The sequence below is a fragment of the Pseudonocardia xinjiangensis genome, assembly GCF_050948425.1.
Classification (GTDB): Bacteria; Actinomycetota; Actinomycetes; order Mycobacteriales; family Pseudonocardiaceae; genus Pseudonocardia; species Pseudonocardia xinjiangensis.
Genome location: NZ_CP192009.1, coordinates 2846827 through 3306776 on the forward strand (window position 1 = coordinate 2846827; position 459950 = coordinate 3306776).

The following is a 459950-nucleotide window of genomic DNA, read 5'->3' on the forward strand; positions in this document are numbered from 1 at the left end:
GGGTCTGGCGTACACATTGTCTGCTGTGGCTGGGGCATGCCGCGCCAGCCAGGTGTGTTGGCGTACGGGCATCCCTGTGACCAGGGCGAACAGCAGGAAGGCATCTGGCACCCCAGGAAGTCGTTCCGTACCGTTCCGTGGCTGGGCAGTCTCGCGCTCGGACCCGCTCTTCCCCGTCCCTCGTATTGGCCGCTTTGCTCGTCGGAGCGGGGGGCAAGGGCGGCGCTTGCGCCATCGCGGAGCGACGCCGTAGGCGACATTGCGGTCGCGGAGACGTGGATCATCCCTGGCCGGGGGACCGTCATTACCTCGGAGCACGCGCCACGGCGAGGAGGTGGGGCGTCGCGGCGGTGGTTGATGGGTCGGTCTCGATCTGTTCGAGGCAGTGGAGGGCGAGGTCTCGTCCCTCGGGGTCAGCGAGCAGGCGGGCGAGGTCCGGGCTCCAGGCGAGCATCCCTTCGACCGGTAGAATGTCGACGTCGTCGAACCCGGCTTCGATGACTTCGTCGTGGAGCTCGGCGCAGGTGTGGAAGTAGGCCGTGGTGAAGTAGCGGGTGTCGTCGTTCGGGTTGCGGTGCTGGCCGGTTCGGAGGTCCTCGGTGAGGATCTCGACGAACGTGCTGTCGGCGATCAGGCCGTGGTAGAAGCCGTCCATCGTGCTGGCGTATCGGGAGATCGCGGCGACGGCGACGGGTGCGCCGGGACGGGCCACACGGCGAGCTTCGCGGAGCGCGCGGAGCCGGTCGGCGCTATCGACGAGGTGATAGAGGGGTCCGAGGAGGAGGACGGCGTCGTAGGAGTCGTCTGCGGCGTCCAGGGCCACCGCGTCACCGAGCGCCGCGGTGAAGGTGCCGAGTGCCGCGGCCTGTTCGACGTGCTTGGGCACCGGGTCGACGAGGTGGACCGAGTGACCACGATCAGCCAGCCACGAGGCGTAGACACCTGCACCGCCGCCCACATCGAGGATCGCGCTCGGTGTCGTGGGGAGGACCCGGTCGAGAATGACCTGGGTGCGCAGGAGTTCGAGCGACTCGGCGGCGGTCAACCGGCCCCGTTCGTCGGCTGCGGAGTAGTGCGCGACGAGCTCGGCGCGTTCGTTCATGTGGAGCGACCGTAGAGGTTCACGACGATCTTTACGATCGAGCGGCTCATGCGCGGGGCGCCGTTCCTGCTCATCGGCGATGGCACGTCCGAGATCCGGAGACGATCATCAGCCGTGGCCTGCTGGGGGTACAGGCTGGGATTGCGTCGCGGCCGCCCGCGGATTTCGCCGTGCATGTCGGAGTCACGACCGTCGGTGGGCCCGTTTCCAGAGCGTGCGGAGACTCACCACCGTGCAGCCACCCACCGAGACGTCGGTTCCTCGACGGGTGCGGGTCGAGTAGTAGGGGATGGGGCCACACCAGCCGAACCGGCCGCGTCGCACCCGCCGAGCGGGCTTGTGCTCCGGGAACCGACGCCGCGGAGGGCCGCGACGGTCCACCCTGCACCCGTCGCGCCACCCCGAGCTGCTCTGCTACTGCCCGGGCACCCAGGAGCGGTTCCGGACCTGGCTGAAGGACTGGTACGACGGGTACGTCCCCGGCTTCGCGCCGCGCATCCCGTTCCACCAGGCCGTGCGCGACATCGTGGAGTGGCGGCGCGAGCACCCCTGACTTCACCAAGCCCGACCCCGAGGTGGACGCCATGATCGACCGCCTGGTCGGTGGCTACCACGAGGCCCGGCGGATCTTCGCCGGGCTCACGCCCGCGGGGGAGTAGGCCGCCGCGGGGAGCGCCGCGGGAACCGCGGCGCTCCTCCGGGCGCTCAGCCCCCGGTGGCGCTCGGCAGCAGTGCCGGGCAGCCGCCCGTCACGTGGTCCGGGTCGTACTCGAAGTGCCAGTACTCGTTGGCGTACCGGCGGCACCACCCCAGCGCCCGCCCGTCGCGTTCCACCCAGGCCGCGGAGGCGAGCGGCTGCACGTCTACCGCGATCCCCTGCACGTGCATCGACCGGTCCGGCGGCAGCACGTACCTCCCGGCGAGCTCCGCCGTGCCGAACTTCCGCACGGCGTCGTCGAACTCGCGCTGCTGCTGCCCCAAGCTCCGCTTGCCGTCGTTCAGGCACAGCCGGCCCCCGTCCTCCGCAGCCGCGGCCTGCAACCGGAGCCACGCGTCCAGCACGTCCGGGCGCAGGCCGCGGGGCTGCTCGTCGACGAAGCGGGCGTCTGCAGGGCAGGGCGGCCCGGTCTCCGGTCCGAGGACCTCCGCGACGATCGCCATCGGCCGCCCCGGGACCCGTTCGCGGGCGAGGTCGGCGAGGGCGGCGAGGGCGACGTGACCGGTCGGGCAGAGTGCCACGACGGCTGTCGTCGCGAGCACCGAGGTCAGCAGCGCGGCGGTCGGCAGGCGCCGGACCGCGCGGGCGAAAGCGGTGCGCACGGGCCCCTACCCCAGCGCGCCGGCGGCGACCTCGGCGGCCTTCGCGATGAGCGCGTCGTCGTGCTCGGCGTCCTGCGCGGCGCGGTCGGACATAACCGCGAGGACGAGCGGGGCGCGGTCGGGCGGCCACAGCACGGCGATGTCGTTGCGCGTGCCGTACGTTCCGTCCCCGGTCTTGTCACCCACCACCCAGCCGTCGGGGACTCCGGCCCGGATGAGCGCGTCCCCCGTCGTGTTCCCGCGTAGCCAGCCGACGAGCTGGGCGCGGTCGTCGTCGGACAGCGCGTCGCCGAGGGCGTAGGCCTGCAGGTCGGTCGCAAAGGCCCGGGGCGTGCTCGTGTCGCGTTCGTCGCCCGGAGCGGTGTCGCTCAGCTCCGGCTCGTAGCGTGCCACGTCGGTGACGTTGTCGCCGATCCCCGCCAGCGCGGCGTCGAGGCCGGCGGGCCCACCGAGGTCGTGCAGCAGGAGATTGGCCGCGGTGTTGTCGCTGTAGCGGACGGCGGCGTCGCACAGGTCGCGCAGGCTCATCCCGGTGTCCACGTGCTGCTCGGTGACCGGTGAGTAGTGGACGAGGTCCGCGGTGCCGTAGTGCACGACCCGGTCCAGCTCGGTCGGTGAGGTCCGGTCGAGGACCGCGGCCGCGGCCATGGCCTTGAACGTGGACGCGAAGGCGAACCGTTCGTCGGCCCGGAAGGCGAGGGTGCGCCCCGACCCGGTGTCGAGGGCAAAGACCCCCAGCCGCGCGTCGAAGTCGCGTTCAAGCTGTGCGAACCCGGCCTCTGCGGCAGCGTCCTCGGGCCGCTGCTCCGCACTCGTGGCGACGGCGACGGGCGGTGCCGGCGCGCGGCCGCCGTCGGCGGCGCAGCCCGCCGCCCCGACGAGCGCGGCGGTCGCGGCGGCGGCGGCGAGGAGCCTCCTGGTGCGCTGTGCCGAGTTCCCGGTGTCCGGCATGGGTGTTCCCTCCTGGGGTGGTGTCGAGTTCGGGCGGAGTCAGGAAAGGAGCGGTTCGAGGAACCGCTTCGCCGCCTGGACGGCGACGCTCGACGAGCCGCCGTCGACGACGAGCACGGCGAGGGCGAGGTCGTCCGCAGTGGCGACGAACCAGCCGTGAGAGTGGGTGCCGTCGCCGAACTGCGCCGTGCCGGTCTTGCCCGCGACGCCGGGCAGGCCGGCAAGCGCGGTCGCGGTGCCGCCGGTGACGACTTCGCGCATCATCGCGCGCAGATCGGCGACCACGGCCGGGTCCGGCGCCGGGGGCGAGCGGTCGGCCGTCGTCGGCCGCCCGGGCAGCAGGACCGGGATCACGGCCCGTCCTCGCGCCACCGCCGCAGCCAGCAGCGCCATCCCGAACGGGCTGGCCAGCACCTCGCCCTGCCCGATCGACCACTCCACCCGCTGCTCGGGGCGCGGCGCCTGCGGCACCGACCCGGTCACCGCGGTCATGCCGGGTGCCACGTAGTCGACGCCGAGTCCCAGCTGCTCGGCCGTCTCGGCGAGCGCGTCGGGCGGGAGGTCGACGGCGAGCCGGGCCATCGTCGTGTTGCACGAGTTCGCGAATGCCGTGTGCAGCGGCACGTCGCCGAGGCGGAACCCGTCGTTCTTGATCTGCCTGCCCTGGATGTTCTCCGTGAACGGGCAGGGCCGGACGGTGTCCGCGGTGACGGCGCCCGCCTGCAGCGCCGCCGCGGTCGTCACGATCTTGAACGTTGACCCCGGCGGGTAGCGGCCGACGAGGGCGGGTGCGCCCTCGCGTTCTGCGGCCGGCGTCTGTGCCACTGCCAGCACCTCGCCGGTGGAGGGCTGCACCGCCACGATCATCGCCTGCTGTTGCGCGATCGGGGCGAGGGCCTGCTGGGCCGCGCGCTGCACCTCGCGGTCGACGGAGGTGGTCAGCGGCGCCACGTCCGCGGGCGGCTCCTCGTGCAGGACGTCGACCCCGCCGTCGGGTCGGACCGCCGAGATCCGCCACCCCGGCGACGCGGCGCGCAGCGTCCGGACCTCGTCGGCGAGGCCGGCCAGCAGCGGAGAGCGGAGACCGGGGTCGTCGGACAGCAGCCGGGTGTCCTCGACCGTGCCGACCCCGGGCAGATCCGCCCCCGCGGCGCGGATCCGGTCGTACTCGGGCCCGCGGAGCGTCGCAACCACGTAGCGCTGCCCGTCGGGGGTCGCCGCCACACCGTCGAGGATCGACCGCTCGGTGATCGACGGGTCGAGCTCCCGCAGGTTCGTGGCGAGCGTCCGGGCGACCCCGGCGTCTGCTTCCGCGCGGTCCAGCAGCAGGGTCACCACGCGCTGCGGGGACATCAGCCGGGCGCCGTCGCGGTCGAGCACGGGCGGGGCCGGGACGTCGAGGGCGTCCAGGCGCAGCCGCTGCCCGGGATCCAGATCCGGGTGCAGCACCGACGGTGCCCAGACCACCCGCCAGCCGTCGGCGGTGTCGCGCAGGGCGGCACTGCTCGCGTAGGTCCAGGTGCGGCCGCCGCCGAAGTCCCAGGAGAGCGTGAACGACGCGGTGGTGGCCGCGCCTCCCGCCCCGACCCCCTCCTCCGCGATGTGCAGCCCGTCGGCGCGCACGGCCACCGGTTCGAGAGTGCTCCGGTAGGCCAGCAGTTCCGCAGCGGCGCCCGGGTCGTCGGTCGCGGCGGCCGCGCCGGGCACGTCGCCCGCGGAGAGCGCGTCGAGGAAGGCCGCCGCCGCCTCGTCGGCACTGCCGCCGAACAGGCCGCAGGCGGACAGCGGCGCGACCACCACCGCCGTCAGCAGGGCGGCCAGCAGTCGTCGGCCTCGCGACGGCATCGCCGCGTCGCCTCCGGTTCGTCGCATCCGTGATCTCTCCCCCCGTGTCGGACGGCTGCGGCAGTCAACCGGGGCCGGGGCGACGATGTCGAATACTCTATTCACGATCAAAACAAACGATTTGGGTATCTCTGCAGGTAGTAGGGGGTGCGATGGACCTGATCCGGTGCGTCCGGTTCTTCGTCGCCATCGCCGAGGAACGTCAGTTCGGGTTCGCCGCCCGCCGGATCGGCATCTCCCAGCCACCGCTGTCCCGCGGGCTGCAGCGCCTCGAGGCCGAGCTGGGTGTCCGGCTGTTCGACCGCGGGCCGCACGGAGTCGACCTCACCGACGCGGGCGCTGCACTCCTGCCGCACGCCCACCGGCTGCTACAGGCCGAGCGCTCGCTGCGGGAGGCGGCGGAGAGCGCGGGGGCGGGACGCAGTGGTGTGCGGCTCGGCGTCGTCCCCCAACTGCCCCTCGCGGCGGCGGCCCACCTGGCCGCGGCCGCCGCGACCGGGGCACCGGGCCCGGCGCTCGGGGACGTCACCCTGCACACGGCGCCCACCACGGCGCTGGTCGACGCCGTGGCCGAGGGCCGGCTGGACGTCGCCGTCGTGATCCATCCCGCGGTGCTGGGCTCGCTGCCCGGCGGCGACGTCGTCCGCTTCCCGACCACGCTGCTGGTGCCGCGCACGGCATCGGACGGGGGCGAACCGCCGGCGCGCCTGCGTGATCTCGTGCGCGTCCCGCTCGCCGTTGCTCCGCGCGAGGACAACCCACCGGCGCACGACCTGCTTCTCGACACCCTCGACGAGCACGGCGTCACGGCGGGAACGACCTGCGTCACGGACGAGCGCGCCGCCGTCGCTCTGGCCGCCACCGGCCGGGCCTGTGCACTGACCGTGGACCGCACGCTCGACGCCACCGGGGTGGTGCGCCTGCCCGTACCCGGCGACGTCCTGCCACTCCGGCTGCGGGTGGTGTCACCCGACCGGCCGGCCGCCGAGCCGCCGCCGAACCTGGTCGGCGTGCTCACCACTGCCCTCGTCGAGCTGGCGGGGGCCCGATGACCGGCCCGGAGAAGGAGATCCGCGGCCGGTTCGCCGCGGCCGGGGTGCGCGGCTGGCTGCACGCGGTGCGGATCGAGCCGGCGCGGATCGACCCGGCCGCCGCCCCCGAGCCGGAGGTCGCGGTCGCTGCCGACGATCGCGTCGTGATGGCGTCGGTCTACAAGCTGCCGCTGCTGGTGGCGTTCTGCCGTGCCGTGGACGAGGGCATGCTCGACCCCGTGGCGCCGGTGCGGCTGCTGCCGGAGGCGCGCACCACCGGCCCCACCGGGATCGCGGCGATGAGCGACCCGGTCACGATGTCCCTGCGCGACGTCGCCCGGTCGATGATCACCGTCTCGGACAACGCGGCGGCCGACGCCCTGCTCGACGCCGTCGGCCTGCCACGAGTCCACGACACTCTGCGGGCCCTCGGGCTGCAGGCCACCTCCGTGCGCGGCGGCACCCGGGACGTCTACGACGCCCTCGTCCGCGACACCCGGGCCGCCAGTCTGGCGGACGCGATGGCACGGCTGGCCGACAACGACCGACCGGTGGACCCGGCCGCCTTCGACCCGCTGCTGTCCAGCGCGACGACGGCCCGCGACATGACCCGGCTGCTCACCGCGATCTGGACCGACGCAGCCGCGAGTCCCGGGCAGTGCGGGTACATGCGCACCGTGCTGGGCCAGCAGGTGTGGCCGCACCGGCTCGCAGCCGGGTTCCCGCGCCCCGGCGTGCAGGTGGCCGGTAAGACCGGCACACTCGGCCCGCTGCGCCACGAGGTCGGCGTGGTGCAGTACCGGGACGAACCGCCGGTGGCCGTGGCGGTGTTCACGCGGGCCGCCCGCGCCGAGATCCACCTACCGGCCGTGGACGCGGTGATCGGCAGCGCCGCCCGCGTCGCCGTGGGCACGCTGCGCGTCTGATCCGGCGCGCGCGTGCCCGTCGGGCACGGACTCAGCCGTGGTCGTCGGCGTGGTCCTCGTCCCGGTCCTCGGGGTTGACGTACCCGTCCTCGAGCATGCCTTTCGCCTGCACGAGGTTGCCCAGGGCGGCGACCAAGTACTCGTAGTGCTCCCCGCGGCCGCGGGCGTCGGCCGGTGGGTCCTCCCAGCTCCCGATGGTCTCGACCAGCTCCCGCTGGAAGTCTGCCCCCGGTAGTGGCCGGCTGCGCCGTCGCGCCTGACGGAGCTGGCCGGGCTCGGGTCCGCCGGATCCCCGCCTTCGCCGGTCGGATGTCGTCGCCCGGTGGGGCTCGGCCCGGCACTCCTGGTCGCGGCGGTGGATGTGCCCGTCGGGTCCGGCTCTCGTGGCGGCGTGGATTTGCCCGCCGGGTCGCCCGCCCGCCACGGGCTGCAGTGGGGGTGTGCTCGTCGCCGCGCTCGGCCCGGGTCGGGGTCAGTCGCGCTCGGGGGCCCGCACGAGGGGGAGGTAGATCTGGTCGACGATCTCGACGATCACCTCGTCGGGAACTGCAGTCGCGCCGTTGAGCGCGTACTCGTTGCGCAGGAGGTTCACCGCCACCGTCGCCACTCGCGGGGCGACCGCTTCCGGCCGGGCCTCGCCGCGGGCGACGGCTCGGGCGACGACTGTCGACCAGGCCTCCGTGCCGGCGTGCACCACCTGCTCCCGGATCTCGCGGAGCCGGTCAGGGTCGTCCTGCACCCCCGTGAGCAGGCCTCGCAGGATCCGGCCCTCGGGCGAGGACATCCGCCGGTTGGCCCGCCGCAGCAGCGCGAGCGCGTCGGAGCGGAGGTCGCCGGTGTGGGGGGTGTCCCCCGGCGCCACGGCGAGAAGTCGTCGGTAGGCGGCCACGGCCAGCGCGGCGCGGCTCGGCCACCGCCGGTAGATGACATTCTTGCTGGTGCCTGCCCGCGCAGCCACCTGGTCCATCGTCAGCCCCGGGTAGCCCACCTCGGAGAGCTCGGCGGCTGCTGCCTCCAGGATCGCCCGCTCGAGGTCGGCGCCGCGCCTGCGCGTGGCCTTCGGCCGGTCGGCTCCCGGTGTCACATCTCACCCCGCTTTCAAGAGACTGGCCGTATCTTACGGCACTCCCAACTCTGCTAACGTCGAGCACATAAGATACGGCCAGTTCGCTAGATGGTTGGGGGAGCGATGGAGCGTCGTGCACTCGTCGTCGGGCTTTTGTGGGACCTGGGGTTGCCGCTGGCGGCGTACTACGCCTGCCGTGCCGCGGGCATCGGCACCGCGGCCGCCCTGGTGGCCGGCGGTGCGGTGGGAGTCGGGCGCGTCGCCTGGGTGGCGGCGGCCCGGCGCCGGCTCGACGGGCTCGCCGCCGTCACGGCCGGTGTCCTCGTGGTGCTCGGCGGCGCATCGCTCCTGATCGGCGACCCGCGGCTGGTGCTCCTCAAGGGGTCGATCGTGTCCGGGATCGCCGGGATCGTCCTGCTCGGGTCGTGCCTCGCCGGGCGGCCCGCGATGTACGCGCTCATGCGCCGCGCCGTCGCAGGCGATCCGGGGAAGGCGGCCGAATGGGACCGGCGGTGGACGACGCAGCCGCGGTTCCGCCGGATCATGAGCGTCGTCAGCGTCGTCTGGGGTGCCGGTCTGCTCGTCGACGCAGTCGTCCGAGTGCCCCTGGTGTACCTGCTTCCCCCTGACGTCGCGACGAGCGCGTCGACAGCCCTCGAGGTCGCCACGATCGCGCTGCTGGTCGGGTGGAGCCTGCTGTACCGGCGCCACCGCGAGCGCCTCGCCGCGGTCGCGGACGGGGCGTGAGTGGCGTGCGCGGCCGCGGCGTCACCTACGACACCGGCGCCCGCCCGGCGGGGCGCACCACTCGGCCGTCCTTCGACCCTGCGACGGTGCGGGAGGACATGCGGGTCGTCGCCCGCGACCTGCACTGCACCGCCGTCCGGATCACCGGCGACGACCCAGGGCGGCTCACGGTCGCCGCCGAGCACGCCGCCGACGCCGGCCTGGAGGTGTGGTTCTCGCCGTTCCCGTGCGAGATGACCGAGGCGCAGATGCTGCCCTACCTCGTTCACTGCGCCGCTCGCGCCGAGGACCTGCGCGGCCGGGGTGCGGAGGTCGTCCTGGTCACCGGAGGCGAGCTCGGCATCTTCGCCCGTGGCTTCCTGCCCGGCGACGACCTGTTCGCGCGGCTCGCGGGGTTCGCCGCGCCGCGGCCGCAGCTGCGGGAGACGCTCGCGGCGGTGCCGCCGCAGCTGAACGCCTTCCTCAACCGGGCCGTCGCCGCCGTCCGCGGGCGGTTCGGCGGCCGCATCACCTACGCGGCCGCTCCGTTCGAGCAGGTCGACTGGACTTCGTTCGACATCGTCGGCGTCGACGCCTACCGCGACGCGCAGAACGCCGCCGGCTACCGCGACGGGATCCGCGGCCACGGTCGCCACGGCAAGCCCGTCGCCGTCACGGAGTTCGGCTGCTGCACCTACCGCGGTGCCGCCGACCGCGGCGGACGTGGCTGGATGGTCGTCGACCGCACCGCACTGCCGCCCCGGCTCGACGGAGCCTACGTCCGTGACGAGGAGGGCCAGGCCGCGCACCTCACCGACGTCCTGCGGATCCTCGGGGAGGAGGGTGTCGACAGCGCCTTCTGGTTCACGTTCGCGGGCTACGCCTACCCGCACGACCCCGATCCCCGCCACGACCTGGATCTCGCGTCCTACGGGCTGGTCCGGGTGGACGCGGACGGCCGCAGCGTGCCGAAGGCGGCGTTCCACGCGATGGCCGCGGCCTACCGCGAATGAGCCGCCGCGACCGAGACGGGGACAACGGCCGGCGGGGACCCATCTCAGGCCGATTCCCGCGTCAGCCCCAGCCGTGGGCCCAGGCATTCCAGCGCCGGGAGCAGCGCCGCCTCGGGCACGGCCCAGGAGCGGCGCGATGGTGTGGTAGTTCGCGGTCGTGCTCTCTGATCGGCCCGCCAGTCCGAACGCGAGCCAGTCCCGCACGGCGGCGGCGACCGGGCGACTGGAACGGACCATCCCACGACCACAATCAGGCAAATGACCACCGACCACAGCACGGCCGTAAGCACGGCCTGGAGCCGTGGGGTACGGACCGATGATGACTGCAGGATGACACAGCAGCAGGCGACACCGGCCGCGGCGCCCGTCGACAGAACGAACACCGGAGTGGAGAACCCGACCGAGAAGGAGGTCAGGGCGACAAGCACGGGTGGCCACGCCACCCCGGCCAGGCCGGCTCAGGCGAACCACACCGATCAGCGCCGGGTTGCCCGCGAATACGAACGCCGCCGACGCGACGGCGAACGCCAGCAGGCCGCCGAGCAGTACCGGGCGCGGCCCGATCCGATCGGCCAGAGACCCGAACACGGGCTTGAGCACCACCTCGGCGCCGTCGTAGACCGCCAGCAGCAAGCCCAACGTGATCAACGAGGTGTGTTTTGCGGTCGCCGTGGACGATGCCCGCTGTGCCGCTCGGTCGGCGTGTAGGCGGCCCCGAGCACGCCCTGGGCCGCGGGCTGGACTCGGTGATCGAGGTCAGCTCGGCCGCGGCGGTGGCCTGGCAGTTCGCCGGCCCCGACCCGGAGCGGCGGGAGAAGGTGGCGCTTCGGGTGATCGCGGGCTCGTTCTTCGCGCTCGCCGCCTACGTCTCGGTCGAGGCGGTGCGCACCCTGATCGGCCTCGAGCGTCCCGAGCACTCCCTGGTCGGCATCGTGCTGGTCGCGAACAGCATGGTCGTCATGCCGTTCCTGTCCTGGGCCCAGCGCCGGGCCGGGCGGGAGCTGGGCTCGGCCAGCGCGGTCGCCGACTCCAAGCAGACGCTGCGCCTACCTCGCCGCCACCCCAGCAGATGTCGGTGCAGCGTCGGGCTCGGCTGCACGTACCTTGCAAACCCCGTCGCGGTGGAGGTCCTGAGGCGCTACCCGGCCGCCCGCGCGGCGGCGGGCGGGTCGGAGAACTGATGCGTCAGTTTGCGTCGATCCGTGATCCCCGCCGGACACGCGATTTCAGCACGGCGGTACATGGTCCCACGACCGCGTGCTCTCCCGACTCCGCGCAGCAGGCTACCGAACGTGGACCGCGACCCCGCCCAGGCTCGCCGCGATACGCGCTGGGGGTCAAAGCCGCCGGCGTCGAACCCAGCACACTCTCACGGACGGCGCCGTCGGGCGCCAGCAGCGTGGCTGACTCCGTCGCCCGCTCCACTGCGTATGCAGTCCGCGTACACCCTGTTGGTCGCCGTGGATTCGGCCTACGTCTCGGGTGACTCTCGGTCGGATCCCTGCCCCGCCGGCGTTCTCCGTTGCTGGGCGACCGGAGCGTCCCAGTCGATGTGGTGGGAATACAGCCATGTCCTGGGGTCCGCGCTGTCCCGGTCCGTTGTGTTGGGGCGGTTGGGTTGGTTGGCGCTGAACGCCACCAGCCGCTCCACCCGCGCGCGGCGGAGACCGGTGTAGGTCTCGAACGCGTGCGGGATGCTGGGCAGGTCGCGCAGGCATTGGGCAAGGGTGACGGCGTCCTCCAGCGCCATGGACGCGCCCTGGGCGGCCGATGTTGAGGCGGCGTGCGCGGCGTCGCCGACCAACACCAAGTGCGCGGTATGCCAGTGGTGGGTGGACGGGACGTCATAGCTGCTACTGGCCATGATGTTCGTCCCGCTGGCTCGGACGATCGCGGCGACGGGCGTGTCGTCGCCTGCCACTTGATGCAGGATGCGGTCGCGCCAGTCGGACGGGCCGATGGTCGCTCGGTCGGCGGCGGTCATCTCGTCGCCGGGCAAGTGGACCACCCAGAGGGTCTCCCCATTCGGGGAGGTCGTGTAGCCGCTGAAGCCGGAGCTGCCGTGGATCATGCGAAACGTCTCGGAAGCCGGGGGAATGCCGGTGTCCCGGGTGTAGCCGAAGACAACATTCTCTCCGGTGTAGCGAGGCGCAGGCGCGGTCGGATCGATGATCGTCCGGACGGTGGACCGTATTCCGTCCGCGCCGACGAGCAGGTCGCCCTCGGCCCGGCTGCCGTCCGCGAAGGTGGCGATGATCCGCCGGCCCGTCGTGGTCGCCCGCACCAGCCGCTTGCCGTGTTCGATTCGGCCGCCGCGGCGACGGACCTCCTTCTGCAGCGCCTGATACAGGTCGGCGCGGCGCAGTGTGCGGGGCCCGTCGACGTCGGTAAGGGTGACCCCGATGGTATGGCCGGACACTCGCTGTCCGGTCGCGTCGACGTGCTCAACTCTGGTGGTGCGGAACGAACACGGCATGATCGCATCCAGGGCGTCGACGGCCCGCAGCGCGTCCAAGCCGTTGTGCATGACCATCAGGAAGGCGCCGGTGTCGTCGGCGCCGTCCGGATACGCCTCGTAGACGGTCGAGTCGATACCAGCTTTGCCCAGTGCCAGGGCTGTGGTGGCGCCAGCAATACCGCCGCCGATGATCAGTGCGTGGGTCATGGTGTGTGGGCACCTCGGGGTCATCGGTCCGGAATCCCGCCAGGTGCCAGCGGCAGGGAACCGCAACCGCTAATGCATCCGACGGACGAGTCGAGCGACCACTCAGAGAGAAGATTGCCACGGAGAGGGATAGAGAGGCCCGTAGTGCGCTGGGTCGCCGCGATCCCTCCTTGGCGAAGTGGTCCATCGACCGCGCGTGTCCTGTCTGGGGCGACGGTAATGGGTCGGCCGTTCAACGCTGAGCCACATTGATCCTAGCTATGGTCGGATTGCGAAGTCGGTAACGGCCCGAACAACCGACCGGCCGCGTCACGAATCCCGCTGGCCGCTTCCTGGACCGTGTTTCCGGCGAAACGGACGCGGCACCCGGCACGGTTGAAGGTGCGCCCGCTGCAGTGCCCACACTGGAATCAATCGCTGACAGACTGACCATGCACGTTCGAAGGAACATCATCAGGTGCGGAAGTGGTCCGACGCAGGCCGGGTGGAACGCCCTAGGGCCTGTCCTCAAAGCGGGTGTGGCTGGCCTGGTTTGATCTTGGCTTGTGGTGCGCAGGCATGAGCTCACCGATGAGCAGTGGCAGGTGATCGAATCGTTGTTGCCGGTCTCGGGGGCGAGGGGTCGGCCGCGGGTGGATGACCGTCGGGTGATCAACGGGATGTTGTTCAAGGCCAAGACCGGGGTGGCATGGCGGGATCTGCCCGAGCGGTACGGGCCGTGGAAGACCGTCTACAACCGGTTCTGGCGTTGGTCGCGCACCGGTACCCTCACCGCACTGGTGGCCAGGGTGCGGGTGATCGCCGAGGCGATCGACGAGCTTGACCGCGAAATTTCGGTGGACTCCAGCATCGTGCGTGCCCACCAGCATGCCGCCGGCGCACGTAAGGCCGTCGCTGCGCAACGGTCCCCGGGGGGTGGACGGGTCCTGCAGCGGACACGACGTGCCAGATGATCATGCTATCGGACGGTCTCGAGGCGGACCCTCCACCAAGATCCACCTTGCCTGCGACGGTCACGGCCGCCCGTTGTCGAGGTGGTGACCGGCGGCAACGTCAACGACACCACTATGTTCGAGCAGGTCCTGGCCGGTGTCGAGTTCCGCCGCCCCGGCCCCGGTCGCCCGGCGACCCGCCCGGTGCGAACGACGCACACCGGAAGCGGCTCGTAGCAGGGACGAGAGATCACGCCATCCCGGCAGGTGCTGGATGCGATCGCTCGCACTCTGAAGTTGTCGGCGGTTGAACACGCCTACAACCTGTCGCTGGCCGGCTACTCCGCCCCGCCGTCCCTGTCGGAGCAGTGCCCGCAGGGTCCTCCGGCCCATGTGCAGCGTTTGCTTGATGCGCTCGGGGGTTTCCCGGCGTTCGCGCTCGCGCCGGACTGGACGGTTGCGGCGTGGAACGAGGCCTACACGGCTGTCTACCGGGATCTGTCGAAGGTGCCGGCGCCGGATCGCAACCTGCTGTGGCTGATCTTCACCGATCCGTATCTGCGGGAGATGATGCCGGATTGGGAGTACATGAGCCGGCGCTGCCTCGCCCGGTTCCGTGCCGAAGCGGGACCCCGACTGGGCCAGCCGTCGTTCTCCCGACTCGTGACCCGGCTACTTGATGCGAGCGAGGCGTTCCGCGCCGGTTGGGAGAGCCACGACATCGAATGGATCGCCGTACGGCGACGAATCTTCCACCACCCCGTCGCTGGCGAACTCCACCTGGAACAACATTGCCTGGCACCGGTGGAACACCCGCACCTGCGCCTGGTCATCTACACGCCCGTGCTCACCACGGACACTTTGGAACGGCTGCGGCGCCTGTGCGTCGGACCGGCTGGCCGGCGCAATGCCTCGGCTGATCCCGGCCCGTCACTCTCCGAGTAGGAACGGTCGTGCGGCACGAGCCATGTCGCTGTGGGAGTGCGCGAGTCCTGACACCACACTGTCAGGCCGCACCGGCGGCGGTACGGGTCGGCCGCGGACCTGGTCCCGGAGATGTCACGCCGGCACGACGTAGGGGAAGTTCCTGCCCCGGACATGCTTGGCTACGAATGGTCTCAGCCCCCACGGCACGGCCGTGTTCACAACGAGGGACATCATCGCTTCGGGTGCGTTGTCGGCCGGCGTCCGGCCGTTGTGGGCGAAACCGTGCGTCGCGCGGGTCCCAACCACATAGGACAGCACGTCGGGGAACAGTTTCCGGGCCACGGACGGGTACCGCGTGTTGGGGGGATGGGTGAAGTCGGTGTCGTCCGGCCAGAAGATCGGTTACGTCATCGGATGCCCAGCGCGGTTGATCTGGCGCCAGGCGCCAGCTTAACGGTCATACGAAGCGTCCACGGCGCAGTGTGTCCGAGGGTGACTCGCCGTACCTACTGCGGTAGGCCGCTGAGAAGCGGCCGGGGTGGTTGAAGCCCCAGCGGTAGGCGACCGACATGACGGTCTCTCCGCTGGCCAGGAGATCCGCGCGGGCTCGTGCGAGCTTTACCTTGCGTAGGTAGCCCGTCGGGGAGGTGTTGAGCGACTCCTGGAACGCCATCTGCAGTCGGCGGGCGCCAACCCCGGCATGTCGCGCGAGGTCGGCGACGGTGTAGTTGGCCCGCGGGTCGGCCTCGATCAGGTCGACCACTCGCTTCACCGTCCGTGGCCTGGCCTGCGGGACCGGACGGCGCAGCTCGTCGAGGTGGTCGTGTGCCTGTGTCTGGAGCAACCCCGAGATCAAGAGTTTTTCCAGGTAGCCACGGTGGCTTTTCGAGTGCTCGAGCAGGCCGCTCGGCCGGTCGAGCTCGCTCAGGATGAGTCGCAGAACGCTCAGCCAGCTCTGGGCGTGCGGGCTGGTGAGGTCCATGGCCAGCTCGAACCGGACGTCACCGCCGATCGGATGGCCCAACAGCGCCTCGAGTTCCGCCTCAAGTGCCGACTTTTCGATCTTGATACAGATCTGGGACGCATCCGCATCCCACGAGGGCAGCGCCGCGTGTTCGCGGGGCGTGAAAACCGCCCCCCGCGCCGGGGTGGCGACCGATTCCCGTGGTCCACACGCCGACGCGACTCTCCCAGAGAGCGGAACGTTCACGTGATATGCCCCGAGCGCGCCGGCATCGAGCATCGCCTCGGTGCCGAACCGCACGAAGGCGACCGTCACGTGGTCCAGCCGGGCGGCACGGAGCAGGGACTCGCTGAGGTCCGGCCGAGGCGTGCGCGTTCGGACCCGCTGCGCGGGATAGAAGAGGCTGTTCAGCCTGTCTGTGAACACGTCCACTTGGCTGGACCGGCAGATCTCGCGGTGGGCGAGCACCGAGGTATGACGGTCGCCAATCCAGGAGAGCGCGTGGGGGCGTTCCGCCCGCTCTGAAACTTCAGTATGCGGAGCCCGGACGAGGTGACCGCTGCGGCCGTAAGGTCCGGGCGATATAGTGGCCATGAAATCTCCTGGTGGCGTGAATAGACCGGCACTCCGCACTTCGGCGGATCAGCGACCATGCGCGGAGTCGCACCTCGCGCGTTCACACGTGGACGTGCGTGGGGAGCGGCGGGCCGAGCTCGCGCGGGCTTGATGAGCCGCTAGCGGAAGCTCTACCTTGGCGCTCGAATCATCCTCGACGGCACGCTTTCGAGCGAGTGCTGGCCGCGGATCGCGAACTCCCGAACGGCTGCACGCCCGAGGCGCGTGCCCGTCCCGATAAGCCCTCGACCGACGTCGATGATGTGCCATAGGGTGTACCCGGAGTCGAATCGTCGCCTGCCCGGCGCCGCTCGTCGAAGATTGTCTGATGTGTGAGCCTATCCTCGATCCGTACCTACCCCGTGTTTCCGAATCTCGAGATAGCGCGCTGCAGCTACAGATGTGCGTGGCGGCGCCACGTCTCCAGGACGCTGCGGTCGCCGCGTACGTCGAGTCCTTTTGACGTGCGGCGATTCCAGAGGAGCATAAGAAGCTCACCGCTGAGTGCATGAACCTCGGCGTCCGCGACGCCGGGGGCCGGCCCGCGACCGAACGCCGGCTCATCGGGCCCGAGTGCGATCCACCAGCGGTGACTGGTGTCGGTTGCCCGGAGCGCGAGAGTGCGCGGTGTCTCAATCCGAAGGTGCTGCCGGTAGCGGTCGGCGAATCCGCAGACCAGCTCGTCCACACCGTCGGCGGCGAGCGCGGACACCAGAGACTCGCCTCCGCGGGCTGCTGGGTAATCCGCGGTCTGGGCATCGACTCGGTGCACGAGGGTCTCATGTACCTGACGTCGGATCCAGAAGTCACGAGACGGGACGGAGGAGGGCCATATGGTCCAACAGTCCAGCGTCGCGGGTGTCTCGCGCAGAGCCGCCACGAGCGCCGAGTGCGCCTGTTCCATTCGGTCGATGACGCCCACGTCGTCGCTGGGGTCCGGATCCTCGAGTGCCGATAGTTCAGACGGCCTCGGGGCCACGGACCGTTCCTCGGTGACGATCGTCCGGGCCCAGCGGTAGGCGAAGCCGAGATGGGCGATGAGATCGCGCATCGTCCATCCGGGGCAGGACGCGATCTCGGCAGCCAGCCCGTGCTCACGGGCGATCTTGAGAATCAGGCGCCCTTCTGTATGGAGCACCTCGAGGTACTCGGCGGCGTCGAAGCCGGTGCCTATAGCAAGATCGAGTTCCTGCGTCATGAATGAGGACCGCCTTGGGGTAGAGGAAGTCTGCCAGATGGATGAGCGAGACGTCGCTTGTGCGGTGACACCCTCTCGCGAGCTCTCGCCAGGAGCGCGAGGACACGGCAGCATTGTATCCCCGTACGGACCGATCGGTACAAGCTCCAGAGACGGCTAGTCCTGAGATCCTTCCCACCGCAGCGTTTGTGGACCGATCTGTACACCGTTGCTAGGGTCGGAACCATGTCGGATGTCGACCTGCGTTTCTATTTCGATCCCGTTTGCCAGTTTGCATGGATGACCAGCACGTGGGTCCGTCAAGTCATGGCCGCCCGTGACTACTCCGTGGAGTGGCGGTTCATCTCGCTGCGGCTCATCAACTCCCATATCGACTACGAGGCGCATTTCCCGCCGGAGTACGAGATGATCCACACTGCGGGCTTGCGCATGCTGCGGGTCGCGGCTCGAACTCGCGCCGAGTACGGCGCCAGCGCCGTGGACACCCTCCAGGCATCGTTCGGCGCCCACATCTTCGATGTGCCGCCGTGGCCGAGTGAAGCAGAGCGGGCAAAAGACCTTGGCACCCCCGAGCACGTGTCTCGCGTCCTCGCCGACGCCGGGCTGCCCACCGGCCTGAGTGAGGCGCTGGACGACACGTCCTGGGACGACGAGATCCAGGCCGAGGGCGAGGAGGCCCGCTCGCTGACCGGCAAGGATGTCGGCACTCCGATCCTGCACATCGACCCGCCCGACGGTGTCGCCTTCTTCGGGCCGGTCATCAGCCGCCGCCCGTCAGACGCCGACGCGGTCGAGCTGTGGGACCACGTCCTGGGTCTCGGCAGATTCGGTGGCTTTGCGGAGCTCAAGCGCAGTCTGCGCGAGCGAACCCAACTGCAGGTCTTCGGTGGCTCGTCCGACACCGTCGGCAAGACGGAAGACTGGCACCAGGGCAGTCGTCGGCAGAAGCACTGAAGCTCCACCGGATCTGGTGAATTCGACAGATCAGACTGTTGCGCGAGAGACGACGTGTTACCCGGTCGCAGCATTCGTGATGTGATAGCGGCGATGATCTGCCGACGCCCACGGCCTACCTGGTCGGGGTTACGCAGGCATGTCGACGCCGCCCGAAACTTCACCATTCGCAGTCCCTCAGGGGGTGCCCGGTGGGTTGAAGGCCAAACAGGAAGGTGGCGCCGCTCCTCTGGGATTACGGATGCCGTACAGCAGGGCGTCGAGGAACTCGTCCGCGAGCGCTTCTGCGGTGGTTTCGCCGTTAGGCTCGAACCAAAGGCAGGTGGAGTTGAACATTCCCAGGATCCCCCTGACGAGCAGCCGAGGCATAGGACGCAATGCCCCGGCTGTGACTCCCCGATCCAGCGCCTGCCGCCAGTAACTCTCGTAGCGTTCCCGTGCGACAATGACGCGATCTCTGCGCTCCCCGGTAAGCGCCCCGTGGTCGCGAAAGAATACTGCCCACTCCGCCTGGTGTTCTGTGATGTTGCGTAGCAGGCCGCGCGCCATCTCCCGCAGCAGATCCTCCGCTCCCAGGTTCGCGCTCAGAGCCTTCTCTGCGTGGAGGTTAACGATGTCGATCTGGTTCTTGCTTATCGCGTAGAGGAGCGCTTCCTTGCTCTCAATATAGTGGTAGAGCGCACCCCTGCCCAAGCCCGCTGTTGCACCTAGCTCGGCGATCCCTGTTCCGTGATAGCCTTTCTGGGCGAACAACCCGGCGGCGATCTGGATGATTCGTTCTCGGTTCACGTCGAACGCGCTGGTACTGATGGCCCTACGGGCGCTCTGTTCGGCTCCTCCTGGCTGCTCCTGCACAGCTCAAGCTTATGTGCTGTGGCCAGCACAGCCTTCTTGGCCCGAGCGGCCCGGAACCATGGTCCACTGCGAAACCATCGTCCCTTCTTCTGGGAGCTCCCTCAGAGAGTGTTTGAGAAGATCAGCTGGTCGTCGTGAATATGCGTCGTTGCTGACGGGTTGCGGGGCCGCCGCGAGCGAGTCGTCGGGTGATGGTGTTGATCGCGGCCCAGCGGATCATGGTCTCGGACACGGCGGTGTGGCGTTCGTAGTCGCGGGCCAGGCGGGGGTGTGCGGTCAGCCAGGCCAGCGTGCGCTCGACAGCCCGCCGGCGTGGGATCACCGCGAACCCACACTGACCGACAGGCTTGCGCACGACGTGGATCGTGGTGTGCAGGATGTGGGCCGCCCACTCCAGCAGCCGGCCGGCGAACGCGGCGTCGGCGATGACGAACCGGACCGGCGTGGCCAGGTAGGCCTGCTGCAGCACCGGTTTGGCACCGTCACGGTCCTGTATCGACGCGGCGCACACCACGACGGTGATCAACAGACCCAGGGTATCGGTGTCGCGGGCGTCGATGCCATCCGTGGCGCTCCCACGCCGTGCACCTCCGTGCCCGGTTGACAGGATTGGAAAAGGCTCAGTGACCGTCATTGCACGCTCCCCAGCAGCCGCTCCACCGCGATCTCCAGCACCACCCGCTCGGGATGCGGTTGCAGCGTGCCGTAGCGCTGCGCATAGCGACGCTCAGCCTCGGCCACTGACGCTGCGTCCGACCGTACGATCCCGAGCCCTTGCAACGTCGACCATCGGGCCCCCTCGATCCCGGTCACCGCGACCCGAGCGCCGCCCTCGCCCACCTCGAGCACATTGCGGATCTTCTGCGAACCTCGTCGCGCGATGACCCGGGCCAGTCCGCCCCCCAAGTCGACGGTGACCCCGACAGCCACGAGGTGCGGCGTGCCGTCACCCGCCACGGTCGCGAGCAGGCAGTATCGCCGCTCAGTCCAGAACGTCTCGAAGTCGGCGCCAACCCCTTCAAAAACCCAAGACACCGGTCAAACTCTCCTCCCGAAAGCACGGTCCCACAGCCCGACGTCAGCGACGTCCGCCATACCGCCTTGTAATAATGTGCAGGAGTGAGCCGGGCCCCGCTACGGCCCGACTGCTCGTACGGCACGGCGAGCCCATGCCGCAACGGGTGCACGCCCATGTCTGTGTTCGACGCCGACCTGCTGCGCGATCGCGGACATGTCAAAGTATGCACGCGGCCGGGGGAGTCGGACTGGCCTGCAGCATCCACGGAATAGGATGCGAGCCGTAAGTGATCGAGGCGGATCGACAGCAGTCAGGGGATCGGTGCTCATGCAGTTGCCCTCGCGAGCCTCCTCCCAAAAAAGACCTGCGACGCCCCGGACCGGATTCACGCCTCATCGCGGTCACCCTCAGGTAATTTGCGTCTCGCAACAGAGCAAGCAGCAGCACATAGGCCTCCGACGGCTGACGGAGCCGGGGGCGACAGACCGACCACTCGGTCGTGCGGCTGTTTCCCCTCTTGCGCATTTGTCGTTGTTTCTCGGTCATCTTACTCTGCTGATCGTGACGCTACACCTCTGGCACGCGTGCTAACGGATGGACGTTGAGCGGCACACTCCGCGCCTGACCAGAGCGCGTGAGCCGAAGGTCCCGGTTCATCGGCACCCGGTGCAACCCAGGGCTGACCCAGCCGGGGCTGCACCACCGGTCGGACTCGCCGCATGATACGCCAGCGAAACCTCGCCTAAGCATTTTGACTGCACGCTGAACATACGCGCCGCTCTTCCGGAGTGCCATCCGAGCCGCCGCCGAGCGCAGTCACACCTGCGACGTTACGAGCTACCGGACAGCTGGGGAGAATTAGATACTTCGTCACTGTCGCCGGTGCTCTTGTACCGCCTGTCGATGGCTCGCGGATCCCGGTTGCTCGTGGGTAAGACAAATGGGTTGATCAGTGCTGCGGCTGTCGCCCAGAGGCGTTCCGGCTCCTGGTAGACGCGTTCATCACGATCCGTCGAGGCCTGAAGAGCGCAGGAGCGGGTTTTCAGCGCGGTCGGCGTGTGCGGCGAGCGCGCAAGGCTGCGTGGCTGTTGCGATGTCCTCCATGGAGTTCGCGCCGTAGCCCTTCGGTCAGAAGATGCCTCAAGTGCAGTCAGTGTGCGCTTCTTGTTGAAATGTCGTTTTCCGACCATGGTTAACCCTACCCCTGTTTGACGCCGTCGCCAATGTGTGCAAGCCTGTCGGGCATGACAAGAGCGTCATGAATGGCGCAAGCGTCGCCCACCTGGCGCATAGGGCTGTCCGTACGCGCATTCGGGGCTACAAACTGTCCGGTTCGTTGATCTCTATGGAGATCCGATGATTTATCACCTTCTCGACGTGCAGGGTCGCCGCCCTCTATTACCGCGGCGAGCAGCATCGGCCGTGTCCTGGCCGGTCAGTGTGCAGTGGCACGGGCGAATGCCGCCGAGGGGTCGCGAGCATTGTGCCTGAGGCAGGGACCTGCTCATTCGAAGCCGTTGTCGAGCCGCACCTCAGGCTGGTCGCATTGCGCAGCTGCACCCGATGCGCTGCGCGGAGCACTCGGTGGAAATTTGCGCCGGATCGACGAAAGGCGGGACACCAGGCTGCCTGCGTCACCGTCGATTCTCCCGCCGGGGGATGGCGGGAACGGAACCTGCGGAACCAATCCGACCCGGACGTCAGGATGATTTCGGTAGCTACCCGCCGACGGGCCGATCAGTCACGGACAATGTCTGGGCAGCTCCTCAACTTCCGAGTCGTCCTGAAAATCCGGGCTACCGATGCCTCAGGCCGCTGGCGGAAAACACAGAGCTCTCGGTACCCTGGGGTACGGTTCCGGTCGCAAGGGCGCGTTCGAGCGGTAAGTATCGCCTGCCGGGTTATTCGCAGTTGAGGATATACAGCCGCTTCGGCGCACCGTCCGAGCGCCCCCGGCTCGACGGTGGCAGGTCGTCTGTAAGCCGGGAGTCGGGTGTCGACATCACCAGAGAGGACTGTCGTGAGTGCCTTCGTATCATCGCCTACGGCTCTCAATGACCCAGCCGAGCACGCGGAGTTGGTATCCATTGCGCGGGCGCTGGTCCCCTTGCTCAGGTCACATGCGGCGGAAACCGAGCGGCGGCGGAACCCGGCACCGGAGGTGGACGTTGCACTGCGTCAGGCCGGCCTCTACACCTTGACAGCACCGCGGAAGTTCGGCGGTCGCGAGGCCGGCATACGCACGGTCGTCGACGTGTTCGCCGAACTGGCTCGTGGCTGTGGCTCGAGCTCCTGGGTCGGCAAGGTCCACTGCGCGGCGGCCTTCATCGCCTCCCTGTTCGGCGACCAAGCTCGGGAGGACATCTGGGGGATGGACAGCCACGCGGCCGTCAGCGCGACCGCGAGCGGCGCCGCAACCAACACGGCGCGATCGACGCCGGACGGCATCAGGGTGACCGGAGAATGGCGATACGCCACCGGGATCCACCAGGCGCAGTGGGTGCTGTGCCGAGTGTCCATTGATGCCGGCACAGCTGCCGAGCCCGATGTCCGACACGCCCTGATCCCCGCCGCCGACATCGTCATCGAGGACACCTGGGACATGGCCGGCATGGAGGGCACCGGGAGTGACAGCTTCACTGTCCATGACGTCTTCGTGCCGGAGTACCGCACCCTTCCGGTGCCGAATCTGCGGGGTGACCAGCGGTGGCGGGAGGGCGAAAGGGTCTACCACACGCCCGTTGCCACCTGGCTGCCGGTCTCGGTAGCGGGCCCAGTGATTGGGATGGCCCAGGGCGCGCTGCAGCATGTCCTCGAGACGCTGGCAGGTGGGAAGTCGATCACCGGCTCGCTGTACACCGACGCGATCCGCTCGCCGAGCGTCCAGCTCGCCGTCGCGGAAGCCGCGTCACTCATCGACACCGCCCGGCTGCACGCCTACCGCGCGGCAGCTGACATCGAGGCCGCGTCGATCGAGGGCCGCAGGCTCGACGTCGCGACCCGCGCCCGCATCAGGATGGACAACGGCGTGGTCATGCAGCGGTGCCGGGAGGCGATGGAGCAACTCCTCGACACCGGCGGGACGTCTGCGTTCCGCCGCAGCAACCCTCTCCAGCGGTTCTGGCGGGGCCTGGCTACCCTCTCCCGGACGCGTGGGGTGTCGCCATCTCTGAACAAGGAGATCTACGGACGGGCGCTTCTGGGCATCGAGGAGCAGGTCGTCGAGGTCATCTGACAGCCGCTGCGCGAAGGCAAGGAACCACGCTCGTGCTGATGAAGATCGCGGTCATCGGAGCCGGTGTGGCTCGGGCGGGACGCTTCACGCAGCTGGCAGATTGCGCGATGAACGCGGACCGCTGTGCAGGAGCATAGAGGTCCCATCCGAGATCACCCGCCAAGCATCGTGACGCTTGATTCGGCGACCGCGCGATCGGGCGCTTCGAGGTGGCCGCCTCCCCTCCCCTCGCCACCGCTCCAGCGCGTGCACCTTCCGCGTGACGTCAGGCCCGCGGACGACCCGGGTCGGCGCGTCGCCGTCCATGCCAGGCGCAGCTCCTGCGGCAGTGACCCCTCGGGGCTGCGGCCCAGACTGCGTCATTAACCCTTCAAACCTGTCTCGTCTACGGGTCCGCCGAAGTTCACCCTCGTACACGGCTGGTCGCGCCGATCGTATGGGGCAGGAGCCGAGTACGTGGCGCCACCGATGCGGCTTGTGGTGTCAAGCGCCCGATCGCGGGTGACCGATGGGTCACCCGCGTGCCGCGCTCTCACTGAACCGACTACCGCCGGTGAGAGACGTCAAGTCTGTGTAAGAAAACCGTGGGCAAGATGACTGAGCCGCTGCCAAGTGCAGTGAGCCGCTGCCAAGTGCACTGAGCCAGGACAGCCGGCGCGTCCACCGGTCGCGGTCGTTCGGCACTACCGCAGCGGTCTACACCGGCTACGACCGACGGCTGACCGTACGTCGAGCGCGTCAGTCGGAGAACACCTGCGTCGCCGGACGCGCGGCTCTCCACATGGCCAGCACCATCGGCGCCTGACACCAACTCCACGGCTCGTCGACGACCCGCCACCACCCGGGATTCCTGCCCCGCCGGCGCCGGTCTCTCCTGAAAGGACCTCCACATGTCCGTCCGTCTGCTGCTCGCCGTACCCGATGCCGTGCACGTCTCCCTGGCCGCCGGCGGCTACGTCCTCGGAGTCGGGGCGCCCGGTGCCTACCATTGCGGCGGTTCTGGGGCTGATCAGCGCGGTCCTGGGCGGGCTGGTCCTGTCCGCTCCGCTCAATGCATCGGCACGGGCACGGGTCGAACCGGGGCTATCACCACCCTGGTGATCGCCGCGATCAGTGTGATCGTCGGTGGGTTGCACACGGCGAACTCCGCCAGCGGTCCGGGCACCGGCAACGGACTGGCCGGTGCCGTCGTCGCCCTGGCCCTGGGGCTGCTCGGTCTGGTCCTCGGTGGGCTGGCCCTGGTCCGATCCCGCCACCTCACCGGTGTATCTAGGCACGGCGGCAGCTCCGCCTGAGCATTGCGGCGTCAACTCGCAGCCGCTCGTTACTGCGCGGCCGCCAGGCGCGCCATCCGGTAGGCGACGCCGACCGCGAACACCCCCGTGCCACGATGTCACCTGAGTGGCCAATCTGCCATGGGATTGAGAAGCGCTGTCGCCGCCTTCACCCGTCAGGCCGGATCCGTCTCGGAGGTCAGTCCTGGTTGTCGTCGAGCAGGTGACGCAGGAAGCGGTCCGGAGCGGCGAGGAAGGCACGGGTCAGCCGGACTGGCAGGGCCTCGTCGTACTCGACCCGGGTGATGGAGCCGTCGTCGGCGATTTCCAAGATGGTGGCACCGGGAAGCGCGAGCAGGATCGGTGAGTGCGTGGCCACCAGGACTTGGCAATTCTGTGCGGTGAGGTCGGCCAGGCGGGTCAGCAGCGCCATGCAGCCGCGCACGGACAGCGCGGCCTCTGGCTCGTCGAGTAGGTAGAGGCCGCTCGGTCCGAAGCGGTGCACGACGAGGTTGAGGAAGGACTCGCCATGGGAGCGTTCGTGCGGGGAGACCCCGCCATAGGCAGGCAGCAGCGGGGGGCCGGAGCCATCGTCGAGACGCTCGATCTCGGTGGCGACGTTGTAGTAGGACTCGGCGCGAAGGAAGAATCCGTTGCGGGGCTTCGCCGGGCCCCAACCGAGCACCAAGTGCTCGCCGAGGGAGGACTCCGACGAGCGGGTGGTGAACCGGAAGTTGCGGCTGCCGCCCTCCGCGTTGAACCCGGCCGCGACGGCGATGGCCTCGACCAGGGTTGACTTCCCGCTGCCGTTCTCCCCGACCAGGAATGTCACACCGGGGGGCAGCGCCAGCTCACCACGCCGAGCCAGCCATGCCACGGCGGGCAGACTGAACGGGTACCGACCGGACTCTGCCCTCGAGCCCAGTCTCACTTTATGCAGAAATCTCGCTGCGGAGCTGGGCATGTTCACTTCAACCGACTGTGCATGGTCGAGGCCCCCGCCAGACGAGCAGACGCGCTGCCGCTCGCCAGTGGCAAGCGGGCGCGTTGGTCGTGGCCGTCATGAGGTCATTCTCCGAAGCACATCGTGTCGGCTCTGCGCCGGATCCCACGGCGTGGGATCCCTATACCTGAGAGCTGCCACTCGGACTCCGAAAGATCTAGAGCGCGCGGCTCTGGGACCATCTGGGGACCGCGGGGCTCTGAGGTAGGCACTCAATGCGTCGTATGCCGCCGTGATCGTGCGGCGGTCCGGGTGTAGGTACCGCTGCGTGGTTGTGAGCGATCCGTGCCCAGCGATGGTGCGTAGCACGTGGACCGGAACGCCGGCGTCGGCCATCCACGTCGGCCGGTGTGGCGCAGGGGTGCCGTCGCAGGTGCTCGTGGCCGAGCTCGCTGACGACCTCGTCCCAGTGGGTGGTGGCGCGGAGTATGGCGGTCGTGATCCGGCCACCGCGCGGACCGGTGAACAGACGGGCGTCGGGCCGTCCCTTCGCCGCATCGATCCGTTGCTGTACGAGATCGCGGACGTCGCCGATGAGGACAACCCGAGCCTGCTTGCCCTTCGTGCCCTTGTCGACCAAACCGCCGGGGGAGGGCGTGGTTTGCCGCCGGACCGTCCACATCCAGTTCGTGGCGAACATCACGACTTGCCCCAGCCCCGATAGCAGTCGGCGGATCGCGCGACGAATGCGTCAGCGAGGCGGGTGAGGGTCGCCCAGTCAGGCAGGGCTAGCGATCGGGGTCGTCAAGCAGTGCCCCAGCGACGGAATTACTCGGTGTCGCCATCCGGAGAGGTATGGGTCGAGTGTCTTCGCCTCAAGACCTCTCATCGCGAAGGTCATGGCGGATTCGCCGCATTCGGCGAGAGTCATGGTGGCGGTTTCCGGATGAACGCCGCCACGTGCGAGGCGGTTCATCTGATCCAACCAGGCCTGTGCTGGACCCTCGGCGGCGAACGCCTCCGATTTGGACCGACGCTGTCGTGTGACCGGATCTGTCCACCGCACTCGGGCGCGGTATCGGAGCGGACGGTTGGTGAACCGCGCCAGCTGCTCACTGTGTCGGGTTGACCCGCCGCACGTAGGTCAACCGGCCAGGTGCGCCGCGATAGCCTCCGCCGTAGTTCACTCCCTCTGGCTTGATCCGCCCCGCGTCGAGCAGCCAGACAGGTCCATCAGCGAGCGCGAGGTGAGTCACGATCCGGCAGCGGCCAAGGCGGCGCGCCACACGCCGGGCCGGCAGACGGCAGCAGTTGCTCCCGGTCGCCACATGATCGACGGTCGGTGCCCGTTCCTGGTTAGCCGCGCCCAGCCGTGCTCATCTCTTGATCAATCCACGTCTGCTCAAGACGTCGTTCGTTGTCGCGTGTGGACGGTGAGGTTCGCCTCCGGCAACGCGTTCCGGGTTGCGACGTCGTCGGTCACACCGTGCAGCTCGAAGGTCACTCCGCTCAGCGGGCGGAGCCGGACGAGATCAGCGGCGGGCACGGCATCGTGCACGACGAGCCGCTTCAGCGCGGGCAGCTCACCGAGCAACCGGACTTCCTCGACGCTGGGGATCCCGTTCACGATCAGCGTGTCCAGTCCCGTAAACCGCTCGATCCCTCGCAAGGAACGGTTTGTTGCGCGGCCGTCGAGGACGAGCTCGGTCAGCGGCAGGTCCGATGGCAGCACGCCCAGCCCGCGGTGGAGTGCGGGATGTCGGATCGACAGCCGCCGTAGCGGCGCGCCCGCGAGCGTCGAAAGCTCAGGAGCGCGCAGGCCGGCGAAGCGGCCGATCGTATGCAGGTGCAAGTCCTCGACACCGAGTCTGGCCAGCGCCGAGAAATCCCGCAGCCCGCTGTAGCCAGAGATCCGCAGCGTCCGTAGTTCCAGGCAGCCTTCGAGTCCCGTCAGGTCCTTGGCGACCTCGTTGGAGCGGATCTCCAGATGCCGCAACCGCGGGATCTTCGCGAGCGGCCGCAGGTGGTCCCTGCCGCTGAGCGCGAAGTCGCCGATCAGCCGCACCGCGGTCAGCTTTTGGAGATGCGGCAGCCGGGCCAGCACATCCCAGCGGTGCACCTCCAGCACACGCTCCCCGAAGTCGACACGGGACAGTAAGGTGCGCGCGTATTTCTCCGAGTAGTCGAACTGGCGCCAGGCCCGGAGAAGTTCGTCGATCACCGCCCCGCGGTCGGTGTCGGTGAACGCCTCAATCTTGTCCCACGCCTCCTCGCCGCCGGTCATCGCGAGGGTGCGGATCACGTACGCGGCGACCCCGCCCCGGTCCACCCTTCTCTCGTCCGCGTACTTGCCGACCTCGATGGGCCCGGGCAGCAGATCCGCGACGAACGTGCCGGCCCTGGCCAGCATCTCCGCGTCCTGGAAGGAACGCGGCGGGATGAGCCGACGGACGGCCTCGAGCACATCGGTCCGCACCCGCTCCGGGTCGATCACGTCGACGTAGCCGAGTGACGCGGCGGCGAGCAGTTCCAGCCGGTGTGAGGTCTCCGAGTTCCTCGGCGTCACCCGGCTTGCCCGGTCGAGCATGCCCTGGAGCAGCTCACCGGCCTCGCGCGCCCGCGCCTGCGCGGCGGCCATGAACACCACCTCGTTGAGCGAGTCGTCGTGCGCGTGGTCGATGAGATAGCGCAGCTCGCCGGCCTTGACGAGCTCACCCGCTGCGAGGAAGTCTCGGAAGGTCCGGTGAACGAATTCGATCTGGCCCTCGCGCTCGCGCAGCAGGCCGGTGCGTTCGAGCATGTGCCGCAGCACCTGCTCGGGCGCCAGCTCCCGGGCCTCCGGCCGCAGCCCGGACATCGCGCGGCCGAAGCGCCGGGTCGCCGTCTCGGTCCCGACCAGCAGTTCCGCGTTGCGGATCATCGGGGCCGCGAAGCGCTCCAGCAGGATGATCTTCTCCCGCGTGGACATCCGTAGCTCGTCCTCGACTTCGATGTTCCGCTGCACGTCCCACTGTCCCAGCAGCAGCTCCAGCGCCTTGTCCAGCAGCTCCTTGCGGCTCTGCGGCAGGTACATGTTCTCCTTGCGGTACAGGGCGCACAGCAGCGAGCACAGCAACGGGCTGGACACCAGGCCGCGCACGTCCGGCCGGGTGGCGAGGCTCTGCACGAGGCGCCGCTCGCAGCGACTGAGCCAGGCGCGCAGCTCCGGATCGGACTCCAGCTCCTGTGCGGCCTTGTACCAGTGGCCGATGAGGTTCTCCAGACCGTTCCTACTCAGGGGAAGCAGCTCGAAGCGGGCGAAGGAGGCGTCGGGCCACTCGTCGGGGACCGCCGACGGGCGGGTGCTGATCACGTACCGCGCCGACGGATAGGCCCGGACGAGGTTCGTCACCCAGGCCCGGACCTCTTCGCGCTTCTCCAGCAGGAGCTCGTCGACGCCGTCGACCAGGATCACCGCGCGGCCCGAGCGCAGCACCGAGCTCACCCAGTGGTCCGGTTTCTCCCCCGCCAGCGGCCGGGCCGTGACGGCGACCAGCTCCTCGGGGTCGGGCAGCTGCCGGTTGCTGAACTGGCGGAGCGACACGAGGAACGGGATGTCGTCGCGCCACGGACCTTCACGGCGGTCGCGAACCGAGACCGCCGCGGTGTGCGCGAGCCAGTGCAGGAACGTCGTCTTGCCGGCGCCTGCACCGCCGAGCAGCAGGACCCGGCGCTCGGTGCCGATCGCGTCCGCGCTGTCCGTGCCCGCACCGGTCAGTTCGGGTCCGTCGACCGAACGCTGCCGCCGCGCGATCGACGGCGTGGTGTAGAAGTCGTCGAACGTGCGGAGCGCGCGGGATCGGCCCATGCTGACCTGGAACAGCTCGAACTTCGCGTGGTCATCGGCGACGTACTGGACGTACACCCGCTCGAACCGGGCTGCCTGGTCGTCCGGCCGGCGTACGAGGTTGTTGACCTGGGCGGTGACGTCGACGACCCGCTCTGCCGTTTCGGCGTGCAGGTTCCGCATCACCACGTCGATCCGCAGCGCCTGCTCCGCGATGCGGTGGCAGGTCTCCCGCAGCAGCCGGTCGTGCACCTCGCGGCCCGACCGGTCGAGACCGGCCGAGCGCAGCACCGGGCGCCCGGCGGTGCCGACGTGGTCGCAGAGCGCGTCCACGTTGACGAGCACGTGCGGCATCGTGGTCAGCTGATCGATCCTCGCGGCGCGGAGGGAGTCGGCCACCGCGGCCTGCGCCGCCGCCCACTCGTTGTCCGGCAGCCCGCCGAACTCGATCCGCCGCATCTCGGCGAGGCGGGGCGCGACCTCGTCCAGAACACGCTCGGGGTTCGCGAGTGCATGTTCGCGTCCGACCTCGATAAGCCGGTCGCCCGCCCGCTCCACGCCCCACTCGTGCAGGGCGGCGAAGGTGGCACTGAGTGCCGCGAGCAATGCGGAGGAAATCGGATCCACCCTGCGGCTCCCCTGGGTCCAGCCGAAAATCCAGTTTCACCACGGTATCCAACTCAGGGTGCCGCACTGGCAGCCCTCGGCAACCAGACCGTCCGGCGCACAGGCGCTGCGCCAACGATCGTCTCGTCGGACTGCGTAGAAGCCAGCTTGGCGTCCTTGTCCGGGTCTGTGCGGTCCTTCGGCTACGCCGTCGGAGCAGAGCGGCAGGGGGCACTGGCGCAGGTCGGGCTCACCCCGAGTCGGGGTCCGGCTCGTCCGTGCGCAGTCCGAATCGCCCCCACTGCGGCGTCGGACCCGCCCGCATCGCCCCGCTGGTCGGGCTGCCCACCTCGAACGTGCACGCGGTCCTGACCCGCCACCGACTGGCCCGCCTGGCCTGGCTGGACCACCCCACCCACGCCCCGTTCTGTATGACAGGAGGTGCCCCGGTGGTGCCGCTGCGATCGCGCCGATGAGCGGACGGTTCACTTTGATCTGAGGTCGAGCGGTGCTGCACACCGACAGAAGAACCGGCAGGATTCGAACTGTCACACGCTGTCTGGGAAGCCGCTGCTCCAATTCCTCACGAGTTCTAACGCGGAGGTTGATCGCCCTGACGCTCCACTGTAGAAATATGTCAAAGAGGTCAGGCGTCAGACCACGGACGGCGCGTTCACGCAGCTCGTCGGGGTACTTCTCCGGTGCTGCCACAGAGACTCCCTTCACGGCCTACCGGCCATGATCGTTGGTCTCCGGGCTAGCGGGGGAAGCCCAGTTGCAGGCCGCCCGGATCGACGGAGCGAGCACCTGGCAGATCTTCTGGCGGATCGCGTTCCCGATCGTCCGACCGGCGGCGTTCGTGCTGGGGCTGTTCGGCTTCGGGACGGCGTGGAACGACTTCCTCTAGCCGTTCATCGTGCTGAAGTCGCCCGAGCGGTTCACTGTTCAGATCGCCATCAAGGCGCTGCAGAGCAGCGACGCCGTCGATCCGACGGTCGAGGGGATGCCCCGAGCCGTTCGTCGGCTGGGAGCTCGAGACCGGCGGTATCGTGTGCGCGTCCTCGCAGGCAACTGACGTGGGGCGACCGACGAGGGCTGCAACGGCCGCTCCGGTGGGTGTGTGGTCGCGGTCGACGGTTGGCGGACCGCACGATCGATGGGAGGGAGGATGTCGCGGGTGTCACCGTCGAAGCCGGCCGGCCGGGCCACCGCAACGGTCCTCTCGGCCCTGCGCGCAGCCATCCTGAGCGGTGACCTGGGCCCCGGCGAGCAGATCCGGCAACAGCTGTGGGCCGACCGCACCGGTGTCAGCCGGCCACCGCTGCGCGAGGCGCTCGAGATCCTCACCAACGAGGGCCTGCTCGTGCACGGGCTCAACCAGGGCTACTTCGTCGCGAAGTTCAACCGCGACGAGATGGAGCAGCTCTACACGATGCGCCTGCTGCTGGAGCGCGAGGCGCTCGAGGAGATCGAGTGGCCGAGCGAGGCCCAGCTCGCCGAGCTGGAGAACGTCGCCGACGACATCGAGCAGCACGCCCGCTCCGGGCGCCCCGACATCGCCCTCCAGGAGCTCGCGGAGTTCTACCTGGGGATCTACGAGCTGTCTCCCAAGAAGCTGATCGTCGAGGAGGTCAAGCGGCTGTGGGTGCGCACGGCCGCCTACCGCTCGCTGAGCGTCGACGTCAGCAGTGACCCGGGACGATCGGGTCAGCGCCTGCACGTGATCGTCGACGTCCTCCGGGCCAAGGACCTTCCCCGGCTGCGGGAGCTGCTGCTGCGACCGACGCTGCGCGGGCGGTCCGGGATGGCCGTGGGCCCGCACGTCATGCCGCCAGGACCCGGCCGCCGCGCCGCCGGATAGCGAGCGTCCCTCCCAGCAGGAATCCGCCGTCGGCACGGCGTCTATTGACACCACCCACAAGTGGCTTCACGATTGAAGACACTGCCGCCCACCATCCCACCACGGAGCGCCGGCAGGCGTTCGGCTCGATCTCGCGCGACGAAGCGCTCTCACCAGGTGTGCCTTCGCGTGCTCCGGCGGCGATCACGGTCGTGGAACCGTTCTTGCGGAGGAACTCGATGCTGAGCCATGCCGACAACGAAACGATCTGCCGCGTGGGCAAGGGCACGCCCATGGGCGACCTGATGCGCCAGTACTGGGTGCCGTTCGCCCTCGCCAAGGAGCTGGAGCCGGACTGCGACCCGCTGCGGATCATGTTGCTGGGCGAGCGGTTCCTGGCGATCCGGACGACGTCCGGCACCCCCGTGCTGATGGACGAGACGTGCCCGCACCGCGGCGCGTCGATGTGGTACGCGCGCAACGAGAACGAAGGGATCCGCTGCGTCTACCACGGCTGGAAGTTCGACGGGACCGGCGCGTGCGTCGACATGCCGAACGAGCCGGTGGGCAGCAACTTCAAGGACAAGGTGCGGCTGCCCACCTACCCGGTCACGGAGGCAGGCGGCCTGGTGTGGGCCTACATCGGGCCCCGCCACACCCCGCCGCCGATGCCGTCCTTCGAGTGGTTCGACAACCCGGACGGCACGAGTGCGTCATGGGCGTTCCAGCGCGAGTGCAACTGGCTGCAGGCGCTCGAGGGCGACATCGACACCAGCCACTTCGGGTTCCTGCACGTCGGCCACGCCGATCCCGAGGACGCTCCGGAGGGGTCGTTCCTCCGGTACACGATCGAGGACCGCGCCCCGCGGTACAAGGTGCTCGACACCGAGTTCGGCGCGACGTACGGCGCCTACCGCCCGGCGGGCTCGGAGGAGAGCCTGTACTGGCGTTTCGCGCACTTCCTGTTCCCCTTCTACACGATGGTCCCGACCGGCGTGCTCGGCACGAAGTCGCAGCTGCGTGCGTGGGTGCCGATGGACGACACGCACACCATGGCGTTCCACTCCGCGCCGGGCGCGCGGCGCTACACGGCGCCGGCGTCGCAGAAGGTCGGGATCACCGAGCGGGAGGCCACCGCGACCGAGTTCCTGCCCAACACCTCGGACTGGTTCGGCCGGTTCCGGATCACCGCGCGCGTGGAGAACGACCACCTCATCGACCGCGCGCTGCAGCGCAGCGGCGAGAGCTACACCGGTCTTGCCGGGGTGAACGTCGAGGACCAGGCCATCACCGAGAGCATGGGCCCGATCTTCGACCGCACCCGCGAGCACCTCGGCAGCTCGGACATCATGGTCATCCGGGTGCGTCGCCGACTGCTCGCGGCGGCACGCGCGCTCGCAGCGGAGGGCACCGTCCCGCCCGCGGTCGACGCCCCCGCGGTCTACCAGCAGCGTTCCGGGGGGATCGTGCTGCCGGCCGACGCCGACTGGATGGAGGCGACCGCGGAGCTGCGCAAGGCGGGCGTCGAGCACCCCGAACTCGACCCCGCACTGGCCGGCGGGGCGTGACATGCCGGAGACCACCACGGCACCCTCACTCGACGACCTGCTCCGGATCCCCTACGTCCTCGACGTGCAGGCTGTCGAGGTCGCGCCGGGGGAGTGGGCCTGCCGGGTCGGCTACGACGAGCTGCCCGGCTGTGTCGCGGAAGGACGGACCCCGTTCGACGCGCTGACCCGCCTCGAGCGGTTGCGCGTCGAGATGGTCACCGAGCTGTACGAGCAGGGCAAGCCGGTCCCGGCGCCGCGCGCGCCGTTGCGCGTGTAGACGCCAGCGCCCACCTGTTCCGACGATCCGGCCCGCCGCTGCGGTGCCCGGCGTGCCGCGCCACGCCCTGGATCCGGTCCGAGAGAAAGGCTCCGACAATGCTGTCAGCCGAAGACAACGAGATCCTGACCCGCGTCGGGCCGGGAACGATCATGGGCAATCTCCTGCGGCGCTACTGGACGCCCGCCCTGCTGGCGAACGAAGTGCCGACGCCGGGGGGCGACCCCGTCCGGGTGCGCCTGCTCGGCGAGGATCTCGTCGCCTTTCGCGACCTGAACGGCCGGGTCGGGCTCATCCAGGAGAACTGCCCGCACCGCGGAACGTCGCTCTACTTCGGCCGGAACGAGGGGACGGCGCACGCACCCTCGGTCCCCGGGGACGGCCTCTGCGGACTCCGGTGTCCGTACCACGGCTGGCAGTTCGACGTCGACGGCAACTGCATCGACATGCCGTCCGAGCCGCCGACCAGCACCTTCAAGGATCGGGTCCGGGCGAAGGCGTACCCCGTGCACGAGTCCGGGGGTCTCATCTGGACCTACCTGGGTGCCCCGGACACCATGACGCCGTTCCGGGACTTCGGCACCGACTCGCTCCCCCCGGAGTACGTGTCGGCCGGGAAGACTTTCTCGCCGTGCAACTGGGTGCAGGCGATGGAGGGCAATCTCGACAGTGCACACATCTCGTGGCTGCACCAGTTCAACGCGATCGACGACATCCCCGACGACGGCAGCGACAAGCCGGGCTACCTGTCCGTCGACATGTCGTGGAAGATCTGGCGCCACGATCGCGCACCGCGGCTCGAGGTGCACGACACGTGGTACGGCTACCGGTACGCCGGCATCCGGACCACCCCCAACGGGCACACCCACGTGCGGATCACCGGCTTCTGCGTCCCGTACATGACGGCGGTCGCGAGCATCCCGTTCCGGTCGCGGCTCTCGATGTTCGTGCCGATCGACGACGAGAACACGTGGCGGATCAACGCCGTCGCCCAGCCGCCGCGCAACCCCAACGGCTACGGCGGTGGCCACGAGCTCTTCGACGTCACGAACTACCCGTACGAGGCCCGCAAGTTCACCGGCATCCGGGGCCGGCGCTGGACGGCGGAGAACGAGTACGAGATGGACCGGGACGTCCAGCGGAACGAGACCTTCACCGGCATCCCGGACTTCAACAGCCAGGACCTCATGGCGACCGAGTCGATGGGCCCGATCTACGACCGGTCGCAGGAGCACCTCGGCACGACCGACCGGGCGGTGATCCGCATGCGCCGGATCCTGCTCGACGCGGCCAAGCGCCTCGCCGAGAACGGCGCGACCCCGCCCGCTCTGGCCGGCGTCGAGGGGCACGACTTCCGGACCTTCCGTTCGGCGGAGAAGATCCTCGAACCCGGCGAGGACTGGCGAATCCTCGGCACCGACGACGACCCGACGGTCCAGGAGGCGATGCTCGCCACCGGCGAACAAACCTGACGGCATTCCGGAACATCGGCGCTCGGTCAGCTCGCTGGCTCTTCTTCCGGCGGCCCCCGCTGCCACCCCACCCCTCGACCGCGGCCAATGCAGTCCGCGGCAACGCGAGGAGCACATTGTGTGCCGAATTCGTACCCGTACGCGCTCGATGATCTGGGTCCTCATTGCCTGCGTGGGAATACTGACAGCGGCGTGTGGCAGCCCCGCCGGTTCTGCGTCGGCGGGCCCGAGCAGCGCGACGCTCGACTCGTCGCGTTCCTTCGGTGGTGACCCGGCGACCGAGGGCACCCCGACTCCCGGTGGGGTCCTCCGATACGGCATGGACCGCGAGCCGGTGGCTCTGGATCCCGTCGTCCCCGGTTCCCAGGAGGCGATCTACGCGATCTACGACCCCCTGATGCGGGTGAACGACAAGCGTGAGCTCGTGCCCTATCTCGCTCAGTCCATGACGACGGCGGACGGGGGCAGGACCTGGGTCCTGAAGCTCCGCCCGGGCGTGCAGTTCCAGGACGGGACACCGCTCGACGCGGACGCTGTCCTGTTCAACCTGAAGCGGCAGCAGGACACGGTCCGGTCGCCGGGCAACGTGTACGCCAAGCAGATCGCCTCGATGACGGCGGTCGACGACCTCACCGTCCAGCTCGTCCTGCAGGACCCCTTCGGCTCCTTCGCCAACGCGTTCGCGCTCCGGTCGAACGACGGGACGCTCGGTCTGATGGCCTCGCCCACCGCGGTCCGGAAGTGGGGCAACGAGTACGCGCGCCATCCGGTGGGAGCCGGTCCGTTCGAGTTCGTCGAGTGGCAGCCCGACTCCCGGATCGTGGTCAAGAAGTTCGCGAACTACTGGCAGAAGGACAAGGGCCTGCCCTACCTCGACGGCGTCGAGTTCCGACCGCTGCCCGACACCGACTCGGCGTATGCGTCGCTCGAAAACGGCGACATCGACATGCTGTTCGCCTCGTACCAGACGTCATTGGTGCGGGCGTCGAAGAATCCTGACCTGGTCACGTACTACTACCCGGGTAATGGCGGGGAGTTCCTGTACTTCAACTTCACCAAGGCCCCGTTCAACGACCGGCGCATGCGCGAGGCGGTCCTGGCCGCGCTCAACCCGCAGGCCATGAGCGCGACCCTCTACCAGGGTTACATGGAGCCCGCGCAGACGCCGTTCTCGCCGGACAGTCCCTACTTCAGCCGGGAGGCGGCCGACCAGTACCCGAAGTACGACCCCGAGCGCGCGCGCCAGCTGATCGCCGACTACAAGGCCGGCGGCGGGGACCCGAACTTCACCCTGTCCTCGGCCAACAACCCGACGCGCGCGCAGTTCGCCGAGTTCGTCCAGGCCCAGTGGGCCGCGGTCGGCATCGATGTGAAGCTGAACCTGCAGGACCTCGCCACGTTCAGTTCCGCGGTGGTGCAGAGCGGGAACTTCCAGATGACGACCTGGGTCTCGGGGTGGCCCGATCCCTTCCCGAACCTCCTGCAGCTCCTGCGTACCGGAGGGAGCGGGAACTACGGCGACTACTCGAACCCCCAGGTCGATGCGCGGCTCCTGGACGCGGTCAGCACCACGGATCAGGCGAAACGGGTCGAGGACTACAAGCAGGTGCAGCTCATCGCCGGCCAGGACCTCGCCATCGGGTGGTACAGCCGGGCGGCCACGGGGCTCCTGGCGACCAAGGACGTCAAGGGCGTCGTGCTGGACATCCCGACTGGCCCGCAGATGTGGGCGACCGCCTGGCTGTCGCACTAGCGGCGTGGTCCCGTGGCTGCGAGGGCGCGGCAGGCGCCCTCGCAGCCAGTGGCGGCCGGTGCGGGCCGCACATGAACGACAGAGTGGAGTGGACGACATCGACGACCTTCCGGCCGGTGTGCGCTGGGTCGGGGGCCGTTCTCGGGGGAGCGTTTCGACGATGCGAAATCGACTGGTGTGCATATCGGCAGCACTGGCGGCAGTCACGCTGATGGTGACCGGCGCCTGCGGGGCAGCTCCCGGCAACGGTCCGGCGGACCGTCCCGCGCTCACCGCCGTCAACCCCTATGGCGGGGACCGGGCGAGCGAAGGGCAGCCCGTGCGTGGCGGCACGTTGCGCGTCGCCATGGACCGCGATGCGGTCAGCTTCGACCCGGCCGTGCAGAACGCGAACCAGGCGGCGTCGGTTGTCTACGACTCGCTGATGCGGCTCACCGCGGAGGGGAAGACCGAGCCGTTCGTCGCGCAGTCGATGGAGAGTCCGGACAACGGGCTGACCTGGCGGATGGGTCTGCGTCCCGGGGTGCGGTTCCAGGACGGCACCGATCTCGACGCAAATGCGGTCGTGGTCAACGTGCAACGGCACATCGACCGGGTCGCGTCGCCGGCGCACCAGTTCGCCGAGCGCATCCGCTCGATGCGCGTCGTGGACCCGCTCACCGTCGAGTTCACGCTGATCGAGCCGATGGGGGAGTTCCCGACGGTGTTCGCGCTGAGCTACTCGGCCGGGACGCTGGGAATGCTGTTGTCACCGGCGGCCATCCAGAAGTACGGCGCGGACGTCGGCGCACACCCGGTCGGCGTCGGTCCCTTCCGGCTGGTCGACTGGGTGCGTGACTCGCACATCACCTTCGTCCGCAACGAGGACTACTGGCAGGCGGGGCTGCCCTACCTCGACGGCATCGAGTTCCGCCCGCTCCCGGACACCGACACCCGATTCGCCTCCATCGCCAACGGTGATGTCGACTACGTCTACGGCGGCTACTACCAGGAGCTGAGCCGAGCGCTCGGCAACCCGGACCTCAAGGTCTACTACGGGCCCGGTTCCGGAGGTGAGAGGCTCCAGTTCAACCACGCGGCCGCTCCGTTCGACGATCGGCGGATGCGAGAGGCGATCGTGCGGGCGATCGACCTGCGGGCGCTCTCGGTCAGCCAGTACGGCGGCCAGATGATCGCCGCCGACAGCCTGTTCGACCCGGCCAGCCCATATCACACGCAGGCGGCGTCGGAGGCGTGGCCGACATTCGATCTCGACGAGGCACGCAGGCTCGTCGAGGCCTACCGAGCCGACGGCGGAAACCCCGACTTCACCTTCAAGACGACCACCACCCGGACGGCGTTCGCCGAGTTCATGCAGGCGCAGATGGCGGCGATCGGAATCGACATGCAGGTCAAGCAGTACGACCTCGCGCAGTTCTCGTCGGCGGTCGTGCAGGGCGGGGACTTCCAGCTGACGACCTACGTCGGCTCGATCGACACGCCCTACCCGGTCGTCGCGAACATGCTGCACTCGAACGGCAGCGCCAACTACGGCAAGTACTCCAATCCCGAGGTCGACCGGCTGCTCGACGAGGCGGCGGTGACCACCGACGAGGCCACGCGCACGCGGGACTACCAGCAGGTGGAGCTCCTGTCCGGGCGGGACCTGGCGGTGGCCTGGTACAGCCGGAACTACTCGTCCAACATCACGCGCAAGGAGGTCAAAGGTGTCTACCGGTACATGACCTCCGGTGTCTGGTACGAGCGGGTCTGGCTGGACCGGCGGGGCTGATCAGGCCCCGGGCAGCGCAGTGTTCCCGTCGGCCGCGCACCCCCATTTGTCGGCGAAGTTCTCACCCGGGTGTGCGGGATTCGAGACAAAGTAGCCAGTCCTGGGCTTGCGCGTAATGCGCTGCGCTGCACCAGGCATACCGACCACCACCTCTTCTGAGCCATAGCCATTTTCCTGACAAGCCGCCGGTCAGACGGCCTTGAGCCGTCTCCGGTTGGCCGCCAGAACCTCGTCCGACAGCTCCGGGGCAGCGTCGGCGATGGCGCGGGAGAGGAGCACTGCGCCGATCATCTGACTGAACAGCGCCACTGCATGCTCCCGGGCTTCGGCAGGAGCGAGCTCGGTGCCTGACTCGCGGCCGCATTCGATCAGCATGTCCGCGATAGCTTCGAAGTAGCCGTTGAGTCCCCGGCGGTACTCGGCTTGAGCGGCGACTCCATGGCGGCCGGCGTCGGAGACGAAGGCGGCCGAGGCGCAACCGACCTCGGGGTGGTCGCGATGCTCGGCGTTGACGTACCGGTCGACCATGTCGTCCAGGGCTGCGCGGGCCGAGCCGGGGTGCGCTTTGCGGATGGCGTCGAGCGCTGCCAGCGAGTCGGTGAAGCCCTGGTGGAGGACTTCGAGGGCGAGGGCGTCCTTGGAGGCGAAGTGGTTGTAGAAGCCGCCATGGGTCATGCCGGCCGACTTCATCAGCTGTTCGATGCCGAAGCCGTCGATGCCGCGCAGCCGAAATCCCTCGCCTGCTGCGGTGACGATCTTCTCGCGGTTGAGCCGCTTCTGCTCTTGTGTGATGCGGGGCACATCGATCACCTTTCCGGGCAGGCGCCTGCCTTACACAGGCGAAGTCTAGCCAGTTTCGATGATGCTCACCATCAAATCGCGCACCCCGACGACGTCGCGCTTGACAGCGGATGACAGCGACGGCAACCTAACTATGATGTCGATCATCATCAAAGACTGCGAGGGAGCCGTCGTGAACTTCGGGACCATTGGAGCCGGGGTGGTCGCGCAGGCCATCGCCGGTCACCTCGTGGCGGCAGGCCACAAGGTGACCCTGAGCAACAGCCGCGGCCCGGACACGCTGCTCGACGTCGTGACGCGGCTGGGGCCGCTGGCGAGCGCGGCCACGGTCGAGGAGGCCGCCGCCGCCGACATGGTGTTCCTCGCCGTGATGTGGCCGCAGGTCGGCAACGCGCTGGCCGGGCTGCCACCGTGGGGCGGCCGCATCCTGGTGGACACGACCAACCAGCTACCGAGGCCGCCGATCACCGCGGACCTCGGGGTCGAGACGCCGAGTGAGTTCGTCGCGAGCCGGGCGCGGGGCGCGCACGTGGTCAAGGCTTTCAACACTCTCTACGCCCAGTACATCGCCGCTGACCCTCGGCACCCGGAGGGTCGACAGCTGCTGTTCTACGCCGGCGACGACACCGCCACCAAAGCCACCTTCCGTGATGTCGCCGAGAGTCTCGGCTTCGCGGCTGTCGACGCCGGGTCGCTGCGCGAGGGCGGCCGGCTGATGCAGATCGGTGGCCCGCTCTCGGGCCTGCACGCCTTGAAGCAGGACTAACCCCGAAAGAAGGGGGGACCTCATGAAAGCGCTCGCCTACGAGAAGGCACACGAGCTGACAGCCTTCGCCATCGACCTGGTCGAGGTCGCCGAACCACGGTTGCGTGACGGTGACCTGCTGGTCGAGGTGCGTGCGATCGGTATCAACCCGGGCGAAGCCGCGATCCGGAAGACCCGCAGCGCTGAACCCGGCGGCCGGGTCATTCTCGGCTGGGAGTTCGCCGGGGTCGTCGTCGCGAACGGGCCCGCCGCCACCGGGTTCGCGATCGGGGACCGGGTGATGGGCACCGGGGACATCACCCGCGACGGTTGCTGGGCCGAGCGCGTCGCGGTCGACCACCGGGTTGTCGCCAAGATCGCCGACGAGCTCACGTTCACCGACGCCGCGTCCTTACCCATCGGCATCCTCACGGCCTGGGAAGCGCTCTTCCGCGACCAGCACATTGTGCCGGCCGGCGTCGGAAGCGTTCTGGTCATCGGCGGGGCCGGCGGTGTGGGCTCGTCGGCCACGCAGCTACTGAAGGCGCGAACGTCCGCGTTCGTGATCAGCACGGCCTCGCGACCCGAGTCGCGGAAGTGGGCCACTGCGATGGGGGCCGACCTGGTCGTCGATCACCACGCCGACCTGGCCACGCAGCTGCGGGGAGCCGGGATCGACCAAGTCGATCTGGTGTTCTCCACCTCGGGCACCAGCGGCAACCTGGCGTCGATCGTCGAGGTGCTGCGGCCCTTCGGTCACCTGGCCTTCATCGACACCCCCGGCCCGTTGGACTTGGACGCGTTCGTCGGGAAGTCGCTGTCGCTGCACAGCGAGATGGTGTTCAGCAAGATCACCGCCGGCGGCGACGCCGGTAGTCAGGGGCGAATTCTCGCCCGGGCGGCGGACGACGTGGCCGTGGGCCGCCTGCGGTCGATCGTCACGACCACGCTCGAGGGCCTGACCAGCGAGACCATGAGGACGGCGCACACGCTCGTCGAGACCGGCGGGACCATCGGCAAGACGGTGATCGCCCTCTGAGCCGTCGGCTCGCACCTCCTCGTCTCCGACTGGCCAGGCGACGGCTCGAACTTCGATATCGACAGCGGGGGCAGAAACCCCGTTGAAGGAAGGAACCACCCGACGTGACAAAGAATCTGCTCGACGGGGAGTACGTCCCCAGCTCCGATGCGATGACCCGCGACCAGGTCGAGCTCTACGAGCGCACCGACGGCCGCGAAGGCGCGACGATGCACGGCAATCCCGTGATCGTGGTGACGATGCGCGGGGCGCGTTCAGGCAAGCTGCGCAAGGTCGCGTTGATGCGCATCGAGCGCGGCGGGGTCTACGCCATCGGCGCCTCCGCCGGTGGCCAGGCCCGCAACCCGGGTTGGTTCCACAACCTGGTGACCAACCCGACGGTGCAGCTGCAGGACGGCCCCGACCGCTCGCTGATGACTGCACGCGTCGCCGAAGGCGCCGAGCGAGAGAGCTGGCTCGCCTACGCTGACGAGCTCTACCCGTTCTTCGCGAGTATGCGTGACCGTGCCGCCGAGACCGGCAACCGCGAAGTGCCGTTGATCCTGCTCGAACCCACCGGGAACTGACCTCCCGGCAGGTTCAGGAGATGGCGACGACTCCTGTGTGGTTCGAGACGTTGGCGACGAATACCCCGTGATTCATTCTCCCGCGCGGGTGATCCGACGGCGCGGGCTGCCCGTGACCTCGGCACGGCGGTAGGCACGCAGGACGTCTGGTCTAGTCGCCAGCGCAGCCCTCGCCGTCGCCGTCACGGTCCAGAGCAGCGCGATAGCCGGGGTCTCCCCGACGGATCGGAGCGGCGCGAGCTGCTCGTACCGGCGCCGGCTGAGGCGCGTCGGGATTGCCGTGTCGCCAGGTCCGCTGGTCAGAGGACTACTGCGACCGTACTGGGGGTCAGAGGGTCGTGTACGTACCTCTAACCCGCTGAATGTGCTCTGACCTGCGCTTACTCCGTTGCCTTTGATCTTCGACACAACGACCCCCTGACGATCCGTAAAGTCCGGGCGGACTTGACGATCGGTCAAGCTCGGGCAGCCCGGATGATCAGTCGTCTGTCCATCGGTCGCGCTCGAGATCCGAACGCCGAGGGGCTGAATTTCGCTGCGCGGATAGCGCAGCCGGCGGAAATTGCCCGCGGCCACCGCGCGCGGCTGGGTGCGAGGCTGCCGGGGGCGCACACGGGGCGGCGATCCGTTCTTCGTCTCCAGAGACCCGGCATTGCGGACGGAGTACCGCCCGGTCCAGGTCGCGCGGTGCGATGCTTCGCCCACTCTTCGACGGGCCGAAGAGCTAAAACAATGCGAGACATGGCCAGGGAGCCCAGATGGCTGTCTGCTACAGTGGGACTCCCTGGCCAAATCTTATCGGGCCGCTAGCAGAATCTAGTCGGGACGGGGCGCGAGTTTGACGACGACCTCGCCCACCTCTGCCGTTTCGTCGAGGATCGGTCCGAATTCGTCAACGATTCGCATTTCCACTTCAACCTTGCCGGTGTGTGTGCCCGTGCGAATCTTGATAAATCCCTCATGGGCAGAGACGAAGTCAGCCGCATTTGGCGCTTCAGCATTAACAATTGCGTCGAGGTCTCCAATAAATAGGTAGGCGTATGCGAGATCGATCACGTTGGAAGTCGCGGAGTTGCTCCTGGCTGCTTCAGGGAAGGATGATCCAAGCTTGCCTCGGCTGGCGCTCACCGGACGAGTACGAGGCCGCCTGGCAAGCCGGCGAGCATCCCGAGCACGATCGACCGCAGCCAGACACCGCCGGGGCAACCCCGGCGGCCGGCAGGTAGCAAGCACTCCGAGCTACCGGGGGAACCTCATGCGGACGACGGCGTGACGACCATCGGGACTGCCGACAGCGCGAGAGGCACCGATCAGCTGGGCGGCGCGGCCATCGATCAGGACGGCCGCCGACCCCACTGGCGATGGTGCTGGCCGCAGCCGATCGCCCTCATCGACCTCTGATCGCCCTGGCCAGGGCAGGTACCGGTGGGGCTTAATTCGAGACTCTCCGGGGCGAGACACTAGTCGGTGATGGCGGGAGTAGGTGGTTAATGGCGTCGGCGATGTGGGTCATGGCTTGCTGCGTTGGGTGATAGGCCATGGGACCGTAGTTGAACGGGGTGCGCGCGAAGGTGTAGCCGAACACCCAAGGGTCCGCAGAGCAGATGTCGTGTCCGTGGGTGATGGTGGAGGCTTGAATCAGTAGGGCGCCGCTGTCGCGGGCGACGGCGGCGGTGATGGCGGCCAACTGGGCGGCCAGGGCGCGACTGCGAGTGACTTCTTGGTCAGTGATCGGTAGCCGGTCCTGGCATGAGCCGGTATCGGGCAGCACGGTGGTGTAGTCGACGAACACCAGGGTGGCGTGCGGTGAGCGTTGGTGGACGTCGGTAGCTATCTGCTTCATCGAGGTCGGCAGGTCTGCGAGTTCGCGGTCGACGTCGGCGTCGGATGTCACCGTGCACACCGCCGGCCGCCACGCCAGGGGCGTACGGTGTCGGTCGGCCTGGCAGGACCAGGCGAACAGGTTGCCCAGGTAGGAGATGTCGTTGCCGCCGACGGTGACGGTGACCAGCTGGGTGTCCGGCCGCAGTGCGTCGACCTGGGGCGGTTGGAAGTATTGGCCGCCGTGCAGGACGTTTTGTGTTGTTGCACCTGAGCAGCTGACGTCGGTCAGGTTCAGATGCCGGGCCGCGGCGAGCTGGTGGGCGTAGTTCTGCGCGGAGCGGATGCACAGGTTCGGGCTGTCCGGTGCCCGGGTGCCGACCCCGGGACCGGCGCCGAACGAACTTCCCAGGGCGACGTACTGGCTGTCACCGGCCGGTGCTTTGGTGCCCTGGTAGTAAATCAGCCCGACTCCGGCGACGGTCAGAACGATCACCACAGCGAGCAGTGTCGCCAGGATGACCGTCACCCGCCCGATCACCCGCCGGGTGCGGGAGCGGACCGGGTGAGCGGCTGTGGGCTTGGTACGCCGCGATCGCGGTACTGCATTGCCCGGATCGTCGCCGGCGTCGCCCGTGGTGGCCGTGGCATCAGGGTCGGGCATCGGTCAGTTCTCCATTCTGGCGTACCGATGGGGCAGTGACAGAAGCCCGCGGCCATGCGGCCATGCCTAACTCGATGACGATCTGTCCGTGCTGTTGGCGTATTATAAGCGCCGGTCAACGCCAGGACGACGACAGCAGGGCCAGGAATCCAAACCCGCGGCGCGGCCAGGTTCCTCCGGAGATCTCGTGCGATCCCAGTGCCACCAAGTACGCAGACCGGATTGAGCTGCTTTGCACATGAACGAACCGCTGACGCACACACAACGTGGGCGACCGGGCCGCCACGGCCGGTCCGCGGTAGCCCGGTCGCCGGGTCCCGGGGTACCGGGTCAGCTGTGAGGTTCCCCCGGTAGCTCGGAGTGCTTGCTACCTGCCGGCCGCCGGGGTTGCCCCGGCGGTGTCTGGCTGCGGTCGATCGTGCTCGGATGCTCGCCGGCTTGCCCGGCGGCCTCGTACTCGTCCGGTGAGCGCCAGCCGAGGCGAGCTTGGATGCGTTCAGTGTTGTACCAGCCGTCGATGTAGGCAAACAGCGCGTTCTCTGCTTCCTCTCGGGTTCGCCACGATTTTCGATAGACCAGCTCGGTTTTCGGCGTGGAGAAGAAGTTCTCCATCAGCGCGTTATCGTAGGAATCGCCGACCGACCCCATGGACGTGAGAATCCCGTGTGTCGTCGAGCCGGTGGGAGAACCGTAATGATGTGTAGTTCGAGCCACGGTCGGAATGATGAATGATCTCGCCGTCGCGGACGTCGCGGGTCCAGACCGCGTACTCCAGAGCGCCCAAGATCAGATCGGTGTCGCAGCGGTCTGAACACCACCACCCGACGATCCGGTTGGAGAACGCGTCCCGGACCGCGGCCAGCCAGAACACGCCCTGCGCGCACGGCCCACAACCGGTTGGGCGCTGCGGCGGAGAAGTCGCGGTTGACCAGGTCCGGAGCCGGCATCGCATACGGGTTGTGCCTGGTCCAAGCGGTCCGCCAGCGCTTGCGCAGGAATGAGAGCTGATCGCCGAGCGCCCGGTCGACGTCTCGTACCACCTTCCACGTCACCGGGAACAGATGGCCGCGGGCCCTTACGCGCGCAAGCGGTCGAAGGCGACGGGAAGGTGTGCCGGGCCCCGGAGGGCGGCGTTGTCCCGGTAGGAGGGAGGCTCGGCGAGCAACCGGGGAGTTTGAAGACGGCGCGCCAGCGGGGCAAGGGCGACCTGTGCCTCCATCCGGGCGAGCGGAGCACCGACGCAGTAGTGGCCGCCACCGCCGAATCCGAAGTGGACGTTGTCGGTGCGGTCAGGCACGAAGGAGTCGGCCGCAGGGAATCGGCGCGGGTTGCGACTGCCGGAGGCGAGCAACAGCACCACGGTGGCCGCCGCCGGCACCGTGGTGCCGGCGATCTGGATGTCGGCCAGGGTGGTGCGGGTGCGGTACTGCACCGGCGGGTCGTAACGCAGGATCTCCTCAACCATCGTCAGCGCCAGCTCGGGGTCGTTCCGGAGGTGGTCGAGCACGTCGGGGTGACGCAGGAGGGTGAGCATTCCGTTGGTGACGAGGTTGACGGTGGTCTCGTGTCCTGCGATGAGCAGCAGCCCCATCGTGCTCAGCAGCTCCTGATCGCTCATTCGATCATCGGGGTCGGTTTCGGAGAGCAGAGCGGACAGCAGATCGTCGGCTGGTCGAGCCCGGCGGGCATCGATTAGCTCGGCGAAGTAGTCGCGCATCTGCTGAGCGGCCTGTCCGGCCTGCTGGATCTCCGACTCCGTCATGCCCGCAGCCGGGTCGAGGCTACGGATCAGCGCCGAGGACCAGCCGTGGAAACGGCGCTCGTCCTCCCTGGGCACGCCGAGCAGCTCGCAGATGACGGCGACCGGGAGCGGGTAGGCCAGATCACCCACGACGTCGAGCTCACCGAGGTCGCTCCTGGCGTCGATCAGCCCGTCGACGAGCTGGACGATGCGTTGGTGCATGCCGCCGATCCGGGTCGGGGTGAAGTGGCGCATCACGAGACGCCGCAGGCGGTCGTGTTCGGGCGGGTCGAGGAAGATGAACGCCGGGCTGCGGGGTTCCCCACCCGAGTTCAGACGTCCGGAGGCCGCCAGCGCACCGGCGCCACTGGCACTCTTGCGCTCGTCGGAGCTGATCCGAGGGCCGTGCAGGAGCCGACTGATCTCGGCGTAGGTGCTCACCACGTAACTGCCGTCGTCCTGGACGGTGACCGGCTGCTCACGCAGCTTCGCGTAGAGCGGGTATGGGTTCGGGCGGCTGGCCGGGTCGAGGATCTGCTCGAACAGCCGGCCCGGGGCGGTTGCCGTGGCGGTGGTGGACTGTGCAGAGATCATGGTGGTTTCTTCCGAGTGTCTGTGTCGATCGGGTCGTGGTGGAGGGCGCCGCGGAGCGGCGGATTGCGCGGACGGGTCCACGTGCGAGGCCGTCAGCGCAGAGGCGTCGGCCCAGGTGGGATGCGCGGGTCGGCGCCGGCGGGGCTGATGGCGGTTGCCGGAGCGCTGGGGCCAGGACCCGTGGGGGTGGCGTTGGGGCTGTGGGTGGACTGGCCGGGGGCGGGGAATCCGGAGGCGACCACCATCGGCTCGGCCGGCCCGTCGGCAGCGTGCAGGTCCGGCGGGAACGGGGCTCGCTCCTCGATCAGGTCGGCGTAGGCGGGCAACGTGCGCGGCATGTTGATCGCAACCGCGGCGACCATGTGTCCGGCCCTGCCGTAGGCGGCCACGAAGCGCCGCGCGGCGACCGAGCCCTCAGTGATCACCACCTGCTCCGCGAGCGGGGGCACCCCGACCGACTTGATGTTGAGTCCGAACTGGTTGGACCAGAAGGCGGGCAGCGGGTGGTGGGCCCGACGTTCCGCGGGCGGACACAGCATGTTGTGTGCGGCGGTGCGGGCTTGGTCGACCGCGTCGCCCCAATGCTCGACGGCGAGCAGCTCCCCGTCGTAGAGCGTGTGCGGCCACCGGGCCACGTCGCCGGCGACGAAGACGTCGTCGAGGACCATGGTGTCGGCATCGAACACCCGGCACGTCGCGTCGCACACCACCCCGCGGGCGTCCGCCGACACACCCGAACCCGCCAGCCACTCCACGTTGCGCACTGCGCCGAGCGCGACGACGACAACGTCGACCTCGAGCAGGTCGCCATCGGACAGCCGGGCGCGGCACACCCGCCCGTCACCGTCGCCCTCCAATGCCAGTACCGAGACGTTGCACCGCAGGTCGATCCCGTGGTCGCGCTGCACCTGGGCAGCCACCAGGCCCGCCGCGCCGCCCAGCGCCCCGGCCAGCGGCGCCGCGGACCGCTCGGCGACCGTGACCGGAAGGTCGAGCTCACGGCAGATCGAGGCGATCTCCGATCCGGTGAAGCCGCCGCCAATCACCAGCACTCGCCGTGGACCGGCAGCCAGCCGCTCCCGCAGCACGGCGGCATCCCGCCGGGTACGCACGCTGAACACCCCGTCCAACGCGGCCTGCGCGGGATCCGGCCACGATCGGGCGCGGGTTCCGGTGGCGATGAGCAACCGGTCGAACTCGATTCGCCGCCCGTCGGCGAGCCGAACCTGACGAGCCGCGAGGTCCAGCCCGTCGGCGGGCACTCCGAGCAGCCATTCCGCGTCGATGTCGCGGCTCTCCGGCAACGAGGTGTGATCGGCGGGAAGCCGACCAGCGAGCACCACCTTCGACAGCGGTGGCCGGTCGTAGGGCTCGCAGTCCTCATCTCCCACCAACGTCAACCGGCCGGTGAACCCCTCGTCGCGCAGCGCCTCCGCCGCCCGCAGCCCGGCCAGCGACGCACCGACCACGACCACCCGCTGCGGGTCCGGCCCACCGGTGGTCATCACCCGTCCCCGCCGGTGCGGACCGGGACCGCATCGCCCACGCTGATCGCCTGTACCGGGCACGCCGCTGCCGCGCGCTCGACCGGTCCCCGCAGGCTCTCGTCGGGTGCGTAGTCGTACTCCAACGACTCCTCCCCGCTCCACCGGAAGACCGGCGGCGCGGCAAAGACACACTGCCCGTAACTCAGGCATCGGTTTAAATCGACAACGACTCGCATGCCCTCTCCTCCCCTGTCGGCAGCTCGAACCCTGTGATCTCTCGAGTGCCGCCGGCGCCACGGGTGGTTGCGCCCGCGGACGTGGTCGCCGACTGAAACAAGCCATGACCCCGGCGGTATTGGTGCGGTCAGGAAGAAGCCCCCGGCACCGGTACGGCAACGAGTCGATGCGGTACTCCTGTCCGCTGTTCGACTACGAAGACGCAAACGACTAAACGACAATGATGTTCAGGGCTCTCGTCGCGAACCTTACATCGCCACATCGGTCGAGGCAATGCGTTGGCGATATTGGCCATTTCAGACGCAACCGGATGGCCAGGCCTGTTCGGTCCTGGAATACTCATCTACGGAGTTCTGGACTGATATCACACGTCTCCCGGCGGGTGCAGCCCGGCCAGATCCTGTGCACAGGCTCGGCATCGTCGACCAGACGTCCACTCCCACGACGGCGTAATGTGTGAAAAATCCATAGACGTACCATTCGTGGGGGCGCGGTTGCGACGATCCGGCGAACTCGGAAGATCCGCCGAGCCGCGAACTGCGTCGCCTTACTGTTGAGGTTTCCTCAGTGACGTGAGCATGCCTGGGAGGGTGTTACCTGGATAGGCGGGACAGGGGACGGCGGCATGCATGCGGCGCAGTTGGCCGACCGGCAGCTCACCGTGCCCGATCACACGCACCATGATCTGCGTGACCAGCTCACCCATCGTGTCGAGCGTCTCCTCGATCGGACGGACTGGTCCTTCCCGGTCACATTCGGTTCTGCAGTGTGGCGATGCCGTTGCCTGTCAGGCGTGGCAGGGCATTGGGGCGGCCGGCGAGGACGGAGACGAGGCTGTCCGCGGGTCCGACGACGTCGAGGGCCGGATCGCCGGGGCGTGACCACGTCGTGTCGGTGGTCCGCAGCGTCAGGCCGCGTGCCCGTGCCGCCGCCGGAACGAACGGGTTGGGGATCCGAGTTTCGACGGCGAGGACGGCGTTGGCGATTTCCGGGGGCAGGACGTCGGACCTACCGAGCGCGAGGGCGATGTCGAGGTGGTGCACGGCGTGGTCGCCGAGCATCAGCGGTGTCGGCAACAGGCGCCCGATCCCACGCGGGCGTACCCGGATGCGGTCGAAGGCGTCAACCAGCTCCGAGGCGACGTGCCGGTCGGCATGCTCGCGGCTGAGGACCTCGTTTGTCGCGTCGAACGACCACCGATGCCGGCTCATCGCGGCCGCCAGCCGGGGGACGGGCAGCTGCAGACCGAGCACCAGGTGCGCGAGCACATCCTTGTTCGTCCAGCCCCGACACAGGCTGGGCTCGTTCCACTCCTGCTCGGTCAGCGTGCCGGCGAAAGAGAGGAAGTTCTGGTCCTGGACGGCGACGAGGTCACGCATCGCCCGCTCCCTTCGTCGGTGCCAGATGCGCGCTCAGGAAGGACACCTGGTCGGCGATGACCTGCTCGACCTGCGGTGCGTGGTAGACCGAGAAGTGGTCGGCCGGATAGTGAATGGCCTCTCCGTGAGGGGCGCGCTGCGCGGCCCGCGCGGCGATGCGCGGGTCCATGAGCGTCTCCTGGTCGGACACGCACACCAGCAATGGCGGGCGGATCTGCGGCGCCTTGCTCGCGGCGTTGAGCCGGATCAGCTCGAGCCCGATCGCCGCGGTCACCCGGTTGTCGAACTCGACACCGGGCGGAACCATGCTGTTCCAGCCCTCCTTCGCGCCGGGGACGGTGACGATCGCCGTGCGCCCGGGTTCGTCGACGATGCCGACGTATCGACGCGGCAGGCCGAGGGTGGACCGGACGAGGTCGCTCGTGATGGGTCCTGCCAGCCGTGCGACCGCACAGGGACCGGAGCTCATCGCAGCGTTGCGCGTGTTGATCACCGGGCACTGCACGACGGCGGCCGCGAGTTCCGGGTGCTGCGCGGCGGTCAGCAGTACGTGGGTCGCCCCCAGCGACGTGCCCCACAGGGCGACGCGGTCGGCGTCCACGTCCGGGCGTCGACGCAGGAAGTGCAGTGCCGCTTCGATGTCGCTCAGTTGGCGCCGGATCGAGATGAGCTGCCGCGGCGTGCCCTCCGAGGCGCCCAGGTGTCGGAAGTCGAACGAGAGCGTGACCATCCCAGCGGCGGCGAACGCCTGCTCGTACTGGGTGAGCCCCATCTCGTGCGTGGCGCCGAAGCCGTGGACGAGGAGCACTGCGGGATGAGGGCCTTCGCCCTCGGGATGAGTGAGCCACGCCGCGCAGCGCTGGCCCTGGGAGCGAAAGGAGGTGGTCTGGGTGGTGATCATGGCGAGCCTCCGAATAAGTACGTTGTACGTGTTGTACGGTACCACTGATACGTACGACGTACGTGAGAGGAGTCGTGAGCATGAAGGCCCGTTTCACCCTTGCGGAGATCCAGCAGCACGCGCTGGGCATCGTCGACCGGGACGGCCTGGTGGGACTCACCATGCGCTCGCTCGCGGCGTCACTGGGAACGGGACCGATGACCCTGTACAACTACGTCGACGGGCGCGAGGCGCTCGAGGAACTCGTGGTCGACGCCGTGGCGGCCCGTGTCGAAACGCCGGAGCCGAGCGACGACTGGCTGGCGGATACCCGCGCCGTCGCTACCGCACTGTGGCGCACCGTCCGGGCGCACCCGGCGACCGTTCCGCTCGTGCTCACCCGCCGAACCTCATCCGCCGGCAGCCTTGCTCCGGCCGAGGCCCTCGCGGCGGCACTGGCACGCGGCGGCTTGCAGGGCGCCGATCTGCTGGTCGCCTTCCGCGTCGTGATGGCCTTCGTCATGGGTATCGCGCAATCCGAACTCGCCGGCCCCCTCGCCCGTGAAGAGAGCCAGGACGCTGCGGCCGAGCGCATCGGTGCACTCGCGCACGACACCCTGCCCACGCTCTCCGAACTCGCCTCCATCGGAGCCAAGTTCGCCGATCTGGAGTTCGAACAGGGACTGACCGTCATCCTCACCGGCGTAGCGTCCACAACGCGCCCACGTCCGCAGAGCTGATCTCCGTTCTCGCGTGGGGTCACTTATTTTCGGGAGGAGGCGGCGGATCTGCATGGGATCACCCGCGGGCTTCGCGCGCACGGCGGCCGACCGGTTGATCATGTTCGACCACGGCGTCATCGTCGAGGAAGGAGCGCCCGAGAAGCTGATCACCGATCCCGAACACGACCGCACCCGGGCTTTCCTGCGCCGGATCAACGACTCACACTGAGCCCCACGCCGACGAACGAGCGACGGAAGGACGGCGATGACCGCAACCGTGCAGATCCTCACCACCGGATACGCCTCCGACCGGGTCGCGGGCACCGTCACCCTCATCCGCGACACGGATGTGACGATCGTGGTCGATCCAGGCATGGTCGCCCACCGAGGACTCATCCTGGATCCCCTGTCCGAGCTGGGGATCGATCCGAACGATGTGACGGACGTGGTGTTCTCCCACCACCATCCCGACCACACCCTCAACGCCGCGCTGTTCCCCGAGGCCCGGTTTCACGACCACTGGGCGATCTACCACCGCGACGTCTGGGAGGACCGCGACGCCGACGGCTTCGAGCTGTCGCCCTCGGTCCGGCTGATCCGCACACCCGGACACACTGCCGAGGACATCACGACACTCGCCACGACCGGCACCGGCCTGGTTGCGGCCACCCACCTGTGGTGGAGCGCCGACGGGCCCGAAGACGACCCCCTGGCCCACGACGGTGACCAGCTGAAGGCATCTCGCGAGCGGCTCCTCGCGATGGAACCGACATTGATCATCCCCGGTCACGGCGCGGCCTTCGCGCCGACCGGCCGGGTCCGCTGAACGTCCGACCGGAGAACCGTGCCCGTTACGGCCCGATGTACGGCCCCGACGTCACCTTCCTCGGTGTCGACCCCTGCACGCGCGAGGAACCCGGCACCTATGTCGGCGCCTTCAGACCGCCCTCGACCATAGGCGCTGGTCAGCTGTGGGCTGTTGCGATTGTGCGGAACGAGAGCGACTCGGTCTGGCTTGTTCACACCCGACTTGTTCAATGCCGGCAGGAGATCAGGTCTGCAGCCATGATCTCTGAGGCGTCCAACTGCTGGACAGGACCTGCCGCGGGCCGGATCGGGTCTTCGCCATCGTCACCCACGATCTCCGCATCGTCGACGGTCTGTGCGACCGGATGATCGTGATGAAGAAGGGGAAAGTTGTCGAGGCCGGCGATGCCGATGCCCTGCTCGGCAACCCGCAACATCCCTACACGCGCCAACTCGTGGCCGCCGCGTTCGTTGCCGCCCCTGAGGCGATGACCGAGATCGCCGAGGCCGATTGACCCCAAGAACGCCTCGAACCGGGTCACGATCATGGCGGCGCACCCGGGCGCGGCGCTCCGGGGGCGGGGTCACGTGGATGCGCTGTGTGGGCTCCGCCTCCGATCCGCCTCCGCGATCCGGTCCCGCAGACTCGTGAGCGCGGCCAGGGCCTGCGTTCGGTCGCCGTCGCCGACGTGGTCGTGCGCTTGCCAGAGGAGTTCGAGCCACTCGGACGCGTCCGTGTCGCCTGACTGCGCAGCCATGTCCGCGAGAGTCCAGAGCGCGTCGATCTCCGACTCCCGGTAGGCCAGTTGATCGGCCCGCGGCGAGATCTCGACCTGGCGGATGACCAGGGTGACCGTGTCGACGTCCAGCGTTTCCACGTCCACGATGTGCCACGGGTCGGCTCCGCCGGCCCCGTTCTCCTCCCCGTTGATCATCGAGCAGACGCTCATCCGCTCGCTGCCGGCGTCACGCGCGCGGGCGTCAGCTCGGACATGTGCTCCGCGAGCACGTCCTCGAACTCCGCGTGCCGCGACACCACGTCGTAGCCGCGGGTACGGAAGGCCCACGCCTGCTTGGCGAGGGCCGGCTCCGCCCCGTCGGCGAGGTCCCTGGCCATCTTGATCAGGCGGCGACGCATCGCGATGATCGCGATGTCGCTCGTCCCGAGGTGTTCCTTGCTGCGGTCGAGCACCGGTTCCATCGTCTCGGTCATCGCCCGGTCCTCCTCGGGCGGCGTCCCGAGAATTCCACTGAACCGCTTGGTCCTCTGCACGTGCCTGTCGATCTTGAAGTCGTTGTCGCGGTTGAGTGGGGACCGGCGCGTGTCGATCACATACCCGTCGGCGAGCTCCCACGGATGCAGCGGCTGTCCGTTGTTCCGTCCGTTCGCGATGGCCTCTTCTGCCGACAGTGCACGGTGCGGGTGCCAGACGAAGGAGAACGACATCGAGTTGCGGTCGTCGATCGGCACGACGATGCGTCCCGGGCGTTCGGCCGAGCCCGGCGTCTCCGACGTGGACGGCACGAGCCAGTGCGAGAACCGCCAGTAGTAGTCGTCCTCACCACCGACTCGCCGGCCGCCGTAGACGAAGCCGTAGTCGGTGCTCTTCACGGTCAGGGACGGCGACCGGTCCTTGGTGACGTACTCGGTGAAGTTCTCGACGAACCGCGCCCACTTGAGCGTGGTGCTCGGATTGAGCGTGCGGTGCAGGAACGACACGTGCGCCGTGTCGATGTCGCCCTCGAGCGTCTGCAACCAGTTGCATTCGACGAGGCTCGCACTGATCACGCGTTGGTTCGCCGGGACCTCCGCCCACTCGTACTCCGGGAACTCCGGCTGCTTGTCCGGAGGGCCCATATAGGCCCACACGAGCCCGCCGCGTTCCTGCGCGGGATATCCCGGGGCGCGCACCTTGTCCTTGAAGTTCGACCGGGCCGGTTCCGACGGGATGTGCAGGCACCGGCCCGTCACGTCGAACTTCCAGCCGTGGTAGATGCACCGCAGGCCGCCCTCCTCGTTGCGGGCGTAGAACAGGTTGGCCCGCCGGTGGGGGCAGTAGGCGGACAGGACGCCGACCTTTCCGTCGGTGTCGCGGAACGCGACCAGATCTTCACCGAGGATCCGGAGCCGGACCGGAGCGCCGTCGGGGTCCTCCATGTCCTCGCTCGCCACGACCGGGAGCCAGAAGCGGCGGAACAGCTCGCCCATCGGGGTCCCCGGCCCGACCTCCGTGATCAGCTTGTTGTCCTCAGGCCGAAGCATGTGCGCGTCCTCCCGTGCCGGTGGCCGGCGTCATCGGGACCGCCCGAAGACGGTCTGGAACTGTTCGAGGTACTTCTGCTGACGCTCCAGCTCGGTGTAGTCGACCGGCCGGGGCGGGGTGACGGCGTCGAGCTCGTCGAGTGCGGGGAAGCCGGGCGGGCCGGGCACGCCGTCGCGTACCGGGTATTCATTCCCCTCCTGGGAGAGGCAGGTCTGCCCCTCCTCGCTGAGCAGCCAGCTCTCCAGCAACCGGGCCGCGTTGGGGTGTGGGGCGTTCGTGATGATGCCGATGAAATGGCCGGTGACCGGCGAGGCGCCCGTCACGGGAAACACCCACTTCAGGGTGGAGCCCTCCGCGAGAGGCGGTCCCGTCATCTGGTCCAGGCCGCCCATCATCACCGCGTACTCGCCGCTGCGGAGCGCCTCGATGGCAGGCTGAACGCCCTGGATCAGAGCCGGTTCGTTGGCGGCGTACCGCTCCAGCCAGGCGTCGTCGGTGGCGCCGCCGGTCTGCAGGAGCTCCTGCAGGATGCTGAGCCCGGCTCCGGGGCCCGTCGGGTCCGGCATCACGATCTTGCCCTTGAGCCGGGGGTCGGCCAGGTCGGTCCAGCTCTTCGGAGCTTCCTCCGGGGAAACTTGAGCCGTGTTGTAGGCGATCCCCGCCACGCGCCTCGTGTCGACGACGAACGCGTGGTCCGGACCCCACGCCTCCTCCGGGATGCCGTCGACGTCGTCGGGGGTGAACGGGGTCAGGATCCCGCTCCTGGTGAGGGCGAGCATCGTCGTGGAGCCGGTGCGCAGAACGTCGCCGACGTTCTGACCGCTCACGTGCTCCTGCTCGAGCCGGGCCTGCGTTTCTCCGACCATGTACTGCGACTCCACGGCGATACCCGGGAAGCGCTGGGAGAACCGGTCGTAGCAGGCGTTGCCCTTGATCCCGTAGACGACGACCTTGTCCTCACCCGCGGCCTGCGCCGCGGCGTACAACTCCTGGACCGGCGCTCCGACCGCCGACTGCTGGCCACCCCCTCCGGTGTCTCCTCCCGAACCGCACGCCGCGAGCAGGAGGCCGACCGCCCCCGCCACGGCCGCCAAGAACCAGCGGGATCGTCGTCGTCCCAGCTTCGTCGCTGCCGACTTCATCGCCGTCTCCTCCGTCACGCCTTCTCTTCGCCACGAGCTCCGCTCAGGCGCCGATCTCCACGAGCTCCTCCGGCCGGATGCTGAGGTTCACCAGGTCGCCGCTGACCGGGACCGTCCCCTGGGTGACGGCCCGGACGTCCGCGTCGCGGATCCGGGCAAGCAGCGCAATCTCGCCCGCCTGCACCTGCAACTCGAGGTCCTCCCCGAGGTAGGTCACCGTCCTGACCTGGGCGCGGAACGACTGTCCGGGCTCAGGTGCGGCCGGCGCGAGGCGGAACGCACCGGCCCGCGCAGCAAGCTCGACGACGCTCCCGGGCGGGTGCGCCCTGTCGGTCGCGCAGCGCACCAGGGGGCCGTCGCCACCGAGCCGGACCAGCGCGCCGTCCCGTTCGGATACGACCACCTCGGCCTTCAGCAGGTTGTCGAACCCGATGAAGTCGGCCACGAACCGGTTGGCCGGGCAGGTGTAGATCTCCCGCGGAGTGCCGATCTGCTGGACGACACCGGCCTGCATCACGGCGATGCGGTCCGACAGCGCCATGGCCTCCGTGCGGTCGTGCGTGACGTAGATCGACGTCGAGCCGAGCGCATCGTGCAGCCTTCGCACCTCGCGGCGCATCTGGGACCGCAACAGGCTGTCCAGGTTGGACAGCGGCTCGTCGTAGAGCACCACCTGTGGACGGTTGACCAGCGCACGTGCGAGTGCGACGCGCTGCTGCTGCCCGCCGCTGAGCTTGCTCGGCAGCCGCCCGCCGTACTCGGCGAGCCCGACCACGTCGAGCATCTCGGCCACCCGAGCCGCGACCTCGGTGCCGTCCAGACGCGCCCGTCGCAAGGGATAGGCGATATTGCCGAAAGCTGTCATGTGGGGCCACAGGGCATAGCTCTGGAAGACCATTCCCATGTGCCGTTTCTCGGGCTGTACGAACACACCGCGGGACACCATGGGTTCGCCGTCGAAGTGGATCTCCCCGCTCGTCGGCCGCTCGAGGCCCGCCACGCAGCGCAGGGTCGTCGTCTTCCCGCAACCGCTCGGCCCCAGGAGGCTGAGGAACTCGCCGTCCTGCACGGTGAGGTCGAGGTGGTCGACGGCGGCAGCGCCGCTGTCGAACCGCTTGGTGAGTCCGGCGATGTCGATCTGCGCCACAGCTAGTCTCCTTCGGCCGCCGTGCGGATGGGCACCGCAGGCGACGGCTCCCGGGCCGGCGCGGCGGTCGGAACGGACCCGGTGAGCGGGGACGGTTCAGTTGTTGGGGCAGCGAGCGTCGCCGGCGCCGGCCGCGCGCGCAGCACTCGGGTGCCGACCGCGCGCACCGCGAGCGCCACAACCAGCACTGCCGCCATCGCCGCGAGCATGAGCGTGAAGACGGCGGCCGCTTCGGACGAGCGGCCGGACTCGGTCATCTCCAGCAGCACGACCGGGACCGTCTGGCTGCCCGGTCCGGAGAGCAGTACCGGCACTGCCAGCTCACCAGCCATCACGACACCGCAGATCAGCCACCCCGCCAGCAGGCTCGGCAGGATCAGGCGGAGGACCACCCCGATCACGGCGCGCAGCCGACCTGCGCCGTGCACGCGCGCGGCCTCCTCGAGCTGCCTGTGCACCTGTGCGATGGCCGCGTTGGCGAGCCGCACAGCCACCGGCGTGGCCACGACGATGAGGCCGAGCATGACCAGCCAGATCGAGGCGAAGAGCGTGCGCAGCCCGGGGACCGAGAGGTACGCCCAGAGCATCCCGAGGCCGAGCACGACACCCGGGACGGCCCATGGCAGCCACGTCGCGCCCTCCAACACCCACCGCAGCTTCGACGTGCCGCGCTGGACGATGTAGGCGATGAGCGTGGCCAGTGCCACCGCGAGCAACCCGCCGACGACCACGACGAACGCCGTGTTCTGCAGCGCGGAGATGACCCCGGGCTCGCCGAGGACCGTGCGGTAGTGATCGAGGGTGAACCCGGAGGACAGCACACCGAACACGGACTGAACGGAGCCGAGCACCAGCTGCACCAGCGGGAAGGCCAGGGCCAGGAGCCCGAAGGCGACGATGGCCGCGGTGCAGAGGTACCTGCGAGGCCCGAGGTCGAGAAGCTCGACGCGCTGGCCCTTGCCGCCGAGCGTGGTGAAGTCCCGCCTGCCGAGGAACCGCCACATCAGGACAACCAGGACGACCATGATCGCCATGACCAGCACGGAGAGGGCGCTCGCCTGGGCGTACGCGGGAGGGAAGTGGTTGCGCAGGTAGTCGTAGATCTGGGTGGAGAAGACCTCGATACCGGCCGGGGCACCCAACAGGAGCGGGACATCGAACGACTCGAGCCCGCGCACGAACCCCATGAGCGCGAGCGCAAGGAGCACCGGCGCGAGTACCGGCAGTTCGATACGGAAGAACGTCGCCGTCCTGCTCACGCCTGCCATCAGGGACGCCTCCCGAAGCGCCGGGTCCAGCGTGCGGAAGACGCCGAGCATGAGCATGTAGTTGATCGCGGTGATCTTGAGGACGGCGACGGCCACGATCCCGGGCCAGGACCGCACGTCGAGCGGGCCCTCCTCGACGGGCACGACCAGCCTCAGGATCTGGTTGAGCAGGCCGGTGCTCGAGTTGCCGAGCATGGCCCAGCTGATCCCGAAGAACAGGAACGGCAGCGTGATCAGCGTGACCATCATCGGCGTCACGAATCGGCGTCCCGGCGTGTTCGTCTGAGTGACCACCCAGGCGAAGAAGACGGCGAGGACCAGCGAGATCACCATCACCGAGAACGAGTAGGCCGTCGAGTTCCAGAGCAGCTCGTAGGTTGCAGGTTCGGTGTAGGCGTCGACGAAGCCCTGCACCGACCACTCACCGGGGAAGCCGGGGGAGGAGGTCCGGAATGCGCCGACCACGACCATGACGGCCGGGTAGACGAAGAGCACGAGGATCACGAGACCCAGTGCGGTCGCCCCGAGTAAGGCCAGCGGGCGCGCACCGTGGCGGCGCAGCGGCGCCGGCAGCGCGGACATGCGGGCACGGCTGGGTGGTCTGGTGGTCACTGGTGTTCCGCCCGGCATGCGGTTCCTCCACATCGAGGCGCGGCGCAGGATCGTGCGGATCCGGCGGCGCGGGATGAAGGGAACGTATGCGTAGGCGGAACAGTCCCGGGTGGATCGGACCCTGTTTTCCGCTGGCGCGAATAGGCCGGGGTTCGAGCCTCTCAGTCGGCGTACGCGCCCCGACGCGCGGAGCGCTTCACAGCGAACTTGCCTCGGCCAGCAGGTCATCGCCGATCCGGGAGACCGCTTCCTGGAGCGGGTCGAGCAGCGCGCGGGTGGGCACGGCACCGATGCGCGTGGTGGGGGCGGACACGGCAACCGCCGCGAGGGCCGTACCGTCGGGGCGCCGAACCGGCATGGCGACGGCCGTGATTCCGTCCTCGGACTCGCCGATGTTGGTGGCGTAGCCCAGCTCCCGCACCATTTCCAGCTCGTCGCTGAGCTCGTTGAGCGTGGCGATGCTCCGCCGGGTCATCGGCAGCAGCCGGTGGCCGGCGAACAGGGCCCGGAGTTTCCGCGGAGGCAGCTCGGCCAGCAGAGCCTTTCCTCCTGAGACGGTGTGACACGGCAGGACCGTGCCCACCCGAACGATGGTGCGGAGGGGACGCGCACCGCGGACGCCACTGATGAATCGGCAGAACAGTCCGTCGAGCACGATCAGGGTGATCGTTTCTTCGACTCTCTCCGAGAGCCGCCTGAGGTGCGGGCGTAAACGGACTGAAAGATCGTCTGCAGGCTGGGCCGCAGTGGTGAGGGCCCAGAAGGCCGGACCGGTCCGATAGGTCCGCGTGTTCACGTCCGCCGTGACGAACCCGCGGTGGGCGAGCGTCGACAGCAGTCGGTGGGCGGTGGACGGGGCGACGCCGAGCTCTCGGCTGACGTCGGTGACGCGGAGCCGCCGCTGTTCGGGCAGCAGGGCGAGCAGGCGCAAGGCCCGGTCCACCGACTCGAGCGCGTACGGCGGGAGCGCGGCGGATTCGGGTGCAGCGAGTTCGGAGTCCGAGGGCGGCGTGCTCCTGCCGAGCAACGCGTGCCGGCGACGAGTGGGCTGTTCCTGCCCGTGCGCGGCGCGAGCCGCCGTTCGTGAACGGGGAGGGTGATCGAAGGGATCGTGAGCCGTAGTTGCCAGAGGCGGTTCCGTCGCGGCCATCGCTCCTCCTTGAGCAGCACCACACGGGAAGACTCCCGGATCAAGCTACGGACGGTTTCCTTTCAGCGGCAAGATGCCTCCGGCGGTTTCCGCATGGAAGAAAATTGTCGCGCCGGGCGGTGAGCTCGCTCGCCCGGAATCACGGGCCTGACTGCTCGATCAGCCTGTGGACGTCTTCCACCGCAGCAAGCAGCTCGTCGGCGAAACGGCGTTCGGCCGCGTCGTCGGGCATGCGGGTCGACGGAACGGCGATGTTGAGGGCGGCGATCGGCGTGCCTATGCGGTCCCGCAGGCATGCCCCGACCGCGCTGATGCCGATCTCTGCCTGCTCGCGGTTGATCGCGTACCCGCGTCGCCTGATCTCCTCGAGCTCGGCCCCGAGCTCATCGAACGTGCGCAACGAATGCGGGGTGGGAGTCGGCAGGACCAGGTCGGGGAGGTGGTGGGCAAGCTGCTCCGTCGGCAGCGCGGCGAGGATCGACTTGCCACCCGCAGTGCACGTGGCGGGAAGCAGAACACCGGTGCGGCTGCCGACCCGGACGGTCCGGCGGCCTTCCACGCAGTCGATGAACCGCACGCAGCCCCGCTCGAGCACGAGGAGGCTCGCCGTCTCGTGGGTGGCCTCTCTGAGCGCTTCGAGCGCAGGGCGTGCCACGGTGCGCAGGTCGATGCGACCGATCACCGCGAAGCCGAGCTCGGCGAGCACCGGGCCGGGCCGATACGGGGTGTTCGGCCGGTCCTGGACAACGAAGCCGTGATGCATCAGCGAGGACAGCAGCCGATGGGCCGTCGAACGGGCGACGCCGAGCGAGTCCGCGGCGTCGGACAGCCGGACCGGCCCACGTTCGGCGACGAGTTTGACCAGGTGGAGGGCGTTGTCCACCGAGGACAGTCGATTGATCGAGTTCGGCATGACGGGCCTCGACCTCCTCGACGGTGGGTGGTCACATCCGCTCGTCCGGCCGCTGCATGTGGTGATAGCCGTGACGCACCCTGGCCTCCGCCAGGGTCGATTTCCCGGCGAGGACGTCGGCCAGGACCGCCTCCTCGCCTGCTGCGATCAGCGTTGCTGTCCCCAGCACCGCGTCCTCCACATCGGAGGGAACGACGACGATCCCGTCCGTATCTCCGAGCACGAGGTCGCCCGCCTTCACCTGGACGCCTCCGATTGACACCGGGCGGCCCACGTCGGACACCTCGACGCGATCCTTTCCCGTGCGCATGAATCGACCGCGGCTGTGGATGGGGTAGCCGAGGTGGAGCGCTCGCGCCACGTCGCGGCAGACCCCGTCGATCACCGTGCCCGCGACGCCCCGGTCGGCCGCGATCGTGGTGAGGATGTCGCCCCAGACCGTGCAGTCCGTGCGCCCGGCGTTGTCCAGCACGACGACCTCTCCAGGGGACACGTCGTCGAGGTAGTCGCCGACCGTGCCGGGCGAGGCTCCTGCGGTCACATATCGAACGGTGAACGCACGGCCCCAGAACCGGGCGGAGTTGTCGGAGAGCGGGCGCAGCCCGTACGCGCTACCGGGCAGACCGAGGCGGTCGAGAGCGTCGGAGACCGTGGCGGTGGAGAACCCGGCCAGGGGGTGAGTGGGTGGAGTGCTCATCGATCACTCTTCTCGGACTCGATCGACGGGAACCGTGAGTCGTGCATGACGTCGGCGACAGGGCGCCCGGCGCGGACCGCGGCCACCATCGCCGCCTCACGCTCGACGATCCGCTCCGCGAGGCCGATCACGTCCCCGACGCGGTCGCGGGGGACGAACACCACGCCGTTGCGGTCGGCCAGCACGAGGTCGCCGGGCCTGACCCGGATGCCGGCCACGTCGATGGGCTCGTCCATCGCGAGTTGGACGATTCGGCCGCGCGCGCTCACCGGCACGACAGCGCGGCCGAAGACCGGAAACGCGAGCTCCTCGCTCTCGGCGATGTCGCGGCACGCGCCGTCGATCACCACTCCGCGCAGGCCACGTCCTTGAGCCGCGACGGCCAGGATGCCGCCCCAGCAGGAGACGTCCGTGCGCCCGGCGTTCGCGATCACCAGCACGTCGTCGGCGTGGGCCGCCTCGATCGCCGCGGTGGCGATGTGGTCGGCGGGTCCCTCCGACCGGCGGGGTCCGGCGCGCACGGTCCGGACGAACCCTGCGACGACACCCGGAACCGGCCACAGTGGCCGCAGGCCGGTGGTGGCTCCGGCCAGCCCCAGCGTGTCCAGCGCGTCGGACACCGCGCAGCTGTCCATGGTCCGCAGCCGGTCCAGGAGGTCCACGTCCGGTTCCGCCCCATCGCTCATGCAGCCTCCTCGCTCACGCCGCGGCCGCCGGTTCGCGGGTCCAGGTGACGAAGCCCATCGCACATCCCGTTCCCGCCTCGGTCCGGTAGCAGGGCTGGTAGTCCACGACCGCGGGACGCAGACCGGTGCCGGACATCGCGCCTGCCACGACGATCCAGTTCCGCAGTTCGGACGTCCCCGAACGCAGCAGGGCGTCCGGGAGGCCGGCCAGGTACCCGGAGTCGTCCCGGAGCAGGGCGCCGAGGAAGGCCCGGTCGAGCTCCTCGTCCACGACCATGTGGCTCAGCCCACCGGAGGCGACGACGCCCACTCGATCCGCGCCGACGAAGGCCCTGATGCCCGCGCCGAGCGCGCGGCCGAACGCGTAGCACCGGGCTGCGCTCGGCGGGTTGGGCTCCCAGAAGGTGTTGACGAAGACAGGGACGAACGGGATCTCGCCGCTGCCGTCGAGCACCTGCTGGTAGACGAATCCCCAGCCGTGCGGGATCCCGTGGTCGCCGTACCGTCCGGCCGGGAGCGCGCGCGACGCGGCCGGGTCGAACCCCGACTGTCCCACGTGCTTCACCAGGTGCAGGGCGAGCGCTGGATGGCACTTGCGCGTGACGGGGACGTCCGGGACGTTCGCCACCTCGGCGATCGCCAGCCCCGCCGGCATAGCGTCGAGGTGCTCCTGCGTGAAGGGCACGTGCTCGACGGTGTCGCCATGGTAGATCGCGAACGCGGGGAGCAGCTCGTCGCCGAAGGTCTCCTTGTGGTCGCTGCTCACCACCACCAGCGCGTCGAGCTCCGTGCCGCGCACCACGTCGCCGAGGGCGCGGATCGCCCGGCGGCACGAGGCGTGCCGGTTCTGCCAGACGTCGGGCAGGCACTCGTCGGCGAATGTGCCGTCGCCACGCAGCCGGTCGAGCTCGGCGAACGTGTGTTCCTGCCCCTTGTAGACCAGCGCCGGGTTGCCGCGGTCCGCCTTGCCGCGCTCTCCCCAGCTTGCGGGCGGGGTGTTCAGCAGGGGACCGTGCGAGGTCCCGACGCCGACCACGATCTCTGCCATGTCCCTCGCCTCTCAGAGCCGGAACAGTTCGCGTGCGTTCGTCTCCATCAGCTGCTTGCGCTCGCCCGCGGTCAGCCAGTCGATGTCCGTGATCAGGTGATGGATGTCGTCGACCCAGCGGCCGGTCCCGGGATCGCGGACCGAGCCGGTGCCGGGCTTCTCCGTGCCGAACAGGCAACGGTCGACGCCGACGGCGCGCAGCAGCAGCTCGATGGAGTCCTGCGTGTAGAGGCAGGTGTCGTAGTACAGCCGGCGCAGGCGGTCCTCGAACCGGCCGCCCCCGCGGATGGCCCCCGGCTGGAACCGGCCGCGCTGGTAGGGGATCGCACCGCCGCCGTGGGACACGATGATCTTCAGGTCCGGGAAGTCGGTGAGGACGCCGGAGTTCAGCAGGCCGACGACGGCGAGCGTCTCCTCCTGGATGAAATGCAGCGAGTACGTCTCGCGAGCGGGCACGCGACAGCCGGCCGAGTGGATCAACGCCGGGACGTCGAGCTCACACAGCGCCTCCCACACCGGGTACCAGAACCTGTCGCCGAGGTTCGGCGGCTGCTGGGTGCCTTCGTAGGGGTCCGGGTTGAACGTCGCACCCACGAAGCCGAGCTCCTGGACACAGCGGCGCAGCTCTGCGACCCAGTCGGCAGGCGAGCGCTCCATGCTCTGTGGCAGCCCGGCGATCCCGCGGAACCGGCCCGGTACGAGCGCGCAGACGCGGGCGATGACGTCGTTGGTCTCCGCGGTGAACCACTCGACGAGTTTCGCCGGCGACTCGCTGTGCATCATCTGGTACGGCCGTGGCGAGATCAGCTGCAGGTCGACGCCTGCCTCGTCGAGGTGGGCGAGGTGGGACTGGTTGCCGAAGCTCGGGTTGGGCGCTTCGAGGGCGGCCCGCAGCTGGTCGTCGGAGATCCCGGCGCCGCCGCGCCCGTGCGCACCACGGTGGGAGAGCAGACCGGCCTTGTAGGCGTAGAGCTCGCTGGGTGCGCTGACGTGGCCGTGCACGTCGATGATCATCGGGGTCCCCTTCGCCGAGCTGCCCGCCGTAGACGAGCGGACACTAAATGCCCTGTCGCATCCTGCGGAGCAATCCCGACGACTGTTCTTCTCTGCCGAAAATGCTTTCCCGACCGCGTCCCGGGCGATCACAGTCGTCCGGGTGCGGGGGAGTGGCCTTCGCGCGGACCTCACAGGAGCGGCCGTGCAACTGGCGGATCTTGTCGCCCTCGACCCGGACGGGCTGCGCTGCCCTGCGGCGGCGTACGAGCGGATGCGTGAGCGCGGGGTGCACTACGCCCCTGAGGTGGACGCCTACGTGGTCAGCCGGCACGCCGACGTCGTCGCGGTACTTCGCGACGGCGAACGGTTCTCGTCGGCGAACACCGTCGGCAACCCGCCCGTGCGCCCGGAGGACGATGACACGGGCCTGCGGCCGCTCCTGCTGCTGTCCGACGACCCCCTGCACGCCCGGCGGCGGTCGATCGTCAACCGCGTCTTCACCCCCGCTCGGGTGGCGGCGTGGGAGCCGCAGATCAGCGAGGTCTGTGCCCGGCTCGTGGACGGGTTGCGAGGACGCACCGACATCGATCTCGTCCGGGACCTGGCGGCCGTGTTGCCGATCCGGGTGATCAGCCTCGTGCTCGGGGTGCCGCAGCGCGACGTCGACCGGTTCCGCGCGTGGTCGGAGGAGATCACGAGCTCTCTGGGCGGCCACTCCGGAGATGCCGCCCGCCGCGAGCGAGTCCAGAATGCGTTCACCGACTACATCGGCACTCTCCTGGACGAGCGCGACGGCATGCCTGGTGAGGACGTCCTGTCGCTCATCGGCGAGGCCGAGCGTCAGGGGGAGCTCTCACGGCGCGAGTGCGTGAGGTTCGTGATCGAACTCCTGATCGCCGGCAACATCACCACCACCCACCACCTCGCCAGCACCATGGCCCTCCTCGGCCGTGTGCCGGGCCTCTTCGACAGGCTGCGCCGCGAGCCGGAGCTGATCGGGCGGTTCATCGAGGAGTCCCTGCGCCTCGAAGCGCCGATCCAGTGCTTCTATCGGCTGGTCACGGTCGACAGTCTCGTCGGAGGCGTGGAGGTACCGGCCGGGTCGCGCCTGCTCGTCTTCTACGGCTCCGCCAATCGCGACCCGCAAGTGTGGCAGCAATGCCCGCACCTCGTGCTGGACCGGCGGAACGGCTCGGCACACCTCGCCTTCGGCAAGGGGGCACATGCGTGCATCGGAGCGTCACTGGCGCGCCTGGAGAGCCGCGTCGTCCTACGAGCCCTGCTCGAGCGGATCGAGTCCGTCGAGTTGCTGCTTCCCCATGAGCAGCAGCCCTACCTGCCGAGCTTCGTCAACCACGGCCCGATCTCCCTGCCTGCGCGGCTGGTGTTCCTGGGCACGCCGGTCGATTCACCGCGTGTGCCTTGAAGACATGTAGTGGAAGGTTCCGTCGGGCTCGGCGTCGAGATCGTGACGGTCGCCATGCGGAACATCACTTGGCTGCCGGGCCAGACACAATGACGTGGAGGTGTTCGCATGGCTCTGATTCGGTCCCGCTCGGGACTGGCGGTGGCCATTTCCGTGGTTCTCTTCGCGCTTTCCGCATGCGGGGGCGGGTCGTCGCAGGCTCGGGATCCGGACCCGCAGGCGGTCCAGCCGAAGCCGCCCTCCGCGGGCAAGTGGGAGCGCGTCAAGGTGCACGGCACGGCGCTTGAGGGCAACCTGATGGGCGAGACCGCCGACCCAGATGTGTCGGTCTACCTGCCGCCGAGCTATGCCACCGCTACCGACCGCCGGTACCCGGTGGTCTACGTGCTGCACGGCTACACCGGAACGGACCTGTCCTACTTCGGCCCGGGCAGCCGCGGGCTGGACCAGATCGCCGACCGGGTCTTCGGCAACGGCAGCGCGCAGGAGATGATCCTCGTGATGCCCAACTGCATGAACCGCTACGGCGGCTGCATGTACTCGAACTCGGTGACTGCGGGCGACTGGGAAAGCTACGTCGCCGACGATCTCGTCAGATTTGTGGACCAGAACTACCGCACGCTCGCGGCGCGTGAGAGCCGCGGGCTCGCGGGCCATTCGATGGGCGGCTACGGGACGATCCGCATCGGCATGAAGCGCCCCGACGTGTTCAGCGCGGTCTACGCCCTCAGTTCCTGCTGCCTGAACGAAGGGACCATCCGCCCGCCGGGCAGCGGTGTGACCCCCCTGGCCGAGGCGATCAAGAGTCCGGAGGAGGCGCAGGGTAACCGTGACGTGATGGGCACGCTGGCCCGGGCCGCCGCTTGGGCCCCGAATCCGACAAATCCGCCGTTCTTCTTCGACCTGCCGACAAAGAACGGCGAGGTGCAACCGGACATCGCCGAGAAGTGGGCGGCGAACTCGCCGGTCGCCATGCTCGACCAGTACGTCGGGAACCTCAAGAAGTACAAGGCGATCGCGCTCGACATCGGACTGCAGGACAGCCTGCTCGCCGGCAACCAGGTCTTCGTCGACCGCCTCACCAGGTTCGACGTGTCGCACACGTTCGAGACCTACGAGGGCGACCACAACAGCGGGGTCCCGCAGCGCCTCGAGGAGAAGGTCCTACCGTTCTTCTCCCGGCAACTGGTGTTCAGCCCGTAGTTCGTCACCGGCCCGGCTCTCGCTCCGTTCGTTGCCCCGTCGCCACCGGGTGGCGGGACGCCGTCAGACCTCGAGCTTCCAGGTGCCGTTGCGGAGGGCGACGATCTTGCCAGCCGACGTCACCGCCCGATCTTCGGTCGACGATCGCGGCGCCGCGACCGACGTCGCCTCGCTGAACAGATGACCGCCGTGTGCCGGGTTCGGCCGCGATGACGGCCGGGACGGCGGTCCAGGACTCCACTCCGCTCCTCAACCGGACTCGGTGAGGTCGGTGGCGGCGGCCACCTCGGTGACCACGTCCAGCAGAGCGTGCAGAGCGGGCGAGGTGTTGCCGGCTATCCAGACCATCTCGGTGGGGACGAACTCCCCGGCCAGCGGCACGAACACCACACCGGTGCGACGGAGGCTGCTCGCCGACCGGGCCAGCCGCGTCACCCCGACCCCGGCCGCCACGAGGCCGAGCAAGCCTTGCACGCTCGCGTCCCGCTGGACCACGTCGGGGGTGAACCCGGCCGCGCGGAAGGACGCGTCGAACGCCTGGTGCCACGGATCCCACGAGCTGCGCGGAGTCAGCACCCAGCGCTCGCCGGCCAGCTCACCCAGGGTCAGCTCGGAACGACCGGCGAGCGGATGGCCCTCGGGCAGGACCGCGCACACCGGCTCGCTGACCAGCGCCCTGGTCTCCAGCCCCTCCACCAGCGGAGGCCGGGTGAACGCGACGTCGAAGCGTCCTTTGAACAGCCCCTCGACCAGAGGTGCGATCGTCGTCTCCTGCGTGGTCAGCCGGAGTTCGGGAAGTTGTTGTCGTACGGCTCGCACCACCGGTGGGAGCAGGTAGTTCGTCGTGGTCGCGAGGAAGGCGAGGCAGAGGCTGCCGATCTCGCCGCGTGCGGCTCGGGCAACGACGTCGACGGCTTCCTCGGCTCGGGCGAGCACCGCGCGGGCCTCGGGGAGGAACAGCGCGCCGACCGCGGTCAGGCCGGTGCCTCGGGTGTCGCGGTCGAAGAGCTTCACCCCCAGCATCCGTTCCAGCAGGGTGATCTGCTGGGACAGCGACTGCTGGCTCATCGTGAGCCGCTCGGCAGCGCGTGTGTAGCTGGACTCCTCCGCGACGGCAACGAAATACCTCAGTTGCCGAAGATCAGGGCTCACAGGAAAAGGCTACAACTGCGACAGGTAGCCGGTGTTGGACGGCGTCGGGGTGCCGGGACGACCATCGATCTCGATGAATACCACCTCGGAAGGAATGGGAATGACGAACGACACACCGGGTCGGGTCTGGCTGATTTCGGGTTGCTCGAGCGGTTTCGGCCGGGAGATCGTGCTGGCCGCACTGGCAGCCGGCGACCGTGTGATGGCCACCGCCCGCCGCCCGGAGACTCTCGCCGACCTCGCCCAGGCCGGGGGCGAGCAGATCAGCACAGTGGCACTGGACGTCACGGACGCGGCATCCATCCGGGCCGCGGTCGACGCGACGCTGGCCGTGTTCGGCCGCATCGACGTCCTGGTCAACAACGCCGGGGTCAGCGCAATCGGCGCCGTCGAGGAAACCTCGGTCAAGCACATGCGCGACATGTTCGACGTCAACTTCTTCGGTGCTGTGGAGCTGACCCAGGCCGTCCTCCCCGTGATGCGCGAGCAGGGGAACGGCACGATCGTCGTGATGAGCTCTGTCGGCGGCCTGATCACCTACCCGGGGCTGAGCGGCTACAACGCCACCAAGCACGCGCTCGTGGCTCTGGGCGAGGCGCTGTCGCTCGAACTGGCTCCCCTGGGCATCCGGGTCATGGTGGTGGAACCGGGGATGTTCCGCACGCAGTTCAGCACCAGCCTGCAGTGGACCCCCGAGAACCCGGCCTACCACGCGACCTCGGGAGAGCTGCGGCGGATGGTCAAGGACGTCGTGGGCCAGGAGCCGAACGACCCGGCGAAGGGCGCTGCGGCGATCCTCGAGGTGCTCGAGGCAGCGAACCCGCCGCTGCACTTCCTGCTCGGCGAAGACGCGGTCGACGGGCTGCGTGGCCACCACGAGTCCCTGCTGGCAGAGGTCACCACCTGGGAGAAGCTCAGCCGTTCGACAACGGTGTCCTGACCGTCGAGATCAAGCAGGTTCAGCAGGCCTGTGGCCTCACAGGAACGCGTTCGAAACCACAAGGAATGATGTGACCTCGCAGAGAGACTCCCCGGCCGCCGACAACCTGGCCGACGCCCTCAAGGAGCTCGCCACCGCAGTCGCCGGGCCGGTCCTCGTACCCGGCGATCCGGCCTACGAGGCCGAGCTGGCCGGCTACAACCTCGCCGTCCGCCAGACACCGGCGGTCGTGGTCGGGGTGACGTCGGTGGACGACGTCACCGCGGCGGTGCGGTTCGCCGCGGGCCACGGTCTGCCGATCGCCGTCCGGGCCACGGGGCATGCCCCGATGCGACCGGCCGACGGCGCCGTGATGATCAGCACCCACCGGATCCAGGACGTCCGGATCGACCCCCGGTCGCGGAGGGCGCGCATCGGCGCCGGCGTCAGATGGAGCAGCGTCCTCGAGGCCGCCGCCGCCCACGGACTGGCTCCGCTCAGCGGCGCGGCGCCGTCCGTCGGCGCCGTCGGTTACATCACGGGCGGAGGCATCGGCCCGCTCGCGCGTTCCCACGGATACGCCGCGGACCACGTCCGCTCCTTCGAGATCGTCACGGCCGACGGGACGACACGGACGGCAGGCCCGGACGAGAACACCGATCTCTTCTGGGCCGTCCGCGGTGGCAAGGGCAATTTCGGGGTCGTCACCTCGATCGAGATCGACCTGTTCCCGGTGCGCACCCTGTACGGCGGCGGGATCTTCTTCCCCGGCGAGTCGGCGCGCGAGGTACTGACCGCGTACTGCGACTGGACCGCAACCGTGCCCGACGCGATGACCTCGTCCATCGCGCTGCTCCGGCTCCCGCAGGACCCGGACCTCCCGCCGCCACTGCGGGGCAGGTTCGTCGTCCACCTGCGAGTCGCCTACAACGGCCCCGCCGCAGAGGGGCAGCGAATCGTGGAACCGCTGCGTCAGGCGGCTCCCGTCGTGATCGACACCATCGCAGAGATGCCGTTCTCGGCGGCGGGCAGCATCCACAACGACCCGCCCGGCCCCATCCCGTTCCGGGACGCCTCGACGCTTGTCACGCAGCTTCCGGCAGACGCCGTCGACGCGCTGCTGCAGCTCGCCGGACCGGGAGTCGAGAGCCTCACCACCGTGGTCGAGATCCGCCACCTCGGGGGCGCCCTCTCGCGTGAACCGCACCACGCCAACGCGGTCGAGAACCGCGATGCCGCCTTCCTCGTCTACGCGTGCTCGATCGTTCCACCCGAGTTGGCAGCGGCAGCCGTCGCGGAACACACCGCGTTGGAGTCGGCGCTGGAGCCGTGGAAGACCGGACACGTCCTGCTGAACTTCACCTCCAGCGACTCTCCCGAACGCGTCGCGACGGCCTTCAGTAGTGAGACGCACGCGCGCCTGCTCGAGGTGAAGGCTCGGTACGACCCGCACAACCTGTTCCGCTTCGCCGGTCTGACTCGATGAAGCGATTGCATTGAGACGAGTGGTTCCACCGAGGCCGGCCGCCGACACCCACGGCGCGCCGGCTCGCGGCGGGCCCCACCCCTGAGGAGTGGATGATGCGCGCGCTGGCGTCACCCGGGCCTGCGCCTACGCGCACCCGTGCCGCTCCGTTGGGCTGCTGCCAGGTGCGCAGGTCGCGGTAGAGCTGGGTGTAGTCGAGTCCGGGCTGCGGGATCAGGTCGCGCAGCTGCGTGATCAGGCCGCCGAGGTGGTGGCCCAGCTCGGTGAAGTCACCGACCCGGCTCTCGCTCCGTTCGGTGCCCCGTCGCCACTGGGCGGCGGGACTCCGTCAGACCTCGAGCTTCCAGGTGCCGGCGTCGAGGGCGACGATCTTGCCGGCGCTCGGAGTCGCGAAGTGCGTGCCGATGACCAGCGTGGAGCCGTCGGCGTAGCGGTCGAGGAAGGCCTTGCGGGTGGCCCGGGTGGCATCGGCGTCATAGTCGAAGCGCGAGGCCCAGTTGGGTATCGCCATCTGCACGGGGTGGTGAATCAGGTCGCCACTGATCACTGCCCGCCGGCCGACCGACTCGATGACCACGGACACGTGGGCCGGCGTGTGCCCGAAGGTCGGCTCGAAGCGCACGACGGTGCCGCCCTCGTCCAGCAGGACGTGGTCGGCGGCGACCAGGTCGACGAGTCCCGCCTCCATCACCGGGGTGATCGAGTCCTCGAGGATCGGCTCATCTGCATAGCCGGCCTCGTTCCAGTACTGGTATTCGCCTCGCACGAACAGGTAGCGGGCGTTGGGAAAGGTCGGTACCCAGGCGCCGTCCTCCAGTCTGGTGTTCCAGCCCACGTGGTCGACATGCAGGTGGGTGCAGACCACGGTGTCGATCGATTCCGTCGGATAGCCCGCCGCGGCCAGGTCTTCGAGGAACGGTAGTTGGAGGCCGCTCCAGTTGGGCACTGCTCGCTCCTTTCCGTTGCCGAGGCATGTGTCGACGATGATGCGTCGTGAGCCGGTGTCGATCACCAAGGCCTGGATCTTGCTGAGAAGCATGCCCCGGTTGTCCACGAAGTGGGGCCGTAGCCAGGGGGCTGGGCCGTCGGCCAGGGCGATCAGCCTGTCGGTTCCTGCGTCGGCGAAAAGGAACTTGCCCGGTGCCGGTCCTTCCATCTCGACCACGCTCGTGATCGTGACGTCACCGACCGTCCAATGCAGCATCCGTCCTCCTGTTGTTTGTACCGGCGCCAGGCGCTAGCCCGGTGTGTTGCTCACCGAGACCGTCTGCGCCGTCGGGCTGGATCGAGCGTTGTCCGCGGCGCTCGGCAGTGGTGGCCCGGGAACGCGGTGCACGAGCCGGCGAAGGTCGTACTCGATCTCGCGGTGACGCCCGCGTGGCGTCTCGCCGACATCGGGGTGTTGCGCGGCGAGCCCGACGTCTACGGCCCGGGCGGTCGGCCCGGAGACCGTGCCGTCCAATGCGAGAGGTCGGTCCACGGATTCCACGAGGTGGCTCGATCGGTTCCGGCGGCCGGCTGCAAGTTGTCGCCGAGCGTTCCCGTCGCGGGAAAACCGCGGTTCGGATGGACGGGCTGGCGACGACGAGCCGTCGCTGGTCCTGAAGGTCGTGTGCGGTTGGTGCATGGGGTGCGCCGGGGCCGCGCCCTCGTCGCTGGTCAGTGCGCTGCGGGCCGGCCGCCGTCGACGTCGATGACGGTGCCCGTGACCGCTCCGGATCGGGGCGAGCAGAGGTAGGCGCAGGTCCAGGCGATTTCTTCGGGTGAGATGACGCGCTTGATGGCCATGGCCTGGGCGGCTCGTTCGCGCATGCCGGCGGAGTCGTCGAGGCCGGAGTCACGGACGACGTCGACGTAGCCGGGATTCACGTCGTTGACGGTGATCCCGTACTGACTGAGGCCGGAAGCGAGGGACTTGGTGAGCGCGTGCAGACCGGCCTTCCCCGAGGCGATCGGGATGGCGGCCCATGATCCGGTCCACGCGTTGGGGCCGTTCATGTGGATGATGCGGCCCCAACCGGCGTCCTGCATGCCCGGGACGAACGCCTTCGCGAGGTACCAGGACGCGGTGAGCTGCTGGTTGAGGTAGTAGTTCCAGTCGTCGTCGGTGGTGTCGAAGAACGACTCGCGGTACATGCGGTGCATCGCGTTGCTGACGTACATGTCGACGCGGGTGAAGGCCCGTTCCGATTCCGTTCTGAGCCGCTCCACCGTGGCCCGGTCTGCGGCGTTGCCGAGGACGACGAGCGCGCCGACGCCGTGCTTCTCGGCTTCGGCCCTGACGGCTTCTGCCTCCTCGCGGTCGGTCTCGGTGTCGCGGGCGTTGATCACGACGTTCGCGCCGCGGGAGGCGAACTCGGAGATGATCGCCCGGCCGATGTTGCGTCCGGAGCCGGTCACCAAGATCGTCTTGCCGTTGAAGTCCAGATCGGCGTCCATCGTCTTCTCCTGTCCTGTGGAGGTCATGTGTGTGAGGGCCGGACGCCGTCGGACATGGCGAAGCCCGTGGTGTCCCGGCTGACGAAGATGCCCGCATCGGTGTTGAAGTGGGCCGGTACCAGCCGGGCGCCGAGGCGCACCGCCCGGCCGAGCAGGTCACGGCGGGCGGCGCGGACCTGATCGAGGTTGTCGTCGACCCAGTGGTCGCCGAACTTCGCGCACATGTCCGGGTGCCCGACCATCATGGGTGTCGAGAGCAGGTCTCCGACGAACATCGCGCTGTCGCTGCCCGAGGACACCGTCAGCACGGCGGAACCAGGGGTGTGGCCGGGAACCACGTCCAGGCTGATCGCCAGGTCGGTACCGGTGGTCAGGGTCAGCGGGCCCTCCCACAGCTCGGCCTGCCCGGCGGCGACTACCGGGGCGATGCTGTCGGCGAAGACGAGGGCCTGGTCCTCGTCGGCCGAGCCCTGGTTCGGGCCGCCGTCCGGGTTCCAGAAGTCGAACTCGGTCCGTGGGATCAGGTAGCGGGCGTTCGGGAAGGTGGGGACCCAGCTGTGTCCGTCGAACCGGGTGTTCCAGCCGACGTGGTCGGAGTGCAGGTGGGTCAGGACCACGATGTCGACGTCCTCGGGGGCGGCGCCCGCCGTGGCGAGCTGGTCGAGGAACGGGGTGTCGAGCTGGTGGAACGGCGGGACAGCTGGACGGTCCTTGCCGTTGCCGATCCCGGTGTCGATGAGGATCCGGGTGCCCTCGTACTCCAGCAGGAACGACTGGATGGTCAGGGTGACGCCGTCGGTCTCGGAACTCCAGAAACGGGGTTCGAGCCAGGACTTCTGAGCGGCCCACTCGACCCGGTCGACGTCGGCGAACACCTGCCCGCGGGTGAACAGCTGCCCGTTCCACTCGACGATGCGGTGCGCTCGCACCCGGCCGACCTGGTAGGCCGGCCCGATCCCGAACCCACCGGGTGTGCTCGGGTCCGGGGTGTTCCGGACCTCGGAGTCTCTGCTGTCGGTGTCCATCGGGGACCCCTCTCGTGGCTGCATGTCAGTTCATAATCGGACTATACCCCGCTTTGTAAGTCATGGACGGGCCGGTTGCATCTGTCTGGACGTGGGTCGGGCGAGTGGTGAGGGGTTAGTCGCGGAAGATCCGCCGGACGAGCTCTTCCCAGCTTCGTACGAGCCGCTTCTCGATGGTGCGCGCGTCGGTGTTGTGCGGGATCGAGACGTAGAGGAGCAGGGGGCCGTCGAGGGCGGCGGTCAGTTGGACCGCCATGACCTCGATGTCGGCAGCGGGGCTCAGGTGCGTGAGCAGCATTCGGATGTGGGTCTGCGACACGGGGCTCTGCAGTCCGGGGGCAGCGGTCTGGCGCCCGTCGAGCGCGGCCCTAGCGACCTCGTGGTTGTCGAAGAGGAACCGGATGCGCGCGTGGCCGTAGGCGATCAGGCGCTCGAGCGGCTCGGCGCCCGGTCCCAGCGGGGGTGGTCCCGAGAGCACCTGTTCCTGCAGGTCGCGCTCCCCGTCGTCGAGCAGGGCGCGGAAGATGCCGGCGCGACTGCCGAATCGGCGGAACACCGTGCCTTTGCCGAGGCCGGAGCGCTCGGCGAGGGCGTCCATGGTCACCGCGTCGATGCCCAGTTCCTCGATCATCTGACGGACGGCGGTCAGCAGGCGCACGCGGTTGCGAGCTGCATCAGCGCGTTCGGCGCGCTGCTTCCCCCACGAGACGACCGGGCCATCCACGGGCGTCACACTATCGCCCCGACACTGAAACGGGGTACAGTCCGCTTATAGGGTCGATCTTGGTGGCCCGATCACGAAGGAGGAACCGATGAGTGCAACCGAGGCCGTGGACCGGTTCACGACGCTGCCGGACGAGCAGACGCTCGCGGCGACCGTGGTGGCGCTGGAGGAGCACGGGTTCAGCGTCGACGTGGTTGACGATCCGGACGAGGCGCGGCGCGTGACGCTCGCACGCATCCCGCACGGGTCGTCGGTGATGACGAACCCGTCGGTGACGCTGGAGGAGACCGGGATCGCCGAGGCGATCAACGGTGGTGACTCCGTCTACGAGTCGGCGCGGAACAAGATGATGGCGCTGGACTACGCGACACAGGCGCAGGAGATGAAGGTGATCGCGGGCCAGGCCGAATTCTCGCTCGGCAGTGTGCACGCGATCACCGGCGAGGGCACGCTGCTGATCGCCTCGGCGTCGGGCAGCCAGCTGGCCTCCTATGCATGGGGGGCGGCCAACGTGATCCTGGTGGTGGGCGCGCAGAAGTTGGTGCCGACCCTGCAGGCCGCGCACGAACGTGTCTACCAGCACAGCCTGAAGCTGGAGGACGCCCGCGCGCAGGCTGCCTACGGGCAGCGCAGCAGAGTCGGGAAGGTCCTGGAGATCCATCAGGAGCTTCCCGGGCGGGTGCACATCGTGCTCGTCCGCAGGGCGATCGGCTACTGATCGTCATGGCGCGAGCAGTCGTCGCCGGCGGTGGGAACGGGCTCGAAGGTATCGAGGTCATCGACGTGGAGTCGCGACCTCCAGGGCCCGGCGAGGTCGTCGTCGCGGTGGAAGCCACGGCCATCAGCCCGTTCGACCTCAAGCGGGCCGGCGGTCTGATCCGCGACCCCGCCTCCGTGCCGCCGCTGCGACTGGGGAACGAGGCATCCGGAGTCGTCACGGCGACCGGGCCGCAGGCGATCGGTTTCGAGGGCGAGCCGCTGACGGTCGGGGACGAGGTCTTCGGGCACTGGATCCCGGGTGCCCAGGCGAGCGAGCTCACCGTTCCCGCCGCATTGCTGCTGCGCAGGCCGGCCGCGCTGGGATTCGTGGCCGCAGCGGCCCTGCTCGGCAGCGGCACAGCGGCTGAGCACGCAGTCGTCGCGGCCGACGTCGGGTCGAACGACGTCGTATTGGTGCACGGTGCGTCCGGGTCCGTCGGCGGAATGGCCGCGCGGCTCGCCCGGTTGCGTGGCGCGCACGTGATCGGCACCGCGGCCCAGATGCGACACGGAAAGCTCCGCGCGGCGGGAGTCGAACCGGTCACCTACGGCCCCGGGCTTGAGGAACGGGTCCGTGAGCTTGCGCCGGGCGGGGTCACCGCGGCGATCGACGCCGTCGGTACGGAGGAGGCGATCGCGGTCTCGGTCGCGCTCGTCCCGGACCGGCGGCGGATCGTGACGCTGGCGAACTTCGGGGCGGCGCTCGCCGAGGGCGCGCAGGCCCTCGGACCCGGCCCCGATACCGAGCGGATCCGGACCGCGGCTCGTCTCGGCCTCACCCGGCTCGCCGCGGCCGGCGACCTCGTCGTCGACGTCGTGGCCGAGTTCCCGCTCGAGAAGCCCCGTGACGCCTACGCCCTCCTTGCGGGCGGCCACGCCGGCGGCAAGATCGTCCTCCGGCCATAGCCCGGCGGGCCCCCATTTCATACGAATCGACAAGGATCAACGATGACAATTGACAAGAAGACGCCGCGTGGCACGCACGGCGCGGGCAACGGGTTCGCGATGTGGCTGGCGAAGGTCCTGCGCCGGCGAATGATCCGGATCCACAAGCGCAGCGGTGACACGTTCCAGGGGATGACCCTGCTGTACCTGACGACAGTCGGCGCCAAGTCGGGCATCGAACGCGAGATCCCGCTGGCGTACTTCCAGGACCCGGAGGACGACAACGCCTGGCTGATCGTGGCCTCGCTCGGCGGGGCCGCGAACAACCCGGCCTGGTACCACAACATCGCCGCCAACCCCGACCGCGTCAGGATCCAGGTGAACGGCCAGGGGCATCGTGTCGTCGCCGAGCAGCTCGAGGGGGAGCGCAGGGCGCGGGCGTGGCGGCAGATCACCGCTGACCAGCAGCGGTACGCCGACTACCAGGAGAAGACGGACCGCCAGATCCCCGTCCTGCGGCTGACGCCGGCCTGAGCGCTACTTCTTCAGCTCGACGTAGCCATGCTCATGGTGAAGGGCGTCGCGGAGCGCGGCTCGGGTGCCGATGCCGAGCTTGGGGAAGAGCCGGTAGAGGTGCGCCCCGACTGTCCGGTGCGAGAGCGAGAGCTGCTGCCCGATCTGCTTGTTGGTCTTCCCGGTCGCGGCGAGGAGGGCGATCTCCCACTCCCGCGGGGTGAGCAGGGGTTTCGGCTCGTCCGGCTGCCGGGCGCCGCTGCCGGTGGCGCGTAGCTGCTTGTTCGCCCGGTCGGCCCACGTGCGCGCCCCCAGCCGTGTGAAGCTGTCGAGCGCCGTGGTGAGCTGGGCGCGGGCCGCGGTGACCGCCCGCGTGCGCCGGAGATGCTCTCCATAGGCCAGTTGGATCCGTGCGCGCTCGAAAGGCCAGGAATCGTCCGGGAGGGCGAGGACCTCGTCGAACAGCTGGGTAGCCTCCCTGGTGGGCGCGGCGATCGCCGTCGCCCCGCCCACCAGGAGGGCGAGCCGGGACGACACCGCCGCGACGCCGAGCTCGTGCAGGGCTGCGACGTGTCGCCGTGCCTCCGCCGTGCGGCCGGTGTACACGGCTGCTTCGACGAGGTCCATGGCCGACCAGGTGGCGAGCGGGACGAAACGCGGCAGCGAACCGGGCGGCCCGAAGATCGTCGCCTGCCGGTACGCCTCCTCGAAGTCGGCGTGCCCGAGCGCGACCAGCCCTCTGATGTGGCAGGCGCGCCACAGGATGGACCGGGCGCCGCGGGGCAGCGCCCACTCGACCATCTGTTCGGTGAGGGTCTCGACGGAGTCCCGATCGCCGCGCCGAGCGGCGACCATGCCCTTGGCGAGCCAGAACGGCGCCGACTGGGGGGCGTAGCCGTGGGTCCGGCAGAAGGTGAGCCCTTCCTCGGCCAACTGGTCGGCCCCGTCCCAGTCCCCGGTGTGAACCCGGTCGAAGCTCAGCAGAGCCAGCGCGGCCATCGACGAGGCGATGGCGCTGCCTTCGCGCGCGTTGCGGACCACCCGCCACAACGCGTCCCTGCAGCCCGGCACACGGTCGACCAGATTCGCCACCCGGCCGATCCGCGTGATCCGGACAGGGTCGGTGGTGTCCCCGAGCCCGGCGATGGCCGCCTCGAGCTGGACCAGCGCCGGACCGGTGGCGCGCGCGGGGTCGGCGGACACCTGCCAGGCCAGAGCGATGTCGTCGGGAACCCGGGGTCCGATCCGGGCGATGGCCTTCTCGAAGGCCGCCCACAGCTCGACCCGGCCGCCGACCGTGCACACCATGAACAGGGTCTGCAGAGCCTCTCTGAGCGATTCGTCCTCGGGGTCGTTCCTGCCCGGATACGACTCGATCGCCGCGACGAGCAGCTGGTGGGCGGTGTTGACGTCGCCCTCGCCGTTGAGCAGCAATGACGCGCTCGCAGTTGCCGCGTGCAACGAGGGCGGCCCGTCCGGGTCCGCCAGCTGGGCGTCGACGAGCTGCTGTGGGACGTGGCGCAGGCCGCCGGTGACCACGACACCGACGTACGCGGCCTGGGCAAGCCGCTTGCCGCGGTCGGTGCCACGGGAGCTGAGCTGGGCGGAGCGCAGCAGCGCCGTGACCGCGCCGGCGGCATTGCCCCGCTGCTGCGCCGACCGGGCGACCCGTTCCAGCAGGCGCGCAACATCCTCGTCGAACCCGGACGTCGCCTCCGCACGATGCCACGCCTGGCGTTCAGGCTGCTCGGCGAGCGCGTCGGCCAGCTTTCGGTGAGCTCCGAGGCGGTCGGTGCTGGTCGCCAGCTCGACGACTGCCGCACGGACCAGCGGGTGCCGAAAGACCAGCCGCCCCGGCCCCTCCTCGATCCGGATCAGGCGGACCTGCTCGGCGGGTGCCAGATCGTGGGGACTCGCCGGTCCTGCCGCGGACGTCACCAGGCGCAGGTCGCCCCGACCCTCCAGCGCCGCCAGCAGCAGTACCTGCCGGGTGGCGGCCGGCAAACCGGAGAGCTGGGCGGCGAACACCGTCTGCAGACGGCGACCGAGGGGTAGAACGCTGGGCAGCGGTTCGGCAGCGATCCGCTGACCACTGGTAAGAGCCGCCGGGAGCTCCAGGAGAGCTAGTGGGTTTCCGGCGGCCTCGGCGAGCAGGCGCTGCTGGACCGCAGGCGCCAACCCGGGGAACACGGCCTCGATCAGACCAGCCGACGTCTTCTCGTCAAGCGGCTGCACCTCGAGCAGGGGGAGGCCGAAGGCTTCCCACGACAGCTCTCCATCCGAACGTGCGGCCGCGATCATCCCGATCCGGGTGCCGCCGAGGCGGCGGGCGACGAATCCGAGCACCGTGGCACTGGCCCGGTCGAGCCACGGAACGTCGTCGATGGCCACGAGCAGCGGCCGGGCCGCTGCGGCGTGGCGCAGCAGGTCGAGCGCTGCGGCCGAGACGATCAGCCTGGTGGGCATGGAGCTGTCGCTGTAGCCCAGCGCGGCAGCCAGGGCTGTCCGGTGCACCGGGCCGAGGTGCTGCTCGAACTCGGCGAGCAGCGGCGCGAGGAGTAGGTGGAGCGCCGAGAACCCGATGTCGGCCTCGAACTCCGCGCCGGCGGCGCGCAGCACCCGCGCACCATCGGCCGTCGCCCGGTCGACCGCCATGTCGAGGAGCACGGTCTTGCCGACGCCTGTGGCGCCATGCAGCAGGAGCGCGGCTCCGTCCGCTGCCGCCCGGTCGAGGAAGGCCCCGATGGCCTTCAGTTCGGGCTCGCGGCCGACCAACCCGTCCGCTGCGGCCCGCTGTGTGAGCCGGTTCACCGCCCCGCTGTTCACTCCGCCGTACACCTCCCCGACCATTTCCCGGAACCGGTCGACTCATCGAGAGATGAAGTCATCTGACTGCAGCGATTATGGGACCCGAACCCGGAATCGCGATTCTCGCCGCAGGCCGAGCGTCGGCGCGCAACGCCTCGCTCCGGTTGTCGCCTGATGTCAACATAGCCGAACAAGCGCAGGCCAGGGCGAGGGAGGCGCTCCGGTCGTTCCCGTTGATCGTGGACGCAGAGCGGTACATCAATGTCCGCAGTGACGATCTCGGCCGATTCTGTCCCTGGCCGCCGATCACGGCGGGGCCGGCGGCCATCCGTTCAGCTGACGCCATGGACCGGCGGCCGGGAAAATCCGACAGAAGCGACATGTCGGCTCAGATCTGCGCACGTCCTCGGCGGTGCTCCGTTCGGGGCGATGGAGTCGCATGACCGAAGACGACGCCGCCTGCCCACGTCAGGATTCCTGCAGTCGTCGAGGCAGTCGAACGCCGGCCGCGCATTCGCCGTGGCCATGGGGTCCAGCTTGGCGCAACGGCGAGGTGCATCGCGCCGTCCGGCCACCCCCGGAACGACATCCGAGGACAGAAACCACGAGGACACAGACATGGACACGAAAGCAGCCAGGTACGAGACAGCCGATCCTGTCGATCTGCCGTCGGTCGCCCGCGGACCGTCGGGCACGCCGGTCGCGTTGTCGGTCAACGGCACTGCGCAGCTCGTCGAGCTGGAGCCGCGCGTGAGCCTGCTCGACGCGCTGCGGGAGCGCCTGGAGCTGACCGGATCGAAGAAGGGCTGCGATCAGGGCACGTGCGGCGCCTGCACGGTGTTCGTCGACGACAAGCGGGTGCTCGCATGCCTGACGCTTGCGATCGCCTGCGAGGGCCGGGAGGTGACGACGATCGAGGGCATCGCAGGCGACGGTGAACTGCACCCGATGCAGCGGGCGTTCGTCGACCACGACGCGTTCCAGTGCGGCTACTGCACGTCGGGTCAGATCATGTCAGCGGTCGCGCTGGTGGGGGAGGGCACCGCGAGGACGGACGAGGAGATCGCGGAGCTGATGAGCGGCAACATCTGCCGCTGCGCGGCCTACCCGAACATCCGCGCTGCCATCCGCGAGGTGCTCGAGGCGACCGCGGGCGCGACCAGCGAGGGGGACAGCCGTGCGACCGCTTAGTTACGTCAAGGCGCCCGGCGTCGACGCCGCGATCGCCGAGGTGAGAGCCCACCCGACGAGCGCGTTCCTCGCGGGGGGCACGACGGAGGTGGACCTGATCCGCCTGGGTGTGGCACGGCCCGACCTGCTGGTGGACATCAACGACCTGCCGCTCGCGCAGATCGAGGACCTGCCCGATGGCGGTCTTCGCCTCGGTGCGTTGTCACGGATGACCGATGTTGCGCGGGATCCGCGGGTGGTGCGGGACTACCCGGGGATGTCGCAGGCGCTGCTGCTGGGCGCCTCGGAGCAGCTGCGCAACATGGCGTCGATGGGCGGCAACCTGTGCCAGCGCGTGCGGTGCGCCTACTTCCGCGACGGCGTCTCACCGTGCAACAAGCGCGAGCCCGGCTCGGGCTGCTCGGCGATCGAGGGGATGAACCGCGGGCACGCGATCCTCGGCACGAGCGAGCACTGCATCGCCACCCACCCCTCCGACGTCGCGGTCGCGCTCGTCGCGCTCGACGCCGTGGTCCACACGATCGGCCCCGACGGGGCCCGCACCATCCCGATCGACGAGTTCTACCTCCTGCCCGGCGCCACCCCGCAGGACGAGCACCCGCTGGCCCACGGCGAGCTCATCGCGGCGATCGACGTGCCGGCCCTGCCGGTAGCCCGCGGGTCGGTCTATGTGAAGTTCCGCGACCGCCGGTCCTACGAGTTCGCGCTGGTCTCGGTGTTCGCCGCCCTCGATGTCTGGGACGGGGTCGTCGCCGAGGCCCGAATCGCGCTCGGCGGGGTCGGCACGAAGCCGTGGCGTGCCCGTGCCGCGGAAGCCGCCCTCGTCGGCAGCCCCGCCACCACCGAGACGTTCGCGCTGGCCGCGCAGGCCGAGCTGAGCCCGGCGGTCGCGCACGAGCAGAACGCTTTCAAGGTCACCCTCGCGCAGCGCGCGCTGGTGCGCGTGCTGGGCCAGGCACTCGAGATCGCTACGAACGGAGGTGCCCGGTGACCGCCATCGGCAAGCCGCTCTCCCGGGTCGACGGCCGGCAGAAGGTCACCGGCGCCGCCCGCTACACCGCCGAGGTCACCCTCCCCGGCCTCACCCACGGCGTGCTCGTGGGAGCGGCCATTCCCAGCGGCCGCGTCGCCGCGATCGACACCTCGGCCGCGTTGGCCGCGGACGGCGTCGTCGCGGTCATCACCCACGAGAACCTGGACAAGATCGCGCAGCCGCCGCATCTGCTCCCCTCGCTCGTCGGCGGACCGGCGCCGGGGGAGAGCTTCTTCCCGATGCAGGACGACGTCGTGCACTACGTGGGGCAGCCGGTGGCGATCGTGGTCGCGGACAGCCATGAGCGCGCCCACTGGGCGGCGTCCCTCCTCGACGTCACCTACGAGCGGGCGCCCTCGGTGACGACCCTCGACGAGGGTCGCGATGCGGTGTACGAGCCCGAGCGGATCTTCGGCGGGCTGATGCCGGCGCGGACGGAGCGCGGTGACGTCGACACCGCCCTCGCCGAAGCCGAGGTGCGCGTCGACTTGTCGTACCGGTTCGCGGCCAACAACCACAACGCCCTGGAACCCCACGCCACCACCGCGGTCTGGGACGGCGACCGGGTCACGATCCACGACTCGACGATGGGCGTGCGGGCGAGCCAGCTCACCGTGGCGCACATCCTCGGGATGTCGCTCGCGGACGTACGGGTGATCTCGCAGTTCGTCGGCGGTTCCTTCGGCAGCAAGGCCATGATCTGGCCGCACGTGACCCTCACCGCCCTCGCCGCCCGGCACGTCCGGCGCCCCGTCCGCGTCTCGCTCACCCGTCCGCAGACGTTCCACTCCACCGGCCACCGCGAGGAGCAGGAGCAGAGCATCTCGATCGGCGCGACGGCGGACGGGCGCATCACCGCGATCACCCACGAGAAGCTGTCGATGACCTCGCAGTTCGACGACTGGGCCGAGCCGGCGACGGCACTGTCGGCGGAGCTCTACGCCAGCCCGAACTTCCGGGGCGTGCACCGGATGGTGCACGGCAACACGATGACGCCGACCTTCACCCGCGGGCCGGGCGAGTCCGTGGGCGCGTTCGTGCTCGAGACGGCGATGGACGAGCTCGCCGAGAAGCTGGGCATCGACCCGCTGGAGCTACGGATCCGGTCCCACGCCCCCGTCGACGCCGGCGGCAACCCGTGGTCGAGCGACGGCCTCGAGGAGTGCCTGCGCCGCGGGGCCGAGCTGTTCGGCTGGGCCGACCGGGCTCCGGTGCCACGCTCCCGCCGCGACGGCGACTGGCTGATCGGGTCCGGCATGGCCGCGGTCTGCTACCCGGTGGCGAACTTCATGCCGACCCAGCGCGCCAGGGCACGCATCTTCGCCGACGGCAAAGCCGTGGTCGAGACCGCGGCCCAGGAGTTCGGCACGGGTGTCGGCACGATGATGGTGCAGGTCGGGGCGGACGCCCTCGGGATACCGGTTGAGGACGTGCGCTACGCCCTTGGCGACACCGACCTGCCCAACAGCAGCGCCGCCGTCGGCTCGATGGGCTCGACGATGGTGGGTTCGGCCGTTCACGAGGCGGGGACGGCCCTGCGCGCACAGCTCCTCGCCATGGCCGTCGCCGACCCCGGCTCCCCGCTGCACGGGGCCGATCCCGCCGCGATCGACGTGCAGGACGGCCGCATGGTGCTGCGGGACCGGCCCGACACCGGTGAGACCTACGCGGCACTGCTGCAACGCAACCGGCACTCCGATGTCGAGGCCATCGGAAGCTGGACGCCTCCCCCGCTGGACACCCCGTACGGCCTGCAGACGTTCGGAGCCCAGTTCGCCGAGGTGGCCGTCGACCCCGACATCGGGCTCGTGCGGGTGCGGCGGATGGTCGGGGTCTTCGCCCCCGGCCGCGTGATCAACCCCAAGCTCGCCAGCAGCCAGCTCATGGGAGGCATGCTCTGGGGTCTGTCGCAGGGCCTGCTCGAGGGCAACCGGATGGACCCCCGCCGCGGCCGGTGGGCCGCGAACAACCTCGGCGAGTACCTCGTCCCGGTCAACGCCGACACCCCGGAGATCGTCGTCGAGTTCGTCGACGTCACAGACGACGTGGTCAACCCGCTCGGCGTGAAGGGCGTCGGCGAGATCGGCCAGGTCGGCGTCGCGGCGGCCATCGCCAACGCCGTCCACCACGCGACCGGGCGGCGGATGCGAGAGCTGCCCATGGCGGCCGAGCTGGTAATGGACCCACCCACGGTGCGCGCCTGAGATGGTCCCCTCCGACATCCCGCTCATGGGCGCGGACACGGTTCCCGGCACGGCGCCGTCCACGGCCCTGCCCGACCGTCCGCGCATCTCCTGCCCACCCTCGCAACGCCCGGTTCCCGCCACCCGTTGGCTGGCCCGCCAGCCTGGTCTCGGCATCGCCGGTCTTGCGCTCGTCGTTCCCGTAGCGGTCCTGCTGGCCGTCGGAGCGGGAGGGCCCGAGCCTTCGGCGCTCGTGCTCGGGCCCCTCGCCACGTTCGCCCTCCCCGCGGTCGCGATGATCGCCTTCTGGTGGGAGGACTGGCCAGGCTCGAGCCTGCGGCCGGGCTGGTCAGGGCTCACCGACACCGCGCTCGTCGTCGCCGCCGCCGTCCTCCTGACGTTGCTCGGCCAGAGCGTCGTCGGCGCGCTCGACCTGCAAGCTATCGTCAACCCGGCGCCCGGCGCGGGGCGCATGGCCACCTTCCCGTCGACCATGCCGCTTGCCGGCGCCGTTTTCGTCGCCATGCTCCAGCTGACGCTCGTCTGCGAGGGCTGGCCGCTGCGCAGGCTTCCGCGGTTCCCCGCGGGCGTCGCCGCGCTGGTGGCCGCCTGGATCGTGGCGGTGGCGGCGTAACCTACTACTCATCGAGGTCGAGGCGCCACCGGGTTCCGGACTCGACACCCACACCGGCCCACTGACGGGGTCCGAGCTCGGCTGCCTGCTCGTCCTGCTCGGGGTCTGGCAGGTCTGGTTCTTCGTGACCTGGCGCGGCTGGCCGTTCGCCCCGATGCCGAGGCGGTGGCAGAGGATCGTCCTCGGCAACGTCGTCGTGCTCGGCGGCGGAGGGCTCACCTACGCCGTCGGGCACGAACTGGTCGGTCTGCCGACCGCCACCCTCACCGCGGTGGGCGGCTGCTACATCGCCGCTGGTCTCGTGGTCGGAATGCTGTTCGAGGGCTGGCTGCGTTCACGGCTGGCCATCGCGGCCGTAGTGCTTGCGCTGACCGCCGTGCTGTTCATACTCCTCGGCTGGTACGCGGGCACGCTGGACTGGTCGAGGGCCACAGCCGAGGAGTGGGTGGCGCACGCCAGTCTCAACGCCATCGGCATCGCGGTGGTTCTACACGTGGCGATCGGCAAGCGCTGGCCCCTTCCCGCGGAGCCCGAACCGCCCGCGAGCCGCAACGAAATCCGCTCGTAGAAGACCGGACGGGGATCTCGTCCGTGACCCGACTGTCCCGCAGGAGAAAAATGTGACGTCAGACTTCGGACTGGCCATGGATGATCGCAAGACCAACTACATCGAGACCAACGACGGTGTGCACATTCACTATGCCGAGGCGGGCCGGGGGGCGCCGCTGTTGCTGGTGCCCGGCTTCTCGCAGAGCGCCGAGGAGTTCTCCAAGCAGGTTGACGACCTGAGTCGTGACTACCGTGTCATCGCGGTGGACCATCGGGGGCACGGGAGGTCGGAGAAGCCCGACCACGGTTACCGGATCTCCCGTCTCGCGGCCGACCTGAGGGATCTCATTCAAGCGCTGGACCTGCAGGATGTCACGATCCTGGCCCATTCCTTGGGCTGTGCGGTCATCTGGAGTTATTGGGATCTGTTCGACGGGGAGCGGATCGGTCGTCTCGTACTCGTGGACCAGGGTCCGGTGCCGGCGGCCGACCTCGTTGCGCCGGAGCAGGCTGCCGAGCTTGGCGCGGTATTCAGTGCCGACATGGCTTTCGGCATCGCCGCCGGGTTGCGTGGGGCCGACGCGCTCTCCACCTCCGAGTCGATCGTCGACATGATGCACACCCCGGAGTTGAGTGCCGACGATCGCGCGTGGCTCGTCGAGCAGAACCTCCTGCTGCCCAGGCAGCATGCGGCGACTCTGCACCTTGATCACTACGGGAACGACTGGCGAGACGTGCTCCCTCGCATCTCGGTGCCCACTCTGGTGATCGGCGGGGCGGCGAGCTTCTTCGACGCCCGTGTCGCGCAATGGGTGGCGGCGCAGATCCCGGGGGCCCGGTACCGCGTGTTCTCCGCGGCCGAGGGTGGCAGCCATCTGATGTTCTGGGAGAATCCCACGCTCTTCAACGCCGTCGTTCGCGAGTTCCTCCGGTCGGTGGTCGAGAAGTGAGTACGCGAGTCGCTGAGCTGGTCGGGCAGACGCTGGCGCGCCTGGGCGTTGCGCAGGTCTTCGGCGTAGTAGGCAGCGGCAACTTCCACGTGACGAATGCGCTGCGGGCGCACGGCGTAGGTTTTGTCGCCACTCGGCATGAGGCCGGGGCGGCGACCGCCGCCGATGCCTTTGGGCGGATGAGCGGTCGGGTAGCCGTGGTCACCACCCACCAGGGCTGCGGCTACACCAATGCACTGACCGGCATCGCCGAGGCGGCCAAGAGCCGTACGCCGATGATCGTGCTGACCGGAGACACGCCCGGGGCTGCCGTGCTGTCGAATTTCAACGTCGACCAGGACATGCTGGCGCGTGCCGTGGGGGCGGTCGCGGAGCGGGTCCATTCCCCGGCTACCGCGGTCGCTGACACCGTGCGTGCCTACCGCACGGCGGTACAGGGTCGCCGTACTGTCGTGCTCAGTTTGCCGGAGGACGTGCAGGAACAGCCGTCGGAGGCGGGTCGTGACGAGCTGCCCACCGTGGCTCGACCGGCCTCGGTGCGTCCCGATCCGGCTGCGGTGGAGCAACTGGTGACGCTGCTCGCGGAGGCGAGCCGTCCGGTGTTCATAGCGGGACGTGGGGCGCGCGAGGCCGCGGAGTCGTTGCGTGACCTGGCCGAAGCCTGCGGTGCATTGCTGGCCACGTCGGCGGTGGCCGCCGGGCTGTTTCACGATGATCCGTGGTCGCTGGGTATCTCCGGGGGGTTCGGCACGCCGCTGGCTGCGGAGCTGACCAGGGATTCGGACGTGGTGGTGGGCTGGGGCTGCACGCTGAACAGGTGGACCACCCGTAACGGTCGCGTGATCGGGCAACGGACCGCGCTGGCTCAGGTGGACATCGAGCAGGACGCGCTGGGTGCGCACCGTCCGATTCAGCTCGGTGTGGCAGGCGACGTCGGCGCCACCGCGAAGGATGTGCTGGCAGCGCTGCGTGAACGCGGCTACCGGGGCGGCGGATACCGCACCGAGCCGGTGGCTGCCCGGATCGCCGAGGAAGGTAGCTGGACGACGTTGCCGTACACGGACCTGTCCACTGCCCACACGATCGACCCGCGAACCCTGACCAAACGTCTGGACGAGCTCTTGCCCGCCCAGCGGATCGTTGCGGTGGACGGGGGTAACTTCGTCGGCTACCCGAGCGTCTATCTCCGTGTCCCCGATGAGAACGGCTTCTGCTTCACGCAGGCATATTCGTCCATCGGCCTCGGCCTGGCCACCGCGCTGGGTGCTGCCCTGGCCCACCCCGACCGGCTGCCGGTAGCGGCACTCGGCGACGGCGGTTTTCAGATGAGTGTGGCCGATCTGGATACCGTGGTGCGGCTGCGGTTACCAATGGTAATCGTGATATATAACGACGCCGCTTATGGGGCGGAGGTGCACCACTTCGGTGACGACGGGTCGATCGATCTATCCACCGTCCGTTTTCCCGACACCGACTTGGCTGCCGTAGGCCGGGGGTTCGGCGCGACCTCGATCACCGTCCGTACGGTGCGAGATCTCGACGCAGTGTCCGATTGGCTGAACGGCCCACGGGACGCCCCGCTGCTGATCGACGCGAAAATTGCCAACGACGGAGGTGCCTGGTTTCTGGCCGAGGCATTCGGCCGCTGAGGCATCCGCTACTTGTTTCTAACTCGGGTCGCGCCGGACTTGGGCAGGCGCTAGTCCATCAAGCCCTAATGTCCCAACCCATACGGAGGAGAAATGACGACAGCTCGTGCCGTTGAGAACATCCCATCGCCGCGTGGCTTCGCGGACCCCGCCGAAGAGCGTGAGCACCGCAAGCGGCGGGTGGCCGCCGGCTACCGGGTCATTGCCAGGTTCGGCCTGGATGAGGGTATCGCCGGGCACATCACCTGCCGTGACCCCGAACGCGCCGACCATTTCTGGACCGCTCCGTTCGGCCGGTACTTCGGCGCGGTGCGGGCCAGCGAGCTGATCCTGGTCGACGAGGCCGGCACAGTGGTGGACGGCGAGGGCCCGCTCAACCAGGCCGCGTTCGCCATCCACTCGGCCATTCACCGGACGCGTCCGGATGTCGTGGGCGCGGTGCACGCGCATGGCCTGCACGGCAAGGCTTTCGCCGCCCTGGGCCGCCGGCTGGCGCCGCTGACCCAGGACGCCTGCGCGTTCTACGGCTCGCACGCGGTGTTCGACGACTTCACCGGGGTGGTGCTGGACCCGGACGTGGGCAATCGGATCGCCGACTGCCTGGGTGACGGGAAGGCCGTCATCCTGGCCAACCACGGCCACCTGACCGTCGGTGGAACCGTTGACTCGGCGATCTTCTGGTTCGTCGCCATGGAACGCTCGTTCCAGGCCGAGCTGTTGGCCAGGGCGGCCGGCACGCCTCGCGAGATCGAGCCCGCCGCCGCCCGGCTCACCCACGATCAGATCGGGGGCGAGGACGTCGGCTCGTTCGCCTTCCAACCCATCTGGCAGCGGATCGTGGGCGAGCAGCCGGACCTGCTCGACTGAGCCGGGCTGACGCCTGGGATCTCGGTCGGGGGCGACTACCGGGTTCTCGTGGAGCGCCGTGGACGGGTCCGCGCAGGACGTCACTGGCGTTCGAGGGGTCGGCGGCGACATCCTGTGTGCTGCATCGAGTGTCGATGGCAGGTGCCTCGGGGTAGCGGTGCAACCTCGCCACCACCTGGGCAATCAGGAGACGACCGCTGGTTGGCGTTCTAGCGCTGTGCTGCCTCGATCCGCACGCCACCGAGAGTTATCCGGGGCGGGGGAGCCGGGTGGGCGTTCGAGGAGTGCTTCGAGGCCGCCAAGAACGAAGTGGGCCTGGATTAGTACCAGGTGCGTTGCTTTGCTGCGGCCCGGCCGATTGGTCCGGAGGCGGGTCGGCGGGCGAATCGGGCCCGGGCCGTGGGTGATGGTGATGACGACGTGCAGGGGGCGAGCCGATGGGATCGATGAGCGGTAGGGCAGGTCTGGTGACGGGTGCGGCGAGCGGGATCGGGCGCGCCACGGCGATCAGGGCGGCGCGGGAGGGTGCCCGGGTGGTCGTCTCGGATCTGGAGTCGGCGCGTGAGCCCGGTGAGGAGACGGTGCGGTTGATCCGTGAGGCCGGTGGGGAGGCCTGCTTCCAGGCCTGCGACGTGTCCCGGGCCGAGGATCAGGACGCGTTGGTGGCGTTCGTTCTGGAGCGGTTCGGTGCGCTGGACTTCGCGCACAACAACGCGGGGATCGGCGGTGGTGGTGAGTTGCTGGCCGATGTCGAGGACGAGGATTTCGACCGGGTCATCGCGGTGAACCTGCGTGGGGTGTTCCTGGGGATGAAGCGTCAGATCCGCCAGATGCTGCGCGGGGGAGGGGGTGCGATCGTCAACACGGCGTCCAACGCCGGGCTGCGGGGGGTGAAGCGTCTCGCGCCCTACACGGCGGCGAAGCACGGCTTGGTGGGTCTTACGAAGAACGCCGCGGTGGAGTACGCCGAGGATCGCATCCGGGTCAACGCCGTCGCGCCTGGGACGATCATGACCGGGTTCGCCCGCGGGGCGACGCCCGAGCGGCTCGCGCAGATCATGAAGCCGCAGGCGATGCAGCGGATCGGCGAGCCGGAGGAGGTCGCCGCCGCGGTGGTCTGGCTGCTGTCGGACGACGCGTCGTTCGTCACCGGTGTGACGCTGCCGGTGGACGCCGGTTCGGTGGCGGGCTGGTGAACCGTCGAGCGGTCGCCCCGCTTCGCCGACGTGGCCAACGGCGACGTGGTCCGGCTCGTCGTGGGCGGGGTGCACCGCGATCAGCCGGATCATCAACCGGTCGAGCAGGACCAGCACGACCGGGCGCCGATCCAGACCGTGGGGGAGAACTTCTCCCGCCGGTCTGTGCCACGTCGTTCGCGCTGTCGGCGTTGACGCTGCTCATTACCCGGGACATCCGCCGGGCGGATGGACGCGCTCATCGTCGACAAGACCGGGAGCTTGACCATTGGCCGTCACCGGCTCTTCGGCGCCCCGCTGGTGTCGGCCATCGGCACCGGCATGCACGCCGCCGCGTTGCCGCTGCTGGCCCTGCAGAGCACCAGCGGCCCGATGGCGTTGAGCTTCGTCGTCATGGCTGCCGAGATTCCCTGGGTGCTGCGCACGAGACGGTCGCGGTGTACGGCAGCGGTGGCTTCACCACCTACGACTCGGGCCGCCTGCGTGAGCAGCTCGGCTTCTGGGTCACCGAGCAGCACATCCCGCGCGTCAAGATCGAGTTCGGGGAGCGGTGGGGGAGTGCGATCGGGCGCGACCTGGCCCGCATCGCCGAGGCACGATCGGTCATCGGCCCGGACGTGGAGCTGTACGTCGACGCCAACGGTGGCTATCAGGCCAAGCAGGCGATCCGGGTGGCCGCTGCTTCGGCCGAGTGGGCGGTGAGCTGGTTCGAGGAACCGGTCAGCGCGACGGCGAGCGGGATGCCGTGGGCGTCGACGACGAGGTGATGCTCGGAGCTGGGATGACCGCGGTTGACCGGTGATGGCCCGGCGTGGTCGCCCCTCGAGGGCGTGCACGTGCGAGGCGTCGACCGCCCTGCGGTCCAGGGCCAGCAGGCCTGCCGCGCGCAGCTCAGCGAGGAGCAACTCGTGCAGGGCGGGGAACAGTGGTTAGAGGACCTGTACCTCTCTTGGCCGGTCACGCGTCTCTGTCACGTGCACGCTCGAGACGACGTGTGGTGCACCGCTCAATTTCGGAGACGCAGAAACTGGCCGAACTTACCGCGTGAGAGCCCGTCTCGTCGTCTTCACCGCACGTCGACAGGCAAAGCGGGGCGGCCGCCGCCGAAGGAACTATTGGCACGGTCGATCTCGCCGAAGAGAACAATGATGTCATTCGGATCCGTTCCTGCTGCCTGCAGGCTGGTCACGATTGCCGACAGGAGCAAACGCTTCCTCTCCTTCTCGGTCCCCGACGAGAGCACGGCCTCAATCATCAGAACGTTCTCACTTCGAGGCTTCGGAAGATCAGGATAGCGGGGGCTGATACGCAGATCAACGTTCTCCAGTGAGATGAATCGCTGGAAGTCGTCATCCTCTGGGTAGCCCGCGTTGACGCTTGCTTGATGGATGGCGGAGGATATCGTGTCCTTCTCCTCCTTCGTTCTGCCGGAACGCATTGTGATGGTGAAAAGCGGCACGGGATCTCCTTGTGTTACTCGGAATCTTGTATGGATTGTAGGCAGATCTACAGGGGTCACGCCCCCTCTCTCGAGCGGCCTACGGAAGCGCGCGAGGTCCCGCCTCGGTCATCACGCATCGAAATGGGCAGGGCGCGCGAAACACGGACCACGTTGCGCCGGGCCGGCTGATGTCAAGAAGGACCCACAGTGGCCGCCACCGCACGCGCCACCGGCCCCTGACGCTTGCCAGTGACCGTGGACAGACCCGGACCCTCGTGGTGACGCTCTGTGTAGGCGGACGTGGTGGTACCCCCTCGACGGGAACCCGCTACCAGCCAGCCGGCAGACGTCTACTAGCTGGCTAGGAAGCTAGCAAGGCGATTCCGGGTGCACCAGGGCCTGTAAGGCGTGTTACAAGTCACTATTCAACTGGTTGGCAAGTAGAATTCCTGCGCGTTAGTCTACTGGCCAGCCGGTAGAAATCGACTAGCCGGCTAGTCGAAGCGGCGTCCTGGGGCCACGCGGCCGTCGTCCTCTGACGTGGCTCACACAGTCACGGACCGAACCGCACTGGGACGCGCCGGCGTATCCGCACCGAACCCAAGGAGTTCCGAATGTCCCTCGATTCCTACCGCACCCTCGGCCGATCGGGCCTGCGCGTCAGCCCCTTCACTCTGGGCACGATGACCTTCGGCGACGATTTGGGATGGGGCAGCAGCCCGGAGGAGTCCGCGAACATCCTCGCCGCCTACCTGGACCGCGGCGGCAACTCCGTCGACACGGCGAACATCTACACCAACGGCCACTCCGAGAAGATCATCGGCGACTACTTTGCGACGCGGCCCGGTCTGCGCGACCGGGTGGTGATCGGCACCAAGTTCTTCGGGAACCTCTACGAGAACGACCCCAACGGCGGCGGCCCCGGCCGCAAGGCGATCGTGCAGCAGCTGGAGAACTCCCTGCGGCGCCTGCAGACCGACTACGTCGACATCTACTGGCTGCACAACTTCGACCCCTCCACACCCATCGAGGAGACGCTGCGGGCACTGGATGACCAGGTGCGCGCGGGCAAGATCCGCTACGTCGGGTTCTCCGACGTGCCGGCGTGGGCGACGGCCGAGGCGGCCACCATCGCGCGCCTGCGCGGATGGTCGCCCATCATTGCTCTGCAACTGCAGTACTCGCTGCTGGAGCGCACTTCCGAAGGGGAGCTGATCCCCATGGCCCAGTCGATGGGCATGGGCGTGCTGCCCTGGAGCCCCCTGCACAGCGGATTCCTGTCCGGCAAGTACTCCAGCTCCACCACCGGCCCGGTCGACACCACCCGGGCGGGGCTCGTCGGCGGTCCCTCCGAGTCCGACTACGTGGTGATCGACGCGCTCAACGGCGTGGCCCAGGAGGCCGGCGAGACCTCCGCCGCGGTGGCCCTTGCCTGGGTCCTGGGCCGCCCCGGCATCACCTCCACCCTGCTCGGCGCACGCCGCCTGGACCAGCTGGAGGCGAACCTGAGCGCCCTGGAGGTGACCCTCACCGACGCCCAGCGGGCCGCGCTGGACGAGGTGTCCACGCCCAAGCTCAACTTCCCCGCCGACAACAACACCGCCCTGGCCGCCAGGCTCCAGTTCGCCGGAACCACCGTCGACGGACACACGACGCCCGCCAACCCCAGCCTCCAGGCCAGCACCACCCGCTACTGACCACCAACGCGCGCCAGTGGCGGCCCCGGGCCCGTCACCGCCCGCCCCACCGGTTGGATCTATTACCGGCCAGTCAGTAGAAAGGGCGCGCAGCCCCCGGCGCGACCATCGCAAATCGGAAGGAGGTGCGCCCGTGCCCACAAGCAAGGTCCCCACGCGCGACCGCATCAAGGCAGCCGCCCTCGAGCTCTTCAGCACGCAGAGCTACGGCACCACTACCCTGCAGGATATCGCCGACAAGCTGGGCCTCACCAAAGCCGCCCTCTACTACTACTTCAAGACCAAGGACGAGTTGCTGGCGGAGGTCAGCGGTCCGTTCCTGGACGGCTTCGAGCTCATCGTCGCCCATGAAGAGACGCAGCCCCGAACCTGGCAGACACCTGAGACGCTGCTGCTCGCCCTTGCCGAACACCTGCTGGCCAAGCGCGAGTTGGTCATGCTGCTGTGCTTCGACCGCTCGGTGCAGGGCCACCCTGTCAAGCAACGTACCCACGACCTGCTGGACCGCGTCGGGGACCTCCTCGCCGGTCCGGCCCCTGACCAAGAGCGCAAGATACAGGCGTCCGCGGCCATCGGCGCCGTCATCCTCCCCGTGCTCCGCGTGCCTGAGGAGGTCCTCTCGCAGCAGTACACGGCCACCACGATCACGAACGCGGCACTCGCCACGCTCGCGCCGGCACACGCGCCGAGTCCGTGACCCCAACCGGCTCGCGCGCCCCGCTTGAACAAGTCGCGCCCAATCCCGCCTGTGGTGCGGACGAGCAGGACAGCCGCAGGCAGGCTGATGGCCGGGTAGCGGGATCGGGGGTTCCGGGTTGACCCCACCCCGTCCGCCAAGCGCTGGCCTGGATCGCGGTCATGGACGGACTGTCGGCGTGGACAGCTACTACGGATCATGTCGTCGGGCTCGATCCAGCAGTCGCCGAGCAGCAGGCACGTCGACTGCCGTAGGCAAGCTCATCTTCGATGGTTGGCAGCGCCGGGTGGTCGGCGCGGTCTTACCATTCGCGGCGTGCCCGTCGAGGTGGTGACGCGGCTTTCGCGGGGTGCGCGGGTGCTGCTGGTGGTGGCGTGTGTGGCGGCGGAGTCTCCGGCGCTGCTGCTGGACCCGGTTGTGGGCGCGCCGTGGTGGGGTCGCGCGGCCGTGGTGGGGTTGCTCGCCGTGCAGGCGGGAGGGATGTGGTTCCTGGCCCGGGCACCGGTGCGGGCGGCGGCGGTGGTGATCACCGCCGGTGCGGGCATCCAGCTGTTGTACCCGGTGGTGGGTCCGGGGATCACGCTGGTCGCGCTGTGCACGGTGGCCTGGCTGCGCCGGCCTCGGTGGTCGCTGTGGGTGTTGGCCGGTACCGGGATGTTGGCGGCGTTGGTGTGGCTGCTGGGGCGGAGCCCGACCGAGGCGCTGCTGTGGGCTGCCGGGGCGCTGCTGGCGTGGAGCTGGGGTGAGCTCGGCCGGACCCGGTCGGCGCGCCGGCGGGCGGAGACCCGGCGCGCGGTGCTGGAGGAGCGTGCGCGGATCGCCCGGGAGTTGCACGACGTGCTCGCGCACACGGTGTCGGTGATGGTGGTGCAGGCCGGGGCGGCTGCCGACGTGTTCGACGTCAGCCCGGAGCGGGCCCGCGCTGCGGTGTGCGCGATCGAGTCCTCGGGCCGGAATGCGCAGGCCGAGCTGCGCCGGTTCCTGCGCACGGTGCGCCCGGACCCCGGCATGGACGACGAACCGCAGCCCGGGCTGGCCGACCTGACCGCGCTGGCGGCGTCGGTGACGCGGGCCGGGTTGCCGGTCGCGCTCGACGTCGACGTGCACACCGACGTGCAGGCGGGTGTCGCCCTGTCGGCCTACCGCATCGTGCAGGAGGCGCTGACCAACACCCTGCGCCACGCTCACGCGACCCGGGCGCAGGTCGCGGTGCGGCTGCTGGAGGGCGAACTGCTGGTCGACGTCCACGACGACGGCCGGGGAATGCCCGGGCGTTCCGCCGCCGGGCAGGGGCTGGTCGGGATGCGGGAACGTGCCGAGCTGCTGGGAGGCCGGCTCCGCACGGCCCCCGATCCCGACGGCGGGTTCCGGGTGTCCGCCCGGCTGCCGTTGCAGGAGCCCGCATGACCAGGGTGCTGCTGGCCGACGACCAGGAGCTCGTCCGCGCCGGCTTCCGGATGATCCTGGAGACGCGCGAGGACGTCGAGGTGGTCGGCGAGGCCGCGGACGGCGACGCGGCGGTGCGGCTGGTCGAGCAGCTGAACCCGGACGTCGTGCTGATGGACGTGCGGATGCCGGGGGTCGACGGGATCGCCGCCACCGAGCGGATCGTCGCGTCCCGCACGTCGTCCCGGGTGATCATCCTGACCACCTACGACCTGGACGAGCCGCTCTACGCCGCGCTGCGGGCCGGGGCCAGCGGGTTCCTGCTCAAGGACGTGCGACCGGTCGACCTGGTCGAGGCGGTACGCGTGGTCGCCCGGGGCGACGCCCTGCTCGCCCCGGCGGTCACCCGCCGGCTGTTGGACCGTTTCGCCGAGGTGCTGCCCCGCGACGACCCGCGCCCGGAACGGCTCACCGCGCTCACCGAGCGGGAGGTGGACGTGCTCGCACTCGTGGCCCGCGCGGCGACCAACGCCGAGATCGCGCAGCGGCTCGTGATCACCGAGGCGACCGTCAAGACCCACGTGTCGTCCATCCTGCGCAAGCTCGGGGTGCGTGACCGGGTCCAGGCCGTCGTGTTCGCCTACGACGCCGGACTGGTCCGTCCCCGCGGCTCATCCTGAAGTCGCAGACCCAACACCATCCTGCGGACCGAGGACGTCCGCGCCGCCCGCGCCTACCGTCTCGATCATGGTGAAGCGGATTGCGGTGCTGCTGATCGCGAACCTCGCGCTCGGCGTGCTGTTCGCGGCGCTCACCGTCGCCTTCCGCGACAACGTGATCGACTACCAGTTGGCCCGAGGCAGCGACCAGACCCGCGAGCAGCTGGAGCTGACCGTGTGGATCCGGTCGGGCATCGTCGTGGTCCTCGCGGCCTGGTACGTCTGGATCGCCCACCGGATGGTGCGCGGCCGCCGCGGCGCGTACCTGCGGGTGCGGTCGCTGGCGGTGCTCGGAATCGTCGCGGTCGGCTATCTGCTGATCTCGGGCGCCTACCCGTCCTGGATGCGGGTGCTGCAGGCAGCGCAGCTGACGCTGCTCGTCGTGCTCGCTGTGGCCACGAACCTGCGCCCGGTGCGGGAGAGCTTCCCCCGCCGGCCCCGTCCCGCGCGTCCGCCCGGAAACCGCAAGGCGGCGCTCGTGCTGGTCGTGCTCACCCCGGTGATCGCCGAGGTCCTGCTCGGCAACGTCTCGGTGGCCATGGCCTGGGTGGTCCTGCTCTACATCCCGATCTACGGGGCGGGCGCGTTGCTGATCCGCGAACTGGTGCGCCGCGCCGGCGGCGGATGGCCCAGCCTGGTGGCGATGGGCATCGCCTACGGGTTGCTCGAGGAGGGCCTCGCGCTGCAGAGCCTGACCAGCCCGACCCTCTACGGGGCCGCCGGGTGGGCACCCCGCGTGTTCGGGATCAACACCGCCTACACCGAGCTCAACCTGCCCTACCACGTCGTGTTCAGCGTCCTGATCCCGATCGCGCTGGTCGAGCTGCTGTTCCCCGGGCACGGCACCCGCCCCTACCTGCGCACCCCCGGGATCGTGGTCACCGCCGTCGTGACCCTGCTGGGCGCGGCACTGCTGCGCCTGTCGGTGCCGACCTCGATCGATCCCGGCTACACCATCCCGCTGCCGGCCGCGCTCGCCATCCTGGGGCTGGAAGCCCTCCTGGTCGTGCTCGCCCTGCGGGTTCTGCCGGCCCTGCAGCCGTGGCGTCCGGCCGCGGTCCGGCCACCCGCACCCGCCCTGGTCGGGGTGGCCATCGGAGTCGCCGTCGCCGCGTTCATGGGCCTGCTGTTCCCGTTCGGCGGGGCGACCCGGCCCGCCTTCACCCACGGACCGTGGGTCCTCGTCCCGATGGCCGTGGCGGCACTGCTCGGACTCGGCACAGCGCAGCTGTTGCTGCGCTGGAGCGGCCACGGGTCCTGGACGGTGCACCACCGGTGGGCCGCCATCGGCGGCGCCGTGCTCGCCCACAGCGTGTTCGGCCTGGTTGCGAACGCGACCACGCCGAGCGACCGGATAGCGGTCGCCCTGCTGATCGCGGTGACGGGCGCGCTCTTCGCCGCAGGCGCTCGACGTCTTCGGGTGCGACCGATCCACCTTTGTCACCGTGGACCGGGTACGGGAGTCCTTGCCCCGATCGCTGTGGCCGGGCCATGCTGGCGTCATGATCAGGATGGCCCAGTCTCGCCTGATGTTCTTCCGGCGCGCGACCACGGCCTCCCGTCCGACGGCCCGAGAACGATGACCCGGATTCGCCCCTACCGCGTGGAAGTGCCCGACCAGGAGCTCACGGACCTGCGGAACCGACTCACCGGAACACGCTGGGCGCCCGAACCGGAGGGCGGTGACAAGGGGTACGGCGTGCCGGTCGCCGCTGTTCGTGAGCTCGCCACGTACTGGCTCGAAAGTTACGACTGGCGCGGTTGGGAGGCGAGGATCAACGCCCACGACCAGTTCACGACCACGATCGACGGAACGAACGTCCACTTCGTCCACGTCCGTTCGCCGGAACCGGACGCAGTGCCACTGATCCTGACCCACGGTTGGCCCGGCACGCTGGTGGAGTACCTCGACGTGATCGGCCCGCTCACCGACCCACGAGCGCACGGGCTCGACCCGACAGTCGCGTTCGACGTGGTGATCCCGTCACTGCCGGGGTTCGCGTTCTCCGGGCCCACACCCGACACCGGCTGGGGCCCACGCCGGATCGCGCGAGCATGGGCAGTGCTGATGGAACGGCTGGGTTACCAGCAGTTCGGCGCAGCGGGGAACGACTGGGGTTCCTACATCAGCGCCGAGTTGGCCCACATCGCACCAGCGACGATGATCGGCGCGCACGTCACACAGGTCTGGGTGCCACCACCCGCCGACGATCCCGACTGGGCGAGCACGTTGTCCGGCCGCGACGCACGGACGCTGGCCGACTTCCGCGACCTCTACGACAACCACGCCTCCTACGGCGCTGTCCACGGCCAACAGCCCCAGACGATCGCCCATGCCCTGTCCGACTCACCGGTCGGGTTGCTCGGCTGGAACGCGCAGGTCATGGGTGGTCTGAACGCCGACATCCTGCTCACGCACGTCGCCATCCACTGGTTGACCGGCACCGCGGGATCTGCCATCCGCATCTACGCCGAGCATTCGCGTGAACCGGCCCGGACCTCACCCTCGACGGTGCCGCTGGCCGTCGCGCAGTTCGCCGGCGACCTCGGCTCGATCCGCTACCTCGCCGAACGCGCACACTCACGGATCGTGTCCTGGAACGAGTACGACCGCGGCGGCCACTACGCCACCCACGACGCGCCCGACCTGTGGCTGAACGACCTCCGAACCTTCTTCGCCACGCTGACCGCCCGTCCCGGTTCCGACCTGACAACCCCCGACTTCCGCATCCCTGGCAGGACGACGACATGAACGGCAAGGCCATCATCTTCCACGGCACCGACGCACATCCGGACGTGGTGTGGCTTCCTTGGCTCCGTGAGCAGCTGACCAAGCGCGGATATGCCGTGGAAGCGCCGCACTACCCCACCCTCAACGTCGAACCGATCAGCAGGTTCCTGCCGAAGGTGCTGGCCAACCACACGTTCGACGAGAACACCGTGCTGATCGGCCACTCCGGCGGAGCCGCCCTGCTGCTCGCGATCCTCCAGCACATCGACACCACGGTCAGACAAGCCATCCTCGTCGCCGGTTACTCCACCACGCCGAACACCAACGACGAGCCCGTCCTTCAGGACGACTACGACTGGGCGGCGATCAGGCGGCACGTCCGCGACATCTACTTCATCAACTCCCGCAACGACCCCAGCGGCTGCGACGACCGACAAGGTCGCGCAATGTTCGAACGAGCAGGGGGCACCCAGATCATCCGCGACGACGGCCACTTCGGCGACGAGAACCAGGCCTACCCCACATTCCCCCTGATCGACCGACTCATCGACTGAGATTCCCGAGTGAGGAGTGGGATGAAGATCATCGACGTGGTTCCGTGGCTGGTGGGGTCCGATGGCACGGGATGGGGCGAGTATCTGTTCGTGGAGGTGCGCACGGACGAGGGGATCAGCGGGTGGGGTGAGATCACCACGACCACGCCCACGGCCAACCGCGGCATCGCGGCGATGGTCAGGCAGGTGAAGGACCTGCTCGCGGGTGACGACCCGGCGCGTATCGAGGACACCTGGCACAAGATCTTCCGGGCCTTCACCTACATGGGCAGCCGCGGAGCGGGCACGAACGTCACGAGCGCGATCGACATCGCCCTGTGGGACATCCGCGGCAAGGTCCTCGGCCTGCCGGTCTTCGACCTGCTCGGCGGCCGGGTCCGGGACCACCTGCTGATCTACACGCACCCGAACCAGCGCCGGTTCGGCACCCGCGAGGGGGTGGTCGAGGAGATCCGCGCGATCGTCGACTCCGGCCACACCGGCATCAAGTTCGACCCGTTCCCGCACCAACCCGGGGTGGCGCTGGCCGACGACCGCTACCTCGGGGGCGGGATGAGCCGCGCGGAGGAGCGGCAGGCCATGGAGCTGACCGCGCTCATCCGGGAGACGGCCGGCCCCGACGTCGAACTCCTCATCGACGCGCACGGCCGGTTCGACGTGCCCACCGCGATCCGGCTGGGCCAGGCACTGGACGATGTCGGCGACATCCACTGGTACGAGGAGCCGGTGCCGCCGGAGAGCTACCACGCCCTCCAGCAGGTGCGCGAGCGCGTGCGCGTGCCGATCTCGGTCGGCGAACGCCTGCACACCCGGTGGGACTTCGTCCCGGTCCTGGAGAAGAGGCTTGCCGACTTCGTCATGCCCGACGTGACCTGGACCGGCGGAATCTCCGAGCTGAAGAAGATCGCCACCATGGCCGAGGCCTACTACGTGCCGGTCTCACCGCACGACGCGGCGGGCCCGGTCAACCTCGTGGCAGGCGGGCACGTGATGGCGACGGTGCCGAACTTCTACCGGATCGAGTCGAGCAGGCACGACCTGAGCAGCTACAACCAGTTCCTGACCACGCCCCTGGACAACAGCGGCGGTCTGCTCAGGCTCCCCCCGGGACCAGGGCTGGGGCTCGACTTCGACACGGACCACATGCGCGCGAACGCACGGGACGGGTTCCACGGCTGACCCGGGAGTGCCGGTTGTCCGTCACTTGGAGAAGCCGGCGGTCATCCCGGCCTGCAGGTGCCGCCGCCCGAGCACGTACAGCGCGAGGATCGGCAGTGTCGCGAGCACGACGGACGCCAGCACCGCGGGGACGTTGATCCCGTACTCGCCCTGGAACGCCCAGAGCGCGAGCGGGAGCACCCGCAGCTCTGAGCTCTGGGTGAGTACGAGCGGCAGCAGGAACGCGTTCCACACCTGCAGGCCCTGGTAGATCGACACCGTGATGAGCGCCGGTCGGGTCAGCGGGAACGCCAGCCGCCACATCGAGGCCCACTCGCTGGCCCCGTCCATCCGCATCGACTCGAACAGCTCGTTCGGCACGTCGCGGATGAAGTTGGCCAGGATCAGCACCGTCAGCGGGATGGCGAACGCGATCGAGGGCAGGATCAGTGCGAGGTGGCTGTCGTAGAGGCTCAGCCGGATGATGATCAGGTAGACCGGGATGATCACGGCCTGCAGCGGGAAGGCCAGCCCCATCAGGAAGACGGTGTTGGTGAACCGCAGGAACCGGCCGCGGCCTCCGCGGACGATCGCGAACGCCGCCATGAACGAGACCAGCACCGCGGGCACCGTCGCGCCGACGGTCACGATCACGGAGTTCGCGAAGTACCTCATGAAGTCGGCCTCGAGCACCGCCTGGTAGTTCTCCAGGGTCGGCTCGGCGGGCAGCATCGGGTTGCTCGTGTAGTAGGCCGACTGCGGTTTGAAGCTCGTGATGACGACCCAGTAGATCGGGATGATGATGATCGCGAGCAGCAGGAAGCTCCCGACGCCCGCGAGGTAGTTGGGCCGCTCCGCGGTGACGGAGCGCCGTTGCGGCGGCTGCGCCTTCCCCGGCGCGGGGACGGACGCCGCAGGGCGTGTGTCGGCGGTGGCGCTGGTCGGTGCGGCCACGTCAGGCCCCTTCCATCCGGCTCTCGTTCGCGTCCTTGCCGCCCAGGCGCTGGATGCCCATTGCGAGCAGCACCGCGACCACGACGATGATCAGCGCGATCACGCTCGCCGGGCCCATCATGTTGCCGCGGAACCCCCGCAGGTACATGTCGAGCGCCAGCACCCGGGTGGCGTCGCTCGGGCCGCCCAGGGTGAGCACGAAGATCAGGTCGAACAGCGTCATCGACCCCGCCACGATCAGTGTCGAAGACGTGATCAACGTGTACTTCAGCTGCGGCAGCGTGATCGAGAAGAACTGCCGCACCCGCCCGGCGCCGTCGATCCGGGCCGCCTCGTAGAGCGACGCCGGGATCTGGCGCACCGCGCCCTGGTAGATCAGCGAGTGGAACGGGATGAACTGCCAGGAGATCACGAAGACCACGGTGGCGATCGCCAGCACGGGGTCGCCCAGCCAGTTCTGCACCAGCAGCGGGACCCCGAGCGAGGCACCGAGACCGAAGTTGGGGTCCAGCAGCGCCTTGTAGGTGATCGCGATCGCCGCCGAGCTCAGCAGCAGAGGGGTGAAGTACAGCACCGCGAGCACCGCGCGGTAGCGCTGCCCGCCCGCGAGGAACACGCCCACGAGGATGCTCATCGGGGTCTGCACCAGCCAGGACAGGGCCATGATCAGGAACGTGACGCCGAGCGCGTGCACCAGGGCGGGGTCGGCGAGCACCGACACCCAGTTGTCGAACCCGGCGGGCGTGATCTCGCCGATGCCGTTCCAGCTGGTGAAGCTCAGTACGAGAACGCCGATGAGCGGGATGATCCCGAACGCCGTGAAGAACAGCAGCGCCGGCAGCACCAGCCAGGTGAGCGACCCGTGCTGCCGGGCACCGATCGAACCGCTGGTCACGAGGAGGGGACCGCGTTCATGTTGGTGGCGAACTGCTCCGGGCTGATCGACAGCGAGAACAGCTGCTCGATGTTGTTGAGCATCACGTCGGCGGGGCCGGGTAGCAGCGCCTGGTCCCAGGAGTGCACCCACGACTGCGCCTGGGTGGCCGAGTCGTAGACGAACTTCTGGAACTGCGCGTCGGGCCCGGAGAACCTGCTGTCGACACCGTTGACGATCGGCACGGCGCCGCTGGCGACCCACCCGTCGATGTCGGCGTCGGTGAGCAGACCGTTGGCGAAGTAGTCCCGGGCGATGGCCTTCTGCTCCTCGGAGGCCTGGGAGGACAGCGACAGGAACGAGGCCGGGTTGCCGACGCCGGTGCTCGGGTCGCCGGCGCCGCCCTCGATCGCCGGGAACTGGGTCCAGCCGAGCTTGCCGCTCGAGACGAAGTCGCCGCCCTCGTCCTTCATCGAGCCGTAGGTCCAGGCGCCGTGCAGCATCATCGCGGCCCGGCCCTGGTGCAGCAGCGCCTGGTCGGCGTTGGCGTCGGCGGCGATCGACTGGAACCCGTTGACGAACCCGCCGGCCCGCACGAGGTCCTGCACCTTCGTCAGGCCGGCGATCGCGGCCGGGTGCGACCAGGCGTTCGGCTCGCCCGCCGCGATGGCGTCGAAGACCTGGGCGCCGCCCTGGCGGTCGAACAGGAACTCCAGCCACATCATGTTGGTCCAGCGGGACTGCCCGGCGAGTGAGAACGGCGCAACACCGGCGTTGTTGAACACCGGCACGAGCGCCATGAGCTCGCCCCACGTGGTGGGCGGCTGCGCGCCGACCCGCTCGAACAGCTCCTTGTTGTAGTACATGACGATCGGCGAGACCTGCTCGCACGGCACCGCGTAGATGCGCCCGTCGACCGTCGCCGCGTCGAATGAGGTCTCGAAGCGCTTCGACTTGACCTCGGGGTTCTGGGCGAACCAGTCGGTGAGGTCGTCCACCTGGCCGTTGCGCACGTAGTCGCGCAGGCCACCGCCGCCCCACGTCCAGATGACGGTGGGCGCCTGGTTCGCGCCGACGGCCGTGCGGATCCGGGTCTTGTACGCGTCGTTCTCGAAGAACGTGGCCGCGAGCTGACCGTCGGGGTGCGCGGCGTTGAAGGCGTCGACCGAGGCCTTGCGAAGGCCTTCCTGAGGCTGGCCGGTGAGGTACCAGATACTGGCCTCACCAGCGGCAGCCTGGCCCGGGCCGGTGGTTCCGCACGAGGCCAGCGCGCTCGCACCGAGCGGTGCGGCCATCGCCAGAGCCAGGAACGAACGTCGGGAAACCCGCTTCTGATCCACGTCGATCTCCGTTGCTGCGGGTCGCCTCGTTCCGGCCTCTCGGGAGGGGCCGTCGGACGACAGTGTCGGAAACTTTCGAAACATCAATGCGCGGACCGGACCCTAGTGAGAGCGCGATCACAGCGTCAAGAGCCGACCTTCCGGACAGATTTTCCTCGAAATTCTCGATGACCGTCGCCGAGGCTGAGCCCTGCGGGCAGCCTGGGCAGGACCCGCAAGGGCTCAGGCAGCTCGTCCGCGGTGGGCAGCGTGGTCTGATCGACGATGACCGCCACGGCGGCCCGGCGACTGGCCAGTCCTGCGTCCACTCCGAGCGCGGGCGGCGGCGGGCGACCGAGCGCTCGTCGGCGTCGGGGATTTGCCTCACATGATCGCTGCGGTCGTCACTCCAACGGTTTCGCCATGCTCGGCATTACCGCCGCGCATGGCGTGGGAGGCACAGACTGCGCCGCGACCAGGATACGTCCGCAGCCACGGAGAGATGTCACGTCAACCCGATCAGGAGGGTCTGGTCCGGGGAGATCGCGTCGGTTTAGTCATTGTCCGGTATGGGTGCAGCAAATGTGGAGCGCGGCGTTGTGCCGACCTGGCCCGCGCGACGCCGAGATGCGTTGTACTGCGCAACGTCAAGCCGCGAATTCTCTGTTTTCGCAGGGCAGCGCGACCTGTTGACCGTACGGGGGTAAGAGGGCCGTATACGTACCTCTAGTGCGCTGAATGTGCTCTGACCTGGGCTTACTCCGTTGTGTACGATCTTCGAGCTAACGATCCCAGGAAGGCGCAGGGCCGACGGGCCCGAGCCGACGGGCGCTGGTGCGATCGCGGAAGTTTGCGCCGTTGGGACTGCTCTCGGTTCGGCAGGCAGGCTCATCTGCTGAGCGGTCCGCGGCGCTGTCGAACGATTGCCGATAGCGCCGTGGCGCAATTCACGGCATCGATCCGGGACACTGCATTGAATCATCCTCGACTGCACGGGAGACAGCAGTGAGGGCGCCGGCCGGGCTGCGGGGGACCTCATACATGCCGTCGAGGAACTGCCCGCGAGCGCTCATCCGCTGAGCGGTCGTTGCTTCACGGGTGGGGCAGCGCAGTGAAGTCCACCGCGCCCAGGCTGGCGGCGAGGTCGGCGGCTGCCTCCCGGATGCGGGTGGGCAGGGCGAGGTCGTCCGGCTGGTCGGTCCAGCGCTCGAAGGCGGTGCGGAATATGGCGACGCCGACTTCCGCGAGGAGCGTCGCCTCTGACTCGGCGGTGCCTCGTTCCCGCAGCGCGTCCGCTACCGCGTCGGTCGCGGCGGCAAGCTTGGTCCGCCCCCTTTCCTGCAGCTCCGGGCTGGCCCGTACGACCGCGCGCCGTTGCGCGGCGAGCGGGGCCTGATCGGCCAGCGCGCCGGCGACGTCAAGGAGAGCGGTCAGGACGGCCTCGCAGGGCGAGAGGGTGCCGTCGGCGCGCCGGACGGAGTCGGCGAGGGCGACCGGAAGTTGTTCGGATCCGGCAAACAGCACGTCCCGCTTGTCAGCGAAGTAGCGGGAGAACGAGCGCCGGGTCAACCCGGCCCGCTCGGTGATCTCCGCGACGGTGACGTTCTCGTACCCACGTTCGAGGAACAACTCCACCGCTGCCGCGCGGAGCCGGTCCTCGGTATTCGGGTTCCAGCGCGGCATGTCTGCCAACATACCAGTGATGACTCAGTGAGTCATCGCTGGTGCTACGCTGACGGCTCAGTGAGTCATCACTGTTCGAGGCGGAGGAGCGGCACCATGGCCCTTTCAGGCCAGCGCATCGTCATCATCGGCGGCAGTTCAGGGATGGGGCTGGCTGCGGCGCGCGCCGCCTCGGCGGCGGGTGCGGCAGTCACGATCGCGTCGAGCGACCAAGGGCGTCTGGAGGCCGCGCTCACGGGGTTGCCGGGCAGCTGTGAGGGGGTGGTCGTCAACACCCGCAACGAGGCTGACGTCGCCGCCCTGTTCGCCGGCGTCGGGGAGCTCGACCACATGGTTTACACAGCCGGCGACGCGGCGCGTCCGCAGCCGCTGGGGGACCTGCCGCTCGACGCCGCCCGGGAGCTGTTCGAGGTCCGCTTCTGGGGGGCGGTCACCGCGGTCAAACACGCGGCACGGCGTGTCCGGCCGGGAGGATCGATCGTGCTGACGTCCGGGACGGTCGCTGTTCGCCCCGCGCCTGGAACCGCGCTCGCGGCCGGCAACGCCGCAGCCGTGGAGGGACTGACGCGAGGGCTGGCCGCCGAGCTCGCCCCAGTTCGCGTCAATGCGGTCCGGCCGGGAGCAATTCGGACGTCGCTGTGGGACCCGGTACCGGAGCCCCAGCGTGCCGCGCTGTTCGCGACTCTCGCTGATCGGACACTCACCAAGTCGATCGGTGAAGCGGACCAGATCGCCGCGGCGCACCTGTACCTGATGGAGAACGGCTTCGTCACCGGAACCGTGCTCACCGTTGACGGAGGCGCCGTCCTCGCCGGGAGTTAGCCCGCTCCCTGTCCGGCTCAGTCCGGATGACCAGACGTAGGCACGACCATCAGGGGCGGCCGTGAGCTCACGTCTTCGTCCTGCTGACTTGCCGACCGTCCGCGCCGTGGAGCCGCGTGCGGACGGCACCCTCACCACGAAGGAGCAGTACATGAGCGCAGTGTCGGAGCTCGCCGCGGTTCTCGATCAGGTCGTAGGGCTGGTCGATTCTGTCGACGAGCAGGAGTGGTCGGCACCGACGCCGTGCGAGGAGTGGGATGTGCGCGCCGTCGTCGATCACCTCCTCGACGTGCAGCAGCGGTTCCTCGCCACCCTGACCGCGCAACCCGTCCGAACGCAGCCCAGCTTCGGGGAGAACGCTCAGCTGCTGGTGAGCGCGTTCTCGGAGGAGGGCGTCCTCGAGCGCCTTGTCCCGGACCGCTTGGGCGAGATCACCGGTCTCACGCTTCTGAAGATCCTGATGATGGAGCATCTGGCGCACGGCTGGGACCTGGGGCAGGCGCTCGCCCACCCTCCGGCGTTCGACGAGGAGGTGGTGGACCGGACCATCGACTTCGTACAGCAGATGAGCCCCAAGGTGCCCCCGGCCCTGCGTCGCTTCGACGACCCGCAGCCCGTCGCCCCCGATGCACCGGCCATCGACCGCCTCGCCGCCCGTCTCGGGCGGAGAGTGTCCGCCTGAACGACCAGAGCCCGTGGCTGCCGGCAAAGGAGCTGCCGGGCAGGTGACAGCTTCCGGGAGGGTCCGGCGGACGGCGCGTCCTGCTTCGGCCTCCCGCATCGGCCGTGAGCGCCGGTCGGCGTTGAGGGGGAGAGGAGGAGGCCACGACGCGTGTTCCGACTGTCTTGCGGTGGGCGCCCGTGCGGTCGGACAGGGCGGGCGCCCCGGCACGTTGGTACGCTGCACCAAGTTGGCACGTTGTGCCAAACGTGCCATCATCGGATGTGTGACAGCGGCGGCGCGCCGGACTCGGCGGCGTAATCAGGTGCTCTCCCGGGAGCAGATCATCGAGGCCGCGATCGGGCTGCTCGACGCGGGCGGCGAGAGCGTGCTGACCGTCCGGGCGCTGAGTGAGCGTCTGGCCACCGGGTCCGGTGCGATCTCCTACCACGTCGGCAAGCGGGACGATCTCCTGGACGCGGCGACCGAGATGGTCGTCACCGGCGCGCTGGCGACGAAGTCCGGCCGGGCGGGGAAAGCGCCCGAGGATGAGATCCGCGTCGTCGCGCTGGCGCTGTTCGACGCGATCGCGGAGCATCGATGGCTCGCTACGCGGCTGACGCTGCAGATCGTCCGTAACCCGGTGGGTCCGGTGACGGTGGGGATCTTCGAGAGGATCGGTCGGCAGCTGGCCGCGCTGGGGGTGCCGCAAGCCTCGTGGTTCGACGCGGCCTCGACGCTCGTCCACTACATCCTCGGTGCGATCAGCCAGAACGCTCGCATCGAAGGGGACACCTCCGATGTCGAGCCGGGCGCGGAGCGCGAGGAGTTCCTGGGCACCGCGTCCGCGGCGTGGCGGGAACTCGCCCCCGAGGACTACCCGTTCATGCACGCCATCGTCGGCCAGATGGCGGATCACGACGACCGTGAACAGTTCCTCACCGGGATCGCCATCGTCCTCGACGGCCTCACCCACCTCGGCTGACCGCCTCATCCGGCGGCTCGGCCCGCACGCGTCCGTTCCAGGAGGAAATGTCCATGCACGACGTCATCATCGCGGGGGGCGGTCCGGTCGGCCTGTTCCTGGTGGGAAGCGAGCAGCCGCTCGTCGGATGCTCTGCCCCGGACTTCCGCTTCGAGGACGGCACCCGCCTCGGTGACCTGATGCAGGCGGGCCAGGGCGTCGTGCTCGATTTCAGCGGCATCGGCGTCCTGCGGGCCGCCGCCGAGGGCTGGCAGGGCCGGATCCGATACGCGTCCGGTCCGGTACGCGACGACCTCGGGCTGGAGGCGCTACTGGTGCGGCCTGACGGTGTCGTGGCCTGGGCCGCCGAGCACGTCCCCGATCGCGACGCGTTCCAAGAGGTCGCAGCCCGGTGGTTCGGGAGCCAGAAGTGGTAGCGCGGGCAGAGCATGCCTGGGTGTGTATGCGGACGGGATGCCTGCGCCGGGACCGTCGCCCAGGTGCCCGGGCCCAGGAACGGTGTTCCTCGACTCAGAACTCTGTGGATCCCACAGACCAGAACCCTCACCGTGGCACCGACCGCTGAAGGGCGATCATGACCTCCGGCACCACTCGACCCGCACACGCCGAGCACTGGGTCCGCACCTGGGGCGCCTCGCCGCAAGCGCCGGACAACTCCGTCAGCTTCGTCGGGCCCCTGGAGAACGCGACGCTGCGCCAAGTCGTACGCATCAGCGGGGGCGGACACCGCATCCGCGTGCGCATCAGCAACGAGTACGGGAGGACTCCTCTGACCATCGGCGCCGCCCGCGTCGCCGTTGCGGACTGTGGCGCCGGGGCCGAGGGGCCAGACCATCGGGCGGTGACGTTCAGCGGCCGGTCGATCACCACCGTCCCGGCGGGAGCGCCCGTCCTCAGTGATCCCATCGACATACCGGTCGCCGCTCTGTCGCGGCTGGTGGTCAGCCTCTACCTGACCGACCGGGTCGACACTGTCACCTGTCACGGAACCTTCAACGCACTGGGCTGGATCATCCCGGGCGACGCGACCGCACTCACCTCGACTCCCGCCGGTGCCACCCCCATGCCGGCGGGGGCGCTGATCACGGCGGTGGAGGCCGAGGCCGCCCTGCCGTCGAAGGCCGTCGCCGTCCTCGGTGACTCCCGCGTCGACGGCATCGGCTCCACGCCGGGCGCGGATCGACGCTGGACCGATGTGCTCGCCGAGCGACTGGTGGCCCGCGGCGGGTCGACGCTCTGCGTGATCAATCAGGGCATCGGAGGCAATCGCCTCCTCAGCGACGGCATCGGCCCCGCCGCTCTCGCCCGCTTCGACCGCGACATCCTGGCGACCCCCGGCCTGGGCCATGTGGTGATCGCCGTGGGCAATGACCTTGTCTTCTCCTTCGCCCCGCGCACCGGGGAGGCGGCCGGATTCCTCGACATGTTTCCCGGCGCGCCCGTCACCGTGGACGATGTCATCGCAGCTCACCTCCAGTTGGCCTCTCGAGCCCGCGCACACGGCGCCAAGGTGCACGCCGCGACCATCGCCCCCTACCGGGGCTCGGAGATGTACTCACCCCAGGGTGAAAAGGCACGCGAGCAGGTGAACGCTTGGATCCGCACCAGCGGCGCCTTCGACGGCCTGCTCGACTTCGACGCCGTCTGGCGCGACCCCGCCGACCGGACGCGCATCCGCGACGGGCTGCACATGGGCGACCACCTGCACGGCAGTGACGCGGGCTACGCGGCTCTCGCCGAGGCCGTCGACCTCTCGCTCTTCGACTGACCCCTGCTCCAGGACTTGCTTTCACCCGCGCCCATCGGCGTGCTCATCAGCCCTGCGCGAGAACACGGCGGTCCGGGACGGCGGTTCGGGGGTGTTTGGCCTCGTCGGCTGGACGGTTTCCTGCGGCGCACCGCGGCGCTCGCCGCGGCACTGGCGGGCTAGCCGATTCTCTGTTCGGGAAGGTCAGCCCGACCTGTGTCAACCGTACTGGGGGGCAAGGAGTCGCAGGTTCACATCCTGTCGTCCCGACGGCATGATGGGCGGTTCCCTTTCGTCGGGGGAGCCGCCCATCGCAATCGCTCTCGCTTGGGCGCGGGGAATGACTAGGCGCGCCGACGCACGGAGTCGCATTATCGGCAGCTCACGATCGGCCGGTCATGCCGGCCGTGGGCTACAGCCTGATCGAGGCCGTCCAGCAGGCAATCGGCACCTTCTTCTTACGTTTCCGTGACGACGCATCGCTGTCGGAGCAGTGCATCAATCCGTGCGCGAGGTGAGCTCGCCATCATCTACGTTCGTGCCGGCGTCAAGGTTCAGGTGACAGATAACACCGGCTGAATCGCCGGGATCGGGCCGGAGGGCGTGGGCCACGGGCCTAGACTTGCCGCAGGACGGCACGGACGCCGTGCTCGTCACGATCTCCAGCCAGTCGATGATCACCTGGGACTGCGGCTCTGCCAGGTGGACCGGCCGGATCAGATCGAGGTGGTCGAAGCTCCGGCGCTGACCGAGGCCGATCCGGGCCTGACGGATGGCGACGCGCTCATGCGCATCGGCGACGCGGCCGACCTGGCAGAGAAGCCGGGCTACCCGGGCTTTGACGCTGTGTTCGAAGGCATTGAAGTGGCGCTGACGCCCGGCACCGCGCTCGTCCCCATCCTCGGCAAGCTGATCAAGGACTGATGAAGATGCAGATGACCTACCTCGGCAATCGGACCGAAGGCATCGTCGGCAAGCTGGTTGGACCGAACAAGGAAGGCCACCTCTACGAGGCTGTGCGGACCGAGTACATGTCCTTGTCCAACCAGACGGTGGTGAGCTTCGAGTTGGTCACCGCCGATGATTCACGCGCGGCGAAGCGGATTGCGCTCGGAGAGGCGTTGGTCCTCCCCGAAGCAATAGCGTCGTAGGCGCTGGAGCGGATCCCGCCGGCCGGACCGGGGCGACGAGCAGCACGCCAGATCAGGTCCACCAACGTCGAGGCCCGTGCGCGTCCTGTCCCGACCAGGGGGAGGCGCAGGTTCAGATCCTGTCGTCCCGACGGCATGATGGGCGGTTCCCTCTCGTCGGGGGAGCCGCCCATCAGCGCTTCTACCCGCGGAAACTCGCCGAAGCCGGGTTCCCCACCGCAGTGTTGATCCAGGGCGAGTTCCGGGTCGTCGACCGGACCGCCAGGGCCGTCACGCTCCAGGCCCCGCTGCTCACCGGGTTGACCTGCGATCAGGCTGTCATCGGGTGGCTGCTGCGTCGCCGTCGCGACTGCGGGTGACGACGGCGACGGCGAGCGCGGTGGTGAGGGGAACCGATGCGACGAGCCCGATGCTGCCCACCAGGGTGCGGACCACCTCGGTGGCGATCACCTGAGTCGTCAGTGTGTCGGTGAGTCCGCGTTCGGCGACGCTGAACAGCAGCAGGAGGGGGAGCGCGGCCCCGGCGTAGGCGAGTACGAGGGTGTTCACCGCGGATGCGACGTGGTCGCGACCGATGCGCATGGCGGCGCCGAAGAGTGCGATCGGGCGTAGGTGTGGGTCGGCGCGGCGTAGTTCCCAGACGGCGCTGGTCTGGGTGACGGTGACGTCGTCCAGCGCGCCGAGGGCACCGATCATGAGGCCGGCGAGTACGAGACCGCGTCCGTCGAGGTCGTTACCGAGGGCGTTGGCGAGGTTGGCGGTGTCCTCGTCTGCGCCGGTCAGTGACGCCGCGGCGGCGAACGCCGCACCGAGCAGACCGATGAGCAGGAGGCTGAGCAGTGTGCCGAGCGCGGCGGTCGAGGTGCGCGCAGAGAACCCGTGGGCGAGGTAGAGGACGCCGAACATGATGGTGCAGCATCCGACGACGGCGACGGCGAGCGGATCGCGGCCGGCGAGGATCGCGGGAAGCATGAACGCGAGCAACACCACGCCGGTCAGCCCCAGACCGACGAGCGCCGCGAGGCCGCGCCAGCGTCCGAGCGCCAGCACGGCTGCGGCGAAGACGAGTGCGAGAACCAGCAGCGGCTGGTCGCGTTGGAAGTCGACGATCTGGAACGACTCGGGGTCAGCGGGGTTCTCGCCGGACCAGAGCATGATCACGTCGTCGCCGACGCCGAACGCGGCCTCGCCCCGCACGATCGACACCAGGGTGACGATGCTCTGACCGGGCCGTGGCCCGTCGGACATCTCAGTGGTGAGTACGAGGCAGCCCCTGCCGCCCGGCCTCCCGTCGGCGCAGTCCACCTCGGCCGCGGCGGTGACGTGTGCGGACAGCCGTGTGGACTGGTCGTTCGCCGAGTGCTGTCGGCTCTCGACGGGGTAGAGCACGATCAAGCCGACCAGGGTGGCGAGAAGGGCCGGCACGAGCAACGCTGCGATCACGATCCGGACGCGTCGGCCGGCGGGCGCGGCAGGCCCGTGCCCGTGCCCGTGCCCGTGCTCCATCTCGATCCCGGCGGGTCGGCGCCGGTGTCGGGCGCCTACGTACTGCGGGGACGGATCGTCAGGATGCACCGGCAGATCCTCCCGCGCCGGAGTCCCGTCGTAGCGAAGCGTCCCGATCTCGACGGAGAACGGTAGGGGTCCGGGCGGCGGAGTCAGCGGATAGGGGGAACGCCACCCGAGGGCCAGGACACCGCCCCGGCGGAGTGCTGACGCGCGCCGCGCCACGGCCGTTGCCCTACGGATATCGCGTCGGCCTCACCCCGAGGTGCGCTGTGCTGGGAGCAATGGTCGCAAGCGCGGCGATGCTGGTTGCGGGAGCAACCACCGCTCAGGCTCAACCGGAAGCATGTTCCTCGTGGCAGGACGTGACCGCTGAGCCCGACTACGTCGAAGACGGTCATCTGTACGTCCGGGCCCAGATGCAGACCTGCGAGGTCGACGGACAGACGCAGCTCTACGGCCGCGGGCTCATCCACCAGCTGTCCGAGAACACCTGGCCCTATCCGGTCGAGGCTGCGCACTTGCGCTTCTACCGCAACAACGGGTGTGTGGGGTGCGAACCGCTCTACAAGTCGGGTCCCATGCCGGAACCGGGTGTCGGCAACACATTCACGTCCCCGCCGTCCCGATCACCGCGGGACAGACCTACGGGGCCGACACCTGGATCACCTTCGTCGACCCACCGAGCCCGGGGTGGATTCAGACCGCGGTCAACGAGTGGACCCCGTGAGTCTGCCGCGCACCGCGTGATGCCACGGCAGCACATCCTTGCTGCTCAGGAACGCCCTTTCAGTTGTTTGACACCTCACTACGGTCTACACGCCGGTGCTCGCCACCAACTCTCCGCAACGCCTGAGGCGCCTGGTCGGCGAGGAGTCCCACACGTGAGCCCCCACGACGGACGCTCGAGGGAAGCGGGCGCTGCTGCTCAGCCCGATGACGGAAGCTCCGGCCAGACCAGGGCAGCTGATCCCCACGTGGCACCGCCGCCGAAGGCAGCGACTGCGAGCTTGTGGCCGGCCCGTAGGTCCCCGGCTGCCGCCGCTTCGGCCAGAGCGATCGGGATCGACGCGGCGGCCGTGTTGCCGACCCGGTCGAGGTTGACGAGGGTGCGTTCGGCGGGGATGCCGAGCCGGGCGGCGGTGGCCTCGAGGATGCGCCGGTTGGCCTGGTGGCCGACGAACCAGTCGACGTCCTGCACCGACCAGCCGACCCTGGAGAGCACGGTGGCGGTGGAGGCGGTCATGTGCGCGACCGCGTGCCGGTAGACGGCCTGGCCCTGCATCGCGAAGAAGCCGTCCGCGGGGTCCGCGCTGATGGGTTGCCTCGACCCGCCGCTGCGGACCTGGATCAGCTGCTGCAGGCCCCCGTCACTCCCGAGCTCGACGTCGAGGATGCCGCAGCCACCGGGCTCCGCCCGCAGCACGACCGCGCCCGCCCCGTCACCGAAGAGGAACGCGGTCGCCCGGTCCGCGGGGTCGACGATCGTCGAGAACGTGTCCACGCCGATCAGGAGGGCCGAGCCGGCTGCCCCGGACCGGAGCATGCCGGTGGTCACCGCGAGCCCGTAGACGAACCCGGAGCAGACGGCGTTCAGGTCGAACGCGGGAACCGCGCCGAGGCCGAGCCGGCTGCTGACCGCAGGTGCCGAGGCGGGGCAGGGATGGTCCGGCGTCGTGGTCGCGAGGACCAGGAGGTCGACCGCCTGCATCCCGGCCGATGCCAGCGCTCTCGCTCCGGCCTCGACGGCGAGGTCCGATGTCGCCGTCCCGGGGTCGACGACGTGCCGCTGCCGGATGCCCGTGCGGGTCCTGATCCACTCGTCGGACGTGTCGAGGTGCTGGGCCAGCTCGGCGTTCGTGACCACTCGCGGGGGCAGGGCGTGGCCGATGCCGGCCACCACGACACCCGGCGCCGCCGTCTCGGGGGTGCCCGTCATCGTGCCCTCGTTCCGGCGTGATCTCGCGCAGCAGGCAGCGGGGCCGTCGCGCCGGGTCGCAGCACGGCGGCGAGGACGGCCGGCGCGAGGAGGGCCGCCGGCGGGTCCACCAGGTTGGCCACGCGCAGGAACGCCCGCGCGACGGCAGGACTGCGATGGGCGGCGAGCTGCACGCGGCGGACGTAGGTGTCCAGTACCCGTGCGAGCAGCGGCCGGGTGCCGTCGACCTCGGGCAGGGCGAGGTCGGACCGGGTGGCGATGTCCCACACCCTCCGGCAGATGGGCGCGAGCGCGCGGTAGTAGCTCCCGGCGTCGAGGGGTCCGGGTGCGGCGAGCCGCTCCCGCAGCACCAGCGCCTGCTGGGCGGCGAGCGACATGCCCTGCGCGTAGAGCGGGTTGACGCTGCACACGGCGTCCCCGATCGCCACGACGCCCGCCGTCGGGGCGGGCAGCCGGTCGTAGCGCCGCCACCGGGACCCGCGGAACCGGAAGGGCACCGGGTCGGTGACCGGCTCGGCGTCCGCGATGAGCTCTGCGATGTCGGGGACGGGCAGGGTCGCGGCCCACGCCGTGTACCCGGCGGCGTCGGCGGGTGGCGCGTCGCCGAGTATCCCCGCGAGGGTCACCTGCCACCGGTCACCCTCCACGGCGAGGGCTCCGCCGCCGCGGGAGCGAGGGATCGTGGACACGATGACGCTGAGCCGGCCGCCGAGCTGGTCCGTGCGCCGCCGGTAGAACCGCGTGGCGTAGGCGAGGTCGACGTCGACGCGGTCCTCGACGGGTGCCGGCTCACCCAGCGCGGTGAGCCAGGCCGGCAGCCGGGAGCTGCGGCCGGAGGCGTCGACGACCAGCCGGGCGTCGATCGTCTGCTCGCCGGTCGCCCGGCGTACCCGCACTCCTCCGACGGTGCCGTCGGGTCCGCGCACGAGCCCGACGGCGGTGGCAGGCGGGGCGAACGTGACGCCGGGCAGGGCTGCGGTGCGGGCCCGGAGCACCTGCTCGAGCAACGGCCGGGTGGACAGCACCGACCGCAGGCCGGTGGACGTGGCGTGGAGCCGGCGGCCGTGCAGGTACCAGCGCGTGTCGCGCAGCGGCTCGCCGTCCGCTGCGCCCGCCGCTACCAGCTCGTCGGTGAGGCCGGGGTGCAGCTCCTCGATGATCCGCCTGCCGCCGTCGAGCAGTCCGTGCAGGTGCGCCCCCTGCGGCACTCCGCGCCGCACCAGGCCGTCCGTGGTGTCGCCGTCCCGCTCCACGACGGTCACGCCGTCGAACGCGCCGCTGAGCACCCGGGCCGACAGGAGCCCGGCGATCCCGGCGCCCAGCACCACGGCGTGGCCCCGTCCCGCCGCCGTCCTGGTCACGGGTACAGCCCCTCGACCTGCGCCCGGAACGCGTCCTCGATGACGTCGCGGCGCATCTTGAGTGTTGGTGTCAGGTGTCCGGCGGTGACGGTGAAGTCCTCCGTCAGGACCGCGAACCGGCGGATCGACTCGGCCCGCGACACGAGCTCGTTCGCGGCGTCGACGGCGCTCGTGAGCTCGGCGCGCAGCTCGGGATCGGCGACGAGCGAGGCCGGATCGGCGGCCCGGCGGTGGCGCCGGGCCCAGGCCAGCACCGCCGCGTGGTCCAGGGCCAGCAACGCGGTGACGTAGGGGCGGCCCTCGGCCACGACCATGGCGCTCGCGACGAGCGGGTGCAGCCGCAGCCGGTCCTCCAGCGGCACGGGCGCCACGTTCTTGCCGCCCGTGGTCACGAGGATCTCCTTGCGCCGCCCCGTGATCCGCAGGAACCCGTCGGGGTCCAGTGCGGCGAGGTCTCCGGTGTGCAGCCACCCGTCCGCGGCGGGCTGCGGGTCGGGCCAGTAACCGGGGGAGACCTGCCGGCCACGGACGAGCAGCTCGCCGTCCTCGGCGATCGCGACGGTCGTGCCCGGCACCGGGCGCCCCACCGTCCCGATCCGGTTGGTCGCGGGGATGTTGACCGACACGGCGGTGGCCGACTCCGTGAGCCCGTAGGCCTGCAGGACGGTGACACCGTGACCGGCGAAGAACTCGGCGATCGGTGCGTCGAGCCGGGCGCCCCCACAGATGACGTGGCGCAACGCCGTGCCGAGCATCGGGTGCCGGCCCGGAGGCCCGCCTGCCGCGACGATGCCCTTGCGCAGCTTCTCCAGCGCATAAGGCACCACGGCGAGCCAGGTCGGCTCGAACGCGGCGAGCTGACCGACCATCTCCGGCACGCCGGGGGCGAGCGCGGTGCGGGAACCGCTGTAGAGGCCTGCCTGCAGGACCGTGCGTCCGAAGACATGGGCGAGCGGGAGCCCGACGATGGTCGCGGGCTGTCCTGCGTCCCGGTCGGCGAACAGTTCCGTGCAGTGCTCCACCACCGCAGCGGCGGCCGCGAACAGGTTGCGGTGGGTCAGGACGCAGCCCTTGGGCAGAGCCGTCGTGCCCGAGGTGTAGACGATGCTCGCGACGGAGGAGGCGCGCACCGCTGCCCGTGCCGCGGTGGGGTCGGCGGGTTCCACGGCCCCCCAGCCGCCGGGGTCGCGGTCCGGCTCGACGAGCCCGTCCAGCGAGAGCAGCGCGACGCCGCCGCGTACCTCGCCGGGAAGATCGCCCTCCCGTCCGTCCTCGGCCAGGCAGGCGGTCGCCCCGCTGTCGGTGAGGATGTGGCGCATCTGCGCGGGCGACGACGTCGGGAAGATCGGCACGGTGATCAGGCCGACCAGCGCGGCGGCCAGGTCGGCGACCGCCCACGCGTAGCTCGTGCGGCCGAGGATCGCCACCCGGTCGCCGGGGCGCAGGCCCCGGCCGAGCAGCCGGGCCGCGGAGGCGGCGACGTCGTCGTGCAGCTGGGCCCAGGTCCGGTCCTCCCATCCGTCGGGTCCGAGCCGGGACAGCGCGACCGCATCAGGGTCGCGGGCCAGCCCGAGGTCGAGCAGGTGGGCCAGACCGACGTCGTCGGGCAGGTCGGGCCCGCCCGGGTTCGTGGAGGTCAGGGGGGCCGGGGCGGCCTGCACGGGAGTGCTCACTCCGGCCGCCTCAGACACCGAGCAGCTCGGGCGCGACGGCCAGCTCGCGCAGCCGCTCACGCGGACGCTCCACCAGCCGGCGCCGGGACAGGTCGAGCAGCCCGGAGACGCTGGTGACCTCGGCGGCGAACACCCCGCCGGTCCGGGTCACGCGCTGGACGATGCGGGCGGTCTTGCGCTCGCCCCAGTGGAACTCGCAGCCGACGTCGACGACGTCTCCGTAGCGCAGCTCGTGCCGGTAGCTGATCGTGGTCTCCAGCATCGCGGGCATGACGCCCGCGGTGAGCAGGCGGTCGAGCGTGAGCCCGGCCTCGGCCAGGCACTCCCAGCGGGCCTGCTCCGCGTACTGCATGTACACGGTGTGCGCGACGTGGCCGAGCGCGTCGATTTCGTAGCCGCGCACGGCGAAGCGGGACAGGTGAGGGTGCTCCGCACCGGCGAGCTTCTGCGGGGCGGCGGTCTCAGGGTCAGCGGTCATCGCGGGCCTCCGGTGGGAACGGCGAGGGTGCGGCAGGAGTCGACGAAGCGGACGAGCTCGTCGAGCGGATCCGTACGGACGTCGACGGCGCGGTCGATCACGGAGATGAGGTGCTCGTAGGCGTCGGTGTGGTCGTAGCGGGCCACGTCGGCGATCCGCAGGGCCCATCGCCAGTAGCCCCGGACCGTGCCGGCCAGGGGCATCCGGAAGTCGGCGATCACGTCGCGGACCGGCCCGACGACGCTGTCGCCGTGCACACGCAGGTACCTGCTCACCACGTCGGCGAAGAACGTGAAGTGGCGGGCCTCGTCCCGCGAGAGCCGCGTGAGCAGGTCGGCGAGCACCGGATCGGCGACGTCCGCCCGCAGCTGCTGGTAGTAGATCTGGGTCGCCTTCTCCTGCACCAGCGCGTAGGTGAAGAACTGCACCGGGTGCTCGAAGGGCAGGGTGAACGGCGCCCGGCCGTATCCGGTGAGGTCGGCGCGCAGCGCATCGCGCTCGCGCATCCCGGCCGCCCGCTGGTAGCGGGCCAGCGCGCGGGCGTGCGTGTCCTCCTCGGCGGCCCACCGCACCGTGAAGTGGTAGAGCTCGCGGTGGTGGGTGAAGACGGCGGGGTCGACGCGGGAGTCCAGCGGGAAGTGCCGGTGGTAGATGTCGAAGTAGCCGGGCAGGTGGTCCTCGATCACCGTGACGAACTCGACGGCCGAGCGCTGGCCGTCGGTCAGGCGGTCGGCGTCCGCCGATGCCCAGTCGAGGCTTCGCTCGGCGTCCCAGCGCCGCTCGGGCGGCAGGGCGGCGAGGAAGGTGTCCACCGCTTCGCCGAGCTGTTCGGTGGTGATCAGCTCCGCGCGCCAGCGCTGCGGCTCGTGATGCGCCGCGGCCGGCCGGTCCTCGACGGTCATCGCCCGTTCCGCAGGGTCAGGCCGTAGTGCTTCGTCGTGAAGCCCCATCCGGCATTCGCGATCTCCAGGTAGTGGGTGAGCCGCGTGGCCAGTCCGTCCTCCAGGGCGTCCAGCCGGTCGGCCGCCGCGGCCACGTTCGTGATCCAGGCGTCGATGGTGCGCCGGTAGTGATCGGTGAGGTCGTCGACGGCCACCACCGCGAAGCCGGCGGTCTCCGCGGCCGCCACCAGCTCCGACAGCGGCCGCAGCCTGCCGTTGCCGAAGATCGTGTTCCGGACGTAGTCCGTGCCCGGGCGGGCGTCGAACTCGGCCTGGACCGCCGGGGTGCGGAAGCAGCTCTCGGAGACGTAGAAGCGGCCACCGCGGCGCAGCATCCGGCGGGTGCGCGTGAACACCGCGGGCAGGTCGGTCATGTGGATCACGGACCCGAGTGCGGCCGCGGCGTCGAAGCTGCCGGTAGGCGCGTCGAACTCCTCGAACACGCCGTGGTGCACCCGGACCCGGTCGGCGAGCCCCCGCCCCGCCGCCGTGGCGACGATGTGGTCGCGCTGCCGGGCCGCGGGCGTGACGCCGGTGACCGTGCAGTCGTAGCGGCCCGCCAGGAACAGCGTGAGGGCGCCCCAGCCGCACCCGATGTCGAGCACGCGTCCGCCGTCGCTGATGCCGATCCGGTCGGCGACGAAGCGGAGCTTGTGCCGCTGCGCGGCGGCGAGGTCGTCGCCGTCCCGCAGGTACAGCCCGGAGCTGTACTTGCGCATCGGGTCGAGGAACTGCTCGAACACGGCGGGGTCGAGGTCGTAGTGCTGGTTCGTCGCGTGGGCGGGCCCCTCTGCCGCGACCGTCGCAGTCATGCCGGGCCGCCATCGAGAGCGGCGGACACCACGTCACTGACCTGCTCGACGGTGCTGACCCCGAAGACGTCCTCGTCCTCCAGCTCGATGTCGTAGCGCTGCTCGATCTTCGCGATGATCCGCAGGACCTTGATCGAGTCGGCGCCCTCGACCGTTCGCAGGTCGGTGTCGGTGCGGAGGTCGGCAGCGGCGACCCCGAGCACCTCGGCGACGATCTCGACGACGGATCCGGTGATCTCGGCACGGGCGATTTCGGACGTGGTCATGTCGGGTCCTCTCCTCGGGGGCTGGTGCGGGGAATCCCGGCGTCGTCGGCGGGCACCGGCCGGTAGCCGGCGGTGGCGGTGGCCATGAGCTCGCCGTGCACGTCACGGACCTCGGCCCGGCCGGCGATCGTCCCGTCCGGGGCACCGGTGATCCAGGCGTGGCAGCTGTAGCGGCCGCCGATGGCGACGACGCCGACGTAGCGCATGCGCAGGCTGGTGGTCACCGCCACCGTGCCGTGGCGCAGCACCACGAGATTGCCCATCGTCTCGTCGCAGACCAGCGCGACGATCCCGCCGTGCAGGACCCCCGGATAGGACTCGAAGCGCCGGTCCAGGCACAGGTCCGTGACGATGCCGCCGTCGCTGCCCGGGCGGAAGCGCAGCCCGAGACCGACGGGGTTGGCCGGCGCGCAGCCGAAGCAGTGGGAGTCGGCCCGACCGGCCCACGGCAGCGTCAGCTCGGCGCCGGGTGCGGCGAGATCCGTCATCCGAGAGCCCCCGCGAGCGCCCGGCGCACCTTGCCGTTGCTGCCCAGGTCGAGCCCGGTGAGGCTGCCGAAGGTCTTGCGGATCTTGGCCTGCAGCTCGTCGAGCTCGCCCTGGGCGGCCATGCGGTCGAGGAACAGCTGGAACCCGGTGTCGATCGTCTCGTGCCCGGACAGCGCGTCGAGACCCGACTTGAACACGCTCACCGGATGCTTGATCTTCTCGTCGGCGGTGTAGAAGTACAGCGTCTCCAGCACGGAGGCGAGCTCCTCGGGGTGCGCAGCGAGGCGAACGGCGGCGAAGTGCCGGAACTCGCGTGCATGCCCCGCCTCGTCCCGGCTGGCCCGCAGCAGCAGGTCGGCCAGCACCGGTTCCCGCACCCATGCCGACACCGAGCGGTACACGTGGTTGACGGTCAGTTCGGAGATGATGTTGGTGGCGAGCGTGGCCGACCGCGTGCTGCCGGGTTCGTAGGGCGCCCGCATGGCTGCCACCGCCCGCGAGTCCACGCTCTCTCCGACGGCCTGCAGATACGAGGTGAACCCGTAGTGGTGCTGCACCTCCTGGTATCCCCAGATCACCGCGAAGGCCGAGAAGTCGTAGTCGTCGATGAACTCGTTCATGAATCCGTGCACCGCTGCGATCACGTTCGACTCGCCCATCACGGCGCTCTTCACGAGCGTGATGTACTCCGGCCGCACAAGACTGCGGTCGATGTCGTCGAGCGCGATCTCGGAGAAGCGCCAATGGCTCCGGTCGTAGTGCCGGAACACTCCGAGGCTGTGCATCTCCTGCATCGTGGGGACGGTCTCGGTCGTCATCTCTTCACCGTGTCCTCGGTCCGGAGCGCGGCGCGCATATCGAGCCGGCGCAGTTTTCCGCTGGTGGTTCGGGGAATGGCGCGGGGCGCCACCAGATGAACGGCGATGCCGGGCGCGTCCGTCACCGCAGCCACCCGGGCGCGCAACCGGCGGACGAGCTCTGCCCTGAGGTCGTCGTCGGTGACGGTGGTCTCGGCGACGAGGACGATCCGCTCGCGGTCCGGCGATCCGTCCGCGAACGCGACGCAACGTCCCTTGTGGACGCCGGACACCTGCCGGGCCGCGTCCTCGACGTCGAGCGGGTACACGTTCCGCCCGGCGACCGTGATCATCTCCTTGAGGCGGCCGGTGAAGAACAGCTCGCCGTCGCGCAGGTAGCCCAGGTCCCCGCTGCGCAGCCACCCGTCGGCGGTGAACAGGTCCCTGCCGTCGGCCCCGGCGAGGTAGCCGGTGGTCGCCATCGGCCCGCGCAGCTGGATCTCGCCGACCACGCCGTCCGGCCGGACGCGCTCGCCGTCGGCGATGCGGACCTGCATGTCGGCGACAGCCCGTCCCAGCCCCACGAGACCGCGGGCGCCCGGGGCCTCGGCCGCCACGGGGACGGCCTCGCCGTGTTCCGCGAGCGCGTCGCGGTCCACCCATTCGACCAGCGGGGCCCGGCCCGCCGGCGGCAGAGTCGCCACCAGCGTCACCTCGGCCATGCCGTAGGCGGGCACCATCGTCGGAGCCCGGAAACCGGCCGGGGCGAACCGCTCCAGGAACGCGGCCACCGATGCGGGCGACACCGCCTCGGCCCCGTTGAACGCCACCCGCCACGCCGACAGGTCCAGCCCGGCGGCATCCGCCGGCGGCACGGCCGCCAGCAGCGCGTCGTAGCCGAAGTTCGGCATCGTGGCGATCGTGCCCCTGACCTGGGCGAACTGTGCCAGCCACCGCCCCGGGCGGCGAACGAAGCCGGCCGGGGACCACAGGTGCAGCGGGATCCCCCGGAACAGCCCGGTCAGCGCACCGAACAGGCCCATGTCGTGGAACAGGGGCAGCCACGAGCCGTGCACGTCGCCGGGCCCGAGCCGGATGCCGGCGGTGATGGCACGGGCGCAGTGCCAGACGTTGGCGTGGCTGAGTACGACTCCCTTGGGGGTGGCCGTGCTGCCGGAGGTGAACTGGACGATCGCAGCTGACGAGGTGTCGACGGCCGCGGGTGCCGCGCCGTCGGGGGCGCCCCGGGCGAGGAGCTCCGCGCTGTCGAGGACGGCCGGCCCGAGGTGGGCGAGCGCGGGGCGCATCCGGGCCGCGATGCGGTGGGAGAGCACGACGTGGGTCATCCCGGCGGCCTCGACCACCCGCTGGGTGCGGCGGACGTAGTCGGCGAGATCGGTGCCCATCGGCAGGGCGAGCGGCGCGGCGGCGGCCCCGGTGCGGACGACGCCGAAGAGGGACTGCAGGAACTCCGGGGCGTTCGGAGAGAGGATCCCGACCCGGTCTCCCGGCCGGACACCCCGCCGGGCCAGCGCGGCGGAAAGCCTCCGGGACGCCGCGGCCAGCTCGTCGTAGCGCAGCCGCTCGTCCTCGTCGGGGAAGTGCACCTGCTGCCCGGGATGCTGGGCGGCCACGATGTCCAGCGCGTCGTGCAGCGTCAGGGGGATGGAGCGGCCGGGGTCGCAGGGTGTCGTACCGGGCGTCGCCAGATATGGCGCTGTCGGCATCTCGTCCTCGCTGCTCGGGCTTGCTCGGGCGGTTCGCACGGCTTTTCCGCTGTCGAGCACACCGCCGATCGGCATATCGGTCAAGTGCGCCGCGCTCCAATTCATCGCCCCATCGCTGACGCCAATCGCCGATTGTTCACCGACGCCGTCCGCGCCCAGATTTCACGAGCGATTCACGATACGGACGAACACCCGTACACCGTGCCCGGGAGAAGCTGGTCGCCTCTTTGCAGCGCCGACCGCCGACGACGAGGAAGTGTGATGAGCGCTAGTGCGAGTCCGCCCGTGTTCGATGCGTTCGCTCCCGAGCACCGAGCCGATCCCTATCCGCGCTACGCCATTGTGCGGGAGGCCGTTCCGTTCCTCGACAGCGGATTCGGCGTCGAGTTCGTGACCCGTCACGCCGAGTGCAGCGCAGTGCTGAGCGAGACGCTGTGGAGCCACCGCGACGAGGCCGAGCTCTTCCACCCCGACGCCGATCGCACCGACCTGCCCACGTCGTTCCTGTGGATGGACCCGCCCGACCACACACGGCTGCGGGGTCTCGTCAGCAAGGCCTTCACCCCGAAGCGGGTGGTCGAGCTGCGGCCGCGGATCCTCGAGCTGGTCACGGGCATGCTCGACGCCGCGCTGGCCGCGGACGAGGTGGAGGCCATCGAGGCGATCGCCTACCCGTTGCCGCTGATCGTCATCTGCGAGCTGCTCGGCGTGCCGGACGCCGACCAGGCCATGGTGCACCGGCTCGGGCCGGGGCTCGCCCGCGGCTTCGACCCCGACCCGGTGCTCTCCCCGGAGGAGCGCCGAGCGCGGGACGAGGGCTCCCGCGAGCTGATCGCCTACTTCCGCGCGCTGATCGCCGAGCGCCTGCGCGACCCGCGTAGCGACCTGGTGAGCGCGCTCGGTGCCGTCCACGAGCGGGGTGACACGCTCACCGAGCACGAGATGCTCACCACCTGCATCACGCTGCTCATCGCCGGGCACGAGACAACGGTCAACATGGTCGGCAACGGCCTGCTCGCGCTGATGCGCAACCCTGGGCAGCTGGCCCTGCTGCGGGAGTGTCCCGAGCTCGCCGGGCCCGCCGTGGACGAGATCCTGCGGTACGACTCGCCGGTGCACATGACGACCCGCACCGCCCGCCAGGACCTCGTCGTCGGCGGCCGGACGTTCCGCGAAGGCGACAACGTCTGCGTCCTCGTCGGCTCCGCCAACCGTGACCCGCGCGCCTACGACCGGCCCGACGAGTTCGACGTGACCCGGTACGCGAGTGGCACCGCAACACCGCGGCACCTGGGCTTCGCACTCGGCATCCACTACTGCATGGGCGCGGCGCTGGCCCGGCTGGAGGGTGAGGTCCTCCTGGCCGAGCTCGCGCGCCGGGTCCGCACGCTGGAGCAGGCGGGGGAGCCGGTCTACCGGCCCAACCTGCTCATCCGCGGGCTGCGCGAGCTGCCGCTGCGGTTCACGGCCTGACACCTGCCGGCGGTGCCGCTACGGGGCGGGGGCCCGGGCACCGGCGGCGGCCGTCAGGGCCACTGCATCGGTGTCGACGAGCACGGCGGCGTCGTCCAGCGGCTCGGCGGCGGCCACCACGGCGTCGGCGTAGACGTCGATCCGGCTCAGTGCCACCCCCGCCCGGCCGCGCGCCCGGCCGGGCGGGGACAGCAGCTCCGCGCGGTGCGCCGTCGCCGGCCCGATCCACACCGGCACCCCGGCCAGCGCGGAGGCACCGGCGTGGTGGGTGTGCCCGCACACCACCATCCGCACGTCCGTGCCGGTGACGACGCGAGCCAGCCCAACGGGGTCGTGCAGGTCGTTGCCGCGCATCGGGGCGAACGCGGTGGGCACGGGCGGGTGGTGCAGCACGAGCAGGGTGCCGAGCGGGGCCGGCTCGGCCAGCTCCGCCGAGAGCCACGCGAGCTGCTCCGGTTCGAGGACGCCGTGGTGGTGGCCGGGCACCGTGCTGTCGAGCACCACGATCCGCAGCCCGCCGGTCCGCAGCACGTGGTCGTACGGCTCCGTGGTGGGTGCGGCGCCGAGCAGGCCGGCCCGCAGCGCGGCACGGTCGTCGTGGTTGCCCATCGCGTACACCAGCGGAGCGCCGATCCGCCGCGCCGCAGGCTCGACGAGCCCCCGCAGCGCGCGGTACGCCGCCGGGTCCCCGCTGTCGGTCAGGTCGCCGGAGAGCACCAGGGCCGCCACGTCGACGTCCGCGCTCTCGACGACCTCCAGGGCGGCGGCCACCGCGGCGAGCGGGTCGACGCCTCCGCGCAGGCGCCGCCCGGGCGCCACGACGTGCAGGTCGCTGAGCTGGATCACGGTCGCGACGGGAGGAGCCCCGGCGTCGTTCACAGCCACGGTCCCGCTCACTTCAGTCCGGAGCGCACGAAGCCGTTGACGATCTGGCGCTGGAGCACGAGGTAGAGCACCAGCACCGGCAGGCATGCCATTCCGGCGGTGGCCATCATCGGCCCCCAGTCGTTGCCCTCGGTGCCCATGAAGCTGCGCAGCCCCAGTTGCAGCACCGCGTTGGAGCGCTGCAGCACGAGCGCGGGCCAGAAGTACTCGTTCCAGGCGTTGACGAAGAGCAGGATCCCGAGCGCCGCCAGCGCGGGCCGCAGGTTCGGCACGACCACCGTCCAGAGCGTCGACCAGGACCCGCGTCCGTCCAGCCGGGCGGCCTCGAGCAGCTCGGTGGGAAAGGCCTGCACGTGCTGGCGCAGCAGGATCACGCCGAGGGCGGTGCAGAGCGAGGGGAGCACGACTCCCGCGATCGTGTTGAGCACGCCGAGCTGGGAGAGCAGCACATAGTTCGGCAGCATCGTCACCTGGAACGGGACGAGCCACGTCGCGACGAAGGCCAGGTAGAGCAGCGACTTGCCGCGGAACTCCCAGGCGGCGAACGCGTACGCGGCGAGCAGCCCGGTGAGCAGCTGACCGAGTGCGATCAGCACGGCCATCACCGTGGTGTTCAGCAGCAGCCCGCCGATGTCGAGGACCCGGAACGCGTCGACGTAGCTCTGCGCCGACAGCGGCCACGGCAGCGGCGCGAGCGAGTAGATGTCCTGCGGGGTGCGCAGCGAGGTCGCGTAGAGCCAGTAGATCGGGAAGGCGCAGAGCACTCCGAGCGTGCCGAGTGCCAGGTGCCCGACGACGGCGCGGGTGCGGGAGTGCGTGCCGACCGGCTCGTCTGCGGGCGCGGCCCGCTCGAGTGCGGCGGCGCGCCCGGCGATGACGGCCATGGGGCTCCTGTCAGTTGTCGTGGAAGGTGACCCGGTCCGAGAGCGCCACCAACGCGGCGGCGATCACCCCGAAGCCGGCGAAGAAGATGACTCCGGCCGCCGCGCCCAGCCCTGCGTCGAACGAGTGGAAGCCGTAGTCCCAGAGCAGGTAGTAGACGTTGGTGGTGGCCCCGGCCGGACCGCCGTTGGTGAGCGTGTCGATCAGCGGGAAGCTCCACTGGGCCGACAGCAGCACGGTCATCAGCACCAGGAACACCAGCGTGGGGGAGAGCAGCGGCAGCGTGATCCAGCGGGTGACCTGCCCGGGCGTGGCGCCGTCGAGCGCGGCGGCACCCGCGTAGTCGTCCGAGATTCCGGCCAGGCCGGCCGCGACCACGAGCACCGCGAACCCCAGGACGTGCCAGCCGGTGATCACGATGATCGCGAGCTGGGCCGGGCCCGGTTCCTGCAGCCAGTTGGTGGTCGTCCCGAGGACCTGGTTGATCGCTCCGGAACGCGGGTCGAGCAGCCACTGCCACACCGCAGCGCCCGCCACCGGGGCGATGAGCAGCGGGGCGAACACGAGCGCCTGGTAGATCACGGCGGCCCGGCCCCGGACCCGCCTGGCCAGCAGCCCGACGGCCACCGGCACGACGACCGTGAACGGCAGCAGCCCGAGGACGAGCACCACCGTGCGCCAGATCGACGTGCCGAACTCGGGCAGCGTGAACAGCCGCTCGTAGTTCTCGAACCCGACGGGGACCATCGGCGTGGTGGGCAGCAGGTTCCAGGAGAAGAACGACAGCTGCCCGGTCTGGACCAGCGGGCGGTAGACCCAGATCCCCAGCAGGACGAGTCCGGGCGCGAGGTACAGGTACGGGACCAGCGAGCGTCCCGCCCGGCGCAACCGCGCGGAGCGGGACGGCGGGGGGACGGCCCGCACCGCGACCGGCGCGGGCGCGTCCAGCTCGACGAACACCGCCTCAGCCGCCGGCGGGCAGGAGCGCGGCCTGCCGGTCGGCCGCGGCGGACAGCGTGGCCTGCGGGTCGGCGCCCTGGAGCACCACCTGCTCGACGGCCTGCATCATCCCGTCCCGGATCTGCAGGTAGTCGTTGCCGGGGAAGGACACCCACGGCTCCATGGCGTCCATCTGCTGCAGGTTGGTGCGGACGAGCGGGTTCTTCGCGGCCCAGTCCTGCAGCCCGGCGGGATCGTCGACGAGCCCGGTGCGCAGCGGCAGGTACCCGATCCTGCTCGAGATCTGGACGTAGGCCTCGTCACTGGTCAGGAACCGGATGAGCTCCCACGCGGCGCGCTGCTTCGCCGGGTCGGCGGAGAGGACGAACAGGGCGGCTCCGGAGTTCGTGGGCACCACGGGCTTGCCCGTGAACGCGGGGACGCCGGTTCCGCGCAGCTCCCAGCCACCGCCCTGCGCCCCCTTGGTGAACGTGCCCTGCAGCGCGCTCGACTCGAGGATCATGCCGAGGTCGCCGCGCGCGAAGCCTTCCACGGCCTGCTGCTGGGTGAGCTTCGGCGCTGCGCCGGAGGTGACGAGGTCCTGCAGCATCGTGACGGCCTCGACCGCCGGGGGGTCGGCGAACTCCAGCCGGGTGCGGTCCTCGCTGATCACCCGGCCGCCGTTCGAACGGATCACGCTCTGCAGGCACCAGTCCTTCGCCGTCTCGGTGACGCAGTCGACATAGGCGCCGTCCTTGCCGGTGGCCTGGGCGATGCGCTGTCCGGCGGCCTTCACCTCGTCCCACGTGGTGGGCGGGGTGGCCGGGTCGAGTCCGGCCTGCCGGAAGAGGCCGGCGTTGTAGAACAGGACCGGGGTGGAGAACACGAACGGGATGCCGTAGGTCTTGCCGTTGTAGTCGCCGAGCGTGCGCGCCTTCGGGGCGAAGGGGTGCCCGTCCTCGTAGTTGGCCGCCACGGCGTCGGCTCCGACCAGGTCGTCGAGCGGCTTGGCACCGAGCTGGTTGACGGTGAAGTCCAGGTCGCTGAAGCCGAGCTGCGCCACGTCGGGCGGGGCGCCCGTGGCCAGCTGGGCCTGCACGCTCGAGACGGTGTCGTTGGCCGGGTTCGAGCTGTTGCCCTGCGGCTTCTGGGCCGTCACGGTGATGGTGGGGTGCTGCTGGTGGAAGGTGTCGAGCAGGGCGGTGAACGTGTCGCTCCAGGCGCCGGCCTGACCGAAGTTGTAGCTCTCCAGCACGATCGACACCTGCTGGCCGGGCGCGAGCTCCGGGGCCCTCGCCACGGCTGATGCCGTCGGGGCCGCAGGGGCGGTGCTGCCCAGGCCGCAGGCCGTCAGCGCCAGCGCCGCGGCGGCGGCGGCTGGCAGGGCGAGTGATCTCTTCACGGGAGTTGTGCTCCTCAGCTGGGTGAGACGGCGGACAGATCGGGGACGTGCGTGGACACGGCAGCGGTGCCGGCCGGGGCGCGACGCCGGACGAGCCGGCGGCCGCTGGCCGGATCGAAGAGGTGCACGCGCTCGGGCGCGGTCGTGAGGGTCACCGGATCGCCCGCCGCGAGCCCGAGCGGTCGGGGGCCGCGCACCGGCAGCCGGGCGTCGCCGACCAGGCAGTGCGCCACCTCCTCGCTGCCGAGGTTCTCCACCAGCCGGACGGTGCCGCGCAGCTGCGCGGCACCGGGCCGGGGCGCTGCGGTGGGTTCGACGAGGAGGAGGTGTTCGGCGCGGATGCCGAGGACGACCTCGCGGCCTGCGTCCTCCGGGTCCGGCCCACCGAGCGGGATGTCGACGTCGGGGGCCAGCACCCGCAGGCTCCCCTCGACGTGTTCGATCCGCCCGGGCAGCAGACCCATGGCGGGCGAGCCGAGGAACCCGGCGACGAAGACGGACGCGGGCTCGTCGTAGACCTGCGCCGCCGTGCCGACCTGCTCCAGCCGTCCCGCGTTCAGCACCGCGATCCGGGTGGCCATGGTCATCGCCTCCACCTGGTCGTGGGTGACGTGCACGAACGTCGAGCCCAGCCGGCGGTGCAGCTCCGTGAGCTCCGCGCGGGTCGCGGTCCGCAGCGTGGCGTCCAAGTTGGACAGTGGCTCGTCGAGCAGGAAGGCCCCGGGATCGCGGACCAGCGCGCGCGCCAGCGCCACCCGCTGGCGTTGGCCGCCGGAGAGCTCGCGCGGCCTGCGGTGCAGCAGTTCCTCGAGCCCGAGGACGCGCGCGACGGTCTCGGTGCGGGAGGCGACCTCGTGCCGTGGACGGCGCCGGGCCCGGAGCGGGAAGCCGATGTTGCGGGCGACGGTCAGGTGCGGGTACAGCGCGTAGCTCTGGAACACCATGGCGAGGTCACGGTCGCGGGGCGGGGTGGCCGTGATGTCGCGACCGTCGAGCAGGATCCGGCCCGCCGACGGCGGGGTCAGTCCCGCGAGCATCCGCAGCAGCGTCGACTTGCCACAGCCACTGGGCCCGAGGAGAACGAGAAAGTCACCGTCGGGGACATCGAGGTCGACGTGGTCGACGGCGGTGACGGCGCCGAAGCGGCGGGTCAGCCCTTCGATCTGGATCCGACTCACGGGCGGGACGTCCTTCCTGGCCGACCGGCGCACCCCGAGATCGCGGTGCGCGCGGCGGGATGCCAGCACGGCTGCGTGGAGGCGAGGTGAACGCCAGGTCCCGACATCCGATCGAGGCACCGCTTCCAGGGGCGATGAGCTGCGATGATCGGCAGTTGCACTGTGCCGATCCACCGTCTCGATCGACGTCCGCGCGGTCGGCGGCCGGTCACAGGTCCAGCTCGAGCACCGGGGTGAGCGACCGCGAGACGCAGACCATCATCGTCGCCCCCGCAGCGCGCTCGTCCTCGTCGAGCACGGAGTCGCGGTGATCGGGCCGGCCTGCGAGCACCGTCGTCTCGCAGGTACCGCACGTGCCCTCGCGGCAGGAGTCGAGCACGGCTGCGCCCGCGGCCTGCACCGCGGCGAGCACCGACTCGTCCGCCGCGACGTGCACCGTCCGGCCGGACCGGCGCAGCACCACCTCGAACGCCGCGGTGCCGGGCGCGTCCTCCACAGGGCGCGGCGCGAACCGCTCGACGTGCAGCCGCGGGCCTGCGCGCCGCTGCTCCACGGCCCGCAGGAGCGGCTCCGGGCCGCAGCAGTACACGAGCGCTCCGAACGGAGCGGTGGCCAGCGCCCCGTCCAGATCGAGCAGGCCCGTCTCGTCCTGCGGGCAGACGTCGACGCACGACCCGTACCGCGCGAGCTCCTCCTGGTACGCCATGGACCTGCGGGAGCGGCCGCCGTAGAGCAGGCGCCAGTCGGCCCCGGCAGCGTCGGCCGCCGCGACCATCGGCAGCAGCGCCGTGATGCCGATCCCACCCGCGACGAACAGATAGGCAGCGGCTGGCAGGAGCGGGAAGTTGTTACGCGGCCCGCGCACCCGCAGGAGGTCCCCGGCCCGGATGCGGTCGTGCACGAGGGCGGAACCGCCGCGCCCGAGGGGCTGCCGCAGGACGGCCACCCGCCAGCGCGTGCGGTCCTCCGGGTCCCCGCACAGCGAGTACTGCCGCACCAGACCAGGGCCGAGCAGCAGGTCGATGTGCGCTCCCGGCGACCATGCCGGCAGTGGGCCACCCGCAGGCGCGGTGAGGACCAGCTCGCGGACCCCGTCGGCGGCGGTGCGGACGGTGCGGACGCGCGCGTCCAGAACGGGTTCGGGAGTGCGGGTATCGGTCATCGTCGGTCCTCGGATCGGCGGCGGGCCGACCGTAGGGTCGGACGCTCACGTCCGGGGGCGGTGAGAGCGGACGCCGATCGCGCGATCGGAGACGGCGGCGGGATGTCACCGCCGTGCCTCCGGCAGGTCCCCTGACGGGCCTGTCCGCGTCACGCACTGTTCGCGCAGCCACCACCGGCTGATCTGCTCAAGCGTCACAAAAGACCCCTAACGTGGTCGTCTCAGGGGGAGGGGCAGGCGATGGAATTCCGGTACCTGGTGTCGTTCCTGGCGATCGCCGAGGAGCTCCATTTCGGACGGGCGGCAGCCCGGCTGCACCTCGCGCAGCCGTCGCTGAGCCAGCAGCTGCAACGGCTGGAGCGGGAGGTCGGCGTCGAGCTGGTCAGCCGCACGTCACACGAGGTCCGGCTGACTCCGGCAGGGGAGGCGTTCCGCAAGGAGGCCGAACGGCTCGTCGGACAGGCTGCGCGGGCCGTGGAGGCGGCGAAGGCGGCTGCGCAGGGCAGGTCGGGCACCGTCAGCGTCGGGTTCAACTTCCCGGCCGGGCTGAGCGTGCTGCCGCCCACGTTGGCCCGGCTCGCCGCCGACCACCCGAAGGTGCAGGCGCAGCTGTGGGAGCGACGCAGTGGCCCGCAGGTCGAGGCGCTGCTGAACGACGAGCTCGACGTCGGGTTCGTCTACGGGCGGCCCCGGACGGCGCAGCTGGAGTCCCGGGAGCTGCTCTCGTTGCCGGTGGTCGCCGTGGTGGCTCCGCGGCACCCGTGGGCGCGCCGCGAGTCGATCTCGATGCTCGAGCTGGGGGAGCGGCCGTGCGTGCTGTTCCGGCGCGGTCAGAGCCCGGCCATGCACGACGCGATCGTGCATGCCGCTGCGCGGGCCGGTACCGAGCTCGTCGTCGCGGAGGAGGTGGACGACCCGCTGGCGACAGCCGTGGTGGTGGCCGCGCGCCCGCTCCTCGGTTTCGCGTCGGCGGCCCGGGCGGTGCGCGCGGGCTCGCAGGGGCTCGTCGCCGTGGCGCTGACGGGACCGGTCCCCCGGCTGAACCTGTACGCGGCCTGGCGGGCCGGCGACACCTCGCCGGTGCTCGAAGCCTTTCTGGCCAGCCTCGCTGCCTCGGGGCCCTTCACCTGGCGCGAGCCGGACCCGGAGCCCGGCCCGGACCGGCTGTCGCCGGCGTCGTAGCGAGACGATTGCGATCCCCGATCGTCTGTTAGCGAACTGCTCATTGCCCCGGCCGCGCAGCTTCCGCATCGTCGTTCCACGATCGGCGACCCGCCGTCGCCGCAACGACGGAGGGACTCCCGCGCATGCAGCTCACCGTGCTCGGCTGCCGGTCGGGCATGCCCGCCGACGGCCAGCCCAGCTCCGGCTACCTGGTCGAGGCGGGGCCGACGACTCTTCTGCTGGACTGCGGGCCGGGCATCGTCACCGCACTGTCCGCCGTCGCCGCGCCCGCCGCGCTCGATGCCGTGGTGATCAGCCACCTGCACCTGGACCACTGCTACGACCTGCTGCCACTGGGCAAGGCACTCCTGCACACCCGGGCCCGGCAGGTGCTGGCCGAGCTACCGGACGCCGATCCCTTCACCGCGCTGCAGAGCCTGGACCAGAGCGCCCCCGGCGTCCCGCTGTACGTGCCGGAGGGCGGCCGCAGCGTGCTCGACCGGCTCGCGGCCCTCTTCCCGGTCGCGACGTTCCCGCTGCTCGACCGGGCCTTCGACATCGCATTCGACGTGCGCGAGTACCGGCCGGGCGACGTCGTGGAGCTGGGTGCATGCCGGCTCTCGATGCACCTGCTGCGGCACACCGCGCCCAACTGCGGCGTGCGGATCGAGTCACCCACCGGCAGTCTCGCCTACACGGGGGACACCGGTCTCGCCGCCGGGCTGGGGCCGCTGTGTCACGGCGTCGACCTGCTGCTCGCCGAGGCCACCCTGGACCACACCGACACCGGACCGCACGGGCATCTCTCCGGGGCCGACGCCGGCACGGTCGCGGCCACCCACGGTGTGGGGGAGCTGGTGCTCACGCATTTCACCACCGCAGATGCTGCGGTACTCGCAGCGCGCCGCGCCGCCGCCGCTGCGGTGTTCGTCGGACCGGTGCGGCTCGCCGCACCGGGCAGGCGGTTCCCGGTGTCGCCTGCGCTGCCGGCCGCACCCCGCCTCCCGGCGGCGGTCCCCGGTCAGTAACCGCCGGGCGAACCGCAGCGCTCCACCTCACGCTGCCGCGATCCAGGCCACGTAGTCGAGCTCGACGCGGGCCACGAGCAGGCCGGCGTCGTCGTGCAGCAGGGCGGTGCCGGTCAGCTCGAACCGCTCGGCCGACCGGCGGGCCAGTACCTCGGTCACCACGTGCTGGTCGACGGTGGCGCGGGCGCGGATCCGGCCGCTCGCGGGCTTGAGGAAGCCGACCTTGCTCTCGCGCAGCACGAACCGCTGTACCTGCAGCACGCGCGGGGCCATCGCCCCGGAGAACGCCCCGGCCCCGGCCACCTCGGCGGCGAGGAACAGCGCGCCGGCATGGACCGTGCCGAAGTGGTTGAGCAGCTCGTCGCGCACCGGCAGCTCGGCGACGGCGTGCTCGCGGCTGAGCTCGGTGATCCGGACGCCGACGAAGTTGTTGAACGGCACCATCGAGTCGACGACGGTGCGCAGCCGCTCGAGGTCGATCACATCGGTGCCCGCCGCAGCGAGCCGAGCGGATTCGGCAGCGACGACGGATGTCAGTGGGTTCAGGTCGGGAGACATGGACGATATTAGTGCCGGGAAATGTGGACAGGGGATGAACGAAATGTTCACCGATGTCGAAAGAAAGGCGTCCGGACCGCTTCGGATGAGTTGCTGATAAGGGTCGGGGATGGGGCGATAGCGCTGCGGCATCGCCGGGCTCCGTGCATTGACACGAATTCTGTCGGCCCCGTAGACCTGTAGGCGACACCCGGGTAGAGCGATCCGATCCGCAGTGACGCACTCGTGATCGTCCGGTGATCATTCCCCGATCGAGGAGTAGACGTCGCCATGTACGACGCCATCATCGTCGGTGCCCGCTGCGCCGGTTCGCCACTCGCCATGCTGCTTGCCCGCCAGGGGCACCGCGTGCTCGTGCTCGACCGCACCGCGCTGCCGGCCGACACCGTCTCCACGCACTACCTGCAGCAGTACGGCCTGTCCCGGCTGCAGCGCTGGGGTCTGCTCGACGAGGTGCTCGCCACCGGCGTCGCTCCGATCACGAACATGACAGTGTCCTTCGGCGACTCGGTGATCTCCGGGTTCGCCGCCCCCATCGACGGGATCACGGCCACGATCGCCCCCCGGCGCACGGTGCTCGACCCGATCCTGCTGCGCGCGGCCGAGCAGGCAGGTGCCGAGGTCCGGCTCGGGTTCACCGTCACCGAGCTCGTGTTCGCCGACGGTGCGGTCGTCGGCGTCCGCGGGAGGGACGACGCAGGCCGGACCGTCGAGGAACGGGCCGCCGTCGTGGTCGGCGCCGACGGCAGCGGCTCCTTCGTGGCCGACGCCGTCGGCGCGGACCGCTACGACGTCGTCCCGGCCGCGTGCTTCATCTACTACAGCTACTGGGACGGCCTGGACGTCCAGTTCCACAGCCGGATCCGGGAGCGCCAGCAGTTCGGTGCGTGGCCCACGAACGACGGTCAGACCCTGGTGGCGATCATGCGCCGACGCGACACGTTCGCCGACTTCCGCCGTGACGTGGACGGGAAGTTCCACGAGACCATCCGCCGGATCGACCCCGGGATGGCGGAGGAGGTGGCCGGCGGCACGCAGCTCGAGCCCTATCGCGCCATCCGCTACCCGGACAACTTCTACCGCGTCAGCCAGGGTCCGGGCTGGGCGCTCGTCGGCGACGCCGGCTACCACAAGGACCCGTTCACCGGGAAGGGCATCTCCGACGCGTTCGTCCACGCCGAGCTGCTCGCCGACCGCCTGCACGAGGGTCTGACGGGCGGGCGGCCGATGGCCGAGGCGCTGGCCGACTACCAGCGCGAACGCGACGCCGAGAGCCGATCCGGCTACGACTTCACGTGCATGATCTCCGAGCTGGAGCTCGCGCCGGAGCTGCAGGCGCTCGTGGCCGCCGTCAGCGTCGACGCGGCGGCGACCGAGCAGTTCTACACGATGGTCGGCGGCGGGATCACCGGCGAGGAGTTCTTCGCCCCGGCCAACGTCGCCTCGATCATGGCTCGGGCCGGGGTGGCGGCGTGAGCGGTGGGGCCCGGCGCGAGTACGCCATGGTGGTGCTCGGCGACAGCTTCGCCGAAGGACGCGGGGACCCCCGTCCGGACGGAACGTTCGTCGGGTGGGTGCCGCGGGTGGCGCGGCTGCTCGGGATCGACGAGGCCGCCGTGCTGAACCTCGGTGCCTTCGGGGCCACCACGCAGGACGTCGTCGATGCCCAGCTCCCGGCCGTCGCCGAGGTGACGACACCACTGCTCGGCGTGGCCGTCGGCGGCAACGACCTGGTGCGCGCCTACGACCGTGACGGGATGCGGGCGAACCTGCGCACGATCTTCGAGGTGGCGACCGCGGTGCCGGGCCGGACCGTCTTCACCCACGACTACCCCGACATCCCCGGCCGCATCCCGGGCCTCCCGGCGCCGACGGTGGCCCTGCTGCGTGAACGGTTCGCCGACGCGAACGAGCATCTCGCGCAGCTGTGCGACGAGCTGGGTGTGCGGCGCTACGCGCTGGCCACCGCCGACCTCACCGACGACCCGTCGATGTGGTATCCGGACGGGATCCACCCGTCTGCGCTCGGCCACCGCACGATCGCGGTGGAGATCGCGGCGATGCTGGCCGGCGCGGACGTGCGGCGGTAAAAGGCCCTCCACCGACCGGCAGAAACTCCGGTGCCGCAGTCGTCACCACTGCCGTTCGCCGATTCACGAAAACGCACCGCGTCTTGTCGAGAAGTGCAGCAGAGAGGTTCCAGTGAACGACGCGAGCGCACGAACGGAACGCAAGCTGGCCGCCGAGCCCCTCGCCATCGTGGGTATGGCCGGACTGTTCCCGATGGCCCGGAACTATCGTGACTACTGGCAGAACATCGTCGACGCGACGGACTGCACGACCGAGGTCCCGGCCACGCACTGGCGTCCCGAGGACTACTACGACCCGGAGCCGTCGACGGACCCGTCGCGGCCCGACACCACGTACTGCACCCGCGGCGGTTTCCTGCCGCCGACGGAGTTCTCGCCCGGTGAGTTCGGGATGCCGCCGAACCAGCTCGAGGTGACGACCACCGTTCAGCTGCTCAGCCTCATCGTCGCCCGCGACGTGCTCCGCGACGCCGGCGCGCCCGGCTCGCAGTGGTACGACCCCGTCCGTACCGGTGTGGTCCTCGGCGTCACCGGGCCCATGCCCCTGACCCACCCGATGGCGGCGCGGCTGGAGACGCCGGTGCTCAAGGAGGTGGTGCGCAGCTGCGGTCTCACCGACGCGGATGCGGAGGCCATCGCCGAGAAGTACCTCCTCGCGTTTCCGCCGTGGGAGGAGAACACCTTCCCCGGCCTGCTGGGCAACGTCACGGCGGGCCGCATCGCCAACCGCCTCGACCTCGGCGGGATGAACTGTGCGGTCGACACCGCCTGCGCCAGCTCGCTCTCGGCGCTGCGGCTCGCGGCGAGCGAGCTCGTCGACGGCAGGGCCGACCTCATGATCGTCGGCGGCTGCGACACCGAGAACACGATCTTCGGCTTCATGTGCTTCTCCCGCACCCAGGCTCTGTCGAGGTCGGGGCGGATCAAGCCCTTCGACGACACCGCGGACGGCACGCTGGTCGGCGAGGGCATCGGGATGCTGGCCGTCAAGCGGCTGGCCGACGCCCGCCGTGCCGGCGACCGCGTCTACGCCGTCGTCCGCGGTATCGGCTCGTCGAGCGACGGCCGTTACGGGAGCATCTACGCCCCGCGTGCGTCCGGCCAGGAGCTCGCTCTGCGGCGCGCCTACGCCGACGCCGACTGCTCGCCGGCGTCGGTCGAGCTGTTCGAAGGGCACGCCACGGGCACCGCGGTGGGCGACCGGACCGAGCTCACCGCGCTGGGCTCGGTGCTGGGCGCGGCCACCGGCGAGGCGGGCTACGCCGCGATCGGCAGCGTCAAGTCGCAGATCGGGCACACCAAGGGTGCCGCGGGTACGGCCAGCCTGATGAAGCTCGCGCTGGGGCTGCACCACAAGGTGCTGCCGCCGACGATCAACGTCGAGACCCCGAACCGGGCGCTCGACGCCGCGAGCCCGCTCTACGTCAACACCCGGACGCGCCCGTGGATCCGGGACCCGCGCCGCCCGCAGCGCCGGGCCGCAGCCTCCGCCATGGGTTTCGGCGGGATCAACTTCCACGTCGTGCTCGAGGAGGCCGACACCGGCCGCGAGGCCGCGCGCACGATGCACCGCACGGCCCGCGCCCACCTCTGGCACGCGCCCTCGCCCGACGCGCTGCTCGCGCTGCTGCGCGGGGACACCCCACCCATGGACGGCCCGGTGCCGCCCGACCACGCCCGGATCGGCTTCGTCTCGGTCACCGAGGACGAGGCCGCGCTCCTGCGCGCGCTCTCCGCCGACACCCTGGCCGCGTCGCAGGACGCGCCGGAGTGGTCGCACCCGCGCGGGATCCACTACCGGCGCCGCGCGCGCCCCGACCTGAAGGTCGCCGCGCTGTTCGCCGGGCAGGGCAGCCAGTACGTCGACATGGGACTGCGCGCCGCGTGCGATCTCCCTCCGGTCGGGGCGGCGTTCGACGCCGCCAACGCCCAGTTCGGCGACGCCGGGGAGACCCTCGCGGCGGTCGTGTTCCCGCCGCCGGCGTTCGCTGCCGATCCCGCCGCCCTCACCGAGGAGCGGGAGTCGTCGTTGCGGCGCACCGAGTACGCGCAGCCCGCGATCGGCGCGCTCGCCGCAGGCCAGTTCGGCGTCCTGCACGAGCTGGGCCTGCGCTGCGATGCGTTCCTCGGGCACAGCTTCGGTGAGCTCACCGCGCTCTGGGCGGCAGGCGCCGTCGCCGACGAGGACTTCTTCCGCCTCGCCCGCGCCCGGGGCAGGGCGATGGCCCCGCCTGCCGACCGCACCGGCTACGACCCCGGCGCGATGGCGGCGGTGTCGGCGGGCCGGGCCGAGGTCGACGCCCTCCTGGCCGAGCACCCCGGTGTCACGGTCTGCAACGACAACGCCCCCGACCAGGTCGTCGTCGGTGGTTCGACAGCCGCGGTGACCGCCCTGCTCGACGCCCTCGCCACCCGGGGTCCCGCCGCGCGGGCCCTCCCGGTGGCGGCCGCCTTCCACACCGACGCCGTCGGGCACGCGGTCGAGGCGTTCCGTGCCGCACTCGCCGACGTCGTGATCGGCCGACCGGCCGGAACGCTGGTGAGCAACACCGCCGGCGCGGTCTACGGCGACGACCCCGAGGCCAACCGTGCGGTCCTCGCCGAGCAGCTGCGCCGTCCGGTCGAGTTCGCTGCCGGCCTGCGCACGCTGGCGGCGGACGGGGTGACCGCGTTCGTGGAGTTCGGACCGAAACAGGTGCTCACCGGGCTGGTGCGGCGCGGGCTCGGCGAGAGCGGGGTGGTGGCGATCCCGACCGACGCCGGTCCGTCCGGCGACTCCGCCGCCGCCCTGCTGGGCGCCGCCGTCCAGCTCGCGGTGCTCGGGGCCCCGCTGACCGGGCTGAACCGGTACGCCGCCGACCCGTTCGACGAGGTGGCCCCGCAGGGCATGACGGTGAGCCTGACCGGCACGACCCACCGGCCCGCCGCGCGCACCGAGGCCTACCGGGCCGCGTTGCGGGACGGGTACCGGGTGACGGTTCCCTCGACGGCCGGCCCGACACCGGTTGCGGCGGCTGCCACCCCGTCGGAGAACGATGCGGCAGCACCCCCGCCGGTCATGGCTCCGGTGGTGGCGGAGGCAGCCGGCCCGGTTCCCCCGACCCCACCCGACCGGCCCGACCTCGCCGCCCACATGGACCTCCACACGCAGTATCTCGACAGTCAGCTCCGGATCACCGAAGGGTTGGTCGACGTACTGCGGCGCCAGCCGGCCGGCGGCACCCTCGACCCCGCTGTGCGCGACGCCGTCGAAGCGGTGGCGGACGCGACGGTGTCGATCAGTCGCGGCCACGTCCGGGCCAACGAGGTGCTCGCCTCCCTCGCCGCACTCGACGGTGGCTCGTCCGCGCCTGCGTTCGGCCCCAGCGCATCCCCGAGCACTGTGGCCGGGGCCCTCACCACCGCCGCCGGCTCGGTGACCGCCCTCCCGAGCAGTGCTCCTTCATCGAACGGCCACGCCGCTCCCGCGACGCCTGCGCGAGAGCCCGCAGGTTTCGACGCCGACGCGTTCAGCCCCGTGCCGAGCGCGGAGCCGTCCGCTGTGGACGGCAGTGCGGTCCGTGCCGCGCTGCTGGAGGTGGTGGCGGAGAAGACGGGCTATCCGGTGGAGATGGTCGATCCGGGGATGGATCTGGAGGCGGATCTGGGGATCGACTCGATCAAGCGGGTGCAGATCCTGGGTGCGGTGGCCGAGCGGGTGCCGGGTGTGGCGTCGGTGGGTCCGGAGCAGCTTGCTGAGCTGCGGTCGGTGGACGACATCGTGGGCGTCCTGGCGGCCGCGGCGCTGCCGACCGCCCCGGTGTCCGGTGTGGACGCAGCAGACGTCCGTGCCGCGCTGCTGGAGGTGGTGGCGGAGAAGACGGGCTATCCGGTGGAGATGGTCGATCCGGGGATGGATCTGGAGGCGGATCTGGGGATCGACTCGATCAAGCGGGTGCAGATCCTGGGTGCGGTGGCCGAGCGGGTGCCGGGTGTGGCGTCGGTGGGTCCGGAGCAGCTCGCGGAGCTGCGGTCGGTCGACGACATCGTCGGCGTGCTGGCGCCGTCCGGCGGCGGACCCGTCGGACCGGTTGCGAGTCCGGCCGACGCACCGCCCGCCGGCGCGGCCGAGGCCGAGGTGGCGCGCGTGGAGGCTCCGCCGCGCCGGGCCGAGATCACGCTGGTCCCGCTACCGGTGCCCGACCGGCTCGACCGCGCCTACGCCGACGCACCCGGCGCGCTCGTCGTCGAGATCGGGGGCCCCGCCCCCACCCACCTCACTGCGGCGCTGGAGCAGCGGGGATGGACCGTCCGCCGCGTGACGCGGCCCGGCGCGGACGGCTGGACGGCCTGGGACGGGGACGCGACGGTGTCGGCCGTCGCCGCCGCGGCCGGCGCGGGGCGCCTCGACGCGTGCCTGGTGATCCTCGCAGGGGCCGGCGCCGCCGAGTGCACGCTCGCGGATGCCGTGCTCGTCGCCGCGGGCGTCACCACCGCGCTCGCGCACACCGCGGAAGGGGGCACGCGCGCCGCGTTCGTCACGCTGACCCGGCTCGACGGCGGTCTGGGCCACCGCGGCCGCGCCACCCCGGCCGACGCACCGCTGGGTGGTGTGACCGGGCTGGTCAAGACCCTGGCCAGGGAAGCTCCCGGCGTGTTCGCGCGCGCGGTGGACGTCGACCCCGATCTGGACGATGCCGCACTGACCGACGTCCTTCTCGCCGAGCTGCACGACCCCGCGATGCTCCCCGAGGTCGGGGTGGACGCGGTTCGTGGTCGCTGGGGTCCGGCACTCGCCGACCGGGAACCCGCCGGCGCCGACCCGCAGGCACCGGCCGTCGATGCCACCGACGTCCTGCTGGTCACAGGTGGGGCCCGGGGCGTCACCGCACGGTGCGTCGTCGCGCTCGCCGCCCGCAGCGGAGCCGAGTTCCTGCTGCTCGGTCGCACACCGCTCGTCGGCACCGATCCGGAGTGGGCAGCCGGTGTCCCCGACGCAGGGCTGAAGCCGGCCCTCATCGCCGACCTCAGGGCGGCCGAGGGAGCCTTCTCCCCGCGCGACGTCGAACAGCGGGTAGCGGCGGTGCGGGCCGGGCGGGAGGTCCGGGCGACCCTCGACGCCATCCGCGCGGCCGGTGGCACGGCCCGCTACCTCACCGCGGACGTCACCGACGCCGACGCCGTGCGCACCGCGCTGGGCGCTGACGCCGCCCGCGTCACCGGTCTCGTGCACGGAGCCGGCGCGCTTGCCGACGCCGCGCTGACCGCCAAGACACCGGACGCCGTGCGCACCGTACTGGCGCCGAAGCTGACCGGTCTGCGCGCGGTCCTCGATGCGCTGGGCGGCCCACCGCGGCACGTGCTGCTCTTCGGGTCGGTCGCCGGGGTGCTGGGCAACCCGGGGCAGGCCGACTACGCCGCGGCCAACGAGGCGCTCGACCGCGTCGCGGCCGCACTCGCGACCGAGGGACGGCACGTCACGTGCGTGCATTGGGGCGCGTGGGACGGCGGGATGGTCACCCCCGAGCTCAAGGAGCTCTTCGCCGCTCGCGGCGTCGCGCTGCTGGATGCCGACACCGGTGCGGCCGCGTTCGTCGAGCAGTTCGCCGCCACCCGGGCGGGGCAGCGCAGCGTGCTCGTGGGCCCGGCGGGGGCACTCGCCCCCGTCGACCTGCGGGGCGCCGCAGCGGCGGTGCTGCTCCGTGATGTCTTCCCGCTGACCCGTGATCCCGTCGTGGGCGACCACCGGGTCGGCGCCCACCCCGTGCTGCCGGTCGCCGCTGCCCTCGGCTGGATGGTGCGCGGCGCGGAGCAGCGCCACCGCGACCTGGTCGCCGTCGGCTGCCGTGACGTGGAGGTGCACCGCGGGATCGTGCTCGACGGCGCCGAGCCGGCCGAGCTGGAGCTGCACCTCGAGGACGGGCGGGTCGACGACGGACGGGTCATCGTCCGCGCGGCGGTGCGCAGCGCGGGGCCGGACGGACGCCCGCAACCGCACTTCGGTGCGACGGTCGTGCTCGCCCCGCCGTCGCCGAGCCCGGCACCGCCGGTGGAGCAGCCGCGGTGGCGGCTCGGCGAGGGGCGCGAGGACGGGCTCGACGTGTACGCCGCCGCTGACCTGTTCCACGGCCCGCTGCTGCAGGGTGTGCGGCGGCTGGTCGAGCGCACCCCCGTGCGGCTCGTCGCGGAGTGCCGCCTGCCCGACACGCCACTCGACGGCGGCGGCTGGGCGTCGGCCCGGCACAGCCCGGTGCTCGGCGACGTCGTGCTGCAGGCCGCCTGTGTCCTCGGGGTCTGGTACCTCGACGCCGGCTGCCTGCCGCTGTCGGTGGGCCGGGTCGACCTGTACGCGCCGCTGCCGGCGGACACCCCGTTCGTCCTCGTCGTGGACGACCTCCGGCCGGGGACGAGCGGCGTGACCGTCGACGTCACCGCACACGCCGCCGACGGGACGGTGCTGCAGCGCTGGAGCGACATCACGGCCGTCAGCACCCCCGAGATGCGGGCGAAGTTCACCGAAGCCGTGCAGCGGCGCGCGGCCGGGGAGGCCGGACGATGACCGCGGAGCTGGACGTCCTGAGCTTCGACGGCAGGCCGTTCGACGCGCTCGCCGCTCTGCAGCCGGTGGCCCCGCATCCGCAGGAGCCGGACGGCCGAGCCCCTCAGGGGGTGCCCGAGCCGACCACGTCCGACCCGAGCACTCACGACCGGTCCACGCACGACCCGGCCGCGCTCGCCGCCGGCATCGTGGCCGAGCTGCGGGCCGAACTGGTCGCCGCGCACCGTGCTGCCATGGACGTCCAGGTCCGGTGGCAGGAGCGGGCGCTCGCCGCTCTCGCCGGGCCGGCCACCCCGGGCGTCCCGGGCGCGGGGGAGTGGACCCCGGCGGCGCTGCTCGCCGCCGTCGCGGATCAGCTGGGCGACGGTCCGGGGCGGGGCGGTGGACCGCTGCGCCTCGCCCTCACCTGGGACGGCGACCTGCCTCGCCATGGCGAGCAGGTGCGGGTGACCCGGACACCCTCCGGGGCGCTCGTACGGGCAGGAGAGCGGCCGGTGCTGCGGGTCGACGGACCGACCGCCCCCGCTGTCCCGGCGCCCGCGCCCGCCCTCGCAGCAGCCCCGGCCACCTTCCGCCCGGAGGGCGCGCTCGAGCCGCTCGCCGCGACCCCGGTCGACCACCTCGGGCCGGCGGAGATCGACCTGCTCGTCGCGGGGCGCGCCGGTGCGGTCTTCGGCGCGCGTCACGACCAGCAGGCCCCCCGGCTCGCCGCCGGCCTGCTGCGCGCGGTCACCGAGCTGCGGCCGGGCGGCCCGGCCGGGGTCGGTGTCCTGCGTGGCCCTTGCGCGGTGCCTGCCGGGGACACCGACGTCGTGGCCGCGGCCTGGCAGGCCGGTTCGGTGCTCGCGCTGTGGCTGGGGCTGCACCTGTGCGTACCGGAAGCGCGGTTCCAGCCCGTGGGCACGTGCGGGGCCGAGCTCTTCGACACGACCGGCGCCCAGGATGCGGAGGTCGTCGCCGAGATCACCGGCGCAGATCTGGTGCCGCGCCCGTGGCTGCGGCTGGATGCAGAGATCCGCGCGGGTGAGCGGGTGCTCGCCCGCGTGAGTGAGCTGACCGTCGCCCTCCGGGAGGCGCCCGGTGTCCCGATGGGCACCCGGAGCGGCGGCCGGCCGCCGGTGCGCCCCGTCCGCCGCGGGATCACCGGCGACCTCGCCGTCGTCGACGAGCTGGCGCTCGCCACGGCCTCGGTGGGAGACCTCGGTCCGGCACTGGGCCCGGAGTTCGCCCGCTATGCCGAGCGCCGGGCCACGCGGCCGCCGGCGGGCGGGCTGCGGCTGGTCGGCCGGGTGATGGCCGTGCAGGGAACCCGGGGCGAGCTCTCCGGCGGCGCGACCGGCGAGACGGAGTTCGACTCACCTGCCGACGCCTGGTACTACGGCGCGGCGCCGAGCCCGTCCGTCCCGAACGTCGTGCTGATGGAGACCTCGCTGCAGTCGGCGCTGCTGCTCGGCTACCACCTCGGGGCCACGCTCGTCGATCCCGAGCAGGACTACAGCCTCCGCAACCTCGACGGCTCCGCCACCCTGCACCGGGAGGTGGAGCTGCGGGGACGCACGATCCGGCAGCGCTCGACGCTGCTGAGCACCACTGTCCTCAGTGGCGCCGTCCTGCAGGGGTTCCGCTATGCGCTGTGGCTCGACGGTGAGGATCGCGACACCGTCGACCCCTTCTACTCCGGGCAGTCGCTGTTCGGTTTCTTCACCGCCGCCGCCCTGGCCAACCAGACCGGCCTGGACAACGGCGCGTCGGTGCCGAACTGGTTGGAGGAACGGCCGGGAACGCCGGTCCGGGTCGTCGACGTCGACACCGGTGCGTCCGGGCCGCTGCACCTGGTGGACCGGATCGAGGTCGTCGACGGCGGCGGCCGGCACGGCGCCGGTTATCTCCGCGCCGTACGACCCGTCGAGGAGGGCGACTGGTTCTTCGCCCGGCACTTCCATCTCGACCCCGTCATGCCCGGCTCGCTCGGCATCGAGGCCGTGGTGCAGGCGCTGCAGCAGTGGCTTCTCGACACCGGTGCCACCGCGGAGCTCGACCACCCCGAGTTCGTCGTGCCCGCCGGTGTGGAGCTGACCTGGCGCTACCGCGGTCAGATACTCGCCGGCGACGGCGCGATGACCCTCGAGGTGCATGTCCGCGAGGTGCAGCGTCGGCCCGGCCGCGTCCGCGTGATCGCCGACGCGAGCCTGTGGAAGCCGGGCCTGCGGATCTACGAACTCGACGGTATCGCCGCCGAGGCCCGCGAGAAGGGAGCCCAGCCGTGGTGACACCGACCGTGCTCGACATCGCCGCGCTGAGCCGCGACGACCGGCTCGCCAGGACGCCCGACGCCGCATACGGGTTGCTCGCCGACCTCGACCAGCCCGTCTACGTCATCCGCGACGCCACGGGGCTCGGGCTGACCGGCGACGGCGGCGTCGCCCGCAGAACCGGGTCGGTGGTGCTCGCCGCCGTGCCCCCACTGCCGCCACGACAGCTCGGGGCCGCGAGTTTCCGGCACGACCACGGCGTCGAGGTGGCCTACCAGGCCGGCGCGATGGCGCACGGGCTGGCCTCGCCGGAGATGGTCGCGACGCTCGCCCGCGGTGGTGTGCTCGGCTCGTTCGGGGCCGCGGGCCTGGTGGCGGCGAAGGTGGACGCCGGCCTGGCGTGGATCGCCCGGGAGGCTGCGGGCAGACCGTTCGCCTGCAACCTCATCCACAGCCCCAGCGAGCCGGCCATGGAGCGCTCGACGGTCGACCTCTGCCTGCGCCACGGCGTGCGCTGCGTCGAGGCGTCGGCGTTCCTGGAGCTGACCCCGGAGGTGGTCCGGTACCGCGCTCTCGGGCTCACCGCCGGCCCGGACGGCAGGCCACGCATCGGCCACCGGGTGATCGCCAAGGTCTCCCGTGCCGAGGTGGCCGAGCTGTTCCTGCGTCCTGCGCCCGAGCCGCTGCTGCGTGGGCTCGTCGATGGTCGGAGGATCACCGCCGAGCAGGCGCGGCTGGCCGCGCGCGTCCCGATGGCCGACGACGTCACCGCGGAGGCCGACTCCGGTGGGCACACCGACCGGCGCCCGATGCCGGTGCTGCTCGGCGAGATCCTGCGGGTTCGGGACGCGGTCTGCGTCGAGCACGGTCACCCGGTCCGGGTCGGGGCGGCAGGCGGCATCGGCACCCCCACCGCGGCCGCGGCTGCCTTCGCGATGGGCGCGGACTACGTGGTGACGGGCTCGGTGAACCAGGCGTGCGTCGAGTCGGGCCAGTCGGCCGCGGTGAAGGAGCTGCTCGGCGCGGCCGGGGTCACCGACTGCGACATGGCGCCGTCGTCGGACATGTTCGAGCTGGGTGTCGACGTGCAGGTGCTGCGGCGCGGGACGATGTTCCCCGCCCGGGCGCGGCGGCTCTTCGAGCTCTACCGCCGCCACGACGGCATCGAGGACATCCCCGCCGACGAGCGCGCGAACCTCGAGCGCACGGTCTTCCGCCGCGGGCTCGACGAGGTCTGGGCCGACACCGTGGCCTACTTCGCCGAGCGCGACCCCGACCAGATCGCCCGGGCCGAGGGCCACCCCAAGCGGCGGATGGCACTGGTCTTCCGCTGGTACCTCGGCCTCTCCTCCGGGTGGGCCGCCGCGGGGGTCCCCGACCGGGTCGCGGACTACCAGGTGTGGTGCGGCGCCGCGATGGGCGCCTGCAACGCCTGGCTGCGTGGCACTCCGCTCGAACCGGTGCAGCGCCGCACCGTCACCGCTCTCGCGCACCACATCATGCGCGGCGCGGCGTACCAGTCCCGCCTGGCGGCGCTGCGCTCCAGCGGGGTCTCCCTGCCGGCGCGCTGCTCGACCTACCGCCCCTCCGAGGAAGGCCCCCGATGACCCAGACCCTCCCGGATCCCGCACTCGTGGCCCGGACCGCGCCTCCCGGCGCGCCACCGGGGAGCCCCGTCGACTGGACGGTCTGCCCGGGCTGCGCCGCGATGGTCTACCTCAAGCGGATGCACCGTGGCTCCGGGGTCTGCCCCGAGTGCGGGCACCACACCCCACTGACGGCACCGCAGCGCCTCGCCCAGCTCCTCGACGACGGCAGCACCGATCTGCTCGACATCGCCGTGCCCGACGCCGATCCCCTCGGCTTCGTCGACTCCCGGCCCTACCCCGACCGGCTGCGCGACGCCCGCCGGCGCACGGGCCTCGCCGAGGGCGTGCTGTGCGCGCGCGGCCGGATCGAAGGCAGGCCCGTGGTCGTCGCGGTGATGGACTTCCGGTTCCTGGGCGGGAGCCTCGGCGCGGCCGTCGGTGAGGCGATCACCCGCGCCTGCGAGGTGGCGCTGGCCGAACGCACCCCGTTGCTGCTCGTCAGCGCGTCCGGCGGAGCGCGGATGCAGGAGGGCGTCGTCGCCCTGATGCAGATGGCCAAGACCAGCCAGGCGCTGCGGCAGCTCGACGAGGCCGGGGTGCTGACCGTCTCCCTCGTGACGGACCCGACGTTCGGAGGGGTGGCGGCGTCGTTCGCGACGCTCTGCGACGTGATCGTGGCGGAACCCGGCGCCCGGCTCGGGTTCGCGGGGCCGCGGGTGATCGCGCAGACGATCGGGGAGACGCTGCCCGCGGGCTTCCAGACCGCGGAGTACCTGCTGGAGCACGGGATCGTCGACCTGATCGCCCCGCGGGCGGAGCTGCGCACCGTGCTCGGCAGGCTCCTCCGCATCGCGGCGCGACCCGCAGCAGCGACCGGCGGCACGAGGTCGCTGCGATCCCGGCTGGTCCGCGACCCCGACATGTTGACCGAGCGGCATCCGTGGGAGGCCGTGCGCGCTGCCCGCCGCCTCGGCAGGCCCACCACACTGGACTACGCGGCATTGCTGCTCGACGACTTCACCGAGCTGCACGGCGACCGCATGACGGCCGACTGCCCCGCGATGGTCTGCGGGCTGGGCCTGCTGGACGGGACCCCGGTGGCGGTCGCCGGCACGCAGAAGGGCCGGACGGCGGCCGAGCTGGCCCGGCGCAACTTCGGGATGCCGACGCCGGCCGGGTACCGCAAGGCCGCCCGCGTGATGCGGCTGGCCGCGAAGCTCGGGCTGCCGCTCGTCACGCTGGTCGACACGGCAGGCGCCTACCCGGGCGTCGCGGCCGAGGAGCAGGGCCAGGCCGTCGCGATCGCGGAGAACCTGCGGCTGCTGTCGGGCCTGCCCGTTCCGGTGGTCGCCGTGGTCACCGGGGAGGGCGGCAGCGGCGGGGCGCTCGCGCTCGCCGTCGCCGACGTCGTGCTCATGTGTGCGGACGCCGTCTACTCGGTGATCACGCCGGAGGGCTGCGCGTCGATCCTGTGGAAGGACGCCGCAGCGGCTCCGCGGGCGGCTGCCGCGCTGCGGGTGGACGCCCGCTCATTGCTCCGCCTGGGCATCGTCGAGGGGGTGGTGCCCGAGGCGGACCACGGCGACCACGTCACCGCAGCGCAGATCCTCGCCGACGTCCTGCGGGAGACGCTGCCCCCGCTGACCACCCTGACCACCGCCGAGCGGATCCAGCGGCGGCACGCGCGCTTCCGCGCATTCGGCTCCGCCCGTCCCGGCACCGCGGAACCTGCCCGGCGGGACTCCGCATGACCACCACCGTGGACGTTCCGGTCGGCCGCCCCGGCGGTGACCTGGGCTCCGTGCTGACCGTGCTGCGGGAGCACGCGGTGGCGCTGGCGGCGTCCGGGCCACAGCCGCCGTCGCGGGTCCGGGTGGAGGTCGCCGGAGTCGTGGTCGAGCTCGGGTGGGCGACGGGCGAGATCACCGCCCGGCCTGCCGCCACCGGATCGCCCACACCGCCGATGGCCGCCCCGCCGCCGGCGCCCGTCCCTGCTCCCGAGCCCCCACGCAATGGCACGGCGCCGGGGGCGGCCCCGGCCGGGCATCGGATCACGGCTCCGACGGTGGGCGTCTTCTACCGCTCGCCCGAGCCGGGTGCGGCCCCGTTCGTGCAGGAGGGCGATGCCGTGGAGACGGGGCAGCAGGTGGCGATCATCGAGGCGATGAAGCTGATGATCCCGGTTCACGCCGACCGCGGCGGGCGGGTGGCGGCGGTGCTGGGTGCCGACGCCGAAGCCGTGGAGTTCGGGCAGCCGCTGTTCGTGCTCGAGACGCCGTGAGGTCGTCATGACGACGGTGCTGGTGGCGAATCGCGGCGAGATCGCGCTGCGGGTGCTGCGCACCTGCCGTGAGCTGGGGCTCGGGACGGTCGCGGTCTACTCGACAGCGGACGCGGGCTCGGCTGCCGTGCGCTACGCCGACCGCGCCGTCTGCATCGGGCCCGGTCCGGCGCGGCGCAGCTACAACCACATCCCCTCGATCATCGAGGCCGCCCGGATGACCGGAGCCGACATGATCCACCCGGGCTACGGGTTCCTCTCGGAGAACCCGGACCTCGCCGAGGTGTGCGCCGCCGAGGGCATCACGTTCGTCGGGCCACCTGCCGCGGTCATGGAGCGGCTCGGCGACAAGGCACTGGCCAGGGCGGCGATGGTCGCGGCCGGCCTGCCGCTGCTCCCGGGCAGCACCGAGGCGCTGGACGATCCCGGCGACGCGGCCGCGCTCGCGGAGGAGATCGGGTACCCCGTGATCATCAAGGCCGCGGCGGGCGGCGGCGGGCGCGGCATGGCCGTCGTCCGTGACAGTGCCTCCTTCGGGGACACCTACCGCCGCACCCGGGCCGGTGCGAAGGCCGTGTTCGGCGACTCGCGCGTCTACGTGGAGCGCTACCTGGACTCCGCGCGGCACGTGGAGGTGCAGGTGCTGTGCGACGCGCACGGCGCGGGCGTGCACCTCGGTGCCCGTGACTGCTCCGTGCAGCGGCGCCACCAGAAGCTCGTGGAGGAGACACCGGCGCCGGGCCTGCCGGCCGCGACGGTCCGTGCCATGGGGGAGGCGGCGGTCCGCGGCGTGCTCGCGGCCGGGTACGTGGGTGCCGGCACCGTGGAGTTCCTCGTCGACGGGCAGGGGCAGTTCTCCTTCATGGAGGTCAACTGCCGGTTGCAGGTCGAGCACCCGGTCACGGAGATGGTCACCGGGCTGGACCTGGTGGCCGAACAGCTCCGTATCGCCGCAGGCGAACCGTTGGGCTACCACCAGGACGACGTGCGGCTGTGGGGGGCCGCCGTCGAGTGCCGGATCAATGCGGAGGATCCCGACCGCGACTTCGCCCCCACCCCGGCCGTCGTCGAGCAGTTCGAACCTCCGGGTGGCCCGTTCGTCCGCGTCGACACCCACGTGGCGTCCGGCTACCGGATCCCCCCGGACTACGACTCGCTGCTGGCGAAGGTGGTGGTCTGGGGTGCGGACCGCGAAGCCGCCCTGCGCCGCATGGACCGCGCACTCTCCGAGCTCCGCATCACCGGGGACCGGTTGGCCACCACCACGGCGTTCCTTCGCTCCGTGCTGGCCCATCCCGAGTTCGCCGCCGGAACGCACGACACCGCTTTGCTCGACCGCATGCGCGTCCCAGCCACCGAACGGAGCCCGGCATGACCACGACCTCCGCGCCGAGCGGACCGAGCGTTGTCGAACAGGCGGTGCTCGACGCCTTCGCGCCGTCCAGCCGCCGCGACCCGTACCGCGCGTACGAGGTGCTGCGCGCTGCGGGCCCGTTCGTTCCCGGACCGCTCGGCACCCAGCTCGTCACGCGGTACGCCGACTGCGACGCGATCCTGCAGGACCCGACGTGGAGCCACGCCGAGGAGCCCGACCTGCTGCATCCGGCGAGCGACGTCGAGCTGCCCGGGTCGTTCCTCTGGATGGAGCCACCGGACCACACCCGGCTGCGCCGGCTGGTGAGTGCCGCCTTCACCCCGCGCCGGATCGAGGGCATGCGCGCCCACGCCGAGCGGATCGTCGACAGCCTGCTCGGCACCGCGCTGGCGGCAGGCGAGACCGACCTCATCGAGTCGCTGGCCTACCCGCTCCCGCTGACGATGGTGTGCGACCTGCTGGGTGTGCCCGCGGACGCGCACGCCGACGTCCGGCGCATGTCGGCAGGCATCGCACGCGGGCTCGACCCGGACGCCCTGCTCTCCCCCGAGGAGCTCGCCGCCCGCACCACGGCGGTGCACGACTTCGCCACGTTCTTCGGCGCGCTGGTCGCCCAGCGCCGAGCCCACCCACGCGAGGACCTGATCACCGCGCTGGCGCAGGTCGAGGCCGACGGGGACGTGCTCTCGCCGCAGGAGATGCTCGGAACCCTGCTCATTCTCGTGGTGGCAGGCCACGAGACCACCGTCAACCTCATCGGCAACGGCATGCTCGCGCTGCTGCGCCGGCCCGACCAGCTCGCGCTGCTGCGCCGCGATCCCGAGCTCGCCGCCCCGGCCGTCGACGAGGTGCTGCGCTTCGACCCTCCGGTGCACCTCACCACCCGCACCGCGCGCGCCGAGGTGACCGTGGCCGGACGGACGTTCGCGCCCGGGGACGCCGTCATCGTGCTGATCGGCTCCGCCAACCGCGACCCCGACGCCTTCCCCGACGCGGCCGAGCTGTCCCTCACCCGCTACGCCGCGCGTCCCCGCCCGAACCGGCACCTGGCCTTCGGTCTCGGGCTGCACTACTGCATCGGCGCCTCGCTGGCCCGGCTCGAGATGGAGGTCGTGCTGCGCGCCGTCGCGGCCCGGGTCGCCGCCATCGAGCTCCTGGTCGACAACCCGCCGTACCGCCCCAACCTCGTCGTGCGTGGCATGGCCGAGCTGCCCGTGCGCCTCACGAACGGAGACACCCGATGACCCCGCCGACGAAAGCCGTCGTCGAGTTCGACGCGTTCGAGCCGCAGCACCACGCCGACCCCTACCCGAGCTACGCGCGCGTCCGGCAGGCCACGCCCGCGTGCCCGCTGCTGCTCGGGGACGTCCCGGTCACCGTCTTCACCCGGTACGAGGAGTGCGCCGCGGTGCTGCAGAGCCCGGACTGGGGCCACGGGTACGCGGCCGGTATCAGCCCCTTCCGCGAGCAGGGCGCACTCATCCCGGGCTCGTTCGTGCGGATGGACCCCCCGGATCACACCCGGTTCCGCGCACTGGTCAACAAGGCGTTCACACCCCGCACCGTCGCGGCACTGACCCCGCTCGTCGAGCGGGTCGTCGACGAACTGCTCGACACGGCATTGGAGCAGGCACGCAGCACCGGACGGCTCGATGTCATCAACGACCTGGCCGTCCCGCTCGCCCTCGCGATGATCGGCGGGCGCGTGCTCGGTGTCCCCGAGGCCGACCGGCCCGTTCTGCGCGAGTGGGAGCTCGCCATCGCACGGGGAACGGATCCGGACGAGCTGCTCCTGCCCGAGGCCGTGGTCGCGCGGGGCCTCGCCGCGCGGGAGTGCGCCGGCTACTTCCAACGCCTCGTGGCGCGGCGCCGCACCGATCCGGCTGACGACCTGCTCAGCGAGCTCATCCGGGTGGAGGAGCGCGGCGACACCCTCACCGAGCCGGAGCTGGTCGGCATCTGCCTGCTGCTGCTGGTCGCGGGGATGGAGACGTCGATCAACCTCGTCGGCAACGCGGTGCTCGCGCTGCTGCGCCACCCCGAACAGCAGGCACTGCTGCGGGCCCGGCCCGAACTGATGGCGTCCACGATCGACGAGGCGCTGCGCTACGACGCCCCGACCCAGTTCACGATCCGCGTGGCCCTCACCGACACCGAGGTCGCAGGACACTCGTTCGCCCGCGGCGACGGAGTGGTGGTCGTGACCGCGTCCGCGGGCCGGGACGGCGCGGTCTACGCCGACCCGGACCGGTTCGACATCACCCGCTTCCACGGACCCCGCCCGGCGCGCCGGCACCTCGGCTTCAGTCTCGGGCTGCACTTCTGTGTCGGCGCCCCGCTCGCCCGGGTGGAGGCCGACGCCGCGATCGGCGGCCTACTGCGTCGGGTGCCGGGCCTCGCGCTCACACAGGATGTACCGCCCGAGTACCTACCCAGCCTGATCCACCGAGGCCTGCGAGCCCTGCCGGTGGTGGTCGACGGCTGACATACCGTTCCCCGCGTCCTCTCGTTCATGAGCGGGTCTTGCCGGACCGCAGCTATATCCGTCGCGTCTCCGGTGAATTTACCTCGTGTTTACTCTCTGCAATGAGACTCCCGCTGTCGAACCCATGACAGCGCCTCATCGATGCCTCCTTGATTCACGGATGACTGTTGCCGAGTGAACCGAGTTGATTGGTGGAAGATGCACGAGAGGCTCTGCGAGTCTCGCCGTACGGCCCTGTTTCCGAAATGAAGGAGACATGACCGCCATCGCAAGTGCCGACGAGAACGTGCAAACCTCGGTGGCCGTCATCGGAATGGCTGCCCGAATACCCGGCGCCGCGGACATCGACGAGTTCTGGGCTGCGCTCGTGGCCGGCCGCGACCTGACCACTCGCCTCGACTCCCGACGCACGTACGGAGTGGTCGCCGACACCGAGTTGTTCGACGCCGCGTTCTTCGGGGTCTCGCCGCGGGATGCGCAGGTGCTCGACCCGCAGAACCGGGTGTTCCTCGAGTGCGCCTGGGAGGCGCTGGAGCACGCCGGCTACGACCCCGGCACCTACCCGGGTGCCATCGGCGTGTATGCCGGGAGTGCCGAAACGGACCACGTCGCCGTCCTGCGTTCGCAGCGGCACCGGTTCCCGGAAACGACGGGCGAGCAGCTCCGGCTCGCCGGCAGCCGGGACTTCCTCACCAGCCAGGTGGCGTACAAGCTGAACCTTCGGGGCCCGGCCGTCACCGTGCATACCGCCTGCTCCACCTCGCTCGTCGCCGTTCATCTGGCGTGCCAGGCCCTGCTCGCAGGCGACTGCGACATGGCCTTGGCCGGTGGAATCACGCTGCGTGGCGCTGCAGGCGCCGCGGAGGATGACGAACTGCTCTCACCGGAGGGCTGCTGCCGGCCGTTCGACGCGGACGCCGACGGAATGGTCGGCGCCGACGGGGCAGGAATCGTCGTGCTCAAGCGGCTGCCCGACGCGCTCGCCGACGGGGACCACGTCGACGCCGTGCTCCGAGGGTCGGCCCTGTCCAACGACGGCTCCGGCAAGGTGAGCTTCACCGCGCCGAGCGTGGCAGGGCAAGTGGCCGCGATCCGCTCCGCGCACCTCCTCGCCGACGTTCCCCCGGACACGATCGGGTACGTCGAGGCGCACGGCACCGGCACCACCATCGGCGATGCGATCGAGGTCCGCGCGCTGTCCGAGGCGTTCGGGCCGGGCTCGCCCGAGCGGTGCCTGCTCGGCTCCGTCAAGTCGAACATCGGCCACGCCGACGCCGCAGCGGGCGTGATCGGCCTCATCAAGGTGGTGCTGTCGTTGCGCCACGGCCTCATTCCGGGCACAGCGCACTTCCGCCGCCCCAACCCGCACCTCGATCTCCCGGCCGGCCCGTTCGTGGTGACGCGCGAGGCCACGCCGTGGCCGCCGGGGGACGGTCCGCGCCGAGCCGGGGTCAACTCCACGGGGATCGGGGGGACCAACGCCCACCTCCTCGTGGAGGAGGCGCCCACCGCGCACCTGCCTCCCGACGACGGCCGTTACCACCTGCTGCCGCTGTCGGCGCGCACCGCTGCGGCACTCGCGGAGTCGGCGGCGCGGCTGCGTGTCCGGCTGCAGCGGGACCCGGTCGCCATCGCCGACGCGGCATGGACCCTGCAGACCGGCCGCGCAGCGTTCGACCACCGGGCCTTCGTGGTGTGCCGCGACCGCGACGAAGCGGCCCGGGCTCTGACGAGCCTCGCCGAACATCCGCAGGCCCCCGTGGACCCGCCGACGGGTATGGCGGACGTCGCGTTCCTCTTCCCCGGGCAGCGTGGCGGGCACGTGGGCATGGCGCGCGAGCTGTACGTGCAGGAGCCGGTCTTCCGCGCGGCCATCGACGACTGCGCCGCTCGGGCCGGCGCGGACCTCGGCCTGGACCTGCGGCAGGTGCTGTACCCGGAGCCCGGCGCCGAGACCGAGGCGCAGGCGCGGCTGACCACGACGGCCGTGTGCCAGCCCGCGGTCTTCGCCGTCCAGCACGCCCTCGCCGAGCTGTGGGGGTCTCGTGGGGTCAGCCCGCACGCCGTACTCGGCTACGGGCTGGGCGCGTACGCCGCCGCCGTCTCGGCCGGGGTGCTCACCATGGCCGACGCACTGTCACTGGTGCTCACGCGGGGTCGCCTCCTGGACCGCCTGCCCGAAGTCGCCGTGGTCGCGGTGCCGCTGCCCGAGGCCGACCTGCTGCCGATGCTCGCCGGCGACATGGCGATCGCCGCGATCGACGGTCCGCGGCAGTGCGTCGTCAGCGGTCCCACGGCCGGTGTCGAGCAGCTCGTCGCGCACCTCGCCGGCCTCGGAGTGGACGCCCGCCGGTTGCGGACCGCCTCCGCGGCCCACTCGGTACCCGTCGACGACATCATCCATGAGTACGCCGATGCGGTGGCGTCGGTGCAACTGCGCCCACCGCGGCTGACGTGGATCTCCGACCGGACCGGTGCGCCGGTCACAGCGCGCGACGCGTGCGACCCGGCCTACTGGGCCGACCACCTGCGGCGCACCGTCCGCTTCTCCGAGGCCGTGCAGACGCTGCTCGCCGGCTCCGCCGGGATCCTGCTGGAGGTCGGCGCCGGCCGCGCGCTCGGGGACCTGGCCCAGCAGCACCCCGACGGCGGGACACGCACGATCGCGGCGAGCCTGCCGGACGCAGCCGAAGGAGCCGGGGGAGCCGCCGAGTCGCTCCGCGCCACCGGCGTGTTGTGGCAGGCCGGGCTGCCCGTGCGGTGGTCTGCGCTGCACAACGCCCGACCGCCCCGGCGCGTCCCGCTGTCCACCTACCCGTTCCAACGCGAGCGGTTCGCGCTGGACGATCCGACGCCCGTCGTGGCACTCGCGTCACCGGGCGGCCCGGCGGAACCGACACCCGGACACGACACGGACCGGGCGGCGACCGATCCGCGCACACCGGTCGAGAAGACGATCGCCGACGTGTGGCGCGAGGTGCTCCGCGTGCAGCACGTGGGCATCGACGACGACTTCTTCGAGCTCGGCGGCCAGTCCCTGCACGCAACGCGCGTGCTGGCCCGGCTGCGTCCGGTCCTGGGCCCGGACGCCCCTCGACTCACGATCATGGACGTCTTCGACCACTCCACGATCCGCGAGCTCGCCGCGCTGGTGAGTGGATCCGACCCACAGGAAGGAGCGGGCCCGTGACCACCCCCGCGGTCGCGGACCTCGAGCAGTCGGCCGTGCCGGACGCGTCCGGTGGACAGCCCACATGACCTCCGGAGGACCTCCCGTGAGCGACCTGACCGAGCTGCCTCCGACACCGACCACGATCCCTGCCGTGCCCGACGGGCAACCCGTCATGTCGTTCGCCCAGGAACGCCTCTGGTTCATGGACGCCTACGCACCCGGCACGACGGCGTACACGATCCCCGAGGCCTGGCGGCTGCACGGGGCGGTCGATCCGACCGCGCTCTCCGTGGCGTTGAACCGGGTCGCGGCCCGGCACGAGCCGTTGCGGACCCGCTTCCCCGCGACCGTGGACGGCCGGCCCGTCGTTCTCGTCGACCCGGTCGGCGCGATCCCGCTCACCACCGCGGCGGCCGGGTCCGACGACGCCGTGGATGCGCTCGTCGACGCCTTCATGGCCGAACCGTTCGACCTCGCCACCGGGCCCGTGGCGCGGGGGATGCTGATCACGATCGCCCCCGACGAGCACGTGTTCGCGCTCGCGGTGCACCACATCGCGGCCGACGGCTGGTCCACCGAGCTCCTCCTCGGCGAGGTGCTGGCCTGCCTGGCCGGCGACCCGCTGCCGGACCTGCCGGTGCGCTACCGCGACTTCGCCGCGTGGCAACGCGCCCAGCCCGACACCGAGCACGACGTGGCGTACTGGCGTGAGCAGCTCGCCGGCGTCGCACCGCTCGAGCTGCCGACCGACCGGCAGCGGCCACCGGTGCCGACCTACACCGGCGCCGCGCACGAGTTCTCGGTGGCGCCGAGCGTGCTCGCCGAGGTGTTCCGGCTCGGGCGTGGGCACCGGGCCACGCCGTACATGGTGCTGCTCGCGGCGTTCGCGATCCTGCTGGGTCGCCGGGCGCAGCAGGACGACGTCACGATCGGGTCGCCGACGGCAGGCCGATCCCTACCCGAGCTCGACGACCTCGTCGGCTGCTTCATCAACATGGTGACGATGCGGGTCGACGCGTCGGGCGACCCCACGTTCGTCGAGCTGCTGGCGCGGGTCCGCGCCACGGCCGGGCACGCGTTCGCCCACCAGGAGCTGCCGTTCGAGCGCCTGGTCACCGAACTGAACGTGCCGCGTGAGGTGTCACGTTCGCCGCTGTTCCAGGTGGTCTTCTCCATGCAGAGCTACGAGGCGGACCGGCCGAGCACCCCGGCGCTCACCGTCACCGACGACGTCGCCCTGTCGTACCGCGTGACCCGGTTCGACCTCGAGCTCCACACCGCGGGCGACGACGGCGGCTTCCTGATGGTCTACAACACCGCGCTGTTCGCAGCGGACTCGATCGCGCGCATGGGCGCCCACTTCCGCGTCCTGCTGGAGGGCATCGCCGCCGACCCGCACGCCCCGATCTCGAGCTACGAGCTGCTCACGGCCGACGAGCGCGCGCAGCGCGTGCGATGGAACGACACCGGCACCGACCTCGGTGCCGACCAGTGCCTGCACGTCCCGGTCGAGGCGCAGGCGCGCCGGACGCCCGACCACCCCGCTGTGATCCACCCCGCCGGTCAGCTCTCGCATGCCGAGGTCGACCGGAGGGCCGAGCACCTCGCGGCGCAGCTGACCGCCTCCGGGGTGACGAGGGGCGACCTGGTGGCCGTCGTGATGGAACGGGGCTGGGAGCAGGTCGTCGCGGTACTGGCGATCAACAAGGCCGGCGCGGCCTACCTCCCCGTCGACGCCGACCTGCCCGAGCGCCGCCGCGACGAGCTCATCACGCGCGGCGGCTGCACCGTGGCCCTCACCCAGGCGGCGCTGGTCCCGCGGCTGACCTGGCCGGACGGGCTGGCGACGCTGCCGGTCACCGAGGCGTCGGGCGGCGCGGCACCTGCCTGCCCCGCCGAGCCCCACGACCTTGCCTACGTGATCTTCACGTCGGGCTCGACCGGCACGCCGAAGGGCGTGATGATCGAGCACAGGGCCGCGCTCAACACCGTCCGCGACATCACCGCGCGGTTCCGGGTCGGACCCGACGACCGGGTGTTCGCGCTGTCCGCGCTGAGCTTCGACCTGTCGGTCTACGACGTCTACGGCACGCTTGCCGCCGGGGCCACGCTGGTCATGGGGCGCCCCGAGGAGGACAAGGACCCGGCCGCGTGGGCACGGATCGTCACCGAGCAGCGGATCACCGTCTGGAACTCGGTACCCGCGCTGATGGAACTGCTGGTCGAGCACGCCGAGCAGGAAGGGACCGACATCAGCTCGCTGCGGCTGGTGATGATGTCGGGCGACTGGATCCCGCCGACGCTGCCCGACCGCATCCGCGCGCTCGCCCCGAGTGCGGAGGTCGTCAGCCTCGGCGGAGCGACCGAGGGGTCGATCTGGTCGATCTTTCATCCGATCGACGTCGTCGACCCGTCGTGGACCTCGATCCCGTACGGCCGCCCCCTGGCCAACCAGCAGTTCCACATCCTCGACCGCGGGATGTGCGACGTCCCGGTCGGCGTGCCCGGCGACCTGTACATCGGGGGCGCCGGCGTGGCGAGCGGTTACTGGAAGGACCCGGAGCGGACTGCAGCGGCGTTCGTCACGCACCCGCGCACCGGCGCCCGCCTCTACCGGACCGGCGACCTCGGCCGGTACCAGCCCGACGGCGTGATCGAGTTCCTCGGCCGGGCCGACGCGCAGGTCAAGATCCGCGGCTACCGCATCGAGCTCGGCGAGATCGAGGCACACCTGACCCGCCATCCCGAGATCGCCGAGTGCGTGCTGACCACGCACGGGACGGGCAACGCCGCCCAGCTCGTGGCCTACGCCGTGGCCGAACCCGGGCACGAACCCGACCCCACGGGGCTGCGGTCGCACCTCGCCGCGGCGCTCCCGGCCTACATGGTCCCCAACTCGTTCGTCATGCTGCCCCGGCTGCCACTGACCGCGAACGGCAAGGTGGACCGCGGACGGCTGCCCGCGCCCGAGACGCCCATCGACGAGGGGACCGGGCGGACGCCGCCGCGCACCGAACCGGAGCGGGCGGTCCACGCGGTGTGGGCGGACGTACTCGACCGGGCCGACGTCGGGATCGACGACAACTTCTTCGACCTGGGCGGCCACTCCCTGCTCGCGATCAAGGCGGTCGAGCGGCTGAGGCGCGCGGCGCCGGGCGGCACCGAGATCGCCGTGATGGACCTGTTCACCCACCCGACGATCCGGCGGCTCGCCGCCCTGCTCGACGGGGGCACGCCGACGGAGCGCGGGCTCCTGCACCGGCTGACGCCGCAGCCGACGGCCGAGCCCGAGCTCAGTTACGTCGCCGTCCCGTACGGCGGGGGCGGGGCGATGGTCTACACGTCGCTGGCGGACGCGCTGCCGGCCACCCACGCGCTGTGGTCGGTCGCCATCCCCGGCCACGACATCGGGATCGACGAGCAGCACGCGCCGCTCGAGGACGTCGCCGCGCGGTGCGTGCGGGAGATCCAGGAGAACGTCACCGGGCCGATCGCGCTGTACGGGCACTGCGGTGTCGGCTCGGCGCTCGTCGTCGAGATCGCCAGGAGGCTGGAGGCGGCGGGCCGCATCCCGGAAGCGGTCTACATCGGCGCGATCTTCCCGTTCGCCCGGCCGGGCCGGCGCCTGCCCGCCGCGCTGGGCCGGTTCACCAACCCGGACGCGTTGCGCAGCGACCGCGCCTACGCGAACGGGCTGACCGCGCTCGGGCTCGACATGAGCGACATCGACCCCGTGCACGCCCGGCACATCGTCCGCAACACCCGCCGCGACACCGAAGCGGCGGAGGAGTACTTCACGGGGCTCTTCGGCAGCCCGGTGGAGCGGCTGCGGGCGCCGGTCATCAGTGTGGTCGGAGAGCACGACCCGGCGTCCGAGTACTACCAGGAGCGCTTCCGCGAGTGGCACGTCCTGACCGACACCACCGCCGTGGTGCTGCTCGACGAGGCGGGTCACTACTTCCAGGACCACCGCGCCGCCGAGCTCGCCGAGATCGTGACGACGACCCACCCGGCCGTCTCCGCCGGTGCGCCGGTCGGTGGGGACGCGTGGCGGCTGCTCGACGTCTCGCGGGCGGCTCCGCCGGGCGCACCCGAGGGGGCCCGGCCTGCGATGCGCCGGTTCCTCGCGGTGGCAGCGGGGCAGCTCCTCTCGGTCAGCGGCTCGGCGCTGACCGCGTTCGCGATCTCGGTCTGGATCTACCTGACCACCGGCTCGCTCGTCCAGTTCGCCCTGTCCGCCGCGGTCGGGCTGGTGCCCGGGCTGCTCATCACGCCGCTGGCCGCCTCCGTGGTGGACCGCGGCAACCGGCGCACGACCCTGCTCGCGGGCGCCGTCGGCGCGGTCGGGGTCCAGCTGCTGCTCGGCCTGCTGCTGTGGAGCGGGAACCTGCAGGTCTGGCACCTCTACCCGTTGCTCGCGTCCCTGTCGGTCGCGCTCGCGTTCCAGCGGCTCGCCTTCGGCTCCGCCGTGCCGCAGCTCGTCCCCAAGCGGTACCTCGACCACGCCACCGGTGTCGTCGGGATGGGCTCGGGGGCGAGCCGGCTGATCGTGCCGATCGCGGCCGTCGGGCTGATGGCCGTCGTGGGGTTGGAGGGCGTCCTCGTCCTGGGCGTGCTGAGCTACCTGGTCGCGATCACCGGCACGCTTCTGGTCCGGTTCCCGCGGACCATGGCGCAGCGGACGGAGTCGGTGACGGCCGAGATCAGGGCCGGGTTCCGGTACTCGTGGGGCCACCCCCGGCTCCGCCGGATGCTGATCTTCTTCGCGGTGCTCAACGTCGTCCTGTCGCCGCTGTTCCTGCTGGTCCCACCGCTGGTGCTCACCGTCGGCACGCTCACCGACCTCGGCTGGATCCTCCTCGGCTCGGGACTGGCGGGGGTGCTGGGCGGCCTCGTCGTGACGGTGTGGGGCGGCCCGCCGCGGCGCCGGATGCGCGGTGTGCTGCTGTGCACGCTCGGCCTGGCCGTGTTCTCCCTGGTGGCCGGCCTGCGAGCGGACCTGGCGACGATCGGCGTCGGCGTGTTCGGCATGTCGCTGTCGCTGACGGTGCTGAACGGGATCCATGCCGCGATCGTCGAGGTCAAGGTGCCGCAGCGGTTCCACGGCCGGGTGTCCGCGCTCAACGCGATGCTCTCGTGGTCGGCGCTGCCGCTCGGCTTCGGAGTGGTCGCAGCCTTCGTCTCGGTGCTGTTCGAGCCGCTCCTGACCCCGGGTGGGGCGCTGGCCCCGAGCGTCGGCGCGGTGATCGGCACCGGGCCGGGGCGGGGTATCGCGCTGCTGTACGTGCTGTGCGCAGCGGCCGTCGCGCTGCTGGCGGCGGCAGCACTGCGCTCCGGGCTGCCCCGGCTCGTCGACGACAGTCCCGACGCCACCCCCGATGACCTGATCGGGCTCCGGGCGCTGGGCCGCGCTCCGCTGACCCCCACGGAGGAGGCGGCCGACGACCGGGTGCCGACGAGATCGGGAACGGCCTAGTGGCTACGAGCCCATCTCGTCGACGAGACTTTTCGGGCGCATGTCGGTCCACGACCGGTCGACGTAGGTGAGACAGTCTTCGCGACCGGCGGGGCCGAAAACAAGCGACCAACCGTCCGGAATTTCTACGAGGTCCGGCCACAGTGAGTGCTGGTTTTCGCGGTTCACCACCACGACGTAAGACAGCGGTTCGTCATCGAACGGGCTTCCGTTCGGCCGAGTCGTCACCGCAACACTTGAGCACTCGATCCGGAACCTGTCAAGCAATCGGTAGCCGCCAGGGCATTTCCGGTCATCGTTCACATTCATGACCACTGTCGTTCAGATCGGAATGACTTCGGGAGGAGATGTATGTTGCGACCGCGAGATTCTGACGTTGCTGCAGATGGAGCCCGCGTCCCGGTTTCCGATTCGGCCGCCGGCGCCGGGATCCCCTTGTCACTCCAGCAGGAACAGGTCTGGTTCCTGCACCGGTTCGCTCCGGACAGCATCGCTCACCACACGCAGACGACGATCCGTGTCGTCGGTGCCTTCGATCTCGACCGGCTCGACCGGGTCGTCACGGAGATCGGTCGGCGGCACGAGGTACTGCGCACCACCTACCCGGAGATCGGTGGAAAACCGTGGCAGGTGGTGCACCCGCCGCAGCCGGTCCGGGCGAGGCGGCTCGACATCGGTGACGCCCGCGACGGACAGCACGAACTGCTGGCCGAGATCGTCACCCGGGAACTGCGCGAGCCGTTCCACGTCGAACAGCTGCCGCTGGTTCGCTGGACCGTGGTGCGGCTGTCGGACGAGGAGCACGTACTCGTCCTGGTGGCGAGCCAGCTGCTGTTCGACGGATGGTCCTTCTCGCTGCTGATGCGCGAGTTCACGACGCTGTACAACGCGTTCACCGACGGCGTCGAGCCGCCGTTGGCCGAACTGCCCGCCCAGTACCAGGACTTCGCGCGCCGGCAACGCTCGGCGCTGGAGACCCCACCCCTGCAGGCGCAGCTCGCGTACTGGCAGAACCAGCTCAGTGACCTCCCGCCCGTGCTGGAACTGCCGGTGGACCGCCCGAGGCCCGCGATCCAGAGCTTCCGCGGGGAGACCCTGCGGGTGGAGCTGCCACCCGGGCTGGCGGCCGCGCTGCGCTCGTTCTGCCGTGCTCACCGGGTGACGTTGTTCAGCACCATGCTCGCGGCGTTCTCCACACTTCTGTACCGCTACACCGGGCAGCGGGACATCTGCGTCGGGTCCTCGTTCGCCGGCAGGCAGGCATCCCGGACCGAGGACCTGATCGGCATGTTCGCCAACACAGTCCTGTTGCGGTGCGACGTCGACGCCAGGCTGGGCTTCGCCGACCTGGTCGAGAAGGTGCACAGCGTCGTGCTGGACGCGGCGGCGAACGAGCTGTTGCCGTTCCCGGAGCTGGTCCGGGTGCTCAACCCCACCCGGGAGCCGGGCCGCAACCCGCTGACCGACGTCCTCTTCAGCGTCGACGACTCCCCGGTCCCGAACCTCGACCTCGCCGCCACCACCGGGGCCGGAGCGACCGGGACGATCGTCGAGCGCCGGAACGGCTCGGCGAAGACGGACCTGAACGTCGTGGTGGTCCCACGAGAGGAAAGCCTGGGCCCCGACGCCGAAGACACCGATGACCGGATCACCATGCTCTGGGAGTACGTCGTCGACCTGTTCGACGCCGCGACCGTTCGACGGATGGCGGACAGTTACCTGCGGCTGCTGGCTGATGCGGTCGCATGCCCGGCGGCACCGCTGTTCGAGCTGGCTGTGCTCAGCCGGCGGGACCGTGTCATGGTGCTGGACGACTGGAATCCCGAACGCCGTCACTCCGCCGACGGCCCGCTCGTTCATCACGCGGTCCGGGCGCAGGCCCGGAGCACGCCGGATGCTCCGGCCATTCGCGACGGCGCCCGCGAGGTCAGCTACGCCGAGCTGATCCTTCAGGCCGACTCGCTGGCCGCCGTCCTCCGCGCACGCGGTGTCCTACCTCGGACGGTGGTGGGTGTGTGCCTGCCACGTGGCGCGGACCTGGTGATCGCCGAGCTCGCCGTGCTCTGCGCCGGGGCCGCCTACCTGCCCCTGGACCCGGACAACCCGCCGGCCCGCCTGGCCGGCCAGTACACCGCCGCCGGTGTCGTCCTCATCGTCACCAGCAGTGTGATCGAGGACCGCCTCCCTGCCGATCTCGCACGCCTGCAGATGGACCGGCTGCCCGATGTCACCGATGTGCCTGACGCCGGTCCGGAGCCGGTACTCGGCGGGCATCCGACGACGCTCGACGACCTCGCCTACCTCATCGCGACATCCGGCTCGACGGGCCGGCCGAAGATCGTGATGGTCGACCACCGATCGCTGTCCAATGTGGTCGCCTGGCGTCGTCGGCGCTGCGACATCGGGCAGGCCGACCGGATCGCCCAGGTTGCGTCCCCCGGGTTCGATCCCTCCGTGACCGACATCTGGCCCACCCTGGTCTCCGGCGCGACCCTGTACGTGCCCGACCAGGACACCAAGCTCGATCCGGAGCGGCTGCGCTCGTGGCTGGTCGACGAGGGGATCACCGTCACCGAGTTGCCGACGGCACTGGCCGAGCGCGTGCTGGCGCTGCCCTGGCCCGCCGAGCCCGCCCTTCGGGAGCTGATCATCGGGGGCGACCGGCTCCGGGTCCGGCCTGCCGCCGACCTGCCGTTCCGGGTGCTCAACGAGTACGGCCCGACGGAGACCACGGCGACCGCGACGGCCGGGCACATCGAACCCGCCGGAACCGTGCACGGGCCCCCCGACATCGGACGCCCGATCACCGGCGTGAGCGTCTACATCCTGGACGCGTGGCGACAGCTGGTACCGCCCGGGGCGACCGGTGAGCTCTGGATCGGCGGCGTCGGTGTCGCACGCGGCTACCACGGTTCGGCACGGCTCACCGCGGACCGCTTCGTCCCCGACCCGTTCTCCGACGTCCCCGGGAGGCGGATGTACCGCACCGGCGACCTCGCACGGCATCTCCCGAGCGGGCAGATCGAGTTCGTCGGCCGCCGGGACCGCCAGATCAAGCTGCGCGGCTACCGGATCGAACCGGCCGAGATCGTCGAGGCACTGCGCGCACACCCCGCAGTCACCGACGCGGTGGTGCTGGCTCAGACCGACGAGGAGGGGGAGAAGCGTCTCGTCGCCTACCTCGAGGCGCAGGACCGACCGGCGCTGCGGCAGCAGGTGCGTGAGCACCTGGCCAACCGCGTGCCGCGATACATGATCCCCACCGATTTCGTGCTGCTGGACTCGTTGCCGATCAACCGGAACGGGAAGGTGGACGAGCGTGCGCTGCCAGCCCCCGGGCCGACCGAGCCCGACTCCGACTTCCGGGCGCCCAGCACCGGTACGGAACGGATGCTCGCTGACACCTGGTGCACGGTGCTGCGGCTGGAACGAGTCGGCCTCGACGACAACTTCTTCGACATCGGCGGGCACTCGCTGCTACTGGCCGCGGTGCAGCGGGAGCTTGCCGAACGGGGTCACGACCTGTCGATCGTGACGTTCTTCGAGCACACGACGATCCACCAGCTGGCGACGTATCTGGATGATCGCGGCATGGTCGCCGGCATTGATGCCGACGAGTCCGGTGGAGCGGCCCGACGGGGTGCCGGGCGCGCTCGCCTGAGCCGGCGCCGGGCAGCAGTGCGCTCAGCCGAGCCGACGAATGCGGGCGGTCCCGAGGAGGGAACGGGTGGCAGCGGCTCCGGCCCGGCACCTGCCTGGACTTCCTGACCACCGGGGTCGCGTACGAGCCGGGACTGCGCGTCCCTGGTGGTCACCGTCGACGGCGGTGCCGTCGTCACCTCAACGGTTCCATCAGCACCTCGTTCGCGTGGAGGGTGTCGAGGTATTCTCGCACTGTCCGGATCTTGCCGTCGCGGACCTGGCACGAGAAAGCAACTCGATTGTCGTAGTTCTTTCCCGTTGCCGACACGCCACGGGCGGTGAACTCGACAATCACGCGACTACCCTCGGCGATAGCGCTGAAGATGTCGACGTGAACGCCAGCGGGAATGGCGGTGCCGATGGCGCCGAGGACGTTGACAAGTTCCGACTTGGAATGCTTTCCGGCCAGCGGAAAACTCTCCGGGTGACCCCCGATGAGGTACTCCAGGTCGTCCCCGAGGCAATCCAGGGCGCTTTCCACCTTTCCCTCTGACAAATCTTCATAAAACCGCAGCACCAGTGCCTTGTTCTGTTCGGACTCGTTCATGGCTTTTCTCTTTCCGAGTTGTTCTCGAGCCGACGACGCACGCCAGGCTGTCGGCGAGGTCCGGCGCTGTTCGAGGACGCGCGCTCCGGCGCCCTGATCGTGAACCTAGCTGCGGTCGGAGCTACGAGGGAGGCCCCGGTGTTCCTAGGTACGTGTACCTAGGAACACCGCACCGGCTACCGACGCGTGCCTGATCCACTCATCACGACGGTTGCGGATGGGCACTGTGGTGGACGACCTCGCGCAGCTTGGGGATCGTGGAGAACAACGGCGGCAGGAAGGACAGGGCGTTGAGTCCGGCGGCCAACCAGAACACGCCCGGTAGCCCGATGTGCTCCACCAGCAGTCCGCCGCCCGCGGCACCCAGTGGGATGACGCCCCAGGTGGCGAACCGGAACACCGAGTTCATCCGGCCCAGCAGGTGCGGCGGTGTGACGGCCTGGCAGAGGCTGACCTGCAGGACGTTGAAGATGAATGCGCCGAGGTACGCGACGAACATTCCGATCGCGAACGTCACGGGCCCGATGGACATCGGCAGGATCGCCGAGCCGGCGGTGAACAGGACGATCGAGACCATGAATGCGGTGCCGGTGCCGAAGCGGCGTGCGAACGGTTCCGCCACGAGTGCGCCCAGCACGCCACCACCGTTGCCGACGGCCAGCGCGACACCGATCACCACGGGGCCCATCACCAGCACCTCGGCGGCGTAGACGACCTGCAAGGCGAGGATGATCGCGGACGCGAGCTCGGCGAGCGTGGCGCACAGCAGCAGCGGGCGCATCAGCGGGTGGCCGAAGACGAAGCGCACGCCCTCGCGGATGTCCCGGCTGAGGCTGGTCTTCTCGACCGGTCGATCCACCGGTGCCGGCTTGCGGATGCGCAGGACGTAGTACGCCGACGACAGGTACGTGACCACGTCGGCGAGCACCGCGAGCGGGGCGGTGAGCAGCTGCACCATGAAACCGCCGACGGCCGGGCCGCCGATCTGGGAGACGGAGCGGGAGAGCTCGAGCTTGCCGTTGGCGTCGACGAGGCGGTCCTCGGCGACCAGCGCGGGCAGGATCGACAGCTGCGCGACGTCGTAGAAGAGCGTCCCCAGCCCGATCAGGAAGGTGACGACGTACAGCAGCGGCATGCTGAGCACGTCCAGTGCCAGCGCGATCGGCACGGCGAGCAGCGCCACCGCCCGCAGCAGGTCGGCTCCGATCATCACCGCGCGCAGCGGCAGCCGTTCCACCCAGACGCCTGCGGGGAGACCGATCAGCAGGATCGGCAGGTACTCGACCGCCCAGAGCAGACCGATCTCCAGCGGTGACGCGTCGAGGGCGAACAGCGCCACCAGCGGCAGGGCCAGCAGGGTGATGCCGGTGCCGAACAGGCTGACGGTCTGGGACATCCAGAGGTTGCGGTAGTCCGCGGCGCCCCACAGGCTCCGGCGCAGGCCCGATCGCCACTCGGTCGTCATCCCGGGCGCCGGTCGACGGTCGTGGTGGGCATGGGTGTCCTTCGGGGTGGGAGCACGGGATCCACGTCAGCTCCGTCCAGATCGTGCCGCAGGAAATGCGAGACAGATTGCCGACTCGACGTTTCGTGCGCGGCGAGGGCTCGGCGGCCTGTTTTCGCGCATAGTGACCTGCATGGCGATCGGGTGGGCTGCCGGTATCAGTAGATCCACTGGCTACATATTTGTCAAGCCGGGCCGCCACGGCCGAGAACGGCTAATGCATCCAGTGCCGGACTTTAGCGTCGTTGCAACTTTGCCTGATGTTTACCCGCGCTTCCGCTGTGATCGCGCGGGCCGGTGGCTACTCTCCGACAGGCGCTGTCCCACGCAGTTCGCGGGTGATTGCCTGTTCGACGTCTGTTCCGTCGTGCCGGCGTCCCGATCGATTCCGACCGGAGACCGAGGTATGAGTACCGAAGACGTCGGCGACAGCGGTTTCATCGCCGTCACGGCCATGGCGGGACGTTTCCCGGGAGCCCCGGACGTCGAAACTTTCTGGGCCAACCTCTGCGACGGCCGGGAATCGGTGTCGGTGCTGCGCGACCAACTGCCGGCGGCGACAGACGGGTACGTGCCCTCCTACGGCCTGCTGAGCGATCCGGATCTGTTCGACGCCGACTTCTTCGACTACTCGCCCGACGACGCCCTGATCATGGATCCGCAGCACCGGCTGCTGCTGGAGTGCGCCCACGAGGCCCTCGAGCGCGCCGGCCACGGCGGCCCCGAACGCCTGTCGACCGGCGTGTTCGTCGGGGGGTCGGTCACCGACCACGGAGCCCTCGTCCGGGCCTGGGGGCACGCCCGGGGTGCGCCGTTGCCGGACACCCGTGTCCAGCAGGGGAACGACGTCGACTTCCTCGCCACCCGGATCGCCTACAAGCTGGACCTCACCGGGCCCGCCATGGCGGTGCAGTCGGCCTGTTCCTCGTCGTTGGTGGCGGTGCACGTCGCCATCGGTGCGCTGCTCGCGGGTGACTGCGCGATGGCGGTGGCCGGCGGCGCCTCGGTGCTGGCCGCGATCCCGATGCTGCAGCACGACCCGGACGACATCTTCGCCGACGACGGGCGGTGCCGTCCGTTCGACGCGCACGGCCACGGCACCGTCCGGGCGAGCGCGGTGGGCCTGGTGGTACTGCGTCCACTCGCCGAGGCACTGGACGACGGTGACCACGTGCACGCGGTCATCCGCGGTACCGCGGTCAACAACGACGGCCGGCGCAAGATGGGCTTCCACGCACCGAGCGTGGCCGGGCCGGCCGGGGCCGTGCGCACCGCTCAGCTGGTGGCCGGTGTCGACGCCGACGAGATCGGCTACGTCGAGGCGCACGGCACCGGCACCGCGCTCGGCGACCCGGTCGAGGTCGCCGGACTGACGAAGGCGTTCCGCCAGAGCACGGACCGGACGGGGTACTGCCGGATCGGGTCGGTCAAGGCCAACGTCGGCCACGCCGACGCGGCCGCGGGCATCGTGGGACTGATCAAGACAGTGCTCTGCGTGGAGCACGGCGTGCTCCCCGCCAGCCTGAACTTCAGCGAGCCGAACCCGGCGATCGACTTCGCGTCCTCCCCGTTCGTCGTCAACGACCGGACCGTCCCCTGGGAGTCCGGGGGGCGGCCCCGGGTCGGCGCCACGAACGTGCTCGCGTTCGGTGGGACCAACGCACACGCCGTGGTGGCCGAGTCGCCTGCCGCGCTCCCGACGACCCCGGGGCGACCGGACCACCTGCTGGTCCTCTCGGCGCGGACCTGGCCCGCGCTCCAGGACGTCGCCCGCATGCTGGCCGACCACCTCGAACGGTGTCCGGGCACCGATCTCGCCGACGTCGCGTGGACCTTGCAGACGGGTCGGGCGATGCATCCGCAGCGCCACTTCGTGGTCGCCGCGGACGTGGCCGAGGCCGTTGCGGCGCTGCGTACCGGCCTGCCGGGCGGGGACGGCCCGGACCGCGCACGCCGACAGCGCACCGTGTTCCTCTTCGCCGAGCCGGGCGGCGACCGCACGGGCTCCGTCGCCGCGATCCACGCCGCGGAGGAGGTGTTCCGCGCCCACCTGGACGAGATCGCCGACGCTGCGCACCCGCATCTCGGCCACGACCTGCGCCGGTCGCTGCTCGCGGCCCCCGGCCCGGAGAGCACGCCCGCAGTGCCGGCAGCCCACCTCGCTGTGCAGTACGCGACGGCGAGGCTGCTGATGTCCTGGGGTGTGCGCCCCGACGCGGTGGCCGGGCAGGGGCTCGGCGCCCGCTGCGCGGCGGCCGTCGCCGCGGAGCTGAGCCCCGCCGACACCGCCCGCCTGCTCGTCGCGCTCACCGAAGCCGAAGCCGAAGATGCGGTCGCCGGGGTGCCGGCGCGGCCCGGCAGGCCACTGCTCTGCGACGTCCCGGCGGCGCTGGACGGCGCACCGGGGCAGATCGTCGTGCACATCGGGGCGGAGCCACCGGCAGCGCCTGCCGCCGGCGTCGTCGAGCCGGTGCCCGTCGACGTCCTGCCTGTCGACGTCCTGGATGGGCCCGGCCGGTCACCGACCGGTTTCCGGACGGCGCTCGCCGCGGCCGGTCGGCTCTGGGCGGCCGGGGCGACGGTCGACTTCGCCGCCCTGCACGCGGGCGAACGACGGCGCCGCCTGCACCTGCCGACCTATCCGTTCGAGCGACGTCCCTACCTGGTGCCCCACCCGCCGTCCTCTCCCCACCCACCACCCGAGCGTCTCGACTGAAGGAGCACGTCTCTCTGTGAACGACATCGAGCGAGCCATCGGCTCCCTGCTGGTTGCGGACCTGTTCGTCGAGGTCCCGGAGGACCGGATGAGCCCCGAGGACCGGCTGCGCGGCGATCTCGGGCTGGACTCGCTGGGCTTCGTCGAGCTGCGGGTCCAGTGCGAGAACACGTTCGGGGTCACGATCTCCGACGCCGACTTCACGCCGGAGAACTTCACCAGCATCCGCAGCGTGGCCGACCTCGTCCGCACCTTGCAGGGCAGCTCCACCGTCGCCGGCGACTGACCGTCCATGGCTCCGACCAGCACGGCCCGAGAGGACACATCCATGTCAGCCGCAGGCGTGCTCGGATCGACCCGGTCGTGGTTCGACCGGGACGTCCAGTTCGACCACTACGGAGCGGACCCGCTGCCGTTCGGGTGCACCGGGGCGAGGGGGATCGTCCAGCAGTTCGTCGAGCTTGCAGGTGGTCAGGCGGGCCGCTCCTTCGACGTGCTGGACGCCAGCGGCGGGTACGGGTCCGCCTGCCTGGGTGCGGGGTCGGAGGTGATCGCCGAGGCGTTGGCGACCGCGGTCCGGCAAGCGGGCTACGTGACCGATGAGATCGCCTCGGCGGAGCGTTCCCTGCTCCTGGAGCGGCTGTTCGGTCCCGGCGGGCTGTTCGCGGACCGGTTCCCGGCGGCGGACTACCGGGTCAGCGGACGCAACTCGGGCTCGGAGGGCATGGAGCTCGCGCTGCGTCTCGTCCTCGAGTCGCGCTTCGACCGGCGCCTGCTGCGCGCCGTCCCCGGGGCCGAGCAGCGTGACATCGTGCTCGGCTTCGAGGGGGCGTGGCACGGCTGGTCGGGGGGACTGCTTCCGCTGCTCAACCGCCGCCACTACCGGGTCGGGCTGCCCGCGGTCGCCCCGGAGCAGTTCGGCTTCAGCACCGACCACATCCCGTTCGGTGACGTCGAGGCGGCGCAGGAATGGTTCGACCGCAACGGCGACCGCGTGCTGGCGGTGGTGGTCGAGCCCGTCCAGGGCGACGCCGGGATCATGGTGCCGGAGCAGGGCTACCTGCGCCGGCTGGCCGCGCTCGCCGAGCAGAGCGGCGCCCTGCTGGTGGCGGACGAGGTCCTCACCTTCGCCAAGACCGGCGGGTTCTTCGCGATGTCCGACGACGAGGGCCCCATCCCCACCGACATCACGGTGATCGGCAAGAGCCTCGGCATGGGTGCGCTGTCGACCTCGATGGTCATCGTGCGCCGCGAGCTCGGGGTGCGACCGACCGGCACGGTCTCGACCTCCGACCTGCGCCCGCTCACGTGCGCGGTGATCCGGGCAGGCCTCGACCACGTTGTTGGGGAGGGGCTGCTCGAGCGCTCCGCGGAGGTGGGCGCGCAGCTGGGCCGGCTGCTGCGGGAGCGGGTGGTGGCGCCGTTCCCCGACCTGTACCGGGAGGCCCGCGGAGTGGGTCTGCTGCACGGGATCGAGCTGACCGAGGCCGCCGCCGCCCGCATCGGCGAGCTGCGCAACTGCATGATCCGCAATGGCGTCTACGTGGAGTTCATGTCCGGCGCCGGGCGCCGTTCGCACGGCCTGCGGTACGTGTACCCGACGATGCGGGTGGCGCCGCCGCTCGTCGTGTCCGCCGACGACGTCGAGACGATCGCCGCGCGGCTGGCAGCCGGGTCGCAGGCTCTGCGGGAGCTCGCGGCGTGACGGCCGTCCCGTCCGCACCGGCGGGTGCGCGGCTGCTGCCCGTCACCCGGCGCGTCGAGCACGCCGACACCGACGCGTCCGGCGTCGTGCACTTCGCGCGGTACCCGGCATGGGAGGAGACCGCGTTGCTGGCGAACCTCGAGCGGCTCGGCGTCGGGCTCGGCGTGCTCGCGCGCGAGGGGTTCGACCTCGTCGTCACGGAGTCGACGACCCGGTACCGCGCACCGGCGCGCTATCCCGACGAGCTGAGCCTGGAACCCGTCGTCGGGCACCTCGGCGCCGCGCGGGCCCGGATCGACACGACGATCCGGCGGACCGCGGACGGCACCGAGCTCGCCACCGGCCAACTCGTCGTGGCCCTCACCGATCGCGCGACCGGTGCGCCGTGCGCGCTGCTTCCCGTCCTGCACGCCGTCCTCGAGGAGACCCGCTCCGATGTCCACCGCTGAACCCGACGTCGCGACCGACCGGGACACGTCGTCCGAGCCGAGCCGGACAATGGGCTTCACCGAGATCAAGAGCTGGTTGCGCCACCGGCACCCGATGCTCTACCTCGACCGCGTGCTCGACTACGAGCCGGGTGTGCGGCTGGTCAGCAGGCTCTCGGTGTCGGCACAGATGGACGCGATCGCAGGGCACTTCCCGGAGCGCGCGATCTTCCCGGCCAGCCATCTGAGCCAGGCGTTCGCGCAGTCCGGGATCATCCTGTTCCAGGTCAGCACCACGCGCCTCGCCGAGGACGAGCTGACGCTGGTCGGCGCGATGAACTCGCGGTTCTTCCGGATCGTCACCCCCGGCGACACGGTGACGATCACCGTCTCGGTCGACCGCCTGCTGGGCGCCACGTTCTTCTTCTCGGGCCGGGCCGTCGTGGACTCGACGACGGTCGCCGCGTTCCGCGCCAACCTCGTCCGGCGCAAGACCGCCGACATGGGGCACCAGTGGTGGTGACCGGCGCAGTGACGACCGGCGCGGTGACGACCGGCGCGGTGACGACCGGCGCGGTGGTCACCGGGATGGCCTGGTCCACGGCGCTGGGCTCGGACCTCGACGAGGTGTGGCGGGCGCTGCTGTGCGGGGCGACCGGCGTGACGCCCGTGCCGAGCGCGCACCCGGTGCGCAACGGCCGGGCGGCGGTCGTGGCGGACCTGCCGATGGACCTCGACCCGGTGCAACGCCAGTACGAGCTCGGCGCGCGAACACTGCGAGCCGCGGTGGCCGACGCCGGGCTCGACGTCACCGATCCGCGGCTGCGTCTGGTGGTCGGCACGAGCTACGGATCGCATCTGGACGTCCCACCCGACGGGCTGGACCGGTGGGGCGAGGCTCTCGCCACGGGGCTGGGCATGGGCCGCCGCCCGCTCATGGTGAGCACCGCCTGCTCGGCGGGCTCGGACGCGATCCTGGTCGGTGCCGCGCTGATCGCCGAGGGTGAGGAGGAGATCTGCGTCGTCGGTGGCGTGGACGTGCTGACGCAGGCCAAGCGGCTCGGGCACTCCGCACTCGGCACCATGTCGCCCACCGCGCTGCGGGCCTTCGACGAGAGCCACGACGGCATGGTCCTCGGCGAGGGCGCGGCGTTCCTCGTGCTGGAGCGGGATGGTTCGGCGCAGGCGCGCGGGGCTCGCGTGCGGGGGCGGCTCTCGGGCACCGGCTCGGCGAACGACGCCGCAGGCCCGACCGCCCCCGACCCGAGCGGTGACACCGTCGTGCAGGCGGTGCGCACCGCGCTGGCCGCCGCCGGCCGCAGCACCGGCGAGGTCGGCGTCCTCAACGCGCACGGCTCCGGCACCCCGGTCAACGACGACGTCGAGTGCCGCGCCTTCGGGAGCCTCTTCGCGGGCGGGGCGGCACCCGTCGTGTTCGCCACCAAGGGCGCTTTCGGCCACACGTTGGGCGCCACCGGAGCGCTGGAGGCCGTCGCCGTGCTGCTGGCGCTGCGGGACAAGCAGGTGCCACCGGTGCCCGGGCTGGAGACGGTGATGCCGGGCTTCCCGCTACCCCTCCCGAGCGGCGCGGCGCTGCCGTTCGCCGGCGAGGTCGGGCTCAGTGTCACGCTCGGGTTCGGCGGGTTCACCACCTGCCTCGCGCTGGAGGCGGTCGCATGACGGGCCGGCAGGAGCCGGAGCTGAGCGGAGCCGGTCTGGTCCAGCTGGCCGCGGGCCGGCTGGCCAAGCTCGGGACAGCCCCGCCGCGCAGGCGGATCCCCTCCCTGTACGCGGACCCGGCCTCGTGGGCCGTCCTGGAGACCGTCGACGAGGTGTGGGCAGGCTGCCCGGACACGGTACGGGCAGCGCCCGAGGCCACGGCGATGGTCCTGGTCAGTACCTACGGCACCACGGACACGATGACGGCGATCAGCCGCGCGGTGCCGGGTGGGCGGCTCTCACCGCTGCGCTTCGCGGGGGCGAGCGCAGGCGGCCCGATCAGCCTCGTCTGCCTGGTGCACGGCTTCCGGGGGCCGACCCTCATGATCACCACCGATCCGGTCGACGGGTGCCCGGTGGCCCTCACGATGGCCCGGCACTGGCTGCGGACAGGCACCGCGAGCCACGTCGTGATCGGTGTGCACGACCACGATCCGATCCGTGGGCACCAGGTGCGGTGCGTCGTGCTCGGGGCCGAGCAACTCGGGGCTGCGTGATGAGTGCAGGCTCGGACGTCCCGGAGCGGACGGCGGTGCTGGCCTTCCTGGCCGCGTCGGTGGACGTCGGACCGGGTCCCGGCGGTCCGACGCCGGCGGAGCCCGACGCGGCTGCGGTCGTGGTCGACGCGGTCGCCGACCTGGGCCTGCCGCCCGGCTCTCCCGTGCTGATCGCGATGCCGAACGGCACCATCACCCTCGCCGCGTTCTTCGGGGTGCTGCTCGCCGGCGCGGTCCCGGTGCTGCTCCCGCCGGTGGCCGGAGCCGCCCGGATCTCCGAGATCGGCAGGCAGCTGGGCGGGGCGGCGCTGATCGCGCCCCGGATCGACCCGGCGCGGTACGGCGCGACGACGGTGCACCCGCTCGGCGGCCGGTGCGAGGCGGCGCTGCTGGACGGGCGGGCGCACCAGCGGTACCAGCCGGGCGAGGTCGTGCTGATGACGTCGGGCACCTCCGGGATCGCCAGCGGCTGCCTGCACGGCGTCGACGCGCTGCTGCGCAACGCCGACCGCCACGCCACCGCCGTCGGCCAGCGCCCCGACGACACGGTCCTGGCGTCGTTGCCCCTGTACTACTCCTACGGCCTGGTCGCGCAGGCGCTGGCCGCGTTCGTGCGGGGCTCGCGGCTGGTCGTCTCCGGACCGCCGTTCACCGCCCGGTCCTTCGTCGAGACCATCCGCGCCCACGACGTCACGGTGTCCTCGCTGACGCCCAGCGCGGCGGTCCGGCTGGCCGCGGACCCGCCTGCCGGACCAGCCGCCCTGCGGGTGCTCACCGTCGGCGGCGACGAGCTCGACCCGACGCACGTCGGCGCGCTGCTGGCCGACGGCCCGCAACAGGAGCTCTACCTCACCTACGGCCTCACCGAGGCCGGCCCGCGCGTGACCACGCTCGCTGCGCACCGCGAGCCCGAGCACCGCTGGGGCTCGGTCGGCACCCCGCTGCCGGGGGTGCGGACGTACCTGCGCGACTCCGCGGGCGACGGGCCCGGCGCCGAGCTCGTCGTCGAGTCCGACACGGTGCTGCGCCGACGGCTCCCCGGGGGCGCCCCGACCGTCGCGGGCACCGTCGCCACCGGCGACCGGTTCGACATCGACGCCGACGGTTACCACTACTTCCGCGGCCGGTCCGCTGACTCGGTGGTCATCGGCGGGGAGAAGATCTGGCTGCCGTCGGTGCGCCGGATCGCCGCCGAGGTGCCCGGCGTCCGGCACGCCACCACCACCGTCTACCGGGACGACCGCAACGAGCTGCGCTACGGCCTGGACGTCGCCGCGGACGACCCCGGGCCGCGGCTGGCGGCCGAGATCGAGCACGCGCTCAACCGCGTCCTGCTGCGCGCTGAGCGACCGCACCGGATCACGTTGTGCCGGGCGACGACCGAGGAGTGGCGCAAATGAGTCCCGATCCCGGCACCGCGGCGACCACGGTCCCGGCGTTGCGTGCCGTCGCCGAGCGCGTGCGGCGGGCGCCGGACGCCGAGGCGGTCCGCTCGGCAGACGAGGCCGTCGACTACCGCACCCTGTGGGAGCGGTCCGCGCAGGTCGCGGCGCGGCTCGCGCAACTCGGTGCCGTCCCCGGCACGGCCGTCGGCGTGCACCTGGAACGGTCCGTGGACCTGGTCGTGACGCTGGTCGGGCTGCTGCGCTCCGGCTGCGTCGCGGTGCCGCTGGACGTCGGGTACCCGCCCGAGCGGCTGCGGTTCATGTGCGCCGATGCCGGCGTGGAGCTGGTCGTCGGCCACCAGGGTCAGCTCGACCGGCTGGGCGGCTTCAGCACCGTCGTGACCGACGGGGAGGTCGGCTACGCCACCGCAGGGCCGGCCCGGCCCGTGCCGGACCCCGCTCCGGTGTTCGAGGCCCCCGAGGTGGCCGGCGACGACATCGCCTACGTCGTCTACACCTCCGGGTCCACCGGCCGCCCGAAGGGCGTGCGCTACGCCCACCGCAACCTCGCCAACCTGGTGGCCTGGCAGGCCGAGGCCAGCGAGTGCGGTCCGGGGGACCGGACCCTGCAGTTCGCCCCGGCGTCGTTCGACGTCACCTACCAGGAGGTGCTTCCCACGCTCGGCGAGGGCGGCACCGTCGTCTGCTGCCACGAGGACGAGCGGTTGGACCCGCAGCTGCTCTGGGACCTCGTCGAGCGGGAGCGGGTCAACCGGCTCTTCGTGCCGTTCGTGATGATCCAGTCGCTCGCCCTGTTCGCCGACGACGCCACCCCGGAGACACACCCGCTGCGCGAGATCCTCACGTCGGGGGAGCAGGTGCAGTGCACGGCGGCGATCCGGGCGATGTTCACCCGGCTGCCGGACTGCCGTCTGGTGAACCAGTGGGGGACGACCGAGACCCACGTCGCCACCTGGTACCGGCTGCCCGCTGACGTGGCCGGCTGGGTCGACCTGCCCTCGATCGGCACGCCGATCACCGGCACCGACGTCCGGGTCTGCGACGCGGACGGCCGGCCCGTGCCGGACGGCGAGGTGGGCGAGCTGTGGATCACCGGAGCCGCCGTCGGCCCCGGCTACCTCGGTCTGCCCGAGCGCACCGCGCGCAGCTACCGCACCGACCCGCTGGACCCGGCCGTGCCCGCCTACCGCAGCGGGGACCTCGGCCGGGTCACCCCGGACGGCCTCCTGGAGTTCCTCGGCCGGGAGGACACGCAGGTCAAGGTGCGCGGGTTCCGGATCGAGCTCGGGGAGATCGAGAGCCTGCTCTGCTCCGACCCGTCGGTCGCGCAGGCGGTGGTGGTGGTCAGCGGCGCCGCGGCCGAGGACCGGAGCCTGCGTGCGTTCCTCGTGCCGAAGTCGGCTCCTGAGGACACCTCGGCCTGGACGGCGGGGCTGCTCGCGGACCTGCGCGACCGGTTGCCCGCCTACATGGTGCCGGTCCGGGCCGACGTCGTCGGGTCGTTGCCGCGCACACCCAGCGGGAAGGTCGACCGGCTCGCGCTGGCCACCGGGAGCGCAGCATGATCGAGAAGATCACTGCGGACGCGCCGGACACCATCCCGGTGCCGGGCCGGACGGCAGGACCGCTGTCGGGTGCCCAGCGGGCGCTGTACCTGGTCGAACTGCTCCACCCGGGCACGCCGATGTACAACATCACGGTGGCGGTCCGCCTGGAGGGCCCGCTCGACGTGCCGCGGCTCCGCAGCGCCCTCGCGCGCGTCGTCGCGCGGCACGACGCGCTGCGTACGACCTTCGCGCCGGGCACCACGCCGCCGTTCGAACCCGTCCAGCGGATCGGCGACCCGGACGTGGAACTCCCCGTCGTCGAGCTGGACGCCGACCGTGACGCCGACGGGACCGGGGTCGCGGACGCCGCGGCGTTGCGACTGGCCCAGACGTGGGCCGACGAGCCGTTCGACCTGGAACGCGGGCCGCTGCTGCGCACCCGGCTGCTGGTGACGGGCCCCGAGCGGCATCTGCTCGTCGTCACGATGCACCAGCTCGTCTCGGACGGTCCGTCGCTGCAGGTGTTCTTCGACGAGCTGGCGCAGGCCTACGCGGGTGAGCCCGAGACGCCCCCGCCTGCCGTGCGGTTCGCCGACTACGCGGCCTGGCAGCGGGCCCGCCCGGTCGATGCCGAGCAGCTCGGCTGGTGGCGTGAGCGCCTCGCCGGGGTCCCGATGGTGCTGCGGCTGCCGACCGACAAGCCACGCCCGCCGGTCGCGGGCCCGCACGGGGGGAACCACCGCCACCCCCTGCGCGCCGCGGTGATGACGCCGGCGCTGCAGCTCGCGCAGCGACTGCGCGTGACGCCGTTCGTGCTGATGCTCACCGCGTACGCCACCTTCCTCTCCCGCCTCGCCCGCTCTCGCGACGTGCTGGTCGGCGTGCCGGTGAGTGCCCGCGACCGCGTCGAGCTGGAGAGCGTGATCGGGTTCTTCGCCACCACCCTCCCGGTGCTCGTCGAGGCGCACGCCGACCGGGGCTTCGCCGACCTGTGCCGGTCGGTGCAGGGGGAGCTGCTGGACGTCCTGACCCACCGCGAGGTGTCGATGGAGCAGCTCGCGCAGGAGCTCGCGCCCGAGCGCGACCCCGGGCACGCCCCGCTGGTCCAGGCGTTCTTCTCCTTCGAGCAGGAGCCGATCGTGAGCGCGCGCCTCGCGGGCCTGCGCGCCACGGCCATCGACCTCCCGCCGACCGGGGCGAAGGTCGACCTCGACATGCTGGTGTTCCGCTCGGCCGCAGGCGGGGACGACTTCGACCTGACGCTCACCTACCGGGCCGACCTGTTCGAGGCCGCCACCGTGGCCCGGATGGCCGTGTACTTCGAGCGGCTGCTGTCTGCGGCCGTCGCGGCGCCGGACGCCCCGGTCCGGACGTTGCCCGAACCCGCTGCCGACGGGCTGCCCGCTCCTGCTCCGCATCCGCCGCCCGCCGCTGACGGGCTGTCCGCCCCGAGTCCCGCGTCCGCCGCCGCGATCCGCCCGGAGGCGACCACCGCGGCCCGCGCCGGGACGGAGCACGACCTCGTCCAGATCTGGCGGGAGGTGCTGGGGCGCGACGACGTCGGCCTCGACGACAACTTCTTCGACCTGGGTGGCACGTCCTTCGCGCTCGCCACCGTGCACACCCTCATCGGCGCGCGCACCGGCGCGACGACGTCGCTGGTGTCGCTGCTGGAGTTCCCGACGATCGCCGCGCTTGCGCGGCACCTCGCCGGCGACCCCCGGACCGGACATGCGGTGTCCGAGCCGGTCGGCCAGGCGCGGGCGACCCGGTTGCGCGACCGCCGGAACCGGCTGCAGCAACGACGGCCCGGGCGGGGGACCGGCGAGTGAGCGCGTCCGAGGAGAGGGCCGGGACCGCTTGGGACGGGTCCAGCGGCGTCCGGGCCAGGACCGCTGCCGTCGTCGCCGCGGTCTGGTGTGAGCTCTTCGGGGTGGCGCGGGTCGACCCCGACGACGACTTCTTCGCACTGGGCGGGCATTCGATGCTCGCGGTCAGGATGGCGTCCCGGTTACGGACCGAGCTGGGGCTGCGCGTACCTGTGCGCACGATCCTGGAGAACCCGACGGTCGACGCTCTCTCCCGGCTGCTGGCCGAGGCCGTCGAGTCCGCCACCGATCCGGCCGGCAGCTGAACTCACGCCTTCGATGTCACCTGGCCCGGGCGGTTGCCGCGTAGTCAGCAAGATCGGTCGCCCTCGACGTTGTCGAGCACGAGCAGCAGCCCTCGGTTCCCCAGGAACGACGCAACGGCCCCGACGCGGTCGGCGGTGCCGGAGTCGGGGACGCCGAGCGCGGTGGCGATGGCGGGGACGACGTCCGCGGCGGAACGGACGTCGGCGAGCTCGACCAGCACCGTGCCGGCCGGGAAATGTTCGCGTGCCGCGGCCGCGACCAGCAGGGCGAGCGTGGTCTTGCCGACCCCGCCAGGCCCGGTCAACGTCAGGACGGAGCACGAGGGCTCTGCCAGGACACCCACGATCGCGTCCACCTGGTCGTCCCGACCGATCACCGGCGCAGCGGGCGCGGGCAGCCGAAGTCGCTCACCGGCACAGCATCCCGGTACCGGCGGCGGGGAGGGAAAGACGGGCGACGACCGGGGACCTCGGCTCCACGGTTCCAGCATCCCGTCCGGCGCGATCATCAGCGGTGGAGGCTCGGTGGCGGGCGCAACCTCGGCTCCAGGCCGACGAGCTGTAGTAATGTGAGCTGCCCGGATGACCGTTTTCGCTGCGTGCAGGTGGTGTCCGGGCGTCGAACGATCGTGAGGACGGGATGCCATGCCCGTTGACGATGCAGACTCGCCGGCGGAGCGCGGGTCAGTGGAGCCGGACTACGGGATCGACGATCGCCGGGCCGACACGGCGGCTCCCGTCGTTTCCCACCGGTGGCAGCACCGCGTGCCGACAGGGCGCACCGCCCGTCCCCTTGTCACGACGCCATCGGGGCTCCTCCCGCACGATGTGCGGCGGGCCGAGGGGAACCGGCTGGCCCGCCAGCCCGGATTGGCCGTCATGGGCGGACTGGTGTTCGTTCTCCCCGTCGCTGTGGCCCTCGCCTACGGAGTGGGCGGGGCTGAGGGGTCGGTGCGCGTGCTGAGCCCGCTGACCACGTTCGCACTACCGGTCGTCGCGCTGATCGCGTTCTGGTGGGAGGACTGGCCCGGCACCCGGTTGCGGTCGGACTGGACGGGGTGGGTGGACACCGCCCTGGTGCTCATCGGCGCGATCATCCTGACCATGGCCGGGCAGGCCGTGACCGCCCGGCTGGATCTGGTGGGGATCTTCGATCCCGGGGCCGGTCCGGAGCACTCGGCCACGTTCCCGGCCACGTTGCCGCTGGCCGGCGCGGGCTTCGTGATGATGCTGCAGCTGACCCTGGCCTGTGAGCGGTGGCCGTTTCGCCGCTTCAACCGGACGTTGTCCGGCCTGCTCGCGCTGGTCGTCTCGGCGGTGGTCGCGGTCGTGTCGACGTGGACGGTGGTCGCTGTCACGGAGCCGGTCGCCGGTGCGAGCGTGCGCCCCGGCCTCATGGGCGGCGCCGATTTCGGTGCGATGATCGTGACGATCGCCGTGTGGCAGACGGTCGTGTTCGTGGTGCTGCGCGGCTGGCCCCTCAACCTGATCGAGGCACGCGTGCCCCGGTTGCTGGCGAACAACGCGACGGTCGTCGCCGGCGGTCTGCTGACCTACTGGGTGCTGTCGTCCGGATCAGGTCTTCCGGCCGAGACGATCAACTCCGTCTGCGGCTGCGTGGTCGCGGGCGGACTGCTCGTGGGAATGCTGTTCGAAGGCTGGCCGCCGTGGGCTCGGCGCTGGGGCAGCCTCGCGCTCGTGGCTGTGGTCTCAGCGGCCCTGTTCGTCCTGCTCACAGGCATTGCCGACATGCTGTCCTGGCAGCGCGCCACCCCATCGGACTGGGTGTCCTACACCACGCTGAACGCGATCGGACTCGCGGTGCTCCTGCACGTCGGGATCGGGCGGCGCTGGCCGTTCCACCGCATCCCGGAAGAGCGAACGTGAATCTCGTGACGAGATCATCGTCAACGGGCAGAAGATCGATGTAGACCTGGATCCGCGGGAATCTCTGCTCGACGTTCGGCACGGCCGGCTGTAGCGATGACGACGAGATCCGACAGGCCGCCGGGCAGCCGGGCCTGGTTCGATGCGCGTCTTCTTCGGGCTGGCCGGTATTCCGATTTGGCGGGCACCGGGGTGGACGTGCCGCCCCAGGGGCCGGAAGCCTGGGGAGCGACCGTCCTGCAACGCTGCTGGCCTCTCCTTCCCACGTGTGAACCGGGTCCGCGGCTGATGACGCACTCCACTGGCTGATAGAAAGGACTGGTCCCGTGTTTCCTGAGACTCCCGCCGCCGCGGCCGCGCTGTCCGTGGCCACCCGTTTCCACTCACCCTCGCTGCTCAACCATTCCGTCCGCTGCTACCTCTGGGCGACGATGTACGGCACAGCGCACGGAATAGCCGCCGACGACGAGCTGGTCTATGTCTCGGCGCTGCTACACGACATCGGGCTGGCGGAGGCGTTCGACAACTACACGCTTCCGTTCGAGGTCGCAGGAGGGAATCTGGCCTGGACCTTCGGTGTGGCGGCAGGCTGGCCCGCGGAGCGGGCCTCCCGGGCCGCGGAGATCATCGTGACGCACATGCGTGATGACGTGTCCGCCACCGCCGACCCCGAGTCCCACCTGCTGCAGGTCGCCACCAGCTGGGAGGCGGTCGGACGTCGCCCGGAGGAGTTCCCGCCGGACGCGAGGACGCAGATGCTCACCCGCTATCCCTGGCTGGGTTTCGGCACGGAGGTGCTGGCGAGCTTCGAAGACCAGGCGAGGCGCAAGCCGGACAGTGCCGCCGCCGCATCGGTCTGCAAGAAGGACATGGCCGGGCGCGTCGCCGCCAACCCCCTCGAATGCCACCAGCCCTCCTGACCCGGGGTGGCCACACGGGGCAGAGGTTTGCGGGTCGAGCCCTCAGTCGCGGGCGAGGACCGACGTCAGGACCCTGTGCAGCTCTGCTGCCGGGTCGGTCGCGAGGGATGCTGATCGCCACGCCACGTGGGCGTCGGGGCGCACGAGCACGCAGCCGTCCTCGCCGACCTCGCGGGCCCGCGCCCAGTCGTCGTACAGGTCGGTGTACTCGCGGCCCGGGCCGACCACGTACGCGGCCAGCTCGACGCCCAGGTCGGCGGCCACCTTCGCCGCGGCGTCGGCCCACTGCTCGCCGGCGGTGCCGGTGAACAGGCAGAACCGGCCCTTGCCCGCCAGGTCGTGGGTCGACACCTGTCGCCCGTCACGCCCGAGCCACACGTGCGGCAACCGGGCACCCGGCCAGGTCGTCGGGTGGTAGTACAGCTCGGGATCGCGGGTGTACGCAGGCTCCGGCGTGCCGTCCGGGACCACCGCGCCCGAGGCGTAGCGCTGCCCGAGCTCCACGCCGTGCGTGTTGAACTCGTAGTCCTTCAGCTCCAGCGCCGCCTGCAGCTTCGACCGCTGCTCGGCTGCCTCCGGGGTGTTCGCCGTACGCGCTGTGATGTGCCGGCGCATCACCTCGGGGTCGCTCTCGCCGACCAGCCCGAGCGCGTCGAAGATCGGCCCGAACTCCTCGATGCTCTTGTTCGCCCGCAGCACGATCTGCTCGCCGACCGGGGCCCGCTCCAGGTCGTAGCTGTCGAGCAGTCCCTCACCGGCGGTACCACGGAGCACGTACGCGAGCTTCCAGGCCAGGTTGTAGGCGTCCTGAATCGAGGTGTTGGACCCCAGGCCGTTCGACGGCGGATGCCGGTGCACCGCGTCGCCCATGCAGAACACCCGGCCCGCGCGGTAGCGGGTGGCGTACATCTTGTTGATGGCCCACAGCGATGTCGAGCGGATCGTCACCGGGATCGTGTCATCACCCACCAGTTCATGGACGATTTTGACTGCCATCTCGTCGTCCACATCCGGCGGCGGCTGCGAGATGTCGTAGCCCCAGATGCACATCCACTCGTTCCACGGTCGCACCATCCGGATCACTCCCATGCCCACGCCGCCGACATCCGCCCCGGGCTGCAACACCCAGTACAAGTTGCTCGGCCGGTGCTCCACGAGGTGCGACAGGTCCGCCTGGAACACGATGTTCATCGACCCCGCGAGATCCATCTGGCCCTCGAACGGCAGCCCGACGTCCGCGGCCACCGCGCTGCGCCCACCGTCGGCGCCGACCACGTACTTCGCCCGGATGTCGTACCGGTGCCCGGTGACGCGGTCCCGCACCGTCACCGTCACCCCGTCCGCGTCCTGCACCAGCCCGACGTACTCGGTGTCGAACCGGATCCGGCTGCCCCGCGACGCCGCATGCCCGATCACGATCGGCTCCAGCAACGTCTGCGGAATGTCGCCGTTGGGCGACGGGCTGGCCAGCGTGTAGTCCGCCTCCCGGGCCGGATGCGTGAACCACGTACGCACCCGCCCGATCTCGTCACCGGCCAGGCTCGTGCAGAACACCGTGTTCCCCAGCAGATGATGCGCCGTGGCCTGCGCCAGGACGTCGTCCTCGATGCCCAGGTCGCGGAAGATCTCCATCGTCCGCTGGTTGGTCAGATGCGCCCGCGGCGTGTTCGCCGTCCACCGGTACTTGGTGACCACGATGTGCTCCACGCCCAGCGTGGCCAGCGCCAGCGCCGCCCCGCCCCCGGCGGGACCGCTACCGATCACCAGCACATCGGTCGTCAGGTTCTCACTCACGATACCCTTTCCACAACGATATCGAATTGTCTTGAGATATTCCGAATGATACGCTCGCCAAATCCACATGGGTGGCACGTATTCGACGATTGAGAACTGCCTGCTCTGATTCTCCGCGTGACACTCACCCGCGGCTTTCTTGGTGAGCAACAGATCATCGCATCGGGGCGGGCGCTGGCATCACCTGCGGCGGGCGCAGGTCAAGCGCCTGTTCTGGTCGGATGACTAGCGGCTCGGTGCGGTGATCCGTTCGCTCGCCTTGGCCGCGAGCTCCTCCTCGCTGACCATGGTGAGCATCTCGACGCCAGGGGTCATCATCGCGACCACGACGAGGCGGCTGGTCCTGTCGGCGAGCAGGTTTGCGATCGTGTAGTGGATGACATCACCCCCCGGCTCCCAGAAAGCCTCTCCCGCCTTGACCGGATAAGGTGCCCCACCCTCGAGCTCGAACAGCATCTCCCCCTCGAGCATGTAGCCGAAAACGGGACCGGAGTGCCGGTGGGGAGCGATACCAGGGTCCCCCGGCGGCAACTCGAGGAGCCGAATCATCGCGGACGAACCCTGCGCGATGAACGGCGGCACAACTTCCAGCAGGTCCTTCTGGCCCATGTTGGTGACAGTAGACATTTGATCCTCTCCAGACTGAATGTACCTCTTGCGTTCACCGAGACTTCACCGCGTTTCCGAACTCCGAATCACAGGTTCAGCGGTGGAGTACGCAATGCGGCCCAGGCGAAATGACCATGGTTTTGATCCCTTAGGCGTGCGAGCAAATCCGGGCCGACCCCTCATCGAGCCGGAAGCCCTCAGCCTGGCCCGTTCCGTCGACCTGGATGCCGTGGTGGCATCGGAGTCGTGGCGGGGGCGGGCTGGTCTCCTGCGGCGCCCGCGTTATCGGGACCGGCCGGAGCCTTTACCGCGGGCTGGGGCGTGGCGTCTCGGTCTCGAACAGCGATGACTTGCATGACAGTCCTTACTGGGAGGGGGAGCGATCGAGCGCACCTGCTCGCGAGCGTGTTTCTTCGTCGTCCCGTTTTCCGTCTCATCAGGGAGACGAGGTAGCCCCTCCGGGTGTGACAGCTCAGACGTGAGAAAGTTTGTCCGGATTGATGACCCCGTGGTGCGCGGTGATTCCGCAGGCGAACTCGTGGTCGTCGTCTTGCCGGTGATCACCGGCCCGGTCGGGCGGTGATGGGGGTCCTTGTTCGAGCCGGCCGGCGGTGGTCAGCGCGGCGTGGGTCAGGGCGCGACTGGTGGGTTGCGCCGGCGCGCAGGTCGGCGGACTCCGTGCGCGTCGTGGTCGCGGACATCGGTGTCCTCCAGAAAGGACGCGGACGGGTGGTGAGGCGAACCGGAAGCCGGCCCACCGATCCGCAGGGAGGGCGTCAGCCACTGCCCGATGCAGTCGACGAGCGCGGCGGCATCCTCCAGGCGGCAGTGCGCTCCGACGTACATGTCCGGGCGGATCAGGATGGCGCGGGCGTCGCCGTCACCGATCTCGTAGCGCGTGGCGAGCTCGCCGAGCTGGTCCGGGACGCTGTGATCCTCATCGAAGGCCGGACTGCGCTCGTGCGAGACGAGCACGGGCGACACACGGGCGCCGTACGCCGCCGTGACGGCCTCGGCCACTGTCTGAGCGTGTGCCAGATCTCCCTGCTGTCCGGCCCGCGGGACCAGCAGCAGGGTGAACCCGCTGTGCCGGAGCACGTCGAAGAGGCGCTTGCGTGGCTCGACGACGAGCTGTGCGTCCGGGGCCCGGTCACCGCCGTGGGGGCCGGGCACGGCAGGAACCGACAACGGTGTCACCGTGTCGCGGTAGTTGTGGGCGAGACCGGAGATCAGGCTGACGGTCTGCTCCTGCCAGCCCGGCTGCCGGGTCAGGGCGATCCGGTCCTCCAGCCCCTGGCCGAAGGCCATCACGATGTCGTGCGTCGCCTTCGCGCCGGCGGTGATCTGCGCGCCGATCGGGCGGCGCTCCGCCTCGTAGGTGTCCAGCAGCGAGTCGGGCGCGGCGCCGTCGATCACCGCCGCGAGCTTCCAGCAGAGGTTGAACGCGTCCTGCATGCATCCGTTCATCCCCTGCCCGCCGGCCGGGGAGTGGACGTGGGAGGAGTCACCGCAGAGGAACACCCTTCCGTCCCGGTACCGTCCGGCCTGGCTGTTGAGGATCTCCCACTGGGTCGCCCACCGTGGCTCGCCGATGCGCATGCCGATGCCCATCTCGTCGGCCACGGTCTGGAACGACTCCCTCGGGTCGTCGGTCCGCGTCATCGCCCCCGCGTCGCTCAGGTACACCCGCCACAGTCGGCCGGGCAGGCGCGTCACGAGCATGAACAGCGAGTCGCCGATGAAGTAGTTCACCCAGGAGTCGTCGTGGACGAAGTCCTCGATCTCGACGTCCATCATCGCCATCACGCCGACCCGGTCACCCTGGAACTCGATCCCAGATCGTTCCCGGACGCGGCTGTGGGCGCCGTCGCTGCCGATGACCCAGCCGCATCGGAATGTCTCTGACTCCCCGGTCCGGCGGTCTACGACGGACACGTCGACCCCGTCGGCGTCCTGGCCGAGGTCGGTGAACTCGTGGTTGTACTCCGGGACGATGCCGTAGTGCGCTCGTAGGTGTTCGCGCAGCACCTGCTCGAAGTCGTTCTGGTTGATCTTGTAGTAGTACGGATATCGGGTCGGCAGCGTCCGGAAGTCCGTACGCGGCTTCTCCTCCTCGCTCATCCCCCGGAAGTGGTAGACGTTGCCGGGACACGGCAGCGCGACCTCTTCGATTCGGTGCGCGACGCCGATGTGCTCGAACATCTCCATCGTGCGCGCGTGGAGGGTGAATGCCCGCGTGGTGTGCGAGGGTCCGGGTCGCTTCTCGAGGAGGCGGACGGGGATGTTCCGGCGGGCGAGCTCGTGCGCCGCGATGAGCCCGACGGGACCCGCCCCGACGATCGCCACAGTGGTGTGGTTCACAGTTGTCTTCCTTCCAGATCGAACGGCGGCTCGTGCCCGTGCGCGCTCACGCCGGCAGCACGTCTGGCCCGCCCGGCCGGCCGCTGCCTGATCAGGTGGCCGGCGCCACGTTGTGGTTGAGCCGGAACATGTTGGCGGGGTCGTAGGTCTTCTTGATGGTCGCCAGGCGTTCGTAGCGCTGCTCGCCGTAGATCGCGGCGGCGTCGGGTGCCTCGTCCGGTGCGAGGTTGTTGACCAGCCGCCGCTCGCCCTGCCAGGGCTGCATGCCGTCGAGCAGTGCGGCGACCGATGCTTTGAGCTGCGGTTCCTCTGGCAGTGGACCGACCGCGACGCCCAGCAGGCTGTAGGGCAGGCCTCTGGTCGCCACGGCGTTGGGCACTGTCGGTTCCCGGTCCCATGCCCCGCCCAGGGCCCGCAGTTCGGCGATCCACAAGGTGGTGTCGGAGTCCGGGCCGACGAGCTCGACGAGCTTGTCCTGTGCTTGGGTGGGGAACTCCCGCAGCATGATGCCCCGTTCGTAGTAGGGCACCGGTTCGGTCGGCTCGTTGTGGATGGACGCGACCTCGGTGTAGGGCATGTCCCGCACGGTGTCCAGGACTGCCGGCGCCGCCGTGCGCAGCGGCGCGATCAGCCGCTCGCCGTCCTCGGCCGTGCCGTTGTAGGCGAACCGCAACGACACGACGAACGTCCCGCGCAGTGGTTCGGGCACGTCGGGCACCGGTGGGAGGCGGAGTACGGCGAACGAGGAGACCATGGTTTCCGGGGTGTCGGGGTGCCAGGCGGTCCAGGCTCGCAGCACGTCGGCCATGCGCTCGCCGGGGAAGTAGATGCCGCCGCCGTAGAGGTAGGGCACTGGGAACAAGTCCAGTTCCAGCGCGGTGACCACACCGAAGTTGCCCTTGCCGCCGCGCAGCGCCCAGAACAGTTCGGGTTCGGACTGAGCGTCGGTGTGCCGTAGTTCGCCGTCGGCGGTCACCACCTCCAGCGATCGCACATGGTCGGCGGCGTAGCCCTGGGAACGGCCCAGTGTCGGGCTCAGACCGCCGCCCAGGACGTAGCCGGCGACTCCCACCGTGGGGTTCGACCCGTTCAGCGGGGCCAGTCCGGCCTTGGCCGCCTCCGGGATGACATCGGACCACAGCACTCCGGCGCCGACCCGGGCCGTGCGGCTGACCGGGTCGATGGCCACCTCGTTCATCCGACGGGTTGCGATCACGACGGCGCCGTGGGCGGTGCCGATCATCTGGTGGCCGGTGGTCTTCACCAGGAGGGGCCGGTGCTGCCGGGCTGCGAAAGTGACGGCGGCCTGGACGTCGGCCGCGCTCTGCGCCACCACGATCACCGCGGGCGCCAACTCGTGATTGAGGTTGAACACCGCACGCTCGTCGTCATATCCCGGGTCGCCCGGCAGCAGAACCGAACCCGCCACCGCCGCCCCGAGAGCCGCGGCATCCTCCCTCAGGACCGGAGGCAGGGACGAATCATAGAAACTCATCGACATACATCCTCTTACTAGAAGTGGTGGGACCCGAATACGCCAGAAACTCTGCCGCGGGCTTCAATGGCCTCTGCTCGGAGCTCGGTGGTCGGGTGATCGCGGACATGGACCCGAATGCAGCGACCGGGTTGCCCGCGACGCGCGAAAAGGAGCCAGTCCGCTGGTAGCGCGACGACGCCGATGCCCAGCAATCGAATCGGGTTGCGGTCGGCGAAGCGGCCCCGAGGGGAGTCAGTCAGACCGTGAAGACTCGGATCTTGCGTTCCCAGAAGGGCAGGCCGGCACGTGGTAGCGGCGCTGCGCAAAAGCCATGTCGGCAGTCCGGTATGTGGAAGGGGGCGCGGCCGACGTCGAGGGGCGCGATGGCCTCCTCGCGGTCACCAGTGGGCGAGGTCAGCCGGCGACGGGGTACCGGCTGGTGATGGCGACGCGGTTCCAGGCGTTCATCACGGTGGCCAGCCAGGCCACTGCCGAGGTCTGGTCTGCGGTGAGCACGGCCGAGGCGGCGTTGTAGTCCTCGTCGCTGACGTGCCCGTCCGACACACGTGTGATCGCCTCGGTCAGGCGGAGGGCGGCTCGGTCGGTCTCGGAGAAGTAGCCGGTCTCTGCCCAGGCGGGCAGCACGGCGATCCGGTCGGGGTTCTCGCCCTTCTTGAGTGCGTCGCGGGTATGCATGCGTAGGCAGAAGGTGCAGCCGTTGATCTGGGAGGTACGTATCTTCACCAGCTCGACCAGGAGCGGGTCGAGGCCCGCCGCAGCGGCGCTGGTTTCCACCTCCGCCGACAGGGCGATGAGGGCCTTGTAGGCGGCCGGGTGCTGCTTGTCGATGCTGACGCGCTGCGTGTTCGTCACGGTTCCTTCGCTTCGTTTCGTGTGGCCTTGTCGGCCGGTGATTTCCGGGAACATCGCCCGCCGTAGCGGTTTGGCGTTACCGGGGTGGGTCGTCGACCTTGAGCTCGGCTCCGGTGTCGGCGACGAAGACCACCAAGAGTCTGGCCTGTTCCGTCGAGCTGACGTTCTCCGTGAGGACGTGGTGAGCACCCGGCTGCTCGACCCAGTTCTCGCCTGTGCGGAATGTGCTGACGGGTTGGTCGTCGAGTTGGCTGCGCACGGTGCCTTCGAGGACGTAGGCGTAGACGAAGGCGTTGCCGTGCCGGTGCGGCGCCGCGCGTGCGCCGGGCGGAAAGGTGACGATCAAAGAGGTGAAGGTCTTGCCTTGCACATTCGGAAGGGCCTGCTGAAGCAGGGGGGTGAGGGTTTCGGTGGGTGGCTGCGATGCGGTGGCAGGCATCGGAGGTGTCGCGGGGGCGGGCTGGTCCGCTGCGGTGCAGGCCATCGCCCCGGCGAGCGTGGCGACGGCCAGGATGCCGCCGGCGATCCGCATTCCGACCATGAGGATCTCCTGTTCAGCTCTCGGTGACGCGGATGATCGTCTTGCCGGGGGTGCGCTTGCCGGGGCCGAGCGCGGCGGGTGCTTCGGCGAGGGGCCGTACGGCGCCGACGACCGGCCTGAGCCGTCCGTCCCTCAGCCGCGTGGCGAGGTCGGCAAGTCGGACGCGGTCGGGTTCGACGACGAAGAAGACGGCCCGCCCGTCCAGGGGCTGGACCTTGGGCGGCATGGCGATGGTGACGAGCGTGCCGCCGGCGCGCACCAGGGCGGCCGAGCGGTCGAGGATGTCTCCGCCGATCACGTCGAACACGACGTCGACCTCGCCGACGTCCTCCAGCTTCTCGGTCTGGAGGTCGAGGAAGGTGTCGACGCCGAGCGCGAGCGCCTGGTCCCTGTTGGAGCTCCGGCCGGTCCCGATGACGCGGGCGCCGACTTCGCGGGCGAGCTGCACCGCGATCGACCCCACGCCGCCCGCAGCGCCGTGGACCAGGACGGTCTGGCCGGTGGCCAGGCGGCCGTGGTCGAACAGGCCCTGCCATGCGGTCAGCCCGGAGATCGGTAGCGCGGCCGCCACCAGGTGGTCGATATCCGCCGGCAACGGTGCCAGGTTCCGGGCCTCCACCGCGGTGTACTCGGCGAGCGAGCCGTTGCGGGTCCAGTCGGCCAGCCCGAAGACCCGTTGGCCGACACTCAGGCCGGTGGTGCCGTATCCCAGTTCGACGACGACCCCCGACAGCTCGTGGCCGGGCACGCTCGGCGTCCTGTCACGGCCTGCGCGATCGGTCCACGTGGCCGACCAGTCGAGTTCCCCGGGGGTGAAACCCGCGGCGTGCACCCGCACGACGACGTCGTTCTGGGCCGCGTGGGGGTAGGGCAGGTCCGTCAGGGACAGCCCGGCGATACCGGCGTCTCGGTCTCGAACAGCGATGGCTTGCATGACGGTCCTTACTGGGAGGGGGATCGATCGCCTGCCCGCCTGCTTGCGCGCGTGTTCTTCGTCGTCCCGTTTTTCGTCTCATCAGGGAGACGAGGTAGCCCCTCCGGGTGTGACAGCTCAGACCTGAGAAAGTTTGTCCGGGTTGATGACCCTGCGGTACGCGGTGATCAGACCCTCTGTGATCTGCACCGTGTCGACGGAATGGACGCGCCCCTGCCGGTAGAACACGAGGGCGAGCTCGCCACCGACCTCGACGACATCGATGTGGTCCGGACGCCACTGGCGACCCACTCGCACCATCACCTCGGCAATGCGCTCACCACCATGGATGAGCTTGCGCGCCGCGAAGACGTTGCCGCCGCCGTCGGTGACGTAGACGGCGTCGGGGTGCAGGAGCCTCACCAGGCCGGCCAGGTCACCGGACTCGTAGGCGGCGCGGAAGATCGCCAGCACCAGTTCGCGCTCCGCCTTCGGTGCCTGCGGAGCGGACTGCTTCGCCGTGGTCACCCGCCGTCGCGCCCGCGAGGCGAGCTGCCGGGCGGCCGGCACGGCGACGTCCAGCACTTCCGCGATCCGGCCGAACTCGAAACCGAAGACATCGTGCAGGACGAAGGCCACCCGCTCCGGCGGGCTCAGCTCCTCCATGATCAACAGCATCGCCGCACTGACGGACTCGTCGACGAGCACGGGCTCCGAGGCGTCCGGCCCCGTCAGCAGCGGTTCCGGCAGCCACGGCCCGACATAGGCCTCTCGCCGCGACCGAGCACTCTTGAGGATGTCGTAGGACCGTCGCGCGGCCACCGTGACCAACCAGGCCCGCAGGTCTTCGACCCCGTGCAGATCTGCTCCGGCCGCCCGCAGCCACACGTCCTGGGTCACGTCCTCGGCATCGGCCACACTGCCCAGCAGCCGGTAGGCCACGCCGAACACCGCAGGTCGATGCGTCTCCCACCCGGCACCGAGCGTGCCCTCCTGCTCAGACCGTCGGGGCGCATGTCCGTCACCCATGCAGATCGCAACCTCCTCCGACGTGCGGATCCAGCGTACCTATCCGAAATACGCTCGCACCGCCGATCGCCGGACAGTCGATCTCGCCCGCCGCAAGCTGGTTGGTGTCGAGCTTGCGGGGCGGCCGGATCGGCGTCCACACGGGCGACCCCGACACATCGGGGCACACCGGACGATCTTCGCGGACCTGATCGTGGACCCGTAGGATCGCGGCGCTCCGAGACCACATGGTCGAGGCGGGACAGACGGGAGCCGACAGGCGTGGCTGGGCCGGCCACTGCACGAGCGCTGAATGGCCGTTGACCTGCGACGACCAACATCGATTCGAACATGTGTTCGAGTACGATGAAGAGGTGTCGGACAGCCGCTCACCACCGCCCATCGCCTCCTGGTCGAGGCGATCGACGCGCTGTCCGCCGCCACCGACTCCGCTACCGACGACGACCTGCTGTCCGTGCTCACCCTCTGCGAAGGCACCAGCCGCCGGCTGGACCGGCTCGTCGTCGCCACCGTGGCCACCCTGGAACGGCGCGGCACGTTCGCCGAGCGCGGCTACACGTCCACCTCGGCGGCGGTGGGGGATCTGCTCGGGTGGGAACGGTTCGAGGCCCGCCAGCGGGTGGTCGCCGCCGAGCAGGTGTGCCCACGGGTCGGGCTCGATGGCACCGCGGTGCCCGCGAAGCTGCCTGCCACCGCCACGGTGTTCGCCGCCGGCGCCACGGGCCTGCGGCACGTCGCGGTGATCGCCCGCGTGCTCGCCACCCCGGCCGCGCAACGGCTCACCCCAGATGTGTGGGCCGGCGCTGAAGCCCAACTGGCCGAGAAGGCCGCCGTCTACACCCCATCCGAACTACAGGCCTGGGGCACCGCTCTCGTCGAGGCCCTCGACGAGGACGGCGCCGAACCCGACGACCGCCCACCCGCCGCGGTCAACGAACTGCACCTGCTCCGGCACCGCGGAAAGGCCGGCGGCACCCTGAAGGGCCGGTTCGATGACGCGGCCATGTTCGACGCCATCGCCACCGTGATCGACGCCCACGCCCGACCCACCAGCGGCGACCAGCACCGCAGCGCCGCGCAACGTCAGGCCGAAGCGCTGGCCGATGTGTGTGGGTACGTGCTCGACCACGGCGACGTCCCCGAGTGCGGCGGGCGGCGCCCGCACCTGACCGTGCTGGTGCGGCTGGAAGACCTGGAGAACCGGGCCCGCGCCGCGTGCCTGGACTTCGGTGGCACCTTGTCGCCGGAGTCACTGCGGATGCTGGCCTGCGACGCCGCCGTCGTGCCGGTGGTGTTGAACGGGAAGGGTCAGCCGCTGGACGTCGGGCGGGTCACCCGCACCATCCCCGACGGGCTGCGCCGCGCCATCGCCGCCCGCGACCGCGGGTGCGCCGGCTGCGGGCGGCCGCCGTCGTGGTGCGAGGTCCACCACATCACAGCTTGGCAGGACGGTGGCGACACCGCCCTGCACAACTGCGTCATGCTCTGCCGGGCCTGTCACCGGCTGCAGCACCACTCCGAGTGGGAAGTCCGCATCCGCGACGGGCTCCCCGAGCTGATCCCACCCGCCTGGATCGACCCACAGCGAAGACCCCGCCGACAACCACTCCTGCACCTCGCCGCATAAGAGGTCGAACAGATGGGCGGTCGGCAGAGCCTCTGTGATCGCTGGGGGGACACATGTCCTCAGGCCGACACGCCGTCAACAACGCTCATGGGCACTACACCTGGTCGGCGTGCGCTGCGCATTTCGCGGCTCGGCGTCGAGCCCGCAGGCGTCCGCGTACGCCCTCGGCGTGACGCCGAAACGGGTGCGGAACTCCTTGATGAAGTGCGAGGCGCTCGTGTACCCGACCCGGCGGGACACCGCGGCGACGCTCGTGCCGCCACCGACGAGCAACTCGCGGGCCCGGTCGAGCCGGCACTCCTTGAGGAACTGGTACGGCGAGCGGCCGGTGGCGTCGCGGAAATGGGCCGAGAACGCCGACGGGCTCAGCGCCGCCCGCCGGGCCAGGTCGTTGACCGTGAGTGGCTCGGCGTAGTGCGCCCGCGCGAAGGCGAGTGCCGCGAGGATCGGGCTCTGGACGGTCTGCCGGGCCGCGAACCGCAGCAAGCGGGAGAACTGCTCGCGGCACAGGACCCGGTAGATCATCTCCTCGACGCACATCGGCGCCAGTACCCGCCGGTCGGCCTCGCTGTCGAGCGACCGCAGGAAGCGCAGCACCACAGCCATGAGCTCGGGGTCGAGCGCGGAGACGACGCAGCGGTCACCGTCGCCGGCCCCCACGGGCTCGAGCCCTCCTGCGCCGCGGCCGACCATCCCGGCGGAGATCCTGCGCACCGCCGCCGGGTCGATCTCCAGGACCAGGGACAGCAGCGGCGCGTTCACGCCGGCCTCCGGGATCTCGGCCTGCAGGTGCGGGCTGCCGCCGAGCACGAGGTAGTGGAACGCGTCGTAGACGTGCCGCTCGCCGTCGACCGTCACCGCCTTGCTGCCCTGGGCGACGATGCCGAGCGAGAGCGACCGGGTCTCGTTCCAGGCGGGCGTCATCGGTGCGGTGTGGCGGTAGAGGGTCAGTCCCGGCCAGCCGCCGTCGTTGCCGCCGACCCGGGGCGTGCGCGCGGCGAGCACCGCGACGAGGTCAGCCGAGCTGACCCGGTGCTCGATCTCCATCGCCGTCACGACTCGACGCCTGCGCGCCGGCGCACGACCGCGAGGTGGAGCAGCAGCCCGGTGCTGGTCAGCACGAAGCCGGCCCACACCGTGGACAGCGGTCCCCATCCGGCGTCGAGCGCGATGGCGCCCCCGATCGCCCCGAGCGAGTTCGCCAGGTTGAGGGCGGCCAGGTTGAGCGCGCCCATCAGCGTCGGTGCGTCCGGTGCGAACGCGGTCAGACGGACCTGGATGGCCGGGACCGCGAACATCATGGTCGCGCCGACGCCGAACAACGCCGGCAGCAGTACCTCCAGCGTGCTGCCGGCGAGCCCGATCACCGCAAGCAGCACCAGCACAGCCGCGAAGCCACCGAGCAGGCCGTGGTCGGGGTACCGGTCGGCGATCCGGCCGCCGAGCTCGTTGCCGACGGCCATGCCCAGGCCGAACACCGCTAGCGCGACCGGGATGAACGAAGTGGCTTGCCGCCGATGTCGGCACCGGGCGCCCGCTCATCGCCGAATCTCGGCTGGCGCGCACCTCGCCGCCGCCGCGCTGGTCGCTCTGCGCGACAGCGGCGACCCGTCCTGGAAGATCGACCGGAGCAACTCAATCACAACGTCGATCGCCGTCCACGACCCGCGTTGGTTCGTCGTCGAGTTGAAGTGGCGGCACTGGAGCTCGCATCAGCGAGTGGTCTGCAGGATCATCGAAGTCAGATCCTTCAACCTGGTAGGTGAAATAAGCGGGCAGGTCGTCCAAAGCTTTGTGCGACCCAGTGTACGGCTTGGATTTATAGGTGCCGATTCCATCAGGATGTCTCCATTGTTCGAGGAGTGGGGACGGGATGCACTCGTTCTGTTTGAATCTACACCTTCGCTCTTTTCTTAGATCGCGGGTGTGGACTCCACACCTCCTGGCAGCGATGGGGGAGCGGTGGCATCGAACCTGGTCCGCCTTCCATGACCGTCCGGCAAAGCCGCCCTCCGGGCGGGCCGGCGCGGCCGGATCGATCGCCCCGGGAAGGACGGGTGCCTGAGCCCGTCACCGGTCCGCAAGCCGATGTACCGAGGCGCGTCTCAGGGGATGGCGCCGAGGGCTGACCGCCACGGCCAGGCGGAACCGCCTTTCGGCTGGACGGCGGCGTGGCCACCGAGCGGGTCCAGGAGAACCCGCGCCGCGACTTTCTCCCGCGGTGCGGACTTCACGGCGTCGAGCAGGCGGCGGATCGTTGCGGCGTCCATAGGGCCCCGCGGACGTCGGACCCGGCCCGGGATCGCGTCCGCGGAGTGGTGTTGCTGCCGCAGCCACGGCCGAGGCGGACCCGGCTGTGGAAATCCCGAGTGCGTTGACCGACAACGCTCCGTCTGCCCCGGCCTCGACGGTGATGTTGGCCCAGGACGTTGCCGGCTCTTCGTGCACGAACCACTGCCAGCCCTGCACCACCGCAACCGCATCCGCCTCGGGCCAGGTCAGCTGCCCAGCGGAGGTCCGCGTTCTCCGTCGGGCTGACGGAACGGAGCACCCCATCGGCGGTGACCACGTCCATCGACAGGATGCTGTCACTCGTCGGACCATGGGCGCGGGTGTGGATTCCCAGGCCGCCCGAGAGCCAGTCCGGAAATGCCGATGGTGGGGCCCGCGCCGGTCGGGAGCGACCTGCCGTACTCGTCCAGGAACGAGTGGATGTCATACATCTCGGCCCCGGCGCCGACGGTCACCACGTCGTCCGCATAGCTGATGCCGTTCAGCGGCCCGACGTCGACGACCAGCCCGTTCTCGACGGTGGAGGCGCCGACGAACGAGTGGCCGCCGCTCTTGGGGACGCAGGCCAGCGCGTTGTCACGGGCGAACCGGACCGACGCGCGCACGTCGCCGGCGGAGGCGGTCCGCACCACCCGGCCGGCTGGATCGCCTCGAATCCCGGGTTGAACAACTCGTGGGCTCGGCGTATCCGGCTTCCCCCGGCCGGTGGAGCACGCCCTCGAGACGACGCCGGAACCCGTCCCGGTCACGCTTCGTACCCGCCGGACGCGATTCGCCCAGCCCCTCGCCCACGGCGGCCCACGTTACCTCGAAAGGAGCGGGCGCAGGGTGGAGAGTTTTCGATGAATGGCAACGAAATCTTCGATGGCTGGATCGGGTCGGTCGGCGGAAACGCTTGTCTGGACAGGTCGTGCGTGGACATGTGGTAGGACGGTGACGTGAACGATGTCGAAAAGGAGCGCGCCCGACTTGTCTCCTTCATCTGGGACTCATTCGTTCCTCATATTCTGTACTCGCTGGTCAGTCTCGGCATCGTCGATCTGTTGGCCGACGGGGCGGCGACTACCGATCAGCTCGCCGAGCGATCCGGAACGCACGGACCCTCGCTGTACCGGCTGCTGCGCGTCGCGGTGTCCCTGAATCTGGTGAGCCTCGAGGGAGATCTCTTCGCGCTCAGCGTCGGCGGCGAGCTGTTGCGTCCCGGCGTTGCGGGATCGGTGCGCAACACGATTCTGCTGTACGGCGACGTCGAGAAACGGCGGCCGTGGGGCGAACTGAACTACAGCGTCCGTACCGGACGGGATGCTGTCGGGCGCATGTTCGGCCAGGAGTACTTCGAGCAGTTGTCGGCACATCCGGAGCACGCGGCGGTCTTCAACGAGACGATGGCAGAGATCAGCCGGGGCGTGGCGCGGTCGTTGCACGAACTGGGAATCTCCTGGCACGGCCGAATAGCCGATGTGGGCGGCGGCAGCGGAGCGCTGCTTGCCGGTGTGCTGGCCGCCAACCCGCAGACGCTCGGGCTGCTCTACGACACCGAGTCCGGGTTGGACGAAGCCGAGGCAACACTCACCGAAGCCGGGGTCCGGGACCGCTGCGAGATCGTTTCCGGTGACTTCTTCGAGTCGGTGCCCGGCGGCTGCGACGCCTATCTGCTCAAGCACATCGTCCACGACTGGGACGACGAACGGGCCACCACGGTACTGACCCGGTGCCGGGAGTCGATGACCGCCGACGCGAGGCTGTACCTGATCGAGTCGGTGGTGCCCACCGATCCCGCCGCATTCGATACCGGCATGCTGGTGCGGGATCTGAACATGCTGATCAAACTGCCCGGCCGGGAACGCACGCAAGCGGAGTTCACCGAACTGCTCGCCGCATCCGGCCTGAAGCTGACGGGAGTGACTCCGCTCCCATCTCCCGGGCGGCCCTACAGTCTGCTGGCTGCCACGCCGGCCTGAACGTGCTGGTGCGCATCGAGCGCCGGCACTCCCTCTGGAGTAGCTGATGGCCGAGCAACTACATCTCAACGCGTTCATCTTTCCGGCCGGGCACCACGAGGCGGCGTGGCGCCATCCCGCGACCCAGCCGGAACGGATTCACGACGCCGACTACTTCCACCAGATCGCCCGCACTGCCGAGGACGCGGCGTTCGACGCGGTGTTCCTTGCCGACATGCCCGTCCTCACTCCCAACGTGGCGCACAACGCCGTCGGTGTGCTGGAGCCGATCACGCTGCTCGCCTCGATCGCCGCGGCGACCTCGCGGATCGGGCTGATCGCGACTGCGTCGACCACCTACTACGAGCCCTACAACCTGGCGCGTCTGTTCGCGTCGGTCGACCACCTGAGTAAGGGCCGGGCCGGCTGGAACGTCGTCACCACCGTCTCGGACCTCGTCGCGGCGAACTACGGCCTCGACGTCCACCCCGATGCTGCGGACCGCTACGCGAGGGCGACCGAGTTCCTCGACGTGGTCACCAAGCTCTGGGACGGCTGGGACGAGGACGCGATCGTGCTCGACCGGGCCGGGGGGCGCTACGCCGACATCGCGCGGATCCACCCGGCGGATCACACCGGTCCCCGCTTCCATGTGCGCGGACCGCTGGACGTGCCGCGCTCGCCGCAGGGCCGCCCGGTGCTGGTGCAGGCGGGCGCGTCGAACGAGGGACGCTCCTTCGCGGCCCGGTTCGCCGAGGTGATCTTCACCGCCCACCAGCGGCTTGAGGACGGGCAGGCGTTCTACGCCGACATCAAGGATCGGGCCACGCGGTTCGGCCGGATCCCGTCCGAGGTGGTGATCCTGCCCGGGATCAGCCCGTTCATCGGCGACACCGAGACCACAGCGCTCGAGCTGGAACGGGAGTTCAACGAGCTGACCGTGCCCGAGTACGGGCTGCGCCAGCTCGAGCAGCTCACCGGCGTGCGACTCTCCGAGGCGGCACTGGACGGGCCCGTCCCGGAGGAGCTGTTCCGTGACGCCGGGAATGTCACCGACAACGCCCGGTCGCGGCTGCAGGTGGTCGCCGGGATCGTGGAACGGGAGCGGCCCACCGTCCGGCGGCTGCTGCACCGGCTCGCGGGCGCCCGTGGCCACCGGGTCCTCACCGGCGCCGCGGAGCAGGTGGCCGACGCCATCGAGGAGTGGTTCCGGCAGGGCGCCGCCGACGGGTTCAACGTGATGCCGCCCTTCTACCCCGGTGGGCTCGAGCTGTTCACCTCCCGGGTCGTGCCGCTGCTGCGCGAGCGCGGGCTGTTCCGCGACGAGTACACCGGCGCCACGCTGCGCGAGCACCTGGGCCTCTCCCGGCCACGCAGCCGCTTCGAGGACGAGGCGCACGTCGCGTCGGCGGGCGCCGAATACCCAGGCCCTGCGTGATCTCGACCCGGCCCTCGGCACGTTCGACGCCGTCGTCTCGTTCTTCGCGTTGCTGATGCTGCCGCGCGCCGACATCCCCCGAGTGCTCACCGGTCTCGCCGCCAGGATGCGCGAGGGAGGACTGCTCGCCCTGGGGATGGTCGCCGGCGACCTCGACGCCGTGGAGATCGAGTTCCTGGGGGTGCCCATCGCCGTCACCGCCTACCCCACCGAGGAGCTGTCCGCGGTCGTCACCGATGCCGGCTTCGACCTGCTGCAGTGCGAGGAGGTGCAGGTCCCGGCCCGGGGTGGCACCGAGACGCAGCAGTTCCTGCTGGCGCGGTCGCGGCGCTCGTCGATTTCGTGACGGTCGCCATGCGGAACATCACTTGGCTGCCGTCCACCCCGAACTGAGGATGAGGTGACTGCGTGCCGCAGGCGGGAGAGGAGCCCACACATGTCGGAGGTTGACCCGAGCGACGACGTGCTGGCGCAGGCGTCGCGGCTGCTCGAGATCGTGAACGGCAGTTGGATGACACAGGCGACCCGAGTGGCCGCCGAGTTGGGTGTCCCGGACCTGCTGGCCGAGGGGCCCCGCTCCGCGGAGGACCTCGCCGCGGCAACGCACACGCACGCCCCGTCCCTGTACCGCTTGCTGCGCGCGCTCGCCACGCTGGAGATCTGCCGCGAGCGCGAGGACGGCACATTCGAGCTGACACCGATGGGTGCCCTGCTCCGGAGCGACGCCGAGGGCTCACTCCGCTCCTGGACGATCTATTGGGGCCGCGAGGTCTGGACCGAGTGGGGACATCTGCTCGACAGCGTCACCACCGGCCGCAGCGCCCGTGAGATCGTCAGTGGGACGTCGCACTTCGACCCCCTGCGCCAGAACCCTTCCCGCGCCGCGATCTTCAACGCCGCGATGGCCGAGCACACCCGCCTGACCACCCGTGGAATCGTCTCCGGCTACGAGTTCGCTGAGAACTCCCGGATCGTCGACGTCGGCGGCGGGTACGGAGAACTGCTCGCAGCCGTCCTGGTGGCCAATCCCACCGTCGACGGCGTCCTGTTCGATCTCCCGCATGCGATCGAGAAAGCCCCTCCGTATCTGGAGAAATGCGGCGTGGCCGGCCGCTGCACCCTCCTGTCGGGCAACTTCTTCGAGGAAGTGCCCGCGAATGCCGATGTCTACGTGCTCAAGAACGTCCTGCACGACTGGGACGACGAACAAGGCCATGACATCCTTGCCACCTGCCGGCGGGCCATGACCGCCTCGTCGAAGCTCCTGGTGATCGAGCGGCTCGTTCCCGGGACCATGCAAGCGGAGCCGGAGCACCGTCTGCTCGCCCGCGCCGACCTGCACATGCTGGTCGCACATGCTGCTCTGGAGCGCACGGAGTCGCATTTCCGGGAACTGCTCGGATCGGCAGGCTTCACGATCAGCCGGGTCACGCCGCTGGCCATGGGCTACAGCCTGATCGAGGCCGTCCCGTAGGCAACCGGTACCTTCTGACGTTTCCGTGACGGCGCTTCGCTCGCGCGATCGGGTGCATCGGTCCGTGCCCGAGTTGCCTTCCGAGAAGTACATTCAGGCCGGCGTCAAGGTTCGGGTAACAAGCAACACCGGCTGAATTGCCGAGATCGGGCTGGAGGGTGGGCCACGGGCCTAGACCTCCGGTGGGACGGTACCGACGCCGTGCGGCCTTCACCTCGCTGGTGCGACCGCCCGCCCGTCGGATCGTCCGCTCCGTGTAACTCGTCACCTTCGCCCGATCGCGTTCCGTGTCCGCCGCTGATCCGCGACAGTGATCGCGGACCCGCCCGACGACGTGATGGGGGATCACGACATGAACGACCTGTACTCCCGCGACGCCCTGCGCACCGCCTTCCGGCACAACTGGTTCGTCGTCGCGCGGTCGCAGGACATCGGCACTCCCCAGCCGGCGCAGCTGTTGGACCAGCGGCTCGTGGTCTTCCGGGACGCCTCGGGCCAGGCCAGGGTGCTGGACCGCCGCTGCATCCACCGGGGCGCCGACCTCGCCGCGGGCGCGGTCAGCGGCGACGCGCTCCGGTGCCCGTACCACGGCTGGGAGTTCGAGGGCAGCACCGGACGCTGCTCACGCATCCCGGCGCTCGCCGACCCCGCACGCATCCCGGTGAACGCCGCCGTGGCCGCCTACCCCGTGATCGAGCGCTTCGGACACGTGTGGACGTGCCTCGACGAGCCCGTCTTCGACCTGCCCCACCCGCCGGAGATCGCGGACCTCACCCTGGAGTGGCGCGCGGCGGCGCCGATCCCCGCCGAGTGCGGCTTCATGGCAGCGGTGGAGAACTTCCGGGACATGGCGCACTTCCCGTTCGTCCACGGCCCGTCGATGGGTGAGGTGGACCCTGTGGTGCCCGACCTCGACGTGCGGCGCGACGGCCGCGAGGTGCGCGTGTCCTACTACTACCCACAGGTGGCCGGGTCGGACTTCTCCGGCACCGGTGACGCGTGGATGCACTACCACTCGTACGCGCCCGGCATCGCCACGATCCTGTACGACTTCGGCCCGCGCATCGGCAAGCGCTACCTCGTCGACTTCCCCTCGCCCGTGAGCCACGACCGCTGCGTGATCTATTGGGCGGTCGCCACCGATGCGGGGTTCACGGGCGGCTCGGTCGACCGGATCCTGGAGATCGAGACGAAGGTGTTCGACGAGGACACCCCGATCCTGGAGGGCCTGGTGCCGAAGGAGGTGCCGCTGGCGCACGAGGCCGAGGAGGTCTCCTGCGCCGCGGACCTCTACACGCTGCAGTACCGCCGGGCCACCAAGTGGGTCGTCCAGGAGATCACCAGGGCGCGGCAGGCCGTCGCCGGGCCGGCGGCGCGGCCGCGGGCCGGGCACTGACTCGGGATCTGCAGACGCCGTGCCCCCGGCCGCGGGATGCGGCCGGGGGCACGTCAGGGGTGGGACCGCGATCGGCGGTCAGCGGCCCGGGTCGGGCGCTCCCTCGCAGGCCGGGTTGATGCCGTGGAGGTTGGCGTTCAGCTCGGTCCGCAGGTCGGGTGCCACGCCCGCCGCGCAGATCACGCCCAGGGCGTCGGCGGGCCAGTTGGCCGGGTCGGCCAGCACGTTGTCGATGAGCTGGTTGCGACGCTCTTCGGCGGAGGGCACCTGGGCGCCCTCCTTGGTGTACCAGTTGTGCCGGATGACGTTGTCGCTGGTGTTGTTGCCCTCGCTGTAGCTGTTCGTGAAGACCCACGGGCTGGTGCCCTCGAGGACGTTCTCCTGCCAGGTCGTGTAGCGCGACCCCTCGTCGAGGTACAGGGCGACGCCGGAGACCTTGAAGAGGTAGTTGCGCTCGACGACCGAGCCGGGGCTCGCGGACAGGTTGTAGAGGTTGCCGCCGTCGGCGAAGGCGGCCTTCGTGTCGTGGACGAGGTTCCCGGACACGACGTTGTCGCGCAGGGTCGTCGGGGTCGTGTAGCGGGGGTTCCACTTGTAGTAGCCGCGTTTCTCGTACTCACCCGAACCGCCGGCGTCGTTGGCGCCCCAGCCGAAGCCGGTGTCGATGCCGTCGTAGGAGACGTTGGCGACCTCGTTGTGGAGGATGCGGGCGCCGGTCACGTAGGTGCTGAGGATTCCCGAGTTGTCCTTGTACACGAGCGCCACGCGGTTGATGGTGTTGTCCTGCACCAGGACGTCGCTGTTGGTCATCCGCGGGTCGCTCGGGTGGTGGGCGTCGGGGCGGACGCCGCCGACGACGACGCCGTGTCCGCCCACCTCGGTGAAGACGTTGCCCACGGCCTTGATGCCCTGGGCGCCGAGGCCGACCCCCGAGAGCGTGGCGTTGGTGTCGTTGCCGATACCGAGCGCGGACTGCCCCAGCGCGGTGAAGGTGTTCCGCGTGAACGAGACGTTGCGCGCCGCGGAGACCTGGACGGCGGCGGGCTCCTGCGCCCATGTGTTGCGGGCCCGTTCGAACGCCTCGCAGCCGCGCGCGCACGAGGTGAAGGCGTCGGCGGGCCGGTAGTCGTAGGCGCCCTGCAGGAAGGTCCCGTTCTGCTGGTTGGCGTAGCCGTCCCGCGAGGGCCCGAGCCAGGTGGTGCCCGAGAAGCGCAGGCCCTCGAACGCCAGGTTGCTCACCGGCTGCTCGTAGCTCCCGCTGACGCTCACGAGGGTCTCCACGCGCGGGAGCTCGACGTCGAGGTCGGCGGGGTTCGTCCCCGGGGCCGGCTTGTAGTAGAGCTTCCCGGCGGCCGGGTCGAGGTACCACTCCCCGGCCTCGTCCACGAAGGCCAGCGAGTTCTCGAGCGACCAGGTGGGCGCCGCGAGGAAGGACTGCTGAACCGTGTCGTAGCCCCAGGTGTTGTTGTCCCAGGCCGGCTGCGCCATGGTGACGAAGTTCGCGCCGATGCCCGCCACGGGGGAGTACCTGGTCGTGAAGTCGCCCAGCGACTGGAACTCGATCCGCTTCTGGTCGGGCAGGGCGGTCAGGCGCTGTGCCAGAGCCGGGTCGTTGATGGTCAGCCCGGTCGGGGTGAGGGTGATGTCGGACTGCTTCAGCGGGAGCGCTGCGCGGGGTGCGAGCTTGCCGTCCACGTACAGCTGGCGGGTGTCCAGGCCCACGGGGGTGTCGGCCACGTAGATCCCCGCCGCCGCGTCGTGCACCGACCAGCCGGTGACGGCTGTGGCCCCGGAGATCTCAGGGTGCGCTCCGGGCGCGGCGACCCAGCGGACCGTCGACCCGTCGTGGCCGCCGTCCGCTTGGCCGAACTGCAGCGGCTTCGCGATGCGGTAGACCCCGTCGGCGAGCTCGACGGTGATGTCGCCCCGGCTCTTCGGGGCCTCGCGGCTGACAACGGCCTTGGCGCCGTCGATCGAGCACGGGTTCTGCTGCTGACACGAGCCCTGGTCGCGGCCGTCGGGGGAGACGTAGTAGGTCCGGCCCCCGCTCGGCGGCGCGGCGAGGGCGGCGGTGGGGGTGATCACGGCGAGTGCGAGCGAGGCCGTGACCCCGGCCGCTGCGACAGCCGCTGCGCGGCGCCACCGTTCGCTGCGGCTGGTGGGCGTCCGTGACGTCGTCGTCATGTTCGTGGGTTTCCCTCGAAGCGGTGGTCGGGGTCGGGTGACCCCCGGACACCGGGAGGAAATCATACGTATGATCTTTTGGGCAAGAGTGATCGAGTTCCGGTGCGGAGGCCGGGGGTGTCACCCGGCAGATCCACGCCCGATCGGGAGGGTCAGCGGAGGCGCTGGGTGCCCTTGTGGTCCGGAGGCCGTCGGCGGGTCCATGCGTCGCAGATGTGCGCGCGCATGGACTCCTCGGCCTCCCGCACGAGGCCCGCCTCGATCGCCCGGAAGACCCGCTCGTGCTCGCGGAGCGTTTCCTGGCGGAGCGAGAGCGGCGTGGCCACGTCGTAGCGGGCACTTTCGCGGGCACGCTCGAAGAGCACCCGGGCGATGCTCTCCGCGAGCCTGTTGCCCGAGGCGGCCATGACGATCTCGTGGAAGGTGACGTCCGCAGCGTTGAAAACGGGGGCATCGTGCACGGAGACGCGCATGTCCTCCAGCGCGCCGCGCAGGATGTCGAGCTCGACCGGGGACCGGGTGCGGGCCGTCTCGCCGGCCATGGCCGCCTCGAGCTGGCCTCGGACGACGGTCAGCTCGTCGAGCACGCCGAGGGTCCGGTCGTGGGCGATGAGGGCCTTGAGGACCACGCGGTCCATCGTGTTCCACGAGCGCGTGGGCTGGACCACAGTGCCCCTGCCCCTGCCCTGGCCGACGCTGACGAGCCCCTTCTCCTCGAGCCGCTTGATCGACTCGCGCAGGACGGTGCGGCTGACGCCGAACTGCTGGCTGAGTGGGAGCTCGGGGGGAAGCGTGTCTCCGGGGGCCAGTGCGCCGGAGACGATGAGGTCGACGAGCGCCTCCACGACGGCCACGCCGAGCCGCGGCGCGGGCGACCGATCGGGGAGGGGTAGGACCCGCGGGGCGCCCCGGTCCGCCGCCGCGGCCTGCTCCGTCATGGCGGCAGCGTACGCCGGAGGGTACGGCGGGGACGCACGTCACCGGAGGCGGGACGTGCATGAGGACCGGCCGGATCTTGTCAAATAGGTATTACGTATGCTCCACTGTCGCGGCTTCTCCCACCGCAGGCCTGGACCCTCGCCAATGACGGCGAGACGCATGCGAAGGACGACATGACACTCACCCGCTCCGCCCGCCGACGGCTCGTCCCTGTGTCACTGGTGCTCGTCGGGTTGGCCCTCGCCGCCTGCGCCTCGCCCGCCGGGCGGACGTCCGAGCAGGCGGGCCCCCGCGGCTTCACCGAGGCCGAGCAGGTCGCCGGCAGCCCGATCACCGTCTGGGTCGACGCCAGCCGCGTCACCGCGGTCGACGCCTTCACCGCCGCGAACCCGGACGTCAAGGTCCAGGTCGAGACCTACGACGGCTCGGCCAACGGCTCGGACTCCTTCAAGACGAAGATCAGCCTGCTCGACCGCGCCGGCAGCGGCTGGCCCGACGTCGTCTTCTCCACGCAGAACAACGACGCCGCCTGGGCCAGCGTCGGGGCGGGCGGGCAGCAGCCCTTCGCCGCGGTCCTGAACAAGGGGCTCGTCAAGGACGACCTGCTGTCCGGCTTCACCAAGGGCTCCCTCGACCCCTGCACGGTCGACGGCGCCGTCTACTGCCTGCGCAACGACCTGGCGCAGGACGTGCTCTGGTACGACCGGTCGCTGATGGACCAGTTCGGCTACAAGCTGCCCACCACGTGGGAGGAGTACACCGAGCTCGGCGAGCGGGTGGCGCGGGAGCACCCCGGCTACATCACCGGCGCCGCCGGCGACCCCTTCACCCCGGAGATCTTCTTCTGGCCGAGCAAGTGCGGCGCCAGCGGCGTCGTGGGCCCCCGCGCGATGACCGTGAACACCACGTCCCCGCAGTGCCAACGGGCCGCGCAGCTCGTCGACCGCGGTGTCCAGGGCGGCTGGATGACCGACCTCAGCGTCTTCTCGCCCGAGTTCGTGCAGAAGTACACCGGCAAGGTGCTCATGATGCCGGGCCCGGCGTGGTTCGCCGGCGCCATCTTCAACAACGAGGCCTCGCTGAACGTCCCCGCAGGCCGGATCGGCGCCGCCGCACCGCTGCCGTGGGCGGGCGAGGAGCCCGCGACCGGCAACGTCGGCGGCGGCACCTGGTTCGTCTCCAGCCACTCGAAGAACCTCGACGCGGCGACCCGGTTCGTCGACTTCGTCACGACGGCCGACGACTACCAGGTCGCCAAGGCGCCCGGGTACCCCGCCTACGCACCCGCTGCGGACAAGTGGATCGCCGGCCAGGAACGCAGCGGCTACTACGCCACCGACCTGTCGGCACTGACCGTGGCGGCACCGCAGGTGTGGTCCGGGTGGGGCGCCCCCGCCTTCAGCCAGGAAGCGGTCTGGGCCCGGACCATGCAGCCGCTCATCACCTCCCGCCAGCCGCTCGAGCAGGCCCTCGGCACGTGGGGGCAGGCGATCGTGGACCAGGCCAAGGTCAACGGTTACACGGTCCAATGACGGTCGAGTTGACGGCGGCCGCCGCCGACCCGGCGCCCACCAGGCGACGGCGGCGACCCGCACCCCGGCGTGGCCCGGGACCCACCCGGGCCATGGGGCTGGCCTTCGTCGGCCCGTACGTCGTGCTCATGCTCGCGTTCGGGATCATCCCGGCGGTGTACGCCGTGGCACTGGCGTTCAGCCGGGCGGACGGCGGCTTCGCAGGCCTGGACAACTTCGTCCGGGTGATCACCGACTTCCGGTTCCTGCCGGCGGTCCAGCACGTGGCGGTCTACCTCGTGCTGTGGCTCGTGATGCTCACCGTGCTGGTCGTCGTTCTCGCGCTGGTCCTGCACGCGGTCACGACCCGGTGGGTGAGCAGGGCCCTGCGCCTCCTCTACTACCTCCCCGGTGCGCTGGCCGGCGCGTCCGCCGTCCTGCTGTGGCTGTTCGTGCTCAACCCCGACGCCGGTCCGGCGGGTCCGCTGCTGAAGGCCATGGGGTTCGAGACCTTCGCCCAGACGATCCAGCCCGGCAACCTGCCCCTCGTCTTCGCCGTCATCGCGTTCTGGACGGGCGCCGGTCAGTGGGTGATCGTGATGTACGGCGCCCTCAACAACATCCCCACCGAGGTGATGGAGGCGGCGCGCATCGACGGCGCCAACCCCGTCCAGATCGCACTGCGGATCCAGCTTCCGCTGTTGCGCAAGTGGATCGCCTACATGGCCGTACTGGCGCTGGCGGCCGGCACGCAGCTCTTCGTCGAGCCGACCCTGCTCTCCCAGGCCAGCACGGGCGTCGTCCCGAACGACTACTCGGTCAACCAGCTGGCGTACCAGTACGCCTTCAACCTCAGCGACTTCAACGGCGCCGCCGCCATCGCGGTCCTGCTCCTCGTCGTGTCCGTCGCCCTGTCCGCCGTCTTCGTACTCCGCGGCGGCCTGTTCGACACGGAGGAGCCATGACGGCACAGACCCTCGAGCGCACGCGGCGTCGCCGCTCGCGGGGGACGGACCTGTCGGGGTGGGGCGGTCGCGGTCTGGGGGCCGTCGTCCTCGGCGTGTTCCTGGTGTTCTTCGCGGTCCCGCTCCTGTGGCTGCTCATCGCCGTGACGAAGTCCGGCGGGGACCTGGTTCGCAGCGGCGCCTTCACACCGGGCTCGGTCGCCGGGCTGGTGGAGAACTGGCACGACCTGTTCGCCTTCCAGTCCGGAGCGGTGGGCACCTGGCTCGTCAACTCGGTCATGTACTCGCTGGGCGCGCTGGTGCTCACGCTGCTGGTCTCGGTGCCCGCCGGCTACGTCCTCGCGCTGGTGCGCTTCCCGGGCCGACGGCTGCTGCTGGTCGTGACCCTCGTGGTCATGCTCATGCCGAGCACGGCCCTGGTGCTGCCCGTCTTCCTGGAGATGAGTCTCCTGGGGCTGGTGGGCAACCCGCTGTCGGTCATCCTGCCGTTCTCCTTCTACCCCTTCGGCGTCTACCTCGCCTTCATCTACTTCTCCACGAGCATTCCCGCCGACCTGCTGGCCGCGGCGCGGCTCGACGGCTGCTCGGAGATGCAGGTGTTCCTCCGCGTCGCGGTTCCGCTGGCCGCTCCGGTCGTCGCCCTCGTCGGCTTCTTCAGCTTCGTGCAGAACTGGAACAACTACTTCCTGCCCTTCGTCATGCTCCCCGCGAGCAGCACGTACCCGATGCAGGTCGGCCTCACGACGCTGCTCTCCTCGACACCGGCCTTCAACCCCAGCGCAGCCGGATCCGACTCCGTTCAGCTGTCCACGCTCGCGCTGGCGACGGTGATCTCGGTGCTGCCCGTGCTCGTCGTCTTCCTGTTCTCCCAGCGGTTCCTCGTGGCGGGGCTCACGGCCGGTGGGACGAAGGAATGACGCGCTCCTCTTTCTCGGAAGGCTCAGCATGAGGATCACCGGGTACCGCTCCCTCGTCACCCAGCACGACTGGGGGCGCCCGGTCGGGGACGTCAACGGCCACATCTCCGGCACGGCCACCCAGACCGACGTGCTCGTCCTCACCACGGACGTCGGGTTCGAGGGCATCGGTGTCGGGACGCACGCCGAGATCGACCGCGTCTTCCCGAGCATCGACGGCGAGGACCCGCGCAGTGTCGTGGCGCTGTACGACCGGATGCTCGCGCGGGTCTTCAAACTCGGGCACGCCGGTTCGGTCTTCGGGACGATCGGCGCTGTCGACCTCGCGCTCTGGGACCTCAAGGCCAAGGCCGCCGACGAGCCGCTCTGGCGCCTCCTCGGGGCGCGGAACCGGCACGTGCCCGGCTACGCGTCGGCCCTGGAGATCGCGCTCCCGGACGAACAGCTCGCCGAGGTCTACGGCGCCTTCGCCGACCGCGGGTACGGCGCCGCCAAGCTCAAGGGCGGCCGCTACCTGGATCACGACCTGCGCCGCCTGCGCATCCTGCGGGACATCTTCGCCGTCAACTCCTCCGCGCCGGGGCTCATGTTCGACGCCAACGAGTCCTGGCACCGGTCCCAGGCGGTCCGCTACGTCAGCCGGCTCGAGGAGCAGGTCGACCTGACCTGGGTCGAGGAGCCCGTCCGGCGCTGGGACACAGCGGGGATGGCCGCCGTCCGAGCCGGGATCCGCGCCGGCGTGGCGAGCGGGGAGAACCTCACGGGGATCGAGCAGCTACGCCCCCTGCTCGACGCCGACGCGCTCGACATCGTGCAGGTCGGGTCGTCCTGGGGCATCACCCATCTCCTGCGCGTCGCGGCGCTGGCACACGGCCACGACCTGCCCGTCAGCCCCATCGGCTTCACCTCCGTCATCGCCCCGGCGGCAGCGGCCGTCCCCAACCTGCTCGCCGTGGAGGTGCAGGACGTCAAGCCGCCCCGTGGCCTGAGCATCGACCAGGAGGTCGCCGACGGCGGCATCGTCCTGGGCGACGCCCCGGGCAACGGCATCACCGTCGACGAGGAGCTGTTACGCGCGCTGGGGGAGGGCCAGGGCTGGGCAGAGGTCGCAGGCCCGCACGTGCGCCCGGACCGGGCGGGGCTGCGCCTGGTACCCGAGGCCGACGGGGGCGCCCTGCGCCCGGCGCACTTCTGAGGTGGGCAACGAGCAGCGGGAGCCGGGGCCCGTCGTCGACGCCCACCTGCACGTCTGGGACCCGGCGCTGGCCTCCTACCCCTGGCTCGTCGGCGGGCCGCCGGTCATCAACCGCGCCTTCGCGCTCGACGATGCCGTCCCCGACCTCGAGGCGGCGGGCGTCGACTCGGTCGTACTCGTGCAGTCGGCCGACGACGTCGCCGACACCGAACTGATGCTCGAGTGCGCCCGCAAGGACGCGCGCGTCGCGGGGGTGGTGGCCTACGCCCCGCTTCAGGACCCGGAGGAGACCGGCCGCCTCCTCGACCGTTACCGCTCCGCCGAGCCCGTCGTGCGCGGCATCCGGGTCCTGGTTCACGAGCAGCCCGACCCGTGGTGGCTGCTGCGCGACGAGGTCATCGAGGGGCTCACCGCCCTCTCGCGCAGCGGGCTGACCTTCGACCTCGTCGCCGTGCTGCCCGAGCACCTGCGCGCGGCGCTGCGGGTGTCCGAGCTGCTGCCCGACCTGCCCCTGGTGCTCGACCACCTCGGCCACCCTCCGCTGGACGGGGACGGCCGGCAGGGCGAGTGGTGGGACCTCGTCGCCGCGGTCGCCCGGAACCCGCGTGCCCACGCGAAGGTGAGCGGGCTCTACCCGGGCGGGCCGGGGGAGCCGTCGGAGGCCGTGGCACGGGTGCGTCCGAGCGTCGAACACGCCCTCGACGTCTTCGGACCCGCACGGCTCATGTACGGCGGGGACTGGCCCATCTCGCTCCTGCACGGCGGCTACCCCGCGACCTGGCCACTCGCCACGGAGCTGCTCAGCGGCCTGTCCCGGCCCGAGCGCGACGACGTGCTGGGTGGCACCGCGACGCGCTTCTACCGACTCGACGAGCCCCGGCGGTGACGACGAGCACGCCCCGCGGCGCTGCGCCGCACCCCGACCACGATGGAGGACCCGTGCCCACGACCCACCGCGCAGCCCAGTACCGGGGGGAGAGGACGATCACCGCCACCGTGGTCGGGCGGACGCCGCCCGGGCCCGGCCAGGTCGAGATCGCCCCCGCCTACACCGGCATCTGCGGTACCGACCTGCATATCGCCGCCGGGGACATGGACGCCCGGGTGAGCCTGCCCGCCGTCATCGGCCATGAGACCGCCGGCCGCGTCACGGCCGTCGGGGAGGGCGTGTCCGGCTGGTCCCCCGGCGACCCGGTCACCGTCGTCCCGTTGCGGCCCGACGGCACCTGCCCCGCCTGCCGGGCCGGCAACGGCCACGTCTGCGAGCACATGGACTTCCTCGGCATCGACAGCCCCGGAGCCCTGGCGGAGCACTGGGTCGTGCCCGAACACACGCTCCTGCGGCTGCCCGAGGACCTGTCCCTGCGTACCGCGGCGCTCCTGGAGCCCACGGCGGTCGCCGTACACGACGTCCGGCGTGCGCGCCTGGGCGTGGGGGAGTCCGCGCTCGTGGTGGGCGGCGGGCCCGTCGGCCTGCTCATCGCCCTCGTCGCCCGCGCGGGGGGAGCGGACGTCGTCGTCGCGGAGCCGGACGCGACCCGCCGTGGCACCGCCGCGGACCTGGGGCTCGACATCGTGGACCCGCGTGAGCAGGACGTCTCCGCCGTCGTGCGCGAGCGCACCGAGGGGGCGGGAGCCCGGGTGGCCTTCGAGGTCAGCGGGACCCAGTCCGGCCTGGACACCGCGGTCGCCGCACTGGCCGTGCGCGGCCGGCTGTGCCAGGTGGGCATCCACGCCGCCCCGCGCACGGTCGACCTGCACCGCTTCTTCTGGCGCGAGCTCGAGCTGCTCGGCGCGCGGCTCTACACCCGCGCGGACTGGGAGGAGGCCGTGCGCCTCGTCGCGTCCGGCGAGCTGCCGGTCGACCGCCTCGTCAGCCGGGTCGTGCCACTCGAGGAGGTGGGGGAGGCCTTCACCGCCCTCGCTACCGGAGGCGGTGTCGTCAAGGTGCTCGTGGACTGCCAGGCCGGTGCTCCCGGGAACACCCGGGGCGGCACGGCGTGAGCGGGCTGTTCGACCTCACCGGGCGCCTGGCCGTCGTCACGGGCGCGACCCGGGGCATCGGGGCCGCCGCGGCCGTCGCGCTGGCGGCCGCCGGCGCCGACGTCGTCGGCCTGGGCTCCACCCGCCCCCCGGGGGACGACGTCGCCGATGCCGTCCGCGCGCACGGGCGCACCTTCGAAGGGCTAGCCGCCGACCTGTCCGACCGCGCCGCCGTCCAGCAGCTGGCGGCCGACCTGGCACGCCGCGAGCGCCCGATCGACGTGCTGGTCAACAACGCGGGCACGATCCGGCGCGAGCCCGCGGTCTCGCACTCCCTGGCCGACTGGGACGAGGTGCTCGCCGTCGACCTGACGAGCCAGTTCGTGCTTGCGCAGGCGCTGGGGCGCTCGATGGTCGAGCGCGGTCGCGGGAAGATCGTGTTCACGGCGTCGCTCCTGAGCTTCCAGGGCGGCATCACGGTGCCCGGCTACGCGGCCGCCAAGCACGCCGTCGCGGGCCTGACCAAGGCGCTGGCCAACGAGTGGGCACCCCGCGGGGTCAACGTCAACGCGGTAGCCCCGGGGTACGTGGCGACCGACAACACGCAGGCCCTGCGAGACGACCCCGACCGCTCGCGCAGCATCCTGGAACGGATCCCCGCGGGGCGATGGGCGTCGCCGCAGGACATCGCGGGCGCCGTCGTCTACCTCGCGAGCCCGGCGGCCGACTACGTGCACGGCGTCGTGCTGCCCGTCGACGGCGGATGGCTGGCGCGATGAGCGGGGTGCACCGTCGGCGAGCGCGGCCCGCGGCAACCGACCGGTGCGGGAGCGGACTGACGACGAGGAGGACGACGTGATCGTGGCGCTGCACTCGCGGCTTCTGGAGGGGCACGAGCACGACTACGACCGGGACCACGCGCGCGTACCCGACGATCTCGCGGAAGCCTTCGCGCGGCACGGCATCCGCGACTGGCGCATCTGGCGCGACGGCCTCGACGTCTTCCACCTCGTCGAGTGCGACGACTTCGTCGCCGCCATGACCGCTATGGGCGAGGAGCCGGCGAACGAGGCGTGGCAGGGCGTCATCGACCGGCACGTGAAGGGCTTCAGCGGCGACGGGACGGACTTCTCCAGCTGGGGTCTGCGCCACGTCTTCAGCCTGTCCGACCAGACCGCCTGACCTCAGGGCTCTACCACCCGAGAAGTAGGACGGGGCCTAGCGTCGGCGGCGAGGCGCTGCCGAACGGGGCGGCGCCGAGCGCATGTGGTCGCGCACCGGCGAGAGCAGGTCGGCGAGAGCCTGGGCGTCCGTGCGTGACAGTGGCTGGAAGAGCTGGCGGCTGATGACCTCGGTGTGGCCGGGCAGGACCTTGGTGAGCAGCGCCCGCCCGGCGTGCGTGATCGTGACCGTGACGCCACGCTCGTCGTCCGTGGCAGGCGTACGTGTGATCAGGCCCGCCTTCTCGAGCAGGCCCGCCTGGTAGGTCAACCCGCTGCGGCTGTAGACGACGCCGTCAGCCAGGTCGGTCATCCGTTCGCTACCCGTCGGCGAGTTGAGACCAAGGCGCGCCAAGAGCTGGAACTGGACGTAGCTCAGGTCGCCGACCTCGCGCAGCTGCTGCTCGACCGCGTGTCGCAGCAGGCCCGCCACCTCCATGAGGGCGAAGTACGCGCGCAGCTGGACGGCGTCCAGGGACGGCGGCGTGTCAGGCATGCCACGAGGCTACCAGTTGCTTCAAGCTCGAAGCACTTGCTTCGAGCTTGAAGCACTGCTAGCGTGCCAGGGTGCTTCAGTTTCGAAGCACATGTCGTCGAGAGTGAGGCGCCCGATGAAGGCAGTCCGATTCCACGAGTACGGCGGTCCCGACGTCCTCCGCTACGAGGACGTGGACCAGCCGGTGCCGAGCGCCGGGCAGGCGCGGGTGCGCGTCGCCGCGACGACGTTCAACGGCGTCGACGGCAACATCCGCGCGGGTCTCATGCAGGGGCCGATGCCCCTCACCCTGCCGCACATCCCCGGCCTGGACGTCGCGGGAACGATCGACGCACTCGGCGAGGGCGTCAGCGGACTCGAGGTGGGTGACCAGGTCATCGGCTTCCTCCCGTTCGTCGACGACGGTGCCTCGGCGGAGTACGTCCTCGCGCCCATCGAGAGCCTTGCGCCCGCACCTACGAGCATCCCGCTGGCCGATGCGGCCGCGCTGCCCCTGGTTGGTCTCACCGCGTGGCAGGCCCTCTTCGACCACGCCGAGATCGAGGCCGGGCAACGGGTCCTGATCAGCGGCGCCGGCGGGGCTGTCGGTGGCTACGCGGTCCAGCTGGCCAGGACAGCCGGCGCCCACGTGATCGCCATCGCCGGCCCGCGCAGCAGGGACCAGGTCACAGCGAACGGCGCCGCCGAGGTCATCGACCACACCACCACCGACGTGACCACCGCGGTCAGCGAGCCCGTCGACGTCCTACTGAACCTCGCACCGATCGACCCTGCCCGGTTCGCTGCGTTGGCCGCCCTGGTCCGCGACGGCGGCGTCGTGGTCAGCACCACCGTGTGGATGCCCGCCCCCGGCGACGAGGACCGCGGTGTGCGGGGGATCGACGTGTTCGTCACCAGCGACGCCAAGCAACTGTCCGAGCTCGTTGCCCGGATCGACCGCGGCGAGCTTGCCGTCGACGTCGCTCACCGAGTCCCCCTCAGCGACCTGCCGGCCATCCACGCCGCCGCAGCCGCCGGCTCCCTCCAGGGCAAGGTCGTCGTTCTGCCGAACGCCGACTGACGCCACCCACACCAGGAGCTCGTCCTGCTGTCGGAGGTGCTCCTGGCGGGCGAGCCGTTACGGCATCACGTCGTCCCGGCCGGGTCCGTCGGTCCCGGCCGGAGGGGCGCGATCGGGCCCCCGCCCCCGCCTCGGCCGCGCGGCTCCACCGCGATGGTCACCGGATGGGCCGGCGCAACCCGGCTGCCCGCTCCGGGTAGCTGCGCGATGACGACTCCGCTGACCGGGAGCGGCTCGGCCGGATCCGCCGCGACCGCGACGACCCGCGCGGTGAAGGCGAGTTCGTGCGCCTCACGCACCTCCAGCCCGACGAGGGCCGGTACCAACACTCTCTCCTGCTCTCCCACCATTCTCCTGCTCGATTCCCCGGTGCTGCCCGAGGCGGGATCATCTGGGACCCCCTCGTCCCGCCCAAATAGGACGATATCGGTCGAATCAGGCCGAGGTGCCGCGCGGGGGTCCGGTCGATCGCCCACCCCGGCAGGTCGATCTCGTCCGGGGCGCGCCGCGCACACCGAGCCGAACTCGGCACCCCCACCGGCGGCGGGGCGCCGGCCTTACGCCGCCTGGTACCGGTGCATGTCCTCGGCGAGCTCGGCGAACACCGCGACGTTGCACTCGAAGGCGGTGAGCGTCTCGTCGACGACCCTGGTTCGGTCGGTCTCGTTCCATGGCGCGGTGTCGAGCTTGGCGCGGTAGCGGTCGCGGAATGCCGGGGCGCTGCCGATCCCGTCGAAGTGGTAGAACGACGCGCCCCTGTCGACGATGCCGTAGTTCGTGGCCAGCAACCGGCGGATGATCTGACCGCCTGCGATGTCGCCGAGGTAACGGGTGTAGTGGTGGGCGACATAACCGCCTGCCCACGCCGACGCATCGTGAATGCGTCGCACGTACGACTCGGTGGCGGGGAGCGGGCGGATCGTCTCGCGCCAGTCCGGCCCGACGAGGAACGCCATGTCGGCCTCGAGCTTCGGTAGCCTGCGCAGCTCGTCGAAGACGAACTCGCGACCGGTGTCGTCGGCGGCCATGGTGTCGCTGACCTGTTCGATCGCCCGGTAGATGAAGTAGTACTGGATCGCGAGCTGCGTGTAGCCGGCCAGCGTGAGCTGGTTGCCCAACAGCGCGTTCATGTAGCCGGAATGGTTGGCGCGCTCGTGGGCGCTCCTGGTGGACGCGCGCAGCGTCGCGGAGAACGGGGCCGAGACGGGGTCCGTGGTCACCGGCATGGGCGTCTCCTTGGGGCAACGATCTGACACCTTGTCAGAAAGACCATAGGTCATCAGCGCGAGTAAGGCGACCCTTATTCGGCGGTCGTCTCGTCGGTCTCGGTCGCTCCGACTGCTCGCAACACGAACCGGACGGCGGCCTCGACGGCGCGATCCAGCTGCTCGGGCGGCACATCGACAACCTGGCGACTGGCCAGTGCCGCGGTGATCATCGGGAGCAGGATGTCCGGATCCTCGGCCAGCAGCCGCCCCGCACGCCGGCCGGCGTCGAGAATCTCGCGCAGCTGCTCGGTGATCGGGTCGGCGTGCGCACTGATCCGCCGGTATGCGGCCGGGGCGAGCGCGGAGGCCAGCGCGGTGCCCGGCGGGAGGTGGTACTCGGCGAGCACGCGCAGCTGCAGCCGCACGAACGTGGCGAGCTTGGCCACCGGGTCGGGCACCGCGTCGACGGCCTCGCGCAGCCGGTCGACGTAGCGGGCCGCCTCGGCCTCGACGAAGGCGACGAGCAGGCTGTCCTTGTCGGGGAAGTGGTTGTACATGGCGGTACGACCGAGGCCGGCCTCCGCCGCGACCCCGGCGAGGGTGACCGCGTCGAACCCCCGCTCGTAGAGCTGGGTGCGCAGCACCTCGAAGACCCGGGCCCGCACCTGCTGGCGGTGGGCATGCAGCGAGCCCCCGATGATCTTCGGCATCGCGCACCTCCCTCCGCTCGGGCCTGTGAGGGCAAACCTAGGGGACGCGCCTCGATCGGACCCTGACGAACGGGAACGTCGGACGGACCCCGAGAGGACCCGGGTCGTCACGGTGAGTTCGCCTGCACAGTCGCCTGGGTCGGCGTGGCCGCACACCGGATGGCGGCGCATGTCGCCCGATCGGGCGATCGCAGGAGACTGCATACCGTAACACTGTCTACTGTATGCGGTGTTGCAGGTCACACTGTCGTTAACGTTCGAGCACGACGGACGGAGCAGCGTGGCGCTGTGTCACCGCCACCAGGATCCCTGGACCCGTTCGAAGGGACACGCTGCTTGAGCACGCCCCGCGCCCCGCAGACACTGCCGGACCCCGATCGGGGGACGTCCGCATTCCCGAACTTCCCGCGTCGCCGGTTCCCGGCCGGGGTGAGCGGCGGGCCGCTGGCAGTGCTGACCGTGCTCCTGGCCGCTGCGGCCACGCTGGTCGCCGTGGCGATCGGAGGGGACGGCCGGTGGCCGGACTGGCGGATCCCGGGGACGCTCGTGCTGGTGGCCGCCGTCGGGCACGTCCTGCTGCGGAGCGCGGTCGTGCACCCCGTCCAGCGGTTCCGGGACGCCACGGCTCGGATGGCGGTCGAGGACAGCGCGGCCGTGGTGCCGCGGGTCCGCCCCGCCGAGCTCGACCGCATCGCCGCGGCGCTGCATCGGTTCGCCGGGCTCCCCGCGCGGGCGCGGGCCCACCGGGTCCGGGTCTCGCTGGCCGTCGCGCCGTGCGTGGTGGCCGTGCTCGTCCTGGCCTGGGCGGTCCCGGCCGCGCTGATGACGGTCGGCGGTGCCGCGTCGCAGCCCGACACCGTCGTGCGCCAGGCCGGCGAGGGCGCCTCAGCGCGGGCCGAGAAGCTGCAGGCCGCGCTCCGTGGCGGGCTCGCCGTGCTGCAGCGCGCCGCCGACCCCCCGACGGGGGCCGAGGTGGCCGACGCCGCCCGCACCGCGGCGCGGGTGCTCGCGGCCGAAGGACTGTTCCGGTCGGTGTGGGTGGTCGACGGTTCGGGGCAGCGGATCGCGGTCGCAGGCCGCCCGCCGAGCGCGCCGGTCACCGCCCCGCCACGAGAACTGCGGGTGGTGCAGGCCAACCGGGCGGGCAGCGAGCCACTCGTCCTCGCCACGGCTCCGATGTGGGACGGCGCGAGCTCGCTCGTGGCGGAGTTCGACCCGCGGGCGCTCAACGACCTGATCCGCACCGCCGGCGTGCACACCTGGGTGGTCGACGTGCACCGGGCCACCGTGCTCGACAGCTCCGGCTACACCGCCTTCGCTCCCTTGGACGACCCGGCGCTCGCAGCGCTCGCCGGTACGGCTCTCGCCGACGTCCCCGCTGTCGCGACGCCGGGCAACGGGGAGGTCAACGCGGCCCAGCGGGTGAGTACCGCGGGCGCGCCGACCGATCTCGGCTGGGTGCTCGTGGAGAACCAGGACGTCGCGGTCACCGCGTTCACCCATGACGGCAACCGCCGCGTCACGTTCGTCGTGATCGCGCTCGGCGCGAGCCTCGCCCTGGGGTCGCTGGCCTGGGTCATGGTCACGGTCGTCGCGCCGGCGCGCAGGCTGGCCCGCCACGTCGAGCGGTTGGCCGGCGGCGACGCGGTGCCGCCGCTGGCCCCGCAGCGCCTCGACGAGATCGGCAGCGTCGTGGCGGCGACCAACCGATTCGTCGGCGCGCGCGTCCTGCTCGGAGCGACGGCCCGGTCGTGACGTTCCTCTTCGGCGTCTACGTCGCCGGCTGCCTGCTCCTGCTCGCGGCCGGGCTGGTCGAGCACCGCAACCACCACCGGCGCCTGCTGTCCATACCGGAGCGGATCGTCGTCAACGGTATCCGTGGCAAGAGCTCGATCACGCGGCTGTGCGCAGGAGCGCTGCGCGGCGGGGGAGTGCGGACCGTCGCGAAGACGACGGGCACGGCGGCCCGTTTCATCTTCCCGGACGGCACCGAGGAGCCCATCCACCGCAAGTTCGGACTCGCGAACATCGTCGAGCAGATCGGCATCGTCCGGCGGGCCACGCTCTGGCAACCGGACGCCCTGGTGATCGAGTGCATGGCGGTGCTGCCGGAGCTACAGGAGATCAACGAGCGGAAGCTGGTCCGCTCGACGATCTGCGTGATCTGCAACGTCCGGGAGGACCACCTCGACGAGATGGGCCCCACCCTGGACGACGTCGCACGTTCGCTCGCGCGGTCGATGCCGGTGGGTGGCGTCTGCGTCACCGCGGAGCGCGACCGGCTGCACATCCTGCAGGGCGAGGCCGACCGGCGGGGCTGCCGGCTGGTGTCGGTGGACCCGGCGTCGGTCGGCGACGCCGAGATGGAGCGCTTCACCGGGATCGCCTTCAAGGAGAACGTGGCGATCGGCCTCGCCGTCGCGCAGCTGTGCGGCGTCAGGCGCGAGGAGGCGATGGCCGGCATGGTGGCGGCGCCGCCCGACCCCGGCACGGTCGCCGTCGACACGTACGTCACCGGCCGCGGCCGGATCGCGTTCGCCAACGTGTTCGCCGCGAACGACCCCGAGTCGACGTTGATGAACATCGAGCTGCTGCGGTCGCGCGGCCTGATCGCCGCGCCGCTCACGATCGTGGTCAACTGCCGGCCGGACCGCGTCGAGCGCAACGGGCAGATGGGCGAGCTGACCGGCCGGGTCCGCCCGGACCGGATCGTGCTGATCGGGGAGCAGACGCACACGGCGCGCGCCCGGGTGCCGCGTGAGCTGGCCGACCTCGTCGTCGATCTCGGCGGCGCCCTCGACGTGGCCGCGTTCCTCGACGCCGTCGCGATCGAGCCCGGCGGCACGGGCTCGGTGGTCGCCGTCGGCAACATCCACGGCCAGGGTGAGGTGCTGCTGTCGCGGCTGGGCGCCATGGCGCGTCCCGTCCCGGTCGAGGCGGGGTGATGGTTGCGGGCACCCTCGCGCCGCAGGACGCCACGATCGCGCTGGCGATCGGGTTGCTGTTCGCGCTCGTCTGCTACCTCACCACCAACCTCTCACCAGGGGGCATGATCACGCCCGGCTGGTTGGCCCTCACCTTGGTGGAGGACGCCCGCAAGGTGGCCGTGATCGCTGTCGTCACGGTGATCACCTACTTCGGGGTGCGCGGCCTGCAGTCGGTGGTGATCCTCTACGGCAAGCGGTTGTTCGCGGCCGTGATGATGCTGTCGGTGCTGCTCTCGACGGGACTGTTCCTGCTGGTGCAGCGGGACTACCCGCTTCTCTTCGCGCACGAGACACTCGGGTTCGTGATCCCGGGACTGGTGGCCTACCAGCTCGTGCGGCAGCCACCGGTCGCCACCGTGCTGGCGACGTCGGCGGTGAGCCTCGCCAGCTACGGGGTGCTTGCCAGTGGGCTCGTGCTCGGGGCGGTGCCGACGCTGTGACCGGGCGGTCCGGACTCGCCGCTCGTCGGGCCGGGATGGGCGTGCTGGCCGTGGTCGTGGGCGTTTCGGGGATCGTCGTCGGCGATCTGCGGGCGGACGCGGGCGCGGCGGCCACGGCGGCGGCACCGCCGCCGCGGACCGCCGCGTGGTCCTCCGAGCTGCGTTACCTGCGGCGCGACGCCCTGGCTCGGACCTCCATGGTCGACGCCGCCGGCACCGTGCGGGCCACCTTCACCGACGGGGCCCGCACCGTCACCCTCGACGGGCCGCTGCGCCGCTTCGCCGAGCCGCGGTTCACCACGGCGTCGGTGAGCACCCGGGTGTGGGTGCGGCTGCTGCCCCGGCCGTGGCACGAGGGTGCGCAGCGGGAAGCGTGGTTCCAGCCGTGGCTGGCGGAGAACCTGGACAGCACGGCACCCGACGTGCTGGCCGTGGCGGCGGAGTACCTGGACGGTGTCCCGGACGGCTTCGATGGCGGCGGAGTGCGTGTCCGGGGCGACGCGCGGGCCGGTCCGTCGGGTCCGCCGGACGCTCCGCCGCTGGAGAACTCGGACTTCTACGACTACCTCGGCATCCCCTGGACGTTCGGCGGCGACGATGTCCGGATGCCTGACCTGGCACGCTACGGAGCCGTGGACTGCTCGGGGTTCGTCCGGCTCGTGTTCGGGTACCGCTCGGGCTACCCCCTGCTCGGCACCAACGAACCGGGCCCGGGCCTGCCGCGCCGGGCCTGGGCGATGCACGAGGTCGGCCCGGGCGTCGCCGTGCTGCCCGACACGGGCGCACCACCGTCGAACCTCGGTGCGCTGCAGGCCGGCGACCTGCTGTTCTTCGACCTCGATCGGGCCACCGACCGGCGGATCGACCATGTGGCGATCTATCTGGGCCGCGACGACGCCGGGCATCACCGGTTCGTCTCCAGCCGGGCGCGGGCCGACGGCCCGACGCTCGGTGACGCAGGCGGTACGTCCCTGCTCGACGGCGGCGGGCACTACGCGCGGGCGTTCCGGGCGGCGAAGCGGCTGTGAGCCGGACCCGTTCTGCGGTGGCCGTGCTCGGGACGCTGGTGCTGCTCGCACTCGTGGCGGTGACCCAGATCGGCGCCCGGAGGGCGGACCAGGCCTCGCTCGAGCAGCGGGTACACGACTTCACCAGGCAGCTCACGCCGCGGGGGCCCTACCGTCCACCCGATCCGGCGGAGCGGGACGCGGTGCTCGGCGCCATCGCGGCGCTGGTCCCCACGGGGCCGGCCGCCGGCGGCGACACCCGCGACGCCCACCGGGTCCTGCGGGACGCGGGGTTCATCGTCGAGGTCGCGCAGGACGCGGCAGGGCGCGGGTTCCTCCTCGTGCGTAGCGACCCGAGCTCGGCGCGGTCCTGGGGGCTGATCGCGCTCCCGCTCGGCCGGGCCCCGCGGCTGCTCGTCGAGGTGCCGCACCCGAACTCGGACTACAACACCGAGAACGTCGGGCTGGCGGTGCTCGCGATCGTGCCGGACGCGGTGTACATCGAGGCCGGGGCACACCGCAGGGCAGCGGACGGGCGCGCCGACGTGGCGCACGCGGAGGACTCGCTGTTCCACGCGCTGGCCGTGGACCTGAGTGTCCGGATGCGGCTGCCGCAGCTACAGCTGCACGGCTTCGGCGAGCGCGACGACCTGGACGACGACGTGGTGCTCGGTCCGGGCGATGCAGACCCGGCCGTGCGGGAGCTCGCCGACCCCCTGGAGGAGGCGGGCCTGTCGGTGTGCCGGTCGTGGGTGCAGCGTTGCCCCGAGCTGGAGGGCTCGACGAATGTGCAGGGTCGGGCCGCGGCGCGGTACGGGCTGCCGTTCGCGCACGTCGAGATGAGCGCGTCCACACGGAGGCGACCGGAGTCGGTGGCGCGAGCGCTCGCCACGCTGGCCGGCTGAGCCGCCGGTCATGCGGGCGTGGGATCCGGTCCCGGCTGGCTGCGCCGAGCCGGGTGCAGGTGGGTGCGCAGGAAGGCGAGGATCTCCTGGCGCGCGGGACGGGCGGCCGGTACAAGGCCGGGGGTGCTGAGGAAACTGTGGGTGGCCTTCGGGTAGCGGACCAGCCGGGCGTCGACGCCGTCCTCGCGGAGCCGTTCGACGTACCGGTGTCCGTGGTCGGCCAGCGGATCCAGCGCCGCCGTGACGACCAGGGTCGGCGGTAGGTCAGCGAGGTTCTCGTACATGAGCGGAGACACGCTGCGTGGGTCGAGAGCCGGCGGCACGCTCAGCTTGCGGCCCGCGCGCAGCCGCGACAGCGGGAGCGTGGGGTTGTCAGCGTTCTCGCTGATCGAGGGATAGTCGGCCATGGTCTCGGTCCAGTCCGTGCTCGGATAGTTGAGCACCTGGGCACCGAGCGGTGGGCCGTCCTTCCGGGCGCGCAGTGCGATGAGCGCGGCGATCATCCCGCCGACGCTCTCGCCCATGACCGCGACGGCGCCGGGGTCGACACCCCAGTCGACTGCGTCGTCGACAAGCCGGACGAGGGTGTCGTAGCCGTCCTCGATCGGCTGGGGCAGCGGGTGTTGCGGGGCCAACCGGTACTCCACCGAGACCACCACCGCTGGGCAGCGGGCCGCGAGATGGCTGTTGAGCCAGTCGTTCTGCGCGGCGGTGCCCGCGATGAAACCCCCACCGTGGAACGAGACGATCAGCGGTAGCGCCCGGTCGGCGTTCTTCGGGCGGTGTACCCGCAGCACCAGGCGGCGGCCCGGGAGATCGACCGTGGACTCCCCGATGCGTGCGCGTCTGTCCGGCAGGCCGGTGATGATCCGGGCGGCTCGTGACGACCCCTTGCGGGTGGCCGCGTCGCGCGCGGCGATCACCTGGTCCTGGGTCATGGCCTCCCAGTCATGGGCGTCCTTGAGAATGCGGGTGCCCAGTGGGGCTCTGCCTCTCATGGTGCGTGCCTCCCACCGTCCGGCAATGGCCCGAAAGCCACCGCGCGCTGTCACAGACGGCTGTCAGCATCACCGGCGTATCACCGATTGTATTGGAGAAATGTCCCGCTCGGCCGGTCAGCGATGAGCGCCGACCCGGGTCAGACCCTGGGTGCTTGCTCCTGCGCAGTCCATGCGACGTCGTCGACGGCGAGCCATGGCGCGACGGCCACGGCCGTGGCCGTCATGCCGGCAAAGGCCATGACATCCCGGCACAGGTGGGACTGATCGACGAAGCCGCTCTCAGCCGCCACCGACGCGGCGCTGTGCCCCGCAGCGAGGCGGTGCACCGCGTGGTCGAAACGGACCAGCGTCGCGGCGCGCTTGGGACTGAGACCGGTCTGTGCCCGGAACCGGGACCACAACCGTTTACGGCTCCATCCCACCTCGGTCGCCAACCGCTCGACCCTGACCTGCCCACGGCTCGACACGATCTGCGCCCAGGCGAAGGCGACCTCCGGATCCACCGCCCGGCCTGCCGCATGCCGCCGCGCGAGCGCTGCCTCCATGATCGCGAACCGGCCCTCCCACGACCCGGCAGCGCGCAGTTGCTCCCGGGTCCGCGCCGCGTCGCGCCCCCAGAACTCCTCGAGGGCGACAACCGTCGCGCCCAACCCCGGCGAGCCACCCAGCACCGCGTGCGCGACCACCGGCGAAAGCCGCACCTGGAGAAGGTCGACAGCGCTGCCGTGCCCTCGAACGGTGCCGGAGGTCAGGCCGACGACGACGTCGCCTTGCTGCCGCTCACCGCCGACGCCGTCGACGAGCAGCGCGTCGCCGAAATCGATGAATACCGTCAGCGCCGGGTACGGGACGACCTGGAGCTCGACCGGACCTTCCGCTCGACCGCGGAACCCGGCCATGCTGACCCCTGCCGTGCGGCTCGGCGCCGGTGGGACCGCGACGTCCAACTCGACCCCGGCCACCCGAACCGACTCGACGGGTCGCATCCAGCCATGCTAGCGGCGCTGATCGTCCGAGTCGGGGCACGGCGGAGAGCCACCACGACCGGACGCGATCAGGCAGGCTCGGCCGGTTCCCGGGCCCGGGTGAATCCGCGGGCGCCGGGTGCCGCGGCGGCGGCGGCCGGGGCGAGGAGGCAGACCAGCGTGCACGCGAGCAGGACCGGCCCCGTGCCGAAGGCAGCCATCGCCGGGGCGATCAGGGCGAGCCCGAGCGGGGCGAGGCCGTAGGAGAACAGGAAGTCGATCGAGGAGACGCGGGCGAGCAGCCGTGGGTCGACCTCGCGCTGGGTCGCGGTGAACCACGGGACGTTGAACAGCTCGATGCCGATCCCCGTCACGACGTACGCGGCGACGACGAGGAGCGCCGGTACGGGCAGCAGCAGTGACAGCGGTGCGAGCGCGTAGAGGCCGAGACCGGCCAGCGCGACCCACCCCGGCCACGGCGGCCGCCAGCGGGCGATGACCAGCGCGCCGAGCAGGGCGCCAGCGGTGTAGCCCGTGGTGGCGGCGGCGAGCACGACCTCGGTGCCGTAGCGGTCGCGGGAGACGAGCGGCAGTGCGACGCCGGTTGCCGAGTAGCCGGTGGCGATCACTGCCGTCAACGCGCCGAGTCCGGCGAGGAACCACGGGTGGCGTCGCGCCTCCCGCAGCCCCTCACCGAACTCGCGGCCGAACGACGGCCGTTCGGTGCGGTTGGTGGCATCGGCTGCGCCTCGGGGTGGGACGAGGGCCGCGACGAGCCACAGGACTCCGGTGCCGACGACCAGCGCCCGGACGTCGGCCACGAGCGCGAGCAGTGCCGCGGCGCTCGGCGCGACCAGGACGGTGACGCGGACGGCGATGGTGACCGCCGCGTTGGCCTGCTGCCGCCTTCCGGGGTCGACGACCTCGGCGACCAGCGCCTGGAACGCCGGTCGGCATGCGCCCTGCCCGGCTCCGACGATTGCTGCTGCGGCGGCGGTCAGCAGGACCGAGCCGTCGACGCCGAGTGCGACGACCGGGCTGGCCAGCGCGGCCGCTCCGGCCGACCAGCCGACGACCCGCCGGCGCGGGTAGCGGTCGGCGAGTACCCCGGCGACCGGGACCGCCGCGAGGAACCCGAGTGTGCGGGCGGCCAGTGCGAGACCGAGCTCGACGGCGGTGACGAGGCCGTCGAGCAGCGCGAGGCCGACCAGGAACGGCAACGCCCAGGTGGCCAGACCGGAGGCCGTGGTGCCGATCCACAGCCGCAGGAACGCCGGCTCGCGCAGGACCGAGCGAGCCGGTGCGGCCGTGTCCGGTGGCGGCGGCGGTGTCACGCGCGACCGCTCTCGTCCAGGTGGGGGAGGTCCGCGGGCTGGAAGAGGTCGAGCAGCGCGCGCAGCTCGACACCCGTGAGCGGCGCAGTGCGGAGCATCCGAGTCCTCTCCGTGATGTCGGCCCAGGTTCCTGCAGCAGCCTTGCAAGAGAGAGAAGCGTGCAGCATGAGCATCCCGCGGCCTCCCCCTCCATGGTCAAGACTGCCTCTTGTTTTGGTAATGATAATCATTAACATAGCTCGCATGATCCCGACCCGCCCCGTGCTGCCGGGCGTCGCCGCCGACTGGGAGCTGCACGACCGGCTGCCGCAGACCCTGTCGCCCGACGTGATCCGTGCGATCAACCCACCGAGCCGGGCCATCCACGAGCACCGCCGCTACTCGTGGAACGGGTGGGACTTCGAGCTCCCGCCCGGGGTGTTCCAGCCGGGTGCCACCAGCAGGCTGGTGCACAGCCGGCTGCTCGACGGCACGCTTCCGGTGGCGGGCCTGCGCTACGCCGCGATGGGGTCCGGGCTCGGGGTCGAGGCCGTGGTGGCCGGCGTACGCGGGGCGGCGGCCGTGTACGCCCTCGACGTGCACCCGGAGAGTGTGCGGACCACGGTGCGGCACTTCGAGCGGATCGTGGGTCCGGCCGGTCCGCCGTTGCACCCGGTGGTCGCCGACGTCTGGGAAGGCTTTCCCGACGGCGTCCAGGTCGACGTGGTCACGTTCAACCCGCCCGCGATCGAGCTGCCGCTGTCGGACGACCCGGACATCGCACGGAACCTCTGCGTAGGCCGCGAGATCGCGGCGCGGTTCTTCGCTCAGCTCGTGGGACGCGACCTGCTGGCGCCGGGTGGGGTCGTGTACCTGATCGTCTCCAACACCGCTCCGCTGCGCGAGATCGTGGCGATCGCGCTCGACGCCGGGTTCGGCGCCGAGGTCGTGCACGTGGAGGACTGGCCCGGCGACGACGTCCAGACGTACCTGTTCGCGCTGCGTCGCGCAGGCACCCGCCCGGTGTCCGACCGCTGATGCACCGGCACTACGCGGAAGCGATCGCGGATCCCGACCTCATCCAGATCGAACCGGGACTGGTGTGCCTGCGGTTCGAGATCATGAAGGTGCGCTCGGCCCTCGGCGCCGTGCGGCATCTGCTCGACGCCGGACTGGTGCGCCGCGGCGACACGCTCGTCGACAGTTCCAGCGGGATCTACGCGCACGCCCTCGCCCTGGCCTGCCACCGGCACGGCATGCGGTGCCACATCGTCGGCTCCACCACGGTGGACCGGACGTTGCGCGTGCAGCTTGAGATCCTCGGCGCGACGCTGGAGCAGGTGCGTCCGTCGGCGGACCTCAAGCTCGACCAGAACCTGCGGGTGCAGCGGGTGGGGGAGCTGTTGCTGGCGCACCCCGACTACCACTGGATGCGGCAGTACCACGACGGCGTGCACTACGTCGGCTACCGGTCGGTGGCCGACGCGGTCGGGCAGGAGCTGCCGTCAGGCCCGCTCACCGTCGTGGGCGGCGTCGGAACCGGGGCGTCGACCGGAGCGCTGGCCACCTACCTGCGTCAGGCGGGTCGTGACGTCGAGCTGGTAGGGATCCAGCCGTTCGGCAGCGTCACCTTCGGCGCGGAGCACACCTCGGACCCGGACATGATCATCGCCGGTATCGGGAGCTCGATCGAGTTCCGCAACGTCCGTCGTGACCTGTACGACCGCCTGCACTGGATGGCGTTCACCTACGCGCGGGCCGGCGCCGTGGCGCTCCTGCGCACGAGCGGTGTGTTCGCCGGTCTCTCGGCCGGCGCCGCCTACCTGGTCGCCCGCCACGAGCGCCACCGGGCTCCGGACCGGACGGTGGTGTTCCTGTCGCCCGACACCGGGCACCGCTACGTCGACGCGGCCTTCGAAGGCCACGAGCGCGTCCCCGCAGTGGACGGCCTGGCCCCCGAATCCGTCGAGAGCGTGCACGACCTGGTCCTGCCCTGGTCGACCACCGACGTAATTCCGGGTTCCCGTGGTGCCGACGCCCGGGATGCTCGGTCTCAGCGCGCGGGCACCCGGTCATGACGCCGGCGACGGTGGGCGTGCTCACGGCGGACGTCCTCGCCGGCCGGTACGGGCCCTCGCCGGCGGACCTGGTGGCGACCAGCGTGTTCTGGGTCCACCACGGCACGCGCCTCGCGGGCGGCACCACGACGTACCGCAACCAGTACCTGCTGGTCCGGGTCGGGGCGGCGTTCGGGGCCTGCGCCTTCGAGGCCGGGGAGGTCGATCCAGAGGTTTGCGCGGCCGCGTCGGGCAGTCCGCTGGACGTACTGCTGCGTGCCGGGCCGGGGGCGCTGCGGACCGCCGCCCTCGACGCCTACCTGGCTGCCCAAGCCCCGCACCGGGACTCGGTCGCGACGCCCGTCGTGCTCCCGGCCGGACCGCCCGAGGCCAGGGCCCGGGCCCGCGACACGGCCGTCGCCGGGCTGCTCGACGTGGCTCCCGGCGCGCGAGTGGCGCTGATCGGCGTGGTCAACCCGCTGGTCGCCGCCATCCGGGACCGCGGGGCCGAGCCCCTGCTCTGCGACCTGAACCTGCGGGTCACGCAGTGGGGAGATCCGGTCACCGCCGTCATGGCCGACGTCCTCGAGACGGCGGACGCGGTGGTCGCCACCGGCATGACGCTCGGCAACGGCACGTTCGACCTGATCCTCGACCGTTGCCGGGAACGGGCCGTCCCGCTGATCGTCTATGCGCAGACGGCCAGTGCGGTCGCCCGGGCTTTCGTCGGCGGTGGGGTCACCGCGCTGTCGGCCGAGCCCTTCCCGTTCTCGCAGTTCAGCGCCGACCCCACCGTCCTCTACCTCTACCGGGAAGGGCGCTCGTGACGGCGCCGCACGGCATCGACGCAGCCGCCCCGGCGCCCGCACGGCCTGCGGCCGGCCCGACGTCGGTCGGGCTGGTGGTCACCGCAACCGGGCTCTTCCTGGTGCTGCTGGCCTCGATCGTCGTGGCGATCGGGCTCGGTCCTGCGGTGATCAGCCCGGGGGAGACCGCGCGCTACCTCTGGGCGGCGCTGAGCGGCGGCCGGATCTCCGCGTCCGAGGTCCCCGCTTACCAGATCATCTGGCAGGTGCGGACACCCCGGGTGCTCCTGGCCGCCGCCGTGGGCGCAGGTCTCGGGGTGGTCGGGGTGGCCGTCCAGGCCATGGTGCGCAACGCGCTGGCCGACCCGTTCGTCCTGGGCGTGTCGTCCGGGGCGTCGGTGGGGGCGGTCACCGTGATCGTCTTCGGGGTCCTGGCGGGCCTGGGCATCCACGCGGTGTCGATCGGAGCCTTCCTCGGCGCCGCACTGGCGTCGGTCCTGGTCTACGCGGCGTCGGTTACGCGGGCCGGGATCACGCCGTTGCGTCTGGTGCTGACCGGCATCGCGCTGTCCTTCGGGTTCCAGGCCGTGATGAGCGTGCTCATCTACCTCGCGCCGGACGGAGAGGCCACCAGCACCGTGCTGTTCTGGACGATGGGCAGCTTCGGCGCGGCCACGTGGCAGTCGCTGCCGGTGGTCGCCGCGGTCGTCGTGCTCGGCGCGGTGGTGCTGCGCCGGTACGGGCGCTCGCTGGACGCGATGGCCCTCGGCGACGAGACGGCGGTCAGCCTGGGAGTCGACATCACTGCGGTACGCACCGCCCTGTTCGTGCTGACCTCGCTGATGACCGGAGCGATGGTGGCCGTGAGCGGGGCGATCGGGTTCGTCGGGCTGGTCATGCCGCACCTGGTCCGCCTGGTGGTGGGGGCCCGCCACGCCAAGGTCCTGGTCGTCACCCCGCTCGTCGGAGCCGTCTTCATGGTGTGGGTCGACCTGCTCTCCCGGACCGTGGTCGCTCCACGCGAGCTGCCGCTCGGGGCGATCACCGCGCTCGTCGGGGTTCCGGTCTTCGTCGTCCTGATGCGTCGGCGCGGCTACCTGTTCGGCGGCCGCTGATGCGGCTGCAGCTGCGCGGGCTGACCGTCGAGGTCGCGGGCCGGGCACTGGTCCGCGAACTCGACCTCGACGTCGGCAGCGGCGAGGTCGTCGGCCTGGTCGGCCCGAACGGGAGCGGCAAGTCCACGGCCTTGAGATGCGTCTACCGGGCGCTGCGTCCCACCCATGGTGCGGTGCTGCTGGACGGTGACGACTCGGCGCGCCTGCGCCTGCGGGACAGCGCCCGCCGGGTGGCGGCGCTGACCCAGGAGAACGGCGCCGACCTCGACTTCACCGTCGCCGAGACCGTCGCACTCGGGCGCAGCCCTCACCAGCAGGGCAACCAGCCGCTCACCACCCGGGAACGTGAGCTGTGCGCGCGGGCGATGCACCAGCTCGACGTCGCACACCTGGCCCACCGCGGGGTGCTCTCCCTCTCCGGCGGGGAGCGCCAGCGCGTGCTCGCCGCCCGTGCGCTGGTGCAGGAACCGCGGGTGCTGGTCCTCGACGAGCCGACCAACCACCTCGACGTGCGTCACCAGATCGAGCTGCTGTCGCTGTTGCGCGGATCCGGACTGACGGTGCTGGTCGTCCTGCACGACCTGAACCTCGCCGCCGCCACCTGCAACCGCCTCGCCGTCCTCCTGGAGGGCTCGCTCGTGGCCGTGGGGAACCCGTGGGAGGTGCTGACGGCCGAGCTCGTCCAGCGCGTCTTCGGAGTCGCGGCGACCGTCGTCCCGCACCCGCTGACCGGTGATCCGCAACTCCTCTACTCGCTCTCCCCGGCGAGCCCCGTTCCGTCACCCGCCTCGGAAGGAAGCCTCCCGTGACCCCGTCCCGGACCGTCCGGCACACCGCGCCGGTCGTCGCACTCTCGCTCCTGCTCGTCGGCTGCGGGGCCGAGGTCGTCCCACGGACCGACGCTCCGGCGCCCGTCACCGTTGCGCGCTGCGGCGAGGAGATCTCCTACCAGCGTCCGCAGCGGGCGGTCGCCTACGAGGCGGGGAGCGCGGACAAGCTGTTCAGCCTCGGCTTGACCGACGCCGTGCGCGGGTACGTGATGCCGCCCGCGAACCCGCCCGTGGAGGAGTCGCCGTGGGCGGCGGAGTACGCGCAGGTGGAGCTGCTCAGCCGCGACCTGCTCAACCGGGAGCTCGTGGTGGACGCCGGGGCCGACCTCGTCGTCGCCGGATGGCGTTCGGGCTTCAGCGACCAGCGCGGGATCACCCCCGAGATCCTCGACGGCCTCGGCATCCAGAGCTTCATGCACACCGAGACCTGCTACAACTACCCGAACTTCCCTGAACACCTGCCACCGTTCGAGGCCCTCTACACCGACCTCGACCGTCTCGGCCGGATCTTCGACGTGGAGGAACGCGCGAGCGCCTACATCGCCGAGTTGCAGGGCAGGGTCGCCGCCGTCCGGCAGCAGGCCCCCCGCCTGGACCCGCCGCCATCGGTGTTCCTCTACGACTCCGGCACCGACCGCCCGTTCACCGCAGCGAGCCAGGTGCCACCGAACCAGATCATCGAGTTCGCGGGGGCGCGGAACATCTTCGCCGACCTCTCGGCGCGCTGGACCGACGTCGGATGGGAGGCGGTGGTCCAGGCCCAACCCGAGATCATCGTCATCCTCGACTACCAGGACCAGCCGGCCGAGGAGAAGATCGCCTTCCTCAAGGCGCACCCCGCCCTGCAGTCACTGCCGGCGATCCGTCACAACCGGTTCCACATCCTCGACTACAACGAGGCGATCAGCGGGCCGCGGATCGTCGACGGGGCTGAGCGGTTCGCCGAATACATGCGCAGTTTCCGACGCTGAACCGTGGTGCCCTGTCCTGGTCGGCGCCGCTCATGTCCTCGGCCGGCGGCGAGATCTGCTGGAGAGCCGCGCTCGGGGTTTCGACCACTCCCCGACGTTCACGCCTGGCTACCACAGAGGTGGAGCAGAGGCTCCGGCCGCCCAGAACCCCGGAAAACTGACGGTGTCCACCGTCGTCATCACACTGTCGACGGCGTTCGTGGGATGCGTTGGCGCTTTCCTTAGTGCGTACCCACAACTCTCTGCGGTCTTTTCCGGCCAGCCGGTGGTCGAGAGGGACCTCGGAGAATCTTGGCGAGAATAAGCTCCCGGACGGGTATCCGGGATTGCCGCAGCTGCCGGCCGGCGCAACGATCGTGGATGGGATCGAGGTGACTCTCTCCGCGTGATCGGGGAAGGGCTGACGGCGAGGTCCGACGACAACGCAGGTAGGCGGGCGCGTGGCCCGTGGTCATCGAACTGGTCTACCCGGGCCCGCTCGAACCCGCCCGACGCCCGATCGGAAGCGGCGAGGGCAGGGGCGAGCGGAGCCCGAGCAGGAGCATGCGTCGGCTCAGCGGAGGCCGAGCTTGCTGGAACACACCGGCCATGCTTTCCAGCCCTGCCCGGCGAGCACGCGCTCGGCGACAGCGATCTGCTGCTCACGGCTGGCCTGGTGGGGCATGCCCTGGCCACCGAATCCTCGCCAGGTGCTCAAGGTGAACTGCAGCCCACCGAAGAAACCGTTGCCGCTGTTGATCTTCCAGTTGCCGGTGCTCTCGCACTGGGCGAGCCTGTCCCACACGCTGGCGGGAGCGGCATTGGCGGTTCCGGCGATGGCGAGTGGGACGCCGAGTGCGACCGTGCCGGCCAGGGTGAGGCGCAGCAGGGTTCGACCCATGCGGGACTTGGGGGAATTCATATTGTGATTTCTCCATGGCACACCCCGAGACGTACCTGCTCGTCGGCAGGTCGAGAGCTGCCCGGCAAACGGGGTCCGGGTGTCTCGTCGAGTCGTGGGGGTCGTGGGGAACGACTCGAACAATTGTCGTCTCGGCCAGTCCCGATTCGGGATCGACGGACCGGAACCAGGGACTGGGGGCGGTGCGACGGTTCCGGATGTATTCCGGTCGCCCCTCGTCGGACGACCGCCACAGGACATTACGAGTTCCGTCCGCATGATCGGTGGGTGACCTATCTCACTTGATCAGGAGATGGAGTCGCCGATCCGGCGTATCGCCTGGTGGCAGAGGGGATGTGTCGAATGGATCAGGATTGGTGGAATATATTCATTCCGAAACTAGTGGCGTGGCGCACATGTTGCGTTATCCCGGCCATTCGTGGGGTGTCCGGTGGGCGATAGGGACCCGGCAGCGGGGGAGAAATAGGACGGAGGTGCGGCAGCCGCAACGACGACGACGGCGTCTCGGAGGGTCCTTGCCGGCGGGTCCCGGTCCGCTGGGAGCGCTGGTGTGGGCCCGACCGGGCCCGCAACCTCGACCGGGCGCGACCCGGTCTGCTGCCTCGTCGGTGGAGGGGCCCGGCGGGAGTTCGGCGCCGCACCGGAAGGGTCGCCGAGCACGTCGGAGCGTGAACGACGGTTGCCGGGTCGTGACCGGCGGAGCCTTGACGCCGGGCGATGTTAGCGCTCACAGTTGCCGCTGATGCGATGTGGGTCACACCGAAGACGACGCCTGGGAGGCACTGTGCGCACGCGGACGACGTTGCCCGCACTCGGGAAGCTGGCCGCCCTTGCGGCAGCCGCGCTCGTACTCGCCGCCTGCGGGGGCGGGGGTGGCGGTGGCGGCGCCACCGCACCCGGCGCCGGCGCCGGCGGGGAGGCCCTCACGCTGGGCTTCTCTCAAGTGGGGGCCGAGAGCGGCTGGCGGACGGCCAACACCAAGTCGGTCCAGGATGCCGCGGGGGCAGCCGGGATCGAGCTGCAGTTCTCCGACGCCCAGCAGAAGCAGGAGAACCAGATCAAGGCGATTCGCTCGTTCATCCAGCAGCGCGTCGACGTGATCGCCTTCAGCCCGGTCGTCGAGTCGGGCTGGGACACCGTGCTGATGGAGGCCAAGCGCGCGAACATCCCGGTGATCCTCACCGACCGGGCCGTGGACTCGACCGACACCACGCTCTACAAGACCTTCCTCGGCTCGGACTTCGTGGAGGAGGGCCGCAAGGCCGGGCAGTGGCTGGTCGAGGACACCGCAGGCGGGAGCGGGCCGGTCAACATCGTGGAGCTGCAGGGCACCACGGGGTCGGCGCCGGCGATCGACCGCCAGGAGGGCTTCGCCGAGACGATCGCGCAGAACCCGGACCTGAAGGTGATCGCGTCGCAGACCGGCGACTTCACGCGGTCCGGCGGCCGACAGGTGATGGAGGCGTTCCTCAAGACGCACCCGGACATCGACGTCCTCTACGCCCACAACGACGACATGGGCCTGGGGGCGATCGAGGCGATCGAGGCCGCAGGCAAGGTGCCGGGCACCGACATCAAGATCATCACGGTGGATGCCGTCAAGGACGGCATGCAGGCGCTGGCCGACGGGAAGATCAACTACATCGTCGAGTGCAACCCGCTGCTCGGCCCGCAACTGATGGACCTCGTGAAGAAGGTCGCCGCGGGCGAGGAGGTGCCCCAGCGCGTCGTCACCGAGGAGACCACCTTCGACACCGCGGCCGCGAAGGCTGCGCTGCCGAGCCGGCAGTACTGATGGATCGCAGTCCCCTGGTGGAGATGACCGGCATCTCCGTGGCGTTCGGGCCGGTGCAGGCGCTGCAGTCGGTGGACCTGCGGCTGCACCCTGGCGAGGTGCACGCCCTGATGGGTGAGAACGGTGCCGGCAAGTCGACGCTGATCAAGACCCTCACCGGCGTGCACCCCGTCGACGCCGGGGAGATCCGGGTGCGGGGGGAGCCGGTGGCGTTCGCCGGGCCCGCCGCGGCCCAGGCGGCCGGGATCAGCACGGTCTACCAGGAGGTGAACCTCTGCCCGAACCTTTCGGTGGGCGAGAACCTGCTCCTGGGACGCGAGCCGCGCCGCGCCGGTCGCATCGACTGGCGAGGCGTGCGGCGGCGGGCCGCCGAGGTTCTGGGCCGGCTGCACCTGGACGTCGACCCGTCCTCGCCGCTCGGCGCGCACTCCATCGCACTGCAGCAGCTCGTCGCGATCGCCCGGGCGGTCGAGGTGGAGGCACGGGTGCTGGTGCTCGACGAGCCCACGTCGAGCCTGGACGCGTCCGAGGTGGCGGAGCTCTTCCGCGTGGTGCGTCGGCTGCGCGAGTCGGGCGTCGCGATCCTGTTCGTCTCGCACTTCATCGAGCAGGTCTTCGAGATCTCCGACCGGATGACCGTGCTGCGCAACGGCCGGTTGGTCGGCGAGTACGCCACGGCGGACATCTCGCGGAGGCAGCTGGTCTCGGCGATGGTCGGGCGCGAGCTGGAGGTGCTCGAGCAGTTGGACCGCGCCCCCGCCGAACCGGCCGCCGACGCCGAGCCCCCGGTCCTCGCGGCCACGGGGCTCGGGCGCCGCGGCGCCGTCGAGCCGGTCGACCTCGCGGTGCGGCCCGGGGAGGTCGTCGGCCTGGCCGGGCTGCTCGGCTCGGGGCGCACCGAGCTCGCCCGGCTGCTGTTCGGAGCCGACCGCGCCGACACCGGTGAGCTCACGGTCGGTGGGCGCCCGGTGCGGCTGCGCACGCCGCGGGCCGCCATCGACGCGGGAATCGCCTTCAGCCCGGAGGACCGCAAGGCCGAGGGCGTGGTGGCGGACCTGTCGGTACGGGCGAACATCGTCCTTGCTATGCAGGCCTCCCGGGGCTGGATGCGCCGCATCCCGCGGCGCAAGCAGGACGAGCTCGCGCGGCGCTGGATCGAGCTGCTCGACATCCGCCCCGCCGACCCCGACGTCCTCCTGGGCAACCTGTCGGGCGGCAACCAGCAGAAGGTGCTGCTGGCGCGGTGGCTGATCACGCAGCCCCGGTTGCTCATCCTCGACGAGCCCACCCGGGGCATCGACGTCGGCGCGAAGGCCCAGATCCAGGCCCTCGTGGCGGAGCAGGCGCGGGAGGGCACCGCCGTCGTGTTCATCTCCGCGGAGCTCGACGAGGTGGTGCGCCTGTCCGACCGCGTGCTGGTACTGCGGGATCGCCGGCCCGTCGCTCAGCTGGCAGGGGAGGACGTCGAACTGGACCGCGTCATGGAGCTGATCGCCACCGGGGGAGGCGCCCGTGCGTGACCTGCTGCGCAGACCGGTCTGGCCGCTCGTCGCGCTGTTGCTGCTCAACCTGGCGGTGACGCCGAGCTTCTTCGCCGTGCGCCTGCAGGACGGGCGGCTCTACGGCAGCCTGATCGACATCCTGCACAACGGCGCCCCGCTGGCGCTGGCCGCACTGGGCATGACGCTGGTGATCGCGACGCGCGGCATCGACCTGTCCGTCGGCACGGTCGTCGCGATCTCCGGCGCCGTGGCCTGCACATGGATCGCGAGCAGCCCGGACCCGGCGAGCCCCGGCACCGCGCTCACCGGGATCGGGCTCGCCCTCGCGCTGGCAGCGGCCCTCGGCGCGTGGAACGGGTTCCTCGTCGCCAGGCTCGGCATCCAACCGATCATCGCGACGCTCGTGCTGATGACGGCCGGCCGCGGGCTCGCCCAGCTCGTCACGGACGGCCAGATCATCACCGTGAACAACGGGTTCTTCGCGGGGATCAGCGGCAGCGCCCTGCTCGCCGTGCCGCTGACGGTGGTCGTCGCCGCTGCGGTGTACGCACTGGTGGCGCTCGTGACCCGGCGCACGGCACTGGGGACGCTCGTCGAGGCCATCGGGATCAACCCCGAGGCCAGCCGGCTGGCCGGCGTGCGCTCGCAGAGCATCGTCTGGACGGTCTACGTCTTCGCGGCGCTGTGCGCGGCCGTGGCCGGGCTGATGATCAGCTCGAACGTCAACGCCGCCGACGCCAACAACGCCGGCCTGTGGCTGGAGCTCGACGCGATCCTCGCCGTCGTCATCGGCGGCACGTCGCTCGCCGGCGGCCGGTACTCGATCGCCGGCACGCTGCTCGGCGCGCTCACGATCCAGACGCTGACCACCACGATCTACTCGGTCGGCATCCCGCCGGAGGTGTCGCTGGTGTTCAAGGCGCTCGTCGTGATCCTCGTGTTCCTGGCGCAGGCACCGAAGGTCCGCGCGCTGCTGCGACGGCGGCGCCGTCGCCGCGACGACGCCCCGCCGCCGGCAGCGTCCGCTGTCCCGGCGGAGACCGCGGGGAGCGGGCGGTGACCGCGGTCGCCGAGCGTGTGCGGCACGCGGCCGGGCGCCGGGTGCCCACCCGCTTCCTGCCCGTGGTGGTGACGTTCGCGCTGTTCGTGCTGATGTTCGCCGGGGGAGGGCTGCGCTACGAGTCCTTCGCGTCCGGGCAGGTGCTGCTCAACCTGCTGATCGACAACTCGTTCCTGGTGGTGCTGGCCGTCGGGATGACGTTCGTGATCCTCACCGGGGGCATCGACCTGTCTGTCGGGTCGGTCGTCGCCCTCTCGACGATGGTGGCCGCCGCGCTGCTGCGCGCCGGCTGGTCGCCGGTCCTCGTCATGCTCGTGGTGCTGGTCGGCGGGGCCGTCTTCGGGCTCGCGATGGGCGCGGTGATCCACTACCTGGAGATCCAGCCCTTCATCGTCACGCTCGCCGGGATGTTCCTGGCCCGCGGCCTGTGCTATGTGATCGACCTCGAGTCGATCCCGATCGACGACCCGCTGTTCCGCACGATCGCGCAGACCGCGGTGCCGCTGGGCGGGGAGCTGTTCGTCAGCCCGAGCGTGCTCGTCGCGACCGTCGTGGTCGCGATCGCGGTGTACGTGCTGCACCTGACCCGGTTCGGGCGGACCGTCTACGCCGTCGGCGGCAACCCGCAGTCGGCGATGCTCATGGGGTTGCGGGTGGCGCAGGCCCGCGTCGGCGTGTACGTGATCAGCGGGGCCTGCTCGGCGCTCGCCGGGCTGCTGTTCACCTTCTACATGCTCTCGGGCTACAGCCTGCACGCCGTGGGGATGGAGCTCGATGCGATCGCCGCCGTCGTCATCGGGGGCACGCTGCTCACCGGAGGCTCCGGGTTCGTGCTCGGCTCGGTGCTCGGCGTGCTGGTGCTCGGCACCATTCAGACGATCCTGTCGTTCGAAGGGACCCTCAGCTCCTGGTGGTCGCGGATCGTGATCGGTCTTCTGCTGCTGGTGTTCGTGGTCCTGCAGCGGGTGCTGGCGAGACGCGGCGTCGGCTGAGCCGGGGATGCACCTCTACCGTGCCGACGCCGGCGTGGAGGTCGAGCCGCCGAGGTGCTCGGCGAAGTGCCGCTCGACGGCGCGGTTGAGCCGCATCCGGTTCTCGGGATTGGCGAAGCCGTGGCCCTCGTCGTCGGCGACGAGGTACTCGACCGGCACGCCGCGCTCGCGCAGGGAGGCGACGATGGTGTCGGACTGGGCCCGCACGACGCGGACGTCGTTGGCGCCCTGGGCGACCAGCAGCGGGGTGCGGATCCGGTCGACCAGTGTGATCGGCGAGCGGGCGAGCATGTCGGCCCCCTGTTCGGGGATCTCCGGGTCGCCGACGTAGCGGTACCAGTTGTTGACGAACCAGGGACGGCTGAACGGGGGCAGGGTGCGCAGGAAGTGGGCGAGGTCGGACACGCCGACGTAGTCGACCGCGGCGGCGAAGCGCCCGGGGGTGACGGTGACGCCGACGAGGGCGGCGTAGCCGCCGTAGGAGCCGCCGTAGATGCCGACGCGGTCGGGGTCGGCGTAGCACTGGGCGACGGCCCAGTCGACGGCGTCGAGCAGGTCGTCGTGCATGGCGCGGGCGAACTCGCCGATCGCGGCGGTGACGTGGCGGCGCCCGTAGCCGGTCGAGCCGCGGAAGTTGACCTGCAGCACGGCGTAGCCGCGGTTGGCCAGGAACTGCGCGTCCGGGCTGAAGCTCCAGGTGTCGTGGGACCAGGGTCCGCCGTGCACGAGCAGCACCAGCGGCAGGTTCTCGGGTGCGACGCCGACGGGAAGGGAGAGGTACGCGTGCAGCGGCAGCCCGTCGCGGGCCGGGAAGCCGACCGGCCGCATCGGGGCCAGGGTGGCGGGGTCGAGATCGGGGTAGGCGCGGAACAGCTCGCGGCTCTCCCCGGTGGCGTGGTCGTAGAACCAGGCCACGGCCGGTTCCCGGTCGTGCACGTAGGTGGCGACCCAGCGCCGGCCCGCCTCGTCGGAGGACAGCGTGCCCAGCACGCCGTCGGAGAGCGTCGCGAGCCGGGCGTACACCTCGGCGAAGTCGGGGTCGAGGACCTCGATGTGCGGGCGGTCGGCGACGAACCGGGCGGCCAGCACCTCGCCGTCGCGGCGGCCGGTGAACACGGTGGGCGGTAGCACCCCGGGCATCATCGTGCCGGAGATGTCGAGGTCGTGGCCCTCGACGGCGGCGACCACGGTCTCCTTCCCGGTCTCCCGGTCGATGCGCACCAGGCGCAGGTGGTCGCCGTCCTGGAAGGAGCCGACGAGCAGGCCCGTCCCGTCGGGGGTGACCAGCTGGGGCTGCACGCCCATCGGGTGCTCCGCGCCGCCGACCCTGGTCAGCGGGCGGACGTCCCCGGTCTCGGCGTCGACGGCGGAGATCTCGACCGTGCCGTCACCGGCCGGGCGGGACCGGAAGGCCGGCCGGCCGTCGCGGTCGAGCAGGACGGTGTCGGCCGGGTCGGTCTGCTCGAGGTGCAGCGTGGTCGCGCCGGTGGCGACGTCGACCCGGAAGGTGTCGAAGAACAGCGGCCGCCGGTTCATCCAGACCAGCACCGTGCCGGGGTCCGACGGGAGCGACTCGACCCCGACCACCCGGGAGCCAGGGTCCATGGGGGTCAGGTCGACGGCCGGCTCGTCCGGGTGGTCGAGGTCGACGCGGTGCAGGTGCCAGTCCTCGTTGCCGTCGGTGTCCTGGAGGTAGAGCAGCCAGCGGGGGTCGTCGGTCCAGTGGTAGACGGTGATGCCGCGGCGGGTGTCGTGGGTGACGGGGACGGCGTCGGCGTGGGTCCGGTCGATGCCGCGGACCCAGATGTTGCGCCGCCCGCGGTGCGGGGCGAGGTAGGCGATGCGGGTGCCGTCCGGGGAGATGGTCGGGACGGCGAACTGCGGGTCGGCGAAGAGCGCCTCGATGTCGATCAGGCCGGGCGTCTTCTCGTCGGTCGCTGCGACAGTCATGAATCCTCCGATGAGTGGTGGGGCGGTGCCCCACCGGGCAGGTGGCGCTGAGCGACCAGGCAACACCGTGCCGTTGCGGCATGGTCAACACACCGAGCAGATCCGCAGCCGTGCCGGCGGTCTCACCCGCGGCCGGGTCAGACCCGGGCGACGAGTTTGATCTCGACGAGGAGCTCCCGGAACCGACTGGGCCGCGGTCCGGTCGGGCGTCGGTGATCGCCGAACCTTGACCGTGCCGCTGCGGCAGGGTGTGGGATGGCCGCATGGCCTGGAGCACCCGTGAGCTCGCCGAACTGGCCGGTACCAGCCTGCGGGCGGTCCGGCACTACCACGAGATCGGGCTGATCCCCGAGCCCGAGCGCCGCTCCAACGGCTACAAGCAGTACGGCGTCAGCCACCTCGTGCGGCTGCTGCGGATCAAGCGGCTGGTCGATCTCGGGTTCTCGCTGTCGCAGATCGCCGCCATGGGCGACGACGACCACCACCCGGCGGAGGCGTTGCGCGCCCTCGACGCCGAGCTGGCCGCGACCGTCGAGCGGCTGCAGCGGGCGCGTGTCGAGCTCGGGCTGATCCTGCGGCACCACGCGCCGGCCGACCTGCCACCCGACATCGCCCCGGCGGCCGGTGGAGCGGGGCTGTCGGAGGCCGACCGGTCGCTGGTGTTGGTCATGACCCGGGTGATGGGGCCCAAGCACGTCGGTGCCTACGCCGAGATGCTGCGCACCGCGGCGACCGACCCGACCGACGGGGAGTTCGACTCCCTGCCCGCCGACGCCGACGACGAGGTGCGCCAGGACCTGGCCGAACGCATGCTCCCGCACATCCGCCGGATCCGGGCCGAGCACCCGGACCTGATGGCGCCCGACACCGAGGCCCCGCGCGGCGCGCGGTTCGTCGCCGAGACGGCAGCCGCCGCCATGCAGGAGCTCTACAACCCGGCTCAGCTGGATGTCATCCGACGGGTCGGCGCACTCCTGAAGGACCCGTGAACCGACGCCCGTCGCCGCAGCGCCGAATCCCGTGACGTACCGGACGAGCGCGACGGTCGGCGGATCGGGAACGCCGCGATCGTCTACGCGGCGTAGAAAGGTCTGTGGGCGGTCGGTGCATCTGGCCGCCTGGTCGGACACATCGGATCTCGGAGACTCAGTGGTCATGTTCACGCCGATCGGCACGTCCCGGCAGGTGGAGCTCGTCGTCACAACCGGACGTGGCGAACGCCGCACGCAGGAGTCCGGCGGTTCGTCGCGCCGTCGCTCGATCTTCTGGGGGCTATGACAATGCTCGCGCCCCACTTCGCTGCGGCCGCGAACCGTGTCGCCACGACCGCAGCGCCAGTGACGTCCGGGATCTCCGTGACGGAGGCCATCGCCATCTTCGTCGGGATTCCGGCCCTACTGGTCCTGATCATCACCGCAGCCGTCTACGCCTCCACCGGCGGGAGCCGGCGGCGCCACGCCGCTTGGAAGCGCCGGCCCGTCGACCACATCGGCGGTGCGCGTCCGTCCGCGGATCCGGGGACGACAGGATCCGTGCCGGCCCAGCCGGCTCCGGACAGACAGCCCGATGCAGCGGGCCCAGCCGGCGCCGAGGCGGCATCGCCCCGGCCGGCCGAAGAGGGGTCCGCGTGAGCGTGGCACCCGTACGGGGTGCAGCACCGTCCGGGGACGCGGCCTCGGGTCGCTGACCCACCACACCCGAACTGCCGCGTCCACAGCGCCATAGGCGGAGGGCGCGCCGGAGATCGAGGCCGTCGGCACGAGATGCGGAAGCCGGCGCAGCCGTTTTTCGGTATCCTTCTGCCTCTTCTCGTGCCGACCGGCGATCAACCGGTCGCGCTGCTACGGGGAGCCTGCGCCTTTTCTCAAGACCGAGCAAAACTCCCGCTGCCGGCATTACCTCGACACAACGTCACCGTGCGCGGGCGTGGGTTTCGATTGGTGGACGCTGCCTCGCGGTGGCGCATGACCCCGGCCGGGCCACGTATTCCCGCACGGGTGGAAAGTCACTGTGCCCTCGCGATCGACCGCGCTGATCGGTGGCTGGCCGGGCCATACCCGTACGTAAACCGGTGCGCCATGGTTCAGGTTCCAGCCCTTCGGTACTTGTGATCTGAAAGCATCGGACTTCGCTTGACAGCGTCGCGATGACCGTGGCTACTCTGGAGTCACCACCGGTTGCACCCCGTGCGGCGGCAGCACCGCCCTTTGCACGTCACCGGGTATCCGGGCGTCCCGCAGCGTGGCCCGACGCGAGGAACAAGACCAGCCATGCCCTTCGTTCGACGATCTACCCGGGTCGGTTTCCCGGCTACGTCATAGAACCTGCCCAGCGATTGGCCGAAGCTCCATCCAGGCCGGCCACAGTCCCAGGTCCCCGCAGTCGCGGACGACACCGCGGGTCCTTCTCAGGGATTCGACGCGCGCTGCCGGCAGGCGTCGCCGAAACGCATCGGCATGGCTAACCCTGGAATGAAGGAGTCGAACTCGTGGGGGAACTTGCCGAGGCTTCCGATCCGCATGCAGCTGAAGCCTCACGCATGCCCGCCGGGCGCATCAGCCCGACAGCCAGCATCAAGCAGAAGCTCGGCGACGTGCTGGCGGAGATCATGCACGCCGATCGAGTGTCCGCAGACAGTAACTTCTTCGACGACCTGGGCGCCGACTCGCTGCTGATGGCCCAGTTCTGCGCACGGATCAGGAAGCGGCCCGACCTGCCGGCCGTGTCGATGAAGGACGTCTACCGGCATCCAACCATCAGGAGCCTGGCAACAGCGCTCGCGGAACCCGCGTCCGCCCCCGCGGAGTCGCCGGTTGCGGCGTCGCCCGAGGTGACGGCGCCGGCGAGCAGGGTGGAGTACATCGTCTGCGGAACGCTGCAGTTCCTGATCTACCTCGGCTACTCGTTCCTCGTCGCGATCGTTCTCGAGCAGGGCTACGACTGGGTCTCCGCCGCCCCCGGCGTGGCCGACATCTACCTGCGGTCGGTCCTGTTCGGTGCTCCGACCTTCCTCGGCCTGTGCATCCTTCCGATCGTGGCGAAGTGGGTGCTCGTCGGGAGGTGGAAGCCCCGGCAGATCCGCATCTGGAGCCTGACCTACGTCCGCTTCTGGACCGTGCGGATGCTCGTCCGCGCGAGCCCGATGATCCTCTTCGTCGGCTCGCCGCTCTACGTGCTCTACCTGAGAGCGCTGGGCGCGCACATCGGGCGGGGGGTCGCGATCCTCTCGCGGGACGTGCCGGTATGCGCCGACCTGCTCACCGTCGGCGACGGCACCGTGATCCGCAAGGACTCGTACTTCACGTGCTACCGCGCCCACGCCGGCCTCATCGAGACCGGTCCGGTCACCCTCGGCACGAACGCCTACGTCGGCGAGTCCACGGTGATCGACATCGGGACGGCGATGGGCGACGGGACGCAGCTCGGCCATTCCTCCTCCCTGCACAGCGGGCAGTCCGTGCCGGACGGCGAACGCTGGCACGGGTCTCCCGCTCGGCGCACCACAGCGAACTACCAGACGATCGAGCAGCAGGCCGGCACCGGCGCGCTGCGGAAGGCCGTCTCCGCGATCCTGCAACTGCTGGGACTGCTGCTCGTGGTGCTGCCGGTGCTGATCGGCGGCGCCGCGCTCCTGCTCCTCGCCATCCCGCGGGTGGCCACCCTGCTCGGAGCAGGTGCACTGGACCTGGTCGACTGGAAGTTCTACGTCTACGCCCTGGCCGCGTCCTTCGTCATCTTCTTCGGCCTGGTTCTCGTGGGCTTCCTGGTCGTGACCACCGTCCCGCGCCTGCTCGGCCTCGCCATCACGCCGGACAAGGTCTATTCGCTGTACGGCTTCCACGCCGCGCTGCACCGGGCGATCACGCTGATGACGAACCTGCGCTTCTTCACCTACCTGTTCGGCGACAGCTCCTACATCGTCAACTACCTGAACTGGCTCGGGGGCAAGGTGTCCCGGGCAGAGCAGACCGGGTCCAACTTCGGCCTGGAGGTGAAGCACGAGACCCCGTTCATGACCACGGTCGGCGCCGGAACGATGGTGGCCGACGGACTGTCGATCATCAACGCCGACTACTCGAACACGTCCTTCCGGGTCTCCCGGGCGAGGATCGGTGCCCACGTCTTCCTCGGCAACAACGTCGCCTTTCCCGCCCGGAACCGCCTGGGTGACAACACCCTGGTGGCCTCGAAGGCCATGGTGCCCATCGACGGACCCGTCCGGGAGAACGTCGGGCTGCTGGGGTCGCCCAGCTTCGAGATCCCGCGGACGGTCCACCGCGACAGCAAGTTCGACCACCTGCGCAGCGGGGACGAGCTGCGTCGCCGCCTCTCGGTCAAGAACAGGCACAACCTCCGGAGCATGGGGATGTACCTGCTCGTGCGGTGGGTCTACTTCTTCGGTGCCGTCGTGCTGTTCCTGGCCGCCGACGAGCTCTACGACCGGTGGGGTGCCTGGGTGAACGTGCCGGCCGACGTCCTTCTCCTGTCGAGCGTGCTGTACTTCGTACTGATCGAGCGTGCGATCACCGGGTTCCGCACTCTGCAGCCCCGGTACTGCTCGATCTACGACCCGTACTTCTGGTGGCACGAGCGGTTCTGGAAGGTGCCCGCGATGGGCTACCTCCTCCGGGTTTTCGACGGCACCCCGTTCAAGAGCATGATCTGGCGGCTGCTGGGCGCGCGGGTCGGGAAGCGGCTGTTCGACGACGGTTGCGCCCTGCCGGAGAGGTCGCTCGTGACGATCGGCGACGACGTCACCCTCAACGTGCATTCGAAGATCCAGTGCCACTCCCAGGAGGACGGCGCCTTCAAGTCCGACCGCATCGTGATCGGGTCCGGATGCACCCTGGGCGTCGGCGCGTTCGTCATGTACGGCGCGACGCTGGGTGATGGTGCGGAGCTCGAGCCCGACTCGTACCTGATGAAGGGCGAGGACGTTCCGCCGCACGCTCGGTGGGGCGGAAACCCGGCGACGGACTTCCGGGCAGAGAACGAGCGGGCGGCCTGACGACCGCGACCCTGGCCAACATCGTGGACCGGGCATTCCAGACCATTCCGGAGTCTGGGATGTCCGGTCTCGCATCAGTTCGGTAGAAAATGCTGGGATCGATGGCGACGATGTAAGAATCAAAGCGCGTATGCTTCAGTCGAAGGCGGCGCTCCGACGGGGCATTGCCAGGCGATCCATGGCGAACGATGAGGGGAACGCGCATGCGCAGGAGCAGAGTCGTGCTGGCGTGGATTCTTTCTCTGGCGGCTGTCCTCCTGATCCCCGCAACAGCTTCCGCCGAGACCGCGCGTCAGCCGGGCCTGAGCACCACGCAGAAGGCGGCCCTGCTGACCGATTTCGGGACAGCGCTCAAGAATATCGACCCCGGAGCCATGGCCACGGTGGTGACACCGAACGCGGTCTGGAACTTTCCCGGAACCAGCGTGGAGTCCGGCCGGGCACGAGGGGTGAAGCAGATCATCGCCCGGGCCAAGGTCCAACACGATTTCGGTCTGACGATCACGCTGGAGCATGTCACTTTCGCCGCACATGACATGCTGGCGGAGTTCCATACTCATGCCCAGCGAAACGGGAAGACGCTGGACGAGTACGTGATCGACGACTTCCAGTTCCGCGACGGCAGGATCTCGCACATCGACAGCGGCGTATCCGACGTCAATGGCGTCAACAGCTTCTTCTCGTGAGCCCACCCGGGGGCGGCGGCTCGGCTCGGACGCTCAGGCCGGCACCGTCCTCCGGTAGCGCCTCCGCCCTCACGTGCCGGTCGGAGATCTGGCCCGGGAAGCGCGGGTTCCAGAACCCGTCGAACCAGCGCGGTCCCCACTGGGCGTCGAGGTACTCGACCACGCCCGGGGTGGCGACGAGCGTGGCCCCGGGGAAGCGGTCGAGCACCGCCGGTGCGCCGAAGAAGTGGTCGCCGTGGGCGTGTGTGACGAAGACGGTGGTCACGTTCTTGCCGGTTTCCGCGGCCCAGTCGGCCAGGGCGCGCGACTCGTCGACGGTCATCAGCGGGTCCACGAGGACCGCGTCGCGTTCGCCGGCGATCAGCGTCGACGCGGTGGGCGACCACATGCGCTCGGCCTCGCCCGCCGGCAGGTCGTCGGAGACCGCCGGCTTGGCCGGGGTCACGTAGACCGAGTAGGTCAGCCTCGTCATGTTCCTCGTGCCTCCTGGGCTGTGACGGCGGGTGCTTCCTCGTGGGAATACGTTCTGGGACGCGGCCAGGTTCTCGTCGAGGTGAGCGGGGTGGTCGTTCCGCTTACCCGTCGGGCCCTCTGCGGGTATCCGGAGTGGCGACGAGCGCGTCCCGGAGCCCTGCTCGCGAGCTGATGCCCAGCTTGGGGAAGGCGCGGTAGAGGTGGGCCCCGACCGTCCGGTGGGACAGGAAGAGCTGCTGCGCGATCTGCTTGTTGGACAGTCCCGACGCAGCCAGCATCGCGATCTCGTGTTCCTGTGGCGTGAGGGAGTCTGGTGCGCCTTCGCCGCGGCCTGCCCGGCTCTGCCCGGCGACCCGGAGTCCGTTCTCGGCGCGGCGCGACCACGGGTGGGCGCCGAGGCGCCGGAACGTCTCCATCGCTGCGATGAGGTGGTCCCGTGCGGCCGCGGCGGCACGGTTCCGCCGGAGGTGTTCGCCGAAGGCGAGCTGGGTCCGGGCGAGGTCGAACGGCCAACGATCGATGCCCGGGAGGGCGAGGGCCTGCTCGAACAGTTCGGTGGCCCGGTCGTCGTCGGCGGCGAGGGCGGTCGCGCTCCCGACGAGCAGTGCGAGCCGGGGGGAGAGTCCGGCGACGTTCGCCTCGTGCATCGCCGCGACGTGCGCTGCCGCTGCGTCCCGGCGGCCGGTTCGCAGGGCGGCCTCCACGAGATCCGCCATCACCCACAGCGCGTGCGGTGCGTAGGAGGCGAACGAACCAGCGGGGCTGATCGCAGTGGTGTGCCGGTAGGCGCCGTCGAAGTCCCCGCGGCCGAGCGCGGCGAGGCCCCGGGCGTGGTGGACGAAGTGCAGCGGTCCCCTCGCCCCTCGCGGCGACGCCCACCGGATGATCTCATCGGTCCAGGCCAGGTTCGCGTCCTGGTCGCCGCGGACGGCCGCGACGAGGGCCTTGTAGTAGTGGAACTGCCACAAGAAGTGCCGGTAACGCTGGTTGTCGCACAGCTCGAGGGCCTCGTCGGCCAGTTCCGTGATCTCGTCCCACCGGCCTGCCGTGAAGCTCCCGGCGCACAGGTGCATGATCGACACGAGGGCCTTCATGACGGCGCCGCCCTCCCGCCCGTCGCGCAGGACGCGCCACGAACTGGCCCGGCAGGGTCCCAAGCGGTCGAGGTGGACCGCGCAACGGGTCGTCCGCACGATCGTCGCCGGGTCGGCCTCGACGTGCAGCCGGGCCAAGGCGACGTCGAGCTCGTCGAGTACGGACGCGGTGGCGCGCACCGGGTCGAGGAAGGTCCTGGTCTGCAGGGTCATCAGGGCAGGAGCGGATGGCGTGAGCCGAGCGACCGCAGCGTGGTAGGGAGCCCAGTGCTCGGGGGTCCCGCCCAGCCAGCACAGCAGCGACAGCGCCCAGAGTGCTTCGACGAGCTCGGCGTCGTCGGCCGGCCCACCCTTGGACCGGTTCTCGATGGCCCCGACCAGCAGAGCGTGGGCGGTGTCGATATCCGTGTCGCCGTTCACGAGCAGGTAGGCGGTCGTGGCCGCGGCGTAGAGGGAGCCGCCCTGGTCCAGGCCGGCAGCCTGGGCGTCGACCAGCAGCTGGGACGCGGTTCCCATCTCGCCTGTCACGTCGGCCCCGATGAAGGCCGCCTGGGCCAGGCGCCTGCTCCGGTCCGCGCCGCGGGGACTGAGGTGGGCGGCCCGGACCAGCGCGGAGATGGCGCCCGTGGCGTCCCCGCGGTCGAGGCTGCGGTGCGCCGCTTCCTGGAGCAGGCGGGCCACCGGCTCGTCGGGCTTCTCGGTCGCCTCGCCCAGGTGCCACGCCCGGCGCTCGGGCCGGTTCGTCCACAGCTGCGCCAGCACCAGGTGCGCGCGGCGGCGTTCGGCGGCGCTCGACATCTCCACGATCGCCGACCGGGTCAGCGGATGTCGGAAGGCCAGCCGTCCACCGCGGCCGTCGACGCGCACGAGCCCCGCACGTTCGGCCGCCGTGAGGTGTTCCATCGCCCCGGGCCCGTCGCCATGCACGACATGCAGGTCGCCGGTGCCGTCCAGTGCGGCGAGCAACAGCAGCTGCCGGGTGGGCTCGGCGAGTTCTGCGATCCGGGCGGCGAACAGGGCCTGGAGCCGTCGGCCGATGGGCAGGACGGCCGGCAGCGACCGCAGCGCGTCGCAGTGGGGAAAGTTCAGCGCGGTGGGTAGCTCCACGAGGGCGAGCGGGTTGCCCTGTGCCTCCGCCAGCACCCGTCGCCGCACCATGCCGGGGAGTGTGGGGAAGCGGTGATCCAGCAGGCGGCGAGCCGCCTCGTCGTCGAGCGGCTGAAGCTCGTGCTCGGGCAGGCCGCTGTGCTCGAAGAAGCCCTCGATGTCGGAGCGAGCGGCCGCCAGGAACCCGATCCGCGAGCCGTCGAGCCGGCGCGCCACGAATCCCAGGACCGCCGCGCTCGCCCGGTCGATCCACTGGGCGTCGTCGACCACGACGAGCACCGCCTGGTCGGCGGCGATCGAGCGCAGGAGTGCGAGCGTGGCGTTCGCCACGAGCATCCGGTCGGGTGCCGGTCCCGTCCTGAGCCCCAGTGCCACCGACAGCGCGTCGCAGTGCGCGGCACCGAGACGCCGGGCGAACTCGTCGAACGCGGGCAGCAGGGCCTGGTTGAGGCCGGAGAAGCCGATCCCGGCCTCGAACTCGACTCCGGCCGCCCGCAGCACCCGCACCCCGGCCGCCGACGCCACCTCCACCGCGGCCCGGAGGAGCATCGTCTTACCGATTCCGGCATCCCCGACCACTGACAGCGCAGCGCCCGAAACAGCCGCCCTGTCGAGGAAAGAGCGAACAATCGTCAGATCATCGTTCCGTCCGAATAGCTGGATCAACGTACTACTTCGAGTCGTATGTCCATTCAGCACCGAGTCCTCCAGGCTTCCAATGCGCATGTGAGCGGGACGAAAGTTACCCATGCGCGGAGTAAAGCCTGTGAGAAGTGTGCGGTATGCAGATTCCTGACGGCGCGAAACCGGACGGCCATGATTCATCGCCGGTAACCGAAGAATGCCTCGAATGCGTACAGAGTGGAGATACCGCGGCCGAGCCGGCCGGCCGGGTCGTGGTGGCGGATGTAGCTGCCGCGCTAGCTGGCACAGGTCACCCCAGTGATCACAGACGCTCTGCCGACCGCGCCTCTCTTCGCGACCTCTTATGCGGCGAGGTGCAGGAGTGGTTGTCGGCGGGGTCTTCGCTGCGGGTCGATCCAGGCCGGTGGGATCAGTTCGGGCAACCCGTCGCGGATGCGGACTTCCCACTCGGAGTGGTGCTGGAGGCGGTGACACGCCCGGCAGAGCATCACGCAGTTGTGCAGGGCGGTGTCGCCGCCGTCCTGCCAAGCTGTGATGTGGTGGACCTCGCACCATGACGGCGGCCGCCCACAGCCGGCGCACCCACGGTCACGGGCGGCGATGGCACGGCGCAGGCCGTCGGGGATGGTGCGGGTGGCCCGACCGACGTCGAGCGGCTGACCCTTCCCGTTCAGCACGACCGGCACGACCGCGGCATCACACGCCAGCATCCGCAGTGATTCCGGGGTGAGGGTGCCGCCGAAGTCGAGGCAGGCGGCGCGGGCCCGGTTCTCCAGGTCTTCGAGCCGGATCAGCACGTTCAGGTGTGGGCGGCGCCCGCCGCACTCGGGGACGTCGCCGTGGTCGAGCACGTACCCGCACACGTCGGCGAGGGCGTCGGCCTGGCGCTGGGCGAGGCTGCGGTGCTCGTCGCCGCTGGCGGGTCGGGCGTGGGCGTCGATCACGGTGGCGATGGCGTCGAACATGGCCGCGTCATCGAACCGGCCCTTCAGGGTGCCGCCGGGCTTGCCGCGGTGCCGGAGCAGGTGCAGTTCGTTGACCGGGGCGGGTCGGCGGTCGTCGGGCTCGGCGCCGTCCTCGTCGAGGGCCTCGACCAGCGCGGTACCCCAGGTCTGCAGCTCCGAGGGCGTATAGACCGCGGCTTTGTCGGCGAGTTGGGCTTCGGCACCGGCCCACACGTCGGGCGTGAGCCGCTCCGCGGCCGGGCTCGCCAACACGCGGGCGATCACGGCGACGTGCCGCAGACCCGTGGCGCCGGCGGCGAACACCGCTGCCGTGGCAGGCAGCTTCGCGGGTAGTGCGGTGCCGTCGAGGCTCACCCGTGGGTAGACCTGTTCGGCGGCGACCACCCGGGTGCGGGCTTCGAACCGTTCCCACCCGAGCAGATCCCCCAACGCCGCCGAGGTGGACGTGTAGCCCCGCTCGGCGAACGTGCCCCGCCGCTCCAGCGTGGCCACGGTGGCAACGACGACCCGGTCCAACCGCCGGCTGGTGCCTTCGCACAAGGTGAGCACGGACAGCAGGTCGTCATCGGTAGCGGAGTCGGTGGCCGCGGACAGCGCGTCGATCGCCTCCACCAGGAGGCGATGGGCGGTGGTGAGCGGGCTGTCCGACACCCCTCCATCATACTCGAACATATGTTCGAATCGATGTTGGTCGTCGCAGGTCAACGGCCGTTCAGCGCTCGTGGCGACGGCCTGCCGGGCTTGCCGATCGCTCCACGCCGTCCGACACGCCACGGCCCGCCAGACCCGCACCGGCCCACCGCGGCCACACCGCGCTCGGTGGCCACCCACTCATCAGCCGGGTCAACAACCCGCCTGGGCATTACAGCTGGCTCGTCTGCGCCACGGCTGCGAGCACCCGCTTCCTCACCTCGGGTGGGTAGGCACCGGCGAAGGTCGCCGGCGGGACGCGCCCCTCACCGGGGGCCGGGAGCGGTCCGTCGTGGACGACCGTCGCGCCGCGGCCGGCGTGCAGTTCCTCTTCGAGGTAGCACGGGTACCACGCCATGACCGGGCCCTCCCAGAACTCCTGGCGGCGCTTCGGACGGATCCGGGTGCCGACGGCCCACAGCAGATCGGCGTCGTCGGAGGGATCGATGTCGTCGTCGAGGACATAGGTGACGGGGGAGAGTCGCCCGACCCGCGTCGTGCTGAGCACCTCACCGATGCGGTGGACGAATCCCGCGGCGTCCAGCCCCGGGTAGTGTGCGGCGCCAGTCCGGCGGAACGGTGATGACCGCCCAGTGGCAGGCCGTGCTCAGCGCCAGCCACGCCGTGGTGACCGGCAGCCCGGCGGCGCGCATTATGGCGACGATCTCGGCCGAGATGCCGGCCCCGGGCGCCACGTGAGAATCGTCGACCGGACGGCCGGCAGCAGCCAGGAGCCAGATCGGATCATTGCGGTACGTCACCGCCTCGATGCTGAACACCGGCTGCGGCGAGGTCTTCTCCAACGCCCACCCGTGGAACTCCGCGAAGGGATCCCCGACCCTGTCCCGGGTGGCCGACAGGTAGCCCTCGATGACGACCTCGGCGGTGGCGGGCACCTCGAGATCGAACGTCTCGCACCGCACCACGTCGACCGGGCGCTCCAGCAGAGTCCCCAGGTAGGCCACCTCGTCGGCACCCGCCGGCAGTGGGATGCCGCCCACGACCGGGACCCCCGGCGGTCCACCCTGGACGAGCGCGTACGGCATGGGTCGACCGGTCGCCTCCCACTCGCGCCAGATCATCCCGAGGTGCTGTCTCGGCCGCACGAGCCCTGTCATGTGTGTGCCGTCGAGCATCATGACCCGCGAGATCGACCAGTTCGTCCACCGGCCGTCGGGGGTGCGCGGAGCCGAGTCCGGATGCCCGGCACCGTAAGTGGAACCAGCTCCGCTTGCAACGGCGTCGCGTGTCACATCTGCCGGTCCGGCACGTCCGGGTCGATGCCCGCGGGCGGCTCGGGCGCGACGTGCGGTCCGCTCCTACCCGCGGGGCCTGCTGCATCCGATCATGGTGCGGCGGGGGGAGACGTGCGTTGCCCCTGCCTGCTCCTCCTTGCCCCGGACGGACTGGTGCGGCGGGCGACGAGGCCGTCCAGCAGCAGGGTGATCAGCCGTGATGCGAGGTCGCGCTGATGCTCGTGGCCGCTGATGAGGGTGATCCCCCCGAGTGCCATGAGTACGTCCGGTGCCGACGCGTCCGCGCGGAAGTCGCCCGCCGCGATTCCGGGGGTCAGCAGGACCGCAACCGCATCGTGGAGAACCTCGCGGCTGTGCAGGCGAAGCCCCTCGCGGGTTGCGAGGATCGCGGGCAGCGCATCGGCCATGCCCTGCTTGGTCAGCATGTAGTCGACGAAGGCTTCCATCCATGCTCGCAAGGCGTCGGTGGGGGAGTGGTCTTCCAGCAGGCGCGATGCCGACTCGCACAGGCGTGTCGTCTCGTTCCGGTAGGTCGCCTCGATGAGATCTTCCCGCGTCGGAAACCTGCGGTAGAGCGTCCCGATCCCCACTCCTGCCTCGGCGGCGACGGCCTTGAGCGACGTGTCGGCTCCCTCGCGGGCGAACGTGCGCGCAGCCACCTCGAGCAGGCGCTCGTAGTTCGCCTGCGCATCGGCGCGAAGTGGGCGGGGCATGGTTCCCTCCTTGCAAGCGGAAGCGACTCCACTTATGCTACGGCCGCAACCGGACTCGACTCCGATTAAGTGTAGTGGATCAGACGCCCAAATCGGTCGCCCCGCTGGAGCCGGAGTCGGCACCCGGTCGGTGGCCGAAGCACGGGCTCGACGAACTGGCCCGCGCCATGCGCAGGAACTTCTGGAGATGACCGACCACGGGGTCGAGACCATCGCTCGGCGAACCGGCTTCGCCAGTGCGACCACGTTCCGCACCCAGTTCCGTCGCCTCGCCGGGGTCAGTCCACGCACGTACCGAGCCACCTTCCGGGCCCGCGCCTGATCCGGCACTCACGCGGCTGACCGTTCTGTCGGGTTGCAGGCGTTCGTCGGATCATCCCGACGTAGACTCCGCCGTCATGCCCACGTCGAGCGGCGCCCGGCGCGTCCGCTCAGCGGCGTTCGCGGCGTGTGCGGTGGGCCTCGCCCTCGGTGCGCACGTCACCGCAGGCGGCGAGGCACCCGACGTCACGCTTCTCCTGGTGCTGGGCGTCCTCGTCGAGGCGGCCTCGTCGACGTTCGCCCGCCGGCCACGGGGCGCGATCGCCACGGCCGTCGCGCTGCTCTCGGCTCAGGTGGCGCTGCACGGCTCGTTCATGATCGCCGGCCCGGCACATGCCGCGCACGTGAGCCATCTCCCGTCCCCGCCGATGCTCGTCGCGCACGGGCTCGCGGCCCTCGTCCTCGCGGTTCTCCTCGTCCGCGGCGAGCAACTGATCACGCGCGTCGCCCGCGTGCTCGTGCCGGTGGCGCTGCTGCGGCCGTTCCGGCCGCTGCCGGTGCGCCGGCTCATGATCGTCCCTCCCGGCGACGTCCCGCGGCCGCGTCCCACGGTGACGCTGCACGACCTCAGCAGGCGTGGACCCCCGGATCGCTGTCTCGCGACGCACGCCTGACCGGATCTCCCATCCCGGTTCGGTGCGCCGCGGCGCGCTTCGCCGGCCAGGGCGTGGTCGTCCGGCCGGATCCACACACCGAATCCGAGGGATCTCGCATGCTTGTTTCCGCACGTCCGCTTCGCGGCCCGCTCCTGGTGATCACGACCGCCTGCGTCATCGGGATCGCGGGGTGCGCCGGTGGCGACCCGTCACCCGCAGCCGCCCCATCCGCATCCGCCGCATCCCCAGCCGTCTCGGCGCCGGCCGTCACGGTCGCCGATCCGTGGGTCAAGACCGCCGAGTCGGGGACGACCGCGGCGTTCGGCACGTTCAGCACGACCGGGTCCACACCGGTGACCGTCCTGTCCGCTCAGACCTCGGCCTCGTCGCGTACGGAGCTGCACGAGGTCGTCGTCGGTGCCGACGGTGCGATGACGATGCGGCCCAAGGGCGACGGCTTCGTCATCGAGCCCGGCACACCGCACGTGCTCGCTCCCGGAGGGGACCACATCATGATCATGGATCTGGCCTCGCCGATCCGCCCGGGTGACCAGATCGACGTCACGCTCTCCCTGTCCGACGGCTCCACGACCCGGTTCTCGGCCCTGGCGAAGGAGACCAGTGGTGGGGAGGAAAACTACGACGACGGCGCCGGCAGCATGCACATGTCGGGAGGGCAGGGCGGATGAGCGCGCCGGGTCCCTCGCTTCGTCGCCGGGCCCTGCTGCTGGGAGGTGCTGCCGCGGTCGTCGGCGGCGGCACCGCGGCGGCGCTCGCGGTCCGGGACGGCGACCCGGAGGTCAGGCCGGTCGCGGTGGCACCGGTGGGTGCCGAGACCGTTCCGTTCCACGGTGTCCACCAGCCGGGCATCGACACCCTTCCGGCGCAGGCGCATGCCGTCTTCCTCGGGCTCGATCTGAACCCCGGCAGCGGGCCTGCCGAGGTGGGTCGGTTGATGCGGTTGCTCAGTGATGACGCCGCGCGGCTGATGAGCGGGCGCGCTCCGCTCGCGGCCGAGGACCAGGAGCTCGCGGTCCTGCCCTCACGGTTGACCGTGACCTTCGGGTTCGGCCCGGGACTGTTCGATGCGATCGGTCGTGCGGGGGACTGCCCTGCCGTCGTCCGGGAGCTACCCGCGTTCCCGACCGACCGGCTCGACCCACGATGGTCGGGCGGTGACCTGCTCCTGCAGGTCTGCTCCGACGATCCGGTGCCGCTGGCCTACGCGGTGCGCCGGCTGGTCAGAGACGCTCGCAGCATGGCCTCGGTGCGCTGGGTCCAGCGTGGGTTCAACCCCGCCCGTGGGTCGGAGCCGGCCGGGGCGACGCCGCGCAACCTCTTCGGCCAGCGCGACGGCACGGCCAACCCCGCCTCCGGTTCCCCGGAGCTGGCCAAGTCCGTCTGGGTGCGCGACGGCCCGTCGTGGTTCGTCGGCGGCAGCGTGCTGGTGCTGCGGCGGATACGGATGGATCTGGACACGTGGGACGACTTCGGCCGGGTGGGGAAGGAGATGGCGCTCGCCCGCCGGCTCGACACCGGCGCCCCGGTGACCGGTGGTGGCGAGTTCGACGAGGTGGATCCGCGAGTGGTGGACGAGCGCGGCATGCCGATGGTGGCGGCGAGCGCGCACGTCGTCCGGGCCAAGGCGCGTACTCCGGCCGAGCGGATGTTGCGGCGCGGCTACAGCTACGACGACGGGCCCACTCCGGACGGCGCGCCCGATGCGGGTCAGCTCTTCGCCGCCTACCAGGCGGACGCGGCCACCGCGTTCGTGCCGGTGCAGGCCCGCCTCGCCGAGTCCGACGTGATGAACCTGTGGGTCACCCATGTCGGGTCGGCCGCCTTCGTCATCCCACCGGGATGCGCGGACGGCGAGTTCGTCGGGCGGGCCCTCCTCGGAACGTGATCTGAGGTCCCGACCGCTCGATGGGCGGTTCCCTCTCGCCGGGGGAACCGCCCATCGGCATCTTCTGTCCGGGCATAAGCGGCAATCTGGTCAATCGTGCGGGATGAACCCGGTCCGGCCACGGGCCAGGCGCCCAGCGACGTGCAGGCGCCTGCCGTGGTGAAGTTCGCGCTGCTGGCCGTCCTCGGGGTGCCGCTGTGCTGGGTGATGGCGTTCGGGGTCCGCGCCCTGCCGGGTGCGAGCAATGTGCTCTAGCGCTCCGCCTCCGCCGCGGCGCGCAGGTCGCGCACGCCATAGATCACAAGGTGCACTCCTGGTCGCCCGGGTTGGCTACTGTCCCGCCGTCGGTAAGGACGTGAGGAACCCGGCGACGTCGACGACGGTGACCATCGTGTCGAGCCGGGCGTGGTCGGACAGGCTGGTGCCGTCCTCGAACGTCCAGTCGAACGTGGCGGCCACCGGCATCGGTTCGGAGATGCCGCTGGACTCGATGAGGATGGTGTCGAAGCGGCCGCCGCGGGCCAGCTCACCCACCGCTTCGAGCAGGTCCTCGCGCAGGGTGCAGCAGATGCACCCGTTGGTCAGCTCCACCAGCTTCTCCTCGGTGCGGTCCAGGCTGCCCTGGCCGGCGACGAGGGCGGCGTCGATGTTGACCTCGCTCATGTCGTTGACGATCACCGCGACCTTGCGGCCCTCCCGGTTGCCCAGCACGTGGTTGAGCAGCATGGTCTTGCCGGCTCCGAGGAACCCGGAGAGCACGGTGACGGGGACACGGGTGGTGGGAGGCATGAAGTAATGATAATCATTATCAACATCAGGATTAGCCCCGGTGTGGTGCGAGCGTCCAGGTGACCGCTTCGGTGGGCTGGTAGCAGCACCGTGTCCCGGTACGGACGGAGCGGTCCAGGTGCCCGCCGAGCTCGGGATGGACGAGCCCGATCCGGCGGATGGCGTCGCGGATCCGCGCGGTCACGGCCTTGCGCGCCCGTTCCGTGGTGCTCGAGCCGAGCGCGCGTGGACGACCGGCGAGCCCGGCGGCCCGGCGCAGCTCGGAGAGCAGCGCCGTGCGCTGCAACTCCAGTTCCTGCACACGGCCGAGGTCGTGGTCGTCCCTGGTGAGCTGGAGATCGCGGTCGATCTCGGCGAGCCGGTGGCGATAGGCGGCGCGCGCCCGGGGATCGAGCAGGTCGCCGTCGTTGTGGTCACCGGTGGTGGCCCCGGCCAGTTCGATCACGTGCACGCCGGCTCCGGGGCGGGCGAGCAGCACCGCCAGATCGGCCAGGCCCTTGATGTCGGGAAGGTGGGCCGTGCTGTCGCGGTACCGGATCCGCCACAGCTCGCCGTCGCGGCGCAGCTCCGCGACGCCGGACCTGTGCGGGGTCACGCGTCCCACGGAGGGGGCGAGGCGCGCGGCGACACCGTGCAGACCGTGCTCCGCCGCCAGCGCGGCAGCGCGTTCGGCGTGCTCCGGGGAGGCGGTGAGCCTGGCCAGCTCCAGGCAGGTCTCGGCCTCCCACGGGCGCGCGCCGAGCCGCCGATGCACAGCCAGGGCCTGCCGCAGGGAGCGCTCGGCGTCGGCCCGCCGACCGAGTGCGCCGGAGAGCACCCCGGCCCAGTGGGCGTTGCTGCCCATGAAGCAGACCAGCGCGCCGTTGACGCCGCAGCTGCCGGTCACCGGCCCCAGCTCCGCGAGCAGCTGGGTGCAGACGTCGTGGTCGCGTAGGCCGATCGCCGCGGTGGTCATCGACCCGACGAACACCGACCAGAGATAGGACCGGTCGGCACGCCAGGTGTCCAGAGCGAGGACGGTGTCGAGGGCGCGGCGGGCGGCCTCGAGGTCTGCCTCGTCACCGGCCAGCACGAGGAACCCGGCAGCCACCGCATGGGCGTGCGAGGGCACGCCGACCCACCAGCGGACGGCCTCGGCGGCAGTGGCCCGCAGCCGCTCAGGGTCACCACGCGCTCGTACGAGCCCCAGCTGCTGGGACATGCGCACGTTGCCGGCATCGGGTTCGGCGATGCGCTCGCCGAGCGCATTCGCGTCACCGATGAGGTTCTCGGCGTCGTCGAGCCGGCCATCGATGAGCGCGAGTGCGCCGCGACGGGTCGCCACCAGGTAGTCGTGGTGGGGTTGGCGCAGCTGCTCGGCCGCGTGCAGGTACTGGGCCAGCGCCGAGCGGAACGCGGCCGAGCCTTCCTCCAGCAGCGCGTTGGCGGTGAGCAGCAGCCCGTCCGCGTGCCGCTCGGCGTCCCCGGCGCGTTCGGCGAGCTGCGTGATCTCCCGGGCGATGCCGACCCGCTGCGCCGCGCGGCCCGGCGTCCACAGCACGTCGTGGCGGGCGAGCAGACAGGAGTGGAGGGTCTCCGGGTCGTCGATCCCGCGAGCCAGGTCGATCGCCTTCTCCGACAGCGGCCCCGCCCGCGGCCGCTGTTCGGGCACCGAGTGGTGCAGCTCGCGCGCCAGACCGGCGAGGAGCTGCGCCTCCAGAGCGGTGCCGGTGCCGCGCGACGCGGCGAGCGCGCCCTCCAACACGGCGACGACGGCGTCGCGCGGCATCGCGAAGCGCGCACCGAGCCGCTGGACGCCCAGCGCGACCCGACCCAGCCGCTCCCCGTCACCGAGCGCGGTGGCCCGTTGCCACGCGTCGTCGAGCAGTGCTCGGGCGCGGGTCGGATCTCCGGCCCGCGCCTGGGCGTCGGCCTCCTCGACCAGCAGGTCGACGAGGGCCGGACCGGCGCCCACGCCGGCGTCCTCCACTGCGCGCCGGGCGCGGGCGAGGTGTCCGGCCGCCTCGCCGAAGGCGAGCCTGCGGCGTTCGACGTCGGCTGCCGCGCGGGCCCAGCGGACCGCGCGCACCCCACCCTCGACCGGAACCGCCGCGGCACAGTGGCGGGCGAGGTCGGCCGCGAGCACGGCGGCGCCGCGCTCGTGCCGGTGTTCGAGGGCATCGGCGATGCGGCCGTGCAGGTGGAGCCGCCGCTCGACCGTGATCCCGGCGACGATGCTCTCCCGGAACAGGTCGTGCGCGATCCGGGTCCGCGCGGGCACGTGGTCACGGGCGAGCACCCCGGCCGCCACCCCTTCCTCACACAGGGCCGCCACGGTCGCCTGGTCGACGCCGCAGACCGCGCCGAGCACGTCGGGCACCAGGTCGGTGCCGGCCACCGCAGCCGTCTCGACCATCGCCACGGCACCGGCGGACAGCCGCGCCGTCCGGTGCGCCACCACCTCGCGCACCGCCGCCGGAACCTCACCGGCCGACCCTGCGGGGTCCGCGAGCAGCTCGGTCAGCTGCTGGGCCAGGAACGGGTGCCCACCGGTGCGGCGATGCACCTCGTCGGCCCAGCGGTGCGCCCCCGCGCCGTCCACCGTGTCCGTCACCAGCTCGAACACCTCGTCCCGCGACAACCCGCGCAACGCCACCAGCTCGCTGTGCGCGGCGAGCTCGTCCAGCACCGCGGCCGCGGTCGCGTCCAGCTCGTCGTCCCGGTATGCGCCGATGATCACCAGCGGGATCGGGCGGTAGGGCCGCGCGAGAAACCGCAGCAGCGCAAGTGACGAGGCATCGGCCCACTGCAGGTCGTCCAGCACGAGAAGTGCCGGACCCTGCCTGGCCAGCCCTTCGACGAACCGGGCGACCGCGTCGAACAGCCGCAGCCTCGCCGCATCCGTGTCCGGCCGGTCGTCCGGACGGGGCCCGGGCCCTGCCGGTGCCAGCTCGGGAAGCACCCGCGCCAGCTCCACGGTGTCGGCGGCGGTGAGCGCGGCGGCTGCGGGTTCGAACGCGCTCGACAGGCCGCGCAGCGCGGTCGTCCACGGCCACATGGCCGGCGTTCGTTCGGCATCCGCGCACGTCCCCCAGCCGACCGGCAGCCCTGCGCGCAGCACCGCCTCGCCGACGAGCGTGGTCTTGCCGATGCCTGCCGGCCCGCTGACCAGGACCAGGCGAGCCCGGCCCCGTGACGCGTCCGCGACGGTCGCGAGCACACGGGACAACGGTCTGGTGCGGCCGACGAAGGCCATGGCGAGATTGTGCACCGCACCTGCCGCCCCGGACAGCGCCACGGACGGCCGGCGAACCGCGTGGCGGAACCTGGCGGGTGCGTCCCCGGAACTGGCGCCTCTCTGGTGAGGCACCCTTCGACCACAACGGAGATCGCCATGACCGTCACGTTCGACCCGATCCGCTACAAGAACACCACCCGGGCGCAGTGGGAGGACGCCGCCGCGGCCTGGCACAGGTGGGGCCCGACGATCGAGGACTGGCTCGGCGAGGCGACGGCGCTGATGCTGGACGCGACCGACGTCCGGACCGGCAGCACCGTGCTCGACGTCGCAGCAGGCGCCGGAGGCCAGACGCTTGCCGCAGCGCGCCGGGTGGGCCCGGCCGGGCACGTCCTCGCCACCGACATCTCGCCCGCGATCCTCGCCCACGCTGCGTCCGAAGCGGCCGCCGCCGGGCTCACGAACGTGCGGACCAGGGAGCTCGACGGCGAGCGGCTCGACGTCGACGCGGCCGCGTTCGACGCCGTGATCTCGCGCCTCGGTCTGATCTACCTGCCCGACCAGGCGGGTGCGCTGGCCGCGCAGTACCGCGCGCTGCGACCTGGGGGCCGGGTTGGCGCGATCGTCTACTCGACCGCCGAGCGCAACGCCTTCTTCGCCGCCCCCGTGTCGATCATCCGGAGACGCGCGAGCCTGCCCCCACCTGCGGCCGGGCAGCCTGGACCGTTCAGTCTCGGTGGCCAGGGCGTGCTCGCCGAGCTCCTGCGCCGCACCGGCTTCCGCGACGTCGGGACGCAGACCGTCGGGGCGCCACTCCGGATGCCCACGGCCGCGGAGTGCGTCCGGTTCGAACGCGAGTCCTTCGGCGCGCTGCACCAGATGCTCGCCGGCCTCGCACCCGAGGACCGCGAGGCGGCCTGGCAGGAGATCGGAGCCGAGCTGGAGCGGTTCGAGGGGCCCTCGGGGTTCACCGGCCCGTGCGAGCTGATCGTGGCCTGGGGCGTCAAGTGACCAGCCGCCCCTCCGTGCCCGTGCGTGACGCCGGGGGGGATCACGGCTGCTGCCGGCGCCTGCTGAGCCCGTCGAGGATCAGTCCGAGCATGGGCTGCGATCGGTCCTCCGGCCCCGATGCTGCCCGCCACAGGGCGCCGGTGAGCTGGAGGAAGTCGCGGGGATCCGCGTCGGCCCGGATGCTGCCGTCGCGTCGGCCTGCGTCGAGGAGCTGTGTGATGGCGGCGATCACCGGACCGTAGGTCTGCTCGGTGATCGACTGATGCGCGCCAGGGCTGAGCGCATCACCGAGACCGTGCTTCTTCCGCATGGCGTCCACCAGGTCGGTGGTCCAGCGCCGCAGCGCCTCCAGCGGGGACAGCGTGGCCAGCAGTCCTGGCACCGAGTCGATGAGCTGGTCGACCTCGAGTTGGTAGATGGCGAGGACGAGAGCCTCGCGAGTGGGGAAGTTCCGATACAGGGTGCCCGGCCCCACGTTGGCACGCTGGGCGATCTGGTTCATCGAGATGTCGCCGCTCTCGGCGAAGGCCTCGCGGGCGGCCGCCAGGATGCGGGCCCGATTCTCGCGTGCGTCCGAGCGAACCACGGCCGCCCCCTTTGCGTTCCGGAGAGTTCTCCACTACCGTAGGTGGAGAACTCTCCGGAACGATAGAGGAGCATCGTGCGCTACATCAAGCTCGGCAACACTGGTCTCGACATCTCGCCGATCGCCATCGGGGCGATGACGTACGGCGACCCCCACCGCGGCCACCCGGTCTGGTCGCTGGACGAGGAATCGAGCCGCCCGCTCGTCAAGCACGCCCTCGAGGCGGGCATCAACTTCTTCGACACCGCCAACCTGTATTCGTACGGCTCCAGCGAGGAGATCCTGGGCCGCGCGCTCAAGGACTTCGCGGACCGGGACGACGTCGTGATCGCCACCAAGCTGCGCCACCCGATGCGGCCGGGACCGAACGGGAAGGGCCTGTCCCGGAAGGCGATCATGGCCGAGGTCGACCACAGCCTGCGGCGGCTCGGCACGGACTACATCGACCTCTACCAGATTCACCGCAACGACCATGCCACGCCGCTCGAGGAGACCCTCGAAGCCCTGCACGATCTGGTCAAGGCAGGCAAGGTCCGTTATCTCGGCGCGTCCTCGATGCATGCCTGGGAGTTCGCCAAGGCCTTGCACCTGCAGAAGGAGCACGGCTGGGCGCGGTTCGTGTCGATGCAGGACCACTACAACCTGCTCGCCCGCGAGGAGGAGCGCGAGATGATCCCGCTTTGCCTCGATGAGGGAGTGAGCACGATCATCTGGAGCCCGCTCGCTCGCGGCCGGCTGGCTCGCCCGTGGGAGGCTGCGAAGGCGACCGCCCGGGCCGAGGCCGACGGCGGGTACGCGGACCTGCTCTACACCCCGCTCACCTCCGACAGCGACCGCGCGATCATCGATGCCGTCGGCGTGATCGCGGCCGGGCGTGGTGTCACCCGGGCCCAGGTCGCGCTGGCCTGGCTGCACAGCAAGCCGGTCGTCGCCGCTCCGCTCGTCGGCGCCAACACGACTGCCCAGATCGACGACGCCGTCGCGTCGCTGGAGATCGAACTCACCGACGACGAGCTCGCCGCCCTCGAACGGCCCTACACGCCCCGCCACGACTTCCAAGGCATCTCCGACGAAGCCGAGATGCAACAGATCCGCGAGCGGGTTCCGGGTTACGCGAACGCCTGAGGGCCTGCAGCACACGGGTCGGGCACGTCGCGTCAGTGGCGCCGCAGGCCGACGCGGACCCTCTCCGCCTGCCCGGCGGCTTTCACCCACTGCTTCTCGGAAGGACTCCGACTGTGCCCATGTCCGTGCCGTCGTCCACCGGCGTTCCGCCGGAACAGGACGGTCGTCCGTTCGACCACATCATCGTCGGCGGGGGAGCCGCCGGCAGCGTGCTTGCCGCCCGGCTGAGCGCCGATCCCGGCTGCCGGGTGCTCCTGCTGGAGGCGGGGCCGGCCGACGACGATCCCCGTATCGAGCCGCCGCACGGCCTGTTCGGAGGACTGTTGCGGGGGGAGCTCGACTGGAGCTACGACACGGTGGCGCAGGAGCAGCTGGGCGGGCGGACCGTTCCGATCTCCGCGGGCCGGGTCCTGGGCGGGGGTGGCTCCATCAACTACCAGGCCTGGTACCGCGGCCACCCGTTCGACTACGACGGCTGGGCGGCAAGTGGCATGACGGGCTGGAGCTGGGAGGAGGTCCTGCCCGCCTTCTGCCGCAGCGAGGACCACGAGCTGGGGGCATCTGCGCTGCACGGGGTCGGCGGCCCGATCCCGGTCACCACGCCCGAGGACGTCAGCCCGCTGTCGCTGGCCTTCATCGCGGCCGGGGTGGAGTACGGCCTACCGCTCAACCGGGACTTCAACGGCGACCGACTCGACGGAGTGGGCCTGCTCTACAGCAACGTCCGTGACGGCGAGCGCCACAGCGCCGCCAGAGCCTACCTGCGGCCGGCCGCGGACCGCCCCAATCTGGTTGTCCGGACGCGGGCGTTCGTGCGCCGGGTGCTCCTGGACGGTCGCCGGGCGACCGGCGTCAGGTACTCCGACGCGCTGGGGCAGTCGTTCGAGGTCCATGCCGACTCGGTGACCCTCGCGGCGGGCGCGTTGCGCACCCCGCAGCTGTTGATGCTGTCCGGTATCGGTCCCGCCGACCACCTGCGCGAGCACGGCATCGAGGTGATCGCACACGTCCCCGGGGTGGGCGCGAACCTCCAGGATCACCCCTCGGCGCTGATCAGCTGGCCGGTGGTCCGGGGGGCCACCTGGCTGGACGCGCTGAGCGACCGGAACCAGGCGCTCTACGCCGAGGAGCGCCGCGGGCCGCTGGCATCCATCGGGCAGGCCGGGGCGTTCCTGCGCTGCGGCGCCGGGGCCGAGGCACCCGACATCGAGCTGACGCCGATGCTGATCGACCTGCTGGGCAACAGCGTGCCGGGGTTCTCGTGCCTGGTGACGCTGCTGACGCCGGAGAGCCGTGGCAGCGTCCGGCTCGCCTCCACCGACCCGGAGGCCGCGCCCGTCATCGACGCCCGGTACCTGGAGAGCGCCACCGATCGCGCGGTGGTCGTCGAGGGGCTTCGCCGGACCCTGGAGCTGTGCGACAGCCCGATCATGCGTGCGCTGATCGGCCCGGCGTCCTTTCCGGCGTCGACCGACCACGCCTCACTGCTGGAATCGGCGCGCGCTTCTCTCATCTCGACCAACCACCCGGTCGGAACCTGCCGTGCGGGCATCGATGAGATGTCGGTCGTGGACCCCGCGCTGCAAGTCCATGGCGTGACCGGCCTGCGCGTCGTGGATGCCTCGATCATGCCGACGATCCCGCGCGGCAACACCCACGCCCCCTCCGTGATGATCGGCGAGCGCGCCGCCGAGCTCATCGGCAACGAACAGGGCCGTTCGCCCCGGCCGGCGCTTCCGTCGCCCTCCCCGGTCCCGGAGGGCAGCTGAGGGTCGCGCGCACGTCGACGTCCCTAGCCGCGACGCTGATAGAGTATGACCGTAATCCAATGACAATCCGGGGATCACGGTCGGCGGCGGCGCGCTGCCGGAAGGCCGGACAGTCACCCGTAGCGAGGGAAGAGGACGAGATGACCACGATCCTGGTCACCACTGCGAACGGTGCGACCGGCAGGCCGATGGTGGACCACCTGCTCGAGGCGGGCTTCACGGTCCGCGCCATGGTTCGCGCCGACGACCAGCGGGCACAGCGGCTGCGCGAGAAGGGCGCCGAGGTCGTCTTCGGCGACCTGCTCAGCTTCCGCGACGTCCGGGCCGCCCTGCAGGGCGTCCAGCGCGCCTACTTCAACTACCCGCTCGGCGCAGGTCTGGTGGAAGCCGCGGTCATGTTCGCGCAGGCTGCGCGCGAGCAGGATCTCGAGCTCATCGTGAACATGTCGCAGATTCAGTCCCGACCCCAGGCGCGCAGCAAGGCGACGCAGAGCCACTGGCTGTCCGAGCAGGTCTTCGACTGGTCCGGCGTCCCCACCACCCAACTGAGAGTCACGTTCTTCATGCAGTGGCTGCTCTACACCTCCGGGCTGATCCGCCACGGCCGCTACGTCATGCCCTTCGACGGAGACAGCCGCTTCGCCCCGATCGCCGCCCGTGACATCGCCCTGACCGCTGCCAACATCTTCGCCTCCCCCGAGAAGCACGGTGGGCGGGTCTACACCCTCACCGGCTCCGTGGAGTACAGCCACACGGAGCTCGCCGCCGAGGTGAGCCGGGTCCTGGGCACGGACCTGCCCTTCGAGCAGGTCACCGCAACGGAGTTCCTGGAGCTGATCGGCCAGAAGCGGGAGAGCGCCGTGCTCCAGCACTTCGAGGCCGCCGCCATCGACCTGCAGGAGGGCCGTCTGGCGGGGGTCACCGACGCAGCCCCGAGCATCAACGGGCAGCGGCCCACGACGGTGGAGGCATTCGTCAACGGGTATCGGGCCCTGTTCGAGACGGACTACGCGCAGGCGGAGAACTAGGTCCGCTCCGCAACCGTCGCCGCTGCGGGCCCCAGCGGCCGTGGGTGGCCGGCCGCCATGGCTGTGCCTGCCGGCGGGGCGTCGCCGACCGATGCCGCGGCTTCGGCGAGCGCGGCCAGGAGCGCGGTGGTGGCGGGTGGGTCGGGTGGTTCGCCGTAGGTGGCCGCGTAGATGTGTTGGAGCGATCCGGGTAGCTCGCTCGCCACGATGCCTGTCGCGCGGTGGGCGCGCAGGGCCAGCCCGGGGCTGGTCGTCACGCCCAGGCCGGCGGCGACGAGCGCCTGCATCACGACCATGTCGTCGGAGGTGTAGCCGATCCGGGGCTCGAACCCTTCCTCGGCACACATCGACAGGAGGTGGCGGCGGCACCGGGCGCAGCCGGCGATCCAGGTGGCGTCGCGCAGCGTGGACAGCGTCTGCCCGGGGCGGGTGGACAGCACGTACAGCGGGTCGTCGAGCAGGTGGTGCAGGCGGACGTTCTCCGGTTCGGGTTCCGTGTCGTGGTAGCGGAAGATGATCGCGACGTCGATCTTGCCGGTGCGCAGCAGTTCCAGTGCCTCGGGTGGCTGCGTGTCGGTCAGGCCGATCTGCAGGCCGGGGTGTCTGTCGGTCAGCACTGCCACCGCCCGCGGGATGAGCGAGCCGATCACGGACGAGAAGCTGGCCAAGCGGACCCGCCCGGCGCTCAGTCCGACGTGCGCGGACAGTTCGGCGTCGGCGGCGTCGATCCGCCCGAGGATCTCGGACGCCCGGGAGGCCAGCAGCTGCCCGGCGGAGGTGAGCCGAACCCCGCGGCCCGCCCGTTGCAGCAGCTGCGCGCCGGTCTCGGCCTCGAGCCTGGCGAGGTGGTGGCTGACCGTGGGCTGCGTGTAGTGCAGCTCCTTCGCCGCCGCGGTGACCGATCCGAGCCGGGCGAGCGCGTCGATGACACGCAGTCTGGTGACGTCCAGCATGCATCGACCCTATCTATGGAACTGCATGAGGATCGCCATTGGACGTATGGGTCGATTCGACGCACGCTTCCACCGCGTGAGCCCGATCGGGACCGCACGAGGAACCGGCATCCCCGTCCACCGGAGGAACAGCAGTCATGTCACTCGCCCGCGTCCATAACTTCGCCATCTCGCTCGACGGTTTCGGCACCGGTGAGGGTCAGAGCGCCGAGGCGCATTTCGGTCACGCCGGGGACCGGCTGCACGAGTGGATGTTCGCCACCCGGTGGTGGCAGCCCGGCGGTAGCGGCGGCGTGGACGACGCCTTCGTCCGGCAGCACGATCCGGGGATCGGCGCCGAGATCATGGGTGCCGGGAAGTGGGGCCACCCCGGATGGCACGAGGACCCGGAGTGGAAGGGTGCGTGGGGCCCCAACCCGCCGTTCCACACACCGGTCTTCGTCCTCACCCATCACCCGCGCCCATCGATCGAGATGGAAGGCGGCACGACCTTCCATTTCATCGACGCTTCGCCCGCCGAAGCGCTCGAGACTGCCCGCGAGGCTGCGGGCGGCAAGGACGTACGCATCGGCGGAGGTCCCACCGTGGTTCGCGACTTCCTTGCCGCCGGGCTCGTCGACCACCTGCACACGGCGGTGGTCCCGATCCTGCTCGGCCGCGGCGTGCGCCTGTGGGACGGGCTGGAAGGCCTCGAGAAGCACTACGAGGTCGAAGCCACCCCTTCGCCCAGTGGAGTCACGCATGTGACGTTCACTCGCGCGGGCGTCTGAACCCGCCCCCACCGAGAACCCGGGGGGTCACTGACGCTCCCGACCGATCCGACGGTCAGCCGGCGAGGCCGACGACGAGCAGGTCGACGATCCGACCGGCCAGGTCGTGCAGTTCGTCGCCGGTCTGGCCGTCGATCCGGCGGAACCACATGTCGACGGCGTTGAGGTTGCTCAGCAGGGTCCTGGTGGCGAGGGTGGGGTCCACCCCGCGCAACGAGCCGTCGTCGATCCCCTCGGTCACGACGCGGCGGAACATCTGCTCGTAGTCGTTGCGGAGCCGGTTCAGGTCCAGCAGGGCGTCGCGCTGACGGGGCTTGAGCGCGGTCATCGCCTCGCCGCGCACCGCCTGGTGGACGACGTGGTGGTAGGCGAGGTCCTCCATCAGGTTGAGCAGGTGGGCGACCGACATGGCGACGAGCCGGTCGCGACCGGCGCCGGGGCCCTCGGCGTGCGGCTCGACGCGTTCCCGGACACGGCGCATGCCCTCCCCGTACACGGCGAGGAAGATGTCGAACTTCGACCGGAAGTGGTAGTAGACAAGGCCCTTCGTGGCCCCCACCTCGTGCGCGATGTCGTCGATCGTGGTGGTGGCGAACCCGCTGCGCATGAACGCCTCCGCCGCGGCGTCGAGGATCCTGCTCCGTGCGCTGGCCTCGACCTCGGGGCTCGTGCCCACCGGCTCCTCCTCGCTCGCACCCGGGCATCCCCGCGTGCCTCGCTTGCAGCGGTTGACACTCCGTGACGACGACTTTACCGTGATACTCGGTAGTATTGCTGGTGGTTGGCCCAATTGCGCGACGGCTGCACCGGCAGCACCTTGGCAGTGCGCCCCCGGATCCACATCGACGTCGAAGCCGGAGCCACCCGATGACGAGCGCGACAGACCTGCTGCACGAACTCGCGACGAAGAAGGCCATGGCGCGGCTGCTGCCGGTGCTCGCCATCGCGTACTTCATGTCCTACGTCGACCGGACGAACGTCGCCCTCGCGAAGACGGCCCTGGAGGCCGACATCGGGCTCAGCGCGGCCGCGTACGGGCTGGGCGCGGGCCTGTTCTTCGTGAGCTACGCCCTGCTCGAGGTGCCGAGCAACCTCGTCCTCTACCGGATCGGAGCACGGCTGTGGATCACCCGCATCGCCGTGACGTGGGGTGCGGTCTCCGCCGCGATGATGTTCGTGCAGAACGAGCTGTCGTTCTACGTCCTGCGCGTGCTGCTCGGCGCCGCCGAGGCGGGCCTGTTCCCGGCCATGATGTACATGGTCACGCTGTGGTTCTCGCAGAAGCACCGCGGCATGGTGGTGGGCCTGATCTACACCGCGCCCTGCCTCGGGATCTTCCTCGGATCCCCGATGGGCGGGGCGCTGATGGAGCTCGAAGGGGTCGGTGGCCTGCACGGATGGCAGTGGATGTTCCTCGTCGAGGGGATCGTCACGATGCTCGTCGGTGTGCTGGTCTGGTTCCTCCTGCCCGGGCGGCCCGCGGACGCGAAATGGCTCACGAAGGACGAGGCCGCCGTACTCACGGAACGGGCGGTGGGACACGAGGAACAGCCCCGGACCCATCTGCGCGGGAACCTGCGCTACGCGTTCGGTCGGCCGGTCGTGGTCCTGCTGGCCGCGATCTACTTCATCAACCAGGCGATCAGCTCGGGCATCGGGTTCAACTTCCCGGCGCTGGTGCAGTCGCTCGGCATCCAGAGCCCTTTCCTCATCGGGGTCGTGGCCGGTGGCGGTGGCCTCACCGGACTCGCGGGAGTGCTGTTCTTCCCGTGGCTCCAACGACGTGTCGGCCGCGAGATCACCCTCATCGGCGTGTGCGCCGGCGCCGGACTGCTCATCCTGGTGAGCTTCATCCTCTCCACGAGCGTGGGGTTGAGCATCACCCTGATCTACGTCGCCAACTTCTTCGCACTGGGCACCCTGCCGCTGTTCTGGGTGGTCGCCATGTCACGCATGTCGGGCCTGATGGCGGCGGCCGGCCTCGCCTTCATCAACATGATCGGAATCGTCGGCGGGTTCGTCGGCCCCTTCGTCTACGGCCTCATCGAGAGCGCCACCGACAGCCTGATGGCGCCGTACTACACGATTGCGGTCGCGTCCCTGGTCGGCCTCGCGCTGGTACCGCTGCTGGGGCTGATCATCCGTCGCGAGAAGGAACAGGAGAGGACCGGCCGGCAACCGGGGGAACCGTCCGTGCAGACACCCGCGTAGCCGGCGCCCGGCTGCGGTGCGGTCAGCTGGTCTGACGGCTACACCTCGGAGCCGCGGGGCAGGCCGGCTCACCGACCTCACCCACACCGTCGAGGTCCTCGGCACCTGCTCGTCCTGCTGATGCACCGCGCCGATCCGGCCCGGTGAAGCACTGCTCACGGTCAGGCCCTTGCGGCGCACGCGCGATTCCCCGACCGCGCCACATCGCGCGCCACCGGCCGGGCGGGATTGCGTTTTCAGCGTGTTCACAGCTCGACCGGCCCACACTTGCGAGCAGCTCTTGTCCGAACTTCTGTCGTACGACGGCGGGAGCTGGAAGCTGTCCGCCGGCGTGGTCGGGCCCAGATGACGCAGCGCGGATTCGATTGACGGGATGATCAGCATGGACGTTCGTTTGACCGTGTTCAATCTCATCTTCCGGGACGCCATGCTGAGAGAGCTTCTCATGAATTACGCAGACCGTGTCGACGGTGCTACTCAAGGGAAGACGGCTGCTCCGACCTGCTTCGTTGCCCTGAAGTGGACCAGAAATGACACATGGACCGGTCCTGCGGAATCACAGCTGCTGACTGTGCACGTGCACATGCCTCGCGATCGGCCGATGAGTGAGCAAGTGTATCTGGACATCGTCGTCCAACGGCTCAGGGCAGCATTGTCGATGGGAGGGGAAAGCAAACAGCTCGCGGTCCGATACAGGGGGACGTCCCGTGAAGCAATGGACAGTGGCGGTGACACCGTGTTCAAGGTGAGCACGTTCGAGATCTCGCCTGCGGCTGCGCGGCGGAGAGAACACCTTCTCCTCGCGCTGTCGCCGTGGACCTGCTTCTCCGACCGCCGTCGGATCGGGTCGGAATGTGACTTCCTCAGCCTGAACTGATCACTTCGCTGCCGAACCGGACGATCACGCCGACCCGTGCGGCGACGTCCGACCTACATGATGGAGGCGCGGAACTGGTAGCGGTCGCCCCGGTATGCCTGGTCGGTGAGTTCCAGCGGGTGGCCGTGCTGACTGTAGGTGAGCTGGCGCGCCATCAGGACGGGGACGGAGGTCCCGTCGAGCTCCAGGACGCGACGTTCCTGCCGGTTGGGGGGTCGCGCCTCCACCGCGTACTCGGCGCGACGGGGGATCTGTGGCGGGTCGGCGACCAGGAGGGTCGCGTACAGCGACTTCTGCGTGAAGTCGGTGTCGGGCAGTGCCGGGCAGAGGGCGAGCGGCAGCCGGTTGTGCTCGAGCACGACGACCATGTCGTTGAGGAAGCGCAGCCGCCGCATCTCGAACAGGTCCTCGCCGGGCGCGATCCGCAGCCGCTGTGCTTCCTGCACCGTGCAGGGACGGACGCGCGACATCAGCACCTTGGCGCTGGTCGGGATGCGGTGTTTGCGGGCGTAGTCGGCGAACCCTTCGACGTGTGCGGTGGCGGTCGCCGTCGTCATCTCACCGGCGACGAACCAGCCACGGGAGGCCGCGGCCTGTACCGCGCCACGCTCGGCGAGCAGCGCCAGCGCGGACCGCAACGTCACCCGGGAGACGTGGTAGCGGTCGGTGAGGACCCGCTCCGACGGAAGGCGGTCGCCGCTGCGGGCACCGCCGGCCCGCAGGTCGTCCCACAGCTGCCCGGCGACCCGTTCGTAGAGCGGGACCGAGTTCGGGTCGAGGGCACCGCGGGGGAGCTCCAGCGGGCGGAGACCGCGGGACACGCTAGGCATACCAGTACGATACCAGTATAGGTTTCATTGCAGACCGATATGCGCATACATAGCGTCTCCCGGCATGTTCGAACCGCCCACTCCAGGCTCTTCTCAGCCCGCGCAGGTGCTCCGTGACCGGCTGATCCGGAACCGGGCCGGCGAGCCGGTCGGGGTGACGTCCGTCTGCTCGGCACACCCGCTGGTGATCGAGGCGGCCGCTCTGCAGGCCGTGGACGACGGCGGTCTGCTGCTGGTCGAGGCCACGTCCAACCAGGTGGACCAGTACGGCGGCTACACCGGCATGCGACCCGCCGACTTCGCCGCGCTGGTACACCGGACCGCCGAGCGGGTGGCCCTGCCGCTGGACCGGGTCGTGCTCGGCGGCGACCATCTGGGCCCGAACCGGTGGCGTGACCTGGGACCGGACGAGGCGATGGAACGCGCGGAGGCCCTCGTCGCCGCCTACGTCCGTGCGGGATACGTCAAGATCCACCTGGACTGCAGCATGGCGTGCGCAGGCGACCCGGTCCCACTGCCCGGCGTACTCGTGGCGGAGCGGGCCGCCCGGCTGGCTCGCGTCGCCGAGAAGGCCGTCGGCGAGCGAGAGAACCCGGTAGACCTCGTCTACGTGATCGGCACCGAGGTACCCGTCCCCGGCGGCGCGCAGGAGACCATCGACGCGCTCGCCCCCACCACCCCCGAGTCCGCACGCGCGACCGTGGCCGAGCACCAGGCGGCGTTCACCGAGGCCGGCGCCGCGACGGCGTGGGAGCAGGTGATCGCGCTCGTGGTCCAGCCGGGCGTCGAGTTCGACCACGTCCGGGTCGTCGACTACGAGCGCGCCGCGGCTCGGCAGCTCAGCAGTGCCATCGCCGAGTTCCCGGGTCTCGTGTTCGAGGCGCACTCCACCGACTACCAGACCCGGACCGCGCTGGCCGACCTGGTGCGCGACAGCTGGGCGGTGCTCAAGGTGGGGCCGGGACTGACGTTCGCGCTGCGGGAGGCGCTGTTCGGGCTGGCGGCGATCGAGGACGAGCTGGTCGCCGAGGCCGACCGGTCGGACCTCGGGACCGCCCTCGAGGCCGCGATGCTGACCGACCCGACGTGGTGGACCGGCTACTACGAGGGCGATCCCGACCAGCAGCGGCTGGCTCGCCGCTACAGCTACAGCGACCGGTCCCGCTACTACTGGCCCGACCCGGCGGTGGCCCTGGCAGTGGAGCGGCTGTTCCGCAACCTCGACATGACCGGCATCCCGATGCCCATGCTCAGCCAGTACCTGCCCGAGCAGTACCGGCGCGTGCGTCTCGGCGAGCTCCCCGCCCAGGCCCGTGCGCTCGTCATCGACCACGTCCGCGACGTGCTGCGCGACTACGCGTACGCCTGCGGTGAGGAGGAAGCCTCCGCATGACCGGCACGGACCCCGCCGCCGACGCCGCAGATCTGTGGACCGCACGGGAGATCGCGCAGCAGCCGGCCGCCTGGCGCGAGCTGGCCGGTTCCCTCGGCGGCCGCCGGCAGGAGATCGAGGACTTCCTCGGGCCGCTACTGGCCCGCGACGACCTCCGGATCGTGCTCACCGGTGCCGGCACGTCGGCGTTCGCGGGCCAGATCCTCGCGCCCGGGCTGGCCCGGACCCTCCACCGCCGGGTGGACGCGGTCGCCACGACCGACATCGTGAGCAACCCGCATGACCATTTCGCCGCGGACGTACCCACGCTGCTCGTCTCGTTCGCCCGCTCCGGGGACAGCCCCGAGTCCCTCGCCGCGGTCGGGCTCGCCGACACGGTGCTGACCGACTGCCGGCATCTGGTCCTGACCTGCAACCCGGAGGGCGGGCTGTACCGGACCCTTAGCGGGCCCGAGCGGCAGCGGGCGGGTCGGAGCCTGGTGTTGCTGATGCCGCCGGGCACCAACGACCAGGGGTTCGCGATGACGTCGAGCGTCACCAGCATGATGCTCGCCGCCCTGATGGTCCTCGGGGGCTGCCGCGACATCGACCAGCTGGCGGACGCGGCCGCAGCCGTTCTGCCCGACCTGGAGAAGCGGGCCCGCGCGCTGGCCGAGGAGCGGTCGGACCGGTTCGTCTACCTCGGCAGCGGCCCGCTCACCGGACTGGCCCGCGAGTCCGCGCTGAAGCTGCTCGAGCTGACCGCCGGCCGCGTCGTGAGCTACTTCGACTCGTCACTGGGGTTCCGGCACGGGCCCAAGTCGGTGCTCACCGACACGACGGTCGTGGTCGTGTACCTGTCCAACGACCCGTACACGCGCCGCTACGACCTCGACATCGTCCGGGAGCTCCGCGCGACGCTGCCCGAAGAGCGCGTGATCTCCATCGGCTGCCGTGACGACGCCGGGGAGGAGACCTGGTCGTTCCCTGCGCTGGGCCACCTCGCCGACGCCACCGTCGCGCCGGTGCTCCTGCTGGCCGCGCAACACGTCGCGCTGGCGCAGTCGCGGGCGCTGGGTCTCGACCCCGACAACCCCTTCCCGGCCCGAGAGGTCAACCGGGTCGTGAACGGAGTCACCATCCATGCGCTCGACCAGTGACTCGACGCGACCGTCCACCGGCCCCGACGTGTTCCTCGGTGTCGACGGTGGGGGCACCAAGACCGTCTTCGCGCTGCTGGACGGCGACGGCAAGCTCCTCGCCACCGCACTGGCGCCCAGCTGCTACTACTTCGGGCAGAGCATCGACCTCGTCGAGGAGGTGATCCGCAGCGGCGTCGCATCCGTCTGCGACGAAGCCGTCCTCACGACCGACCGGATCACCTACGCGTTCCTCGCGCTCCCCGGCTACGGCGAGGTCAGCAGCGACATCGAGACCTTGGACGCGATCCCGGCCCGGGTCCTCGGCCATCGGCGGTACGGCTGCGACAACGACATGGTCGCCGGCTGGGCGGGGTCGTTGGGGGCGGTGGACGGCGTCAACGTCATCGCCGGGACCGGGTCCATGACCTACGGCGAACACGGCGGGCGCAAGCTGCGCGTCGGCGGGTGGGGCGAGCTGTTCGACGACGAGGGGTCGGCCTACTGGATCGCGATCCGCGGGCTGAGCGCGTTCGCGAAGATGTCCGACGGGCGGCTGGCCGGCGGCCCGTTGCGGGAGCGGCTGGCCTCCCACCTGCGGCTCGCCGCCGACCTGGACCTGGTCGATGTGGTCGTCAACCGCTGGCGGGGCGACCGCGCGAAGGTCGCGTCCCTCGCGCGCGTGGTCACCGCGGCCGCCGCCGACGGCGACGAGGTCTGCGTGGAGATCCTCCACGAGGCCGGCCGGGTGCTGGCGGATCTGGTCACGGCCACCATCGCCCGGCTCGACTACGCACCCGGCGACGTGGTGCCGGTGTCGTGGTCGGGTGGCGTCTTCGCGTCCGGCGAGGTCCGCGCCGCTTTCCACGAGCACCTCGCCGACTCTCCGGTCGACCTGCGCGAGCCGCTCCTGCCCCCGGTGCTCGGAGCCGCGCTGTACGCGGCACGGCTGGCCGGCCGGCCGTTGAGCGCCACGGTCGTCGACGGGCTGCACGCGTACGCAAGCACCTTGCCCCAAGGAGGAGGCAGTGATGAGTGACCGCGCATCCACGTCGACCGGCGGAGCCACCCGCGTCGGCGGTACCCGGTGGATCCCGTACGCCGGGCTGTTGGTGCTGTTCTGGGGCGTGTGGGGAGCGTTCTCCGGCACCCCGACGTCGCTGTACGGCTACCCCAACGAGATGGTGTACATCCTCTGGGCGTTCACCATGCTCATCCCGGCGTACTTCGCCATGCGCGGCCGTACGTTCGACCGGCGACCCGTTGCCGCCGGTTACGGCCTCGTCGTCGGTCTCACGGGCGCAGGTGGCCAGCTGGTGCTGTTCAAGGCCCTCACCATCGGACCGGCCTACCTGATCTTCCCGCTCATCTCGATCTCCCCGGCCATCACCGTGCTGATGGCGGTGGTCATCCTGCGCGAACGGATCCGCGGACTGGCGACCATCGGCGTCGTCGCGGCACTGGGGTCCATCGTCCTGTTCAGCGTCACCAGCGGGTCCGGCGACGCCGCCGGTGGCCCGTGGCTGATCCTGGCCCTGATCGTCATGGTCGCCTGGGGTGTCCAGGCCTACTACATGAAGAAGGCCGCCAACGCCGGTGTGAACGACGCGACGACGTTCGCCTGGATGACGGTCAGCGGCCTGCTCCTCGTCCCGGTCGCCTGGATCATGATGGGTGCGTTCCCCAGCGACGCTCCGTGGCAGGCGCCCGCCCTGACGCTGGGCACCCAGCTGCTCAACGCCGTCGGCGCGCTGTTCCTCGTCATGGCGCTGTCCCGGGGCAAGGCGACCATCGTCGCGCCGGTGACGAACGCGCTCGCGCCCGTGCTCACGAGCGTGCTCTCGCTCATCGTCTACCGGACCACGCCATCGGTCTACGGGCTCATCGGCATCGTCCTCGCCATCGGCGGGTCCACCCTCATGGTCTATGCCGACGAGTCGACCGGTGACAGCTCGCCGGCTACATCTCCGGCCGTCCCGACGTAGCCGCCCTCCGGACGGGCCGCCGGGACGGGCGACGGGCCCGGAGGCCCCTCACTAGGCTGGCCGGCGTGCCGATGACCGCCAAGTACGCCACCACCTGCAAGGTCTGCTCGTCCCGCATCAGCCCCGGCGAGGAGATCGGCCGGTCCGGCACGGCCTGGGCACACGCTGCCTGTGCCACGCCGGAGGCGGGCGGCGCGGCGGCCGCCGCGGCACCGAGGGCGACGGCGGCCCGGCCGAAGCGCACCACCCAGCGGCCGGACATGCCCGCCGCCGAGGGGGCGCTGGAGGTGTGGACCGACGGGGCGTGCTCGGGCAACCCCGGGCCGGGCGGCTGGGCGTGGGCCACCCGGGACGGGCGGCAGGGCAGCGGCGGGGAGAACCCCACCACCAACCAGCGCATGGAGATCCGGGCCGCGCTGGAGGCGGTGCGCGCGCTGCCCGGGCCACTGGTCGTCGTCAGCGACTCCACCTACGTCGTGAACTGCTTCCGCGACGCCTGGTGGCGAGGGTGGCTCGACCGGGGCTGGGTCACCAGCGCCCGCAAGCCGGTCGTCAGCCGGGACCTGTGGGAGCCGTTGGTCACGCTCGTCAACGAGCGCGGCGACGTGTCGTTCCGCTGGGTGAAGGGCCATTCGGGCGACGAGATGAACGACCTGGTGGATGCGCTGGCCGTGGAACAGACCCGCGCCCTCGCCTGAGCGGCACCCGCCGCTGCCCGGGCTCCCTCGTCCTGCCCGGAGCCGGTGAGGAGACGGCGCACGGTCGACCGGCGTGGATGCGTAATCTCTGCCGCACGGTCGGGCGAGAAGGTGGAGAGTGGACGGAGTCGCACGTCGGCGGAGTGGGGTGACCATGACCGACGTCGCCCGCCGCGCCGGGGTGTCCACGATGACCGTCTCGAACGTGATCAACGGGCGCGTGCAGCGGGTGAGCGAGTCGACGCGGCTTCGGGTGCTGGCGGTGATCTCAGAACTCGGGTACCAGGTCAACCTGACGGCCCGGAACCTGCGGATGGGGCGGACCGGGGCGGTCGGGTTGGCCGTGCCGAGCTTCGCGCCCGGGTACTACGCCCAGCTCGCCGAGCGGCTGGCGGATCGGTTCGCGGCGCACGGGATGCGGCTGGCGGTGGAGAAGACGGGCGCAAGTCGGGTGGCCGAGCTGGACGCCCTCACGGCGCCGCGGTTGAGCGGCTACGACGGGTTCGTGCTCAGCGTCGTCGCGGGAGAGGTGGCCGACCTCGACCGGCTCAGCCTGGACACGCCGGTCGTGCTGATCGGTGAGAAGGCGGTGCCGGCACGGTTCGACCACGTCCTCATGGACAACGTCGGAGGCGCCCGGATGGCGACCGAGCTTCTCATCCGCACCGGCTCGCAGCGGATCGTGTTGCTCGCCGGCGCCGGTGAGCAGGACGAGACCATGCCGGGCCTGCGGACCCGCGGATACCGGAACGCCCACGCGGCCACCGGCACGGCGGTCCGCGACGAGCTGATCGTCTCCTGCGGGTTCAGCGTTCACCACGGCTACGCCGCGGTGCGGGACCTGGTCGGCCGGGGTGTCCCGTTCGACGCGGTCTTCGCTCTCACCGACTCGGCGGCGATCGGTGCGTTGCGCGCGCTGGCCGACACCGGCCGCCGGGTCCCGGAGGACGTCCAGGTGATCGGCTTCGACAACCTCGACGACAGCAGGTTCACCGTTCCCGGGCTCACCACGGTCGAGCCCGGGAACGACGAGATGGCGGACGCGATCTGTGCGCTGCTGATGGAGCGGATCGACGCGCCGTCGGCGGGCGGGGCGGCCCGGGTGGTCATGCCGGAACCCCGGATCGTCGAGCGCGAGTCCACCCGCAGTACCTGACGCCGGTCACCGGCCCGGCGGTCAGGCCAGGTCCAGCTCGACCGTGGTGAACGAGTGTGGCGCCAGCACCGCCACCAGCTCGGCGGCCCCCAGCGCTCCGGGGCGCAGCGTGACCGCGAGGTCGGCCGGTGCCACGGCGTCCGGTGCCGCCGTCGTGTTGTGGCGCTGGGGCTCGTCGGCCGTGAGGATCCGCGCCCGGGCGGCCGTCACCGCCCGGCCGCGCAGGTCGAGGCGCACGGTCGTGTCGGTGTCGAGCGCGAGGTTGCTCAGCGAGACCAGTACCTTGCCGTCCTTCGTGCTGGCGGAGACCGACAGCGGGTCGAGCCCGTCGTCGCCGACCGTTACCGCTGCCGGCTTCTCGACCAGGTGCACCGGTACCGATGCCGCGTCCTGGTGGCCCTTGTTCATCGCGAACACGTGGTAGGTCGGGGTGAGCACGAGGCCGCCGTCGTCGTCGGTGAGGATCATCGCCTGCAGCACGTTGACGGTCTGGGCGATGTTCGCCATCCGCAGCCGGGCGGCGTGCCTGTGGAAGATGTCGAAGTGCAGGCTCGCGACCAGCGCGTCGCGCAGGGTGTTCTGCTGGTACAGGAAGCGCGGGTTGGTGCCGGGCTCGGCCTCCCACCAGGTGCCCCACTCGTCGCACACCAGCCCGACCCGGCGCTGCGGGTCGTAGGCGTCCATCACCGCGCTGTGGCCGGCGATCACGCGGTCGATATCGGCCGCCTTGACCATCGTCCGGTAGTACTGCTCATCGGTGAACTCGGTGGCCGAGCCCTTGGAGATCCCGTCGCCGGCGAACGAGTAGTAGTGGAACGAGACGGCTTGGAAGATGCCGCGGGGCCGGCTCGTGCAGCCGAGGCAGCTCACGGCCTTCATCAGGGCCTCGGTCCAGGCGAGGTCGTCGTCCGCGGCGCCGGCGGCGATCCGGTACAGCTCATTGCCGTCGTGGTTGTGCAGGAAGGTCGCGTAGCGGCTGGCGAGGTCGGCGTAGGTGTCGGCGCGCATGTGCCCGCCGCAGCCCCAGGCCTCGTTCCCGATCCCCCAGAACGGGACCTTCCACGGCTCGTCCCGGCCGTTGGCCTTGCGCAGCCGGACCATCGGCGAGTCGCCGTCGCGGGTGAGGTACTCGACCCACTCGCTCATCTCCTGGACGGTCCCGGAGCCGACGTTGCCGTTGACGTAGGGCTCGGCGCCCACGAGCTCGCACAGCGCCATGAACTCGTGGGTGCCGAAGTGGTTGTTCTCCTCGACGTCGCCCCACAGCGAGTTGACCATGACCGGACGGTCCTGCTTCGGGCCGACGCCGTCGCGCCAGTGGTAGGCGTCGGCGAAGCAGCCACCCGGCCAGCGCAGGTTGGGGATGTCCAGTGCGCGCAGGGCCTGGACGACGTCGAGCCGCAGGCCGCCCTCGTTGGGGATCGGTGAGTCCTCGCCCACCCAGAACCCGCCGTAGATGCAGCGGCCGAGGTGCTCGGCGAAGTGGCCGTACAGGTGCTTGCTGATGGTCGGACCGGTGACGTCGAGGTCGATCACTGCGCGGGCGGTCGACGGGGGCATCGGCATCCTTACTCGGTCGACGAGGCGCATCGAGTGTCGGTAACTGACAGGTCTCAGAACCGAAACTTTCGAGCGCGACGTCACTCTTCTGGGTAGGTTTGACGTTATACTGTGTCGCCCATTACATTCGCCGCGCGTCTCGACGGCAACATCGCCCTATCCAGTGTCGAAACTTTCGAACGGAGACACACCGCCGTGAAACTCCGCTCCAGCCTGCTCGTGCTGCTCGCAGCAGCCGCACTCGCAGCGACCACAGCCTGCTCCCCGGGCTCCGCATCCGGGGGTGGTGGGGATTCGAAGTCGTTCGAGTTCTGGTCGTTCAGCGGGATCGACCAGCAGCACGACGTCGACATCTACCAACGCAGCCACCCCGACATCCAGGTCAAGCTGACCGAGGTCGGCAGCACGACGGAGACCGCGCAGGCGCTGGCCACGGCCCTCGCCGGCGGGAAGGTTCCCGACCTGGTGCTCATCCAGGGCGACGACATGCCCAAGTTCGTGCAGCAGCCGCAGAACTTCCTCGACCTGCGTGAGCGCGGCGCCGACCAGATGAAGGGTGACTATCTGGACTGGGTGATGGAGCAGGCCACGGCGGAAGACGGACAGATCATCGGGATCCCCACCGATGTCGGCGGCATGGCCGTCGTCTACCGCACGGACCTGTTCGCCGCGGCCGGCCTGCCCACCGACCGGGAGTCGGTCTCCAAGCTGTGGCCGACGTGGGACGCCTTCATCGAGACCGGCAAGAAGTACGTGGCCGCGACCGGCAAGCCGTTCGTCGACAACGCGCCGACCAGCGTGTTCTACCAGGCCGTCAACCAGGTCTCGCAGAAGTACTACGACGACGCGGGCAACCTGATCTACGACAAGAACCCCGAGGTCAAGGCGGCGTTCGACACCACGCTCAAGGCACTCGAGGCCGGCATCTCGGCCAAGATCTCCTTCGGCGCCGACGCCTGGAATGCCGCGCTGCCCCGCGGCGACTTCGCGGTCGTGTCCGCGCCGGCGTGGATGCTGGACCAGATCCGCCGGGCGGCGCCCGACACGAGCGGCAAGTGGGACGTCGCGACGATCCCCGGCGGCGCGGGCAACTGGGGCGGCAGCTACCTGGCGGTTCCGGCCCGCGCGCAGAACCCCGAGGCGGCCTGGAACTACATCAAGGAGATGCAGTCGCCGCAGCGCCAGCTCGAGCACTTCCTCGACGTCGGGTCCCTGCCGACCACGCCCGCCGTCTACAACGACCCGAAGCTCACCGGCCAGGCCGACCCGTTCTTCTCCGGCGCGCCGACCGGGCAGATCTACACCCAGGCCGTGCTGGGGCTCAAGCCGTTCCACATGGGGCCCGACACCGCCACCATCGGCTCGGAGTTCCTCAACGCCCTCACCAACGTCGAGCAGGGGTCGGGCAACCCCGCCACGGCCTGGGACGACGCCGTGAACAACATCCGCACGGCGATCGGGAAGTAACCACGATGCGCCGCCACCGTGGGTGGGTCCCGTGACCGCGACCCTGTCGGCCAAGCAGGCTCCGTCCCCCGGCGCGCCCAAGCGCGCCGGGGGGTGGGCCCTCCCGTTCCGCGAGCGGATCGCGCCGTACGCCTACATCGCGCCGTTCTTCCTGATCTTCGGGGTGTTCGGGCTCGTCCCGTTCCTGGCCACGTTCTACATCGCGTTGTTCGAGTGGAACCCGATCGGCGACCAGACCTTCACCGGCGTCGACAACTTCACCCGGATGCTCGCCGACCCGCGGTTCTGGAACGCGACGAGCAACACGATCCGGATCTGGCTGCTGTCGACCATCCCGCAGCTGGCGATCGCGCTGGTGCTGGCGCACGTGCTCAACCACGCCCGGCTGCGGGCCGCGGTGTTCTTCCGGATGGCGATCCTGGTCCCCTTCATCACCTCGGTGGCGGCCACCGCGATCGTCTTCGCGCAGATGTTCGACCGCGACTACGGCCTGCTGAACTGGCTGCTCGGACTGGTCGGGATCTCCTCGATCGACTTCGTGCAGTCCGTGTGGGGCAGCCACCTCATGATCGCCGTGATGGTCGCGTGGCGCTGGTGCGGCTACAACACCCTGCTGTACCTGGCGGCGCTGCAGGCGGTGCCGCGCGACGTCTACGAGGCGGCGGCGATCGACGGCGCCGGCGGGTGGCGGCAGTTCCGCCACATCACCGTCCCGGCGCTGCGGCCGATCATCATCTTCACGATCGTCACCTCGACGATCGGCGGGCTGCAGATCTTCACCGAGCCCCTGCTGGTCGCCCGCACGACCAACCTCACCTGCGGCGCGGTGCGGCAGTGTCAGACGCTCACGCTGTTCCTCTACGAGCAGGGCTTCGGCCGGTACGAGTTCGGCTACGGGTCGGCGATCGGCGTCGCGCTGTTCGTGATGATCATCCTGATCGCCGCGGTCAACTACCTGCTCTCCAGCCGGATCCGAGGAGAGGGACGATGAGCGAGCGGCAGCGAGCGAGTCATGGGCACAGTGCGTCCGCGAAGCGGTCGCCCGAGCGCCTGCGAGGGCGGCGATGAGCGACACGACAGCCGCGACCACGATCGGCGCCACGCTGACCGGCGCGCCGCCCGCGGCCAGGAGCAGCCGGTCGGGCGGCCGCATGGGACGCGTCCGGTGGTGGACCTACCTGCTGCTGGGCGTCGCCGCGTTCGGTTCGGTGTTCCCGCTGTACTGGATGTTCATCGTCGCGTCGACCGACTCGGCCACCGCCACGCAGATGCCGCCGGAGATCCTGCCCGGCGAGAACTTCTTCCGGCTGGCCGGCCTCGTCTTCGACACGGTCCCGTTCCTGCAGTCGATCATCAACAGCCTGGTCATCGCCACCACGATCGGCGTCGGGCAGGCGGTGCTCTGCGCGCTGGGCGGCTTCGCGTTCGCGAAGCTGCGCTTCCGCGGCAGGGACGCGCTGTTCCTCGTCGTCGTGCTCACGATGACGGTGCCGACGCAGCTCGCCGTCATCCCGAAGTACATGATCGTCTCCTGGTTGGGGTGGGTCGACACGCTGCAGGCGGTGGCCGTGCCGGGGTTGGCCAGCGCGTTCGGCATCTTCTGGATGCGCCAGCACATCGTGACGACCCTCAACGACGAGCTGATCCAGGCCGCGCGCATCGACGGGGCGAGCACCTGGCAGATCTTCTGGCGCATCGCCTTCCCGATCGTCCGGCCTGCGGCGTTCGTGCTCGGCCTGTTCGGCTTCGTGGAGGCCTGGAACGACTTCCTCTGGCCGTTCATCGTGCTGAAGTCGCCGGAGCGGTTCACCGCCCAGATCGCCATCAAGGCGCTGCAGAACAGCTTCGACATCGACCTCGGCCTGGCCATGGCCGGCTCGTTCCTGGCCACGCTCCCGCTGCTGGTGCTGTTCGTGTTCGTCGGGCGCAAGATGGTCAACGGCATCCTGGACGGGGCCTTCAAGGGGTGAGCACGCGCCGCGAAGGGCCGCGCCACGGCATCCACGACACGGCCCCCGCGGCGCGGTGGGAGGACGGGTTCCTCTCCGGGAACGGGGAGTGCGGCCTGATTGCACTCGGCGACCCCGCCGCCGAGCGGCTGATCGTCAACCACCACCGTTTCGTGCTGCCGAACGGATCGCGCGGGATGGCGCCGCCTGCGGTCGCCGACCGGCTCGACGAGGTGCGCGACCTCGTACTCGCCGGCGATGCGAAGGCTGCGCAGCGAGCCTTCTCCGACGGCAGGCGGCTGGCCTGGACCCAACCGTTCCACCCCGGCTTCGTGGTCGAGCTGGACCGGGCGAACCCGGCTCCGGTGCGCGACTATCGGAGGGAGACCGACTTCCGAACGGGCGAGGTGAGCGCAGCCTGGACCGACATCGCCGGCGCGTGGCGGAGCCGGGCCTTCGTCTCCCGCGCGGACCGGGTGCTGGTGTACGAGCTCGCCGGGCCCGCGCTCGATCTGGCGGTGCGGCTCTCGGGGGATCTACCGGGGCGGCCCGCCGGTGTCGGGTACTCCTGCGTGGTCGAGGTCGGAGACGCACAAGAGGTCCTGATCACGCTCCGGGGCACCTACCCGGCCGGTCCCGGGGCGTACGGGTTCACCGGTGTCACCCGGCTCGTCACGGTCGATGGGCCGGTCGGCCGGGACGGCGACCGCGCTGTCGTGCGCGGAGCATCCCGGCTCCTGCTGGTGACGGTGCTGGACCGGGCGGACGGGCCACCGGACGAGCGGCTCCTGCGGGAACGGTTGCACGTGCTCCCGGCCGAGTACGAGCAGCTGCTGAGCCGGCACACCGCTCTGCACACCGCGATGTACGACCGCGTGGAGCTGGACCTCGGCGTCTCGCCGACGGAGCGAGCGCAGCCGGTGGGGGAGCTGCTCGCGGCGCAGGCCCGGGATCCGGGTGTGAGCCCGGCACTGCTCGAGGTCATGTTCCATGCCGGGCGCTACACGCTGATCAGCTCCAGCGGCGTGCTGCCGCCGCGGCTGACCGGACTGTGGCTGGGGGAGTGGGACGCGGCCTGGTCGGGGGACTTCACGACCGACGCCAACCTGAACCTGCAGCTGGCCGCGGCCAGCACGACCGCGCTGCCCGAGGTGGTGGCGAGCCTGCGCGCGCTGATCGCCGACCAGATCGCCGACTGGCGGGAGAACGCGCGCGTGGTGTTCGGAGCGCGCGGCGTGCTCGCCCCGAGCCGCACCGACGGCGAGCACGGGCGGCTGTTCCACCTCGACGCGCAGTGGCCGTGGGCGATGTGGGTCGCAGGCGCCGACTGGCTGCTGTTCCCCTTGCTGGAGCACTGGCAGGTCACCGGCGACGACGAGTTCCTGGCCGGGCCGCTGGCGCCGTGGCTGGTCGAAGCGGCCCTGTTCTTCGAGGACTTCCTGGCCCGCGAGGACGAGCACGGCTCGCTGGTGCTCGTCCCGTCGTACTCGCCGGAGGTGGGCCCGGCCGGCCGCGCCGGGGCGGCCGCGGTGAACGCCACGATGGACATCGCGGCTGCCCGGCACGCGCTGTCCGCTGCCGTCGAGGCGTGCGCCCGGCTCGGCATCGAGGAGGCGGCCGCAGCACGCTGGCAGACCCTCCTGAAGCGGCTGCCGGAGTACGTGGTGGACGAGCACGGCGCGCTCGCCGAGTGGGCCTGGCCGGGGCTGACCACCCCGGACGACCACCGGCACGTCAGCCACCTGTACCCGGTCTGGCCGCTGCACGAGATCACCCCGGACACCACGCCCGAGCTGGCGGCGGCAGCGCACCGCGCGCTCGTGCGCCGCGGCGACGAGAACCTCTCGGCACACGGGAGCCTGCACCGGGCCCTGTGCGCGGCCCGGCTGAAGGCCCCCGACCTCGTCGAGGCGAACCTGGCCAAGATCCTCGGCAACGACATGGTGTTCCGGTCCTTGATGACCTCGCACAACCCCGGGTTGCAGACCTACAACGCCGACGCCGCGCACGCGATCCCGGCAGTGCTCGTCGAGGCGCTGGTCGACTCCCGCCCGGGGGTGGTGGAGCTGTTCCCCGCGCTGCCTCCGCGATGGGCGCGGGGGCGGATCAGGGGGGTCCGCTGCCGGAACCGCGTCACCGTCGACGAGCTGGCGTGGGACCTGGACCGATCGACGGGATGCATCGTTCTGAGCTCCGACGTGGACGTGACGGTGTCGCTGCGGTGCTCGCGGGCTCGCGGGCCGATCAGCCGTGGCGAGCCGGTACCGATGGCGGCGGGGGAGCCGGTTCGCCTGGAGCTCGACCTCGACGGCTGAGGCTGCGGCCGTCAGTTCTGCGACAGACCCCGAGCGGCGGTGTCGACCGCCTCGAGGAGCAGATCCGTGACGACGGACGGGGCGGTCACGAGGGGCATGTGATCGCCGCCGTGCTTGCGCACCGTCGCACCCATCCGCTCGGCCATGAAGCGCTGTGTCTCGGCCGGGATCATGCGGTCGTCCTCGGCGAGCAGGTACCAGCTCGGGCGGTCCTTCCAGAGCGGGCGTCCGACCGCGGCGGTGATGCACTCGGGCGAGATCGGCCGCTGGACGGCCTCCAGCAGGGCCCGGTCCTCTGCGGACGCGTTCTGGGCGAAGGCCGCGGGAAAGGCCTCAGCGGGCAGCCAGAGCAGGCCGTGTGCGTCGGGTTCCAGAGTGGGCGCGTCCGGGTGGGGGGTGGTCCGGTAGAACACGTCGGCAACGGTCTCCCCTTCGTCCGGCGCGAGCGCCGCGATGTAGACCAACGCCTTCACGTTGGCCGCACGGGTGGATCCGATCACTCCGCCGGCGTAGGCGTGCGCGGCCAGCACGACGGGTCCGCCGACGCGCTCCAGGGTGCGATCCAGCGCCGCAACGTCGTCCTGGAGTGTGGTCAGCGGCAGTGACGCGGCAGCGGCTCGTACCCCGGCGGCCCACAGACCCGTGATCACCCTGCTCCAGCTCGAGCCGTCCGCCCATGCCCCGTGGGCCAGGACAACGGTCACGTCAGAAGACATCTCCACTCCTTTCTGCGGCCGGAACCGTCCTGGCCTCCAGCGGGATTCACCTGGTGTCCGCAATGGCCAATTCCGGCAATACTTGCACCCTACGCCAATCATTCGTGATGAAGACGCCAGCCGAAGCGCCCGGGCATGAGCATCTTCGATCGAATTCCGCGGAATTCCGAATGGCTCGAGTTGCCGGCGGCGCCAGGAGAGGCACGCCGTTTCGGGTTCCTCCCGCCGTCCAGGTCTGCACCGACCCGGGGCACAGACCCGGGGTGTTCGGCTAGGGCGTTCCCGGATGCGACCGGGCCGGCCCGCCGCAACGCTGGCAGCACGCAAGGTGCGCCTCGCGGTCCGCCGTGCCACGGCCACAGCAGCCGGGCGTGCGGACGCGTCCGATCAGAGGCCACCCGTCCGCGACATGCAGAAAACAGGAGTCACCATGCCCGATCGTTCCCGTGCAGTATCGGCGTCCGACAGCTACGACGTGGTCGTCCTCGGGGCCGGCCCGGTCGGTCAGACCGTCGCCGGGCGTTCTCGTGCCCACGGCCTGAGTGTCGCCCTTGTCGAGCGGGAGCTGGTGGGCGGCGAGTGCTCCTACTGGGGGTGCATTCCCAGCAAGGCGATGCTGCGGCCGGTCATCGCGGTCTCGGATGCCCGCCGGGTCGACGGGGCCCGGGAGGCGGTCACCGGGCAGGTCGACGCGGGTGCGGTGTTCCGCCGTCGCGACCGGTATGTGACCGGGTGGGACGACAGCGGGCAGGCCGACGGGCTCGCCGGCATGGGGATCGACGTGATCCGCGGCCATGGGCGGATCGAGGGTGCGCGGCGCGTCGTCGTCGCCACTGCCGACGACGAGCAGCGGGTGCTCACCGCGCGGCATGCGGTGGTCGTGTGCACCGGCAGCACGGCCGCGTTGCCGGATCTGCCCGGTATCGCCGAGGCGCATGCCTGGACCAACCGGAGGGCTACCGACAGCAGCGATGCCCCGCGCCGGCTGGCGATCGTCGGGGACGGCGGGGTGGCAGTGGAGATGGCGACCGCCTGGCAGGGGCTGGGCTCGTCGGTCACGCTGCTCTCGCGCCTGCATGCGCTCCTGCCGCGGTTGGAGGCGTTCGCCGGGGAGATGGTGGCCGACGGGCTGAAGGAGGCCGGGGTCGATGTCCGCACCGGTGTCTCGGTCATCGAGCTGCACCGGCCCGCTGCGGCAGGGCCGGTCACCCTCGTGCTGGACGACGGCAGCGAGGTCACTGCTGACGAGGTGTTGTTCGCCGTCGGGCGGGAGCCGCTCACCGGGGACATCGGCTTGGAAACCGTGGGGCTCGCTCCCGGGTCGTGGCTCGACGTCGACGACAGCTGCCAGGTCCGCGGCGTCGACGACGGCTGGCTCTACGCCGCGGGCGATGTCAACCACCGGGCACTGCTGACCCATCAGGGCAAGTACCAGGCTCGCATGATCGGCAACCTGATCGGAGCGCGCGCTGCGGGGCAACCGGTGGACACCTCGCCGTGGGGCGCGCATGTCGCCACCGCCGACATCGATGCCGTGCCGCAGGTGTTCTTCTGCGACCCGGAGGCAGCGAGCGTCGGGCTGACCACCGACCAGGCGCAACGCGCCGGGCACCGGGTCCGGGCCGTCGACGTCGACCTCGAGCGGGTGCCGGGCGCCCTCCTGTTCGCCGACGGTTACCGCGGCCGGGCCCGCATCGTCGTCGACCTCGATCACGAGTACCTGCTGGGCGCCACGTTCGTCGGGCCGGGCATGGCCGAGCTTCTGCATTCGGCGACCGTCGCCGTGGCGGGTCGGGTACCGATCGACCGGCTCTGGCACGTCGTGCCCTGTTTCCCGACCATCAGCGAAGTCTGGCTGCGCCTGCTCGAGGCCTACCGGGGCTAGCTGTACTCGGCCAGGACGTTGGTGGCAGATCGGTTGTCGTGACACGCGGACGGGGTTGTTGAACGAGGGAGAGCCTCCGGTTGGGGTGTGGCTTGTCTAGGACCCACTCCGCCCGGAGGCTCTCGTGTCACACGGTAATGCCCGCCTGACCTTCCACGGCCGACGCACGATCGTCGAGCGAGTCCTGCACCAGCGGCGTCCGCGCTCCCACGTGGCCGCCGAGATGGGGGTCTCCCGCCAGTGCGTGAGCCGCTGGATCGCCCGCTACCGCAGCGAAGGCGAGCACGGGCTGCACGACCGTTCTTCGCGACCCCACACCTCACCGGCCCGTACTCCCACCCGGACCGAAGCCCAGGTTGTGGCCCTGCGGGAACGCCAGCGGCGCGGGCAGGACTGGATCGGCCCCGAGCTCGGCATCCCGGCCCGGACTGTGTCACGGATCCTGCGCCGCCACCAGATGCCCTACCTGCGCGAACTCGACCCGCTGACCGGCGCCCCGATCCGGGCCAGCAAGACCACCGCGGTCCGCTACGAACGCGACCGACCCGGCGAGCTGGTGCACATGGACGTGAAGAAGATCGGCCGGATCCCCGAGGGCGGCGGCTGGCGCGCCCACGGACGCGCCGCCCGCGACCGGGACCGCACCCGCACGATCGGGTTCGACTTCGTCCATTCCCTCGTCGATGACCACTCCCGGCTGGCCTACTCCGAGGTCCTCCCCGATGAGAAGGGCCCCACCTGCGCCGGATTCCTGCACCGCGCCGCGGGCTACTTCGCCCACCACGGGATCGGTCGTATCGAGCGGGTCATGACCGACAACGCCTGGGCCTACAAGTACTCATTACGCGAGGTCATCGCCGCACTCGGCGCCCGGCAGGTGTTCATCAAACCGCACTGCCCCTGGCAGAACGGCAAGGTCGAACGACTCAACCGCACCCTGCAGACCGAGTGGGCCTACCGGCAGGTGTTCACCAGCAACCACGACCGCACCGCCGCTCTTGCACCCTGGATCGAGCACTACAACACTCGACGCCGCCACAGCGCACTCGCAGGACTCCCACCGATCAGCCGGCTGTCACCAACCTGACGGCCGAGTACAGCTAGCCCGCCCCCGGCGCTCATGACGAATATGCGGGACTGTCATCGAAAATCGTCAGCCCGCGGGGCGGCACCGGGTGGTACTGCTGATTGCATGGGCGCAACGGCCCAGAACGTAAAGCAGATGTAATTCACGGACCGTCTGCCTGCGCCGGCGCCATCATGATGGGTAGTGAGTTTATGACCGATGTACATCACCGCACCGCGACCGTGAACGGCCTCGAGATCTTCTATCGAGAGGCCGGCCCGGCAGAGGCGCCGGTAGTGCTGCTCCTGCACGGTTTCCCCACCAGTTCGCGGATGTTCCGCCGGCTGATGGCCGCGCTCGCCGATCGCTACCACGTCATCGCACCCGACCATCTCGGCTTCGGCCATTCGGCGATGCCCACGGTCGGCGAGTTCACCTACACCTTCGACGCCCTGACCGTCCTGACGGAGGGCCTGCTCGACCACCTCGGCGTCGATCGCTACGCGATGTACGTGCAGGACTACGGCGCTCCGATCGGCTGGCGTCTCGCACTGCGCCGGCCCGCCACCGTCGCGGCGATCATCAGCCAGAGCGGCAACGCCTACGACGAGGGTTTCGTCCCCGAGTTCTGGTCGGCCGTGTGGGCCTACGCCGAGGCCCCCGGCCCGCAGACCGAGCCGGCAGTTCGTGGGGCGTTGGAGGTCGAGGCCATCCGCTGGCAGTACCTCACGGGAGTGCCCGACCCGGACCTCGTCGATCCCGACACGTGGGTTCTCGACCACGCCCAGGTCAGCCGCCCCGGCAACGCCGAGATCCAGCTGGCGCTGTTGCGCGACTACACCACCAACCCGCCGCTCTACCCCGCGGTGCAGGACTACTTCCGCAGGAGCCAGGTGCCGCTGCTGGCCATCTGGGGAGCCGGGGACGAGATCTTCGGACCCGCAGGTGCCACGGCCTTCGCCCGCGATCTCCCCGACGCCGAGATCCACCTCCTCCACGGCGGGCACTTCCTGCTCGAGAGCGCCCTGGACACGGCGAGCGGATACATCCGCGGCTTCCTCGGCCGCACCCTCGCCACCTCGAAAGGGACACCGTCATGACCGGACCTCTCCAGGACCGCACCGTCCTCGTGATCGGGCGGGGCAGTGGCATCGCGCATGCGGTGGCCACAGCCGCCCGCGACGCCGGCGCCCACGTCGTCGCGGCCGGGCGCAGCACCGACGCCCTCGCGACCGCCTACGCCGGCGAGCACCGGATCACCACCGACTACGTCGACGTCACCGATGACGCGTCGATCAGCGCGCTCGGCGACCGGCTCGGGAGCCTCGACCACGTCGTCTCCACCGCCTCGTCCCGTGCGCGGGGGCGCCTGGCCGACCTCGACCGCGACGCCATCAGGAAGTCGTTCGACACGAAGGTCATCGGGCCGCTCATGCTGGCCAAACACCTGGCGCCCCGGATGAACGACGGCGGGTCCTTCGTGCTGTTCTCCGGCGTCGCGGCGTTCAAGATCGCGGTCGGCACGCTCGGGGTCGCGATCACCAACGGCGCCGCCGACACGCTGACCCGCTCGCTCTCACTGGAGCTGGCGCCCATCAGGGTCAACGCCATCTCCCCGGGAGTGATCGACACCGGCGCCTGGGACGCCCTGGGCGAACACGCCAAGGCCGAGATGTTCCAGGACATGACCGCCCGCAACCCCGCCCGGCGCATCGGCCGGGTCGAGGACGTCGCGCAGGCCGTGCTCTTCGCACTGACCAACACCTTCCTCACCGGCGTGACGCTGGCTGTCGACGGTGGAGAACCGCTGACCTGACCAGTACCGGAAAGGACCGACCATGGGACTGTCCTGGCAGCAAGGACCGCTCTCGGGCGCAACCCCGGGACGCTTCCTCGTTCCCGACCCCCTGCCCGAGCGGCTCCTGTTCGCCGAGCCGTTGCGGCGGCGGATGCGGGTGCGCTTCGGCGGTGAGTGGATCGCGGACAGCGAGACCGTGGTCCTGCTCCACGAACCCGGCCGCTACCCGGTCGCCTACTTCCCGATCGAGGACATCGACTCGGGATCGTTGGAACCCCTGGAGACCGTCACCGAACACCGTGACCTGGGCGAGACCTCCTGGTTCGCGGTGCAGGCCGGTGGGCGGACCGCGCGGCGCGGGGCATGGCAGCACACCGGCCTGCCCGGGTACGCCGGCGAGCTGGCGGGCCGCGTTGCGTTCGCCTGGCGTGCGATGGACGCCTTCTACGAGGAGGACGAACGCATCGTCGGCCACGCCGCGGACGCCTATCACCGCATCGACATCCGCCGTACGTCGCGCCACCTGGTCGTGTGCTCGGGCGACCGTCAGGTCGCGGACACGAGAGAACCGGTCGTGCTCTACGAGTCCGGGTTCGCCCCCCGGTGGTACGTGCCTCGCACCGCCATCGACGAGTCGGCGCTGACCCCGGTCGAAGGCCAGACGTTCTGCCCGTACAAGGGCCTGGCCAGCTACTACGACATCGGCGAGGCGAAGGGCGCTGCCTGGTCCTACCGGGAGGCCTGGCCCGAGGTCGGCCGGGTACGTGACCTCGTCTCCTTCGAGCCCGACAAGGTCACCGTGTTCCTCGACGGCACGGTGCTCAAGCTCGAACCCGGCCAGCAGGTCACCCCCCACGGCATCGACCGCGAGCTCACCGCCGACGAGATCGCACCAGGCCGCCCGCGCTGACGTCCGCCGCCAGCCGAAAGTTGTGGGGTTCGACCGGTGTTGCTGGACAGGCGCAGTGAACGCGAGGTGCTCGACCGCGTCGTCGCCGACCTGCGCAGGGGCGAGAGCCGCGCGCTGGTGCTCGGAGGAGACGCCGGTATCGGAAAGACCGCGTTGTTGGAGTACGTGGCCGGACGAGCGACAGGCTGCCAGCTCGTCCGGGCCGGGGGCGTCGAGGCCGAGAACGAGCTGGCCTTCGCCGCCCTGGATCAGGTGTGTGCGCCGATGCTGGACCGGCTGCCGCAGCTGCCCGGGCCGCAGCGCGAGGCGTTGAGCACGGCGTTCGGCCTCGGCATCGGACGCCCACCGGATCGGTTCATCGTCGGCCTGGCGGTGTTGGGCCTGTTCGCCGAGGCCGCGCGGGAGCGACCACTGCTGTGCCTGATCGACGACGCCCAGTGGCTGGACCGGGCGTCGGCGCAGGTGCTCGGGTTCGTGGCCAGACGCCTGAAGGCCGAGTCGCTGGCGATGATCTTCGCGGTGCGTCGGACCGGCGATCAGGCGGAGGTACCGGAGCTGGCGGGCGTACCGGATCTACACGTCACCGGACTGCCCGACGAGGACGCCCGCGCGCTGCTGCTGTCGGCCCATCCCGGGCCGGTCGACGACCGAGTGCTCGACCGGGTCGTCGCCGACAGCCGAGGCAACCCGTTGGCGTTGCAGGAGCTGCCACGCGGGTTCACGCTGGCCGAACTGGCAGGCGGATTCGGACTGCTCAGCGCAGCTGAGCTGCCACTCCGCATCGAGGAGAGCTTCCAGCGGCAGATCGCCACACTGGCGCCATTGACGCGACAGGTGTTGCTGGTCGCCGCTGCTGAACCCGTGGGTGATCCGGTCCTCGTCCGGCGCGCGGTCGACCCACTCGGCACTGGCATCGGCGCCGAGCTTGCGTTACGGGAAGCGACAGCAGGGTTCCTGGAGTTCGGTGCCCGGGTGACATTCCGGCATCCGCTGCTGCGGTCCGCCATCTACCATGCCGCCACCCCGGAGGATCGGCGGCAGGCGCACCGGGCGCTGGCGCAGGTGATGGATCCGGTCACCGACCCCGACCGGCGCGCATGGCACCTCGCCCAGGCGGCGGCCGGGGATGACGACGATGTCGCCGCCGAGCTGGAGTGGTCGGCGGGGCGAGCGCAGGCCCGGGGTGGGCCGGCCGCGGCCGCCGCATTCTTCGAGCGTGCGGCTGATCTGACCCGGGACTCCGCTCGGCGGGGGCAACGACTGCTCGCTGCCTCGCAGGCCAACTACCAGGCCGGCATGCCTCACGCGTCGCTGGCGCTGCTCACGCGGGCCGAGGCGTGCCTGCTGGGTACGCGCGAGCGTGCTCACGGCGATGCGCTGCGTGCCCGGGTGGCGTTCACCCTGAACCGCGGGCCGGAGGCGCCGACCTTGCTGCTCGAGGCGGCGACCCGGCTGGAGAGGTTCGACGTGCGGATGGGCAGGGAGACCTATCTGGAGGCGCTGCGGGCGGGCTGGTTCGTCGCCCATCTGTCCGCTGGTCCGACCCTGCATGATCTGTCCGACGCTGCACTGGCCGCGCCCGCACCGGAGCACGCCGGTACTCCTTCCGACCTGCTGCTGGACGGTCTCGCCGTGCGCTACCGGGACGGCTACCCGGCCGGCGCGCCACTGCTGAAGCATGCGTTGGACGCGTTCCTCGGTGCCGAGCCGGCCGACGACGTGGACCTGCGATGGCTGTGGTTCGCCTGCACGACCTCGCTGGACCTGTGGGAGGCCGAAGCAGGTGACGTGCTCACGAGCCGGTTCGTTCAGCTCGCCCGGAACTCGGGCACGCTGACTGCGCTTCTCTTGGCCCTGACACAGCGCATCGTCATGCAGGTGTTCGCCGGTGACCTGGCCGCTGCTGACCTGCTGCTGGAGGAGCTCGACGCCGTTCAGGAGGGCACGGGCCTGGACGAGCGGCCCTACGCCGCTCAGCTGCTCGCCGTGTGGCGCGGCCAGGAGGACAAGGCCGTCGCGCTGATCGAGGCGACTACCCGGGAGGCGACGCAGCGCGGCGAGGGGGTCGGCGTGATCGCCGCGGGCTGGATGCAGGCACTGTTGTCGAACAGTCTCGGCCGCTACGACGAGGCACTGCCCGCGGCGCGGCAGGCCACGGAACCACGCCAGGAGATGGGTGTCGTCACCTGGTGCTCGCTGGTGGAGCTCGTCATCGCGGCGGCCCGCACCGGACAGGGCGACACGGCCTCCGAGGCGCTCGCGCGGCTGAGAGTGATGACGCAGGCGAGTGGCACCGACTGGGCGCTCGGTGTGCAGGCGAGCTGCGAGGCGCTCGTCCACGACGGTGAGGCGGTGGAGCCCTACCATCGCGAGGCGATCGACCGGCTCGCCCGCACGCGCATGCGGGGACTGCTGGCCCGCTGCCATCTGCATCACGGGGAACGGCTGCGTCGCCGCGACCGGTGCGGCGAAGCACGTGAGGAGTTGCGCACCGCGCACACGATGTTCACCGCGATGGGCATGGATGCCTTCGCGGCGCAGGCCGCGCGGGAGCTCGGCGCTTCCGGCGAGACCGTCCGCAAGAACAAGGACGTGAGCTCCGGTGGACTCACCGCGCAGCAGGAGCAGATCGTGCTGCTGGTCCGCGAGAGGATGTCGAACGCGGAGATCGCCGACCGCCTGTTCATCAGCCCGCGCACCGTCGAGTGGCACCTGAGCAAGATATTCACCAAGTGCGGAGTCACGTCGCGCCACCAATTGCGGAGGTGATCGGGCGCCCGGTCGGCACGGGCATCGGGGGAGTGACGGATGAGGACGGCCACCCGTGGTTTGCCTAGGCGGATCCCCGGTGCGATGCCAGCGGGTCGGCGTGAAGTGTGGCTGGGTGAGCCGGATACCTGGCTCAGTTGCCGAACATCAGGTGATCCGATGGGAATGGAGATCGTCATGAACGAGACCTTCGAGGGCCGCAAACTGATCGTGATCGGGGGAAGCAGCGGGATGGGCCGGCAGACCGCGGCCGACGTCGTGGCCGGCGGTGGCAGCGCGGTCATCGTCGGCCGCCGTAAGGAGCGGGTCGACGAGACGGTCATGACGTTGGGGGCCGCGGGAAAGGCGTGGGGTATCACTGCCGATCTCACCGACCGTGACGAGGTTGCCCACGTGCAGCAGCGGCTCGCCGACGAGCACGCCGACGCCACCCTCCTGGTCAATGCCGCCGGCATTTTCATCCCGACGCCATTCCTCGACCACGACGGTGCCTCCTACGACTCCTACCTCGAACTGAACCGTGCCATCTTCTTCCTGACCCAGACCGTGGTGCGCGGCATGGTTGAGGCCGGCAGCGGCGGGTCGATCGTGAACATCGGCAGCATGTGGGCGTACCAGGCAATCGGCGCCACTCCGTCCAGCGCCTACTCGATGGCCAAGGCCGGCCTGCACGCACTCACCCACAACCTCGCCCTCGAACTGGCCGGCCGGCACATCCGCGTGAATGCCGTCGCACCCGCCGTGGTCGCCACGCCCATCTACGAAGGCTTCATCCCGCCGGAGAAGATCGACGAAACACTCGAGGGCTTCAACGGCTTCCACCCCCTCGGCCGGGTCGGCACCGCCCAGGATGTCGCGTCGGCAATCACCTATCTGCTCTCCGATCGTGCCGACTGGGTCACCGGCACCATCCTCAACGTCGATGGCGGCGTCATGGCGGGACGCAACTGAGACCTCCGCACGCCCCGTGCGCCGGCTCGACAAACCCCGGCGCTAGGGCCATGTCCACCTTTGGGAGAAACCGATGAAACATGCGCCGACGTGGGATCAGGTGAGCCCTGCCGACGTGCTGCACGCGATGCAGGAGTACGACCGGCTCGGACCGCAGCGCTTCTTCGACGAGCATGGTTTCGCCCGTGCCACGACGTATGAGCTGATCTGGGACGAACGTCGTTATCCGCCGAAAGCGATCCTGGGCACCGCATACGAGTTGGCCACGGGCAACCGGCTTGCCTCCGGTGATTTCGAAGGCGGGAAGGCCGGCGCCGTCAGGGTGCTCGGAAAGCTGGGGTTCGTCGTCCGGCACCGCGACGACGCGTAGCGGCTACGTCAGGGGCGGGTTGTCCCGGGAGGACGTCAGATCGAGAGCCCGGAACGGAAGTCCGCTGGTGGCAGCGACGTGCACCGGGGTGAAGCGGACCCGGCGGCCGGTTGCGGCGTCGTCGCCTGCCGCGCCCGGCATGACCCATTCCAGGGTTGACGTGCCGGAGATCTGCAGGGCGGTGCCGGTGGCGAAGTCGAGGAAGAGCAGGGCGGTGGTTGGATCGGTGACGATGTTGCCGAAGCTGTTGAACAGGTTGTTGCCCGGATAGTCCGGCCACCACAGCTCACCCGACTCCTCGACCCGCACGAAGCCCGGTGAGCCGCCGCGGTGGGAGGTGTCTGCGCCGTGGGTCGGGTGGGTCGTGCCGAGGATGAACGTGTCCGCCTGGGTGATGAGCGCGATGTGTTCCGGCTGGAGGCTGCCGTAGCGACGGGTGACGGTGTGGGCTTCGGCGCCCTCGATGCCGTCGTGGTGCAGGTGGCGCTGCTGGATGTACTGCGGGCAGTTCCCGTAGGCCTGGCCGACGGACATCTCGAGCTCGTGGTCCTCCACCCGCGTGAGGGTGCCGTTGAGCCGTACCCGGCGGCGGATCGCGAGGTCGAGGGCCATGACCGCGACCTGTTGTCCTTGCGGCAACCGGTGCAGGGGTTCGCCCGCCGAGGGGGCGGTACGCACGGTCAGGGTCGAGTCGTGAGCCACGAGGAAGCCCGGCCAACCCAGCAGGGGCGAGGTCCACAGCTCGCCGGTCTCGTCGCGGCCGGTGAGTACGGCGAGGTCACGGTCGGCCAGGAAACGGCTCATCCCTCCGCCGAGGTGGGGGGTGGCGAGCATCCCGGAGAGACGGGAGGCCTCGGCGAGCACACCGGCCCGGCGCTGCACGGCGCGCTCGCCGTCGTGAAACCCACTGGTCATCGTCGTTCCCCCTCTCTCGCGGTTGCCGTGATCCGGCCATGGCCCCGTCATGAGACACCAGGCTGACCTAACTTGTCAACTTGTTCATCGGGGTTAGTATGGCGGAATGGTGCACGCGGTTGGCCCGGACGACGAGATGCTGCTGCTCGATCTGCTCAACAGCACCCCGGTGGTACGGGGCGGGTTCCTGGATCTTCTTGCCGTCGATGACGAGGCTGCGGAGTGGAGTCGGGCCCGGGGCGGCATCGGCTCGCCGGCCGAGGTGGCGCACCTGCGCCAGGTCCGAGACCGGCTGCAGGCTGTGGTGCGAGGCGCTGAGCCGGCGACCACGCTGACCCCGTCACTGCGCGGTGTGCACCTGCTGCCCGAGGTGGCTGACTCCGGCGTGAGCTGGCACCTCGACGTCGAGGACGACCGACGGCTCGCCACTCGCGCGCTGCTGGCGTGGGGGCGGGTGCAGGAGCAGATGCCCGGCCGGCTGCGCCCGTGCGCCAACGACGAGTGCCGCCTGTTCCTGCTCGACCGCAGCCGGCCCAACACCGCCCGCTGGTGCTCGATGAAGGTCTGCGGCAACCGGCTCAAGGTCCGTCGGCACTATCAGCGCACCCAGCGGGCCGACTGAGCAGCGGGTTCGTGCCGTCGGAGTCCGGTGCGGTTGCGGCTTCGTGCATCCGCGACAGCTCGGGGATCGGCCATCGGGCCGGCGACGTGTGCCAGACGACCTCGAAGATCGTCTCCAGCACCGGCAGGGCGTCGGGTTCGCGCTCCGTGATGTAGCCGTGTAGGCCGAGGTTGGCGAAGAGTTCGACGAACCAGAGCACGCGGGGGTTGTTGCCCCAGGCGTGTTCGGAGCCCGGCCCCTGCTCGTCCAGCCATGCCGGGTTGTCGGCGAGGTGGGTGAGCTCGTGGACGACCAGCAGGTCGGCGAAGCTGCCGAGGTCGGCGGTGTGCCGTAGACGTGGTGAAGCCGTGCCCGCGCGGCGTCGGAGAGGTCGGACCACACCGTGGCGATGACCGAGTCCCACATCTCGCCCGGTTCCTGGCCCATCAGCATTCGCGTGTGCGCGATCAATGGCGTCCACACCCAGGTCTCTTCCGCAATGTGGGAGCTGCACCCCACTCGTGGGCCCGAGGATACGACATCGAGCGGGTTCGGGCTCGGGATCCGAAATGGAAGGGCGGCGGTCGAAATCGTTCATGGTGATGGTTCTCATGCGGATGCTCCGAGCGGGCGGCATCTCTGTAGGGGTCGGTCCGGATAGGCTCGGAGAACCGGGCCAGGCGCCGCCGAATAGAATATTCACAAATCGCCTGAACGTGCCTCGCTGGTGAGTGCGCGTCCGCTGCTTATCCGCAGGCCCGATCCGGGTCGTGGTGACCGTAGAGTGAGGGAGTTCCGGGTTGTCGACGGATTACATGATCCGCCCGAACGGTGCAGCTGCGCAGAATTTCCGGGCCGCCGGTGTCTGGCGGGATGCGGGGCCGATTTCTGATCTGCGGCGTTGGCGGGACGAGACGCCGGGGGCGCCGGCGATCGATGCTTACCGGGCCGACGGGGGGTCCGTCCGGATCAGCTACGCGGAGTACGCCCATCGGGTCGAGCGGTGTGCGGGTGCGTTGTACGAGTTGGGTGTGCGGCCGGGACACGTGGTGGCGTGCCAGCTGCCGAACTGGTGGCAGGCCCAGGTGTTGGTGCTGGCCGCAGCGCGACTGGGAGCGGTGCTGGCACCGATCATGACCACGATCCGTCCCCGGGAGCTGGAGCGGATGTTGCACCGCTTGGGCGCGAGCGTCTGCGTCACCGTCGACGAGTGGGCCGGGTTCGATCACGCCGCAGCGTTGCGGGAGATCGCTTCCCGGCTGCCGGAGCTGCGCCACCGCGTGGTGATCGGGAACCCGGCTGATGGGGAGATCGAGTTCGGTTCGTTCTTCGAGGCGACGCCGTGGGAGCAGCGCCATCCTGTGGCGTTGGACGACGTGCGGGAGGATCCGGATCGGGTTTCCCTGGTTCTGTTCACCTCGGGTACGTCGGGGGAGCCGAAAGGTGCGCTCCACTCGGAGAACACGTGGTACTCGGCGACGTCCGGGATGGTCGAACCATTGGAGGTCACCTCCGACGACGTGATCTTCACTCCGCATTCGCTCATGCACGCGGCGGGACAGTTCTGCTCCCGGATGTCAGTGCTGGCAGGCGCGTGCATGGTCCTGCTCGATGCCTGGTCGGGGGAGCGGGGCCTGCAGGTGCTGGCCGACAGTGGAACGACGCACCTCATGGGGGCGCCGTCGTTCGTCTACGACGTGATCGCGGCCACCGGCGGGGAGCGGCCGGTGCTGCCGGCGCTGCGGATGGTCGCCTGCGGTGCCACCACCGTGCCGACGCCGCTCGTCGCGGAGGTGTCGGAGATGTTCGGAGTGACGTTGCGGGCCGGGTGGGGCATGACCGAGGTCGGGATCTGCACTCTCACTCGCGGCGAGGATCCGCCGGACTGGGCGGCGCACAGCGACGGGCGCCCCATCAGGGGGTTCGAGCTCGACCTGCGTTCGGACACCGAGATCACCCGGGACCAGCCCGGCCGGCTGTTCGTCCGGGGTGGCGGGATCTGCCTGGCGACGGTGGGTCGTGACTCCGGGGCGGTGACCGTGATCGCCGATCAGGACGATGGCTGGTACGACACCGGCGACCTGGCCGTGCCGGACGGACGCGGCGGGATCCGGCTGATGGGCCGCGCCGGTGACCGGATCGGCGGGGTGTTCATGATCCCGGTCAACGACGTCGAGTCCGAGTTGCTCAAGCATCCGGGTGTCGCGGACGTCGCGCTGGTCGGCTACCCGGACGGCCAGGGCGGCGAACTGGCGTGCGCCGTGATGGTCCCGGCCACCGCCGAGGCGCCGGTCGGCCTGGAGGAGCTGCGCAGGTACCTGACCGGCGAGGGCATGACCGAGTGGTACCTGCCGGCCCGGCTGGAGTACGTCGAGGCGCTGCCGCGCAACGACAACGGCAAGGTGCTCAAGGACATCCTCCGCGGCCGCCTGCTGGACGAGGTCGTCACCGCGGAATAGGGACATCGGGCCGTCACGCAGGGGTTTCGTAGCCCTGCTCGCCGTCCGCCGCACAAGGAAGACCACGGCGACGCAGATCGGCGACGAACCGCCGGGCCAGCGAGTCGGCCGGATTGCCGATCTGGACCGTCACGTCGCGCCGGACGTCGGGATGCAGGCGTCGGACGACTCTCGCCGACTCGGTCGCCAGTGCCGAGATCGGTACGATCGCGATCGCCACTCCCGACGCGGCCAGCTGTGCCGCTGTCCGGGGGCTTCCGGTGCGCAGGACCGGCATGGTCCTCAGCTGGTGCTGGGCCACGAAGTCGTCCATCCAGCTCGACAGTCCGTTGGCCGGGTCGTAGTGGATGTACGGCTCGTCGGCGAGGTCTGTCACCGAGACCGACGACATCGCGGCGAACCGGTGGCCGCAGGCGGCCACCACGACCATCGGTTCCTGGCCGAGCAGCTCGATGCGGGCTGCGGTGGTCGTGGGTCGTGGGCCGATGCCGATGTCCGACGCGCCGGCGGCGATGCGCTCGGTCATCCGGTCCGCGCTGGTGAACTCGGTGAGATCGAGAGAGACCTCAGGTCTTCGTCTGCTCCAGTCCCTGAGGACGGGTGCCAGTAGCCAGACGGTCATCGTCTCGCTGCAGGCGATCCGCAGGCGGCCGGCGCGGCCCCCGCCGACCTGGCGGCCCGTCTCGATCGCGCGGGCAGCGGCTTTGAGCGCGGCGCGGGCCTCGTTCGCCGCCGCCCGGCCTGCCGCGGTGGGGCGGACGCCTCGGGACAGCCTCTCCACCACCTGGGTCCCGATCTCGCGTTCCAGGGCGGCGATCTGGTGGGAGACCGCGGACTGCGACATGTGCAGCTGGGCGGCGGCTTCGGTGACGGACTCCGCGTCGATCAACGCCACGAGACACTGGAGTGCGCGCAGCGTGGTCATGAGCTCAGCCGGAAGCATCCGGCGGTTCCCTGATCGCCTCCGGGTCGGGCCGGCGTGACAGCAACGACATCCGGGATCGGCCCCGGGCAGGATCCTCGAGGGGGTCGACCTTCGGGTGTCGCTCGGACCAAGCGCTGTGGCATTCCGAACCTTGTTCCCGTGATCATACTGGGCGCTCCTGACCAGGCCCCCCATGTGTGATGGTGGGGAAGGTAGGCCACGCGACAGTAACCTGTCAATAATGGAATGGTGGTTAGCCCGGCGGTGTGCCCTGCCGGGCTCAGGGTGTCGGGTGCAGAGCCGGGCCCGCGGCGGCCAGGGGTGTTCCCATGGCCTGGCCGACAGGGCCGGAAGGCGGCCCGGGGCCGATCACGGTGCCGCTGCGGCCCATTTGTCCGGAATCAATGACATCCATGCGTTCTCTCTCTCGATCGACACGGCCACTCGGATTACAATTACCACAACATCAAGTGTGCCGACGTGCGATTAATCGAAGGGTGCCCGCGATATTTCTAATGGCATGTGCGGGCCAGGCGGGCATCGATATCGCTCATGGGTGACGGTACTCATTCTGAGGCGCCGGGCGGCCGACCGTCGTCGTACGGTGGAAACAGCTGGGATCGGCGAGCCCGATGGGGTTCCTCGAATCGAGGTCGATCGTCGGAATGAAGGACGCGCACGTGGTTGATCCGCCGTCCTCCGCGAGCTCGGGGCCGGGCCGGGCCGGGCCGGGCTGTCCGATCCAGTTGCCCAACTGGTGGCAGGTCAATGCGCTCGTGCTGGGTTGCGCCCCCTCGGGGCGGCCGCGGCGACGATCGCTCCGTCCGTGCGGCCGCGCGAGCTGCACCGCGTGCTGGCTCGGCTCGCCGGTCTGCGTCACGGTCGACCGGGGAGAACAACGACACGCGTGCGCGGTCGTCGTCGCCCGGCTGAGCCGGGGCCGGGGGAGCCCGAAGGTGCGCCGCCGCGCACGGTCCGGCGCGTGCGCGGCGGCGGCCCTCTGCTGGTGGGACTGGGGTGCGGCTACTGACCGATCTTCACCCCGGGCTCGCCGGCCGCGAAATGGATCACGTTGTTGTGCGGCGGGATGGCGTGCGACGTCCCTGGTGGCCGGCGGCTGCCGATCGGTAGGACGGCACGCGTGAAACTCGACTGGATCATCATCGCGCCGGCGAGGTACCAGGCCAGGAGCGCACTGATGATCAGCAGGTAGGCGCCGATCGCCTGGACGAGCGGAAGGCCGCCCAGCAACGCGATCGCGAGCAGCGTGGAACCGGCGGCCAGCATGACCAGAACCCCGGTGAGCACGATGTTCTCGGCGGCGGCTGCGATCGCGCCCACCAGCGTGATTGCAGCGAGCACCACGAACCAGAAGCCGAAGGCACCGGCGGCGGTCGCGCTTGCGACGGAGGGCAGGACGCCCAGCGCGATGAGCAGGTTGTACAGACCGTAGGCGATCCAGAACGCTCCCCACATCCCGTGCATCGCGGTGGCCACCGCATCGCGCGCCCGGTAGGCCCACATGCCCGCGAGGAACTGCGCCAGACCGCCCGCGGTCAGCGCGAACGGGAACAGGACCAGTGGGGTCTGCGCGTTGCCGTACCACCCCGCCAGGTTGCCGGCGACCATGAACGTGGCCGCGGCGAAGCCGAACAGCCCGAGAATGGACGGCGCAGCGACGGGGGACAGGGTGATTCTGGTGCGGTCTCGCCAGAAGTTGTAGTCAGGCGCTTCGGCGATCGGCGAGTGCCCATTGATGTCGGTGCTCAATTCTCCTCCAGATGTCGTGCGATTCCTCGCCCGCGCGACTGCCCGGGCCGGGTCGGGAACGTGTTCGGTGAAGTCACCGCGTGTCAGCCGCGTCCGTGACCCGTGGGCCGACCCGCAGCGTGCGTCGACTGTTGCGCAGCACGGCGCCGGTCGCGTCCGTGTCGGCCCCGGTCGGATCCCTGGGGCAGTGCGCCGAAAGCACGCAGGGAAAGGCGCAAGAGACGCGCGTGGCACCCGTGTGACGCGCCGGTCGCCCCGGCGTCCCGCTGGGGACCGGGGTCACGACCCGCAGCCGGACCGGCGTGGCCACGGATTCGAGCAACGCCCCGGCCCGATGACGATCGGCTCGTGCGGCCCTGAGCCGACCCATCCGATTCGCTTCCGACCGGGAATCGGCCGGCTCGTGTTCACCACGAGCAGCGCCGGCCGGTTGTCCGGGAAATCCCGAAGGGGGTCAGACGACAGTGACGTGGCGCAACGTGCTGCAGAGGCACTGGCGGTCGGCGGTGCACTGGGGGGTCGTCGGCGTGGCGGTCGGCTACCTCGCCCGGCTCGTGCCGGGGCTGGCGGGCCAGGTCGTCCAGGCCACGGGGCCGCTGGAGCACCTGCGGTGGGAGTGGCTGGTCGTCGCCGTGCTGTGCGGCGTGTCGGCGTTGGTCCTGTACGGCGAGCTGCACCGGCAACTTCTCCTGGTGGGCGGGGCGCGCCTGCCGGTCGCCACGGTCCAGGGCATCAACTTCGTCGAGAACGCGGTGTCCACCACGGTTCCCGTCGTCGGTGGTGCCGGTGGCATCGTCTACGCGATCGACCAGCTGCGTCGCCGCCGCGTCGACTCGGCCCTGGCCTCGTGGTCGGTGCTCCTGGCCGGGATCGTCGCCACGTTGAGCCTGCTGGTGCTGGGCGCCGTCGGTCTGGGTCTGGCGGGCCGCATCCCGCTCACTCTCGCGGTCCTGCTCGCGGTGTTGATCGCCCTGGGTGCGGCCGGGGTGTGGAAGCTGCTGACGCACCCCGCGGTACTGCGGCGCGGCCTGCGTCTGCCGGTGGTGCTGAGCCGCTGGGTGCCAGGGGTGTGCCCTACGTGCCGGCGGACGTGGACGGAGCGGGCCGACGAGGTTTCCGGTCGGCTCTCCGCCCGCATCGCGCTGTTGCGGCCGAGTGCCGTCCGCTGGCTCGGCCTGATCACACTGGCCGCTCTCACGTGGGTTCTGGACTACCTGGCTCTGGCGTCCAGCGTCGCCGCGGTGGGCTCCCAGGTGCCGTGGGGTGCGCTCCTGGTGGGCTTCCTGCTCGTGCAGGGCAGCATCGCGTTGCAGATCTTCCCTGGCGGTGCCGGGCTGGCCGAGACGAGCCTGCTCACCTTGCTGCTGGCCTCCGACGTCGCCGCCGCGCCTGCAGCAGCGAGCGTGCTGATCTACCGATCGATCACGTGGCTGGGCCTCTCACTGGTGGGATGGGCGGTGTATGCGCTCTGGATCCATACCGCCCCGCTCCACCTCCACCGCCACCCGCCCGAGCTCACCAGCGCACGACCACCGGCGCGAGCCGGTCGAGCCGCCAGTGGTCAGCGGTAGAGCTGTCGGCGTGAGGTGATGTTGAGTTTGCCGAAGATCTTGTGGAGGTGGTATTCGACGGTGCGGGGGCTGATGAACAGCCGGGCGGCGATCTCGGGGTTGGACAGCCCGTCCCGGACCAGCCGCACGACCTGGGTCTCCTGGGCGGTGAGGTCACTGCTGGTCTCGGTGCTGCGTTTCCGGGCGGTCGCACCGGTGGCCAGCAGCTCACGCGCGGCACGCCGGGTGAAGGCCTGCATGTCCATGGCGGTGAACATCTCGTGCGCGGCTCGCAGCTCGGCACGCGCATCCAGCCGGCGGCGTTCGCGGCGCAGCCACTCTCCGTAGAGCAGATGGGCGCGGGCGAGCTCACCACGCACCCGGGTCCGCCCCAGCCGGGCGATCGCCTCCCGATAGGCCCCCTCGGCCGTCCCGGCGTCGGCGAGCAGCGCACGGCAGCGTGCCTCGATGCCCAGCGCCCAGTCGGTCCCACTGACACCGGTGGTCTCCACCAACCGCGCCAACGCCCCGGCCGCGCGGTCGGGCTGCCCGCTGCGGGTGGCCGCCTCGATCAGCTCGACCAGCACCAACCACGGCTCCACACCCATGACCGGCGGATGGGCCCCGGCCCGCACCGCCGCGGCGAGCGCGTCCTCGTACCGGCCCACACTGTTGCCCAGCAACGCGTCGGCATAACCGGTGATGATCAACCCGAACCCCTCACCCCGGCGCAGCATCTCCGCGGTGGTGGACTCGATCAACGCGGCCGCCTGCGCCTCTCGCCCCTGCCAGGCACTCAACAGCAACGCCCCGTACGGGGCGACCGGGATCCCGGTCGCCGCGCTGACCGCCTCCACCTCCTCGAGCAACGCCCCTGCCTCACCCAGCTCACCCCGGTGCACGAACGCGCCGATCCGCGAGGTCAACGCCAACGGCAACGTGCTCAAGGCACCGGAGTCACACGCGAGCCGGACATGACGGCCGGTGTCGTGCGTTTCCTCGTCCCACAGGTTCCCGGCGGTGATGTGGGCGAGCCAGAGCCAGTGCAGCTCCTCCTCGGAGAGGTCCGGGCTGCGGAACGCGCACAGCGCATTGCGCAGCATCGGCAGCCCCGCGGCATATCCCTCGGTGAAGCGGATCGCCAGGCCGTCCAGGAGGAGGTCGGCCGCCCGCGGGGGCTGTGCGGGCGGGGGCGCGGCACGTGCGGCCTCGGCCGCTTCCTGCACAGCGCCACCGGCGAACATCACCGCCAGCAACGCGTCCAGGTAGGTCTCACGGGCAAGCCGCGTGTCGAGCGGCTCGAGCTGTCTGGCCGCGTTGAGCAGCAGCGGCGGGGCCTCCCTGCCACGGTTCAGGGTCAAGGCGATCCGGGCGCGCAGCAGGTCCGTCTGGGCGCGCTGGAGCTTGTCCAGCGGAGCCGCCTCCGCGATGGACAGCAGACGCAGTGCCGCGTCGGGCATGCCGGCGTGATGGGTCGTCTGCGCTGCGGCCAGTGTGCGCTCGGCTCGGCGAGCCGGATCGGGGGTCAGCTCGGCCGCCCGTTCCAGGAACGCGGCCGCCGCGGCCAGCCCGCCGCGCGCCTGCGCCCGGTCGGCAGAGCGCTCGAGCTCGTCGGCGACGTCCTCGTCGGGGCCGGGCGCAGCCCCGGCACGGTGCCAGGCACGGCGATCGGGGTCCGTCGTGGGATCGGTCGCGTCCGCCAGTGCTCGGTGCGCGGTGCGCCGCTCCTCCGGGGAGGCTGCCCGGTAGATCGCCGACCGCACGAGCGGGTGCCGGAACCGCACCACGGTGCCGATCTCGACCAGCCCGTCCGCCGCGGCGGGGGATGCCGTGGCGGCCCCGATCCCGAGCCGCTCGACCGCCCGCCACACGAGCACGGGGTCCCCGACCGGCTCCGCGGCAGCGACCAGCAGCAGCTGCCGGGTCTCGGCATCGAGCGGCTCCAGCTGCCGCTGGAAGCTGTCCTCGATCTGTTGGGGGAGCGCCCGCGCGCCGGTCGGTCCGAACCCGGCCGCGAGCTCCGCGGGCGTCAGCCCCCGAGGCAGCTCCAGCAGCGCCAGCGGGTTGCCCCGCGTCTCCGCGACGATCCTCTGCAGCACGCGCTCGTCGACCGGTCCGCGAAGCGCCGAGCCCAGCAGCGCCCGCGCCTCGTCGTCGGGCAGCCCCTCCACCGCCAGCTCCGGCAGGTCCGCCAGCTCCACGGCCCCGTCCGGAGACCGCGCGGCGAAGACCATTGCCACCGACTCGGCCCTGAGACGGCGCGCAACGAACGCCAGCGCCTGCGCCGAGGCGTGGTCGAGCCACTGAGCGTCGTCCAGGATGCAGAGCAGCGGCCGATCCCGGGCCGCCTCGGCGAGCAGGCCCAACGCGGCCAGGCCGACCAGGAAGCGATCCGGCGTCGGGCCGGCACTCAGTCCGAGCGTCGTGCGCAGCGCGTCGCGCTGCGGACCGGGCAGCCGCTCGGCCAGGTCCAGCATCGGCGCGCACAGCTGGTGGAGCCCGGCGAACGGGAGCTCCATCTCCGACTGGACACCGATGACCCGCACCGTCCGGAACCCCGACGCGCGCCCGGCCAGGTACTCCAGCAGAAATGTCTTGCCCACGCCCGGCTCGCCGCGCAACACCAGTGCGCGGCTCTCGCCCGCCCGAACGGCTTCCAGGAGCCCGTCGAGGGTCCCACACTCGCTGCACCGGCCACGTAACACCTGGTCACGCCACCGCCGCACATCTTCGTCGGACCACGCGGCCGAGTATGCGCGGACCATCCGGCCGGGCGCCACAGCAGCGCCGCGGCGCACCGCACCCACGACGACTCGGCCACCCAGCAGGGCGTTCACCTGCGCTGCACGGTGTCGATCGTCTCGTCGAGGCGTCATGAGCTTCCTTGGAGTCGGAGCCGACACGACAAGACCGCGGCGGTCGGGGCTCCACGTCGAGCCCCCGGCCGCCGCGGCATCAGCCGGGTTGGTCAGGCCTCGTGCGGTGCGACGACGGGGAACTCGTTGTCGGTGTCCGCGAGGATGTTGACGTAGTTCGTGAGGATGTTGAGTGCGAGGTTGCCGACGACCTCGGCGGCAGCCCCGGTCGCGTCTGCAGGCTCGATCTTCGGAAGCGTGGACATATCGGTGGTCCCTTCTGGGCGACATGACCTACTAATGGATGATTGCTTGTCATCCATTAGAGACAGTGCACTCCGAGCCGCGGGCTGTCAAATGGATGTTCGGGCTCCAAGCATTAGTTTCGGTGCTAGGTTGGGGCAGATGGGACGCCCAGAGGTGCCCACTGGGGCGACATTGCTCGGCGAGCCGCTCCCGGTGGAGCTCATGAACACGGTGCGCATCGACCGGAAGGACGTGCAGGACGCGCTCGGCGACGCCGCCTCGGCGACCGCCTGGCTGCGGGCGGTCGATGACCGCCTGCGTCGCGAGACCGGTGGCAGCGTGGATCGGGCCGACGTCGGCGGGGCAGCGGAGCGCGAGCTCGCCAACCGGCTGCGTGGGCTGCGCGATGCGCTCCGCCGCCTGGCCGCGGAGGCGACCGGGGACCCCCGGCCGCCGGTGACGTCTCCGATCGCGGAACGTCAGACCGCGATCGACACACTCAACGCTCTCGCGGCGGCATGGCCGGAACTACGATGGCCCTCCGGTGGAGATCCCGTTCCCGTGTTCCGTACGAGCGGAACGACCGGCGACCTCGCCCTCGCCTTCATCGCGCACCAGGCCGTGGATCTCTTCGCAGGTGCCCGCCGCGAGCAGTTGCGGGCGTGCCTGGCTCCGGGCTGCCTCCTGTACTTCCTGAAGCACCACCCGCGCCGGGAGTGGTGCTCGGCGGGGTGCGGCAACCGGGCTCGGGTCGCGCGTCACTACCAGCGCCACCACACCGACAGCCGGCCGACGACCGCCGGTAACGGCGCTCCGAGATCCCGCCGCAGCTGACCTGGCACCGGAGCCGGCCGTGGTTCGCCCCGGGCACCGGTGTACCCCGGTCGCCGGGTCACCAGCGAGTTCCACGGATGCGAAGGGTGCCGTCACAGCGCAACGCTGCGAAGGACGAGTGGTCCCCGTCGTCGACCAGGGGTGGCGACCGGGGAAGCACTCTGCAGCTCTCCCATCCACGAAGAACCGATCACACGGCGGAACCATGTCCCTTGACCACAATGAGTTTCTCCAGCTGAGCAGGATCGCGGATCTCACGCGCAGGAGTGATCCCGAACTGGCCCGCAAGCTGGCTGAACCGATGAGGCGGCGGCGCCGCGGCTGGGTGAAGGCGTCGCACGGCACCACCCTGGCGCTCTGCGCAATCCTGTTGCTGACCGGACTCGTGACCGATGACCTCGCGTTGTCCGCCGGGGGCGGGCTCGCCCTGCTGACCCTCTATCCGCTCCTTCTCGTCGTGCTGAAGAAGCGGCGGGAAGGTCGGCGCAACGCCCGGTCGAACGAGAACTGAACCCGGAGGCCTGCATCAGCGGGGCGCTCCTCACTCCTCCAGCGCGAGTCCGTGGGTCTCCGGGCCGAACCACACGGCGACCGCCATGATCACGTACATCACGCCGACCAGGACGAACAAGCCGACAGTGCCGGTGGCGTCGACGATCAGCCCCGCCAGCAGTGGCACGAGCGAGGCGGACAGCAGGAGCACGGTCACCATGGCGCCCGTGCCGATCGCCCGGACCCTGGTCGGGTAGAGCTCTGTCGCCCAGACGAAGGTCGTGGTGTTGAGCAGGATGAACATCAGCTGCAGCAGGGCGCCGAGCACGAGCACGACGGGCGACAGGGCGAACGCGACCGCGACGACGACCGCAACGACCGAGCCGTAGCCGAGCACCACCCGGCGCTTGAACCAGTAGCCGAAGATGCTCGCCAGCACGGCGCCCACCAGACCACCGACGTTGATGATCATGGTGTAGACGAGCGAGGTGGACACGTCCAGCCCCCGCGCGACCAGCACGGTCGGCATGAACACCGTGACGGTCACCTGAGCGCCGAAGGTCATCGCCGACACCACCCAGAGCACCACCGTGTTGCGGGCCAGCCGGCCCCGGAACACCTCCGCGAGCCGCACCCGCTGCCGAGGCAGCCGCGCGCCCTCCACCGCGTCGATGTAGCGGGTGGTGGGCATGCCGGGTCGCCGGCGCAGCCGGTTCGCGGCCAGCCGGGTCAACACCGTGTTGGCCTCGTCGACCCGGCCGTCGACCAGCAGGTAGCGCGGCGACTCCGGGAGGAACCAGCGGTAGGCGAACACCAGGAGCGCGGGGATCGCTAGTACGCCGAACAGCCAGCGCCAGGCCACCGTGGGCCCGCCGAGGGCCGTCTCCAGCGGGCCGAGCATGAGGGCGCCCAGCGCGGACGAGGCGAAGATGCCGAGACCGCCGCCCGCGACGTTCACCGTGGCCACGGCGGCGCCCCGGAACTTCGTGGGCATCAGTTCCGCGACGAGGGTGATCCCGGTGCTCAGCTCACCGCCGAGGCCGATCCCCACGACGAACCGGGCGACGAGCAACCACACGAAGCTCGGGGAGAACGCGGCGGCCAGTGCGCCCACGGTGTACAGCGCGAGGGTGTACATCATGGTGATGCGCCGCCCGTAGCGGTCCCCGGTGACACCGGCGATCAGGGATCCGATCGCCATACCGGCGAACGTCACCGTGGTCAGCAGCCCCACCTGGGCGTTGGACAGCGACCACTGCCTGGCGATCAGCGGCGCGGCCAGGCCGACGTCGTACTCCTCGATCGCGTTGACCAGGGTGCCGGCTGCCACCAGGACCAGGATGAGCACGTGCGCCCGCCGGAACGGGATGCGATCGAGTGCCGAGGCGAGCTCGTGGCCGGCGCGGTCTCTGAGCTGTTCGAGATGCTCCGACGACGCCGGGTTCGGCATGGTTGCTCCGGATGGGCGAGTACGTTTCCCGGGATCGGCACGGCGTCGAGCGCTCGTCCGCCGGTCCGATCGTGATCGATCGCCGCTGAGGGCCGGCCGGTGGGTCGTTCGCCCTGATCAGGCGCGGTAGGAATCCGGCTGCGGCCAGCGGATCGTACATCGCGGCCCCGGCTGCCGGGCGCGGGAACGTGCTGCTGATCGTGGTTACGGGGTCCGTCCACGGCGGACTGGCCGGGAGCGACCAGTGGGCCGGCCGGTGCTGCTCCGCGCTCGTGGGACGTCGGCGTCGGGACCTTCGGCGTGGTACGCGCGGTGCACGATGTCCCACAGCAGCTGGACCGCGATGGTGACGACGGTCGCGGTGGTGTCCGGGGCGCAGGCGAGCGGGTCGGAGCTCTGCACGGGGTCGGTGCCCTCAGGTGCCGGGGGGCGCGACGACAGGGCTTCCTCGATCCGGGTCGCTCGTGGGACGTCATTGCGGTCGGAGGTCATGAAGGCACCATTCGGTCGGGTGGACGGCTGGAGGGGCTGCCGGCGGGCGACCGCGGCGGTGATGCGGCGGGCATCGGTGCCCACCGCTCACACAGCCTCGCGCTGTGGGGACGCCGGTCGCATCGGTGAAGGCCCCGGTACGGGCCCTGGCCGGCGCGGCCGACCGTCGCTCAACGATGGTCGATCTACAGGAGACGTCAGGGTGTCACGGTGTCGGACCACAAATCTGATGGTGGACTTTTGTGATCTCGCCACTAAGGTCGGGGACGCCGACGGTTCGGACGGGTCACCGTCCGAGGCAAGAGGGAACCCGGTGAGAGTCCGGGACTGCCCCCGCAGCGGTGAGTGGGAACGACCGCCGTCACGAAGCACTGGGCGCGAGCGTCTGGGAAGCGACGGCCAGTAGGAGCACCAGGTCGGTGCGTGCCCGCGAGTCCGAAGACCTGCCGCCGGCACGCGCACCGCCTGGTGCGCGTCGACCGCGCTCGCGAGGAGAGAGCAGTGTCAGAAGTACAGTCCCCTGGATCCACCGTGCTCGGGTATCCGCGGATCGGTCCGCGCCGGGAGCTCAAGCGTGCCGTCGAGCGCTACTGGTCCGGAGCGTCCTCGGCCGAGGAGCTGCAGTCCGTGGCGGCGGCCCTGCGCCGCGACACCTGGGCGGAGCTCGCCGGCTCGGGGCTCGACTCGGTGCCGTCGAACACCTTCTCCTTCTACGACCAGGTGCTCGACGTGGCTCGGGTCGTCGGCGCGGTGCCCGAGCGGTTCACCGCACTCGGCCTGACCCCGCTCGACGAGATGTTCGCGATGGCCCGCGGGCATGACGGCGTGCCGGCTCTGGAGCTGACGAAGTTCTTCGACACCAACTACCACTACCTGGTGCCCGAGCTGGGGCCCGGTAGCCGCTTCGCGCTCGCCGACCGCAAGCCGCTCGACGAGTTCACCGAGGCGCTCGCGCAGGGAGTCCTGACGCGGCCGACGATCATCGGTCCGGCCACGTTCCTCCTGCTCGCCAAGCCGGCGCCGGGCGCACCCGCCGGCTTCGTCCCGCTCGACCTGCTCGAGCCGCTCCTGGACGTGTACGTGCAGGTGCTGGCCGAGCTGGCCGCCGCCGGTGCGGAGTGGGTGCAGCTGGACGAGCCGGCGTTCGTCGCCGACCGCAGCCCGGCGGAGATCGACGCGCTCGGACGGGCGTACCGGAGGCTCGGTGAGCCGGCCGACCGGCCGCGGATCCTGGTCGCGAGCTACTTCGGCGACCTCGGCCCGGCTCTGCCGGTGCTGGCCGGGACGCCGGTGGAAGCGCTGGCTCTCGACCTCGTCGCCGGCCGGGCCGACACCGCGGCGGCCGTGCCCGCGTTGCGCGACAAGACCGTGCTCGCCGGGGTCGTCGAGGGCCGCAACGTCTGGCGCACCGACCTGGACGCGGCGCTGGCCACCGCCGCCACGCTGCTCGGCACGGCGGGACGGGTCGAGATCGCCACGTCGTGCTCGTTGCTGCACGTGCCCTACGACCTCGACGCCGAGCCGGCGCTGGCGCCGGACCTGCGGGCACGGCTGGCGTTCGCCCGGCAGAAGGTCCGCGAGGTCGTGCTGCTCTCCCGCGCACTGCACCAGGGCCGCGACGCCGTGGCAGGCGAGTTCGCCGAGACAGGGGGAGCGGCGGTTCCCGCGCAGCGCGACGAGCGGGTCCGGGCCCGGCTCGATGCCCTGGGCGCCGGCCACTATCGGCGCGGCAGCGCGGAACGACGCGTGTCCGCCCAGCGCGCGCACCTGGGCCTGCCCCCGCTGCCGACGACGACGATCGGCTCGTTCCCGCAGACCGGCGCGATCCGGGCCGACCGGGCGGCGCACCGGGCCGGCCGGCTCGACGACGCCGAGTACGTCGAGCGGATGCGGGCCGAGATCGCCAGGGTGGTGCGCCTGCAGGAGGACATCGGGCTCGATGTGCTCGTGCACGGGGAGCCCGAGCGCAACGACATGGTGCAGTACTTCGCCGAGCACCTCGCCGGGTTCGCCACCACCGACCTGGGCTGGGTGCAGTCCTACGGAAGCCGCTGCGTGCGGCCCCCGATCCTGCACGGCGACGTCAGCCGCCCCGAGCCGATCACCGTCGGCTGGTCGACCTACGCGCAGTCGCTCACCGCGAAGCCGGTCAAGGCGATGCTGACCGGCCCGGTCACGATCCTGGCCTGGTCGTTCGTGCGTACCGACCAGCCGCTCGGCGAGACCGCCCGGCAGGTCGGGCTGGCGCTGCGCGACGAGGTGCGCGACCTGGAGGCCGCCGGGCTGCGGATCATCCAGGTGGACGAGCCGGCGCTGCGGGAGCTGCTGCCGCTGCGCGCGGCCGACCGGCCCGCCTACGTGGACTGGGCGGTCGACGCGTTCCGGCTGGTCACCGGGGGAGTGGCCGACTCCACCCAGGTGCACACGCACTTGTGCTACTCGGAGTTCGCCGAGGTCGTCGGCGCGATCGACGGACTCGACGCCGACGTCACCACGGTCGAGGCGGCCCGGTCGAAGATGGAGGTGCTCGCCCAGATCGGTCCCGGGGTGCCGCGCGGCCTGGGCCCCGGCGTCTACGACGTGCACTCCCCGCAGGTGCCCGACGTCGCCGAGATCGAGGCACTCCTGCACACGGCGCAGCACTGGGTCGGGCCCGAGCGGCTGTGGGTCAACCCGGACTGCGGCCTGAAGACCCGCGGTGAGGAGGAGACGGTGGCGGCGCTGCGCAACCTCGTGTCAGCAGCCACCGCTGCTCGCAGGAGCTGACTCTCCTGCCGCGTGGGAGAGGGGCGCCGGGCGGACCGCCGCCCCTCTCCCGCGCGTCCGAACCCGGCCGCCGAGCCGGAGGCTGTTGGTGACGACGAGGACGGAGCTGGCGGCCATGGCCGCTCCCGCGAGCATCGGGTGCAGCATCCCCGCGGCCGCGACGGGCAGGGCGAGGATGTTGTAGCCGAAGGCCCAGGTGAGGTTGGCCTTGATGACCGTGAGGGTGCGGCGGGAGATCGTGACGGCGTCGACGGCCGCGGTGAGGTCGGCGCGGACGAGCGTGATGTCGGCGGCGGAGATCGCGATGTCGGTGCCGGTGCCCATGGCGATACCGAGGTCGGCCTGGGCCAGCGCGGCGGCGTCGTTGATGCCGTCGCCGACCATCGCGACCACCCGGCCTTCTGCCTGCAGCCGGGCGATGTGGTCGACCTTGTCCGTCGGAAGTGCGTCGGCCAGGACGGTGGTGATCCCGACCGTGTCGGCGACCGCCCGAGCGGCGCCCACGCCGTCGCCGGTGAGGAGCACCGGTTCGAGCCCGAGCCGGCGCAGCTCGGCGATCGCGTCGGCGCTGGTCGGTCGGATGGTGTCGGACAGCACAAGCACTGCGGTGGCCCGGCCGGCCCGGGCCACCGCCACGGTGGTGCGCCCCTTCGCCGCGGCCTCGGCGAGCGGCTCCGCGAACGTGTCGGGGATCGGGATGCCGCGCTGCTGCAGCAGGGAGAGCCTGCCGAGCAGGACCTCCTCGCCGTCGATCACGCCCTGCATGCCGAGCCCGTCGAGGGAGACGACGTCGCGTACCTCGGGGCCGGTCCGTCCGTCGTTGCCTGCCGCGTGGCGGGCGACCGCCTGCGCCACGGGATGCGTCGACGTGCCGGCCAGCGCGCCGGCCACGACGAGCACCTCGTCGACGTTCGTACCGTCGGCCGCCACGACGTCGGTCACGGTCATCTCGCCGGTCGTCACCGTGCCGGTCTTGTCGAGCACGATGGTGTCGATGCGCCGGGTGGACTCCAGCACCGCCGGCCCGGTGACGAGCACGCCGAGCTGTGCCGCACGGCCGGTGCCGACCAGCAGCGCGGTGGGCGTGGCGAGCCCGAGCGCGCACGGGCAGGCGACGATCAGGACGGCCGTCGCGGCCGCCAGGGCCGTGGCCGCACCCGCGCCGGCGCCGGTCCAGAACCCCCAGGTGGCGGCGGCGAGCATGAGCACGACGGGCACGAACTCGCCGCACACCCGGTCGGCGAGGCGTTGGACGGCGGCCTTCCCGTTCTGGGCCCGCTCGACGAGGGCGGCCGTCTGCGCGAGCTGGGTGTCGGCCCCGACGCGGGTCGCCCGCACGACGAGGCGCCCTCCGAGTGCGACGCACCCGCCGATCACGTCATCGCCCGGTGCGACGTCGGCCGGTGCCGGTTCCCCGGTAATCGCCGACGTGTCCAGCGCGCAGGAGCCGTCGACCACCACTTCGTCGGTGGCGACCTTCTCACCCGGCCGCACCACGAAGGTGTCGCCGACGGCGAGCCGGTCGGCCGGCACGAGGTGCTCCCGCCCGTCGCGCAGGACCCTGGCGTCGGTCGCGGCGAGCGCGAGCAGGCCGCGCAGGGCACTGCCGGAGCGGCGGCGGGCCCGCGCCTCCAGGTAGCGCCCGGCGAGCACGAACGTCGTGACCCCGGCAGCGACCTCGAGGTAGATCTGCCCTGCCGCGTCGGCCGGGGCGAGCGTGAGCTCGAAGGAGTGGGTGAGTCCGGGCAGGCCCGCCGTGCCGAACACCATGGCGTAGACCGACCAGAGGAACGCCGCGAGGGTCCCGAGCGACACCAGGGTGTCCATGGTGGCGGCCGCGTGCCGCAGGTTCGCCAGTGCCGCGCGATGGATCGGCAGCGCGCCCCACAGCACGACCGGCGTGGTCAGGCCGAGCGCCGTCCACTGCCAGAGCGGGAACTGGAGCGCGGGAACCATCGACAGCACGATCACCGGCGCCGCCAGCGCCCCACAGGCGATGAGCTGCTGCCCCAGGGCGGCGAGGTCACGCTCGTGGGCAGCCTCGGCCTCGTCGTCCCGCGTGGCCGGATCCGGTTGCCAGGCCCGGTAGCCGGCGCGCTCGACCGCGGCCACGAGGTCGTCGACGGTCACCGTGGCGCCGTGCACGACGGCCGCTCGGCCGGTCGCGTAGTTGACGTTCGCCTGCACACCGTCGAGCTTGCGCAGCTTGCGCTCGATGCGCGCCGCACAGGCGCCGCAGGTCATGCCCTCGACGAGCAGTTCCGTCTCCACCGTCTCGGCGGCGGTGGCCGGGAGGGTCGCCGTCATCGGCGGGGACGGGTGGTGGGGTCGGACATGGGGAACTCCTCGAGCGGTGCCGCCTCGGTCGTCACGGGTGGCCGTGCGTGAACGTCGTCGCGGGAAGCGATGCCTGCGGGGGTGGAGCGGGGGCGAAGACGCGGCCGGCTTGCCAGCCGCCCGCCGCGGTGAGGGCGAGGACCGCAAGGAAGGCGGCGACGCGTCCGGCGTTCGCGCGGGCAACCGCAGGCCGATCCTTCTTCTCGGTGGGGGATGGGTCCACGGCCGCAACCTTGGAGCCTGGTTGCGGCATCGTTGCCAACCTGAGCCTTCTCGGCGGTGTGCGCCGTTACGAGGGCGATGAACGGTTTGGGGCTAGGCCATTCGGCCTATCGAAGACAGCCGTTTGCGAGTTTTCGCCCTCAGGTTCGCGGCGGACGGGCCGGCGCGGCCCCTCGCCGCACCGGAAGCGCCTCCAGACGCGCCCCTACCCCGTGACCGTATAGATCCGGACGGTTGCACATGGTTAGCCTCGCCGTCGGTTCGTGGAGGCCCCCGGCACCGACGACGAGGAGTTGCGCATGGGATCGGGTCTCACGCCGTGGCTGGATCCTGTACTCGGCCTGGCGTGTCTCGCGGTGGCGGCATTCCATCTGGTCCTGCTCGGGAGGCGGCACGCACCGGTCGCCTCCGGTGCCCACGCCGCGATGGGGCTGGGGATGGCCGCGATGTTCCTCCCGTCGGCCGACCCGTTCCCGCAGCCGCTCTGGGTCGCGGTCTTCCTCGTGTCCGGCGCCTGGTTCGGCGCGGCGGCACTTCGCGGGGGATCGCTGCTGGGCGAGGCAGGCCATCACGTGGTGGGGGCGGCCGCGATGCTGTTCATGCTGCTCGGCGCGCACGACCACGGCGCGCCGACGGCGACCGGGGCCGTCGCCCCGGAGCATGCCCACCACGGCGGTGGCGGGGGAGCCCCCGGCCTGCTGGTCACGATGCTCGCGCTGATCTTCGCGGCCTGGTTCGTCGCCGACATCGTGCGCACCGTGTACGCCCGCACCGCCGTGCCCGTCGCCACGGCACCCGTTGCCGTCGCTCCGGCCGGGACCACGGTGACCGCGGCGCCTGCCGGCGCGCTCACCGCGTCCGTTGTGGCCCATGTGGTGATGAGCGGCGCGATGGCCGTCATGTTGCTGGGCATGGCCTGACCGACCGATGCCGTCCACCTGTCCACCCCGCCGGCTGCTGCGCTCCGCGGTAGCGGCCGGCACGGCCACCGTGCTGGGTACGGGCGGGCACGTGCTGGCCGGGGGATCGGTCGGTACCGGCATGGTCGTCGCGGCGCTGGTCGTGGCCACGGGCGTGGCGTGGTCGGCCGCGGGCCGGGAGCGTGGCACGTCGGTGATCGCCGCACTGCAGGTCGGACTCCAGCAGTTGGTCCACACCCTCCTCACCGCAGGCGATGTCCCTGCCCCCGACGGGATCCTCCCGCACGACCTGATGCTGCACGTCCACGTCGCCGCCGGGCTGCTCACCGCGCTGGTGCTCCGCGCGGGCGAGCGACGGACCTGGGCGGCTGCGCGCCGGGTCGCGGCCCGGGTCGCGGCCTGGTGCCGCCGCATCGTCCTCGGCAGGCGACGACGCACCGCGACGCTCGCGGTGGTGTCCGCACCGGCCCTGCGGGTTCTCCCGCAGCACCGGTTCCTGCGCCACGCCCTGGTCCTGCGCGGCCCCCCGACCGCGACGGTCTGACCTTCACCGCGCCGATCACTCGATCAGCGCGGGTCCCCTGTCGTGACCGCCTCCCGGTCCGACCGTTCCGGCGTGTACGGCGTCGCCTGCTGCCGCCGCGCTGCCTTCCCCTGGAGAGTCTCTGTGACCACCACCTCCGACCGGCCGCTGCCCGCGGCCGGGGAACCCGGTCGTCCGTCGACGGCCCCCGCCCCGCCTCCTGCCGCCGTCCCCTCGGCCCGTGAGCCCGGCGGTGCCGACGCGCTGCGGCGCCTCCTGCGGCGCGTGCACTTCTACGCCGGCGTCCTGGTGGCGCCCTTCCTGGCGATCCTGTGCCTGTCCGGCATCGCCTACGTCTTCACTCCCCAGATCAACGACCTGATCCATGCCCAGGAGCTGCGGGTCACCCCGCAGGCCGGTCCCGTGGCTCCCCTCGACGAGCAGGTCGCGGCGGCGCGGGCCGCGTACCCGGGTGTCCCGTTGACCTCGGTGCAGCCGGCCGCAGCGCCCGACCGGACCACCGCGGTCGTGCTCACCCCGCCCGGCGCCGCGGAGGGGGAGACGCTGGGCGTCTACGTCGACCCGTACACGGCGCAGATCACCGGTGCGCTGCCGCTGCTGGACGGGGAACCCCCCGTCCAGCACTGGCTGCGCACGTTGCACGGCGACCTGCATCTCGGCACGGTCGGCGGCATCTACTCGGAGTTCGCCGCGAGCTGGCTCCCGGTGCTGTTCGCCGGCGGGCTGGTGCTGTGGTTCGGCAAGCGCCGCGCGCGGCGCCGTGACCTGGTCGTGCCCGCCTCGGGCAGGCCGGGCCGGCTCCGGATCATGAGCTGGCACGGCAGCGTCGGGATCTGGTTGACCGCCGCGCTGGTGTTCATCTCGCTGACCGGGCTGACGTGGTCGACCTTCGCGGGCGAGCGGTTCCAGACCGTCCTGACCGGCCTCGGCGCCCGCACGCCGACCCTGTCGACGGACCCCCTGCCCGCGCCGCCGACGGCGTCCTCGGTCATCGGCGCGGGGCAGGCGGAGACCATCGGACGCGCCGCCGGGTTCGAGGGCCCGCTGACCATCGCCCCACCCGCCGAGCCGGGCGAGCCGTTCCTCGTCGCGGAGACGTCGTCCACCGTGCCCCTGCACCGCGACAAGATCGCGCTGGACCCCTACACGGGCGAGGTGGTCGAGACACTGGCGTTCGCCGACTATCCGTTCCTCGCGAAGCTGACGACGATCGGCATCCTCGCCCACACCGGCACGCTGTTCGGGCTGGTCAACCAATTGGCCATGACGGCGATGGCGCTGGGCGTGCTCGCGATGCTGTTCTGGGGCTACCGGATGTGGTGGCAGCGCCGGCCCACCCGCGGTGGCGCACCGCGACCGCTGGAGCGCCGTGGTGTGCTGCGCACGACGCCGCAGCCGGTGCTGTTCGCCGTGGTGCTGGTCGCGGTGCTCGCGGGCTGGCTGATGCCGGTACTGGGCGCCAGCCTGGTCGTGTTCCTCGTCGCGGACACCGCGTGGGCGGCGGTCGGCCGCCGGCGCGCGACGACCGCCGCGGGCTGAGCCGGTCGCCGGGCGGGCGGGTCATCGCCCGCCCGGCGACCGCTGCGCCTCGTTCAGTCCCAGTCCAGAGCGCCTCCGGTCCGGTAGTCGATGACGCGGGTCTCGAAGAAGTTCTTCTCCTTCTTCAGGTCGATCGCCTCGGACATCCACGGGAAGGGGTTGTCGGTCTCCCCGAAGAGGGGAGCGAGCCCGATCTGGTGGGCGCGGCGGTCGGTGATGAACCGCATGTACTGCGCGCAGGCGTCGGCGGTGAGCCCGAGCACCCCGCGCGGGAGGGTGTCGCGGGCGTAGGTGATCTCCAGCTCGCACGCCTCGCCGAGCATGCCGCGGATCTCGTCAGCGAATGCCGGGGTCCACAGGTGGGGGTTCTCGGTCCTGATCTGGTTGATGCAGTCGATGCCGAAGTTCAGGTGGATCGACTCGTCGCGCAGGATGTACTGGTACTGCTCGGCGATGCCCACCATCTTGTTGCGGCGGCCCAGGGACAGGATCTGGGCGAAACCCGTGTAGAACCACATTCCCTCGAACACGACGTAGAACGCGACGAGGTCGCGCAGGAACGCGCGGTCCGCGTCGGGGGTGCCGGTGGTGAAGCCGGGGTCGGCGAGATGGCGGGTGTGTTCGAGGGCCCAGGCGTCCTTGTCGGTGATCGAGGGCACCTCGCGGTACATGTTGAAGAGCTCGCCCTCGTCGAGGCCGAGGCTCTCGCACACGTACTGGAACGTGTGGGTGTGCACGGCCTCCTCGAATGCCTGGCGCAGCAGGTACTGGCGGCATTCGGGGTTGGTGAGGTGGCGGTAGACGGCGAGCACGACGTTGTTGGCCACCAGCGACTCGGCGGTGGCGAAGAAGCCGAGGTTGCGGGTGAGCAGCAGCCGTTCGTCGCTGGTGAGCCCGTCACGGGAGCGCCAGAGCGCGATGTCGGCCTGCATGGAGACCTCGGTGGGCATCCAGTGGTTGCTGCAGGCCGCCAGGTACTTCTCCCACGCCCACCCGTACTTGAGGGGGAGGAGCTGGTTGACGTCGGCGCGGGCGTTGATCATCCGTTTGGCGTCGGCCGCGACCCGGCCGGCACCGCGGTCGATCGCGCCGAGACCGGTGGTGACCGGTCCGGCCGTGGGGAGCGGGGTGCTGGTCACTGGCAGGCCTCGCACTCGGGGTCGTCGATCCGGCAGGCGGCGCCGTCGGCGAGCGGCGGGTCCGCCGGCAGCGGGAGAGCGGGTGGGGCAGCGGCGGGTACGGCGTTGAGCTTGCCGTCGGTGCCGTGCAGGGTGGACTTCTCTACGTGGCTGGCGCCCTGTGTGCGCAGGTAGTAGGTGGTCTTGAGACCCTTGTGCCAGGCCAGGCGGTAGAGCTCGTCGAGTGCCCGGCCGCTGGGGGCGGCGAGGTAGAGGTTGAGCGACTGGGCCTGGTCGATCCACTTCTGTCGGCGCGAGGCGGCCTCCACCAGCCAGCGGGGCTCGATCTCGAAGGCGGTGGCGTAGAGCGCCTTGAGGTCGGCGGGGACCCGGTCGATCTGGCCGAGGCTGCCGTCGAAGTACTTCAGGTCGGCCACCATCACCCGGTCCCACAGCCGGTGTGCCTTGAGATCGCGCACCAGATACGGGTTGAGCACGGTGAACTCGCCGGACATGTTCGACTTCACGAACATGTTGCGGAACTGCGGCTCGATGGACTGCCCGACCCCGCAGATGTTGGAGATCGTCGCGGTGGGCGCGATCGCCATGACGTTCGAGTTGCGCATCCCGTTCACGCGAACCCGCTCCCGCAGGGCGTCCCAGTCGAGGGTGGTGGAGGTGTCGACGTCGAGGTCGTCGTCCCGGCGGGCGGCGGCCAGCAGGGCGACCGAGTCGATCGGGAGGATGCCCCGGCTCCACAGCGAGTCGTCGTAGGTGGGGTAGTGGCCGCGCTCAGCGGCCAGGTCGCTCGACGCGGCGATGGCGTGGTGGCTCAGGTGCTCCATGCTGCGGTCGGCGAACTCGACGGCGGCCTCGCTCGCGACCGGGATGCCCTGGGCGAACAGCGCGTCCTGGAAGCCCATGAGCCCGAGCCCGACCGGACGGTGCCGCAGGTTGGACCGGCGCGCCTGCGGGATCGTGTAGAAGTTGATGTCGATCACGTTGTCGAGCATCCGCACCGCGGTACGGACGGTCCGTTCGAGCTTCACCGTGTCGAGTCCGTCGGGGCCGACGTGGGCGGCCAGGTTGACCGAGCCGAGGTTGCAGACGGCGACCTCGCCGTCGTCGGCGCCTGCGCGCGTGTTCAGGGTGATCTCGGTGCACAGGTTGGACGAGTGCACCACGCCGACGTGCTGCTGCGGGGAACGCAGGTTGCACGGGTCCTTGAAGGTGATCCAGGGGTGCCCGGTCTCGAACAGCATGGTGAGCATCCGCCGCCACAGCTCGACCGCGCGGAGCCGGCGGAACACCCGGATCTCGCCGCGGTCGGCCGCGGCCTCGTACTCCCGGTAGCGGACGGCGAACGCGGTGCCGTACAGGTCGTGCAGGTCGGGAGTCTCGTCGGGGGAGAACAGGGTCCACTCGCCGTCGGCCTCGACGCGGCGGAGGAACTCGTCGGGCACCCAGTTCGCGGTGTTCATGTCGTGGGTGCGGCGCCGGTCGTCACCGGTGTTCTTGCGCATGTCGAGGAACTCCTCGACGTCGATGTGCCACGTCTCCAGGTAGGCGCAGGCCGCGCCCTTGCGCTTGCCGCCCTGGTTCACCGCGATCGCGGTGTCACCGGCGATCTTGAGGAACGGCACCACACCCTGGGACTTCCCGTTGGTGCCCTTGATGTGGGCACCGAGCCCCCGCACCGGCGTCCAGTCGTTGCCCAGGCCCCCGGAGTACTTCGCCAGCAGGGCGTTGTTCCGGTAGGCCTGGAAGATCGAGTCGAGGTCGTCGTCGACGGTCGTGAGAAAGCACGACGACAGCTGCGGGCGCGTCGTGCCGGAGTTGAACAGCGTCGGCGTGGACGTCATGAAGTCGAACGAGGACAGCAGCTCGTAGAACTCGATCGCCCGCGCTTCCCGGTCCTGTTCGTTCAGCGCGAGCCCCATCGCCACCCGCATGAAGAACGCCTGCGGCAGCTCGAAGCGCACCCCGTGCTCGTGGAGGACGTAGCGGTCGTAGAGGGTCTGGAGCCCGAGGAAGGTGAAGTCGAGGTCGCGCTCGGGCCGGATCGCGCTGGTGATCCGGTCGAGGTCGAAGGTCTGCAGGGCCGGGTCGGCGAGCTCCAGCACGACGGCTCGCTCGAGATAGCGCCGGAAGTACCCGGGGTAGCGGGCGGCCATCTCGTCCTGGCTCGCATGCTGGCGATCTCCGGACAGGTGTGACAGCGCTTCGGTGCGCAAGGTGTCGAGCAGCAGCCGGGCCGCCACGGCGGAGTAGTTCGGCTCGGACTCGACGAGGCTGCGCGCCGCCATGATCGGTGCGAGGGCGAGCTCGCCCACGGTGATGCCGTCGTAGAGGTTGCGCCGGGTCTCGCCGAGCAGCGGCTCGGCGTCGACGTCGGCGATCCCGGCGACGGCCTCGGCGACCAGGTCCTCCAAGCGTGCCCAGTCCAGGGGGCGGAGGGTGCCGTCGAGGTTGGTGACCTGCAGCGCGGGCGGGGTCGGCGGCGTCGGGGCCGTCCGGGAACGAGCGTGCTCCTCGCGGTAGAGCACGTAGTCGCGGGCCACCTTGTGGTGGCCGCCGCGCATGAGCGCCAGCTCGACCTGGTCCTGGATCTGTTCGATGTGGAGCGTCGCCACGCTGCCCGGGTCGGTGTGGCGCAGCAGTGCCTGCTGCACCTGCGCGGTGAGCTCCTCGACCAGGTGGTGCAACCGCGACGAGCTCGCGGTGTCGCTCCCCTCGACGGCGAGGAAGGCCTTGGACATCGCCACCGAGATCTTGGTGGCGTCGAATGCCGACACGGTGCCGTCGCGGCGGACGACCCGCACGTCTGTGGTGGGCGGGGCAGGGGTTGTCGTGGTGGTGGCCGGTGGGGTCACTGCTCTCCTCGTGAGCTCGACGACCGAGCCCGAGGCCACGAGGGAGACGCATCCCGGTGCGGACGGGGCGTACCCGGACAGGGCACGGCGACATCCGCCCCGGGTCCGTCCCGCGCGGACCCCGGACAGCGCGCACCGGTGGTGCGCGCGCCGATGGCAGGTCTTCGGACTCGCGGGCGTGCACCTGCCGGTGCTCCTACTGGCCGTCGCTTCCCAGGTGTGGCGCACCCAGTGCTCGATGACGGCGGTCGTTCCCACTCACCGCTGCGGGGCAGTCCCGGACTCCCACCGGATTCCCTCTCGCCCCCTCTCCACCCTGGCGGCTGGAGAGGAACCATCAGCGGCGCTGACCCTACATGTAGTGGTGCGAAGGGCGTTGGACCCCTACCTGTCGGGAGTGTCGTCACGGAACGTCCCCGTGACCGCGCCGAGCGTGTCGAGGTCCAGGATGGCGTTCGAGGCGAGCTGTAGAGCGTCCACGGCGCGTGCGGCTCCGACTGAGATCATCGGCGCGTGCGGGGGAGGCTTCTGGGACGGCATCGCGACTTCCGGCTGTTCTGGGTGGGGGAGACGGCCAGCCTCATCGGGAGCGCGATCTCGACGGTCGCGCTGCCCCTGGTCGCGGTCGAGCAGCTCGGGGCGGGTCCGTTCGCCGTGGGTGTCATCACGGCGGCGGTGTGGTTGCCGTGGTTGCTGGTCGGGCTGCCTGCCGGGGTGTGGGTCGACCGCGTGATCCGTCGCCCGGTGATGCTCGGCGCCGACGTTGTCTCGATGGCGGCCTTCGCCAGTGTCCCGATCGCAGCCTGGCTCGGGGTGCTGAGCCTGGTGCAGATGGTGGTCGTCGCGCTGGTCTCGGGGGCTGCCCGCGTCGCGTTCGAGACCGCCTACGAGGCCTACCTGCCCTCGTTGCTCGACCCGGCCGACCTGTCCGAGGGCAACGCGGCGCTGCAGACCAGCAGCGCGTCCTCGCTCGTGGTGGGCCCGTCCATCGCCGGTGGACTCGCTGCTGCTGTCGGCGCGGTCGCCGGCCTGCTGGTCGACGCGGCGACGTTCGTGTTCTCGGCGGTCTGCCTGCTGCTGATCCGGTTTCGAGAGCCCCCGGTCGAGCAGCGACCCCGGGCCGGGGGAGTCGCCGGCCTGGCAGCGGAGGTCGGCGAGGGTCTGCGGTTCGTGTTCGGCGACCCGTATCTGCGCGCGCTCACGTTGTTCGGGGCGTCGTTGAACATGACGTACATGGTCTACGCGGCCATCCAGGTGGTGTTCCTGCTCGACGAGGTCCGCGTCGGCCCGGGGATCGTCGGGGTCCTCGTCGCGATCGCCGGTGTCGGCGGGGTCGCAGGCGCACTGGTCGCCGGGGTGATCTCACGACGCGTCGGGACCGCGCGCGGCATGCTGATCATCGAGGTCGTCAGCGCTCTGGCCGGCCTGATGATCCCGCTGGCCCAGCGCGGACCTCTGCTCGCGCTGTTCGTCGTCGGGAGCTTCGTCAACGGCGCCGGGGTCGTCGCGGTCAACGTCATCAAGTCCGCGTGGCGTCAGGCGTACTGCCCACGGCACCTGCTCGGGCGTGCGGTGTCGGCCATGCAGCTGCTCAACTACGGCGCCATCCCGATCGGTGCACTGGGTGGTGGCGCGCTCGGCGCTGCACTGGGAACGCGCCCGACCGTCTGGATCTCGTCCGTCGGCCTGGCCGCCAGCATCGGGTTCCTGCTCGCGGGCCCGATCCGCCGCGACCGGGACCTTCCCACCGCCGCTCCGGCCGCGAGGTAGCCGGTCGCGCTCCTCAGGCGGCCAGGCCCGCGGTGACGAAGGCCAGCAGCTCCTTCAGCTCGGCGCTCTCATCGAGCGACTCCAGCCGCACCACGCCCACCGTGTACGCGATGACCGTGCCGATCAGCATGCCGAGGCGCAGGCGCAGGATGTCGCGCGGGAGGTCCGGCAGCACCGGCGCGAGGGCGTCGAGCATGCGCTCGATCCCCGGCTCGAGCGCGCTGCCGCCGGACGTGCGTAGCTGGTCCTCGTCCTGCGGGAGGCGCACCAGCAGCTCCCCGAACTGCGAGCCCAGGCGCTGGTGCAGGGTCATCAACGGCTCCACGAAGGCCTCGACCAGCTCGGCCACAGTGGGGTGGCCCGCCGCGACCAGCGTGTCGATCCGGCTGATCCGTTCCTCGGTCACCGGCCGGAGCAGGCGCCGCAGCAGCGCCCGCAGCAGCGCGTCCTTCCCGCCGAAGACGTAGTTCACGGCCGCGACGTTCACGCCCGCCTCGGCCGTCACCCGGCGCACCGACAGCCCGGGCAGCCCCTCGGCCAGCAGGACGCGCTCCGCAGCGTCCAGCAGCACGTCGCCCTGCTCACCCACGACCCGGTCCGTCATCGTCGTATCCAACCATCGTTGCCTCCTCGGCCGGTCGGTGCTAAACAGTGTTTGAAACACTGTTTAGCACGGGAGGCACGTCATGCGGATCATCGCTCTGGAAGAGGCGTTCTGGACCGACACGCTCCGGACCCCAGGCGCGTACCGGGACGAATGGGCGCGGGCCGAGCTGGAGCGGTTGATGCGTCCCGACATGCTGGCGCACGTCGGTGCGCGGATCAGCGACTTCGCCGAGTACCGGATTCCGGACATGGACGAGCACGGCGTCGACGTGCAGGTGCTGTCGCTGACCTCACCCGGCGTGCAGGGTCAGCCGGACGTGGGCGTGGCGATCGACGACGCGCGCCGGGCCAACGACTTTCTCGCCGAGGTGATCGCCGCACACCCCACCCGGTTCGCCGGGCTTGCCGCACTGCCCCTGCAGGACCCCGCAGCTGCCGTGGAGGAGCTCCGCCGGTCGGTGGAGGAGCTGGGCCTCAGTGGTGCGCTCGTCAACGGTCCGACCCTCGGTCACTACCTCGACGAGCGGCGCTTCGACCCGGTCTGGGCGGAGCTCGAACGGCTCGGCACGCCGCTCTACCTGCATCCCCACCTCGCGCCGGCCGACGACCAGTGGAAGGTGCTCGACGGGCATCCGGAACTGGCGGCAGCCATGTATCGCTGGGCATCGGATACCGGCGCCCACGCGATGCGGATGGTCTTCGGCGGCGTCTTCGACCGCTTCCCCGGTGCCCGCGTGATCCTGGGTCACATGGGCGAGTACCTGCCCTTCCAGCTCGCCCGTTTCGACTCCATGGCGCAGAAGACCCGGCTGCCACGGGAGCTGGCGAAGCTCCCGTCCGAGTACGTGCAGCAGCACCTCATGGTCACCACCAGCGGGGTGTGCTCCGCCGCTGCCGTGATCGGCGCCGTCCACGCGATCGGCATCGACAACATCATGTTCGCCATCGACTACCCGTACGAGCAGACGGGGCCCGCCGTGGAGTTCCTGCAGCAGCTGCCGTTCGCTCCCGCTGACAGGGCGAAGATCGCCCACGGCAACGCGCAGCGGGTGCTGGGCCTCGGCCGCCTCGGGTCGCCACCGTCACAGCAGTAACCTGTATATGGTAGTTGACAGGTTAGTTCTGCCCTGGTTCCGTCACTGCTGACAGGGCGGCGCGCAGTGGTGGGACGGGCCGCGCGAGATCCGACGGAGACGAGCCGAGATGCGGATTCTGGCCATGTGGCGCTACCCCGTGAAGTCCATGCTGGGGGAGCGCATCGACGAGGTCGACGTGGATGCGGCCGGGCTGGCGCACGACCGGGGCCTCGCCCTGATCGACAGCTCGACCGGGAGGGTCGCATCGGCCAAGCACCCGCGCCTCTGGCGGGACCTGCTCATGTACTCGGCCGCCGTGCGTGACGGCCGGGTGGAGATCGTGTCGCCTGCCGGGTGGACGCTCGACGCCACCGCCCCCGGCGTGGACGGGATGCTGTCGCGCGATCTCGGCCGGCCCGTCCGGGTCGCCTCGGAGCGGCCCGAGGGCGCCACGGTCGAACGTCCGGCCCCTGAGGACGTGCTCGACCGTGGCGTCGACGCGGACGTGCACGCTGCGGTCCTGACGATCGGCCGAGGCTCGCCCGGGGCGTCGTTCGTGGACAGCGCGCCGGTGCACCTGATCACCAGCGCGACACTGGACGCGGTCGGTGTGGAAGGTGTCCGCTACCGCCCCAACCTGGTGGTGGAGACGGCTCCCGGCACGCCCGCGTTCGTCGAGAACGACTGGGTCGGCCGCGAGGTCCACATCGGTGGTCAAGGTGACGCGGGGATCGTGCTGCAGGTGGCGAAGCCGACCCCGCGGTGCGCGGTGCCCACTCTCGAGCACGGTCCTCTCCCGCGGGCCCCGCAGGCCGTGCGAACGCTGATGACGGCGAACCGGGTCGACGTTCCCGAGGCTGGGGTCGTCCCGTGCGCCGGGTGCTACGCCACGGTCGTGCGGGCCGGCGCCGTGCGTGTCGGGGACGAGGTGACGCTGCGCTGAGCGCAGGGCTCAGTCCGTGGGTCGGGTGCGCTGGTAGTGACGCCGCGCCTTCAGCCGGTTCCCGCAGGTCTTCATCGAGCACCATCGGGCCGTGTTCGGCCTGCTGCGGTCGAGCAGGAACAGCCGGCACTCGTCGTTGGCACACGCCCGCAGGCGGCCGGGCATCTCGTCCTGGACCCGGCCCCATGCCAGGAGGGCGCGCGCGGCCGGGCGCCGCGTCTCCTCGACGTCGAGGGACCAGGCGAGCCCGTTCGGTGCGACCTCCGGGCGCAGGCGCACGCCGGCGAGCAGCGGCGTCAGCGCGTCCGCCGGCTCCGTGCCCCGGACGACGGCCTGCAAGCCGTCGCGGACCTGCCGCAGGTGGGACACCTCCTCGGCCGACCCGACCCCGCCGTGTGCGCGCGCCCATGCCTCCCCGCCGGTGGTCAGCAGGTCGAGCCGGCCGCCGTCGACGACCGGAGTGCTGTTGAGCAGGTCCAGGAGCAGGACCTCGTCCTCGGGTGCCGCTACGTCCGACATGGCGCCATCCTAACCACATAGACGCGGTTGACAAGTTAGCCGTGACGGTGTCTGATGGCGACGTCGCTCTAACCGGTCAAGTCAGTGAATGGAGTTAGTCATGGTCGAGGTTCACCACCGCACTGCGACCGTGGACGGGCAGCGGGTCTTCTACCGGGAGGCCGGCCCGGTCGGCGCCCCGGTCGTGCTGCTCCTGCACGGCTTCCCGACCAGCTCACGCATGTTCCGCCAGCTGATTCCGGCACTCGCCGACCGCTACCACGTCATCGCCCCGGACCACGTCGGGTTCGGGCGGTCCGCCACCCCGACACCCGCCGAGTTCGACTACACCTTCGATGCCCTCACCGACATCACCCAGGGCCTGCTCGACCGGCTGGGGATCGACCGGTTCGCGATGTACGTGCAGGACTACGGCGCGCCCATCGGCTGGCGCCTGGCGCTGCGGCGCCCCGCCGCGGTGCAGGCGATCATCAGCCAGAACGGCAACGCCTACGACGACGGCTTCGTCCCGTCCTTCTGGGCCGGGGTGTGGGCCTACACGCAGGCACCCGGCCCCGACACCGAAGGTGGGGTCCGCGGGGCGCTCGAACTCGAGGCCATCCGCTGGCAGTACGTCACCGGGGTGCGCGAGCCCGACCTCCTCGACCCCGACACCTGGACCCTCGACCACGCCGAGGTGAGCCGTCCGGGCAACGACGAGATCCAGCTCGCCCTGTTCCGCGACTACGCCACCAACCCGCCGCTCTACCCCGCCGTCCACGAGTACTTCCGCACCAGCCAGGTGCCGTTGCTGGCGATCTGGGGCAAGGGGGACGAGATCTTCGGGCCGGGCGGCGCCACAGCCTTCGCCCGCGACCTCCCCGACGCGGAGATCCACCTCATCGACGGCGGCCACTTCCTGCTGGAAAGCGCGCTCGACACCGCCGTCGGATACATTCGAGGATTCCTCGGCCGAACCACGGCCGCGGCCGGCCGCGCTGCCTGAACGATATCTCTAATTGCGCGACCGGAGACATCATGAATGGTCGACACCGCAACCGCAGCTGTTCCTCGCGGCGGCCCGCGACCGGCAGCACCCACCGCTCTCAGGACGCGGAGCGGGACAACCCCCCGGAGGACCGGATGGCTCGTGACAAGTCGGTCGTCGCCGTACTGATGTTCGATCAGGCGCCGTTGTTCGAGATGTCGGTTCCGATCAGCGTCTTCGGTGTCGACCGCAGTGTCACCGGAGCCCCCCGGTTCACCGTGCTGCCGGTGGCAGGCGAGCCCGGCGCGCTCACCAGCACGGGCGGCGTCATGATGCACGCTCCGCACGGTCTCGAGGACGTGGCGACGGCGGGCATCGTGATCGTCCCGGCCTGGCGCGGCGCCACGGAACAAGCCCCCGAGCCTGCGCTGCGCACACTCCGGGAGGCGCACGCCGACGGGGCGCTGATCGTCGGGCTGGGCAAGGGCGCGTTCGTGCTGGCCGCCGCGGGGCTGCTCGACGGTAGGCGGGCGGCCATCCACTGGTTCCACGCCCCCACGCTCGCGGCGTCCTACCCGGACGTCCTGGTCGATCCGGGAGTCCTCTACGAGGACGACGGCGACGTGATCACCAGCGCCGGCACCGCCGCCGGCATCGACGCCTGCCTGCACGTCGTACGTCGGCTGTGGGGTCCGGCCGCCGCGGGCGCGATCGCCCGCAGGATGATCACGCCGCCGCAACGCAGTGGACGGCAGGCCCAGTACATCGACCAGCCCGTGCCGGACCGGTCCGAGGCCGACGAACTGACACAGGCGATGGCCTACGCCGTCGAGCACCTCGACGAGGTGCTCGACATCGAGGACATGGCCTCGCACGTCCACATGAGCCGCCGGACGTTCGACCGCAGGTTCCGCTCCGAGGTCGGCATCTCGCCCTTGCAGTGGCTGCTGCACCAACGCGTACTGCGCGCACAACAGCTCCTCGAACACACCGACCTCCCCGTGGACACCATCGCCCGGCAGGTCGGCCTCGCATCGGCGGTCTCCCTGCGACCACCGTTCCACCGTTTCGCCGGGGTCGCCCCGCAGGAGTACCGCAACACCTTCCGCCCGCGGGCGAGAGCGTCGGAGCCGACCCGAGCCGATCGCTAGGGGAGTAGCCCGCCGCCCCGTGCCTCACCGCCGCGAGATCCACGGATCCGCCCTCGCGGGGGCGAACGCCCGCATCTCGCCCTGATCATGATGACGGCGGTCCGTGCCTCGGGGTGCTCACGCGCTGAGTGCCACGAGATCCGCCTGTTCGCCCTGGCGAGGGCGGAAGCGCAAGTTTCGCAACGATCATGGCCGCGCGGGTTCGCGGGCGGCCTCGGTGATCGCCACGAGATCTGCCCGTTCGCCCTGACGAGGGCCGAAGCGTGGGTCTCGTAACTTCTCGATCGCGTTATGGCGAAATGCGGGACTGCGTTTGGCTGCAATCGATCGATAACCGGCTGGTTCGACGACGCTGAATGCTGTTGGCGTCATGGATTCAACGGCGTGTGACGGGATCCACTTGTTGATTGCGAAAACCGGCCGCCGGGTGTTGTAACGTCTAGGCCATGTGGAGATCGCAGTCCACGATGTCAGCGAAACTGCGATCTGCTTATGTGACCACGCCTCTCGTGACATTCACTGTGTCGACCCGGAGGATCAACGCGGAAAGGTAGCCATGTGTGGAATCGCGGGCTGGGTGGCGTTCAATCATGACCTGCGTGCGGAATGGCACAGCGTCGAGGCGATGACCGATACGCTGGCTTGCCGGGGTCCGGACGAGGGTGGGACCTGGCTGAGCGAGCATGCGGCCCTCGGGCACAGGCGTCTTTCCGTCATCGACCTGTCGGGCGGGCGGCAACCGATGCGGGTGGACACCGACGGCGGCCCGGTGGTGCTCGTGTACTCCGGCGAGACCTACAACTACGTGGAGCTGCGGTCCGAGCTCGTCGGCCGGGGCCACCATTTCGAGACACATTCCGACACCGAGGTGGTACTGCGGGCCTATCTGGAATGGGGTACGGCCTCCGCCGAACGCCTGAACGGGATGTATGCCTTTGCGGTGTGGGACTCCCGGATCCAGCAGCTCGTCATGGTCCGCGACCGGCTGGGAGTCAAGCCGCTCTACTACTACGAAACCGCTGACGGTGTGCTGTTCGGCTCGGAGCCGAAGGCGATCCTGGCCAGCCCGCTGGCCGAGCACGTCGTGGGCCTCGACGGGCTCCGCGACATGTTCAGCCAGGTCAAGTCGGGTGTGGTCGTGTGGGAGGGCATGCGCGAGGTCGAGCCCGGCTGGGTGACCACCGTGGACCGAGCCGGTGTCCGGGGCGCGCGTTACTGGAGCCTGCCCACCTACGAGCACGCCGACTCCCAGGAGGCCACCGTTGCCCATGTCCGGGACCTGCTCGAGGACATCGTGGCCCGGCAACTGGTGTCCGACGTGCCGCGCTGCACCCTGCTGTCCGGAGGCCTGGACTCCTCCGTCATCACGACGATCGCGGCCGCGCGGCTGGCGCGGAGCGGCGAGACCATCCGCAGCTTCTCCGTCGACTACATCGGCCAGACCGAGCGCTTCGTCGCCGACGCGGCCCGCGACGCTCCGGACACCCCTTTCGCCCACGAGGTGTCCGTCCACGCCGGCACCGACCACCAGGACGTTCTGCTCGACCCCGACGACCTGACCGACCTCGACGTGCGCGCCGCCGTCGTGCGCTCCCGGGACACCCCGCAAGGTCTGGGCGACATGGACACCTCGATGTACCTGCTGTTCCGGGAGATCCGGGCCCGCTCCACGGTTGCGCTGTCCGGCGAGTCGGCCGACGAGATCTTCGGCGGCTACCGGGAGTTCTTCAGCGACGAGGCACTGTGCGCCCGCACCTTTCCCTGGCTGACGAGCGTGACGCCCATGAGGGGTCTCGACACCGACAGTCTCAGCTCCGAACTGCGGGCCGTCCTGGACGTGGACGACTACGTCCAGGACACGTATGACAGCGCGGTCGCCGGCGTCCCACGCCTGGGCCGTGACGACGACGTCGAGTACCGAATGCGGCAGATCAGCCACCTGTACCTGACCCGGTTCCTCCGCATGCTGCTGGACCGCAAGGACCGGCTGTCCATGGCAGTCGGACTGGAGGTACGGGTGCCGTTCTGCGACCACCGTCTGGTCGAGTACGTCTACAACGTCCCGTGGGCGGTCAAGACCTATGACGGCAGAGAGAAGTCCCTGCTGCGTGGTGCCGGTGACGACCTTCTGCCCAGCTCGGTACTGGGACGCCGGAAGGCGAACTTCCCGTCCACCCAGGATCCGGCGTACATCACCAGGCTGAGGCACATCTGTCGCGATTACCTCGCCGCGCCGACGCATCCGGTTTTCGAGCTGGTCGACCGGAAGTGGATGACCGGTGCCGTCGCCGACGACGCGCCGGCCACCGCGGGCACCCGGCGCGGCCTGGAACGCGCGATCGACCTGGCCATCTGGCTCGACATCTACAAACCGACCGTGAAGATCTGATCCGGCCGAAGTAGCACGCGGCTGTCCGGAGGTAAGCGTGGTCGACACCGATGCGCCGGAACGGTCCCGGCGGGCCACCGTGTATGCCTGCGTCGTTTCCGTCGCGGGGTGGTCGTTCGATCTGTTCGATCTGTTCATCCTTCTGTATGTGGCCGGCCCGGTCGGTCAGGTGATCTTTCCGGCCGACCGGCCCACGCTGAGCCTGGCCGCGGTGTACGCCTCGTTCGCCGTGAGTGTGGTGCTGCGTCCGGCCGGCGCGGCGATCTTCGGTGGAATCGCCGACCGGCACGGCCGGAAGAAGAACATGGCGCTGGTGCTGTCCGGTCTGGGACTGGTCACCGCCGCGATGGGGGCAGTTCCGGGCTATCTGGCCATCGGAGTGCTGGCACCCGCACTGTTCCTGCTGTTGCGCCTGGTCCAGGGTCTGTTCGTCGGCGGGATGGTCGCGGCAACGCACACGTTGGGCACCGAGAGCGTGGCGCCGCGGTGGCGGGGGCTGACGTCCGGGCTGATCAGTGGAGGTGGGGCCTGCGTCGGTGGCGTGGCGGCCAGCGGGCTGTACCTGCTGGTGGCCCACCTGTTCCCGGGGGAGGCCTTCACCACGTGGGGCTGGCGGGTGATGTTCTTCGCCGGGCTGGTGGCCTCGCTGCTGAGCTACGCGGTGCTGCGCGGCGCCCATGAGTCTCCGGTGTGGAGTGCGCGTTCCCGGGACGAGGTGGCCAGGGCCCGGCTGTCGGACCTCGTCAGCGCGGGTCACGGCCGAGGGTTCGTGCTCGACGTCGTGCTGGTCGCCGGTGCCGGCGCCCAGTACTACCTGACGGCGGGCTATCTGCCGACGCTGCTGGACCAGGTGCTCGGGGTGGCCCGGACTGCACAGGGTGTCATCCTGCTGGTTGCCAACGTCGTCGTGCTGTTCGCGGCGATCGTGGCGGGGCAGCTGAGCCAGTTGCTGGGGCGGCGGCGCACGATGCTGCTGTTCGGAGTGGCCAATCTGGTGCTGCTGCCGCTGCTCGTGTCGATACTGTCGCGCACCGATCCGGGACACCTCGGTCCGGTCATCCTGTACGCCTCGGCGCTCGTCTTCTTCGCCAACGCCGCCATCGCGCCGGTGATCGCCCATCTCAACGAGCGGTACCCGACCGTCCTGCGGGCCCGCGCGACGTCGGTCTGCTGGAACACCGGGTTCATGGTCGGTGGGCTCATGCCCACGTTCCTCAGCCTCGCCAGCCCCACCCTGGCCGATGTGCCGGGCCGGCTCAGCGGCTTCCTGCTGGCCGTGGTCGTCGTTTTCGTGGCGGCGAACCTGATCGGCCGCCGCGACGCGCGCATCCCCGAGACCGCCACCCTCCACGAGCTGAGCCCGGGTCCCGGCCGTGAGCCGGCGCCGGGCCGGGGACGACGAGAAACATGACCGCAAGGTCGGCGGAGGGACGCGACGTCCCGGCCACCGACACGAATGCCAACTCAGAGGCGGTGTGGTGATGAGCGACCTGCGCTCGTGGCTCGATCTGCTCGGCACCCGTGGCGACCTCGTGCGCCTGGCGGCTTCGATCGAGCCCGACCAGGATGTCGCCGCGGTGCTGGAGCGTGCTGACGGCGCCCGGACAGTGCTGTTCGAGGACGTGGCCGGTGCTCGGTTCCCGCTGGTCGGCAACACGGTTCCCACGCATGATCACCTGGGCCTCGCGCTCGGCTGCGCACCCGGCGACGTGGCTGAGCGCTTTGCCGAGGCACTGGACCGGCCCCGCGCCTGCCCCGAGGTCGCCGCTGCCGATGCGCCGGTGCTCGGGAACCGGTTCGACGGAGAGGCGTTGCTGTCGGTGCTGCCGCTGGTGCGGCAGCACGAGCACGACGCGGGGCGGTATCTGACCTCGGCCCTGTTGGCGGTGCGCGACCGTGCGAGCGGCCGGATGAACCTGTCGATCAACCGGATGCTGGCCACGGGTGAGCGTGAGCTGCGGGTGCTGGTGCTGCCCGGCCGGCTGCGGCGAATCCTCGCCGAGGCCGAAGCGGCCGGCCAGGACCTCGACGTCGCGCTCGTCATCGGGGTCCATCCGGTGCTGGTGCTGGCCAGCCAGGCCCCCGCCGAACGCGACCTCGACGACTACGCGGTGGCCGGTGCGCTCGCCCCGGCACCGATCGAGCTGGTGGCGGCCCCGACGGTGGATGCGCTGGTCCCGGCCCGCGCCGAGGTCGTGCTGGAGGGCCGTTTCACGGCCGGGCAACGCGCGGAGGAGGGGCCGTTCGGCGAGTATCCCCAGACGTACGGGCCCGCGGCTCCCGCGCCCGTCATGGAGCTGCTGGGGGGTTGGCACCGCGACGACGCGCTGTTCCAGACGATCCTGTCCGGTGGCCGGGAGCACATGTATGCAGGCGGCGTACCTCGGGAGGCACACTGCACCCGCGCGCTGCGCCGGGCCGGGTTGGACGTCGCGGGTCTGCGGCTACCGGAATCGGGCTCCTGCCGGCTCTCGGCGGTCGTCGCGCTCCGCAACCCCGCACCCGGCGCCGTCACCACGGCGATCCTGACGCTGTTCCTCGCCGCGGAGACGATCAAGCAGGTCACCGTCGTCGACGACGACATCGACGTACTCGACGACGAGCAGATCGCCTGGGCCGTCGCCACACGCGTGCAAGCCGACCACGACCTTCTCGTCGTGCCTCGTGCCAAGGGGTCCAGCCTGGACCCCTCCGCCGGTGGCCCGGTGACGGCCAAGCTCGGCATCGACGCCACCGTGCCCGCCGGCTCTGACGCAGACCGCGAGAGGTATCGGCGCATGCGGGTCGGTCCGACCGACCCCGCCCGCGTGCGGGCCCACCTCGCGGCGCTCGGCCTGTGATGACCGCCCCCCGGATCGTCGGCGTCCTCGGGCGCAACCAGGAAGAACGGATTCGCAACGGAAGGTGGCTCGATGAGTACTCGTTCGCGCTCGTACGACTTCGTGATCGTGGGTGCCGGTACGGCCGGCTGTGTGCTCGCGTCACGGCTGAGTGAGCACGCCGGCACGCGGGTGCTGCTCCTGGAGGCCGGGAGCCGGGACCCGCTGCCCGCCGCCGCTGACCCTCGGGCCTGGCCCACGCTGGCCGGTTCCTCGATGGACTGGGGAGGCGTGTCGGTGGAGATTCCGGACGGTCCACGGGTGTCTTTGCGGCGTGGACGCGCTCTCGGCGGGTCGTCGGCGATCAATGCGCTGTCGTTCATCCGCGGGCATCGGGCGAGCTACGACGCGTGGGTCACGGCAGGGGCGAAGGGCTGGGGTTTCGACGACCTGCTGCCGTTCTTCAAGCGCAGCGAGCACGTGGAAGGCCGCGATCCCGCCCTGCGTGGCCGGGGTGGCCCGGTGCGGCTGTCGCCCAGCTCTCCGCCACACCCGTTGTCGCAGGTCGCCCTGGAGGCGGCCCGGCAGGTCGGGCATCCCGTGGTGGACGACATCAACAGCGGGGCTGAGGAGGGGTTCGGCTGGGCGGAGTTCACGATCGTCGACGGCAGACGGCTGAGCGCAGCAGACGCCTACCTGCTGCCGGTGCTGGAGCGGCCCAACCTCGATGTGGTCACCGACGCACTGGTGCACCGGCTCGTCGTCCGCGGTGGGCGGTGCACCGGCGTCGAGTACTCGACCGGGTCCGAGGTCATCGCCGCGGAGTCCGACGGGGAGGTGCTTCTGGCCGCCGGTGCGATCGGCTCGCCCCAGCTGCTCCTGCGTTCCGGTATCGGCCCGCAGACCCATCTGCGCGATCTCGGGATCCCGGTGCTCGCCGATCGTCCGGGGGTGGGCGCGAACCTGCACGACCACCCCGTCACCGGCGTGGTCCACCACGCACTGGCGCCCGTCGCCGCGACGGGGGGCAACGGCGGGGGCGAGGCCAAGGGCACGATCCGCACCAGCGCGGACGCGCCATGGCCGGACGTGCAGCTGTTTTGCGCGATCGCGCCGATGCTGGGCGACAGGATCCTCGGCCCGGAGCGCGGCGCGGGCTACACGCTCGTGGTCTCCGTCGTGGCCCCGTTCAGCCGCGGTTCGGTGCGTCTGACCCGCGCCGCTCCCGACGCCGCCCCCCTGATCGACCTGGCCTACTACCGAGACCCCCGCGACCTCGACGCCGCGGTCGCCGGGCTGCGCGCCGCGCGCGAGCTGGGCAACGCACCTGCCTTCGAGCCCTGGCGGGGCCAGGAGGCCCAGCCCGGCGCCGATGTGCGCGACGACAGCGCTCTGCGCGCCTACGTGCGCCGCAGCGCCCGCACCTACTTCCACTACGCGGGCACCTGCCGGATGGGCACTGACGACGACGCTGTCGTCGACACCGAACTGCGGGTGCGCGGGGTCGACGGACTGCGTGTCATCGATGCCTCGGTCATGCCGTCGCCGGTCAACGCCAACACCAATGCCACGGTCTACGGCATCGCCGAACGCGCTGCCCATCTCCTGCAGGCCTGATCAGCGGTTGGCTTCCGCGAGTTGCTTGATCCCCTCGAGGGTGCGGCGGAGATTGTCGCGGATGGTGAGGAAACGTCCGACGATGATCTCCGCCGCCTGATCGGGATACTGCGTCGTGGCTGCGGAGGTGCCGGACCCCTCGGTGCACATCACCATCGAGTGACTGACCCTGGTGCCCGTCCCGGCCAATGGCGAGAGCGTGAACCGCCATTGCGCCCATGGCTTCTCCGCGGTGAGTCCCACGTTGTAGACGAAGGCACGGCCGGGCTCCCAGCGGACGACATGGCACGGAGTCGTCCATGCCATCTCGCCGGTGGGCCCGGCGAACAGGACGTTGATCGTCGGGTGCCCGGAGTCGCGGGTCGCGTTGGATCCGTGGAACGTGCTTCCCAACCCGGGGCGCTGTCCCTCGTCCCACGTCGCGGTGACGGCTTCGCCGCTGAACCTTCCGGGAAGGGTGATGTCGGTGACCAACGGCCACAGCTGTTCGGGCGTGGCGTCGATGTCGAGATCGAGGCTCACCCCGCGGCCTTCACCCGGGTGGGCCCGCTCCGCCGGGGAGATCCGACGGTCGGTGAAGCCCCAGTGGTCGACGTACGTGACCTCGGCGGCCGGCCGGCGGGGGGCCCGACGGAAACTGCCACCCGTGCTGTAGGCGACCGGGAACAGAACCACCTGCGTGACGCCATCAGGGATTCCGAGCAACCGCGCTACCTGGGCGGCGCGCTGCAGGTGAAAGGTCGTCCATGCCGTGCCGATGCCGCGTGCCCTCGCGGCGAGACAGAAGCTCCATGCGGCCTGGATGACCGAGTCGAACAGGCTCGGCCTGCCGCTGCCGTCGTGCACACCGTAGATGGTGGCCATGACCAGTACCGGCACTCGTTCCAGGTTCTCTGCCAGGTGGATCGCCGATCGGACGACACGCTCACCACGCTCGTCGGCCTCGGTCGCCGTGGCAGCCAGCTCCGTGAGCTGTGTCATCCCCGCTGCCCGGTACAGCTCGGCGATCTTCCTCTTCAGATCCTGGTCGCGCACGATCATCCAGCGGCGGCTCGACTGGTTCGACCCGGAGGGTGCCTGCTCGGCCAGATCGATCATGTGCAGCAGGGTGTCGTCAGGTACGTCCCGGTCGAGATCGAGGCGTTTGCGCACAGCTCGAGTGGTGCTCAGGATTTCGTCGATGCAGCTGAGGTCAAACTCTGTCACGTCATTCAGCTTTCATGTCCGTCTCTTTCGGCGGTGGCCGCGACGCGGGCCGCAATAAGTAGCTCAGCCGGCTACCGGATCAACCCCTCGAATGTCCCGGCCCGGCTGTTTGTATCCGCAAAGGCGTTGCTGGACGAGGATTCATGACCCGCGCACGTCTCTATGGTGGCACATCGTCACTTCGGCCAGGCGTCCTGAGCACGCCAATGTGCGATTCATTCCGGCCAGTTGTGCCGGCGTCGGCGAACGGCGTTTTGGCTGGCCATGGGTGGTTTTCCGTACTGTGCGTGGTCTAGCAACTGCGCTGGAAGCTGCCGTCCGGATGATCGACGATCGATTCCGGCCAGCTGTGGGCGGATTCTCTGGCCCGAAATGTGGTGCGGTAGTCCTGCGGGCTCACTCCGACGGCCCGGCGAAACGCGGGGCGTAGCGAGACGGCCGCGGAGAACCCGACCTGTCGGGCGATGGCGTCGACCGACAGGCCGGTGTGCTCCAGCAGTTCCTGGGCGCGCAGGATGCGTTGGTGGAGGAGCCACTGGAGGGGAGAGATGCCGGTCGCTGCCCGAAACTGCCGGTCGAAGGTGCGCCGGCTGAGGTGCGCCCGGGCAGCCAGGGTCTCGACGTCGAGGGCCTCGCTGAGGTGTTCCAGGGCGTAGGTCATGACCTTGCCGAGGTCGTCGGAAGGGATCTCGGGAACCGGGTGGCGGATGTACTGGGCCTGGCCTCCGCTCCGGTGAGGCGGCACGACCATCCGGCGGGCGATGACCGTGGCTGCTTCCGCTCCCCAGTACCGGCGCACGATGTGGAGGCAGGCGTCGAGTCCGGCCGCTGTGCCGGCGCTGGTGACGATGTCGCCACCGTCCTCGTACAAGACGGTCGGGTCGACGGTGACCTGGGGACACACGGCCGCGAGGACCGGGGCGTGGTACCAGTGGGTCGCCACCCGTCGACCGTCGAGCAGCCCGGCGGCCGCCAGGACGAAGGTGCCCATGCACAGGCCCACGATCAGTGCCCCGTCCTCGTGCGCCGCGCGCAGTGCCCGCAGCGCTGGTTCGGGCGGGCGTTCCTGGGCGTTCCGCCATGCCGGGACGATCACGATCCCCGCGTTCTGCAGTGCCTCCAGACCATGGGGAACCCGGAACTCGATGCCGCTGGTGGTGGTGAGCACGCCCGGCTCCCCGCGTACCGAAAGGAGGTGGAACTGCGGCGCACCGTCGAGTGTGCGATCGACTCCGAAGACACTGATCGGTACCGACATCTCGAACATGGGCGCCCCGTCGAACATCATCACTGCAACGGTGGCTCGGTCACGAGTCATCGCGTCCTCCGAACTTCACGTCGCCGAGCCGGGTTGCATCTGGATACCGGGACCCGAGATTGCCCCGACGATAAGTAGGGAGGCGTCGGTGTCATTCCATTACCGGCTGCCCGCGCTTTCGTGATTTGTCTGCGCACCTGCAACCGCTACTTCACTCGCTCATCGAAATCCTGAACGGTGCGAAGAGCCCGGCGACCCGTGGTCGCCAACCCGACCACGAACAGCACCAGGCCGGTCGCGGCCATGATCAGCCAGCCGAGATGTGCCGCTGAGACGAAACCGGTCGACACCGGCCCGACGATCCGTGCGGTCACCACCGAGCCGAGCACCGCGACGCCCAGCGTCGCGCCCACCTGCCGTCCCGCGGACGCCACCGCTGCCGCGACCCCGGCCTGCGACGGCGGCATTCCCGAAACGGCTGCAGTGGTGATCGCCGGGTTGATGAGCCCGAACCCGAGCCCGAACACGGCATAGGCGCCGGCCACCTGCCAGAGTGGCGAACCCCCGGTCAGCTGCGCGAGCATGAACGAGCTCACCGCCATCGCCAGAGCTCCGACCGTGACCGGAATGCGGGGGTGGTTCCCGCCGATGCGTCCGGACACGGTGGACAGCAGCAGGATCATGATCGCCGCCGGCAGGGTGAGCACGCCTGCGAACAGCGGGGAGAACCCCCGCGCCGCCTGCAGGTAGAGCGCATTGAGGAAGAGGAACCCCGCCACGGTGCCGTACGAGCCCACGGCGATGAGCGTGGCCCCGCTGAAGGGAACGCTCTTGAAGAACCGGACGTCCAGCAGGGGGTGGTCCGTGCGTAGCTCATGGCGGACGAACCTGATCGCCGAGAGGACCGCAACGACGGCGCAGCCGATGATCCACGGCGAGCGGATACCGAGCTGCGGCGCTTCGATGATCGCGTAGGTCAGCGTGGCGAGCAGTGCGATCACCAGCAGCTGCCCGATCGGGTCGAGCTGCCGTGCCCGTGCCGCGCGGGACTCCGGCACGAACCGTGTCACGAGAACCACGGCGGCGAGCGCGATCGGCACGTTGATCCAGAACACCGACCGCCAACCGTCGACGTCCACCAGTACGCCGCCGAGAATCGGCCCGAGCGCCCAGCTCAACCCGGCCACGGAGCCCCAGATGCCGATGGCCCTGGCCCGCTCCCGGCGTTCGGTGAACGTGTTCGTGATGATCGACACCGAGGAGGGGTTCAACATCGACCCGCCCACGGCCTGCAGCATCCGGAACACGACCAGTAGCTGGACGTTGGGGGCGATGCTGCAGAGCAGTGACCCCAGGCCGAACAGGACCAGACCGATCTGGAAGACACGCTTCCTGCCGATCCGGTCCCCGATGGAGCCGGCGAGCAGGAGCAGGCTCGCGAGCACGACGCTGTAGGCGTCGATCACCCACTGCAGGTTCGACACCGAGGCCTGTAGGTCACGACCGATCGACGGCAGGGCGAGGTTGATGATGGTGTTGTCCAACCCGACGAGGAACAACCCCGTGCAGGAGATGGCCAGAATCACCAGCTTGCGACGCCGCCCCAGCCCGGGCTCGTTCTCCTCACGGGCTCGGTCCAACGGTGTCGGCCGGGTCCGCGTGTTCACTGTCCGGTCACGGGCGTTGCGGCCCTGCTCACGGCAACGGTGCTGGTGAGGTGCTTGGCGAGGCCGGCGGCCTCGTTCCGGATCTCGGGGACGGCCATGGCTTCCCAGTTGGAGCTCTTGGTGGGCGGACCCACGCTGTACATGCCCGGCACGACGTCGCCGCGGCTGTCGAGAAGCTCGCCATGCTCGGTGCACGCCAGGCCGAGGGCGAGCGAATCCGGGGCGATGGTGCCGCGGTCGAGCAGGGCTCGCAGGAGCGGGTTGGTGGTCATCGTGATGTCGCTGAGCGGACCCGTGCAGTTCACGAGGGCCTCGGCATCGACCGTGGTGTTGGTGAGGTGCACGCGGCAGCGGGTGCCGAGGTCCTCGACGGACTGGAGGCCGCCGCCGTGGAGGGTGAGCCGCCCGGCGTCGCGGTACTCCGTGATCCGAGCAGCGACCTGGGGGGCCATCCGGTTGCGGTGCAGATGCCAGGCGTGGACGTATGCGGAGAGGAAACGCCGGCGCTGGCCCTCGTCGAAGCGACGCCAGATCGACTGGGACTGCGGGCGCAGGCCGTCGACGACTGCGCGCCAGTCGACGCCCTGCCGCTTGGCTTCGGCGATCTGCTCATAGACCAGCGCGGCGACCTCGTCCGCGGCCAGCGGGCCGGACGGAATCCGGGTCGACCACTCGGGCATCGCCTGCTCCACGTGGGCGCGAGGCAGCTCGCCGCGACGGCTGGCCATCACCACCCGGCGACGGGGGGCGTCGTCCAGGAGCGTGATGGCAGCGTCGACGGCGGTGAGCCCGCTGCCGGCGATGACGACCGTCGCGTCGTCGGGCACGCGTGCGAGCCCTGCGAGATCCCACGGACTCTGCAGATGCCACGCGGCGCCGGGAACCGGACCTGCCGCGGATGCCAGCCTGCGGGGAGCGGCCACGCCGTAGGCGAGCACGACGGACTCCGCCAGGGCGGTCCCGACGGTCGTGGTGATCTCGAAGCCACCCTCGCGGGCCACCACGTCCTCGACCCGGGCTCCGACGATCGTCAGGCGGTCGTCACCGAACTGGGCGACCAGGTCTCTCAGATAGTCGCCGTAGACCATCCGCGGCAGGAAGTCGGTGGGCTTCCATTTGCGGCCGGCGCGCCGGGCCCAGTTCGCGAAGTGGTCAGGCTCGTCCGGAAATGCGCTCATCATCTGTGCGCGGAGGTTGAGCAGATGCCGCGAGTCGGTCGTGCCGTACGCGACGCCGAGATGCCGATGGCTCGGGTCGGCCTCGAACAGCACGATCCGCAGGCCAGGGTCACTGCTGGCGCGCAGCAGATGAAGTGCGGTGAGTGTCCCGCTCGCACCCCCGCCGACGATCGCCACTGTTGCTTGGCGGCCTGCCTCGTTCAGATCGATATTCACCATGTCACTCACGCTGCACCTCATGATCCGTGGGCCTGATACTCATATCGGCCCGCATCGTTGACTGTCGTATTTCTGCAGCGGGCGACCATGACCGCGTCATATCTCGACAGTGCGCCGAGCCTCCGGTTCACCGTGAGGGACATCCAAGCTGAGTATCGATTGATTCCGGCCAGGTGTGGCCAGGTTCTGTCGCGCTGACCGCCGGTGCTGTAGACGTGCCCTTTGAGCCGATGATCCGCGAAATCGGGACGTGGTGGGAACCAGGGCGCCGGTCTGTCGTTCGATGTGGCTTGAATCGATCGGTGGATAGCTTCCGCGCCACTCACACCCCCTGTGGCTGCCGGGGCACTATGAATGCATGACTGCATCTTCCTCATCTGCTCCGTCCGCGACGGCGGACGTGAACGCATCGATCACAGTTCAGTTGATCGGTGGCCCCACGGCTGTGATCGAGATCGGCGGAGTGCGGCTGGTCACCGATCCCACATTCGATCCTCCCGGCGACCACCCGGTCGGGCAGCGGAACCTGCTCAAGACGACCGGGCCGGCGGTACCGGCGGATTCGGTCGGCCGGGTGGACGTGGTGCTGCTGTCACACGACCAGCATCCGGACAACCTCGACGACGCCGGACGGCGGTTCATCGGCGACGTGCCGCTGGTGCTCAGCACCGCAGCCGCCGCCGAGCGGCTCGGCGGTGTCACCCGTGAACTGCCGCTGTGGCGCAGCCACGTCATGTCGCGGCCGGACGGCGGGGAACTGCGGATCACCGGGGTACCTGCGCAGCACGGTCCCGCGGGCACCGAACACCTGACCGGAGAGGTCCGTGGTTTCGTCCTGTCCGGGGCCGGGCTGCCCACCGTCTACGTGAGCGGTGACAACGCCTCGCTCGCGGTCGTCCGTGACGTCGCCGATCATGCGGGCCCGGTCGACATCGCGATCATCTTCGCCGGCCGCGCACGCAGTCCGCTGATGGACGCCTACCTCACCTTCAGCAGTGACCAGGCCGCCCAGGCGGCCGAGATCCTCGGCTCTCCGACCGTGATCCCCATTCACCTGGACAGCTGGCAGCACCTCACGCAGGAGCCGGACGCGATCCCGTCGGCCTTCGCGCGGCGCGGGCTGAGCGAGCACTTGCTCATGCTCGCGGCCGGCGAGTCCACAACGGTGGCCGGCACGCCCTCGCCGTCTGTCGACTCGTGAGGCGATGACGGGGAAGGGCGTCCTCGTTGCCGCGTGCAGGAGCCGCGCGGCAACGAGGAGCAGGAGGCGACGTGCGAGAGGGCGCGTGCATTCACCATGGCGTACGTCCCACCGGTCACCCTGGACGACGTCCTCGGCGCCGCCGCCCGGCTCGAGGGTGTCGCGCATCGGACGCCCGTCTTGCGCTCGCACGCCGTGGACGAGCTGGTGGGCGCTGAGCGGGGCATGGCCCTCGTTCCGCCGTACGACCATCCCCACGTGATCTCCGGAAAGGGCTCGACGGTCTGGCCGTACCCGTCCCGGGCGAGCTGACCTTCGCCGTCAACCAGCGTCTGGTCGAAGCCATCGCGCTGGTGAGCGACGACGAGATCCGCCAGGTGATGCGATTCGCCTTCGAACGGCTCAAGATCGTCGTCGAGCCGAGCGGCGCCAGGGGTCTGTCGGCTCTGATGGCCGGCCGGATCGAGCACCTACCGCGGCGCATCGGCGTCGTCATCTCGGGCGGCAACATCGACGCCCGGCGCTTTGCCGAGCTGTGCGGGTAGTGGCCGGGACGGCCCCGGTCGTCGTCGCCGGCCATCGTTTCTGCGGAGCAGCCCGGACGCCGCCAAATGGCGGCTCCGCGGCCGATTCGGCGCAGGTACGATCTACTCCCTCGTCAATCTGCCAACTTGTCCGGCGCGTAGCGTAAACAGTCATTCCGGTCCTCGGCAGCGATTTAAGGAGTAGCAAGAATGGACATCCGGAAGGGCGACACCGCGGTGGTGTTCATCGACCCGCAGAACGACGTTCTGAGCGAGGCCGGGGCCAACTGGGGGGCGGTCGGCGCAAGCGTCACCGAGAACAAGACGGTCGAGAACATGGAGCGGACGTTCGAGGTGGCCAAGTCCCGTGGCTATGAGGTGTTCATCTCACCTCACTACTTCTACCCCACCGACAGTGGTTGGCTGATGAACGGGCCGCTCGAGACCGCCGAGTTCGAGACTCATACATTCGCCCGGAGCGGGCCGCTCGATCTGACGGGTTTCTCGAACTCCGGCGCGGACTGGCTGGATCGCTTCAAGCGCTATATTGATGATGGCAGGACGATCGTGGCCAGTCCGCACAAGGTGTTCGGACCGCAGACCAACGACCTGGTCCTGCAGCTGCGCAAGCGAGGGATCGGCAAGATCCTCCTCGGGGGCATGTTGGCCAACATGTGCGTCGAATCCCATATGCGCGAATTCATCGAGCAGGGCTTCGAGGTTGCCATGCTCAAGGATGCGACCGCCGGGCCCCGGCATCCGGTCTGGGGCGACGGCTATGAAGCCGCGATCGTCAACTACCGGTTCTTCGCCCATGAGGTGCTGTCCACCGAGGAAGCGGTCGACCGGATGCGCTGACGGGCTGGGCACATGATCGAGGTGGGAAGGGCATCCACAGGGATGGCCGGGACAGGCGCACACTCTGCCCGTGGGCGCAGATGAGGGCTACCTGTTGGACAACCGGCAGACCCGGGCCGGGGCGCGGCTGGAGGCGTTGGCCACGCTGTTCGATCCGTCCACCTTCCGCCACATGCGCGACCTCGGCGTGGGCGCCGGCTGGCGGTGCTGGGAGGTCGGCGCGGGAGGCAGGTCGGTCCCGGACTGGCTGGCCGGGCAGGTGGGCCCCACCGGCATGGTCGTGGCCACCGACATCGACACCTCGTGCCTGGCCGGCCTCGCCGATGACCGGGTGCACGTGCTCCGCCATGACGTCGGCGCCCAGGACCCCCCGGCGTCCGACCTCGACCTCGTGCACGCCCGGCTCGTGCTGACCCACGTTCCTCGCCGACACGCCGCGCTCACCTCGATGGTCGCGGCCCTGCGCCCGGGTGGCCGGCTCCTCCTCGAAGAAGCCGACCCCGGCCTGCAGCCGCTGATCTGCCCCGACGAGCACGGCCCTGAGCAACAGTTGGCCAACCGGCTCCGCAGCGGCTTCCGGACGCTGATGGCCGGCCGCGCCGCCGACCTGGCCTACGGGCGCACCCTGCCCCGGCTGCTGCGCGACCACGGGCTGGTCGACGTCGGTGCCGATGCCTACTTCCCGATCACCGCACCGGCCTGCACCGCGCTCGAGCGCGCCACCGTGGAGCAGATCCGCGACCGGCTCATCAGTGGCGGCATCGCCACCGCCGCCGAGATCGACCACCACCTCGACAACATCGACACCGGACGCGTCCCCGATCTGGCCACCTCACCCATGATCTCGGCCTGGGGCCGCAAGCCCTGAACGCGACCGGCGACGCGGCACCGCCAGAACGTCCCTGATCCGGTCCGAGTCTTCTGCGTGTTACCGGCTGCGCATATCGACCGCTACCCCCTCGGCGGCAACCGGCCGGCGCGGCTCGTTAGCATTCGCGCTCTCGGCGGGACTACGCTCTCATCCTTACCCGGGTGGTCATCCATCACGGCTCGATGTACCAGGGGATATTCGTGGAGTTGTCCAGGATCCACATCGATCAGGTCGTCGCCGAGTACCTGCGCGCGTGGGCCGGACAGGATCCGGACCTGATCCCCGGGATCTTCACCGAGGACGCGACCTACCAGGAGGGCGGCTACGCGGGGCCCATGCTCGGTGTCGCGAGCATCCGCAGCTACTGGCAGAAGAAGGTCGTCGAGTCGCAGGACAACATCACGTGCAGACACCTCCTGACCTCGGTGGATCAGGAGACGGGCCGTGTGACGGTCAAGTGGGAGGCCGAGTTCGACGATCTCGACGACGGCTTCCGCAAGCGCATCATGGAGGTCGCGCTCCTCACGTTCGAGGACGGGCGGATCTCCTCGCTGGAGGAGTACTGGACGTCGCAGAAGATCCGGCCTCTCGATCAGCGGCAACTGCCGGGTTGACCGTCCGGGTGGTCCGCCCGAGGTAGGACTGCAGTTCCCGGTGCCGGAAGTAGAGCAATGGTCCTTCGTTCCGCATCAGGTTCGCATTGACCAGCGCGTCGAGGAACGTCTGGTGCTGCAACGGATACCGGCGGCCCAGACAGAGCAGCCACATGTGGGCGATGAAATACGTCGGCCAGGCCGTGAAGAAACACGCCACGATCACGCCCATGGTGAGTCCGTAGAGGATTCCCTGAGCTGGTTCGAGAGAGAAGCCGGGCGAGTTGACGGCATGGATGACCGCCAGCGGCCCGGTCAGGTAGCTGATGGCGATCGCGATCGTTCCCGTGGCCGCGGTCGCAAGGCTCACGATGCTCAGGAGTGCGACGATCCGATCACTTCTGAGCGGGGCCCCCTCCACCGACGACGGCGACGATCCCTCCAACGGACTGCCGGCAGCGAGCGGCAGGCTGAGCCATTTGACGAGTCCGCCGATCAGCCCGACCGGCACCCCGATGGTGAGACCGAAGAAGTACATCAGGCTGAGGCCGTACTCCTGGCCGTACCGGATTGCGCCGCCGATGCCTCCGCCCACCCCGATCAGGCTCGCCGGCAGTACGGCGGCGAGGATCGGCCAGATCGGTGAGGTGATGCGCGGGGCGGGGGTCAGCCGGATTCGTGAGGCCCGCATCTGGGTGCGTGGGCGCTCGATGAGCAGGCGTGCGGCGATGACGGCGATGCCGATGCCGAAGAGGACGCCGATGACGATGTCCGGCGGGCTCCGGTACTGGTCCTGGAGGCCCGTGACCTGGCTCACCACCGAGACGACCAGGGCGGTGACCGCGGCGATCCCGACGGCCGTCAGCGCGGCAACCGTCGGCCTGTCGACCACCAACCGTTCCTTCAGCAGCAGGACCAGCCCGATCGCCACGGCCAGCTGTGTCGCATCAGCCACGGCCTGGACCGGTGGATGGACCAGCACGGCGAGGATGAACACCTCGACCCAGGCGATCGGTGCCGCGACGGCGACGTGACGCAGGCCGACCGGGTAGCCCCGGAGAATCCCCAGGATCGCGCCGGTGCCTGCGCCGATCGCGAGTCCACGGGTGAGCCCGACGGGCATGACGATCGCCAGGAGATATGCCGGCGCGATCAGGCTCGCGGCCATTGCTGCCAGCGCTGCTCGCGGTATCGCGTCGCCCACCCGCCACCACGCGTACGAGACGTAGTTCCTGCGCTCCATGTCCCGCGCCATGTACATCAACCAGTACAGGGCCCGGGGCTTCTGCAGGATCGGTGCCCTGGTGAAGGCCCGATCCACCTCGGCCGCCAGCAGGCGCTCCTTCAGGCCCCTCTCGCCGCCCTGCTCGGCGGTGTCCAGCAACTCGTGCGCGGTGACGTTCTCGTCGATGATCGCGTTGTACGCCGAGCGCAGGTACAGCGGTGTCCGCAGCACCCTCACGATCGCCGAGCGATGCGCCGCCCGACCGGATCGGATCGCCGCGCGGAGTGCGTCGAGACCGCCGTCTGCCTGGTCCCGCGCCGAGAGCGCCCCGAGATAGCGCCGGACGTCGTCCCGTGTCGATCGGCACAGACGGAGCTTCGCCGTGTTGCGCAGCCGCACTCTCTCGTAGATGTGGTCCCGGGCCAGGATGCAGAGACGCTGGCGCTCCGGGAAGAACGCCTCGATCCGCTGGAGGGCACCTGTGACGTCGCTGCCGTCGGCGATCTCGTCGAGGCTGTCGAGCACGAACACGAACTGTTCGGAGTTGGTGAGCGTCCGCGCGATCCCGTCCGGACCACGACGGAAGGACCGCAGGATCGGGTAGGTGGTCTCGAGCCGGCGGTTGAGCCAGTCCTCGAAGGAGTCCCGGCGGGCATCCCATGAGTTGAGCGACAAGCAGAGGGGGACGAGGTCGCCGCGCTTCGTGAAGTAGCGCTCGATCAGTCCGAGCGTGAGGGCGACCGCGAGCGTGGACTTCCCGGTGCCCTCCTCGCCGAAGATGACGACCCGGCGGAGGTCGGACCGGTAGACCACAGCCGCACACGACCGGCGCATGTCCTCGAGGTTCCACAGTGGCGACTTCGCCGGGGTCGCCAGGAACGCGGAGACCTCGCCGTGCCTCGCGTCGAGCCCGGAGATGATCTTCACCCGGAGCGGTATGAACGACGTGTCGCTCAGACCGCGCTTCCGCTCCTGCTCCTTCCAGACGTCGCGGACCTCCTCCGCGATCTTCCGGATGCCCTCCTCGATCGTCAGCTTCGGTGACGGGTTGCCGAGTCCACCGAGGGACAGGACGGCGAGGAGGGCGGCGACGACGCTCGAGATCTGGTCGGCGAACTGGAAGTCGAGCGTGACGAGGTTGAACGTGATGACCGACGTGGCGAGGAGTGCCACCAGGAACCGGAAGGGCCCGATGTTCCGGATGTAAGTGGCCAGCACTGATGTCCTTTTGACGGCGCGGCTTCGAGTCGCCAGGTCGGGCGGGGTGGCTGGGGGCTTCGAGACTGGTTTCCCAGCACCCGAGAGCGTCTGGGCAGGGGTGGCACCGACGGCGCCGCACGGTCCCGGCCGCGGTGTGTGCCGTTTGCGATCTTGCAGCACTTTGCGTCAGCCGTCTACGCGTACTCCGGGGTCAGGATCACGACGCCGGAACCGCCCGGGAACGCTTGCACTCCGAACGCGGATGGCTAAGGTTAGGCGAACCTAAGTTGTGGAGGAGTCGTGTGATCTCGCCTGCCGCCCCACCGGGCCCCGACCCTGCCGAGCGTTCCCGCACCGTGCTGTCGAACGCCCCCACCTCGGTGATGGAGGTGGGCGCCGACCTCACCGTCGTCCTGGATGTCGTCGCGGTCGACACCGATGGTTCCCTCGTGCTGCTGGTGCCGGAGGACGGGCCGCTCGCGGCCCGCGTGGCCGGGCAGGCCGTGCCCGTCACCGTCCGCAGCGCGCTCGTGAGCCCGGTGCCCGGCCCGGACCGGCGGCTCGACTCGGTCACCGTGCACGGCGTCGTCGAGGCCGCCGACGACGTCGGGGTCGCGCTGGAGGTGCTGCTGGCGGCCCACCGGGACCAGCCGGTCGAGACCGTGCTGCGCCCCGACGCGTCCACGCTGCTCCGGGTCTCGGTCGTCCAGCTCCGGCTGGACGGCGAGCCGGTCGATCCCGACGCCTACGCCCGTGCCACTGCCGACCCGCTGGCCGCCGGCAGCGACGAGGTGGTCGCGCACCTGTTGTGTGCCCACCCGGAGCAGGTGGTGCAGCTCGCCCACCTGCTCGACCGCGATCTGCTGCAGGGCGTGCACGCGGTGGCGCCGGTCCGCGTCGACCGGTTCGGAATCACGTTTCTCATCGAGGGCCGGGCTGGATCCCGGCTCACCCGGCTGAACTTTCCGGCGGCCCTGCGCGGCCCGGCGGAGCTGCCCGCAGTCATGAGGGAGCTCCATCGCCGGGCCGCGCAGGTGACGGACTGCCCGTTCACCGGCGACACCCGCGGCTCGTGACCGTCGCCGGCGGGAGGTTCTGAACGTGCTGGAAGCCGAACCGCACGGTGGAGCGAATCAGCTCTGTCCGAGGACCGCACCGCGGATCTGCTGGATCGGTGCTTTCGGCTCCCGGTCGGCCGTCAGCAGGCCGTTCGTCTCCTGCATGGTGTCGGTGAGCTGGGTGTAGCAGGAGCCGGCGAGGAAGGTGCTCGCCCTGATCCCGTCGTAGAGGGCGGTGATGCGCGCGATCCAGTCCTCCACATCGGCAGCGGCGGTGTATCCCCAGCCGTCCTCGCGCCGACCGGTGGGCTGGTAGTCGATGCCACCGAACTCGGTGAGCATGACGGGCTGGCCGAGATCCTCGGATCCATCGAGCAGAATGCGGCGGCCGGCCGGGCCCATGCCCGCGAGCAGGCGCTCTCGGGCGGACTCGTCGGCGTAGGTGCGCGCGAGTACCGCACCGTCTCCCTCGTAGTCGTGCACGGTGATGATGTCGGAGTTCTGCTGCTCCCAACCGTCGTTCGAGACCACGGGTCTGGTGGGGTCGAGGGCCCGGGTGAGGTCGGTCAGCGCCCGGGAGTACGCCTGCTGTGCCCGGTCCTCGCTGATGCGCTGGATTCCCCAGGACTCGTTGAACGGCACCCAGGTGACGATCGACGGGTGCGAGGCGTCCCGGTCGACGGCGTCCATCCACTCCCGGGTGAGCCGCTGCACCGCGGTCGCGGAGAACTCGTAGGCGCCGGGGGTCTCGCCCCACACGAGCAGTCCGAGCCGGTCGGCCCAGTACAGGAAGCGGGGGTCCTCGATCTTCTGGTGGATCCGGCACCCCGTGAACCCGAGATCCTTGATGAGCTCGACCTCGCGGCGCAGCGCGGCACGGGACGGCGCCGCGAGGTGGCTGTCCGGCCAGTACCCCTGGTTCAACACCGACCGGACGTCGTACGGACGTCCGTTGAGCAGGAACGCACCGCGCCCCACACCGACCGTCCGGATCCCCAGGTACGAGCCCACGGCGTCGACGACGCACCCGCCGGCGTCGTGCATCGAGACGGTGGCGTCGACCAGCCGCGGGTGCTCCGGTGACCAGGTGAGCTCGTCCTCGGCCTGCCCGTTGCGCTGGCGCCGTACCGGCACCGGCACCCGGACGGAGGTGGCACCCTCGGCCACGTCGACGTCGATCGTGGCGAGGTCCTCGTCCCGCTCGTCGAACCGCAGCGCCACCCGCAGGCGCGTGCCGGCAGCGACCCGCCCGCGAAGCCGGACGGTCAGATCGACGCCTGCCAGGCCGGCCGGGAGCCACTGCACGTGCTCGATGCTCGTGGCCGGCACCGCTTCCAGCCACACGGTCTGCCAGATTCCGGTGGTGCGCCGGTACCAGATCGCATGTGCGTCCTCGTGCCAGTCCTGCTTGCCACGCGGCTGCGTCAGGTCGTGCGGGTCGTCCTCGGCCCGGACGACGAGGACGTGGCTGTCACCTTCGGCCACGAGCGCGGTCACGTCGAACGTGAAGGGGGTGTGGCCACCCTCGTGCTCGCCGACGAACCTGCCGTCGATCCACACGCGCGCCCGGTAGTCCACCGCGCCGAAGTGCAGCAACACCACTGGTGCTGGCTCGGATCTGCCCGCAGCGGCCAGATCGTCCCCGGTGATCGTGCGGGCGTACCAGACCACGGGGTGGAACCCGGGCTCCGCTATCCCCGACGCCACCGACTCCGGTGGGAAGGGCACCGTGATCTCCCGTGCCTCCGGCAGACCCGTGTGCCACTGCGCGCCGAGGCCGCTGTCCGCGTCGTCGTGCCGGAACGACCAGATGCCGTCCAGATCCGCCCAGGCACTGCGCATCATCTGGGGCCGGGGGTAGGTGCCGTCCTGCCGGGAGGCCACGGGGACCTCGGGGCTCGTGACGGTGGACGCGGACGAGTCGGAGGCAACACGCACGGGGCGCACCCTAGGCGTCGTGGACGCAGACGTGGACGGCTGCTACTTCCCGTCGGGCACGTGGTTCTTGACCTCGTCGTAGCCGGCGGGGGTGGGCTCCTTGGCGGGCGAGTAGATCACCCGGATGACGCCCGTCGGGAACGTCTCCGTCGCGGTCACCGCCAGGTGGTAGGGCGCGTCACCGTCGTCGAAGAGCCTGCGGCCCTTGCGTGCTGCCACCGGATGCACCAGCAGGCGGAGCTCGTCGACCAGCCCGGCGGCGAGCAGTTGCTGCACGACCGAGATCGAGCCGGGAATGAGGATGCCCCGGACGTCGGGGGCGCCCTTGAGCGCGGTGACGGCCTCGACGAGGGCGCCGTCGATCAGTTCGGAGTTGCGCCAGGAGAACTCGAGGGGCTGGCGCGAGACGACGACCTTGCGCGTGTCCCCGAGCTGCTTGGCGAAGGGTGCATCGTCCCCGCCGGCGTTCTCGCGGTCGGGCCATGCCCCGGCGAAGCTGTCGTAGGTCTCGCGGCCGATGAGCAGCACGTCGGCGGTGTCGTAGTCCTCGCTGACAGCGCGGCCCATGTTCTCGTCGAAGTACGGGAAGTGCCAGTCGGGATCGATCTCGGCGACGCCGTCGGCCGCGATGAACAGGGTGGAGATGACCTTCGCCATCGGAGTTCCCTTCCGGTCGGTTGATGTTCGACGGGTAGACCGACGGCGGCGCCGGAACTCATCTGTCCGGCGCGACGTCCCCCCGTCGCCGAGCGCGCCGGAACCAGCGCGCGCTCACGCCGGATCCCCCCAGGCCTTTCTTGGGGGGCCCTTGACTTCCTCCCGGGGAGCTGCAATATATTGCATATCGCATCGTGATGCCGGCGCGAGGCCGAGTGCCGCCGGCGCCGGCCCCGCTCGTGAACGGCCGGCGCGATGCACGTCTCCCGTCCCGACCTCCGACGGTCGAGGGCGCCCTCTCACACCAGGAGGAACGGGCATGGGCTACATCACGGTCGGAACCGAGAACACCACCGACATCGAGATCTACTACGAGGACCACGGCTCCGGGCAGCCGGTCGTGCTGGTCCACGGCTACCCGCTCGACGGGCACAGCTGGGAGCTGCAGGCGCGGGCGCTCCTGGAGGCCGGCTACCGGGTCATCACCTACGATCGCCGCGGCTTCGGCCGTTCCAGCAAGGTCGGCAGCGGCTATGACTACGACACCTTCGCGGCCGACCTGGACACCGTGCTGGTCGCGCTGGACCTGCACGACGTCGTCCTCGTGGGCTTCTCGATGGGCACCGGTGAGCTCGCGCGCTACGTCCGGAACCACGGGCACGAGCGGATCGGAAAGCTCGCGTTCCTGGCGTCGATCGAACCGTTCCTGCTGCAGACCGACAACAATCCCGGTGGCCTGCCAAGGGGGAACTACGAAGCCGCCATCGCGGCCGCGCGCGCCGACCGGTTCGCGTTCTTCACCCAGTTCTACAAGGACTTCTACAACCTGGACGAGACCCTGGGCACGCTCGTGAGCGAGGACGTGGTGCGCGCGAACTGGAACACCGCCACCACCTCGGCTCCGGTTGCGGCGTGGGCGGTGATCCCCGCCTGGATCGAGGACTTCCGCCCCGACGTCGAGGCGGTGCGGGCCTCGGGGAAGCCCGCACTGATCGTCCACGGCACGAAGGACAACCTCCTCCCGATCGACGTGACCGGGCGCCCCTTCCACGCGGCGTTCCCGGAAGCCGACTACCGGGAGATCGAGGGGGCACCCCACGGACTGCTCTGGACCCATGCCTCCGAGGTCAACGACGCGCTCATCGAGTTCGTCGCGAAGTAGCCGGACGCGGCACGTGGCTGGCCCCGGCGGAATAACGGGCTTCTCGGCGGAACTTGTCAGGGGGAGTTCGACAGGGCGCATGAGAGAGTTGGTCATGGCTGCAGTGGGCAGGCCTCGGCAGTTCGATCTCGAGCGCGCGCTGGATGCCGCGCTGGAGGTCTTCTGGCGGTACGGCTACGAGGGCGCGAGCCTCACCGACCTGACCACGGCCATGGGCATCAACCGGCCGGCTCTCTACGCCGCGTTCGCGAGCAAGAAGGACCTGTTCTTCCGCGCACTGGACCGCTACTACGCCGTCGACGCGGTCCACACCTTCCAGGCGCTGGACGCGCCGACCGCGCTGGACGTCACCCGGCAGTACCTGCTGCGCAGCGTGGAGCAGCTGACCAACCCGGAGCGTCCGATGGGCTGCTTCGTCCTCCAGGGCGCCTTCGTGTGCGGGCCGGAGAACCACGACATCTCCGAGCACATGGTGGGGCTGCGGCTCGCGGCCGAGAGCGCGCTCCGTCAGCGGTACGAACGGGCGCAGGACGAGGGGGACCTCGCTCCGGACGAGGATCCGGCGTCGCTGGCCCGCTTCATCAGCGTCGTGCGACACGGTCTCGCCGTGCTCGCGTGCGGCGGCGCGTCGCGCGCGGAGCTCGAGGACTCCGCCCACCGGGCGCTGGGTGGCCTCTCGCTGCGGCTCGCGCGCAGTGCCTGACCGCGGCGTGGCGGAGCCGAGGCAGTTTCCGACCGAACGGTAGGAAATATACGTCACACTTCCTGGTGTGGCGGGCCGCCGCCGGTCGATACTCCTCACGCCCGACTGCGCATCGATGCGGATGTCGTCAGGGCTGAACGATTCCGCTGCGGCGGGTTCCACTGCCGACAGGTTCACCATCTCCCGGGAACGCGTGGGGGCGCATTCCCGGGTGTCCCAGCTGATGCCATTGCCGGATTCCGATGTCGTGCGCGCGTGACCGGACGATCGAGGGGTTCGTCCGTCATTCGTGCAGCGTCCGGCCATCAGTCGAGCGTCGAGGGTGTCGACGCCCTTTCCTGCTCATCACATTCCACGGTTGGAGACTGCCGATATGACGAAAACCGAGCTCACGTCGAGCGCGGACGGCGCGGATGCGGTCCGCAGTTACGACTTCATCGTCTGTGGTGCCGGATCCTCCGGATCTGTCGTCGCGGGCCGCCTGGCGCGCGACCCGCGGGTGCGCGTGCTCCTGATCGAGGCGGGCGGGAGCGATGACGTCCCCGACGTCATGGAGCCTGCCCGGTGGCCCGCGAACCTGGGCTCGGAGCGGGACTGGGCCTTCGCCGCCCAGCCAAACCCCCATCTGAACGGCCGCGCCATCCCGCTCAACATGGGCAAGGTGCTCGGAGGCGGCTCCAGCATCAATGTGACGGTATGGGCCCGGGGCCACAAGAACGACTGGGAGCACTACGCCGCCGAAGCGGGCGACCCGGCGTGGGGCTACGAGTCGGTCCTGGGGATCTACCGCCGCATCGAGAACTGGCAGGGGCCCGGCGACCCGGTGCGGCGCGGGCAGGGGGGCCCTGTCCATGTCGAGCCGGCTGCCGACCCGTCACCCGTGGCCCATGCCATGGTCGAGGCCGCCGGCTCGTTGGGCCTACCGGTGTTCGACAGCCCCAACGGGGCGATGATGGAAGGCTCCGGGGGCGCCGCGATCAACGACCTCATCGTCCGGGACGGGCGGCGCTCCTCGATCTTCCGCTCCTACGTGCACCCGCTGCTGGGGCAGCCCAACCTGACGGTCCTGACCGACGCTCTGGTCAGCAAACTGCTCTTCCGGGGCACCACGGTTGTCGGGGTGGAGGTGGTCCAGGGCTCGCAGCGGCAGCGGTATACCGCTGGCCAGGAGGTCATACTCTCGCTGGGCGCGATCAACACGCCGAAGGTCCTCATGCAGTCCGGTATCGGACCCGAGGACGAACTCCGACGCCATGGCATCCCGGTTGTCCAGCACCTTCCGGGCGTGGGTCGCAACCACCAGGACCACGTGTCGTTCGGCTGCATCTTCGAATACCGGGAGCCGCAGCGGGTGGGCAACGGAGGCTCCGAAGCCACCCTGTACTGGAAGAGCGACGACAGCCTCGACCTGCCCGACATGCTGCACTGCCAGGTCGAGTTCCCCGTGCCCAGCGCCGAAACCGCGGCCCTGGGGGTACCGGCGCACGGATGGACGATGTTCGCCGGCCTGAGCCACCCGAAGAGCCGGGGCGAGGTGCACCTTTCCGGGCCCGACTCCTGCGATCCTGTGCTGATCGAGGCCAACACGCTGTCGCATCCCGACGACCTGAGCGCAGCCTTCGCCAGTATCGCGCTGTGCCGAGAACTCGGAAACAGCTCCACCTTCGACACACTGGTGAAGGCCGAGGCCTTACCGGGAGAGCTCGACGCTCGTGCTCTGGAAACCTACGTGCGCAACGCCGCCGTCACCTACTGGCACCAGTCCTCCACCGCCAAGATGGGACGCGATCCGATGTCGGTGGTCGACGGTGCGTTGCGGGTCTACGGCGTCGACAACCTGCGTATCGCCGACTCCTCGATCATGCCCGACATCACCAGCGGAAACACGATGGCACCATGTGTCGTCATCGGTGAACGAGCTGCGGAGATGATCCAGACCACCCACGGCATCTAGTGGGCACCGGGGTCCGCGCCGTCGTCGCCGTCGGTCGCGTGCTGAGCGCGGCCCTGCTCGTCGCGATGAGCACGATCCATCTCGTGCTCCTGATGAGGGAAGGGTTCGACATTCCCGTGGTCGGGTCGGCGTTCCTGCTCAGCGCCTTCGGCGGTCTGGTGCTCGCGACGTCGACGCTCCTCGTGCCGCGCCGCTGGCTCACACCGGTGGCGTTGTCCGGGACCTTCTTCACCGGAGGGACCGTCGGCGCGCTCGTGCTCGGGATGGTCGAGCTTCTCGGCGCCGTCGGGTCGCCGCTGGTGTCGGCGGCGCTGCTCATGGAGTCGGCCGGCATCGCCGCACTGACGGTCACTGCTGTGCTCGCGTCACATCGCAGGTTCGGTCCGCGGTGATCGGTCAGCCCGGTAGCCGGCGAACCTCCTCGGCCGGGATGCCCTTGGCCCACCAGTGGGCGTAGCGGTTGTAGGGCTGGGGGTCGCGGGCGGCCAGCACGGCCGACAACGCCCCGGCCTCGGCGGCGAGCGCCCGCCACGTCCCCGGATCAAGGGACTCGAACGCGTGCGCCTCGATCCCGCCGGGGTGTGGCCGCCACACCCCGACGACCCGGCCGTCGACGAGCAGGGAGGGCAGCACGTCGCCGTTGCGACGGTAGATCAGGGGCCGGTAGGCGGCGGGGACGAGGCGGGTGCGGTCGGCGTAGGCGAGCAGGACGTTGTCCCACATGGGCAGCAGGCGCGGCGGCGCGGGCGTGTCCCCGTCCGGTCGTGGCGCGTCCACGACGTCGAAGTAGGGGCCCGCGGCCGGACCGTCCAGCTTCTCCACCGCCACGCCCAGCCCGTCGATCGCGGCGAGCACCTCCGGGCGGCGCAGGGACGTGAACCGGGTGATGTCGCCAGTGGTGGCGGGGCCGAACGCCCCGAGGTAGCGCAGCACCAGCCGCTGCCTCGCCTCGTCGACAGGCACGCCGCCGGGCGGTGCGGCGCGGAAGGTCGACGGGCTGCGGTACGCCCACGGCCCGCCCGCCGGGACGTGGTGCAACGGAGCGAACGTGCGCAGCGCCCACCACGCGGCGCGTCCGCGGGTCGCGTCGAGCCGCTCTCCCAGCATCTCCTCGATCGCGGCGCGGTGCCGCGGCTGCTGCGCGAACTCGGCGAGCGCCGGGAGCAGCCCGTCGACGTCGGCCACGGTCAGGCCGCTGTCGGCGAAGCGGCGGTCGCCGTACCGGGACGCACGCAGGATTGCTTCCATCGCCCGGTGCCACGCCGCCCAGTCCTCACCGTGCACGACGTGGAGGGTGACCCGCAGCAAGGTCGCCCGGACCAGCGTCCCGTCGGCGAACGCGGCGTCCAGCGCGTCGGGGTCGAAGTCCGCGACCCGGCTCCAGAGGGCCACGTACGGCGAGGCGGGGTGCTGTGCCTGCACGGCGACGAGGTCGTGCACGGCGTCGCCCACGAGCCGCGCCGACCGGGCGAGCAGGTGCTGCCGGTGCAACGTGGCGCGGTTGAGCCCGCGTTCGGTGAGACGCACCGGGAGCACGCTAGTGCGGAGCGCCGCCTGAGCCCCTCACTCCTCGGAGGACGAACCTAGGATCGTCTCCATGAGCATCGTGCCCGCAGCCATCGCGGAGGATCTCGCGCCGACCGGCACCCTGCGGGCGTCGATCAACCTGGGCAACCCGGTGCTGGCGCAGGGCACGCCGGCGGCGCCGACCGGTGTGACGGTCGACATCGCACGGGAGCTGGGCTCGCGCCTGGGGCTTCCGGTGGAGCTGGTCTGTTTCGATGCGGCACGGAAGTCGTTCGAGGCCATGGCATCGGGGCAGGCGGACATCTGCTTCCTGGCCATCGAGCCCGTTCGTGAGGCGGAGGTCGCCTTCACCGCGCCGTACGTCGTGATCGAGGGGGTGTTCGTCGTGCCCCGGGACTCGGCCATCTCCTCGACGGCCGACGTCGACAGCGACGGCGTGCGGGTCGGCGTCAACGAGGGGTCGGCCTACGACCTGTTCCTGTCACGCACCCTCCAGCACGCGAGTGCGGTGCGCGGAGAGGACGGGATCGACGTGTTCCGCGACCGGGGTCTGGAGGTCGCCGCCGGCATCAAGCAGCCGATGGTCGAGTTCGTCAGCAGCCATCCCGAGTTTCGTCTGATCGAGGGCCGGTTCATGGAGATCCGGCAGGCGCTGGGCACGACCAGGACCCGCGGCCCGGAGACGGTCCGGTTCCTCCGGGCCTTCATCGAGGAGCTGAAGGCGAGCGGGTTCGTCGCCGACGCGCTTCGGCGCGCGAACCAGCCGGACTCGATCGTCGCCCCGCCCGCTTAGCCCGCCGGCCCAGACCTTTCGTTCGTCAGAAAATCGGTGGCGAGCAGGACACGGCACTCAGCTGTGGTGCAGAAGGCCCTGGGCCTCCACCGGGTGGTGAGCCAATGCCCGACGGGAGATGTGGTCCGCGTGCCGAATGGGGTCGGGTAGGCGGTACGTGGAGCACAGCGCGAGAACGATCTGGCAGGACTGCGCGATTCCGATCCCGTGACCTGGCGACACGTAGACGGGCTTGACGTCACGCTGGGTGCGTAGTGCGGTGCCGATGAGATCGGCGCCGTCGTAGAGCGGTGTGTGGTCGCCGCGCTGAGGGCCGGGTTCGTCGTGCGTTCCGATGAAGCGGGTCTTGGCGCAGCCCAGTGCCGGGCGCCCGGTGAGTACGCCGAGGTGGCAGGCCAGGCCGCAGCGCCGAGGGTGTGCGATGCCCTGGCCGTCGCAGATCAGCACGTCCGGAACGGTGCGCAGTGGCCATAGCGCCTGGAGGAGCATCGGGATCTCCCGGAAGGCGAGCAGTCCGGGCACGTAGGGGAACTGGGCGACCCCAGCTACCACGACTTGCTCGACGATGGCGCCCGTCGCCAGTTCTGCCACGACGGCGGCGGCGATGATGCGGTCCGAGCCGGTGTCGTAGGAGATGTCGAGGCCCGCGACGGTGGTGGGTGTGGGCACGGTGTGGGCCGGAATGTCCACCTGCTCGGCGACCTGCCGCTGCATCTCAACTGCGCCGGCAACGTCGTGCGGCCAGCCTTCGACGTCGGGGACGTTCATCGCGGATCAGAGTAGTGCGGCGTTCTGACCACTCGGACGGAGCGACCGGTGCGGGCGGTGTGGCGAGCGAGCCGTCGGCCGGCGCCCGGCTCTCGTCATCCCTCGTGGTCGGGGGCGAGCACGATGTCGAACCGGATCCGCGCCCACGGCTCGGTGCGGGTGGTGCCGTCGGGGGCGTCGCCCGGACCTTCCCGGACGACGTCGACGACGAGGGAGTCCTTCACGCCGAAGACCGCGTCGTGGTCGAGGTGCTCGTCGCCGGCCACGAAGACGTGGGTGATCAGCGTCCGGTGCCCGGGTGCGGCGACCTTGAAGTGCAGGTGGGCCGGACGCATGGGGGACCGGCCCGCGGCGGTGAGCAGGTCGCCGATGGGGCCGTCTGCCGGGATCGGGTACGGGGCGGGCACCACCGACCAGAACCGGTAACGGCCCTCGTCGTCCGACCGCAGCCACCCGCGGCCGGCGATGCGGTCCCCGTCGTACTGGACGTCGTAGAAGCCGTCGTCGTCGGCCTCCCACACGTCGATCCGGGCGCCGCGGACCGGGGTGCCGTCCGTGCTGCGGACGGTGCCCTCCACCAGGCAGGGCGTGCCGCTCGCGCCGGCCGCGATGTCGCCGCCGAAGGGGATCTCCGGGGCGGCGTCGACGAAGAACGGGCCGTAGACGGTGGACTCCGTGGCACCTGCGGTGGCCGGGGCGTTGATCGCGACCGTGAGCATGGACAGGCCCAGCACGTCGGAGAGCAGGATGAACTCCTGGCGACGCTCGTCGGTGATGTGGCCGGTCCGGGTGAGGAACTCGATGCCCGCCTCCCACTCCGCCTGGGTGAGCCGGACGTCGCGGGCGAAGGCGTGCAGATGCCGGACGAGGCTCTGCATGACCTCGCGCAGCCGCGGGGAGGCGGTGGTGTCGAAGCTCGCGACGACCTTGTCGGTGACGGCCCGTTCCTGCTGGGCGGCCTGGTCGGACTCCATGGAGATGCTCATGTCTGTCCCTGGTGGGTCGCGGTGGCGTCGGGGCCTGGTGGTGAGCCGGCCCAGGCCGCGTGGATGAGTGCCCGGAGTGCGGGCCGGTCGACGCGGCGTGGGTTGTCCGCAGGCACGGTGGGGGCGACGAGGTCGGTTGCCTCGTCCACCTGGCTCTCGAGCATGCCGAGCTCACGCAGCCCGGCCGGGATACCGAGCCGCTGGGCGAGCTCGGCCAGGCCGGTCACCGCCTCGGACCGGCCGAGGGCCTGAGCGATCCGGCTGGCCGCCTCCGGGGCGGCGGGGGCGTTGAACGCGAGGACGTGGGGGAGCACGATCGCGTGGGTCCGGGCGTGCGGGAGGTCGAACGCCCCGCCCAAGGCGTGGCAGATCTTGTGGTGCAGGCCGGAGCCGGCCACCGCGAAGGCGGAGCCGGCCAGGTAGGCGCCGTACAGGAGGTCCGCCCGTCCGTCCGCGCCAGCGGGCTCGTCGAGGACGGCGGGCAGACCCCGGCCGAGTGCGCGGATGCCCTCCTCGGCCATCAGCGTCGAGATGGGGTTGCGCCGCGGCGCCCAGAACGCCTCGACGCAGTGCGCCATGGCGTTGAGCCCGCTCGCCATCGACAGGTCGACCGGCAGCGTGAGCGTGAGCTCGGGGTCGTAGACGACACAGTGGGGCAGCACCCGGTGGTCCACGCCCGTGGTCTTGCGCGCCCCTTCCGTCATGCCCCAGACCGGCGTGACCTCCGAACCCGCGTAGGTGGTGGGAACGGCCACGATCGGCAGGCCGGTGGTCAGCGCGACCGCCTTCGCCGTGCCCGTGGTGGACCCGCCACCGACGCTGAGCAGCAGGTCGACGCCTGCAGCGGTGGCCAGTTCCCGCGCGTCCTCGGCGACCTCGGTGGGGACGTGGGGGCGCACCGCCGTGAAGGTGGCGGCGATCCGCTCCGCGAACGGCGCGGCGAGCTTGCGGGCGAGCGGTTCCTCCTGCTCCGTGGCGATCAGCAGGACCCGCTCGGCGTCGAGGCGGCCGACCTCGTCGGCGAGCGCGGTGTGGGCCGTGCCCGCGCCGAACACGACCCGGCCCGCCACGGCGTCGTAGGTGAACTGCTCGCGCATCCGTTCAGCGCCCGGGGATGACCGTGGGCTGGTAGCCGAGGAGCTTCCAGTCGCCTCCGGAGCGGACCCACACGGCGAGGCAGCGGTTGGTCAGCGTCTTCTGCACACCGCCCGCGGTGAGGTCGGCGTTCATCTCGCCCACGACGATGGCCGTGTCGCCGACGACGGTGATCCGGTCGACCGGGTGGTCGATGCGGTGGTAGTCGTAGAAACCCGCACGGCATTTCTCCAGGTAGGACTCCAGCGTGTCGGTGTCGCCCGTGGAGTGCGTGTAGGCCAGGTCGGGGTGGGCGAGCTTCGCGAAGCCGTCGAAGTCGCCGGCGACGATCGCGTCGTAGCGCCGGTCCTCCAGCTCGCGGATCTGTTCGACGTCGTCGTTCATGGCGTTCGTTCCTTCCGGGTTCGACGGCCGTGCGGAGGCGTTGAGCAGCCGGAGCGCGGCGAGCACCTGGGCCATGTCCTCCTCACCCAGCCCCGCGGCCGTGGCCTGGTCGAGCACGCCGACCACGGCCTCCGCGCCCGGGAGCGTCAGCCGCTGCTCGGCGGCCAGGTCGAGGGCGAGGCTGACGTCCTTGTGGATGAGGGAGACCGGCGCCGACACCGCGGTCTCGGCAGGGGAGAGGAAGGCATCGGACTTGTACCCGACGTACGGCGCTCCCGCCGCGCTCGTGCTCAGCACCTCGTAGAACACCGTGGTGTCGAGGCCGCCTGCCTCGGCGAGCAGCATGCCCTCGGCCACCCCCTGGTTGAGGGCGGCGAGCACGGCGTTGACGGCGAGCTTCGCGGTGGAGCCGGAGCCGACGGGGCCCGTGTGGTACTGCATCTTCGTCATCGCCGCCAGCACGGGGCCGACCCGGGCGAACTGCTCCTCGGTGCCCCCGACCATCGTCGTGATCTGCGCGGCGTCGGCGAGGCTCACGCTTCCGGAGACCGGGGCGTCGACGACCTGCACACCCCGCTCGGCCGCGGCCGCGGCGACCTCCCGGACCAGCGTCGGCCCGACCGTCCCCATGATCACGTGGAGGTGCCCGTCCTGGACGCCGGCGGCGCAGAGCCCGTCGCGACCGGTCACGAGCTCGCGCGTGGTGGCGCCGTCGGGCAGCATACTGATCGTCATCGGGGCGGCGGCGAGATCCGCCACGGACCGGACGAGACGCACACCGTCGGGCGCGAGGCCCTGGTCGTCGGCAGTCGCGGCGAGCACCGGGTCGTAGGCGAGCACCTCATGGCCGGCGCGCGCGAGGTTGCGCGCCATCGGCCTGCCCATTCTTCCGAGACCGGCGAAACCGATCAGCACAGGGATCCCCTTCGCGAGCTCGCTCGTTAACAGCGGTGTTCACCGATAATGAACGGTCCTTCGGCAGCGTGTCAACAGCCTCGCGCAGGCGGTACCTCAGTACCCCGGCTGGTTGCGGCCGTGGACGAACCAGACGGCCTCGACCGGGACGTCACCGTTGTTGGTGAGCCGGTGGGGGGTGGAGGAGTCGAACGAGATCGCGTCGCCCGGCCCGACCCGGTAGGTGTCGAACCCGAGCGAGACGTCCAGCGTGCCGCTGATGATGTACCCGTACTCGGCGCCGGAGTGCCGGGTGAGCTGCTCGCCGGGAACCGAGCTGCCGCCCACCTCGTAGCGCACGCGCAGAAAGTCCACGCCGAAGTCCTGGGCGGCCGAGAGCTGGTCCCAGGTGACCCCGGAGTCCAGCACGAGCCTGCGGCGGTCGGTCGGCCGTACCACCGGGCTCGAGACGTGCGGGCCCGGTTCGTTCAGCTTGGCGAATGCGCCGTGGTAGCTGTGCGTGGCGTGGTCACCGGCGGGCCCGGACGCGGCGTCGGACCGGGGCGGCTCCGCGGCACCGGCGCTGCTGAACAGCTCGTCGAGCGAGAGGTCGAGCGCGTTGCAGATCGCGTACAGCGTGGCGACCGACGGGCGGGACTTGCCGTTCTCGATCTGCGACACGAGCGAGGCGGAGACCCCGAGATCGCGCGCGAACTGACGCAACGACAGACCGGCGGCGAGCCGCCTGGCCCGCAGCTGTGCGCCCACTCCGGCGATGTCGTGCCGGTCGGCGCCCTCGCCGCCCGACCGCTGACGGCGCGGCGCGTCGGAGGCTGCCGGGGAACCGCTGGTCGCTGTCACGGACGCACCTCTGGTCGGGGAATCGGCAGGTCGGGGACCAACCGATCGTTCAGCATATTAGAACACCCAGCCTGATGAAAACCGTCACTGCGACGCGCCCGGTGCTCGTGTTCAGTGATACTGGACAGATGCGGTGGCACGGCACCTGCTGTTCGCCGCCGCGTCGAACCCTTGTCACACTCACCGGAAGGCGGACTCGCAACGTGGTGGACAGCAAGCGCGCGCTCGTGGTCGGAGTCACCGGGATCTCGGGCAACAACACCGCCCGGCAGCTGCTCGCCGAGGGGTGGGAGGTGCACGGGCTCTCCCGCAGCGGAACCGTGCCGGAACCGGGGATCCGGCCGGTGGCCGCGGACCTGCTGGACGCCGCCGCCACGCGGCGGGCGGTGGCCGATCTGCGGCCGTCCCACGTCTTCTACTGCACCTGGCAGCGGCGGGCGACCGAAGCAGAGAACTGCGAGGTCAACGCGGCCATGATGACCAACCTGCTCGAGCCGCTCGGTGAGACCGGCGGCCTCGCGCACGTCGCACTGGTGACCGGCCTCAAGCACTACCTCGGCCCGTTCGAGGCGTACGCGCGGACGCCGATGGAGACCCCGTTCCGCGAGGAACAGCCGCGGCTGCCCAACCAGAACTTCTACTACGCGCAGGAGGACGTCCTGTTCGAGGCCGCCGAGCGCAGCGGCTTCACCTGGTCCGTCCACCGTCCCCACACCTTGATCGGGTGGGCGCTGGGCAACGCGATGAACATGGGCGTGACCCTGGCCGTGTACGGGGCGTTGAGCCGCGAGACCGGGGAGCCCTTCGTCTTCCCCGGCTCACCCGAGCAGTTCAACGGAGTCACCGACGTCACCGACGCCCGGCTGCTGGCCAAGCAACTGGTGTGGGCCGCGAGCACGCCTGAGGCCTGGAACCAGGCGTTCAACGCCGTGAACGGCGACGTGTTCCGCTGGCGGCAGCTGTGGCCCGTGCTGGCCGACGGCCTGGGCGTGCCGCCGGCGCAGTACCCCGGCCACGCCCAGCCGCTGGCCGACCGGCTCGCCGCCGCGGGCCCGGTGTGGGACCGCATCGTGGAGAAGCACGGCCTGGTGCCCACCAAGCTGGAGGAGCTCGCATCCTGGTGGCACACCGACGGCGACCTGGGCCGGGAGACCGAGACCTTCGCGGACATGACCAAGAGCCGGTCCTTCGGCTTCACCGTCGTCCAGGACACCCGCCGGTCCTTCCTCGACCTGTTCGAGCGCCTGCGCGCGGAGCGGATCATCCCGCCGCTGGGCTGACGGCCGCCCGCCCGGTGTTGAGGGGTGCGTGGTGGCGTTTGGCGTCAGTGAACAGCCGCCAGGCCGGCATCGTCAGCGCGCGGTGTCCCGAACTGCGCATATGGCGCTTCCGACGCAGGTGTCCGGAGAGTGCTTGACGCGGCCGGGGGAGAGATGTTCACTGCTGACGCACATCGTGCTGAACACCTTGACGGACCCGCCAACACAGGAGTTGACGATGCGAGCCGCCGTCTACCACGGCAAGAACGACGTCCGGGTCGAGGAGGTCGCCGAACCGGGCCCGCTCGGTCCGCGAGAGGTGCGCCTGCGGCCCTACCTCTCCGGAATCTGCGGCACGGACCTGCACGAGTACGCGGCCGGTCCGATCGTCATCCCGACCGCCCCGCACCCGCTGACGGGCGCGGCCGCCCCGCAGGTGCTCGGTCACGAGTTCTCCGGCGAGGTGCTGGAGGTCGGCGGTGAGGTGACCGGGGTCCGCGCCGGCGACCGCGCCGCCGTGATGCCGCTGATCTACTGTGGACAGTGCTACTACTGCCTGCGCGGGCTGAACCACCTCTGCACGACGATGGCGTGCACGGGGCTCAGCTGGCAGGGCGGCGGGATCAGTGAGCAGGTGGTGGTTCCCGGCCACCAGGTCTGTCCGCTCCCCGGCTCGGTCAGTGACATCCAGGGCGCGCTGGTGGAACCGACCGCGGTGGCCGCGTACGGCGTGGACCGCACCGGGTTCCGCGCCGGTGACACGGTCCTCGTCACCGGCGCCGGACCGATCGGCGCGCTGGCCACGCTGTACGCGCACGCCGGCGGTGCCTCGACGGTCATCGTCAGCGAGCCGAACGCGAGGCGCCGGGCGCTGATCGAGGCCCTCGGTGTGGCCGTCGTGCTCGACCCGCTCGCCGACGACGTCCCGGACACGGTGCGTGCGCTCACCGGCGGGATCGGGGTGGACGTCGCCGCCGAGTGCTCCGGCTCGCAGGGCGGGCTGAGCGTCGCGCTGGCGAGCCTGCGCGCGCACGGCACGGCCACGCAGGTCGGGCTGCACGTCGCACCGGCGACGATCGACCCGATGGCACTGTCCAACCGGGACCTCTCGTTGATCGGCACCTGGTGCTATCCCGTGCACGACTTCCCCCGGATCACCGCGCTCATCGCGACCGGCAGGTTGCCGGTGGAGAAGGTGCTGACTGAGGTGATCGGCGTGGACGACATCGTCGCCCGGGGCTTCGAGCGCCTGCTGGACCCGGCCGGTGACGCCCAGAAGCTGCTGGTCCGGGTCGACTCGTGAAACACCTTGTGCCGCGGGCACCGGGGCATGGACTGGAGAACACATGAAGGCCTTGCGATTCGTCGGCGACTCCGCCGCTCGCGTCGAGGAGATCCCCGTGCCGGAGATCGGCCCGGACGAGGTGCTGGTGGCCGCGAGAACCGTGGGCGTCTGCCACTCCGACATCGAGCTGCTCGAGGGCCGCTACATCATCCCCTTCACGTACCCGTTGATCCCGGGGCACGAATGGGCCGGTGAGATCGTGGCGGCCGGCTCGGCCGTCACGGGTCTCCGGGAGCACGACCGGGTGGTCGGCGAGTGCGTGATCGGTGCCGACCACTTCGGGTTCAGCATCAGCGGCGCCGCCGCCGAATACTTCGTGGCGCGCCCGGAGTGGCTGCACCCCCTTCCGGACTCCATGAGCTGGACGCAGGGCGCGCTGGTGGAGCCGTTCAGCTGCGGGTACCACGCCACCCGCCGGGCGGGCGATCTCGACGCGAGCGACACGGTCGCGGTGCTGGGAGCGGGCCCGATCGGCCTCGGCGTGGTGGCCGCGGCCGTCGGCCGTCGCGCGCGGGTGATCGTGGCGGAGCCGAATGCGGACCGGGCCGACCTGGCACGGCGGCTCGGGGCCGAGGTGTGCCTGGACCCGACGGCGGACGGGTTCGTGGACGACGTCATGGAGCACACCGGCGGTCGCGGCGCGGACGTGGTGATCGAGGCCAGCGGGAAGCCGAGCGCGATGGCCGCGGCCCTGGAGATCGCCGCGTTCCGGGCCCGGCTGGTGAACGTCGGCATCGACGTCGGCGGGTCGGCTCCGGCGCGACTCGGGTTGATCCAGTCGAAGGAGCTGCAGGTGCGCGGCACCATCGGCTCGCCGGGGGTCTGGCCACAGACGCTGCGGTTCCTGGCCCGCACCGGTGTCGACCTCTCTCCGCTCGTCACCACGTGCGTGCCGCTGGCCGAGGCCGACAAGGCCGTGGAGCTGGCCCGGACCGATCGGGACCAGGTGAAGGTGCACATCACGATGGAGCAGGCGTGATGGCCGCCGCGACCATGCGCGCCGCCGTCTACCACGGCGCCGGGGACGTGCGGATCGAGGAGCGCGCGGTGCCGGTCGCCGGCCCGCGCCAGGTGCTGGTCCGGGTCACGCGCTCGGGCATCTGCGGCACCGATGCCGGCGAGTACCAGCACGGCCCGGGCATGTTCCCGGTGCACCGCCGGCACCCGGCCAGCGGGCATCTGGGACCGATGGTGCTCGGCCACGAGTTCATCGGCGAGGTGGTCGAGCACGGGGAAGACGCCGCGTTCCTCGCCGGGCGCCGTGTCGCGACCGGCGCCGGCGTGTCCTGCGGTGACTGCTCATGGTGCCTCGCCGGCCGGACCAACCTCTGTGCCCGCTACTGGACGCTCGGTCTCAGCGCCGACGGCGGTCTCGCCGGGTACGCGGCGGTGCCCGCGTCGACCTGCGTACCGATTCCGGACGCCTGTCCGGACGACGCCGCCGGGCTCGCTCAGCCGCTCGCGGTGGGCCTGCACGCCGCCCGCCGGGCAGATGTCACACCGGGGGAGACGGTGGTGCTGGTCGGTGCGGGTGCGATCGGCTCGTTCATCCTCTGCGGGCTCACCGGGAGCCGACCGGGACGGATCATCGCGCTCGACGTGGACAACGCCCGGCTGGCCACGGCCCGCGCGCTCGGCGCGACGGAGACCTACGACGTATCCACGCGCGACCCGGTGGATCTCGTGCGCGATCTGACCGGCGGCGAGGGTGCTCCGCTCGTGATCGAGGCCAGCGGGGTGTCCGGCGCTGCGCAACGGGCCGTGCGGATGACCGCCCGGGGCGGCCGGGTGCTGCTGGTCGGGCTCGCCCACGGCCCGCAGGACCTCGACCTCGCCGACGTGATCCTGCGCGAGGTCGACCTGCGCAGCACCGTCGCGCACGTGTGCGGTGAGGACATCCCGGCCGCACTGCGCCTGCTGACGGCCGACGGCATCGCCGAGCACCTGCTGGAGCGCGTCATCGGCCTGGACGCGCTGGTGCCCGACGGTCTGGACGCCCTCGTCGATCGCCGGGCCACCGGGAAGATCCTGGTGGACCCGTGGCGCTGAGAACATGAGCGATACGGCAAAGGACTCCATGCCGGCCACCGCAGCCGATCCCTCGCCCATCGCCGGACCGTCGGCGGTCACCGGCGGCATCGGCGGGCTGCTGCGGTCGGGCCGTGCCTCCCGCGGCCTGGTCACGATCCTGGGCGCGACGATCCTGCTGTTCCTGGTCAGTCTGGTCGCCCAGCCGGACAGCCTCAGCCGCAGCTCGCTGCAGGGAATGCTGCCGTTCGCCGCGGTGCTGGCCGTCATCGCGCTGGGCCAGACCCTGGTGGTGCAGCAGGCCGGCATCGACCTCTCGGTGCCGGGCACCGTCTCACTGGCTGTGGTCCTGGTGACGCACGTCCCCGACGGCGACAGCGGGAAGCTGCTGCCGGCGGTGCTGCTGGCGCTCCTGGCCGGACTGCTGGCCGGCCTGCTCAACGGGCTGGTGGTCAGCCGGTTGGGCATGCCCGCGATCGTGACGTCCCTCGGCACGAACGCGCTGCTCTACGCGGTGGTGCTGGGGGTCTCCGGCGGCTCGCCGACCAGCACCACCGACGCGATGCGCACGATCGCGACCGGGGCCCTGCTCGGGCTGCCGCACGCGGTCTGGTTCGCGGCCTTGCTCACCGCCGGGACCGGCTTCCTGGTCAAGCGGTCGGTGGCGGGGCGCCGTTTCGAGGCGGTTGGCGACAACCCGGTGGCAGCCGGCCTCGCCGGCCTGCGCGTCAAGCGCCACCAGCTCGCGGCCTACGTGTGGGCATCGCTGCTCTACACGGTCGCCGGCATCCTGCTCGCCGGGATCGTGACCACCCCCAGCGCCTTCCAGGGCGACTCCCAGCTCCTGCCGTCGGTTGCCGCGGTGGTGCTCGGCGGCACGTCGCTGCTCGGCGGCAAGGGCAGTGCTGTCGCCAGTGTGGTCGCCGCGCTGTTCCTCTCCCAGCTCAACCAGCTCGTGCTCACCCTCGGCGTCAACCCCGCCACCGGCAACATCGTCCAGGCGCTGGCGCTGGCCGCCGGGGTGGCGATCTACACGATCGACTGGCCCGCCGTCCGTGCCCGGCTGCGCCGCGGGCGTCCCCGCAGCGCCGTGGCCTGACCACGGCCTCCCGAGATCGAGGAAGATCCCCATGCCCACCCAGATCGTGCGGCGAACGGCGGTGGCCTGCCTGGGCGTGCTGGCCCTGACCCTGGCCGCGTGCTCGATCAACACGACCGGCCACCACCCGGCCCCGGCCGTCCCGGGCCGTCCGCTCAACGCCGACGTGCCGTCGTGGTGCGGGCCGAACCCGGTCTCGTTCGCGCTCGCCGACGGCTTCGGCGGCAACAACTGGCGCAAGGTCGCCCTCGGCGAGACCAAGGCCGAGATCGCGAAGTGCCCGAGCGTGACCTCCTTCTCCTACACCGACGGCCAGAGCAACACCCAGAAGGCGGTCTCCGACATCCAGGGGCTGGTGGCGAAGGGCGCCCAGGCACTGGTGGTCTTCCCGGACGCGGGGCAGGCGATGCTGCCCGCCCTGCGCAGCGCGTACCGCGCGGGCGTGATCACCGTGCCGTACCGGATCAGCCCGGGCGGGCGGCCCGGCACCGACTACGACGCCTTCGTCAGCACCGACTTCCGGCAGGTCGGGGTGCTCTGGGCGCAGTGGCTGGTGAAGGCCCTGCACGGCAAGGGGAACGTGCTCAACCTGGGCGGCCCGTCCGCGAACTCGCAGAGCCTCGCGGAGTACCAGGGGATGCAGAGCGTGCTGGCGACGTACCCGGACATCCACTTCGTGGGCAACACCCCGTACGAGGTGACGAACTGGGACGCCGCACAGACCCAGCAGGTGATCACGGCGGCGCTGGCGAAGTACCCGGAGATCGACGCGATCACCACCGACTTCGGCTCGGCACTCGCGAGCTCGTTCCCGGCCTTTGCGCAGGCCGGCCGCCAGATCCCGGCGATCGCCACCGAGGACGCCAACCAGCTGGCCTGCGACTGGCAGCAGCAGAAGGACGCCGGGCACGAGTTCCCGCTGTTCACGGTCTCCTCACAGAACGCGATGCCCCGCCTGGCCGTCGACAACGCGGTGGCGCGGGCCAGTGGCGGCGTCATTCCGCGGTCGACCGTGTACCCGCAGAGCGCGTTCGAGGACTCCCTCTCCGGGATGCCACATCCGGTCACCTGCGACGCAGCGCTGCCGATGGACGCCTTCGTGTCCAGCAGCCTCAGCGCGGCCGACCAGATCGCCGCACTCCAGTAACCCCGACAGCGAGGAGCGGACATGCCGGCGACGACCCGGACCACCACCCCGGCCCTGAGCCTGACCGGGGTCACCAAGACCTACGGAGCGGTACGCGCGCTCACCGACGTCTCGCTCGATGTGCTCCCCGGCCGGGTGCACGCGCTGCTCGGCGAGAACGGCGCGGGCAAGTCGACGCTGATGGGGGTGGCCTCGGGTTCGGTGCAGCCCGACCACGGCGACATCAGCGTCGACGGCGAGCAGGTGCCGGGCCTGACCGCCGACGCCGCCACGCGGATGGGCATCGCGATCGTGCACCAGCACCCGGCCGTCCTGCCCGACATGACGGTGGCGGAGAACATCCGGGTGGCGGTGCCGGCGGGACGGATGTCCACGGGTGGGAGCACCCGGGCGTGGATGGCCGATCTCCTGCGCACCGTCGGCTCGACCGTGCGGCTGCACGACCGGGTGGACGGGCTCGGGGTGGCCCAGAAGCAGCTGCTGGAGGTGGCCAAGGCGGTGGCGCTGGAGCCGAAGGTGCTGATCCTGGACGAGCCGACGGCGCCGCTGGGCGCGGACCAGACGGAGATGCTGTTCGAGCAGGTCAGGAAGGCGACGGCCCGCGGCTGCGCGGTCGTCTACATCACCCACCGCATGGCCGAGGTCCGCCGCATCGCCGACGAGGTGACCGTGCTGCGCGACGGCAGCGTCCGGGGCACCAGCCGCGTCGCCGACATCGACGACGACGCGTTGCTGCGGATGATCATCGGCCGCGAGCTCGCCGCGGCCTTTCCGGCCAAGCACCCGCCATCGGACGACGCCCCCGAGGTGCTGGACGTGACGGGACTGTCGGGGGAGGGGTTCCACGACGCCTCGATGAGCGTGCGGCGCGGGGAGATCGTCGGCCTGGCCGGCATCGTCGGCAACGGGCAGAGCGAGTTCCTGCGCGCGCTCGCCGGGCTGGTGCGCAGCACCGGGCGCATCACCCTCGACGGGCGGCCGATCGCGGGACGTGCGCTCGTCGACGCCACGGCCTACATGCCGGCCGACCGGCACGCCGAGGCCCTCATGACGACCATGTCGGTGCGGGAGAACGCAGCCGTGAGCGCGCTGCCGGCGCTGGCCACCGCCGGTGTGGTGGACCGCGTGCGGGAGCGGGCCGCCGTGGACGAGGAGGTGCGCAGGCTGGCGGTGAAGACGGCCTCCATCGACACCGACGTCATGGCGCTGTCCGGCGGCAACCAGCAGAAGGTGGTGCTGGCCCGCGCTCTGCTGGCCGGTCCGAAGATCCTGCTGGCCGACGAGCCGACGCAGGGCGTGGACGTCGGGGCGCGGGCGGAGATCTACCAGATCATGCGGGACGTGGCCGCGTCCGGCGTGCCGGTCGTCGTGGTCTCCTCCGACGCCAAGGAGCTGGAGGGCCTGTGCGACCGGGTGGTCGTCTTCTCCCGGGGACATGTGGTCGGCGAGCTCGACGGGGACGAGGTCACCGAGGAGAACATCACCAGCACGGTGGTCGGCGCCGTCACCCTGCGCAGGCAGGAGTCCGGACCCGCCGCGGAGAGCGGGGGCGGTTCGCGGCTGCGACGCCTGGCCAAGGGCGACTACGCCCCGAGCGTCGTCCTGGCGCTGGTCATCCTCGCGCTCGGGGCCTACACGTTCGCGCACAACACGCGCTACCTCGCGCCGTTCAACGTGTCCTCGGTGCTCACCCTGCTCAGCGCCCTGGCCTTCATCTCCATGGGGCAGACGGTGGTGATCATGACCGGCGGCATCGACCTCTCCCTCGGGCCGCTGGCCGGGCTCCTGGTGGTGATCGCGTCCTTCTTCCTCGTCGACGGTGCGACCGCGGGCACGATCGTCCTGGCGTTGGTGATCATGATCGTGGTGGCCGCGGCGAGCGGGCTGCTCAACGGCGTGCTGGTGCGCTACGGCGGGTTCACGTCGGTGGCCGCCACACTCACCCTCTACATCGGGTTGCAGGGCGTGTCGTTGCTGCTGCGCCCGTTCCAGGCCGGGTTCATCAGCACGGGGATCACTGACCTGATCACCGCCACCACAGGCTCCGTGCCACTGGCGTTCATCGCCGCCGTCGTGGTGGCCGTCGGCCTGGAACTGGCCCTGCGGCTCACGCCGTGGGGGCGCGGCCTGCGTGCGGTCGGCTCGCACGAGGACTCGGCCCGCCGGCTCGGGGTGAAGGTGAACCGCGCGCACGTGCTGGCCTACGTCGTCGCGGGCCTGCTCACCTTCCTGGGCGCGCTCCTGCTGATGGCCCAGATCGGGGTCGGCGACGCCACCCAGGGCGTGAGCTACACGCTGTCCAGCATCACCGCGGTGGTGCTGGGCGGGGCGAGCCTGCTGGGCGGGCGCGGCTCGTTCATCGGCACGCTGCTGGGCGCGGCGTTGATCCAGCAGGTGCTCAACGCGACGACGTTCCTCGACCTCGGCCAATCATGGCAGTACTTCTTCCAGGGCTTCCTCATCCTGGTCGCCGCCGCCGTCTACACCCAGGCCCGCCTGCGGTCCCGCCGCATGACCTGACCACAGCGGTCCGGTCGCCCTCCGGGCCGCTCGACGTCGCCGCTCACGGGAGGGGATCGGTCCGGGAGCCGCCACGGGCGCCGTCTGGGGGGCGGGCGGCGCCCGTGGCGGCGTAGGGGATGAGGCTGTTGCTACCGCCGGACACGTGCTCCCGGATCGAGCACGTCGTCCGTGATGTCGACGACGATCTTGCCCGACCCGGTGCCCGTAGCCACGATCTTGTGGGCCTCGTCGATCGTCTCCAGGGTGAACCGGCGGGGATCGAGGAGCGGCGCGAGCACTCCCGCGTTGGCGAGGGCGGTGGCCTCCCGCAGGATCTCGCCGTGGTGGGCGCGCCCGCGGCCGGTCAGCATCGGCATCAGCGTGAACACCCCCGAGTAGGTCGCGCCGCGGAACGACAGGGGAGCGAGGCTGTGCGTTCCTCAGCCGAGCGCGCTCACCACGTGGCCCGTGTAGGTGCGGGGGGCCGCGAAGGACGCGTCGAGCACTGCGCCTCCGACGGTGTCGAAGACGACGTCGAATCCCTCGCCGCCGGTGTGCTCGGCGAGGTAGTCCTCCACCGCGGTGGTGTAGTCGATCGGCGTGGCGCCGAGGCGCGCGATGGTGTCGAGGCTGCGGGCCGACCCGGTCGCGAAGACATGGGCGCCGTGTGCTCGGGCGATCTGGACAGCCATCTGCCCGACGCCACCGCCCCCGCCGTGAACCAGCACGGTCTGTCCGAACCGCACCTGGGCCCGATCGACGAGAGCTTCCCACGCGGTGATGACCGCCAGCGGCAGCGCCGCGGCCTCGCGCAGGTCGAGGAATGCCGGCGCCGGGCCGAGCAACCGGGCGTCGACGGCCGCGTACTCGGCGAGCGAGCCCTGCAGTTCGCCGACGCCGCCGGTGAGCCCGTAGACGGGGTCACCCGGGGCGAAGCCCGTGACGTCCGCGCCGACCTCCTCGACCACGCCGGCGAGGTCCATACCGAGCACCGCGGGAAGCCGGAGGCGGGCGTGCCCCGCTTCCCCGGCCCGGATCTTGGTGTCCAGCGGGTTGACCCCGCTTGCGACGATCCTGACCAGTACCTGACCTGTGTCGGGGACCGGGCTCTCGATCTCGGTGACCGTGGGCGATTCACCGAACCGTTCCAGCACTGCTGCACGCATCGCGCTCGCCTCTCTCATCTTCTTGTCGAGCCCGGCACGACTGGACAACCTGGTGTGTGACCGAGTCTCGGCGCCGGTCACGGACAGGCCATCCACCGCTCGACTGGTCGTCCGGAACTGGCCGACCGTGACGGTGGGCTCCATCGAGGGGCGGGGCCTCGACCTGCTGCGCCGACTACTGTCGATGCTGCGTCCTCGCCGACATACGGTGACAGCCGAACCGGAGGGAGCAGCGATGCAGGAGCCGTCCGATCTCGGAGAGCTGGTGCGCGCCTTCCGCCACAACGCCGGCCTGACTCTCGAAGATCTGGCGGTGCGTTCCGGTGTGAGCGTGCGGGCGATCAGCGACATGGAACGGGGTCAGAGCAGGAACCCCCACGCGCGCACGGTGACGGCGCTCGCCGACGCGCTCGGTGTTCCCGACGACGAGCGGAAGCTTCTGCTGGCCGCCGCCAGGGGAGGCCGAGCCCGGCCCGCGCCGGCCCCGTTGTGTGAGCTCCCCCCGGACATCCCGGACTTCACCGGGCGCGCCGCTGCGCTCGCCATCGTCACCTCGGCACTGGCGGAGGGCCGCGGCCGTTCGGCTCCGGTCGTGATCGCCGGGGCGGCCGGGATCGGCAAGACGGCGCTGGCGGTGCGCAGCGCCTACGCCTCGCGCAACGAGTTCCCCGACGGGCGGCTGTTCTGCGACCTGCGCGGCAGCGACAGCGAACCACTCGACCCCTACGTGGTGCAGTTGCGCCTGATGCGCGCGGTCGGCGTCGACATCGACCGCATCCCCGCGCACCCCACCGACCGCGGCCAGCTCCTGCGGCGCACCCTGCGCGAACGGAAGATGCTGCTGCTCCTCGACAACGCGGCGGACGAGGCCCAGGTGCGGGGGCTGCTGCCCGACCCGGGCGGGACCGTGGCGCTCATCACGAGCAGGCGGAAGCTCGGCGGGCTCGACCACGCCCGGCGCCTCGCGCTCTGTCCGCTCAGCGACGCGGACGCCGCCGCGATGCTGCGCGCCGTCATCGAGCCCGACGCCACCGCGCGCCCTGAGCCCGAGCTCGAGCGGTGGGTCGCCCGGCTGTGCGGCAACTATCCACTCGCACTGCGGATCGCAGGCAACCGTCTGCTCAGCAGGCCCGGCTGGACCATCGAGACGATGGCTCGCCTGCTGGCCGACGAGGAGAGCCGGCTCGACCACCTGTCTGCGGGGGACCTGCAGATCCGCACCGCCTTCTCCGTGTCCTACGGCCAGCTCGACCCGGCCACCCGGCTCGTGTTCCGGCGGCTCGCACTGGTCCCCGGACCTGACGCGGGAGTCGCCGTGGCCTCCGTGCTGACCGAGCTGCCGGCACACGAGGTCGGCAAGCGCCTCGACGATCTCGTCGAGCTCGGGCTGCTCATGTCGGTCACCGACCAACGCGCCGGGTTCCACGACCTCATCCGGCTGTTCGCGCACGAACAGCTGATGGCCGAGGACAGTCACGCGGACGTCGAGGCGGCCCGCCGGCGGCTCGTCTCCTGGCTCCTCGCGACGGCCCGAGGCGCCGCCGACTGGTTCCAGCCCTCCCGCCGGGCCGACGACGACCAGCCCGATCCGCCGACCGTGTTCTACGAGCCGGTCTCCGCGCAGCGCTGGCTGGAGGTCGAGGGCGAGAACTGGCTCGGCGCACTGCGGCTGGCCTTCGCGATGGGCGACCACTCCGCGATCGTGCGCACCGTCGAGGCGCTGCAGCCGTTCTCCCGGATGTGGGTCAACTGGCGGTACTGGCCCGAGGTCTTCCAGCTCTCGGTCTCGGCGGCCTCCGCGCTGGGTGACCCTGAGCTGTCGGAGAGACACGGCCGGTACTGCGTCCGGGCAGAGGCGGCGAGGCAGGCCCAGGGGATGTGAGGTCCGCGGTCGCCCGACGGGCGGCCGCAGGCCCGTCCTGCTCGTCGGCGGCCCTACAGCGCACGCTGGAAGGCTGAGGACGGTCGTGGGCGCGCACCGAGCAGGTGGCGTACCTGCTCGGCGATCACCAGGTCCTCCCGGGTGTGCACCACCAGCGTGCGGGCGCTGCTCCCCGGGACGCTGATGTCGGTGTCGGTCTCCGCCGGCGCCGAGTCGTCGGCCCCGGGGTCGACCGCGAGCCCGAGGAAGCCCAGCCCGTCCACCGCCCGGCCGCGCAGCTCGGCGGCGTGCTCACCCACGCCGCCGCTGAAGACCAGCACGTCGAGTCCGCCGAGCGCCGCCGCCATCGCCGCGATCCCGGCTCGCAGGCGGTGCAGCCACACGTCCACCGCCAGCACCGCGTCCGGCTCCCCGATCCGTGCGGCCGCCAGTACGGCGCGCATGTCGGCGGAGCCGGCCAGTCCCACGAGACCGGAGTCGCGCTGCAGGGCGGTGCTCACCTCGGCCGCCGCGAGCCCCACGGTCTCGACCAGCCACAGGGGAACCGCGGGGTCGAGGTCGCCGCTGCGGCTCGCCATCACGAGCCCGGCGGTCGGGGTGAACCCCATCGTGGTGTCGGCCGAGTGCGGCTCGTCGGCCACCCACTCGACGGCACACAGCGACGCCCCCGAACCGAGGTGGGCGACCACCGTGCGCAGGCCCGGACCGGCGAGGGCGGCCACCCGCCGGGCGGCCCACTCGTGCGCCAGCCCGTGGAAGCCGTACCGGCGCACCCCGAACTCGGTACGCCACCGCTGCGGCACCGCGTAGGTGGACGCGGCGGCGGGCAGGGTGGCGTGGAAGGCCGTGTCGAAGCAGGCGACCGCGGGGACATCGGGCAGGGCGGCGCGGGTGGCGCGCATCGCCGCGAGCGCGGGTGGCTGGTGCAGCGGGGCGAGCGCGGTCAGGCGGTCCAGCTCGTCGAGCACCGCGTCGTCCACCCGCACCGGCCCGCGGAAGACCTGGCCACCGTGCACCACCCGGTGCCCGACGGCGTCGATCGCGCCCAGCTCACCGATCGCGTCCTCGAGCGCGCCCGACTGCGGGCGCCCGCGGTCGGCGGGCAGGTCGACGCGGTGCACGAGCGCGTCGTGGGCGTCGAGCAGCCGGACCTTCACGGTGCTCGAGCCCGCATTGACCACGAGGACCCGCACGGTCAGCCCGTCCACACCCAGTCGCGCACGTCCGGGGCGTCCTCGCCCGTCCGGCGCGTGTGTGCGCGGCAGCGCATCCGCTCGTCGAACATGTGCTGGCGCAGGGCCGCGTACCGGACGCCCAGGTCGGGCACCCGGTCGATCACGTCGGCCACGAGGTGGAACCGGTCGAGGTCGTTGAGCATCAGCATGTCGAACGGGGTGGTGGTGGTCCCCTCCTCCTTGTAGCCGCGCACGTGCAGGTCCTCGTGGTTGTGCCGGCGGTAGGTGAGGCGGTGGATCAGCCACGGGTAGCCGTGGAAGGCGAAGATCACTGGGGTACCGGGCGGGAAGAGCGCGTCGTACTCCCGGTCGGACAGGCCGTGCGGGTGCTCGCCGGCGTTCTGCAACCGCATCAGGTCCACCACGTTGACCACCCGTACCCGAAGCTCGGGCAGGTGCCGGCGAAGCAGGGACACCGCGGCGAGCGTCTCCAGGGTCGGCACGTCCCCGCAGCAGGCCAGCACGACGTCGGGCACCGTTCCCGCGTCGTTGCTCGCCCATTCCCAGAGCCCGATCCCACGGCTGGCGTGTGCCAGCGCGGCGTCGGGGGCGAGCCACTGCGGTGCGGGTTGCTTGCCCGCGACGACGACGTTGATCTGGTCGCGGCTGCGCAGGCAGTGGTCCATCACCGACAGCAGGGTGTTGGCGTCCGGCGGGAGGTAGACCCGGACGATCTCGGACTTCTTGTTCACGACGTGGTCGATGAAGCCCGGGTCCTGGTGGGAGAAGCCGTTGTGGTCCTGGCGCCAGACGTGGCTGGTGAGCAGGTAGTTCAGCGACGCGATCGGGCGCCGCCAGGGGATCGACCGGCTCACCTTGATCCACTTGGCGTGCTGGTTGAGCATCGAGTCGATGATGTGGATGAACGCCTCGTAGCAGGTGAAGAGCCCGTGCCTGCCGGTGAGCAGGTAGCCCTCCAGCCAACCCTCGCTCAGGTGCTCCGAGAGCACCTCGAGCACCCGTCCGTGGGGGTTCTGGTGCTCGTCGGTCGCCAGCAGCTCGCCCTCGAACTGGCGGTCGGTCACCTCGAACACGTCCTGCAGCCGGTTCGACGCCACCTCGTCCGGGCCGACCAGGCGGAAGTTCGACGGGTTGGCGCGGATGACGTCGCGCACCCAGCCACCGAGCACGCGGGTCGCCTCGGCGGTGGCGCCGCCGGGCTCCGGCACGTCCACCATGTGCTTGCGGAAGTCGGGCAGCCGCAGTGGCTCCAGCAGCTCGCCGCCGTTGGCATGGGGGCTGGCACTCATCCGTCGCTCGCCCACCGGGGCCAGCGCCCGCAGCTCCGGTACGGGACCGCCCTCGGCGTCGAAGAGCTCCTGCGGCCGGTAGGAGCGCATCCACTCCTCCAGCTGTGCCAGGTGCGCGGGGTCCTCACGCACCCTGGCGAGGGGCACCTGGTGCGCCCGCCACGTCCCCTCGACCGGGAGACCGTCGACCACCGCGGGACCGGTCCACCCCTTCGGGCTGCGCAGTACCAGCACCGGCCAGCGGGGCCGCTCGGTGAGCTCGCCGCGTGCCGCCCGGGCGCGGATTCCGGCAATGCTGGTCATGATCCGGTCCATGGCCGCCGCCATCCGCGCGTGCACGGCCACGTGGTCCTCGTCGGCGGCGATCTCGACGACGAACGGCTCGTGGCCGTACCCCTCCAGCAGCGCGAGCAGCTCCCGCTCCGGGATGCGGGCCAGCACCGTGGGGTTCGCGATCTTGTACCCGTTGAGGTGCAGGATCGGCAGCACCGTGCCGTCGGAGACCGGGTTGAGGAACTTGTTGGCGTGCCAGGACGCGGCCAGCGGCCCCGTCTCGGCCTCACCGTCGCCGATCACACACGCCACGAGCAGGCCCGGGTTGTCCAGCGCGGCCCCGTAGGCGTGCGCCAGCGAGTAGCCGAGCTCGCCACCCTCATGGATGGACCCCGGGGTCTCCGGAGCCGCGTGGCTCGGGATGCCACCGGGGAAGGAGAACTGCCGGAACAACCTGGCCATACCGGCCACGTCCCGCGAGACGTCGGGGAAGCGCTCGGTGTAGGTGCCCTCCAGCCACGCCGTGGCCACCACCGCCGGCCCGCCGTGTCCGGGCCCCGTCACGAACAGCGTGTCGATGCCGCGTCGCTTGATCACGCGGTTGAGGTGGGCCCACAGGAATGTCAGTCCCGGTGTCGTCCCCCAGTGCCCGAGCAGCCGGGGCTTGATGTCCTCCGGCCGTAGCGGGTGCGTCAGCAGCGGGTTGTCCAGCAGGTAGATCTGGCCGACCGCGAGGTAGTTCGCGGCACGCCACCAGGCGTCGAGGCGATCGAGCTCGCCGCCGTCGGAGCGGCTCGCGACCGCGGAGTAGGTCCCGCCTGCTGTGACTGTCATGGGCCGGCTCCTGAGACTCGGGGTGTCGGGCGCTCGGAAGCCAGCCAAGTCCATGCCGCCCCGGGCCGAGAAGGGCCGAACGTCCCGTCCTCGGATTGGAAGCCTCCGGCCGCTACCGCGACGCGGGGGTTCGAGCCCTCCCGATCCGGACCCGGCTGTGGTCGTGCACGTCGCCTGCCGTGGTCGCGGTGCCTATCCGCACGCCGCTGTGGTCACGCACAACGCCGCGCGTTGTCGCGGTGCCGATCCAGGTTCCGCCGTGGTCGTACACGTTCCGAACCGAGGCCATGGCGCTCTCTCCTCAGACGAGCCACTCCGGTCCCGGGATGGTCGACCGTCCGAGGCGGTGAGGAGAAGAGGCCGAACGGCCCTACCCGCCCGGGACCCCCCGGCGCCGGGTGCCCGGACAGCTCCGAGGCCTGGTCCGCGAGTCCCGCGTGAGTGGGGACCTCCGGCGACCGTGACGGGCCGTCGTGCCCTGATCGCCGCGCGGTGGCCCGGAACAGGATGTCCCGGCCGGTCTGTGTGCCGCGGCCACGTGAGGAGGATCCGATGATGTACTGGTGGGGCAACCAGATGACCGCGTGGGGCTGGGTGTTGATGTCGGTGAGCTCGGTCGCGTTCTGGGCGTTGGTGATCGCCGTGATCGTCGCTCTGGGGCGCTACCTGCGGATCGGCGGCACGGACCGCCGCCCTGAGCAGTCCGCGCGCCCCAGCCCGGAACAGCTGCTCGCCGAGCGGTACGCCCGCGGAGAGATCGACGAGGCGGAGTATCTGCGACGGCTGGACACCCTCGAGGGAGCGGCCGGTGACTGGCGGTCGCCCAGCCGTCCCTGATGGCGAGCGGGAGGACAGCGCGGATGAACGTCGGTTCGACGGGAGCGAGCGCCCGCGGTTCCCGCCCGGTCGTCGTCGGGGTCGATCAGTCGGACTCCGCGCGCGACGCGGCCGAGTGGGCGGCGGACCTCGCCGCGGCGTGCAACGCGCCGCTGCGGCTGGTGCACGTCGGGCCCGGTGCACCGGCCGACGTGTTCGGCCCGTCGTCGCCGCCCTGGTTGAGCGAGTTGATGCGCGGCACCGAACGGGCCGGAGCCGACACCGACGTGGTGGAGACGGCGGGGGCGGTCGTCGACGTGCTCGTCGGCCAGGCGGCGGAGGCCCGCCTGCTCGTCCTCGGCAGCTACGGGGAGGGCGCCTGGACGGGGATGCTCGCCGGCTCCGTCGCGCGTGACCTGATCAACCGGGCCGCCTGCCCGGTCGCGGTGGTTCGAGGCGCCGCTCCACAGGTGCCGCCACCACGCAGTGGTCCCGTGGTGGTCGGGGTGGACGGTTCCGCGGCCGGACATGCGGCCCTGATGCTCGCCGCCGAGCTCGCGGAGTCCCTGGGCGTCCGGCTGGTGGCGATGCACGCGTGGACCGATGTGGTGGCCGGCCCCCACGGCGGGCCGCGGCAGCGCAGCGAGGACGACGCGACCCTCGCGGCCGAGGGCGGGAGTCTGCTCGACTCCGAGCTGGAGTTCGTCGCCGCGGCCCATCCGGCGCTGCCGACCGAGCGCTACCTCGTCGAGGACACCGCGTTGCGGGCCCTGCTGGATCGGGCCGGCGCGGCCCGGCTGCTGGTGGTCGGCCACCAGGGCCATCGTGAGGTCGACGGGCTGATGCTGGGATCGACGAGCACCGGGCTCGTCGAGTTCGCCCCGTGTCCGGTTCTGGTGGTGAAGCCCTCCGGTGTCAGGGGACCGGTGGGCGGAACCCGGGACTGAAGCCATGCCGACCAGGGTCGCGAGCCGCTGGGGAGCGCGAGTGGGCGAGCGTGGAACCGCTCGACCGCCGCGACCTGCTCTGAGGGGTCTGCCGCTTCACCAGAGCCGGCGCTCCGCGGACGCGACGAGCCCGGTCTCCCGGGGGAGGTGGGCGTGGGGGCTCACGACGGTGACGGGCACGCCGCAGCGGCGGAGGACCTGCCGGCTGGTGGATCCGAAGAGGACGCGGGCCGGCGCGGTGCGCCCGCGGGTGCCCAGGACGACCATGCGCGCCCGTACCGCGGCGGCGAGCAGTGCCGGCGCCGGTGGTCCGGGCACGATCCGCAGGTCGACCGGGACATCGGGGTAGCGGTCAGCCCAGGAGGTGAGCTGGTCGGCGAGGTCGTCCTGCACGGCGGGTTCCGTGTCGTGGCGCGGGCCACCGGCGTGCAGGACGAGGAGCCGGTCGCGGTGGCGCCGCGCCTCGCTGAACGCGACGTCGAGCACGGCCTCGTCGGTGGCGGGCTCGTCGACCCCGGCGAGCAGGGGGCGCCGGTCGGAGTGCCGGAGGCGGCCGCGTACGACGGTGACGGGGCAGCGCGCGCAACCGCTGACCTCGAGGGCGACGGAGCCGATGAGGATCTCGTGCGGGCGTTCTCCGCCGCCCATGCCGAGGACGAGGAGGTGGGCGTTCCCGGCGGCGTCGAGCAGGGCGTCGACGGGCGGCTGTTCCGTGCCGTGGGTCGAGCTGCGCAGGCCGGGTTCGGCGCGGCGGGCGACGGTGAAGGCGCGGGCCAGGATGTCCTGGGCGCGTCGCACCGCCGGTGCGTCGTGGCCCGCGGCGTAGGGGGCCGCGTGCACGATGCGCAGCGGGAGGCGGCGGAGCCGGGCCTCGGCCGCGGCCCAGCGGACGGCCTCCAGCGCGATCTGCGTGCCGTCGACCCCGACGACCACCGCGGGTTCGTCGAAGGTGGGGGCGCTGTGCTCCAGGGCGTTCATCGCGGTCACCTCGCTGTCACCTGCTGTCCGTGCCCGGAAGCGTGGCGTACCGGGGCCGGGGACGGCAGGACCGCTCGACCCCGATCCGGGGGCCCAGGGACCCGGATCCCGCTGCTCACGTCCGGCTGCTCTCCGGGTCGAGCACGTCGGAGACCTCCCGGCGGGGCGTGGCGGCGACGGGGTAGCCGCGCCCGATCCGCAGGACGGCCTGCGGCGGGCATGTATCGCCGATGAGCCGGCGCAGCTCGTCCCGGGTCTGGCGCACCTCCACGACGTGGGACAGGAAGGAGACGGCGAGCCCCTCAGCAGTGGCGGTGAGCAGGATCCGTTCCAGCGCCAGCCCGGCGTGGACGTCCCCCAGCGCGCCGCTGAGCTGGGCGGTCAGCACCGCGAGCACCGGCTCGGTCTCGAAGTCCTTGCCGGGTGGCCGCGCCGGACCGGAGCCGCCGCGGAAGTCGCGCAGCACCCACCGGTCCTGGGGTTCGGAGAGCGGGCCGCCTGCCGTTGCGGGGACCCCGTCGCGGCGTCCGGGTGGGGTCGCCGTCCACCGCTCGAGCTCGGCGCGGAAGTCCGGATCCGCCGTCTGGGCCCGGTACGCCCGGACCGACATCTGCTGCAGCCGGGTCCGGGCGGCCGGCTCGTCCACGACGTGCAACAGGCCGCCTTCCTCGCTCGCCGCGCGGCGGAGCTCGTACAACGCGGGTGGGGGCACCGGCTCGTCGCTGAACGGGTGCCGGTTCGTCCGGCGCAGGGGAACGGCGCGCAACAGCCGCAGCTGTTCGGGAGTGGCGCTCTTGCGCCCCCCGTGCCGGACGACGGCGAGGAGGCCGGGGTGGGCGCCGGCCGGGAGGATCGTGACGATCGGTCGGATGTCCTGGCCGTGCAGCGCCAGCCGCAGGTTGAACAATGCCGCCCCGCACGCCATGCGCAGCTCGCGAGGGCCGGCCCACGCCGGCCTGTGCGAGCAATGACAGTGCCCCCACCTCACCGTGCCCGCTACGGCCGAAGGACCTGCGCGGGTCAGCTTCCGTCGCGGCGGAGGTCCGCGGCGTAGACGGCTGCTTCGGTGCGGCGGGCGAAGCCGAGTTTGTGCAGGACCGAGGAGACGTAGTTCTTGACGGTCTTCTCGGCGAGGAACATCTCGGCGCCGATCTGGCGGTTGGTGAGCCCGTCGGCGATGAGGCCGAGGATGCGTCGTTCCTGGGGACTGAGCGATGCGTAGCGGGGGTCCGTGGGTTCGGTGCCGGTGCGCAGGCGTTCGAGGACGACGGCGGTGGCCTTCGGGTCGAGGAGTGAGCCGCCGCCGGCGACGATGCGGACGGCTCCGACGAGGTCGATGCCGGTGACCTGTTTGAGCAGGTAGCCCGACGCCCCGGCCATGATCGCGCCGAAGAGGGCCTCGTCGTCGGAGTAGGAGGTGAGCATGAGGCAGGCGGGGGGCGGGGTGAGGATGGAGCGGATGTCGCGGCAGACGGTGACGCCGTCGCTGTCGGGGAGGCGGACGTCGAGGATGGCGACGTCGGGTCGCAGGGCCGGCATGCGGGCCATGGCCTGGGCGCCGGTGCCGGCCTCGCCGACGACCTGGATGTCGTCCTCGGACTCGAGCAGCTGCGCGATGCCGCGGCGGACGATCTCGTGATCGTCGAGCAGGAACACGGAGATGGTCACGGCACCGGGCCTCTCATCGCTGGTTCACCCACGCTACTGCCACCGGACCGGGCGCTCCGACCGCGAACGACCCGGAACGCCGGGCCGAACGGCCCTGATCCGGTTCCGGACGGCCCGGCGGGCGTCCACAGCGCTACCGGCGGACCGGCACGTCGTCGGCCGTGCCGGTGGGGAGCAGCCGGCGACCGGTGAGGTGCTGCAGGGGGACGGCAACGACGTGGCCTGTGCGGCCTGGCGCCCACGACTCCGCCATGGTGGCGTCGAGTGCATCCAGGCGCTCGGGATCGACCACCTCGTACGCGTGGCCGACGCCGAGCACGCTCCAGCCGGTGTGTGTCACGGGATCGAGGTCGTCGGCCTGGAAACCGACGACCGTGCGGTGGGTGGCGGCGAAGGTCCGCCCGTCGGCGGTGCGGAAGAGGACCTCCTCACCGTCGAGGAGGTAGTTCACGGGATGGGCGGCGGGCATCGCGGCCTCCGTGAAGACGATCCGGCCGATGACGCCCGTGGCCAGCAGCCTCAGGCATTCCGTGCGGTCGAGCTCCACGAGTTCCGCTGCGCCCGCCGAACCGTTGAGGTCCGACGGGGTCATGCCGTCAGCCTCGATGCGGGCGCGTTCGTCCGGATAGGGCCGGATGCCCTCCACCGGAGCCCATCAGACCTCGATGCCGCACTGGCCGGCTGCCGGGGAGGTGACCGAGGCGAGCGAGCGGACGATGTCCGTCGCCGTGACGATCCCGACGAGCCGGGCGCCGTCGACGACCAGGACGGCGTCCGCGTGCTCGGCCTGCATCCGGCGCGCGGCGTCGGAGCGGCGAGCCGTGACCGGCAGCGGTTCGACCGGTCGTGTCAGATCCTCGACGTGCACGGCCGCCCGCGCGTCCGGCGAGCCGGACCCACGCGCGACGAAGCGGGCGATGTCGACCTCGAGGACCACGCCCCGGCACCGTTCACCCTCCAGCACCGGCAGGTGGCGCACGCCGGTGGTGGCCATCAGGCGCAGGGCGGTCGACAGCGGTGCGTCCGCGGTGATCCCGAGAAGGTGGGTGGTCATCAGCGCGGTGACGGGCGGGTCCTCGTCCACCGTCTCCGGTGGTGCCGCCAGGCGTTCTGGGCCGGTGCTCATGGTGCGTGGTCCCTCCATCCGGGTCGGGACCGATCCTCGACCGGCCCGGCAGGCCACGGCACGGGGCGGAGGGCCCGTTGATCCCTGCCGGAGGTCACACCTCTCGGGGAGTCGTTTCCGGGCTACTCGTCGCGCTTGCGCTGCCCCTTGAGCTGCTCGCGCACCCGTTCCACGGACCAGCGGTGGTGACCTCCGGGTGTCGTGACGTCCGGCGTGATCAACCCGTCGTTCACCCAGCGGATCACCGCACCGCGGGAGACACCCAGCGCTTTCGCCAGGTCTCCGGTGGTCACGAGGTCTTCCACGTTCACGACGTTAGGCGCTGCTCAGCGCGCGCGTCGCTGCTCGCGGTCGTTCGGGACGAACAGCCCTGGTTGCCACTATTTAGTACGATCATCGATGTTCGGTACTGTTATGAACGTTTGGAACGTTCTGGGGCCGGAGAGGGGGACGCGTGGACCACGACGAGCAGGACACAGAGGGGGGAGCGCTGTGGGTCACGGAGCTACCGGGGGGCAGGTGCGTGATCGGTACCGCTCCGGGAGCCCCTGAGGCACTGGAGGCGATCGACCGGGTTCGCGCGGAGGCTTCCTGTGACCGACCCTGCGCGTGACCCGTGGTGGGAGGTGGTCGAGCTGCTCTCCGTCATGCCGGACGTGTGCACGCGGCTGCTGGTCGTCCACATCGACGACGGGGACGGGTGGTGCGGCGAGTGCCGGACCCCCGGTCGCGGCACCGCCCATGTCCGCCACCCGTGCTCCCTCGCGACGCTGGCGACCGGTGCGCGGGACCGGTGGATGTCGCGGGTGAAGAGCGCCAGCAGCAACGTGGTCCCGTTGCTCGCCCGCTCCGCTGTCAGCCCAGCTCGGGGCGGACAACGGCAACCGGGCACGGTGCGTGGTGCAGCACCGCGTGGCTCACCGAGCCGAGCACGAGGCCCGTGAAGCCACCCCGTCCCCGTGAACCGACGACGACGAGCTGGGCGCCGCCGCACTGCCCGAGGAGGGCATGGGCCGGTCGGTCCTTCACCACGGCCCGCCGGACCTCGACGTGGGGGTACTTCTCGCTCCACCCCGCGAGCTGCTCGGCCAGCAACCGGCACTCGTCGGCCTCGACCGTCTCCCAGTCCACCAGCTGCCACACGGCCGGATCGGCGACGTAGTCCATCCAGGCGTGCACCGCCACCAGCGGCACCTGCCGGACGGCCGCCGCGTCGAAGGCGAAGGCCAGCGCCGTCTCGCTCGTCGGGGACCCGTCCACCCCCACGACGACGGGACCCTGGGGCGACGGCAGCTCACCGCGCACCACCACCACCGGGCAGGCGGCGTGGGCGGCCAGTGCCACGGCGACGGAACCGATGAGGAGACCGGTGAACCCACCCAGTCCGCGGTCCCCGACCACGACCAGTGCGGCACGCTGCGACTCCGCGGTGAGCACGGGGATCGGGAAGCCGTCGACCACCTCGTCGGTGATCTCGACGCCGGGTGCGGCCTCCGCGGCTGCCGCAGCCGCCTCGGCGATCTCCTTGCGGGTGCTCTCCAGCATCACCGTCCGGTAGCCCGCGCCCAGGCCGGGATCACCGATGTGTCCCGAGGCCCGCCAGCCGAAGGCACTGACCAGCCGAAGCCCTGTCCTGCGGCGCTCGGCCTCCCGGGCTGCCCAGCGTGCGGCCTCGAGTGCCGCCACCGAACCGTCGATACCGACCACGACCGGCGATCCCCAAGCCTGCGCGTTCTCCATCGCTCCCCCTCGTTCCGGTGTGCTCCCAGACTGGGCGGTAGGTGATCCCACCGGGAGCGGTCAGAGGTCCCGCCCGGACGGGGCGTTGGGCCCGATCTCGACCGTGCCGTCGTCGCATCAGCACGCCGTCGGGTCCCGTGAACCGGACGTAGTGCCCGTCGGGCCACGTAGCCTCGGGTCATGAGCGTCAGCGTCCGGCCGCTGCTGGAGTTCGACCATTCCTACGCCCGTGAACTGCCTGAGCTGTCCGTGCCGTGGACGGCGGCAGCGGCACCGGCGCCCGCCCTGCTGATGCTCAACGAGGCCCTGGCCACCGAGTTGGGTGTCGACGCCGAGGCGTTGCGGGCACCGGCCGGTGTCGAGCTGCTCGTCGGCACCGCGGTCCCGGACGGAGCGCGCCCTGTCGCACAGGCCTACGCCGGCCACCAGTTCGGCGGCTACGTGCCCCGGTTGGGAGACGGCCGGGCGCTGCTGCTGGGCGAGCTGGTCGACGCAGGCGGGCGTCGACGCGACCTGCATCTGAAGGGCTCCGGTCGCACGCCGTTCGCTCGCGGAGGGGACGGGAAGGCGGCCGTCGGTCCGATGCTGCGGGAGTACGTGATGGGGGAGGCGATGCACGCGCTGGGCATCCCCACCAGCAGGGCGCTCGCGGTGGTGGCCACCGGCAGCGACGTCGTGCGGGAGACGATGCTGCCCGGTGCGGTGCTCGCGCGGGTCGCGGCGAGCCACCTGCGGGTCGGGACGTTCCAGTACGCGGCCGCGAGCGGCGACCCGGCGCTCGTGCGGAAGCTGGCCGACCACGCGATCGCGCGGCACCATCCCGACGTCGCCGAGGCGGACAACCCCTACCTGGAGTTCTACCGGCGGGTCATCGACGCGCAGGCGTCGCTCGTCGCGGGCTGGATGCTCGTCGGGTTCGTGCACGGCGTCATGAACACCGACAACATGACGATCTCCGGGGAGACCATCGACTACGGCCCCTGCGCGTTCATGGACACCTACGACCCGGCGACGGTCTTCAGCTCGATCGATCACCGCGGCCGTTACGCCTACGGCAACCAGCCCGCCATCGCCCAGTGGAACCTGGCGCGGCTGGGCGAGGCGCTGGTGCCGCTGATCCACGAGGACACCGACGCCGCTGTCGAGGCCGCCACCGACGCCGTGCTCTCGTTCGCCGAGCGCTACGAGGGGTACTGGACGAGGGGGATGGCCGCGAAGCTCGGTCTCGAGGCCCCGGACGTCCCCCTGATCCAGGACGTGCTGGAGCTCCTGCACGCCCAGCACGTGGATTTCACGACGTTCTTCCGGGCGCTGTCGTCGCACCTGCGGGGACGTCCGGCGCGATCCCTGTTCACCGAGCCGGACGTGTTCGAGGCGTGGGACGCGCGCTGGCGGGCCCGGCTGCCCCGGGACGGCGCCACCGTGGCGGCTGGCATGGACCGGGTCAACCCTGTCTGCATCCCCCGCAACCACCTGGTGGAAGAGGCGTTGACCGCCGCCACCGGCGGTGACATGGCGCCGTTCCGTCGCCTCGTCGAGGTCGTTGCCGATCCGTTCGCCGAGCGTCCGGGTCTGGAGCGCTACGCCGAGCCGGCGCCCCTGGGCGGCGCCCCGCACGTCACCTACTGCGGCACCTAGCGACCATGAGCGACCGGTCCCACCGAGGGTTGTGGGTGGCGCTGCTCGCCTGCGTGGTCGCGTGCCTGGCGGGGTGCGCCACGACGACGGCCGGCCCGGACGCGGGCGGACCCCCGCCCGGCCCACCGGCCCCGCCGGACGTCGTGCAGGCCGGATCGGTGCGGGTGCTGCAGCTGAACCTGTGCAGCAGCGGCATCGCCGGCTGCTACACCGGCCGGTCCACGGCCGAGGCCGCCGCGGTGGTCCGCGCTGAGCTGCCCGACCTGGTCACCCTGAACGAGGTCTGCCAGGACGACGTGTCGTCGCTACAGCGCGCGCTCGCTGATGCGGTGCCCGGCGGCACGGCCGTGTCGGCGTTCCAGGCAGCGCGCAACGGGCGTACCGGGGAGGCGTACCGCTGCCGCAACGGCCAGCAGTACGGCATCGGCCTGGTCTCGCGGTGGCCGTCGGTGCCCGGGTCCTCCGCGGGCGGTGGGATCTACCCGGCACAGGACGAGGAGGACCCCGAGGAGCGGGCGTGGCTGTGCCTGGACGTCGCGGCCGATCGCGCCGTCGCCGTCTGCACCACGCACCTCGCCTACACCCAGCGGGAGGTCGCGGGGGCCCAGTGCAGGTACCTGTTCGGCACGGTCATCGCGGACATGCGCGCCCGGGACGGGGCGGCGCCGCTGGTGCTGGGAGGCGACCTGAACCTCGGGTCCGGCGACAGCGCGGACCTCAGGTCCTGCCTCCCTGCCGGTTCCGTGCTCGCCGACGACGGTGGCCAGCAGCACGTCGTGGCGACGCCCGAGTTCGCCGTCGCCGGCTCCCGCACGATCGACCTGCGCGGCGCCACCGACCACCCGGGCCTGCTCGTCACGCTCGCTCCCACCGGGGGCAGGCCCGAGCCGGGTCGATAAGTCGTCGAGTGCTGTTCATCCGTAGGAGACCTTCGTCCACCACCTGACGGGCGAGACTGGGCTGAATGCTGGGTTCAGTGCGTGGATGCCCCGTGTACTACCTCGTCGGCACCGCAGGACACCCCAACTACGGCGACGAGCTGATCACCTCGGTCTGGTTGAGACATCTGGCCGTCGTCGCCCCCGACGCCGATGTGTGGGTCGACTGTCCGGCGCCGGGTTCGGCCGCGGTGCTGCTCGACGGGTTGCACCCGCGGGCCCGGTTCACCGACACGGCGTGGCGGCTGTGTGCGGAAGCGCCCGGCCGGGGGCCGTGGGAGAAGGCCGCGTGGGTCCAGAATGCGATGCAGCAGCCCGGCCTGGCCTGCCGCTGGGTGGCCGGCATCGAGCTGATGAACACCGCCGACGTCGTCCACGTCATCGGGGGCGGGTACATCAACGGCATCTGGCCGCACCACATCGGGCTGCTCGGCGCCGCGGTGGCGGCGGTCCGGCGCTCGGGTGGCCGGGCGGTGCTCACCGGACAGGGCCTCATGCCGCTCGACGAGGGTGAGGCGGCACTCGTCCGCACCCTGCTCGAGCGGTTCGATCTGGTGGACGTGCGGGACACGGTGTCCGCCGAGCTGCTGGAGCGACCCGCCAGCCGAGGTGTCGACGACGCCTTCCTGGGCGCCGGCCGGTTCCTGCGTTCCGAACCGGATCCGGTCGGCACGCTCCCGCGCTACATGGTCTGCGTGCAGTCCGACCTGAGCGACCACGACGTGAGCAGGCTCGCCGCGTTCACCCTCGCGACCTTGCGGACCTGGGACGCCGACCCCGCCGACGTCGGGGTCGTCGAGGGCATACCCGGGCAGGACCGGGTGGTGTACGGGTTGCTCGAGCACGAGCTGCCCGGCTCGCAGTTCTTCCCGTTCAGCGAGGTGTGGCGGCACGGGATGCCGGTGGCATCACACCAGACGTGGCTCTCGACCCGCTTTCACCTGCACCTGGTGGCCGCGGCGGCCGGGGCGAACGGGGTGGCCGTGAGCGTCAACCGCGACTACTACGCCACGAAGCACGGCTCGCTGCTGCGGCTGGGCTCGAACTGGGATCTCGTCGAGGACCTCGCCGACGTCCCGAAGCCGCCCACCGGCGGCGGGTTCGCACCGGACGTGCTGGCCGCACATGTGAGCCGCAAGGTGGAGGTGGCACGGCAGATCTACCCGGCCTCCTGACCGGGCCGTGCGGGCGGGTGTGCCCCCTCCTGGCCACCCGCCCGCACGACGTCCAGGTCGGTCCGCACCGACGAGGTGGGGTCAGGCGATCTGGGCGCCCTCGGGGAAGTCGGTGCTGCGGGTGAGCTGCGACCACTGCTCGATCTCGGCGTCGACCGCGTCGCGACCGGCGGTGACCAGCCGGAGCGCGTCCGAACCGAGCAGCAGGTGCACCGGCGGCGTCGGGGTGTCGAGGATCGACAACACCGCTTCGGCCGCCTTCTCCGGGTTGCCCAGCTGATTGCCGCTCGCGGCGAGGCGATTCCTGCGGACCGGCTCCATCAGCGTGTCGTAGTCGGTGATGGAGCGGTCGGCGCGAACCATGGACCGGCCTGCCCAGTCGGTCCGGAAGGAACCGGGAGCAATCGCCGTCACGGCGATGCCGAAGCTCCTCACCTCCTTGGCGAGAGTGTCGAGAATGCCCTCGAGAGCGAACTTGCTGCCCTGGTAGTACGCCAGCCCGGGCACGGTGATCAGTCCGCCCATCGAGGTCACCGCCATCAGATGGCCGCGGCGGCGCCTGCGCATGTACGGCAGTGCGGCCTTCAGGGTGGCGACGGCGCCGTAGACGTTGACGTCGAACTGGGCGCGTAGCTCCGACATGGGCGACTCCTCGACGACGCCCTCGTGCCCGTAGCCCGCGTTGGCGATCACCACGTCGATCGGTCCGACGGACTCCTCGACGTCGGCGACGGTGGCGAGGACGGCGTCGTCGTCCGTCACGTCGAGCACGCGCGTCAGTGCCCGTCCGGACGTGCCGTCGGCGAGCTCCTCGAACTGCTCGTCGTCGTCGGGCTTGCGCACGCTGCCGACCACCGTGTGCCCGGCGGCGAGGAAGACCTGCGCGAACGCCCGCCCGAACCCGGAGCTCACACCCGTGATGAAGAAGATCTTCGGAGCAGGTCGGGCGGCTGTCGTAGGACTCGTCATGGTCCCGAGTCTACGCTTAGTCGAGAAAAGTTGACGCGGCGTCGAAAACGGCGGAGCCGGGCCCTACCGGGAAAGATCGAGCGCGGTGCGCCAGACGTGGGTCAGCGTCGCGGCGGTCTCGTCGACGGAGCCGCCGGTCCTGGAGGCCTGGTAGAAGCACCGCTCGGTCATCCAGACGAGTGCGGCGGTGACAGCGGTGGCATCAGTGGGGCCGGCTCCGGCGGGCAGCCCCGCTCGTTCGGCGATCCGCCGGGTGATGTCGGCGATGGCGGAGACCGCGGAGCGCCACTGTTCTGCGATGGCCGGGATGGTGGGGGAGAGGTCGACGGCCGCACGCATGACGCTGCCGTGTTCGTGCCACATGCGTGCGGTCTGCTGAACGCTCTGTTCGAGCGCTTCCGCCGGTGAACTCGTGCCGGCTGCGTCTGCCGCGTCCACTTCGGCGCGGAGCGTCGACACCGTTCGCTCGACGAGTGCGGTGAGCACGTCGTTCTTCGAGCCGAAGTAGAAGTAGAAGGCGCCCCTGGTGATCCCGGCCGCCGTCGCGATCGTCTCGACCGTCATGTGGTCCAGGCCGCCGGTGGCGAGTTGATGTTCGGCGGCGTCGAGGATCGCACGTTCGCGCAGATCGCCCTTGCTGGGAGCGACGCGGCGGCGACCCTTCGATTCTCCGGGCTGAGGCACAGCATCAAGCTATCAGGCGTCGAAAATTATCGACGACGCGTTGATTTTCTCCCGCCGACGAGGTCGGCGCGCGGCTGCGCGGTGCGGCTCGTGGTGGCGCCGCGATCGGGACGGCGGGGATACTCCGAGGTCCGGGGGCCTGAGCAGGTGGTGTCAGGGGTTGCTGGACCGGAGTGCTGAGCGCGAGGTGCTCGACCGACTGCTTCAGGCGGTCCGGTCGGGCGAGAGCCGTGCCCTGGTGATGCACGGCGAGCCCGGCGTGGGCAAGACGGCGTTGCTGGAGTACGTGGTGGAGCGGGCGCCGGGGCGGGTGGTCCGTGCCGCCGGGGTGCAGTCGGAGATCGAGCTGGCCTTCGCGGGGTTGCACCAGCTGTGCGCACCCCTGCTGGACGGGCTCGCCCGGCTTCCTGATCACCAGCGCCATGCGCTCGGCACGGCGCTGGGGCTCCGTGGCGGGCCGCCGCCGGATCGTTTCCTGGTCGGCCTGGCCGTGCTGGACCTGCTGGCGGAGGAGGCCCGGGAGCGGCCCCTCGTCTGTGTGGTCGACGACGCCCACTGGCTCGACCGTGCCTCGGCGCAGGCGTTGGCGTTCGTGGCGCGTCGTCTGGTGGCGGAGTCCGTGGGCATCGTCTTCGCGATCCAGGCAACCGATGGATGTACGGCGTTGACGGGCCTGGCGGAGCTGGTGGTCGACGGGCTGCCCGATGATGATGCGCGGGCCCTCCTGCGCTCAGTGCTGCGCGGGCCCGTGGACGAGCGGGTGCTCGGCCGGATCGTGGCCGAGACGCGGGGCATTCCGTTGGCCTTGATCGAGCTGCCGCGCGGGCTGGCACCCGCGGAGCTGGCCGGAGGGTTCGGGCCTACGGCAGGGGCGGCGCTCCCGATGCAGATCGAGGACAGCTTCCGGCGGCAGCTGATGGCGCTCGAGGCCGACGCCCGGCGGCTGTTGCTCATCGCGGCGGCAGAACCGCTCGGAGAGCCGGTGCTGGTGTGGCGGGCGGCGGAGCGGCTCGGGGTCGGCGTCGATGCGGCGGTTCCCGCGGTGGCGGCCGGGCTGCTCGAGATCGGTGCCGGAGTGCGTTTTCGGCATCCGTTGGAGCGCTCGGCGGTCTATCGGGCGGCGTCCCCGCAGGAGCGGCGCAGCGTGCACCGGGCGCTGGCGGAGGCCACCTGTCCTGAGACGGATCCCGATCGACGCGCCTGGCACGCCGCCCAGGCAACGGTCGAGCCCGAGGAGCAGGTCGCCGTGGATCTCGAGCGTTCCGCCGGCCGGGCGCAGGCGCGCGGCGGCCCGGCCGCGGCGGCCGCGTTCCTGCAACGGGCCGCCGAGCTGACGCCTGATCCGACTCGTCGCGGTGAGCGTGCGCTCAGTGCGGCGCAGGCCGCGCACCAGGCCGGCATGCCCGACGCGGCTCTGAGGCTGCTGTCCATCGCGGACGCGGGCCCAGCGGACAACCTCCAGCGGGCATACGCCGACCTGCTGCGCGCCCGGATCGCGTTCGACGTGAACCGCGGCCGCGCCGCTGTCTCGTCGCTGCTGGAGGCAGCCAGGAAGCTCGGATCCCTCGACGTGCGGCTGGCCCGCGAGACCTACCTGGACGCGCTGTCCGCAGCCATCCTCGCCGGCCCGTTGGTCACGGGCGGAAGTGTCCGCGAGGTGGCCGAAGCCGCACGCGCCGCGCCGCCGGCGGCGCAGCCCCCGAGCGCGGCCGATCTCCTCCTCGACGCCCTGGCGACCCGGTACACAGCGGGATACGCCGCGAGCACGCCGATGCTGAGGCGGGCACTGGATGCCTTCCGCAGTAACCGCCTCGGACAGGAGGACGAGCTGCGGTGGCTCTGGCAGGCCCATATCGTCGCCGTGAACCTCTGGGACGACGAGGCGTTGGAGATGCTCGTCAGCCGCCACGTCCAGCTCGCCCGGGACACCGGGGCGCTCACCACGCTCCCCCTCGCCCTGAACTCACGCATCACCGTGCACGTGCTGATGGGCGAGATGGCCGCGGCAGCAGCGCTGATCCAGGAACTGGAGGCGGTCACCGAGGTGACCGATAGTTCCGCGGTGCCCTACGGCGCCCTGTTGCTCGCCGCCTGGCGGGGCCGGGAGGCCGAGGCGGCCCAGGTGATCGAGACCACCCTCGCCGAGGTGGTGCGCCGGGGCGAGGGCATCGGGCTGACGGTCACGGTCAGGGCGAAGGCGTTGCTCCTCAACAGCCTCGGCCGGTACCAGGACGCGCTGACGGCGGCTCAGCAGAGCAACGCGCACCTGGCCGAACTGGGCCTGTCCGCCTGGGGCGTGCTGGTCGAGCTCATCGAGGCGGCCATCCGCAGCGGGATGCCGGCGCACGCGGCCGACGCACTCACCCGGCTCGCGGAGACGACACCTGCCCGCGGCAGTGACTGGGCGTCGGGCATCGAGGCCCGCTGCCGAGCAGTGCTGAGTGCCGGTGCGGATGCGGAGAGCCTCTATCGGGCGGCGATCGATCGGCTCGGCCGTACCCGTATCCGGGGAGAGCTCGCCCGTGGACACCTGCTGTACGGCGAGTGGCTGCGCCGCGAACGCCGTCGGGTGGATGCGCGCCAACAGCTGCGCAGCGCCCACGAGATGTTCTCCGCGATGGGCATGGAGGCATTCGCCCAGCGCGCCGCGCGCGAGCTGCAGGCAACGGGCGAGCGGGTCCGTAAACGCGCCGTCGAGACCGGTGGCGAGCTCACCGCCCAGGAGGCGCAGATCGTGCGGCTCGTTCGCGAGGGCCTGTCCAACCCCGAGATCGCCGCCCGGCTGTTCCTGAGCCCGCGCACCATCGAGTGGCACCTGAGCAAGATCTTCGGGAAGCTGAACATCACCTCCCGGATGCAGCTCTTCCGGTGAACCGGCGGCGGAGGCCCATCAGCCCCGACGCCACTGCGCCGCGGCCCCTCGCGGGCCGACGCCGCTGACCGCGCCCCGGGAGGTGGCCAGGGTGCTCACGGGCGCAATCGGTGCGGCGCCGGCCGATTATGGATCCCGATGGTCAGCACCGAACAGGAAGAAGCCATCGAGCCGGCATTCCCGGCTCAGTGTTCGAGATCCCTGAAGTGCCCTCCGGACAGGGCGGCGTCGATTGCATTCCTTGAGGGGTGGGATGCAATCGACGCTGCTCGTCGAGTCGCTGGACGAGGCGCAGACAGCTCTATCGCTGAACATCCCGCTCAGCCCAGCAAGGCGTTGATCTCCATCGCGAAGTCCATCGCGTACTGGAAGAGAAACCCGTGCCCGGCGTGGGGATAGAGGGACAGTCGGGCGCTCGGCAGGTTCGCCGCCAACAGTCTGCTGTTTCTGGTCGGGATCATGATGTCGTGATCGCCGTTCGCCACCAGCGTGGGCTGCGTGATCCCGGCAAGCCGCTGCAGGCGGGCCGGCTCGGGGATGCCCCACGCGGTGATCGCGTCGAGCTGGGCGTTCCGGGTCTGGAGGCTGGTCGGCTCGTCGCGGTCGTGCGTCCGGCTGAAGATGCGCTCGAGGAACTGCTCTCCCTTGGCGACGTCGGCCGGGGTCCGCTCGAAGAAGAGGCTGACGAAGTCCGCGCCCGTGAGCTGGTCGCGGGTCGCCGCCTCATGTACGTCCGGGGTGAATCCGTGCATCTGCTCGCCTCCCCGCGGGCCGGTACCGGCCAGCACGATCCGCCGCACGAGCTGTGGCCTGATGAGCGCGAGTTCCTGGGCGACGTAGCCGCCGAGAGAGAACCCGAGGATGTCGAGAGTGCGGAGGCCGAGAGCATCGACGAACGCGAGTGCGTCGTGTGCCATGGCTGCCACCGTGTTCGGCGTCGTGCCGGAAGATCCGCCGACTCCGGTGTTGTCGAGCAGGATCACCTCGCGTTCCGCGGCGATCGCGTCGACGAGGTCAGGGTCCCAGTTGTCGAGGTTGCCGCGGAAATGCTGCAGGAACAGTAGCGGCGGCTTGTCAGGGGCGCCGTTGCCGAAGCGGCGGTAGGTGTAGGTGATCCCGTTGGCGGCCGCGGCGACCAGATTGGCTGCGGTGAGCTGCGAAGATGCAGCGGCGGGTGTGGACATGATGTGCCTTCCTGTGAATGTGCCGTCACTCCGGTTGTGCGGCCACCACGTAGGGGAAGGTCGCACTGCGATTGTCTGCGAACTGCCCCGGGGTGAGGCCGGTGCTGACAGCTGAGTTCATGACCAGCGAGAACATCACTTCGGGAGCGTTGTCGGCCAGAGCGCGGCCGTTCATGACCGAGAACCCGAAGACGGCAGGTGTGCCGGTCCGATAGGGCAGTACGTCGGGCAGCAGGCGTCGGGCTATGGCCTGCCCGTGCGCCACGGGGTCGTCGGCTGTCCCGTTGGCGCATGTCAGGTCGGCCACGAGGTCCGCGATGTGTGCACTCTCGGTGGCAAGCTCGGCGGCCGGATGCTTCGTGTTCGATGTGCTGGCGGCCTCACCGTCGTCGGGCCGGAAGATGGGCCAGACCATCGGGTGTCCCTCGCGGTTGATCTGCCGCCAGGAACCCGCGTCGGTAGCCAGCTTGGTGACGCTCCAGAGTCCGATGTTCTGGTCGACGCCCAGCCGCGGATCGTCGTCGGCGATCTCGAGCACGATGGCGTGGATGTACGAGCCGGCGAAGCTGCTCTCGGCGATTTCGGGGCGCCAGTCCGGAAGCTCGATCTTCGCGCCCCTCTTGACAGCGGCGTTGATGGCGAAGACCAGGGTCAGGTCGACGTAGAACGGGTCGGCGGCCCGGCCGGTCCACAACCGCAGTCCGGCAGGCCCTGTGATGACGGTGCCGGTGCGGCCCTCGGCGAGGAGTTCGCCCTGCGCGGTGTCGTCCCGGGCCTCCGGACCGGCGAGCACATGGAGAGCGACGGCCTGCCCGGTTCCGCCGCCGGCGTCAGGGCCGAAGGTGACACGGTAGGTGAGATCCTCGTGCTCACCGCCCGCGGTGTGGATCTTGAACTCGTAGCGCGCCTCCGGGTGCCATCCCGGCGGCACATCGACCGCCAGCGACGAGTTCACGTCCATGACGAAGACCGTTCCGGTTTCGCCGTGGAAGACGTACTGGTCGGTGAGGTCGAGCCGGTTGTCCTTGCGGGACAGTTCGGAGTCCAGGTGGTGCGACACGGTGAAACGCTCCTTCGGCGAAGGGTTGAATCGAGGTCAGCTGTCTACGGGCGTCGGCGTGCCGTGGAGATCCGCAGAACCCACGCTGCGGCGTTCGATCGATCGCCTCCGGACCCACGCTCCACTGTGGTGCTGTCCCGCCCGCAGGGCGCCCGTGTACGTACTGGCTCAGCCCCTGGCCGATCGTGGCCGTCGACGGGGCACGCGGTCGGCCCCGTACGGGGGATTTCAGCCCGGTTGTAGCCCGTCGAGCAGTGCTTCGAGCCCGCGGCGGAACTCGGCCTCCGGCGTGCTGGTCCGGGCGGCACCGGCGATCTCGATCAACCGGGGGTAGCGCTCGGTCGGGAGCGAGCGGAACCGGTCGATCGTCGCGTCCGCTCCACCGTTGCGGGTGCTCAAGGGGCCGGTCAGCTCGGTCTGGGCGAAGGCCGCCGCCAGCGTGGTGACGGCACGGAAGGCGACCAGGAGGTCCTCGCCGTCGAGGCCGGACCGGGCGAGTGCCGCGAGCAGTGCCTCGGCGGCGTCGAGGAAGGTCTCCGACTGGCTGCGTCGGGCGAGTACCAGCGGAATGGCGTTGGGGTGCGGGCGGACGGCACGCCACAGCTCCTCGGCGAGTCCCCGGACGTCGACGCGCCAGTCGGATGAGGGGGAGTGGGGAATTGTGATGCCGCGCAGCACGCCGTCCACCACCAGGGCATCCAGCGCCGCGCGATCGGCGACATAGTTGTAGAGCGTCATCGGGCCGGTGCCCAGGCGGGCGGCGACCGCACGCATGGTGAGACCGGCGAGGCCGTGCTCGTCGACCACCGCGATGGCCGCGCCCTCCAGTTCGGCGCGGCTGAACCTCGCCCGTCGTCCCACTCTTGACCCTCCCCGTACGTTCGATCTACGATTTACGTACGATTGTACGTAAATCAGATGGCCGTCGCCGGAGCCACCACCCTGCTGAGGACGTGACGATGAACCTGATCGAGATCACCCACCCTGTCGGGGCCATGGACGAGGCGGCGCGCGCCGAGGTCGCGCAGCAGATCATGACCGGAATGCTGGGCGGAGAGGAGATCCCGGCCGAGACCCTCCGACGGGTGCGCCGGATGAGTCACGTGCTGTTCCACGAGGCACGGAGCTGGACCACCGGCGACGGGCCCGTCCCTGCCCACGCGCCGCCGCCCTACATCGTCACGATCACCGTGCCCGAGGCATGGCGGGAAGAGATGTCGCGCTACGCCATCGGTGTGGTGCGGGCCGCGCTCAGGCGACGGGACAACCAGCACGGGGTCTCGCGCGAGGGCGGAGACGTGTGGGTCAACGTGGTCGGCATCGCCGACGGCAGCATCGGCCTGAACGGCAAGGCCACCACCGCTGCCGGCGTGCTGAACTACATGACCGAGGAGTACCGGGCCGCGGCGCCCGCGCAGACCGACCTACCCGACGGCGTGGTGGTCGACCCGATCTGCGGCATGCAGGTCCGGCTCGGCCCGAAAGCGATCACCCTGGACCACAACGGCACCACCATCGGCTTCTGCGCCACCGGCTGCCGCGACGCCTACACCCAGAACGAGGGGCTCGTCCCGAACACACCGTGAGCCGACCCGCCCTGGCCGGGCTTGCGGGCGCGCCCCGCGCCCGGCGTGTGGACCTGGTCGCAGGCCCACACGCCGGGGGTGATCATCAGCGGCGGATGAAGACCGGGTTGGAGTAGAACCACAGGTCGGCCCAGGGGTCGGCGCCGTGGGCGTCGGGTTCCGGCTCGAGCTCGGTGGTGCTCGTGCCGCGGACCCGTACGTACATCGCCCCGGGCACATCGATCGAGTGCCGGACGACGATCCAATCGCCCTCGCGGCGCCAGTTCGACTCGTCGAAGCGCGCCAGGACCGTGGTGGTCGGGTTGGTGTCGACCGTGGGCGTGGCGACCGGTCCGGTGATCATTCCGCCGATGATGTCGATGCGGCGCGGTACGGGCCGGTCGCCGTGCGCGTTCGGGGCCTTGGGAACCCGGATGCGTACCTCGACCTCGGCGGCGCGGTCGTCGCGGCCGCGCAGCAGCAGCGATTCGCCGACCGCGGCCTGGTTCGGGCCGCCGTCACCGCGGCCTGCCCGGGAGACCGTGAGGTCGAGGCGGTCGATGAGGTCGCCGGTGGTGACGAAGATGCGGCCGTTGCGCAGGCCGTCGAGGATGTCGGCGTAGTCCGCGGTGGCGTGGACGTAGGTCTTGGAGTACTCGCCGGGCCAGAAGTCGGAGCCACCATCGGTGTAGTGGACGTGGGAGTCGGACGTGCTGGTGATCCACCAGCGGCGGCCCTCTCCGAGCAGGGAGTCCCACAGCCCGCCGAGCCGGGCGGTCATCTGGTCGAAGCCGCCCATGGTGGGGTGGTTGCCGTATCCGCCGCGCTCGCCGTTCGGGTCAAGGCTCCCGTCGCGGTTGAGCGTGCCGGCCTGGTGTCCGGGTGCGCCCTCGAAGCCGACCGACACCTCGGGTGCGGTGTCGTTCCAGGCCCGGAACTCGGCCGGCGTGTCCTGGCCGTAGACGCCGAGGCCGGTGGCCGATCGGGCGGGGTGGTTGGCGAACAGCACGGGCCGGTCACGCAGGGCCCGCATCGCGCGGAGCGCTTCGAGCATCTTGGGCTCGGTATCGCGGACCGGGTCGCCGGGGAACGCGTCGCGCTTGGCGAAGCGGCTCTCCAGGGAGAACAGGATGTCCCGCTCGTCGGCGACCTTGGGGATGATGAGGCTGCTGTGGTCGGCGGCCGGGGTGTCGAACTCCATCCCGTAGAACTGGAGCACACCGGGCACCTTGCGACGGGAGTCGAGCAGGCTGGGGTAGGCCTGCTCGGCGTTGAGCTTGGAGTGGTTGGGGCCGCCGTGGTCCGTGGAGACCATCCAGCGCAGACCGAAGCGCTCCGCGTTGGTCGCGTTCGTCGCGATGGGGTAGATCGCATCGCCCGCGATGATCGGGGTCGGGGGCGACGTGGACTCGTCGTATCCGACGCTGAACTCGCTGTGGATGTGGTGGTCACCGGGCAACCAGTCCCGGCTCTTGCCGCCCGGCCCCTGGCCGGTCGTCTCGCCTGCCTGCGCCGGCGAGACGCCGCCCAGGGTGACCAGACCGGCCAGCCCACCCGTCACTGCCAACATCCTGCGCCGGTTCAACCTGTGGTGCTCGAGGTCGTCCATCTACTCCTCTTCCTGGCTCCATGAGCCGCTGCCACCCGATCGGGGTGAAGCGGCGACACAGCGCAACAGGTGCTGATGGCGACGGAGTGACACGTTCTGGATCATCGGGACAACTGGTCACCAACTACGACGGAGCCTGACCGCTGGGCAACCGGTCCGCAGCGAGCAACGGCGCTCACCCTGTCGGCTGGAGAGCCTGGTCCGGCAGGTCCGGGGACGGCGCCTCGGAAGCCGGGCTCAGGACCCGGGTGAGCCGGTCGGTGCGCGTCCGGCGGGCCGCGGCCGAGACCGGCACCTGCGGGTAGAGCGCGTCGAACGCGTGGAAGCCGCCCGCCCAGACGTGCAGCTCCGCCTGGCCGCCTGCCGCTGGGGAGCGCTCGGCACCGGCCGGGCTGAATATCGAGAGCGGGATCCGCTCACCATCCGGGCTCGGGACGGTGACCTCGCGCCGGTCGACGGCGCGACCTTCGAGGAAGGTCTCCACCGGCGTCGACGGGGCCTGGCGCAGCTGCGCAACCATCTCCGGGCTGAGCTGGGACATGAGCGGCATGTCGGCCAGTACTGCGTGCAGTTGGGGGTCGATGCCGGGGCGTGCCTGGTTCACGGTGGTTCCTCACGAGGGGGTGGTGCGGTGATCGGTACGACGGTGGCCGGTCAGCGGTCCCGGAAGGCGGTCTTGCCGCCCACCGGCACCTCGTCGGTGTACCGGGACTCGCCCGCGAGCAGCGGCTGGAGCTTGGCGACCAGCGCCTGCGCCTCCTCGGTCACGAAGAACCTGCCGTGGGCCTCTTCGCTGGTCCAGCCTTCGGTGACGTGGACGGTGTCCCGGCTGCCCGCCGAGCGGCTGACCAGGAAGACGACGCAGTCCTCGTTGGACAGAGACGGCGCGTCGAGCAGGAACTCGACCAGCTCGTCACCCTTCCCGGGTCGGGCGGTCATGGTGGCGTGGAAACCGTGGTTGACGCTCATGGGGGCAGTCCCTTGGATCGTGGAGCTGTCGTGTTCTCCTGGGATGTCGACCCGTCCATGTAAGCATCGTGACCTGGCGAAACGTGAGAACGATGCTCCTGATCTCTTGCCTGATCCTCCCCCTTTGTGGAGTACTGGGATCGTGCTTCAATCGCATCATGGACCTCGACGGGCTGCGTGCCCTGCTCGCTCGGCATGCCCGGCCCGACGCGACCACCGCCATCGACGGTGTCCTGGTGTCGCAGGTCGAGCAGTCGACGCCGCCGTCTCCGTCGATGTCGGGAACGGTCATGGCACTCATCGCGCAGGGCGCGAAACGGATCGCGCTGGGCGACCGCGTGTACGAGTACCGCGCCGGGCAGTACCTCATCGCCTCGGTGGACATGCCGATCACCGGCCAGTTCACCGAGGCGAGCCCCGAGCGGCCGGCGATGGGCTTCGGGCTGGTCCTGCACCCGGCCACCGTCGCCGAGCTGCTGCTGCAGGCCGCCCCGGGTGACCTCCCGCCCGCCGGCGGCGGCGCGCCGTCCGGCATGGCTGTCACCGACGCTCCCGCCGCGCTCGTCGACGCGGTGATCAGGCTGCTGAGCCTGCTCGACCAGCCACGCGACATCGCGGTGCTCGCACCGCTGATCAAGCGGGAGATCCTGTGGCGGCTCATCACCGGTGAGCAGGGCGCCGTCGTGCGCCAGCTCGGTCTCGCCGACAGCAGCCTCAGCCACATCGCCCGGGCGGTCCGGTGGATCCGCGACCACTACGCGCAGTCCTTCCGTGTCGAGGACCTGGCGCAGCTGTCCGGCATGAGCGTGTCCGCCTTCTACCGCAACTTCCAGGCGGTCACCGCGATGAGCCCCATCCAGTTCCAGAAGCAGATCCGGCTGCAGGAGGCCCGGCTCCTGCTCGCCATGCAGTCCAGCGACGTCTCCGGCGTCGGCCACCGCGTCGGTTACGACAGCCCGTCGCAGTTCAGTCGCGAGTACCGCCGCCAGTTCGGCGCTCCTCCCAGCCAGGACGCCGCTCGCCTGCGCGGCTCGGCGCTGCGCACCGCTCCAGCTCTGGTGTGACGGCCACGGCACGGGCCGGGGGGTCGAGGCGGATGCGCACGGCGATGGCGGCGCAGACGATGACGGCGACACCGCCGAGGACGGTCGGCCAGGTCAGCTCCTCGCGGAGCAGCACAGCCGCCCAGCTGATGCCGAGCACGGGCTGGACCAGCTGCACCTGGCTGACCTGTGCCATCGGGCCGATGGCCAGGCCGCGGTACCAGGCGAAGAAGCCGAGGAACATGCTGACCGCGGCGAGGTAGGCGAACGCCGCCCACTCGATCGGCGTCGCCGACGGGGGCTGGTGGAGCGTCGAGACCACCGTCAAGGTGATCATCAGCGGCGAGGACAGCACGAGCGCCCAGGACACCGTCTGCCAGGAGCCGAGCTCGCGGCTGAGCAGCCCGCCCTCGGCGTAGCCGATCGCGGCGGCGGCGACGGCGCAGAACAGCAACAGGTCGGAGTGGTGCAGCTGCCCGAACCCGCCGCCCTGCAGGGACGCGAACACGACGGCGGCGAGGGCGCCGACCGCAGCCATGATCCAGAACGACCGCGGCGGGCGTTCCTTGCCGCGGACGACGGCCATGGCGGCGGTCGCCGCCGGGAGCAGTGCGATCACCACGGCACTGTGACCGGCCGAGGCGGTGGTGAGCGCATACGAGGTCAGCAGCGGGAAGCCGACGACGATGCCGCCGGCCACGACGGCCAGCCGCACCCACTGGGCGCCCGTCGGCAGGGGCTGCCTGGTCAGGGCGAGCGCGGTGGCGGCCAGGAGTGCGGCGACGACCGCGCGGGCCGAGCCGACGAACAGCGGGGACAGCCCCCCGACGGCGACCCGGGTGAACGGGACGGTGAACGAGAACGCCGCCACTCCCAGCAGCCCCCACCACAGGCCCGTCCGCGCCAGCGATAACGATGCTGGCGAAATCCGAGTAGCGCTATCTTGTCTCGACATGGCTGACGATAGCGCTGCTCGGATCGTCGCAGGTCTGCGCGCCTGGATCGCGCAGGCGCCGCCGGGCGCCCGGCTGCCGTCCAACCGGGCGTTGACGGCGGAGTACGGAGCCAGTCCCGTCACGGTCCAGAAGGCGATGCGAGCCCTGAGCGCGCTCGGGCTCGTCGAGCCCCGGCCCGGCGTGGGGACGTTCACCCGCGCCGTGCGCACCGTGCGGCCTCCCGACTACGGGTGGCAGACCGGGGCCCTGCGTTCCCCGCCTGCGCGCATCCCGCCCGTGGCGACGCCGATGCGCGTCAGCTCACCGGACGGGATCGGCCTGCACGCCGGTTACCCCGCGCGCGAGCTCCTCCCGGAGCGGCTGGTGCGCGCCGCGCTCGCGCGCGCCGCCCGCACCGACGCGGCCGTGGCCCGGTCTCCCGCCGCCGGACTGCCGGAGCTTCGAGCCTGGTTCGCCCACGAGCTCGCCGAGGCCGCACCGGTGGGCGTCACCCCGCCGGCAGCCCGGGACGTCGTGGTCCTGCCCGGCAGCCAGAGCGGCCTGAGCTCGATCTTCCGCGCGCTGGTGGGTGTCGGGCAGCCGTTGCTCATGGAGTCGCCGAGCTACTGGGGTGCCATCCTCGCCGCGGCGCAAGCCGGTGTGCACGTCGTCCCCGTGCCGAGCGGACCGACCGGCCCGGACCCGGACGAGCTCGCCCGCGCCTTCGCCGAGACCGGGGCACGCGTGTTCTACGCGCAGCCGACGTACGCCAATCCCACCGGCGCGCAGTGGCCGCCCTCACGGGCGGCGCAGGTGCTCGACGTCGTCCGCGCTCACGCCGCCTTCGTCGTGGAGGACGACTGGGCCCACGACTTGGGGATCGACACCACCGCGCAACCGCTCGCCGTGCACGACGACGCAGGCCACGTCGTCTACCTGCGCTCGCTGACCAAGAGCGTGTCCCCGGCCGTTCGCGTCGCCGCGGTCATCGCCCGTGGCCCCGCCCGCGACCGCATCCTCGCCGACCGGGGAGCCGAGTCGATGTACGTCAGCGGTCTCCTGCAGGCCGCCGCCCTCGACGTCGTCACACAGCCCGGATGGCGCACCCACCTGCGCAACCTGCCTCACCAGTTGCGCGCCCGCCGCGACCTGCTCATCGACAGCCTTGCCGAGCACGTCCCCGACGCCCACCTCGACCACGTACCCCGCGGCGGTCTCAACCTCTGGGCCCGCCTGCCCGACGAGACCGACCTCGACCGGCTCGCCCGTGACTGCGAAGCCGACGGCGTGACGATCGCGCCCGGCACCGAATGGTTCCCCGCCGAACCGTCCGGCTCATTCATCCGGCTCAACTACTCCGGCCCGAACCCCGACCGCTTCCCCGAGGGTGCCCGCGTCATCGGAAAGGCTCTCTCCCGCCAGCGGATGTCGTAAACGCGCACTGCGGCCGTGTGAACGCGCGCCGGCTGCGTTCCTCGCAGAGCCCACAGCATCTGCGACGAACCCACCCCCTCTGCGAGGACGCCCGATCGTCATCGACGTGTCGCCACGATGGCACCGCCGCAACCACTGGCGTTCACCCTCGGACAGCACTCTTCGTGTCGATCACTCCACGAGGTTCTCGTCGGTCGCTGACGGCTCGCGACGGGCGAACCAGCCGGGGGAGTGGCGGTGCGAGGCCGGTCGCGGGTCGCTGCCTCAGGCGCGACGTGTGACACCTCCGGTGTGCGTCTGTGTGTCTTCATTCCGGCCGTGTCCCTGCTGGTGCGGGGCCCTGAGCGGCTGTCTCTTCGGTGACGTCAGGAGTCGTCTGTCATGGGTGTGGTGTCGGTGCGCGGGGGTGGGGCCGGGGGCCTCGCCGCGCGTACTGCTGCGCCCGTGCGGTTGCGACCGTCGCCGCTGGAGCGGTTGCTGTGGATGCTGCGGTGGCTTCTCGGGCTGGCCGGTGCTGTGGTGGTGCTGTGGGTGGGGACGGCGTTCCTTGCCGCGTCTCCCGCTTCGGCGGCGGTGGTGGTTCCGGTGGCTGCGCAGCAGGCGATGTCGAAGGGAGGTCACACCAAGTCTGCTGGTGGTAATGGTGGTTCGAATTCCGGTTCCGGTTCGTCGGGCGGTGGGAAGTCGGAGAAGCAGGCAACCACCAAGAAGGTCGAGCCGAAGCCGGACAACAAGCCCGAGAAGAAGACGGCGACGAAGTCCGGCGACACGAAGACCGGCAACGCCAAGCCTGGCGACACCAAGCCAGGGGCGAAGCCGGCGAAGAAGCCCGCTGAGAAGTCCGACAGCAAGAAGGTCGAGCCGAAGCCGGCCAAGAAGGCCGGACAGCAGGCCGCTGGGAAGAACTCCGGTGACAAGAAGGCCGGCTCGAAGCCGGTCGCTGCCAAGGACGGTCAGGCGGGTTCGAGCGACGCTCCCCGGTCGGCCGAGTGGGCGGGGGAGGGGAAGCCCACGGCGACGAAGGCTGCCGAGAAGGGGCCGGCCCAGAAGAAGCCGCCCCGGAAGACGGCGGCGGAGGAGCAGCCGGTGCCGAAGGCCGGCAAGGGGAAGACCGCCAAGGCTGTCGAGAAGCCGACGGGGACGAAGAACCGCGCGGGGAGGGCCGCGGACGCGGTGGGCGGGAAGGGCGCCGAGCCGGCCGGCCGTCGAGACCGCGCAGCGGCGACGGCGCCGGTTGACGCCGAGCGCGCCGCCGCGACCCGCGGGCAGGCTGCCGGGACGGCAGGACAGCGCGCCGGCACGGAACCGGCCGGCGCGAAGCGGGTGGCCGGCGATGCGGGCCGGACCGCCGCTGCTCGCACAGCGGCGAAGGGCACCGCCGGGACCCGGGACACCACGTTGTCGGCGCCTGATGCGCTCCGGGCAGTGCGCACCGCGAAAGGTGTTCCCGAGGGCGCGGCGGGGGAGCGCAATCGGAGGGGACAACCGGCGGCGACGAACCTCGCGCTGAAGGGCGCGCTCGCGGAGAAGCAGGCGCGCACCGGCGCCCGGTCAGGTGAGCAGGCGGCGTCCGGGAGACGCGCGGTGGACTCCGGTGACCGGTCGATCTCCGGTGCGCTGCGGGGAACGGAGTCGCTGCGGGCGGCGTGCACCGAGGCGGGCAGCCGGGGCTGCGCCGGTGGTGCGGCGGTGCGGCCGGGGGTGTCCTCGGCAGCGGATCCTCGTGGTCCCCCCTCCGGCGAGGACGAGTACCGCTACTCCGCGAGCCGGTTCGGGGAGCGGCAGGACCGCGACGATTCCGAGCAGACCGAGCGGGTGCTCGAGGGCCGGATCACGGTCGATCAGAGCAAGGCGCGCCTGGCGGCGGAGAAGAAGAAGGTTGCCTCGGGTGAGGTCACCAAGGCCGCGTACGCGAAGGACGAGAAGAAGCACCAGCAGCTGGCGAAGCAGGTCGCAGCGGATCGCGCGGAGCTGTCGCCGGAACGGGCCGAGCTCGTCGACGAGGTGGTCGACGGGCACCGCGAGCTGACCGCGCGGGAGAAGCAGCTGGCGGCGGAGGAGAAGAAGGTCGCCGCGGGCACGGTGACGAAGAAGGCGCACGCGCAGAACGTCGCCACGTACGAGTCGCAGCGCGACGAGGTGTACGAGGCGACCGACGAGCTGATGGCCGCCACCGGTAATGACGTGTCGGATTCGGTGCCGTCGCGCAGCCGTGGTGGTGAGGGCTCGGTGGCCGGCTGCGGGTCGAGCGGGGCGTTCGTGGCGTGCGGGTCGGTGAGCCGGGGCGCGGACGGGGAGAAGGACACCGACCGGTGTGTGGCGTTGGCGGGAGTGTCGTCCGGGTGTGGCGTGCAGACGTCGGCGGGGGAGTCGAAGGGCTCCGCCTCCTGCACGCTGACCGGCGCCGACCAGGGCTGTGGCAGCAGCACGTCGAGCCGCGCCGAGGACGGCACGGTCACCACCGCGTCGGCACGCTGCACGGGTGATGCGACCGGGTGCGCGCAGTCCAGTCGTGCGACTCCGCAGATGGCAGAGAGCACATGCCGAACCGGTGCCGGGGCCTGTCGCGGGGAGAGCAGCGGCCCGTCCCAGGAGGACGCGGACGCGCCCCCGACGGTGAAGCGGGAGAAGACCGCTTCGGCCGTGTCGTGTACCGGTCGGTGCGACCTGAACACGTATGCCGACTCCGGTGGGGCCGAGGCAGGGTGCACGACGGCCGCGGGGGTCTGTGACAGCTCCAGCTCCGGTCGGGCGACCGATCGGCCGGACGTGCAGATCGCCTCCAGCACGCAGGTGCAGGGCGAGGACACCCGCCGGGCCGGCAGCACCGCGCGCTGCGAGGCGGCTGCCGTGGGCTGCGGGACGTCCAGCTCCGTGGCCGTCGGCGACCGCTGGTCCGGCGATGGTGCACGGACGCGAAGCGCGACCAGGTGCGCCGACGGGGCGACGGGCTGCACCGGCCGCGCGGCCTCCACCACCAGTGTGACGGACCGGGCCGCCACCGAGCGCACCGCGACGGCTGCGACCGAGCCGGCCGCGCCGGAGGCGACCACCACCGGCACCGCGGAGTGCACCGTGGCGGGCGGGGGCTGCTCGGCGGAGTCCGGCTCGGGCCACGGCGACACTGCCGGGGACCGGGACGCGGGCGGCGCGAGCACCGCGGCCGTCGAGGTCGACTGCGCCGTCGCCGGCTGCACCGGTACCGGGCGAGCCGCCACCACCGGCACCGCGAAGGGCCTGACGGCCGGCGCGGAGCGCACGAGCAACGGCGAGGCCACCTGTGAGGCGGCCGGCGGCGACTGCCGCGCCGACAGCGGCACCCGGGTCGGCAGCACCACCGACGAGCAGGCGGACGTCCGGTCGGCCTCTTTCGACGACGACGCGCCGACCGTCACGAGCGACGGCGACGGCTTCGCCGCCAGCACAGCGAGCGCGAACGTCGACTGCGGCGACGGCCCGGCCTGCACCGGCAAGGCCGCCACGACGACCGCCGGCACGGTCACCGGCACGGCGGCTGCCGGCGCCAAGCCGGCCGTGCGGACCACGAGCGGTTCCTCGACCTGCGAGACCACCGCCGGCACCTGCGGTGCCGAGTCGGCCTCCGAGGTCACGGACACCGCCGCCCGCACCGACGGCTTGCGGGCCGCCGCGGACGGCGCGCCCGAGCGGGAGCTGGCGGCGTCCAGTACGGCCGGGGCGCAGGCCGACTGCGCCATCGACGAGTGCCGCGGTGCTGTCACCAGCACGACGACCGGCGCCGCCTCGGGCGACGTGGTCGGCGTGCGGGACAGCACGGCCACCACCCAGTGCACGGTGCACGGCGCGGGCGGGAACTGCTCCACTGCTGCGGACACGACGGTCGCCGACCGCGACCCGGCCGAGGCCGCCGAGGGTGTGACCGCGGTGTCCGGCCCGGTGAGCGTCTCCCACGCGTCGGCGCAGGTGCGCTGCGACGGCGCGGACGGCACCTGCGGTGGCACGGCCGTGGCCGGGACGAGCGCCCGCGACACGGCGGTGTCCCCGCAGGCCCGCGGCACCCGCGCGACCACGGACTGCACCGTGACGGGCGGCGGGTGCGCCGGTGAGGCCACGTCGGCCGCGTCCTCGGCCCCGGACTTCGTGGTCGTCGACCCCGACACCGGGCTGCCGGTGGCGGGACAGCCGACCAGTGGCCCGAGCTCGGCGGCGTCGTCGAGCGCGAGCCTGCAGTGTGCGGACGCGGGTTGCGCGGGTGCGGTGACCACCGGCACCGAGGCCTGGGACGGTGCCGTCAACAGGGGAGCGCCGCGCGTCTCGACCGGTAGCGCGACCTGCGACGGCGGCACGGGCGGATGCGACGTGCGCTCGGTGTCGACCGCCTCGACCGGGGCCGGTGCCGCGCTGGCGCTGGCCGGTGACCGACCGCAGGTGGACCCGACCGGCGACCCGAAGCCCGTCACCACCTCGCGGCTGACCCCGGGACCGTCCACGGCGTCGGCCGCCGGTGCGGCGCTGACCTGTGAGGGTGAGACCCGCTGCGACGGGAAGGTGACCAGCGAGGCCACCGCGACCGATCCGGCGGTGTCGCCGGACCCCCGTGGTTCGCGCAGCAAGGGCACCTGCGAGGGCGTCGCCGGCGGCATCTGCCAGGCGGTGACGAACTCGGGCGCCTCCTCCGGCCCGGACGCGAACGTCATCGCGCCGCTGGTGCAGGCCCGTTCGACCGCGAACGCCACGGTCAGCGAGGGCACCATCGGGCCGTCCGGCGAGTCGGGCCGGTCGGGTGACCAGCAGCAGGATGACGGGCAGCAGGGCGGTCCGGAGGGGCCGGACCAGCCGGCGACGATGCCGGCGCCGGTGGCGCCGGGATCGAGCGCGAACTCCGGCGGCCCGACCGTGCCGGGTGCGTCGAGCTGGACGACGGCCTCGGCCACGATGGACTGTGCCGGCAGCGGGAACGCCTGCACCGGCACCGCGCGGACGTCCGCGTCGGGCACCGACGGCCCGAACTCCCTGAACGGGGCCGGCGGGACGCGCGGCCCTCCGGCGACCGGCACCTCCAGCTCCAGCGGCAGCTGCACGAGTGACCAGAGCGGCTGCCGTGTCCAGACCGACTCCTCCGCGGGATCCGGCCAGGTCGTGGCCGACATCGTCGCGGAGCAGCAGAACACCGCCGCCGAGCAGATGGCCGCCCAGGCCGAGCAGGCGGAGCAGGCAGCCGCCGACGCCGCTCACGCCGGGAGGCGGGCGGGTGCCACCGACGAGCAGAAGAAGGCCGCCGCCGACGCTGCGCAGGCAGCGAAGGTGGCACGCCGGGCAGCCACCGAGGCCGCCGACCTGGCCGCGCAGCCGGTCAGGGACGCGCCGGCGACGCTCGCGCAGTCGAGCGCGGTCGCGCAGTGCGTCGGTACCGGGTGTGCTGCCGTGACGACCGGCGGCACGGACGGCACGCCGGGCCGTGCGCACACGACCGCGGGCTGCGTCGCCGCCGAAAGCGGCTGCGTGGTGGCGAGCGACGCGACCGCGTCCAGCCAGCGCGACTCGGGCCGGACCACCGGCACGGGCGACAGCGCGAAGCCCGTCGCGGGCGTCTCGGGTGCCGGTCGGGCCGCTTCGCGGATCGTCTGCCCGGAAGCCGGCTGCACCGGTTCCGCGACCGGGACCACGGCGTCCGTCGCCGGGCCGGACGGCCGGCAGAGCCGGAGCACCGCCACCGGCGAGACCCGCTGCGACGCCACCACCGCGTGCCAGGCGCAGATCGTCGCGACCACGGCGACCTCGACCACCGCGCCGGACGCGAAGACGGGCGAGCGGTTCGCCACCACGTCCGCCTCGATCACCGCGGCCTGCGACGACGGCAGCACGACCGGCTGTGCGACCCGCGCGTCGAGTACGACCACGACGGTCGGTGGCCCGGCGGTGCGCGCTGCGTCGAACGCGACCTGTGCGGCCGCCGGCGTCTGCCAGGTCGGCACGGGCGGGAACGCCATGGCCGGCGCCGCCGAGGTCACCGCCGACTGCACCGGCATCGCGTGCCGTACCCGGACCGGGGGCGGCGCGCAGGCAGCCGCGCCGGGCGGAACCAGCGAGGCCGCGTCGAGCACCGACTGCACGGCCGGGGCCGGCGGGCGGTGCGCGGGCGTCAGCCGTGTCGGCGCCGGCGCCGGCGGGTCCCAGGCTTCCGCCGCATGCCAGGGCGGTGCCGGCTCGACCTGCCGGTACAGCTTCTCCTCGACGAGCAGCGCGAGCAGCCGGACCGCCGGGAACCGCGCCGCGGCGGCCGCCCGCTGCGGCGGCGCGGGCGGGTCCGGCACCGGATGGTGCGCCACGAGCGCCGCGGCGCAGGCGGACGCCGACGGGGCGGTCGCCGCAGCCGCGTGCCAGGGCAGCGCGGGTTCCCGCTGCTCCTACAGCTTCCGGGCCAGAAGCGCCGCCGCCGGCGCCGCGGGCGGAGCGAGCGCCCGGGCGCTGGCGTCCGGGTCGGGTGCCGGAACCTTCGGCAACGGGTACGTCGCCACCAGCGCGGCGGTGTCCGTTCGGCCCGGGAGCGCGGAGGCCTCGGCGTCCTGCACCGGCAGCGCCGGCGTCCGCTGCAGCCACTCCTACAGCGCGCGGGCATCCGCGTCGGCCGAGTACGGCGGGAACCGGGCGAGCGCGTCCGCGTCCGGCTCGGGCGGTGGTGGCCGCGGTGGCGGCGGGGTGGCGGTGTCGGCGCAGGCGTCGGCGGGTCCGGGGTACGCGTCGGCGGGCGCGTCGTGCGCGGGTCCGGCCAACTGCCGCCACTCCTACAGCGCCGCGGCCTCCGCGGCGGCTGCCTACGGCGGGAACCGGGCGTACGCCTCCGCGTCCGGCTCCGGTGGTGGTGGCCGCGGTGGCGGCGGGGTGGCGGTGTCGGCGCAGGCGTCGGCGGGTCCGGGGTACGCGTCGGCAGGTGCGTCCTGCGCGGGTGCGGCGAACTGCCGCTACTCCTACTCGGCCACCGCGGCGGCTTCGGCGTCGTACGACGACGGGACGCATCGCAGCTGGGCGCGTGCCTCGGCGAGCGGATCGGGCGGGGGTAGCGGTCCGGGCGGTGGCGGGCTGTCGGTGTGGGCGCAGGCCCAGGCCGGGAAGGGGTTCGCGAACGCGGCGGCGGGGTGTTCGGGCGCGGCGAACTGTTCGGCTTCCTTCTCGAGCCACGCCGAGGCGTCGAAGACGGTGGGCGGCCAGCACGGGGAGGCGTGGGCGAACTGCTCGGGCGGCGGTGCGGGTGGGTCGTGTGGCTCGTACGCCACGGTGGAGGTCGACTCCGAGCACGCGACGGCCCAGGCAGGCTGTTCGGGCACCGGGGCGTGCTCCACGCACTATGCGACGCGGTCGGCGGCGTCGGCGGCGGGCGAGGGGATCAGCGGTGACGCTGGGGCGAGCTGCTCGGGCAGCCGCGCGGGGGGTGGGTACTGCGCGACCGGGGCTCGGGCGACCTACAACCCGCAGACCGGGCGGATGGAGCTGTCGTCCTACTGCGGCACCGAGGGTGGTAGCTGCAGCCGGTACGCGAACCTGAACATCGACGCGGCCTCGCCGAACGGCGAGCTGACCGGCAAGGGCCAGGTGCGCTGCTCCGGCGCGGTCGGCTCGTGCGGGATCGCCGGGGTGGCGAAGTACCAGCCGGCGACCACGGACGAGAAGGGCAACCGGGTCCCGCCGATGCTGGTGATCGGCACCGGCTGTGAGAGCGAGGGCGGGGGCAGCTGCACGCAGGGCGCGCTGGCGGCGGCGAAGGTCACCTCGCCCGACGGCACGATCACCGGTATCGCGCGCTCGGCATGTGCGGGCACGACCGGCTGGTGTTCCACGGTGGTCGGCGGAGAGTTCGATGCGGCGACCGGGCGGATCGACGCCTACTCCGACTGCGCCGGTGACGGTGCCGCCAGGTGCACGACGTCCGAGGCGCATCTCGAGGGTCGGGTGTCGGGGCCGGGGCAGGCCGTGCCGAACGGCCCGACCGACGGCACGGTGTCGGGCGACGGTCGCTCCGACTGCGCGAAGCGCTCGGGCGTGTGTTCGGTGTCGGGGGTGTTCGCCTACGTCCCGGCGCAGGTGAAGCTGGACGGCAACGGCAACGTGGTCAAGGACGAGAACGGCACGCCCGTCGTCGTCCCGGCCCGGGTGGACGTGCAGACCGGCTGCTACCCGGCCGGGCCGCAGTGCAGCCAGGACGCGCACGTCCGCGCAGACGTGGCCCAGCAGAGCAAGGACGAGAAGCACACCGCTACCGCGCGGGCGGACTGTGCCGGCGCCGGCGGGACGTGCGCGCTGGTGGGGTCGGCGGCCTACAACGCCGAGACCGGGCGGGTCGAGGCGTTCACCGACTGCGCAGGGCTGGACGGTGGCACCTGCACGCGTTCGGAGACCCACACCGAGGCGTGGGCGCAGGCGCCGGACGGGAAGCTGACCGGGACCGGCAGGTCCGACTGCGTGCAGCCGGGCGGAAGTGGGACCTGCTCCTCGGTGTCGGTGGCCAAGTACCAGGCGGAGTACACGAAATACCCCCCGAAGTGCACCAGTCCGCATGGGTGTTTCCAGGCGCCCCCGACGACCGTCCCGGAGCAGGTGGCGGCCGGCGCGGGCTGCGAGGCCAGTGGCGCGGACGGTGGCGCCGCGGCGTGTCGCTACAGCTTCTCGGCCACCGGGGACCGGCAGGCCACCGGTGACGACGGCAGGTTGAGCGGTGAGGCCCGGGGCGGCTGTTCCGACTCCGGTTCCGCCGGCTCCGGTGCGTGCTCGGTTGCGGCGAGCGTGACGGTGGACGCCGAGCAGCACAAGGTCGACGTGGTGGCGTGGTGTGAGGGCAGTAAAGGGGTGAGCTGCTCGTACGCGGGGAAGGCCTCGGCCGATCACGAGTCGGGCAAGAACAACGCCGCGTCCGTGAAGAGCTGCGGGGAGGCCGCGCCCGGTAGCTGCTCGTTGAGCGTGAGCGCGTTCGCCTCGGGTGGGGATGACGAGGGGCAGGGTCAGGCGGTCGCGTCGGGGTTCTGCGCCGACTCGAACTCGACCTGCTCGGGGGAGTTCCGCACCCACGTCGACTCCAACCGCGACACCCTGTCGGACTGCCGTTCGTCGGGGAACGGGTTGTGCTTCGGGTTCGCCACTGCCAAGTCGGCCCGGTCGGGGGGCGAGGTCGAGGACGGCGGCGAGCTGTTCCTGCACTCGAGGGCGCCGGGTCGCGAGGACGACGCGACGTGCTCGGCCACGAAGCCGTGTGGGGAGGCGTGGGTCGAGGAGATGGGCGGCAAGTACGTCGTCCTGGACGTCGAGACGAAGAAGTCGGTCGGTGGGTTCTTCAAGAACCTGGGCCGCGACGGTGGCTCGGTCGTCGTGCACGCGGTGCCCGGCCTGGTCGACGCCGTCGGCACCGAGGTGGGGAGCTGGGTCACCAGGAACGAGTGGGGCGACGGGCTCGCGGGGTACGCGGAGAACCGGCCCTTCACCGGGGGGATCGCCCAGAGCGCGGTCAACTTCTACGACCGGTGGCTGAACGACGGCGGTAGCTGGGAGAGGATCGGGGACGACTACTACTTCACGCCGGTCTCGACGCTGCTGGAGGACGTGGGCACCGTGGCGCTGGTCGCCGCCGGGGCCGGGGTGGCGGTCAAGCTCGTCTCGATGGGCGCGAAGAGCGCTGGTGTGGCTGCTGCGGGGGCGACGGCGACCAGCGGGCTCCGCGGTGCGCTGACCTCCGTGGGGAGGGCGGCCGGACGCGCGGCGCCTGGGCTGGACGCCGTGGCCACCGGGACGTTGCGGCTGGCCAACGTGACGGGCAACGTGGCGCTGGCCCCGTACCGGCCCTACTTCTGGGCGGGGCGGACCGCGGCCGGGGTGGGGGCGCGGGTGCTCGCGCCGGCCGCGCGGGCGGCGTTCACTGGTTCGGCCGCGTTGGCGGGGCGGGGCGCGGCTGCTGTGCAGGGCGGCCGGCTCGCCGCGGGCATGGGCCACGCGGGTGGGGCCGTCGTGCTCCGCCGCGTCGGCAGCGCGCTGGAGACCTCGGCCTACGCCGGGCGGATCATCCAGCGCGGCGGCGTCACCGGCCGCACCGTCTTCACGGGCACGCTGCTGCAGCGCCTCACGGCGGCCAGGCCCGAGCGCATTCCGGGTCTGTTCGGTACGGCGCGCGCCCACCATGTCCTGGGTCTGCCCTTCGGCCGCAGCGTCTCTCCGAAGGAGCTGGGGGCGGCTCGCCAGGCCGCGTCGTTGCAGGCCTGGGGCACCGACCTGCCCACCTCGCCCGGCCGGCTGACCCCGCTCGGGTATCTCAGGGGCCATGAGGCCGCCAACGCCATCCGCCAGAAGCGGGTCGCCAAGGCCCACGACGTCCTCCTCACGGGCCCGGCCCTACGGGCCGGGACCGTCGGCGGCGGTCCCGCGCTCCTGTCCGGCGCGGACGTCACCCCCGCGCAGCGGGCCGGATCCGGCGGCGGGGCGCAGCTGAAGGCGTCCGGTGGCAACGACCCGCTTCCCGGGCAGCCGGGTACGAACGGCGGGCTACGCCCGCATCTGGACGAGATGGCGTCCGTGCCGGCCCGGGACGGGCATCCGGCACGATCCCGCCCTGCCGCGGGCGAGCTGGACCTGCCGCCCCCCGGGACCAGGTACACCGTCGAGACATCCGGTGGTTCGCGGGTCACGGTCGAGATCGTCGCGCGCCCCGAGCGGAGCAACGCTCGCGTCGAGACGGTGCAGCAGCGCATCACCGAGGTGGAGTCCGAACTGCGCGCTGCGCGCACCGCGCAGGGCGAGGCCGTTCACCGGGACGTCGCGACGAACCGGCAGCTGCGCGCCGAGCAGGTCCGGCTCCGGGCCGAGCTCGACCGCCTGCGGCAGCCGACCGACCCGCGTCTGCCGGGGGCGACCGACGTCCCCGGCCTGCACCACCGCGAGGCCGGACCCCCGGTCGAGGTCGCGCCGGGCGTCACCGTGCAGCGCGTGGAGGTCACGCCTCAGCGGGCGGCGAGCCGTGCGCAGCGCGTCGCGGCGGTCGAGGCCCGGCTGGCGGAGATCCAGGCCGGCATGGGCGACCGCAGCGCGTCGGTCGCGGCCGGCGCGCGCGCCGAAGCACTCGAGACCCAGCTGACCGGGCTGAGGCACCGGCTCGTGGAGGAGCGCGCAGGCCTGGACGGGCGGGGCGTCGTCGACCTGGGGCTGCCGGGCGTCCGGTTGCTCCGCGATGCCGCGCCGGACGGCCCCCGCCCGTCGACGCGCGGGGCGCCGGCCGAGGCGGGCGCCGGCCTGCCCGCGGCACCGGCCGACGCCGTGCGCTCGTCGCGCTGGCAGAACCTGAAAGCCGGGGCGAAGGAGATCCTCGTCAAGGTAGGCCTGACCGGCGCGCTGGTCATCTACTCGGTGATCCCGCACCCGCACGTGTCGACGGCACATGTGCCGCAGCTGACGGCGCACGTCGCCGAGGCGGGCGCGGCGGCCAGGTCGGTGCCGGACGGATCCTGGGGACCGGTGCGCGGCCACAACCCCGCCCTGGCGCCGCGTACAGCGGCGGAGACAGGCCCGCCGGCCGGTGGCACCCACACGTCGCCGATGCGCCAGACCGTCGCGGCCGACGGCGCAACCGGCGCCCGGCCGGTCGCCGGGGCCGCGCCGCACACGGGCGCGGCGGCGGCCGGTGCCCGGACCGTGCCTGCGCTCGGACCGGGCACCCCGCCGACGCACCCGGAGACCGGCAGGCAGCCACCGGCGCCGACCCTGCCGGACGCCCCGACCGTCGGCGGTGGCCCGATCCCGGTGTGGGACCGGCGGTTGCAGGACATCGACGGCAAGCTCCACCTCAGGGTGTCCGGGCGAACCCAGTCGATCGCCGAGGCGCTGCGGCCCGCGCACATCACCGACGCCGAGTGGGCGGGGTACAGCCCGGCACAGCGGGCTGAGGCCTGGTACGCGGCCCGGGACGTGGCTCACCATGAGGACTTCGACGCTGCGATCACAGAGATCAACAGTCTGCAGCGTGCGCTGGACCAGGCCATCGGGGCGCTCGAGCGCAGGACCGCCGTGGTCCGCGCCAAGGCCGGCCTGCCCGTCGGTCCGCGGGCGACGCCCGACCGGGGCAGACGACCCGAGGTGAGCTGGCAGCGCGAGGCCGAGCGGGCCGTGACGGAGCTCGCCGGGATGCGCGGGCAGCGCGCCATCCTCGACGAACGGCGGGCCGCGCTGGTGGAGCAGCGTGCGGCGCCGTCGTGGACGACGGCGCAGTCGGCCCGGCCCGGGACCGGCGCGTCGCCGGAGCGGCAGGAGTTCGCGAGTATCGCCCAGGGCTACGGCGACATGCACCGGAAGATCGCCGAGAGCAGCCGCAGCGGACGCAGGCAGATGGCGCAGGTCGAGCGGTACCGGGCCGAGGGCATCACGTCCGTGCAGGTGCGTGACGCCGTGTGGGCGCAGCGGCTGGGCAGGCGCCTGGTGAGCAGGGCGCCTGCTGAGGTGGCCGGGGATCTGCGGCGGTTCGTCGCCGCGGGGGACCGCGCTGCCCTCGTGACGCTGATGTCGGCAGGGCTGGCAGGCGACCTGGGCGACAGGGTCCTCGCCCGCTTCGCCGAGCGCCACGGACTGCCGTGGAACCGCGCCACCCGCGCCGGTGTGCTCGCCGTGCTGCCCACGACGATGAATGCCGCCTGGCGGGCCACGCGGCCGCCGCGCAACGCGGCCTGGCCGGACACCGTGCGTCGCGATCGCATCGTCGTCACGTGGGGTGCGGGCACGACCGCACTCACCCTTCTCGGCGGCGGCCTGGCCGTTCTCGGTGGGTCCGGCTCGGCGGCGCTGGTGGCCGCCGGGTTCGGGATCACGGCGATCAGCGCCGCCCTGCTGCGTCTCGCCCCGGACACGCTGCGGATCCGCGGGCCACCGGCGCGCGCCCGGATGCTCGCGGCGGCAGGTGTGGCAGCCTCGTCGACCGCGGTGCTCACCGGCATCTCGGCTGCTGCCTGGGAGCCGCTCATCGCAGTGGGTCGGCGGCGGGCGGCGGCGCGGGAGCTGCGCTCGGTGATGGCCGGGTTGGACGGGCCGGTCGTGACGGCTCGGTCCCGGCTGGCAGCGGCGCGGGGCGGGGTGGCAGCGGCGGATGCCGAGCTGGCCGACGTCCAGCGGCGCGGGGCGGGGTGGTTGTTCAGCGGCCCCGACGCGATCCTCAGCGACCCTCGGACCGCGGCGGCGCGCGATGCGGTGGTGGCGGGTGCGCTCGGGATCGACCCGGCGGAGGTGCGGTTGTTCGCCGGCCTGGGCACCGCGGCTCCGGCTGGGGCTGTGGCCGGGCTGGGCGAGCCGACCGGGTCGTTCCAGGAGCGGCAGGAACGGCTGAGCGCCCACCTGGCGGCCGCGGAGGCTCGGCTGCGTGACGCGACAGCGCAGGTCGGGCTGACCACCGGCGAGCTGGCCGATCGGCAGGTGGAGCGGCGTGCGACGCTGGAAGCGGCGGTGCGCGCAGCGGCTCGAGGCGGGCTGCCGGCAGCCCGGATCGCCGCGATCACCGACCTGAACGTCGGGCAGGTCCGCCAGATCCTGGGCAACCCCCCGGGCGGCGGGTCCGGTCCGGCGGCGTCCGGTGGCGGGTCCGTGCCCGGTGGCGGCGCATCGAAGCCGACCGGCGACGGACCGGAGCAGCGGCCGAGCCTGCCGCCGCGTACCAACGGCGTCACCGAGTCGCGGGCGCTGGGGTCGCGCAAGGCCGGTCCGCAGCCGAGGTCGCGCGGCCCGCCGTGGTGGCAGCGCTTCTCCTCGAACCAGCGTGCGGCGTGGTCGGTCGTGCTGCTGACCGGCGGTCTGCTGGCAAGCCTCGCCGCCGTCCGCTACAGCGTGGCCGATCCGGGCGTGCTGGCGGCGGGAATGGTCTGGTGGCCGGGTCAGCGCAGGGCCGCGAAGGAGCTGCGCGAGAAGGTCGCCGAGGCGAACGAGCCGCTGACCCGCGCTCTGGAGGCGGAGGCCCTCCTGCGGGAGGCGGTCCGCGGGTACGAGCAGGGCCTCGGCGAGCGGCTGGGCTGGGTGCCGGCGCTCGCGGAGCGGCTGCACGACCTGGGCCGCACCGACGACCAGATCGCCGAGGGGCTGGCGGCCGCGCTGGGCGTCAACCCGCAGCGGGTGCGCGCGCGGCTGGCCGACCCGGCGCTCGGCGGTTCGGTGACCCTGCCGACGACGCTGGCCGATCCCGGTCTGTCGGCCGACGCGCTGCTCGGCGCCGCCCGCGCCGCGGTGGCGCTGCGGTCCACGGCGCTCGGCCAGGCGGTGGTGCCGCTGAGTGCCGCGACCCGACAGGTGGTCGCAGCGCGCACGCAGCGCGACCAGCAGGTCCGGGAGGCGGCCGTGACCGCGCGCACCGCGGGTGTCCGGGCCGGGCCGGTGAGCCGTGTGACCGGCTTGTCGACGACGGACGTCAGGGGGCTGCCGGCCACGCCGCCGACGGTGCGCACCGCGGCCGGCGCCGTGCAGCGGTGGCTGCTGGACCGGTGGCAGACCGTCCGCGACGCCGCGGGCGCCGCGCGGCAGTGGGTGGGGAACCGGTGGCAGGACGTCCGCGGCGCCGCGGGCACCGCGCGGCAATGGGCGGCCGACCGGTGGCGGGCCGCTCGGGACGCGGTGAGCGCCGCCCGCCAGTGGGTGCTGGACCGGTGGCGGGCCGCGAGTGTGCTGCGCGGGCAGGTCCGTGCGGTGGCACGGCTGCGCGCCGCGGCGGGGAGCGCGGCGCGGCTGATGCACCGCGAGCAGCGGGTTGCGGCACGGCAGGTGACCCCCGAGCAGCTCGGCTGGGTCGGCTGGCTGTCGGTCGTCGCCGCGGGCGCGCCCGCGGCGACGCGGCTGTCCGAGTATCAGCTGGTCCAGCGCGTCGGGGAGGCCCTCGGGCTCCGCGAGCACACGGCACGCCGGCTCGTGGCGCGGGCCGGCAGGCTCGACCTGGCCCGTTCGGTGCCGCCTGCGGGGACGCCCGCCGCAGGTGTCGCGTTCGGCCCGGCCGTCACCGCGGTGGGGGAGGCGTTCGCGACCGCGTTCCCGGGGCTCGCCAGGTCCGTGGCCGCGCACCGGGCGGCGGGGCAGGCACTGGTCGCAGGCCGGGCGGAGGCGGCGCGGATCGCGGCGGACGCCGGAGTGGCATCGGCCAGGGCCGGCGGCCGGTTGGACCGGGCTGCCCGGGGTCGCGGCCTGTCCGGGTACCGCCTCCGGCTCACGGCGCGGACCGGGGTGGACGTCCCGGTCGCCGAGCGGAACCGCAGGCGGGTGGCCCGCGTGGCCGGATTCGGCATCGGCGTGGGCGCAGGGCTCTGGGGAGGTGCGCAGCTGGGGATCGCCGGGTCGGGCGTCGTGACGGGCCCGTTCGGGCTGGTCGTCGCGGCGGCCGGGCTGGTCGTGGCGGCCCGCGCGGTGTGGACGCCGCGGCAGACCCGCGGTCCCCCGTGGGAGGCGGTCGCCCGCGGGTTGCGCACCCAGGGCGTCCGGATCGGCATCTCGCTCGCTGTCGGCCTCGCCGCCGGGATGGCGGGCCCGACGGTGTGGGGGCTGCTCCAGCAGGGCTTCACGGCCGTGTGGCCGTTCCTGACACGGCCCGGCCTGCGCGGGCTCAAGGCGCTGCTGGTGCCGCTGGTCGCGGCCGGGCTGATCTACCGCTACGTGCTGCGCAGGCAGTACGCCAACCAGGACTCGGGCATGCAGACCCGCCCGCGTCGGGCCGCTGCGCTCTCCGCCGGCCTGTCGTACGTGATCGCGGCCGGGCTCGGGCTCCTCAGGGTGTTCGCCCCGGCCACGTTGCCGTGGTGGGTGGTCCCCGTGGCGGTGGCCATCGGGGCCGGGATCGCCGGCGCGGCGGTGCAGCAGAAGGAACTGGGCCGCACCAAGCGGATCAAGTCGGTCGTGTCCGGTGCGCTGTCGGCCGCGGTGGCCTTCGTGATCAGCGGGCTGGCGGGCGGCGTGGCGCCGGGAGCGGTGCGCGACCTGGTCAGCGCCGTCGCGGTGGCGGTGATCGTCTACGCGTCCCCGACCGTGATCGCGGAGTACGTCAACGTCTGGGCCGGCCGGATCATGGCCCCGATCGCGAAGCGCAAGGCGAAGCAGGCACAGAAGAACGCCGCCGAGTCGAACGCCACGGGCAGCGGGGACCGGCAGCGCCGCTGGCTCATCGCGTGGCTCGACTACACGAGCTTCTCCCCGGTCGACACGCGGCTGCTGTTCCGCAAGGCGGTCGACCCGGTACTCGCCGGGCTGGCCGCCATCGCGATCAACCTGTCCTGGGTGAGCAGGCCGTGGGTGGAGGCGAACGACTCGCTCACCGCTCTTCTCGTCCGCTTCGGGGCGGTCGCGGGGTCCGTGTGGCTGATCGGGAAGCTGCTCCGCGACCCCGACGAGCACCGCGCCGGCTACTACGGCTACCGGAGCTCGCGCGCGCTGCGGTCCCCGGACCGGCCCTTCCGGTGGTTGTGGATCGGTGACCGGCTCCACCGCAGGGTCGCGGGCTACCGCACCGACCTGGAGGAGCTGCTCGGCCACTTCGGACTGGTCGGCCCGCTGAACGAGCAGCTCGCCGGTCAGCTGGCGGACCGGCTGTGGGCGCGGATGTCCGCGGAGATCCCCGGGCCGTTGGACGAGTGGGAATCGCTGCCCGCCACCCCGGAGATCCACCAGGCGCTCGACCGCGAGCGGGCTGCCGCCGCGCACCGGCGGACGCACCACGTGGAGACGATCACGTCGGCCGTCCCCGTGCTGGCCGCCGACCCCGACGCGCTCGCCCGGGTCGCGACGCACCTGCGCGATGCCGGCCGGACCGCCGATGCCGACGTCGTCGAGTTCCAGCGGCTGCTCGGCCTGGCGCTCTGGGCGAGAGCCGGCCCGCAGCCCCGGCACGCCGCCTCGAGCCGGACCTGGACGGAGCGGCTGGCCACGGCGGTCAAGGACCGGAACACGCTGCGTGCGGAGTACCTGGGGGGCCCGCGACGCGCGCTGCTGGCGGAGATCAAGCAGTACTACCTGGACAACGACCAGCCGGACCACCCGAACCTGCGGCGCGCGCGGGCCGCGTTGCGCGCGCTGGAGTTCGAGCTGGAGGGCATGAGCAGGCCCCGCAGCGAACCGCTGGAGGCGATCGCCCAGCTCGCGGGGCAGCGAGCCCGCAGCGCCACCGACGCGGCCACCACGGAGGAGCGTGCGCTCGCGGCCCGCCAGTCCGGTGCCACGCCGGGACGGCTGGCCGAGCAGCGGCAGCTGGCCGCCGGCATGCGGCTGCTGCGCTCGGCGGCGCTGCTGGGCAACGAGGTCGAGCTGAGCGACACCCAGCGGCGGTGGAACCAGCGGCGCTGGACCGACGCGATGACCGCCGCGGCCCGGACTGCGCCTCGGGCGACGCCTGCCACCCTCCTGGAGCGGCTTCTCGTGATCGCCGGCCGGAAGGGTCCGGTCACTCCCGAACAGCTCGCCGCGCAGTACGGCGGGCCCGGCTGGGACACCGCGCTGGCTGTGCTGGCCGACCTGGGTGCACTGACGGGCGACGCGGTGGGCGGCTACCGCGCCGACCCGAAGCTGGCAGCGGTGTGGCGGGCAGCCGGCCCGCGTCTGCGGCACGCGGTGCGTGCCGACCCGCTGGTGCTGCCCGGTGGCGCAGAGCTGGCCCCGCTCACCGCCGGGCGGCTCGGGGCCACCGGCGTCACCCGGGCCGAGAAGGACGCCTACACCGTGCTGCGCGAGGTCCTGCGCGACGGCGAGCTGGCGTTCCGGCACTGGCGCGACGGGTGGGTCGACGACGCCGGAATCGGGTGGCGTCGCCTGACCGGGCTCGCGTACCAGCTGCGCAACCCGGCCGGCCGCTACACCTGGCCGCTGCCCGCCGACCACCCGGCCGCGCCCGTCCGGTTCGCCACCGGCGCACGCGATCTGTTCGTTGCCCGCTGGCGGCACGCGGTGGTGCCGACGGTGGAACGCCGCAGGCTGCTGGTCCTGCTGCAGGCGAACGACCGCGCCGACCGGCTGTACCACCGGGCCCTGCGCATGAGCGAGCTGCTCGCCGCCCAGCGGGTGGACGGCAGGCTGCCCGACGAGGCGATCGCGTTCCTGGACGCGGCCCGGGCCGCCCAGGTCGAGGCGCACACCACGCTCGGTGAGGCCCGCGAGAACGCCATCGCGCGCCTCACCGACGTCGGCGCGTATCCCCACCAGATCGACCGGACGCTCCGCGCCGCGGAGGCGGCCCGGCCGTACGCCCCGGGAGCGGACCCGCTCCCGCCGACCGCCGAGCACTGGCTGCGCGAGATAGCCAAGGAGCTCGACGGTTTCCGCGTGCAGCTGGACCGCCTGCCCGGCGGTCCTGAGCGCGGGCGTGCGCTGGGCCGGGCCCGGCTGGCGCTCGCGCGCTACGACATCGACCGTGACTACGCGTGGCAGACCAAGCTCTACCGCACAGCCGGCGGCTGGAAGGTCATGGAGACCGCCCGGATCGCGGCCAAGAACCTGCGCGGTCGGCACCCGGACCTGTTCCGGCCGATCGTGCTGCCGTCCCCGGGCTTCTCGCCGGTCATCCCCCATCACGACCGGCTGGAGCACCCGTTCGGCGACGAGGTGCGCGAGGGCCGGGCCCTGGCCGCGGACACCCGCCGGGGCCGGGGCAACCCCACCAACCAGGACGCCGCCACGCTCGTGGCCCTGCCCAACGGCGACCGGGTCGCCGCGGTCGTCGACGGCGTGTTCAGCTACCCCAACTCGAGGCACGCCGCCAACCGGTTCGCCCGCGCCTTCCACGACGAGATCACCCGCTCCGGCGGCCTCGGTCGCACGCCCGAGCAGGCCCTGCGCGCTGCCCACGCCGCCGGCGCGGAGGCGCTCCGCGACCTGTACACGCCTGCGACCGGGCACGGGGCCGTCGCCTACGTGGGCGCCTACTACGGCACCGACGGCACGATCACGGTCATCCACGTCGGGACGGCCCGCGCCTACTACCTCCCCGCGGACGGGAATTTCGCCGGCAGGCAGCTGACCACCGACGACAGCCGGCCCGGTGCCATCACCGACGGTGGCACGATGACCCGCTGGGTGGCAGGCGACTTCCGGCCCGAGCCCACCGTCACGCCGTACCGGCCCACCGCGGAAGGCCTGCTCGTGCTCGCGACGGACGGCCTCTGGCGCTACCTGCCCGCACCGCGCGACCTCGTCGGGAAGCTCGACGGCGCATACACCGACGCCAGCACGGCCGTCACCCGGCTCGCGAACGCCGCCGGCGGCGCAGGCGGTGTCGACGACCTCACGGTCGCCGCGTTGCCGAGCACACCGGCGGCATCGACCTCGACGCGCGGCCCGCCGGCGGGCGGAGGCACGACGCGCTGACGGCCGCTCTGTGACCCCGACTCCGGTCAGGTCCACTTGATTCTTCTTTGGTGGCAGCTCCGACGTTTTCGGTAGTCTGACCACACGAACCAGTGGTGCGCACGATCAGGTCGGATATGCATTTTGTGACCGCGGTGGCTCGCAGGCTTGACAGTCTCACGCGATTCCGGTAATTATAATCGAGCCATCGGATTCGCGATGAAGCAGAGTTCATGTGCAACGCCCGGGTCGCGTGAGCGGGCTGACCGACCGACTCCATCTGGAACCGTATTCGGACATAAGTACTGGAACGGATAGCACGTCATATTTTTGCGAGTAATGCCGCTGTTCTTCCGATAGTGGACATTCCGACTGAAGCAGCATGCGCTGTATGTATCGACCGATGTCAGGACGGACGCCGGTCGTTGCTCTGATGCGGCTGCAGATATTCCTCCCGAGGCCGGCCTCTGTACCTGCGCGGCCGGGACGCGCCCAAGTGAATCAATTTCGTTGTCCGTCGTGCGCGGATCTGCGCCGCGAGATGAATGGGAGAAGTCTGGAGTGAGGCGAAGCGGGAAGTTTACGGGGGCTGCCGCGATCCTGGCTGGGGTGGTGCTGCTTGCGGCATGCGGGACCAACCAGTCGAGCAGCAGTGCTGCCGGCGGGTCATCGTGCGACAGCTCCAAGGGATCTCTGGTCATCGGCTTGATCGCGCCGCTGTCGGGCGGTCTGTCGGCGATCGGTCTGGGGATGAAGAACTCGGCTGACCTGGCGATCCGCCAGGCCAATGACAAGTGTGCGGTCCCGGGGTATCGGCTGGTGTTCCAGCCGGAGGACGATCAGGGGACTCCGCAGGTTGCGGCGCAGGCGGCCACCGAGCTGGCATCCGACCCGAACATCGCGGCTGTGGTGGGGACCTACAACTCGTCGACGGCGCAGTCCGTTGCTCCGATCCTCGAACAGCAGAACATCGTGGAGGTGTCGTCGGGCAACACGGATCCGGCGCTGACGATGGGTCCGCAGGCCGCCACCGCGCCCAAGCGTCAGTTCCCCACGTACTTCCGGCTGGCTACCACGGATCTGTTGCAGGGGCCGTTCGGTGCGCAGTATCTGGTGCAGAAGGCGGGCAAGAAGAGGATCGCCGTCATCGACGACGGTAAGACCTACGGTGTCGGACTCACCGAGAACTTCGTGAAGGAGGCGAAGCAGCTCGGCGCCGACGTCGTTGCCCAGGAGAGGGTGGGGGAACATGACACCGACTTCTCCAGCGTGATTGCCAAGATTCGTCCGATGAACCCTGATGCGGTGTACTACGGCGGTGAGTTCCCCGTGGCCGGACCGTTGTCGAAGCAGCTCGCCGATGCCGGGCTGGCGATTCCGGTGATGGGCGGCGACGGCATTGCCGACAAGCAGTACGTCACCCTCGGTGGCCGGCAGGGGGATCTGGCTACCGGCATCGGGGCTCCGGTGGAGAGCCTGCCGAGCGCCAAGGCGTTCACGGATGCGTACGCGGCGGCGGGCTACACCGATTCGTACAGCGCCTACGGGCCGCTGACCTACGACTCGGCCAACGTGATCATCAATGCGCTGGCGAAGGTCGTGAAGAACGGGGATTTCGGCGGCTCCCGCCGCCAGGACCTGGTTGATGCCGTCCAGCAGACGAATCTCGACGGCACCAGTGGCAAGGTGTCGTTCGATCAGTACGGCGATACCACCAACAAGGTACTCACCGTATACACCGTGCAGGGGGACAACTTTGCGCCGGTGACGACGGGAACATTCACCGAACCGCATTGATGAGCTCGCGCCGGCACTGGTGAATCGATGTGCCGGGGGTGGGGCGAGGCTCCACCCCCGGCGTAGGCGGAGGGACCACCCGTTTGCTGTCCACGCTGCTGTCCCAGATCGTCAACGGGCTGGTGCTCGGTTCCCTGATCGGACTGATCGCACTCGGCTACACGATGGTCTACGGCATCATCCAACTGATCAACTTTGCCCACGGCGAGATCTTCATGGTCGGTGCCTACGGCGGGTTGGCGATGTTCACCTACCTGCTTCCCACATTCGTCCAGCAGCGGTGGTACCTGGCGTTGCCGCTGTTGCTGATCGCCGGTGCCGCTGTCGCGATGGGCGTGGCGGTGGCGATGGAACGTTTCGCCTATCGGCCGTTGCGTCATGCGCCGCGGCTGGCGCCGCTGATCACCGCGTTGGGTGTGTCAGTGGCGTTGCAGGAGGCGGTGCGGGTGTTCTACCCGGGGGCGACATCGGCGATCCCGTTCCCGACAGTCTTCGTGCCGGGTACGTGGCTGATCCCGATCGGTGACGGTGTGCCGATCAAGTACTCCGGGGTGTTGCTGGTCGTGGTGTCGCTGGCATTGGCGGTCGGGTTGCAGCTGTTCATCGAGCGGTCCCGGACGGGTCGGGCGATGCGTGCCACTGCGCAGGATCAGGATGTGGCCCGCTTGATGGGTGTCGACCCGGACCGGGTGATCGTGTTGACGTTCGTGCTGGGTGGTGCGCTGGCCGGTATCGGCGGCGTGCTCTACGGCGGGTACCTCAACAACATCAACATCGACATGGGGTTCCAGAACGGCATCTTCGCGTTCACCGCGGCGGTGCTGGGCGGGATCGGGAGCATCCCCGGCGCAGTGGTCGGCGGGTTGGCGATCGGATTGATCAAGTCGCTGGGTGGGCAGTACCTGCCGGGCGGTTCGGCGTACGACTACGTGTGGATCTTCGTGGTGCTCATCGCGGTGCTGGTGTTCCGGCCGCAGGGCTTCTTCGGTGAGACGGAGCGAGTACGGGCATGACCACGGTGGAGAAGCCCGCGGAGCCCGTGACCTCGTTATCGCCGCTGCCTTCCCGGTTGGCCTCGTTCGCACGTTGTGCCACTGCGCTGAGCGTCGCGGGCAGCGTCCTCGCACTGGTCGGTGCGTTGTTGCCGTGGGCGACGTTCGTGCTCAACGAGGGCCCGTACCCCGAGAAGTCCACGCTCGAGTTCTTCAGCGCGCCTTTCACCGTCACCGGTTTCCGGTTGCACGTGGCGCTGTTCGGGATCGCCGCGGTGGTGATCGCGGTGGTGGCGGTGGCCGGCCGGGCGCGGATCCTGCGGGCCCTGGGCTGGGGTGTGGTGGCGATCGCACTGGTCAACGGGCTCTACATCACGGTCGAGGGCGGCGGGCTGGGAGCGATCACCGCCGCCGCAGGCGGGGCCGTTGCGTTCGGCGCGATCGCGGCCCTGATCGGCGGGGCCCTGCTGGTCCTGGGCGCAACCGCGAGCGGGCTCACGCCGGTGCCGGTCTGGCACCGGGGGTGCAACCGCTATGTGGAGTGGCTGATCCTGCTGGTCACCTACGCATTGCTGCTGTTGCTGGTGTCGGCGGTGCTGACCAGTGGTGGGCAGAGCGGCGCCGCGAACGCCTACTCGGGTGCGGTGTTCCTGTCGTTCCTCGGTGCGGTGGGCGGACTGTTGGGGGCGTTGCACGCCTCGGGCCTGCTCGGCTGGATCGGGATGGTGTCGGAGCGGCATCGGGTGTTCAGCGTGGCGGTGTTGCTGATCGCGGCGTTGCTGTTGCCGTTGACGGGTGCGGGTAGTGAGTACTGGTTGACGGTGTCGGCGAACATCGGGGTGTATGCGGCCACGGCGATCGGGCTGAACATCGTGGTGGGTCTGGCGGGGTTGTTGGACCTGGGGTATGTCGCGTTCTTGGGTATCGGGGCGTTCGTGGCGGCGAACCTGTCGGGTGCGGCGGCGTCGCAGGTGGGGATCGAGTTGCCGTTCCCGTTGGTGATGGTGATCTCGGCGGTGGTGGCGGGGATCTTCGGGGCGATCGTGGGGTCGCCGACGCTGCGGGTGCGTGGGGATTATCTGGCGATCGTGACGTTGGCGTTCGGTGAGATTTTTGTGCGGAGTGCGCAGAACAACATCGGTGGGTTGACGGGTGGGTCGAACGCGATCCCGGGGATTCCGCCGGTGTCGTTGTTCGGCACCGACTTCAACGATGCGTTGGTCATCGGTGGGCTGCGGTTGGCGCCGGGTGTCTTGTATTACGTGTTGATCGTGTTGATCGTGGCTGTGGTCATGTTGGTGTTTGCGAACTTGAAGAGTTCGCGGTTGGGTCGGGCGTGGATCGCGATCCGGGAGGATGAGGACGCGGCGCGGGCGATGGGGATCCGGACGGGTCCGATCAAGATCTTGGCGTTCTTGATCGGGGCGACGTTGGCGGGGTTCGCGGGGGCGTTCTTCGCGCACAAGACCGCGACGGTGTCGTATGAGAGTTTCCGGTTCCTGGAGTCGGTGACGTTGTTGGCTGCGGTGATTCTGGGTGGGATGGGGACGATCCCGGGTGCGGTGTTGGGGGCGTCGATCCTGTTCGTGTTGCCGGAGAAGCTGCGGGAGTTCTCCGATTACCGGTTGTTGTTGTTCGGTATCGCCTTGATTCTGATCATGCGGTTCCGGCCGCAGGGGTTGGTGCCCGACCGGCACCGGCGCGCTGAGCTGGCACCGGATGCCGAGCCGGTGACGGCCCCGATACCCGGCGCGGACGGCGGGGGCACTGTGAAAGCGAGCGCGTCATGACCCGGCCGACCGCCAACATGGCGCCCCGGCACGCGAAGGCCCAGCCGGCCATGCTGCAGGCGTCCGGCGTCACGATGCAGTTCGGCGGGCTGCGGGCCCTCAACGATGTGTCGTTCGGTCTGGCCGAGGGCGAGATCATCGGGTTGATCGGGCCGAACGGGGCGGGTAAGACCACGCTGTTCAACTGTCTGACGGGGTTGTATGCGCCGACGTCGGGGTCGGTGACGTTGCGGGGGACGGTGTTGCCGCAGGACCCGGCGCGGGTGACCGAGCAGGGGGTGGCGCGGACGTTCCAGAACATCCGGTTGTTCCCGAGTATGACCGCGCAGGAGAACGTGCTGGTCGGCCGGCATGTGCGGATGCGGCAGAGCCCGTTGTCGTCGCTGTTGCACGGTCCGGGTTTCCGTCGTAGTGAGGCGGAGGCGCAGGCGCGGACGGAGGAGTTGCTGGGGTTCGTGGGGTTGACGCAGTTCTCCGACGAGTTGGCGCGCAACCTGCCGTATGGGGATCAGCGCCGCTTGGAGATCGCGCGGGCGTTGGCGACGGATCCGGCGGTGTTGTTGCTGGATGAGCCGACCGCGGGGATGAACGCGCAGGAGACCGAGGCGACCCGGCAGTTGATCTTCGCGATCCGGGAGTTGGGGATCTCGGTGGTGGTGATCGAGCACGACACCAAGTTCATCTTCACGCTGTGTGACCGGGTGTTGGTGCTGGTGCAGGGTGAGGTGTTGGTGGAGGGCAGCCCGGATGAGGTGCGGGGTGACCCGCGGGTCGTGGAGGCGTATCTGGGGGCGCCGCCGGATGAGGTCGATGCGCAGATCCACGGTGGGGGGCAGCAGTGAGTTTTCTCGAGGTCCGTGACCTCACGGTCGCCTACGGTGCGATCCAGGCGGTGCGCGGGGTGTCGTTCTCGATGGAGCAGGGTCAGATCGTCAGCCTGATCGGGAGCAACGGGGCGGGGAAGACCACCACGTTGCGGACGATCTCGGGTCTGCTGCGGCCGGAGTCGGGTGAGGTGCTGCTGGATGGTGAGCCGATCCACCGGTTGCCGGCGCACGAGATCCTCTCCCGCGGGGTGGCGCACAGTCCGGAGGGGCGGCGGTTGTTCGCGCGGATGACGGTGGAGGAGAACCTGCTGCTGGGTGCCTACACCCGCCGGGATGAGGCGGGGATCGCGCAGGATCTGGATCGGATCTTCACGTTGTTCCCGGTGTTGGGGGAGCGGCGGGCGAACAAGGCGGGGTTGTTCTCCGGCGGGGAGCAGCAGATGCTGGCGATCGGGCGGGCGCTCATGTCCCGGCCGAAGCTGTTGATGCTGGATGAGCCGTCGATGGGGCTGTCGCCGATCATGACGCAGAAGATCTTCGCCACCGTCCGTGAGCTGCAGGCCGAAGGCACCACGGTGCTGCTGGTGGAGCAGAACGCGCTCGCCGCGCTGGCCCTGTCGGACCAGGCGTATGTCATCGATCTGGGCCGCACCACGCTGTCGGGCAGCGGCCCGGAACTGCTCGCCGACCCACGCGTGCAGGAGGCCTACCTCGGCGAAAGTGTCACCACCTGATCCGGGCCAGTCTTGGCGGGGGGCGAAGCTGAGATTCCGACCCGGGTCCTCAGGCCCGGCTTGTCATGGCGGTCGTGACCGCGTTCAGGAGCGTGGCGGCTCTCGGGTCCGAAACGCCTTCCCGAACGTGGTTCATGACGTAGCCGAAGGCGAGCCCGGTAGTGGGGTCGGCGAAGCCGAGCGAGCCGCCGAGGCCGGGAAAGCCGAAGGCGGTCGGGCTGTACCAGAACATGTCGGGGCTGGGCAGGCCGAAGCCGGTGCCGATCCGGACGGGTACGCGCAGGATGCGGTCGATGCCGGCGGCCTGTTGCGCGGTAGCCCCGGCCAGGGTGGCGGGGTCGAGGATCCGGTGTCCGTCGACCTCACCGATGAGCGCGGCGTAGAAGCTGGCCAGTGCGCGGGCGGTGCAGATGCCGTTGGTCGACGGCATCTCGGCGGACTGCTCGTCGGGGTCGTTGTGGTCCAGCGGAGGCTGGACGAGGGTCAGCAACGACCGCACCGTCAGCGACGTCGGATCGGCGTAGGCCGCGATCACGTCGCGCAGGGGTTCGGGCACGGTGGCCAGGTCGATCCGGCCGAGAGCGTCGAGATCGGGTGCGGCCGCGATGATGCGGCTGACCCGGTGCTGCTCGGACTTCGGCAGCCCGATCCAGAGGTCCAGGTCGAGCGGTGCGGCGATCTCCTCGGCGAGGAACGTGCCGAGGCTGCGGCCGGTCACTCTGCGGACGACCTCGCCGACCAGCCAGCCGTAGGTGAGCCCGTGGTAGCCGTGCTCGGTGCCCGGCTCCCAGAAGGGACGCTGCGCGGCGAGCGCGGTGACCATCGGGTCCCAGGCGATCGCCTCCGCCCGGGTGATCGGGTGGTCGATCGTGGGCAGCCCGGCCTGGTGGGTGAGCAGCCAGCGGACCGGGATGTGGGGCCTTTCCGTTCGCCGCGAACTCGGGCCAGTACTCGGCGACGGGCGCGTCGAGGTCCAGGTCGCCGCGCTGGGCCAGGAGATGCGCGCAGGCGGCCGTGACGCCCTTGGTGGTGGAGTAGACGACCGCCACGGTGTCGCGCTCCCAGGGGCGGGCGGTGTCGGGGTCCGCCGTCCCGCCCCACAGATCGACGATCTTCCTGCCGTGCAGGTACACGGCGACCGCGGCGCCGACTTCCTGGTGGTCGGCCAGGTTCGCCGCGAAAGCCTCGCGTACTCCCTCGAAGCCGGGCGCGGTCTCACCGCCGATTTCGGGCATGCGTCATCGCCTTCCGTTTCACGGTTGTGCGGAGAGGTTTGCTCAGTACTGGAATCTCTCGATGAGCCAGGCGCAGAGCTCCGGCTCCGTCATGTGCGGGAATTCTTCGGCGAAGTTGGCAAGTGCGCGGGTCGCTTCGTCGCGGTCCAGGCCACGGGCCATCGCTGCCTTCATGTATTCCTGCCGGGCAGCGGTCGGGCGACCTCCGCCGGCGCCGCGTCCAGGTAGACCGTCGCGCCACTGCACAATTTCCTCCAGGCGTTCAGCCCGCCAGCCCGGAGCTCCGTCGATCTCGACATCGGGCTCGGGAAAAGGGTGATCGGAACCGTTCGGATAGCGGGAGCGCCACTTGTGCACCGCGTGTCTGGTCACGTCCATGGCCTCGGCGATGCCGAGGACACCGAGATAGTGCTCAGTCATGGGGTGTCAACGTCTCCGGTCCGACCTCCTGCGCGGATCACATGACTACCACCTCGCGGTGGGGTCGGCCGGCCCGACATCGTCGGCTCTTGCGTGGACCACGTTAGCGTGGTCCACGCAACGTCGTCAACATGGGTGACGACGTTTGCGGCGACGGGGTGCTCTACGGCTCCGCGCGTTCCAGCCGCATCTCGGCCAGCTCGGCGCGCAGCACCTTGATCTCTTCGAGGATCATCCAGTTCGCGGTCTGCTCGTCGGCCGCATGTTCGGCCTCCTCGGCCCGCGCTTCCGCCATGACCTGGCTCTCCATGGCGCTCACGACGACGGCGATGAACAGGTTGAGCACGGTGAAGGAGCTCACCAGGATGTAGACGACGAAGAAGATCCACGCCAGCGGGACCTCGGTCATGACCCGCTGTGCGATGTCCGGCCAGCCCTCGCCGGTCATGGTCTGGAACAGCGTGAACAAGGTGGTGCCGAGGGTGCCGAACGACTCCGGCGCCACCGCGCCGAAGAGCTTCGTCCCCATGACCGCCGCCACGTAGAGGATGAGCGAGAGCAGGGCCGAGATCGAGGCCATCCCGGGCAGCGCGGCGAGCAGGCCGCCCACCACCCGTCGCATGCTCGGCACCATGGAGATCAGGCGGAGCACCCGGAGGATCCGGAGTGCCCGCAGCACCGAGAACGGGCCGGATGCCGGCAGGAGCGCGATCGCCACGATGAGAAAGTCGAAGATGTTCCAGGGGTCACGCCAGAATCGCCGCCCGTAGGCCACCAGTCGGAGCCCGATGTCGGCGACGAAGAAAACCAATGCCACCCGGTCCACCACGTGCAGCAGTCCGCCGAGATAGGCCACGATTGCGCTGGACGTCTCCAGTCCCAGCGTTGCGGCATTGAGGAGGATGACGGCGATCACCGTCGGCTGGAATGCGCGGTGCTCCACGACTCGTCGTGCCGTGTCGCGGACTGACTTGATCACGGGACAGGACTGTAGCCGTCGGCCGTAACGGGCGAGTGGGCACGGTGAGAGACAAAAGTACAAGTTGGACATTCGTTGCAGTTCGGGCGACGACGGCTCGCTATCGGCCCAGCGCGATCGCGACCTTCCCGCCCTGCTGGTCCCGCGCCGCCTCGAAGGCCTCCTGCGCCTGTTCCAGCGGGAAGACCGGGTCGAGGAACGGGCCGACGTCGATGGCGCCGGTGTGGATGAGGTCGACCGCTTCCCGGAAGGCCGTCAGTCCGGGCTCGATCTGGGTGCTGTGGTTGTGCTCGATCGAGGGCTGCTTGGCCCACGCCTCGTTGTAGTCCCAGGTCGTGGGGCCGGCAGGCTTCTCGGGAAAACCGAAGTAGCCGACGCGGCCGCGCATCCGCACCGCATGCAGGCACTGGATGCGCGTCTCGTCGTACCCGACCGCCTCGATCACCAGGTCCGCGCCCAGACCGCCGGTCGCCTCCAGCACCGCCTCGACGAACGACCGCTCGGTGACGTCGACGGCCACGTCGGCGCCGAACTCCTTCGCGATCCGCAGCCTCGACGGTGCCTTGTCGGCGATCACCACCGTCGAGAAGCCGGCGCGGCGCGTCAGCTGGGCGAAGAACAGGCCCGCCGACCCGGCGCCGCAGATCGCGGCGGTCAGCCCCGCGGCTGGCCCGGCGACGGTCTCCGGCCAGAACCGGCGCATCGCGTACACGGTGGTGCCGAGCTGCTGGGCCATCAGCAGCCGGTCGAGATCCGCGCCGTCCGGGAGCGGCACCAGTGACCGGCCCGGGACGACCTGCCACTCGGCGAAGCACCGCGCGTGCAGCGGTACCGGCGCGACGAGCACGGCGTCCCCGGGGACGAAACCGGGGGAGCGGGACTCCTCGACGATCCCGATCCCCTCGTGCCCGGGGAACCCCGGCGCCGCCGGGAACTCGCCGCGGTGGAACCCGTCGAAGACGATGTGCAGGTCGCTGCCGCAGATCGAGCCGCGGTGCGAGCGGACCAGCACCTCGTCGGGACCGAGCGCCGGGACCGGGACCTCGACCGTCTCCAGCCGACCCGGTGCCACGAGCTGTACTGCCCGCATGGCCTCTCCTAACCCTGGTAGCTCGCGTAGTCGAAGGTCGAGTACTTCTTCTCCCGGGTGGTGACGAACTCGACGAGCGCGGGCGTGCCCGCCTCCGTCGCGGCGATCGCCTTGTGCAGCGCCGGCGCGATCTCCCCGGGCTCGGTGACCCGCTCGCCGTGCAGGCCGAAGGCGCGCGCCATCGTCGCGTAGTCGCCGGAGATGTCGGTGGTGCCGAAGCGCTCGCGCGAGGCGGCCATGATCGTGTCCTCCATGGCCATCGAGAAGTTGTTGAACAGCACGGACAGGACCGGGATCCCGGCACGGGCGCAGGTCTCCAGGTCCATGCCGGTCATCCCGATCGCGGCGTCGCCCCACACGTTGACGCACAGCCGGTCCGGCCGGGCGAGCTTCGCGCCCATCGCCAACCCGAGGCCGTAGCCGAGCTGAGTGGACTTGCCCCACCCGAGGTAGCTGTGTGGTGCGACGGGCCGCCAGAACGGGGACAGCTCGTCGCGGGGGCTCCCGGCGTCGTGCGTGATGATCGTGCGCTCGACGTCCACCAGGTGCAGCAGGTCCCAGATCACGCGGTACGGCGAGAGTGGCGTCTCGTCGCTGGTCAGGAAGGGCATCCAGGAGTCCAGCCAGGGCTGGTTCTGCTCCCGGATACGCCCGGCGACCGCGTCCGCCCGGCCTCGCGGCCCGCCGCCGAGCCGCTCCCGCACCGCCTCGACCAGCAGGTCCAGGGCGAGCGCAGCGTCGCCGAGCAGGGCGTGCCCGGTGGGGACGTTCTTGTTGAGGTCGGCCGGGTCGAGGGTGTTGTGCACGAACGTCTTCCCGGCCGTCGGGAACCGGATCCCGAACGGGGTAGCGGTGAAGCTCGCTCCGATCCCGAACACGACGTCGGCGTCGCGGACGTGCTCGAAGACCGCGCGCGGCATCGCGACCCCGCCCGAGCCGAGGGACAGCGGATGCGTCTCCGGGAAGGCGCTCTTGCCCTCCAGACTGGTGGTGACCGGCGCCTCGAGCAGCTCGGCGAGGGCGCGCAGCTGCTCCCACGCCCGCGCCCGGTGCACCCCCTGGCCGGCGTAGAGCAGCGGCCGGTCCGCGGCGACCAGCGCCGCCGCAGCGGCCTCGACGGACTCGGCGTCCGGTGCGGAGCGCACCCGCCGCGACGGCACGTAGGCGTCGAGCCCCGGAGCCTCCTGCGCCCACACGTCCGCCGGGATCTCCACCAGCACCGGGCCCGGGCGCCCGTTGCGGGCCTGGGTGAACGCCCGCCGCAGGGCGGGGACGAGCCCGGCGCCCGTGGTGACCTGCTCGGTGGCCTTGGTGACGTGCCGAAAGTTCAGTGCGGCGTTGAACGTGGGCGGCACCCAGGTCTGCGCGCGCGGCGCCCCGCCGGGGATGACGACGAGCGGGACCCCCTCGGAGTACGCCTGGGCCACCGCACCGAACGAGTTCTCCACGCCCGGACCGGCCTGCATGCAGAAGACGCCGACGGTGTCCCCGAGCCGGCTGATCGCGTCCGCCATGTGGACACCGACGCGCTCCTGCCGGACGATCACCGGCCGGATCCCGGCGGCGGCCGCCGACTCGATGAGCGGGTTCAGCGGGTAGGCGAGGAGATGCTCGACGCCCTCGCGGCGGAGCACCTCGGCGGCGACGGTGGCCACGTCGGGTACGCGGTTCCCCGGGGCGCTCACGTCTCGATCACGGTTGCCCTCCTCGGCTCCGGTGCGGTGCGCCCCGGCCCGCGACGCCCCGATCCACGACGCCACCGATCTTCTCCGTCCGCGCTCCGCACGTCAGGTGTTCGGAGACAGGTCAGGACAGATGTCGCGGGTGTGGCAGGTGGTTCGGCCCGGCCTCACCCGAGCAGATGGCCGCCGGTCACCGGTCGGAGGCGGGCAGCCACGAACGGAGAAGTTGCGGATAGCGTCCCGCGTAGAAGTCGGCGATGAACTCGGTCAGGGACTGCGGATTGTCGACCGTGGTGAGGTTCCACGACCAGATCTGCGTCGTCGTGGCGCCGACGAGTATCCGGACCCGGTTGGTGAATCCGCGGATATATGTCGCCACGGGGCACGCGCCCTTGACTCGTGCGCCCGTGATCCCCGCGCTGAGAAAGAACGCCGCCAGCTCGTCGCCGGTTCTGAACCGCTCGAAGCCTTCGATGCTCTGCTTCGCGAGTTCCTCATCCACACTGAGTGCGCTGTTCACGTCTGTGTCTTCCGTCCTCCTGGCTCCTCAGTCCGGCGCAAGGACAGGGTCGTGTCGACCCTGCCGGACTGACCTGCCTGCGGCCCAGCTTGACACAGCCGCCTCGTCGTCCCTGATCGGCCGATCGCGCGGCCCGGGAGCATGCGGCCCGGCCGGAACGCGCCGAGCCGTCGTGGGTCCGGGCCGTTGTCAGCGCCGCAACCGCTGGTCGGAGGCCCGAAACCGCTGATCCGACGGGTTTCCTGCCCGTCGGTGCCGGGGCGCCGTTCCACTCGGCCGCGGGCCGTCCCCCGCGCCGGGGCCGTTGCTGACTGCGCCGAACGGGGTGTCCGGCTCCTGCTCGATGGCGCGGGCAGTGCCGAGAATCACCACGGCGCGCGGCACGGGCGACTCGTGCCCACCGTGGCCGCACTGGTGAGGCTGATCAGCGTTGTCATCGGTTCGTCACCATTGTTCACATGTAGCCCAGCAGGGTGCCGATGGCGTGGAGTTGCTCCCTGCGGATCCGCAGCCCCGACTGCGGGTACAACCGCGTCATCTCCACCACGTAGAGCCCGTCCTTCTCAGCGCGGTAAGGGGCGAATCCGAACCTGTCCCCGGCGTGCTGCCCTTCGCTGAACCGGCCCCATGCCGCATCGTCGGCTGCCGCCGCAGCCTCCGGTGATGTCAGCGCGGCGACCGCCCGGGCAGCGATGTCGGTGCCGGACTCCCAGAAATCGATGTACTTCGCGCGGAGGACGTTGTCCTCGGTGAACTTGAAACCTTCGAAGGTGTGTCCTTGCCTGTAGTGCTCGATGCTCTCGGCGGTCACGACGCGCTGGACCGAGTACGAGCCGTCCGCCGCGGGTGCCGGCCCGACCTGGTGCACCACGGTCCCCCCGCCCGGCCCCGCCGGCGCGTGCGCAACGTCGCCGAGTCCGCGGTGCCGGGCGAACTCGTGGGTGGAGAGGAAGAACTCACCCCAGGTGCCGTCCGTGCGAAGGCACGCGTCCACGGCGTCCTTCGAGCGGTGGTAGGTGAAGGCGAGCTCGAACAGGCCCACGATGTCCTGGGCGGTCAGCCTGTGAGCGAAGGCGAGCGCGAGGGTGCTGCCCAGATCCTGACCGGTCCAGCCACCCTCGTGCACGAGGTAGGTGGCCGCGACGGCGAACTCTCTGTTGTAGGTCAAACCCTGGGCCGCGGCGGGGGCCGGTGCCGCGTGCCGGACGAGGAGCGCCGCCTTCGTCCCGATGGCGGCGCCCAGCCAGGTGACCAGCGTGTCGACTGCGTCGTCCCCGTGATTCCTCGCATCGTTCGAGTCGCGCTGTACGGACGCCACGCGTCCGGCCGCGGGAGGAGCGGGCCGGATCGCTGCGGGGGTGCCGGCCGCGAGTTCGTCGCCCCTGGCCAGCACGCGCGTCACGGCCGCGTTCCCGGCGCGGCGCTGAAGGGTCAGGACGCGCTGGGGGGCCGAGAGCGAGGCCGAGAGCGAGGCCGGGGGCGAGGCGGCGGCGTGTCGGGGGACGCCCCGGGTGGTGTCGTCCCGGCCGGGCTCCCCAGCCCGCGGTGTCGTCGTCCGCGGCATGTGACCTCGTCTCGGCTCGCCTTCCACTCCCGCTTCCACGCTCATCCCCGACGACGTGTTCGCGCAAGTCCGCGGTGACATTCTCCCGGGCGCTCATCCGAGACGGTTCCTGGCCGCACCGTCCGTTCGGGGGCTCGCATTCGGACCAACCGCCCGGGATCGTGGGCAGGCCCCGAACCGAGGAGATGGCATGGCGACGTTGTTGCAGCAGGCCTTCCGTCGCAAGCCGGTGAGAAAGATGGCCGCGGAGAGCGGACTCGACGGCCACGGCGGTGGCCAGCTCGCCCGCAGCATCGGGCTCTTCCAGCTCACCATGATCGGCGTCGGTGCGACGATCGGGACGGGCATCTTCTTCGTGCTGACCGAGGCCGTCCCGGTCGCCGGGCCCGCGGTCGTCTGGTCGTTCGTGATCGCCGGGGTCGTCGCGGGCCTGACCGCGGTCTGTTACGCGGAGCTGGCCAGTGCGGTGCCGGTCTCCGGGTCGTCGTACTCCTACGCCTACGCCACGCTCGGCGAGGTCGTCGCCATGGGGGTGGCGGCATGCCTGCTTCTCGAGTACGGCGTGTCGTCCGCGGCCGTCGCGGTCGGCTGGTCGCAGTACCTCAACCAGCTGCTGGGCAACCTGTTCGGGTTCCGGATCCCCGACGTCCTCTCCCAGTCGCCGGAGGGCGGCGGCGTGCTCAACCTGCCCGCCGTCGTGCTCGTGACGCTGTGCGCGCTGCTGCTCATCCGAGGGGCGAGCGAGTCGGCGACGGTCAACGCGATCATGGTCGTCATCAAGATCGCGGTCCTGGTGATGTTCGTCGTCATCGGCATCACGGGCTGGAACACCGACAACTTCGCCGACTTCGCGCCGTTCGGGGTCACGGGCATCACCGGGGCGGCCGGCATCATCTTCTTCGCCTACATCGGTCTCGATGCCGTGTCGACCGCGGGGGAGGAGGTGAAGAACCCCCGCCGGACGATGCCATTGGCGATCATCCTGGCGCTGGTCACCGTGACGGTCGTCTACGTGGCCGTCGCCCTGGTGGCGGTCGCGGCCCAGCCTCAGGCCGAGTTCGCGGGCCAGGAGGCCGGGCTCTCGGCCATCCTGGAGAACGTGGTCGGCGCCAGCTGGCCGGGCACCGTGCTCGCGGCCGGGGCCATCATCTCGATCTTCAGCGTCACCCTCGTGACGATCTACGGCCAGACCCGCATCCTGTTCGCGATCGGCCGGGACGGCATGCTGCCGCGCTTCTTCCAGAAGGTGAACGCCCGTACCAGCACCCCGGTGAACAACACGATCGTCGTCGCGGTCGCCGTGGCGCTGCTGGCCGGGCTCCTCCCGATCAACTTCCTCGCCGAGATGACGAGCATCGGCACGCTCGTGGCGTTCCTCGTCGTCTCCATCGGTGTGATCATCCTGCGGCGCACCGAACCGGGTCTGCCCCGCGGGTTCCGGGTTCCCGGCTACCCGGTCACGCCGATCCTGTCGATCGCGGGCTGCGTCTGGATCATCGTCGGCCTGCGGCCGATCACCATCGCGGTGTTCGCGATCTGGGTGGCCGTCGTGCTCATCTGGTACTTCACCTACGGCATCCGGCACTCGCGGCTGCGCACGACGACCACCGACACCGTGGGGGACGTGCTGTGACTCTCGTGGTCGGGCTGCCGCGCGACGAGCGCGCCACGGCGGCCATCCACCTCGGCGGCATGCTCGCCCGCTCGCTCGACGAGGACATCGTGGTGTGCACCGTGGTGCCGCCGCCGTGGCCACCCGGCATGGGCCGGGTCGACGCCGAGTACCAGGAGTACCTCGACCGCAGCGCGACCGACGCCATCGACCGGGCACGCGCCCTGATGCCGGCCGACTGCGCCGCCACGTTCGTCGTCGCCGGTGCGCGCTCGACGTCGGCCGGGCTGCTCGAGGTCGCCCACGAGCACGGCGCGCGCCTGCTGGTGCTCGGGTCGTCCACCGCGGGGGTGCTCGGCCGGGTCGCCTTCGGCAGTGTCGCGGACCGGCTGCTGCACAGCTCACCCCTCCCGGTCGTGCTCGGCCCCCGCGGGTTCCGCTGCCGCCCCGACAGCAGGGTGCGCCGGGTGACGGCCGCGTTCGGCGCCACCGAGGGCTCCGCCGAGCTCGTCATCGCGGCTGCTGGGGTCGCGGCGCAGGCCGGCGCCGCCCTGCGCGTCGCGTCCTTCGCCGTGCGCCCGCGCACGCCGCTGACGGCGGGGGTCGGCTCCCGCGCCGAGGAGGCCGTGACGCACGGGTGGGCGGCTGACGCCGAGCAGGCCCAGCACGCCGTCCTGGAGGAGGTCGAGCGGCTGCCGCGCCGCCCGTCCGCGATCGAGTCCGTGGTCGGGTACGGCACCGACTGGGCGGGGGCGATCGAGGAGATCGGGTGGGCCGAGGGGGACCTGCTGGCCGTCGGCTCCAGCACCGCGGGACCGCTCGAGCGCGTGTTCATCGGCTCCCGATCGTCGCGGATCGTCCGGCACTCGCCGGTGCCGGTGGTGGTGGTGCCGCGCGGTGCGGCGCAGGCGCTCGCCGAGCGGGCGGGGCGGGGGTAGCCCGCGTCCGGACGCGGGACCGAGCCCGGATCCGTACGCTCGTCCCGGAGGTCGAGAAGGTCATCCTCCCGGAGGCGGTATGCGGGACCGGCAAGTGACGCGGCCGGACGTGCGCCCGGCCCGGGAGCGCGCCCGGTCCCTCGACCCGTACCTGCGGCCGTTGCTCGTGGTCACGCTCATCGCGGTCACGGCGGTGCAGCTGCCCGGGCGGATGGCGGTGCCGTCGCTCACGATCGCGGTGTTCGTCCTGGTGGCTCTGGCCGCGCTCGGCAGCCTCGTCTCCTGGGCACGGCTCCCGCAGCCCGTGCAGGTCGCCTTCGCCGCCGGGTACGTCCTGCTCGCGGTGGTGCTGCTCCCGCTCGCGCCGGACACGGCCGCTCCGGCGTTCGCCTTCCTCGCCACGGGCGCTGCCGGCTACCTGCTCGCCTCCACCCGCGCGGCGATCGGGGTGGCGGTGCTCGGGTCGCTGGCCGGGGTCGCGGCGGTGGAGGTCACCGACGTCATCGGCCCGCATCTCCTGGGCTGGTCGTGGTGGCTGGGGCTGGCGGTCGGTGCGCCGGTCTACATCGGGATCGCCCGCAGGGAGCGCCGCGGCGCCCTCGCCAGCGCCGAACTGGCCGCGCGCGAGGCCGAACGCGCCGCGGAGTCGGAGGCCCGGGCGGCCGCCTTGGAGGAACGGGCGCGGATCGCGAGGGAGATCCACGACGTCCTCGGTCATTCCCTCTCGGGGATCGCGCTCCAGCTCGACATGGCCGACGCGCTGCGCCACGAGGGTCGCGACGAGGAGGCCGACGTGGCCACTCGCCGCGCCCGCGGGATGGCCGTGGGCAGCATCGCCGAGACCCGACGGGCGATCCACGCCCTCCGGGCGGACACCCTGCCACTCGCCGAGACGCTGCGGCTCATGGCGGCAGGGGAGGGGGCGTCGTTCGAGGTGGTGGGAGATCCCCGCCCGGTGGAGGTCGACACGGCACAGACCGTCGTCCGGGTCGCTCAGGAGGCGCTGACCAACGCGGGCAGGTACGCCCCGGGCGCCGAGCGCACCATCAGACTGGAGTACGCCACCGCGACGGTGTCCCTCACCGTCGCGAACGGGCCCGCGCCGTCCCCCCGCGGTGCCGCGCCGGCCGCCGGCTCCGGAATGGGCCTGGTCGGGATGCGGGAGCGTGCCGCTCTTCTGAGAGGCACGCTGCGTGCCGGTCCCGGCCCGGGGGCCGGATGGACCGTCGGGCTGGAGATCCCGTCGTGACGCTCAGGCTCGTGGTGGTCGACGACCAGGCGGCGGTCCGCGAAGCGCTGGCGATCATGCTCGACCTCGCCCCGGACGTGGACGTCGTCGCCGCCGCGACGAACGGCGAGGAGGCACTGGCCGCGGTTGCGGAACACGCCCCCGACGTGGTCCTGATGGATCTGCACATGCCGGTCATGGGCGGCGTCGAGGCGACGGGACGCATCCGCGGGGAGCACCCGGACGTTGCGGTCGTCGTCCTCACGACCTTCGAGGACGACGAGTCGATCCTCGCGGCGCTGCATGCCGGCGCGAGCGGCTACCTGACGAAGGAAGCGGACCGGGAGGCCATCCTGCAGGCCGTGCGAGCCGCCGGCCACGGGCAGGCGGTGCTCGATCCACAGGTGCAGCGCCGGCTGCTCGCCCTCGCGGGCCGGAACGGTCCGCCCGCTGCCCCGGCCGAGCCGGTGGGTGGCTCCCTGACCCGGCGGGAGCAGGAGGTCCTGCGACTCATCGGCGAGGGGCTGCGCAACCCGGAGATCGCCGCGCGGCTGTTCATCAGCGAGGCGACCGTGAAGACCCACATCAACAACCTGTTCGCGAAGGCGGACCTGCACTCCCGTGCCGACGCCGTCCGCTACGCGCTGACCCTCGTCCCGCCCGGAGGGGCCCGCTCGTAGTCAGACCCTGCCCGGCTGTGCCGCCGCCCGGGACCGGCGGACGTAGCAGGTCGTGAACAGGGCAGGCGCACCGAACGTCACGACCTGGCACACGGCCTTCGCGATCGAGCCGGCATCGGTGACGTCGCACAGCGCGGTGGCGACGGCCGCGGCGGTGAAGCCCGCCGCCCAGACCGAGCTGATCACGACATTGACGTGGCGGAACCGCGGCGTGTGCCAGGACGAGGCCGGGGTCCTCCGGCGGGCGATCCCCAGGGAGAACGGGCGCCGGACAGCCACGGTGACCCACGCGGTGAGCGCGAGCCACGCGGAGGACAGCGCCCCGTCGAAGCCCTGGAGCGGCGAGTGCGGCGCCTCGAACGCGACGGCGCACAGGGCGGTCAGGTAGAGGACCGTGCTCATGTCGAGGATCTGGGCGCCCGGCGCCACCCCCGCCGCGCGGTCCCGCAGGAGCAGGACGGCCCCGGCGCCGGCACCCGCGAGGGCGCCCCACTGCCAGCCCACCGTGGAGACCACGGCGAACACGATCCACGGGATGAAGCCCCGCACGTACGTCATGACCGGTCTCCCTCGCCGAGTGCATCGCGTGTCCGGCCGATTCCCGGCCGCCACGCAAAACGTAGGTCCGTCGGATCGCCGCGTCGTCGGGCGAGCGCCGTAGCCCGGGTGGAGAAACTCTCCACCCGAGCCGCGGTACCGGCATCGGGTGCCGGCCGGCTCGGAACTGTTCGATGCACACCCGGGTCGCCGATCATAATTTCCGCAATAGGGACGAATGTACTTCCCGGTGTGGGGTCCATCGAGTGCGGCGGGCCGACGTGGTTATTGAAGGACTGGCGTCGTCGAACTAGTCTGAGCCGCATGAGGAAACGACACTGTCGTCGGAGCTCGCCCCATCGGTTCAGTGCGCGGCGGAAACTGCCGGCCGCATGATCACCGAGCTTCTGATCCTCAGCTTTGCGCTCAGTCTGGACAATTTCCGGGTGGCGATCGCGCTCGGCACGGTGCCGTTCGGTTTTCGCCGTGCGGTGCAGGTCGCTCTGACGTTCGGGCTGTGGGACGGCGTGATGCCGTTGGTGGGCCTGCTGGTCGGCAACTACGTCGGCGAGACCACCGGTACGGTCGCGGAGTACGTGGGGTCGGCCGCGCTGGGCGGGTACGGTTTGTATCTTCTCATCGGAGCGCTGCGCAAACCTGAACCCGAACAGGTGGACCAGCCGTGGGCACTGTTCGGAATCCCGTTGTCCTTGAGCCTGGACAATCTGCTGGCCGGCGCCGGGCTGGGACTGCTCGGATTCTCTCCCTGGATCTCGGCGACGGTGTTCGGGGTCACCACGGCCCTGATGTCGTTGGTCGGGCTGCAACTCGGTCGAGCCGCGGCCCGGCTCATCCGCATTCGCTCAGATCTGCTGAGTGGTATCGCACTCATCGTCGCGGCCATCGTGCTGCCGATAGCGTTCGGCAACTAGCGCGGGGCATGGCCGGGCGCCGGCCGCGGCGTGGTCCGACCGGCCGTCACGGCCGTGCTGGACCCCGCCCGCATCGGGAACGCGGAGGAACGTGGTCTTCGGCCCCTTTGCAGACCATGGAGGGGCGGGGTACACATGAGGTGGCGCCGGGTGATCACGCGGGACATGCGCCGCGCGGTGCCCGGCAGCGGTCGGCCCGGCGGTGACGAGCGCTCGGCGGCGTGAGCTGGGTGGGTGCTGTGCGGTGTGGGGATGGACCAAAGGCGGTTCTTCAGCATGAGCGATGTGCACCGGCTCGACACCATGTCGGGGAGTCCCGGTAGAAGCACGGTGTTCGCCGCGTGGGAGCGGTTCGTCCAGGGCGAGGATCATGTCCGTGGCGTCCGGCCCGAGGTGGTGGTCTCCTGGCATCGCTGCCGCGAGCAGTACCGGGTCGACCCACACCTGACCGAAGCTCCGCTGGCGGCGGCACACAGCGACCACACGCTCGAACAAGACGTGGTGCTGACCGAGCTGGGCGGGCTTGCGGGTGCCATGGCGCGGGAGGTGGAAGGCCTCAACGGCATCGTGACCGTCGCCGATGCCACCGGCCGGATCCTGGCCACCTGGGGTGACCAGGCCACGGTGGCCAGAGCCGCCGACGCCAACCTCGCCACCTGGTCCTGCTGGTCGGAGGCCGGGGCCGGCACGAACGGCATGGGTACGGCGCTGGAGACGCACGGCCCGGTTCTGATCAGGGGCGCGGAACACTGGTGCCAGGCGTTCCACAGCTGGGCGTGCGCGGCCATCGCCGTGCGTGACGTGGTGACCCGCGAGCCGATCGCGGTGCTCAACATCTCGTGCTGGCGCACCCCGCTGCCCGATGCCACCGGCAGGTGGCTCTCGCATGCGGTCACCCAGACGCAGAGCACGCTGAAGGGGCGCGCCCGGGACAGTGCCGCCGAACTGATCGCCGCATTCGCCCAGGTGAAAGGGCGTGCCACGGCCGCAGTGGCCGCGGTGGACACCGCGGGGAACGTGGTGATCGCCGACGAGCGCGCGAGCGTACTCATGGGCGTGCCCAGCGAGGTGCCGGCGGTCGAGCCCACCATCAGGTGGCGCACCTCCCTGCCGGACCTGATCCGGGTCGCCCAGTACGCGAGCGGGTGTGCCGCCCAGAATCCCGACTGGGTCGGCTCGACACAGATCTTCACCCATCTCGCCGACGAGCCGGTCCCGGTCACCGTCCGGCCGGTGTTCTTCTCGGGGCAGCTGGCCGGGCACCTGATGTTGCTCGGCGCCTCCGGCGATACGCAGCCGCTCCCCACCATGGCGCCCACCCATCCGCCCGCGAGGCCGATGCACCGGGTCGTGGCGCTACGGGAGGACCGGATGGTGCTGCTGCGGCTGCCGGAGGTCTGCTTCGCCGAGTCGGACGGCAACGACGTGTGGCTGTCCACCGAGCAGGGGCGGCTGCGCGCCGCCTCCCCGGGCCTGGACAAGCTCACCAACGAGCTGGCCGACTCCGGGTTCCTGCGGGTGCACCGCCGCTACGTGGTCAACCTCAGTCGCGTCCGGGAGATCGAGCGCGGGTTCAAGGGCGAGCTGTTCCTGGTCATGGACAGCCGGGCCAACGACGTGGTGCCGGTCTCCCGGAGGAACACGCCCGCCGTCCGTGACGCACTGGGGCTCTGACGTCGCGGGACGCCCGTACGGGCCCCGCATCCGGCGTCCCGGGCGCGGGTCATGGGTCACCAGAACTTGATGCCGGCGGCCTTCAGCCGGCGCCGGTGCTGCCGCACGGCGGTCTCGATCGCGGCGGGTGTGATGAGGTCCCCCCACACCTTCGCGGCCGTCTCCCCCTGCTCGAGCAGCATGTCCGCCTCGTCCGGGCCGATATCGGCGCGCTGGACGATGCGCGACCCGAACCCGATGTGCCAGCGCTCGTCCCGCAGGACCAGCTCGCATCCCTTGTGCACACCCGGCAGCTTGACGGACAGGCTTTCGAGCGCCTCGAGCATCGCGTGCTGTCCCGCCAGGAGGACCACGCCCTCGATCACCATGTGGTAGAGCCCGACCGCGGCGGACAGGGAGCCGTGGTTCTCGGCGAGCCGCCCGGCGGTGGCCGGCAGGCGTTCCTCGAACAGGTCGACGAGGTCGCTGCTGACGAGGCTGCGCAGAGCGTCGCGCCGTGCGGCGGGGTCGGCCCCCGGGACGCCGGCGACCTCGGCGGCGACCAGGTCGAAGAAGCGGGCGTGGCGCGCCTCGTCACGGAGCTGGGCGCGGAAGGCCGCCTCCATCGAGCTGTCCGACGCGGCCGCCTGGTAGGCGGCGAGCTCCCCGGACACCGCTGTCTCGGCGATGACGAAGCCCGCGATCAGCCCGAGGACCCTGGCGCTCTCGGCGTCGGTGAGCTGCGGCCAGGCCTCGCGGTCGGCCGAGTAGTCGAGGGCTGTCTCGTCCCACTGCAGCGACTCGGCGAGTGTCACGAAGTGGTCGTATCCGGCGATCACGACTCAAGGCCTCCGTCCTCCGGGAACTCGCCCGGCTCCAGCTCGCGGAAATCCGCTTTCGTGGCACCACAGATGGGACACATCCAGTCGTCAGGGATGTCCTCGAAGGGCGTGCCGGGGTCGATGCCGCTGTCCGGGTCGCCCTCCTCGGGATCGTAGATGAATCCACAGGGGATGCAGACCCATCGCGTGGTCACCGGTTCGGCCTGGGTCCGTCCGCTGACGCTCATGCCGGGCTCAGCCGCGGTGCGGGCGGGCGACCAGCAGCTCGTCCACCGGGCGGGAACCCGCGTTGGCCTTCTCCACCGCCTCGGTCACGAGCCCGTGGTCGGGGGAGAGGTGGCAGACCGGGTCGGTCCGGGTGGCGTCGCCGGTCAGCTGGAACGCCTGGCACCGGCACCCGCCGAAGTCGAGCTCGCGGCGATCGCAGGTGCGGCACGGGTCCTGCATCCAGCCGGTGCCGCGGAACGCGGTGAACATCGGCGACTCGTCCCAGATCGCCGCCAGGGAGTCCTCGCGGACGCTGGCCCGGGGCAGCGGGAGCGTCTGCGCGGCCGGGCAGGGCAGCGCGTCGCCGTTGGGCGCCACGGTGAGCTGGCGCGACGCCCAGCCGCCCATGCACGGCTTCGGGTACTCGCTGTAGTAGTCCGGCAGGACGTGCACGATCTCCATCCGGCCGCCCAGGCGGGCTCGGGCGTCGCGCACGACCTCCTCGGCACGGGCGAGCTGGTCGCGGCTGGGCAGCAGCGCGGCCCGGTTCCGCAACGCCCACCCGTAGTACTGGGTGTTGGCCAGCTCGACGCGGTCGGCATCCAGCTCCTCGACCAGCGCCACGATCTCGGCGATCCGGTCGATGTTCTGCCGGTGCAGCACGACGTTGACGGTCAGCGGCCAGCCGAGGTCCTTCACCACGGCGGCGGCCTTGAGCTTGCGCTCGAACGACGGGATGCCCGCGATCCGGTCCGACGTCGCCGGCTCGTCGGCCTGCACGCTGACCTGCACGTGGTCGAGCCCCGCCGCCCTGAGGGCCTCGGCCCGCGGGCGGGAGAAGCCGATCGCGCTGGTCACCAGGTTGGTGTACATGCCCAGCTCGGCGGCCGTGCGCACCAGGTCCACCAGGTCGCGGCGCAGCAGCGGCTCGCCGCCGGAGAGGTGGCACTGCAGCACGCCCATCTCTGCCGCCTCGGTGAACACGCGCTGCCAGTCCGCCGTGGACAGCTCGTCGTCGTAGGCGGCGAGCTCCAGCGGGTTGGAGCAGTAGGCACAGGCCAGCGGGCAGCGGTAGGTGAGCTCGGCCAGTAGCCCGAAGGGCCTGTCCATCACATCGTCTCCTCGAGGATGACGTGGCGGCGGGCGGCCATGCGGACCAGGAAGTCCCGCACCTCGTCGCCCACCGGTCGCTGGTAGCGGGCACGCAGCTCGTCCACGATCGCGGCGACCGTCCGGGACCCGTCGCACAGGCCGACGACGTCCGCGCCGGTTGCGTTGAGGACGATCACCGACTCCGGTGCGAGCAGGACGTGCTTGCCGCGTGAGCGGTCGAAATGCAGCCGTAGGTGCGGCCCGAGCCGGGGACGGACCGTGTCCGGCAGTGCGGATGGAGGGGCCGGGGCGGCCGGGGTGAGCCCGGTGTCATTCGGCATAGGCCTGGTCGATCGCGTCCATCATGGACCAGAGCACGTCGCACTTGAACGACAGCGCCTCCACGGCGCGGTCCTGCGCGTCGGGGGTCAGGCAGTGCGCGGTGACGACCTCCAGTGCGTGCTCGGAGTCGCGCGGCGCCTGCTCGAGCCGGGCCCGGAAGTAGGCCAGCCCGTCGGGGTCGATCCAGGTGTAGCAGCGCTCGAACGCGGCCAGGCGCTCGGCCATCAGGTCCGGCGCGAACAGCTCGGTCAGCGACGACGCGACCGCGTCCACCCACGGCTTCGTGCGGGCGAACGTCACGTAGGCGTCGACGGCGAACCGCACGCCGGGCACGAGGTGGCGGTGGTCGAGGACCTCCTCGCGGGTCAGCCCGCACGCCTCGCCCAGGCGCAGCCAGGCCTCGATGCCGCCCTCCCCGGCGACGACCCCGTCGTGGTCGACGATGCGGCGGATCCAGCGCCGGCGAACCTCCACGTCAGGGCAGTTGGACAGGATCGCCCCATCCTTGCGGGGGATGTTCTCCTGGTAGTAGAAGCGGTTCGCCACCCAGCCGCGGATCTGGGCGGGGGAGAGCGTTCCCTCGTTCATCCGCACATGGAACGGGTGGGCGCTGTGGTAGCTCTTCGAGTGCGCGCGCAGGCGCTCCAGGAACGCCGTGGTACCCGGGCCCGCCGTCGCGGTCCGTCCGTTCGCCGCTACTCCGTTGCCGTTCGATGTCGTCGTCATCGTCATCGTGCCTAGACCTCCACCTCGAGCCCGTCGTGCGCCACGTCCATGCCGCCCTGGGTGACCAGGCGGCGCTCCGGAGCGTCCTCCAACAGGATCGGATTGGTGTTGTTGATGTGGATGTAGATCTTGCGGTCGATCGGTAGCGGGGACAGCAGCTCGAGGCTGCCCCCGGGGCCGCCGATCGCGAGGTGCCCCATGTCGCGTGCGGTCTTCTGAGCCAGCCCGAGGCGGATCAGCTCGTCGTCGTGCCAGGTGGTGCCGTCGATGAACAGGCAGTCGATCCCGTCGAGCTCGTCGCGCACGGCCGGCGTCAGCTCCTGCACACCCGGCAGGTACACCGCCGCACGTCCGGTGGTCTCGTCGGTCAGGCGGTAGCCCACCACCCGCCCCTGGTCGTTCCCGGTGCCGAACCGGTCGTGCTTGGCCGTGGGGACGTCGAACGCCCGGTAGGAGATCCCGCCGAGCGACACCTCCCGTCCCGGGAGGACCGGGTGCCAGTCGACGGGGCAGAAGCGCTCCAGCGTGTTCAGGAACCCGGTGCCATCGCGCAGCGTCGCGTGCGTCGCGGCCGTCGCGTGCAGCTGGATGCCGCGCCCTTCGCGCAGCAGCAGCAGGCCCAGGGTGTGGTCGATCTCGGCGTCGGTGAGCAGCACCGCCTGAAGCGGCGTCACCCGCCCGTCGCCGGGATGCATGCCGGGGAACGCCTCGAACTGGGTCCGGATGTCGGGGGAGGCGTTGAACAGGAACCAGCGCCGCCCGTCCGGGCTCGCCGCGATCGACGACTGGGTGCGCGCCCGGGCCGGCCGGGACCCGTCACGGACCGCGCCGCACGTCGGGCAGCTGCAGTTCCACTGCGGGTACCCGCCCCCGGCCGCCGATCCCAGCACTCGCAGCCTCATCCCGCGTCCTCCTCCTTCGCGCGCCGTGGCGCGTGTCGTGCGTCCGAACGGGAGGAGGGGCGCCGGACCCGTCCGGTGCCCCTCCTCCGTCCTCGTACCCGTGCGTCGGCTCAGGCCTCCGAGCGGGCGATGTACATGGTCACCTCCGGGGCACACCCGATCTCTTCGAACTCGGGTGCCTCCCACTCGAGCTGGGTGATGGTGGACTCCATGCCGTCACCTCCTTTCTCCGTTGCTTCGCCGCGTGTGCGCGGTATTGCCGGGGTGTCTGTCAGTCCTCGGGCAGGGCGAAGACGAACAGCGCGTCGCCCGCGTTGGCGCCGAGGAATCCGGGGAAGAAGCCCTCGACCCAGCCACCCCAGCCGGTGGGCACCGCGATGTACTGGCGGCCGTCCACGCTGTACGGGGTGGGGCTGCTGTGGTGCCCGCTCCCGCACTGGAACGACCACAGCTTCTCACCGGTCTCGGCGTCCAGGGCGACGAAATCACCCGTCGGCGTGCCCTGGAACACCAGCCCGCCCGCCGTGGCCAGCGTCGAGGCGCACATCGGGTACTCGTTGCGCCAGCGCCACTTCTCCTCGCCGGTCAGCGGGTCGATGGCGGCCACGTACCCGTAGAAGTCCTCGAGGTCCACGGCCACGCCCGCGCCCCAGTACGGGATGCTCTCCTTGAACTCGCGGCGCCGGCGGGTGGCCGTCGCCCCGACTTCCTGGACCGGCACGTAGATCAGCCCGGTCTGGGGGCTGTAGGACATGTGCGTCCATTCCTTGCCCCCGGCGGGCCCCGGCCAGAAGTGCACCGGCTCGCCCTCCTTGTCCGGATACACCTTGGGGGTGACCTTCCCGTCGGGGGTGATCTCCCCCCAGGTGATCCGGTCCACGAAGGGGAACACCCGGACCAGCTCGCCATTGGTCCGGTCGAGGACGAAGAAGTACCCGTTCTTGTCCGCGTGCGCGAGCAGCTTGCGCCCGTCGGGGGCGTCGAACAGGAGGTTCTCCATCGTGGAGTCGTAGTCCCACAGGTCGTGCGGGGTGAACTGGTAGTGCCAGCGGATCTCGCCGGTGTTCACGTCCACCGCGACGACGCTGTCGGTGTAGAGGTTGTCGCCTTCGCGGACTCCGCCGTCGAAGTCGGGCGCCGGGTTGCCCGTCCCCTGGAAGAGGAGTTCCTGCTCCGGGTCGTAGGTGGGGGTGACCCAGCAGTTCCCACCGCCGCGCTGCCACGCCTCGCCGTCGGCCGGCCAGGTCTCGGACCCGGGCTCGCCGGGCTTGGGGATCATGTAGCAGCGCCAGCGGCGCTCCCCGGTCTGGGCGTCGAACGCGTCGAGGTGCCCGCGGACCCCGAACTCCCCGCCGGAGCTCCCGATGATGACCATGTCCTTCACCAGCAGCGGCGCGACGGTACCGCTCTCCCCGGCGCGCACGTCGCCGTTGACGACGTCGAAGACGATCTCGCCGTTCGTCGCGTCGAGGGCGATGAGGTGTGCGTTGAGGGTGCAGAGGTACACCTTCCCGTGCCCCACGGCCACGCCGCGGTTCACGTTCCCGCAGCACAGCGAGACGTCGTACGGGGAGGGGTACTTGAACCGCCAGAGCTCTTCGCCGGTCGTCGCGTCGATGGCCCAGACCTTGCCTTCCGGGCCCGAGACGTACATGACCCCGTCCACGACGAGCGGGGAGGCCTCGAACGAGTAGGTCGACGCGCCGGAGTGCATGCCGGTCGCGCCGGCCTGGAACACCCACGCGGGCGTCAGGCGCCGGACGTTCTCCTTGTTGATCTGGTCCAGCGTGCTGTAGCGCTGGCCGTCATAGGTGCCGTAGTAGGTGAGCCAGTTGTGTGGCTCCGAGCCCGCTTCGAGAATGCGCTCGTAGTTGACGTTCTCGGTTACCTGCGGCGCACTTCCCTTCACGGCGCTGAGTGAGGTGAGGCGGACGGCTTGACCTGCGTCGACGTAGTCGGTCATCACCTGCTCCTTTCTGCTACGGGCGCGGCTGGGCGGGACGGTCGAGCTTGGCCTCGGCTGGAACTTCCCCGCCGATGACGATCGCCCCGGTCAGGCCGCGGCCCTCGTCGTTACCGGTTGTGGAGCCGTACCAGTAGGTGCCCGGGCCCGGCAGGTTGAGCGTGGCTGTCCCCTTGGAATGGTTGACCAGCCAGATGATCAGGTGGTCCCCGATGGTGGGCAGCACCGCGCAGTGGGTGTTCTTGTCGTCGTTGATGAGGGTGAGCTCGAGCTCGCCGCCGTGGGGCAGGATGATGATCGCGGGGTCCCAGACCAGCTCGTCCTCAGGGATCCGGATGGTGGCGCGCATTCGGCCGTCAGAATCCTCCTCGGCGTGTCCGATGTTCCCCGTCCCCAGTTGCCGGCCCAGGGCGAGCCTGTTCTGCACGGCCAGGCCGGCCTCGTCCAACTGCTCTGATCGCTCGTTCGAAGTAGTCGTCATTGAGTACCCTTCTCCGTCGGCTTGTGGACACCGATACGAAATGATCTCGCAGAACGCCCTTATGGCTTATCTGGTACGGCTTTGCCGGAGTCGGGCAGGTCACTGTTCGCTCCGGCCGGCCCGATCCGCTCCAGCAGGTGCGGGCCTCGTCATCGATCTCAGCGGGGAGTATCGAGGGGTCCCGGGCCGGCTGGCCGAGTGAAATGCGGTCGAGCTCTACGACTACCGTAGCTCTGTGCGTTGTCCGCGTCGTCCACAATTGGTTCGGTGACGGCGTCCGAAATGTACTCCCACTGCAACTCCGTTGTTCAGTGTGGTATCTCGTACGTGGCTCTACTGCCGATCCAGTGCGCCCGCTGGTCGGGCCCCTGGCCTGCGTGGGAGCGGCTCCGCAATGGAAACCTGCTCAGGGCCACACTCTTTGCGTAAATGTGAGACGAGAAGTACCGTACTCGCTCCAGGATTAGCCCGGCAAGAGTGGCCGCCGAGTTGTGCGACCCGGCCCCGTTCGTTGGCGAAGAGCTACCGTTCGTAGGAGCTTCTGCCCCGTTGGCGGTCGATCGGCCACACCTGGATCACGCCGCGATCACGCCGCGACTGCCCGAGCGGTGGCCGTGAGCGGGGCGCCGCGCATGCCGCGACCTCAGGAATACCGGCCGCCGGTCACCGATCCTCGGACAGTCTCGGGCGAACGGTCTCGGCGCCGGTCTTCAGGGTGCGTCGGGACACGGCGGGGGAGTGACCGCTCTCAGTCCGCGGGAGCCGCCGCGCCGGTCTCGTCGCCGGGGTAGGCCAACTCGATCGCCTCCTCGGGCACGCCGAGCGCGGTGTGCAGGATGCTGCGCATGATCGGCTTGGGGACCAGGCAGTCCGCACACGCCTCCGGGCCCGCGCTGATCCGCACCTGCACGCCGGGCCCGTGCGGGCGGACCTCCATGGCGTAGTCGTCGGCGGCGAGCGTGGCGCGCAGTCCGGCGAGGGCGGTGTCGTCGATCGTCACGAGGCCGTCCCTCCTGGTGGGCCCGCACCGTCGGGCGGGCCGAAGGTAACGGCGAGCGGGCCGCTGCGGCTACGCGCCTTCCGTGCCGTGGAAGCGCGGCCCGCCCCGCGACATCTGGCGTAGCGACGGGGAGCCGTCGGTACGGTTCCCCGGCGGTCACCGCGTCCTAGCTCTGCGCAGCGGCACATCGACCCCGCCTCGCCCGCCGGGGCCTACGCGCGGCAGATGCGGCAGATGCGGGCGGTCGACCCGCTCACGGTGGAGTTCACACTGACGGCCCCGCTCGGCGACTTCCCGGTGGTCTTCGCGCAACCGCTCTTCGCGGGCACGCTCGGCATGATCATCTCGCCTGCGGCCCTGCAGCAGTACGGCGCCGACGTGGGCAACCACCCCGTCGGCGCCGGACCGTTCAGGGTCACGAGCTGGCTGCGCGCAACGAGCTCGTCCGCGCGAACGCCAACCCCGCCTTCACACGGCCCGGGCAGCGGCGGCTTCTTCTTCTACTTCAACTTCGCGAGAGCCCCGTGCGACGACCGCGGATGCGCGAGGCGGCCGTGCGGGCCATCGACCTGAACGCGCTCGCGGCGAGCCAGTACAGCAACCAGCTCGTCGGCTCCGACAGCCTCTTCGAGGCCCAGAGCCCCTACCACGACCGGGCGGCGTCGGACGCGTGGCCGAAGCACGACGTCGAGCAGGCGAGACAGCTCGTCCAGGACTACGTCGCCGACGGCGGGAACCCGCACCTCTCCTTCAAGACCAGCCGCAGCGAGGTCTCGCTCGGCGAGTTCGTCCAGGCGCAGCTCGCGGCCGTCGGGATGACCGTCGACGTGCAGTACTACGACCTCGCCGAGTTCTCCTCCAAGGTGCTGCAGGGCGGCGACTTCGAGCTCACCAGCACCGTCAACGCGTTCGACTACCCGTACCCGGGCGCGTCCCGGCTGCTGCGGACAGGTGCAGCCATCAACTTCGGCAAGTACTCGAACCCGCAGGTCGACCGCCTGCTCGACGACGCCGCGGCGACGAGTGACGCCGTGTCGCGGACGTCGGACTACCAGCAGGTTGAGCTACTCGTGAACCAGGACATCGCGTTCCTCTGGCTCAGCCGCAGCTATCTTTCGACCATCACGAAGCCCGACGTGAAGGGGATCGACCGGTACATCACGCGGGACATCTTCTACGCGACGACCTGGCTGGACCGCTGAACCACCCCGAGCGACCGCCCGGACGAGCAACACGAGGAGTGCCGGCCCGACGACGGTGATCCCCGCGCCGGCCGGAAAACAGGCGTAGCTGGTGGCGCGGGGTACCGTGTTCGGCCGTTTCGCGGCGAGATGGCGATACGTCGCGTTTCGCATTGTTGTCAGGCGCCGTCTCTTCCGGCGGCGCCCATGGACTCGTCGGGGTAAAAGGCGCCCGGCTTCTTCGGAAATCGAGACCACTCGCGTCGTGCGTTGGTTTCAGGTGTTCATCGGGTCGCCCGGAAATGCCGGCGGCCGGCATTTGGATAAACTCCTGGCGCTGCCATTACCCAGCGTAATGAAGTCGGTGTTTCGTTTTGCAATGCGGCAGGACGATCGCCACGGCCGGCCTCGTATGGCCGAAGATCTCTGACGTTGCGTGGCGGGTTCGCGCGCCGCTGGGCCGTGCAGATGAACTACACGCCTGTTGATCTGTCTGTCGGAGTAACCCGGTAGAGTGGCGAATGTTCGCAGCGGGACTGCCAATGTCAGAGCCGGATCACCGCAATTCACTAGTCATTCGGTGGCTTTCCCATGCGCGACGCAACCCTTTCCCCGTGTGTTTTGAGTGAGGATGATCCTGTCATGCCTATTTCCCCCAACCAGGGCTCCAGCGCCGGCGGCACGGCCGTGACGATCACCGGTACCGGTCTCGCCAACGCGAGTGCGGTCCGTTTCGGTACGAGGCCGGGGACGATCACGGCGAACACCCCGACCTCGGTCAGCGTGACCAGCCCAGCCGGACATGGTGCCGTGGGTGTCACCGTTTCCACCCCGGGCGGCACCAGCAACCCGCTGTCCTACTTCTATCTGGAGCCGCCGACAAAGTTCAGTCTCAGTTCCGTCCAAGGTTCCACGGCCGGAGGTGAGACGGTCACCGTCAACGGCTCCAACCTGAACAACGCGACCGGGGTCGCTTTCGGGGCCAACGCCGGCACGGTCACCAGCTCCAACGCCGGCTCGATCGTCGCGACGGTCCCTGCTGGGGCCGCCGGCTCGGTGGGGGTCACGGTGACCACCCCGGCAGGCAGCACGAACGGCCTGTTCTACGAGTACGTGGCCGCACCGGGCGTCACGGCGATCGTCCCGGCCGAAGGACCGACCACGGGCGGCACCGCCACCACCATCACCGGCACTGATCTGACCGGCACGACCGAGGTCACGTTCGACGGCGTACCGGCCAGCTTCGTCGTCGTCTCGCCCACGGAGATGAGCGCGGTCACGCCGGCCGGAGCTGCCGGCACCGCGGACGTGGTGGTGACGGGCGCGGGTGGCACCGACACCCTGACCGCCGGCTACACCTATCTCGCCGGGCCTGGGATCTGAGGCATCCCATGGGACCCGGGGGGCGCCGCGAGCTCGCGGCGCCCCCCGGGTCCGTGGGCACATCGAGGAAGGAAGGGCATCATGACCACCGAAATGCCGGCCTCTTCCGGCGCCGCTAGTTCAGAAGGGCCGTCGTGCCTACGCTGACCAGCCTCAACCCGGCAGTCGGATCGACTGTCGGTGGCACGGTCGTGACGATCACCGGTACCGGGTTGACGGGATCCAGTGCAGTGACCTTCGGCGGCACACCGGCCACGTCGTTCACAGTGATCTCCGCGACCCAGGTCACCGCCACGGCACCAGCGCACGCGGCGGGTAACGCGCTGGTCACCGTCACCGGGCCCACCGGGGTCAGCAACCCGTTGAACTTCGTGTACCAGGCCCCCGTGACGCCGGTGGTCACCACCGTCAGTCCGTCGTCCGGGCCGACTCCCGGTGGCACGGTCGTGACGATCACCGGTACCGGGTTCACGGGGGTCACCGCAGTGACCTTCGGCGGCGCACCGGCCGCGTCGTTCACGGTGAACTCCGCGACCCAGATCACCGCGACGACACCGGTGCACGCCGCCGGCGCGGCTCCCGTCGTCGTCACCAAGCCCGGCGCGAACAGCAGCAACGCTGATGTGGCGTTCTTCTACGTCAACTCAGCTGCGATCACGAGCCTGACTCCCGACCAGGGGCCCACGTCAGGGGGCACGGTCGTGACGATCACCGGTACCGGGTTCACGGGAGCCAGCGCGGTGAGCTTCGGTGGCACGCCTGGCACGGCGTTCACGGTGAACTCCGACTCCCAGATCACCGCCACCGCACCGGCACATGCAGCGGGCACGGCCCAGGTCGTCGTCACCGCGCCCGGTGGCCCGAGCTCCGCAGCCGACTACCTCTACGTCGCGGCTCCCGTGATCACCTCGGTGGTGCCTGATGAGGGGCCGGCAACAGGCGGAACCTCGGTGACGATCAGCGGCTCCGGCTTGACCTTCACCAGCGCGGTGAGTTTCGGGGTCAACCCCGCTCCGTTCACGGTGGTGTCCCCCACCCAGGTGGTCGCGACGGCCCCGGCGGGTGCCGGCACGGTGCAGGTCACTCTCACCACGCCGGGCGGTACCAGCAACGGGCTTCCCTACGACTACATCCCGGCACCGGAGATCTGAGCGTCAGGCGGCGTCGCCGGGGCGACGACCATTACGTCTGACCCGCGCATCCGCACCCGCGGACCAGCGGCCGCTCCCCGTGACCCTCGGTCGGCCTCCGCCCCCGCGGACGGAGGCCGACCGGGGAGAGTGGCTCAGATCGCCGCGTGGGTGTCGGTACTGGCGATCGTGCGCGCGGATCATCGACTGTGACGGGCCTCGGCAGCTTCTTCCACCGTCATGTCCTGGGTGCCGATGACGGAGAGAAGCTCCAGCTGGGCGGCGCCTTTGGTGCCGGGCGGAGCGGTGAACCACAGCAGGCGCTGGTGTCCGTCCTCGCTGAACAGGCTGTGGCAGTCCACCTCGATGACGCCCAGCGCGGGGTGGACGATGCGTTTGTGGTCGGCCCGCCGAAGGGCGACGTCACGCGTCTCCCACAGCGTCGCGAACTCCTGGCTGCGCCGTCGTAGGGCGGCCACCATCCGGTTCGCCTCCGTGTCCCGGGCCTGGCGGGCGGCGACGGCGCGCAGGTCGGCGACGAAGACGCGCGAGTGGTGGTCGTGGTCCTCGGGCGGATGCAGCGCGCGGACGTCGGGATCGGTGAACCAGCGGTAGACGAAGCTGGTCGCTGGACCCCGTGCCACTGGCTGACGGCCGAGAAGGGCGACGGCCGACGGGTTCTGCACGAGTACCTCGTGCAGGTCGGTGATGACCTGGGCGGGGGTGGTGGTGAGCCGGTCCAGCAGGCTGAGCATCGCCGGCTGGACGTGCGCGGCCGGGCCGCGGGCCGTCGGCGGGTTCGGCCGGTTGGCGAGGTGGAACAGATGGTCGCGTTCGTCGCCGTTCAGTCGCAGCGCCCGGGCGAGCGAAGCCAGGACCTGGGCCGAGGGCTGCGCGCTGCGGCCGCGTTCCAGCTCGGTGTAGTAGTCGGCGGACAGCCCGGCGAGCTGGGCGACCTCCTCGCGCCGTAAGCCGGGGACCCGGCGCCGGGGACCCGTGGGCAGACCGACCTCGGCCGGCCGGATCCGGTCGCGCCGGGACCTCAGGAATGCGGCGAGTTCCGGCTCGTTCACGTTCTCCATCGTCACCGATCCCGGTCGGCTGAGCCAGGGGACGGCAACCCCCGGGTAGACGCAGCCATGGCTGGCCCGGAAACACGGGCCCACGCTGACGACGCAACGAGGACGACACGTCAAGGAGAACCACAGTGCCCACCATCGGTACCCGCCGGCTCGGCGCGCACGGACCCCAGGTCTCGGCCATCGGCCTGGGCGCACTGGGCATGTCCGACCTCTACGGACCCGCTGACGAGCGGGAGAGCATCGCGACCCTGCACGCCGCGATCGACGCGGGCGTCACGCTCATCGACACCGGTGACTTCTACGGCTCCGGCCACAACGAGATGCTGATCGGTCGCGCCCTGAAGGAGCGCCGCCGCGAGGACGTCGTGATCAGCGTGAAGTTCGGGTCGTGGCGCACGCCCGACGGCGCTTTCCAACCCGTGCCTTCCGACGTCTCGCCCGCTGCGGTGAAAGACCGCCTGGCGTACTCGCTGCGTCGCCTGGGGACCGACTACATCGACATCTACCGCCCCACCCGGCTGAATCCGCAGGTCCCGATCGAGGACACGGTGGGCGCGATGCTGGAAATGCGAGACGCCGGATACATCCGGCGTCTCGGCCTGTCGGAGGTCGGACCGGACACGATCCGCCGCGCTGCCGCGGTCGCCCCGATCAGCGATCTGCAGATCGAGTACTCGCTTCTGTCGCGTGGCCCGGAGAAGGCCATCATCCCGACGCTGCGCGAGCTCGGTATCGGCATGACCGCCTACGGAGTGCTGTCCCGCGGCCTGCTCAGCGGCCACTGGGACCCCGACCGGAAGCTGACCGGCGGCGATTTCCGGGCGCAGAGCCCCCGCTTCCAGGACGGAAACCTCGAGGCGAACCTGCGCCTGGTCGGTGCCCTCACGCGCGTCGCCGAGCGCATCGGGGCCACGACGAGCCAGGTCGCCATCGCCTGGGTCGCAGCCCAGGGCGAGGACATCGTCCCGCTCGTCGGCGCCCGCCGTCGCGACCGGCTGGCCGAGTCCCTCGCCGCAGCGGCCCTTGATCTCGACGAGGAGACGCTCGCCGAGATCGAGGCGGCGGTGCCGGCGGACGCCGCGGCCGGTGAGCGGTACGCGGCCTCGCAGATGGCCATCCTGGACAGTGAGAAGTCCTGACGATGCGCGCGGATCATCTGCCTTGGAGCTCCCGGCGCGCTCAGATGTGACCACCGCGGTCTGACCTGGCGGCTGCGCACTTATGCGGCGAGGTGCAGGAGTGGTTTGCGGCGGGGTCTTCGTTGGGGGTCGATCCAGGCGGGTGGGATCAGTTCGGGCAATCCGTCGCGGATGCGGACTTCCCATTCGGAGTGGTGCTGGAGGCGGTGGCAGGCGCGGCAGAGCATGACGCAGTTGTGCAGGGCGGTGTCGCCGCCGTCCTGCCAGGCTGTGATGTGGTGGACCTCGCACCACGACGGTGGTCGCCCGCAGCCGGCGCAGCCGCGGTCGCGGGCGGCGATGGCGCGGCGCAGGCCGTCGGGGATGGTGCGGGTGACCCGTCCGACGTCGAGCGGCTGACCTTTGCCGTTGAGCACGACCGGCACGACCGCGGCATCACAGGCCAGCATCCGCAACGACTCCGGCGACAACGTGCCCCCGAAGTCCAAACACGCGGCGCGAGCCCGGTTCTCCAGGTCCTCCAGCCGGATCAGCACATTCAGGTGTGGACGCCGCCCGCCACACGCGGGCACATCACCGTGGTCGAGCACGTAGCCGCACACGTCGGCCAGCGCGTCGGCCTGGCGTTGCGCGAGGCTGCGGTGCTCGTCGCCGCTGGCGGGTCGGGCGTGGGCGTCGATCACGGTGGCGATGGCGTCGAACATGGCGGCGTCGTCGAACTGGCCCTTCAGGGTGCCGCCCGGCTTGCCGCGGTGGCGGACCAGGTGCAGTTCGTTGACCGGCGCGGGTGGCCGGTCATCGGGCTCGGGCCCGTCCTCGTCGAGGGCCTCGACCAGTGCGGTGCCCCAGGTCTGCAGCTCCGAGGGGGTGTAGACCGCGGCTTTGTCGGCGAGTTGGGCTTCCGCACCGGCCGACAGCTGCGGGCTGAGCCGCTCCGCGGCCGGGCTGGCCAACACGCGGGCGATCACCGCGACGTGCCGCAGGCCGGTGTGCCCGGCGGCGAACACCGCTGCGGTGGCAGGCAGCTTCGCGGGCAGTGCGGTGCCATCGAGGCTCACCCGCGGGCAGACCTGTTCGGCGGCGACCACCCGCTGGCGGGCCTCGAACCGTTCCCATCCGAGCAGATCCCCCAACGCCGCCGGGGTCGACTTATAGCCGCGCTCGGCGAACGTGCCGCGCCGGTCCAGCGTGGCCACGGTGGCGATGACGACCCGGTCCAACCGGCGGCTGGTGCCTTCGCAGAGGGTGAGCACGGAGAGCAGGTCGTCGTCGGTAGCGGATTCAGCGGCCCCGGACAGCGCGTCGATCGCCTCGACCAGGAGGCGATGCGCGGTGGTGAGCGGGCTGTCCGACACCCCTTCATCATACTCGAACATATGTTCGAATCGATGTTCGTCGTCGCAGGTCAACGTCCGTTCAGCGCTGTGGCCGACCCCCGTATCGACCGGCGACCCGCGCCAGCGGGGCGAGCCTCGAGTGCGGCGCATCGCCGGGCGGGATCGGCGGCGATCGGTGCCGCCACTTCAGCCGGCCGGAAGGGCTACGAGGGGCGGCCGCGCTCCGCGGCGACGATCTCCCGCACGGCCGGGACCGTTTCCGCGGCGAACCGACGGATGACGTCCGTGGACTCGATCCGGTAGAGGATGAACGTACTGATGCCCTGGGTGAGGGCGAGCTCGGCGAGCTGCTCGACCCACGCCTTGGGTGGCCCCTGCAGGAAACCGCCGCCTTCCGCGGTGAACTCGCCGGCGATGTTGTAGGCGCGCCGTACGGCCTGCGGCGCGCGGCCCGCGTCGGAGGCCGCCTCGTCGATGATCGCGTTGGCCGCCGCGAGGTGCTCCGGGGGGAGGTACGGAGAGCCCGTCGACGTCCAGTGGCATCTATCCAGCCTAGGAGGCGGCACACCGACTTCCACGCCCGCTGCGCCGGTCGCGAGTCGTCGAGGTCTCGTGCTCAGGGGCGGGCCGTCGCGTACAGGACGTCGCGCATGCCGGGCAACGACTCCTGGTCTTCTCGCCAGACCAGCCGCAGGCTGAGATCGGGGAGTGGGAGGTCGAGTTGGGTCAGGGCGCCGGAGCGGAGGCTGTCGGCGACCGCGAACCGGGGTAGCAGCGTGATTCCGAGGCCGTGCTCCGCCCATGCGCGCATCACCGGGACGCCTCCCACTCTGATCCGTTCGGGACCGGGGCCGAGGATCGTGTTCCCGGCCATCCAGAACGAGCACTCCGGCACGTTGACCAGCAGTCGCTCGTGTTCGAGGTCGCGGGGAGTCAGCCCGGCTCGGGCGGCGAGCGGGTGGGCCGGCGCGGATACCAGTGCGAGGGGGATCGGGTCGAGGTCGACGAAGGTGAGCGGTGCGGCGGGGGCGGGAAACCCGAGTCCGCCGACGTCGTCGCCGCAGTCCAGCAGCAGGGCGGCTTCGAGCCGTCCCTCGATCACGTCGGCGAGGAGACTGTCGCGGGCGCGTTCGGTGTGGATCTCGAGGTCGATGTCGGGCCGGCGTTCGGCGAACCGGGCGAACACCCTGGGCACGTAGGAGCCGGCGAGGGTTTCCAGCGCGCCGAGCCGCAGCAGTTGCCGTTCGCCTCTGACGTCGCGGGTGGCCCGCGTGGCCTGGTCGAGCAGCGACCGTGCCCATCCCTGCAGTCGTTGTCCGGCGGGGGTCAGCTCCATTCCCTTGGGGCCGCGCACGAACAGGGCCACACCGAGTGCTCGTTCGAGAGTCCGGATCTGCTGGGAGACGGACGACGGGGCGAGGTCGAGCGCGACGGCGGCGTCGGTCACGGTCCGGTGCTGGACGACGGCCTCGAAGGTCCTGAGTTGGCGCAGCTCCACAGCCGCACAAGCAGTGCCGAACGTTCGGAAATTCCGAACGGGACGTGCTGCTCCGGCGGTGGAGCCGCCGGCCTGCCGAAACGGACAGTGGGGCGCGTCATCCCCACATTCGTCTTCGGGAGCTGTCTCAGGCATGACCTTCTCGAGTTCACCCGCGCCGCTTTCGGCGAGTCCCCGTCCCGGGCGGGGGCGTGCCCACGCGCTGGCAGGCATCTCGCTGGGCTACTTCATGGTGCTGCTGGACATGACCGTGCTGTCGATCGCCGAGCCCGATCTGGCGTCGTCTCTCGACACCTCGATGGCCGGGCTGCAGTGGGCGACGGCGAGCTACACCGTGGCGTTCGCTGCCCTGCTGCTGTCGGCGGGGGCGGCGGCGGACCGCTTCGGCGCCGAGCGGCTCTTCCGGGCCGGGATCGCGGTCTTCACGCTCGCTTCCCTGCTCAGTGCATTCGCCCCGGGACTGGGGGCCCTGGTCCTCCTGCGTGCGATCTCGGGCGTCGCCGCGGCGGCATGCGTGCCCGCCTCGATGGCGATGATCGCCCAGCTGTACCCGGAACCGGCGGCGCGGGCGCGGGCGGTCTCGGCATGGGCCGCGATCAGCGGTGCGGCGGTTGCGGCCGGTCCGATCGCGGGTGGTGCCCTGGTCGGCGCGGCCGGCTGGCGGTCGATCTTCCTGGTCAACGTGCCCATCGGCTCGGCGGTGCTGGCGCTGACGCTGGGCCGGGCGTTGGCCTGCCCACGCGGTGACCGCCGGATCGACTGGTCCGCCCAGCTGGCAGCCGCCGCGGTGCTGGCCCTGTTCACGGACGCACTGATCGCCGCCGGTGCGCAGGCATGGGCTCACGCCGCGTGGACGTCGGTGGGTCTCGGGGTGTCGGCGCTGGCGTTCTGCGGCCTGGAACGTCGTAGCCCGGCTCCCGTCCTGCACCGTGCTCTGCTGCGGTCCCGCCGGGTGCGGGCCGGGCTGCTGGCGGCTGCGGCGGTGAACTTCGCCTTGACCGGAGGGCTGTTCGTGCTGCCCCTGTTGTTGCAGCAGCAGCGCCATCTGAGCCCCCTGCAGACCGGGCTGGCGTTCTTGCCTCTGACTCTTCCCTTCGCGGCCAACCCGCCGTTCACGGGCAAGATCGTGGCACGGGTGGGTCCTCGCCGGCCGATCCTGGCCGGTTTGGCTCTGCTGGCCGCCGGAGGTGCCGTGCTGGCAGGCACGGTCTTCGCCGAGGGCGGCTACCCGTGGCTCGCGGTGGGCCTGCTGTTGACCGGCTTCGGCGTCTCCTACGCCATGCCGGCGCTGGTCACGGCCCTTGTCGGCGTCGCCCCGGCGGGCACGGCCGGTGCGGTGGGCGGCCTGCTCAATGCCGTACGTCAGGTCGGCGCCACCCTCGGCGTCGCCATCATGGGTGCTGCCGTCGCCGCAGGCACCGGGTGGGCTCTGCTGATGTCGTCCGCAGTCTGTGCCATTGCGTGGTCGGTGTTCGCTCTCGCGCGCCGTGAGGAGACGACCGGATGACGCGCTCCGCGTCAGCCCCAGGGCGAGTCGTACTTCGTCGCCAGCCGGTCGACGGCCTCCGCCGGCAGTAGCCGGAACGGGCGTGAGCCGAGCTGTAGCAGCAGGGCGCACGTCTGTTCGAGTTCGACGGCCGCGTCCAGCGCTTCGCGAACGGTGCGCCCGGCCGTGATCGCGCCGTGGTTCTGCAGCAGTGCCGCCCGGAACCGGGAGTCGGACGCCTCGATGGCGTCGGCCTGGGCCGCGTCACCGGGATCGGCGTAGGGGATCAGGGGAGTCTGGCCGACGCGCATGACGAAGTAGGGGGTGAGCGGCGGAACTGCGCTGCGTTCGGACCAGGGGTCGAGGCACGAGTACGCGGATGCGGCGAGGGAGTGCACGTGG

388 protein-coding genes, 9 pseudogenes and 2 riboswitches (1 of these 399 running past the window's edge) are annotated in these 459950 nt (G+C 70.9%); of the genes and pseudogenes, 216 read left to right on the forward strand and 181 right to left on the reverse strand.

Annotated features, from left to right (window positions below; genetic code table 11):
- Nucleotides 1-304: 304 nt before the first annotated feature.
- The gene (locus ACQPZA_RS13595; RefSeq protein WP_433281004.1) at nt 305-1102 is read right to left on the reverse strand and encodes a class I SAM-dependent methyltransferase; all 798 of its coding nucleotides are present in this window, start codon (nt 1100-1102) and stop codon (nt 305-307) included.
- Nucleotides 1103-1439: 337 nt separating this feature from the next.
- On the opposite strand from ACQPZA_RS13595, the gene ACQPZA_RS13600 reads away from it, so the two are divergent.
- On the forward strand, nt 1440-1655 hold the full coding sequence (locus tag ACQPZA_RS13600) for a hypothetical protein (RefSeq protein WP_433281005.1): 216 nt from the start codon (nt 1440-1442) through the stop codon (nt 1653-1655).
- 152 nt (nt 1656-1807) lie between these two features.
- Here the strand turns inward: ACQPZA_RS13600 and ACQPZA_RS13605 are convergent, their stop codons facing one another.
- Genes ACQPZA_RS13605 through ACQPZA_RS13615 form a run of 3 tightly spaced genes read right to left on the reverse strand, consistent with a single transcriptional unit; the run spans nt 1808 to nt 5245 of the window.
- Nucleotides 1808-2422, reverse strand: coding sequence for a D-alanyl-D-alanine carboxypeptidase family protein (locus tag ACQPZA_RS13605; RefSeq protein WP_433281007.1), 615 nt, complete (start codon nt 2420-2422; stop codon nt 1808-1810).
- A 6-nt stretch (nt 2423-2428) separates the two neighbouring features.
- A complete protein-coding gene (gene bla / locus ACQPZA_RS13610; RefSeq protein ID WP_433281009.1) occupies nt 2429-3373 on the reverse strand; it encodes a class A beta-lactamase in 945 nt (314 codons plus the stop codon).
- A 39-nt stretch (nt 3374-3412) separates the two neighbouring features.
- Complete coding sequence (locus tag ACQPZA_RS13615) at nt 3413-5245, reverse strand: penicillin-binding transpeptidase domain-containing protein (protein ID WP_433281011.1); 1833 nt, start codon at nt 5243-5245, stop codon at nt 3413-3415.
- 125 nt (nt 5246-5370) lie between these two features.
- Between ACQPZA_RS13615 and ACQPZA_RS13620 the strand changes: the two genes are divergently transcribed.
- Nucleotides 5371-6270, forward strand: a complete 900-nt coding sequence (locus ACQPZA_RS13620; protein ID WP_433281013.1) for a LysR family transcriptional regulator — start codon at nt 5371-5373, stop codon at nt 6268-6270.
- Entirely contained in the window at nt 6267-7175 is a 909-nt protein-coding gene (locus ACQPZA_RS13625; RefSeq protein ID WP_433281015.1) for a serine hydrolase, read from the forward strand. Before ACQPZA_RS13620 ends, ACQPZA_RS13625 begins: the two co-directional genes overlap by 4 nt.
- 31 nt (nt 7176-7206) lie before the next feature.
- On the opposite strand, the gene ACQPZA_RS13630 is transcribed toward ACQPZA_RS13625, so the two are convergent.
- A complete protein-coding gene (locus ACQPZA_RS13630) occupies nt 7207-7599 on the reverse strand; it encodes a hypothetical protein (RefSeq protein ID WP_433281017.1) in 393 nt (130 codons plus the stop codon).
- A gap of 48 nt (nt 7600-7647) precedes the next feature.
- Nucleotides 7648-8259, reverse strand: coding sequence for a TetR/AcrR family transcriptional regulator (locus tag ACQPZA_RS13635; protein WP_433281019.1), 612 nt, complete (start codon nt 8257-8259; stop codon nt 7648-7650).
- 105 nt (nt 8260-8364) lie between these two features.
- Here ACQPZA_RS13635 and ACQPZA_RS13640 point away from each other — a divergent pair, with 105 nt between their 5' ends.
- Together ACQPZA_RS13640 and ACQPZA_RS13645 are read left to right on the forward strand one after the other, a co-directional pair.
- Complete coding sequence (locus tag ACQPZA_RS13640; protein WP_433281021.1) at nt 8365-8988, forward strand: VC0807 family protein; 624 nt, start codon at nt 8365-8367, stop codon at nt 8986-8988.
- Nucleotides 8985-9980: a hypothetical protein gene (locus ACQPZA_RS13645; protein ID WP_433281023.1), complete on the forward strand. Its 996-nt coding sequence runs from the start codon at nt 8985-8987 to the stop codon at nt 9978-9980. Before ACQPZA_RS13640 ends, ACQPZA_RS13645 begins: the two co-directional genes overlap by 4 nt.
- Before the next feature lie 534 nt (nt 9981-10514).
- Here ACQPZA_RS13645 and ACQPZA_RS13650 read toward each other — a convergent pair.
- A pseudogene (locus ACQPZA_RS13650) lies at nt 10515-10583 on the reverse strand (hypothetical protein); the annotation flags it as partial.
- Nucleotides 10584-10705: 122 nt separating this feature from the next.
- On the opposite strand from ACQPZA_RS13650, the pseudogene ACQPZA_RS13655 reads away from it, so the two are divergent.
- Nucleotides 10706-11161 (forward strand): annotated as a pseudogene (locus ACQPZA_RS13655) (hypothetical protein); the annotation flags it as partial.
- A 290-nt stretch (nt 11162-11451) separates the two neighbouring features.
- On the opposite strand, the gene ACQPZA_RS13660 reads toward ACQPZA_RS13655, so the two are convergent.
- Nucleotides 11452-12645 carry an FAD-dependent oxidoreductase gene (locus tag ACQPZA_RS13660; protein WP_433281024.1) on the reverse strand — a complete coding sequence of 398 codons (1194 nt, stop codon included), beginning with the start codon at nt 12643-12645 and terminating at the stop codon, nt 11452-11454.
- A gap of 545 nt (nt 12646-13190) precedes the next feature.
- Here ACQPZA_RS13660 and ACQPZA_RS13665 point away from each other — a divergent pair.
- Nucleotides 13191-13787 (forward strand): annotated as a pseudogene (locus ACQPZA_RS13665) (IS5 family transposase); the annotation flags it as partial.
- A 57-nt stretch (nt 13788-13844) separates the two neighbouring features.
- Nucleotides 13845-14522 carry an XRE family transcriptional regulator gene (locus tag ACQPZA_RS13670; protein WP_433281026.1) on the forward strand — a complete coding sequence of 226 codons (678 nt, stop codon included), beginning with the start codon at nt 13845-13847 and terminating at the stop codon, nt 14520-14522.
- 439 nt (nt 14523-14961) lie between these two features.
- Here the strand turns inward: ACQPZA_RS13670 and ACQPZA_RS13675 are convergent, their stop codons facing one another.
- Complete coding sequence (locus ACQPZA_RS13675; protein WP_433281028.1) at nt 14962-15936, reverse strand: AraC family transcriptional regulator; 975 nt, start codon at nt 15934-15936, stop codon at nt 14962-14964.
- Nucleotides 15937-16477: 541 nt separating this feature from the next.
- Nucleotides 16478-17281, reverse strand: coding sequence for a maleylpyruvate isomerase family mycothiol-dependent enzyme (locus tag ACQPZA_RS13680; protein WP_433281030.1), 804 nt, complete (start codon nt 17279-17281; stop codon nt 16478-16480).
- 225 nt (nt 17282-17506) lie between these two features.
- Between ACQPZA_RS13680 and ACQPZA_RS13685 the strand changes: the two genes are divergently transcribed.
- Nucleotides 17507-18235 carry a mycothiol-dependent nitroreductase Rv2466c family protein gene (locus tag ACQPZA_RS13685; protein WP_433281032.1) on the forward strand — a complete coding sequence of 243 codons (729 nt, stop codon included), beginning with the start codon at nt 17507-17509 and terminating at the stop codon, nt 18233-18235.
- A 177-nt stretch (nt 18236-18412) separates the two neighbouring features.
- Here the strand turns inward: ACQPZA_RS13685 and ACQPZA_RS13690 are convergent, their stop codons facing one another.
- The 3 genes from ACQPZA_RS13690 to ACQPZA_RS13700 all read right to left on the reverse strand — a co-directional run bounded on the left by ACQPZA_RS13690 (nt 18413) and on the right by ACQPZA_RS13700 (nt 20125).
- On the reverse strand, nt 18413-19090 hold the full coding sequence (locus ACQPZA_RS13690; protein ID WP_433281034.1) for a TetR/AcrR family transcriptional regulator: 678 nt from the start codon (nt 19088-19090) through the stop codon (nt 18413-18415).
- A gap of 121 nt (nt 19091-19211) precedes the next feature.
- Nucleotides 19212-19724, reverse strand: coding sequence for a transposase (locus ACQPZA_RS13695; protein ID WP_433281036.1), 513 nt, complete (start codon nt 19722-19724; stop codon nt 19212-19214).
- Nucleotides 19721-20125 carry a pyridoxamine 5'-phosphate oxidase family protein gene (locus ACQPZA_RS13700; RefSeq protein WP_433281038.1) on the reverse strand — a complete coding sequence of 135 codons (405 nt, stop codon included), beginning with the start codon at nt 20123-20125 and terminating at the stop codon, nt 19721-19723. The genes ACQPZA_RS13695 and ACQPZA_RS13700 overlap by 4 nt, the downstream gene beginning before the upstream one ends.
- Nucleotides 20126-21546: 1421 nt before the next feature.
- Here ACQPZA_RS13700 and ACQPZA_RS13705 point away from each other — a divergent pair.
- The 3 genes from ACQPZA_RS13705 to ACQPZA_RS13715 all read left to right on the forward strand — a co-directional run bounded on the left by ACQPZA_RS13705 (nt 21547) and on the right by ACQPZA_RS13715 (nt 24638).
- On the forward strand, nt 21547-22023 hold the full coding sequence (locus tag ACQPZA_RS13705) for an alpha-hydroxy-acid oxidizing protein (RefSeq protein ID WP_433281040.1): 477 nt from the start codon (nt 21547-21549) through the stop codon (nt 22021-22023).
- Between the two features lie 105 nt (nt 22024-22128).
- A complete protein-coding gene (locus tag ACQPZA_RS13710; protein ID WP_433281042.1) occupies nt 22129-23343 on the forward strand; it encodes an acyl-CoA dehydrogenase family protein in 1215 nt (404 codons plus the stop codon).
- A gap of 890 nt (nt 23344-24233) precedes the next feature.
- Nucleotides 24234-24638 carry a DUF6223 family protein gene (locus ACQPZA_RS13715; protein WP_433281044.1) on the forward strand — a complete coding sequence of 135 codons (405 nt, stop codon included), beginning with the start codon at nt 24234-24236 and terminating at the stop codon, nt 24636-24638.
- A 178-nt stretch (nt 24639-24816) separates the two neighbouring features.
- Here ACQPZA_RS13715 and ACQPZA_RS13720 read toward each other — a convergent pair whose 3' ends face one another.
- The gene (locus tag ACQPZA_RS13720; protein WP_433281046.1) at nt 24817-25494 is read right to left on the reverse strand and encodes an AAA family ATPase; all 678 of its coding nucleotides are present in this window, start codon (nt 25492-25494) and stop codon (nt 24817-24819) included.
- Between the two features lie 1468 nt (nt 25495-26962).
- On the reverse strand, nt 26963-30013 hold the full coding sequence (locus ACQPZA_RS13725) for an NACHT domain-containing protein (RefSeq protein WP_433281048.1): 3051 nt from the start codon (nt 30011-30013) through the stop codon (nt 26963-26965).
- Between the two features lie 754 nt (nt 30014-30767).
- Here ACQPZA_RS13725 and ACQPZA_RS13730 point away from each other — a divergent pair.
- The 8 genes from ACQPZA_RS13730 to ACQPZA_RS13765 all read left to right on the forward strand — a co-directional run bounded on the left by ACQPZA_RS13730 (nt 30768) and on the right by ACQPZA_RS13765 (nt 38655).
- Nucleotides 30768-30899 carry an ABC transporter permease subunit gene (locus ACQPZA_RS13730; RefSeq protein WP_433281051.1) on the forward strand — a complete coding sequence of 44 codons (132 nt, stop codon included), beginning with the start codon at nt 30768-30770 and terminating at the stop codon, nt 30897-30899.
- Between the two features lie 9 nt (nt 30900-30908).
- The gene (locus tag ACQPZA_RS13735) at nt 30909-31067 is read left to right on the forward strand and encodes a hypothetical protein (RefSeq protein WP_433281053.1); all 159 of its coding nucleotides are present in this window, start codon (nt 30909-30911) and stop codon (nt 31065-31067) included.
- Between the two features lie 102 nt (nt 31068-31169).
- Complete coding sequence (locus ACQPZA_RS13740; RefSeq protein ID WP_433281054.1) at nt 31170-31853, forward strand: GntR family transcriptional regulator; 684 nt, start codon at nt 31170-31172, stop codon at nt 31851-31853.
- Between the two features lie 218 nt (nt 31854-32071).
- Entirely contained in the window at nt 32072-33400 is a 1329-nt protein-coding gene (locus ACQPZA_RS13745) for a Rieske 2Fe-2S domain-containing protein (protein ID WP_433281056.1), read from the forward strand.
- 1 nt (nt 33401) lies between these two features.
- Nucleotides 33402-33659 (forward strand): type II toxin-antitoxin system HicB family antitoxin, encoded by a 258-nt coding sequence (locus tag ACQPZA_RS13750; RefSeq protein WP_169396662.1) that lies wholly within the window; start codon nt 33402-33404, stop codon nt 33657-33659.
- Nucleotides 33660-33757: 98 nt separating this feature from the next.
- Nucleotides 33758-35131 carry a Rieske 2Fe-2S domain-containing protein gene (locus tag ACQPZA_RS13755; protein ID WP_433281059.1) on the forward strand — a complete coding sequence of 458 codons (1374 nt, stop codon included), beginning with the start codon at nt 33758-33760 and terminating at the stop codon, nt 35129-35131.
- A gap of 334 nt (nt 35132-35465) precedes the next feature.
- Entirely contained in the window at nt 35466-36884 is a 1419-nt protein-coding gene (locus tag ACQPZA_RS13760; protein WP_433281062.1) for an ABC transporter substrate-binding protein, read from the forward strand.
- Between the two features lie 160 nt (nt 36885-37044).
- Nucleotides 37045-38655 carry an ABC transporter substrate-binding protein gene (locus ACQPZA_RS13765; RefSeq protein ID WP_433281064.1) on the forward strand — a complete coding sequence of 537 codons (1611 nt, stop codon included), beginning with the start codon at nt 37045-37047 and terminating at the stop codon, nt 38653-38655.
- 189 nt (nt 38656-38844) lie between these two features.
- Here the strand turns inward: ACQPZA_RS13765 and ACQPZA_RS13770 are convergent, their stop codons facing one another.
- A complete protein-coding gene (locus ACQPZA_RS13770) occupies nt 38845-39456 on the reverse strand; it encodes a TetR/AcrR family transcriptional regulator (protein ID WP_433281066.1) in 612 nt (203 codons plus the stop codon).
- A 58-nt stretch (nt 39457-39514) separates the two neighbouring features.
- On the opposite strand from ACQPZA_RS13770, the gene ACQPZA_RS13775 reads away from it, so the two are divergent.
- From ACQPZA_RS13775 to ACQPZA_RS13785, 3 genes are all read left to right on the forward strand, one after another.
- Complete coding sequence (locus ACQPZA_RS13775; protein WP_433281068.1) at nt 39515-40222, forward strand: NADPH-dependent F420 reductase; 708 nt, start codon at nt 39515-39517, stop codon at nt 40220-40222.
- A gap of 22 nt (nt 40223-40244) precedes the next feature.
- Nucleotides 40245-41240 (forward strand): zinc-binding alcohol dehydrogenase family protein, encoded by a 996-nt coding sequence (locus tag ACQPZA_RS13780; protein WP_433281070.1) that lies wholly within the window; start codon nt 40245-40247, stop codon nt 41238-41240.
- A 152-nt stretch (nt 41241-41392) separates the two neighbouring features.
- On the forward strand, nt 41393-41806 hold the full coding sequence (locus ACQPZA_RS13785) for a nitroreductase/quinone reductase family protein (RefSeq protein WP_433281072.1): 414 nt from the start codon (nt 41393-41395) through the stop codon (nt 41804-41806).
- Nucleotides 41807-41957: 151 nt separating this feature from the next.
- Here ACQPZA_RS13785 and ACQPZA_RS13790 read toward each other — a convergent pair.
- The 10 genes and pseudogenes from ACQPZA_RS13790 to ACQPZA_RS13835 form a co-directional block, all read right to left on the reverse strand.
- A pseudogene (locus ACQPZA_RS13790) lies at nt 41958-42044 on the reverse strand (excalibur calcium-binding domain-containing protein); the annotation flags it as partial.
- 578 nt (nt 42045-42622) lie between these two features.
- Nucleotides 42623-42862: a hypothetical protein gene (locus ACQPZA_RS13795; protein ID WP_433281074.1), complete on the reverse strand. Its 240-nt coding sequence runs from the start codon at nt 42860-42862 to the stop codon at nt 42623-42625.
- A 376-nt stretch (nt 42863-43238) separates the two neighbouring features.
- The gene (locus ACQPZA_RS13800; RefSeq protein WP_433281076.1) at nt 43239-44291 is read right to left on the reverse strand and encodes an SGNH/GDSL hydrolase family protein; all 1053 of its coding nucleotides are present in this window, start codon (nt 44289-44291) and stop codon (nt 43239-43241) included.
- Nucleotides 44292-44621: 330 nt separating this feature from the next.
- On the reverse strand, nt 44622-45005 hold the full coding sequence (locus ACQPZA_RS13805) for a transposase (RefSeq protein ID WP_433281078.1): 384 nt from the start codon (nt 45003-45005) through the stop codon (nt 44622-44624).
- Nucleotides 44911-45243, reverse strand: coding sequence for a DDE-type integrase/transposase/recombinase (locus ACQPZA_RS13810; RefSeq protein WP_433281080.1), 333 nt, complete (start codon nt 45241-45243; stop codon nt 44911-44913). The genes ACQPZA_RS13805 and ACQPZA_RS13810 overlap by 95 nt, the downstream gene beginning before the upstream one ends.
- 123 nt (nt 45244-45366) lie before the next feature.
- A complete protein-coding gene (locus ACQPZA_RS13815) occupies nt 45367-46626 on the reverse strand; it encodes a cytochrome P450 (protein ID WP_433281082.1) in 1260 nt (419 codons plus the stop codon).
- Nucleotides 46627-46718: 92 nt separating this feature from the next.
- A complete protein-coding gene (locus tag ACQPZA_RS13820) occupies nt 46719-48131 on the reverse strand; it encodes an FAD-dependent oxidoreductase (RefSeq protein ID WP_433281084.1) in 1413 nt (470 codons plus the stop codon).
- Nucleotides 48131-48349 carry a ferredoxin gene (locus tag ACQPZA_RS13825; protein ID WP_169393792.1) on the reverse strand — a complete coding sequence of 73 codons (219 nt, stop codon included), beginning with the start codon at nt 48347-48349 and terminating at the stop codon, nt 48131-48133. The genes ACQPZA_RS13820 and ACQPZA_RS13825 overlap by 1 nt, the downstream gene beginning before the upstream one ends.
- 750 nt (nt 48350-49099) lie before the next feature.
- Nucleotides 49100-49729, reverse strand: coding sequence for a maleylpyruvate isomerase family mycothiol-dependent enzyme (locus ACQPZA_RS13830; protein ID WP_433281087.1), 630 nt, complete (start codon nt 49727-49729; stop codon nt 49100-49102).
- A complete protein-coding gene (locus tag ACQPZA_RS13835) occupies nt 49722-50675 on the reverse strand; it encodes an alpha/beta hydrolase (protein ID WP_433281089.1) in 954 nt (317 codons plus the stop codon). Before ACQPZA_RS13835 ends, ACQPZA_RS13830 begins: the two co-directional genes overlap by 8 nt.
- A 35-nt stretch (nt 50676-50710) precedes the next feature.
- On the opposite strand from ACQPZA_RS13835, the gene ACQPZA_RS13840 reads away from it, so the two are divergent.
- The 3 genes from ACQPZA_RS13840 to ACQPZA_RS13850 are packed head-to-tail and all read left to right on the forward strand — an operon-like array spanning nt 50711 to nt 52157.
- Complete coding sequence (locus ACQPZA_RS13840; RefSeq protein WP_433281091.1) at nt 50711-51349, forward strand: TetR/AcrR family transcriptional regulator; 639 nt, start codon at nt 50711-50713, stop codon at nt 51347-51349.
- A 52-nt stretch (nt 51350-51401) separates the two neighbouring features.
- Nucleotides 51402-51560, forward strand: a complete 159-nt coding sequence (locus ACQPZA_RS13845; RefSeq protein WP_433281093.1) for a hypothetical protein — start codon at nt 51402-51404, stop codon at nt 51558-51560.
- 36 nt (nt 51561-51596) lie between these two features.
- On the forward strand, nt 51597-52157 hold the full coding sequence (locus ACQPZA_RS13850; protein ID WP_169393796.1) for an MBL fold metallo-hydrolase: 561 nt from the start codon (nt 51597-51599) through the stop codon (nt 52155-52157).
- A gap of 208 nt (nt 52158-52365) precedes the next feature.
- Here ACQPZA_RS13850 and ACQPZA_RS13855 read toward each other — a convergent pair whose 3' ends face one another.
- The 12 genes from ACQPZA_RS13855 to ACQPZA_RS13910 form a co-directional block, all read right to left on the reverse strand.
- Nucleotides 52366-52686 (reverse strand): hypothetical protein, encoded by a 321-nt coding sequence (locus ACQPZA_RS13855; protein WP_433281095.1) that lies wholly within the window; start codon nt 52684-52686, stop codon nt 52366-52368.
- Nucleotides 52687-52722: 36 nt separating this feature from the next.
- Nucleotides 52723-53073, reverse strand: a complete 351-nt coding sequence (locus ACQPZA_RS13860; RefSeq protein ID WP_433281097.1) for a hypothetical protein — start codon at nt 53071-53073, stop codon at nt 52723-52725.
- Between the two features lie 11 nt (nt 53074-53084).
- Nucleotides 53085-54401, reverse strand: coding sequence for a Rieske 2Fe-2S domain-containing protein (locus ACQPZA_RS13865; RefSeq protein ID WP_433281098.1), 1317 nt, complete (start codon nt 54399-54401; stop codon nt 53085-53087).
- A gap of 30 nt (nt 54402-54431) precedes the next feature.
- Complete coding sequence (locus ACQPZA_RS13870; protein ID WP_433281100.1) at nt 54432-55562, reverse strand: ABC transporter substrate-binding protein; 1131 nt, start codon at nt 55560-55562, stop codon at nt 54432-54434.
- A 25-nt stretch (nt 55563-55587) separates the two neighbouring features.
- On the reverse strand, nt 55588-56691 hold the full coding sequence (locus ACQPZA_RS13875) for an ABC transporter ATP-binding protein (protein ID WP_433281102.1): 1104 nt from the start codon (nt 56689-56691) through the stop codon (nt 55588-55590).
- Nucleotides 56692-56693: 2 nt separating this feature from the next.
- Complete coding sequence (locus tag ACQPZA_RS13880; RefSeq protein WP_433281104.1) at nt 56694-58541, reverse strand: ABC transporter permease; 1848 nt, start codon at nt 58539-58541, stop codon at nt 56694-56696.
- A 226-nt stretch (nt 58542-58767) separates the two neighbouring features.
- Nucleotides 58768-59721 carry an IclR family transcriptional regulator gene (locus ACQPZA_RS13885; RefSeq protein ID WP_433281106.1) on the reverse strand — a complete coding sequence of 318 codons (954 nt, stop codon included), beginning with the start codon at nt 59719-59721 and terminating at the stop codon, nt 58768-58770.
- Nucleotides 59722-59860: 139 nt separating this feature from the next.
- Nucleotides 59861-60634: an IclR family transcriptional regulator domain-containing protein gene (locus tag ACQPZA_RS13890; RefSeq protein ID WP_169393814.1), complete on the reverse strand. Its 774-nt coding sequence runs from the start codon at nt 60632-60634 to the stop codon at nt 59861-59863.
- A gap of 31 nt (nt 60635-60665) precedes the next feature.
- Nucleotides 60666-61331, reverse strand: coding sequence for an RraA family protein (locus ACQPZA_RS13895; protein WP_433281109.1), 666 nt, complete (start codon nt 61329-61331; stop codon nt 60666-60668).
- The gene (locus ACQPZA_RS13900; protein ID WP_433281110.1) at nt 61328-62017 is read right to left on the reverse strand and encodes an RraA family protein; all 690 of its coding nucleotides are present in this window, start codon (nt 62015-62017) and stop codon (nt 61328-61330) included. Before ACQPZA_RS13900 ends, ACQPZA_RS13895 begins: the two co-directional genes overlap by 4 nt.
- A gap of 13 nt (nt 62018-62030) precedes the next feature.
- Nucleotides 62031-63065 (reverse strand): hypothetical protein, encoded by a 1035-nt coding sequence (locus tag ACQPZA_RS13905; RefSeq protein ID WP_433281111.1) that lies wholly within the window; start codon nt 63063-63065, stop codon nt 62031-62033.
- A 12-nt stretch (nt 63066-63077) separates the two neighbouring features.
- Nucleotides 63078-64079 carry an amidohydrolase family protein gene (locus tag ACQPZA_RS13910; protein WP_433281113.1) on the reverse strand — a complete coding sequence of 334 codons (1002 nt, stop codon included), beginning with the start codon at nt 64077-64079 and terminating at the stop codon, nt 63078-63080.
- Between ACQPZA_RS13910 and ACQPZA_RS13915 the strand changes: the two genes are divergently transcribed.
- Together ACQPZA_RS13915 and ACQPZA_RS13920 are read left to right on the forward strand one after the other, a co-directional pair.
- Nucleotides 64072-65487, forward strand: coding sequence for a cytochrome P450 (locus ACQPZA_RS13915; protein WP_433281115.1), 1416 nt, complete (start codon nt 64072-64074; stop codon nt 65485-65487). The genes ACQPZA_RS13910 and ACQPZA_RS13915 overlap by 8 nt on opposite strands.
- 108 nt (nt 65488-65595) lie before the next feature.
- On the forward strand, nt 65596-66690 hold the full coding sequence (locus tag ACQPZA_RS13920; protein ID WP_433281117.1) for an alpha/beta hydrolase: 1095 nt from the start codon (nt 65596-65598) through the stop codon (nt 66688-66690).
- Nucleotides 66691-66939: 249 nt separating this feature from the next.
- On the opposite strand, the gene ACQPZA_RS13925 is transcribed toward ACQPZA_RS13920, so the two are convergent.
- Nucleotides 66940-67842 (reverse strand): LysR family transcriptional regulator, encoded by a 903-nt coding sequence (locus ACQPZA_RS13925; protein ID WP_433281119.1) that lies wholly within the window; start codon nt 67840-67842, stop codon nt 66940-66942.
- A gap of 100 nt (nt 67843-67942) precedes the next feature.
- On the opposite strand from ACQPZA_RS13925, the gene ACQPZA_RS13930 reads away from it, so the two are divergent.
- A complete protein-coding gene (locus tag ACQPZA_RS13930; protein ID WP_433281122.1) occupies nt 67943-68782 on the forward strand; it encodes an oxidoreductase in 840 nt (279 codons plus the stop codon).
- Between the two features lie 70 nt (nt 68783-68852).
- Nucleotides 68853-70247, forward strand: a complete 1395-nt coding sequence (locus tag ACQPZA_RS13935; protein WP_433281124.1) for an FAD-binding oxidoreductase — start codon at nt 68853-68855, stop codon at nt 70245-70247.
- Here ACQPZA_RS13935 and ACQPZA_RS13940 read toward each other — a convergent pair.
- The 6 genes and pseudogenes from ACQPZA_RS13940 to ACQPZA_RS13965 form a co-directional block, all read right to left on the reverse strand.
- Nucleotides 70159-70509 (reverse strand): annotated as a pseudogene (locus tag ACQPZA_RS13940) (hypothetical protein); the annotation flags it as partial. The gene ACQPZA_RS13935 and the pseudogene ACQPZA_RS13940 sit on opposite strands and share 89 nt — an antisense overlap.
- 66 nt (nt 70510-70575) lie before the next feature.
- Nucleotides 70576-71403, reverse strand: coding sequence for an MBL fold metallo-hydrolase (locus ACQPZA_RS13945; RefSeq protein WP_433282813.1), 828 nt, complete (start codon nt 71401-71403; stop codon nt 70576-70578).
- A gap of 81 nt (nt 71404-71484) precedes the next feature.
- A complete protein-coding gene (locus ACQPZA_RS13950; RefSeq protein WP_433281127.1) occupies nt 71485-71727 on the reverse strand; it encodes a hypothetical protein in 243 nt (80 codons plus the stop codon).
- A gap of 179 nt (nt 71728-71906) precedes the next feature.
- A complete protein-coding gene (locus tag ACQPZA_RS13955; protein WP_433281129.1) occupies nt 71907-72713 on the reverse strand; it encodes an SDR family NAD(P)-dependent oxidoreductase in 807 nt (268 codons plus the stop codon).
- A complete protein-coding gene (locus ACQPZA_RS13960; RefSeq protein ID WP_433281131.1) occupies nt 72710-73711 on the reverse strand; it encodes an MBL fold metallo-hydrolase in 1002 nt (333 codons plus the stop codon). The genes ACQPZA_RS13955 and ACQPZA_RS13960 overlap by 4 nt, the downstream gene beginning before the upstream one ends.
- 115 nt (nt 73712-73826) lie before the next feature.
- Entirely contained in the window at nt 73827-74435 is a 609-nt protein-coding gene (locus ACQPZA_RS13965; protein ID WP_433281133.1) for a TetR/AcrR family transcriptional regulator, read from the reverse strand.
- Between the two features lie 88 nt (nt 74436-74523).
- On the opposite strand from ACQPZA_RS13965, the gene ACQPZA_RS13970 reads away from it, so the two are divergent.
- From ACQPZA_RS13970 to ACQPZA_RS13980, 3 genes are read left to right on the forward strand one after another with little or no spacing between them, the layout of a single operon-like run.
- On the forward strand, nt 74524-75153 hold the full coding sequence (locus ACQPZA_RS13970) for an LUD domain-containing protein (protein ID WP_433281135.1): 630 nt from the start codon (nt 74524-74526) through the stop codon (nt 75151-75153).
- Nucleotides 75154-75158: 5 nt separating this feature from the next.
- Complete coding sequence (locus ACQPZA_RS13975) at nt 75159-76100, forward strand: alcohol dehydrogenase catalytic domain-containing protein (protein WP_433281137.1); 942 nt, start codon at nt 75159-75161, stop codon at nt 76098-76100.
- 42 nt (nt 76101-76142) lie between these two features.
- Nucleotides 76143-76613 (forward strand): nitroreductase/quinone reductase family protein, encoded by a 471-nt coding sequence (locus tag ACQPZA_RS13980; RefSeq protein WP_433281139.1) that lies wholly within the window; start codon nt 76143-76145, stop codon nt 76611-76613.
- Between the two features lie 3 nt (nt 76614-76616).
- Here the strand turns inward: ACQPZA_RS13980 and ACQPZA_RS13985 are convergent, their stop codons facing one another.
- Nucleotides 76617-79430, reverse strand: coding sequence for an AAA family ATPase (locus ACQPZA_RS13985; protein ID WP_433281141.1), 2814 nt, complete (start codon nt 79428-79430; stop codon nt 76617-76619).
- 588 nt (nt 79431-80018) lie between these two features.
- Here ACQPZA_RS13985 and ACQPZA_RS13990 point away from each other — a divergent pair.
- From ACQPZA_RS13990 to ACQPZA_RS14035, 10 genes are all read left to right on the forward strand, one after another.
- Nucleotides 80019-80591: a (2Fe-2S)-binding protein gene (locus ACQPZA_RS13990; protein ID WP_433281143.1), complete on the forward strand. Its 573-nt coding sequence runs from the start codon at nt 80019-80021 to the stop codon at nt 80589-80591.
- On the forward strand, nt 80578-81582 hold the full coding sequence (locus ACQPZA_RS13995) for an FAD binding domain-containing protein (RefSeq protein ID WP_433281145.1): 1005 nt from the start codon (nt 80578-80580) through the stop codon (nt 81580-81582). Before ACQPZA_RS13990 ends, ACQPZA_RS13995 begins: the two co-directional genes overlap by 14 nt.
- Nucleotides 81579-83828 (forward strand): xanthine dehydrogenase family protein molybdopterin-binding subunit, encoded by a 2250-nt coding sequence (locus tag ACQPZA_RS14000; RefSeq protein WP_433281147.1) that lies wholly within the window; start codon nt 81579-81581, stop codon nt 83826-83828. The genes ACQPZA_RS13995 and ACQPZA_RS14000 overlap by 4 nt, the downstream gene beginning before the upstream one ends.
- A gap of 1 nt (nt 83829) precedes the next feature.
- Nucleotides 83830-84441, forward strand: a complete 612-nt coding sequence (locus ACQPZA_RS14005) for a hypothetical protein (protein ID WP_433281149.1) — start codon at nt 83830-83832, stop codon at nt 84439-84441.
- A gap of 124 nt (nt 84442-84565) precedes the next feature.
- Nucleotides 84566-85009 carry a hypothetical protein gene (locus ACQPZA_RS14010; RefSeq protein ID WP_433281150.1) on the forward strand — a complete coding sequence of 148 codons (444 nt, stop codon included), beginning with the start codon at nt 84566-84568 and terminating at the stop codon, nt 85007-85009.
- A gap of 52 nt (nt 85010-85061) precedes the next feature.
- Complete coding sequence (locus ACQPZA_RS14015; protein ID WP_433281152.1) at nt 85062-85940, forward strand: alpha/beta fold hydrolase; 879 nt, start codon at nt 85062-85064, stop codon at nt 85938-85940.
- Nucleotides 85937-87589, forward strand: coding sequence for a thiamine pyrophosphate-binding protein (locus tag ACQPZA_RS14020; protein ID WP_433281154.1), 1653 nt, complete (start codon nt 85937-85939; stop codon nt 87587-87589). Before ACQPZA_RS14015 ends, ACQPZA_RS14020 begins: the two co-directional genes overlap by 4 nt.
- Before the next feature lie 93 nt (nt 87590-87682).
- On the forward strand, nt 87683-88456 hold the full coding sequence (locus ACQPZA_RS14025; protein ID WP_433281155.1) for a class II aldolase/adducin family protein: 774 nt from the start codon (nt 87683-87685) through the stop codon (nt 88454-88456).
- 446 nt (nt 88457-88902) lie between these two features.
- Nucleotides 88903-89652: a glucose 1-dehydrogenase gene (locus ACQPZA_RS14030; protein ID WP_433281157.1), complete on the forward strand. Its 750-nt coding sequence runs from the start codon at nt 88903-88905 to the stop codon at nt 89650-89652.
- A 437-nt stretch (nt 89653-90089) separates the two neighbouring features.
- Nucleotides 90090-90419 (forward strand): enolase C-terminal domain-like protein, encoded by a 330-nt coding sequence (locus ACQPZA_RS14035; RefSeq protein WP_433281159.1) that lies wholly within the window; start codon nt 90090-90092, stop codon nt 90417-90419.
- Here ACQPZA_RS14035 and ACQPZA_RS14040 read toward each other — a convergent pair.
- Nucleotides 90362-90578 (reverse strand): annotated as a pseudogene (locus ACQPZA_RS14040) (IS5/IS1182 family transposase); the annotation flags it as partial. The gene ACQPZA_RS14035 and the pseudogene ACQPZA_RS14040 overlap by 58 nt on opposite strands.
- A 140-nt stretch (nt 90579-90718) precedes the next feature.
- Entirely contained in the window at nt 90719-91111 is a 393-nt protein-coding gene (locus ACQPZA_RS14045) for a tautomerase family protein (protein ID WP_433281161.1), read from the reverse strand.
- 596 nt (nt 91112-91707) lie between these two features.
- Between ACQPZA_RS14045 and ACQPZA_RS14050 the strand changes: the two genes are divergently transcribed.
- The 7 genes from ACQPZA_RS14050 (at nt 91708) to ACQPZA_RS14080 (ending at nt 100056) form a co-directional block, all read left to right on the forward strand.
- Nucleotides 91708-92790 (forward strand): aldo/keto reductase, encoded by a 1083-nt coding sequence (locus ACQPZA_RS14050; RefSeq protein ID WP_433281163.1) that lies wholly within the window; start codon nt 91708-91710, stop codon nt 92788-92790.
- Nucleotides 92791-92923: 133 nt separating this feature from the next.
- Entirely contained in the window at nt 92924-93487 is a 564-nt protein-coding gene (locus tag ACQPZA_RS14055; protein ID WP_433281164.1) for a TetR/AcrR family transcriptional regulator, read from the forward strand.
- A 315-nt stretch (nt 93488-93802) separates the two neighbouring features.
- Nucleotides 93803-94894: a sensor histidine kinase gene (locus ACQPZA_RS14060; protein ID WP_433281166.1), complete on the forward strand. Its 1092-nt coding sequence runs from the start codon at nt 93803-93805 to the stop codon at nt 94892-94894.
- Nucleotides 94891-95553, forward strand: coding sequence for a response regulator (locus tag ACQPZA_RS14065; RefSeq protein ID WP_433281168.1), 663 nt, complete (start codon nt 94891-94893; stop codon nt 95551-95553). Before ACQPZA_RS14060 ends, ACQPZA_RS14065 begins: the two co-directional genes overlap by 4 nt.
- Before the next feature lie 67 nt (nt 95554-95620).
- Nucleotides 95621-98344, forward strand: coding sequence for an epoxide hydrolase family protein (locus ACQPZA_RS14070; protein WP_433281170.1), 2724 nt, complete (start codon nt 95621-95623; stop codon nt 98342-98344).
- Nucleotides 98341-98877 carry an RBBP9/YdeN family alpha/beta hydrolase gene (locus ACQPZA_RS14075; RefSeq protein WP_433281172.1) on the forward strand — a complete coding sequence of 179 codons (537 nt, stop codon included), beginning with the start codon at nt 98341-98343 and terminating at the stop codon, nt 98875-98877. Before ACQPZA_RS14070 ends, ACQPZA_RS14075 begins: the two co-directional genes overlap by 4 nt.
- A 21-nt stretch (nt 98878-98898) precedes the next feature.
- Nucleotides 98899-100056: a mandelate racemase/muconate lactonizing enzyme family protein gene (locus ACQPZA_RS14080; protein ID WP_433281174.1), complete on the forward strand. Its 1158-nt coding sequence runs from the start codon at nt 98899-98901 to the stop codon at nt 100054-100056.
- Nucleotides 100057-100077: 21 nt separating this feature from the next.
- On the opposite strand, the gene ACQPZA_RS14085 is transcribed toward ACQPZA_RS14080, so the two are convergent.
- The 4 genes from ACQPZA_RS14085 to ACQPZA_RS14100 form a co-directional block, all read right to left on the reverse strand.
- Nucleotides 100078-100854: a carbohydrate ABC transporter permease gene (locus tag ACQPZA_RS14085; protein ID WP_211173650.1), complete on the reverse strand. Its 777-nt coding sequence runs from the start codon at nt 100852-100854 to the stop codon at nt 100078-100080.
- Nucleotides 100855-100990: 136 nt separating this feature from the next.
- On the reverse strand, nt 100991-101884 hold the full coding sequence (locus tag ACQPZA_RS14090; RefSeq protein ID WP_169393849.1) for a carbohydrate ABC transporter permease: 894 nt from the start codon (nt 101882-101884) through the stop codon (nt 100991-100993).
- A complete protein-coding gene (locus ACQPZA_RS14095) occupies nt 101881-103203 on the reverse strand; it encodes an extracellular solute-binding protein (protein ID WP_433281176.1) in 1323 nt (440 codons plus the stop codon). The genes ACQPZA_RS14090 and ACQPZA_RS14095 overlap by 4 nt, the downstream gene beginning before the upstream one ends.
- 1071 nt (nt 103204-104274) lie before the next feature.
- Entirely contained in the window at nt 104275-104865 is a 591-nt protein-coding gene (locus tag ACQPZA_RS14100; RefSeq protein ID WP_433281178.1) for a TetR/AcrR family transcriptional regulator, read from the reverse strand.
- 96 nt (nt 104866-104961) lie between these two features.
- Here ACQPZA_RS14100 and ACQPZA_RS14105 point away from each other — a divergent pair, with 96 nt between their 5' ends.
- From ACQPZA_RS14105 to ACQPZA_RS14135, 7 genes are all read left to right on the forward strand, one after another.
- Nucleotides 104962-105687, forward strand: a complete 726-nt coding sequence (locus tag ACQPZA_RS14105) for an SDR family oxidoreductase (RefSeq protein WP_433281180.1) — start codon at nt 104962-104964, stop codon at nt 105685-105687.
- A 106-nt stretch (nt 105688-105793) separates the two neighbouring features.
- Nucleotides 105794-106369, forward strand: coding sequence for a TIGR03086 family metal-binding protein (locus ACQPZA_RS14110; RefSeq protein ID WP_433281182.1), 576 nt, complete (start codon nt 105794-105796; stop codon nt 106367-106369).
- Nucleotides 106370-106634: 265 nt separating this feature from the next.
- Nucleotides 106635-107333: a TetR/AcrR family transcriptional regulator gene (locus ACQPZA_RS14115; protein WP_433281184.1), complete on the forward strand. Its 699-nt coding sequence runs from the start codon at nt 106635-106637 to the stop codon at nt 107331-107333.
- A 53-nt stretch (nt 107334-107386) separates the two neighbouring features.
- Nucleotides 107387-107749: a hypothetical protein gene (locus ACQPZA_RS14120; RefSeq protein ID WP_433281186.1), complete on the forward strand. Its 363-nt coding sequence runs from the start codon at nt 107387-107389 to the stop codon at nt 107747-107749.
- 158 nt (nt 107750-107907) lie between these two features.
- Entirely contained in the window at nt 107908-109101 is a 1194-nt protein-coding gene (locus ACQPZA_RS14125) for an SGNH/GDSL hydrolase family protein (protein ID WP_433281189.1), read from the forward strand.
- Nucleotides 109102-109782: 681 nt separating this feature from the next.
- Nucleotides 109783-110004: a hypothetical protein gene (locus ACQPZA_RS14130; protein WP_433281191.1), complete on the forward strand. Its 222-nt coding sequence runs from the start codon at nt 109783-109785 to the stop codon at nt 110002-110004.
- Nucleotides 110004-110231, forward strand: a complete 228-nt coding sequence (locus ACQPZA_RS14135) for a hypothetical protein (RefSeq protein ID WP_433281193.1) — start codon at nt 110004-110006, stop codon at nt 110229-110231. The genes ACQPZA_RS14130 and ACQPZA_RS14135 overlap by 1 nt, the downstream gene beginning before the upstream one ends.
- 318 nt (nt 110232-110549) lie before the next feature.
- Here ACQPZA_RS14135 and ACQPZA_RS14140 read toward each other — a convergent pair whose 3' ends face one another.
- The 11 genes from ACQPZA_RS14140 to ACQPZA_RS14190 all read right to left on the reverse strand — a co-directional run bounded on the left by ACQPZA_RS14140 (nt 110550) and on the right by ACQPZA_RS14190 (nt 122219).
- A complete protein-coding gene (locus ACQPZA_RS14140; protein WP_433281195.1) occupies nt 110550-111806 on the reverse strand; it encodes a YibE/F family protein in 1257 nt (418 codons plus the stop codon).
- Nucleotides 111807-112665: 859 nt separating this feature from the next.
- Complete coding sequence (locus ACQPZA_RS14145; RefSeq protein WP_433281197.1) at nt 112666-113676, reverse strand: beta-ketoacyl-ACP synthase III; 1011 nt, start codon at nt 113674-113676, stop codon at nt 112666-112668.
- Nucleotides 113673-115037, reverse strand: coding sequence for an FAD-dependent oxidoreductase (locus ACQPZA_RS14150; RefSeq protein ID WP_433281198.1), 1365 nt, complete (start codon nt 115035-115037; stop codon nt 113673-113675). Before ACQPZA_RS14150 ends, ACQPZA_RS14145 begins: the two co-directional genes overlap by 4 nt.
- Complete coding sequence (locus ACQPZA_RS14155; protein ID WP_433281200.1) at nt 115034-116710, reverse strand: AMP-dependent synthetase/ligase; 1677 nt, start codon at nt 116708-116710, stop codon at nt 115034-115036. The genes ACQPZA_RS14150 and ACQPZA_RS14155 overlap by 4 nt, the downstream gene beginning before the upstream one ends.
- 10 nt (nt 116711-116720) lie before the next feature.
- Complete coding sequence (locus ACQPZA_RS14160; RefSeq protein WP_433281202.1) at nt 116721-117188, reverse strand: acyl-CoA thioesterase; 468 nt, start codon at nt 117186-117188, stop codon at nt 116721-116723.
- Nucleotides 117185-118090: an acyl-ACP desaturase gene (locus ACQPZA_RS14165; RefSeq protein ID WP_433281204.1), complete on the reverse strand. Its 906-nt coding sequence runs from the start codon at nt 118088-118090 to the stop codon at nt 117185-117187. The genes ACQPZA_RS14160 and ACQPZA_RS14165 overlap by 4 nt, the downstream gene beginning before the upstream one ends.
- Entirely contained in the window at nt 118087-118941 is an 855-nt protein-coding gene (locus ACQPZA_RS14170; protein ID WP_433281206.1) for an SAM-dependent methyltransferase, read from the reverse strand. Before ACQPZA_RS14170 ends, ACQPZA_RS14165 begins: the two co-directional genes overlap by 4 nt.
- Nucleotides 118938-119207: an acyl carrier protein gene (locus ACQPZA_RS14175; RefSeq protein WP_433281208.1), complete on the reverse strand. Its 270-nt coding sequence runs from the start codon at nt 119205-119207 to the stop codon at nt 118938-118940. Before ACQPZA_RS14175 ends, ACQPZA_RS14170 begins: the two co-directional genes overlap by 4 nt.
- Complete coding sequence (locus ACQPZA_RS14180; protein ID WP_433281210.1) at nt 119204-119695, reverse strand: PaaI family thioesterase; 492 nt, start codon at nt 119693-119695, stop codon at nt 119204-119206. The genes ACQPZA_RS14175 and ACQPZA_RS14180 overlap by 4 nt, the downstream gene beginning before the upstream one ends.
- On the reverse strand, nt 119692-120513 hold the full coding sequence (locus tag ACQPZA_RS14185; RefSeq protein WP_433281212.1) for a ferritin-like domain-containing protein: 822 nt from the start codon (nt 120511-120513) through the stop codon (nt 119692-119694). Before ACQPZA_RS14185 ends, ACQPZA_RS14180 begins: the two co-directional genes overlap by 4 nt.
- Entirely contained in the window at nt 120510-122219 is a 1710-nt protein-coding gene (locus ACQPZA_RS14190) for an AMP-binding protein (RefSeq protein WP_433281214.1), read from the reverse strand. The genes ACQPZA_RS14185 and ACQPZA_RS14190 overlap by 4 nt, the downstream gene beginning before the upstream one ends.
- 261 nt (nt 122220-122480) lie before the next feature.
- On the opposite strand from ACQPZA_RS14190, the gene ACQPZA_RS14195 reads away from it, so the two are divergent.
- Nucleotides 122481-123692, forward strand: a complete 1212-nt coding sequence (locus ACQPZA_RS14195; protein ID WP_433281216.1) for a cytochrome P450 — start codon at nt 122481-122483, stop codon at nt 123690-123692.
- A gap of 18 nt (nt 123693-123710) precedes the next feature.
- Here the strand turns inward: ACQPZA_RS14195 and ACQPZA_RS14200 are convergent, their stop codons facing one another.
- From ACQPZA_RS14200 to ACQPZA_RS14225, 6 genes are all read right to left on the reverse strand, one after another.
- Nucleotides 123711-124577: a metallophosphoesterase gene (locus ACQPZA_RS14200; protein WP_433281217.1), complete on the reverse strand. Its 867-nt coding sequence runs from the start codon at nt 124575-124577 to the stop codon at nt 123711-123713.
- Nucleotides 124578-124585: 8 nt separating this feature from the next.
- The gene (locus ACQPZA_RS14205; RefSeq protein WP_433281219.1) at nt 124586-125461 is read right to left on the reverse strand and encodes a carbohydrate ABC transporter permease; all 876 of its coding nucleotides are present in this window, start codon (nt 125459-125461) and stop codon (nt 124586-124588) included.
- Between the two features lie 10 nt (nt 125462-125471).
- A complete protein-coding gene (locus ACQPZA_RS14210; protein WP_312858885.1) occupies nt 125472-126419 on the reverse strand; it encodes a carbohydrate ABC transporter permease in 948 nt (315 codons plus the stop codon).
- A 4-nt stretch (nt 126420-126423) separates the two neighbouring features.
- The gene (locus ACQPZA_RS14215; RefSeq protein WP_433281221.1) at nt 126424-127800 is read right to left on the reverse strand and encodes an ABC transporter substrate-binding protein; all 1377 of its coding nucleotides are present in this window, start codon (nt 127798-127800) and stop codon (nt 126424-126426) included.
- Nucleotides 127801-127814: 14 nt separating this feature from the next.
- Entirely contained in the window at nt 127815-128978 is a 1164-nt protein-coding gene (locus ACQPZA_RS14220; protein ID WP_433281223.1) for an ABC transporter ATP-binding protein, read from the reverse strand.
- Between the two features lie 208 nt (nt 128979-129186).
- Nucleotides 129187-130140, reverse strand: coding sequence for a PDR/VanB family oxidoreductase (locus tag ACQPZA_RS14225; protein ID WP_433281225.1), 954 nt, complete (start codon nt 130138-130140; stop codon nt 129187-129189).
- Nucleotides 130141-130380: 240 nt separating this feature from the next.
- On the opposite strand from ACQPZA_RS14225, the gene ACQPZA_RS14230 reads away from it, so the two are divergent.
- Both ACQPZA_RS14230 and ACQPZA_RS14235 read left to right on the forward strand, forming a co-directional pair.
- Nucleotides 130381-131322 (forward strand): LysR family transcriptional regulator, encoded by a 942-nt coding sequence (locus tag ACQPZA_RS14230; protein WP_169393893.1) that lies wholly within the window; start codon nt 130381-130383, stop codon nt 131320-131322.
- Nucleotides 131323-131447: 125 nt separating this feature from the next.
- Entirely contained in the window at nt 131448-132332 is an 885-nt protein-coding gene (locus ACQPZA_RS14235) for an MBL fold metallo-hydrolase (protein ID WP_433281228.1), read from the forward strand.
- Nucleotides 132333-132359: 27 nt separating this feature from the next.
- Here the strand turns inward: ACQPZA_RS14235 and ACQPZA_RS14240 are convergent, their stop codons facing one another.
- Nucleotides 132360-132890, reverse strand: coding sequence for a PaaI family thioesterase (locus ACQPZA_RS14240; RefSeq protein WP_433281230.1), 531 nt, complete (start codon nt 132888-132890; stop codon nt 132360-132362).
- Nucleotides 132891-133160: 270 nt separating this feature from the next.
- On the opposite strand from ACQPZA_RS14240, the gene ACQPZA_RS14245 reads away from it, so the two are divergent.
- The 12 genes from ACQPZA_RS14245 (at nt 133161) to ACQPZA_RS14300 (ending at nt 160148) form a co-directional block, all read left to right on the forward strand.
- A complete protein-coding gene (locus ACQPZA_RS14245) occupies nt 133161-134366 on the forward strand; it encodes an NAD(P)/FAD-dependent oxidoreductase (RefSeq protein ID WP_433281232.1) in 1206 nt (401 codons plus the stop codon).
- Entirely contained in the window at nt 134363-134980 is a 618-nt protein-coding gene (locus ACQPZA_RS14250) for an SGNH/GDSL hydrolase family protein (protein WP_433281234.1), read from the forward strand. Before ACQPZA_RS14245 ends, ACQPZA_RS14250 begins: the two co-directional genes overlap by 4 nt.
- A 112-nt stretch (nt 134981-135092) precedes the next feature.
- A complete protein-coding gene (locus ACQPZA_RS14255; RefSeq protein WP_433281236.1) occupies nt 135093-141518 on the forward strand; it encodes an SDR family NAD(P)-dependent oxidoreductase in 6426 nt (2141 codons plus the stop codon).
- On the forward strand, nt 141515-143788 hold the full coding sequence (locus tag ACQPZA_RS14260; RefSeq protein ID WP_433281237.1) for a beta-ketoacyl synthase: 2274 nt from the start codon (nt 141515-141517) through the stop codon (nt 143786-143788). Before ACQPZA_RS14255 ends, ACQPZA_RS14260 begins: the two co-directional genes overlap by 4 nt.
- The gene (locus tag ACQPZA_RS14265) at nt 143782-145377 is read left to right on the forward strand and encodes a PfaD family polyunsaturated fatty acid/polyketide biosynthesis protein (RefSeq protein ID WP_433281239.1); all 1596 of its coding nucleotides are present in this window, start codon (nt 143782-143784) and stop codon (nt 145375-145377) included. The genes ACQPZA_RS14260 and ACQPZA_RS14265 overlap by 7 nt, the downstream gene beginning before the upstream one ends.
- Nucleotides 145374-147110, forward strand: coding sequence for an acetyl-CoA carboxylase, carboxyltransferase subunit beta (gene accD / locus ACQPZA_RS14270; RefSeq protein ID WP_433281241.1), 1737 nt, complete (start codon nt 145374-145376; stop codon nt 147108-147110). The genes ACQPZA_RS14265 and accD overlap by 4 nt, the downstream gene beginning before the upstream one ends.
- Nucleotides 147107-147640, forward strand: a complete 534-nt coding sequence (locus ACQPZA_RS14275; RefSeq protein ID WP_433281243.1) for an acetyl-CoA carboxylase biotin carboxyl carrier protein — start codon at nt 147107-147109, stop codon at nt 147638-147640. Before accD ends, ACQPZA_RS14275 begins: the two co-directional genes overlap by 4 nt.
- Before the next feature lie 7 nt (nt 147641-147647).
- On the forward strand, nt 147648-149015 hold the full coding sequence (locus ACQPZA_RS14280; RefSeq protein WP_433281245.1) for an acetyl-CoA carboxylase biotin carboxylase subunit: 1368 nt from the start codon (nt 147648-147650) through the stop codon (nt 149013-149015).
- Nucleotides 149012-150259, forward strand: coding sequence for a cytochrome P450 (locus tag ACQPZA_RS14285; RefSeq protein ID WP_433281247.1), 1248 nt, complete (start codon nt 149012-149014; stop codon nt 150257-150259). The genes ACQPZA_RS14280 and ACQPZA_RS14285 overlap by 4 nt, the downstream gene beginning before the upstream one ends.
- On the forward strand, nt 150256-151500 hold the full coding sequence (locus ACQPZA_RS14290; RefSeq protein WP_433281248.1) for a cytochrome P450: 1245 nt from the start codon (nt 150256-150258) through the stop codon (nt 151498-151500). Before ACQPZA_RS14285 ends, ACQPZA_RS14290 begins: the two co-directional genes overlap by 4 nt.
- Nucleotides 151501-151756: 256 nt before the next feature.
- Nucleotides 151757-154690: a type I polyketide synthase gene (locus ACQPZA_RS14295; protein WP_433281251.1), complete on the forward strand. Its 2934-nt coding sequence runs from the start codon at nt 151757-151759 to the stop codon at nt 154688-154690.
- Between the two features lie 85 nt (nt 154691-154775).
- Nucleotides 154776-160148 carry a non-ribosomal peptide synthetase/MFS transporter gene (locus tag ACQPZA_RS14300; protein ID WP_433281253.1) on the forward strand — a complete coding sequence of 1791 codons (5373 nt, stop codon included), beginning with the start codon at nt 154776-154778 and terminating at the stop codon, nt 160146-160148.
- Between the two features lie 3 nt (nt 160149-160151).
- Here the strand turns inward: ACQPZA_RS14300 and ACQPZA_RS14305 are convergent, their stop codons facing one another.
- Complete coding sequence (locus ACQPZA_RS14305; RefSeq protein ID WP_433281255.1) at nt 160152-160457, reverse strand: MbtH family protein; 306 nt, start codon at nt 160455-160457, stop codon at nt 160152-160154.
- Nucleotides 160458-160583: 126 nt separating this feature from the next.
- On the opposite strand from ACQPZA_RS14305, the gene ACQPZA_RS14310 reads away from it, so the two are divergent.
- Complete coding sequence (locus ACQPZA_RS14310; RefSeq protein WP_433281258.1) at nt 160584-163916, forward strand: non-ribosomal peptide synthetase; 3333 nt, start codon at nt 160584-160586, stop codon at nt 163914-163916.
- A gap of 67 nt (nt 163917-163983) precedes the next feature.
- On the opposite strand, the gene ACQPZA_RS14315 is transcribed toward ACQPZA_RS14310, so the two are convergent.
- Complete coding sequence (locus ACQPZA_RS14315; protein ID WP_433281260.1) at nt 163984-164397, reverse strand: nuclear transport factor 2 family protein; 414 nt, start codon at nt 164395-164397, stop codon at nt 163984-163986.
- A 202-nt stretch (nt 164398-164599) separates the two neighbouring features.
- Complete coding sequence (locus ACQPZA_RS14320) at nt 164600-165862, reverse strand: MFS transporter (RefSeq protein WP_433281262.1); 1263 nt, start codon at nt 165860-165862, stop codon at nt 164600-164602.
- A gap of 445 nt (nt 165863-166307) precedes the next feature.
- Here ACQPZA_RS14320 and ACQPZA_RS14325 point away from each other — a divergent pair, with 445 nt between their 5' ends.
- The 11 genes from ACQPZA_RS14325 to ACQPZA_RS14375 are packed head-to-tail and all read left to right on the forward strand — an operon-like array spanning nt 166308 to nt 178053.
- The gene (locus ACQPZA_RS14325; RefSeq protein ID WP_433281264.1) at nt 166308-168617 is read left to right on the forward strand and encodes a beta-ketoacyl synthase N-terminal-like domain-containing protein; all 2310 of its coding nucleotides are present in this window, start codon (nt 166308-166310) and stop codon (nt 168615-168617) included.
- Nucleotides 168618-168633: 16 nt separating this feature from the next.
- Nucleotides 168634-168903: an acyl carrier protein gene (locus ACQPZA_RS14330; protein ID WP_169393790.1), complete on the forward strand. Its 270-nt coding sequence runs from the start codon at nt 168634-168636 to the stop codon at nt 168901-168903.
- 42 nt (nt 168904-168945) lie between these two features.
- A complete protein-coding gene (locus ACQPZA_RS14335) occupies nt 168946-170322 on the forward strand; it encodes an aminotransferase class III-fold pyridoxal phosphate-dependent enzyme (RefSeq protein WP_433281267.1) in 1377 nt (458 codons plus the stop codon).
- A complete protein-coding gene (locus ACQPZA_RS14340) occupies nt 170319-170771 on the forward strand; it encodes an acyl-CoA thioesterase (RefSeq protein ID WP_433281270.1) in 453 nt (150 codons plus the stop codon). The genes ACQPZA_RS14335 and ACQPZA_RS14340 overlap by 4 nt, the downstream gene beginning before the upstream one ends.
- Complete coding sequence (locus ACQPZA_RS14345) at nt 170758-171273, forward strand: 3-hydroxyacyl-ACP dehydratase FabZ family protein (RefSeq protein WP_211173645.1); 516 nt, start codon at nt 170758-170760, stop codon at nt 171271-171273. The genes ACQPZA_RS14340 and ACQPZA_RS14345 overlap by 14 nt, the downstream gene beginning before the upstream one ends.
- Nucleotides 171274-171281: 8 nt before the next feature.
- Nucleotides 171282-172430, forward strand: coding sequence for a beta-ketoacyl synthase N-terminal-like domain-containing protein (locus ACQPZA_RS14350; RefSeq protein ID WP_433281272.1), 1149 nt, complete (start codon nt 171282-171284; stop codon nt 172428-172430).
- Nucleotides 172427-172966 (forward strand): hypothetical protein, encoded by a 540-nt coding sequence (locus ACQPZA_RS14355; protein ID WP_433281274.1) that lies wholly within the window; start codon nt 172427-172429, stop codon nt 172964-172966. Before ACQPZA_RS14350 ends, ACQPZA_RS14355 begins: the two co-directional genes overlap by 4 nt.
- Entirely contained in the window at nt 172966-174366 is a 1401-nt protein-coding gene (locus ACQPZA_RS14360) for a class I adenylate-forming enzyme family protein (RefSeq protein ID WP_433281276.1), read from the forward strand. Before ACQPZA_RS14355 ends, ACQPZA_RS14360 begins: the two co-directional genes overlap by 1 nt.
- Nucleotides 174363-175937, forward strand: a complete 1575-nt coding sequence (locus tag ACQPZA_RS14365; RefSeq protein WP_433281278.1) for an amino acid adenylation domain-containing protein — start codon at nt 174363-174365, stop codon at nt 175935-175937. Before ACQPZA_RS14360 ends, ACQPZA_RS14365 begins: the two co-directional genes overlap by 4 nt.
- On the forward strand, nt 175934-177751 hold the full coding sequence (locus ACQPZA_RS14370; RefSeq protein ID WP_433281280.1) for a condensation domain-containing protein: 1818 nt from the start codon (nt 175934-175936) through the stop codon (nt 177749-177751). Before ACQPZA_RS14365 ends, ACQPZA_RS14370 begins: the two co-directional genes overlap by 4 nt.
- On the forward strand, nt 177748-178053 hold the full coding sequence (locus tag ACQPZA_RS14375) for a phosphopantetheine-binding protein (protein ID WP_433281282.1): 306 nt from the start codon (nt 177748-177750) through the stop codon (nt 178051-178053). Before ACQPZA_RS14370 ends, ACQPZA_RS14375 begins: the two co-directional genes overlap by 4 nt.
- A 44-nt stretch (nt 178054-178097) precedes the next feature.
- On the opposite strand, the gene ACQPZA_RS14380 is transcribed toward ACQPZA_RS14375, so the two are convergent.
- Entirely contained in the window at nt 178098-178430 is a 333-nt protein-coding gene (locus tag ACQPZA_RS14380; protein WP_433281284.1) for an AAA family ATPase, read from the reverse strand.
- Nucleotides 178431-178698: 268 nt separating this feature from the next.
- On the opposite strand from ACQPZA_RS14380, the gene ACQPZA_RS14385 reads away from it, so the two are divergent.
- Both ACQPZA_RS14385 and ACQPZA_RS14390 read left to right on the forward strand, forming a co-directional pair.
- The gene (locus ACQPZA_RS14385) at nt 178699-179940 is read left to right on the forward strand and encodes a hypothetical protein (protein ID WP_433281286.1); all 1242 of its coding nucleotides are present in this window, start codon (nt 178699-178701) and stop codon (nt 179938-179940) included.
- Between the two features lie 326 nt (nt 179941-180266).
- Complete coding sequence (locus ACQPZA_RS14390) at nt 180267-180860, forward strand: HD domain-containing protein (RefSeq protein WP_433281288.1); 594 nt, start codon at nt 180267-180269, stop codon at nt 180858-180860.
- 42 nt (nt 180861-180902) lie between these two features.
- Here ACQPZA_RS14390 and ACQPZA_RS14395 read toward each other — a convergent pair whose 3' ends face one another.
- From ACQPZA_RS14395 to sigJ, 8 genes are all read right to left on the reverse strand, one after another.
- A complete protein-coding gene (locus ACQPZA_RS14395; RefSeq protein ID WP_433281290.1) occupies nt 180903-182654 on the reverse strand; it encodes an FAD-dependent oxidoreductase in 1752 nt (583 codons plus the stop codon).
- A gap of 225 nt (nt 182655-182879) precedes the next feature.
- Nucleotides 182880-183263, reverse strand: a complete 384-nt coding sequence (locus ACQPZA_RS14400) for a cupin domain-containing protein (RefSeq protein WP_433281292.1) — start codon at nt 183261-183263, stop codon at nt 182880-182882.
- A 630-nt stretch (nt 183264-183893) separates the two neighbouring features.
- Nucleotides 183894-185624: an FAD-dependent oxidoreductase gene (locus ACQPZA_RS14405; RefSeq protein WP_433281294.1), complete on the reverse strand. Its 1731-nt coding sequence runs from the start codon at nt 185622-185624 to the stop codon at nt 183894-183896.
- Nucleotides 185625-185715: 91 nt separating this feature from the next.
- Complete coding sequence (locus ACQPZA_RS14410) at nt 185716-187119, reverse strand: FAD-binding oxidoreductase (RefSeq protein WP_433281296.1); 1404 nt, start codon at nt 187117-187119, stop codon at nt 185716-185718.
- Nucleotides 187120-187515: 396 nt separating this feature from the next.
- Entirely contained in the window at nt 187516-187974 is a 459-nt protein-coding gene (locus tag ACQPZA_RS14415) for a carboxymuconolactone decarboxylase family protein (RefSeq protein WP_433281298.1), read from the reverse strand.
- Nucleotides 187975-188050: 76 nt separating this feature from the next.
- Entirely contained in the window at nt 188051-188515 is a 465-nt protein-coding gene (locus ACQPZA_RS14420) for a cupin domain-containing protein (RefSeq protein ID WP_433281300.1), read from the reverse strand.
- A gap of 13 nt (nt 188516-188528) precedes the next feature.
- Nucleotides 188529-189449 carry an NADP-dependent oxidoreductase gene (locus ACQPZA_RS14425; protein WP_433281302.1) on the reverse strand — a complete coding sequence of 307 codons (921 nt, stop codon included), beginning with the start codon at nt 189447-189449 and terminating at the stop codon, nt 188529-188531.
- A 117-nt stretch (nt 189450-189566) separates the two neighbouring features.
- Nucleotides 189567-190457, reverse strand: coding sequence for an RNA polymerase sigma factor SigJ (sigJ, locus tag ACQPZA_RS14430; protein ID WP_433281304.1), 891 nt, complete (start codon nt 190455-190457; stop codon nt 189567-189569).
- A 454-nt stretch (nt 190458-190911) separates the two neighbouring features.
- Here sigJ and ACQPZA_RS14435 point away from each other — a divergent pair, with 454 nt between their 5' ends.
- Nucleotides 190912-192084, forward strand: a complete 1173-nt coding sequence (locus tag ACQPZA_RS14435) for a DUF222 domain-containing protein (protein ID WP_433281306.1) — start codon at nt 190912-190914, stop codon at nt 192082-192084.
- A gap of 75 nt (nt 192085-192159) precedes the next feature.
- Here ACQPZA_RS14435 and ACQPZA_RS14440 read toward each other — a convergent pair whose 3' ends face one another.
- The 3 genes from ACQPZA_RS14440 to ACQPZA_RS14450 all read right to left on the reverse strand — a co-directional run bounded on the left by ACQPZA_RS14440 (nt 192160) and on the right by ACQPZA_RS14450 (nt 195005).
- Complete coding sequence (locus ACQPZA_RS14440; RefSeq protein ID WP_433282814.1) at nt 192160-193131, reverse strand: AraC family transcriptional regulator N-terminal domain-containing protein; 972 nt, start codon at nt 193129-193131, stop codon at nt 192160-192162.
- Nucleotides 193132-193136: 5 nt separating this feature from the next.
- On the reverse strand, nt 193137-193547 hold the full coding sequence (locus tag ACQPZA_RS14445; protein WP_433281308.1) for a hypothetical protein: 411 nt from the start codon (nt 193545-193547) through the stop codon (nt 193137-193139).
- A 1125-nt stretch (nt 193548-194672) separates the two neighbouring features.
- Complete coding sequence (locus ACQPZA_RS14450; RefSeq protein ID WP_433281309.1) at nt 194673-195005, reverse strand: FAD-binding protein; 333 nt, start codon at nt 195003-195005, stop codon at nt 194673-194675.
- A 309-nt stretch (nt 195006-195314) separates the two neighbouring features.
- On the opposite strand from ACQPZA_RS14450, the gene ACQPZA_RS14455 reads away from it, so the two are divergent.
- From ACQPZA_RS14455 to ACQPZA_RS14475, 5 genes are all read left to right on the forward strand, one after another.
- Nucleotides 195315-196337 carry a methyltransferase gene (locus tag ACQPZA_RS14455; protein ID WP_433281311.1) on the forward strand — a complete coding sequence of 341 codons (1023 nt, stop codon included), beginning with the start codon at nt 195315-195317 and terminating at the stop codon, nt 196335-196337.
- A 46-nt stretch (nt 196338-196383) separates the two neighbouring features.
- Nucleotides 196384-197754 (forward strand): LLM class flavin-dependent oxidoreductase, encoded by a 1371-nt coding sequence (locus ACQPZA_RS14460; RefSeq protein ID WP_433281313.1) that lies wholly within the window; start codon nt 196384-196386, stop codon nt 197752-197754.
- Nucleotides 197755-197803: 49 nt separating this feature from the next.
- Nucleotides 197804-198100, forward strand: a complete 297-nt coding sequence (locus ACQPZA_RS14465; RefSeq protein ID WP_433281315.1) for a hypothetical protein — start codon at nt 197804-197806, stop codon at nt 198098-198100.
- 90 nt (nt 198101-198190) lie between these two features.
- Complete coding sequence (locus ACQPZA_RS14470; protein WP_433281317.1) at nt 198191-199228, forward strand: methyltransferase; 1038 nt, start codon at nt 198191-198193, stop codon at nt 199226-199228.
- 352 nt (nt 199229-199580) lie between these two features.
- On the forward strand, nt 199581-200624 hold the full coding sequence (locus tag ACQPZA_RS14475; RefSeq protein ID WP_433281318.1) for a Rieske 2Fe-2S domain-containing protein: 1044 nt from the start codon (nt 199581-199583) through the stop codon (nt 200622-200624).
- A gap of 78 nt (nt 200625-200702) precedes the next feature.
- Here ACQPZA_RS14475 and ACQPZA_RS14480 read toward each other — a convergent pair whose 3' ends face one another.
- On the reverse strand, nt 200703-202808 hold the full coding sequence (locus ACQPZA_RS14480; protein WP_433281320.1) for a right-handed parallel beta-helix repeat-containing protein: 2106 nt from the start codon (nt 202806-202808) through the stop codon (nt 200703-200705).
- Between the two features lie 152 nt (nt 202809-202960).
- The gene (locus ACQPZA_RS14485; RefSeq protein WP_433281322.1) at nt 202961-203746 is read right to left on the reverse strand and encodes a FadR/GntR family transcriptional regulator; all 786 of its coding nucleotides are present in this window, start codon (nt 203744-203746) and stop codon (nt 202961-202963) included.
- 174 nt (nt 203747-203920) lie between these two features.
- Between ACQPZA_RS14485 and ACQPZA_RS14490 the strand changes: the two genes are divergently transcribed.
- From ACQPZA_RS14490 to ACQPZA_RS14525, 8 genes are read left to right on the forward strand one after another with little or no spacing between them, the layout of a single operon-like run.
- On the forward strand, nt 203921-205279 hold the full coding sequence (locus ACQPZA_RS14490; RefSeq protein WP_169394527.1) for an ABC transporter substrate-binding protein: 1359 nt from the start codon (nt 203921-203923) through the stop codon (nt 205277-205279).
- Nucleotides 205276-206223: a carbohydrate ABC transporter permease gene (locus ACQPZA_RS14495; protein WP_433281325.1), complete on the forward strand. Its 948-nt coding sequence runs from the start codon at nt 205276-205278 to the stop codon at nt 206221-206223. Before ACQPZA_RS14490 ends, ACQPZA_RS14495 begins: the two co-directional genes overlap by 4 nt.
- Nucleotides 206220-207140 (forward strand): carbohydrate ABC transporter permease, encoded by a 921-nt coding sequence (locus tag ACQPZA_RS14500; RefSeq protein ID WP_433281327.1) that lies wholly within the window; start codon nt 206220-206222, stop codon nt 207138-207140. Before ACQPZA_RS14495 ends, ACQPZA_RS14500 begins: the two co-directional genes overlap by 4 nt.
- Before the next feature lie 28 nt (nt 207141-207168).
- Nucleotides 207169-208335 carry a mandelate racemase/muconate lactonizing enzyme family protein gene (locus ACQPZA_RS14505; RefSeq protein ID WP_433281329.1) on the forward strand — a complete coding sequence of 389 codons (1167 nt, stop codon included), beginning with the start codon at nt 207169-207171 and terminating at the stop codon, nt 208333-208335.
- Between the two features lies 1 nt (nt 208336).
- The gene (locus ACQPZA_RS14510) at nt 208337-209221 is read left to right on the forward strand and encodes an amidohydrolase family protein (RefSeq protein WP_433281330.1); all 885 of its coding nucleotides are present in this window, start codon (nt 208337-208339) and stop codon (nt 209219-209221) included.
- A gap of 53 nt (nt 209222-209274) precedes the next feature.
- Nucleotides 209275-210339, forward strand: a complete 1065-nt coding sequence (locus ACQPZA_RS14515; protein WP_433281332.1) for a zinc-dependent alcohol dehydrogenase — start codon at nt 209275-209277, stop codon at nt 210337-210339.
- Nucleotides 210336-211097, forward strand: a complete 762-nt coding sequence (locus ACQPZA_RS14520; RefSeq protein WP_433281334.1) for an SDR family oxidoreductase — start codon at nt 210336-210338, stop codon at nt 211095-211097. Before ACQPZA_RS14515 ends, ACQPZA_RS14520 begins: the two co-directional genes overlap by 4 nt.
- Nucleotides 211098-211140: 43 nt before the next feature.
- On the forward strand, nt 211141-211500 hold the full coding sequence (locus tag ACQPZA_RS14525; protein WP_433281336.1) for an L-rhamnose mutarotase: 360 nt from the start codon (nt 211141-211143) through the stop codon (nt 211498-211500).
- Between the two features lie 36 nt (nt 211501-211536).
- Here ACQPZA_RS14525 and ACQPZA_RS14530 read toward each other — a convergent pair whose 3' ends face one another.
- Entirely contained in the window at nt 211537-212034 is a 498-nt protein-coding gene (locus ACQPZA_RS14530; protein ID WP_433281338.1) for a MarR family winged helix-turn-helix transcriptional regulator, read from the reverse strand.
- A 115-nt stretch (nt 212035-212149) separates the two neighbouring features.
- Here ACQPZA_RS14530 and ACQPZA_RS14535 point away from each other — a divergent pair, with 115 nt between their 5' ends.
- Complete coding sequence (locus tag ACQPZA_RS14535; RefSeq protein ID WP_433281340.1) at nt 212150-213094, forward strand: NADP-dependent oxidoreductase; 945 nt, start codon at nt 212150-212152, stop codon at nt 213092-213094.
- A 65-nt stretch (nt 213095-213159) separates the two neighbouring features.
- On the opposite strand, the gene ACQPZA_RS14540 is transcribed toward ACQPZA_RS14535, so the two are convergent.
- From ACQPZA_RS14540 to ACQPZA_RS14550, 3 genes are all read right to left on the reverse strand, one after another.
- The gene (locus ACQPZA_RS14540; protein WP_433281342.1) at nt 213160-213423 is read right to left on the reverse strand and encodes a PASTA domain-containing protein; all 264 of its coding nucleotides are present in this window, start codon (nt 213421-213423) and stop codon (nt 213160-213162) included.
- Nucleotides 213424-213651: 228 nt separating this feature from the next.
- Nucleotides 213652-214320, reverse strand: coding sequence for a heme oxygenase (biliverdin-producing) (locus ACQPZA_RS14545; protein WP_433281344.1), 669 nt, complete (start codon nt 214318-214320; stop codon nt 213652-213654).
- Nucleotides 214321-214394: 74 nt separating this feature from the next.
- Entirely contained in the window at nt 214395-215012 is a 618-nt protein-coding gene (locus tag ACQPZA_RS14550; RefSeq protein WP_433281346.1) for a TetR/AcrR family transcriptional regulator, read from the reverse strand.
- 336 nt (nt 215013-215348) lie between these two features.
- On the opposite strand from ACQPZA_RS14550, the gene ACQPZA_RS14555 reads away from it, so the two are divergent.
- The 5 genes from ACQPZA_RS14555 to ACQPZA_RS14575 are packed head-to-tail and all read left to right on the forward strand — an operon-like array spanning nt 215349 to nt 220351.
- Nucleotides 215349-216767, forward strand: a complete 1419-nt coding sequence (locus tag ACQPZA_RS14555) for a HAMP domain-containing protein (protein WP_433281348.1) — start codon at nt 215349-215351, stop codon at nt 216765-216767.
- Nucleotides 216764-217957 (forward strand): poly-gamma-glutamate synthase PgsB, encoded by a 1194-nt coding sequence (gene pgsB, locus ACQPZA_RS14560; RefSeq protein WP_433281349.1) that lies wholly within the window; start codon nt 216764-216766, stop codon nt 217955-217957. The genes ACQPZA_RS14555 and pgsB overlap by 4 nt, the downstream gene beginning before the upstream one ends.
- Complete coding sequence (locus tag ACQPZA_RS14565) at nt 217957-218439, forward strand: poly-gamma-glutamate biosynthesis protein PgsC/CapC (protein WP_169394540.1); 483 nt, start codon at nt 217957-217959, stop codon at nt 218437-218439. The genes pgsB and ACQPZA_RS14565 overlap by 1 nt, the downstream gene beginning before the upstream one ends.
- Nucleotides 218436-219467, forward strand: coding sequence for an NlpC/P60 family protein (locus ACQPZA_RS14570; RefSeq protein ID WP_433281351.1), 1032 nt, complete (start codon nt 218436-218438; stop codon nt 219465-219467). Before ACQPZA_RS14565 ends, ACQPZA_RS14570 begins: the two co-directional genes overlap by 4 nt.
- A complete protein-coding gene (locus ACQPZA_RS14575) occupies nt 219464-220351 on the forward strand; it encodes a hypothetical protein (protein ID WP_433281353.1) in 888 nt (295 codons plus the stop codon). The genes ACQPZA_RS14570 and ACQPZA_RS14575 overlap by 4 nt, the downstream gene beginning before the upstream one ends.
- 8 nt (nt 220352-220359) lie before the next feature.
- On the opposite strand, the gene ACQPZA_RS14580 is transcribed toward ACQPZA_RS14575, so the two are convergent.
- The 3 genes from ACQPZA_RS14580 to ACQPZA_RS14590 all read right to left on the reverse strand — a co-directional run bounded on the left by ACQPZA_RS14580 (nt 220360) and on the right by ACQPZA_RS14590 (nt 223651).
- Nucleotides 220360-221349 (reverse strand): alpha/beta hydrolase, encoded by a 990-nt coding sequence (locus tag ACQPZA_RS14580; RefSeq protein WP_433281355.1) that lies wholly within the window; start codon nt 221347-221349, stop codon nt 220360-220362.
- Nucleotides 221350-221489: 140 nt separating this feature from the next.
- Nucleotides 221490-222251, reverse strand: a complete 762-nt coding sequence (locus tag ACQPZA_RS14585) for a helix-turn-helix domain-containing protein (protein WP_169394580.1) — start codon at nt 222249-222251, stop codon at nt 221490-221492.
- Between the two features lie 155 nt (nt 222252-222406).
- Nucleotides 222407-223651, reverse strand: coding sequence for an MFS transporter (locus ACQPZA_RS14590; RefSeq protein ID WP_433281357.1), 1245 nt, complete (start codon nt 223649-223651; stop codon nt 222407-222409).
- A gap of 243 nt (nt 223652-223894) precedes the next feature.
- Here ACQPZA_RS14590 and ACQPZA_RS14595 point away from each other — a divergent pair, with 243 nt between their 5' ends.
- From ACQPZA_RS14595 to ACQPZA_RS14620, 6 genes are read left to right on the forward strand one after another with little or no spacing between them, the layout of a single operon-like run.
- Entirely contained in the window at nt 223895-224668 is a 774-nt protein-coding gene (locus tag ACQPZA_RS14595; RefSeq protein ID WP_433281359.1) for a methyltransferase, read from the forward strand.
- A complete protein-coding gene (locus ACQPZA_RS14600; protein WP_433281361.1) occupies nt 224668-225708 on the forward strand; it encodes a pyridoxal-phosphate dependent enzyme in 1041 nt (346 codons plus the stop codon). Before ACQPZA_RS14595 ends, ACQPZA_RS14600 begins: the two co-directional genes overlap by 1 nt.
- Nucleotides 225705-226514, forward strand: a complete 810-nt coding sequence (locus ACQPZA_RS14605; RefSeq protein ID WP_433281362.1) for a Rossmann-like domain-containing protein — start codon at nt 225705-225707, stop codon at nt 226512-226514. The genes ACQPZA_RS14600 and ACQPZA_RS14605 overlap by 4 nt, the downstream gene beginning before the upstream one ends.
- Nucleotides 226511-227608 carry a FecCD family ABC transporter permease gene (locus ACQPZA_RS14610; protein ID WP_433281364.1) on the forward strand — a complete coding sequence of 366 codons (1098 nt, stop codon included), beginning with the start codon at nt 226511-226513 and terminating at the stop codon, nt 227606-227608. The genes ACQPZA_RS14605 and ACQPZA_RS14610 overlap by 4 nt, the downstream gene beginning before the upstream one ends.
- Nucleotides 227608-228417, forward strand: coding sequence for an ABC transporter ATP-binding protein (locus tag ACQPZA_RS14615; RefSeq protein WP_433281366.1), 810 nt, complete (start codon nt 227608-227610; stop codon nt 228415-228417). The genes ACQPZA_RS14610 and ACQPZA_RS14615 overlap by 1 nt, the downstream gene beginning before the upstream one ends.
- Nucleotides 228414-229409 (forward strand): ABC transporter substrate-binding protein, encoded by a 996-nt coding sequence (locus ACQPZA_RS14620; protein ID WP_433281368.1) that lies wholly within the window; start codon nt 228414-228416, stop codon nt 229407-229409. Before ACQPZA_RS14615 ends, ACQPZA_RS14620 begins: the two co-directional genes overlap by 4 nt.
- Nucleotides 229410-229962: 553 nt before the next feature.
- Here ACQPZA_RS14620 and ACQPZA_RS14625 read toward each other — a convergent pair.
- Nucleotides 229963-230289: a transglycosylase family protein gene (locus tag ACQPZA_RS14625; protein WP_433281369.1), complete on the reverse strand. Its 327-nt coding sequence runs from the start codon at nt 230287-230289 to the stop codon at nt 229963-229965.
- 805 nt (nt 230290-231094) lie between these two features.
- On the opposite strand from ACQPZA_RS14625, the gene ACQPZA_RS14630 reads away from it, so the two are divergent.
- From ACQPZA_RS14630 to yjfF, 4 genes are read left to right on the forward strand one after another with little or no spacing between them, the layout of a single operon-like run.
- Complete coding sequence (locus tag ACQPZA_RS14630) at nt 231095-232105, forward strand: ABC transporter substrate-binding protein (protein ID WP_312858947.1); 1011 nt, start codon at nt 231095-231097, stop codon at nt 232103-232105.
- Nucleotides 232105-233625, forward strand: a complete 1521-nt coding sequence (locus ACQPZA_RS14635; RefSeq protein WP_433281371.1) for a sugar ABC transporter ATP-binding protein — start codon at nt 232105-232107, stop codon at nt 233623-233625. Before ACQPZA_RS14630 ends, ACQPZA_RS14635 begins: the two co-directional genes overlap by 1 nt.
- 1 nt (nt 233626) lies before the next feature.
- Complete coding sequence (locus tag ACQPZA_RS14640) at nt 233627-234667, forward strand: ABC transporter permease (RefSeq protein WP_433282816.1); 1041 nt, start codon at nt 233627-233629, stop codon at nt 234665-234667.
- The gene (gene yjfF / locus ACQPZA_RS14645; protein ID WP_433281373.1) at nt 234664-235659 is read left to right on the forward strand and encodes a galactofuranose ABC transporter, permease protein YjfF; all 996 of its coding nucleotides are present in this window, start codon (nt 234664-234666) and stop codon (nt 235657-235659) included. The genes ACQPZA_RS14640 and yjfF overlap by 4 nt, the downstream gene beginning before the upstream one ends.
- Before the next feature lie 15 nt (nt 235660-235674).
- Here the strand turns inward: yjfF and ACQPZA_RS14650 are convergent, their stop codons facing one another.
- Nucleotides 235675-237609, reverse strand: a complete 1935-nt coding sequence (locus ACQPZA_RS14650; RefSeq protein WP_433281375.1) for an alpha/beta fold hydrolase — start codon at nt 237607-237609, stop codon at nt 235675-235677.
- A gap of 263 nt (nt 237610-237872) precedes the next feature.
- On the opposite strand from ACQPZA_RS14650, the gene ACQPZA_RS14655 reads away from it, so the two are divergent.
- The 4 genes from ACQPZA_RS14655 to ACQPZA_RS14670 all read left to right on the forward strand — a co-directional run bounded on the left by ACQPZA_RS14655 (nt 237873) and on the right by ACQPZA_RS14670 (nt 243303).
- Nucleotides 237873-238598: a MerR family transcriptional regulator gene (locus ACQPZA_RS14655; RefSeq protein ID WP_433281377.1), complete on the forward strand. Its 726-nt coding sequence runs from the start codon at nt 237873-237875 to the stop codon at nt 238596-238598.
- A 166-nt stretch (nt 238599-238764) separates the two neighbouring features.
- Nucleotides 238765-238887: a hypothetical protein gene (locus ACQPZA_RS14660; RefSeq protein ID WP_344016976.1), complete on the forward strand. Its 123-nt coding sequence runs from the start codon at nt 238765-238767 to the stop codon at nt 238885-238887.
- A gap of 1261 nt (nt 238888-240148) precedes the next feature.
- Nucleotides 240149-242617: a Pls/PosA family non-ribosomal peptide synthetase gene (locus ACQPZA_RS14665; protein WP_433281379.1), complete on the forward strand. Its 2469-nt coding sequence runs from the start codon at nt 240149-240151 to the stop codon at nt 242615-242617.
- Between the two features lie 221 nt (nt 242618-242838).
- Complete coding sequence (locus ACQPZA_RS14670; protein WP_433281381.1) at nt 242839-243303, forward strand: nuclear transport factor 2 family protein; 465 nt, start codon at nt 242839-242841, stop codon at nt 243301-243303.
- Here the strand turns inward: ACQPZA_RS14670 and ACQPZA_RS14675 are convergent.
- The 6 genes from ACQPZA_RS14675 to ACQPZA_RS14700 form a co-directional block, all read right to left on the reverse strand.
- Nucleotides 243284-243775, reverse strand: coding sequence for an MBL fold metallo-hydrolase (locus tag ACQPZA_RS14675; protein WP_433281383.1), 492 nt, complete (start codon nt 243773-243775; stop codon nt 243284-243286). The two genes, ACQPZA_RS14670 and ACQPZA_RS14675, sit on opposite strands and share 20 nt — an antisense overlap.
- 103 nt (nt 243776-243878) lie before the next feature.
- Nucleotides 243879-246803 carry an ATP-binding protein gene (locus ACQPZA_RS14680; RefSeq protein WP_433281386.1) on the reverse strand — a complete coding sequence of 975 codons (2925 nt, stop codon included), beginning with the start codon at nt 246801-246803 and terminating at the stop codon, nt 243879-243881.
- Nucleotides 246804-246964: 161 nt separating this feature from the next.
- Nucleotides 246965-248239, reverse strand: a complete 1275-nt coding sequence (locus ACQPZA_RS14685) for a DUF222 domain-containing protein (RefSeq protein WP_433281388.1) — start codon at nt 248237-248239, stop codon at nt 246965-246967.
- Between the two features lie 211 nt (nt 248240-248450).
- On the reverse strand, nt 248451-248786 hold the full coding sequence (locus tag ACQPZA_RS14690) for a hypothetical protein (RefSeq protein WP_433281390.1): 336 nt from the start codon (nt 248784-248786) through the stop codon (nt 248451-248453).
- 1 nt (nt 248787) lies between these two features.
- Complete coding sequence (locus tag ACQPZA_RS14695; protein ID WP_433281392.1) at nt 248788-249531, reverse strand: UbiD family decarboxylase domain-containing protein; 744 nt, start codon at nt 249529-249531, stop codon at nt 248788-248790.
- A gap of 92 nt (nt 249532-249623) precedes the next feature.
- Nucleotides 249624-250247, reverse strand: a complete 624-nt coding sequence (locus ACQPZA_RS14700) for a TetR/AcrR family transcriptional regulator (protein ID WP_433281394.1) — start codon at nt 250245-250247, stop codon at nt 249624-249626.
- Between the two features lie 34 nt (nt 250248-250281).
- Between ACQPZA_RS14700 and ACQPZA_RS14705 the strand changes: the two genes are divergently transcribed.
- The 5 genes from ACQPZA_RS14705 to ACQPZA_RS14725 all read left to right on the forward strand — a co-directional run bounded on the left by ACQPZA_RS14705 (nt 250282) and on the right by ACQPZA_RS14725 (nt 253325).
- Nucleotides 250282-250569, forward strand: a complete 288-nt coding sequence (locus ACQPZA_RS14705; protein ID WP_433282817.1) for a helix-turn-helix domain-containing protein — start codon at nt 250282-250284, stop codon at nt 250567-250569.
- A gap of 76 nt (nt 250570-250645) precedes the next feature.
- Nucleotides 250646-251182, forward strand: a complete 537-nt coding sequence (locus ACQPZA_RS14710; RefSeq protein ID WP_433281396.1) for a hypothetical protein — start codon at nt 250646-250648, stop codon at nt 251180-251182.
- A gap of 98 nt (nt 251183-251280) precedes the next feature.
- Nucleotides 251281-251853 carry a copper chaperone PCu(A)C gene (locus ACQPZA_RS14715; protein WP_433281398.1) on the forward strand — a complete coding sequence of 191 codons (573 nt, stop codon included), beginning with the start codon at nt 251281-251283 and terminating at the stop codon, nt 251851-251853.
- A complete protein-coding gene (locus ACQPZA_RS14720; RefSeq protein ID WP_433281400.1) occupies nt 251850-253070 on the forward strand; it encodes a Dyp-type peroxidase in 1221 nt (406 codons plus the stop codon). Before ACQPZA_RS14715 ends, ACQPZA_RS14720 begins: the two co-directional genes overlap by 4 nt.
- A 96-nt stretch (nt 253071-253166) precedes the next feature.
- Nucleotides 253167-253325 (forward strand): hypothetical protein, encoded by a 159-nt coding sequence (locus tag ACQPZA_RS14725; RefSeq protein WP_433281402.1) that lies wholly within the window; start codon nt 253167-253169, stop codon nt 253323-253325.
- Between the two features lie 93 nt (nt 253326-253418).
- Here the strand turns inward: ACQPZA_RS14725 and ACQPZA_RS14730 are convergent.
- Nucleotides 253419-253859, reverse strand: a pseudogene (locus ACQPZA_RS14730) (GTP-binding protein); the annotation flags it as partial.
- A gap of 31 nt (nt 253860-253890) precedes the next feature.
- Nucleotides 253891-257094: an ATP-binding protein gene (locus ACQPZA_RS14735; protein ID WP_433281403.1), complete on the reverse strand. Its 3204-nt coding sequence runs from the start codon at nt 257092-257094 to the stop codon at nt 253891-253893.
- A gap of 138 nt (nt 257095-257232) precedes the next feature.
- Here ACQPZA_RS14735 and ACQPZA_RS14740 point away from each other — a divergent pair, with 138 nt between their 5' ends.
- Entirely contained in the window at nt 257233-258087 is an 855-nt protein-coding gene (locus ACQPZA_RS14740; RefSeq protein ID WP_433281405.1) for a class I SAM-dependent methyltransferase, read from the forward strand.
- 40 nt (nt 258088-258127) lie between these two features.
- On the opposite strand, the gene ACQPZA_RS14745 is transcribed toward ACQPZA_RS14740, so the two are convergent.
- Nucleotides 258128-258673 (reverse strand): TetR/AcrR family transcriptional regulator, encoded by a 546-nt coding sequence (locus tag ACQPZA_RS14745; protein WP_169394573.1) that lies wholly within the window; start codon nt 258671-258673, stop codon nt 258128-258130.
- Nucleotides 258674-258748: 75 nt separating this feature from the next.
- On the opposite strand from ACQPZA_RS14745, the gene ACQPZA_RS14750 reads away from it, so the two are divergent.
- The 3 genes from ACQPZA_RS14750 (at nt 258749) to ACQPZA_RS14760 (ending at nt 262595) form a co-directional block, all read left to right on the forward strand.
- The gene (locus tag ACQPZA_RS14750) at nt 258749-259798 is read left to right on the forward strand and encodes an aldo/keto reductase (RefSeq protein ID WP_433281408.1); all 1050 of its coding nucleotides are present in this window, start codon (nt 258749-258751) and stop codon (nt 259796-259798) included.
- Between the two features lie 119 nt (nt 259799-259917).
- Nucleotides 259918-261567, forward strand: a complete 1650-nt coding sequence (locus tag ACQPZA_RS14755; protein ID WP_433282819.1) for a GMC family oxidoreductase — start codon at nt 259918-259920, stop codon at nt 261565-261567.
- 140 nt (nt 261568-261707) lie between these two features.
- Entirely contained in the window at nt 261708-262595 is an 888-nt protein-coding gene (locus ACQPZA_RS14760; RefSeq protein ID WP_433281411.1) for an NmrA family NAD(P)-binding protein, read from the forward strand.
- On the opposite strand, the gene ACQPZA_RS14765 is transcribed toward ACQPZA_RS14760, so the two are convergent.
- Nucleotides 262592-263548, reverse strand: coding sequence for a LysR family transcriptional regulator (locus tag ACQPZA_RS14765; RefSeq protein WP_433281414.1), 957 nt, complete (start codon nt 263546-263548; stop codon nt 262592-262594). The genes ACQPZA_RS14760 and ACQPZA_RS14765 overlap by 4 nt on opposite strands.
- 137 nt (nt 263549-263685) lie before the next feature.
- Here ACQPZA_RS14765 and ACQPZA_RS14770 point away from each other — a divergent pair, with 137 nt between their 5' ends.
- Nucleotides 263686-264318, forward strand: coding sequence for a dihydrofolate reductase family protein (locus ACQPZA_RS14770; protein WP_433281417.1), 633 nt, complete (start codon nt 263686-263688; stop codon nt 264316-264318).
- 55 nt (nt 264319-264373) lie between these two features.
- Here the strand turns inward: ACQPZA_RS14770 and ACQPZA_RS14775 are convergent, their stop codons facing one another.
- On the reverse strand, nt 264374-264994 hold the full coding sequence (locus ACQPZA_RS14775) for a TetR family transcriptional regulator (protein ID WP_433281419.1): 621 nt from the start codon (nt 264992-264994) through the stop codon (nt 264374-264376).
- Nucleotides 264995-265185: 191 nt separating this feature from the next.
- Between ACQPZA_RS14775 and ACQPZA_RS14780 the strand changes: the two genes are divergently transcribed.
- Both ACQPZA_RS14780 and ACQPZA_RS14785 read left to right on the forward strand, forming a co-directional pair.
- A complete protein-coding gene (locus ACQPZA_RS14780; RefSeq protein WP_433281421.1) occupies nt 265186-266529 on the forward strand; it encodes an MFS transporter in 1344 nt (447 codons plus the stop codon).
- Between the two features lie 373 nt (nt 266530-266902).
- Nucleotides 266903-267406: a hypothetical protein gene (locus ACQPZA_RS14785; RefSeq protein WP_433281423.1), complete on the forward strand. Its 504-nt coding sequence runs from the start codon at nt 266903-266905 to the stop codon at nt 267404-267406.
- Nucleotides 267407-267459: 53 nt separating this feature from the next.
- Here the strand turns inward: ACQPZA_RS14785 and ACQPZA_RS14790 are convergent, their stop codons facing one another.
- The gene (locus tag ACQPZA_RS14790; protein WP_433281426.1) at nt 267460-268236 is read right to left on the reverse strand and encodes a GntR family transcriptional regulator; all 777 of its coding nucleotides are present in this window, start codon (nt 268234-268236) and stop codon (nt 267460-267462) included.
- 64 nt (nt 268237-268300) lie between these two features.
- On the opposite strand from ACQPZA_RS14790, the gene ACQPZA_RS14795 reads away from it, so the two are divergent.
- From ACQPZA_RS14795 to ACQPZA_RS14820, 6 genes are all read left to right on the forward strand, one after another.
- A complete protein-coding gene (locus ACQPZA_RS14795) occupies nt 268301-269629 on the forward strand; it encodes a D-tagatose-bisphosphate aldolase, class II, non-catalytic subunit (RefSeq protein WP_433281428.1) in 1329 nt (442 codons plus the stop codon).
- Entirely contained in the window at nt 269626-270768 is a 1143-nt protein-coding gene (locus ACQPZA_RS14800) for an SIS domain-containing protein (protein ID WP_433281430.1), read from the forward strand. The genes ACQPZA_RS14795 and ACQPZA_RS14800 overlap by 4 nt, the downstream gene beginning before the upstream one ends.
- Complete coding sequence (locus ACQPZA_RS14805; RefSeq protein WP_433281432.1) at nt 270752-271786, forward strand: N-acetylglucosamine kinase; 1035 nt, start codon at nt 270752-270754, stop codon at nt 271784-271786. Before ACQPZA_RS14800 ends, ACQPZA_RS14805 begins: the two co-directional genes overlap by 17 nt.
- On the forward strand, nt 271779-272732 hold the full coding sequence (locus ACQPZA_RS14810; RefSeq protein ID WP_433281434.1) for a DMT family transporter: 954 nt from the start codon (nt 271779-271781) through the stop codon (nt 272730-272732). Before ACQPZA_RS14805 ends, ACQPZA_RS14810 begins: the two co-directional genes overlap by 8 nt.
- A gap of 71 nt (nt 272733-272803) precedes the next feature.
- Nucleotides 272804-273430: a ribonuclease H family protein gene (locus tag ACQPZA_RS14815; protein ID WP_211174531.1), complete on the forward strand. Its 627-nt coding sequence runs from the start codon at nt 272804-272806 to the stop codon at nt 273428-273430.
- 154 nt (nt 273431-273584) lie between these two features.
- A complete protein-coding gene (locus ACQPZA_RS14820; RefSeq protein ID WP_433281435.1) occupies nt 273585-274586 on the forward strand; it encodes a LacI family DNA-binding transcriptional regulator in 1002 nt (333 codons plus the stop codon).
- Between the two features lie 21 nt (nt 274587-274607).
- Here the strand turns inward: ACQPZA_RS14820 and ACQPZA_RS14825 are convergent, their stop codons facing one another.
- Nucleotides 274608-276146: an alpha-N-arabinofuranosidase gene (locus ACQPZA_RS14825; protein ID WP_433281438.1), complete on the reverse strand. Its 1539-nt coding sequence runs from the start codon at nt 276144-276146 to the stop codon at nt 274608-274610.
- Nucleotides 276147-276341: 195 nt separating this feature from the next.
- On the opposite strand from ACQPZA_RS14825, the gene ACQPZA_RS14830 reads away from it, so the two are divergent.
- The 4 genes from ACQPZA_RS14830 (at nt 276342) to ACQPZA_RS14845 (ending at nt 281877) form a co-directional block, all read left to right on the forward strand.
- Complete coding sequence (locus ACQPZA_RS14830) at nt 276342-277613, forward strand: ABC transporter substrate-binding protein (protein WP_433281440.1); 1272 nt, start codon at nt 276342-276344, stop codon at nt 277611-277613.
- 31 nt (nt 277614-277644) lie between these two features.
- Nucleotides 277645-278604, forward strand: coding sequence for a carbohydrate ABC transporter permease (locus ACQPZA_RS14835; RefSeq protein ID WP_433281442.1), 960 nt, complete (start codon nt 277645-277647; stop codon nt 278602-278604).
- 73 nt (nt 278605-278677) lie between these two features.
- Nucleotides 278678-279583 carry a carbohydrate ABC transporter permease gene (locus ACQPZA_RS14840; RefSeq protein ID WP_211174529.1) on the forward strand — a complete coding sequence of 302 codons (906 nt, stop codon included), beginning with the start codon at nt 278678-278680 and terminating at the stop codon, nt 279581-279583.
- Nucleotides 279580-281877 carry a glycosyl hydrolase family 95 catalytic domain-containing protein gene (locus ACQPZA_RS14845; RefSeq protein ID WP_433281444.1) on the forward strand — a complete coding sequence of 766 codons (2298 nt, stop codon included), beginning with the start codon at nt 279580-279582 and terminating at the stop codon, nt 281875-281877. The genes ACQPZA_RS14840 and ACQPZA_RS14845 overlap by 4 nt, the downstream gene beginning before the upstream one ends.
- A gap of 11 nt (nt 281878-281888) precedes the next feature.
- On the opposite strand, the gene ACQPZA_RS14850 is transcribed toward ACQPZA_RS14845, so the two are convergent.
- Nucleotides 281889-282593, reverse strand: a complete 705-nt coding sequence (locus tag ACQPZA_RS14850; RefSeq protein ID WP_433281446.1) for an alpha/beta hydrolase — start codon at nt 282591-282593, stop codon at nt 281889-281891.
- A gap of 430 nt (nt 282594-283023) precedes the next feature.
- Between ACQPZA_RS14850 and ACQPZA_RS14855 the strand changes: the two genes are divergently transcribed.
- From ACQPZA_RS14855 to ACQPZA_RS14890, 8 genes are all read left to right on the forward strand, one after another.
- Nucleotides 283024-284478, forward strand: coding sequence for a dihydrolipoyl dehydrogenase family protein (locus ACQPZA_RS14855; protein WP_433281448.1), 1455 nt, complete (start codon nt 283024-283026; stop codon nt 284476-284478).
- A 124-nt stretch (nt 284479-284602) separates the two neighbouring features.
- Complete coding sequence (locus tag ACQPZA_RS14860; protein ID WP_433275352.1) at nt 284603-285565, forward strand: IS481 family transposase; 963 nt, start codon at nt 284603-284605, stop codon at nt 285563-285565.
- Nucleotides 285566-285756: 191 nt separating this feature from the next.
- Nucleotides 285757-286644 carry an alpha/beta fold hydrolase gene (locus tag ACQPZA_RS14865; protein WP_433281450.1) on the forward strand — a complete coding sequence of 296 codons (888 nt, stop codon included), beginning with the start codon at nt 285757-285759 and terminating at the stop codon, nt 286642-286644.
- On the forward strand, nt 286641-287360 hold the full coding sequence (locus tag ACQPZA_RS14870; protein WP_433281452.1) for an SDR family oxidoreductase: 720 nt from the start codon (nt 286641-286643) through the stop codon (nt 287358-287360). Before ACQPZA_RS14865 ends, ACQPZA_RS14870 begins: the two co-directional genes overlap by 4 nt.
- A gap of 22 nt (nt 287361-287382) precedes the next feature.
- Nucleotides 287383-288252: a DUF427 domain-containing protein gene (locus ACQPZA_RS14875; RefSeq protein WP_433281454.1), complete on the forward strand. Its 870-nt coding sequence runs from the start codon at nt 287383-287385 to the stop codon at nt 288250-288252.
- Nucleotides 288253-288288: 36 nt separating this feature from the next.
- Nucleotides 288289-291021, forward strand: a complete 2733-nt coding sequence (locus ACQPZA_RS14880; RefSeq protein WP_433281456.1) for a helix-turn-helix transcriptional regulator — start codon at nt 288289-288291, stop codon at nt 291019-291021.
- 159 nt (nt 291022-291180) lie between these two features.
- Nucleotides 291181-291972 (forward strand): SDR family NAD(P)-dependent oxidoreductase, encoded by a 792-nt coding sequence (locus ACQPZA_RS14885; protein ID WP_433281457.1) that lies wholly within the window; start codon nt 291181-291183, stop codon nt 291970-291972.
- 73 nt (nt 291973-292045) lie between these two features.
- A complete protein-coding gene (locus tag ACQPZA_RS14890; protein ID WP_433281459.1) occupies nt 292046-292342 on the forward strand; it encodes a hypothetical protein in 297 nt (98 codons plus the stop codon).
- A gap of 3 nt (nt 292343-292345) precedes the next feature.
- On the opposite strand, the gene ACQPZA_RS14895 is transcribed toward ACQPZA_RS14890, so the two are convergent.
- Nucleotides 292346-293257: a pyridoxamine 5'-phosphate oxidase family protein gene (locus tag ACQPZA_RS14895; RefSeq protein WP_433281461.1), complete on the reverse strand. Its 912-nt coding sequence runs from the start codon at nt 293255-293257 to the stop codon at nt 292346-292348.
- Between the two features lie 106 nt (nt 293258-293363).
- Here ACQPZA_RS14895 and ACQPZA_RS14900 point away from each other — a divergent pair, with 106 nt between their 5' ends.
- Nucleotides 293364-293879, forward strand: a complete 516-nt coding sequence (locus ACQPZA_RS14900; protein ID WP_433281463.1) for a CGNR zinc finger domain-containing protein — start codon at nt 293364-293366, stop codon at nt 293877-293879.
- Here ACQPZA_RS14900 and ACQPZA_RS14905 read toward each other — a convergent pair.
- Nucleotides 293836-294258: a hypothetical protein gene (locus ACQPZA_RS14905; protein ID WP_433281465.1), complete on the reverse strand. Its 423-nt coding sequence runs from the start codon at nt 294256-294258 to the stop codon at nt 293836-293838. The genes ACQPZA_RS14900 and ACQPZA_RS14905 overlap by 44 nt on opposite strands.
- 415 nt (nt 294259-294673) lie before the next feature.
- Here ACQPZA_RS14905 and ACQPZA_RS14910 point away from each other — a divergent pair, with 415 nt between their 5' ends.
- Nucleotides 294674-296317: an AMP-binding protein gene (locus tag ACQPZA_RS14910; RefSeq protein WP_433281467.1), complete on the forward strand. Its 1644-nt coding sequence runs from the start codon at nt 294674-294676 to the stop codon at nt 296315-296317.
- 13 nt (nt 296318-296330) lie between these two features.
- Here ACQPZA_RS14910 and ACQPZA_RS14915 read toward each other — a convergent pair whose 3' ends face one another.
- Both ACQPZA_RS14915 and ACQPZA_RS14920 read right to left on the reverse strand, forming a co-directional pair.
- Complete coding sequence (locus ACQPZA_RS14915; RefSeq protein WP_433281469.1) at nt 296331-297242, reverse strand: LysR family transcriptional regulator; 912 nt, start codon at nt 297240-297242, stop codon at nt 296331-296333.
- Nucleotides 297243-298265: 1023 nt separating this feature from the next.
- Nucleotides 298266-299012 carry an acetate uptake transporter family protein gene (locus ACQPZA_RS14920; protein WP_433281471.1) on the reverse strand — a complete coding sequence of 249 codons (747 nt, stop codon included), beginning with the start codon at nt 299010-299012 and terminating at the stop codon, nt 298266-298268.
- Nucleotides 299013-299491: 479 nt separating this feature from the next.
- Between ACQPZA_RS14920 and ACQPZA_RS14925 the strand changes: the two genes are divergently transcribed.
- A complete protein-coding gene (locus ACQPZA_RS14925; RefSeq protein WP_433281473.1) occupies nt 299492-300583 on the forward strand; it encodes a lysylphosphatidylglycerol synthase transmembrane domain-containing protein in 1092 nt (363 codons plus the stop codon).
- Here ACQPZA_RS14925 and ACQPZA_RS14930 read toward each other — a convergent pair.
- Entirely contained in the window at nt 300574-303399 is a 2826-nt protein-coding gene (locus ACQPZA_RS14930; RefSeq protein WP_433281475.1) for a helix-turn-helix transcriptional regulator, read from the reverse strand. The two genes, ACQPZA_RS14925 and ACQPZA_RS14930, sit on opposite strands and share 10 nt — an antisense overlap.
- Before the next feature lie 131 nt (nt 303400-303530).
- Complete coding sequence (locus ACQPZA_RS14935; RefSeq protein WP_433281477.1) at nt 303531-303683, reverse strand: hypothetical protein; 153 nt, start codon at nt 303681-303683, stop codon at nt 303531-303533.
- A gap of 139 nt (nt 303684-303822) precedes the next feature.
- On the opposite strand from ACQPZA_RS14935, the gene ACQPZA_RS14940 reads away from it, so the two are divergent.
- On the forward strand, nt 303823-304497 hold the full coding sequence (locus ACQPZA_RS14940) for a CGNR zinc finger domain-containing protein (RefSeq protein ID WP_433281479.1): 675 nt from the start codon (nt 303823-303825) through the stop codon (nt 304495-304497).
- Nucleotides 304498-304702: 205 nt separating this feature from the next.
- The gene (locus ACQPZA_RS14945; RefSeq protein WP_433281481.1) at nt 304703-305008 is read left to right on the forward strand and encodes a DUF3040 domain-containing protein; all 306 of its coding nucleotides are present in this window, start codon (nt 304703-304705) and stop codon (nt 305006-305008) included.
- Between the two features lie 30 nt (nt 305009-305038).
- On the opposite strand, the gene ACQPZA_RS14950 is transcribed toward ACQPZA_RS14945, so the two are convergent.
- Nucleotides 305039-306439, reverse strand: coding sequence for an MFS transporter (locus ACQPZA_RS14950; protein ID WP_433281483.1), 1401 nt, complete (start codon nt 306437-306439; stop codon nt 305039-305041).
- Between the two features lie 204 nt (nt 306440-306643).
- Nucleotides 306644-306931, reverse strand: a complete 288-nt coding sequence (locus ACQPZA_RS14955) for a hypothetical protein (protein ID WP_433281485.1) — start codon at nt 306929-306931, stop codon at nt 306644-306646.
- Nucleotides 306932-307187: 256 nt separating this feature from the next.
- Nucleotides 307188-307396, forward strand: a riboswitch (cobalamin riboswitch).
- 36 nt (nt 307397-307432) lie between these two features.
- On the opposite strand from ACQPZA_RS14955, the gene metE reads away from it, so the two are divergent.
- A complete protein-coding gene (metE, locus tag ACQPZA_RS14960) occupies nt 307433-309697 on the forward strand; it encodes a 5-methyltetrahydropteroyltriglutamate--homocysteine S-methyltransferase (RefSeq protein ID WP_433281487.1) in 2265 nt (754 codons plus the stop codon).
- On the opposite strand, the gene ACQPZA_RS14965 is transcribed toward metE, so the two are convergent.
- Complete coding sequence (locus ACQPZA_RS14965; protein ID WP_433281489.1) at nt 309668-312004, reverse strand: heavy metal translocating P-type ATPase; 2337 nt, start codon at nt 312002-312004, stop codon at nt 309668-309670. The two genes, metE and ACQPZA_RS14965, sit on opposite strands and share 30 nt — an antisense overlap.
- A gap of 61 nt (nt 312005-312065) precedes the next feature.
- The gene (locus tag ACQPZA_RS14970; RefSeq protein ID WP_433281491.1) at nt 312066-312257 is read right to left on the reverse strand and encodes a hypothetical protein; all 192 of its coding nucleotides are present in this window, start codon (nt 312255-312257) and stop codon (nt 312066-312068) included.
- Nucleotides 312258-312555: 298 nt separating this feature from the next.
- Between ACQPZA_RS14970 and ACQPZA_RS14975 the strand changes: the two genes are divergently transcribed.
- From ACQPZA_RS14975 to ACQPZA_RS14985, 3 genes are all read left to right on the forward strand, one after another.
- Nucleotides 312556-313176 carry a DUF5134 domain-containing protein gene (locus tag ACQPZA_RS14975; RefSeq protein WP_433281493.1) on the forward strand — a complete coding sequence of 207 codons (621 nt, stop codon included), beginning with the start codon at nt 312556-312558 and terminating at the stop codon, nt 313174-313176.
- Between the two features lie 7 nt (nt 313177-313183).
- Nucleotides 313184-313720: a hypothetical protein gene (locus tag ACQPZA_RS14980; protein ID WP_433281496.1), complete on the forward strand. Its 537-nt coding sequence runs from the start codon at nt 313184-313186 to the stop codon at nt 313718-313720.
- A 123-nt stretch (nt 313721-313843) separates the two neighbouring features.
- Nucleotides 313844-315259: a PepSY-associated TM helix domain-containing protein gene (locus ACQPZA_RS14985; RefSeq protein WP_433281498.1), complete on the forward strand. Its 1416-nt coding sequence runs from the start codon at nt 313844-313846 to the stop codon at nt 315257-315259.
- 53 nt (nt 315260-315312) lie between these two features.
- Here the strand turns inward: ACQPZA_RS14985 and ACQPZA_RS14990 are convergent, their stop codons facing one another.
- Entirely contained in the window at nt 315313-316398 is a 1086-nt protein-coding gene (locus ACQPZA_RS14990) for a ribonucleotide-diphosphate reductase subunit beta (protein ID WP_433281500.1), read from the reverse strand.
- On the reverse strand, nt 316395-319250 hold the full coding sequence (locus ACQPZA_RS14995; RefSeq protein ID WP_433281502.1) for a ribonucleoside-diphosphate reductase subunit alpha: 2856 nt from the start codon (nt 319248-319250) through the stop codon (nt 316395-316397). Before ACQPZA_RS14995 ends, ACQPZA_RS14990 begins: the two co-directional genes overlap by 4 nt.
- Before the next feature lie 138 nt (nt 319251-319388).
- Nucleotides 319389-319605, reverse strand: a riboswitch (cobalamin riboswitch).
- Nucleotides 319606-319763: 158 nt separating this feature from the next.
- Between ACQPZA_RS14995 and ACQPZA_RS15000 the strand changes: the two genes are divergently transcribed.
- Entirely contained in the window at nt 319764-321020 is a 1257-nt protein-coding gene (locus ACQPZA_RS15000; RefSeq protein WP_433281504.1) for an MFS transporter, read from the forward strand.
- Nucleotides 321021-321033: 13 nt separating this feature from the next.
- On the opposite strand, the gene ACQPZA_RS15005 is transcribed toward ACQPZA_RS15000, so the two are convergent.
- Nucleotides 321034-321624, reverse strand: a complete 591-nt coding sequence (locus ACQPZA_RS15005) for a TetR family transcriptional regulator (RefSeq protein WP_433281506.1) — start codon at nt 321622-321624, stop codon at nt 321034-321036.
- 82 nt (nt 321625-321706) lie between these two features.
- On the opposite strand from ACQPZA_RS15005, the gene ACQPZA_RS15010 reads away from it, so the two are divergent.
- Nucleotides 321707-322720, forward strand: a complete 1014-nt coding sequence (locus ACQPZA_RS15010) for an amidohydrolase family protein (RefSeq protein WP_433281508.1) — start codon at nt 321707-321709, stop codon at nt 322718-322720.
- A 109-nt stretch (nt 322721-322829) separates the two neighbouring features.
- Nucleotides 322830-323645 (forward strand): MOSC domain-containing protein, encoded by an 816-nt coding sequence (locus ACQPZA_RS15015; protein WP_433281510.1) that lies wholly within the window; start codon nt 322830-322832, stop codon nt 323643-323645.
- Nucleotides 323646-323654: 9 nt separating this feature from the next.
- On the opposite strand, the gene ACQPZA_RS15020 is transcribed toward ACQPZA_RS15015, so the two are convergent.
- A complete protein-coding gene (locus ACQPZA_RS15020; RefSeq protein ID WP_433281512.1) occupies nt 323655-324164 on the reverse strand; it encodes a CGNR zinc finger domain-containing protein in 510 nt (169 codons plus the stop codon).
- 100 nt (nt 324165-324264) lie between these two features.
- Between ACQPZA_RS15020 and ACQPZA_RS15025 the strand changes: the two genes are divergently transcribed.
- The 6 genes from ACQPZA_RS15025 to ACQPZA_RS15050 all read left to right on the forward strand — a co-directional run bounded on the left by ACQPZA_RS15025 (nt 324265) and on the right by ACQPZA_RS15050 (nt 333107).
- Complete coding sequence (locus ACQPZA_RS15025) at nt 324265-325149, forward strand: alpha/beta fold hydrolase (protein ID WP_433281514.1); 885 nt, start codon at nt 324265-324267, stop codon at nt 325147-325149.
- Nucleotides 325150-325286: 137 nt separating this feature from the next.
- A complete protein-coding gene (locus ACQPZA_RS15030) occupies nt 325287-326282 on the forward strand; it encodes a GlxA family transcriptional regulator (RefSeq protein WP_433281516.1) in 996 nt (331 codons plus the stop codon).
- Nucleotides 326283-326838: 556 nt separating this feature from the next.
- The gene (gene asnB / locus ACQPZA_RS15035) at nt 326839-328671 is read left to right on the forward strand and encodes an asparagine synthase (glutamine-hydrolyzing) (RefSeq protein ID WP_433282822.1); all 1833 of its coding nucleotides are present in this window, start codon (nt 326839-326841) and stop codon (nt 328669-328671) included.
- Nucleotides 328672-328708: 37 nt separating this feature from the next.
- Nucleotides 328709-330082, forward strand: a complete 1374-nt coding sequence (locus tag ACQPZA_RS15040) for an MFS transporter (protein ID WP_433281518.1) — start codon at nt 328709-328711, stop codon at nt 330080-330082.
- A gap of 70 nt (nt 330083-330152) precedes the next feature.
- A complete protein-coding gene (locus ACQPZA_RS15045) occupies nt 330153-331511 on the forward strand; it encodes a UbiD family decarboxylase (protein ID WP_433281520.1) in 1359 nt (452 codons plus the stop codon).
- Between the two features lie 72 nt (nt 331512-331583).
- Nucleotides 331584-333107 (forward strand): GMC family oxidoreductase, encoded by a 1524-nt coding sequence (locus ACQPZA_RS15050; RefSeq protein WP_433281522.1) that lies wholly within the window; start codon nt 331584-331586, stop codon nt 333105-333107.
- Here the strand turns inward: ACQPZA_RS15050 and ACQPZA_RS15055 are convergent, their stop codons facing one another.
- The 4 genes from ACQPZA_RS15055 to ACQPZA_RS15070 all read right to left on the reverse strand — a co-directional run bounded on the left by ACQPZA_RS15055 (nt 333108) and on the right by ACQPZA_RS15070 (nt 338635).
- The gene (locus ACQPZA_RS15055) at nt 333108-334313 is read right to left on the reverse strand and encodes a nitroreductase family protein (RefSeq protein ID WP_433281524.1); all 1206 of its coding nucleotides are present in this window, start codon (nt 334311-334313) and stop codon (nt 333108-333110) included. It lies immediately after the preceding gene.
- Nucleotides 334314-334605: 292 nt separating this feature from the next.
- Nucleotides 334606-335631 carry a helix-turn-helix domain-containing protein gene (locus tag ACQPZA_RS15060; protein ID WP_433281526.1) on the reverse strand — a complete coding sequence of 342 codons (1026 nt, stop codon included), beginning with the start codon at nt 335629-335631 and terminating at the stop codon, nt 334606-334608.
- A gap of 146 nt (nt 335632-335777) precedes the next feature.
- Complete coding sequence (locus ACQPZA_RS15065; RefSeq protein ID WP_433281528.1) at nt 335778-337211, reverse strand: MFS transporter; 1434 nt, start codon at nt 337209-337211, stop codon at nt 335778-335780.
- Nucleotides 337212-337234: 23 nt separating this feature from the next.
- On the reverse strand, nt 337235-338635 hold the full coding sequence (locus ACQPZA_RS15070) for an FAD/NAD(P)-binding protein (protein ID WP_433281530.1): 1401 nt from the start codon (nt 338633-338635) through the stop codon (nt 337235-337237).
- Between the two features lie 358 nt (nt 338636-338993).
- Between ACQPZA_RS15070 and ACQPZA_RS15075 the strand changes: the two genes are divergently transcribed.
- From ACQPZA_RS15075 to ACQPZA_RS15100, 6 genes are all read left to right on the forward strand, one after another.
- Nucleotides 338994-339836 (forward strand): MBL fold metallo-hydrolase, encoded by an 843-nt coding sequence (locus ACQPZA_RS15075; RefSeq protein ID WP_433281532.1) that lies wholly within the window; start codon nt 338994-338996, stop codon nt 339834-339836.
- Between the two features lie 33 nt (nt 339837-339869).
- Nucleotides 339870-340148 (forward strand): hypothetical protein, encoded by a 279-nt coding sequence (locus ACQPZA_RS15080; RefSeq protein WP_433281534.1) that lies wholly within the window; start codon nt 339870-339872, stop codon nt 340146-340148.
- Nucleotides 340145-340381, forward strand: coding sequence for a hypothetical protein (locus ACQPZA_RS15085; RefSeq protein WP_433282823.1), 237 nt, complete (start codon nt 340145-340147; stop codon nt 340379-340381). Before ACQPZA_RS15080 ends, ACQPZA_RS15085 begins: the two co-directional genes overlap by 4 nt.
- 189 nt (nt 340382-340570) lie before the next feature.
- Nucleotides 340571-341218, forward strand: a complete 648-nt coding sequence (locus ACQPZA_RS15090) for a cysteine hydrolase (RefSeq protein WP_433281536.1) — start codon at nt 340571-340573, stop codon at nt 341216-341218.
- A gap of 70 nt (nt 341219-341288) precedes the next feature.
- Entirely contained in the window at nt 341289-342086 is a 798-nt protein-coding gene (locus ACQPZA_RS15095) for a class I SAM-dependent methyltransferase (RefSeq protein WP_433281538.1), read from the forward strand.
- A gap of 164 nt (nt 342087-342250) precedes the next feature.
- Nucleotides 342251-342703 carry a nuclear transport factor 2 family protein gene (locus tag ACQPZA_RS15100; RefSeq protein ID WP_433281540.1) on the forward strand — a complete coding sequence of 151 codons (453 nt, stop codon included), beginning with the start codon at nt 342251-342253 and terminating at the stop codon, nt 342701-342703.
- Here ACQPZA_RS15100 and ACQPZA_RS15105 read toward each other — a convergent pair.
- Nucleotides 342612-345125 (reverse strand): NACHT domain-containing protein, encoded by a 2514-nt coding sequence (locus ACQPZA_RS15105; RefSeq protein WP_433281542.1) that lies wholly within the window; start codon nt 345123-345125, stop codon nt 342612-342614. The two genes, ACQPZA_RS15100 and ACQPZA_RS15105, sit on opposite strands and share 92 nt — an antisense overlap.
- 284 nt (nt 345126-345409) lie before the next feature.
- Between ACQPZA_RS15105 and ACQPZA_RS15110 the strand changes: the two genes are divergently transcribed.
- A complete protein-coding gene (locus ACQPZA_RS15110) occupies nt 345410-346183 on the forward strand; it encodes a hypothetical protein (protein WP_433281544.1) in 774 nt (257 codons plus the stop codon).
- Between the two features lie 57 nt (nt 346184-346240).
- On the opposite strand, the gene ACQPZA_RS15115 is transcribed toward ACQPZA_RS15110, so the two are convergent.
- Nucleotides 346241-348103 (reverse strand): glycoside hydrolase family 2 protein, encoded by a 1863-nt coding sequence (locus tag ACQPZA_RS15115; protein ID WP_433281546.1) that lies wholly within the window; start codon nt 348101-348103, stop codon nt 346241-346243.
- A gap of 42 nt (nt 348104-348145) precedes the next feature.
- Nucleotides 348146-348760 (reverse strand): dihydrofolate reductase family protein, encoded by a 615-nt coding sequence (locus tag ACQPZA_RS15120; RefSeq protein ID WP_433281548.1) that lies wholly within the window; start codon nt 348758-348760, stop codon nt 348146-348148.
- Nucleotides 348761-349079: 319 nt separating this feature from the next.
- Between ACQPZA_RS15120 and ACQPZA_RS15125 the strand changes: the two genes are divergently transcribed.
- The 4 genes from ACQPZA_RS15125 to ACQPZA_RS15140 all read left to right on the forward strand — a co-directional run bounded on the left by ACQPZA_RS15125 (nt 349080) and on the right by ACQPZA_RS15140 (nt 352971).
- Nucleotides 349080-349922, forward strand: coding sequence for an alpha/beta fold hydrolase (locus tag ACQPZA_RS15125; RefSeq protein ID WP_433281550.1), 843 nt, complete (start codon nt 349080-349082; stop codon nt 349920-349922).
- A gap of 79 nt (nt 349923-350001) precedes the next feature.
- Nucleotides 350002-350625: a TetR/AcrR family transcriptional regulator gene (locus ACQPZA_RS15130; protein WP_246265946.1), complete on the forward strand. Its 624-nt coding sequence runs from the start codon at nt 350002-350004 to the stop codon at nt 350623-350625.
- Nucleotides 350626-350998: 373 nt separating this feature from the next.
- The gene (locus ACQPZA_RS15135) at nt 350999-352579 is read left to right on the forward strand and encodes a GMC family oxidoreductase (RefSeq protein WP_433281552.1); all 1581 of its coding nucleotides are present in this window, start codon (nt 350999-351001) and stop codon (nt 352577-352579) included.
- Complete coding sequence (locus tag ACQPZA_RS15140; RefSeq protein ID WP_433281555.1) at nt 352579-352971, forward strand: hypothetical protein; 393 nt, start codon at nt 352579-352581, stop codon at nt 352969-352971. Before ACQPZA_RS15135 ends, ACQPZA_RS15140 begins: the two co-directional genes overlap by 1 nt.
- Nucleotides 352972-352975: 4 nt before the next feature.
- Here the strand turns inward: ACQPZA_RS15140 and ACQPZA_RS15145 are convergent, their stop codons facing one another.
- Complete coding sequence (locus ACQPZA_RS15145; RefSeq protein WP_433281558.1) at nt 352976-354106, reverse strand: winged helix DNA-binding domain-containing protein; 1131 nt, start codon at nt 354104-354106, stop codon at nt 352976-352978.
- Between the two features lie 70 nt (nt 354107-354176).
- Between ACQPZA_RS15145 and ACQPZA_RS15150 the strand changes: the two genes are divergently transcribed.
- Nucleotides 354177-354899 carry a transporter substrate-binding domain-containing protein gene (locus tag ACQPZA_RS15150; RefSeq protein ID WP_169394862.1) on the forward strand — a complete coding sequence of 241 codons (723 nt, stop codon included), beginning with the start codon at nt 354177-354179 and terminating at the stop codon, nt 354897-354899.
- Between the two features lie 57 nt (nt 354900-354956).
- Here ACQPZA_RS15150 and ACQPZA_RS15155 read toward each other — a convergent pair whose 3' ends face one another.
- The 5 genes from ACQPZA_RS15155 to ACQPZA_RS15175 all read right to left on the reverse strand — a co-directional run bounded on the left by ACQPZA_RS15155 (nt 354957) and on the right by ACQPZA_RS15175 (nt 359887).
- Complete coding sequence (locus ACQPZA_RS15155; protein WP_433281561.1) at nt 354957-355667, reverse strand: endonuclease V; 711 nt, start codon at nt 355665-355667, stop codon at nt 354957-354959.
- Between the two features lie 95 nt (nt 355668-355762).
- A complete protein-coding gene (locus ACQPZA_RS15160) occupies nt 355763-356653 on the reverse strand; it encodes an intradiol ring-cleavage dioxygenase (RefSeq protein WP_433281564.1) in 891 nt (296 codons plus the stop codon).
- Entirely contained in the window at nt 356650-357750 is a 1101-nt protein-coding gene (locus ACQPZA_RS15165; RefSeq protein ID WP_433281566.1) for a maleylacetate reductase, read from the reverse strand. Before ACQPZA_RS15165 ends, ACQPZA_RS15160 begins: the two co-directional genes overlap by 4 nt.
- A gap of 4 nt (nt 357751-357754) precedes the next feature.
- The gene (locus ACQPZA_RS15170; RefSeq protein ID WP_433281568.1) at nt 357755-359047 is read right to left on the reverse strand and encodes an NAD(P)-binding domain-containing protein; all 1293 of its coding nucleotides are present in this window, start codon (nt 359045-359047) and stop codon (nt 357755-357757) included.
- A 96-nt stretch (nt 359048-359143) separates the two neighbouring features.
- Nucleotides 359144-359887, reverse strand: a complete 744-nt coding sequence (locus ACQPZA_RS15175; protein ID WP_433281570.1) for a helix-turn-helix domain-containing protein — start codon at nt 359885-359887, stop codon at nt 359144-359146.
- A 203-nt stretch (nt 359888-360090) separates the two neighbouring features.
- Here ACQPZA_RS15175 and ACQPZA_RS15180 point away from each other — a divergent pair, with 203 nt between their 5' ends.
- The 7 genes from ACQPZA_RS15180 (at nt 360091) to ACQPZA_RS15210 (ending at nt 369285) form a co-directional block, all read left to right on the forward strand.
- Nucleotides 360091-361167, forward strand: coding sequence for an SDR family oxidoreductase (locus tag ACQPZA_RS15180; protein ID WP_433281572.1), 1077 nt, complete (start codon nt 360091-360093; stop codon nt 361165-361167).
- A 217-nt stretch (nt 361168-361384) separates the two neighbouring features.
- Nucleotides 361385-362449: a 2,3-butanediol dehydrogenase gene (locus ACQPZA_RS15185; RefSeq protein ID WP_433281574.1), complete on the forward strand. Its 1065-nt coding sequence runs from the start codon at nt 361385-361387 to the stop codon at nt 362447-362449.
- 43 nt (nt 362450-362492) lie between these two features.
- Entirely contained in the window at nt 362493-363470 is a 978-nt protein-coding gene (locus ACQPZA_RS15190) for a zinc-dependent alcohol dehydrogenase (RefSeq protein WP_433281576.1), read from the forward strand.
- Complete coding sequence (locus ACQPZA_RS15195) at nt 363470-364540, forward strand: zinc-dependent alcohol dehydrogenase (protein ID WP_433281578.1); 1071 nt, start codon at nt 363470-363472, stop codon at nt 364538-364540. The genes ACQPZA_RS15190 and ACQPZA_RS15195 overlap by 1 nt, the downstream gene beginning before the upstream one ends.
- A gap of 4 nt (nt 364541-364544) precedes the next feature.
- Nucleotides 364545-365618: an ABC transporter permease gene (locus tag ACQPZA_RS15200; RefSeq protein WP_433281580.1), complete on the forward strand. Its 1074-nt coding sequence runs from the start codon at nt 364545-364547 to the stop codon at nt 365616-365618.
- 31 nt (nt 365619-365649) lie between these two features.
- Nucleotides 365650-366765 carry a substrate-binding domain-containing protein gene (locus ACQPZA_RS15205; RefSeq protein ID WP_433281582.1) on the forward strand — a complete coding sequence of 372 codons (1116 nt, stop codon included), beginning with the start codon at nt 365650-365652 and terminating at the stop codon, nt 366763-366765.
- 21 nt (nt 366766-366786) lie between these two features.
- Nucleotides 366787-369285, forward strand: coding sequence for an ATP-binding cassette domain-containing protein (locus ACQPZA_RS15210; protein ID WP_433281584.1), 2499 nt, complete (start codon nt 366787-366789; stop codon nt 369283-369285).
- 131 nt (nt 369286-369416) lie between these two features.
- On the opposite strand, the gene ACQPZA_RS15215 is transcribed toward ACQPZA_RS15210, so the two are convergent.
- Both ACQPZA_RS15215 and ACQPZA_RS15220 read right to left on the reverse strand, forming a co-directional pair.
- The gene (locus ACQPZA_RS15215; protein ID WP_433281586.1) at nt 369417-369644 is read right to left on the reverse strand and encodes a zinc-binding dehydrogenase; all 228 of its coding nucleotides are present in this window, start codon (nt 369642-369644) and stop codon (nt 369417-369419) included.
- A 63-nt stretch (nt 369645-369707) separates the two neighbouring features.
- Complete coding sequence (locus ACQPZA_RS15220) at nt 369708-370433, reverse strand: alcohol dehydrogenase catalytic domain-containing protein (RefSeq protein ID WP_433281588.1); 726 nt, start codon at nt 370431-370433, stop codon at nt 369708-369710.
- 235 nt (nt 370434-370668) lie between these two features.
- Here ACQPZA_RS15220 and ACQPZA_RS15225 point away from each other — a divergent pair, with 235 nt between their 5' ends.
- Nucleotides 370669-372315, forward strand: coding sequence for a helix-turn-helix domain-containing protein (locus tag ACQPZA_RS15225; protein ID WP_433281590.1), 1647 nt, complete (start codon nt 370669-370671; stop codon nt 372313-372315).
- Between the two features lie 53 nt (nt 372316-372368).
- Here the strand turns inward: ACQPZA_RS15225 and ACQPZA_RS15230 are convergent, their stop codons facing one another.
- Complete coding sequence (locus ACQPZA_RS15230; protein WP_433281592.1) at nt 372369-373523, reverse strand: acetate/propionate family kinase; 1155 nt, start codon at nt 373521-373523, stop codon at nt 372369-372371.
- Entirely contained in the window at nt 373511-375907 is a 2397-nt protein-coding gene (locus tag ACQPZA_RS15235; protein WP_433281594.1) for a phosphoketolase family protein, read from the reverse strand. Before ACQPZA_RS15235 ends, ACQPZA_RS15230 begins: the two co-directional genes overlap by 13 nt.
- A 552-nt stretch (nt 375908-376459) precedes the next feature.
- Between ACQPZA_RS15235 and ACQPZA_RS15240 the strand changes: the two genes are divergently transcribed.
- The gene (locus ACQPZA_RS15240; RefSeq protein ID WP_433281596.1) at nt 376460-376744 is read left to right on the forward strand and encodes an SHOCT domain-containing protein; all 285 of its coding nucleotides are present in this window, start codon (nt 376460-376462) and stop codon (nt 376742-376744) included.
- 23 nt (nt 376745-376767) lie between these two features.
- Nucleotides 376768-377670: a universal stress protein gene (locus tag ACQPZA_RS15245; protein WP_433281598.1), complete on the forward strand. Its 903-nt coding sequence runs from the start codon at nt 376768-376770 to the stop codon at nt 377668-377670.
- A 96-nt stretch (nt 377671-377766) separates the two neighbouring features.
- On the opposite strand, the gene ACQPZA_RS15250 is transcribed toward ACQPZA_RS15245, so the two are convergent.
- The 7 genes from ACQPZA_RS15250 to ACQPZA_RS15280 form a co-directional block, all read right to left on the reverse strand.
- Nucleotides 377767-378648, reverse strand: a complete 882-nt coding sequence (locus ACQPZA_RS15250; protein WP_433281600.1) for a universal stress protein — start codon at nt 378646-378648, stop codon at nt 377767-377769.
- Between the two features lie 115 nt (nt 378649-378763).
- Nucleotides 378764-379573, reverse strand: coding sequence for an Acg family FMN-binding oxidoreductase (locus ACQPZA_RS15255; protein WP_433281602.1), 810 nt, complete (start codon nt 379571-379573; stop codon nt 378764-378766).
- Between the two features lie 95 nt (nt 379574-379668).
- The gene (locus tag ACQPZA_RS15260; RefSeq protein WP_433281604.1) at nt 379669-380316 is read right to left on the reverse strand and encodes a response regulator; all 648 of its coding nucleotides are present in this window, start codon (nt 380314-380316) and stop codon (nt 379669-379671) included.
- 133 nt (nt 380317-380449) lie between these two features.
- Nucleotides 380450-380908: a pyridoxamine 5'-phosphate oxidase family protein gene (locus ACQPZA_RS15265; protein WP_433281606.1), complete on the reverse strand. Its 459-nt coding sequence runs from the start codon at nt 380906-380908 to the stop codon at nt 380450-380452.
- A 63-nt stretch (nt 380909-380971) separates the two neighbouring features.
- Nucleotides 380972-381442 (reverse strand): CBS domain-containing protein, encoded by a 471-nt coding sequence (locus tag ACQPZA_RS15270; RefSeq protein ID WP_433281608.1) that lies wholly within the window; start codon nt 381440-381442, stop codon nt 380972-380974.
- A gap of 122 nt (nt 381443-381564) precedes the next feature.
- Nucleotides 381565-381747: a MerR family DNA-binding transcriptional regulator gene (locus ACQPZA_RS15275; RefSeq protein WP_169394846.1), complete on the reverse strand. Its 183-nt coding sequence runs from the start codon at nt 381745-381747 to the stop codon at nt 381565-381567.
- 550 nt (nt 381748-382297) lie between these two features.
- Nucleotides 382298-383182 (reverse strand): universal stress protein, encoded by an 885-nt coding sequence (locus tag ACQPZA_RS15280; RefSeq protein ID WP_433281611.1) that lies wholly within the window; start codon nt 383180-383182, stop codon nt 382298-382300.
- 180 nt (nt 383183-383362) lie between these two features.
- Here ACQPZA_RS15280 and ACQPZA_RS15285 point away from each other — a divergent pair, with 180 nt between their 5' ends.
- The 3 genes from ACQPZA_RS15285 (at nt 383363) to ACQPZA_RS15295 (ending at nt 386933) form a co-directional block, all read left to right on the forward strand.
- A complete protein-coding gene (locus tag ACQPZA_RS15285; protein ID WP_433281613.1) occupies nt 383363-384820 on the forward strand; it encodes a protein adenylyltransferase SelO in 1458 nt (485 codons plus the stop codon).
- Nucleotides 384821-384825: 5 nt separating this feature from the next.
- Complete coding sequence (locus ACQPZA_RS15290; RefSeq protein WP_433281615.1) at nt 384826-385719, forward strand: endonuclease/exonuclease/phosphatase family protein; 894 nt, start codon at nt 384826-384828, stop codon at nt 385717-385719.
- Between the two features lie 92 nt (nt 385720-385811).
- The gene (locus ACQPZA_RS15295) at nt 385812-386933 is read left to right on the forward strand and encodes a polysaccharide pyruvyl transferase family protein (protein ID WP_433281617.1); all 1122 of its coding nucleotides are present in this window, start codon (nt 385812-385814) and stop codon (nt 386931-386933) included.
- 81 nt (nt 386934-387014) lie between these two features.
- Here the strand turns inward: ACQPZA_RS15295 and ACQPZA_RS15300 are convergent, their stop codons facing one another.
- Both ACQPZA_RS15300 and ACQPZA_RS15305 read right to left on the reverse strand, forming a co-directional pair.
- Nucleotides 387015-387902, reverse strand: coding sequence for an oxidoreductase (locus ACQPZA_RS15300; protein WP_433281619.1), 888 nt, complete (start codon nt 387900-387902; stop codon nt 387015-387017).
- Between the two features lie 63 nt (nt 387903-387965).
- A complete protein-coding gene (locus ACQPZA_RS15305) occupies nt 387966-388586 on the reverse strand; it encodes a TetR/AcrR family transcriptional regulator (RefSeq protein ID WP_433281621.1) in 621 nt (206 codons plus the stop codon).
- Between the two features lie 160 nt (nt 388587-388746).
- On the opposite strand from ACQPZA_RS15305, the gene ACQPZA_RS15310 reads away from it, so the two are divergent.
- Nucleotides 388747-391458 (forward strand): ATP-binding protein, encoded by a 2712-nt coding sequence (locus tag ACQPZA_RS15310; RefSeq protein WP_433281623.1) that lies wholly within the window; start codon nt 388747-388749, stop codon nt 391456-391458.
- Between the two features lie 320 nt (nt 391459-391778).
- Here ACQPZA_RS15310 and ACQPZA_RS15315 read toward each other — a convergent pair whose 3' ends face one another.
- The 3 genes from ACQPZA_RS15315 to ACQPZA_RS15325 form a co-directional block, all read right to left on the reverse strand.
- The gene (locus ACQPZA_RS15315; protein ID WP_433281626.1) at nt 391779-392642 is read right to left on the reverse strand and encodes an alpha/beta fold hydrolase; all 864 of its coding nucleotides are present in this window, start codon (nt 392640-392642) and stop codon (nt 391779-391781) included.
- Nucleotides 392643-392667: 25 nt separating this feature from the next.
- Nucleotides 392668-393702 carry a DUF4331 family protein gene (locus ACQPZA_RS15320; protein ID WP_433281628.1) on the reverse strand — a complete coding sequence of 345 codons (1035 nt, stop codon included), beginning with the start codon at nt 393700-393702 and terminating at the stop codon, nt 392668-392670.
- 228 nt (nt 393703-393930) lie between these two features.
- Nucleotides 393931-394563 carry a TetR/AcrR family transcriptional regulator gene (locus ACQPZA_RS15325; RefSeq protein WP_433281630.1) on the reverse strand — a complete coding sequence of 211 codons (633 nt, stop codon included), beginning with the start codon at nt 394561-394563 and terminating at the stop codon, nt 393931-393933.
- 98 nt (nt 394564-394661) lie between these two features.
- Between ACQPZA_RS15325 and ACQPZA_RS15330 the strand changes: the two genes are divergently transcribed.
- Complete coding sequence (locus tag ACQPZA_RS15330) at nt 394662-395288, forward strand: hypothetical protein (RefSeq protein ID WP_433281633.1); 627 nt, start codon at nt 394662-394664, stop codon at nt 395286-395288.
- A gap of 85 nt (nt 395289-395373) precedes the next feature.
- On the opposite strand, the gene ACQPZA_RS15335 is transcribed toward ACQPZA_RS15330, so the two are convergent.
- From ACQPZA_RS15335 to ACQPZA_RS15345, 3 genes are all read right to left on the reverse strand, one after another.
- Nucleotides 395374-396876 carry a hypothetical protein gene (locus tag ACQPZA_RS15335; protein ID WP_433281635.1) on the reverse strand — a complete coding sequence of 501 codons (1503 nt, stop codon included), beginning with the start codon at nt 396874-396876 and terminating at the stop codon, nt 395374-395376.
- A 175-nt stretch (nt 396877-397051) separates the two neighbouring features.
- Nucleotides 397052-397480: a hypothetical protein gene (locus tag ACQPZA_RS15340; RefSeq protein ID WP_433281637.1), complete on the reverse strand. Its 429-nt coding sequence runs from the start codon at nt 397478-397480 to the stop codon at nt 397052-397054.
- 50 nt (nt 397481-397530) lie between these two features.
- Nucleotides 397531-397845: a putative quinol monooxygenase gene (locus ACQPZA_RS15345; RefSeq protein ID WP_433281639.1), complete on the reverse strand. Its 315-nt coding sequence runs from the start codon at nt 397843-397845 to the stop codon at nt 397531-397533.
- 158 nt (nt 397846-398003) lie between these two features.
- Here ACQPZA_RS15345 and ACQPZA_RS15350 point away from each other — a divergent pair, with 158 nt between their 5' ends.
- Complete coding sequence (locus ACQPZA_RS15350; RefSeq protein WP_433281641.1) at nt 398004-398909, forward strand: AraC family transcriptional regulator; 906 nt, start codon at nt 398004-398006, stop codon at nt 398907-398909.
- Here the strand turns inward: ACQPZA_RS15350 and ACQPZA_RS15355 are convergent.
- On the reverse strand, nt 398812-399843 hold the full coding sequence (locus tag ACQPZA_RS15355) for a DMT family transporter (protein WP_433281644.1): 1032 nt from the start codon (nt 399841-399843) through the stop codon (nt 398812-398814). The genes ACQPZA_RS15350 and ACQPZA_RS15355 overlap by 98 nt on opposite strands.
- On the opposite strand from ACQPZA_RS15355, the gene ACQPZA_RS15360 reads away from it, so the two are divergent.
- The 7 genes from ACQPZA_RS15360 (at nt 399842) to ACQPZA_RS15390 (ending at nt 426687) form a co-directional block, all read left to right on the forward strand.
- Nucleotides 399842-401257, forward strand: coding sequence for a PLP-dependent aminotransferase family protein (locus ACQPZA_RS15360; RefSeq protein WP_433281646.1), 1416 nt, complete (start codon nt 399842-399844; stop codon nt 401255-401257). The two genes, ACQPZA_RS15355 and ACQPZA_RS15360, sit on opposite strands and share 2 nt — an antisense overlap.
- A gap of 381 nt (nt 401258-401638) precedes the next feature.
- Entirely contained in the window at nt 401639-420568 is an 18930-nt protein-coding gene (locus ACQPZA_RS15365) for a hypothetical protein (protein WP_433281648.1), read from the forward strand.
- A 588-nt stretch (nt 420569-421156) separates the two neighbouring features.
- A complete protein-coding gene (locus ACQPZA_RS15370) occupies nt 421157-422344 on the forward strand; it encodes a branched-chain amino acid ABC transporter substrate-binding protein (RefSeq protein WP_433281650.1) in 1188 nt (395 codons plus the stop codon).
- Between the two features lie 83 nt (nt 422345-422427).
- Nucleotides 422428-423357: a branched-chain amino acid ABC transporter permease gene (locus tag ACQPZA_RS15375; RefSeq protein ID WP_246267671.1), complete on the forward strand. Its 930-nt coding sequence runs from the start codon at nt 422428-422430 to the stop codon at nt 423355-423357.
- Nucleotides 423354-425126, forward strand: coding sequence for a branched-chain amino acid ABC transporter permease (locus ACQPZA_RS15380; protein ID WP_433281653.1), 1773 nt, complete (start codon nt 423354-423356; stop codon nt 425124-425126). Before ACQPZA_RS15375 ends, ACQPZA_RS15380 begins: the two co-directional genes overlap by 4 nt.
- Entirely contained in the window at nt 425123-425968 is an 846-nt protein-coding gene (locus tag ACQPZA_RS15385) for an ABC transporter ATP-binding protein (protein ID WP_433280816.1), read from the forward strand. Before ACQPZA_RS15380 ends, ACQPZA_RS15385 begins: the two co-directional genes overlap by 4 nt.
- Entirely contained in the window at nt 425965-426687 is a 723-nt protein-coding gene (locus ACQPZA_RS15390; protein ID WP_433281655.1) for an ABC transporter ATP-binding protein, read from the forward strand. The genes ACQPZA_RS15385 and ACQPZA_RS15390 overlap by 4 nt, the downstream gene beginning before the upstream one ends.
- Nucleotides 426688-426736: 49 nt before the next feature.
- Here the strand turns inward: ACQPZA_RS15390 and ACQPZA_RS15395 are convergent, their stop codons facing one another.
- From ACQPZA_RS15395 to ACQPZA_RS15430, 8 genes and pseudogenes are all read right to left on the reverse strand, one after another.
- Nucleotides 426737-427510 (reverse strand): serine hydrolase domain-containing protein, encoded by a 774-nt coding sequence (locus ACQPZA_RS15395; RefSeq protein ID WP_433281657.1) that lies wholly within the window; start codon nt 427508-427510, stop codon nt 426737-426739.
- An 88-nt stretch (nt 427511-427598) separates the two neighbouring features.
- Nucleotides 427599-427922, reverse strand: a pseudogene (locus ACQPZA_RS15400) (serine hydrolase domain-containing protein); the annotation flags it as partial.
- A gap of 42 nt (nt 427923-427964) precedes the next feature.
- Nucleotides 427965-428342 (reverse strand): hypothetical protein, encoded by a 378-nt coding sequence (locus ACQPZA_RS15405; protein WP_433281660.1) that lies wholly within the window; start codon nt 428340-428342, stop codon nt 427965-427967.
- Nucleotides 428343-428505: 163 nt separating this feature from the next.
- Entirely contained in the window at nt 428506-429321 is an 816-nt protein-coding gene (locus ACQPZA_RS15410) for an ion transporter (protein ID WP_433281662.1), read from the reverse strand.
- A gap of 100 nt (nt 429322-429421) precedes the next feature.
- Nucleotides 429422-430411: a zinc-binding dehydrogenase gene (locus ACQPZA_RS15415; RefSeq protein ID WP_433281664.1), complete on the reverse strand. Its 990-nt coding sequence runs from the start codon at nt 430409-430411 to the stop codon at nt 429422-429424.
- 8 nt (nt 430412-430419) lie between these two features.
- Nucleotides 430420-432171 carry a thiamine pyrophosphate-requiring protein gene (locus ACQPZA_RS15420; RefSeq protein WP_433281666.1) on the reverse strand — a complete coding sequence of 584 codons (1752 nt, stop codon included), beginning with the start codon at nt 432169-432171 and terminating at the stop codon, nt 430420-430422.
- Between the two features lie 112 nt (nt 432172-432283).
- Nucleotides 432284-432613, reverse strand: a complete 330-nt coding sequence (locus ACQPZA_RS15425) for a hypothetical protein (RefSeq protein ID WP_433281668.1) — start codon at nt 432611-432613, stop codon at nt 432284-432286.
- A gap of 454 nt (nt 432614-433067) precedes the next feature.
- Nucleotides 433068-434177, reverse strand: a complete 1110-nt coding sequence (locus tag ACQPZA_RS15430) for a hypothetical protein (RefSeq protein ID WP_433281670.1) — start codon at nt 434175-434177, stop codon at nt 433068-433070.
- Between the two features lie 190 nt (nt 434178-434367).
- On the opposite strand from ACQPZA_RS15430, the gene ACQPZA_RS15435 reads away from it, so the two are divergent.
- The 4 genes from ACQPZA_RS15435 to ACQPZA_RS15450 all read left to right on the forward strand — a co-directional run bounded on the left by ACQPZA_RS15435 (nt 434368) and on the right by ACQPZA_RS15450 (nt 438635).
- On the forward strand, nt 434368-435810 hold the full coding sequence (locus ACQPZA_RS15435) for an APC family permease (protein ID WP_169400310.1): 1443 nt from the start codon (nt 434368-434370) through the stop codon (nt 435808-435810).
- Nucleotides 435807-436727 (forward strand): universal stress protein, encoded by a 921-nt coding sequence (locus ACQPZA_RS15440; RefSeq protein WP_433281672.1) that lies wholly within the window; start codon nt 435807-435809, stop codon nt 436725-436727. Before ACQPZA_RS15435 ends, ACQPZA_RS15440 begins: the two co-directional genes overlap by 4 nt.
- A gap of 94 nt (nt 436728-436821) precedes the next feature.
- Entirely contained in the window at nt 436822-437976 is a 1155-nt protein-coding gene (locus tag ACQPZA_RS15445) for a sensor histidine kinase (protein ID WP_433281674.1), read from the forward strand.
- A complete protein-coding gene (locus tag ACQPZA_RS15450; RefSeq protein WP_433281676.1) occupies nt 437946-438635 on the forward strand; it encodes a response regulator in 690 nt (229 codons plus the stop codon). Before ACQPZA_RS15445 ends, ACQPZA_RS15450 begins: the two co-directional genes overlap by 31 nt.
- On the opposite strand, the gene ACQPZA_RS15455 is transcribed toward ACQPZA_RS15450, so the two are convergent.
- Complete coding sequence (locus tag ACQPZA_RS15455) at nt 438636-439193, reverse strand: hypothetical protein (protein ID WP_433281678.1); 558 nt, start codon at nt 439191-439193, stop codon at nt 438636-438638.
- A gap of 371 nt (nt 439194-439564) precedes the next feature.
- Between ACQPZA_RS15455 and ACQPZA_RS15460 the strand changes: the two genes are divergently transcribed.
- Nucleotides 439565-440104, forward strand: coding sequence for a manganese efflux pump MntP (locus tag ACQPZA_RS15460; RefSeq protein ID WP_169395324.1), 540 nt, complete (start codon nt 439565-439567; stop codon nt 440102-440104).
- Nucleotides 440105-440380: 276 nt separating this feature from the next.
- The gene (locus tag ACQPZA_RS15465) at nt 440381-441778 is read left to right on the forward strand and encodes a DNA-binding protein (protein ID WP_169395325.1); all 1398 of its coding nucleotides are present in this window, start codon (nt 440381-440383) and stop codon (nt 441776-441778) included.
- Nucleotides 441779-441834: 56 nt separating this feature from the next.
- Here ACQPZA_RS15465 and ACQPZA_RS15470 read toward each other — a convergent pair whose 3' ends face one another.
- From ACQPZA_RS15470 to ACQPZA_RS15515, 10 genes are all read right to left on the reverse strand, one after another.
- Complete coding sequence (locus ACQPZA_RS15470) at nt 441835-442596, reverse strand: ribonucleotide-diphosphate reductase subunit beta (protein WP_169395326.1); 762 nt, start codon at nt 442594-442596, stop codon at nt 441835-441837.
- Nucleotides 442593-442826, reverse strand: coding sequence for a rubredoxin (gene rd, locus ACQPZA_RS15475; protein ID WP_169395327.1), 234 nt, complete (start codon nt 442824-442826; stop codon nt 442593-442595). Before rd ends, ACQPZA_RS15470 begins: the two co-directional genes overlap by 4 nt.
- A 7-nt stretch (nt 442827-442833) precedes the next feature.
- Nucleotides 442834-443916 carry a pyrroloquinoline quinone biosynthesis protein PqqE gene (pqqE, locus tag ACQPZA_RS15480; protein WP_433281682.1) on the reverse strand — a complete coding sequence of 361 codons (1083 nt, stop codon included), beginning with the start codon at nt 443914-443916 and terminating at the stop codon, nt 442834-442836.
- Nucleotides 443916-444239 carry a pyrroloquinoline quinone biosynthesis peptide chaperone PqqD gene (gene pqqD / locus ACQPZA_RS15485; RefSeq protein ID WP_433281684.1) on the reverse strand — a complete coding sequence of 108 codons (324 nt, stop codon included), beginning with the start codon at nt 444237-444239 and terminating at the stop codon, nt 443916-443918. The genes pqqE and pqqD overlap by 1 nt, the downstream gene beginning before the upstream one ends.
- Nucleotides 444229-444966, reverse strand: coding sequence for a pyrroloquinoline-quinone synthase PqqC (pqqC, locus tag ACQPZA_RS15490; protein WP_433281686.1), 738 nt, complete (start codon nt 444964-444966; stop codon nt 444229-444231). The genes pqqD and pqqC overlap by 11 nt, the downstream gene beginning before the upstream one ends.
- Nucleotides 444967-444977: 11 nt before the next feature.
- Nucleotides 444978-445868 (reverse strand): pyrroloquinoline quinone biosynthesis protein PqqB, encoded by an 891-nt coding sequence (pqqB, locus tag ACQPZA_RS15495; RefSeq protein WP_433281688.1) that lies wholly within the window; start codon nt 445866-445868, stop codon nt 444978-444980.
- Between the two features lie 110 nt (nt 445869-445978).
- The gene (pqqA, locus tag ACQPZA_RS15500; RefSeq protein WP_169395332.1) at nt 445979-446080 is read right to left on the reverse strand and encodes a pyrroloquinoline quinone precursor peptide PqqA; all 102 of its coding nucleotides are present in this window, start codon (nt 446078-446080) and stop codon (nt 445979-445981) included.
- Between the two features lie 59 nt (nt 446081-446139).
- The gene (locus tag ACQPZA_RS15505) at nt 446140-447831 is read right to left on the reverse strand and encodes a pyrroloquinoline quinone-dependent dehydrogenase (protein ID WP_169395333.1); all 1692 of its coding nucleotides are present in this window, start codon (nt 447829-447831) and stop codon (nt 446140-446142) included.
- Nucleotides 447832-447847: 16 nt separating this feature from the next.
- The gene (locus ACQPZA_RS15510) at nt 447848-448312 is read right to left on the reverse strand and encodes an MSMEG_3727 family PQQ-associated protein (protein ID WP_169395334.1); all 465 of its coding nucleotides are present in this window, start codon (nt 448310-448312) and stop codon (nt 447848-447850) included.
- A gap of 748 nt (nt 448313-449060) precedes the next feature.
- A complete protein-coding gene (locus tag ACQPZA_RS15515) occupies nt 449061-449312 on the reverse strand; it encodes a hypothetical protein (RefSeq protein ID WP_433281691.1) in 252 nt (83 codons plus the stop codon).
- Nucleotides 449313-449537: 225 nt separating this feature from the next.
- Between ACQPZA_RS15515 and ACQPZA_RS15520 the strand changes: the two genes are divergently transcribed.
- The 5 genes and pseudogenes from ACQPZA_RS15520 (at nt 449538) to ACQPZA_RS15540 (ending at nt 453027) form a co-directional block, all read left to right on the forward strand.
- The gene (locus ACQPZA_RS15520; RefSeq protein WP_433281693.1) at nt 449538-449885 is read left to right on the forward strand and encodes a hypothetical protein; all 348 of its coding nucleotides are present in this window, start codon (nt 449538-449540) and stop codon (nt 449883-449885) included.
- Nucleotides 449837-450514, forward strand: a complete 678-nt coding sequence (locus tag ACQPZA_RS15525) for an ABC transporter substrate-binding protein (RefSeq protein ID WP_433281695.1) — start codon at nt 449837-449839, stop codon at nt 450512-450514. The genes ACQPZA_RS15520 and ACQPZA_RS15525 overlap by 49 nt, the downstream gene beginning before the upstream one ends.
- A 570-nt stretch (nt 450515-451084) precedes the next feature.
- Complete coding sequence (locus ACQPZA_RS15530; protein WP_211174005.1) at nt 451085-451876, forward strand: IPT/TIG domain-containing protein; 792 nt, start codon at nt 451085-451087, stop codon at nt 451874-451876.
- Between the two features lie 191 nt (nt 451877-452067).
- Nucleotides 452068-452193, forward strand: a pseudogene (locus tag ACQPZA_RS15535) (IPT/TIG domain-containing protein); the annotation flags it as partial.
- A gap of 129 nt (nt 452194-452322) precedes the next feature.
- Nucleotides 452323-453027, forward strand: a complete 705-nt coding sequence (locus ACQPZA_RS15540; protein ID WP_433282825.1) for an IPT/TIG domain-containing protein — start codon at nt 452323-452325, stop codon at nt 453025-453027.
- A 179-nt stretch (nt 453028-453206) separates the two neighbouring features.
- On the opposite strand, the gene ACQPZA_RS15545 is transcribed toward ACQPZA_RS15540, so the two are convergent.
- On the reverse strand, nt 453207-454079 hold the full coding sequence (locus tag ACQPZA_RS15545) for a helix-turn-helix transcriptional regulator (RefSeq protein ID WP_433281697.1): 873 nt from the start codon (nt 454077-454079) through the stop codon (nt 453207-453209).
- Nucleotides 454080-454222: 143 nt separating this feature from the next.
- Here ACQPZA_RS15545 and ACQPZA_RS15550 point away from each other — a divergent pair, with 143 nt between their 5' ends.
- Nucleotides 454223-455227: an aldo/keto reductase gene (locus tag ACQPZA_RS15550; protein WP_433282827.1), complete on the forward strand. Its 1005-nt coding sequence runs from the start codon at nt 454223-454225 to the stop codon at nt 455225-455227.
- Between the two features lie 80 nt (nt 455228-455307).
- Here ACQPZA_RS15550 and ACQPZA_RS15555 read toward each other — a convergent pair whose 3' ends face one another.
- From ACQPZA_RS15555 to ACQPZA_RS15565, 3 genes are all read right to left on the reverse strand, one after another.
- Nucleotides 455308-456582: a DUF222 domain-containing protein gene (locus tag ACQPZA_RS15555; protein WP_433281699.1), complete on the reverse strand. Its 1275-nt coding sequence runs from the start codon at nt 456580-456582 to the stop codon at nt 455308-455310.
- Between the two features lie 185 nt (nt 456583-456767).
- Nucleotides 456768-457130, reverse strand: a complete 363-nt coding sequence (locus tag ACQPZA_RS15560; protein WP_433281701.1) for a hypothetical protein — start codon at nt 457128-457130, stop codon at nt 456768-456770.
- A 50-nt stretch (nt 457131-457180) separates the two neighbouring features.
- Nucleotides 457181-458275 carry a LysR family transcriptional regulator gene (locus ACQPZA_RS15565; protein ID WP_433281704.1) on the reverse strand — a complete coding sequence of 365 codons (1095 nt, stop codon included), beginning with the start codon at nt 458273-458275 and terminating at the stop codon, nt 457181-457183.
- On the opposite strand from ACQPZA_RS15565, the gene ACQPZA_RS15570 reads away from it, so the two are divergent.
- Nucleotides 458196-459569: an MFS transporter gene (locus ACQPZA_RS15570; RefSeq protein ID WP_433281706.1), complete on the forward strand. Its 1374-nt coding sequence runs from the start codon at nt 458196-458198 to the stop codon at nt 459567-459569. The genes ACQPZA_RS15565 and ACQPZA_RS15570 overlap by 80 nt on opposite strands.
- A gap of 11 nt (nt 459570-459580) precedes the next feature.
- Here the strand turns inward: ACQPZA_RS15570 and ACQPZA_RS15575 are convergent, their stop codons facing one another.
- On the reverse strand, nt 459581-459950 hold the 3' portion of the coding sequence (locus ACQPZA_RS15575; protein WP_169395344.1) for a class II aldolase/adducin family protein. It continues 260 nt past the right edge of the window; the window shows 370 of its 630 coding nt (coding positions 261-630); the start codon falls outside the window, past its right edge — the gene reads right to left on this strand; it ends in the stop codon at nt 459581-459583.

Excerpts from the sequence above, each read along its gene's own strand:
- ACQPZA_RS13595 (WP_433281004.1), bottom strand. The coding sequence starts at position 1,102 with ATGAACGAACGCGCCGAGCTCGTCGCGCACTACTCCGCAGCCGACGAA.
- bla (WP_433281009.1), bottom strand. The coding sequence starts at position 3,373 with ATGCCGGACACCGGGAACTCGGCACAGCGCACCAGGAGGCTCCTCGCC.
- ACQPZA_RS13615 (WP_433281011.1), bottom strand. The coding sequence starts at position 5,245 with ATGCGACGAACCGGAGGCGACGCGGCGATGCCGTCGCGAGGCCGACGA.
- ACQPZA_RS13620 (WP_433281013.1), top strand. The coding sequence starts at position 5,371 with ATGGACCTGATCCGGTGCGTCCGGTTCTTCGTCGCCATCGCCGAGGAA.
- ACQPZA_RS13625 (WP_433281015.1), top strand. The coding sequence starts at position 6,267 with ATGACCGGCCCGGAGAAGGAGATCCGCGGCCGGTTCGCCGCGGCCGGG.
- ACQPZA_RS13640 (WP_433281021.1), top strand. The coding sequence starts at position 8,365 with ATGGAGCGTCGTGCACTCGTCGTCGGGCTTTTGTGGGACCTGGGGTTG.
- ACQPZA_RS13660 (WP_433281024.1), bottom strand. The coding sequence starts at position 12,645 with ATGACCCACGCACTGATCATCGGCGGCGGTATTGCTGGCGCCACCACA.
- ACQPZA_RS13680 (WP_433281030.1), bottom strand. The coding sequence starts at position 17,281 with ATGACGCAGGAACTCGATCTTGCTATAGGCACCGGCTTCGACGCCGCC.
- ACQPZA_RS13685 (WP_433281032.1), top strand. The coding sequence starts at position 17,507 with ATGTCGGATGTCGACCTGCGTTTCTATTTCGATCCCGTTTGCCAGTTT.
- ACQPZA_RS13695 (WP_433281036.1), bottom strand. The coding sequence starts at position 19,724 with ATGACGGTCACTGAGCCTTTTCCAATCCTGTCAACCGGGCACGGAGGT.
- ACQPZA_RS13715 (WP_433281044.1), top strand. The coding sequence starts at position 24,234 with ATGTCCGTCCGTCTGCTGCTCGCCGTACCCGATGCCGTGCACGTCTCC.
- ACQPZA_RS13745 (WP_433281056.1), top strand. The coding sequence starts at position 32,072 with ATGCTGAGCCATGCCGACAACGAAACGATCTGCCGCGTGGGCAAGGGC.
- ACQPZA_RS13750 (WP_169396662.1), top strand. The coding sequence starts at position 33,402 with ATGCCGGAGACCACCACGGCACCCTCACTCGACGACCTGCTCCGGATC.
- ACQPZA_RS13755 (WP_433281059.1), top strand. The coding sequence starts at position 33,758 with ATGCTGTCAGCCGAAGACAACGAGATCCTGACCCGCGTCGGGCCGGGA.
- ACQPZA_RS13765 (WP_433281064.1), top strand. The coding sequence starts at position 37,045 with ATGCGAAATCGACTGGTGTGCATATCGGCAGCACTGGCGGCAGTCACG.
- ACQPZA_RS13775 (WP_433281068.1), top strand. The coding sequence starts at position 39,515 with ATGATGCTCACCATCAAATCGCGCACCCCGACGACGTCGCGCTTGACA.
- ACQPZA_RS13780 (WP_433281070.1), top strand. The coding sequence starts at position 40,245 with ATGAAAGCGCTCGCCTACGAGAAGGCACACGAGCTGACAGCCTTCGCC.
- ACQPZA_RS13785 (WP_433281072.1), top strand. The coding sequence starts at position 41,393 with ATGACCCGCGACCAGGTCGAGCTCTACGAGCGCACCGACGGCCGCGAA.
- ACQPZA_RS13800 (WP_433281076.1), bottom strand. The coding sequence starts at position 44,291 with ATGCCCGACCCTGATGCCACGGCCACCACGGGCGACGCCGGCGACGAT.
- ACQPZA_RS13810 (WP_433281080.1), bottom strand. The coding sequence starts at position 45,243 with ATGCGATGCCGGCTCCGGACCTGGTCAACCGCGACTTCTCCGCCGCAG.
- ACQPZA_RS13815 (WP_433281082.1), bottom strand. The coding sequence starts at position 46,626 with ATGATCTCTGCACAGTCCACCACCGCCACGGCAACCGCCCCGGGCCGG.
- ACQPZA_RS13820 (WP_433281084.1), bottom strand. The coding sequence starts at position 48,131 with ATGACCACCGGTGGGCCGGACCCGCAGCGGGTGGTCGTGGTCGGTGCG.
- ACQPZA_RS13825 (WP_169393792.1), bottom strand. The coding sequence starts at position 48,349 with ATGCGAGTCGTTGTCGATTTAAACCGATGCCTGAGTTACGGGCAGTGT.
- ACQPZA_RS13830 (WP_433281087.1), bottom strand. The coding sequence starts at position 49,729 with ATGCGTGACCTCGTCGCCGTCCAGGACCAGAACTTCCTCTCTTTCGCC.
- ACQPZA_RS13840 (WP_433281091.1), top strand. The coding sequence starts at position 50,711 with ATGAAGGCCCGTTTCACCCTTGCGGAGATCCAGCAGCACGCGCTGGGC.
- ACQPZA_RS13845 (WP_433281093.1), top strand. The coding sequence starts at position 51,402 with ATGGGATCACCCGCGGGCTTCGCGCGCACGGCGGCCGACCGGTTGATC.
- ACQPZA_RS13850 (WP_169393796.1), top strand. The coding sequence starts at position 51,597 with ATGACCGCAACCGTGCAGATCCTCACCACCGGATACGCCTCCGACCGG.
- ACQPZA_RS13855 (WP_433281095.1), bottom strand. The coding sequence starts at position 52,686 with ATGATCGTGACCCGGTTCGAGGCGTTCTTGGGGTCAATCGGCCTCGGC.
- ACQPZA_RS13860 (WP_433281097.1), bottom strand. The coding sequence starts at position 53,073 with ATGATCAACGGGGAGGAGAACGGGGCCGGCGGAGCCGACCCGTGGCAC.
- ACQPZA_RS13865 (WP_433281098.1), bottom strand. The coding sequence starts at position 54,401 with ATGCTTCGGCCTGAGGACAACAAGCTGATCACGGAGGTCGGGCCGGGG.
- ACQPZA_RS13880 (WP_433281104.1), bottom strand. The coding sequence starts at position 58,541 with ATGTCCGCGCTGCCGGCGCCGCTGCGCCGCCACGGTGCGCGCCCGCTG.
- ACQPZA_RS13885 (WP_433281106.1), bottom strand. The coding sequence starts at position 59,721 with ATGGCCGCGACGGAACCGCCTCTGGCAACTACGGCTCACGATCCCTTC.
- ACQPZA_RS13890 (WP_169393814.1), bottom strand. The coding sequence starts at position 60,634 with ATGCCGAACTCGATCAATCGACTGTCCTCGGTGGACAACGCCCTCCAC.
- ACQPZA_RS13895 (WP_433281109.1), bottom strand. The coding sequence starts at position 61,331 with ATGAGCACTCCACCCACTCACCCCCTGGCCGGGTTCTCCACCGCCACG.
- ACQPZA_RS13900 (WP_433281110.1), bottom strand. The coding sequence starts at position 62,017 with ATGAGCGATGGGGCGGAACCGGACGTGGACCTCCTGGACCGGCTGCGG.
- ACQPZA_RS13905 (WP_433281111.1), bottom strand. The coding sequence starts at position 63,065 with ATGGCAGAGATCGTGGTCGGCGTCGGGACCTCGCACGGTCCCCTGCTG.
- ACQPZA_RS13915 (WP_433281115.1), top strand. The coding sequence starts at position 64,072 with ATGATCATCGGGGTCCCCTTCGCCGAGCTGCCCGCCGTAGACGAGCGG.
- ACQPZA_RS13910 (WP_433281113.1), bottom strand. The coding sequence starts at position 64,079 with ATGATCATCGACGTGCACGGCCACGTCAGCGCACCCAGCGAGCTCTAC.
- ACQPZA_RS13920 (WP_433281117.1), top strand. The coding sequence starts at position 65,596 with ATGGCTCTGATTCGGTCCCGCTCGGGACTGGCGGTGGCCATTTCCGTG.
- ACQPZA_RS13930 (WP_433281122.1), top strand. The coding sequence starts at position 67,943 with ATGACGAACGACACACCGGGTCGGGTCTGGCTGATTTCGGGTTGCTCG.
- ACQPZA_RS13945 (WP_433282813.1), bottom strand. The coding sequence starts at position 71,403 with ATGGAAGGACCGGCACCGGGCAAGTTCCTTTTCGCCGACGCAGGAACC.
- ACQPZA_RS13955 (WP_433281129.1), bottom strand. The coding sequence starts at position 72,713 with ATGACCTCCACAGGACAGGAGAAGACGATGGACGCCGATCTGGACTTC.
- ACQPZA_RS13960 (WP_433281131.1), bottom strand. The coding sequence starts at position 73,711 with ATGGACACCGACAGCAGAGACTCCGAGGTCCGGAACACCCCGGACCCG.
- ACQPZA_RS13970 (WP_433281135.1), top strand. The coding sequence starts at position 74,524 with ATGAGTGCAACCGAGGCCGTGGACCGGTTCACGACGCTGCCGGACGAG.
- ACQPZA_RS13975 (WP_433281137.1), top strand. The coding sequence starts at position 75,159 with ATGGCGCGAGCAGTCGTCGCCGGCGGTGGGAACGGGCTCGAAGGTATC.
- ACQPZA_RS13980 (WP_433281139.1), top strand. The coding sequence starts at position 76,143 with ATGACAATTGACAAGAAGACGCCGCGTGGCACGCACGGCGCGGGCAAC.
- ACQPZA_RS13990 (WP_433281143.1), top strand. The coding sequence starts at position 80,019 with ATGGACACGAAAGCAGCCAGGTACGAGACAGCCGATCCTGTCGATCTG.
- ACQPZA_RS14005 (WP_433281149.1), top strand. The coding sequence starts at position 83,830 with ATGGTCCCCTCCGACATCCCGCTCATGGGCGCGGACACGGTTCCCGGC.
- ACQPZA_RS14025 (WP_433281155.1), top strand. The coding sequence starts at position 87,683 with ATGACGACAGCTCGTGCCGTTGAGAACATCCCATCGCCGCGTGGCTTC.
- ACQPZA_RS14030 (WP_433281157.1), top strand. The coding sequence starts at position 88,903 with ATGAGCGGTAGGGCAGGTCTGGTGACGGGTGCGGCGAGCGGGATCGGG.
- ACQPZA_RS14050 (WP_433281163.1), top strand. The coding sequence starts at position 91,708 with ATGTCCCTCGATTCCTACCGCACCCTCGGCCGATCGGGCCTGCGCGTC.
- ACQPZA_RS14065 (WP_433281168.1), top strand. The coding sequence starts at position 94,891 with ATGACCAGGGTGCTGCTGGCCGACGACCAGGAGCTCGTCCGCGCCGGC.
- ACQPZA_RS14070 (WP_433281170.1), top strand. The coding sequence starts at position 95,621 with ATGGTGAAGCGGATTGCGGTGCTGCTGATCGCGAACCTCGCGCTCGGC.
- ACQPZA_RS14075 (WP_433281172.1), top strand. The coding sequence starts at position 98,341 with ATGAACGGCAAGGCCATCATCTTCCACGGCACCGACGCACATCCGGAC.
- ACQPZA_RS14080 (WP_433281174.1), top strand. The coding sequence starts at position 98,899 with ATGAAGATCATCGACGTGGTTCCGTGGCTGGTGGGGTCCGATGGCACG.
- ACQPZA_RS14100 (WP_433281178.1), bottom strand. The coding sequence starts at position 104,865 with ATGCCGCGCTGGAACCCGAATACCGAGGACCGGCTCCGCGCGGCAGCG.
- ACQPZA_RS14105 (WP_433281180.1), top strand. The coding sequence starts at position 104,962 with ATGGCCCTTTCAGGCCAGCGCATCGTCATCATCGGCGGCAGTTCAGGG.
- ACQPZA_RS14120 (WP_433281186.1), top strand. The coding sequence starts at position 107,387 with ATGCACGACGTCATCATCGCGGGGGGCGGTCCGGTCGGCCTGTTCCTG.
- ACQPZA_RS14125 (WP_433281189.1), top strand. The coding sequence starts at position 107,908 with ATGACCTCCGGCACCACTCGACCCGCACACGCCGAGCACTGGGTCCGC.
- ACQPZA_RS14135 (WP_433281193.1), top strand. The coding sequence starts at position 110,004 with ATGAAGATGCAGATGACCTACCTCGGCAATCGGACCGAAGGCATCGTC.
- ACQPZA_RS14145 (WP_433281197.1), bottom strand. The coding sequence starts at position 113,676 with ATGACGGGCACCCCCGAGACGGCGGCGCCGGGTGTCGTGGTGGCCGGC.
- ACQPZA_RS14160 (WP_433281202.1), bottom strand. The coding sequence starts at position 117,188 with ATGACCGCTGACCCTGAGACCGCCGCCCCGCAGAAGCTCGCCGGTGCG.
- ACQPZA_RS14165 (WP_433281204.1), bottom strand. The coding sequence starts at position 118,090 with ATGACCGTCGAGGACCGGCCGGCCGCGGCGCATCACGAGCCGCAGCGC.
- ACQPZA_RS14170 (WP_433281206.1), bottom strand. The coding sequence starts at position 118,941 with ATGACTGCGACGGTCGCGGCAGAGGGGCCCGCCCACGCGACGAACCAG.
- ACQPZA_RS14175 (WP_433281208.1), bottom strand. The coding sequence starts at position 119,207 with ATGACCACGTCCGAAATCGCCCGTGCCGAGATCACCGGATCCGTCGTC.
- ACQPZA_RS14180 (WP_433281210.1), bottom strand. The coding sequence starts at position 119,695 with ATGACGGATCTCGCCGCACCCGGCGCCGAGCTGACGCTGCCGTGGGCC.
- ACQPZA_RS14185 (WP_433281212.1), bottom strand. The coding sequence starts at position 120,513 with ATGACGACCGAGACCGTCCCCACGATGCAGGAGATGCACAGCCTCGGA.
- ACQPZA_RS14190 (WP_433281214.1), bottom strand. The coding sequence starts at position 122,219 with ATGCCGACAGCGCCATATCTGGCGACGCCCGGTACGACACCCTGCGAC.
- ACQPZA_RS14195 (WP_433281216.1), top strand. The coding sequence starts at position 122,481 with ATGAGCGCTAGTGCGAGTCCGCCCGTGTTCGATGCGTTCGCTCCCGAG.
- ACQPZA_RS14205 (WP_433281219.1), bottom strand. The coding sequence starts at position 125,461 with ATGGCCGTCATCGCCGGGCGCGCCGCCGCACTCGAGCGGGCCGCGCCC.
- ACQPZA_RS14225 (WP_433281225.1), bottom strand. The coding sequence starts at position 130,140 with ATGACCGATACCCGCACTCCCGAACCCGTTCTGGACGCGCGCGTCCGC.
- ACQPZA_RS14230 (WP_169393893.1), top strand. The coding sequence starts at position 130,381 with ATGGAATTCCGGTACCTGGTGTCGTTCCTGGCGATCGCCGAGGAGCTC.
- ACQPZA_RS14235 (WP_433281228.1), top strand. The coding sequence starts at position 131,448 with ATGCAGCTCACCGTGCTCGGCTGCCGGTCGGGCATGCCCGCCGACGGC.
- ACQPZA_RS14240 (WP_433281230.1), bottom strand. The coding sequence starts at position 132,890 with ATGTCTCCCGACCTGAACCCACTGACATCCGTCGTCGCTGCCGAATCC.
- ACQPZA_RS14245 (WP_433281232.1), top strand. The coding sequence starts at position 133,161 with ATGTACGACGCCATCATCGTCGGTGCCCGCTGCGCCGGTTCGCCACTC.
- ACQPZA_RS14260 (WP_433281237.1), top strand. The coding sequence starts at position 141,515 with ATGACCGCGGAGCTGGACGTCCTGAGCTTCGACGGCAGGCCGTTCGAC.
- accD (WP_433281241.1), top strand. The coding sequence starts at position 145,374 with ATGACCCAGACCCTCCCGGATCCCGCACTCGTGGCCCGGACCGCGCCT.
- ACQPZA_RS14275 (WP_433281243.1), top strand. The coding sequence starts at position 147,107 with ATGACCACCACCGTGGACGTTCCGGTCGGCCGCCCCGGCGGTGACCTG.
- ACQPZA_RS14280 (WP_433281245.1), top strand. The coding sequence starts at position 147,648 with ATGACGACGGTGCTGGTGGCGAATCGCGGCGAGATCGCGCTGCGGGTG.
- ACQPZA_RS14285 (WP_433281247.1), top strand. The coding sequence starts at position 149,012 with ATGACCACGACCTCCGCGCCGAGCGGACCGAGCGTTGTCGAACAGGCG.
- ACQPZA_RS14290 (WP_433281248.1), top strand. The coding sequence starts at position 150,256 with ATGACCCCGCCGACGAAAGCCGTCGTCGAGTTCGACGCGTTCGAGCCG.
- ACQPZA_RS14295 (WP_433281251.1), top strand. The coding sequence starts at position 151,757 with ATGACCGCCATCGCAAGTGCCGACGAGAACGTGCAAACCTCGGTGGCC.
- ACQPZA_RS14305 (WP_433281255.1), bottom strand. The coding sequence starts at position 160,457 with ATGAATGTGAACGATGACCGGAAATGCCCTGGCGGCTACCGATTGCTT.
- ACQPZA_RS14315 (WP_433281260.1), bottom strand. The coding sequence starts at position 164,397 with ATGAACGAGTCCGAACAGAACAAGGCACTGGTGCTGCGGTTTTATGAA.
- ACQPZA_RS14320 (WP_433281262.1), bottom strand. The coding sequence starts at position 165,862 with ATGACGACCGAGTGGCGATCGGGCCTGCGCCGGAGCCTGTGGGGCGCC.
- ACQPZA_RS14325 (WP_433281264.1), top strand. The coding sequence starts at position 166,308 with ATGAGTACCGAAGACGTCGGCGACAGCGGTTTCATCGCCGTCACGGCC.
- ACQPZA_RS14335 (WP_433281267.1), top strand. The coding sequence starts at position 168,946 with ATGTCAGCCGCAGGCGTGCTCGGATCGACCCGGTCGTGGTTCGACCGG.
- ACQPZA_RS14345 (WP_211173645.1), top strand. The coding sequence starts at position 170,758 with ATGTCCACCGCTGAACCCGACGTCGCGACCGACCGGGACACGTCGTCC.
- ACQPZA_RS14355 (WP_433281274.1), top strand. The coding sequence starts at position 172,427 with ATGACGGGCCGGCAGGAGCCGGAGCTGAGCGGAGCCGGTCTGGTCCAG.
- ACQPZA_RS14360 (WP_433281276.1), top strand. The coding sequence starts at position 172,966 with ATGAGTGCAGGCTCGGACGTCCCGGAGCGGACGGCGGTGCTGGCCTTC.
- ACQPZA_RS14365 (WP_433281278.1), top strand. The coding sequence starts at position 174,363 with ATGAGTCCCGATCCCGGCACCGCGGCGACCACGGTCCCGGCGTTGCGT.
- ACQPZA_RS14370 (WP_433281280.1), top strand. The coding sequence starts at position 175,934 with ATGATCGAGAAGATCACTGCGGACGCGCCGGACACCATCCCGGTGCCG.
- ACQPZA_RS14385 (WP_433281286.1), top strand. The coding sequence starts at position 178,699 with ATGCCCGTTGACGATGCAGACTCGCCGGCGGAGCGCGGGTCAGTGGAG.
- ACQPZA_RS14400 (WP_433281292.1), bottom strand. The coding sequence starts at position 183,263 with ATGGGCCAGAAGGACCTGCTGGAAGTTGTGCCGCCGTTCATCGCGCAG.
- ACQPZA_RS14410 (WP_433281296.1), bottom strand. The coding sequence starts at position 187,119 with ATGAGTTTCTATGATTCGTCCCTGCCTCCGGTCCTGAGGGAGGATGCC.
- ACQPZA_RS14420 (WP_433281300.1), bottom strand. The coding sequence starts at position 188,515 with ATGGTCGGAATGCGGATCGCCGGCGGCATCCTGGCCGTCGCCACGCTC.
- ACQPZA_RS14425 (WP_433281302.1), bottom strand. The coding sequence starts at position 189,449 with ATGCAAGCCATCGCTGTTCGAGACCGAGACGCCGGTATCGCCGGGCTG.
- sigJ (WP_433281304.1), bottom strand. The coding sequence starts at position 190,457 with ATGGGTGACGGACATGCGCCCCGACGGTCTGAGCAGGAGGGCACGCTC.
- ACQPZA_RS14440 (WP_433282814.1), bottom strand. The coding sequence starts at position 193,131 with ATGGAGATCGAGCACCGGGTCAGCTCGGCTGACCTCGTCGCGGTGCTC.
- ACQPZA_RS14445 (WP_433281308.1), bottom strand. The coding sequence starts at position 193,547 with ATGGCCGTCGGCAACGAGCTCGGCGGCCGGATCGCCGACCGGTACCCC.
- ACQPZA_RS14460 (WP_433281313.1), top strand. The coding sequence starts at position 196,384 with ATGGCCGAGCAACTACATCTCAACGCGTTCATCTTTCCGGCCGGGCAC.
- ACQPZA_RS14470 (WP_433281317.1), top strand. The coding sequence starts at position 198,191 with ATGTCGGAGGTTGACCCGAGCGACGACGTGCTGGCGCAGGCGTCGCGG.
- ACQPZA_RS14475 (WP_433281318.1), top strand. The coding sequence starts at position 199,581 with ATGAACGACCTGTACTCCCGCGACGCCCTGCGCACCGCCTTCCGGCAC.
- ACQPZA_RS14480 (WP_433281320.1), bottom strand. The coding sequence starts at position 202,808 with ATGACGACGACGTCACGGACGCCCACCAGCCGCAGCGAACGGTGGCGC.
- ACQPZA_RS14485 (WP_433281322.1), bottom strand. The coding sequence starts at position 203,746 with ATGACGGAGCAGGCCGCGGCGGCGGACCGGGGCGCCCCGCGGGTCCTA.
- ACQPZA_RS14490 (WP_169394527.1), top strand. The coding sequence starts at position 203,921 with ATGACACTCACCCGCTCCGCCCGCCGACGGCTCGTCCCTGTGTCACTG.
- ACQPZA_RS14495 (WP_433281325.1), top strand. The coding sequence starts at position 205,276 with ATGACGGTCGAGTTGACGGCGGCCGCCGCCGACCCGGCGCCCACCAGG.
- ACQPZA_RS14500 (WP_433281327.1), top strand. The coding sequence starts at position 206,220 with ATGACGGCACAGACCCTCGAGCGCACGCGGCGTCGCCGCTCGCGGGGG.
- ACQPZA_RS14505 (WP_433281329.1), top strand. The coding sequence starts at position 207,169 with ATGAGGATCACCGGGTACCGCTCCCTCGTCACCCAGCACGACTGGGGG.
- ACQPZA_RS14530 (WP_433281338.1), bottom strand. The coding sequence starts at position 212,034 with ATGCCTGACACGCCGCCGTCCCTGGACGCCGTCCAGCTGCGCGCGTAC.
- ACQPZA_RS14535 (WP_433281340.1), top strand. The coding sequence starts at position 212,150 with ATGAAGGCAGTCCGATTCCACGAGTACGGCGGTCCCGACGTCCTCCGC.
- ACQPZA_RS14545 (WP_433281344.1), bottom strand. The coding sequence starts at position 214,320 with ATGCCGGTGACCACGGACCCCGTCTCGGCCCCGTTCTCCGCGACGCTG.
- ACQPZA_RS14550 (WP_433281346.1), bottom strand. The coding sequence starts at position 215,012 with ATGCCGAAGATCATCGGGGGCTCGCTGCATGCCCACCGCCAGCAGGTG.
- ACQPZA_RS14565 (WP_169394540.1), top strand. The coding sequence starts at position 217,957 with ATGGTTGCGGGCACCCTCGCGCCGCAGGACGCCACGATCGCGCTGGCG.
- ACQPZA_RS14580 (WP_433281355.1), bottom strand. The coding sequence starts at position 221,349 with ATGAGAGGCAGAGCCCCACTGGGCACCCGCATTCTCAAGGACGCCCAT.
- ACQPZA_RS14585 (WP_169394580.1), bottom strand. The coding sequence starts at position 222,251 with ATGGCCGGGTTCCGCGGTCGAGCGGAAGGTCCGGTCGAGCTCCAGGTC.
- ACQPZA_RS14595 (WP_433281359.1), top strand. The coding sequence starts at position 223,895 with ATGATCCCGACCCGCCCCGTGCTGCCGGGCGTCGCCGCCGACTGGGAG.
- ACQPZA_RS14600 (WP_433281361.1), top strand. The coding sequence starts at position 224,668 with ATGCACCGGCACTACGCGGAAGCGATCGCGGATCCCGACCTCATCCAG.
- ACQPZA_RS14605 (WP_433281362.1), top strand. The coding sequence starts at position 225,705 with ATGACGCCGGCGACGGTGGGCGTGCTCACGGCGGACGTCCTCGCCGGC.
- ACQPZA_RS14615 (WP_433281366.1), top strand. The coding sequence starts at position 227,608 with ATGCGGCTGCAGCTGCGCGGGCTGACCGTCGAGGTCGCGGGCCGGGCA.
- ACQPZA_RS14625 (WP_433281369.1), bottom strand. The coding sequence starts at position 230,289 with ATGGGTCGAACCCTGCTGCGCCTCACCCTGGCCGGCACGGTCGCACTC.
- ACQPZA_RS14635 (WP_433281371.1), top strand. The coding sequence starts at position 232,105 with ATGGATCGCAGTCCCCTGGTGGAGATGACCGGCATCTCCGTGGCGTTC.
- ACQPZA_RS14650 (WP_433281375.1), bottom strand. The coding sequence starts at position 237,609 with ATGACTGTCGCAGCGACCGACGAGAAGACGCCCGGCCTGATCGACATC.
- ACQPZA_RS14655 (WP_433281377.1), top strand. The coding sequence starts at position 237,873 with ATGGCCTGGAGCACCCGTGAGCTCGCCGAACTGGCCGGTACCAGCCTG.
- ACQPZA_RS14660 (WP_344016976.1), top strand. The coding sequence starts at position 238,765 with ATGTTCACGCCGATCGGCACGTCCCGGCAGGTGGAGCTCGTCGTCACA.
- ACQPZA_RS14665 (WP_433281379.1), top strand. The coding sequence starts at position 240,149 with ATGCCCGCCGGGCGCATCAGCCCGACAGCCAGCATCAAGCAGAAGCTC.
- ACQPZA_RS14675 (WP_433281383.1), bottom strand. The coding sequence starts at position 243,775 with ATGACGAGGCTGACCTACTCGGTCTACGTGACCCCGGCCAAGCCGGCG.
- ACQPZA_RS14680 (WP_433281386.1), bottom strand. The coding sequence starts at position 246,803 with ATGAATCATGGCCGTCCGGTTTCGCGCCGTCAGGAATCTGCATACCGC.
- ACQPZA_RS14700 (WP_433281394.1), bottom strand. The coding sequence starts at position 250,247 with ATGCCCCGCCCACTTCGCGCCGATGCGCAGGCGAACTACGAGCGCCTG.
- ACQPZA_RS14705 (WP_433282817.1), top strand. The coding sequence starts at position 250,282 with ATGCTACGGCCGCAACCGGACTCGACTCCGATTAAGTGTAGTGGATCA.
- ACQPZA_RS14710 (WP_433281396.1), top strand. The coding sequence starts at position 250,646 with ATGCCCACGTCGAGCGGCGCCCGGCGCGTCCGCTCAGCGGCGTTCGCG.
- ACQPZA_RS14715 (WP_433281398.1), top strand. The coding sequence starts at position 251,281 with ATGCTTGTTTCCGCACGTCCGCTTCGCGGCCCGCTCCTGGTGATCACG.
- ACQPZA_RS14720 (WP_433281400.1), top strand. The coding sequence starts at position 251,850 with ATGAGCGCGCCGGGTCCCTCGCTTCGTCGCCGGGCCCTGCTGCTGGGA.
- ACQPZA_RS14735 (WP_433281403.1), bottom strand. The coding sequence starts at position 257,094 with ATGGCCTTCGTCGGCCGCACCAGACCGTTGTCCCGTGTGCTCGCGACC.
- ACQPZA_RS14740 (WP_433281405.1), top strand. The coding sequence starts at position 257,233 with ATGACCGTCACGTTCGACCCGATCCGCTACAAGAACACCACCCGGGCG.
- ACQPZA_RS14755 (WP_433282819.1), top strand. The coding sequence starts at position 259,918 with ATGTCCGTGCCGTCGTCCACCGGCGTTCCGCCGGAACAGGACGGTCGT.
- ACQPZA_RS14760 (WP_433281411.1), top strand. The coding sequence starts at position 261,708 with ATGACCACGATCCTGGTCACCACTGCGAACGGTGCGACCGGCAGGCCG.
- ACQPZA_RS14765 (WP_433281414.1), bottom strand. The coding sequence starts at position 263,548 with ATGCTGGACGTCACCAGACTGCGTGTCATCGACGCGCTCGCCCGGCTC.
- ACQPZA_RS14770 (WP_433281417.1), top strand. The coding sequence starts at position 263,686 with ATGTCACTCGCCCGCGTCCATAACTTCGCCATCTCGCTCGACGGTTTC.
- ACQPZA_RS14780 (WP_433281421.1), top strand. The coding sequence starts at position 265,186 with ATGACGAGCGCGACAGACCTGCTGCACGAACTCGCGACGAAGAAGGCC.
- ACQPZA_RS14785 (WP_433281423.1), top strand. The coding sequence starts at position 266,903 with ATGATCAGCATGGACGTTCGTTTGACCGTGTTCAATCTCATCTTCCGG.
- ACQPZA_RS14790 (WP_433281426.1), bottom strand. The coding sequence starts at position 268,236 with ATGCCTAGCGTGTCCCGCGGTCTCCGCCCGCTGGAGCTCCCCCGCGGT.
- ACQPZA_RS14795 (WP_433281428.1), top strand. The coding sequence starts at position 268,301 with ATGTTCGAACCGCCCACTCCAGGCTCTTCTCAGCCCGCGCAGGTGCTC.
- ACQPZA_RS14800 (WP_433281430.1), top strand. The coding sequence starts at position 269,626 with ATGACCGGCACGGACCCCGCCGCCGACGCCGCAGATCTGTGGACCGCA.
- ACQPZA_RS14805 (WP_433281432.1), top strand. The coding sequence starts at position 270,752 with ATGCGCTCGACCAGTGACTCGACGCGACCGTCCACCGGCCCCGACGTG.
- ACQPZA_RS14810 (WP_433281434.1), top strand. The coding sequence starts at position 271,779 with ATGAGTGACCGCGCATCCACGTCGACCGGCGGAGCCACCCGCGTCGGC.
- ACQPZA_RS14815 (WP_211174531.1), top strand. The coding sequence starts at position 272,804 with ATGACCGCCAAGTACGCCACCACCTGCAAGGTCTGCTCGTCCCGCATC.
- ACQPZA_RS14820 (WP_433281435.1), top strand. The coding sequence starts at position 273,585 with ATGACCGACGTCGCCCGCCGCGCCGGGGTGTCCACGATGACCGTCTCG.
- ACQPZA_RS14825 (WP_433281438.1), bottom strand. The coding sequence starts at position 276,146 with ATGCCCCCGTCGACCGCCCGCGCAGTGATCGACCTCGACGTCACCGGT.
- ACQPZA_RS14840 (WP_211174529.1), top strand. The coding sequence starts at position 278,678 with ATGAGCGACACGACAGCCGCGACCACGATCGGCGCCACGCTGACCGGC.
- ACQPZA_RS14850 (WP_433281446.1), bottom strand. The coding sequence starts at position 282,593 with ATGTCTTCTGACGTGACCGTTGTCCTGGCCCACGGGGCATGGGCGGAC.
- ACQPZA_RS14855 (WP_433281448.1), top strand. The coding sequence starts at position 283,024 with ATGCCCGATCGTTCCCGTGCAGTATCGGCGTCCGACAGCTACGACGTG.
- ACQPZA_RS14865 (WP_433281450.1), top strand. The coding sequence starts at position 285,757 with ATGACCGATGTACATCACCGCACCGCGACCGTGAACGGCCTCGAGATC.
- ACQPZA_RS14870 (WP_433281452.1), top strand. The coding sequence starts at position 286,641 with ATGACCGGACCTCTCCAGGACCGCACCGTCCTCGTGATCGGGCGGGGC.
- ACQPZA_RS14875 (WP_433281454.1), top strand. The coding sequence starts at position 287,383 with ATGGGACTGTCCTGGCAGCAAGGACCGCTCTCGGGCGCAACCCCGGGA.
- ACQPZA_RS14885 (WP_433281457.1), top strand. The coding sequence starts at position 291,181 with ATGGGAATGGAGATCGTCATGAACGAGACCTTCGAGGGCCGCAAACTG.
- ACQPZA_RS14890 (WP_433281459.1), top strand. The coding sequence starts at position 292,046 with ATGAAACATGCGCCGACGTGGGATCAGGTGAGCCCTGCCGACGTGCTG.
- ACQPZA_RS14895 (WP_433281461.1), bottom strand. The coding sequence starts at position 293,257 with ATGACCAGTGGGTTTCACGACGGCGAGCGCGCCGTGCAGCGCCGGGCC.
- ACQPZA_RS14900 (WP_433281463.1), top strand. The coding sequence starts at position 293,364 with ATGGTGCACGCGGTTGGCCCGGACGACGAGATGCTGCTGCTCGATCTG.
- ACQPZA_RS14910 (WP_433281467.1), top strand. The coding sequence starts at position 294,674 with ATGATCCGCCCGAACGGTGCAGCTGCGCAGAATTTCCGGGCCGCCGGT.
- ACQPZA_RS14915 (WP_433281469.1), bottom strand. The coding sequence starts at position 297,242 with ATGACCACGCTGCGCGCACTCCAGTGTCTCGTGGCGTTGATCGACGCG.
- ACQPZA_RS14935 (WP_433281477.1), bottom strand. The coding sequence starts at position 303,683 with ATGTCCACGCTTCCGAAGATCGAGCCTGCAGACGCGACCGGGGCTGCC.
- ACQPZA_RS14940 (WP_433281479.1), top strand. The coding sequence starts at position 303,823 with ATGGGACGCCCAGAGGTGCCCACTGGGGCGACATTGCTCGGCGAGCCG.
- ACQPZA_RS14945 (WP_433281481.1), top strand. The coding sequence starts at position 304,703 with ATGTCCCTTGACCACAATGAGTTTCTCCAGCTGAGCAGGATCGCGGAT.
- ACQPZA_RS14950 (WP_433281483.1), bottom strand. The coding sequence starts at position 306,439 with ATGCCGAACCCGGCGTCGTCGGAGCATCTCGAACAGCTCAGAGACCGC.
- ACQPZA_RS14955 (WP_433281485.1), bottom strand. The coding sequence starts at position 306,931 with ATGACCTCCGACCGCAATGACGTCCCACGAGCGACCCGGATCGAGGAA.
- ACQPZA_RS14965 (WP_433281489.1), bottom strand. The coding sequence starts at position 312,004 with ATGACGGCGACCCTCCCGGCCACCGCCGCCGAGACGGTGGAGACGGAA.
- ACQPZA_RS14975 (WP_433281493.1), top strand. The coding sequence starts at position 312,556 with ATGGGATCGGGTCTCACGCCGTGGCTGGATCCTGTACTCGGCCTGGCG.
- ACQPZA_RS14980 (WP_433281496.1), top strand. The coding sequence starts at position 313,184 with ATGCCGTCCACCTGTCCACCCCGCCGGCTGCTGCGCTCCGCGGTAGCG.
- ACQPZA_RS15005 (WP_433281506.1), bottom strand. The coding sequence starts at position 321,624 with ATGACGGACCGGGTCGTGGGTGAGCAGGGCGACGTGCTGCTGGACGCT.
- ACQPZA_RS15010 (WP_433281508.1), top strand. The coding sequence starts at position 321,707 with ATGCGGATCATCGCTCTGGAAGAGGCGTTCTGGACCGACACGCTCCGG.
- ACQPZA_RS15015 (WP_433281510.1), top strand. The coding sequence starts at position 322,830 with ATGCGGATTCTGGCCATGTGGCGCTACCCCGTGAAGTCCATGCTGGGG.
- ACQPZA_RS15020 (WP_433281512.1), bottom strand. The coding sequence starts at position 324,164 with ATGTCGGACGTAGCGGCACCCGAGGACGAGGTCCTGCTCCTGGACCTG.
- ACQPZA_RS15025 (WP_433281514.1), top strand. The coding sequence starts at position 324,265 with ATGGTCGAGGTTCACCACCGCACTGCGACCGTGGACGGGCAGCGGGTC.
- ACQPZA_RS15030 (WP_433281516.1), top strand. The coding sequence starts at position 325,287 with ATGGCTCGTGACAAGTCGGTCGTCGCCGTACTGATGTTCGATCAGGCG.
- asnB (WP_433282822.1), top strand. The coding sequence starts at position 326,839 with ATGTGTGGAATCGCGGGCTGGGTGGCGTTCAATCATGACCTGCGTGCG.
- ACQPZA_RS15045 (WP_433281520.1), top strand. The coding sequence starts at position 330,153 with ATGAGCGACCTGCGCTCGTGGCTCGATCTGCTCGGCACCCGTGGCGAC.
- ACQPZA_RS15050 (WP_433281522.1), top strand. The coding sequence starts at position 331,584 with ATGAGTACTCGTTCGCGCTCGTACGACTTCGTGATCGTGGGTGCCGGT.
- ACQPZA_RS15060 (WP_433281526.1), bottom strand. The coding sequence starts at position 335,631 with ATGACTCGTGACCGAGCCACCGTTGCAGTGATGATGTTCGACGGGGCG.
- ACQPZA_RS15070 (WP_433281530.1), bottom strand. The coding sequence starts at position 338,635 with ATGGTGAATATCGATCTGAACGAGGCAGGCCGCCAAGCAACAGTGGCG.
- ACQPZA_RS15075 (WP_433281532.1), top strand. The coding sequence starts at position 338,994 with ATGACTGCATCTTCCTCATCTGCTCCGTCCGCGACGGCGGACGTGAAC.
- ACQPZA_RS15090 (WP_433281536.1), top strand. The coding sequence starts at position 340,571 with ATGGACATCCGGAAGGGCGACACCGCGGTGGTGTTCATCGACCCGCAG.
- ACQPZA_RS15120 (WP_433281548.1), bottom strand. The coding sequence starts at position 348,760 with ATGGCGAAGGTCATCTCCACCCTGTTCATCGCGGCCGACGGCGTCGCC.
- ACQPZA_RS15125 (WP_433281550.1), top strand. The coding sequence starts at position 349,080 with ATGGGCTACATCACGGTCGGAACCGAGAACACCACCGACATCGAGATC.
- ACQPZA_RS15130 (WP_246265946.1), top strand. The coding sequence starts at position 350,002 with ATGAGAGAGTTGGTCATGGCTGCAGTGGGCAGGCCTCGGCAGTTCGAT.
- ACQPZA_RS15135 (WP_433281552.1), top strand. The coding sequence starts at position 350,999 with ATGACGAAAACCGAGCTCACGTCGAGCGCGGACGGCGCGGATGCGGTC.
- ACQPZA_RS15150 (WP_169394862.1), top strand. The coding sequence starts at position 354,177 with ATGAGCATCGTGCCCGCAGCCATCGCGGAGGATCTCGCGCCGACCGGC.
- ACQPZA_RS15155 (WP_433281561.1), bottom strand. The coding sequence starts at position 355,667 with ATGAACGTCCCCGACGTCGAAGGCTGGCCGCACGACGTTGCCGGCGCA.
- ACQPZA_RS15160 (WP_433281564.1), bottom strand. The coding sequence starts at position 356,653 with ATGAGCATCTCCATGGAGTCCGACCAGGCCGCCCAGCAGGAACGGGCC.
- ACQPZA_RS15165 (WP_433281566.1), bottom strand. The coding sequence starts at position 357,750 with ATGCGCGAGCAGTTCACCTACGACGCCGTGGCGGGCCGGGTCGTGTTC.
- ACQPZA_RS15185 (WP_433281574.1), top strand. The coding sequence starts at position 361,385 with ATGCGAGCCGCCGTCTACCACGGCAAGAACGACGTCCGGGTCGAGGAG.
- ACQPZA_RS15190 (WP_433281576.1), top strand. The coding sequence starts at position 362,493 with ATGAAGGCCTTGCGATTCGTCGGCGACTCCGCCGCTCGCGTCGAGGAG.
- ACQPZA_RS15195 (WP_433281578.1), top strand. The coding sequence starts at position 363,470 with ATGGCCGCCGCGACCATGCGCGCCGCCGTCTACCACGGCGCCGGGGAC.
- ACQPZA_RS15200 (WP_433281580.1), top strand. The coding sequence starts at position 364,545 with ATGAGCGATACGGCAAAGGACTCCATGCCGGCCACCGCAGCCGATCCC.
- ACQPZA_RS15205 (WP_433281582.1), top strand. The coding sequence starts at position 365,650 with ATGCCCACCCAGATCGTGCGGCGAACGGCGGTGGCCTGCCTGGGCGTG.
- ACQPZA_RS15210 (WP_433281584.1), top strand. The coding sequence starts at position 366,787 with ATGCCGGCGACGACCCGGACCACCACCCCGGCCCTGAGCCTGACCGGG.
- ACQPZA_RS15215 (WP_433281586.1), bottom strand. The coding sequence starts at position 369,644 with ATGCCGATGCTGACCGGCCGCGGGCGCGCCCACCACGGCGAGATCCTG.
- ACQPZA_RS15220 (WP_433281588.1), bottom strand. The coding sequence starts at position 370,433 with ATGCGTGCAGCAGTGCTGGAACGGTTCGGTGAATCGCCCACGGTCACC.
- ACQPZA_RS15225 (WP_433281590.1), top strand. The coding sequence starts at position 370,669 with ATGCAGGAGCCGTCCGATCTCGGAGAGCTGGTGCGCGCCTTCCGCCAC.
- ACQPZA_RS15235 (WP_433281594.1), bottom strand. The coding sequence starts at position 375,907 with ATGACAGTCACAGCAGGCGGGACCTACTCCGCGGTCGCGAGCCGCTCC.
- ACQPZA_RS15240 (WP_433281596.1), top strand. The coding sequence starts at position 376,460 with ATGATGTACTGGTGGGGCAACCAGATGACCGCGTGGGGCTGGGTGTTG.
- ACQPZA_RS15245 (WP_433281598.1), top strand. The coding sequence starts at position 376,768 with ATGAACGTCGGTTCGACGGGAGCGAGCGCCCGCGGTTCCCGCCCGGTC.
- ACQPZA_RS15250 (WP_433281600.1), bottom strand. The coding sequence starts at position 378,648 with ATGAACGCCCTGGAGCACAGCGCCCCCACCTTCGACGAACCCGCGGTG.
- ACQPZA_RS15255 (WP_433281602.1), bottom strand. The coding sequence starts at position 379,573 with ATGGCGTGCGGGGCGGCATTGTTCAACCTGCGGCTGGCGCTGCACGGC.
- ACQPZA_RS15265 (WP_433281606.1), bottom strand. The coding sequence starts at position 380,908 with ATGACCCCGTCGGACCTCAACGGTTCGGCGGGCGCAGCGGAACTCGTG.
- ACQPZA_RS15270 (WP_433281608.1), bottom strand. The coding sequence starts at position 381,442 with ATGAGCACCGGCCCAGAACGCCTGGCGGCACCACCGGAGACGGTGGAC.
- ACQPZA_RS15280 (WP_433281611.1), bottom strand. The coding sequence starts at position 383,182 with ATGGAGAACGCGCAGGCTTGGGGATCGCCGGTCGTGGTCGGTATCGAC.
- ACQPZA_RS15285 (WP_433281613.1), top strand. The coding sequence starts at position 383,363 with ATGAGCGTCAGCGTCCGGCCGCTGCTGGAGTTCGACCATTCCTACGCC.
- ACQPZA_RS15290 (WP_433281615.1), top strand. The coding sequence starts at position 384,826 with ATGAGCGACCGGTCCCACCGAGGGTTGTGGGTGGCGCTGCTCGCCTGC.
- ACQPZA_RS15300 (WP_433281619.1), bottom strand. The coding sequence starts at position 387,902 with ATGACGAGTCCTACGACAGCCGCCCGACCTGCTCCGAAGATCTTCTTC.
- ACQPZA_RS15315 (WP_433281626.1), bottom strand. The coding sequence starts at position 392,642 with ATGTCCACACCCGCCGCTGCATCTTCGCAGCTCACCGCAGCCAATCTG.
- ACQPZA_RS15330 (WP_433281633.1), top strand. The coding sequence starts at position 394,662 with ATGAACCTGATCGAGATCACCCACCCTGTCGGGGCCATGGACGAGGCG.
- ACQPZA_RS15335 (WP_433281635.1), bottom strand. The coding sequence starts at position 396,876 with ATGGACGACCTCGAGCACCACAGGTTGAACCGGCGCAGGATGTTGGCA.
- ACQPZA_RS15345 (WP_433281639.1), bottom strand. The coding sequence starts at position 397,845 with ATGAGCGTCAACCACGGTTTCCACGCCACCATGACCGCCCGACCCGGG.
- ACQPZA_RS15350 (WP_433281641.1), top strand. The coding sequence starts at position 398,004 with ATGGACCTCGACGGGCTGCGTGCCCTGCTCGCTCGGCATGCCCGGCCC.
- ACQPZA_RS15360 (WP_433281646.1), top strand. The coding sequence starts at position 399,842 with ATGGCTGACGATAGCGCTGCTCGGATCGTCGCAGGTCTGCGCGCCTGG.
- ACQPZA_RS15355 (WP_433281644.1), bottom strand. The coding sequence starts at position 399,843 with ATGTCGAGACAAGATAGCGCTACTCGGATTTCGCCAGCATCGTTATCG.
- ACQPZA_RS15365 (WP_433281648.1), top strand. The coding sequence starts at position 401,639 with ATGGGTGTGGTGTCGGTGCGCGGGGGTGGGGCCGGGGGCCTCGCCGCG.
- ACQPZA_RS15380 (WP_433281653.1), top strand. The coding sequence starts at position 423,354 with ATGACCACGGTGGAGAAGCCCGCGGAGCCCGTGACCTCGTTATCGCCG.
- ACQPZA_RS15385 (WP_433280816.1), top strand. The coding sequence starts at position 425,123 with ATGACCCGGCCGACCGCCAACATGGCGCCCCGGCACGCGAAGGCCCAG.
- ACQPZA_RS15395 (WP_433281657.1), bottom strand. The coding sequence starts at position 427,510 with ATGGTCACCGCGCTCGCCGCGCAGCGTCCCTTCTGGGAGCCGGGCACC.
- ACQPZA_RS15405 (WP_433281660.1), bottom strand. The coding sequence starts at position 428,342 with ATGACTGAGCACTATCTCGGTGTCCTCGGCATCGCCGAGGCCATGGAC.
- ACQPZA_RS15415 (WP_433281664.1), bottom strand. The coding sequence starts at position 430,411 with ATGCGGGCAGTACAGCTCGTGGCACCGGGTCGGCTGGAGACGGTCGAG.
- ACQPZA_RS15430 (WP_433281670.1), bottom strand. The coding sequence starts at position 434,177 with ATGCCGCGGACGACGACACCGCGGGCTGGGGAGCCCGGCCGGGACGAC.
- ACQPZA_RS15435 (WP_169400310.1), top strand. The coding sequence starts at position 434,368 with ATGGCGACGTTGTTGCAGCAGGCCTTCCGTCGCAAGCCGGTGAGAAAG.
- ACQPZA_RS15450 (WP_433281676.1), top strand. The coding sequence starts at position 437,946 with ATGGACCGTCGGGCTGGAGATCCCGTCGTGACGCTCAGGCTCGTGGTG.
- ACQPZA_RS15455 (WP_433281678.1), bottom strand. The coding sequence starts at position 439,193 with ATGACGTACGTGCGGGGCTTCATCCCGTGGATCGTGTTCGCCGTGGTC.
- ACQPZA_RS15460 (WP_169395324.1), top strand. The coding sequence starts at position 439,565 with ATGATCACCGAGCTTCTGATCCTCAGCTTTGCGCTCAGTCTGGACAAT.
- ACQPZA_RS15465 (WP_169395325.1), top strand. The coding sequence starts at position 440,381 with ATGAGCGATGTGCACCGGCTCGACACCATGTCGGGGAGTCCCGGTAGA.
- rd (WP_169395327.1), bottom strand. The coding sequence starts at position 442,826 with ATGAGCGTCAGCGGACGGACCCAGGCCGAACCGGTGACCACGCGATGG.
- pqqE (WP_433281682.1), bottom strand. The coding sequence starts at position 443,916 with ATGGACAGGCCCTTCGGGCTACTGGCCGAGCTCACCTACCGCTGCCCG.
- pqqD (WP_433281684.1), bottom strand. The coding sequence starts at position 444,239 with ATGCCGAATGACACCGGGCTCACCCCGGCCGCCCCGGCCCCTCCATCC.
- pqqC (WP_433281686.1), bottom strand. The coding sequence starts at position 444,966 with ATGACGACGACATCGAACGGCAACGGAGTAGCGGCGAACGGACGGACC.
- pqqB (WP_433281688.1), bottom strand. The coding sequence starts at position 445,868 with ATGAGGCTGCGAGTGCTGGGATCGGCGGCCGGGGGCGGGTACCCGCAG.
- pqqA (WP_169395332.1), bottom strand. The coding sequence starts at position 446,080 with ATGGAGTCCACCATCACCCAGCTCGAGTGGGAGGCACCCGAGTTCGAA.
- ACQPZA_RS15505 (WP_169395333.1), bottom strand. The coding sequence starts at position 447,831 with ATGACCGACTACGTCGACGCAGGTCAAGCCGTCCGCCTCACCTCACTC.
- ACQPZA_RS15510 (WP_169395334.1), bottom strand. The coding sequence starts at position 448,312 with ATGACGACTACTTCGAACGAGCGATCAGAGCAGTTGGACGAGGCCGGC.
- ACQPZA_RS15520 (WP_433281693.1), top strand. The coding sequence starts at position 449,538 with ATGCGGCAGATGCGGGCGGTCGACCCGCTCACGGTGGAGTTCACACTG.
- ACQPZA_RS15530 (WP_211174005.1), top strand. The coding sequence starts at position 451,085 with ATGCGCGACGCAACCCTTTCCCCGTGTGTTTTGAGTGAGGATGATCCT.
- ACQPZA_RS15570 (WP_433281706.1), top strand. The coding sequence starts at position 458,196 with ATGACCTTCTCGAGTTCACCCGCGCCGCTTTCGGCGAGTCCCCGTCCC.
- ACQPZA_RS15565 (WP_433281704.1), bottom strand. The coding sequence starts at position 458,275 with ATGCCTGCCAGCGCGTGGGCACGCCCCCGCCCGGGACGGGGACTCGCC.